419 protein-coding genes, 8 tRNA genes, 5 rRNA genes, 1 other RNA gene, 1 pseudogene and 2 riboswitches (2 of these 436 only partly in view) are annotated in these 461,373 nt (G+C 42.0%); of the genes and pseudogenes, 267 read left to right on the forward strand and 167 right to left on the reverse strand.

Going from position 1 to position 461,373, the window contains the following annotated elements; all coding sequences use genetic code 11:
• The 3 genes from GZH31_RS01425 to GZH31_RS01435 all read left to right on the forward strand — a co-directional run.
• Positions 1 to 267, forward strand: a 23S ribosomal RNA gene (locus GZH31_RS01425); it begins 2,619 nt to the left of the window's first position.
• 188 nt (positions 268 to 455) lie between these two features.
• A 5S ribosomal RNA gene (rrf, locus tag GZH31_RS01430) occupies positions 456 to 570 on the forward strand.
• Positions 571 to 857: 287 nt separating this feature from the next.
• Positions 858 to 1,878, forward strand: a protein-coding gene (locus GZH31_RS01435; RefSeq protein ID WP_374027195.1) for an IS630 family transposase whose coding sequence is annotated in 2 segments (ribosomal slippage) — positions 858 to 1,310 and positions 1,312 to 1,878 — 1,020 coding nt in all. Because the reading frame shifts where the segments join, the coding sequence is not laid out codon by codon here.
• Between the two features lie 523 nt (positions 1,879 to 2,401).
• Here GZH31_RS01435 and GZH31_RS01440 read toward each other — a convergent pair.
• The 3 genes from GZH31_RS01440 to hslR all read right to left on the reverse strand — a co-directional run bounded on the left by GZH31_RS01440 (position 2,402) and on the right by hslR (position 5,486).
• Positions 2,402 to 3,940, reverse strand: coding sequence for a phosphoenolpyruvate carboxykinase (locus tag GZH31_RS01440; protein WP_036974522.1), 1,539 nt, complete (start codon positions 3,938 to 3,940; stop codon positions 2,402 to 2,404).
• A 265-nt stretch (positions 3,941 to 4,205) separates the two neighbouring features.
• Positions 4,206 to 5,051, reverse strand: a complete 846-nt coding sequence (hslO, locus tag GZH31_RS01445) for an Hsp33 family molecular chaperone HslO (protein ID WP_075593180.1) — start codon at positions 5,049 to 5,051, stop codon at positions 4,206 to 4,208.
• A 12-nt stretch (positions 5,052 to 5,063) separates the two neighbouring features.
• The gene (gene hslR / locus GZH31_RS01450) at positions 5,064 to 5,486 is read right to left on the reverse strand and encodes a ribosome-associated heat shock protein Hsp15 (RefSeq protein WP_371915632.1); all 423 of its coding nucleotides are present in this window, start codon (positions 5,484 to 5,486) and stop codon (positions 5,064 to 5,066) included.
• A 206-nt stretch (positions 5,487 to 5,692) separates the two neighbouring features.
• Here hslR and gspC point away from each other — a divergent pair, with 206 nt between their 5' ends.
• The 13 genes from gspC to GZH31_RS01515 all read left to right on the forward strand — a co-directional run bounded on the left by gspC (position 5,693) and on the right by GZH31_RS01515 (position 17,727).
• Positions 5,693 to 6,637: a type II secretion system protein GspC gene (gene gspC, locus GZH31_RS01455; protein ID WP_036974516.1), complete on the forward strand. Its 945-nt coding sequence runs from the start codon at positions 5,693 to 5,695 to the stop codon at positions 6,635 to 6,637.
• A gap of 22 nt (positions 6,638 to 6,659) precedes the next feature.
• On the forward strand, positions 6,660 to 8,723 hold the full coding sequence (gene gspD, locus GZH31_RS01460; protein WP_036974515.1) for a type II secretion system secretin GspD: 2,064 nt from the start codon (positions 6,660 to 6,662) through the stop codon (positions 8,721 to 8,723).
• Positions 8,716 to 10,281 carry a type II secretion system ATPase GspE gene (gene gspE, locus GZH31_RS01465; protein WP_036974514.1) on the forward strand — a complete coding sequence of 522 codons (1,566 nt, stop codon included), beginning with the start codon at positions 8,716 to 8,718 and terminating at the stop codon, positions 10,279 to 10,281. The genes gspD and gspE overlap by 8 nt, the downstream gene beginning before the upstream one ends.
• A 2-nt stretch (positions 10,282 to 10,283) precedes the next feature.
• The gene (gene gspF / locus GZH31_RS01470) at positions 10,284 to 11,519 is read left to right on the forward strand and encodes a type II secretion system inner membrane protein GspF (RefSeq protein WP_036974513.1); all 1,236 of its coding nucleotides are present in this window, start codon (positions 10,284 to 10,286) and stop codon (positions 11,517 to 11,519) included.
• Positions 11,520 to 11,594: 75 nt separating this feature from the next.
• Entirely contained in the window at positions 11,595 to 12,017 is a 423-nt protein-coding gene (gene gspG / locus GZH31_RS01475; RefSeq protein WP_036974512.1) for a type II secretion system major pseudopilin GspG, read from the forward strand.
• Positions 12,018 to 12,069: 52 nt separating this feature from the next.
• Positions 12,070 to 12,669: a prepilin-type N-terminal cleavage/methylation domain-containing protein gene (locus GZH31_RS01480; RefSeq protein WP_180311321.1), complete on the forward strand. Its 600-nt coding sequence runs from the start codon at positions 12,070 to 12,072 to the stop codon at positions 12,667 to 12,669.
• Complete coding sequence (gene gspI, locus GZH31_RS01485; protein ID WP_036974508.1) at positions 12,669 to 13,043, forward strand: type II secretion system minor pseudopilin GspI; 375 nt, start codon at positions 12,669 to 12,671, stop codon at positions 13,041 to 13,043. Before GZH31_RS01480 ends, gspI begins: the two co-directional genes overlap by 1 nt.
• A complete protein-coding gene (gene gspJ, locus GZH31_RS01490; protein WP_074989849.1) occupies positions 13,043 to 13,660 on the forward strand; it encodes a type II secretion system minor pseudopilin GspJ in 618 nt (205 codons plus the stop codon). The genes gspI and gspJ overlap by 1 nt, the downstream gene beginning before the upstream one ends.
• Positions 13,657 to 14,649 carry a type II secretion system minor pseudopilin GspK gene (gspK, locus tag GZH31_RS01495; RefSeq protein ID WP_074989848.1) on the forward strand — a complete coding sequence of 331 codons (993 nt, stop codon included), beginning with the start codon at positions 13,657 to 13,659 and terminating at the stop codon, positions 14,647 to 14,649. Before gspJ ends, gspK begins: the two co-directional genes overlap by 4 nt.
• Positions 14,646 to 15,857: a type II secretion system protein GspL gene (gene gspL, locus GZH31_RS01500; RefSeq protein ID WP_180311322.1), complete on the forward strand. Its 1,212-nt coding sequence runs from the start codon at positions 14,646 to 14,648 to the stop codon at positions 15,855 to 15,857. Before gspK ends, gspL begins: the two co-directional genes overlap by 4 nt.
• On the forward strand, positions 15,854 to 16,327 hold the full coding sequence (gene gspM / locus GZH31_RS01505) for a type II secretion system protein GspM (RefSeq protein WP_036974499.1): 474 nt from the start codon (positions 15,854 to 15,856) through the stop codon (positions 16,325 to 16,327). The genes gspL and gspM overlap by 4 nt, the downstream gene beginning before the upstream one ends.
• 3 nt (positions 16,328 to 16,330) lie before the next feature.
• Positions 16,331 to 17,089, forward strand: a complete 759-nt coding sequence (locus GZH31_RS01510) for a type II secretion system protein N (RefSeq protein ID WP_074989847.1) — start codon at positions 16,331 to 16,333, stop codon at positions 17,087 to 17,089.
• Positions 17,090 to 17,112: 23 nt separating this feature from the next.
• The gene (locus GZH31_RS01515; RefSeq protein ID WP_180311323.1) at positions 17,113 to 17,727 is read left to right on the forward strand and encodes a UPF0149 family protein; all 615 of its coding nucleotides are present in this window, start codon (positions 17,113 to 17,115) and stop codon (positions 17,725 to 17,727) included.
• Here GZH31_RS01515 and GZH31_RS01520 read toward each other — a convergent pair.
• Entirely contained in the window at positions 17,724 to 17,927 is a 204-nt protein-coding gene (locus GZH31_RS01520) for a hypothetical protein (RefSeq protein ID WP_036974494.1), read from the reverse strand. The two genes, GZH31_RS01515 and GZH31_RS01520, sit on opposite strands and share 4 nt — an antisense overlap.
• The gene (locus tag GZH31_RS01525) at positions 17,927 to 18,286 is read right to left on the reverse strand and encodes a hypothetical protein (protein WP_074989845.1); all 360 of its coding nucleotides are present in this window, start codon (positions 18,284 to 18,286) and stop codon (positions 17,927 to 17,929) included. The genes GZH31_RS01520 and GZH31_RS01525 overlap by 1 nt, the downstream gene beginning before the upstream one ends.
• A 281-nt stretch (positions 18,287 to 18,567) precedes the next feature.
• Between GZH31_RS01525 and ccoG the strand changes: the two genes are divergently transcribed.
• The 5 genes from ccoG (at position 18,568) to GZH31_RS01550 (ending at position 22,868) form a co-directional block, all read left to right on the forward strand.
• The gene (ccoG, locus tag GZH31_RS01530; protein WP_036974491.1) at positions 18,568 to 19,998 is read left to right on the forward strand and encodes a cytochrome c oxidase accessory protein CcoG; all 1,431 of its coding nucleotides are present in this window, start codon (positions 18,568 to 18,570) and stop codon (positions 19,996 to 19,998) included.
• 66 nt (positions 19,999 to 20,064) lie between these two features.
• Positions 20,065 to 21,039 carry a serine/threonine protein kinase gene (locus GZH31_RS01535; protein WP_036974489.1) on the forward strand — a complete coding sequence of 325 codons (975 nt, stop codon included), beginning with the start codon at positions 20,065 to 20,067 and terminating at the stop codon, positions 21,037 to 21,039.
• A 32-nt stretch (positions 21,040 to 21,071) separates the two neighbouring features.
• Positions 21,072 to 21,695, forward strand: a complete 624-nt coding sequence (locus GZH31_RS01540; RefSeq protein WP_036974487.1) for a thiol:disulfide interchange protein DsbA/DsbL — start codon at positions 21,072 to 21,074, stop codon at positions 21,693 to 21,695.
• A 19-nt stretch (positions 21,696 to 21,714) separates the two neighbouring features.
• Entirely contained in the window at positions 21,715 to 22,353 is a 639-nt protein-coding gene (locus tag GZH31_RS01545; RefSeq protein ID WP_074989844.1) for a thiol:disulfide interchange protein DsbA/DsbL, read from the forward strand.
• 59 nt (positions 22,354 to 22,412) lie between these two features.
• The gene (locus GZH31_RS01550) at positions 22,413 to 22,868 is read left to right on the forward strand and encodes a DUF523 domain-containing protein (RefSeq protein WP_036974523.1); all 456 of its coding nucleotides are present in this window, start codon (positions 22,413 to 22,415) and stop codon (positions 22,866 to 22,868) included.
• A 1-nt stretch (position 22,869) separates the two neighbouring features.
• Here GZH31_RS01550 and trmA read toward each other — a convergent pair whose 3' ends face one another.
• Positions 22,870 to 23,967, reverse strand: coding sequence for a tRNA (uridine(54)-C5)-methyltransferase TrmA (trmA, locus tag GZH31_RS01555; protein ID WP_074989843.1), 1,098 nt, complete (start codon positions 23,965 to 23,967; stop codon positions 22,870 to 22,872).
• 164 nt (positions 23,968 to 24,131) lie between these two features.
• Here trmA and GZH31_RS01560 point away from each other — a divergent pair, with 164 nt between their 5' ends.
• Together GZH31_RS01560 and murI are read left to right on the forward strand one after the other, a co-directional pair.
• Positions 24,132 to 25,247 carry a DUF5610 domain-containing protein gene (locus GZH31_RS01560; protein ID WP_036974482.1) on the forward strand — a complete coding sequence of 372 codons (1,116 nt, stop codon included), beginning with the start codon at positions 24,132 to 24,134 and terminating at the stop codon, positions 25,245 to 25,247.
• A gap of 66 nt (positions 25,248 to 25,313) precedes the next feature.
• A complete protein-coding gene (gene murI, locus GZH31_RS01565; protein ID WP_180311324.1) occupies positions 25,314 to 26,108 on the forward strand; it encodes a glutamate racemase in 795 nt (264 codons plus the stop codon).
• On the opposite strand, the gene GZH31_RS01570 is transcribed toward murI, so the two are convergent.
• Complete coding sequence (locus tag GZH31_RS01570; RefSeq protein WP_036974477.1) at positions 26,071 to 26,550, reverse strand: RNA-binding protein; 480 nt, start codon at positions 26,548 to 26,550, stop codon at positions 26,071 to 26,073. The genes murI and GZH31_RS01570 overlap by 38 nt on opposite strands.
• Before the next feature lie 630 nt (positions 26,551 to 27,180).
• On the opposite strand from GZH31_RS01570, the gene GZH31_RS01575 reads away from it, so the two are divergent.
• The 7 genes from GZH31_RS01575 (at position 27,181) to GZH31_RS01605 (ending at position 35,539) form a co-directional block, all read left to right on the forward strand.
• Positions 27,181 to 28,721, forward strand: a 16S ribosomal RNA gene (locus GZH31_RS01575).
• 73 nt (positions 28,722 to 28,794) lie between these two features.
• A tRNA-Ile gene (locus tag GZH31_RS01580) sits at positions 28,795 to 28,871 on the forward strand.
• Between the two features lie 37 nt (positions 28,872 to 28,908).
• Positions 28,909 to 28,984 (forward strand) — tRNA-Ala (locus GZH31_RS01585).
• Between the two features lie 287 nt (positions 28,985 to 29,271).
• A 23S ribosomal RNA gene (locus GZH31_RS01590) occupies positions 29,272 to 32,157 on the forward strand.
• Between the two features lie 121 nt (positions 32,158 to 32,278).
• Positions 32,279 to 32,393, forward strand: a 5S ribosomal RNA gene (gene rrf, locus GZH31_RS01595).
• The 16S, 23S and 5S rRNA genes sit together here with 2 tRNA genes alongside, the layout of an rRNA operon.
• Before the next feature lie 392 nt (positions 32,394 to 32,785).
• A complete protein-coding gene (locus GZH31_RS01600; protein ID WP_143104617.1) occupies positions 32,786 to 33,820 on the forward strand; it encodes an IS110 family transposase in 1,035 nt (344 codons plus the stop codon).
• A gap of 684 nt (positions 33,821 to 34,504) precedes the next feature.
• Complete coding sequence (locus GZH31_RS01605; protein ID WP_143104617.1) at positions 34,505 to 35,539, forward strand: IS110 family transposase; 1,035 nt, start codon at positions 34,505 to 34,507, stop codon at positions 35,537 to 35,539.
• Positions 35,540 to 36,018: 479 nt separating this feature from the next.
• Here the strand turns inward: GZH31_RS01605 and GZH31_RS01610 are convergent, their stop codons facing one another.
• The 8 genes from GZH31_RS01610 to cysG all read right to left on the reverse strand — a co-directional run bounded on the left by GZH31_RS01610 (position 36,019) and on the right by cysG (position 44,716).
• Entirely contained in the window at positions 36,019 to 37,281 is a 1,263-nt protein-coding gene (locus GZH31_RS01610) for an aromatic amino acid transport family protein (protein WP_118843942.1), read from the reverse strand.
• A 153-nt stretch (positions 37,282 to 37,434) separates the two neighbouring features.
• On the reverse strand, positions 37,435 to 37,626 hold the full coding sequence (locus GZH31_RS01615; protein ID WP_036971594.1) for a hypothetical protein: 192 nt from the start codon (positions 37,624 to 37,626) through the stop codon (positions 37,435 to 37,437).
• A gap of 157 nt (positions 37,627 to 37,783) precedes the next feature.
• Complete coding sequence (gene cysQ, locus GZH31_RS01620) at positions 37,784 to 38,554, reverse strand: 3'(2'),5'-bisphosphate nucleotidase CysQ (protein WP_036971592.1); 771 nt, start codon at positions 38,552 to 38,554, stop codon at positions 37,784 to 37,786.
• Between the two features lie 3 nt (positions 38,555 to 38,557).
• Positions 38,558 to 39,154 (reverse strand): adenylyl-sulfate kinase, encoded by a 597-nt coding sequence (gene cysC, locus GZH31_RS01625; RefSeq protein WP_036971590.1) that lies wholly within the window; start codon positions 39,152 to 39,154, stop codon positions 38,558 to 38,560.
• A gap of 21 nt (positions 39,155 to 39,175) precedes the next feature.
• The gene (locus GZH31_RS01630) at positions 39,176 to 40,903 is read right to left on the reverse strand and encodes an SLC13 family permease (RefSeq protein WP_036971588.1); all 1,728 of its coding nucleotides are present in this window, start codon (positions 40,901 to 40,903) and stop codon (positions 39,176 to 39,178) included.
• Positions 40,904 to 40,935: 32 nt separating this feature from the next.
• The gene (gene cysN / locus GZH31_RS01635; protein ID WP_036971586.1) at positions 40,936 to 42,360 is read right to left on the reverse strand and encodes a sulfate adenylyltransferase subunit CysN; all 1,425 of its coding nucleotides are present in this window, start codon (positions 42,358 to 42,360) and stop codon (positions 40,936 to 40,938) included.
• Entirely contained in the window at positions 42,360 to 43,259 is a 900-nt protein-coding gene (gene cysD / locus GZH31_RS01640; protein ID WP_036971584.1) for a sulfate adenylyltransferase subunit CysD, read from the reverse strand. The genes cysN and cysD overlap by 1 nt, the downstream gene beginning before the upstream one ends.
• Positions 43,260 to 43,294: 35 nt before the next feature.
• Entirely contained in the window at positions 43,295 to 44,716 is a 1,422-nt protein-coding gene (gene cysG, locus GZH31_RS01645; protein ID WP_036971795.1) for a siroheme synthase CysG, read from the reverse strand.
• Between the two features lie 272 nt (positions 44,717 to 44,988).
• Here cysG and deoC point away from each other — a divergent pair, with 272 nt between their 5' ends.
• Both deoC and GZH31_RS01655 read left to right on the forward strand, forming a co-directional pair.
• A complete protein-coding gene (deoC, locus tag GZH31_RS01650; RefSeq protein WP_036971793.1) occupies positions 44,989 to 45,732 on the forward strand; it encodes a deoxyribose-phosphate aldolase in 744 nt (247 codons plus the stop codon).
• The gene (locus GZH31_RS01655) at positions 45,722 to 46,222 is read left to right on the forward strand and encodes a hypothetical protein (RefSeq protein WP_036971583.1); all 501 of its coding nucleotides are present in this window, start codon (positions 45,722 to 45,724) and stop codon (positions 46,220 to 46,222) included. Before deoC ends, GZH31_RS01655 begins: the two co-directional genes overlap by 11 nt.
• 127 nt (positions 46,223 to 46,349) lie before the next feature.
• Here GZH31_RS01655 and GZH31_RS01660 read toward each other — a convergent pair whose 3' ends face one another.
• The gene (locus GZH31_RS01660) at positions 46,350 to 47,492 is read right to left on the reverse strand and encodes a CsgG/HfaB family protein (RefSeq protein ID WP_075594522.1); all 1,143 of its coding nucleotides are present in this window, start codon (positions 47,490 to 47,492) and stop codon (positions 46,350 to 46,352) included.
• A gap of 123 nt (positions 47,493 to 47,615) precedes the next feature.
• Positions 47,616 to 51,563, reverse strand: coding sequence for a two-component regulator propeller domain-containing protein (locus tag GZH31_RS01665; protein ID WP_244223138.1), 3,948 nt, complete (start codon positions 51,561 to 51,563; stop codon positions 47,616 to 47,618).
• A 167-nt stretch (positions 51,564 to 51,730) separates the two neighbouring features.
• Between GZH31_RS01665 and GZH31_RS01670 the strand changes: the two genes are divergently transcribed.
• From GZH31_RS01670 to GZH31_RS01765, 20 genes are all read left to right on the forward strand, one after another.
• Positions 51,731 to 51,807, forward strand: a tRNA-Trp gene (locus GZH31_RS01670).
• Between the two features lie 132 nt (positions 51,808 to 51,939).
• Positions 51,940 to 52,317 carry a preprotein translocase subunit SecE gene (secE, locus tag GZH31_RS01675; protein WP_036971579.1) on the forward strand — a complete coding sequence of 126 codons (378 nt, stop codon included), beginning with the start codon at positions 51,940 to 51,942 and terminating at the stop codon, positions 52,315 to 52,317.
• Between the two features lie 4 nt (positions 52,318 to 52,321).
• Positions 52,322 to 52,879, forward strand: a complete 558-nt coding sequence (gene nusG, locus GZH31_RS01680; protein WP_036971577.1) for a transcription termination/antitermination protein NusG — start codon at positions 52,322 to 52,324, stop codon at positions 52,877 to 52,879.
• 214 nt (positions 52,880 to 53,093) lie between these two features.
• On the forward strand, positions 53,094 to 53,522 hold the full coding sequence (rplK, locus tag GZH31_RS01685; protein ID WP_036971575.1) for a 50S ribosomal protein L11: 429 nt from the start codon (positions 53,094 to 53,096) through the stop codon (positions 53,520 to 53,522).
• Between the two features lie 4 nt (positions 53,523 to 53,526).
• Positions 53,527 to 54,231 carry a 50S ribosomal protein L1 gene (gene rplA, locus GZH31_RS01690; RefSeq protein ID WP_036971573.1) on the forward strand — a complete coding sequence of 235 codons (705 nt, stop codon included), beginning with the start codon at positions 53,527 to 53,529 and terminating at the stop codon, positions 54,229 to 54,231.
• A gap of 319 nt (positions 54,232 to 54,550) precedes the next feature.
• The gene (rplJ, locus tag GZH31_RS01695; RefSeq protein WP_036971571.1) at positions 54,551 to 55,045 is read left to right on the forward strand and encodes a 50S ribosomal protein L10; all 495 of its coding nucleotides are present in this window, start codon (positions 54,551 to 54,553) and stop codon (positions 55,043 to 55,045) included.
• Between the two features lie 81 nt (positions 55,046 to 55,126).
• Entirely contained in the window at positions 55,127 to 55,489 is a 363-nt protein-coding gene (gene rplL, locus GZH31_RS01700) for a 50S ribosomal protein L7/L12 (protein WP_036971568.1), read from the forward strand.
• A gap of 272 nt (positions 55,490 to 55,761) precedes the next feature.
• Entirely contained in the window at positions 55,762 to 59,787 is a 4,026-nt protein-coding gene (gene rpoB, locus GZH31_RS01705; RefSeq protein ID WP_036971565.1) for a DNA-directed RNA polymerase subunit beta, read from the forward strand.
• Between the two features lie 97 nt (positions 59,788 to 59,884).
• Positions 59,885 to 64,057 (forward strand): DNA-directed RNA polymerase subunit beta', encoded by a 4,173-nt coding sequence (rpoC, locus tag GZH31_RS01710; RefSeq protein ID WP_036971561.1) that lies wholly within the window; start codon positions 59,885 to 59,887, stop codon positions 64,055 to 64,057.
• Positions 64,058 to 64,250: 193 nt separating this feature from the next.
• Entirely contained in the window at positions 64,251 to 64,625 is a 375-nt protein-coding gene (gene rpsL / locus GZH31_RS01715; protein WP_002958885.1) for a 30S ribosomal protein S12, read from the forward strand.
• A gap of 97 nt (positions 64,626 to 64,722) precedes the next feature.
• The gene (rpsG, locus tag GZH31_RS01720; RefSeq protein WP_036971557.1) at positions 64,723 to 65,193 is read left to right on the forward strand and encodes a 30S ribosomal protein S7; all 471 of its coding nucleotides are present in this window, start codon (positions 64,723 to 64,725) and stop codon (positions 65,191 to 65,193) included.
• 27 nt (positions 65,194 to 65,220) lie between these two features.
• Positions 65,221 to 67,335, forward strand: coding sequence for an elongation factor G (fusA, locus tag GZH31_RS01725; RefSeq protein WP_180311325.1), 2,115 nt, complete (start codon positions 65,221 to 65,223; stop codon positions 67,333 to 67,335).
• 60 nt (positions 67,336 to 67,395) lie between these two features.
• Positions 67,396 to 68,580: an elongation factor Tu gene (tuf, locus tag GZH31_RS01730; protein ID WP_036971551.1), complete on the forward strand. Its 1,185-nt coding sequence runs from the start codon at positions 67,396 to 67,398 to the stop codon at positions 68,578 to 68,580.
• A gap of 687 nt (positions 68,581 to 69,267) precedes the next feature.
• The gene (locus tag GZH31_RS01735; RefSeq protein ID WP_118843943.1) at positions 69,268 to 70,857 is read left to right on the forward strand and encodes an alkaline phosphatase; all 1,590 of its coding nucleotides are present in this window, start codon (positions 69,268 to 69,270) and stop codon (positions 70,855 to 70,857) included.
• Positions 70,858 to 70,868: 11 nt separating this feature from the next.
• Entirely contained in the window at positions 70,869 to 72,668 is a 1,800-nt protein-coding gene (locus GZH31_RS01740) for an alkaline phosphatase (protein ID WP_180311326.1), read from the forward strand.
• 70 nt (positions 72,669 to 72,738) lie between these two features.
• Complete coding sequence (locus GZH31_RS01745) at positions 72,739 to 73,455, forward strand: hypothetical protein (protein ID WP_065978254.1); 717 nt, start codon at positions 72,739 to 72,741, stop codon at positions 73,453 to 73,455.
• 169 nt (positions 73,456 to 73,624) lie between these two features.
• The gene (locus GZH31_RS01750; RefSeq protein ID WP_180311327.1) at positions 73,625 to 74,290 is read left to right on the forward strand and encodes an SDR family oxidoreductase; all 666 of its coding nucleotides are present in this window, start codon (positions 73,625 to 73,627) and stop codon (positions 74,288 to 74,290) included.
• A 139-nt stretch (positions 74,291 to 74,429) separates the two neighbouring features.
• Positions 74,430 to 74,810, forward strand: coding sequence for a hypothetical protein (locus GZH31_RS01755; RefSeq protein WP_036971539.1), 381 nt, complete (start codon positions 74,430 to 74,432; stop codon positions 74,808 to 74,810).
• Complete coding sequence (locus GZH31_RS01760; RefSeq protein WP_036971537.1) at positions 74,807 to 77,143, forward strand: fatty acid cis/trans isomerase; 2,337 nt, start codon at positions 74,807 to 74,809, stop codon at positions 77,141 to 77,143. Before GZH31_RS01755 ends, GZH31_RS01760 begins: the two co-directional genes overlap by 4 nt.
• A 293-nt stretch (positions 77,144 to 77,436) precedes the next feature.
• The gene (locus tag GZH31_RS01765; protein ID WP_118843946.1) at positions 77,437 to 79,185 is read left to right on the forward strand and encodes a response regulator; all 1,749 of its coding nucleotides are present in this window, start codon (positions 77,437 to 77,439) and stop codon (positions 79,183 to 79,185) included.
• A gap of 18 nt (positions 79,186 to 79,203) precedes the next feature.
• On the opposite strand, the gene GZH31_RS01770 is transcribed toward GZH31_RS01765, so the two are convergent.
• Complete coding sequence (locus tag GZH31_RS01770) at positions 79,204 to 79,827, reverse strand: DUF4097 family beta strand repeat-containing protein (protein ID WP_118843947.1); 624 nt, start codon at positions 79,825 to 79,827, stop codon at positions 79,204 to 79,206.
• A gap of 128 nt (positions 79,828 to 79,955) precedes the next feature.
• On the opposite strand from GZH31_RS01770, the gene modF reads away from it, so the two are divergent.
• Positions 79,956 to 81,413 (forward strand): molybdate ABC transporter ATP-binding protein ModF, encoded by a 1,458-nt coding sequence (gene modF / locus GZH31_RS01775; protein ID WP_257473669.1) that lies wholly within the window; start codon positions 79,956 to 79,958, stop codon positions 81,411 to 81,413.
• Positions 81,414 to 81,437: 24 nt separating this feature from the next.
• Here the strand turns inward: modF and GZH31_RS01780 are convergent, their stop codons facing one another.
• Positions 81,438 to 82,316, reverse strand: a complete 879-nt coding sequence (locus tag GZH31_RS01780; protein ID WP_118843948.1) for a TraB/GumN family protein — start codon at positions 82,314 to 82,316, stop codon at positions 81,438 to 81,440.
• Between the two features lie 526 nt (positions 82,317 to 82,842).
• Here GZH31_RS01780 and ilvG point away from each other — a divergent pair.
• The 7 genes from ilvG (at position 82,843) to can (ending at position 91,290) form a co-directional block, all read left to right on the forward strand.
• Positions 82,843 to 84,492 carry an acetolactate synthase 2 catalytic subunit gene (gene ilvG / locus GZH31_RS01785; RefSeq protein WP_118843949.1) on the forward strand — a complete coding sequence of 550 codons (1,650 nt, stop codon included), beginning with the start codon at positions 82,843 to 82,845 and terminating at the stop codon, positions 84,490 to 84,492.
• The gene (ilvM, locus tag GZH31_RS01790; protein ID WP_036971521.1) at positions 84,489 to 84,734 is read left to right on the forward strand and encodes an acetolactate synthase 2 small subunit; all 246 of its coding nucleotides are present in this window, start codon (positions 84,489 to 84,491) and stop codon (positions 84,732 to 84,734) included. The genes ilvG and ilvM overlap by 4 nt, the downstream gene beginning before the upstream one ends.
• 109 nt (positions 84,735 to 84,843) lie before the next feature.
• Positions 84,844 to 86,700, forward strand: a complete 1,857-nt coding sequence (gene ilvD / locus GZH31_RS01795; RefSeq protein WP_036971518.1) for a dihydroxy-acid dehydratase — start codon at positions 84,844 to 84,846, stop codon at positions 86,698 to 86,700.
• Between the two features lie 2 nt (positions 86,701 to 86,702).
• Positions 86,703 to 88,256, forward strand: coding sequence for a threonine ammonia-lyase, biosynthetic (ilvA, locus tag GZH31_RS01800; protein ID WP_065978247.1), 1,554 nt, complete (start codon positions 86,703 to 86,705; stop codon positions 88,254 to 88,256).
• Positions 88,257 to 88,344: 88 nt separating this feature from the next.
• Complete coding sequence (locus GZH31_RS01805) at positions 88,345 to 89,379, forward strand: ABC transporter substrate-binding protein (protein WP_257473670.1); 1,035 nt, start codon at positions 88,345 to 88,347, stop codon at positions 89,377 to 89,379.
• A 51-nt stretch (positions 89,380 to 89,430) separates the two neighbouring features.
• Complete coding sequence (locus GZH31_RS01810; RefSeq protein WP_118843950.1) at positions 89,431 to 90,609, forward strand: methyltransferase; 1,179 nt, start codon at positions 89,431 to 89,433, stop codon at positions 90,607 to 90,609.
• 18 nt (positions 90,610 to 90,627) lie between these two features.
• The gene (can, locus tag GZH31_RS01815; RefSeq protein WP_036971509.1) at positions 90,628 to 91,290 is read left to right on the forward strand and encodes a carbonate dehydratase; all 663 of its coding nucleotides are present in this window, start codon (positions 90,628 to 90,630) and stop codon (positions 91,288 to 91,290) included.
• Positions 91,291 to 91,335: 45 nt separating this feature from the next.
• On the opposite strand, the gene GZH31_RS01820 is transcribed toward can, so the two are convergent.
• The gene (locus GZH31_RS01820) at positions 91,336 to 91,599 is read right to left on the reverse strand and encodes an accessory factor UbiK family protein (RefSeq protein ID WP_036971505.1); all 264 of its coding nucleotides are present in this window, start codon (positions 91,597 to 91,599) and stop codon (positions 91,336 to 91,338) included.
• Positions 91,600 to 91,709: 110 nt separating this feature from the next.
• Here GZH31_RS01820 and rep point away from each other — a divergent pair, with 110 nt between their 5' ends.
• Entirely contained in the window at positions 91,710 to 93,722 is a 2,013-nt protein-coding gene (gene rep, locus GZH31_RS01825; RefSeq protein WP_036971502.1) for a DNA helicase Rep, read from the forward strand.
• 24 nt (positions 93,723 to 93,746) lie between these two features.
• Here rep and GZH31_RS01830 read toward each other — a convergent pair whose 3' ends face one another.
• From GZH31_RS01830 to elbB, 3 genes are all read right to left on the reverse strand, one after another.
• A complete protein-coding gene (locus GZH31_RS01830) occupies positions 93,747 to 96,326 on the reverse strand; it encodes a diguanylate cyclase domain-containing protein (RefSeq protein WP_065978245.1) in 2,580 nt (859 codons plus the stop codon).
• Between the two features lie 201 nt (positions 96,327 to 96,527).
• Positions 96,528 to 96,920 (reverse strand): cytochrome c5 family protein, encoded by a 393-nt coding sequence (locus tag GZH31_RS01835; RefSeq protein ID WP_065978244.1) that lies wholly within the window; start codon positions 96,918 to 96,920, stop codon positions 96,528 to 96,530.
• Positions 96,921 to 97,101: 181 nt separating this feature from the next.
• Positions 97,102 to 97,752: an isoprenoid biosynthesis glyoxalase ElbB gene (elbB, locus tag GZH31_RS01840; RefSeq protein ID WP_036971490.1), complete on the reverse strand. Its 651-nt coding sequence runs from the start codon at positions 97,750 to 97,752 to the stop codon at positions 97,102 to 97,104.
• 511 nt (positions 97,753 to 98,263) lie between these two features.
• On the opposite strand from elbB, the gene polA reads away from it, so the two are divergent.
• From polA to GZH31_RS01855, 3 genes are all read left to right on the forward strand, one after another.
• Entirely contained in the window at positions 98,264 to 100,999 is a 2,736-nt protein-coding gene (gene polA / locus GZH31_RS01845) for a DNA polymerase I (RefSeq protein ID WP_065978243.1), read from the forward strand.
• A 527-nt stretch (positions 101,000 to 101,526) separates the two neighbouring features.
• Positions 101,527 to 102,114, forward strand: coding sequence for a YceI family protein (locus GZH31_RS01850; protein ID WP_036971482.1), 588 nt, complete (start codon positions 101,527 to 101,529; stop codon positions 102,112 to 102,114).
• Positions 102,114 to 102,632 carry a DUF1285 domain-containing protein gene (locus GZH31_RS01855; RefSeq protein ID WP_065978241.1) on the forward strand — a complete coding sequence of 173 codons (519 nt, stop codon included), beginning with the start codon at positions 102,114 to 102,116 and terminating at the stop codon, positions 102,630 to 102,632. The genes GZH31_RS01850 and GZH31_RS01855 overlap by 1 nt, the downstream gene beginning before the upstream one ends.
• A 4-nt stretch (positions 102,633 to 102,636) precedes the next feature.
• On the opposite strand, the gene yihA is transcribed toward GZH31_RS01855, so the two are convergent.
• Positions 102,637 to 103,296 carry a ribosome biogenesis GTP-binding protein YihA/YsxC gene (gene yihA / locus GZH31_RS01860; RefSeq protein WP_065978240.1) on the reverse strand — a complete coding sequence of 220 codons (660 nt, stop codon included), beginning with the start codon at positions 103,294 to 103,296 and terminating at the stop codon, positions 102,637 to 102,639.
• Between the two features lie 283 nt (positions 103,297 to 103,579).
• Here yihA and GZH31_RS01865 point away from each other — a divergent pair, with 283 nt between their 5' ends.
• From GZH31_RS01865 to GZH31_RS01875, 3 genes are all read left to right on the forward strand, one after another.
• A complete protein-coding gene (locus GZH31_RS01865; protein WP_180311328.1) occupies positions 103,580 to 104,212 on the forward strand; it encodes a cytochrome c in 633 nt (210 codons plus the stop codon).
• A 750-nt stretch (positions 104,213 to 104,962) separates the two neighbouring features.
• A complete protein-coding gene (yihI, locus tag GZH31_RS01870; protein WP_036971473.1) occupies positions 104,963 to 105,565 on the forward strand; it encodes a Der GTPase-activating protein YihI in 603 nt (200 codons plus the stop codon).
• Positions 105,562 to 106,077: a DUF2489 domain-containing protein gene (locus GZH31_RS01875; protein WP_180311329.1), complete on the forward strand. Its 516-nt coding sequence runs from the start codon at positions 105,562 to 105,564 to the stop codon at positions 106,075 to 106,077. The genes yihI and GZH31_RS01875 overlap by 4 nt, the downstream gene beginning before the upstream one ends.
• 62 nt (positions 106,078 to 106,139) lie before the next feature.
• Here GZH31_RS01875 and hemN read toward each other — a convergent pair whose 3' ends face one another.
• Positions 106,140 to 107,513, reverse strand: a complete 1,374-nt coding sequence (hemN, locus tag GZH31_RS01880) for an oxygen-independent coproporphyrinogen III oxidase (RefSeq protein ID WP_180311330.1) — start codon at positions 107,511 to 107,513, stop codon at positions 106,140 to 106,142.
• A gap of 273 nt (positions 107,514 to 107,786) precedes the next feature.
• On the opposite strand from hemN, the gene GZH31_RS01885 reads away from it, so the two are divergent.
• From GZH31_RS01885 to GZH31_RS01900, 4 genes are all read left to right on the forward strand, one after another.
• Positions 107,787 to 107,863 (forward strand) — tRNA-Ile (locus tag GZH31_RS01885).
• 262 nt (positions 107,864 to 108,125) lie between these two features.
• The gene (locus tag GZH31_RS01890) at positions 108,126 to 109,094 is read left to right on the forward strand and encodes an SAP domain-containing protein (protein WP_180311331.1); all 969 of its coding nucleotides are present in this window, start codon (positions 108,126 to 108,128) and stop codon (positions 109,092 to 109,094) included.
• 316 nt (positions 109,095 to 109,410) lie between these two features.
• Positions 109,411 to 110,376: a DUF4917 family protein gene (locus GZH31_RS01895; RefSeq protein ID WP_180311332.1), complete on the forward strand. Its 966-nt coding sequence runs from the start codon at positions 109,411 to 109,413 to the stop codon at positions 110,374 to 110,376.
• Between the two features lie 106 nt (positions 110,377 to 110,482).
• On the forward strand, positions 110,483 to 111,472 hold the full coding sequence (locus GZH31_RS01900; RefSeq protein WP_138626234.1) for an ATP-binding protein: 990 nt from the start codon (positions 110,483 to 110,485) through the stop codon (positions 111,470 to 111,472).
• Between the two features lie 223 nt (positions 111,473 to 111,695).
• Here GZH31_RS01900 and GZH31_RS01905 read toward each other — a convergent pair whose 3' ends face one another.
• On the reverse strand, positions 111,696 to 112,577 hold the full coding sequence (locus tag GZH31_RS01905; protein ID WP_138626235.1) for a site-specific integrase: 882 nt from the start codon (positions 112,575 to 112,577) through the stop codon (positions 111,696 to 111,698).
• The gene (locus tag GZH31_RS01910; protein ID WP_109874061.1) at positions 112,570 to 112,791 is read right to left on the reverse strand and encodes a hypothetical protein; all 222 of its coding nucleotides are present in this window, start codon (positions 112,789 to 112,791) and stop codon (positions 112,570 to 112,572) included. Before GZH31_RS01910 ends, GZH31_RS01905 begins: the two co-directional genes overlap by 8 nt.
• A gap of 617 nt (positions 112,792 to 113,408) precedes the next feature.
• Here GZH31_RS01910 and GZH31_RS01915 point away from each other — a divergent pair.
• Positions 113,409 to 115,370, forward strand: a complete 1,962-nt coding sequence (locus GZH31_RS01915) for a retron Ec67 family RNA-directed DNA polymerase/endonuclease (RefSeq protein WP_180311333.1) — start codon at positions 113,409 to 113,411, stop codon at positions 115,368 to 115,370.
• Between the two features lie 74 nt (positions 115,371 to 115,444).
• Here the strand turns inward: GZH31_RS01915 and GZH31_RS01920 are convergent, their stop codons facing one another.
• Positions 115,445 to 115,711: a helix-turn-helix domain-containing protein gene (locus tag GZH31_RS01920; protein ID WP_138626237.1), complete on the reverse strand. Its 267-nt coding sequence runs from the start codon at positions 115,709 to 115,711 to the stop codon at positions 115,445 to 115,447.
• Positions 115,712 to 115,824: 113 nt separating this feature from the next.
• Here GZH31_RS01920 and GZH31_RS01925 point away from each other — a divergent pair, with 113 nt between their 5' ends.
• The 7 genes from GZH31_RS01925 to GZH31_RS01955 all read left to right on the forward strand — a co-directional run bounded on the left by GZH31_RS01925 (position 115,825) and on the right by GZH31_RS01955 (position 121,285).
• Positions 115,825 to 116,034, forward strand: coding sequence for a hypothetical protein (locus tag GZH31_RS01925; protein ID WP_257473671.1), 210 nt, complete (start codon positions 115,825 to 115,827; stop codon positions 116,032 to 116,034).
• A gap of 55 nt (positions 116,035 to 116,089) precedes the next feature.
• A complete protein-coding gene (locus tag GZH31_RS01930) occupies positions 116,090 to 116,467 on the forward strand; it encodes a hypothetical protein (RefSeq protein ID WP_090493662.1) in 378 nt (125 codons plus the stop codon).
• Between the two features lie 672 nt (positions 116,468 to 117,139).
• The gene (locus GZH31_RS01935; RefSeq protein WP_090493663.1) at positions 117,140 to 117,367 is read left to right on the forward strand and encodes an AlpA family transcriptional regulator; all 228 of its coding nucleotides are present in this window, start codon (positions 117,140 to 117,142) and stop codon (positions 117,365 to 117,367) included.
• Positions 117,367 to 118,233: a hypothetical protein gene (locus GZH31_RS01940; RefSeq protein ID WP_090493665.1), complete on the forward strand. Its 867-nt coding sequence runs from the start codon at positions 117,367 to 117,369 to the stop codon at positions 118,231 to 118,233. The genes GZH31_RS01935 and GZH31_RS01940 overlap by 1 nt, the downstream gene beginning before the upstream one ends.
• A 241-nt stretch (positions 118,234 to 118,474) precedes the next feature.
• On the forward strand, positions 118,475 to 118,819 hold the full coding sequence (locus GZH31_RS01945; RefSeq protein WP_090493667.1) for a hypothetical protein: 345 nt from the start codon (positions 118,475 to 118,477) through the stop codon (positions 118,817 to 118,819).
• 221 nt (positions 118,820 to 119,040) lie between these two features.
• On the forward strand, positions 119,041 to 119,205 hold the full coding sequence (locus GZH31_RS01950) for a hypothetical protein (protein ID WP_171034671.1): 165 nt from the start codon (positions 119,041 to 119,043) through the stop codon (positions 119,203 to 119,205).
• Between the two features lie 55 nt (positions 119,206 to 119,260).
• Entirely contained in the window at positions 119,261 to 121,285 is a 2,025-nt protein-coding gene (locus GZH31_RS01955; RefSeq protein ID WP_090493669.1) for a C39 family peptidase, read from the forward strand.
• Between the two features lie 52 nt (positions 121,286 to 121,337).
• Here the strand turns inward: GZH31_RS01955 and GZH31_RS01960 are convergent, their stop codons facing one another.
• Positions 121,338 to 122,654, reverse strand: coding sequence for a tyrosine-type recombinase/integrase (locus GZH31_RS01960; RefSeq protein WP_180311334.1), 1,317 nt, complete (start codon positions 122,652 to 122,654; stop codon positions 121,338 to 121,340).
• 652 nt (positions 122,655 to 123,306) lie between these two features.
• The gene (galE, locus tag GZH31_RS01965; RefSeq protein WP_075594331.1) at positions 123,307 to 124,320 is read right to left on the reverse strand and encodes a UDP-glucose 4-epimerase GalE; all 1,014 of its coding nucleotides are present in this window, start codon (positions 124,318 to 124,320) and stop codon (positions 123,307 to 123,309) included.
• A gap of 230 nt (positions 124,321 to 124,550) precedes the next feature.
• On the opposite strand from galE, the gene GZH31_RS01970 reads away from it, so the two are divergent.
• On the forward strand, positions 124,551 to 125,057 hold the full coding sequence (locus GZH31_RS01970) for a DUF3016 domain-containing protein (RefSeq protein ID WP_180311335.1): 507 nt from the start codon (positions 124,551 to 124,553) through the stop codon (positions 125,055 to 125,057).
• A 143-nt stretch (positions 125,058 to 125,200) separates the two neighbouring features.
• On the opposite strand, the gene GZH31_RS01975 is transcribed toward GZH31_RS01970, so the two are convergent.
• The gene (locus tag GZH31_RS01975) at positions 125,201 to 125,491 is read right to left on the reverse strand and encodes a prephenate dehydrogenase (protein WP_065978238.1); all 291 of its coding nucleotides are present in this window, start codon (positions 125,489 to 125,491) and stop codon (positions 125,201 to 125,203) included.
• Positions 125,492 to 125,563: 72 nt separating this feature from the next.
• On the opposite strand from GZH31_RS01975, the gene GZH31_RS01980 reads away from it, so the two are divergent.
• On the forward strand, positions 125,564 to 125,776 hold the full coding sequence (locus GZH31_RS01980) for a hypothetical protein (protein WP_054554124.1): 213 nt from the start codon (positions 125,564 to 125,566) through the stop codon (positions 125,774 to 125,776).
• Positions 125,777 to 125,779: 3 nt separating this feature from the next.
• On the opposite strand, the gene epmB is transcribed toward GZH31_RS01980, so the two are convergent.
• Positions 125,780 to 126,793, reverse strand: coding sequence for an EF-P beta-lysylation protein EpmB (gene epmB / locus GZH31_RS01985; RefSeq protein ID WP_036971447.1), 1,014 nt, complete (start codon positions 126,791 to 126,793; stop codon positions 125,780 to 125,782).
• Between the two features lie 41 nt (positions 126,794 to 126,834).
• Here epmB and efp point away from each other — a divergent pair, with 41 nt between their 5' ends.
• Positions 126,835 to 127,401: an elongation factor P gene (gene efp / locus GZH31_RS01990; RefSeq protein ID WP_036971443.1), complete on the forward strand. Its 567-nt coding sequence runs from the start codon at positions 126,835 to 126,837 to the stop codon at positions 127,399 to 127,401.
• A 63-nt stretch (positions 127,402 to 127,464) separates the two neighbouring features.
• The gene (epmA, locus tag GZH31_RS01995) at positions 127,465 to 128,439 is read left to right on the forward strand and encodes an elongation factor P--(R)-beta-lysine ligase (protein WP_180311336.1); all 975 of its coding nucleotides are present in this window, start codon (positions 127,465 to 127,467) and stop codon (positions 128,437 to 128,439) included.
• A 146-nt stretch (positions 128,440 to 128,585) separates the two neighbouring features.
• On the opposite strand, the gene GZH31_RS02000 is transcribed toward epmA, so the two are convergent.
• Positions 128,586 to 130,706, reverse strand: a complete 2,121-nt coding sequence (locus GZH31_RS02000) for a TonB-dependent receptor (protein WP_075594333.1) — start codon at positions 130,704 to 130,706, stop codon at positions 128,586 to 128,588.
• A gap of 150 nt (positions 130,707 to 130,856) precedes the next feature.
• On the opposite strand from GZH31_RS02000, the gene GZH31_RS02005 reads away from it, so the two are divergent.
• From GZH31_RS02005 to GZH31_RS02040, 8 genes are all read left to right on the forward strand, one after another.
• A complete protein-coding gene (locus GZH31_RS02005) occupies positions 130,857 to 131,246 on the forward strand; it encodes a thioesterase family protein (protein WP_036971432.1) in 390 nt (129 codons plus the stop codon).
• 123 nt (positions 131,247 to 131,369) lie between these two features.
• Positions 131,370 to 131,774: an META domain-containing protein gene (locus tag GZH31_RS02010; RefSeq protein ID WP_075594334.1), complete on the forward strand. Its 405-nt coding sequence runs from the start codon at positions 131,370 to 131,372 to the stop codon at positions 131,772 to 131,774.
• A gap of 85 nt (positions 131,775 to 131,859) precedes the next feature.
• A riboswitch (TPP riboswitch) is annotated at positions 131,860 to 131,961 on the forward strand.
• 150 nt (positions 131,962 to 132,111) lie between these two features.
• Entirely contained in the window at positions 132,112 to 134,064 is a 1,953-nt protein-coding gene (gene thiC, locus GZH31_RS02015) for a phosphomethylpyrimidine synthase ThiC (RefSeq protein WP_036971427.1), read from the forward strand.
• A 75-nt stretch (positions 134,065 to 134,139) separates the two neighbouring features.
• Positions 134,140 to 135,144: an FAD-dependent oxidoreductase gene (locus tag GZH31_RS02020; protein ID WP_180311337.1), complete on the forward strand. Its 1,005-nt coding sequence runs from the start codon at positions 134,140 to 134,142 to the stop codon at positions 135,142 to 135,144.
• 9 nt (positions 135,145 to 135,153) lie between these two features.
• Entirely contained in the window at positions 135,154 to 135,351 is a 198-nt protein-coding gene (gene thiS, locus GZH31_RS02025) for a sulfur carrier protein ThiS (RefSeq protein ID WP_036971421.1), read from the forward strand.
• Between the two features lies 1 nt (position 135,352).
• Positions 135,353 to 136,135 carry a thiazole synthase gene (locus GZH31_RS02030; RefSeq protein ID WP_075594336.1) on the forward strand — a complete coding sequence of 261 codons (783 nt, stop codon included), beginning with the start codon at positions 135,353 to 135,355 and terminating at the stop codon, positions 136,133 to 136,135.
• Between the two features lie 13 nt (positions 136,136 to 136,148).
• A complete protein-coding gene (gene thiE, locus GZH31_RS02035) occupies positions 136,149 to 137,678 on the forward strand; it encodes a thiamine phosphate synthase (protein WP_036971415.1) in 1,530 nt (509 codons plus the stop codon).
• A complete protein-coding gene (locus GZH31_RS02040; protein ID WP_036971412.1) occupies positions 137,675 to 138,430 on the forward strand; it encodes a HesA/MoeB/ThiF family protein in 756 nt (251 codons plus the stop codon). The genes thiE and GZH31_RS02040 overlap by 4 nt, the downstream gene beginning before the upstream one ends.
• A 34-nt stretch (positions 138,431 to 138,464) precedes the next feature.
• Here the strand turns inward: GZH31_RS02040 and asd are convergent, their stop codons facing one another.
• Entirely contained in the window at positions 138,465 to 139,331 is an 867-nt protein-coding gene (gene asd / locus GZH31_RS02045) for an archaetidylserine decarboxylase (protein ID WP_036971409.1), read from the reverse strand.
• Between the two features lie 18 nt (positions 139,332 to 139,349).
• Positions 139,350 to 140,408: a small ribosomal subunit biogenesis GTPase RsgA gene (gene rsgA / locus GZH31_RS02050; RefSeq protein ID WP_036971407.1), complete on the reverse strand. Its 1,059-nt coding sequence runs from the start codon at positions 140,406 to 140,408 to the stop codon at positions 139,350 to 139,352.
• A 122-nt stretch (positions 140,409 to 140,530) separates the two neighbouring features.
• On the opposite strand from rsgA, the gene orn reads away from it, so the two are divergent.
• From orn to GZH31_RS02075, 5 genes are all read left to right on the forward strand, one after another.
• On the forward strand, positions 140,531 to 141,076 hold the full coding sequence (gene orn / locus GZH31_RS02055; protein ID WP_036971404.1) for an oligoribonuclease: 546 nt from the start codon (positions 140,531 to 140,533) through the stop codon (positions 141,074 to 141,076).
• Between the two features lie 192 nt (positions 141,077 to 141,268).
• Positions 141,269 to 141,344, forward strand: a tRNA-Gly gene (locus tag GZH31_RS02060).
• Between the two features lie 121 nt (positions 141,345 to 141,465).
• Positions 141,466 to 141,541, forward strand: a tRNA-Gly gene (locus GZH31_RS02065).
• Positions 141,542 to 141,663: 122 nt separating this feature from the next.
• A tRNA-Gly gene (locus tag GZH31_RS02070) sits at positions 141,664 to 141,739 on the forward strand.
• Positions 141,740 to 141,860: 121 nt separating this feature from the next.
• Positions 141,861 to 141,936: transfer RNA gene (locus tag GZH31_RS02075), tRNA-Gly, on the forward strand.
• Between the two features lie 239 nt (positions 141,937 to 142,175).
• On the opposite strand, the gene GZH31_RS02080 is transcribed toward GZH31_RS02075, so the two are convergent.
• The 3 genes from GZH31_RS02080 to GZH31_RS02090 form a co-directional block, all read right to left on the reverse strand.
• Complete coding sequence (locus GZH31_RS02080) at positions 142,176 to 142,601, reverse strand: secondary thiamine-phosphate synthase enzyme YjbQ (protein WP_036971402.1); 426 nt, start codon at positions 142,599 to 142,601, stop codon at positions 142,176 to 142,178.
• The gene (locus tag GZH31_RS02085; RefSeq protein ID WP_065978232.1) at positions 142,598 to 143,065 is read right to left on the reverse strand and encodes a chemotaxis protein CheX; all 468 of its coding nucleotides are present in this window, start codon (positions 143,063 to 143,065) and stop codon (positions 142,598 to 142,600) included. The genes GZH31_RS02080 and GZH31_RS02085 overlap by 4 nt, the downstream gene beginning before the upstream one ends.
• Positions 143,066 to 143,142: 77 nt before the next feature.
• The gene (locus GZH31_RS02090; RefSeq protein ID WP_036971396.1) at positions 143,143 to 143,577 is read right to left on the reverse strand and encodes a transcriptional repressor; all 435 of its coding nucleotides are present in this window, start codon (positions 143,575 to 143,577) and stop codon (positions 143,143 to 143,145) included.
• Positions 143,578 to 143,672: 95 nt separating this feature from the next.
• Here GZH31_RS02090 and GZH31_RS02095 point away from each other — a divergent pair, with 95 nt between their 5' ends.
• From GZH31_RS02095 to GZH31_RS02135, 9 genes are all read left to right on the forward strand, one after another.
• The gene (locus GZH31_RS02095; protein WP_036971394.1) at positions 143,673 to 144,293 is read left to right on the forward strand and encodes a MarC family protein; all 621 of its coding nucleotides are present in this window, start codon (positions 143,673 to 143,675) and stop codon (positions 144,291 to 144,293) included.
• A 95-nt stretch (positions 144,294 to 144,388) separates the two neighbouring features.
• Positions 144,389 to 144,868, forward strand: coding sequence for a hypothetical protein (locus tag GZH31_RS02100; protein WP_075594342.1), 480 nt, complete (start codon positions 144,389 to 144,391; stop codon positions 144,866 to 144,868).
• 223 nt (positions 144,869 to 145,091) lie between these two features.
• Entirely contained in the window at positions 145,092 to 146,069 is a 978-nt protein-coding gene (dusA, locus tag GZH31_RS02105) for a tRNA dihydrouridine(20/20a) synthase DusA (RefSeq protein WP_180311338.1), read from the forward strand.
• A 241-nt stretch (positions 146,070 to 146,310) separates the two neighbouring features.
• Entirely contained in the window at positions 146,311 to 146,985 is a 675-nt protein-coding gene (locus GZH31_RS02110) for a PspA/IM30 family protein (protein ID WP_036971361.1), read from the forward strand.
• Positions 146,986 to 146,995: 10 nt separating this feature from the next.
• Complete coding sequence (locus GZH31_RS02115; RefSeq protein ID WP_036971358.1) at positions 146,996 to 147,202, forward strand: PspC domain-containing protein; 207 nt, start codon at positions 146,996 to 146,998, stop codon at positions 147,200 to 147,202.
• Positions 147,203 to 147,211: 9 nt separating this feature from the next.
• Entirely contained in the window at positions 147,212 to 147,538 is a 327-nt protein-coding gene (locus GZH31_RS02120; protein ID WP_036971355.1) for a hypothetical protein, read from the forward strand.
• Positions 147,539 to 147,618: 80 nt separating this feature from the next.
• On the forward strand, positions 147,619 to 148,125 hold the full coding sequence (locus GZH31_RS02125; protein ID WP_075594344.1) for a copper chaperone PCu(A)C: 507 nt from the start codon (positions 147,619 to 147,621) through the stop codon (positions 148,123 to 148,125).
• An 8-nt stretch (positions 148,126 to 148,133) separates the two neighbouring features.
• Positions 148,134 to 149,120 (forward strand): DUF2333 family protein, encoded by a 987-nt coding sequence (locus GZH31_RS02130; protein WP_065978189.1) that lies wholly within the window; start codon positions 148,134 to 148,136, stop codon positions 149,118 to 149,120.
• 4 nt (positions 149,121 to 149,124) lie between these two features.
• On the forward strand, positions 149,125 to 149,898 hold the full coding sequence (locus tag GZH31_RS02135; RefSeq protein ID WP_036971345.1) for a TIGR04219 family outer membrane beta-barrel protein: 774 nt from the start codon (positions 149,125 to 149,127) through the stop codon (positions 149,896 to 149,898).
• Positions 149,899 to 149,915: 17 nt separating this feature from the next.
• Here the strand turns inward: GZH31_RS02135 and GZH31_RS02140 are convergent, their stop codons facing one another.
• Positions 149,916 to 150,803 carry a TIGR03899 family protein gene (locus tag GZH31_RS02140; RefSeq protein ID WP_065978187.1) on the reverse strand — a complete coding sequence of 296 codons (888 nt, stop codon included), beginning with the start codon at positions 150,801 to 150,803 and terminating at the stop codon, positions 149,916 to 149,918.
• Entirely contained in the window at positions 150,772 to 151,278 is a 507-nt protein-coding gene (locus GZH31_RS02145; RefSeq protein WP_065978186.1) for an SRPBCC family protein, read from the reverse strand. The genes GZH31_RS02140 and GZH31_RS02145 overlap by 32 nt, the downstream gene beginning before the upstream one ends.
• A 254-nt stretch (positions 151,279 to 151,532) precedes the next feature.
• Between GZH31_RS02145 and GZH31_RS02150 the strand changes: the two genes are divergently transcribed.
• Positions 151,533 to 153,728 carry an EAL domain-containing protein gene (locus GZH31_RS02150; RefSeq protein ID WP_180311339.1) on the forward strand — a complete coding sequence of 732 codons (2,196 nt, stop codon included), beginning with the start codon at positions 151,533 to 151,535 and terminating at the stop codon, positions 153,726 to 153,728.
• A gap of 121 nt (positions 153,729 to 153,849) precedes the next feature.
• On the forward strand, positions 153,850 to 156,027 hold the full coding sequence (locus GZH31_RS02155; RefSeq protein WP_065978184.1) for a YgiQ family radical SAM protein: 2,178 nt from the start codon (positions 153,850 to 153,852) through the stop codon (positions 156,025 to 156,027).
• Between the two features lie 40 nt (positions 156,028 to 156,067).
• Here the strand turns inward: GZH31_RS02155 and mgtE are convergent, their stop codons facing one another.
• From mgtE to GZH31_RS02215, 12 genes are all read right to left on the reverse strand, one after another.
• Positions 156,068 to 157,426, reverse strand: coding sequence for a magnesium transporter (mgtE, locus tag GZH31_RS02160; RefSeq protein WP_036971332.1), 1,359 nt, complete (start codon positions 157,424 to 157,426; stop codon positions 156,068 to 156,070).
• A 215-nt stretch (positions 157,427 to 157,641) separates the two neighbouring features.
• The gene (locus GZH31_RS02165; RefSeq protein ID WP_036971331.1) at positions 157,642 to 157,914 is read right to left on the reverse strand and encodes an HPr family phosphocarrier protein; all 273 of its coding nucleotides are present in this window, start codon (positions 157,912 to 157,914) and stop codon (positions 157,642 to 157,644) included.
• Positions 157,915 to 157,923: 9 nt separating this feature from the next.
• Positions 157,924 to 158,772: an RNase adapter RapZ gene (rapZ, locus tag GZH31_RS02170; RefSeq protein ID WP_036971328.1), complete on the reverse strand. Its 849-nt coding sequence runs from the start codon at positions 158,770 to 158,772 to the stop codon at positions 157,924 to 157,926.
• Positions 158,773 to 159,225, reverse strand: coding sequence for a PTS IIA-like nitrogen regulatory protein PtsN (gene ptsN, locus GZH31_RS02175; RefSeq protein WP_036971327.1), 453 nt, complete (start codon positions 159,223 to 159,225; stop codon positions 158,773 to 158,775).
• A 3-nt stretch (positions 159,226 to 159,228) separates the two neighbouring features.
• Complete coding sequence (hpf, locus tag GZH31_RS02180) at positions 159,229 to 159,516, reverse strand: ribosome hibernation promoting factor (RefSeq protein WP_036971325.1); 288 nt, start codon at positions 159,514 to 159,516, stop codon at positions 159,229 to 159,231.
• Between the two features lie 26 nt (positions 159,517 to 159,542).
• Positions 159,543 to 161,039 (reverse strand): RNA polymerase factor sigma-54, encoded by a 1,497-nt coding sequence (locus GZH31_RS02185; RefSeq protein WP_036971323.1) that lies wholly within the window; start codon positions 161,037 to 161,039, stop codon positions 159,543 to 159,545.
• Positions 161,040 to 161,153: 114 nt separating this feature from the next.
• Positions 161,154 to 161,879, reverse strand: coding sequence for an LPS export ABC transporter ATP-binding protein (gene lptB / locus GZH31_RS02190; protein ID WP_036971319.1), 726 nt, complete (start codon positions 161,877 to 161,879; stop codon positions 161,154 to 161,156).
• Positions 161,876 to 162,397 carry a lipopolysaccharide transport periplasmic protein LptA gene (lptA, locus tag GZH31_RS02195; RefSeq protein ID WP_036971315.1) on the reverse strand — a complete coding sequence of 174 codons (522 nt, stop codon included), beginning with the start codon at positions 162,395 to 162,397 and terminating at the stop codon, positions 161,876 to 161,878. The genes lptB and lptA overlap by 4 nt, the downstream gene beginning before the upstream one ends.
• Positions 162,387 to 162,941 carry an LPS export ABC transporter periplasmic protein LptC gene (gene lptC, locus GZH31_RS02200; protein WP_065978180.1) on the reverse strand — a complete coding sequence of 185 codons (555 nt, stop codon included), beginning with the start codon at positions 162,939 to 162,941 and terminating at the stop codon, positions 162,387 to 162,389. The genes lptA and lptC overlap by 11 nt, the downstream gene beginning before the upstream one ends.
• Positions 162,938 to 163,489 (reverse strand): 3-deoxy-manno-octulosonate-8-phosphatase KdsC, encoded by a 552-nt coding sequence (kdsC, locus tag GZH31_RS02205; RefSeq protein WP_036971309.1) that lies wholly within the window; start codon positions 163,487 to 163,489, stop codon positions 162,938 to 162,940. Before kdsC ends, lptC begins: the two co-directional genes overlap by 4 nt.
• 2 nt (positions 163,490 to 163,491) lie before the next feature.
• Positions 163,492 to 164,463, reverse strand: a complete 972-nt coding sequence (locus GZH31_RS02210; RefSeq protein ID WP_036971306.1) for a KpsF/GutQ family sugar-phosphate isomerase — start codon at positions 164,461 to 164,463, stop codon at positions 163,492 to 163,494.
• A 3-nt stretch (positions 164,464 to 164,466) separates the two neighbouring features.
• On the reverse strand, positions 164,467 to 165,435 hold the full coding sequence (locus GZH31_RS02215; RefSeq protein WP_036971303.1) for a calcium/sodium antiporter: 969 nt from the start codon (positions 165,433 to 165,435) through the stop codon (positions 164,467 to 164,469).
• 248 nt (positions 165,436 to 165,683) lie between these two features.
• Here GZH31_RS02215 and GZH31_RS02220 point away from each other — a divergent pair, with 248 nt between their 5' ends.
• The 7 genes from GZH31_RS02220 to murA are packed head-to-tail and all read left to right on the forward strand — an operon-like array spanning position 165,684 to position 170,340.
• Complete coding sequence (locus tag GZH31_RS02220; RefSeq protein ID WP_074989679.1) at positions 165,684 to 166,502, forward strand: ATP-binding cassette domain-containing protein; 819 nt, start codon at positions 165,684 to 165,686, stop codon at positions 166,500 to 166,502.
• Entirely contained in the window at positions 166,495 to 167,274 is a 780-nt protein-coding gene (gene mlaE, locus GZH31_RS02225; RefSeq protein ID WP_065978179.1) for a lipid asymmetry maintenance ABC transporter permease subunit MlaE, read from the forward strand. Before GZH31_RS02220 ends, mlaE begins: the two co-directional genes overlap by 8 nt.
• Before the next feature lie 13 nt (positions 167,275 to 167,287).
• On the forward strand, positions 167,288 to 167,836 hold the full coding sequence (mlaD, locus tag GZH31_RS02230) for an outer membrane lipid asymmetry maintenance protein MlaD (protein WP_036971296.1): 549 nt from the start codon (positions 167,288 to 167,290) through the stop codon (positions 167,834 to 167,836).
• 2 nt (positions 167,837 to 167,838) lie between these two features.
• Complete coding sequence (locus GZH31_RS02235) at positions 167,839 to 168,516, forward strand: phospholipid-binding protein MlaC (RefSeq protein WP_036971294.1); 678 nt, start codon at positions 167,839 to 167,841, stop codon at positions 168,514 to 168,516.
• Positions 168,509 to 168,802 carry a lipid asymmetry maintenance protein MlaB gene (locus tag GZH31_RS02240; RefSeq protein WP_036971292.1) on the forward strand — a complete coding sequence of 98 codons (294 nt, stop codon included), beginning with the start codon at positions 168,509 to 168,511 and terminating at the stop codon, positions 168,800 to 168,802. Before GZH31_RS02235 ends, GZH31_RS02240 begins: the two co-directional genes overlap by 8 nt.
• A gap of 5 nt (positions 168,803 to 168,807) precedes the next feature.
• The gene (locus GZH31_RS02245; RefSeq protein WP_065978178.1) at positions 168,808 to 169,065 is read left to right on the forward strand and encodes a BolA family protein; all 258 of its coding nucleotides are present in this window, start codon (positions 168,808 to 168,810) and stop codon (positions 169,063 to 169,065) included.
• Positions 169,066 to 169,080: 15 nt separating this feature from the next.
• Entirely contained in the window at positions 169,081 to 170,340 is a 1,260-nt protein-coding gene (gene murA, locus GZH31_RS02250) for a UDP-N-acetylglucosamine 1-carboxyvinyltransferase (RefSeq protein WP_036971287.1), read from the forward strand.
• A 53-nt stretch (positions 170,341 to 170,393) separates the two neighbouring features.
• On the opposite strand, the gene GZH31_RS02255 is transcribed toward murA, so the two are convergent.
• The 3 genes from GZH31_RS02255 to GZH31_RS02265 form a co-directional block, all read right to left on the reverse strand.
• Entirely contained in the window at positions 170,394 to 171,476 is a 1,083-nt protein-coding gene (locus GZH31_RS02255) for a trypsin-like peptidase domain-containing protein (RefSeq protein WP_036971284.1), read from the reverse strand.
• Positions 171,477 to 171,574: 98 nt separating this feature from the next.
• Positions 171,575 to 172,927 carry a Do family serine endopeptidase gene (locus GZH31_RS02260; RefSeq protein WP_036971282.1) on the reverse strand — a complete coding sequence of 451 codons (1,353 nt, stop codon included), beginning with the start codon at positions 172,925 to 172,927 and terminating at the stop codon, positions 171,575 to 171,577.
• Between the two features lie 123 nt (positions 172,928 to 173,050).
• Complete coding sequence (locus GZH31_RS02265; protein WP_036971279.1) at positions 173,051 to 173,494, reverse strand: YhcB family protein; 444 nt, start codon at positions 173,492 to 173,494, stop codon at positions 173,051 to 173,053.
• A gap of 177 nt (positions 173,495 to 173,671) precedes the next feature.
• On the opposite strand from GZH31_RS02265, the gene zapE (GZH31_RS02270) reads away from it, so the two are divergent.
• From zapE (GZH31_RS02270) to GZH31_RS02305, 8 genes are all read left to right on the forward strand, one after another.
• A complete protein-coding gene (gene zapE / locus GZH31_RS02270; RefSeq protein WP_036971276.1) occupies positions 173,672 to 174,760 on the forward strand; it encodes a cell division protein ZapE in 1,089 nt (362 codons plus the stop codon).
• A 385-nt stretch (positions 174,761 to 175,145) separates the two neighbouring features.
• Positions 175,146 to 175,574: a 50S ribosomal protein L13 gene (gene rplM, locus GZH31_RS02275; RefSeq protein WP_036971273.1), complete on the forward strand. Its 429-nt coding sequence runs from the start codon at positions 175,146 to 175,148 to the stop codon at positions 175,572 to 175,574.
• Positions 175,575 to 175,582: 8 nt separating this feature from the next.
• Positions 175,583 to 175,975 carry a 30S ribosomal protein S9 gene (gene rpsI / locus GZH31_RS02280; RefSeq protein ID WP_095209788.1) on the forward strand — a complete coding sequence of 131 codons (393 nt, stop codon included), beginning with the start codon at positions 175,583 to 175,585 and terminating at the stop codon, positions 175,973 to 175,975.
• An 852-nt stretch (positions 175,976 to 176,827) separates the two neighbouring features.
• Complete coding sequence (gene petA / locus GZH31_RS02285) at positions 176,828 to 177,418, forward strand: ubiquinol-cytochrome c reductase iron-sulfur subunit (protein WP_036971266.1); 591 nt, start codon at positions 176,828 to 176,830, stop codon at positions 177,416 to 177,418.
• Complete coding sequence (locus tag GZH31_RS02290) at positions 177,418 to 178,683, forward strand: cytochrome b N-terminal domain-containing protein (protein ID WP_036971263.1); 1,266 nt, start codon at positions 177,418 to 177,420, stop codon at positions 178,681 to 178,683. The genes petA and GZH31_RS02290 overlap by 1 nt, the downstream gene beginning before the upstream one ends.
• Positions 178,680 to 179,417 (forward strand): cytochrome c1, encoded by a 738-nt coding sequence (locus GZH31_RS02295; protein ID WP_036971260.1) that lies wholly within the window; start codon positions 178,680 to 178,682, stop codon positions 179,415 to 179,417. The genes GZH31_RS02290 and GZH31_RS02295 overlap by 4 nt, the downstream gene beginning before the upstream one ends.
• Positions 179,418 to 179,496: 79 nt before the next feature.
• Complete coding sequence (sspA, locus tag GZH31_RS02300) at positions 179,497 to 180,123, forward strand: stringent starvation protein SspA (protein ID WP_036971257.1); 627 nt, start codon at positions 179,497 to 179,499, stop codon at positions 180,121 to 180,123.
• Entirely contained in the window at positions 180,123 to 180,563 is a 441-nt protein-coding gene (locus GZH31_RS02305) for a ClpXP protease specificity-enhancing factor (RefSeq protein ID WP_036971255.1), read from the forward strand. Before sspA ends, GZH31_RS02305 begins: the two co-directional genes overlap by 1 nt.
• Positions 180,564 to 180,630: 67 nt before the next feature.
• On the opposite strand, the gene dolP is transcribed toward GZH31_RS02305, so the two are convergent.
• From dolP to GZH31_RS02325, 4 genes are read right to left on the reverse strand one after another with little or no spacing between them, the layout of a single operon-like run.
• Positions 180,631 to 181,197 carry a division/outer membrane stress-associated lipid-binding lipoprotein gene (gene dolP / locus GZH31_RS02310; protein WP_036971254.1) on the reverse strand — a complete coding sequence of 189 codons (567 nt, stop codon included), beginning with the start codon at positions 181,195 to 181,197 and terminating at the stop codon, positions 180,631 to 180,633.
• Positions 181,197 to 181,784: an SIS domain-containing protein gene (locus GZH31_RS02315; protein ID WP_036971252.1), complete on the reverse strand. Its 588-nt coding sequence runs from the start codon at positions 181,782 to 181,784 to the stop codon at positions 181,197 to 181,199. Before GZH31_RS02315 ends, dolP begins: the two co-directional genes overlap by 1 nt.
• A 31-nt stretch (positions 181,785 to 181,815) precedes the next feature.
• Complete coding sequence (locus GZH31_RS02320) at positions 181,816 to 182,187, reverse strand: YraN family protein (protein ID WP_075594473.1); 372 nt, start codon at positions 182,185 to 182,187, stop codon at positions 181,816 to 181,818.
• A gap of 25 nt (positions 182,188 to 182,212) precedes the next feature.
• Positions 182,213 to 184,090, reverse strand: a complete 1,878-nt coding sequence (locus GZH31_RS02325; RefSeq protein ID WP_065978175.1) for a penicillin-binding protein activator — start codon at positions 184,088 to 184,090, stop codon at positions 182,213 to 182,215.
• 61 nt (positions 184,091 to 184,151) lie between these two features.
• Between GZH31_RS02325 and rsmI the strand changes: the two genes are divergently transcribed.
• The 4 genes from rsmI to GZH31_RS02345 all read left to right on the forward strand — a co-directional run bounded on the left by rsmI (position 184,152) and on the right by GZH31_RS02345 (position 188,701).
• Positions 184,152 to 185,009: a 16S rRNA (cytidine(1402)-2'-O)-methyltransferase gene (gene rsmI / locus GZH31_RS02330; protein WP_036971244.1), complete on the forward strand. Its 858-nt coding sequence runs from the start codon at positions 184,152 to 184,154 to the stop codon at positions 185,007 to 185,009.
• Positions 185,010 to 185,051: 42 nt separating this feature from the next.
• Positions 185,052 to 185,417, forward strand: an RNA gene (rnpB, locus tag GZH31_RS02335) — RNase P RNA component class A.
• A 185-nt stretch (positions 185,418 to 185,602) separates the two neighbouring features.
• Positions 185,603 to 185,845: a YdcH family protein gene (locus GZH31_RS02340; RefSeq protein ID WP_036971241.1), complete on the forward strand. Its 243-nt coding sequence runs from the start codon at positions 185,603 to 185,605 to the stop codon at positions 185,843 to 185,845.
• Positions 185,846 to 186,016: 171 nt separating this feature from the next.
• Complete coding sequence (locus GZH31_RS02345; RefSeq protein WP_180311340.1) at positions 186,017 to 188,701, forward strand: M14 family metallopeptidase; 2,685 nt, start codon at positions 186,017 to 186,019, stop codon at positions 188,699 to 188,701.
• A gap of 130 nt (positions 188,702 to 188,831) precedes the next feature.
• On the opposite strand, the gene GZH31_RS02350 is transcribed toward GZH31_RS02345, so the two are convergent.
• Positions 188,832 to 190,292: a Gfo/Idh/MocA family protein gene (locus GZH31_RS02350; RefSeq protein ID WP_065978173.1), complete on the reverse strand. Its 1,461-nt coding sequence runs from the start codon at positions 190,290 to 190,292 to the stop codon at positions 188,832 to 188,834.
• Positions 190,293 to 190,474: 182 nt separating this feature from the next.
• Entirely contained in the window at positions 190,475 to 191,548 is a 1,074-nt protein-coding gene (locus tag GZH31_RS02355; RefSeq protein WP_036971234.1) for a mechanosensitive ion channel family protein, read from the reverse strand.
• Positions 191,549 to 191,670: 122 nt separating this feature from the next.
• Here GZH31_RS02355 and GZH31_RS02360 point away from each other — a divergent pair, with 122 nt between their 5' ends.
• The 3 genes from GZH31_RS02360 to GZH31_RS02370 all read left to right on the forward strand — a co-directional run bounded on the left by GZH31_RS02360 (position 191,671) and on the right by GZH31_RS02370 (position 194,551).
• On the forward strand, positions 191,671 to 192,639 hold the full coding sequence (locus GZH31_RS02360; protein ID WP_075594467.1) for a YihY/virulence factor BrkB family protein: 969 nt from the start codon (positions 191,671 to 191,673) through the stop codon (positions 192,637 to 192,639).
• 82 nt (positions 192,640 to 192,721) lie between these two features.
• Positions 192,722 to 193,564, forward strand: coding sequence for a pirin family protein (locus tag GZH31_RS02365; RefSeq protein WP_036971229.1), 843 nt, complete (start codon positions 192,722 to 192,724; stop codon positions 193,562 to 193,564).
• Positions 193,565 to 193,573: 9 nt separating this feature from the next.
• Positions 193,574 to 194,551 (forward strand): glutathione S-transferase family protein, encoded by a 978-nt coding sequence (locus tag GZH31_RS02370; protein WP_065978171.1) that lies wholly within the window; start codon positions 193,574 to 193,576, stop codon positions 194,549 to 194,551.
• 28 nt (positions 194,552 to 194,579) lie between these two features.
• On the opposite strand, the gene GZH31_RS02375 is transcribed toward GZH31_RS02370, so the two are convergent.
• The 4 genes from GZH31_RS02375 to GZH31_RS02390 form a co-directional block, all read right to left on the reverse strand.
• Positions 194,580 to 195,155 carry an AAA family ATPase gene (locus tag GZH31_RS02375; protein ID WP_074988821.1) on the reverse strand — a complete coding sequence of 192 codons (576 nt, stop codon included), beginning with the start codon at positions 195,153 to 195,155 and terminating at the stop codon, positions 194,580 to 194,582.
• A gap of 92 nt (positions 195,156 to 195,247) precedes the next feature.
• A complete protein-coding gene (locus tag GZH31_RS02380) occupies positions 195,248 to 195,508 on the reverse strand; it encodes a hypothetical protein (protein WP_371915648.1) in 261 nt (86 codons plus the stop codon).
• Complete coding sequence (locus GZH31_RS02385) at positions 195,505 to 195,951, reverse strand: hypothetical protein (RefSeq protein WP_180311341.1); 447 nt, start codon at positions 195,949 to 195,951, stop codon at positions 195,505 to 195,507. Before GZH31_RS02385 ends, GZH31_RS02380 begins: the two co-directional genes overlap by 4 nt.
• A gap of 5 nt (positions 195,952 to 195,956) precedes the next feature.
• A complete protein-coding gene (locus GZH31_RS02390) occupies positions 195,957 to 196,295 on the reverse strand; it encodes a DUF883 domain-containing protein (protein ID WP_074988822.1) in 339 nt (112 codons plus the stop codon).
• A 470-nt stretch (positions 196,296 to 196,765) separates the two neighbouring features.
• Here GZH31_RS02390 and mraZ point away from each other — a divergent pair, with 470 nt between their 5' ends.
• The 16 genes from mraZ (at position 196,766) to lpxC (ending at position 214,496) form a co-directional block, all read left to right on the forward strand.
• Complete coding sequence (gene mraZ, locus GZH31_RS02395) at positions 196,766 to 197,224, forward strand: division/cell wall cluster transcriptional repressor MraZ (RefSeq protein ID WP_036971213.1); 459 nt, start codon at positions 196,766 to 196,768, stop codon at positions 197,222 to 197,224.
• 29 nt (positions 197,225 to 197,253) lie between these two features.
• Complete coding sequence (gene rsmH, locus GZH31_RS02400; RefSeq protein WP_036971210.1) at positions 197,254 to 198,189, forward strand: 16S rRNA (cytosine(1402)-N(4))-methyltransferase RsmH; 936 nt, start codon at positions 197,254 to 197,256, stop codon at positions 198,187 to 198,189.
• Complete coding sequence (gene ftsL / locus GZH31_RS02405) at positions 198,189 to 198,515, forward strand: cell division protein FtsL (RefSeq protein ID WP_065978166.1); 327 nt, start codon at positions 198,189 to 198,191, stop codon at positions 198,513 to 198,515. Before rsmH ends, ftsL begins: the two co-directional genes overlap by 1 nt.
• Positions 198,512 to 200,329 carry a penicillin-binding transpeptidase domain-containing protein gene (locus tag GZH31_RS02410; protein ID WP_036971205.1) on the forward strand — a complete coding sequence of 606 codons (1,818 nt, stop codon included), beginning with the start codon at positions 198,512 to 198,514 and terminating at the stop codon, positions 200,327 to 200,329. The genes ftsL and GZH31_RS02410 overlap by 4 nt, the downstream gene beginning before the upstream one ends.
• On the forward strand, positions 200,322 to 201,800 hold the full coding sequence (gene murE / locus GZH31_RS02415; protein ID WP_118843975.1) for a UDP-N-acetylmuramoyl-L-alanyl-D-glutamate--2,6-diaminopimelate ligase: 1,479 nt from the start codon (positions 200,322 to 200,324) through the stop codon (positions 201,798 to 201,800). Before GZH31_RS02410 ends, murE begins: the two co-directional genes overlap by 8 nt.
• Positions 201,797 to 203,185 (forward strand): UDP-N-acetylmuramoyl-tripeptide--D-alanyl-D-alanine ligase, encoded by a 1,389-nt coding sequence (gene murF / locus GZH31_RS02420; RefSeq protein ID WP_118843976.1) that lies wholly within the window; start codon positions 201,797 to 201,799, stop codon positions 203,183 to 203,185. The genes murE and murF overlap by 4 nt, the downstream gene beginning before the upstream one ends.
• Positions 203,179 to 204,261, forward strand: coding sequence for a phospho-N-acetylmuramoyl-pentapeptide-transferase (mraY, locus tag GZH31_RS02425; RefSeq protein ID WP_036971198.1), 1,083 nt, complete (start codon positions 203,179 to 203,181; stop codon positions 204,259 to 204,261). Before murF ends, mraY begins: the two co-directional genes overlap by 7 nt.
• Positions 204,262 to 205,587: a UDP-N-acetylmuramoyl-L-alanine--D-glutamate ligase gene (murD, locus tag GZH31_RS02430; protein ID WP_180311342.1), complete on the forward strand. Its 1,326-nt coding sequence runs from the start codon at positions 204,262 to 204,264 to the stop codon at positions 205,585 to 205,587.
• Complete coding sequence (gene ftsW / locus GZH31_RS02435; protein ID WP_036971195.1) at positions 205,584 to 206,759, forward strand: cell division protein FtsW; 1,176 nt, start codon at positions 205,584 to 205,586, stop codon at positions 206,757 to 206,759. The genes murD and ftsW overlap by 4 nt, the downstream gene beginning before the upstream one ends.
• Positions 206,756 to 207,832 (forward strand): undecaprenyldiphospho-muramoylpentapeptide beta-N-acetylglucosaminyltransferase, encoded by a 1,077-nt coding sequence (gene murG, locus GZH31_RS02440; RefSeq protein ID WP_036971193.1) that lies wholly within the window; start codon positions 206,756 to 206,758, stop codon positions 207,830 to 207,832. Before ftsW ends, murG begins: the two co-directional genes overlap by 4 nt.
• A gap of 14 nt (positions 207,833 to 207,846) precedes the next feature.
• Complete coding sequence (gene murC / locus GZH31_RS02445) at positions 207,847 to 209,283, forward strand: UDP-N-acetylmuramate--L-alanine ligase (protein ID WP_374027191.1); 1,437 nt, start codon at positions 207,847 to 207,849, stop codon at positions 209,281 to 209,283.
• The gene (locus GZH31_RS02450; RefSeq protein ID WP_074988827.1) at positions 209,280 to 210,200 is read left to right on the forward strand and encodes a D-alanine--D-alanine ligase; all 921 of its coding nucleotides are present in this window, start codon (positions 209,280 to 209,282) and stop codon (positions 210,198 to 210,200) included. Before murC ends, GZH31_RS02450 begins: the two co-directional genes overlap by 4 nt.
• Position 210,201: 1 nt before the next feature.
• Positions 210,202 to 210,981, forward strand: coding sequence for a cell division protein FtsQ/DivIB (locus GZH31_RS02455; protein WP_065978161.1), 780 nt, complete (start codon positions 210,202 to 210,204; stop codon positions 210,979 to 210,981).
• Entirely contained in the window at positions 210,978 to 212,210 is a 1,233-nt protein-coding gene (gene ftsA, locus GZH31_RS02460) for a cell division protein FtsA (protein WP_036971185.1), read from the forward strand. Before GZH31_RS02455 ends, ftsA begins: the two co-directional genes overlap by 4 nt.
• Positions 212,211 to 212,231: 21 nt before the next feature.
• Positions 212,232 to 213,482 carry a cell division protein FtsZ gene (ftsZ, locus tag GZH31_RS02465; protein ID WP_036971183.1) on the forward strand — a complete coding sequence of 417 codons (1,251 nt, stop codon included), beginning with the start codon at positions 212,232 to 212,234 and terminating at the stop codon, positions 213,480 to 213,482.
• A 102-nt stretch (positions 213,483 to 213,584) separates the two neighbouring features.
• Positions 213,585 to 214,496 (forward strand): UDP-3-O-acyl-N-acetylglucosamine deacetylase, encoded by a 912-nt coding sequence (gene lpxC / locus GZH31_RS02470; protein ID WP_036971181.1) that lies wholly within the window; start codon positions 213,585 to 213,587, stop codon positions 214,494 to 214,496.
• 276 nt (positions 214,497 to 214,772) lie between these two features.
• Here lpxC and yjjG read toward each other — a convergent pair whose 3' ends face one another.
• Genes yjjG through GZH31_RS02485 form a run of 3 tightly spaced genes read right to left on the reverse strand, consistent with a single transcriptional unit; the run spans position 214,773 to position 216,948 of the window.
• On the reverse strand, positions 214,773 to 215,447 hold the full coding sequence (gene yjjG / locus GZH31_RS02475) for a pyrimidine 5'-nucleotidase (RefSeq protein ID WP_074988828.1): 675 nt from the start codon (positions 215,445 to 215,447) through the stop codon (positions 214,773 to 214,775).
• A 12-nt stretch (positions 215,448 to 215,459) separates the two neighbouring features.
• On the reverse strand, positions 215,460 to 215,999 hold the full coding sequence (yjjX, locus tag GZH31_RS02480) for an inosine/xanthosine triphosphatase (RefSeq protein ID WP_065978158.1): 540 nt from the start codon (positions 215,997 to 215,999) through the stop codon (positions 215,460 to 215,462).
• A 49-nt stretch (positions 216,000 to 216,048) separates the two neighbouring features.
• Complete coding sequence (locus GZH31_RS02485; RefSeq protein ID WP_036971173.1) at positions 216,049 to 216,948, reverse strand: phosphoribulokinase; 900 nt, start codon at positions 216,946 to 216,948, stop codon at positions 216,049 to 216,051.
• Positions 216,949 to 217,116: 168 nt separating this feature from the next.
• Here GZH31_RS02485 and GZH31_RS02490 point away from each other — a divergent pair, with 168 nt between their 5' ends.
• Entirely contained in the window at positions 217,117 to 217,986 is an 870-nt protein-coding gene (locus GZH31_RS02490; protein ID WP_180311344.1) for a hypothetical protein, read from the forward strand.
• Between the two features lie 64 nt (positions 217,987 to 218,050).
• Entirely contained in the window at positions 218,051 to 218,416 is a 366-nt protein-coding gene (locus GZH31_RS02495) for a hypothetical protein (protein WP_065978156.1), read from the forward strand.
• A 159-nt stretch (positions 218,417 to 218,575) separates the two neighbouring features.
• Here the strand turns inward: GZH31_RS02495 and GZH31_RS02500 are convergent, their stop codons facing one another.
• From GZH31_RS02500 to GZH31_RS02525, 6 genes are all read right to left on the reverse strand, one after another.
• The gene (locus tag GZH31_RS02500) at positions 218,576 to 221,146 is read right to left on the reverse strand and encodes a M1 family metallopeptidase (RefSeq protein WP_065978155.1); all 2,571 of its coding nucleotides are present in this window, start codon (positions 221,144 to 221,146) and stop codon (positions 218,576 to 218,578) included.
• A gap of 112 nt (positions 221,147 to 221,258) precedes the next feature.
• Complete coding sequence (locus GZH31_RS02505) at positions 221,259 to 221,936, reverse strand: hypothetical protein (RefSeq protein ID WP_065978154.1); 678 nt, start codon at positions 221,934 to 221,936, stop codon at positions 221,259 to 221,261.
• 105 nt (positions 221,937 to 222,041) lie between these two features.
• On the reverse strand, positions 222,042 to 222,392 hold the full coding sequence (locus GZH31_RS02510) for a DUF2750 domain-containing protein (protein ID WP_036971160.1): 351 nt from the start codon (positions 222,390 to 222,392) through the stop codon (positions 222,042 to 222,044).
• A 17-nt stretch (positions 222,393 to 222,409) separates the two neighbouring features.
• On the reverse strand, positions 222,410 to 222,988 hold the full coding sequence (locus GZH31_RS02515; protein WP_036971158.1) for a glutathione S-transferase family protein: 579 nt from the start codon (positions 222,986 to 222,988) through the stop codon (positions 222,410 to 222,412).
• 61 nt (positions 222,989 to 223,049) lie between these two features.
• Entirely contained in the window at positions 223,050 to 223,331 is a 282-nt protein-coding gene (locus GZH31_RS02520; RefSeq protein WP_036971157.1) for a peptidylprolyl isomerase, read from the reverse strand.
• A 75-nt stretch (positions 223,332 to 223,406) separates the two neighbouring features.
• Positions 223,407 to 223,946 carry a glutathione peroxidase gene (locus GZH31_RS02525; RefSeq protein ID WP_374027196.1) on the reverse strand — a complete coding sequence of 180 codons (540 nt, stop codon included), beginning with the start codon at positions 223,944 to 223,946 and terminating at the stop codon, positions 223,407 to 223,409.
• 111 nt (positions 223,947 to 224,057) lie between these two features.
• On the opposite strand from GZH31_RS02525, the gene GZH31_RS02530 reads away from it, so the two are divergent.
• The 3 genes from GZH31_RS02530 to GZH31_RS02540 all read left to right on the forward strand — a co-directional run bounded on the left by GZH31_RS02530 (position 224,058) and on the right by GZH31_RS02540 (position 227,778).
• Complete coding sequence (locus GZH31_RS02530) at positions 224,058 to 224,570, forward strand: GNAT family N-acetyltransferase (protein ID WP_180311346.1); 513 nt, start codon at positions 224,058 to 224,060, stop codon at positions 224,568 to 224,570.
• A 111-nt stretch (positions 224,571 to 224,681) separates the two neighbouring features.
• A complete protein-coding gene (locus GZH31_RS02535) occupies positions 224,682 to 226,631 on the forward strand; it encodes an ATP-binding protein (protein WP_180311615.1) in 1,950 nt (649 codons plus the stop codon).
• Positions 226,632 to 226,650: 19 nt separating this feature from the next.
• Positions 226,651 to 227,778 carry a PleD family two-component system response regulator gene (locus tag GZH31_RS02540; protein WP_036971147.1) on the forward strand — a complete coding sequence of 376 codons (1,128 nt, stop codon included), beginning with the start codon at positions 226,651 to 226,653 and terminating at the stop codon, positions 227,776 to 227,778.
• Between the two features lie 35 nt (positions 227,779 to 227,813).
• Here GZH31_RS02540 and queG read toward each other — a convergent pair whose 3' ends face one another.
• The 7 genes from queG to GZH31_RS02575 form a co-directional block, all read right to left on the reverse strand.
• Positions 227,814 to 228,965: a tRNA epoxyqueuosine(34) reductase QueG gene (queG, locus tag GZH31_RS02545; protein WP_257473672.1), complete on the reverse strand. Its 1,152-nt coding sequence runs from the start codon at positions 228,963 to 228,965 to the stop codon at positions 227,814 to 227,816.
• A 59-nt stretch (positions 228,966 to 229,024) separates the two neighbouring features.
• On the reverse strand, positions 229,025 to 230,242 hold the full coding sequence (locus GZH31_RS02550; RefSeq protein ID WP_075594475.1) for a methyl-accepting chemotaxis protein: 1,218 nt from the start codon (positions 230,240 to 230,242) through the stop codon (positions 229,025 to 229,027).
• Between the two features lie 87 nt (positions 230,243 to 230,329).
• Positions 230,330 to 231,028 (reverse strand): glycerophosphodiester phosphodiesterase family protein, encoded by a 699-nt coding sequence (locus GZH31_RS02555; protein WP_065978148.1) that lies wholly within the window; start codon positions 231,026 to 231,028, stop codon positions 230,330 to 230,332.
• On the reverse strand, positions 231,025 to 231,891 hold the full coding sequence (locus GZH31_RS02560) for a DMT family transporter (RefSeq protein WP_075594457.1): 867 nt from the start codon (positions 231,889 to 231,891) through the stop codon (positions 231,025 to 231,027). Before GZH31_RS02560 ends, GZH31_RS02555 begins: the two co-directional genes overlap by 4 nt.
• An 86-nt stretch (positions 231,892 to 231,977) precedes the next feature.
• On the reverse strand, positions 231,978 to 233,504 hold the full coding sequence (locus tag GZH31_RS02565) for a polyamine aminopropyltransferase (RefSeq protein WP_256719436.1): 1,527 nt from the start codon (positions 233,502 to 233,504) through the stop codon (positions 231,978 to 231,980).
• On the reverse strand, positions 233,494 to 234,312 hold the full coding sequence (locus tag GZH31_RS02570) for a hypothetical protein (protein WP_075594455.1): 819 nt from the start codon (positions 234,310 to 234,312) through the stop codon (positions 233,494 to 233,496). Before GZH31_RS02570 ends, GZH31_RS02565 begins: the two co-directional genes overlap by 11 nt.
• A 16-nt stretch (positions 234,313 to 234,328) precedes the next feature.
• Positions 234,329 to 235,177: a DUF350 domain-containing protein gene (locus tag GZH31_RS02575; RefSeq protein WP_227006840.1), complete on the reverse strand. Its 849-nt coding sequence runs from the start codon at positions 235,175 to 235,177 to the stop codon at positions 234,329 to 234,331.
• 181 nt (positions 235,178 to 235,358) lie between these two features.
• Between GZH31_RS02575 and rnr the strand changes: the two genes are divergently transcribed.
• Together rnr and rlmB are read left to right on the forward strand one after the other, a co-directional pair.
• Complete coding sequence (gene rnr / locus GZH31_RS02580; protein WP_180311347.1) at positions 235,359 to 237,824, forward strand: ribonuclease R; 2,466 nt, start codon at positions 235,359 to 235,361, stop codon at positions 237,822 to 237,824.
• 14 nt (positions 237,825 to 237,838) lie between these two features.
• Positions 237,839 to 238,585: a 23S rRNA (guanosine(2251)-2'-O)-methyltransferase RlmB gene (gene rlmB / locus GZH31_RS02585; protein ID WP_075594453.1), complete on the forward strand. Its 747-nt coding sequence runs from the start codon at positions 237,839 to 237,841 to the stop codon at positions 238,583 to 238,585.
• A gap of 75 nt (positions 238,586 to 238,660) precedes the next feature.
• Here the strand turns inward: rlmB and GZH31_RS02590 are convergent, their stop codons facing one another.
• Positions 238,661 to 239,587: a manganese-dependent inorganic pyrophosphatase gene (locus GZH31_RS02590; protein ID WP_036971127.1), complete on the reverse strand. Its 927-nt coding sequence runs from the start codon at positions 239,585 to 239,587 to the stop codon at positions 238,661 to 238,663.
• A gap of 151 nt (positions 239,588 to 239,738) precedes the next feature.
• Here GZH31_RS02590 and GZH31_RS02595 point away from each other — a divergent pair, with 151 nt between their 5' ends.
• The gene (locus tag GZH31_RS02595) at positions 239,739 to 240,248 is read left to right on the forward strand and encodes a hypothetical protein (protein ID WP_075594452.1); all 510 of its coding nucleotides are present in this window, start codon (positions 239,739 to 239,741) and stop codon (positions 240,246 to 240,248) included.
• Positions 240,241 to 241,050, forward strand: a complete 810-nt coding sequence (gene mutM, locus GZH31_RS02600; RefSeq protein ID WP_036971121.1) for a bifunctional DNA-formamidopyrimidine glycosylase/DNA-(apurinic or apyrimidinic site) lyase — start codon at positions 240,241 to 240,243, stop codon at positions 241,048 to 241,050. Before GZH31_RS02595 ends, mutM begins: the two co-directional genes overlap by 8 nt.
• Before the next feature lie 50 nt (positions 241,051 to 241,100).
• Here the strand turns inward: mutM and GZH31_RS02605 are convergent, their stop codons facing one another.
• The 4 genes from GZH31_RS02605 to GZH31_RS02620 are packed head-to-tail and all read right to left on the reverse strand — an operon-like array spanning position 241,101 to position 244,665.
• The gene (locus GZH31_RS02605; protein ID WP_036971118.1) at positions 241,101 to 241,589 is read right to left on the reverse strand and encodes a DUF3299 domain-containing protein; all 489 of its coding nucleotides are present in this window, start codon (positions 241,587 to 241,589) and stop codon (positions 241,101 to 241,103) included.
• Positions 241,590 to 241,597: 8 nt separating this feature from the next.
• Positions 241,598 to 242,890 (reverse strand): FtsX-like permease family protein, encoded by a 1,293-nt coding sequence (locus GZH31_RS02610; RefSeq protein ID WP_074988836.1) that lies wholly within the window; start codon positions 242,888 to 242,890, stop codon positions 241,598 to 241,600.
• The gene (locus GZH31_RS02615) at positions 242,877 to 243,575 is read right to left on the reverse strand and encodes an ABC transporter ATP-binding protein (protein ID WP_065978142.1); all 699 of its coding nucleotides are present in this window, start codon (positions 243,573 to 243,575) and stop codon (positions 242,877 to 242,879) included. Before GZH31_RS02615 ends, GZH31_RS02610 begins: the two co-directional genes overlap by 14 nt.
• Positions 243,576 to 243,591: 16 nt before the next feature.
• Positions 243,592 to 244,665, reverse strand: a complete 1,074-nt coding sequence (locus GZH31_RS02620; RefSeq protein ID WP_257473673.1) for a CDP-glycerol glycerophosphotransferase family protein — start codon at positions 244,663 to 244,665, stop codon at positions 243,592 to 243,594.
• Positions 244,666 to 244,882: 217 nt separating this feature from the next.
• On the opposite strand from GZH31_RS02620, the gene GZH31_RS02625 reads away from it, so the two are divergent.
• The 3 genes from GZH31_RS02625 (at position 244,883) to GZH31_RS02635 (ending at position 247,750) form a co-directional block, all read left to right on the forward strand.
• The gene (locus GZH31_RS02625; protein WP_065978141.1) at positions 244,883 to 245,989 is read left to right on the forward strand and encodes a phosphoribosylaminoimidazolesuccinocarboxamide synthase; all 1,107 of its coding nucleotides are present in this window, start codon (positions 244,883 to 244,885) and stop codon (positions 245,987 to 245,989) included.
• 295 nt (positions 245,990 to 246,284) lie between these two features.
• A complete protein-coding gene (locus GZH31_RS02630) occupies positions 246,285 to 247,352 on the forward strand; it encodes a CDP-glycerol glycerophosphotransferase family protein (protein WP_036971106.1) in 1,068 nt (355 codons plus the stop codon).
• A complete protein-coding gene (locus GZH31_RS02635; protein WP_036971103.1) occupies positions 247,349 to 247,750 on the forward strand; it encodes an adenylyltransferase/cytidyltransferase family protein in 402 nt (133 codons plus the stop codon). Before GZH31_RS02630 ends, GZH31_RS02635 begins: the two co-directional genes overlap by 4 nt.
• A gap of 62 nt (positions 247,751 to 247,812) precedes the next feature.
• Here GZH31_RS02635 and GZH31_RS02640 read toward each other — a convergent pair whose 3' ends face one another.
• Complete coding sequence (locus GZH31_RS02640; protein ID WP_118843988.1) at positions 247,813 to 248,565, reverse strand: glycosyltransferase family 25 protein; 753 nt, start codon at positions 248,563 to 248,565, stop codon at positions 247,813 to 247,815.
• A gap of 126 nt (positions 248,566 to 248,691) precedes the next feature.
• Here GZH31_RS02640 and GZH31_RS02645 point away from each other — a divergent pair, with 126 nt between their 5' ends.
• Entirely contained in the window at positions 248,692 to 249,528 is an 837-nt protein-coding gene (locus GZH31_RS02645) for a sulfurtransferase (protein WP_075594065.1), read from the forward strand.
• Here GZH31_RS02645 and GZH31_RS02650 read toward each other — a convergent pair.
• The 3 genes from GZH31_RS02650 to GZH31_RS02660 form a co-directional block, all read right to left on the reverse strand.
• Positions 249,503 to 251,041, reverse strand: a complete 1,539-nt coding sequence (locus tag GZH31_RS02650) for a sulfotransferase (protein ID WP_036971096.1) — start codon at positions 251,039 to 251,041, stop codon at positions 249,503 to 249,505. The two genes, GZH31_RS02645 and GZH31_RS02650, sit on opposite strands and share 26 nt — an antisense overlap.
• A 55-nt stretch (positions 251,042 to 251,096) precedes the next feature.
• Positions 251,097 to 253,529, reverse strand: coding sequence for a TonB-dependent receptor (locus GZH31_RS02655; RefSeq protein WP_065978137.1), 2,433 nt, complete (start codon positions 253,527 to 253,529; stop codon positions 251,097 to 251,099).
• Positions 253,530 to 253,704: 175 nt separating this feature from the next.
• Positions 253,705 to 254,067: a DUF5522 domain-containing protein gene (locus GZH31_RS02660; RefSeq protein ID WP_075594066.1), complete on the reverse strand. Its 363-nt coding sequence runs from the start codon at positions 254,065 to 254,067 to the stop codon at positions 253,705 to 253,707.
• A 43-nt stretch (positions 254,068 to 254,110) separates the two neighbouring features.
• Between GZH31_RS02660 and GZH31_RS02665 the strand changes: the two genes are divergently transcribed.
• Positions 254,111 to 254,431: a hypothetical protein gene (locus GZH31_RS02665; protein WP_036971092.1), complete on the forward strand. Its 321-nt coding sequence runs from the start codon at positions 254,111 to 254,113 to the stop codon at positions 254,429 to 254,431.
• 100 nt (positions 254,432 to 254,531) lie between these two features.
• On the opposite strand, the gene GZH31_RS02670 is transcribed toward GZH31_RS02665, so the two are convergent.
• On the reverse strand, positions 254,532 to 255,500 hold the full coding sequence (locus GZH31_RS02670; RefSeq protein ID WP_075594067.1) for a class 1 fructose-bisphosphatase: 969 nt from the start codon (positions 255,498 to 255,500) through the stop codon (positions 254,532 to 254,534).
• A gap of 161 nt (positions 255,501 to 255,661) precedes the next feature.
• Between GZH31_RS02670 and GZH31_RS02675 the strand changes: the two genes are divergently transcribed.
• Both GZH31_RS02675 and GZH31_RS02680 read left to right on the forward strand, forming a co-directional pair.
• Positions 255,662 to 258,091 (forward strand): zinc-dependent metalloprotease, encoded by a 2,430-nt coding sequence (locus GZH31_RS02675; protein WP_075594068.1) that lies wholly within the window; start codon positions 255,662 to 255,664, stop codon positions 258,089 to 258,091.
• 151 nt (positions 258,092 to 258,242) lie between these two features.
• A complete protein-coding gene (locus GZH31_RS02680; RefSeq protein WP_036971085.1) occupies positions 258,243 to 259,025 on the forward strand; it encodes a YggN family protein in 783 nt (260 codons plus the stop codon).
• 56 nt (positions 259,026 to 259,081) lie between these two features.
• On the opposite strand, the gene GZH31_RS02685 is transcribed toward GZH31_RS02680, so the two are convergent.
• From GZH31_RS02685 to rsuA, 3 genes are all read right to left on the reverse strand, one after another.
• A protein-coding gene (locus GZH31_RS02685; RefSeq protein WP_374027183.1) for an IS3 family transposase occupies positions 259,082 to 260,322 on the reverse strand; the annotation gives its coding sequence in 2 pieces (ribosomal slippage) (positions 259,082 to 259,965 and positions 259,965 to 260,322; 1,242 coding nt in all).
• Between the two features lie 167 nt (positions 260,323 to 260,489).
• Positions 260,490 to 262,115 carry a methyl-accepting chemotaxis protein gene (locus GZH31_RS02690; protein WP_180311348.1) on the reverse strand — a complete coding sequence of 542 codons (1,626 nt, stop codon included), beginning with the start codon at positions 262,113 to 262,115 and terminating at the stop codon, positions 260,490 to 260,492.
• A 103-nt stretch (positions 262,116 to 262,218) separates the two neighbouring features.
• Positions 262,219 to 262,917: a 16S rRNA pseudouridine(516) synthase RsuA gene (rsuA, locus tag GZH31_RS02695; protein WP_036971079.1), complete on the reverse strand. Its 699-nt coding sequence runs from the start codon at positions 262,915 to 262,917 to the stop codon at positions 262,219 to 262,221.
• A 58-nt stretch (positions 262,918 to 262,975) separates the two neighbouring features.
• Between rsuA and zapE (GZH31_RS02700) the strand changes: the two genes are divergently transcribed.
• On the forward strand, positions 262,976 to 264,082 hold the full coding sequence (gene zapE, locus GZH31_RS02700) for a cell division protein ZapE (protein WP_180311349.1): 1,107 nt from the start codon (positions 262,976 to 262,978) through the stop codon (positions 264,080 to 264,082).
• Positions 264,083 to 264,146: 64 nt separating this feature from the next.
• On the opposite strand, the gene GZH31_RS02705 is transcribed toward zapE (GZH31_RS02700), so the two are convergent.
• The gene (locus GZH31_RS02705) at positions 264,147 to 267,179 is read right to left on the reverse strand and encodes a TonB-dependent siderophore receptor (protein ID WP_180311350.1); all 3,033 of its coding nucleotides are present in this window, start codon (positions 267,177 to 267,179) and stop codon (positions 264,147 to 264,149) included.
• A 341-nt stretch (positions 267,180 to 267,520) separates the two neighbouring features.
• Between GZH31_RS02705 and GZH31_RS02710 the strand changes: the two genes are divergently transcribed.
• Positions 267,521 to 269,659 carry a winged helix-turn-helix domain-containing protein gene (locus GZH31_RS02710; protein ID WP_180311351.1) on the forward strand — a complete coding sequence of 713 codons (2,139 nt, stop codon included), beginning with the start codon at positions 267,521 to 267,523 and terminating at the stop codon, positions 269,657 to 269,659.
• A gap of 344 nt (positions 269,660 to 270,003) precedes the next feature.
• Here the strand turns inward: GZH31_RS02710 and GZH31_RS02715 are convergent, their stop codons facing one another.
• The 3 genes from GZH31_RS02715 to GZH31_RS02725 form a co-directional block, all read right to left on the reverse strand.
• Positions 270,004 to 271,053, reverse strand: a complete 1,050-nt coding sequence (locus GZH31_RS02715; RefSeq protein ID WP_118843992.1) for a metallophosphoesterase — start codon at positions 271,051 to 271,053, stop codon at positions 270,004 to 270,006.
• A gap of 895 nt (positions 271,054 to 271,948) precedes the next feature.
• Positions 271,949 to 272,278 carry a 5-carboxymethyl-2-hydroxymuconate Delta-isomerase gene (locus GZH31_RS02720; protein WP_065978132.1) on the reverse strand — a complete coding sequence of 110 codons (330 nt, stop codon included), beginning with the start codon at positions 272,276 to 272,278 and terminating at the stop codon, positions 271,949 to 271,951.
• Between the two features lie 10 nt (positions 272,279 to 272,288).
• Positions 272,289 to 272,876 (reverse strand): outer membrane beta-barrel protein, encoded by a 588-nt coding sequence (locus GZH31_RS02725; protein WP_180311352.1) that lies wholly within the window; start codon positions 272,874 to 272,876, stop codon positions 272,289 to 272,291.
• Positions 272,877 to 272,977: 101 nt separating this feature from the next.
• Here GZH31_RS02725 and GZH31_RS02730 point away from each other — a divergent pair, with 101 nt between their 5' ends.
• The 6 genes from GZH31_RS02730 to GZH31_RS02755 all read left to right on the forward strand — a co-directional run bounded on the left by GZH31_RS02730 (position 272,978) and on the right by GZH31_RS02755 (position 277,918).
• Positions 272,978 to 273,448 (forward strand): CreA family protein, encoded by a 471-nt coding sequence (locus GZH31_RS02730; RefSeq protein WP_065978130.1) that lies wholly within the window; start codon positions 272,978 to 272,980, stop codon positions 273,446 to 273,448.
• A gap of 3 nt (positions 273,449 to 273,451) precedes the next feature.
• A complete protein-coding gene (locus tag GZH31_RS02735; RefSeq protein ID WP_036971055.1) occupies positions 273,452 to 274,234 on the forward strand; it encodes a hypothetical protein in 783 nt (260 codons plus the stop codon).
• A 7-nt stretch (positions 274,235 to 274,241) separates the two neighbouring features.
• Complete coding sequence (locus GZH31_RS02740; RefSeq protein WP_036971052.1) at positions 274,242 to 274,862, forward strand: LysE family translocator; 621 nt, start codon at positions 274,242 to 274,244, stop codon at positions 274,860 to 274,862.
• 7 nt (positions 274,863 to 274,869) lie between these two features.
• The gene (locus GZH31_RS02745) at positions 274,870 to 275,385 is read left to right on the forward strand and encodes a gamma-glutamylcyclotransferase family protein (RefSeq protein ID WP_036971050.1); all 516 of its coding nucleotides are present in this window, start codon (positions 274,870 to 274,872) and stop codon (positions 275,383 to 275,385) included.
• The gene (locus GZH31_RS02750; RefSeq protein ID WP_065978128.1) at positions 275,382 to 276,929 is read left to right on the forward strand and encodes a serine hydrolase; all 1,548 of its coding nucleotides are present in this window, start codon (positions 275,382 to 275,384) and stop codon (positions 276,927 to 276,929) included. The genes GZH31_RS02745 and GZH31_RS02750 overlap by 4 nt, the downstream gene beginning before the upstream one ends.
• A gap of 68 nt (positions 276,930 to 276,997) precedes the next feature.
• Entirely contained in the window at positions 276,998 to 277,918 is a 921-nt protein-coding gene (locus GZH31_RS02755; RefSeq protein WP_036971046.1) for a histone deacetylase family protein, read from the forward strand.
• Here the strand turns inward: GZH31_RS02755 and GZH31_RS02760 are convergent.
• Positions 277,915 to 278,208, reverse strand: a complete 294-nt coding sequence (locus tag GZH31_RS02760; RefSeq protein WP_036971045.1) for a DUF4144 family protein — start codon at positions 278,206 to 278,208, stop codon at positions 277,915 to 277,917. The genes GZH31_RS02755 and GZH31_RS02760 overlap by 4 nt on opposite strands.
• A gap of 78 nt (positions 278,209 to 278,286) precedes the next feature.
• Between GZH31_RS02760 and GZH31_RS02765 the strand changes: the two genes are divergently transcribed.
• Complete coding sequence (locus GZH31_RS02765) at positions 278,287 to 280,791, forward strand: EAL domain-containing protein (RefSeq protein ID WP_036971043.1); 2,505 nt, start codon at positions 278,287 to 278,289, stop codon at positions 280,789 to 280,791.
• Here GZH31_RS02765 and GZH31_RS02770 read toward each other — a convergent pair.
• The 13 genes from GZH31_RS02770 to rsmD all read right to left on the reverse strand — a co-directional run bounded on the left by GZH31_RS02770 (position 280,788) and on the right by rsmD (position 296,089).
• Entirely contained in the window at positions 280,788 to 281,597 is an 810-nt protein-coding gene (locus tag GZH31_RS02770; RefSeq protein ID WP_036971040.1) for a DUF2797 domain-containing protein, read from the reverse strand. The two genes, GZH31_RS02765 and GZH31_RS02770, sit on opposite strands and share 4 nt — an antisense overlap.
• Before the next feature lie 46 nt (positions 281,598 to 281,643).
• The gene (locus tag GZH31_RS02775; protein WP_036971037.1) at positions 281,644 to 284,142 is read right to left on the reverse strand and encodes an EAL domain-containing protein; all 2,499 of its coding nucleotides are present in this window, start codon (positions 284,140 to 284,142) and stop codon (positions 281,644 to 281,646) included.
• A gap of 94 nt (positions 284,143 to 284,236) precedes the next feature.
• Positions 284,237 to 285,523 (reverse strand): phosphoribosylamine--glycine ligase, encoded by a 1,287-nt coding sequence (gene purD / locus GZH31_RS02780; RefSeq protein ID WP_036971033.1) that lies wholly within the window; start codon positions 285,521 to 285,523, stop codon positions 284,237 to 284,239.
• A 16-nt stretch (positions 285,524 to 285,539) separates the two neighbouring features.
• The gene (locus GZH31_RS02785) at positions 285,540 to 286,361 is read right to left on the reverse strand and encodes a class I SAM-dependent methyltransferase (RefSeq protein ID WP_036971030.1); all 822 of its coding nucleotides are present in this window, start codon (positions 286,359 to 286,361) and stop codon (positions 285,540 to 285,542) included.
• Positions 286,362 to 286,457: 96 nt separating this feature from the next.
• Positions 286,458 to 288,044, reverse strand: a complete 1,587-nt coding sequence (gene purH, locus GZH31_RS02790; protein WP_036971028.1) for a bifunctional phosphoribosylaminoimidazolecarboxamide formyltransferase/IMP cyclohydrolase — start codon at positions 288,042 to 288,044, stop codon at positions 286,458 to 286,460.
• A gap of 242 nt (positions 288,045 to 288,286) precedes the next feature.
• Positions 288,287 to 288,577 carry a DNA-binding transcriptional regulator Fis gene (fis, locus tag GZH31_RS02795; RefSeq protein WP_002957804.1) on the reverse strand — a complete coding sequence of 97 codons (291 nt, stop codon included), beginning with the start codon at positions 288,575 to 288,577 and terminating at the stop codon, positions 288,287 to 288,289.
• 21 nt (positions 288,578 to 288,598) lie between these two features.
• A complete protein-coding gene (dusB, locus tag GZH31_RS02800; RefSeq protein ID WP_036971025.1) occupies positions 288,599 to 289,570 on the reverse strand; it encodes a tRNA dihydrouridine synthase DusB in 972 nt (323 codons plus the stop codon).
• Between the two features lie 260 nt (positions 289,571 to 289,830).
• A complete protein-coding gene (gene prmA / locus GZH31_RS02805; RefSeq protein WP_180311353.1) occupies positions 289,831 to 290,712 on the reverse strand; it encodes a 50S ribosomal protein L11 methyltransferase in 882 nt (293 codons plus the stop codon).
• Positions 290,713 to 290,778: 66 nt separating this feature from the next.
• Entirely contained in the window at positions 290,779 to 292,632 is a 1,854-nt protein-coding gene (rpoD, locus tag GZH31_RS02810; RefSeq protein WP_036971019.1) for an RNA polymerase sigma factor RpoD, read from the reverse strand.
• A gap of 123 nt (positions 292,633 to 292,755) precedes the next feature.
• Positions 292,756 to 294,507, reverse strand: a complete 1,752-nt coding sequence (dnaG, locus tag GZH31_RS02815) for a DNA primase (RefSeq protein ID WP_036971774.1) — start codon at positions 294,505 to 294,507, stop codon at positions 292,756 to 292,758.
• A gap of 135 nt (positions 294,508 to 294,642) precedes the next feature.
• A complete protein-coding gene (locus GZH31_RS02820; protein ID WP_036971016.1) occupies positions 294,643 to 295,089 on the reverse strand; it encodes a GatB/YqeY domain-containing protein in 447 nt (148 codons plus the stop codon).
• A gap of 21 nt (positions 295,090 to 295,110) precedes the next feature.
• Positions 295,111 to 295,326 (reverse strand): 30S ribosomal protein S21, encoded by a 216-nt coding sequence (gene rpsU, locus GZH31_RS02825; RefSeq protein ID WP_002957797.1) that lies wholly within the window; start codon positions 295,324 to 295,326, stop codon positions 295,111 to 295,113.
• Positions 295,327 to 295,471: 145 nt separating this feature from the next.
• Complete coding sequence (rsmD, locus tag GZH31_RS02830; protein WP_036971010.1) at positions 295,472 to 296,089, reverse strand: 16S rRNA (guanine(966)-N(2))-methyltransferase RsmD; 618 nt, start codon at positions 296,087 to 296,089, stop codon at positions 295,472 to 295,474.
• Positions 296,090 to 296,300: 211 nt separating this feature from the next.
• Here rsmD and ftsY point away from each other — a divergent pair, with 211 nt between their 5' ends.
• The 5 genes from ftsY to glsB all read left to right on the forward strand — a co-directional run bounded on the left by ftsY (position 296,301) and on the right by glsB (position 302,096).
• Positions 296,301 to 298,265 carry a signal recognition particle-docking protein FtsY gene (ftsY, locus tag GZH31_RS02835; RefSeq protein ID WP_180311354.1) on the forward strand — a complete coding sequence of 655 codons (1,965 nt, stop codon included), beginning with the start codon at positions 296,301 to 296,303 and terminating at the stop codon, positions 298,263 to 298,265.
• A 55-nt stretch (positions 298,266 to 298,320) separates the two neighbouring features.
• The gene (ftsE, locus tag GZH31_RS02840) at positions 298,321 to 298,998 is read left to right on the forward strand and encodes a cell division ATP-binding protein FtsE (protein WP_075594080.1); all 678 of its coding nucleotides are present in this window, start codon (positions 298,321 to 298,323) and stop codon (positions 298,996 to 298,998) included.
• Positions 298,995 to 299,981, forward strand: coding sequence for a permease-like cell division protein FtsX (ftsX, locus tag GZH31_RS02845; protein WP_065978123.1), 987 nt, complete (start codon positions 298,995 to 298,997; stop codon positions 299,979 to 299,981). Before ftsE ends, ftsX begins: the two co-directional genes overlap by 4 nt.
• Positions 299,982 to 300,219: 238 nt before the next feature.
• Positions 300,220 to 301,083 (forward strand): RNA polymerase sigma factor RpoH, encoded by an 864-nt coding sequence (gene rpoH / locus GZH31_RS02850; RefSeq protein ID WP_036970997.1) that lies wholly within the window; start codon positions 300,220 to 300,222, stop codon positions 301,081 to 301,083.
• 92 nt (positions 301,084 to 301,175) lie between these two features.
• On the forward strand, positions 301,176 to 302,096 hold the full coding sequence (gene glsB / locus GZH31_RS02855) for a glutaminase B (RefSeq protein WP_036970994.1): 921 nt from the start codon (positions 301,176 to 301,178) through the stop codon (positions 302,094 to 302,096).
• A gap of 6 nt (positions 302,097 to 302,102) precedes the next feature.
• Here glsB and GZH31_RS02860 read toward each other — a convergent pair whose 3' ends face one another.
• On the reverse strand, positions 302,103 to 303,407 hold the full coding sequence (locus tag GZH31_RS02860) for an inosine/guanosine kinase (protein WP_075594081.1): 1,305 nt from the start codon (positions 303,405 to 303,407) through the stop codon (positions 302,103 to 302,105).
• A 230-nt stretch (positions 303,408 to 303,637) separates the two neighbouring features.
• Between GZH31_RS02860 and tadA the strand changes: the two genes are divergently transcribed.
• Entirely contained in the window at positions 303,638 to 304,135 is a 498-nt protein-coding gene (gene tadA, locus GZH31_RS02865; RefSeq protein WP_065978122.1) for a tRNA adenosine(34) deaminase TadA, read from the forward strand.
• On the opposite strand, the gene GZH31_RS02870 is transcribed toward tadA, so the two are convergent.
• Both GZH31_RS02870 and mltF read right to left on the reverse strand, forming a co-directional pair.
• Complete coding sequence (locus GZH31_RS02870) at positions 304,136 to 304,309, reverse strand: hypothetical protein (protein ID WP_162898022.1); 174 nt, start codon at positions 304,307 to 304,309, stop codon at positions 304,136 to 304,138.
• A 103-nt stretch (positions 304,310 to 304,412) separates the two neighbouring features.
• The gene (gene mltF, locus GZH31_RS02875) at positions 304,413 to 305,888 is read right to left on the reverse strand and encodes a membrane-bound lytic murein transglycosylase MltF (protein ID WP_036970988.1); all 1,476 of its coding nucleotides are present in this window, start codon (positions 305,886 to 305,888) and stop codon (positions 304,413 to 304,415) included.
• Between the two features lie 376 nt (positions 305,889 to 306,264).
• Between mltF and purL the strand changes: the two genes are divergently transcribed.
• From purL to GZH31_RS02895, 4 genes are all read left to right on the forward strand, one after another.
• Positions 306,265 to 310,149 carry a phosphoribosylformylglycinamidine synthase gene (gene purL / locus GZH31_RS02880; protein ID WP_074988843.1) on the forward strand — a complete coding sequence of 1,295 codons (3,885 nt, stop codon included), beginning with the start codon at positions 306,265 to 306,267 and terminating at the stop codon, positions 310,147 to 310,149.
• 161 nt (positions 310,150 to 310,310) lie between these two features.
• Positions 310,311 to 312,788, forward strand: a complete 2,478-nt coding sequence (locus GZH31_RS02885; RefSeq protein ID WP_180311355.1) for a YdbH domain-containing protein — start codon at positions 310,311 to 310,313, stop codon at positions 312,786 to 312,788.
• Complete coding sequence (locus GZH31_RS02890; protein ID WP_036970983.1) at positions 312,781 to 312,963, forward strand: YnbE family lipoprotein; 183 nt, start codon at positions 312,781 to 312,783, stop codon at positions 312,961 to 312,963. The genes GZH31_RS02885 and GZH31_RS02890 overlap by 8 nt, the downstream gene beginning before the upstream one ends.
• A 9-nt stretch (positions 312,964 to 312,972) precedes the next feature.
• Complete coding sequence (locus GZH31_RS02895; RefSeq protein ID WP_074988845.1) at positions 312,973 to 313,308, forward strand: YdbL family protein; 336 nt, start codon at positions 312,973 to 312,975, stop codon at positions 313,306 to 313,308.
• A gap of 36 nt (positions 313,309 to 313,344) precedes the next feature.
• On the opposite strand, the gene GZH31_RS02900 is transcribed toward GZH31_RS02895, so the two are convergent.
• Positions 313,345 to 313,866 carry a DUF1415 domain-containing protein gene (locus tag GZH31_RS02900; RefSeq protein WP_036971769.1) on the reverse strand — a complete coding sequence of 174 codons (522 nt, stop codon included), beginning with the start codon at positions 313,864 to 313,866 and terminating at the stop codon, positions 313,345 to 313,347.
• Positions 313,867 to 313,894: 28 nt separating this feature from the next.
• Positions 313,895 to 315,166 carry a lipid IV(A) 3-deoxy-D-manno-octulosonic acid transferase gene (gene waaA / locus GZH31_RS02905; RefSeq protein WP_180311356.1) on the reverse strand — a complete coding sequence of 424 codons (1,272 nt, stop codon included), beginning with the start codon at positions 315,164 to 315,166 and terminating at the stop codon, positions 313,895 to 313,897.
• 153 nt (positions 315,167 to 315,319) lie between these two features.
• On the opposite strand from waaA, the gene GZH31_RS02910 reads away from it, so the two are divergent.
• From GZH31_RS02910 to hldE, 3 genes are read left to right on the forward strand one after another with little or no spacing between them, the layout of a single operon-like run.
• The gene (locus GZH31_RS02910) at positions 315,320 to 316,774 is read left to right on the forward strand and encodes a capsule assembly Wzi family protein (RefSeq protein WP_180311357.1); all 1,455 of its coding nucleotides are present in this window, start codon (positions 315,320 to 315,322) and stop codon (positions 316,772 to 316,774) included.
• Between the two features lie 28 nt (positions 316,775 to 316,802).
• The gene (locus tag GZH31_RS02915) at positions 316,803 to 317,393 is read left to right on the forward strand and encodes an SIS domain-containing protein (protein ID WP_036970972.1); all 591 of its coding nucleotides are present in this window, start codon (positions 316,803 to 316,805) and stop codon (positions 317,391 to 317,393) included.
• A complete protein-coding gene (gene hldE, locus GZH31_RS02920; RefSeq protein ID WP_036970970.1) occupies positions 317,393 to 318,832 on the forward strand; it encodes a bifunctional D-glycero-beta-D-manno-heptose-7-phosphate kinase/D-glycero-beta-D-manno-heptose 1-phosphate adenylyltransferase HldE in 1,440 nt (479 codons plus the stop codon). Before GZH31_RS02915 ends, hldE begins: the two co-directional genes overlap by 1 nt.
• Here hldE and GZH31_RS02925 read toward each other — a convergent pair.
• Entirely contained in the window at positions 318,822 to 319,544 is a 723-nt protein-coding gene (locus GZH31_RS02925) for a 3-deoxy-D-manno-octulosonic acid kinase (RefSeq protein WP_036970968.1), read from the reverse strand. The genes hldE and GZH31_RS02925 overlap by 11 nt on opposite strands.
• Before the next feature lie 125 nt (positions 319,545 to 319,669).
• Between GZH31_RS02925 and GZH31_RS02930 the strand changes: the two genes are divergently transcribed.
• The 6 genes from GZH31_RS02930 to glpG all read left to right on the forward strand — a co-directional run bounded on the left by GZH31_RS02930 (position 319,670) and on the right by glpG (position 324,900).
• Positions 319,670 to 320,728, forward strand: a complete 1,059-nt coding sequence (locus tag GZH31_RS02930; RefSeq protein ID WP_075594086.1) for a glycosyltransferase family 9 protein — start codon at positions 319,670 to 319,672, stop codon at positions 320,726 to 320,728.
• Positions 320,728 to 321,288 (forward strand): D-glycero-beta-D-manno-heptose 1,7-bisphosphate 7-phosphatase, encoded by a 561-nt coding sequence (gene gmhB / locus GZH31_RS02935; RefSeq protein ID WP_065978004.1) that lies wholly within the window; start codon positions 320,728 to 320,730, stop codon positions 321,286 to 321,288. The genes GZH31_RS02930 and gmhB overlap by 1 nt, the downstream gene beginning before the upstream one ends.
• A 150-nt stretch (positions 321,289 to 321,438) precedes the next feature.
• Positions 321,439 to 322,635 carry a glycine C-acetyltransferase gene (locus GZH31_RS02940; protein WP_180311358.1) on the forward strand — a complete coding sequence of 399 codons (1,197 nt, stop codon included), beginning with the start codon at positions 321,439 to 321,441 and terminating at the stop codon, positions 322,633 to 322,635.
• 54 nt (positions 322,636 to 322,689) lie between these two features.
• A complete protein-coding gene (gene tdh, locus GZH31_RS02945) occupies positions 322,690 to 323,715 on the forward strand; it encodes an L-threonine 3-dehydrogenase (RefSeq protein ID WP_180311359.1) in 1,026 nt (341 codons plus the stop codon).
• Positions 323,716 to 323,770: 55 nt separating this feature from the next.
• Positions 323,771 to 324,088, forward strand: a complete 318-nt coding sequence (gene glpE / locus GZH31_RS02950; protein ID WP_065978005.1) for a thiosulfate sulfurtransferase GlpE — start codon at positions 323,771 to 323,773, stop codon at positions 324,086 to 324,088.
• On the forward strand, positions 324,085 to 324,900 hold the full coding sequence (glpG, locus tag GZH31_RS02955; protein ID WP_065978006.1) for a rhomboid family intramembrane serine protease GlpG: 816 nt from the start codon (positions 324,085 to 324,087) through the stop codon (positions 324,898 to 324,900). The genes glpE and glpG overlap by 4 nt, the downstream gene beginning before the upstream one ends.
• 33 nt (positions 324,901 to 324,933) lie before the next feature.
• On the opposite strand, the gene GZH31_RS02960 is transcribed toward glpG, so the two are convergent.
• Entirely contained in the window at positions 324,934 to 325,341 is a 408-nt protein-coding gene (locus tag GZH31_RS02960) for a flagellar basal body-associated protein FliL (RefSeq protein ID WP_036970946.1), read from the reverse strand.
• Positions 325,342 to 325,507: 166 nt separating this feature from the next.
• Here GZH31_RS02960 and GZH31_RS02965 point away from each other — a divergent pair, with 166 nt between their 5' ends.
• The gene (locus tag GZH31_RS02965; protein ID WP_180311360.1) at positions 325,508 to 326,053 is read left to right on the forward strand and encodes a chorismate lyase; all 546 of its coding nucleotides are present in this window, start codon (positions 325,508 to 325,510) and stop codon (positions 326,051 to 326,053) included.
• Positions 326,050 to 326,928, forward strand: coding sequence for a 4-hydroxybenzoate octaprenyltransferase (gene ubiA, locus GZH31_RS02970; RefSeq protein ID WP_036970938.1), 879 nt, complete (start codon positions 326,050 to 326,052; stop codon positions 326,926 to 326,928). Before GZH31_RS02965 ends, ubiA begins: the two co-directional genes overlap by 4 nt.
• Here the strand turns inward: ubiA and GZH31_RS02975 are convergent, their stop codons facing one another.
• The 4 genes from GZH31_RS02975 to GZH31_RS02990 form a co-directional block, all read right to left on the reverse strand.
• Positions 326,929 to 327,549: a 2OG-Fe(II) oxygenase gene (locus GZH31_RS02975; RefSeq protein WP_036970936.1), complete on the reverse strand. Its 621-nt coding sequence runs from the start codon at positions 327,547 to 327,549 to the stop codon at positions 326,929 to 326,931. It abuts the gene before it with no gap.
• Positions 327,550 to 327,678: 129 nt separating this feature from the next.
• Positions 327,679 to 328,566, reverse strand: coding sequence for a LysR family transcriptional regulator (locus GZH31_RS02980; protein ID WP_065978067.1), 888 nt, complete (start codon positions 328,564 to 328,566; stop codon positions 327,679 to 327,681).
• 122 nt (positions 328,567 to 328,688) lie between these two features.
• Positions 328,689 to 330,215 (reverse strand): DUF3369 domain-containing protein, encoded by a 1,527-nt coding sequence (locus GZH31_RS02985; protein WP_036970933.1) that lies wholly within the window; start codon positions 330,213 to 330,215, stop codon positions 328,689 to 328,691.
• A 52-nt stretch (positions 330,216 to 330,267) separates the two neighbouring features.
• A complete protein-coding gene (locus tag GZH31_RS02990; protein WP_036970930.1) occupies positions 330,268 to 330,675 on the reverse strand; it encodes a DUF2721 domain-containing protein in 408 nt (135 codons plus the stop codon).
• Between the two features lie 85 nt (positions 330,676 to 330,760).
• On the opposite strand from GZH31_RS02990, the gene GZH31_RS02995 reads away from it, so the two are divergent.
• The 3 genes from GZH31_RS02995 to tsaD all read left to right on the forward strand — a co-directional run bounded on the left by GZH31_RS02995 (position 330,761) and on the right by tsaD (position 332,775).
• A complete protein-coding gene (locus tag GZH31_RS02995) occupies positions 330,761 to 331,126 on the forward strand; it encodes a DUF2007 domain-containing protein (RefSeq protein WP_075594087.1) in 366 nt (121 codons plus the stop codon).
• Positions 331,110 to 331,700 carry a YjaG family protein gene (locus GZH31_RS03000; protein WP_036970924.1) on the forward strand — a complete coding sequence of 197 codons (591 nt, stop codon included), beginning with the start codon at positions 331,110 to 331,112 and terminating at the stop codon, positions 331,698 to 331,700. The genes GZH31_RS02995 and GZH31_RS03000 overlap by 17 nt, the downstream gene beginning before the upstream one ends.
• Before the next feature lie 61 nt (positions 331,701 to 331,761).
• A complete protein-coding gene (tsaD, locus tag GZH31_RS03005) occupies positions 331,762 to 332,775 on the forward strand; it encodes a tRNA (adenosine(37)-N6)-threonylcarbamoyltransferase complex transferase subunit TsaD (RefSeq protein WP_036970921.1) in 1,014 nt (337 codons plus the stop codon).
• Between the two features lies 1 nt (position 332,776).
• Here the strand turns inward: tsaD and plsY are convergent, their stop codons facing one another.
• Positions 332,777 to 333,385, reverse strand: coding sequence for a glycerol-3-phosphate 1-O-acyltransferase PlsY (gene plsY / locus GZH31_RS03010; RefSeq protein WP_036970917.1), 609 nt, complete (start codon positions 333,383 to 333,385; stop codon positions 332,777 to 332,779).
• A gap of 227 nt (positions 333,386 to 333,612) precedes the next feature.
• On the opposite strand from plsY, the gene folB reads away from it, so the two are divergent.
• From folB to GZH31_RS03050, 8 genes are all read left to right on the forward strand, one after another.
• Positions 333,613 to 333,969 carry a dihydroneopterin aldolase gene (folB, locus tag GZH31_RS03015; RefSeq protein WP_036970914.1) on the forward strand — a complete coding sequence of 119 codons (357 nt, stop codon included), beginning with the start codon at positions 333,613 to 333,615 and terminating at the stop codon, positions 333,967 to 333,969.
• Position 333,970: 1 nt separating this feature from the next.
• Entirely contained in the window at positions 333,971 to 334,459 is a 489-nt protein-coding gene (folK, locus tag GZH31_RS03020) for a 2-amino-4-hydroxy-6-hydroxymethyldihydropteridine diphosphokinase (protein WP_118844009.1), read from the forward strand.
• Positions 334,456 to 335,259 (forward strand): undecaprenyl-diphosphate phosphatase, encoded by an 804-nt coding sequence (locus tag GZH31_RS03025; protein WP_036970908.1) that lies wholly within the window; start codon positions 334,456 to 334,458, stop codon positions 335,257 to 335,259. Before folK (GZH31_RS03020) ends, GZH31_RS03025 begins: the two co-directional genes overlap by 4 nt.
• Before the next feature lie 161 nt (positions 335,260 to 335,420).
• Entirely contained in the window at positions 335,421 to 336,764 is a 1,344-nt protein-coding gene (gene mpl / locus GZH31_RS03030) for a UDP-N-acetylmuramate:L-alanyl-gamma-D-glutamyl-meso-diaminopimelate ligase (protein ID WP_065978011.1), read from the forward strand.
• Between the two features lie 21 nt (positions 336,765 to 336,785).
• Positions 336,786 to 337,409, forward strand: a complete 624-nt coding sequence (locus GZH31_RS03035; RefSeq protein WP_036970902.1) for a flavin prenyltransferase UbiX — start codon at positions 336,786 to 336,788, stop codon at positions 337,407 to 337,409.
• Entirely contained in the window at positions 337,406 to 338,335 is a 930-nt protein-coding gene (locus GZH31_RS03040) for an ABC transporter ATP-binding protein (protein WP_036970900.1), read from the forward strand. The genes GZH31_RS03035 and GZH31_RS03040 overlap by 4 nt, the downstream gene beginning before the upstream one ends.
• On the forward strand, positions 338,335 to 339,102 hold the full coding sequence (locus tag GZH31_RS03045; RefSeq protein ID WP_036970898.1) for an ABC transporter permease: 768 nt from the start codon (positions 338,335 to 338,337) through the stop codon (positions 339,100 to 339,102). The genes GZH31_RS03040 and GZH31_RS03045 overlap by 1 nt, the downstream gene beginning before the upstream one ends.
• A complete protein-coding gene (locus GZH31_RS03050) occupies positions 339,102 to 339,767 on the forward strand; it encodes a tRNA (guanosine(46)-N(7))-methyltransferase TrmB (RefSeq protein ID WP_118844011.1) in 666 nt (221 codons plus the stop codon). Before GZH31_RS03045 ends, GZH31_RS03050 begins: the two co-directional genes overlap by 1 nt.
• Here the strand turns inward: GZH31_RS03050 and GZH31_RS03055 are convergent.
• On the reverse strand, positions 339,764 to 341,623 hold the full coding sequence (locus GZH31_RS03055) for an EAL domain-containing protein (RefSeq protein WP_036970894.1): 1,860 nt from the start codon (positions 341,621 to 341,623) through the stop codon (positions 339,764 to 339,766). The two genes, GZH31_RS03050 and GZH31_RS03055, sit on opposite strands and share 4 nt — an antisense overlap.
• A 248-nt stretch (positions 341,624 to 341,871) precedes the next feature.
• Between GZH31_RS03055 and panP the strand changes: the two genes are divergently transcribed.
• A complete protein-coding gene (panP, locus tag GZH31_RS03060) occupies positions 341,872 to 343,500 on the forward strand; it encodes a pyridoxal-dependent aspartate 1-decarboxylase PanP (RefSeq protein WP_036970892.1) in 1,629 nt (542 codons plus the stop codon).
• 262 nt (positions 343,501 to 343,762) lie between these two features.
• On the opposite strand, the gene argE is transcribed toward panP, so the two are convergent.
• Positions 343,763 to 344,917: an acetylornithine deacetylase gene (gene argE / locus GZH31_RS03065; protein ID WP_036970890.1), complete on the reverse strand. Its 1,155-nt coding sequence runs from the start codon at positions 344,915 to 344,917 to the stop codon at positions 343,763 to 343,765.
• A gap of 221 nt (positions 344,918 to 345,138) precedes the next feature.
• On the opposite strand from argE, the gene argC reads away from it, so the two are divergent.
• The 9 genes and pseudogenes from argC (at position 345,139) to GZH31_RS03110 (ending at position 352,836) form a co-directional block, all read left to right on the forward strand.
• Positions 345,139 to 346,149 (forward strand): N-acetyl-gamma-glutamyl-phosphate reductase, encoded by a 1,011-nt coding sequence (gene argC / locus GZH31_RS03070; RefSeq protein WP_065978016.1) that lies wholly within the window; start codon positions 345,139 to 345,141, stop codon positions 346,147 to 346,149.
• Positions 346,149 to 346,910, forward strand: coding sequence for an acetylglutamate kinase (argB, locus tag GZH31_RS03075; protein ID WP_036970887.1), 762 nt, complete (start codon positions 346,149 to 346,151; stop codon positions 346,908 to 346,910). Before argC ends, argB begins: the two co-directional genes overlap by 1 nt.
• 7 nt (positions 346,911 to 346,917) lie before the next feature.
• Positions 346,918 to 347,838, forward strand: a complete 921-nt coding sequence (locus GZH31_RS03080) for an ornithine carbamoyltransferase (RefSeq protein ID WP_036970885.1) — start codon at positions 346,918 to 346,920, stop codon at positions 347,836 to 347,838.
• 9 nt (positions 347,839 to 347,847) lie between these two features.
• A complete protein-coding gene (locus GZH31_RS03085) occupies positions 347,848 to 349,050 on the forward strand; it encodes an argininosuccinate synthase (protein ID WP_036970883.1) in 1,203 nt (400 codons plus the stop codon).
• 51 nt (positions 349,051 to 349,101) lie between these two features.
• Positions 349,102 to 350,463: pseudogene (gene argH / locus GZH31_RS03090) on the forward strand (argininosuccinate lyase); the annotation flags it as partial.
• Between the two features lie 583 nt (positions 350,464 to 351,046).
• Positions 351,047 to 351,253, forward strand: coding sequence for a hypothetical protein (locus tag GZH31_RS03095; protein WP_036970879.1), 207 nt, complete (start codon positions 351,047 to 351,049; stop codon positions 351,251 to 351,253).
• A 7-nt stretch (positions 351,254 to 351,260) separates the two neighbouring features.
• Positions 351,261 to 351,788, forward strand: coding sequence for a hypothetical protein (locus GZH31_RS03100; RefSeq protein ID WP_036970877.1), 528 nt, complete (start codon positions 351,261 to 351,263; stop codon positions 351,786 to 351,788).
• Between the two features lie 12 nt (positions 351,789 to 351,800).
• Complete coding sequence (locus GZH31_RS03105; RefSeq protein WP_118844013.1) at positions 351,801 to 352,310, forward strand: hypothetical protein; 510 nt, start codon at positions 351,801 to 351,803, stop codon at positions 352,308 to 352,310.
• Positions 352,303 to 352,836 carry a hypothetical protein gene (locus GZH31_RS03110; protein ID WP_083202695.1) on the forward strand — a complete coding sequence of 178 codons (534 nt, stop codon included), beginning with the start codon at positions 352,303 to 352,305 and terminating at the stop codon, positions 352,834 to 352,836. The genes GZH31_RS03105 and GZH31_RS03110 overlap by 8 nt, the downstream gene beginning before the upstream one ends.
• Before the next feature lie 11 nt (positions 352,837 to 352,847).
• Here GZH31_RS03110 and GZH31_RS03115 read toward each other — a convergent pair whose 3' ends face one another.
• Both GZH31_RS03115 and coaD read right to left on the reverse strand, forming a co-directional pair.
• Positions 352,848 to 354,224 (reverse strand): capsule assembly Wzi family protein, encoded by a 1,377-nt coding sequence (locus GZH31_RS03115; RefSeq protein WP_180311361.1) that lies wholly within the window; start codon positions 354,222 to 354,224, stop codon positions 352,848 to 352,850.
• Positions 354,221 to 354,703: a pantetheine-phosphate adenylyltransferase gene (coaD, locus tag GZH31_RS03120; protein WP_180311362.1), complete on the reverse strand. Its 483-nt coding sequence runs from the start codon at positions 354,701 to 354,703 to the stop codon at positions 354,221 to 354,223. The genes GZH31_RS03115 and coaD overlap by 4 nt, the downstream gene beginning before the upstream one ends.
• A gap of 218 nt (positions 354,704 to 354,921) precedes the next feature.
• On the opposite strand from coaD, the gene GZH31_RS03125 reads away from it, so the two are divergent.
• On the forward strand, positions 354,922 to 355,575 hold the full coding sequence (locus GZH31_RS03125) for a TetR/AcrR family transcriptional regulator (protein ID WP_036971760.1): 654 nt from the start codon (positions 354,922 to 354,924) through the stop codon (positions 355,573 to 355,575).
• A 109-nt stretch (positions 355,576 to 355,684) separates the two neighbouring features.
• Positions 355,685 to 357,142, forward strand: coding sequence for a tRNA uracil 4-sulfurtransferase ThiI (gene thiI / locus GZH31_RS03130; protein ID WP_036970869.1), 1,458 nt, complete (start codon positions 355,685 to 355,687; stop codon positions 357,140 to 357,142).
• A 121-nt stretch (positions 357,143 to 357,263) separates the two neighbouring features.
• Here the strand turns inward: thiI and GZH31_RS03135 are convergent, their stop codons facing one another.
• Both GZH31_RS03135 and GZH31_RS03140 read right to left on the reverse strand, forming a co-directional pair.
• Positions 357,264 to 358,166, reverse strand: coding sequence for a ketopantoate reductase family protein (locus GZH31_RS03135; protein WP_075594091.1), 903 nt, complete (start codon positions 358,164 to 358,166; stop codon positions 357,264 to 357,266).
• Positions 358,159 to 358,509, reverse strand: coding sequence for a VanZ family protein (locus GZH31_RS03140; RefSeq protein WP_036970865.1), 351 nt, complete (start codon positions 358,507 to 358,509; stop codon positions 358,159 to 358,161). Before GZH31_RS03140 ends, GZH31_RS03135 begins: the two co-directional genes overlap by 8 nt.
• A gap of 154 nt (positions 358,510 to 358,663) precedes the next feature.
• Here GZH31_RS03140 and GZH31_RS03145 point away from each other — a divergent pair, with 154 nt between their 5' ends.
• Positions 358,664 to 359,146, forward strand: a complete 483-nt coding sequence (locus GZH31_RS03145; protein WP_074988861.1) for a YajQ family cyclic di-GMP-binding protein — start codon at positions 358,664 to 358,666, stop codon at positions 359,144 to 359,146.
• Positions 359,147 to 359,363: 217 nt separating this feature from the next.
• Positions 359,364 to 359,519: riboswitch (cobalamin riboswitch) on the forward strand.
• 33 nt (positions 359,520 to 359,552) lie between these two features.
• The gene (locus tag GZH31_RS03150; RefSeq protein WP_036970860.1) at positions 359,553 to 361,406 is read left to right on the forward strand and encodes a TonB-dependent receptor domain-containing protein; all 1,854 of its coding nucleotides are present in this window, start codon (positions 359,553 to 359,555) and stop codon (positions 361,404 to 361,406) included.
• A 60-nt stretch (positions 361,407 to 361,466) separates the two neighbouring features.
• Here GZH31_RS03150 and msrA read toward each other — a convergent pair whose 3' ends face one another.
• From msrA to GZH31_RS03165, 3 genes are all read right to left on the reverse strand, one after another.
• On the reverse strand, positions 361,467 to 362,000 hold the full coding sequence (msrA, locus tag GZH31_RS03155; RefSeq protein WP_180311363.1) for a peptide-methionine (S)-S-oxide reductase MsrA: 534 nt from the start codon (positions 361,998 to 362,000) through the stop codon (positions 361,467 to 361,469).
• A gap of 85 nt (positions 362,001 to 362,085) precedes the next feature.
• Positions 362,086 to 365,184: an efflux RND transporter permease subunit gene (locus tag GZH31_RS03160; RefSeq protein WP_065978026.1), complete on the reverse strand. Its 3,099-nt coding sequence runs from the start codon at positions 365,182 to 365,184 to the stop codon at positions 362,086 to 362,088.
• 3 nt (positions 365,185 to 365,187) lie between these two features.
• The gene (locus tag GZH31_RS03165; RefSeq protein ID WP_036971758.1) at positions 365,188 to 366,240 is read right to left on the reverse strand and encodes an efflux RND transporter periplasmic adaptor subunit; all 1,053 of its coding nucleotides are present in this window, start codon (positions 366,238 to 366,240) and stop codon (positions 365,188 to 365,190) included.
• Positions 366,241 to 366,481: 241 nt separating this feature from the next.
• Here GZH31_RS03165 and GZH31_RS03170 point away from each other — a divergent pair, with 241 nt between their 5' ends.
• The 4 genes from GZH31_RS03170 to GZH31_RS03185 all read left to right on the forward strand — a co-directional run bounded on the left by GZH31_RS03170 (position 366,482) and on the right by GZH31_RS03185 (position 369,843).
• The gene (locus GZH31_RS03170; protein WP_180311364.1) at positions 366,482 to 367,198 is read left to right on the forward strand and encodes a DUF2982 domain-containing protein; all 717 of its coding nucleotides are present in this window, start codon (positions 366,482 to 366,484) and stop codon (positions 367,196 to 367,198) included.
• Between the two features lie 23 nt (positions 367,199 to 367,221).
• Positions 367,222 to 367,554 carry a hypothetical protein gene (locus GZH31_RS03175; RefSeq protein WP_036970853.1) on the forward strand — a complete coding sequence of 111 codons (333 nt, stop codon included), beginning with the start codon at positions 367,222 to 367,224 and terminating at the stop codon, positions 367,552 to 367,554.
• Between the two features lie 89 nt (positions 367,555 to 367,643).
• Positions 367,644 to 369,320 carry a DUF1566 domain-containing protein gene (locus GZH31_RS03180; protein WP_036970850.1) on the forward strand — a complete coding sequence of 559 codons (1,677 nt, stop codon included), beginning with the start codon at positions 367,644 to 367,646 and terminating at the stop codon, positions 369,318 to 369,320.
• 61 nt (positions 369,321 to 369,381) lie between these two features.
• Entirely contained in the window at positions 369,382 to 369,843 is a 462-nt protein-coding gene (locus GZH31_RS03185) for a DUF1566 domain-containing protein (RefSeq protein WP_227006851.1), read from the forward strand.
• Here the strand turns inward: GZH31_RS03185 and GZH31_RS03190 are convergent.
• On the reverse strand, positions 369,831 to 370,940 hold the full coding sequence (locus GZH31_RS03190; protein WP_036970846.1) for a tRNA nucleotidyltransferase: 1,110 nt from the start codon (positions 370,938 to 370,940) through the stop codon (positions 369,831 to 369,833). The two genes, GZH31_RS03185 and GZH31_RS03190, sit on opposite strands and share 13 nt — an antisense overlap.
• A gap of 195 nt (positions 370,941 to 371,135) precedes the next feature.
• On the opposite strand from GZH31_RS03190, the gene GZH31_RS03195 reads away from it, so the two are divergent.
• Together GZH31_RS03195 and GZH31_RS03200 are read left to right on the forward strand one after the other, a co-directional pair.
• The gene (locus GZH31_RS03195) at positions 371,136 to 372,056 is read left to right on the forward strand and encodes an ExeA family protein (protein ID WP_180311365.1); all 921 of its coding nucleotides are present in this window, start codon (positions 371,136 to 371,138) and stop codon (positions 372,054 to 372,056) included.
• A gap of 13 nt (positions 372,057 to 372,069) precedes the next feature.
• Complete coding sequence (locus GZH31_RS03200; RefSeq protein WP_036970841.1) at positions 372,070 to 373,149, forward strand: general secretion pathway protein GspB; 1,080 nt, start codon at positions 372,070 to 372,072, stop codon at positions 373,147 to 373,149.
• A gap of 25 nt (positions 373,150 to 373,174) precedes the next feature.
• Here GZH31_RS03200 and GZH31_RS03205 read toward each other — a convergent pair whose 3' ends face one another.
• Positions 373,175 to 374,383, reverse strand: a complete 1,209-nt coding sequence (locus GZH31_RS03205) for an HD-GYP domain-containing protein (RefSeq protein WP_180311366.1) — start codon at positions 374,381 to 374,383, stop codon at positions 373,175 to 373,177.
• Between the two features lie 225 nt (positions 374,384 to 374,608).
• Complete coding sequence (gene putA, locus GZH31_RS03210; RefSeq protein ID WP_036970837.1) at positions 374,609 to 378,412, reverse strand: bifunctional proline dehydrogenase/L-glutamate gamma-semialdehyde dehydrogenase PutA; 3,804 nt, start codon at positions 378,410 to 378,412, stop codon at positions 374,609 to 374,611.
• 166 nt (positions 378,413 to 378,578) lie between these two features.
• Here putA and GZH31_RS03215 point away from each other — a divergent pair, with 166 nt between their 5' ends.
• The gene (locus tag GZH31_RS03215) at positions 378,579 to 379,061 is read left to right on the forward strand and encodes a winged helix-turn-helix transcriptional regulator (protein ID WP_036970835.1); all 483 of its coding nucleotides are present in this window, start codon (positions 378,579 to 378,581) and stop codon (positions 379,059 to 379,061) included.
• A 110-nt stretch (positions 379,062 to 379,171) separates the two neighbouring features.
• On the opposite strand, the gene GZH31_RS03220 is transcribed toward GZH31_RS03215, so the two are convergent.
• Positions 379,172 to 379,771, reverse strand: coding sequence for a TIGR04211 family SH3 domain-containing protein (locus GZH31_RS03220; protein WP_036970833.1), 600 nt, complete (start codon positions 379,769 to 379,771; stop codon positions 379,172 to 379,174).
• A gap of 213 nt (positions 379,772 to 379,984) precedes the next feature.
• Here GZH31_RS03220 and GZH31_RS03225 point away from each other — a divergent pair, with 213 nt between their 5' ends.
• From GZH31_RS03225 to GZH31_RS03235, 3 genes are all read left to right on the forward strand, one after another.
• Positions 379,985 to 381,505: a CYTH and CHAD domain-containing protein gene (locus GZH31_RS03225; RefSeq protein ID WP_036970831.1), complete on the forward strand. Its 1,521-nt coding sequence runs from the start codon at positions 379,985 to 379,987 to the stop codon at positions 381,503 to 381,505.
• Positions 381,471 to 382,157, forward strand: a complete 687-nt coding sequence (locus GZH31_RS03230; RefSeq protein WP_180311367.1) for an START domain-containing protein — start codon at positions 381,471 to 381,473, stop codon at positions 382,155 to 382,157. Before GZH31_RS03225 ends, GZH31_RS03230 begins: the two co-directional genes overlap by 35 nt.
• Positions 382,158 to 382,225: 68 nt before the next feature.
• Entirely contained in the window at positions 382,226 to 382,630 is a 405-nt protein-coding gene (locus GZH31_RS03235) for a diacylglycerol kinase (protein ID WP_036970830.1), read from the forward strand.
• Between the two features lie 295 nt (positions 382,631 to 382,925).
• On the opposite strand, the gene metK is transcribed toward GZH31_RS03235, so the two are convergent.
• Positions 382,926 to 384,077 carry a methionine adenosyltransferase gene (gene metK, locus GZH31_RS03240; RefSeq protein WP_036970829.1) on the reverse strand — a complete coding sequence of 384 codons (1,152 nt, stop codon included), beginning with the start codon at positions 384,075 to 384,077 and terminating at the stop codon, positions 382,926 to 382,928.
• 267 nt (positions 384,078 to 384,344) lie between these two features.
• On the opposite strand from metK, the gene tkt reads away from it, so the two are divergent.
• The 4 genes from tkt to GZH31_RS03260 all read left to right on the forward strand — a co-directional run bounded on the left by tkt (position 384,345) and on the right by GZH31_RS03260 (position 388,949).
• Entirely contained in the window at positions 384,345 to 386,336 is a 1,992-nt protein-coding gene (gene tkt / locus GZH31_RS03245) for a transketolase (RefSeq protein WP_036970828.1), read from the forward strand.
• Positions 386,337 to 386,667: 331 nt separating this feature from the next.
• Positions 386,668 to 386,979 carry a pyrimidine/purine nucleoside phosphorylase gene (locus GZH31_RS03250; RefSeq protein ID WP_036970827.1) on the forward strand — a complete coding sequence of 104 codons (312 nt, stop codon included), beginning with the start codon at positions 386,668 to 386,670 and terminating at the stop codon, positions 386,977 to 386,979.
• Positions 386,980 to 387,161: 182 nt separating this feature from the next.
• On the forward strand, positions 387,162 to 387,518 hold the full coding sequence (hpf, locus tag GZH31_RS03255) for a ribosome hibernation-promoting factor, HPF/YfiA family (protein WP_036970825.1): 357 nt from the start codon (positions 387,162 to 387,164) through the stop codon (positions 387,516 to 387,518).
• 258 nt (positions 387,519 to 387,776) lie between these two features.
• Positions 387,777 to 388,949, forward strand: coding sequence for an NRAMP family divalent metal transporter (locus GZH31_RS03260; RefSeq protein ID WP_143474494.1), 1,173 nt, complete (start codon positions 387,777 to 387,779; stop codon positions 388,947 to 388,949).
• Positions 388,950 to 389,054: 105 nt separating this feature from the next.
• On the opposite strand, the gene GZH31_RS03265 is transcribed toward GZH31_RS03260, so the two are convergent.
• The 3 genes from GZH31_RS03265 to GZH31_RS03275 are packed head-to-tail and all read right to left on the reverse strand — an operon-like array spanning position 389,055 to position 391,384.
• The gene (locus tag GZH31_RS03265) at positions 389,055 to 390,242 is read right to left on the reverse strand and encodes a VWA domain-containing protein (protein ID WP_036970823.1); all 1,188 of its coding nucleotides are present in this window, start codon (positions 390,240 to 390,242) and stop codon (positions 389,055 to 389,057) included.
• Between the two features lies 1 nt (position 390,243).
• On the reverse strand, positions 390,244 to 391,092 hold the full coding sequence (locus GZH31_RS03270; RefSeq protein ID WP_075594100.1) for a MoxR family ATPase: 849 nt from the start codon (positions 391,090 to 391,092) through the stop codon (positions 390,244 to 390,246).
• 52 nt (positions 391,093 to 391,144) lie between these two features.
• Positions 391,145 to 391,384 carry a DUF1653 domain-containing protein gene (locus tag GZH31_RS03275; protein ID WP_065978071.1) on the reverse strand — a complete coding sequence of 80 codons (240 nt, stop codon included), beginning with the start codon at positions 391,382 to 391,384 and terminating at the stop codon, positions 391,145 to 391,147.
• Positions 391,385 to 391,445: 61 nt separating this feature from the next.
• Between GZH31_RS03275 and GZH31_RS03280 the strand changes: the two genes are divergently transcribed.
• Genes GZH31_RS03280 through rpoS form a run of 11 tightly spaced genes read left to right on the forward strand, consistent with a single transcriptional unit; the run spans position 391,446 to position 399,018 of the window.
• Positions 391,446 to 391,928, forward strand: a complete 483-nt coding sequence (locus tag GZH31_RS03280) for a DUF2947 domain-containing protein (RefSeq protein WP_036970820.1) — start codon at positions 391,446 to 391,448, stop codon at positions 391,926 to 391,928.
• Between the two features lie 59 nt (positions 391,929 to 391,987).
• Positions 391,988 to 392,620, forward strand: a complete 633-nt coding sequence (locus GZH31_RS03285) for a hypothetical protein (protein WP_065978034.1) — start codon at positions 391,988 to 391,990, stop codon at positions 392,618 to 392,620.
• A 22-nt stretch (positions 392,621 to 392,642) separates the two neighbouring features.
• Entirely contained in the window at positions 392,643 to 392,933 is a 291-nt protein-coding gene (gene ftsB, locus GZH31_RS03290; RefSeq protein WP_036970819.1) for a cell division protein FtsB, read from the forward strand.
• A complete protein-coding gene (ispD, locus tag GZH31_RS03295; protein ID WP_065978035.1) occupies positions 392,923 to 393,624 on the forward strand; it encodes a 2-C-methyl-D-erythritol 4-phosphate cytidylyltransferase in 702 nt (233 codons plus the stop codon). Before ftsB ends, ispD begins: the two co-directional genes overlap by 11 nt.
• Positions 393,621 to 394,103 carry a 2-C-methyl-D-erythritol 2,4-cyclodiphosphate synthase gene (gene ispF, locus GZH31_RS03300; protein WP_036970817.1) on the forward strand — a complete coding sequence of 161 codons (483 nt, stop codon included), beginning with the start codon at positions 393,621 to 393,623 and terminating at the stop codon, positions 394,101 to 394,103. Before ispD ends, ispF begins: the two co-directional genes overlap by 4 nt.
• Positions 394,100 to 395,128 carry a tRNA pseudouridine(13) synthase TruD gene (gene truD, locus GZH31_RS03305; protein ID WP_118844019.1) on the forward strand — a complete coding sequence of 343 codons (1,029 nt, stop codon included), beginning with the start codon at positions 394,100 to 394,102 and terminating at the stop codon, positions 395,126 to 395,128. The genes ispF and truD overlap by 4 nt, the downstream gene beginning before the upstream one ends.
• Complete coding sequence (gene surE / locus GZH31_RS03310; RefSeq protein WP_118844020.1) at positions 395,129 to 395,893, forward strand: 5'/3'-nucleotidase SurE; 765 nt, start codon at positions 395,129 to 395,131, stop codon at positions 395,891 to 395,893.
• Complete coding sequence (locus GZH31_RS03315) at positions 395,883 to 396,521, forward strand: protein-L-isoaspartate(D-aspartate) O-methyltransferase (RefSeq protein WP_036970812.1); 639 nt, start codon at positions 395,883 to 395,885, stop codon at positions 396,519 to 396,521. Before surE ends, GZH31_RS03315 begins: the two co-directional genes overlap by 11 nt.
• Positions 396,522 to 396,532: 11 nt before the next feature.
• The gene (locus tag GZH31_RS03320; RefSeq protein WP_065978037.1) at positions 396,533 to 397,111 is read left to right on the forward strand and encodes a YqaA family protein; all 579 of its coding nucleotides are present in this window, start codon (positions 396,533 to 396,535) and stop codon (positions 397,109 to 397,111) included.
• 41 nt (positions 397,112 to 397,152) lie between these two features.
• Positions 397,153 to 397,977 (forward strand): peptidoglycan DD-metalloendopeptidase family protein, encoded by an 825-nt coding sequence (locus GZH31_RS03325; protein ID WP_036970808.1) that lies wholly within the window; start codon positions 397,153 to 397,155, stop codon positions 397,975 to 397,977.
• Positions 397,978 to 398,034: 57 nt separating this feature from the next.
• Complete coding sequence (gene rpoS / locus GZH31_RS03330) at positions 398,035 to 399,018, forward strand: RNA polymerase sigma factor RpoS (RefSeq protein WP_036970803.1); 984 nt, start codon at positions 398,035 to 398,037, stop codon at positions 399,016 to 399,018.
• A 95-nt stretch (positions 399,019 to 399,113) separates the two neighbouring features.
• On the opposite strand, the gene mutS is transcribed toward rpoS, so the two are convergent.
• A complete protein-coding gene (gene mutS / locus GZH31_RS03335; protein ID WP_180311368.1) occupies positions 399,114 to 401,684 on the reverse strand; it encodes a DNA mismatch repair protein MutS in 2,571 nt (856 codons plus the stop codon).
• Between the two features lie 21 nt (positions 401,685 to 401,705).
• Between mutS and GZH31_RS03340 the strand changes: the two genes are divergently transcribed.
• Positions 401,706 to 402,203, forward strand: a complete 498-nt coding sequence (locus GZH31_RS03340; protein ID WP_180311369.1) for a CinA family protein — start codon at positions 401,706 to 401,708, stop codon at positions 402,201 to 402,203.
• A gap of 58 nt (positions 402,204 to 402,261) precedes the next feature.
• Positions 402,262 to 403,308: a recombinase RecA gene (gene recA, locus GZH31_RS03345; RefSeq protein WP_036970796.1), complete on the forward strand. Its 1,047-nt coding sequence runs from the start codon at positions 402,262 to 402,264 to the stop codon at positions 403,306 to 403,308.
• 543 nt (positions 403,309 to 403,851) lie between these two features.
• On the opposite strand, the gene GZH31_RS03350 is transcribed toward recA, so the two are convergent.
• Together GZH31_RS03350 and GZH31_RS03355 are read right to left on the reverse strand one after the other, a co-directional pair.
• On the reverse strand, positions 403,852 to 405,975 hold the full coding sequence (locus GZH31_RS03350; RefSeq protein ID WP_180311370.1) for a TonB-dependent siderophore receptor: 2,124 nt from the start codon (positions 405,973 to 405,975) through the stop codon (positions 403,852 to 403,854).
• Between the two features lie 138 nt (positions 405,976 to 406,113).
• Complete coding sequence (locus GZH31_RS03355) at positions 406,114 to 407,283, reverse strand: DcaP family trimeric outer membrane transporter (protein WP_036970793.1); 1,170 nt, start codon at positions 407,281 to 407,283, stop codon at positions 406,114 to 406,116.
• A 271-nt stretch (positions 407,284 to 407,554) separates the two neighbouring features.
• Between GZH31_RS03355 and acs the strand changes: the two genes are divergently transcribed.
• Positions 407,555 to 409,495: an acetate--CoA ligase gene (gene acs, locus GZH31_RS03360; RefSeq protein ID WP_180311371.1), complete on the forward strand. Its 1,941-nt coding sequence runs from the start codon at positions 407,555 to 407,557 to the stop codon at positions 409,493 to 409,495.
• 96 nt (positions 409,496 to 409,591) lie between these two features.
• Positions 409,592 to 410,242 (forward strand): response regulator transcription factor, encoded by a 651-nt coding sequence (locus GZH31_RS03365; RefSeq protein ID WP_036970789.1) that lies wholly within the window; start codon positions 409,592 to 409,594, stop codon positions 410,240 to 410,242.
• A gap of 51 nt (positions 410,243 to 410,293) precedes the next feature.
• Here the strand turns inward: GZH31_RS03365 and purU are convergent, their stop codons facing one another.
• Positions 410,294 to 411,124: a formyltetrahydrofolate deformylase gene (purU, locus tag GZH31_RS03370; protein ID WP_180311372.1), complete on the reverse strand. Its 831-nt coding sequence runs from the start codon at positions 411,122 to 411,124 to the stop codon at positions 410,294 to 410,296.
• 453 nt (positions 411,125 to 411,577) lie between these two features.
• On the opposite strand from purU, the gene GZH31_RS03375 reads away from it, so the two are divergent.
• Positions 411,578 to 414,175 (forward strand): DUF2339 domain-containing protein, encoded by a 2,598-nt coding sequence (locus tag GZH31_RS03375; RefSeq protein WP_180311373.1) that lies wholly within the window; start codon positions 411,578 to 411,580, stop codon positions 414,173 to 414,175.
• Positions 414,176 to 414,187: 12 nt separating this feature from the next.
• On the opposite strand, the gene GZH31_RS03380 is transcribed toward GZH31_RS03375, so the two are convergent.
• Positions 414,188 to 417,628, reverse strand: coding sequence for a PAS-domain containing protein (locus tag GZH31_RS03380; RefSeq protein ID WP_180311374.1), 3,441 nt, complete (start codon positions 417,626 to 417,628; stop codon positions 414,188 to 414,190).
• Between the two features lie 385 nt (positions 417,629 to 418,013).
• Between GZH31_RS03380 and GZH31_RS03385 the strand changes: the two genes are divergently transcribed.
• The 13 genes from GZH31_RS03385 to GZH31_RS03445 all read left to right on the forward strand — a co-directional run bounded on the left by GZH31_RS03385 (position 418,014) and on the right by GZH31_RS03445 (position 432,265).
• The gene (locus GZH31_RS03385) at positions 418,014 to 418,277 is read left to right on the forward strand and encodes a DUF4212 domain-containing protein (RefSeq protein ID WP_036970763.1); all 264 of its coding nucleotides are present in this window, start codon (positions 418,014 to 418,016) and stop codon (positions 418,275 to 418,277) included.
• A 10-nt stretch (positions 418,278 to 418,287) separates the two neighbouring features.
• Positions 418,288 to 420,012, forward strand: coding sequence for a sodium:solute symporter family protein (locus GZH31_RS03390; protein WP_036970761.1), 1,725 nt, complete (start codon positions 418,288 to 418,290; stop codon positions 420,010 to 420,012).
• Positions 420,013 to 420,132: 120 nt separating this feature from the next.
• Positions 420,133 to 421,971, forward strand: a complete 1,839-nt coding sequence (locus GZH31_RS03395; RefSeq protein ID WP_180311375.1) for a DUF294 nucleotidyltransferase-like domain-containing protein — start codon at positions 420,133 to 420,135, stop codon at positions 421,969 to 421,971.
• 9 nt (positions 421,972 to 421,980) lie between these two features.
• The gene (locus GZH31_RS03400) at positions 421,981 to 422,604 is read left to right on the forward strand and encodes a 3'-5' exonuclease (protein ID WP_180311376.1); all 624 of its coding nucleotides are present in this window, start codon (positions 421,981 to 421,983) and stop codon (positions 422,602 to 422,604) included.
• 43 nt (positions 422,605 to 422,647) lie between these two features.
• Entirely contained in the window at positions 422,648 to 423,109 is a 462-nt protein-coding gene (locus tag GZH31_RS03405; protein ID WP_074988879.1) for an isoprenylcysteine carboxylmethyltransferase family protein, read from the forward strand.
• 420 nt (positions 423,110 to 423,529) lie between these two features.
• Positions 423,530 to 424,546 carry an erythrose-4-phosphate dehydrogenase gene (epd, locus tag GZH31_RS03410; protein ID WP_118844029.1) on the forward strand — a complete coding sequence of 339 codons (1,017 nt, stop codon included), beginning with the start codon at positions 423,530 to 423,532 and terminating at the stop codon, positions 424,544 to 424,546.
• A gap of 41 nt (positions 424,547 to 424,587) precedes the next feature.
• Entirely contained in the window at positions 424,588 to 425,763 is a 1,176-nt protein-coding gene (locus tag GZH31_RS03415; RefSeq protein ID WP_036970748.1) for a phosphoglycerate kinase, read from the forward strand.
• Between the two features lie 193 nt (positions 425,764 to 425,956).
• Positions 425,957 to 427,021 (forward strand): class II fructose-bisphosphate aldolase, encoded by a 1,065-nt coding sequence (fba, locus tag GZH31_RS03420; protein ID WP_036970746.1) that lies wholly within the window; start codon positions 425,957 to 425,959, stop codon positions 427,019 to 427,021.
• Positions 427,022 to 427,181: 160 nt separating this feature from the next.
• Positions 427,182 to 427,616, forward strand: a complete 435-nt coding sequence (tnpA, locus tag GZH31_RS03425) for an IS200/IS605 family transposase (RefSeq protein WP_036970631.1) — start codon at positions 427,182 to 427,184, stop codon at positions 427,614 to 427,616.
• A gap of 415 nt (positions 427,617 to 428,031) precedes the next feature.
• On the forward strand, positions 428,032 to 428,982 hold the full coding sequence (locus GZH31_RS03430) for a porin (RefSeq protein WP_075593156.1): 951 nt from the start codon (positions 428,032 to 428,034) through the stop codon (positions 428,980 to 428,982).
• 147 nt (positions 428,983 to 429,129) lie between these two features.
• A complete protein-coding gene (gene phoB / locus GZH31_RS03435; protein WP_036970740.1) occupies positions 429,130 to 429,819 on the forward strand; it encodes a phosphate regulon transcriptional regulator PhoB in 690 nt (229 codons plus the stop codon).
• A gap of 54 nt (positions 429,820 to 429,873) precedes the next feature.
• The gene (gene phoR / locus GZH31_RS03440) at positions 429,874 to 431,205 is read left to right on the forward strand and encodes a phosphate regulon sensor histidine kinase PhoR (RefSeq protein ID WP_036970737.1); all 1,332 of its coding nucleotides are present in this window, start codon (positions 429,874 to 429,876) and stop codon (positions 431,203 to 431,205) included.
• Between the two features lie 91 nt (positions 431,206 to 431,296).
• Positions 431,297 to 432,265 carry a PstS family phosphate ABC transporter substrate-binding protein gene (locus GZH31_RS03445; RefSeq protein WP_065978046.1) on the forward strand — a complete coding sequence of 323 codons (969 nt, stop codon included), beginning with the start codon at positions 431,297 to 431,299 and terminating at the stop codon, positions 432,263 to 432,265.
• Positions 432,266 to 432,318: 53 nt separating this feature from the next.
• On the opposite strand, the gene mdoH is transcribed toward GZH31_RS03445, so the two are convergent.
• From mdoH to GZH31_RS03495, 10 genes are all read right to left on the reverse strand, one after another.
• Positions 432,319 to 434,301 (reverse strand): glucans biosynthesis glucosyltransferase MdoH, encoded by a 1,983-nt coding sequence (gene mdoH / locus GZH31_RS03450; RefSeq protein ID WP_036970731.1) that lies wholly within the window; start codon positions 434,299 to 434,301, stop codon positions 432,319 to 432,321.
• Complete coding sequence (locus tag GZH31_RS03455; RefSeq protein ID WP_180311377.1) at positions 434,273 to 435,937, reverse strand: glucan biosynthesis protein; 1,665 nt, start codon at positions 435,935 to 435,937, stop codon at positions 434,273 to 434,275. Before GZH31_RS03455 ends, mdoH begins: the two co-directional genes overlap by 29 nt.
• Before the next feature lie 397 nt (positions 435,938 to 436,334).
• On the reverse strand, positions 436,335 to 436,574 hold the full coding sequence (locus GZH31_RS03460; RefSeq protein WP_036970723.1) for a hypothetical protein: 240 nt from the start codon (positions 436,572 to 436,574) through the stop codon (positions 436,335 to 436,337).
• 57 nt (positions 436,575 to 436,631) lie between these two features.
• Entirely contained in the window at positions 436,632 to 437,483 is an 852-nt protein-coding gene (gene panC / locus GZH31_RS03465) for a pantoate--beta-alanine ligase (RefSeq protein WP_180311378.1), read from the reverse strand.
• Entirely contained in the window at positions 437,483 to 438,277 is a 795-nt protein-coding gene (gene panB, locus GZH31_RS03470; RefSeq protein WP_036970718.1) for a 3-methyl-2-oxobutanoate hydroxymethyltransferase, read from the reverse strand. The genes panC and panB overlap by 1 nt, the downstream gene beginning before the upstream one ends.
• Positions 438,278 to 438,306: 29 nt before the next feature.
• Positions 438,307 to 438,795: a 2-amino-4-hydroxy-6-hydroxymethyldihydropteridine diphosphokinase gene (gene folK, locus GZH31_RS03475; protein ID WP_180311379.1), complete on the reverse strand. Its 489-nt coding sequence runs from the start codon at positions 438,793 to 438,795 to the stop codon at positions 438,307 to 438,309.
• Between the two features lie 2 nt (positions 438,796 to 438,797).
• On the reverse strand, positions 438,798 to 440,084 hold the full coding sequence (gene pcnB, locus GZH31_RS03480; RefSeq protein ID WP_257473674.1) for a polynucleotide adenylyltransferase PcnB: 1,287 nt from the start codon (positions 440,082 to 440,084) through the stop codon (positions 438,798 to 438,800).
• A 293-nt stretch (positions 440,085 to 440,377) separates the two neighbouring features.
• On the reverse strand, positions 440,378 to 441,322 hold the full coding sequence (gene gluQRS, locus GZH31_RS03485; protein WP_065978051.1) for a tRNA glutamyl-Q(34) synthetase GluQRS: 945 nt from the start codon (positions 441,320 to 441,322) through the stop codon (positions 440,378 to 440,380).
• A 20-nt stretch (positions 441,323 to 441,342) separates the two neighbouring features.
• The gene (dksA, locus tag GZH31_RS03490; protein ID WP_036970706.1) at positions 441,343 to 441,786 is read right to left on the reverse strand and encodes an RNA polymerase-binding protein DksA; all 444 of its coding nucleotides are present in this window, start codon (positions 441,784 to 441,786) and stop codon (positions 441,343 to 441,345) included.
• Between the two features lie 211 nt (positions 441,787 to 441,997).
• Positions 441,998 to 442,987, reverse strand: a complete 990-nt coding sequence (locus tag GZH31_RS03495) for an AraC family transcriptional regulator (protein ID WP_036970703.1) — start codon at positions 442,985 to 442,987, stop codon at positions 441,998 to 442,000.
• 147 nt (positions 442,988 to 443,134) lie between these two features.
• Between GZH31_RS03495 and GZH31_RS03500 the strand changes: the two genes are divergently transcribed.
• Positions 443,135 to 445,684 carry a penicillin acylase family protein gene (locus GZH31_RS03500; protein ID WP_118844034.1) on the forward strand — a complete coding sequence of 850 codons (2,550 nt, stop codon included), beginning with the start codon at positions 443,135 to 443,137 and terminating at the stop codon, positions 445,682 to 445,684.
• Here GZH31_RS03500 and sfsA read toward each other — a convergent pair.
• The gene (sfsA, locus tag GZH31_RS03505; RefSeq protein ID WP_074988886.1) at positions 445,674 to 446,393 is read right to left on the reverse strand and encodes a DNA/RNA nuclease SfsA; all 720 of its coding nucleotides are present in this window, start codon (positions 446,391 to 446,393) and stop codon (positions 445,674 to 445,676) included. The genes GZH31_RS03500 and sfsA overlap by 11 nt on opposite strands.
• A gap of 161 nt (positions 446,394 to 446,554) precedes the next feature.
• Here sfsA and pepB point away from each other — a divergent pair, with 161 nt between their 5' ends.
• A complete protein-coding gene (gene pepB, locus GZH31_RS03510) occupies positions 446,555 to 447,850 on the forward strand; it encodes an aminopeptidase PepB (RefSeq protein ID WP_036971743.1) in 1,296 nt (431 codons plus the stop codon).
• A 193-nt stretch (positions 447,851 to 448,043) separates the two neighbouring features.
• Complete coding sequence (locus GZH31_RS03515; RefSeq protein ID WP_036970696.1) at positions 448,044 to 448,610, forward strand: phosphoribosyltransferase; 567 nt, start codon at positions 448,044 to 448,046, stop codon at positions 448,608 to 448,610.
• An 836-nt stretch (positions 448,611 to 449,446) separates the two neighbouring features.
• Here the strand turns inward: GZH31_RS03515 and GZH31_RS03520 are convergent.
• Together GZH31_RS03520 and GZH31_RS03525 are read right to left on the reverse strand one after the other, a co-directional pair.
• Complete coding sequence (locus GZH31_RS03520; protein WP_180311380.1) at positions 449,447 to 451,363, reverse strand: hypothetical protein; 1,917 nt, start codon at positions 451,361 to 451,363, stop codon at positions 449,447 to 449,449.
• A 359-nt stretch (positions 451,364 to 451,722) separates the two neighbouring features.
• Entirely contained in the window at positions 451,723 to 452,379 is a 657-nt protein-coding gene (locus GZH31_RS03525) for a Crp/Fnr family transcriptional regulator (RefSeq protein ID WP_036970695.1), read from the reverse strand.
• Between the two features lie 267 nt (positions 452,380 to 452,646).
• On the opposite strand from GZH31_RS03525, the gene GZH31_RS03530 reads away from it, so the two are divergent.
• A complete protein-coding gene (locus GZH31_RS03530) occupies positions 452,647 to 452,880 on the forward strand; it encodes a YgjV family protein (RefSeq protein ID WP_036970694.1) in 234 nt (77 codons plus the stop codon).
• 1 nt (position 452,881) lies between these two features.
• Here the strand turns inward: GZH31_RS03530 and GZH31_RS03535 are convergent, their stop codons facing one another.
• The 5 genes from GZH31_RS03535 to GZH31_RS03555 all read right to left on the reverse strand — a co-directional run bounded on the left by GZH31_RS03535 (position 452,882) and on the right by GZH31_RS03555 (position 455,688).
• A complete protein-coding gene (locus tag GZH31_RS03535; protein WP_118844037.1) occupies positions 452,882 to 454,528 on the reverse strand; it encodes an amidohydrolase in 1,647 nt (548 codons plus the stop codon).
• A gap of 105 nt (positions 454,529 to 454,633) precedes the next feature.
• Positions 454,634 to 454,867, reverse strand: a complete 234-nt coding sequence (locus tag GZH31_RS03540) for an EF-hand domain-containing protein (RefSeq protein WP_065978055.1) — start codon at positions 454,865 to 454,867, stop codon at positions 454,634 to 454,636.
• Between the two features lie 4 nt (positions 454,868 to 454,871).
• Positions 454,872 to 455,105: an EF-hand domain-containing protein gene (locus GZH31_RS03545; protein ID WP_036970689.1), complete on the reverse strand. Its 234-nt coding sequence runs from the start codon at positions 455,103 to 455,105 to the stop codon at positions 454,872 to 454,874.
• Between the two features lie 118 nt (positions 455,106 to 455,223).
• On the reverse strand, positions 455,224 to 455,451 hold the full coding sequence (locus GZH31_RS03550) for a hypothetical protein (protein ID WP_065978056.1): 228 nt from the start codon (positions 455,449 to 455,451) through the stop codon (positions 455,224 to 455,226).
• A 9-nt stretch (positions 455,452 to 455,460) separates the two neighbouring features.
• On the reverse strand, positions 455,461 to 455,688 hold the full coding sequence (locus tag GZH31_RS03555; protein ID WP_036970684.1) for a cag pathogenicity island protein Cag25: 228 nt from the start codon (positions 455,686 to 455,688) through the stop codon (positions 455,461 to 455,463).
• Positions 455,689 to 456,000: 312 nt separating this feature from the next.
• Between GZH31_RS03555 and GZH31_RS03560 the strand changes: the two genes are divergently transcribed.
• Genes GZH31_RS03560 through GZH31_RS03575 form a run of 4 tightly spaced genes read left to right on the forward strand, consistent with a single transcriptional unit; the run spans position 456,001 to position 459,870 of the window.
• A complete protein-coding gene (locus GZH31_RS03560) occupies positions 456,001 to 457,458 on the forward strand; it encodes a HAMP domain-containing sensor histidine kinase (RefSeq protein WP_118844039.1) in 1,458 nt (485 codons plus the stop codon).
• 1 nt (position 457,459) lies between these two features.
• Positions 457,460 to 457,987 (forward strand): hypothetical protein, encoded by a 528-nt coding sequence (locus GZH31_RS03565; protein WP_065978058.1) that lies wholly within the window; start codon positions 457,460 to 457,462, stop codon positions 457,985 to 457,987.
• Between the two features lie 2 nt (positions 457,988 to 457,989).
• Positions 457,990 to 459,333: a sigma 54-interacting transcriptional regulator gene (locus GZH31_RS03570; protein WP_065978059.1), complete on the forward strand. Its 1,344-nt coding sequence runs from the start codon at positions 457,990 to 457,992 to the stop codon at positions 459,331 to 459,333.
• A gap of 36 nt (positions 459,334 to 459,369) precedes the next feature.
• A complete protein-coding gene (locus tag GZH31_RS03575; RefSeq protein WP_036970673.1) occupies positions 459,370 to 459,870 on the forward strand; it encodes a DUF1543 domain-containing protein in 501 nt (166 codons plus the stop codon).
• Between the two features lie 8 nt (positions 459,871 to 459,878).
• Here GZH31_RS03575 and GZH31_RS03580 read toward each other — a convergent pair whose 3' ends face one another.
• The 3 genes from GZH31_RS03580 to pdsS all read right to left on the reverse strand — a co-directional run.
• A complete protein-coding gene (locus GZH31_RS03580; RefSeq protein ID WP_036970671.1) occupies positions 459,879 to 460,088 on the reverse strand; it encodes a hypothetical protein in 210 nt (69 codons plus the stop codon).
• A gap of 50 nt (positions 460,089 to 460,138) precedes the next feature.
• Positions 460,139 to 460,300: a hypothetical protein gene (locus tag GZH31_RS03585; protein ID WP_155950844.1), complete on the reverse strand. Its 162-nt coding sequence runs from the start codon at positions 460,298 to 460,300 to the stop codon at positions 460,139 to 460,141.
• A gap of 108 nt (positions 460,301 to 460,408) precedes the next feature.
• Positions 460,409 to 461,373: the 3' end of a proteobacterial dedicated sortase system histidine kinase gene (pdsS, locus tag GZH31_RS03590; RefSeq protein WP_180311381.1), read on the reverse strand. 1,168 nt of this gene lie beyond the right edge of the window; only the last 965 of its 2,133 coding nucleotides appear in the window; its start codon lies off the right edge, out of view; its stop codon occupies positions 460,409 to 460,411.

Here is a 461,373-nt window from a genome sequence, read left to right on the forward strand (position 1 = left end):
GAGAGGGGTTGCTCCTAGTACGAGAGGACCGGAGTGAACGAACCGCTGGTGTTCGGGTTGTCATGCCAATGGCATTGCCCGGTAGCTACGTTCGGAACTGATAAGCGCTGAAAGCATCTAAGCGCGAAGCAGGCCTCGAGATGAGTTCTCACTAGACTTTTAAAGTCTCTGAAGGGCCGTTGAAGACTACAACGTTGATAGGCAGGATGTGGAAGTGGTGTGAGCCATTAAGCTAACCTGTACTAATTACCCGTGAGGCTTAACCATACAACGCCAAACGCGTTTTATGACAGCGTAACAGACAGAAGTTAGTATACTAAAGTAGATTTTACGATTATCAGATTTCCGAATTTTATGTAGGGTGAACCGCAGCGCTTAATGCGAAATCAGTTCACCTTGCGCAAAGGACTCGTAAGCGCGATGCGCTTTGTCGAGAATCCTTTCCACGCATTTTGCTTGGTGACAATAGCGTTTTGGACCCACCTGACCCCATGCCGAACTCAGTAGTGAAACGAAACAGCGCCGATGATAGTGTGGCATTTGCCATGTGAAAGTAGGACATCGCCAGGCTCCTAATTAGAGAAACCCGATTCAAAAGAGTCGGGTTTTTTGTTGCCTGTAGAAAAATAAAATACCCAACCAAGACCCCTACGACCTATATCTTTGTAAGCATCGTGTGGCATTGACCATGTGAAAGTAGGACATCCTACTGCGTAGCGCACCATGGCTCCTAATTAGAGAAACCCGTTGCAGCAATGCAGCGGGTTTTTTGCGTTCAGGGCTAATACCATTCCGCTTAAATATCTGATCTAATATAGGCTATATAAAATCACCGGTTAATAACATTGAACCAAAACATAGCTGAACAGCTTTTAGCGCTTTCACGAAAAGAACCAAATGCACGAAAACGCATACGATTACTCGCAGTGTCATTATTTTATGAGGGGAATAGCAGAACTGATATTGCAAAACGTCTTAACATAGCACGAAGTAGTGTTAATAAATGGGTTTCTAGTTACCTAGAACAGGGGCTGTATGGCTTAGACAATAAGCCTATACAAGGGCGTCCATCTAGATTACAACAGTCACAACTTGAGCAACTGTCTGAATTTATAAAACGCACGAACACAGAACTTCAAGGTGGCCGGCTTACCGGTGAAGACATTGTGCATTACATTAGCACTGAATTTGGTGTTCATTATCACTTAAATCATACTTATAAAATACTCAAGCAGCTTGGCTTTAGTTGGATCACAAGCCGTTCGAAACACCCTAAACACTCATTAAAAAGCCAAGAAGCTTTTAAAAAACTTCCAACTGGAAACGATCCTTCACACACCCGGACACCTTCCACTTGACCGTATCGACGTATGGTTTCAGGACGAAGCACGATTTGGCCAGCAAAATCCGACTACGCGCATTTGGGCTGAAACAGGCACTCGGCCACGGATAGTAAAACAACAGCAGTTTGACTATGGATATTTATTTGGTGCGGTATGTCCTGCCACAGGCCAAACAGAAGCGCTAGTAAGCCCATTCGTCAATAAAGAAGCAATGACGCAGCACCTGAGTCAGATATCACAAGCTACACCAGTTGGCAGACATGCTGTCGTGATAATAGATGGCGCAGGCTGGCACACATACGATACAGCCGCAGAATTTAACAACCTCACGCTAATAAAGCTCCCTCCTTATTCACCAGAGTTAAACCCAATAGAGCAAGTATGGAGCTGGATACGACAACACTGTTTATCCAATAGAGTGTTTTCGGGTTATGACGAAATTGTTGATGAAGTTTCAAAAGCATGGAATCACTTTATTTCAATACCGGAGCGAGTGATGAAGATGTGTAATCGGGAATGGATAAAGTTGATTTAACCTTTATGCGGAATGGTATAAATCGTCCAGTACCATACAGAGATAAAAGGCGCATAAGCGCAAGGTGAAGAGATGTAGGAGGTATTTGAGTGCCGAAAGTGTCTGATATGCCCTTCACACATAACCACTGACGTTCACGGCTAAAGCCGTTCCTACGCTTCTTAATCACGATGTTCAATCACGGTTCTAACGTTGTTTAATCATGATGACAAGATTGGAGGGCTCTAAAATGGGCTGCTTCACTTTACGCTAACCTAATTAGTGCGTAGTAGGAGGTACTTGAGTGCCGAAAGTGTCTGATTATGCCCTTCATATATAACCACAGACATTCACGGCTACGCTTGTTAATCACGATCTATTGATCAATGTAGGTGAGGAGTGCCGCCTCTAAAATGGATTACTTCAGCTCACGCTATCCGTCTCTCATTAATAACTAACAGCATCACATTGAGCTAGACGAATTACAGCGCAAATAAAAACGCCAGCATGATGCTGGCGTTTAGTATTTAGGAAGGCTTATAAATTAAGCTTTTGGACCTGCAGATTTGATTGCTTCCGAAACATCGTATTTCGCGAAGTTTTCAGTGAAGTCAGATGCAAGTTTGTTTGCATATTCTGCGTATTTTTCTTTGTCTTCCCATGTGTTGATTGGGTTAAGAAGCTTGCTATCAACACCAGGTACAGCAACAGGGACGTCTAGGTTTAATACGTCGATGTGTTGCGTTTCAACATCTGACAACTTACCTGAAACAATAGCGTCAACTACTGCACGTGTTGTTGGGATGTCAAAGCGTTTACCTGTACCGTAAGGACCACCAGTCCAACCTGTGTTTACTAGGAATACTTTAGCGCCAAATTCACGTACACGCTTCATAAGAAGCTCTGCGTATACACCCGCAGGACGAGGGAAGAAAGGCGCACCAAAACACGTTGAGAATGTTGATTCGATATCGCTAGTTGAACCGATTTCAGTTGAACCTACTTTTGCAGTGTAACCACTTAGGAAGTGATATGCTGCTGCTTCTTCTGTTAACACTGATACAGGTGGTAATACACCACTCACGTCGCATGTTAAGAAAACAACGGCTTTTGGCTCACCGGCACGGTTTTCAACTTTACGTTTTTCTACGTGCTCTAGTGGGTAAGCTGCACGGCTATTTTGAGTTAAACTTGTGTCATGGAAATCCGGTACGCGGTTTTCATCAAGTACTACGTTTTCTAAGATAGTACCAAAACGGATTGCATTCCAAATAACGGGTTCGTTCTTTTGTGAAAGGTCGATACATTTAGCGTAGCAACCGCCTTCGATATTAAATACGCTACCAGGCGCCCAACCATGCTCGTCATCACCGATAAGGAAACGTGTCGGATCCGCAGATAGTGTTGTTTTACCAGTGCCAGATAAACCGAAGAACAATGCTGTGTCACCTGCTTCACCTACGTTAGCTGAACAGTGCATTGGTAATACACCTTTCGCAGGTAATAGGAAGTTCTGTACAGAGAACATTGATTTTTTCATTTCACCGGCATAACGCATACCAGCCAATAGCACTTTGCGTTGTGCAAAGTTAATGATTACTGTGCCATCGCTATTTGTGCCATCACGTTCAGGGTCACAAACAAATGAAGGAACATTCATTACCTGCCACTGAGGTAAATCAGATGCATTATAAGTTTCAGGTTCGATAAACATGTTTTTGGCAAAAATGTGATGCCATGCAGTTTCTGTTGTTACAACGACTGGTAAATAGTGCTCAGGATCAGCGCCAACTTCTAGGTGAGAGATGAAGTGGTCGTTGCTTTGTACATGAGCTTCTACACGAGCCCATAACGCATCAAACTTGTCTGCATCGAATGGGCGGTTTACGTTACCCCATTGGATTTCGTTTTCAGTGCTTGGCTCTTGAACAATAAAACGGTCTTTTGGAGAACGGCCAGTACGACGACCAGTGTTAGCAACAAATGCACCATTAGCGGCTAAAGTCCCTTCGCCACGACGAATCGCGTGTTCGACTAGTTCAGCTGCAGTAAGATCGACAAAACGAGTAGCGTTTGCAGTCATGTTTATACCTAAATTGTGTGAGATTGAACGGGATAGCTCTGGGGTTCTTGTTTTCCCTTAAGCTGAAATAATAGTAACAGAAGGATTAGGGATATTCGAGTGTCTGAAGGGGCTAAAAACACATATATTTGGTAAAAAACATGAATAATTTCAATGATACCGGTGTCATAAAATGGGGCTTTTTCATGACACCGGTATCATAAAAATTAAGAAAAAAGCCGCAACAAATGCGGCTTTTAATATAATAATACTATTAAGTGGTCATTTAGTTAAAAATTGCTTTAATATCTTGCTCGTTAAAAACGTAATCTTTTAAGCAATAATGACAGCTAATTTTAACTTCACCTTTTTCTTTTACATCATCTAATAATGCATCTTGACCAATATTGACTAATGCTGCAATTGTCTTGTCTCTGCTACAGCCACAACGGAAATTGATACTTTGTGGTTCGAACAATTGAGGGTTATCTTCATGGTACAGACGAGTAAGAACAGTATTAGCATCAAGATTAAGTAACTCTTCATCTTTAATGGTATTACTGATTGCTTCAAGGTGAGTGAAGTCTTCTACTGACTTATCTTTATTTACCGGTAAAACTTGTAAGAATAAGCCGGCTGCTTTTGCTGAGCCTGCGGTGATTTCAGTCGCAAACCAAAGACGGGTTTTCAATTGTTCTGATTGCTCAAAGTAGCTTTCGAGGCATTTATCTAAGGTGTCGTGTTCAAGCGGAACAATACCTTGATAACGCTCACCTTTTGTTGGCGTTATCGTGATAACCATATAACCGTTACCAATCAAGTCTTTAATAGTACTACCTTGAACTTCACCTTGCAGGCGAGCAATACCACGCATATTTTGCTTATCATCACCATTAATAACAGCATATTTCACAGGGCCATCACCTTGTAGCTGTACGGCAATTTCACCTTCAAACTTTAAGGTGGCTGTTAATAAGCAAGTTGCAACAAGCAACTCACCTAAGAGTGCCTGAACAGGAGCTGGGTAATTATGGTTGGCGATCATCTCTTGATAGGTGTTTTCAATTTGTACGAGTTCACCACGTACATCGAGTTGATCAAATATATAACGATGAAGTAAATCTTGTTGCATGTGTTACATTACCTAACTTGATTTCATTTTTAACAGTTCACGTCTTTGCTTTTTATCAGGCTTTCTATCAGGATGTGGAGCAAAGAAGCTGTTATTCTTTCTTGCGATTGCATTTGCTTCGCGCTTTTCAATACTTGCTTGAGTTTCTTGGTATAAGGTCTGTGCAATGGGGGCACTTTGACGTTTATCAAGGACCTTCACTATTGTCACTACCTTTTCGTCGACTCCTTGCAGCAGTTTTATGACTGCGCCCACCTCGACGATTTTACTGGGCTTTGTTCGTTGACCATTATAATGCACTTTACCGCCTTGCACCATGTCTCGCGCAACAGAGCGGGTTTTATAGAAACGGGCAGCCCATAACCATTTATCAAGGCGGACGTTTAATTCGTCTTGACTGTTTTTTGACTGCTGAGTGTTACCTTTTGACACAATTGTGCTCTTTTAAAGCTGCTAGAGTATAGGCAAAATTTACCATGAAACTTAATCATAAAGAAACAGTCAAAGTTTTTCCTTGCTACCCCTGTTAGTCGAAACGACCTTGTTTACAAAGTTTAATATACGTGTGCTTGTTGAATGAAAAATGAAAAGGTACTATAGGCCTGCTATAAAGCAGTAAATTAAAATAAGAAATAGAATATATGGATCAACACTTACAACAAGTTAGACAGTTTTTAAACGGCTTACCTCATGCCAAGCTAAGTGCATTAGTTGTGCTGTTAGTTGTTGTTTATATTGCCTTTTTATCCTCGAAGTTGTTCTGGTTGTTGTGGCCTGAACCTGATACAAAAGCACTACCCGCAAGTCGAACAACGATGACTGCGAAACGCATCGAAACAGTCAATTCACGACAAATTCTTGAACAACATTTATTCGGTAAAGTGGTTGTTGAAGCTAAAAAACCTGCCGCAAAGCAAACGCAAGTTATTAACAATGCCCCTGAAACTCGTTTAAGTATTAATCTAACGGGTATCGTGGCTGTTAGCCAAAACGATCAAGCTGGTTTGGCTATAATAGAGTCTCAAGGAAAACAAGAAACGTATGTTGTTGATGATGTAATTCAAGGCACTCGAGCGAAGCTCGCACAAGTCTTACCTGATCGTGTTATTTTGGATGTAAGTGGTCGCTTTGAAACATTAATGCTTGATGGACTCGATTTTACAAAAACAGTTTCTATGCCTGTTTTGGCTGAGCAACAAGAGCCAGAATTAGAAGAAGGTCCTCAGGATATCGATGCGGACAATGAAATCAATGCGACTGAAGACCAAGAAGTCAAAGAAGCGATTATTGAAACGCGTGAAGAAGTATTAAACGACCCTGGTAAATTATTCGACTACATTCGTGTATCGCAAGCGATGGTCGACGGTGAACTGGTGGGTTATCGCTTAAGCCCAGGTAAAGACCCGGCATTATTTAAGCAGATGGGATTAATGAATAATGATTTAGCCATTGCGATTAATGGCTATCAATTAAATGATTTAAAACAGGCAATGTCAGCAATAAACGAATTACGTAATAGTACTGACGCAAGTATCACTATCGAGCGTGATGGTGAGCAAATTGATGTGCAATTTAGCCTGCAATAATTAGCTTTGGAGTTTTTATAGAATGGTTCACGCGCTACACCTCACAAAAATCAAAAAAGGGTTAGCTAAGTATGCAGCGCTTTTTTTATTAACAGGATTATCGCTCTCAGTTTCGGCTGTTGAGTATGCTGCAAACTTTAAAGGCACCGATATTAATGAGTTCATTAATATTGTGGGTAAAAATCTCAATAAAACAGTGATCATCGATCCGAACGTGCGCGGCAAAGTTAATGTGCGCAGTTATGAGTTAATGGATGAGAAGCTGTACTATCAATTTTTCTTAAATGTATTAGAAGTATACGGTTATTCAGCTGTTGAGATGGATAACGGCATTCTTAAAATTGAGAAAAGCTCTGACGCTAAAAAATCGAACGTCCCTTTAGTGACGGAAGATAACCAAGCCAGTGGCGATATGATGGTCACGCGCGTTGTGCGAGTTAAGAATGTTAGCGTACAAGAGTTAGGTCCGTTAGTTCGTCAGTTTAGCGATCAAAAAGACGGGGGGCATGTTGCTAACTTCAACGCCGCTAACGTAATGATGCTTACCGGCCACGCTGCCTCTGTAAATCGTTTAGTTGAAATCATCCGTTCAGTTGACCAAGCCGGTGATAAGCGAGTTGATATTGTTCAACTTAAGTTTGCTACAGCGGATGATGTTGTCTCTGTTGTTGACAATATTTATAAAGATAGTGGTAAAGGCAGCATCCCTGAATTTTTGATTCCGAAAGTGGTTGCCGATGGTCGTACTAACAGTGTGATTGTCAGTGGTGAGGCGCAGGCCCGTACGCGTGCTGTTGAGTTAATCAGCCGCTTAGACGGTGAACTTGAGAATCAAGGTAATACCAAGGTCATTTACTTAAATTATGCAAAAGCAGAAGATTTAGTAAAAGTATTGCAAGGTGTGAGTAAAACACTCGCTGAAGATGGCCAAGGTGGCGCAACGAAAGCTCGTTCACGCAGTCAGAACGAAACAAGTATAGAAGCGCACCCTGATTCAAACTCGTTGGTTATTACAGCCCAGCCAGATACGATGCGCTCACTTGAGCAAGTTATTGAGCGCTTAGATATTCGTCGCGCACAGGTGCTAGTTGAGGCAATTATTGTTGAGGTTCTTGAGGCCGATGGCATTAACTTTGGTTTGCAATGGATTTCAGAGCAAGGCGGAATGATGCAGTTTAACAACGGCACAACAGTGCCTGTTGGCTCATTGGCTGTTGCGGCAGAGCAAGCACGTGATAAAACGATTCAAGGGACGGTTGTTGGTACAGAAACCGGTAATGTTACAAATACCTCAGAGACACAGGAAGGTGACTTAGGGCCACTTGGTGCGTTACTCGGTGGTATTAACGGTCTTGCAATGGGTATTGTGAAAAATGACTGGGGTGCGATTATCCAAGCCGTTTCAACAGATACCAATTCAAATATTCTTGCAACGCCCTCTGTCACCACCATGGATAACGAAGAAGCGTCGATGATCGTTGGTCAAGAAGTGCCAATTATCACTGGGTCACAAACGGGTTCAAATAACTCTAACCCATTCCAAACGGTTGAGCGTCAAGAAGTGGGTGTGAAACTCAAAGTAACACCACAAATTAATGATGGCTCGGCGGTTCAGTTAACGATTGAGCAAGAAGTCTCTGGCGTAAGTGGTGCAACTTCAGTCGATATCTCAGTGAATAAGCGTGCGATTAAAACCACCGTTATGGCCGATGATGGTGGCATGGTCGTGTTAGGCGGTTTAATTGATGAAGACGTACAAGAAAGTGTCTCGAAAGTTCCATTGTTAGGTGACATTCCTATTTTAGGGCACTTATTCCGTTCAACCAGTACCAGTAAGCGCAAGCGTAACTTAATTGTATTTATTCGTCCGACGATTGTTCGTGATGGTATGAGCATGAATAAGTTAAGTCATTCAAAATATAACTTCATCCGTGGTGAGCAGCATAAACAAAAAGAAGATGGGATTGATTTAATGCCATTAACTGATATGCCAATCTTACCAGAATGGAATGATGCGTTGGTATTACCGCCAACGTATGAAGAATACCTGAAACAACAAAACGCAGATGATCGTAAAGATGACTGATGCAATTACAGAGATTAATGACGAGTTAGCGCAGAGTGCGTCTATTGACCATGATGAGCTCTTAACAAGTGATGATCTTGTTAGCTTGCCTGCAAAGCGCTTACCGTTTTCATATGCGCGTCGTGCTGGTGTCTTGCTAAGTAAAAATGGTGATAATTGGACTGTTTTTTATCGCGGCGAATTAGACGTAACGGCTTTACTTGAAGTACGTCGTATTGCGGGACGTGGTTTTTCACTCGAGCAGTTGCCAGACGACAAATTTGAGCTGTTACTTGAGGCTTCTTATCAACGCGATAGTTCTGAAACACAGCAAATGATGGAAGATATTGGCAACGAAGTTGACTTATTTTCTTTAGCGGATGAACTACCGCAAACAGAAGACTTACTCGCAGGGGATGATGACGCACCTATTATTAAACTCATTAATGCCATGCTCAGTGAGGCAATTAAAGAGGGTGCTTCAGATATTCACATTGAAACCTTTGAGCAAGAGTTAGTAATTCGCTTTAGGGTAGACGGTGTCTTAAAAGAAGTTTTAAAACCAAATCGTAAACTTGCATCCTTACTCGTGTCACGTATTAAGGTTATGGCAAAGCTCGATATTGCAGAAAAGCGTATTCCACAAGATGGGCGTATAAGTTTACGTATTGCTGGACGTGCTGTTGATGTGCGTGTATCAACGATGCCATCAAGTTTTGGTGAGCGTGTTGTACTGCGTTTACTTGATAAAAATAATGCGCGCTTAAATCTTGAAGATTTGGGGATGACCGAGCGAAATCGCGAATTGTTCGCTGATCTCATCAGTAAGCCTCACGGTATTATTTTGGTAACTGGTCCCACAGGTTCTGGTAAAAGTACCACTTTGTATGCGGGGATGAGTCAAATAAACTCACGTGACCGTAATATTTTGACGGTTGAAGACCCGATTGAGTACGAAATACCGGGGATTGGTCAAACACAAGTAAACACCAAAGTAGATATGACCTTTGCGCGGGGATTGCGTGCAATTTTACGTCAAGACCCTGATGTCGTCATGGTGGGGGAGATCCGAGACCTTGAAACCGCACAAATCGGTGTGCAAGCGTCGTTAACGGGTCACTTAGTAATGTCGACTTTACATACCAATACTGCTGCGGGTGCGATTACCCGTATGGAAGATATGGGAGTAGAACCTTTCCTGTTGTCTTCTTCTTTGCTGGGTGTGTTATCACAACGTCTAGTGCGTACTTTATGCAATAGCTGTAAAGAAGGGCATGTGGCCGACGAGCGGGAGTGCCAGTTACTAGGCGTTAACCCTGCTGAGCCACCAACGATTTACCGTGCTGTAGGCTGTGAAGAGTGTAACTTTAATGGTTATCGTGGCCGTACGGGGATTCATGAATTACTGGTTGTTGATGAGGCTATTCGTGAAATGATCCACAGCGGTAAAGGCGAACAAAGTGTTGAAAAGTACATTCGTACTCGTAGCCCAAGTATTCGTCAAGATGGCTGTAGCCGTGTGTTGGCAGGCCGTACAACCTTAGAAGAAGTCTTGCGTGTAACGCGTGAGGAAGGTTAATTATGGCTGCATTTGAGTACCGCGCCCTGGATGGTAAAGGTAAAGAGAAAAAAGGCATTCTTGAAGCCGATACGGTAAAGCAAATACGTCAAACATTACGTGACCAAGGCCTGATGCCTTTAGAGGTTGTCGCTGCAGCAGAGGGTGAAAAGCAAGTTAAAGGGGCTAAAAAGTCATTATTTAGCGGTTTTTTCAAACCAAAAATATCGACCTCAGATTTAGCGCTGATTACTCGTCAACTTGCCACCTTAATTCAGTCAGCATTACCTGTCGAAGGGGCGGTAATGGCCGTCGCTGAGCAATGTGAAAAACCGCGTTTAAAACGTATGCTCATGTCTGTACGCTCAAAAGTTGTTGAAGGCTACACACTCGCAGATGGTATGAGTGAGTTTCCGCATGTATTTGATGATTTATATCGTGCCATGGTGGCTGCCGGTGAAAAATCGGGCCACTTAGATCAAGTATTAAATCGTTTAGCTGATTACACGGAACAACGTCAGCATATGCGTAGTCAAATAACACAAGCGATGGTATATCCAATCATTCTTGTTGTGTTTGCTATCGCAATTGTTTCAGTGTTATTGGGCACGGTGGTTCCCAAAATATTAAAAACATTCGAAAAGTCAAAACAAGTACTTCCTTGGACGACAGAGTGGGTTATGGCAGCCAGTAACTTTGTACAAAATTATTGGTTTATTAGTTTAATAATTATCACTGCACTCTCAGTGGGAATTAAGCATGCACTCAAACGACCAAAAATTCGTTACTGGTTTGATGAAAAAGTACTTTACTTGCCTGGTATAGGTAAAGTCGCGAGAGGGGTGAATACCGCTCGATTCGCACGCACGTTAAGTATTTTATCTTCAAGCTCCGTTCCCTTACTCGAAGGTATGCGTATCTCTGGTGGGGTATTGGTTAATGAGAAAATGAAAAAATCGGTGCAAGATGCGGCCACCCGAGTCAGTGAAGGGGCGAGCCTTCGTGCTGCTTTACAACAAACGAAACTTTTTCCACCTATGATGCTGCACATGATCGCAAGTGGCGAAAAGTCAGGTGAACTTGAGCAAATGCTTGAGCGAGCAGCAAATAACCAAGATCGTGAGTTTGAAAGCATGGTCAACGTGTCTTTAAAACTTTTAGAGCCAGCGATGATTGCATCAATGGCGGTCATTGTCTTGTTTATTGTTATGGCAATACTGCAGCCAATTATGGCAATGAATAAGGCAGTAGGACTTTAAATTAGGGAACGGTAGAGCAACAGCCAGTAGCTGTCGCTTTATAATAAATTATTGAAGAAAATTAGAGGTATTTTTGTGAACAAACAGTCAGGTTTCTCATTATTAGAAGTCATGGTGGTACTGGTTATCATCGGTATGATTATGTCAATTGTGGCACCAAACATTATGGGCCAACAAGAAGAGGCAGCGATCGACAAAGCACACCTAGATATTCAACAAATTGAAGATGCGTTAAGCCTTTATAAGCTGAAGAATAAAGCCTATCCAACCACAGAACAGGGTCTAGAAGCGCTTGTTACTAAAACGAGCATCGAGCCGGTTCCAAAACGTTTTCCAGATGGTGGTTTTATTGAAAAGTTACCTGAAGATCCATGGGGCAACCCGTACCAACTAATTAGCCCAGGAGAAATTGGTAAAATTGATATTTTTTCAATGGGTCCAGATGGCGAAGCTGGCACCGATGATGACATCGGTAACTGGGATGAAGAAAAGCAATAATGCGTAAACTCAGCCAGATGTTTACCTTTTATACACATCAAGGCTTACTATTATGGTAAGCCTTAATCGTTTACGTTTGGCTAGGTGTGCTAAGCACGCAAAAGGTTTTAGCCTCATCGAAATATTAATGGTGCTTGTGGTGATAGGGTTTGTCACTAAAATGGTGGCCTACAGTTTTGATGGTGGTGCAGAAGAAAAATTAGAAAAACAAGCGCTCAGATTACACACCACGATTAATATGGCATCTGAATTTGCCATCTTAAATCAGGTCGAGTTAGGCTTTCATTTAGATCAAAATGTATTTGAATTTTTAGTGTTTGATGGTGAAAAGTGGGTCACCTTCGATCGTGAAAAATTGTTTGCGCCTATTAAAGTAGACGAAGATTTTAAATTAACCTTGAATCTCGAAGATTTGGCATGGGCACAAGATAACTTACTTGAGCAATCGAACTGGCGTGAATTGATGAGCGGCGGTGACGAAGATAGTTTATTAGAACTTAAAAAGTTAAAGATTCCACAGGTACTGATCCTTTCTTCAGGAGAAGTCAGTGCTTTTCAGTTAGTGTATGAGCTGAAAGAGGAGCGTGAACCGCAGTATTTTATCGAAGGCGAGTTCATGGCTCCTGTTAAACTTCGTATGGAGCCAGAGTAATGACTAAGTCAGCGGGTTTCACTTTACTTGAAGTCATGGTCGCTTTGGCTATTTGTGCCATGGCGGGTATTGCTGCAATGCAGGCAACGGGTGAACACATCAATCACTTGTCGACGATTGAAGAGCAAACATATGCATCATGGGTTGCTGAAAATGTCATAGTTGAGCAGCGAACAAAAGGTGATAAGTGGGCGGGCAAAAATGGCACTAAAGGCAGTGAAACACTGGCTGGTTATGAGTGGTATTGGCGTCAAGATGTCGTTGCTACGGCAGATAAAAGCTTCGTGAAAGTCACTATTAATGTGTTTGCTGACGAAAAACTAGAATACCCCATTTATGAACTTGTTACTTATTTAAACAAAGGTGACAAGTAGTGAAGCAACGCGGGTTTACCTTACTTGAAGTTATCGTCGCAATGGGCATTTTAGCGTTTGTGGTGTTATCGACTCATCAAATCTTAGAATCAACCACCAAGGCTAAAGAAGCCTCGGATGAGACAATCGCAGAGCTCAATGGCTTTCAAACGGTATTTCGTCTTATGGACCAAGACTTTAGCCAAATGACGAAACGTCAAGTACGCAATGAGGCGGGAGACTTTCAAGAAGGTTACATTCTTGCTGGGCGTTATGTATTTGACAGTCAATATGATGGCATTGGTTTTGTGCGTGATGGGTGGATTAATCCAATAAACTTGCTGCCGCGCTCTGAGTTACAAGCTGTTGGTTATCGTGTTATCGATGATAACCTAGAGCGCATATACCGAGTATATGTTGATCAGCTCGATAATATGGAACCGCGTTCGCAAGTTATTCTAGAAGATATTGAAGATCTGAAGTTTGAATTTCTTGATGATAAAGACGAATGGCAAGAACAGTGGCAAGCCGCTGCATTACCGAAGGCTGTTGCCGTGACCATTCAAAAAATAGAACAAGAGCCTATTCGCAGAGTCTTTTTAGTGCCCGGTGAAGGTGTAGTGAGTACTCAGCCATGATGATTAAACGTTCTCAAGGTGCCGCACTTGTTATTGTTTTATTTATTGTCGCATTAGCCGCTATGCTAGCGGTCGAAATGAGTGCAAACCTGATGGTGCAAGTGCAGCGTAGTACTAATATACAAAGTCATCAGCAAGCTAAGTGGTATGCTTTTGCTGCTGAAGAATTAGCGATTAAAGCGATTAAACAAACTAAAAAAGATGACCCTGATAAAATTCATCTAGGGCAAGTCTGGGCGCAGCAAGGTGGGGTTCCTTACCCTGTTGATAATGGCACGTTAAGTGGCACGATTACGGATTTGCAAGCGTGCTTGAACTTAAATGCTTTACGCACAAAACCTGTGCAACAAACCGGCTCGGCTAATAAAACGAACCCAGCGCACAAAGCATTGTTAGCTTTACTTGAGAATATTGAAGACTTACCCGCAGATGAGTCTGAAGAGGCAATGGCTGACAGCGTCTATGACTGGCTCGATGAAGACAGTATTACTTATCGCTCAGGTGCAGAAGAAGATGAGTACTTATCACGTAAGTATCCCTACATGACTGCAAACAGCTTTTTTGCTTCAACATCAGAGTTGCGTTTAGTTAAAGGCTTCAATCCATTAGTGATGGAAAAAGTATTGCCCTTTGTGTGTGTGATACCAGACAGTGAACTTTTAGCGATTAATGTAAATACCTTGCCTAATGAAAGTGCCATTATTCTAAGCTCGCTTATTGATGGCCTCAGTTTATCAGGCGCAGAAAGTGTATTATCGTCTCGCCCTGAAGAGGGATTTGATGATATGAACGCATTTTTTGAACAAGTTAATCAACAAGGCGCACAAAACGTCGAAGCTGTTAAAGACTTGTTCACCATCAACAGTGATTATTTTAAACTACAAACGCAAGCTGAATTTGCAGAGTTGCGTTTTTCGATGACCACCTTACTCCATGCCAATAATGGTAAAGTAACGATACTGGCGCGAAAATTTGGAGGCGTACAGTGACAGAAATATTGTTGATCCGTGCGGGTCAAACATTACAAGATAGCCTTAGTTGGCTAATTTACTCACCGACAGAACAAGAAATAATTGCGAGCGGCGAAATCGCCAGTGCAGCACAATTAGGTGAGTTAACTGAAAAAGCACAAACCCGTGAAGTGGTTGCTCTTTTACCGAGTGATCAAATTCAGCTAAAAACAGTTGAATTGCCGACTAAATGGAGTCGTAAATTAGAGCAGGCATTGCCCTATATACTTGAAGAAGATATCGCGTGTGATGTCGACGACCTATTTATTGCGATTGCTGAGCCTACACTCATAGATGAAAAGCATGCGGTTAATATCGCCATGACCGATCGTGAGTGGTTTGAGCAGTGGCTTGCTACATTCAATGAGCATGATATTGAAGTATTTAAAGTGTTACCTGACGCGTTATTACTTCCTCGAGTCGACAATGAAAATACCCTGCGTACCGTTGAGCTCAATGGCCAATGGTTATGTAAATTAGGTCACTGGCATATTGCAGCTGTTGAAACAGACTGGCTAGATGGTTATTTGACCGCAATGGGCCACCCAGATGTTGCGCATTTTAGTCCAGCCACTGGGTTCCCTGAATCAGTTAATCTTGAGGCAAAAACGGAGCTGTATGATTTACCGCTCGCTTTATTTGCGAAGCAACTCCCTGAAATTAGTTTTAATCTACGCCAAGGTGTATATCAATTAAAGAAAAAGTCAGCCATTTGGTGGGGATACTGGCAAAAAGCCGCTATTGCCGCAGGGGTTGCATTGGTATGCAGTGTGGGGGTTAAGTCCCTTGAGTTATATAAACTAAATACTCAACTTGAGAAAACGAAGTCACAAGTTGTGACTAACTATCAGCGCGCTTTTCCTAATAAAAAAGTACGTCCACAGTTGATTCGTAGTCAAATTCGTAATGAACTCGCATTGCTCGATAGCGGAAGTACCGCTGGTTTCTTAGATTTGACTAATGACTTAGTAACTATTTTTAGTGAAGTAAAAGACTTCACGCCAGAAACTTTGCGTTATGACCAAGGCCGCAACGAGTTACGTATTCGTGCACGTGGTAAAGATTTCCAATCGTTTGGAAAAGTAAAAGCAATTTTAGAACAGCGAGGCTTAACGGTTGATCAAGGCTCACTAAATAATGATGGTGATTTTGTCGTCGGTGAAATTAAGTTGCGAGGTGCGGCATGAAAAACCAATTAATTAGTTACTGGCGTTCATTAAAAGAGCAAGAACAACAACTTGTTGTCGTCGCTGGGGTAATTTTTGTTATTTTTATCCTTGTGATGGGAATCTTTAGGCCGTTAAATGCGGCGATTGAAAAAGCAGAACAAGACACGATAAAACAACAAGAATTGCTGGCATGGGTTGATGAGAGCATTGTTAAGTTAAAGGCCAGTGGCAGTGCACGAGTAGCGAATGACCGCAGCTTAAGTCAAATTGTGAATAGCACGCGAAATCGTTATCAGATCACCATCAGTAAAATGCAACCGAATGATAATTCACTGCGTTTAACTATCGATTCTGTCGAGTTTAACAAGTTGGTTGAGTGGCTTGATGAATTAGTTAATTCACAAGGTGTACTGATTGAAAACTTAGACATTAGTAAAGACGATAAGTCTGGTTTTGTTCGTGTCAGTCGTTTGGTACTAGAGAAGTAGACGATGAAAAGAATTATTTTATTAGTCACAGTATTTGTGATGTGTTTTTTGGTGTTTACGCTTATAAAAACACCCGCTGCAATTGCACTAGATTTAGCTGCACCGCATTTACCAAAACAATTGCAACTAGGCAAAGCCAGTGGTTCGCTTTGGGATGGTCGCATAATGCAGGTACGTTTTGATGGTGAGCAACTTAATAATGTACGGTGGAAGTTATCTGGCTGGTCATTGTTGACGGGCAAACTCGTTGGTACAGTGCGCTTTGGTGATCCGCGTGATAAAACAGATATTTCGGGCCATGCTGATTTTTCGTATGGGTTGTTCAATCAAGCTGTTTTGGTAAAAAATACCACACTACGTTTGAGCGTTGAGCGTGCGATGGCGCGCTTAAAACTGCCATTGCCAATTAGTGCACAAGGGCGTGTGATTGTTGATCTCGATGAGTTCAGCTCTGGTCAGCCGTATTGTGAAACATTAATGGGTGAGATTGCCAGTCCCAATATCGATGTTCAAGGACTTAATGGCTGGTTTAGTGTTGGCCCACTGAGCGGCCGTCTTAGTTGTAAATCAGGCGATATAGCTGTCTTGGTTGACCCTGAAAATCGCTTAGGTCTTGAGGCTGATGCTGTACTAAAAGCCAATTTAGATTTTAAAGTGGCAGGGTATATAAAACCAGAAGCCAGTCTACCAAAAGAAGTGCATGACGCTGCGAAGTTTTTAGGGCGTCCAGATAGCGAAGGACGCTATCCACTTAATTTATAAACACGACTTTAATTGAAGGCATTATGCAAATTCCTGAGTTTTCAAAAGAGCAAAGCGCCTTATTAGCAGGCTTTCTTGCTGAGCAAAAAGACGCGCTATCGTTAGCACAAACACACGGTTATTTATTTGCCGTTATTTGTGCGCCCGAGCCATTGGATGTTCATCAGTGGCTTGAGCAAGTTGTCCCTGGTTGTGATGGGCAAATGGATGAGCAGGTATTGTTTGCATTTATGGCGCTATATCAGCAAATCAGTGAACACGTATTTGAAACCGGATACAGCTTACCCGTAAGTTTGCAATTTAATTCTGCTCAGCAGCCGTACCTTGATATGCAAGAGTGTCAGCATTGGAGCCAAGGCTTTATGCTTGGGGCGCAGGGCTATATTGCTAAATTGTTAGCTGCGCCACAACTAGCGAGTGAATTAAAAGAAGCACTTGAGACAGCACAGCAAAGTTTGTGTTTCTTTATACTCGACTCAGCTGATATAGCATCGATTGCCAATCAGCATGGTTTAACCGAAGGGCTGTTATGTCAACAGCAGTATGAAGTGATGAATGAGTTTGCAGCAGGCTTTGCTGAGTTAATCGAAGCCGTTGCAGTAAATAGCCAGCTTTATAATGATGAAGGCTGGGGCTAAGCAAGCTCTAACACAATATCTGTGCAGCCTTTTGCACAACGAACAATGCCTTTGCCAGGCTGTTCAGTCTGTAGGTTTAAGGTAAGGACTCCTTTGCATGTTTCACAATGCATAGTGTGTCCTTTTGCCAACTTTTTTAGCATATTGCGCTGTTTAGCAAATGAATCGCTGGTTTTTTTATTAAGCGCAGAAAAATCCATTATTTATTTAACCTTTCTTCAAGTGCATCCGAAACAATATTACAAACACGCTCTAGGCGTTCACCATAGAAATATAAGTTAATATCTTTTTCACGACAATAATGTAAATGAAAGATTTGCAGTTTATCGTCATTCAAAAAAGCCTCTTCGACGTACTCACGCTCTGAACTCGATAAATTAAGCTGTGACTTAATCGTGTTCTTCGCCATATTCGCGGCGGGGCTGCGGTTAACTTGGCTAAAATCTGAAAGTACGTTCACCCCATCACCTAACAACCGTTCTCTGGGTTCTTTGATCAAAGGGTGATCAATCGTGAACAATGCTAAAATAATAAGTACTAAAATGATAAATTTTTTCATAGCACACAGAACTTTGATCTAAATAAAGAAGGAATTGGGACAAGTTTAATAAAATGGCTGATTTAAAAGCAAGAATATACGATGAAATAATTAAAAAGTTCATATTTTAGATCATTCCCTGAAATTTTTGAGAGATTGAGTATAATACTTTCGATAGGTTGGAAATTTCAGAAAACTCTGAACGAAATGAGATGCATTCTAATTTGTCGTATTGGCTTTATAACCTATTTAACTGCAAACATCAGTTTGAGTTTATTTCCTAGTGGCGTTGAGGAATTTTGATGGATAAACAAATTAAGGTTAAAAACATCCCAACGGAAGTAAAAATCCAAAAACCGGAAAACGCTTCCCATGATGATAGATTTAATCCACGCAATCGAATTTATGTAAGAGCAGTAACAGGCTTGCATCAGCTGTTAAGGCGACGAATTGGTTTCGTTGGCATGCTTGCATTTATGCTTTTACCTTGGATTAACTTCCACGGACAGCAAGCTGTGCTGTTCGATTTAGTAGGCCAAAAGTTTAATATCTTCGGCCTCACTCTGTGGCCACAAGATTTAACCATTCTTGCGTTTATTCTTATGCTTGCAGCTTTTGCGCTGTTCCTCGTCACCACATTTTATGGCCGAGTCTGGTGTGGTTACACATGTCCGCAAACTGTATGGACATTTATTTTTATTTGGTTCGAAGAAAAGTTTGAAGGCACTGCAAACCAGCGTAAGAAGTTAGATCAACGCCCCATGGACTTTGATAAGTTTTGGCGTAAAACGGCAAAACACAGCAGCTGGTGGCTGTTTTCACTGTATACAGCGTTTACCTTTGTTGGCTACTTTACACCTATACGCCAGCTACTTCCGGATGTTTTTACTTTGGATGCCACAGCCTATTCTTATGGGTGTATCGCATTGTTTGCTGTGTGTACATACGGCAATGCAGGGTGGATGCGTGAAATTATGTGTTTACATATCTGTCCTTATTCGCGTTTTCAGTCGGCCATGTTTGATAAAGACACCTTTACAGTAAGTTATGATGAATCTCGTGGCGAAAATCGTGGTCCTCGTTCACGTAAACAAGATCCGAAAGAGTTAGGACTCGGTGACTGTATCGATTGTAACTTATGCGTACAGGTGTGCCCGACAGGGATAGATATTCGCAACGGTTTGCAATATGAATGTATCAACTGTGGTGCTTGTATTGATGCTTGCGATGGTGTAATGGATAAAATGAATTACCCACGTGGGCTCATTTCATATACCACAGAGCGAAACTTAGAAACCCCTGAAAATAAAACGCATGCTTTGCGACCTAAATTGATTGGTTATCTTGTTATCCTTGTTGTGTTAACCGGGGCTCTCGTGGCAAATATTGCCATGCGTAAACCAATGGAGCTTGATATTATCCGCGACCGTAATCAGCTATACCGAGTTGACTTCAATGGCTTGGTTGAAAACACCTACACACTTAAAGTGATTAACAAAGCGCAATACGAGCAAACGTTTAATATTACAGTGGAAGGCTTAAATAACTTTGAATATATAGGCAAACAAACATTCACTGTGCCCTCAGGTGAATCTTATAACGTGCCCTTGTCATTAGTGGTTGATCCGTACGATTTGAAAAAGCCGATGACAAAATTCGAGTTTATACTTTCGGTGGAGGGGCAGCCTGATATTCAGATTTCGCAGCCTAGTAACTTCTTTAAGGCGCAATAATTCAGTACACTGAGCAAATACAATAAAAAGCGGGGTTTTCCCGCTTTTTTTATATAATGGGACACTATGAGTAAATTTAGCTTTGTTGACCTCACACCCGATTCAATTTTAGACGCAGTTGAAAGTATTGGGATCTATGCTGAGTCAGGATTACTTGCTTTAAACAGCTATGAAAATCGCGTTTATCAGTTTAAAGCAGAAGACGGTTACCGATACGTTGTAAAATTCTATCGTCCTGAGCGTTGGAGCAAAGAACAAATATTAGAAGAGCATGCGTTTGCTTTTGAACTTGCTGATGCAGAAGTTCCCGTCGTTGCGCCCGTAGTAAAGGACGGGAAAAGCCTCTTTGAGCATGACGGCTATTTATTTGCGTTATTTCCCAGTGTGGGCGGGCGTATTTTCGAAGTTGATAACTTAGATCAACTCGATGTGTTAGGCCGTTTAATTGGTCGTATGCATCAAGTTGCAAAAGCATCTTCATTTAATCATCGCCCAGTGATCAGTTGTGAAGAGTACCTTCAGACAGCTAAAGTTCAGTTACAAGCAAGTAACTTGATGCCAACGTCATTAGAAAATGCTTTTTATACGATTTTGGATTTGGTTATTAAAGAAACCACAGCCCAATATAAAAATGTAGAGACAATTCGATTACATGGTGACTGCCATGCGGGCAATATTTTGTGGGCGGGTGATGCACTGATGTTTGTTGACCTCGATGACAGCAGACAAGGTCCTGCAATTCAAGACTTATGGATGATGCTCAGTGGCGATCGTAACAATCAACTGTTACAGTTAGACACCTTGGTAGCAGCGTATGAAGAGTTTTGTGATTTTGACCACAGCCAGCTGAAATTAATTGAGCCATTACGCGCGATGCGCATGGTGCATTACATGGGGTGGTTAGCAAAACGTTGGGATGATCCTGCATTCCCACGGAACTTTTCATGGTTCGCAGAAGACAAATACTGGGAGCAGCAAATACTCGCGTTAAAAGAACAGCTTGCAGCGCTACAAGAACCACCGTTAAAATTATTACCATAAATTTTTAAAAGATAAGTAAAGACGAGAAAACAATGTTCAAAAAATTAAAATTAAGTCTACTCATTCTATGTTTACCTTTTGCAGCACTGGCAGCTGACTTTGAAGCAGGTAATCAATACGAAGTACTAAACACTAAAAAGAGTGCTACACCACAAGTAACTGAGTTTTTCTCATTTTACTGTCCACACTGTTTTAAGTTTGAACCAGTGGCGAAAGCACTGGCCTCAACGCTGCCTGAAGGCACTGAGTTTGTTAAGAATCACGTTAACTTTTTAGGTGGTGTATCGAAACAAACACAAAGTAACCTAAGTTATGCTTACCTAATTGCAAAGCAACATGGTAAAGGTGAGCAAGTGGCCGACCAAATTTTTCACAGCATTCATATTCAACGTGCACCGCTGCAAAATATTAAAGACGTGAAAGCATTATTGGCGACAAATGGTATTAGCGGCGATGTGTTTGACTCTGAAATTGCTAGCATGCCTGTGATCAGTGCAGAAAAAGCGATGCAAGACAAACAGAATAAATACTCAGAGATGGGGGCGTTAACGGGTGTGCCGACCTTTATCGTGAATGATAAATATAAAATTAATATAAATACCATCAAGAGCCAAGAGCAGCTTGATGCGTTAGTAAAGTTTTTATTAGAACAATAATTTTTGGAGTGATTGAATAATGATCAAATTAGTTAAAGCTGCATTTGTGGCCGTGACGCTAGGTTTAGTTGCCACAGCGAGTGCGGCGCAATACGAAGAAGGTAAGCATTATGAAACAATTGATGCGCGAGCTTCTAAAAAGCCTGAAGTGACCGAGTTTTTTTCATTCTACTGTCCTCACTGTAATACCTTCGAGCCAATTGTTGCTGAGCTTAAGCCAATGCTTAAAGACGGCGTTAAATTTAAAAAGAATCACGTTAATTTTGTTGGTCCTCGTGATCCTGAGATCCAAACAGTGCTTGCGCAAGGTTATGCAACAGCAACAGTACTCCCAAATAGCGATGCGTTAGTTGGTGCAATTTTTGACCACATTCATGGTAAACGTGCGCGTATTAATGAGCTTGCAGATATGAAAGATATTTTCGTATCGCAAGGTGTAACCGCTGAAGATTTTGAAAAGTACTACAACAGTTTTTCAGTACGTACGATAGCAGCGAAAATGAAACGCGACCAAGAGTACTATCAACAAAAAGGAGCCTTAAAAGGCGTACCAACCTTTATTGTGAATGGTAAGTATCGTTTAATCTTAGGTGCAGACTCAGGTATTACCGATGCAAAAAGCATGGCTGAGCTAATTAATTACTTAGCAGCTAAGTAAGAGACTCGAAAATATTATGTAAAAGCTCCGCTCGCGGAGCTTTTTTGTTTGGTGAAGAAATGAAAAAACTTTTAGTGTCGAGTTGTTTACTAGGAAAGCCGGTACGCTATGACGGTCAATCACAAAACTTATTACATCCTGGATTAGAGTCACTGAAGCAGCAAGGGCGTATTGTGTCTTTTTGTCCTGAGGTTGCGGGTGGTCTACCTACACCAAGAGCGCCTGCTGAAATTAGCCAGGGTAGAGTATTAACACAGGATGCGCATGACGTCACCGCAGAGTTTAAAGCGGGTGCACAGCAAGCATTACGCGTATGCAAAGAACAAGGGATTCGGTTCGCACTACTCAAAGAGTCTAGTCCGTCATGTGGACGTAATTATATTTATGATGGAAGTCACACAGGGCAAAAGATTCGAGGAATGGGTTTAACTGCAAAGTTACTTAGTGACAATAATATACAGGTGTTCAGTGAACAACAATTGCCAGCGCTATTGGCTGCGCTGGCAAAAGTTTAAGTTATTTACGCTGTAAAAAGACGCCAGACTCAATATGATGTGTATAGGGGAATTGGTCAAAAATCGCAAAACGTTTCACTTCGTGTGTTTTGCAAAGGTGATCAAGATCTCGTTCTAATGTCTCGGGATTACAAGAGATATAGATAATGTTGTCGTAGTTCGCCACCAAATCACAGGTAAGAGTATCCATCCCCGCTCGAGGAGGGTCGACTAAAATTGTTTGGCAGTTATAGCTGTTTAGATCAATACCGTCTAAACGTGAAAAAGTACGTTCGCCTTTCATGGCTTGTGTAAACTCTTCACTCGACATACGAATGATATCTAAATTATCGACTTTGTTTTGAGCAATATTGTACTGCGCAGAATAAACCGATGACTTTGAGATCTCAGTCGCAAGCACTCGGTTAAATGAACCGGCTAGTGCAATTGAAAAGTTACCATTACCACAATACAGCTCTAGCAAATCATTATTAAGGGGCTCACACAACGCTTGTGCCCACTCCAGCATTTTAATGTTTACTTTTGCGTTTGGTTGAGTAAAGCTATTTTCTACTTGCTGATAAATGAGTTCTTTACCATTTACGTTTAATCGTTCAACGACATAGTCGTTCCCAATCACTTCTTTTTGCTTACGTGCACGACCAATAAAGTCGATTTTAAACTGGCTGCTTAATTTTGCTTTAAGCTCTTTAATCGCAATTAGCCATTCATCGTTTAAAGGTTTGTGGTAAAGCAAACTAACAAGAATTTCACCACTTAAGCTAGAGAGGTAATCAATCTGGAATAACTTGCGGCGAAGTACCTCACACCCTTTTAAGTTTTCAATCATCACCTGCATCACTTCGCCAACGAGTGGCGCGGCGGGATCAAATTCATCAACGCGAATTTTCTCTTTGCTTTGCTGATCAAACATAATGTGGAATAAATCGTCGCCCTCATGCCACACTCTAAACTCTGCACGTTGACGGTAGTGAATTGGATCAGAGCTGAACACTTCTAATGTGTTTACACCAAAGCGCCTAAACTGTGACGTGATGCGCTGCTCTTTCTCACTCAATTGTGCATCATATTGAGTTGTATCAATTTTTATAACCGCCATGGCTGATTACCTTTTATCTCTTAGCTATTTGTCGGCGCTATTGTAGGGAGCAGAGAGGATTTGTCTAGTTTTGTTATTTATTTTAGTGTCGTTTTTTTGTACAAAAAACTTAAGTTATGCGATTTTTGGCCGATAATGAGGTAACCATAAAATGGAGTCGGATCATGAAAATTGGCAACCTAGGCTATATGCCTAATACAAATCTGAATAAATACAATGGTAAACAGTCTGTGCAGCAGCCTACCATTCAAAATCGTCAAGATAGCTATCAACAACGTGGCCGCGAACTGGCTGCAAAAGTACTCGACGATAAACTTGCACAAGCACTTGGTTTACCTAAAGCAGAAGAAAAGAAAGATAAACCCCTGTTTGATTTTGATGAGATCGTTAAAAATGTACTTAATTTTGTTGGTGGTGCGCTGCGTAAAGCAAAAGCAGATGGCGCTGATGATGAAAAGTTAAAAGGCATGTTAGGCGAGGCACGCAAAGGCGTACAAATGGGAATCGATGATGCCTATGATGAACTTAAAGAATCAGGCATCTTAAATGACGATATCGAAGAGGGTATCGAAAAATCGAAAGAAGGTATCTTTAAAGGTATTGATGAGCTTGAAGAAGACTTATTTAATCCTAAACCTAATGCCGTGACGGTTAGCCAAGCACAGTACGTGAGCTTAAGTAATAATGCTGAATATACATTTACCACAGCCGAAGGTGATGAAGTCAGTATTAGCTTTGCAGATGCATATGAGAGCAAGTCCGCTAGTAGCTACAGTAAAAACGGTGACAACGAAGCGTATGTCAGTGAATCGTCACAATCACGTGACTTATCTTTTTCTATGTCAGTGAATGGCGATCTTAATGAGCAAGAGCAGCAGGCCATTAACGAGTTGATGGAAGACTTACAAGGCGTTAGCGAAACATTTTTCTCAGGCTCACTCGATGAAGCCTTTGAACAAGCTAAAGAGCTTAACTTGAGTAATGAGCAGCTAGTCGGTTTTTCGATGGATTTGAAGCAAACCAAAACAGTTGCAGCTATAAAAGGGTACGAAGAATATAAACCAACGCCAGAGAAAGAAGTTGCAGAAAAGGTCGCCCCTTTTAACGATGACTTAAAAGAAGCCTTTAATAAAGCTGGTGATATTGGTTTGCAAAATCAACTTGCCGGAATTTTGCAATGGTTAAATCAAGATAAAGAAGAAGTCAGTAAATTGGTTGATTATACCAAAGCGATGTTCGAGCAAATGAATACACTACGTTCAGCCAATGAACAGAACTAGTCTTCGCTTTCTTTTTAGATAGTCACATGGCAAACTGCTTGCCTTTCATGATCCGAGGTAAGTAGTTTGTCAGTCCATATAATGGTGTTTGATTCAGGTATTGGTGGGACAACTGTGCTTGAACAGATCCAGGCTTTGATCCCGAATGCAGATTATAGCTATTTTATGGATAATGCCTTTCTGCCTTATGGTGCGCAAACTTCGCAAACAATCATTCAACGCTTATTAGGGCTATTACACTTTATAGACACACATGCGTTGCATGTTGATATATTAGTGATTGCCTGCAATACAGCATCGACATCTGCGTTAGACGTTATTCGACGCTATACAAGTATTGAAGTTGTGGGGGTTGTGCCTGCTATAAAGCCAGCATGTGCCATAAGTAATACGAAGCACATTGGTTTACTTGCCACGCCCGCGACTACAAAAAGCAAATACACCGAGACGTTAATTTTGACACACAGTCAAGGTACAAAAGTGAGCTTGTACGCTTCGACTAAGCTGGTGGAAATTGCAGAAACACTGTTTCATAGTAAAAAACTACTCAAAGCCGAATTCAACGAAGCAATGGCTGAACTCGCTATTGCAGATGATATTGATGTATTAGTACTCGGATGCACACACTTTCCTTTATTAGCCCATGCAATAAATAACTATTACGACAAACGCGTTAAATTGATTGACTCAGGCCGTGCAATTGCAAATCGTGTCAGTAGTATTATTACAACGCAGCAATTAAATTTAGCAACAGACAAAAAAAAGCCGCTCCACTATTATGCAACGGCTCCGATTAGTCACCAGCAATTAAGCGTAGAGCTTGTTACGCTGATTGATCAGATTCCTCACGGAAACTATTAGACTCGTTCTCTTGTTTTTGTTTTGCTTCACGTACTTTTAAAGTACGTTGTTGGAACTCACTATCATTTAATTGATTAATTGCATTGTCAGCATCTGCCTCAGCCATTTCAACAAAACCAAAGCCACGACGTTTACCAGTGTTTTTATCTTTCAATAAACGAACGTTAAAGACTTTACCTTGTTCTTCAAATAAAGCGCGTACAACACCTTCATTCGCTCGGTAAGGAAGGTTGCCAACATAAAGTGTTTTTGTTTTTACTTCAGCCTCCTCACTTGCCGTTGATGAGAGTGCTGCAATAACTAAAGCACCAATTAATAAGCCTGCACCAAATAGCAACGCAGGGTCTAAAGCTAAGCTCGAAAATGCAAACTTAACAATAACAAACCCTAATACAGCAAGAATAACAGAGAAAAGAAAAGATTTTTGATCGGGTAATTTCATTTTTGATCTACCAATAAACAGGAAATAAACATTAATTTAACATTGTGAACTTGCTATCTTAACGCGTTAAATGAACATAGCAATGAAATTTGCATTAAATTATGAATATTGGCTTAAAAAACAGCCATAATTGCGACTGTTTTTGTTATTTTCGGTAATTTTAGTTCACTTTGTGAGCGAACGATAAAAAGATCGAAAAAAAGTGTTGATCTGTTTTTGGATCTCCCTATAATGCGACCCCACTGAGACGGGAGACAGCAACGAAAGACGCTGAGCAACGTAGCAGAGAGTTAAGTAAAACTTCGGTTTTAAATCTTCAAAAGAAAGTTTAAAATTAAGTGTTGACTCTAAAAAATAAGGATGTATTATACGCATCCCTAGCGACGAAGTCGCACTGTTCTTTAACAATATAAAGCAATCATCTGTGTGGGCACTCGTACAGATTGAGTTCTAACAGTCGAGCTACTAGGTAGTAAGACAAAAAAATTTAGAGTCTCAATTTAAACTGAGTGACCAACGGAAATAAGTTTACTTATTTCAGCACAGTCAATTCAACATCGAAAGATGTTAAATAAATTCAGAATTCATTGAGCATGTCCGCTCCCTTATGGGAAGGACAGAAAAAACTTTTAATTGAAGAGTTTGATCATGGCTCAGATTGAACGCTGGCGGCAGGCCTAACACATGCAAGTCGAGCGGTAACAGAGAGTAGCTTGCTACTCTGCTGACGAGCGGCGGACGGGTGAGTAATGCTTGGGAATGTACCTTATGGTGGGGGACAACAGTTGGAAACGACTGCTAATACCGCATAATGTCTTCGGACCAAAGCGGGGGACCTTCGGGCCTCGCGCCATAAGATCAGCCCAAGTGGGATTAGCTAGTTGGTGAGGTAATGGCTCACCAAGGCGACGATCCCTAGCTGGTTTGAGAGGATGATCAGCCACACTGGGACTGAGACACGGCCCAGACTCCTACGGGAGGCAGCAGTGGGGAATATTGCACAATGGGCGCAAGCCTGATGCAGCCATGCCGCGTGTGTGAAGAAGGCCTTCGGGTTGTAAAGCACTTTCAGTAAGGAGGAAAGGTTGGATGTTAATAGCATTCAGCTGTGACGTTACTTACAGAAGAAGCACCGGCTAACTCCGTGCCAGCAGCCGCGGTAATACGGAGGGTGCGAGCGTTAATCGGAATTACTGGGCGTAAAGCGTACGCAGGCGGTTTGTTAAGCGAGATGTGAAAGCCCCGGGCTCAACCTGGGAACTGCATTTCGAACTGGCAAACTAGAGTGTGATAGAGGGTGGTAGAATTTCAGGTGTAGCGGTGAAATGCGTAGAGATCTGAAGGAATACCGATGGCGAAGGCAGCCACCTGGGTCAACACTGACGCTCATGTACGAAAGCGTGGGGAGCAAACAGGATTAGATACCCTGGTAGTCCACGCCGTAAACGATGTCTACTAGAAGCTCGGTTCCTCGGAACTGTTTTTCAAAGCTAACGCATTAAGTAGACCGCCTGGGGAGTACGGCCGCAAGGTTAAAACTCAAATGAATTGACGGGGGCCCGCACAAGCGGTGGAGCATGTGGTTTAATTCGATGCAACGCGAAGAACCTTACCTACACTTGACATACAGAGAACTTACCAGAGATGGTTTGGTGCCTTCGGGAACTCTGATACAGGTGCTGCATGGCTGTCGTCAGCTCGTGTTGTGAGATGTTGGGTTAAGTCCCGCAACGAGCGCAACCCCTATCCTTAGTTGCCAGCGATTCGGTCGGGAACTCTAAGGAGACTGCCGGTGATAAACCGGAGGAAGGTGGGGACGACGTCAAGTCATCATGGCCCTTACGTGTAGGGCTACACACGTGCTACAATGGCGCATACAGAGTGCTGCGAACCTGCGAGGGTAAGCGAATCACTTAAAGTGCGTCGTAGTCCGGATTGGAGTCTGCAACTCGACTCCATGAAGTCGGAATCGCTAGTAATCGCGTATCAGAATGACGCGGTGAATACGTTCCCGGGCCTTGTACACACCGCCCGTCACACCATGGGAGTGGGTTGCTCCAGAAGTGGATAGTCTAACCTTCGGGAGGACGTTCACCACGGAGTGATTCATGACTGGGGTGAAGTCGTAACAAGGTAGCCCTAGGGGAACCTGGGGCTGGATCACCTCCTTATACGATTTAGAACTTATTTGTTCGTAGTGTCCACACAGATGATTGTTAGTTAGAGAAACAATGCTTATTGTTTGGGTCTGTAGCTCAGTTGGTTAGAGCGCACCCCTGATAAGGGTGAGGTCGGTAGTTCAAATCTACTCAGACCCACCACTTCCATGAAGTGGAAACAGTAAGTACCAGCATATGTGGGGCTATAGCTCAGCTGGGAGAGCGCCTGCCTTGCACGCAGGAGGTCAGCAGTTCGATCCTGCTTAGCTCCACCACTTTTACTCCTTAAAAATAAACATTCTTATCAGGTAATAAACTGCTTGAGAATAGAGTGTGTTTAATTTTGAGAAGTTAATTCTCTTGCTCTTTAAAAATTTGGAAAGCTGATAATAAAATTCTGATGAATGACAATTGTTATTTATCAAGAGTTTTCAAAAGTAAAAATATGCCAATTAATTGAAAAATTAATCGGTATCTACTTTAGTATTCTCATCATTATTTGATGAATTAACTTCTGGCGAAGTTAACAGCTGTCACTAACAAAGACCCGTTTGGGTTGTATGGTTAAGTGACTAAGCGTACACGGTGGATGCCTTGGCAGTTGGAGGCGATGAAGGACGTATTAACTTGCGATAAGCCTAGTCAAGCTAGTAAAAAGCACTTGAGACTAGGATTTCCGAATGGGGAAACCCACCTGCTTGCAGGTATCTTACACTGAATACATAGGTGTAAGAGGCGAACGCGGAGAACTGAAACATCTAAGTACCCGTAGGAACAGAAATCAACCGAGATTCCGGAAGTAGCGGCGAGCGAAACCGGACCAGCCCTTAAGCTTATTATGTGTTAGTGGAACATTCTGGAAAGTATGACGATACAGGGTGATAGTCCCGTACACGAAAATGCATCTTAAGTGAAATCGAGTAGGTCGGAGCACGTGAAACTTTGACTGAATATAGGTGGACCATCATCTAAGGCTAAATACTCCCAACTGACCGATAGTGAACCAGTACCGTGAGGGAAAGGCGAAAAGAACCCCTGTGAGGGGAGTGAAATAGAACCTGAAACCGTGTACGTACAAGCAGTAGGAGCCCACTTGTTGGGTGACTGCGTACCTTTTGTATAATGGGTCAGCGACTTATATTTTGTAGCGAGGTTAACCGATTAGGGTAGCCGTAGGGAAACCGAGTCTTAACTGGGCGTTGAGTTGCAAGGTATAGACCCGAAACCCGGTGATCTAGCCATGGGCAGGTTGAAGGTTGAGTAACATCAACTGGAGGACCGAACCCACTAACGTTGAAAAGTTAGGGGATGACCTGTGGCTAGGAGTGAAAGGCTAATCAAACCGGGAGATAGCTGGTTCTCCCCGAAATCTATTTAGGTAGAGCCTCGGACGAATACTTACGGGGGTAGAGCACTGTTAAGGCTAGGGGGTCATCCCGACTTACCAACCCTTTGCAAACTCCGAATACCGTAAAGTACTATCCGGGAGACACACGGCGGGTGCTAACGTCCGTCGTGAAGAGGGAAACAACCCAGACCGCCAGCTAAGGTCCCAAAGTCATAGTTAAGTGGGAAACGATGTGGAAAGGCCCAGACAGCCAGGAGGTTGGCTTAGAAGCAGCCACCCTTTAAAGAAAGCGTAATAGCTCACTGGTCGAGTCGGTCTGCGCGGAAGATGTAACGGGGCTAAACTATGCACCGAAGCTGCGGATTCAAAATTTATTTTGAGTGGTAGGGGAGCGTTCTGTAAGCCGTTGAAGGTGTGCCGGGAGGCATGCTGGAGGTATCAGAAGTGCGAATGCTGACATGAGTAACGATAATGCGGGTGAAAAACCCGCACGCCGGAAGACCAAGGGTTCCTATCCCATGTTAATCAGGGTAGGGTAAGTCGACCCCTAAGGCGAGGCCGAAAGGCGTAGTCGATGGGAAACGGGTTAATATTCCCGTACTTGGTATAATTGCGATGGGGGGACGGAGCAGGCTAAGCAAGCATGGCGTTGGTTGTCCATGTGAAAGTGAGTAGGTTGAGAGTTTAGGAAAATCCGGACTCTTAAGACTGAGACACGAGACGAGCCACTAAGGTGGTGAAGTTGTTGATGCCATACTTCCAGGAAAAGCCTCTAAGCTTCAGATTATACCGAATCGTACCCCAAACCGACACAGGTGGTCAGGTAGAGAATACTAAGGCGCTTGAGAGAACTCGGGTGAAGGAACTAGGCAAAATCGTACCGTAACTTCGGGAGAAGGTACGCTCCGATTGGTGATGAGACTTGCTCTTTAAGCTGATTGGAGCCGCAGTGACCAGGTGGCTGGGACTGTTTATTAAAAACACAGCACTGTGCAAAATCGCAAGATGACGTATACGGTGTGACACCTGCCCGGTGCCGGAAGGTTAATTGATGGGGTTAGTTTTCGGACGAAGCTCTTGATCGAAGCCCCGGTAAACGGCGGCCGTAACTATAACGGTCCTAAGGTAGCGAAATTCCTTGTCGGGTAAGTTCCGACCTGCACGAATGGTGTAACCATGGCCACGCTGTCTCCACCCGAGACTCAGTGAAATTGAAATCGCAGTGAAGATGCTGTGTACCCGCGGCTAGACGGAAAGACCCCGTGAACCTTTACTACAGCTTGGCACTGAACATTGAACCTACATGTGTAGGATAGGTGGGAGGCTTTGAAGCAGAGACGCTAGTCTTTGTGGAGCCGTCCTTGAAATACCACCCTTGTAGTTTTGATGTTCTAACGTTGGCCCCTAATCGGGGTTACGGACAGTGCCTGGTGGGTAGTTTGACTGGGGCGGTCTCCTCCCAAAGAGTAACGGAGGAGCACGAAGGTTGGCTAAGTACGGTCGGACATCGTACGGTTAGTGTAATGGTAGAAGCCAGCTTAACTGCGAGACAGACACGTCGAGCAGGTACGAAAGTAGGTCATAGTGATCCGGTGGTTCTGAATGGAAGGGCCATCGCTCAACGGATAAAAGGTACTCCGGGGATAACAGGCTGATACCGCCCAAGAGTTCATATCGACGGCGGTGTTTGGCACCTCGATGTCGGCTCATCACATCCTGGGGCTGAAGTCGGTCCCAAGGGTATGGCTGTTCGCCATTTAAAGTGGTACGCGAGCTGGGTTTAGAACGTCGTGAGACAGTTCGGTCCCTATCTGCCGTGGGCGTTTGAGAATTGAGAGGGGTTGCTCCTAGTACGAGAGGACCGGAGTGAACGAACCGCTGGTGTTCGGGTTGTCATGCCAATGGCATTGCCCGGTAGCTACGTTCGGAACTGATAAGCGCTGAAAGCATCTAAGCGCGAAGCAGGCCTCGAGATGAGTTCTCACTAGACTTTTAAAGTCTCTGAAGGGCCGTTGAAGACTACAACGTTGATAGGCAGGATGTGGAAGTGGTGTGAGCCATTAAGCTAACCTGTACTAATTACCCGTGAGGCTTAACCATACAACGCCAAACGCGTTTTATGACAGCGTAACAGACAGAAGTTAGTATACTAAAGTAGATTTTACGATTATCAGATTTCCAGATTTTAGTTAATTGCGAGTGCGATTAACAACCAAATTTGCTTGGTGACAATAGCGTTTTGGACCCACCTGATTCCATGCCGAACTCAGTAGTGAAACGAAACAGCGCCGATGATAGTGTGGCATTTGCCATGTGAAAGTAGGACATCGCCAGGCTCCTAATTAAAGAAACCCGTTGCAGCAATGCAGCGGGTTTTTTGCGTTCAGGGCTAAATCGTCCAGTACCATACAGAGATAAAAGACGCATAAGCGCAAGATGAAGAGACGTAGGAGGTACTTTAGTGCCGAAAGTGTCTGATATGCCCTTCACACATAACCACTGACATTCACGGCTAAAGCCGTTCCTACGCTTTATAATCAGATGTTTAATCACGATTCCCATGTTGTTTAATCATGACGACAAGAATGAAAGATTCCCTTAAATTGCTCACTTCGCTTCTGGCTCAAATAACTAGGCGTAGTAGGAGATGTATGGACTCCTCCCCTAAATAGGGTAAGTACGGTATAAAGAAATTGCAAAACCACTTTTACCAATAAGGAATCCATACATGTCAAAATTTAACTTAATTTGTATCGACTTGGCAAAAAATGTTTTTCAAGTCGGTCAATTTTTTCATCAAAAACTACAAAGTAATAAAGCGGTAAGCAGAAAAGAGCTACTGTCGATACTCACCACGTCTCCTCGTTGTAAAGTTGTTATGGAATCATGTGGCGGTGCTCATTATTGGGCACGCAAGGCGCGTAGTGTTGGTCATGAAGTCGTGATTCTAGACCCTCGATTTGTCAAAGCATTTAGGATTGGCCAGAAAACAGATGCAAACGATGTTATTGCAATAGCTGCGGCTTCTTTCTCACCCAATGTTCGCCCGTGTAAATCACTGACACAAGCACAGCAAAGCCTACAGTCGATAGAGCGAATGCGTGCGTTAGCTGAAAAGCAGAAACGGCAGTTGGCGAATCAAATCAGAGGCTTGTTACTTGAATTTGGAATTGTAATCAAGCAATCAGAATGCGCGTTTAGGCAGGCTATCCCTGAGATTTTAGAAGATAGCGATAATGGGTTAACCGCTGGTTTAAGGCAGTGTATAGCGCAGTGCTATGAATTATTTAAAGCCCAATCAACATTAAAAGAAACATTAAATGAGTTACTGACAGGCTTAGTAAAACAAGATGAGCAATGTGAACGCTTACTGGCTCTTGAGGGCGTAGGGCCTATCACCGCGGTTGGTTTATTAATTAGCTTAAGTGACACAACCCATTTTACGAGCGGACGTAATGCAGCAGCCAATATTGGCGTCACCCCACGTCAGCACTCAAGTGGTGGAAAAGTGCGAATAGGTCATATAGCCAAATACCGCGGAGAGATGATATTACGAAGTCACTTATTTCTGGGGGCCAGAGCGGTCATCAGTCAGTTAAAGCATCGCGAGCCAAAAACGAAAAAAGAGCAATGGCTCAAAGCATTAGTTGAAAGACGCGGTGTGAAGTGCGCCGCCATTGCGTTAGCAAATAAAACAGTTCGGACGGCGTATGCCATGCTGAAAAAGGGCACGCGTTATGAACCAAGCCTACTAGCAAATTAATATTTAGTCTTCGATAACAAAAATAACTGTATTGACCAAGAACCTGCGTTAAGCGGTTAGACCCACCCTTGATAGCCTGTAAAGTGATTAGTGTGTTAAAACACCGAGTAGGAGAAGAGGCACAAGGGCGCGAATACATCATAGGGCCGAGGTAGCTCCTCATTATGAGCCCGCATATAAGTACGCAGTCTAACAAAATTAACGAAGGGTATTGTGCAATAGGAGGAGTCCATATAAGGTACTTTAGTGCCGAAGTATCTGATATGCCCTTCATGCATAATTACTTATATTCACGGCTAAAGCCGTTCCCACACTCTATAATTACGGTTCCCGCGTTGTTTAATCATGATGACAAGATTGAAGGGACTCTAAAATGGGCTACTTCACTTTACGCTAACCTAATTAGCGCGTAGGAGGTACTTTAGTGCCGAAAGTGTCTGATATGCCCTTCATACAACACCCCTGACATTCACGGCTAAAGCCGTTCCTACGCTTCTTAATAACGATGTTTAATCACGATTCCCATGTTGTTTAATCATGATGACAAGAATGAAGGGGTTATTGAATCACTCACTTTACGCTAACCTAATTAGCGCGTAGGAGATGTATGGACTCCTCCCCTAAATAGGGTAAGTACGGTATAAAGAAATTGCAAAACCACTTTTACCAATAAGGAATCCATACATGTCAAAATTTAACTTAATTTGTATCGACTTGGCAAAAAATGTTTTTCAAGTCGGTCAATTTTTTCATCAAAAACTACAAAGTAATAAAGCGGTAAGCAGAAAAGAGCTACTGTCGATACTCACCACGTCTCCTCGTTGTAAAGTTGTTATGGAATCATGTGGCGGTGCTCATTATTGGGCACGCAAGGCGCGTAGTGTTGGTCATGAAGTCGTGATTCTAGACCCTCGATTTGTCAAAGCATTTAGGATTGGCCAGAAAACAGATGCAAACGATGTTATTGCAATAGCTGCGGCTTCTTTCTCACCCAATGTTCGCCCGTGTAAATCACTGACACAAGCACAGCAAAGCCTACAGTCGATAGAGCGAATGCGTGCGTTAGCTGAAAAGCAGAAACGGCAGTTGGCGAATCAAATCAGAGGCTTGTTACTTGAATTTGGAATTGTAATCAAGCAATCAGAATGCGCGTTTAGGCAGGCTATCCCTGAGATTTTAGAAGATAGCGATAATGGGTTAACCGCTGGTTTAAGGCAGTGTATAGCGCAGTGCTATGAATTATTTAAAGCCCAATCAACATTAAAAGAAACATTAAATGAGTTACTGACAGGCTTAGTAAAACAAGATGAGCAATGTGAACGCTTACTGGCTCTTGAGGGCGTAGGGCCTATCACCGCGGTTGGTTTATTAATTAGCTTAAGTGACACAACCCATTTTACGAGCGGACGTAATGCAGCAGCCAATATTGGCGTCACCCCACGTCAGCACTCAAGTGGTGGAAAAGTGCGAATAGGTCATATAGCCAAATACCGCGGAGAGATGATATTACGAAGTCACTTATTTCTGGGGGCCAGAGCGGTCATCAGTCAGTTAAAGCATCGCGAGCCAAAAACGAAAAAAGAGCAATGGCTCAAAGCATTAGTTGAAAGACGCGGTGTGAAGTGCGCCGCCATTGCGTTAGCAAATAAAACAGTTCGGACGGCGTATGCCATGCTGAAAAAGGGCACGCGTTATGAACCAAGCCTACTAGCAAATTAATATTTAGTCTTCGATAACAAAAATAACTGTATTGACCAAGAACCTGCGTTAAGCGGTTAGACCCACCCTTGATAGCCTGTAAAGTGATTAGTGTGTTAAAACACCGAGTAGGAGAAGAGGCACAAGGGCGCGAATACATCATAGGGCCGAGGTAGCTCCTCATTATGAGCCCGCATATAAGTACGCAGTCTAACAAAATTAACGAAGGGTATTGTGCAATAGGAGGAGTCCATATAAGGCACTTTAGTGCCGAAAGTATCTGATATGCCCTTCATACAACACCCCTGACGTTCACGATGAAAGCCGCTCCTACGCTTCTTAATCACGATGACAGAAGTGCAAGGGGCTCTAAAATGGGTTACGCTAATCCGTCTCTCATTAATGAGCAACACAACAACGCGGTGCTTGACGAATAAATACGAAAAAGCCCAGCAGGTTTCCCCGCTGGGCTTTTATATTTATATATTCAGTACTTACTGTTATTTAATCATGCTGTAAATAAGCGCAAGAACAGCAAGAGAGCCAATAGCTAGCACAAATAAAGTACTTAAGCGGTGCCTGTATTTTTGCAGGCTAGGGACTTTATACACGGCAATCATGGGCATAATGAATAAGATCATGGCGATAATTGGGCCTGATAGCTGGTCCATCATGTCTAAAATACTTGGGTTGATCACCGAGCAATACCAAATAGCGAAGAACATGATAACAGTGCCAATCTTATCAACGAGTTTAGGGTTCATATGTGCTTGCTTACTGACAAGACCATTGAAACTTTCGCGGGCTCCTAAAAAGTGGCCTAAGAAAGATGACGTAATGGCGATAAACGCTACCAACGGGCCTAGTGTGGCAATGAATGAGTTATCAGTAATATTGGCAAGAAACGACAAGATAGAAACGTTTTCGGCCTTAGCTTGCAGCATTTGTTCTGATGATAAAGACAACACACACGAAAATACAAACAGCAATACAAATACGATTAACAATAAGCTGGTGCGCTTCAGAATTGCTTCTGACTTCATTTTAGCATTATTGCCGTAATGAGCTCGCTGTACATGGACAAAACTTGAGATTGCAGCGGCATGGCTGAATGAGAACACAATAATAGGAATTGATAACCAGAGCGTTTTCATAAAGCCTGAAAACTCAGGAACTGATACGTCAGGCATCTGCCAGCTTGGGATCAAATACAACGATAAGAAAAACAGAATACCGACGAGTGGATAGACCAAAATAGCAAAAGCACGCAACATGAGTGCTTCTCCACCTAGCATTAAGCTAATCATACCACCCACTAAAATGCCTGATAGCAGCACGCGTGGTGGTGATTCCATACCTAATTGATTAACGATAAAGCTGTCTACGGTATTGGTTAGGCCAACGCCATAAATAAGTAAAATAGGAAAGATAGAAAGAAAATATAAAAGAGAAATTAGTCGCCCAGCATTCATGCCAAAGTGCTCTTCTACCACATCGGTAAAGTCAGCATCTGGTTGCTTTGATGATAATACAAAACGAGCTAAGCCACGATGAGCTAAGTAAGTCATAGGAAAGGCTAAGCACGCCATAATCACTAATGGCCAGAACCCGCCTATACCGATATTAATGGGTAAGAATAAAATGCCGGCACCCACTGCTGTGCCAAATAAACTTAATACCCACTGGGTGTCGTGAAGATTCCATTTCGAGTTACTACTTGTTGTCGATGCACTAAACTGCGCAGCATCTTGTTGTGTGTTCATTAGCACTCCACTATTAGAATAATAATTGTCGCGCAGCATATAGAAAAGCAACTAAGAATGCATGTTTTAGCGTTGTATTTAGATAACTATGCTGTAAGGAGAGACTTACAAAAGGAAATGCTGGGCTAGTTTAGTTAAGCCCAGTTGTGGTGTTTACTCTGCTGCTGCAAGTGCGCGGGCTTTTATATCAGCAGCAAATGCTAAGCCTTTTTTAAAGCGAGCTTCAGCAGCTGTGATTTCACTTTCATCGCCATTAGCAGCAAGCACACCTTGTGATAGTGCTTTGTAAAGAGAAGTGATTTGCGCTTGGTAAGCTGCCTCAATGGCTTTTTCAACAGTCGTCATCGTCATTCCTTTAATAGATTAAGAGGGCAAAATATTATCGGAACACAGGCATAAAGGCTAGTTTAACGTTAATTTAGAGAGGGTAAGTTTTGCTGGGTTTCGCTTCGCGTTACCCAGCTTATGTAGTATTTCACTCTATAACATCGACTGCTAAAGACTAGTCCTGTAACGCCGATACTACAAAATACGGATTCAGATATTCTTCTTTACTGTTATACAGCAGTGGACTGCCATCGAGTTTGCTAACCGTTGCTCCTGCTATTTCGGCAATCGCATGGCCTGCGCCTGTATCCCACTCGCAGGTTGGGCCTAAGCGTGGGTAAATATCGGCGCTGCCTTCGGCTACTAAACATAGTTTTAGTGAGCTGCCTTTTGAGACCATTTCTACGTCATCGAATTGTTTTACAAATTCAGCTAGGTCAGGGGAAGGGTGTGAGCGACTGCCAACAACACGAATAAGCCCTTTATTTGGCTTGCGGGTAACTTTAAGTTCGATGCGTTCATCGCCCTTATCTTTAAATGCACCAATGGCGTTGCTTGCAATATATGAGACACCCAATGCAGGTGCATCGACGACGGCTAAAATAGGCTTACCGTTTTCAATGAGCGCAATATTTACCGTAAACTCACCATTCTTTTTGATGAACTCTTTTGTGCCATCAATCGGGTCGACTAGCCAATAACGTTGCCAGGTTTGACGAACATCCCAGCTAATATCTGCACTTTCTTCACTTAGAATCGGAATGTCTGGCGTTAACTGTTTTAAGCCATTAACAATCACTTTATGAGCTGCTAGATCGGCGTCGGTTACTGGGCTTTCATCGGCTTTGTATTCGACGTTAAAATCTTTTTCGTAAATACCCATAATGGCATTTCCTGCTTGGCGCGCCAGCAGTAAGATTTCTTCTAGCAGTTCCGTATGATTCATGATTTAACCTATAATTTGCTGTTGTTTTAGATACGCTACCAGTTCTTGCACCGATTGGTCTAGGGTGTTTTTGCTCGTATCGATTTTAATTTCGGGTGATGTTGGAACTTGGTAGTCTGAATCAATACCTGTGAAATGCTTAATTTCACCCGCACGTGCCTTTTTATAAAGCCCTTTAGGGTCACGAGTTTCACATACGTCGAGTGGGGTATCTAAAAACACTTCGATGAACTCACCATCATCTACCAAGTTCCTTACCATATCGCGTTCACTTTGGAAGGGTGAAATAAATGCGGTGAGTACCACAAGACCAGCATCGACCATGAGTTTCGCTGTTTCGCCTACGCGGCGAATATTTTCAACACGATCTTCATCAGTAAAGCCTAGATCTTTACATAACCCATGGCGTACGTTATCACCATCAAGTAGATAGGTGTGAACACCAAGTTGGTTTAGTGCGTTTTCTAGCGCATTGGCCACGGTGCTTTTACCAGAGCCAGAAAAGCCAGTGAACCATAAAATAGTCGGCTTATGCTTTTTTTGCTCACTACGTTGTGCTTTAGTGATTGCGTAGTTATGCCAAACGATATTCTCATTCATTGTATCTGTTCTCGTTGTTTGTTATTGAAATGGGAAAACCAGTGGTATCAATGTAAGTACCGTAATCGAATAGATAATCGATAAAGGAAGGCCCATGGCAATGTAATCTTTTAAGCGGTAATTTCCCGCACTGTACACCATAAGGTTGGTCTGATAACCAAATGGTGAGATAAAGCTTGCCGATGCACCAAAGGCCACGGCCATAATAAAGGGCAGTGGGGAAACATCAAAGCCAATAGCCAGCGCATACGCAACAGGAAATGAAAGTGCGGCGGCTGCATTGTTGGTAATCAATTCGGTAAACATGACCGTCATTAAGAAGATAGCAATAAATGCCCCGTAAGGGCCAAAGTCACCTAACACATAAAGCATGCCATTCGATATTTCACCAGCTAAACCGGTGCCAATCATGAGTTTGGCGAGTCCAATCGCACTGCCTACAACCGCTAGTAATTCGATAGGGAAGCGACGTTTAACTTCACTGAGCTTAATTGTGCCGCTGAGCATTAGGCCAATGAGTAACACCAATAAGCCTTTTACTAAGGGGACTAAACCGATAATGCTTAACGTTAAAACCCCGGCAAAACTAGCCAGCACAATGTTTGATTGCTTTGCTTTTAAATGTGTTTGTAAATCGAGACCCGAAATATAAACAAACTCACGCTTTAAATTTGGGAGTGTGTAAAATGCTTTACCCGGCGCGAGAATCAAGGAATCACCTGCTTGTAATTGCACCTTACCTAGGCCTCCTTGTAAACGGTCATGGCCTCGACGAATTGCAATTACTGCCGCATGAAACTGTTCGCGAAAGCGAATTTCTTTAATCGTTTTGCCAATGTATTTAGAGGAGTGACTCACGACCACTTCAACAAGGTGTTCAACATCTTTCTCGTGCTTGTCATGAACCACTTTTAAGCCATCAAATTGAGTCAGTAAAGGAACAGACTTTATATCGCCGACAAATAATAATACGTCACCTTCTTTGATTACTTGTTTTGGGGTGACGGCACAAATACGTTTGTCACCACGAATGATTTCAGCAAGGAAGAGATCTTTTAATTCACGCAGACCATTTTCTTCAACACTTTTACCAATCAGCTTTGAATCAGCTTCTACTTTGCCTTCTAAGTAAAATGGCACGACTTCTTGGTTATTTTTACCGTTATCGGGTAGGTATTTAAGCATTACAATAATGGTGATCAGGCCCACACTTAATGCGCCTAAACCAACCAGTGTAAAATCAAAAAAACCTAAGGGAGCCATGCCCGCTTCAACAGCAAAACCATTGACGATTAAATTAGTTGAGGTGCCAATTAAAGTAATTGTGCCACCGAGTATTGCGGTGTACGACAAAGGCAGTAATAGTTTTGATGGCGAATGTGTCGGGCTCTCTTTTATGGCACTAATAAGAGATGCCACAACGGCTGTGTTATTAGTAAACGATGACAAAAAGGCGGTCGATAAGCCAAGCTTAGTGACAGAGCTTGTCAGGCTACCTTTTGATAAGGATTGGGCAAGTTTCTGTACCAATGTGGTTTTTTCTACCGCAATTGATACCAATACTAAAAGTATCAGGGTGATTAACGAGGGGTTGGCATAATTAACAAGCATATCCTCAAGGCTAATAAGCCCAGAAAGATAGCTAATTCCAATGGCGCTCACAAATAACCATGCTGGTTTTAATCGTGTGCCAAATAGGCACCCGACTAATACCAGCATAATGCCTGTTAATACCAGCTGTTGATACATGCTTTTTACTTCCTATAACAGGCGAATTGTGATTATTTAAGCTTAGTTATATCAAGCGCTTGCCAATGAGGGAAGTGCTTGCGAACAAGTGCATTAAACTCAACTTCAAAGTCGCTAAAGCCACTTTGTTGCTCTTCAGTGCTTAATAACTGCTCGATCATACCTGCTGCAACCGTTAAGTTTGATAGGCGATCGATTAAGATAAATGCCCCTGTTTCATGGTTGTCGTGATACTCATCTGCCAAAATTGTTTCTGTAAGCTCGAGGGTTACAATAGCAATTTCGTTTAGCTGCAGAGAGTCTGCTTGGCCATGCTCTAAGGTATTTACATCAATCGTGTGATCAATTTTTTTCACCACCGCTGAGGTATTTTTGCTGCCTAACTTAAAGTTATAGTTTTTACCTAGCACCAAGGGGGATTCATGCATCCACACAAGTTTGGCTTGAATACGGTTTGTTACAGCGGCTTTAGATGCGGCAGGTACAATTACATCACCACGACTGATATCAATTTCGTCGTTAAGCGTTAATGTAACTGCTTGGCCTGCTTCGGCTGTATCAAGGTTCCCATCGAAGGTGACAATCTCTTTGATACTTGAGCTTTTTCCTGATGGTAATACTTTTACGGCATCACCCACACTGAACGTACCTGAAGTGAGTGTTCCTTGGAAACCGCGGAAATCTAAGTTAGGGCGCACAACATATTGCACAGGTAAGCGTGCTTCAAAGCCAGTATCAATTTCAGCCGCAGGGGAATCTTCGAGTAATTCAAGAAGCGGTTTGTCGGTGTAATAAGGTGTATGTTCAGAGCGTACTACAACGTTGTCGCCTTTCAGTGCTGACATAGGTACGAACTTAATATTTGTGACGTTTAACTGCTCTGCAAACTTAAGGTAATCGGCTTTGATTTTCTCATACACGGTTTCGTCAAAATCGACGATGTCCATCTTATTGATAGCAACAACAAATTGTTTAATCCCTAAAGAGTCACAAATAAAGCTATGACGCTTAGTTTGTACCTGCACGCCATAACGTGCATCGACTAGGATAATTGCCACATCGCTGGTTGATGCACCTGTTACCATGTTGCGGGTGTATTGCTCATGTCCAGGCGTATCCGCAATAATGAATTTACGTTTTGCTGTTGAGAAATAACGATACGCAACATCAATCGTGATGCCTTGTTCTCGCTCAGCTTGCAAGCCATCAACGAGTAGGGCTAAGTCAAGCTCTTCACCTGCATTACCAACTTTTTCGTTGTCTTTGTGAAGGGCTGCAAGTTGATCTTCATAAATTTGGTGGCTGTCATGCAGAAGGCGGCCGATTAACGTTGATTTACCGTCATCAACACTGCCACATGTCAGCATACGTAAAAGGCTTTTGTCTTGTTGACGCGCAAGGTAGGCGTCGATGCCTAGCTCTCTTACTTCATTAATCGTGTCGTTAGTTTTAGACATTAGAAATAACCCTCACGTTTTTTCTTTTCCATAGAGCCTGCAGAGTCGTGATCAATCACGCGACCTTCACGCTCAGATGATGTTGATAACAACATCTCTTCAATGATTTCAGTTAATGAGCTGGCGGTTGATTCCACAGCACCAGTAAGTGGATAACAGCCAAGGGTACGAAAACGGACCGACTTCATTTGCGGTACTTCGCCTTCTTCAAGCGGCATGCGCTCATCATCAACCATAATGAGAGTGCCATTGCGCTCAACAACAGGGCGTTCTTTGGCTAAATATAGCGGCACCATTTCAATGTTTTCTTGGTAGATGTATTGCCAAATATCAAGCTCAGTCCAGTTAGATAAAGGGAATACACGAATACTTTCACCCGGGTTAACTTGGCTGTTGTAAGTATTCCACAGCTCTGGACGTTGATTTTTAGGATCCCATCTGTGGTGCTTATCGCGGAAAGAATAAACACGCTCTTTGGCACGTGACTTTTCTTCATCGCGGCGAGCACCGCCGAATGCAGCATCAAAACCATATTTATCAAGCGCTTGTTTTAAGCCTTGGGTTTTCATGATATCGGTATGCTTCGCTGAGCCATGAACAAACGGATTAATATCAATCGCTAAACCTTCAGGGTTTTTATGGACGATTAAATCAAAGCCATATTCTTTGGCTAAACGATCGCGAAACTCGATCATTTCCTTAAATTTCCAGTTGGTATCAACATGCAAAAGAGGAAATGGAATTTTTGCTGGGTAAAATGCCTTACGTGCTAAGTGTAATAACACCGATGAATCTTTACCGATTGAGTAAAGCATAACCGGGTTTTCAAACTCAGCAGCAACTTCGCGCATGATCTTGATACTTTCAGCTTCTAATTGCTGAAGGTGTGTTAAAGCCATTGTTAGTCGTCCTACTAAAATGATTAAAAGTTAAATTACGCTACGCCTGTTAAAGGCTGGGCAAAGCTGCTGGTTTGTGCCGTTTGGCCAAACCAAGCAAGTTGATGATGCAGTGATGCAACTTCGCCAATAATTAATAACGCTGGTGAAATAATACTGTGCCGTGAAATTAAATCGGCTAATTCACCTAGCTGCCCCGTCACGACACGTTGTTCTTTACGTGTGCCGTTTTCAATGATGGCCACTGGTGTATCTGCACCGCGACCATGTTTTAATAATTGTGCTTGGATATGAGGTGACTTAATCACCCCCATATAAATCGCTAAGGTTTGATTAGGTTTAGCAAGCGACTGCCAATCGAGTTCTTGACCCTCTTTTTTACAGTGCCCAGTAACGAATTGGATGGCTTGTGCATGGTCTCTATGTGTTAATGGGATACCCGCATAAGCACTGCAACCGGCTGCAGCAGTAATACCAGGAACAATTTGATAGCGGATCTGGTTGGCAGCAAGCACTTGTACTTCTTCACCGCCACGGCCATAAATGAATGGATCGCCCCCTTTAATGCGGCATACTTTTTTACCCTGTTTAGCAAAATCAACTAACATTTGATTGGTATCTTCTTGTGCCACACTATGATCGCCCAAGCGCTTGCCAACACACACTAAGTCGGCATCGCGACGCACTAGTTCCATAATTTCATCAGACACAAGGTAGTCATACACAACAACATCGGCTTGTTGCATTAATTGCAGGGCTTTTAACGTTAATAGCTCTGGGTCACCAGGGCCTGCGCCCACAACATATACTTCACCTTCGGGCTCAGGCTTGGCTTCGAGTAGTTGCTCTAGTTGCGCCGACGCTGCGGTGGTGTCGCCTGCTTGCACTTTACTCACAACCGATGAATCAAACACACCTTCCCAAAACTGGCGACGGTCGGCGAAATGTTTAAAACGTTGCTTTACTTTGTCGCGAAAACTCCCGACTAAAGTAGCCAAAGGGCCAATATGTTGTGGAATAAGCGTTTCGAGCTTTTCACGTAAGCGACGTGCTAAAACAGGGGCTGTCCCCGCGCTTGAGATAGCAATAGTGATAGGGTCACGGTCAACAATCGAGGGAAAGATAAAACTACACTTAGGTTGATCATCAACGACATTAACGAAAATATTGCGTGCGTTAGCAAGCTCAAAAACCGTGCTGTTAACTGCGTCGTTATCTGTTGCGGCAATAACCAACATTTGTTTATCTAAATGGTGCTCTTGAAATATGTCGTTAATTAGCGTGACTTCACCCGTGTTTGCAAGGGTTATAAGCTCATCACAAAATTCAGGGGCTACTAACGTCACGTGTGCGCGCGCTTTTAAAAATGCGCGGCATTTGCGTAACGCAACATCTCCACCGCCGACTACCAATACGGGCCTGTCGTCTAATTTGGTAAAGATAGGTAAATATTGCACGTTGTTTATACCCCTAAAAAACATCACAGAAACTGCTTATTGCAGACAAGCAGAATATAGTGCGTATTGTTAAGTAAAAAATAATTAAAACCCAATTTATATAACTAAAAGTTATATTGGGTGGTTCTATTTGGCTTAAGACTTAGTTAACAAGGGATTGCGGCGAGTTACAAGAAAATAACTAGGCTTATGGTGATTCGTTATGAGTTATAGCCAGAACATAAAAATTTGCTACTATGGGTCACTATTATGGCAACACAAAAATAAGATTTATGAAAAACATGCAAACAATCGCAGCCCAAGCTGTGGCACTCATGGACTTAACAACCCTCAATGACACCGATACGGCACAAACAATTGAAGATCTTATTGCCAGTATTCAGCCAAAGTTAGGCGTACCTGCGGCGGTGTGTGTTTATAGTCAGTTTGTTAGTGATGCCAAATTAGCGTTGGCAGAGCGTGCGCTAAAGCAAGTAAAGGTGGCCACCGTCACCAATTTTCCAACAGGAGAGCAGCCTTTAGAACAGGTGATAAATGAAACCTTGTTTGCTATTGAGCGTGGCGCTGACGAAATTGATTTAGTGATCCCATACAAAGCCCTTATTGCAGGTGATGAAGAGAAGGTTTTAACGTACGTCAAATCCTCAAAAGATGCCTGCGGCAATAAAGCCGTGTTAAAAGTGATTATCGAAAGTGGCGAATTAACAGATGAGTTAATAACTAAAGCGAGCCAACTTGCGATTGATGGCGGGGCTGATTTTGTCAAAACGAGTACGGGTAAAGTGGCGGTTAATGCAACCTTAGCTGCAACAGAGATAATTTTAACCGCAATTAAAGCAAGCGGTAAAAACGTCGGTTTTAAAGCCGCAGGGGGAGTGAGAACCGTTGCTGATGCCGCTCAATACTTGGCCTTAGCTGAATCTATAATGGGTGAAGCCTATATAAAGCCTAAACTATTTAGGTTTGGTGCTTCGGGGTTATTAAGTGATGTATATGCGACATTAAATGAATCGTGATAGTGAGCAAGAAAAAATAGCCCTTGAGCATGGCGCCGCAAAATTATTTTTGCGCTGTTATGAAAAAGAGTTTGGGATCAAAATGCGCAATATTTGGCATAATACACCAAGTAAGCCTGATGTGAGCTGCTATAAAGGTGAGCAGCGTCTCGATATTGAAATTGCGCATTTATACGCCAGTGAAACAGAGGCGATGGCCGTATTAGGACGGCCCTTGTCAATTGGTATGCAGCGCGACCTTGCTGAGATGGCACTTGAGCCAAGCGATCAGCGTTTACATTGTGCACTGCATCGGTTACTCGCGCAAAAAGCGAAAAAACAGTATGAATCAGAGCATCCATGGTTATTGATCCGTAATGCCAGCACTATTTGGCACTTAGATGATTTTAAGGCCGTGCTCACTCATCTCGATGTACCAAAAGGGCATCCATTCCAGCAAATTTGGTTATTGTGTGACTTTTATCGTGGTGAACTAGTACAAATTTTATAAATGGAAGATGTTAGCAAAAATGAGAATAAACCGTTCAGGGACACCGTCACTCATTTTTGCCAATACAGCCAGTGGTTATTACTGGCTGTATAAGGCTAATTGACGTTATTAAGCTTGGTTACTTCAATTAGTTAAATTTAAACATACTGCCTAAGCTTTCCAGCCCTGATTTATTCGTTTTAGCAATACATTGGGTATTATCGAGTGACTGTTTGGTTTTTTCATCTGCCAAACCTGTGACGGTGAGTTTATTTTCTTGTTGATATTCAGTGAGTGCAATAACCGTTGCGCGATCGTATTTTACATCTTCTGTTTCAAACTCTTCGTAATGAGGTTGGTTTTTTAAGTAGCCCAAGCAGACTAAGTTTAGACGAGACATTGCCAAGTCCATTTTTTCGTAATGGGGCATTCTATGAGTGGGCACTGTGACTGACGGTGTGTTTGCGACGGCGGTTTTTGCGCCAGTTGCTTTTGCTGTCACTCTTAGAGGGGCTGGAGCAGAGTGTCCTGTAGCAATGGTATTATCACTATTGTAGCGATAGTAAGTGCTAGGTACTTTGCTTTCTAAAAACTCGACGGCTTTAACAATCACTTCTCGTAAGGCTTTTTCTTTAGGGGTGTTTGACCATCCGCTGAGATTACCCCCGACGAGTGCGCCGCCAAAGTTAGTGGCTGCTGAGGTGAAGTCAAAGTCCTTACTTCCGCCTTCTACGCTGGTGGCTGCCAGAATACGCGAAGTGCGTGTGTCTATTAAGCGTAGATCAATTGCCATATGCGAGCCTGAGAAGCCTGCCGATACCGAGCTAAACACATCACCAATAAAGCCGCCACTGCCAACACTGGCACCTGAGCTGTCGTCATCAAATTCGGTTACTGCGGCCACAACCACAATTTCAGCTCCTTCAATTTCACCGTAAGCCGCCCCCGATGCAGCGCTTACTCTTCCAGATACCGCTAAATCTTGCTCTGACAAGACGGCATCAAGTGCTTGACGCTCTAATACAATAAAACGGTTCGTACTGACCAGCGCAGTCGTTAATTGATCAGCCATGCCTTCACCAATTTCTTTTCGCCACCATCGTGAATCATTTGATTTATCAGTAAAGCGCGCCACGGCAATACGTGCTTTTGGACCGTTATACTGTTGCTGTGCTACTTCATTCACATTTGGACTGTTTTGATTTGTTGTTGAAGTTGTTGTGCTTTGGCATGCGCATAATGCAGCACTGAGTAAGGCCACCGTAATTATAGGGTATTTTTTAGCGAACATTTGATTTCCTTAACTTATATCCATGCAGTAAATAAACGTCATAACGGGGAGGCAAAGTTATGAACGATAGTATGGATAAGCTATAAAAATCAGTGCTTTATTAATAGTACATATGCGAAGACTTTATTCACTTAGGCGAAAATCAGGCTGTTTCTGATGCTTTTCTCTATATTGCTTCGGCGATACACCAAAGTGTCCTTTGAAGCTGCGAGCAAAATAGCTTTGAGAACTAAACCCATTATTTTCTGCTATTAAGCCTATGGCTAATGAACTTTCTATTAGCTGTTTTGCTGCATACTCAATACGTGTGTTACGTAAATAGTCAGAAGGGGTGAGTGAATACAGTGCTTTCATTTTTAACTGCAGTGCCCGAGGGCTTAAACACAGTGCTGATGCCAGCTGTTCAATTGAAAACTGATCCGACTGATAGTTTTCTCGGACCACCTTTTTAAGCTTCTCTGTAAATACAGAGTCTTTAGTTTGCACCGTAACGTACTCATTATTGTCGCTTTGTATCTCAGAGGTAAGTTGAGCCGCTAAGTGTTGATTTAGTAAATAACGTAAACTGAGTAGGCCTTTTACTTTGCTTAGTAAAATAGACGGTTCAAAGGGTTTACTTAAAAAGTCGTCAGCTAGTAAATCAAGGCCTTTTAAACGGCTAGGCGTGTCAGCTTTGGCAGATAATAATAAAACGGGGATATGACTGGTCGCGTTATCAGCACGAAGCTTCGCAAGCATTTGGTATCCGTCCATGTTAGGCATCATAACATCACTGATAATAAGGTCGGGTAATTCAGACTGACAAAGTGACAAGGCTTGTTGGCCATCGCAAGCACAGATGCAATTGAACTGCTCACTAAATAGTGACAAGAGCAGCTCACTCATATCACTATTGTCTTCAACAATCATGAGTGTTTGCCTTAAGCCAGGTTGGGTGGTGACCGTTGGCAAGTTTTGTTTTGTTGCACTGATAACTGTAGGCAGCGAGACCGTAAAACAGCTGCCCTGCGCTGGCGAGCTAGTTAGTGATATTTCACCGCCATAATCCTCGACCAGTTGTTTCACTAATGTAAGCCCAATACCACTGCCGGTTTCTGAACATGTGTCTAAGCGAGTAAACCTTTCGAATATTTTCACCTGTTGGTCTTTTGCAATGCCAATTCCTGTGTCGGACACGCTGATATGCGCGAGGTTATCGCTTTGATGCAAACACACTCGAACCTCACCGCCTGCCGGGGTGTATTTAAGCGCATTACTGATCAGGTTACTGACGATAGAGTGCGCATGATTAGGCGCGATATTTATAGTGCACACAGTTTCACAGTGATCTTGAAAATTAAATTTAAGCTGTTTTTGGGCGAATAGCGGCGCAAAGTCATCGATGAGATCAGTTAAAAAAGTCGTTAATGAATAAGCGGATACATAATGCACGGCCGTACTGGGTCGTTTGCTCAGTTGCAGTAGTTGATTTATTAAGTCAAGCAAGCGTTGGCAATTACGTTTTATGCTTGCTAATTGCGATTGAGCCTTCGAACTGTGGGTGGACTGCTGTAACTGGCTAATAGGAGCCAGAATCAAGCTCAATGGGGTTTTTAGTTCATGACTTATATTATCTAAGAACTGATCTTTTAATTTATTTAACTCAATTTCTTTTTGTTTTTGCTGTTCGGCCAGCTTGCGCTGATAAATTGAACTAATAACCAGCCATGCTAATGTCATTGCACATAGTGTGTAAGATATATAAGCGACATTGCTTTGCCACCAAGGTGGAACAACCTTCAGTTCGAGTAGGGTGGTATCCTCACTCCACTGCCCATATTGATCCCTTACTTTTAGCTGTAATTGATAATGTCCAGCAGGAAGCTGCGGATAGTTTATTTGACGTTGCGATGCATCATTATATAAAAACTGTTGGTCAAACCCCGCTAGTTTATAGCCATATTGATAATGCTTTGGTGTGGCGGCGTTATTTAATGCACTAAATTTAAAGCCAATAACTCCCGCTGATTTTGCGAAAGAGAACGTGTTTGTCGCATTGATCAGCGTGTCGGTGCTGTGGTCAAAAAAATCAGTGCTAATTTCACGGTTATTAAGCAATAACTCGGTTAATACGGGAGTGGGGGGAGTGTGATCTAAGGTGAGCTTGTCAGGGTAAAACTGATTAAAACCATTAATTCCGCCAAAGAATAGCTCGCCATCTATCGCTTGAAAACTAGCCCCAAGAATGAAGGATTGATGCTGGATTCCATCTTCAGGTAAAAACGGTTGTATGCTGCCCGTTATTGGATGATAACGTGTTAATCCGCCATTGGTAGCTAACCATAAATAGCCTTGTTTATCGGCTAAAATGTCAAAAATATTGTCATTTACTAGGCCATGTTGCTCGCTAATATGCTCGACATCAAAGTTTTGTTTATTGACCTTGTTGAGGCCTTGCATTGTGCCGACCCACAGCGTTTTATCGTCGCTGAGTAATAACGACGTGACCATGTTATGGCTCAGACCTGTGCGTTCATTAAGTAATGTAAATTGCTCTGTTTCGATGGAAAACTTATTGAGTCCCGCACGCGTACCCACCCACAAAGCGTGATCATTCTTATCATACGCAAGTGTGAAAACGGTATTATTGGCTAAGCTGTTATGGGTTGCATTGTGCTGATAATGGGTCACTGTTTCTGAATCTGGATCAAAGCGAGTTAATCCTTGGTTACTACCGAGCCACACTATGCCGTCTTTATCACTTTCAATTGCATAAACGCGATCACTGCTAAGCTGGTGGCTTTGCATGGTATAGCTGACAAAATCATCGCTTTCATCTTGGTATTTAAGAAGCCCGCCGCCGTATGTCCCAACCCACAATTGCTGCCTTTTATCCTCATGTAAGCTAAATATGTTGGTATTGGGTAAGCGGGTTGTATAGTGCTGATAGCCTTGCGGTATCGCACGATTTAAACCCTCGCGCGTGCCAACCCACAACTGGCCATTTTTACGTTTAATAATCGCACGAATAAAATTATGCGTGAGAGAGTGAGGGCTTGACGTTGTGCTTTGATGTCCAAATTGTTGCTGTTTCGGATCGTATCTGTGTATACCAAAACCATCGGTCCCAATCCAAATAATTCCTTGTGGGTCTTGATATATAGAGAGTAAGTAATCATTTTTGAGTCCGTTAGGCTTTTGTACATCATGACGATAGTGTGCAACGTCAGTGTATATATCTGCCCCCGCAGCTAAAAAGTATACGCCTTGCCCATAACTTGTTAGCCACAGGTTATGCTGATTGTCGAGAAGACTGTCAGTGATCCAAACTCCCTTAAATTGCGGCAATTCGGAAGATGTCTCTGTATCGATTGAAAATATATACAGCCCTTGTTTTGCACCGATGAGCAATTGATTTGAACTTAACTTGTTAAGATGCCAAAGTGGCGAGGTGAGGGCGATGTCATGTTTAAATTGTTTGGTTTTAGGGTTAAACGACAGCAGACCATGGCTGGTTGCAAGCCACAGGGTATTTTGTACTGCAATAATGTCTCTGATGACAATGTTTTGTTGTGTATTTTCAGCAACCTGATAAGTCTCAAATTGCTGCGCTGCAATATCAAAGTAGCTGAGTGTGCCTTGTTCATGACCCAACCACATATTGCCACTCTTATCAAAAGCCAAAGACCATATTTTATCATCACTGAGTTGTGGGTTTGTAAAGGTCGAATAGGTGTAAAATTGGCCCGTGGTGGGATCAAGCCGGTTTAGTCCTTTACTGGCTGTTGAAAACCAAAGGTCGTTATCAGTGCCTTTTAAGCATGCGGTAATCCAATTACCGGAAATACTGGTCGCTGAAGTATGTGCTTTAAAGCGTTTAAATTCATAGCCATCAAATCGATTGAGCCCTCCTTGTGTGGCAAACCACTGAAACCCTTGCGCATCAGTGAGACTGCAATTGATGGAGTTTTGACTTAAGCCATGCTCGCTATCAAAGATGCTTAAGTGAAGTGATTGCGCACTTACAACATGACTTTTCAGAACAGCTAAGCTGAAAAATATTAGGCATAATAGGGTGTTTAAATACAGCACAGAGATCCATCTTGTTGGTGTTTTTGTTCCTTTATTAGGCTGATAGTAAACTGCTTTTTAATCAATGTTAATATTGATTTTTATACTAACAGGTGAGATTTTAACTTCTGGGTATCTTTTACTCTTGTGTTAATGAATTGCGTAAGTATAATAGGCATCCACTTTGCAGGGGCGTAGTTCCAATTGGTAGAACAGCGGTCTCCAAAACCGACGGTTGGGAGTTCGAATCTCTCCGCCCCTGCCACTTTTTACACAATAAGTGTGGAGTCTGAAATTAAAAATCGGTTTAAATAAGTCTGTTTTTAAGTTTAGATTTTAATGGATTAACCCTGCCTTCGCGCAGGGTTGTTGTGTCTGTAGTTAAGGTAATAATATTATGAGCACGAATGTAGAAACACCATCAAGTGCGATGGATTCAGTTAAGTGGATTGTAGCGATTGCGCTACTTGCAGGCGCAGTAGTTGGTAATCACATGTATGCAGATCAGTCTGTATTGTTGCGTGCTATTGGTGTAGTGGTCGCTGTTGCAGCGGGTTTAGGCATTGCCTCACTAACAGAAAAAGGTCGTACATTTTTAGCATTTGCTAAAGAAGCACGTATCGAAGTACGTAAAGTTGTGTGGCCAACACGCCAAGAAACAACCCATACGACATTAATTGTAATGGTTGCAACTGTGATTATGGCACTTATCCTTTGGGGATTAGATGGCATTTTATTCCGCGCCGTAGGCTTTTTAACTGGATTGGAGATCTAATCCCATGTCGGATGAGAAGAACGAAAAGAAACTACGTTGGTACGTAGTACAAGCTTTCTCAGGTTATGAGAAGCGTGTTGCACAAACTATTCTTGAGCATATCAAGATTGAAGGTTTGGAAGATAGTTTTGGTGAAGTATTAGTACCAACGGAAGAAGTTGTTGAGATGCGCGCAGGTCAAAAGCGTAAATCTGAGCGTAAATTCTTCCCAGGTTATGTACTTGTACAAATGGACATGAACGATGCAAGCTGGCACTTAGTAAACAGCACTGCACGTGTAATGGGCTTTATTGGTGGTACGTCAGATCGTCCAGCGCCAATCAGCCAAAAAGAAGCAGATCGCATCTTAAACCGTCTTCAAGAGAACTCTGAAGCACCTAAGCCAGCTACATTATTTGAGCCGGGCGAAGTTGTTCGTGTTATCGATGGTCCATTTGCTGACTTCAGCGGTGTTGTTGAAGAAGTGGATTACGAAAAGAGCCGCGTAAAAGTATCGGTACTTATCTTTGGTCGTTCTACGCCAGTTGAGCTTGAATTTGGTCAAGTTGAACAAGACAAGTAAGATAAAAAATTAAAGCAGCCAAAATCGTTTAATATTTTGGCAATATGCTTGAAAAAGGCCGTTGATTAACTTATAATCAGCGGCCTTTTTGTGTTAGGGCAAGTAGTAACTTGTTTTATCACATAAAGTGAGAACCAATTTTTAAACTGGGAAGCCGTTAGAGTACGCGTCCTCGCGCGCACAAGGCTATGACCCACCAAATGAGGTATTTATTATGGCTAAAAAAGTTGAAGCTATTATCAAGCTACAAGTTGCCGCTGGTATGGCTAATCCTAGTCCTCCAGTAGGTCCAGCACTAGGTCAGCACGGTGTAAACATCATGGAATTCTGTAAAGCGTTCAACGCACGTACAGAATCTATCGAAAAAGGCGCTCCAGTTCCTGTAGTGATCTCTGTTTACGGCGACCGTTCTTTCACGTTCGAAATGAAAACGCCACCGGCTGCTTACTTACTTAAGAAAGCTGCAGGTATCAAATCAGGCTCTGGCCGTCCTAACACTGAAAAAGTGGGTACAGTAACTCGTGCTCAACTTGAAGAAATCGTTGAGACAAAACGACCTGACCTTACAGCAGCTGATATGGACGCTGCAGTTCGCACTATCGCAGGTTCTGCGCGTGCGATGGGCTTGAACGTAGAGGACTAAGATAATGGCAAAATTAACTAAACGTATGCGTACAATCCGCGAAAAAGTGGATGCGACTAAAGATTACGAAATCAACGAAGCAGTTGCTCTTTTAAAAGAGTTAGCGACAGCTAAATTCGTAGAAAGTGTTGACGTTGCTGTTAACCTTGGTATCGATGCTCGTAAATCTGACCAAAACGTTCGTGGTGCAACTGTACTACCTAACGGTACTGGTCGTGACGTTCGTGTTGCTGTATTCACTCAAGGCGCTAATGCAGAAGCTGCAAAAGAAGCCGGTGCTGAATTAGTGGGCATGGAAGATCTTGCTGATCTAGTTAAGAAAGGCGAGATGAACTTTGACGTTGTTGTTGCATCTCCAGACGCTATGCGCGTTGTTGGTCAACTAGGTCAAATCTTAGGTCCACGTGGTCTAATGCCAAACCCTAAAACTGGTACTGTAACACCTAACGTTGCAGAAGCAGTTAAAAACGCGAAAGCAGGTCAAGTTCGTTACCGTAACGACAAGAACGGTATCATCCATACTACTATCGGTAAGGTTGATTTCACTGCTGAGCAACTTCAACAAAACCTTGAAGCTCTTATTGTTGCGCTTAAGAAGGCTAAACCTTCTCAAGCAAAAGGTACTTACGTGAAGAAAGTAACTATCTCTACAACAATGGGCGCAGGTGTTGCTGTTGACCAAAACTCTCTAAGCACAACTGTTGCTTAATTAAGAGTTTACATGGCGCGAAATTTGAACTATAATTTTGCGCCATTTTGTTGAGAAAGTTAATTTCAAAACAAGTAAAGAATTCGGGTTGAAGTCCATAATTTCGTACGCCTTCGGGTATAAACGATAAATTGGGCTTCCGTCCAAGACCGTAGGCGGCTTCGGCCTTAATATTTTTACCTACGTAGACGGTGTGAATCCCCAGATAGATTTTTCCTAATCTTCTGGCTCTCGCCGTAAAAAGCATCTCCATCATTGATGGGGAAGAGTAGAACAGGGAAGCCAATATCGGCGACCCATTAAACCAGGAGTAACACCCATGGCTTTAAATCTTCAAGGCAAAAAAGCAATTGTTGCTGAAGTCAACGAAGCAGCCACTGGTGCTCTTTCTGCAGTTGTTGCAGATTCTCGTGGTGTAACAGTTGGTGCTATCACTGCCCTTCGTAAAGAAGCTCGTGCAGCTGGTGTATGGATGAAAGTTGTTCGTAACACTTTAGCTAAACGTGCTGTTGAAGGAACAGATTTTGAGTGCCTTTCTGACTCATTTGTTGGTCCAAGCTTAATCGCTTTCTCTTCAGAGCACCCTGGTGCTGCTGCGCGTATCTTCTCAGATTTCGCGAAGAAGAACGAGAAATTCGAAGTTAAGACCGCTGCATTTGAAGGTAACGTAGTAGACGCAGCTATGCTAGCAACTCTACCTACTTACGACGAAGCTGTTGCACGCTTAATGAGCGCTATGAAAGAAGCGTCTGCTGGCAAATTGTGTAAAACAATTGAAGCAGTACGTGTACAGAAAGCTGAGCAAGCTGCTTAATTTTAAGCTGTTTTTTTGTTCACTTTCGGTGTAATATTTTTTTTGGACTAAAATTAGTCCGTAATAATTAGGAAATTTGTAATGTCTGTAACTAAAGACCAAATCCTTGATGCTATTGCTGAAATGTCAGTAATGGACGTTGTTGCTCTAGTTGAAGCAATGGAAGAAAAATTCGGCGTAACTGCAGCAGCTGCTGTTGTTGCTGGTCCAGCTGCTGAAGCTGCTGAAGAGAAGACTGAGTTTGACGTAATCCTTACTGGCGCTGGCGCTAACAAGGTTGCTGCAATCAAAGCTGTACGTGGTGCAACTGGTCTTGGCCTTAAAGAAGCTAAAGCACTTGTTGAATCAGCTCCTGCACCTATCAAAGAAGGTGTATCTAAAGAAGAAGCTGAAGCGCTTGCAAAAGACCTTACTGAAGCTGGTGCTGAAGTTGAGGTTAAGTAATCTAGCTTACGCTAGGTTCGCTGCCTGAGTAATCAGGCAAGGGCTGGTGATTATTTAATCACCGGCCTTTTTGCGCTATGGAGCGATGTTTTCCTATAGTGCAAATAAAATCTAATTTTCTCTTTATTTTCAAGTTGTTACCTGTAAAGGTGTTGAAAGTAGCAGAGTGAACTAGAACAACAATTTAATGTTGTACATCTTGGCATAGATGCCAGTTAAGTCTGTTCTTACAAGAACAGGTCGGGTCAAAGATCAGCAAGCTGAGGAACCCCATGGCTTACTCTTATTCTGAAAAGAAACGTATCCGTAAGGATTTTGGTAAACGTCCACAAGTTTTGGATATACCTTTCTTACTGTCGACGCAGTTAGAATCGTTTAAAAAATTCTTAGTCCCTGACGCTGATGGCGATCACGGTTTGGAAGCTGCTTTCCGTTCTGTGTTTCCGATCAAAAGCTACTCGGGAAATTCTGAGCTTCAATACGTAAGTTATCGTATTGGTGAGCCAGTATTCGATGTAAAAGAATGTCAAATTCGCGGTGTGACTTATTCTGCTCCACTTCGCGTAAAATTGCGTCTTGTGGTGATGGACAAAGAAGCACCAGGCACAGTTAAAGACATTAAAGAGCAAGAAGTTTACATGGGCGAAATTCCGCTCATGACTGATACCGGTACCTTTGTAATCAATGGTACAGAGCGTGTTATCGTTTCTCAGCTACACCGTAGCCCTGGTGTATTCTTTGATAACGACCGCGGTAAAACTCACTCGTCAGGTAAAGTACTTTATAACGCGCGTGTAATTCCTTACCGTGGTTCATGGTTAGACTTCGAGTTTGATGCAAAAGATAACCTATATGTACGTATTGACCGTCGTCGTAAATTACCGGCGTCAATTATCTTACGTGCACTAGAGTTCTCTACAGAAGAAATCTTAGATATCTTCTTCGATACTACTGCGTTTGAAGTAACTGACGGTAAAGTTCTTATGGAACTTGTGCCTTCACGTTTACGTGGTGAAACTGCCGCTTTTGATATCAAAGGCGATGACGGTGAAGTCCTTGTTGAAGCGGGTCGTCGTATTACTGCGCGTCACATCAAGAACATCGAGAAAAAAGGTATTAACCAATTAGAAGTACCGCATGAGTACATCATTGGTCGTGTTGTAGCTAAAAACTACGTTGATGAGTCAACGGGTGAGATCATCGCTAACGCGAATGACGAGCTATCACTTGAGCTAATGGCTGAGTTGGTTAAAGCAGGTCACACTAAGATTGATACGTTATATATCAATGAAGTTGACAGCGGCGCCTACATGTCAGATACCCTTCGTATCGACACAACAAGCAACCGTTTAGAAGCATTAGTAGAAATTTATCGCATGATGCGCCCAGGCGAGCCACCGACGAAAGACGCGGCTGAAGCCTTATTTGATAACTTGTTCTTCTCTGAAGAGCGTTATGATTTATCAACAGTTGGTCGTATGAAGTTCAATAGCCGTGTAGGTTATGACACTGATACAGGCCCTGGCACATTATCGAAAGAAGACATCGTAGCTGTTATGAAAGTGCTTATCGCTATTCGTAACGGTGTTGGCGATGTTGATGATATCGACCACTTAGGCAACCGTCGTATCCGTAGCGTTGGCGAAATGGCTGAGAATCAATTCCGTGTTGGTCTAGTACGTGTAGAACGTGCAGTACGTGAGCGTTTAAGCTTAGGTGACCTTGATGCGGTAATGCCACAAGATCTTATTAACGCTAAGCCAATTTCGGCAGCGGTTAAAGAGTTCTTCGGTTCGTCTCAGTTATCACAGTTCATGGACCAAAATAACCCGCTTTCAGAAGTAACGCATAAGCGTCGTATTTCTGCATTAGGCCCGGGTGGTTTAACACGTGAACGTGCTGGCTTCGAGGTGCGAGACGTTCACGTAACCCACTATGGTCGTGTATGTCCAATCGAAACACCTGAGGGTCCAAACATCGGTCTAATTAACTCATTGTCTACGTACGCACGTACAAACGACTATGGTTTCTTAGAAACACCTTACCGTAAAGTGGTAAACGGTGTTGTAACTGATGAAGTTGATTACCTATCAGCCATTGAAGAAGGTCAGTTTGTAATCGCTCAGGCGAACTCAAACTTGAACGATGACAATGAGTTTGTTGATGAACTAATTCCATGCCGTCACAAAGGTGAATCAACCTTTATGGGCAAAATGGACCAACAATATATGGACGTATCACCACAACAGGTGATCTCTGTAGCGGCCGCGCTTATCCCGTTCCTAGAACACGATGATGCGAACCGTGCATTGATGGGTTCAAACATGCAACGTCAAGCAGTACCGACACTTATCGCGGACAAGCCGCTGGTAGGTACAGGTATCGAGCTTACACTAGCAAAAGATTCTGGTGTAACGATCGTTGCTAAGCGTGGTGGTGAAGTAATGTATGCCGATGCAAGCCGCATCGTTGTAAATGTAAATGAAGATGAGCGCGTTCCAGGTGAAGCGGGCATCGATATCTACAACCTTACTAAATACACACGCTCAAACCAGAATACATGTATTAACCAAAAACCAACGTGTATGGTTGGTGAGCCGGTTACACGTGGCGATGTGTTAGCAGATGGTCCTTCGACTGACTTAGGTGACTTAGCACTAGGTCAAAACCTTCGCGTGGCATTCATGCCATGGAATGGTTATAACTTCGAGGATTCAATCCTACTATCAGAGCGCGTAGTTCAAGAAGATCGTCTAACGACTATCCACATTCAAGAACTACAATGTATCGCACGTGATACTAAATTAGGTCCTGAAGAGATCACAGCAGATATCCCTAACGTAGGTGAATCTGCACTAGGCAAGCTTGATGAATCAGGCGTTGTTTATATCGGTGCTGAAGTAAAAGGCGGCGATATCCTAGTAGGTAAAGTGACTCCGAAAGGCGAAACGCAATTAACACCAGAAGAAAAGCTACTACGTGCGATCTTCGGTGAGAAAGCGTCAGACGTTAAAGACAGCTCTTTACGTGTACCAAACTCTGTAACAGGTACCGTAATCGACGTACAAGTTTTCACCCGTGACGGTGTTGAAAAAGATAAGCGTGCGTTAGAAGTTGAAGACATGCAGCTTCGCGAAGCGAAGAAAGACTTCAACGAAGAGTTCCGTATCTTAGAAGCCGGTGTATTAGACCGTGCTCGTAAGCTACTTGTTGACGCTGGTCTGAACGCAGACACAATTGCATCACTTAATGCTGAAAAGCTGCTTACTCAAAGCCTTGCTCAAGAAGACAAGCAATCAGAGCTTGAGCAACTAGCTGCCCAGTACGATGAGCTTAAAGCTGAATACGATAAGAAGTTTGAAAACAAACGTCGTAAGATCACTCAGGGTGATGACTTAGCACCAGGCGTACTTAAAATTGTTAAAGTATACCTAGCTGTTAAACGTCGTATCCAACCGGGTGATAAGATGGCGGGTCGTCACGGTAACAAAGGTGTTATCTCGACTATCGTACCAGTAGAAGATATGCCATACGATGACAAAGGTCGTACGGTAGACATCGTTCTGAACCCGCTAGGTGTACCATCACGTATGAACATCGGTCAGATCCTAGAAACACACATGGGTCTTGCTGCACGTGGTGTGGGTGAGCGCATTGAAGAAATGATGAAAGAGCAGCGTGAACTGCACGAAATCCGTAGCTTTGTTAAGAAAGTTTACGATTTAGGTGATTGTCGTCAGAAAGTCGATATCGACTCATTCTCTGATGATGAAGTTCGTCGCTTAGCTGAAAACTTGAAAGGTGGTTTACCGATCGCAACTCCAGCCTTTGATGGTGCTCGTGAAAGCGAAATCAAAGACTTACTAGAGCTTGGTGGTTATCCAAGAAGCGGTCAAGTTACACTTTATGATGGCCGTACTGGCGATCAGTTTGAACGTCAAGTAACCGTTGGTTACATGTACATGCTGAAACTTAACCACTTGGTTGATGACAAGATGCACGCGCGTTCAACTGGTTCTTACAGCCTTGTTACTCAGCAGCCGCTGGGTGGTAAAGCGCAGTTCGGTGGCCAGCGTTTCGGTGAGATGGAGGTGTGGGCACTAGAAGCTTACGGTGCTGCATATACACTACAAGAAATGCTAACAGTGAAATCGGATGACGTGAACGGTCGTACTAAGATGTATAAGAACATCGTAGATGGTAACCATAAGATGGAACCAGGTATGCCAGAATCGTTCAACGTATTGTTGAAAGAAATCCGCTCACTGGGTATCAACATCGAGTTGGAAGAAAATTAAGCCATTTAGGTGCGGCATAAGCCGCACCTGTTAGGCCGAATAGAATGTAGGGGCGAGTTATTCGCCCTCAAGATTAACCTCCGACAGGAGAGCTAAGGTGAAAGACTTACTTAAGTTTCTGAAGCAACAAAATAAGACCGAAGAATTCGATGCAATTCGCATTGGTCTTGCTTCGCCAGATATGGTTCGTTCATGGTCATACGGTGAAGTAAAGAAACCTGAGACAATCAACTACCGTACTTTCAAGCCTGAGCGCGACGGCTTATTCTGTGCCCGTATCTTCGGCCCAGTGAAAGATTATGAGTGTTTATGTGGTAAATATAAGCGCCTTAAGCACCGTGGTGTTATTTGTGAAAAGTGTGGCGTTGAAGTAACGCTGACCAAAGTGCGTCGTGACCGTATGGGTCATATTGAGCTTGCTAGCCCAGTTGCGCATATTTGGTTCTTAAAATCATTACCGTCACGTATCGGCTTAATGCTAGACATGACACTTCGTGACATCGAGCGCGTACTTTACTTCGAATCATTCGTGGTAACTGAGCCGGGTATGACAACGCTTGAGCGTGGTCAGCTTTTAGGTGAAGAAGAGTACCTAGATGCGCTAGAAGAGCACGGCGATGAGTTTGAAGCGAAGATGGGTGCAGAAGCAGTATTAGACTTGCTTCGTGAACTTGATCTTGGCCAATTAATTGCTGAAATGCGTGAAGAGTTACCAACAATTAACTCTGAAACGAAGCGTAAGAAGATCACTAAACGTCTTAAATTAATGGAATCGTTCCACCAATCAGGTAACAACCCTGAGTGGATGATCATGACAGTACTTCCAGTATTGCCACCTGATCTACGTCCATTAGTACCACTAGACGGTGGTCGTTTTGCGACATCTGATCTAAATGACCTTTACCGTCGTGTTATTAACCGTAATAACCGTCTTAAGCGTCTATTAGATTTAGCGGCACCAGATATTATCGTACGCAACGAAAAACGTATGTTACAAGAAGCGGTTGATGCGCTACTTGATAACGGTCGTCGCGGTCGTGCGATTACAGGTTCTAATAAACGTCCTCTTAAATCGCTTGCTGATATGATCAAAGGTAAGCAAGGTCGTTTCCGTCAGAACTTACTTGGTAAACGTGTAGATTACTCTGGTCGTTCTGTAATCACAGTAGGTCCTACGCTTAAACTACACCAGTGTGGTCTTCCTAAGAAGATGGCACTTGAGCTGTTTAAACCATTTATCTACGGCAAACTTGAGCGTCGCGGCATGGCTACGACTATCAAAGCAGCGAAGAAGATGGTTGAGCGTGAAGTAGCAGAAGTATGGGATGTATTAGACGAAGTAATTCGTGAACATCCAGTGTTACTTAACCGTGCACCAACACTTCACCGTTTGGGTATCCAAGCGTTCGAACCTGTGCTAATTGAAGGTAAAGCGATTCATTTACACCCATTAGTATGTGCGGCGTACAACGCTGACTTCGATGGTGACCAAATGGCGGTACACGTACCGTTAACGCTTGAAGCACAGTTAGAAGCACGTGCTCTAATGATGTCTACAAACAACATTCTGTCTCCAGCGAATGGTGAGCCAATCATCGTTCCTTCACAGGACGTTGTATTAGGTCTTTACTACATGACGCGTGATCGCATTAATGCGAAAGGCGAAGGTGCAGTATTTAAAGATCCTAAAGAAGCTGAAAAAGCATACCGCAGCGGCAACGCTGAGCTACATGCGCGCGTAAAAGTACGTATCAGCGAGACAATTAAGAATGAAGAAGGTGAAGCAGTTGATTACGTTACTATTGTTGAAACAACAGTAGGTCGTGCGATTCTTTCACTTATCCTACCTAAAGGCATGCCGTTTGAGCTAATCAACCAAGCCCTAGGTAAGAAACAGATTTCTGGCTTATTAAACGAGTGTTACCGTCGTCTAGGTCTTAAAGATACTGTTATCTTTGCTGACCAAGTAATGTACACCGGTTTCCACTACGCAATGAAGTCAGGTGTTTCAATCGGTATTGATGACTTAGTTATCCCACCGGTTAAAGCAGAAATCATTGAATCAGCGGAAGCTGAAGTAACTGAAATCAACCAACAATTCCAATCAGGTCTTGTAACGGCTGGTGAAAAGTACAATAAAGTTATCGATATCTGGTCACGTGTAAATGAAAACTTATCACGTGAGATGATGGCGAACTTATCAAAAGACACGGTAATCAACGCGAAAGGTGAAGAAGAAGAGCAATCTTCATTCAACTCAGTGTTTATGATGGCCGACTCTGGTGCACGTGGTAGCGCCGCTCAGATCCGTCAGTTAGCGGGTATGCGTGGTCTAATGGCACGTCCAGATGGTTCAATCATCGAGACACCAATCACGGCGAACTTCCGTGAAGGTCTAAACGTACTACAGTACTTCATCTCAACGCACGGTGCGCGTAAAGGTCTTGCCGATACAGCACTTAAAACAGCAAACTCGGGTTACTTAACGCGTCGTCTAGTAGACGTTGCACAAGACTTAGTAATCAACGAAGACGATTGTGGCACAGAAGATGGCTTAACAATGAAACCGCTTATTGAAGGTGGTGACGTTGTAGAAGCACTTCGCGAACGTGTACTTGGTCGTGTTGTTGCTGAAGATGTTGTTATTCCTGGTACTAACGAAGTACTTGTTGAGCGTAACATTATGCTTGACGAAAAACTGTGTGACCTTTTAGAAGAGCACTCAGTGGATGAAGTACGCGTTCGTTCAGTTATCACCTGTGATAATGACTTTGGTGTATGTGCTAAGTGTTACGGTCGTGACCTTGCGCGTGGCCACATCATCAATCCAGGTGAGTCAGTAGGTGTTATCGCGGCACAATCAATCGGTGAGCCGGGTACACAGCTTACAATGCGTACCTTCCACATCGGTGGTGCGGCATCTCGAGCGTCTGCTGAGAACAGTGTACAAGTTAAAACTAACGGTACATTGAAGTTACACAATGCGAAGTACGTATTAAACACAGACGGTAAGATTGTTATCACGTCTCGTTCAACAGAGATCACTATCATCGATAGCTTTGGTCGTGAGAAAGAGCGTTATAAAGTACCTTACGGTGCCGTGTTAACAGTACAAGATAATTCGGAAGTTCAAGGTAACGATATCGTTGCGACTTGGGATCCGCATAGTCACCCAATCGTTCTTGAGCATAAGTCAAAAATCTCGTTCAGCGATATTGATGACTCAAATACCGAAGCACAAACAGATGAGTTAACTGGTTTAACACGTGTGGTTGTTAAAGACTTAGGTAAAGTAAATGCGAAAGAACCTAAACTAATCATCGAAAGCGATGAGCGTGGTCTGCAAGAAACACGTCTTCCTTCATTCACAACGATTGAAGTAACAGACGGCGCGACAGCAAACCCAGGTGACGTACTTGCACGTATTCCGCAAGAAGGTTCGAAGACTCGTGATATCACGGGTGGTCTACCTCGCGTAGCTGACTTATTTGAAGCACGTAAGCCGAAAGATCCTGCAATTCTTGCAGAAATCACCGGTACGATTAGCTTCGGTAAAGAAACGAAAGGTAAGAAGCGTCTTGTAATCACGCCAGCAGAGGGTGACGCATACGAAGAGATGATTCCTAAATGGCGTCAACTTAACGTGTTCGAAGGTGAGCAAGTGTCTAAAGGTGAGGTTATCGCCGATGGTCCAGAATCACCACATGACATCTTACGCCTACGTGGTGTAACTCATGTTGCAAACTATATCGTTAACGAAGTGCAAGAGGTTTACCGCTTGCAGGGCGTTAAGATCAATGACAAGCACATTGAGACAATTATTCGTCAGATGCTACGTAAATGTATCATTCTTGACGGCGGTGACACTGAGTTCTTAGCCGGTGAACAAGTTGAAGTGGCACGCGTTAATATCGCGAACCGCGACCTTGAAAAGCAAGGCAAGATCCCAGCTAAATTTGAAATCCAGTTAATGGGTATCACTAAAGCGTCACTTGCAACAGAATCTTTCATTTCAGCAGCCTCGTTCCAGGAGACAACACGTGTCCTTACTGAAGCCGCTGTAAATGGTAAGAGCGATGAGCTTCGTGGTCTGAAAGAGAACGTAATCGTGGGTCGTCTGATCCCAGCCGGTACTGGCTTTGCGTATCACCAAGACCGTTTGAACCGTCGTAAGCAAGGTGAAATCATCGAAGAGCAGACTGTTAGCGCTGAAGAGGCAACTCAAGCATTAACTGACGCACTTAATGCTGATATCTCTGGAAACCAATAATCTCAACTTAATCAATAGATTAAGTAGTCGCGAGGCAGTTATCTGCTGCCTTGCGATGAGTTAAGGTTGACAGGTTAAACTTTGCTCATTAAAATTCCGCCACCCATTTGCCTGCACGTTTTGTAACGAGCATGTAAACAGGGCGGATTTTTTTATTTTTTCAGTAGTAATTTTAATTTCAGGAGCTATTTAAATGGCAACTATTAACCAGCTAGTGCGTAAGCCACGTCGTAGCAAGGTTACTAAAAGTAACTCAGCTGCGCTTAAAGCGTGTCCGCAAAAGCGTGGTGTATGTACTCGCGTATATACAACTACACCTAAGAAACCAAACTCTGCATTACGTAAAGTAGCGCGTGTACGTTTAACAAACGGTTTCGAAGTAACATCTTACATTGGTGGTGAAGGCCACAACCTACAAGAGCACAGTGTAATCCTAATCCGTGGTGGTCGTGTTAAAGACTTACCAGGTGTGCGTTTCCACACTGTTCGTGGTGCACTTGACTGTGCAGGCGTAAGCGACCGTCGTCAAGCTCGTTCTAAATACGGTGCTAAACGCCCTAAGGGCTAATGGTTCTCCGTTAGTAAGGCCAAGCACTAAATTTTTAAATTAATTGTTTTGGGTATTGACTCTAAAAGAGCAAACCTGAAGATACCGGAGATACAAAATGCCTAGAAGACGCGTAATAGGTCAACGTAAAATTCTTCCAGATCCTAAGTTCGGATCGGAACTTCTTGCTAAATTCGTTAACGTAGTAATGTTAGACGGCAAGAAATCTACTGCTGAAAAAATCGTTTATGGTGCGTTAGACGTGGCTGCTGAGAAATCAGGCAAGTCGCACCTAGAAATCTTTGAAGCTGCACTTGATAACGTTCGCCCACAGGTAGAGGTTAAATCTCGCCGTGTTGGTGGTTCAACGTACCAAGTACCAGTTGAAGTACGTCCAGTACGTCGCAACGCATTAGGTATGCGTTGGTTAGTAGACGCTGCACGTAAGCGTGGCGAAAAATCTATGGGCTTACGTTTAGCTCAAGAAATCGTTGACGCTGCTGACAACAAAGGCACTGCGGTTAAGAAACGTGAAGACGTTCACCGTATGGCTGAAGCGAATAAAGCATTCGCTCATTACCGTTGGTAATCTGCCCTTAACCTTTAAGAGGATTTTATGGCACGTACAACTCCACTTGAGCGCTATCGTAATATAGGTATTTGCGCTCACGTAGATGCAGGTAAAACCACCACAACAGAACGTGTTCTGTTCTACACCGGTCTTTCTCATAAGATTGGTGAAGTACATGATGGCGCTGCAACTATGGATTGGATGGAGCAGGAACAAGAGCGTGGTATCACAATCACTTCTGCTGCAACAACGTGTTTCTGGAAAGGGATGGACGCGCAATTTGACGACCATCGTATCAATATTATTGATACTCCAGGACACGTAGATTTCACTATCGAAGTAGAGCGTTCTTTACGTGTACTTGATGGTGCGGTAGTTGTTCTTTGTGCTTCATCAGGTGTACAGCCGCAAACTGAGACAGTTTGGCGTCAAGCGAACAAATATGAAGTTCCTCGTATGATCTTCGTAAATAAAATGGATCGCACTGGCGCTGACTTCTTATCGGTTGTTAGCCAGGTGAAATCTCGTCTTGGAGCAACGCCTGTTCCAATTCAGCTACCAATTGGTGCTGAAGACGATTTTAAAGGTGTTATTGACCTCATTAAGATGAAAGCCATTAACTGGAATGCCGAAGATCAAGGCATGACTTTCTCTTATGAGGCCATTCCGGCAGACCTTCTTGAGCTTGCAGAAGAATGGCGCTCTCACTTAGTTGAAAGCGCTGCTGAAGCGTCAGAAGAGCTAATGGATAAATATCTAGAAGGTGAAGACCTGACCGAAGCTGAAATTAAATCAGCGTTACGTCAGCGTACATTAGCAAACGAAATTGTTCCCATGACGTGTGGTAGCGCATTTAAAAATAAAGGTGTTCAAGCTGTGCTTGATGCTGTTATTGAATATATGCCTGCGCCAACACAAGTGAAACAAATCCAAGGTATCATTGAAGATGGTACTGAGGAAGAGCGTCCTGCTGATGACAACGCACCGTTTGCCGCACTTGCTTTTAAGATTGCGACAGACCCGTTCGTTGGCACCTTGACCTTCTTCCGTGTTTACTCTGGTACTGTTAAACAGGGTGACGCGGTATACAATCCAGTTAAAAGTAAGCGTGAGCGACTTGGTCGTATCGTTCAGATGCATTCAAACTCACGTGAAGAGATCAAAGTAGTCTATGCAGGCGACATCGCAGCGGCTATTGGTCTTAAAGACGTAACAACAGGTGAAACACTGTGTGATCCGAACTCTATTATTACGCTTGAGCGTATGGAGTTCCCAGAGCCAGTTATCTCTGTTGCGGTTGAGCCTCGCACAATCGCTGACCAAGATAAGATGGGTATTGCACTAGGTAAACTAGCAGCAGAAGATCCATCTTTCAGAGTACAAACTGACGAAGAATCAGGCCAGACTATTATTTCTGGTATGGGTGAACTTCACCTTGATATCATTGTCGACCGTATGAAACGTGAATTCAGTGTTGAATGTAACGTTGGTAAGCCGCAGGTTGCATACCGTGAAGCTATCCGTTCAACTGTTGAAGTTGAAGGGAAGTTCGTACGTCAATCAGGTGGTCGTGGTCAATATGGTCACGTCTGGCTTAAACTTGAACCGATGGATATTTCGGACAACGACGCCCCAATTTACGAATTCGTTAACGAAGTCGTTGGTGGTGCCGTTCCAAAAGAATACATCCCTGCGGTAGATAAAGGCATCCAAGAGCAAATGGCTCAAGGTGTGCTGGCAGGCTACCCATTACTTGGCGTTAAAGCGACTTTATATGATGGTTCATTCCATGATGTAGACTCGAATGAGATGGCATTTAAAATTGCAGGTTCAATGGCGATGAAGAAAGGGGCGCTTGAAGCAAACCCTGCTCTTCTAGAACCAGTAATGAAGGTTGAAGTTATCACTCCTGAAGCAAACATGGGTGATGTAGTTGGTGACTTAAACCGTCGCCGCGGCATGATCGAAGGCATGGAAGAAGCATTCGGTGGTCTTAAGCAAATTAATGCACAAGTGCCACTTTCTGAAATGTTTGGTTATGCAACTGATCTGCGATCTGCAACACAAGGCCGTGCATCTTACTCTATGGAGTTTTTAAAGTATGCAGAAGCCGCTAAGAATGTTGCAGATGCAATAATTGCAGCTCGCGCTGTTATATGATTTAGCTTGTCTGGCCCAATAGTGGGTCAGGCGTTAATTTCTTTATAGGAATTTTTTAAGATGGCAAAAGAAAAGTTTGAACGCGTAAAACCGCACGTAAACGTTGGTACAATCGGCCACGTTGACCACGGTAAAACTACCCTAACTGCAGCAATCACTAACGTACTTGCAAAAGTATACGGTGGTACAGCTAAAGACTTCGCATCAATCGATAACGCTCCAGAAGAGCGTGAGCGTGGTATCACAATCTCAACTTCACACGTTGAGTACGATACACCAACTCGTCACTACGCACACGTAGACTGTCCAGGACACGCCGATTATGTTAAAAACATGATCACTGGTGCTGCTCAAATGGACGGCGCAATCCTAGTAGTTGCTGCAACTGACGGTCCTATGCCACAAACACGTGAGCACATCCTACTTTCTCGTCAGGTTGGCGTACCTTACATCATCGTATTCATGAACAAATGTGACATGGTTGATGACGAAGAGCTACTTGAGCTAGTAGAGATGGAAGTTCGTGAACTTCTTTCTGAGTACGATTTCCCAGGTGACGACTTACCTCTAATCCAAGGTTCAGCACTTAAAGCCCTAGAAGGCGAAGAGCAATGGGAAGCGAAAATCATTGAACTAGCTGAAGCGCTAGATTCATACATCCCAGAGCCAGAGCGTGACATCGATAAGCCATTCATCATGCCTATCGAAGACGTATTCTCAATCCAAGGTCGTGGTACAGTTGTAACTGGCCGTGTTGAAGCTGGTATCATCAACGTGAATGACGAAGTTGAAATCGTAGGTATCAAAGAAACTACGAAGACAACATGTACGGGTGTTGAAATGTTCCGTAAGCTTCTAGACGAAGGTCGTGCGGGTGAGAACATCGGTGCACTTCTACGTGGTACTAAGCGTGAAGACGTTGAGCGTGGTCAAGTACTTTGTAAGCCTGGTTCAATCAAGCCACACACTAAATTCACTTCAGAAGTATACGTACTTTCTAAAGATGAAGGTGGCCGTCATACTCCATTCTTCAAAGGTTACCGTCCACAGTTCTACTTCCGTACAACTGACGTAACAGGTGACGTACAGTTACCAGACGGCGTTGAAATGGTAATGCCTGGTGATAACATCAAGATGACTGTAGAGCTAATCGCTCCAATCGCGATGGACGAAGGTTTACGCTTCGCTATCCGTGAAGGTGGCCGTACAGTTGGTGCTGGTGTTGTTGCAACTATCGTTGAGTAATCAACTATAGTGATGCATTAAGCATTCAAGAAAAACCCGAGCTTAGTCTCGGGTTTTTTTATGGATGAGAAAATAGATATTATACCATTCCGCTTAATTAAGTGGTCTATTTTGAGGCAATAAAACCGCGTTGATAACAAGGCAAAAATTTAGTTATTTAGTTGTTCTAAATCAGAAATTTTTAACGTAGGTAGCGACTGGTTTAATCACTCAAAATGATTAAGTATTTTTGCGGAATGGTATTAGATATTAGAAGCTAGATATTAGAAGTTAGATATTAGAAGTTAGATATTAGAAGTTAGATATTAGAAGTCAGTTACCGAGCGGGGGTTACTTACTGGTGTGATTAAACATCAAAAAGTTTGCTTGAGGTTAACGTGGCTTTATTTTGTTCTCGCTTCTCGCTTCTCGCTTCTCGCTTCTCGCTTCTCGCTTCTCGCTTCTCGCTTCTCGCTTCTCGCTTCTCGCTTCTCGCTTCTCGCTTCTCGCTTCTCGCTTCTCGCCATTATTAACCACCTTAAAACAGTGCTTCTTTCTTTTGGCTGTTAATCAGTTGTTTAATATTTTCGTCATTAAAAGTCACTTATTCAGTCATAAATACTTCCTACCATAAGCTCGCTAATTATCCATGTGCAGCTTAATTAGTCGCATACAATTCTTAAAATAACGTACTAACGGAACGTAACGATGAAAATGAATAAAATTGCCTCAGCAATTGGCTTTACGTTGGCATTGTCAGCGACGGCGAATGCCGGTGTGTTACCAGATAGTCAAAAACAAAATGAGTGGTACAGTGCCGCTGAAGCTAAATTAATCAAGAAAGAACAGGTAGCTCAGTCAGAACAGGCATTTAAAGCGAAGAATGTGATCTTATTTGTGGGTGATGGTATGGGGGTGTCGACACTCACTGCATCACGCATCATGGCAGGTCAAATGGGCGGTAAGTCTGGCGAAGAAGGTTTTTTAAGTTTTGAAGAGTTCCCTTACTCTGCGCAAATTAAGACTTACAACGTGGATGCACAAACACCTGATTCAGCGGGGACGATGACGGCTATTATCTCAGGAGTTAAGACTGACGTTGGCGTGATTGGTGTTAATGAAAATATTGAGCGTGGCAAGTGTGCGACAGTTGCTGGCAATGAATTAATTACCGCGACTGAACTGGCTGAAATTAAAGGCCTAGCAACGGGGGTAATATCAACGGCACGAATCACACACGCGACACCTGCTGCAACTTATGCAAAATCGGCGGATCGTAACTGGGAAGATATTTCTGATATGCCGGCTGATGCCGTTGAAGCTGGTTGTGAAGATATTGCATCTCAACTTGTTAACTTTGAGAAGAATTTAGAAGCACGTTTTGTCGGTACTGACGTGGATGGTTTAGAGGTTGTGATGGGCGGTGGTCGTCGTCACTTTTTACCGAAAGATGCGGCATTCAATTCAGCTGATGCTGTTAGTGAAGTCGAAGGGGACCGCACAGACGAGCGAGACCTAACTGCAGAATGGAAAACACTCTACCCAGAGGGTCAGTATGTCACGGATCAAGCTGGTTTCGATTCACTAAATGCAGATACAAAACGCGTGTTTGCACTATTTAATGAGTCACACATGCAGTATGAAGCAGACCGTAGTAACGATATTGCGGGCGAGCCTTCATTATCACAAATGACCTCTAAAGCTATCGACATTCTTAAAAATAATGATAAAGGATTTTTCTTAACGGTTGAGTCAGGACGTATTGACCATGCTCACCATGCGGGAAATGCTTACAACGCATTAAACGACACCGTTGAATTTGCAAAAGCAGTGCAAGCGGCTGTTGAAAACACTAACCCAGAAGAAACGCTTATTTTAGTCACCGCAGATCACAGTCATGTATTTACCATTGCGGGTTACCCAAAACGCGGTAATCCAATACTGGGTCAAGTGGTTGCCGTTGGTAAAGAAGCGCCGACTCTAGCTGCAGACGGTATGCCGTATACAACAGTCGGGTATGCAAATGGTTTAGGCTTTCGTGATTTAGGCGATGAGACTGATGCAGATGCGTCATATAACGACGCTGCATTTGCTGGCCGTGTTGACTTAACGGGTGTTGATACAACGACCCCAGGTTACCACCAAGAAGCCACTGTGCCATTAAGTTCTGAGACGCATGCGGGCGAAGACATTTCATTGCATGCAAAAGGTCCAGGTGCGCAGTTAGCGCAAGGCGTTGTGGAGCAAAATGTAATTTTCCACATCATAAATCAAGCTCTAGAACTAATTGAAGAATAATGGCGATGACAATGAAAAAACTAAATTTAATTTCTCTTGCTGTAGTAGTGGCATTAGCGGGTTGTTCTGATGATGATGACAAAGGCCCAATTGAAACAATCACAGTTGAAAACACCTTAGCTGTCGGGTCTGAGCAGTGTGTGAATGGTGGTACAGAAACCGTATCGGGTGAAGATACAAACCGCAATGGTGAGCTAGATTCAGCAGAAATCACAGAGACAACGGTTGCGTGTAATGACCCAGCCACATCACTGACCGCACAGCAGCTTGCGCCACTGACGAGCAATGATTGGTTTAAGGCCGCAAAAGTTAAGATGGCGGCAAGCGAAGAGAGCATCGCTGCGGTTGCTAAAGAGTCAGGGAAAGCGAAAAACGTCATTCTATTTGTGGGTGACGGTATGGGGATTTCTACCGTGACAGCGGCACGCATTATGGCGGGTCAGCTTGAAGGCAAGTTGGGCGAAGAGCATCAACTGAGTTTTGAAGCGATGCCGTTTTCTGGTTTTGCAAAAACATACAACGTTGACGCACAAACGCCGGATTCTGCGGGTACGATGACAGCAATGGCATCTGGTGTTAAAACAGATGCCGGTGTTATCGGCGTTGATGAAGATATCGAACGTGGTAACTGTGCGACGGTTGCGGGTAATGAGCTGGTAACAGCAACAGAGCTTGCTGAAATTGCAGGAAAATCGACCGGGATTGTATCAACAGCGCGAATTACACACGCCACACCTGCTGCCACCTATGCAAAATCGGCTGACCGTAACTGGGAAGATGTATCTGATATGCCAGAAGCGGCTGTCGCTGCGGGATGTGAAGATATCGCCTCGCAACTCGTTAACTTCGAAGCAAACCTTGAAGCACGTTATGCGGGATTAGATGTTGATGGCTTAGAAGTCGTGTTGGGCGGTGGTCGTCGTCACTTCTTACCTAAAGATGCCGCGTTTAACTCTGCGGACGCTTTAAGCAGTGTTGAAGGTGACCGTACGGATGGTCGCGACCTAACTGCTGAGTGGAAAGCGAAATACCCAGCGGGTCAATATGTTATGGACCAAGCAAGTTTTAATGCTGTGAATGCAGACACAACTGAGCGTTTATTTGGTTTATTCAATGAATCACATATGCAGTATGAAGCCGATCGCGCTAACGATATTGCTGGTGAGCCTTCATTATCTGAAATGACCGCAAAAGCAATTGACGTGCTTGATAACAATGACAAAGGTTTCTTCTTAACCGTTGAAGCGGGTCGTATTGACCATGCTCACCATGCGGGCAATGCGTACAACGCATTAAGTGATACGGTTGAGCTTTCAAAGGCTGTTCAAGTTGCATTGGATAAAACCAGCATTGAAGATACTTTGATCATTGTTACGGCTGACCACAGCCATGTGTTCACGATTGCGGGTTATCCAAAACGTGGTAACCCAATTTTAGGTAAAGTCGTGCCTGTGGGGAGTGATGAGCCATCACTCGCAGCGGATAATATGCCATACACTACTGTAGGATACACTAATGGCGGTGGCTTTCGTGACTTAGGTGATGAAACTGATGCGGATGCGGGCTATAACTTTGCACCCGTGACTGGGCGTGTTGATCTCACCGATGTTGATACAACTACACCGGGTTTCCATCAAGAAGCGGTGGTACCGCTTAGCTCTGAAACACATGCAGCAGAAGATGTTGGTGTGTATGCAGTAGGCCCAGGAGCCCATTTAGTTACTGGTACGAATGAGCAAAGCCTTATTTTCCATGTGATGGATTATGCCGCTGACCTTGTGAAACAAGCTGATGCTAAATTAGCCCAATAAATGTTAGCAGAGAGCCCTTAGGGGCTCTCCTTACATCGAATACAACACCTTTAAAATAAAAGAGACTCCCGTGAAAGCTGCGATATTAATTGCTTCATTACTTAGCCCACTTGCTGTTGCAGGTCAGTGCGATACAAACACCGGTTATGCGAAAGCAAACTATACAGTTACAACCGATGCTGTTGCTAACAAACAGCACACAGACAACGCCTTTACGCTTTGGCGTACGCCTCATCAAGTGGCTAAGCAAAACCCACAATTTATCGAGTTGTGGCAACAGTTACGTAATCAGCAAATGCGACCAATCCGTTACTTTCAACACGCACAGCGTGGTATTGAATATCAGCCTTCTGAGGTTCAGGGCGAACAGGATTGGAGTGCCAAATATCAGTTGGTAAGTAATGCACTGCTCGAAAAAATGACTTTAAAAAATAGTGCAGGCGAAGGTTGTGAGCTGACTGAGCATTATCAATACCAGCAAGCAGAGACAAAAATAGAGTTAACGTGGCTTGCTAATCAGCAGCTGGTTAAAGAAATGCGTATTTCATCGCCTTCTTATAGTCGCACAGTTGCTTTAACCACGGTTGAGCACAATAAAGACGCGGTAACAGCACAATTTGCCAAGTGGGATAACTTTCAAACGACAGATTATGCCGACATTGGTGACAATGAAAGCGACCCCTTTTTAGCCAAGATGATTAATTTAGGGTTTGTAGAGCATGGCGCGACTGGTTTTTATGATGCGCAAGGTAATCAATTGCAAAGTGAGCATCAGCACCATCATTAACATGCCTTGCTAAACGTTGCCGCTGAATGTATTAAAGCGGCACACCCTTACAGCACGTCTTTGGCTGTGCGATTTATCATTTAAAGTACACAGTTCAATAAGCACCAGCCCTTGGTTTTTTGTTATCAGTCCCAAGGTATAGGGTATACGCTAACGAAGGAGCAGACGAATGACAAAACATGTGGTTGTAACGGGAGCTAATAAAGGTATTGGTCTTAATTTCTGTAAGCACTATTTAGCACTAGGAAACCGTGTTACGGCGGTTGTTCGCACGCCAAGTGAAGAGCTAAAAGCGCTCGATGTGAAAATAATCAGTGATATTGATGTCGCTAATCCAGACGATGTAACAACACTTGCCAATCATCTTCATGCCGACAAAATAGATATTTTGATCAACAACGCGGGTATTTTTCATAACGAAACCCTCGATGAGATGGATTTTTCTGCAATTGAAAAGCAAATAAGTGTGAATGCCATCGCGCCTGTTCGTATTACTCACGCGTTATTACAAAACTTAGGGATTGATGCCAAAGTAGCGATGATTACATCACGAATGGGCTCAATCGCTGATAACGGTTCGGGAGGTTATATAGGCTATCGTATGTCAAAAGCCGCACTCAATGCTGCGGGAGTGAGTTTGGCTCATGAGCTTAAAGATAAGCAGATAGCCGTTGGGCTATTTCATCCCGGGTTTGTACAAACAGAGATGGTAAATTTTGCAGGAGATATCAGCCCAGAGACAGCCGCTGAACGTTTAATAAAGCGCATCGATGAGCTAAACCTTGATAATAGTGGTGGTTTTTGGCACTCAAATGGTGAAACTTTACCTTGGTAAAGAGTGAGAAAATAAGTCATTAACAGTAAAGCAGTTAGCAATAAAAAAGCGGTTAACTGCTGATAACTTTCGCTAATTTTTGCTCTTTTTGTTTGCTATACTTCTACAATGACAGCCATATTGATGTAGAGAACAGCACATGGAACTAGAGCAAAATAGCGATTTAACCCTTCCCCTTTTTTATTTCGATGAGCATCTCAATAGTCGTGACATTGAGTCGCCTGATTTACTTTTACACGTCACGTTAGATGAAAATCTACTTACCCAGCTTTGCCAGAATCCTGCTGTTGATAGTAGTGTGGCTATTGCCTTAACTGATTATCGACTCGAAGCATTGGCTGAACAATATCAGTCACTGATAAAGGGTGAGCACCATGCTCAGCTAACCCTTGTTCGTGGGCCACTATTAAGTGCAATGCTCAGCGCTGAGGGCGACAGCAGTTTTGTATCGCCTCAAGTCGATATGATGCCAACCTTTGACTTAGGTGATGACCTAGAGGATAGCGAGGAAGAAGGATGAAAAAAACCTTCACGACACTATTTGGCTTAATCTTATTAAGTGGTTGCGCTTATTTAGGGGCAGCGCACTATGATGAGCTATTTGGTAAAGAGCAACCTCAACAGCGTGTTGTTGCAGCATCAACCCCACAAGGTGCTGAGTTTCTGGCAGATGTAAAGCCAGTGCTTGATAGTCGCTGTGTGGTGTGTCATGGCTGTTATGATGCGCCGTGTCAATTGAAGTTATCCTCGGTTGAGGGCATCGACAGAGGCCTCAGTAAAGAACGTGTTTACGATGGAACGCGCTTGCTGGCCCAAGAGCCTAGCCGATTGCTGTTTGACGCACTCGATACCACTGAGTGGCGAGAAAAAGGTTTTACACCGGTGCTTAATGAGCGTGTGCAAACTGAAGAGGCGAATTTGGCTGCCAGTGTCCTTTACAATGCGTTAGTGCTTAAACAAAGTAGCCCGCTTCCGACACAAGCAATCTTAGGTGATGAGTTTGATTTTAGTCTCGATCGTGAGCAAACATGTACAACCATGAATGAGTTCGATGCGTTTGCAAAGGACAACCCGCACAGTGGGATGCCATATGGTTTGCCGGGTATTTCAAGTGAAGAATTTCAGCGTTTAGCAAAATGGTTAAAGCAAGGGGGCTATCTGGCACATATTGAGCCGCCAGAAAAAAACGTACTTAAACAAGTTGAGCGCTGGGAAGCGTTTTTAAACCAAGAGGGTTTAAAGCATCAACTTGCAGCTCGGTATATTTATGAGCACTGGTATTTAGCCCATATTTATTTCCCCGAACAGGGAGATAAACACAGCTACTTTAAACTCGTTCGCTCATCAACCCCACCGGGCCAAGACGTTAAAGTGATTAGTACGCGTCGTCCTTACGAAGATCCCAAGGTATCTCGGGTTTATTATCGTTTGATGCATGACCGTTCAACTATTTTGGCAAAAACACACCTGCCGCTTGCTCTTAATGATGAAAAACTTGCGCGTTTGCACGCTCAATTCATCGAAACAGAGTATCAGGTTGATAAGCTGCCAAGCTATAAACCGGATGTTGCTTCAAATCCATTTAAAGCATTTGCGGCCATCCCGGTAAATTCTCGTTATCAGTTTATGCTTGATGAAGCTGAACTGATCATTATGGGGTTTATTAAAGGCCCTGTATGTCGTGGTCAAATAGCCCTTAATGTTATTAACGATCAATTTTGGGTTGCCTTTGCAAAACCTGAAATGGCAGCAACCCCTAAGGTGGGTGAACTGTTATTACAGCATGAAGATGCACTGGCATTGCCCGCTGAAGAAGAAAGTAACGCACTGCCTATTTCAAGCTGGGTGAAATACTCAAAGAGTCAAAATAAGTATCTCTCTGCTAAAGTGGCTTTGGCCAACAAAATGTTCGCTAATGGCCAGCACTTAACCACCGATTTACTGTGGCGTGGCGATGGTCATAATCAAAATGCGGCACTCACCGTTTTTCGTCATTTTGATAGTGCAACCGTGGTTAAAGGCTGGATAGGCCAACAGCCTAAAACAGCATGGGTGCTTGATTATGCTTTGTTTGAGCGCATTCACTACTTGCTGGTGGCTGGCTTTGATGTGTATGGCAATATAGGCCATCAATTATTAACGCGTTTATACATGGACTTTTTACGCTTAGAGGGTGAGGGCAATTACTTAGCGTTACTACCAGAGAACAAACGAGAAGAAATCAAAGCCCAATGGTATCGTAAATCACCGCCAAGTCTCACGAGCTTTTTTGAAGATGAACTGTCCTTTAGTCAGCCATCGGGCATTGAATATAAAACCACAGACCCACAGGCGGAATTATTCAACATCCTTAAAGCAAAGTTAAAGCCTATATTGAGTACGCGTTATGATTACACGCAAGTACCAGAGCCTCTCTCGCAGATTAATGAGTTACCGGTAAAAGCGATTAACTTATTGCCACAAATTTCATTTGTGTTAGTGAAAGAGGGGGCGGATGCGCATAAGGCATATACCATTATTCACCATAATGCTCATTATAATATTTCGAGCTTATTGAACGAAGAAGGTCAGCGTGCCTATGATGAAGATACTGTGACGATTGTGCCTGGTTTTATTGGTGACTACCCTGAAGCGATTTGGTACTTACACAATACTGAGCAAGTTAATGCGTTCGCATCAGGCCTTGCTAAAGTCACTGATGAAGCAGCGTACAGAGACTTGAAAAGTGAGTTTTCCATTCGTCGAACGCACCCGCAGTTTTGGCAATACAGTGATATTTTGCACCACGTTGCCAAGCAATATCGCGGTGTTGAGTTTGGGCTATTTGATTATAATCGGCTCGAAAATAGATAAAGTAATTGATAGTGTTAACCGATAGTTTAAAGCCCACCTAGAGTGTAATGCCAGTCAGTTAAGCAGTTTTTTGAATAAATATGTGAATATTATTCAGTTAAAGCTGCTTAAAGCAGGTGGGGACAAAATTAGCTAAAGACCATATAGCAAAAGGGCTTCAGTAAGATTTTTATAAATCATCGCTGTAACCCTTTATTTTATTGGTTTTTCCTTAACTGATCTGCATTACACCTAGAGTGGGCTTTATTGTGAAATGTGAACTACAATTATGCTTAAAAATAAATGAGTAATACATGTTGAAGCTAGTTAAGGATATCCGACAACGATATCGGTGGGGGTTATCAGCCATTGCTATTTTGATAACCATCTCTGCTGCCCTAATGCAGACTCTTTTTTATGTGCAAAAAGGGGATGCGAAGGTGATCAACATTGCCGGTAAGCAGCGGATGCTTTCACAAAAAATAGCGCTGCATGGAAATGCCTTGATCTATCAGGATTCAGAGCGTCTAAAAGAGCAACATCGTAGGTTGTTACAGCAGGCTGTAGAACAATTTGTGTCAGGACATCAGTTTTTACTTGAACAAGAAAATGGCGAATTTATTCATTTAAACTCTGCACTCGAAGCGCATTACTTTTCTCCTCCAAACCAACTTGATGCGCATGTTAAGCGCTACATAAGTCAGGCTCAGCAGTTATTAAATAGTCGCACTAACTCCAGCAATATAGACAGTTCTATTTTTGTGAGCGAACAATTAGAGGCGCTGCTAACTAAGTTAGATCAAGCGGTAAAATTACTCGAGCAAGAATCGGTGTATAAAGTCACGATTATCTCGGTACTTGAGGTGGTGTTTTGGCTTGCTGCTATTGTGTTGTTAATCATAGAGCTTATTTTTATTTTTAAACCAATGGAAAAGCTGATTGCAAATACCATTCAGAAATACCAACAACAAAAAGAGTATGCAGAGCGGGTTAATAAAAATAAAGAGCGGTTTATTGCGCGAACAAGTCATGAGTTCAGAACCCCCTTGCAAGGTCTTACCTCGTCGATAGAAGCGCTTGATATTAGCGATAATCAACAACTGACGAAGCAACAAGCCATATACTGCGTTAACCGTTTGGTAGCTATGCTCGATGAGCTACTCGATTTACAACAGCTATCATCAGGCGACTGGCAGCTAAAGCCACATTCAAGCAACTTACTAACCACCTTGAATCAAGCTATTGCGCCTTATAAGTACGCGTGTAACGATAAAAATATTACGCTCAGTGTGAATATGTCTGAGGCATTAGACAAAGACGTGGTGACTGATCACGCAAGGCTACAACAAGTGCTTTCTGAGCTTATCAATAATGCGGTTAAGTTCACCCCTAAACAAGGTCGAATTGCCGTGAATGCGATTTGCAAAGGTCACAAACAGGTAATTCTGGAAGTGCAAGATAATGGCACCGGTTTTGAGCATCCTCCTGCTGAGCTGCTTGACTTTGAGCATGATAGCGAACAGCATTTTCAGGGCTTAAAAACAGGCCTGTTACGGGTTATGCATATTGTAAAAGCACTGAATGGCAAGATTGAGTTTCAAAACGTTCAGCCTCATGGGGTTAAAGTCGTTATTCATTTGGATCTCGAAAATGCCCCCAAATCTGAAATGCCAATGCAGCTACCAACAAACCTGCATTGCTTAATAGTTGAAGATAATCCTCTCAATGCCACAATTTTAGGGCGTATTATTAGTCAGTTTGACTTTAGTTATGACATTGCGAGTAATGGCTTAATTGCGACAAGTATGACAGCTGAAAAAAAATACGATGTGATATTTATGGATTTAAACATGCCAGTTATGGATGGTTTTAAGGCAACAGATATTATCCGCAATGAACAATCGCTATTAACGCCGATACTTGCCGTAACAGCCAACACCTCGAATGAGGACTTGCAACGAATTTATGACTTAGGCGCCGATATGCATGTGTATAAGCCGATTTCAGTCGAGTCAGTGCAAAAAGCCCTCGGCGCATTATTCACAGAGGGCAAACAGGGATAAGTTGTTTAAAATGAAGAGTTAGTGTCTAACTTTTATGTCACCAACGCCGACTTCTACATCAATGTTGTACTGACCGTTGCCTTGGTAACTTGACTGTGAGCTCACCACTTTACGGTGCGTGTTAGACTCATTTTTTAAGCCACGAATTTTGGTATCACCAACACCTGACTCTAATTCAATGCGTTTGTAGTCATCAAGTGCACTATCGATCCGCACTGCACCGACACCCAGTTCAATCTCAACCGAATTGCTCAGTTCATTAATCTCAATGTCACCCACACCTAATTCAACATCAATCGCCATTGATTTTGGCATTTTAACTAACCAATTTTGTTGAATGTCATCGTTATCTAATTTCAAACTTAATAGATTAGCGCGTTGAGAGTGGTTCAGTTCGATGCCTGACAAGTCAATCTCTGAGCCAAACCAGCCTTTATCATTTTTTGGCTCAATACGAATGGTGACGTGTACTTCGCTGCCGTCATAGCTTTGTACTTCTAAGCTGCCCACCGGAAAATCGATATCAAGCTGACTGGCATTATTAATCGCAAACGTGTGATTGAGTTCACGTGAATCTTTTGCCATTGCTTGTGAGGTTGTCAGTATTAAGCCCACTGCTGCTACACCCAGTAATTTTTTCATTGTATGTTCCTGTTAATGACCTTTTATACCTTAGTCGCAGCGGTGATTAAAAAAGGTTTAAACGGTTTTTAATTTTTTATTGAATGCGGTAACGTCGAACTAAACATAACGTGGAATGAGGGTTCAAAGTGCAACAAACGCAGTTGGTTAATGTTAAAGCCAGCCTAAAAGGGCAGGGCAATGATGTATATTGTGTAGACAATTTAAGCATGACAGTATCAGCATCGCAGCACTGGGTGTTACTAGGTGCAAATGGTGCCGGAAAGTCGGCAATAGCCGCTGTTATCGCTGGGTTTGCTACTATCGAACAAGGCCAGTACACAAATAGTTTTGAGCGCGTCGCGCTGGTATCGCCAGATAGACAAAAGCAATTACTTGCAGAAGAGTTAAACAAAGATCAGGACGATATTATTGAAGGGGTGTCTTCATTCAGTCGTGTCAGCGATCTCATTTTAGCAGGTCGAAGTCCTCAACAAATCGACAATCAGCTGCTCAATCAGCTATTAGAGACCTTTGATTTTGAAAGTAAACTACATAAAGCGTTTCGTGATTTATCGACCGGTGAAACACGTAAATTAATGCTGATCCAAGCGTTAATAGGTCAGCCTGAGCTATTGGTACTTGATGAGCCCTTTGATGGCTTAGATGTAGCAGCGATGACTGAATTGAACCATCAGTTAGCAAAGTTAAGTGAAACAACGACGATGGTTTTTGTGCTTAATCGCTTATCTGAGATTCCAGACTGTGTTGATCATTATGCGTTTATAAAAGACGGTAAAGTTACTCATCAATTAGCGCAGCCAAGTGCTGAACAGCGAGATGATTTACTTAAACTATTGCATCTAACACACACCGATTTAGAGATACCAGAGGCTGATAGTGACCATCAAGCGCCACCGCTTATTGACCCTATCCTGGTTAAACTCACGAATGCGTCGGTCAGCTTTGGCGGAAAAGCTATTTTTGAAAAGCTTAATTGGCAAATTAATCAAGGCGAGCATTGGCAATTAACCGGCAAAAACGGTTCTGGTAAAACCTGCCTATTAAACCTCATTACTGGCGATAACCCACAGTGTTATAACAACGACATCAAGGTATTTGGTTATCAGCGGGGGAGTGGCGAAAGTATTTGGCAAATAAAGCAGCATATTGGTTATATTTCTAATGCGTTACACATGGACTACCGTGTGGGTACTTCGGCATTGAATACGATTATTTCTGGTTTTTATGACAGTATTGGCCTTTATCAAAAAGCGAGTGATAAACAGCTGACTATAGCTAAAAATTGGCTAGCACTACTTGGCTTAAGTGATAAACAAAACAGTTCATTTACTCAGTTGTCATTTGGTGATCAACGCCTGTTGTTGATTGCCCGCGCGATGGTTAAGCATCCTAACTTACTCATTCTCGATGAGCCATGTTTAGGACTTGATGAGGCAAACAGACAGCGGGTTTTATTATTAATCGAAAAAATTTGCAGCGCAAAAACCAGTACCGTGATTTATGTTAACCACCATGCAAGCGATCACATTGCAGGAATAGCGCATTATTTAGAGATGGAAAATGACATAAAAAAAGCGCCTTAGGCGCTTTTTGGACATGCAATTGATTTAAATGCGTGTCACCGTAAAGCCTTTATCGGCTAGCTGTTTAAGTAAACCGTGCTGCTCAGGCAAATGCAGTGCCCCGACTGCTATAAATAGCTTTTCTTTACCGATACGCTTAGATAATTGCTCAACCCAGTTGTTGTTGCGATCAATTAGCATCACTTGTTCACTGAGTTCACCATACTGTGAGTCATCAAAACTTTCGTTATAAAATTGAGTGAGAGTTTCCATATCACCCGACTTCCACGCGTTTATTAAACCAAAGAAATAGGTGTCGGCATCGGCGAGTTGCGCGAAAGTTTCTTCAATCATTTTATCATTCATGATTGCTAAGTGTTCAAACATTTCCATTTGTTGTTCTAGCGTTTCAAGCTCACCCACTGAAATTTTATGGTCTTTAGCGTAAGCAAGGACTTGCTTGTCAATTCCGTATTGGTCAGAAAACCCCACTTTTTGAAACTCCATTTGCATCATGGTTATCATGACGGCCCACGGTGCTAAGTTTTTAAACATAGCAATATCTATGGACTTATCAGCAAAGTATTTTTGCAGTTTGGCATAGTTAGCTTCAGAGAGTTCTGACTGTAATGTTTTGCCGTCTTTTAGCATCATAAAAGGCAATGAGCGACGTTGCATATCGACAGGAGATATCGCACTGATATCGACTTCAACGATGACTTTATCGGTCTTATCAAGTGCATTGGTTACTTTGCTTGGCAGTCCTTGCATACTTTTATCACCGACATGCACCGTGCCGAATAAATATGAGGCAATGCCGTTTTTCTCTACTTTCCAAAGTCCTGGTTCAGCAAATACTTGCTGACTAAAGCCCAGTAGTAGTAGAACAAAAAACAGGGCATTAATACGCTGTATGAATTTCATAACTTTCCTTTTCATGCTGTTGTTGTTTTCAATACTAAACTAATTTTCACAGAGAGGTTTAATAAAATGAGAACAACCCGAAAAAAATTACCTATGAAAGCTAAAAATTAATCAATCATTTAATTGGTTATAACGAGGTATGAAATTTCAATAGCTAGCTATATGTGAATTTTTAATCTTAAATATAGTTAATGTTGGATATTTATTTCTTTAATTTCGTTTTTTGTGATGTTTTTTGAATTGATTTTTATGTTGACTTGAAGGGCTGGGCGCGGTACTAATAGAAAAAGGCAGCGGGATGGCTAGATTTCCGCAACAAATGACACGAATTTGGTATCAGTAAATGCTTACAAATAAACTATCTCTAATCCTAATTAACGTCGTGGTGATTATTATTACCGCGGGGGCTACTTAGTGCTTAGAGAAAAGTGAAGCATTAAAAAAGCCCCCCGCACTTAACAGTCCGGGGGGCTTTTTGTTTTAACCGCAAAAAATACACAATGTCACTGAGGAATGAGGATTTAAGATGACAGGCGCAGAGTTAACAATCGATTTATTAGCCAAACATGGCGTAAAGGATGTCTTTGGTTACCCGGGTGGTGCCATCATGCCTATTTACGACGCTTTGTATGGCGCGCCAGTCAAACATTATTTGACCCGTCATGAACAAGGCGCTGGCTTTGCCGCTGTAGGTTTTGCACGTAGTACGGGTAAGTTGGGAGTGTGTTTTGCAACGTCAGGCCCGGGTGCGACTAACCTTATCACGGCATTGGCTGATGCGATGATGGATTCGGTGCCATTATTGGCGATAACGGGGCAAGTGCCTACCGCAGCGATTGGCTCAGATGCATTCCAAGAGATTGATGTACTCGGTATGTCGTTGTCTTGTACAAAGCACAGCTACATGGTTGAACGCCCTGAAGATTTAGCTGAAATACTGCAAGAAGCCATCCACCTAGCGCAAACAGGGCGTCCGGGTCCTGTGTTAGTCGATATTCCTAAAGACATTCAAATGGCACAGGTGCCATTCCATCCTTGGTTAGCGGCAGAAGATACGTTGCCAAAACTTGACCCCAACCAAGTTGCCATTGCGAATCAAATATTAAGTGAAGCACAACGACCCGTTGCCTATGTGGGGGGCGGTGTACAAGCCGCAGATGCACAAAACGAGCTTATGCAGTTTTTAGAAAAAACCCACATGCCAGCGGTAACAACGTTAAAAGCGTTGGGGAGTGTGTTACCTGATTACGAGTACGACCTTGGCATGCTAGGTATGCACGGTGGCAAAGCGGCTAATTTAGCAGTACAAGAATGCGATGTTTTAGTGTGTATTGGTGCGCGCTTTGATGACCGAGTTACGGGCAACCTAAGTAAGTTTGCCGCAAAAGCTAAAGTTATTCATTTGGATATCGATGCAGCAGAAATCGGTAAACGAAAGCCTGTAAAAGCGTCTCTCGTCGCTGACTTAAAAACGTCTCTACCGCAACTCGATTGCTTTGTAACCCCAGATGAGTGGCTTTTACATATTGAAAGTATGATGAAAGAGCATGCGTGGCGTTATGACTATCCGGGTGAAAAAGTATTTGCGCCTTACCTGCTAAATCAACTGAGCCAAAAAATGCCGAAGACCGGTGTGGTGTGCTGTGATGTGGGCCAGCATCAAATGTGGGTTGCACAGCATATGAAGTTTTCGCACCCCAGCAATCATTTAAGCAGTGGCGGGGCGGGTACGATGGGCTTTGGTTTGCCTGCGGCAATAGGTGCACAAGTGGCACGCCCAAACGATTTTGTTATTACGGTCTCGGGTGATGGCTCAATCATGATGAACATTCAAGAGCTGGCGACAATTCGCCGTAATAATTTATCAGTAAAAATACTTATCTTAGATAACCAGCGTTTAGGCATGGTACGTCAATGGCAGCAGTTATTTTTCGAGGGGCGTTATTCTGAGACCAATCTTTCAGATAACCCTGATTTTGTTCAACTCGCTGCAGTGTTTGGTATCCCAGGTCAAACTGTGACAAGAGCGGATGAAGTTGACACGGCGATTGATGCACTTGTGAATAGTCAAGGTCCTTACATTTTACATGTGTGTATCGATGACAAAGAAAATGTATGGCCGCTTGTACCACCCGGTGCAGCCAATGATGAGATGATGACGGAGACTGTAAAATGAAACACACCCTAACGATTGCACTCAAAAATCAAAGTGTCGCTGTTGAGCGCTTTTTACGCGTTGCCCGTCATCGCGGTTTTGATCTAACAAAAATGAACTTAGAAATGGCAGAAGATGCATTCAGAGTGACTATGACAGTGGTTAGCGATAAACCCATTCATTTATTAACGTCGCAGTTAAATAAATTGGTCGATGTAAAGCATGTGACGCTTGAGAGTCAGCTGCAACAGCAAGCAATTTAATCACAGACAAATTCAACAGGTAACTAGAGCAGCACAGACTATGCTTTAGTAAGAAATAAATTAGGAATGAGGAAGTCAGTGGCACGCCACTGCAACAACAGAGGTAACTATGGCTAAATTACGAAGTGCAACAACAACAGAAGGTCGTAAACGCGCAGGCGCACGTGCATTGTGGCGTGCAACAGGAATGACAGATAAGGACTTCGGTAAGCCAATTATCGCTGTTGTGAATTCATACACGCAGTTTGTTCCAGGGCATGTTCATTTAAATCAACTCAGTGAGTTAATGGCCGAAACGATTACTGAAGCGGGTGGTGTACCAAAAGAATTTAATACCATTGCGATTGATGATGGGATTGCGATGGGCCACGGCGGTATGCTGTATTCGCTACCTTCTCGCGATCTGATTGCTGACTCAGTAGAGTACATGGTTAACGCGCATTGTGCCGATGCGATGATCTGTATTTCTAACTGCGACAAAATCACCCCAGGTATGATGCTGGCTGCATTACGCTTAAATATTCCGGTTATCTTTGTGTCAGGTGGACCGATGGAAGCAGGTAAAACCCGCCTTGCTGATATCGACATTAAACTCGACTTAGTTGATGCCATGGTGAAAGGTGCCGATAGCTCAGTCAGCGACGAAGACTCAGACAAAGTAGAGCGCTCAGCGTGCCCAACGTGTGGTTCATGTTCGGGGATGTTTACGGCTAACTCAATGAACTGCTTATTAGAAGCAATTGGTTTGGCATTGCCTGGTAACGGCACAACACTTGCCACTCATAAAGACCGTAAACAGTTATATGTTGAAGCAGGCGCACGCATCGTTGATTTATGCCGTGAGTATTATCAAAAAGATAATGCCGACGTATTACCACGTGCCATCGCCAATCGCACCGCTTTTATGAATGCAATGGTGGTGGATATTGCAATGGGTGGCTCATCAAACACGGTGTTACATTTATTAGCCGCAGCCCAAGAAGCGGGTGTCGATTTTGATATGTCACATATTGATGAGCTTTCACGCAAAACGCCTTTTTTATGTAAAGTTGCACCTGCCACAAGCAAATATCATATTGAAGACGTGCACCGCGCTGGTGGCATGATGGCAATTATCCGTGAGCTAGGTAAAGCGGGTTTAGTTGATTTGTCTGTGGATCACGTTGCAGGGATGACGATGGCGGAGTTAGTTGAGAAGTGGAATGCCACAGATCCAAACAATGCCGTTGCACAAAAATTCTATAAAGCAGGCCCAGCGGGTATCCGCACCACGAAGGCGATGAGCCAAGAATGTCGTTGGCCTGAACTGGATAACGATCGTGAAAATGGCTGTATTCGCAGTGTTGAAAATGCGTTTCGTCAAGATGGTGGCTTAGCGGTGCTGTCGGGAAATTTAGCGCTGGATGGTTGTATTGTTAAAAGTGCCGGTGTTGTTGAAGAAATGCTGCATTTTGAAGGCCCAGCAGTGGTTTACGAATCACAGGATGATTCAGTTGAAGGTATATTAAATGGTGAAGTAAAAGCGGGTGATGTTGTGGTGATCCGCTATGAAGGTCCAAAAGGGGGCCCAGGTATGCAAGAGATGTTGTACCCGACCAGCTACTTAAAATCGGTAGGTTTAGGTGAAAAATGTGCATTGATCACTGATGGCCGTTTTTCGGGTGGTACCTCTGGTTTGTCGATTGGTCATGTCTCGCCTGAGGCTGCCAGCGGGGGAGCAATTGCGTATGTAGAGAACGGCGATAAAATTATTATTGATATCGCCACCCGCGAAATCACCTTAGCCCTGAGCGATGAAGAGCTTGAAGCACGTAAGCAAAAGCAATTAGCACGTGGTAAAGAGGCCTTTAAACCACGCGATCGTGAGCGTTATGTATCATCGGCACTAAAAGCGTATGCATTATTGGCAACCAGTGCAGACAAAGGGGCGGTCCGTGATTTAGCTAAGCTTGAGGAGTTAAGTTAATCATGGTTTCACAGGAGCTCGATTATTTTCGCGCTATCATCCAAGCAAATATGGAGCCGCTTGCAAAGGTTACTGAGGTCAGTGAAATGGCCGAACTTAGCGCAAGGCTCGGTAATCATGTGTGGTTGAAGCGTGAAGACCAACAACCCGTTTATTCGTTTAAATTGCGCGGTGCATTCCATAAGTTGAGTAAGTTGCCAAAGGGCTCTGATGTGGTCACTGCATCGGCTGGCAACCATGCTCAAGGCGTTGCGTTAAGTGCATCGTTTTTAGGGCACAAAGCGACAATTGTTATGCCGGTAACCACACCCGAAATTAAAGTGAGTGCAGTGCGCGCGCTAGGTGGTGAGGTTGTATTACATGGTCATCACTTTGATGCAGCAAAAGCCCACGCGTTAGCGCTAACAGAGCAGCGCAATGGCGTATTTGTGCCTCCTTTTGATGACCCCGATGTCATTATTGGCCAAGGCACAGTTGCACGAGAACTGATGCAGCAGCTAAACGACCTTGATGCCGTTTTTATTCCTGTTGGCGGTGGTGGCTTGTTGGCGGGAATGGCTGTGTACATAAAATCATTGCGACCTGATATCAAAGTAATTGGTGTTGAAGCGGATGAAAGTGCGTGTTTAAAAGCAGCATTAGAGGCGGGGAAACCTGTGGAGCTTGACCGCGTTGGTAGTTTTGCTGATGGTGTAGCGGTAAAAATAATCGGCACCGAAACGTTCCGCTTAGCACAAAAGTTTTGTGATGAAGTTGTGACCGTGAGTGGCGATGAGATTTGTGCTGCTATGCAGGATATCTTTGTTTCTACCCGTGCAATTGCTGAGCCTTCAGGGGCTTTATCGACAGCGGGTTTGAAAAAATGGTGTCAGCAAAGCGGTGTAAAAGGCTTAAATGTTGCTGCTATTTTATCGGGCGCGAATTTAAATTTTGACCGTTTACGCTACGTTGCTGAGCGCACTGCGTTGGGTGAAAAGAACGAAGCATTACTCGCCGTCACCATCAAAGAAGAAAAAGGCAGCTTTAAGCAATTTTGTGCTTCGTTAGGTGGCCGAGCTATTACAGAGTTTAATTACCGTTATGCAGGACCGGGTGAAGCACAAATATTTGTGGGTATTGCACTTCGCCAAGGTCAGCAAGAGCTAGATGAGTTAAAAGCAGTACTCACTGAAAATGGCTATACATTTTGTGACCTGTCAGATAACGAATTGGCTAAATTACACATTCGTTATATGGTGGGTGGAAAAGCCCCAGCGCAATTACATGAGCGATTATTACGTTTTGAATTTCCTGAATACCCAGGTGCATTAGCGCGATTTTTAGATACGTTAGGCAGTAACTGGAATATTACGTTATTCCATTATCGCAATCATGGTGGCTCTGTAGGTAATGTACTTGCTGCATTTGCTATCGAACCGAGTGATTACGACGTATTTAACGAGCATTTAAATCGTCTTGGTTATAATGTTCAGGATGAAACCAATAATCCATGTTTCACGCAATTTTTAACGACTCAAGGTCAAAAGTTGAGTGAAGCTAAAGCTGCCAATCAATAAACTGGGCTCCATCGAGGAGCCTTGATTTTTTGCATATTTTTCCTATAGTTATTGCACGATTGTAAAGCAAGGACGATGCGTGCGAGGAATGCGTTATTACTTAGGGTTACTCTGTTTAATGCTAAGCATAAGTGCCAATGGCTCAGACAAGGTGACCTTGCAACTAAAATGGACTCATCAATTCCAGTTCGCTGGCTATTACATGGCAGCAAAAAAAGGCTTTTATAAAGACGCTGGACTTGATGTCACTATTTTACCCGCAGATCCTAACAACCCTAACACGTTTGATCAGGTGTTAAATGGTCAAGCCGACTTTGCTATTACGCATTCTGGTATTTTGCAACAACGTGTGCAAGGTGCCCCCGTTGTTGCCTTAGCGGCTATGCTGCAGTTCTCCCCCTATTGTTGGATGGTTAAAAATAACTCTGATATTTTCCAGCCGCGTGATTTTGCGGGTAAAAAACTCAGTAAAATTAGCTCACTTGAAAACGCAGAGTTGTTAGTCATGCTGCAAAGGGCGGGGCTTGATTATCAAAGTTTAATGGCTGCAAGCCAAAAAGGCGGAATAGAGCAGTGGTTAGCTGGCGAACTTGATGCTGTGCAAGTGTATGTAACTAATGAGCCGTATACTTTAACACTGCGTGGTGTTGGGCACCGATTAATTTGTCCACAAAAATTTGGCCTGAATGTGTATGGCGATATTTTATATACCTCGCAGGCTATGCTTAAAAATAAACCGGATATAGTTGAGCGTTTTTATCAAGCAAGTTTAAAGGGATGGCGTTATGCACTGCATAATATGAATGAGAGTATTAATGTCACTCAGCGTGATTATGCCCCGCACAAAAGTATGCAGGAACTTGCATATGAAGCCGATGTACTCGCTAACTATATTCAGCCTCCGGGCAGCAAGTTGGGGAGCATGTCGATGGCTAAATGGCGACTTATCGCTGACCTTTACAACATCGATCAAGACGAATTTGATCATGCATTTTCAGGGTTTATGTATGATCAACAGCAAAGCGAGGGCATAGAGTTATCTTGGATGCTTATTTTAGCGATAATATTGAGCATTGCATGTGTTCCTTTGTACATTGGTCTAATAAGCAATGGAAGGCGTTAAACCTCTTAAAAGCTGTTATACTCACTTTTATTTTTTGTCGTTTTTGTAGTTATGACACTTGCCCAGCACTTTGCTGCTTTAGATACACTGCTTTATTCAACTCGCCAATACTGGCAATGCACGGCATTTGACTTTGATGATATTCCATGGCCTGAATTAATGTCTTTATTATGGGCGATTGATGACAGCCAAGTGAGTGAACTTGATGCCGACCAGCATGCTTTATATCAATACTTTTGTGATGCTATAGACGGTGTTGATGAACTTAATGCCTTATGCGAACTGCCCACAACAAAGTTGCCAAGGAATGAATTTCCATTTTGGATCAGTAATGGCATCAAAGGACGCAAGTTTGAGCAGTTACAAGATTTTGTTGCAGCGATCAGCCAAAATTCACAGCAACACCCTGTTTTAGAGTGGTGTGCAGGCAAAGGACACTTAGGGCGGATGCTGGCATTTAGTGGCGCACCCTCGGTACACAGTATTGAACTACAAGAGCACCTGTGTGAGCAGGGAGCTCATAGTGCTAAGCAGCAACAATTAGCCATGCAGTTTTCACAAGCGAATGTATTAACGGATAACACCGATGCATTTTTTAAAACAGAGCAACATGCCGTCGCTTTACATGCATGTGGTCGTTTACACCAAACATTTATGCAGCAGGCAAGTCGGGCCAAAACCCAGCAGATAAGCTTTTCACCCTGTTGTTATCACTTATTTACCGACGATGCCTACCAAGCAATGAGTGAGCATGCACAGCATAGTCAATTGACGCTAACCCATCGCGATTTAAAGCTGGCCTTGCAAGAAACCGTGACCGCACCAAGTCGGGTTGATAAAGTGAGAAAAACAGAAGTCGAGTGGCGACTTGGTTTTGATGCATTACGTAAATCAATTACCGGTGTTCAGCACTATGTGAGTGTGCCTTCCGTGAATAAAGCGGTATTTTCTGATTCTTTTAGGTCGTTTTGTTTGTGGGCAGCTGATAAAAAGTCACTACATATACCAGATGATATTGATTACAATGCATTTTTAGAGATAGGTAAGCAGCGTAAAAGGGTCACAGAACGCATTGAACTCATCCGACATGTGTTCAGAAGAGCAATTGAAGTTTGGCTCGTGCTCGATCGTGCTTTATATTTGCAACAACAAGGCTATCAGGTATCAGTAAGTACGTTTTGTGAAAAACAGCTCACACCAAGGAATATCTTGATCCAAGCTAATTATTAAAAATCGTAAAGAGGCGCAATGAGAAAGTTAAAAAATTTATTCGAAAATAATAGACGTTGGGCTGCGCGTACGAGTGAAAGTGATCCTGAGTTTTTTAAAATTCTATCAATGCAACAAAATCCAGAGTACTTGTGGATTGGCTGTTCGGACTCACGTGTACCCGCTAATGAGATAGTTGATTTATTACCGGGTGAGTTATTTGTACACCGTAACGTTGCAAATGTGGTTGTGCATACTGACCATAACTGTTTATCAGTCATGCAGTACGCGGTTGAAGTACTTAAAGTTAAGCACATTATGGTCGTTGGACACTATGGCTGTGGGGGTGTTCAAGCGGTTTTAAATGAAGCACGCTTTGGCTTAATTGATAACTGGCTACGTCATGTTGGTGATGTAAAAGAAAAACACATCGAACAGTTAAACGCATTACCAGAAAAAGAACGTTTAAACAGCCTGATTGAACTCAATGTAATTGAGCAAGTACGTAACGTGTGTCGTACTAATATCGTGCAAGATGCGTGGGCGAAAGGCCAAGAACTTACGATTCATGGTTGGGTGTATGGTTTAGCAAATGGTCATTTAAATGACCTTGAATCCGTGGTGACCTGTGCAGAAGAAGCCACAGAGACATACGGTACTGCGGTAAAACGTGTTTTCGAACGTATTGCAGAGAAAAGTTAAGACTTAACTGGATAGAAAAAAGGTGAGCTAAGTAGCTCACCTTTTTTATTGTTCGTCTTGTTTGCTAGCAAGTTGCTGTTCAAGTAAGGCAACCTTTTCTTCTAGCTCCGTGAGTTTTTCACGAGTTCGAATAAGTACTTGGCTTTGAATATCAAACTCATCACGGCTTACAAAGTCCATCTCAGCAAGTTTGTTTTGAATAGCTTGCTTCGTTTTACCTTCAATGGTGTCGGCAAGGTTTTTCACGCCTTGTGGCATGTTATCAGTGATTTGCTTTGCGATTTCTTCAAGTTTTGCTGGGTTGATCATCTTCGTCCCTTGAGTCACGTAAAAAAACAATCTTACCTTATTGGCTAGGCGTAGTGTAGTGATTACGGTAAAATTGCCGGTTCTGTCTTTGGATAATTTCTTAGGGGCTTATGAAACTCAACCCAAAACAAGATGAAGCGGTAAAGTATATCAGTGGACCGTGTTTGGTATTAGCCGGCGCAGGCTCAGGTAAAACGCGTGTAATTACCAATAAAATCGCTTACTTGGTGCAAAAGTGTGAGTATCAAGCACGTAACATAGCTGCCGTTACCTTTACTAATAAAGCGGCAAAAGAGATGCGCGAGCGTGTTGCACAAACGCTTGGTAAGCAAGAGTCTAAAGGGTTATGGGTTTCGACATTTCATACCTTAGGTCTTGAGATCATCAAAAAAGAATTAACCACATTAGGCTTTAAGCCAGGATTCTCATTGTTTGATGATCAAGATACCAATCAATTATTAACCGAGCTTACAGAAGACGAACTAAAAAAAGACAAAGACTTATTAAACCTGTTAAAAATGCAGATAGGCAGTTGGAAGAACGAGCTTATTTTACCCGAACGGGCGATTCGTGAAGCGCGTGAGCCACAAAAAGCACTGTTTGCCCAGTTGTATGCCCGCTATCAAAATCAACTACGAGCTTATAATGCCCTCGATTTTGATGATCTGATCATGATCCCCACCTTGCTACTGGGACAAAATGCGACAGCACGTGAGCGTTGGCAACAGCGTTTTCGTTATTTGCTGGTGGATGAGTATCAAGATACGAATACGAGCCAGTATCAATTGGTTAAATTATTAGTGGGTGAACGTGCTCGCTTTACGGTGGTGGGAGATGATGACCAATCAATTTATTCGTGGCGTGGTGCTAAACCACAAAATCTGGTGTTATTGAGCAAAGACTTTCCGGGTTTGCGTTTAATTAAACTTGAACAAAACTACCGAAGTGCAGGGCGTATTCTTAAAGCAGCCAATATTCTTATTGCTAATAATCCGCATGAGTTTGATAAAAAACTGTTCAGTGAACTAGGTTATGGTGAACCGATTAAAGTCATTGGCTGTCGTGACGAAGAGCATGAATCTGAACGCGTTGTTGCAGAGATCATTTCGCATAAGTTCATGAAGCGGACCAGCTATAAAGATTACGCCATTTTATATCGGGGGAATCACCAAGCGCGCGTATTCGAAAAAGCGCTGATGAGTAACCGTATCCCATATAAAATTAGTGGCGGAATGTCGTTTTTCTCACGTTCAGAAATTAAAGATATCATGGCGTATTTACGCTTGTTGGTTAATCAAGACGACGACAATGCATTTTTACGTATCGTGAATACCCCACGACGAGAAATAGGTACCGTCACTCTCGAAAAATTAGGCACACTTGCCAACGAAAAGCACATTAGTTTATTTGCTGCCTGCTTTGAGCCTGAGCTTGCGCATCGTTTAAAAGGGCGGGGCTTTAATGCGTTAGCAGGGTTTGCTCGTTGGGTGGTTGAACTGTCTGATAATGCAGTGCGGGGTGACACGCTCGAAGCGGTAAAAGAGCTGGTCAGGCAAATTAATTACGAAGCGTATCTTTACGAGTCATCGCCTAGCGCAAAAGCCGCAGAAATGCGTATGAAGAATGTGTCGGAGTTATATCGTTGGATCACCGATATGCTGACCGGTGATGCCGATAACCCCCCGTTGAATTTAGCAGAAGTGGTGAGCAAGTTAACGCTGCGCGATATGCTTGAGCGCAATGAAGAAGAAGATGAATCTGATGCGGTACAGCTTTTGACTTTGCATGCTTCAAAAGGCTTGGAATACCCGTATGTATTTATGGTGGGAATGGAAGAAGGGTTATTACCTCATCAAGTGAGCATCGACGAAGATAACGTTGAAGAAGAACGTCGTCTTGCTTACGTAGGTATCACACGAGCCCAGCAAGAGTTGGTTATGACATACGCTAAGCTGCGCCGTCAGTTTGGTGAAACATCGGATACAGAGCTGAGTCGTTTTGTGCAGGAGTTACCACAGGATGATTTGGCCTTTGAAGCAAAGAAACCGCCTTCTTCTCAAGCAGAGCGAATGGAGAAAGGTCAAGCACGTGTTGCTAACTTGCGTGCTATGCTTAAAAAGTAACGCCGTTATGCTCAATGCACATGTTTAAATATTTATATCAAGTGGTATTGTCGAGTGTGTGCTTGTTGTCTCTTTATTGAAGGGCGCAAGTGCATGCTGTTTGCCAATAAACAGCGATAAGCCGTGTTTATCTAACAGGGTACGGTAGTTAAAAATCGATGGGCCTTTGGCTATGACTTGGATATTTTGAATATGGGTAATAGCCAGTACACCTTGAAGCTGTAAATGATAGTTTTCTTGTTGTAGCACACGCTTACTGAAAGTTGAGCTTAATAATAAGTAATCGAACTTAAATTCGGTCAGTAAGTTCAATTCACAGCGATCTTTTGCAAACTCATTCAAACCTATCGAGAATCCTTGTGCCACAAGACTTTTTAGGTTTTCTATTTGTACAGCCGATGCATAACGAATTTCTTGTTCATTAAATAATAAACATATCTTTTTAGCATCATGCGCTTTGAGAAGGTGACATAGCGCTTTAAAGTTGATGCGTTCAAGCACTAATCCTGAGCATGGAAATAACACCTTTTGTAACTTTGTTTGGACGGCTAATGAAAAAGCTTGTTTGAGTAAACTCAGCTCAACTTCGAAATGCTGAATACGATCAGTGGCAAACTTCTTGAGTACTTCAAAGCTGGTACTGCCAAGTACAGGGTGTTCTCCAAACGCCTCTAATAGCGACTCAGCATGTGCTGACTCGTCAAGCGTAATGATTTCTGAGCTTCTAAAATGCATTGGTAAATCATCAAGGTGATGCATATTTTCAGCTTCATGCTGTGAGGTCGTCGCATTGAGTAAAGGATGAAAACACTCAAAGCGGTTGCGCCCTGCGTTTTTAGCATAATACATGGCCGCATCAGCATCACGAATAATCTCATCGGTGTGCTTGTAACTCGTTTTTGAGTAGGTAATCCCTATACTTGCACCGCTTTGAATACATTGACCTTTCATGCAGAAAGGTTTCTTCATGATTTCAATAATGCGTTTTGCAACATCTTCTGCTTGCTGCGGCTCTGTTAAATGGGTGAGCAAAACAACAAACTCATCGCCGCCTAATCGTGCAAGTAAATCATGTTCTCGAATACAGTGAGAAAATGATTCTGCGACACTAATTAAAAACTGATCCCCAGCTTGGTGACCTAATTGATCGTTAATATCTTTAAATTTATCTAAGTCGATAAACAGCACTGCAAATTGTTGCTCTGGATAGCGTTGATAATGCTGCAGCGTTTTTTCAAGCTGTGTTAAGAACAAGCTTCGATTCGGTAAGCTGGTGAGCGAGTCATGATGTGCATCGTGATATAACTGTTGTTCAATTTTTTTACGCTCTTCCATTTGCATTTGTAAGTGCATATTGGCTTGGCGCAATTCTTTGGTCTTTTCAGCAACGCGATGTTCAAGCTTTTGGTGGCTTTGCTTAAGTTCTTGGTTAGCTAAATGGGCTTGGATTACATTGGCGATTTGGTGTGAAACGAAGGTGATGAGTTCACAATCATCTTGGCTAAATTCATGTTTATTGTTATATGCTTGGCAAACAATTAAGCCAATTACCCCTTGTGATGTCTTTAGTGGCGCTCCTAACCAGCTGGTGGCAGATTCTTCGGGCGGAATATCTCTAGGCCTTTCTATGACACCCTGTTTTATGAGGCTTTTCGCGCGCTTTGCATCAATCACTTGGCATTTTTCGGTACTCAGTACCAACTCACTGTAACCTTTAGCAAATGGCCGAGGTTCGGCATTATCGCTGTATTCATCAACGCAGTAAGGAAAGCTTAGCCAGTGAGATTGTTGGTCATACAGCGCAATATATAAGTTATCTGCGTACGTAATGGTTTTTATTATTTTGTGTACATGCTGATATACGTCTTCTAGATTTTCACTCAGTGTTGCAAGCTCAGAGATCTTAAACAGTATTTGCTGTCGTTCTAATGCTTTTTTTCGGTGTAATATTTCTTCATTGAGTGCCTGGTTACTTTGCGTCAGTGCGCGGGTGCGAATTTTGACTTCGGACTCAAGAAGTTCGCGCTTTTTAACGCGTTCTATAGCAGTTGCAAGGTAAAGTGACATCACTTCTAACAGTTCAATTTGCTGCTCAGAATAGCTTTGCGCTTTATCGTAGCTCTGCGCCACCATCACGCCAATGATGGTTTTGTCACGATAGACCGGTACGCCAACCCAGTGCTCTGCGGGGGTCCCTAAAGCTTTAAATTGACCCTTTTCAACAGCTTGTTGGGTTTGTTCTTTAGTAAAGTAGCTGGTTTTACCATGTTTGAATACATGACCAGTTAACCCCTCTTTGAAGTGTTGATCGTATTTTAAGGGCACAGAAAGGCCATCTTTTTCGTCTGCAAAATACGACAGTTCTAAAAGATCGTTCACAGGGTTGTGCAGCACAACGTAAAAGCTTTTACTTGGGATAAAGCTTTGCAATATATCGTGAATAGCGGGGTAAAGAAGGGTTAATTCGGCAACCGTGCTTGCTTGCTCTGATAACTGTAATAGAGCATGTTGCAAGTGATGAGATTGCTTATATTTTTGTATAAGCGATTTTAAGCGAGCATTTCTACGGACTAGCTTATCAATGTGTGTTGCTGAATCTTCCAATGATTTAGAACCAGTTTTTATTATTGTTTAAATATTGTTCTTTATAGTTCCACTTTTTTCGTAGATCGTCAAGTAGCAGATAGGCTAATTAAGGGGTTATACAGACAAGGTTGCTAGTACTAAATTATTATTTTTGTGCGTATTTCAGGCATAAAAAAAAGGGCCTAATAAATTAAGCCCTTCGTATTATGTTTATAACTGTTATTTGCTTGTCATAAAGTCGATAGCAGCACTGATTTCTTCATCAGAACAGTCCATACACGTACCTTTAGGAGGCATTGCATTGAAACCATTTAAGGCGTGATTAAGTAAAGTGTCTTTGCCTTTAGCGATACGAGGAGCCCAATCATCAGCTGATTTAGGTGCGCCTAATGCGCCAGTACCGTGACAAGCGAAACATGATGCTTGATACACCTGCTCGCCAGAACGAGGACCAGTAGGTTCAGCAGCCGCAGCAGCTTTATCACCTTCTAGATATACAGAACCAATTGGCGCTAGACGCTTCTTAATTGCGTCTTCAGTCAAAGAGTTGTCATACGCTTGTGCGTATGCCGTTGTTGCTAGCAGTAATAATGCAGCTGATAGTTTTTTCATTTTGCCTTGCTCACTTCGATTTGAACGTGATCAATCACGATATCTGACGGAAATTAGAACGATTATAACGCTAAGCCACAATTTATAAAATGATCTGAAAGGCTTTTTCTTGATAAAAAAAGCCATTTTTTGCTCCAGCGCAATAAAAATCAGCTTTATGTGCTGAATCGCTACAGTGTTATTATGCCAGTTCTAATACTTTACTGACTAATTTTTCAATCCCAGCATCAGCCTCTAAAATGCTTTGCGCAAGCATATATGCAGGGGTTGTAACCACTTTATGTTGTTCATCTACAACAATGTCGTCAACGGCACAGTATTGGTGATCGCCGCCTAATTGTTGAATAGCCGCTGCGGTATCTTGGTCGTTACCAATGGTTGTTTTTACGCCTTGGCCATAAATAAGTGGCAGCATGGCAGGTGCAATACACATATATCCCGCTGCTTTATTTGCTTTAACAAACGCAGTACACGCATGGAGTACATCATCTTGTACTTGAGCATCTGCGCCTTTTACAGCAAAGTCAGATAAGTTTTTTGCCGCACCAAAGCCGCCGGGTATGATGAGTGCGTCAAATTCATTCACGTTTAGTTCTGTGATAGCTTTTATTTCGCCACGCGCAATACGTGCTGCTTCCACTAAAACATTACGATTTGGCGTCATCTCTTCACCGGTTAAGTGGTTAATGGTATGCAGTTGCTCAATGTCAGGAGCAAAACATTGATAGCGTGCACCTGCTTTGGCTATGTGTAGCAAAGTTAATACTGCTTCATTGATTTCTGCGCCATCGTAAACACCGCAACCCGCTAAAATTACAGCCACTTTTTTCATTAGATATTCCTCCTTAATGCAACTTTGGTTAGTGTATCAATTATGCGTGTCAGTCGACAAAATAAAAAAGTTTTCTGGGTCGACTGCTCGAGACGCTTGGTAAATTGCTGTTTATGCCTTTTTATAAAATACAAACGTACAAAAAAGTATAAAGGAGCGCTATGATCTTTGATCCATTGTGCTAGAATACTCCTCCGGTTATGAAAAGGGATATTTATTCATCGTTAAGCAAGCAATGGACATGAGTAGCTAAAACCGTTTTCCACATCGGATAAAAATAATAAAAAAAGAACCTCGTATTATCTTTTTTAAATCAAAACATGTGCTTACAGAAAATTCCTAAATGTTTTTACATTTTGGGAGAATTGCTCGTGGGTTTTATCTACAAAGTTATCCACAGCTTGCTATTTATGAATGTGTTACTGCTCAATAATTCACAGTCGTTTTCTTCATAGCCTTATGGCATGCTTACAATCAATTTATTGTTATTCATTTAGGATCCAATTTCACCATGGCTCAGATCCCTGAAAATCCACTTATTCTTGTTGATGGTTCTTCCTATTTATTCCGCGCATATCATTCACCTCCTCACCTAACAAACTCGAAAGGAGAGGCTACAGGGGCTATTTATGGCGTCGTTAATATGCTTAAGAGTCTAATCAGACAATATGATCCGTCGCATATGGTGGTGGTGTTTGATGCCAAAGGTAAAACCTTTAGAAATGACATGTACAGTGAATATAAAGCGAATCGTCCACCTATGCCGGATGACTTACGCACACAAATAGCACCACTTCACAATATTATTAAGGCGATGGGTTTTCCGCTTATTAGTATTGAAGGGGTCGAGGCTGACGATGTTATTGGTACATTTGCACGCATTGCTTCTGAGCAACAACGCCATGTGTTGATCTCTACAGGTGATAAAGATATGGCGCAGCTTGTGAATGAGCACGTCACACTTATTAACACCATGACCGATAGTATTTCAGACCCTGATACGGTGGTTGAAAAGTTTGGTGTAGGCCCTGAATTGATCATCGACTACTTAGCGCTGATGGGCGACAAGGTTGATAACATTCCTGGCGTTGATGGTTGCGGCCCTAAAACTGCGGTGAAATGGTTACAAAAGTATGGCTCGTTACAAGGTGTAATCGATCATGCCGGTGAGATCAAAGGCAAAATAGGCGAAAAGCTGGCAGCTGCGCTTGAACATTTACCACTGAGTTACGAACTGGCAACGATAAAATGTGATGTAGAGGTTGAATCTGACCTAGAAAGCTTCAAGTTACAAGAGCCTAATCGAGATGAGTTAATTGCTTTATACGGTGAGTGCGAGTTCCGTCGCTGGTTAGCTGAATTACTCGATAACCCGAAAGACGCAGATACACATTTAGATGTACCAACCGAAGAAAATGAATTGCCCCAAGTGAGTGATGCTCATTACGAAACCATTCTTACTGAGCAACAACTTGATACGCTAGTTAAGCAGTTAAATGAGGCTGAGTTATTTGCCTTTGATACCGAAACAACCAGCCTTGATTACATGCAGGCACAATTAGTTGGTATGAGCTTTGCGGTTAAGGCCGGCGAAGCGGCGTATATTCCGGTTGCTCACGATTATCCCGATGCGCCAGAACAATTAACACTCGACACGGTAATGGCAAAAATTGGCCCAATTTTAGCCGACGAGCGCAAAGCGAAAGTGGGGCAAAACCTAAAATACGATAAAAGTGTACTGGCTAATGCTGGGTTTGAATTAAACGGTATAAAATACGACACGATGTTGGAGTCGTATGTATTTAATAGTGTGGGCAGTCGTCATGATATGGACTCGTTAGCACTTAAATACCTAGGGCATAAAAATATCAGTTTTGAAGAGATTGCTGGAAAAGGCAAAAAGCAGCTGACTTTTAATCAAATTGAACTTGAAAAAGCAGCGCCATATGCTGCTGAAGACGCTGATATTACATTACGCTTACACGAGGTGTTGTGGCCGAAGATTGAAGCTGATAGCCAACTTAAATCAGTATTTGAAGAGATTGAGTTACCGCTTGTCTCTGTACTTTCAGATATTGAGCGTACTGGTGTCGCGATTGACAGTACCATGTTAGCTGCCCATAGCCAGCGATTGGGTGAACGTTTACTCGAGCTTGAACAAGAAGCATATGACATGGCGGGTGAAAAGTTTAACTTAGGCTCACCTAAACAACTACAAGCAATTTTATTTGAGAAGCTTGAACTGCCAGTAATTAAAAAAACGCCAAAAGGGGCGCCATCTACAGCTGAAGAAGTATTGCAAGAGCTGGCGCATGATTATCCTTTGCCTAAAGTAATCATTGAGCATCGTGGTTTATCAAAGTTGAAATCAACTTACACAGATAAGCTGCCATTAATGGTGAATGAGCGTACCAAACGCGTACATACCTCGTATCATCAAGCGGTAACGGCAACAGGGCGTTTAAGTTCAACAGATCCTAACTTACAAAATATTCCGATCCGCTCGGAAGAAGGGCGTCGTATCCGTGAAGCATTTATTGCGGCTGCGGGCCATAAAATTGTGGCTGCCGATTACAGCCAAATTGAATTACGTATTATGGCGCATTTATCGCAAGATAAAGGCTTACTGACCGCCTTTGCCAATGGCTTAGACGTACACAGTGCAACAGCGGCAGAGGTCTTTGGTGTTAGTCTTGAGGACGTCACCAGCGATATGCGTCGTAAAGCGAAAGCTGTCAATTTTGGCTTAATTTACGGTATGTCGGCATTTGGTTTATCTCGTCAATTAGATGTGCCTCGCCACGAAGCACAGCACTATATTGATAAGTACTTTGAGCGTTTCCCAGGTGTACTTGAATACATGGAAACGACGCGTCAAAAAGCGGCGGATAAAGGGTATGTAGAAACCATTTTTGGTCGACGCTTGCATTTACCTGAGATCAATGCGCGTAATGGCGCACGACGTAAAGCGGCAGAACGTGCTGCTATTAACGCGCCAATGCAAGGCACTGCCGCCGATATTATTAAAAAAGCAATGCTTAAAGTGCATCAGTGGGTAAATGCCCAAGCCGAAGGCGCAGTGAAGCTACTTATGCAAGTACACGATGAATTAGTGTTTGAAATTAAAGAAGAGTGTGTTGATGAGTTCAAAGCTGAAATCTGTAAGCTGATGTCAGAAGCTGCGACCCTTGATGTCCCCCTTATTGTTGAAGCAGACAGTGGGGATAACTGGCAGCAAGCTCACTAGTTTTGCTGATTTTATGCCGAATATCTTGCTTAATGCTGGGTATTCGGCAATGAGGATAACCTGCACATTAATACCGCCCATGTTTTAACCCGCCAAAACGTAAAACGAGCACTTTGAATCTTCACCACACAGTTATTTTGATCATACAAAGTGAGCGTGTGATCCATTAAAAATGACCTCTTATGCCAGTTGAACGAGCACTTGTTTTGTAAACTTATGGTTAACAAGAAAAGACGGTTTTAGAGTTTCGTTATATGTTTATCAATTAATGGTCTTTTGCTGCATATTTAATTTATTTTTAGGTGGGTATTTGCTAAAGTCCGCGCCGTCCTCATCCTGTAGGACATCCTGTTGATGATGCATCTGAAAAGATGCAACGTATTGATAGCTTCTCCCCAGTTTGCTATACCGGCTCACTCTTTATTGAGTGAGCCGTTTTTTCTTGTTCTTATCATACAATTCATTGCACAAATTAGCGCAGGTGATACCATCAAAGTGATTCTTAATTACTTTCGAAGGAATGCGTTATGTTTAAATCTTTGGCTATTACAGCCTTATCATTATCAAGTTTATTTGTTGCCCCATTGGCGAGTGCTAATTGGCAAGTTAATAATGAACAAAGCAATGTAAGCTTTGTTTCAATAAAGAAAAACGCAATCGCTGAAGCTCATCATTTTAAAAACGTATCAGGAACCTTAAACGAGCAAGGTCAATTTAAGTTAGTGATCGACCTGACGTCTGTTGAAACGCTGATCCCCATCCGTAACGAGCGCATGACTAAGCTACTGTTTGAAACAGCCCAGTTTCCTAATGCCGTATTAACAGCTGATTTAAGCCAAGCTTTATCAAAGCTCGTGCCTGGGCAGCATGTATTAAAAGGTCTTAAAGCTGAACTTGATTTTCATGGTAATAAGAAAGAACTAACACTTGATGTACTTGCTAATATGTCGCCAACGGGTGATGTAACTGTGTCATCGTTTACGCCCGTGATTATTAATGCTGCTGATTTTAAAGTGACTGAAGGTATTGCTGAATTACAAAAACTGGCTGGTTTACCGTCAATTGCCACTGCCGTTCCGGTTACATTTTCACTGACTCTTGATAAAGAAAAGTAATGCAGTCACTTGCTGAGCTAGAAACCGCACTTGCACAGCCAGACAAACCATTTGATAAGTGGCAACCGACCCATTGTGGTCAGTTGCCAATTAGCATTGATGTGCATGGCGTGTGGTTCTTCGCGGGCAGTGAAATAAAACGAGAAGCGATGGTTAAGCTGTTTGCCTCTGTTCTTTGCAAAGAAGCAGACAGCTATTATCTAAAAACGCCTGTCGAGAAAATGGCTATCACCGTGGCCGATGTGCCTTTTATTATCGTAGATTGGCGCTTTGAAGAAACAGAGCAAGGAAACGCGTTGTGTTGTATTGATAATTTACAGCGCACTTGGTTAGTCACTGCGTGTCAGCCACTGCAACTGCGTGAATTTGAAAACGTGACGGTACCATACCTTAAATTGCCGCATGGACTGGCTGCCAGAGTATCGAGGAATGTGTATTATCAGTGGGCTGAAATAGCCAGCTCTGATGAGGATGGCTATTTCATTGAGTCATTGTCCAAGCACTACTACTTGGCTTAATAACTTAAGCGTCTGGTTGTTGATCCGATTCTGATTCAGACTCTGCTTCTTGCATTTCAATAGGCCCTAAGAACCATTCGTCTAGCTTTTTAGCAACTTCAGGTAAGCCTGTCCCTTTCAATGATGAAAAGGCATGAACTGTAATATCGCCCTCTAAGCTGCTTAGTTCACGACGAACTTGTAAAACTTGCGCTTTGCGTGCACCTTGCTTTAGTTTGTCGGCTTTAGTGAGTAACGCAAGAACCGGAATTTCACTCCCGACCGCCCAGTCGATTAAGTCGCGGTCTAAATCTTTAAGTGGGTGACGAATATCCATTAACACAACAATGCCTTTAAGGCTTTGGCGTTTTTGTAAATATTCACCTAATGATTTTTGCCATTTCTTTTTCATTTCAATGGGGACTTTCGCAAAACCGTATCCCGGTAAATCGATTAGGCGCTTGTCGGCATCGAGCTCAAAGGTGTTTATAAGTTGCGTACGACCAGGTGTTTTTGAGGTACGTGCTAACTTTTGGTCTGTTAAGGTGTTAAGAGCACTTGATTTACCGGCGTTTGAACGACCGGCGAACGCGACTTCAATCCCCGTATCAGCAGGTAAACGAGAGATATCAGGTGCGCTGGTAACAAAGGACGCAGTATTGTATTTGATACGAGATTTGAGCACAGGCTCTCCTAATCTTTTATAAATAATAACAGTCAGTGGTCGAAAACCACTCAAGGCACGTATTTTATACTATTAAAGCAGCATTCAAAAGCGTATTTAAGCGTGCTAACTTGGCTTTGAACAAGGAAAATTGCTAGGTAGAAACTTAATCTAAGTCAAATCCCTATAAATTATAAGCTTAATGTGGGCAGAAAACGTGCCAGAGAATTTATTATCGTGTAGAATATAGAAATCACAACATCCATATTGTAGATGATACAGGGTCGGAAACAGAGAATTCACCATGAAAAAAATAGCACTATCTTTAACTATATTGCTTGGTGCGTTGTCAGCAAGCAACGCAACAGCATTTGATGGCGATGTAAACGCAGGTAAAGAAAAATCGGCAACGTGTGCGGCCTGTCACGGCCCAGACGGTAATGCGCCGGTTAATATCTACCCTAAGATTGCAGGTCAACACGCAGATTATATCTATAAACAACTACAAGAGTTTAAACTAGGTATGACATCGGGTGGCAAAGAGGGCCGTATGGACCCTGTAATGAGTGGTATGGCTATGTCGCTTAGCGATCAAGATATGAAAGACCTAGCAGCTTACTTCTCTTCATTAAACATGTCTGAGGGTGTAACACCTAAAGATGTTGTTGAAGTTGGTCAACAGCTTTATAAAGCCGGTGATGCCGAGCGTGGAATCCCAGCTTGTGCAGCGTGTCACGGTCCGCGTGGTAACGGCACATCGCTTGCTAAATTCCCTAAAGTTTCGTTTCAGCATCCTGAATACATTAAGTCGCAACTTGAAAAGTTCCGTGATGGTACGCGCAATAACGACTTAAATGGCATGATGCAAGACATTGCTAAAAAACTAACAGACAAAGACATCGAAGTACTTTCAAAATACTTAGGTGGCTTACACTAAAGTCTGATTGCTAGCTTAAATTACTAGCATTATAATTTAGACAGTTTACAAAAAAGCAGCGCAAGCTGCTTTTTTTACATTTGCAGCATGCCGTAATTTCCTACTTTCTTGTGAGACATTGACCATATCCAACTGTAAGCTAAGTCTTATTTTTATTTCTTCATTTTATGTAAGTCTTTGTTATTATTTAAGATGATATTGTTACAAACTCTTCGTTGTAAGAAAAATTATATAAATTAGTTGTAACAAAATTATTAATGGGTAAATTAACCACTGTCGCTGAGACAGCAAAACAACATGGACAATGTGATAAGGAAAGTGACTGCGGCAAATCTTTAGGGGAAGACACTGATTAGTGTCCTAAAGGAAATAACAAAAAAGTGTCAGGATTGACCGAGAATAATAAAAGCTCATGGAAGTTTAATAATAAAAACAAAATGGAATGCTACATGGAAGGTAAAAATAACAACAAAATGGAAAAACAATAATAATAAAAATAATAAAGACTAAAAAGTCGAAGGGAGAAGTGTCCAGTTAATTGGCGCTCAGATTAGTAGGCGGTAGAGATGTTTTCTCTACCGCCTTTTTATTTGTCCTGTTACAATAGCCACCGTTTGTACTATAAGTATGAAAAGTGCGCAGTTCGTCAAGTTGACCAACCTCATCCGCACACCGAATTCTTCTGGTTATGCCAGCATTACAATGCCATTCAGGTGTTGTGCACAACCTCTTAAGTGAGATGATCAATATATGAGTAGAAAGAAAAAGTCGCGTAAAATTCCATCAAATGGTCCAGTACGTCTAAGTAAGGAAAAGCTTAGAGAGATGCGCGCACTAAAAGAGCAGCGAGTTAAGAAAACCAAAGGGGCTAAGCCTGGTTCACGTAATGCGCCAGATGCTCAAAAGGGTGATAAAGCTGCTACAAACAATCAATCGCAAGATAAGCGTGTTGGTAGTAAAAAACCGGTTTCATTAGTGGCGGTCAAGGCTGATCCTAAAGTCGAAATGAAACGTAATTTACAACCAATGGTTGAATTGAAAAAAGTGTCAGAGCCAGAGCTAACACCAGAGCAAGAGCTTGAAGCGTTAGAAAATGATGAGCGTTTATTAAAGTTGGTTGAACGCCATGAGCGTGGCGAGTTATTGACTGGCAAAGATGCGAAGTACTTCAATAGCCGTATCGCTCGTCACCAAGCATTGTGTGAGCTGCTAGGAATCGAAGACGAAGATGATGACTACGAAGACGACTTTGAAGATGACTTTGATGTTGAAGGCGGCTCTGATTTCGATAAGTACCTATCTGATGACTTAGCAAATGAATGGTACGATGACGAAGATGAGGATGATAGATGAGCACAACCTTGATTATTGCCATTGTTATTGGGGCGGCAATTATCGCAGGACTGGCTTTTTATGCAGGGCAATTACTATACAAGGTAAATGCTCAAAATAAGCTTATCGCAAAAAAACAAGCTGAGCATGAGCAAAAGCTTGCCGCGTCAAAAGCGACTCGAAATGCTAGGTTAGCGGACAGCATTCATTTAATTGCGCGTGCAATGAATGAAGAGCAGTGTGAATTTTCAGAAGGTTGCTTACGTATTTGGGTTCTTATTTCTCAATACAGCTTCGCAGAAGAGTTTGATTTACGCGAACGCTACCCTGGCATTTATAAAATGTATAATGTCGTAAAAGACATGCCAACGCATGATGCACGTAAGAAGTACTCAAAAAAAGAGGTCTTCAAGATGGATTCCACGCGTTGGCGTGCTGAAGAGCAACACAGCGATGAAATTAAAGCTGACTGTGTTAAGTTAATAGACGAGTTTAAAGCCGCGCCAGGCAGTGAAAACGTCGTATTTAACTAGCTTTCAACATAAAAAAGCAGAGCCTTGAAGCTCTGCTTTTTTGTATGAGCATGATTGATATATCAAATAACCCGCGAAAAACGTGTTTGTTTGATTTGTTGTTGTAAGTGCGCATCAAAGCACATACAAATAATACGAATAAACAAATTGCCTCTCGCTGTAACCGTAATTTTATTGTCGCTTACTTTTACTAAGCCATCAGCAAGTAGGGGGGCAAGAGCATGTAACGCATCACTAAAATACTCGTTAAAGTCGATATTAAATTGCTGTTCAACAGCCGGCATATCAAGTTCAAACTGACAAATTAACTGTTTAATAACCGCGGCACGTAAAATGTCATCATCGCTGAGCATAATGCCTTTACACAACGCACTACCAGCGTTTTCTTGAACTGCTTTGTAATAATGCTTCAGTTCTTTTTCATTCTGTAAAATAGCATTACCAATCTGCGAAATAGACGACACGCCTAAACCAAGTAAATCACATTGACCATGCGTGGTATAGCCTTGAAAATTGCGATGTAATTTGCTCTCATTTTGCGCAATAGCGAGTTCATTATCTTTACGAGCAAAGTGGTCCATACCAATAAATTGATAGCCAGCCGCTAACATTTGTTCGAGCGTATTTTTAAACATCGTGAGCTTATCGCCCGCAGAAGGTAAATCCGCATCCTTAATTTTCCGCTGAGCCGCAAATCGTTCTGGTAAGTGTGCGTAATTAAATACCGATACGCGGTCAGGATTCAATGCTATAAGTTGATCAATCGTTTCTTTAAAGCTCTCAGGCGTTTGTAGCGGTAAGCCATAAATCATGTCGGCGTTTATTGATTTAAAGCCAAGCTCACGCGCTTCACTAATTAAACCTTTTACAGAGTCCACACTCTGCGGGCGATTAACCGCAAGCTGCACTTCGTCGTTAAAATCTTGGATACCAAACGATACGCGATTAAAACCAAGTTGGCGCAAGTGCGGAAGCATGCCATCCGCCAGCGAACGTGGATCAATTTCGATACCGCGCTCAGCGTCATCGGCAAAATTAAAATGTTGTTCAACTAAAGCCATTAAACGGCTCATTTGCTGCGCAGATAAAAAGGTAGGGGTTCCGCCGCCTAAATGAAGTTGTTCAACATGGTAATCAGCAAATAAGGTGGCTTGTTCAGCAATTTCAATTGCCAAGTTATCTAAATAGATATCCGCTTTTGATTGGTGACGTGTAATAACCTTATTACAGCCACAGTAATAACAAAGCTGGCTGCAAAAAGGGATATGGATATACAGTGATAAAGAGCGGCTTTTAGATGCCGTAATCGCGTCAATCATACTTTGTTGGTTGTAACCATCAACAAGAGACAATGCCGTCGGGTAAGAGGTATATCGTGGTCCAGAAATATTGTACTTGTTGATCAGAGATTGATCCCAGCTAGGTAAATTTATCACAGTCAGCACTCCGCAATTGATTAAGAGGCCATTTTAGCGAGTTTAGGCATTTTGCTATTTGATCTAGAACAATGTCGGAGGCTACAAACTAAGTGGCATGCTTTAAGGTAACTGAAAAACCGAAAAGTTTACTATTTGAGCAGTTAGTTTACTGATTGTTAAAATAAAGAGTTTTGCTAGTGACAAGGTTAAAAAAAGTTTTTATACTGCAACCCGCTTTAGAGACTTAACATCCTAAACGCATCACAAAAAATTAGCTTCGGCTAATACAATGGCCCCTTAGCTCAGTTGGTTAGAGCACACGACTCATAATCGTTAGGTCCCCAGTTCAAGTCTGGGAGGGGCCACCATTTTTACAAGCTTCCCAAGTAAACACCTACTAACCGAAATTACCCTGTGCTACCTCTGTGCTACTTTTAGTATAGCGGAAAACATCTCTATATGCTTGATATGATTAATCCCTTACCTTTTACTGAGCTTCACTTCTAAGCAGGAAAGCTTGTTGCTATATGATTGGACATTGTTTTGCTTGATAGTGGTCAACATTTAGGTAAATCATTTTCCCATCAAGTCAATGCTATAATATTTATCGTTCTAAGCAATAGGAAGGGAATGATGGATACTAACGAATACTACTTTCTAAAGAGCTTTTTAAAACCTAAAAGCTTATCGAAAGTGTTGAGTATGAGAGATTGGACTAGTTACTTAGGTCGTGATGCAGAGCTCGCTTTAATTAAATATGAAAAAGAGGGGGTTTTACAGTCAGCTAATACTCAGGAAGTTGTCACAGCGACTTATTCTGCTCCAAAGTTAAAAAATATTTCTCAAAACCTTAACCTGCCAACTTCTGGTACAAAACCTGTTTTAGTTCGTAGGATTTTGGAAGCAGCACCAAATTATTTTAATGGTAATTCATTAGAACATGATTTTTTGGTTTGTTCCTGTGAGGGAGCGAAACAAATTGAAGCTAAAGAACAAATCATTAAAAATGAAATGTTTGCTGCAATTGAGCTATCAGTAAATCAAGCTCAAAATAGAAACTTTGAAGATGCTTTTGAGCCAGTTAGGAAACATCAACTGAGTTTACCATTTCCATCAGGCTTAGGAGTTGACTGGTCTAATTTTGGTGGTTCAAGAGAGGTTTTTATAATTAATAATATTCTTGATGATTGGCCACTCATTCTTTCTGAGATACATCCTGATTTAAAGCCTATAGTGCGTCAAGGAGCAATCAGTATGTTTCTTTGGGGGTTAAAGCTGGGTGATGAATTAAGAAAGAAATTAGCTAGCAATGGAACTCACTTGGACCCTGATGGCGTATGTCGCATGATGTTATTCTTTGCACAAAACAAGTTTCGTATCTTTGATGCTAAATTAAAGTCTCAAGAACTTGGTATGCCGTATATCATGAAAACTATGCGGTTCGAAGGGGACTTTTGCTCTGCATGTGAAAAGCATAGGGTTGGGGATTATAGTCTAAGCGAAGTTCCGGAAATTCCGTTAGCTGACTGTCGGTGTAAAGGTGGTTGTACCATATCACTATCTGAGGCTCTTGATATAAACAAAATCACTACAACGTGAAAGACCTCGAAGGTGAGTAGTTCATATTTAATCCGGCAGTGCTAGTGAATTGGTTTGACTGTATCTGACAGACTGCGTTGAGCGAGATATAATCATCCAGGAGATTTGCGTCAGTTAAGTAAGGCTAAGCTAAGAGAATATTTTCCCCTTTTCTATATGACGTAATCCCCATCCCTAAGAATATAATATAACTAGCAATGACTTATGCTTTTTGCTATTAATAAAAGCTCATAAAATAAGGATGTTTTCGCGCTAAAATAGGGAAAAATCCTCCGATAAAGCGGTTATGTGGCTATTGTAATTTCAAGGATGTGTCGTGATCAAAATTTGGAGTGATATCGAAAACCTTAATTGGGAAAACCTGTTATTGGGTAATGGATTTAGCATAGGAGTGAGCCCAAACTTTAAGTATGACTCATTGCTCAATGTTGCTGATGTCCAAAATGTAGGAATGTACCCTCATGCTCGAGGCTTATTCGATGAAGAAAGAATTGGAACAACAAATTTTGAAGAGGTTTTAAGAGTTATTTATCATGCTTATCTAGTGAATTTCTGGAATGTTGATGCGATTAAATCCCTGTATTTAAATGTCCGAAGATCTCTTATAAGGGCAGTAAAAGTTTCTCATGTAGACTATGAAGATGTAAATGTAGAACAAATTGAAAAGGTTTTATCTGGTTATAGGAAAATATTTACAACTAATTATGACCTAATACCTTATTGGTCAATAATGAGTAATTCCTTCAATGGATATTGTGATTACTTCTGGAATGAAGGATGCTCGTTCAATCCAAATAATACAGATATATGGAGGCGTCTTACGGCAATTTATTATTTGCACGGTGCGATCCATTTAAGAACGGAACCAGACGGAACGATTACAAAAGTCAGAGCGACGGGCGAGACGTCAATTAAAAAAATTATTGGTGAGAATGATCTAAAAAATATTCCTTTATTTATATCTGAAGGCAAGTCTGAAATAAAATTAAGGCGAATACGTGAAAATGACTACCTAAGCTTTTGTTATAATCAGTTGATGAAATTGAATGATAGCTTACTGGTTTATGGGCATGGTTTAGATAAAGAGTATGATGAACATGTTTTGAAAGCCATAAGATCAAGTTCAGTGAGAAAACTAGCAATAAGTGTTTTTTCAGGTATGCGACAAGAAGATAAAATTGTTTTTGTTAGCAATATAGATGCTTTTTTTGCAGATTCTGGTATTGAGCTTCATTTCTTTGAATCTGAGACACACCCTTTATCATTGAATCTGGCAGCATAACAAGTTGCAGCAACGGACTCGTCAACCTGTAACCTGTTTTGCATACTGCTAAGCAAGCCTTAGCTGTCTTTCAGGGCATAGCTTCACCAAAGGACTTGGAAAAATAATGAAGTATATCTATTTCCCCACAAGATTTGATCGGGATACATTATCACCATTTTTTGATGAACTAGATCAAAATTTGAAAGTCGATGATATATGTATCGATTGCACAACTTTAAAATACTCTTGTCCTACAGCTATGTTAGTTGCGGGTTCAAAAATTAGAGAGTGGATTACATATCGGCGAGAGAATAAATTGAATACTCGTAAATATGGTCATGAAGCTAACTCCAATGTTCATTCATATTTAAGGCACTTAGGCTTTTTTGATTTCATTACTATGGGAGGCGGAAATAAAGTTGGTGAGGCACAGGGTTCATCTTCATATTTGCCTATAACTAAAATACCCAAACCAAAATTTGATGAGTCGACTCAAGATATTGAAGAATGGTATAGCAGCATTATGTCTGTTGTAAGAGGGTTGGCCAGAGTTGTTTCTGGAACTGTTGAAGATACACAGGAAAATAGATTATATAATTATGCTTTTCGTGAAGTTATTCGTAATGTATTTGAACATTCAGGTGCAAATGAGTGTTATGTTTGTGGTCAGCGCTGGTATAACGGGCATGTAGAAATTGCTGTAATAGATGAGGGAGTAGGAATACCTGATTCACTTAGAAGTTCATTTGATGTTACAACTGATTCTGAAGCATTATTACAGGCTATTAAACCAGGTATATCTCGTACTAGTAATATAGATGACTCCTTAAATACATACGATAATTCGGGCTTTGGTTTGTATATATTAAGTGAAATAGCATCTTCATTTGGCTGGTTTGTTCTAGGTAGTGGTCAATCTCGTATTATTGGCTACCAGGGAAATACAGACGTCGAAGACTTGTGCTTTAAAGGAACATACTTTGGAATGAGGTTAAATAAAGCTCCAAGCCAATTCAGCTCTTTACTTGATGATATAATTTTAGTTGGTGAGGAAGAAGCTAAAGCAAGTGGTATAACTAAAAAAGCTTCTGGTATGTCTAAGTTAGCACTATAGAAAGCAAACAATTCCGCGCTACTTTTTAAGGCGGAACGGATGTCTATTCATGGCACAAACAGCTCTTTACCGTCAGATTTAATATAACTCTAAAAATCAAACCTGACAGATTGAGTTAAGATTTATTCAGTTAATGCTTATAGTAATTTTATATTCGGTAAAGCTTTATGCTCCTGATAAACTTAATAGCTTTTAACTATAATTTATAGCAACGGAAACAGGGTTACCTTAAATAAATTTCAGTAATTTCAGCCCTGAAATGACCTAGCTCTTGCGATACAGTTTCGAGAGCAGTTGCTCTACTTAAACCTAAACTTTTTAGCTCAGCCATTCTCTCTTGCGCATAGCTATGCCTAAGGCCATGACCGCCATTAGAAAAAAAGAGTGTGCGGCTAGATGCTTTCGAGAATGAGCATGACCATTTATGACCACCACCAATATCATAACGTTGCAAATAGTTAATTTCCCTATCACGAACCGTTATAGGCTGTGCTAAGCGCCTTTGTTCCAGCTGTATAGCTAATGCGTTAGGTATTAATACCTCTCGGATTAGGCCGCCTTTGCCTTTCACTGTATAAATACAACCTTCTCGACCAAGCCATTTGCTGTCTAGCGCTGGACGGCTATCAGCTTTTCGCTCTGATACTCTGGCAATTGTTAAAAGTTCATGAGCTCTTAACCCTGCTGCGTAGGCTATTTGTGTAGATAAATTATATTTTCTAGTTTGATGTTCACTGATTGCGTGAGCTTGAGCAGGAGTATATGCGCGAGACTTTTCGATTATCTCTTTTTCGGATTTTATTACGGTCAGCGTTTCTTTAGGGCCAAGTTTGCCACTGAGCTTAAACATAGCTTGAATTGCTTGCCGTTCCATATCCAACGTTTTTTGACCAGCAAACTCACTGCGGTAATCAAGATATTTATAAGCATCTTGAAGGCTCATACCCTGTACACCATTAATTCCAATATCTTTTGACCACCGAGCTATTTTTATAAGTGCAGCTTTATAACTTCGAGCAGTACCTAGAGATTTAATAATTTTGTGCTTAAATAAGTTTTTAGCTAGCTTTTCCGCTTGCGTTTCTGGTTTTGCGAACTTAGGCATTTTTATCAACCCACCGTTTTACAGTTGTCCAATGTGCTCTCACTCCTTTACGCAAGAGCCATCTTTGTAGGTTGGCTATATTCGTATCTTCTTCGTAAAGAGCCAGAAGTCGTTGTTTATGTTTATCGAGCTTGGATGGCTTAAATCGTTTTTTACTGATCAATTTTTTCTCATTTTTTAGGCGTAATGCTTCTGCTTTAGCATTAAAGGTCATAGTTATTCTCCGGTGTGATTGTAAGAAAAACTGGCTGATTAAGCTCAGCGGCTAACGCCTATTCGCCCCTGTTTTACGCATGCGTAAGGCTCGGACTGATCGCGCCTAAAAATCAAAAGACTTGGTTTTATAATGAAGCTGAAAGCTTCTGAAGTGGGGGTTACAGAGAATGTAACAACGTGTTGAAGGCAGCAGGAAAGCGCCTGTTTTTTTCTTGCCCGTAGGGCTTGATTAACATTTAGATTAGCAGCTTTAATTAATATTTCAATCTGCAAATAAAAATCTGCGTATAAGATGCTCTAGAGCCCATACCCCGCTATGTTCAAGCCTATTTTAGGCTACTACATAGCGGGGTATGGGCGAAGTCCAGAAAAGAGGAGGCAATTGCTCATGATGCCTCATTTATATTTTATTGAATTATAGTAATATTTTTGATATTTTCGAAACGCTTACGGGCAGATTTGGACTGCGCATCGCAGTTTTTGATTTATATGTTACTTTGTGTTTGCTACCTTATCGGCTCGTCCGGGTATGTTGACGATTCATCCTATCATCATTTCGCAAAAGAGTGCCCGTAAGCCCTCTATATTTAATAACTAGCCTAAAGGATTAAATGGTTGTCACAGCTCGAAGCTCTTCGAAAAAGTAAATCAATTAATGATTTAGCCCCTATTCTAGGTTATAAGCCAAAGTCTCTCGCGTTTATCTTATTCAAAATACCCGATCAAGATAAATATACCTGCTTTAATGTTGCAAAAAAGTCAGGGGGTAAAAGAACGATATCGAAGCCGTGTGATAAATTAAAAGCGCTTCAAAGAAAGTTAGCCGATCTATTATACTCATGCTCGGATGAGTTAAAGCCTATAAACCAGAGTATAAAATCCTTCAAAGGAGGTAATAAGCAAATACCTCTGTCTGAAAGAGCTAAAAAATCAATTTCTCACGGCTACGAAAAAGGATTGTCTATAGCATCAAATGCTTCTATGCATACAAATAAACGTTATGTTTATAACATAGACATTAAGTCATTTTTTCCTTCTTTTAATTTTGGTCGTGTAAGAGGTTTTTTTATAAAAAATAAAAACTTTAGGTTACATCCAAAAGTTGCAACTCTGATTGCGCAAATAGCTTGTTTTGAAAATGAGTTGCCTCAAGGTAGTCCTGCCTCGCCAGTTATTTCAAATCTCATTTGTAAAAGTTTAGATATTGAGTTGTTGAGCATAGCCAAGAGGTATAGCTGTATTTACACTAGATATGTTGATGATTTAACATTTTCAACAAATCAGAAATTGTTCCCTAAAGAAATAGCAATAAAGCCTCGTTTTGGATTTGGGAGAGAGAATTGGCGACTAGGTAAGGAAGTAGAAGCGACAATAATCAAATCTGGATTTCAGATAAATACTAAAAAATGTCGAATGCAATACAAAACTTCTTCTCAGGAAGTTACTGGGCTTACTGTTAACAAAAAAGTAAATGTGCGTAATTTGTACTACAGAAATGTTAGGGCAATGGCTAATAGTCTGTTTAAATATGGTTTCTATTATCGACCAGCCCCTAGCACATCTAAAATTAGGGATGAGTCAAAAAAAAGCTTGTATCAACGTATTTACTCAATCTTCTTTCGACGGGTAGTCAGAGCGGCACCAACTAAAAAGAAAGTAAAACAAATAGAGTCAGCAGATCCGTTAATTGGAATGCTTGCTTATATTTTCAATATAAAGTCTTATCGTAATAAATTTGTACGTAGAGGTTTTAGACCTGATATTCATAATGGTATTAGGACAAAATCAAATGGAAGTATAACGTTTCCAACAGTTGATAGATCAGAGTCTTATGAAGATGATAACCACGTTATTGCTTTAGATGGCATTAAAAACCTTTATGGCAAAGTGCTGTTCTATAAGTATTTTTATGCTTTGGAAAAACCGCTGATCATAGGTGAGGGTAAGACAGATAATATTTATTTAAAATGTGCAATAGAGGGGCTTGCCAATACATTTCCTCAATTAGCTAAAAATAGCTCAGGCTCTCAGCAAGTTTCTTTCTTTAATAGAACGCCAACTAATACTGATATGTTAAGGCTTGCGGAAGGTACTCCAGGATTGGAGTATTTAATTAGTATTTATAAACGTTTTATGAGCTTTTATAAATGTGAAGGAAAACAACACCCTGTTATTTTTATAGTGGATAACGATGATGCGGGGCGTGGTTTTATTAATAAGGCTAGCAAAATTCGAGATCAAATTAGAAGTGCAAAAAAGGTTAAGACGCAAAGACACAAATACTATTATTTTGAAAACGTTTATATCGTCCCTATCCCCAAACAAAAGTTTAATGGAAATAAGGTAAAAGATATAGAAGATCTATTTGATGATTCAGTATTAGCAGAGAAGTTAGAAGGTAAATCTTTTTACAATAATAATAAAGGATTAGATACAAGTAAGCATTATGGTAAGGCCTACCTTTCTGAATATGTTATCAAACCCAATAAAAATAAAATAAACTTTAATGAATTTCAACCAATATTAGCAGATATAGCTGATATTATAAAAAGCTATGATAACAACAATCTTGACTAAGATTTGTCAAACTTTGCTAGTGAAAATAAAAAGTTCAAACCAGATAAAGTACAAGCCTGTAAGAAATATTAGTGCTACTCACTAAGCCAAATTAAAATTTTCACCGCTAAGTCATCCTCAATACAGTACAAGTAAGCCGTTGGCACTTCTAAAATATCAGACAGTGCTTTCACTGTTTTAAAGTCTGGAGAATGTACACCTTTTTCGTATTGGTTCATTCTTGCTGATGCCGCAAACTCATCCATTCCAGCTAAAATCCCTAACTGTTTTTGTGATAGCCCTTTGGCTTTTCTTGCTTCTTTTAATCGTTTTGGAAATGGTGATTCGTCATTAGTTTTCATTATTTATTATTCTTAACTTGAAAACTAAGAGTTTCTTAGCTTTAATTGAATCTAGATACTAAGGAATACTTAGTTTTATGCTTGTGTTGCAAATTGAGTTAAGAGGAATGAATATGCTTGAAACGTTTGTGTGTGTACTGGTCGGGGCTATCTACTTGCTGGTAAGTATATTTATAAGCGATGAGCAGTCGTCGAAAGAAAGCGAGCAACTAGATCAATTGAATGATGGTATGGGCAATATTATCGCTGATGGTGAATTTATGTCGCGTGAAGAAGCTGAAGATGCTCAATCACGTGGTGAGCTTTACGACACCTATTACTAATCACTTAAAGAATAGGGGAGCAAAATTAGGCATGCCTAATTTTAAGGAGCAATTTATGCTACTTTTAGATCTATACAAAAATGTTGAGCTAAGGCCATTCATCCCAGTAGTCGTTGAGTTTCAAAGCCGCTTGGCTGGTATCGAAGCTGAATGTGAACCATTAGGGCTATCATTTGAGAAAGAAGTGCAATCAGAGCAAGAAATGTTTTTTGCTTTGATTTCTCAAAAAGCGCTGGCTTTCGATGTAACAAATGAAATGGGCGAGGTTTGGGATATTAAATTAGAGCCTTTCAGTCATTTTAAATCTCGAAGCAAAAAAATTACTTTCCCCTTCATGGGTTGTAATGAGCAGAAGCAACAAAATATTAGTGAGTGGATTATTGCTTTGTGTAATTGGGAGGGATCTTTTCTATACTCAAGTGCAAGGCATTAGCAGAGATTGCAGTTATGACAATATACGAATGGTTTCAAATGTGGATTTTAATGGTGTTAGCGATTCGCGCTACTCGACGTTACGACAAGCTGAAAAATGATCTTTTTGCAGCAATTAAAGAAGGCAGGGTTTAAACATGGCTCCTTTGTTAGTTGGTTGCGCTTTGATTCTAAGTCTTGTGATCTTCTTCGCTGTTTTGTTTTATCTTAAAAATAATAGTTAGTGCACCTACCCAAAGATGCACAGTTAATTACTATTAATTATTCACTTTACAATACACCTAAAGAAGAAATGGTTTGAGAAATATGCTCAATTTTAGAGCTAACAAGGTGACTGGGGAAAACTAAAAATATCAGCATTAGCCAGTATCTTCGAGTTAAATTTATTTGTAGCTTATAAACATTATCTTCTTTGTTCAGTTCTATAATCTTACAGTAATTCTTATTTTTTTCTTTGTTCTTAATTGGCACTTCGTCGGCTCCTTAGTTTTAACCGACTTCTTAACTTAATAATATTTTTTCGGAATACAACAGTTTTTTCTTCTAATACTGTTTTTATATACATGCTGTATATAAAAAAGGGTATTGCATGTTGGGGTAGCTTTTTTGAGAAATTAGTAACTTTATTCCCATAATAGTAAGGCATTCCATAAATTAGTAACCGGAGTGCTTTATGCCAAAAATCAAACCTCAATTTTATACAGCAGATGAAGTTGCTATAGCTTTATGCTGCTCTAAGCAGACCTTATACAACAAGCTAAGTGAGAACAGGCAAGCAAAAGCGCGTCACTCACTGCCTCCTTATATCAAGCAAGGTGGTAAAACACTCTTTCCTATATCAGAGTTCCACCACTGGATTGAAACGCAGCCTTTAATTCGCTGCGAGGAGGTTCATTACTAATGGCCCTTTCTCATAACAGCATAGAAATAATCACCAACTGTCCTATCGAAGAGCGAACTTTTGGTTCATACCCCGCCTTTTTGATTGATCCATGTATTTTGCCCCTTAAAAAGCTTGAGCAATCCACTGTCAAAGGCTTTGGCAAATACAAAACTGTAATGTTGAGCAGTCCTCAAATTTTGCCGCATGGTCACTATGCAAGGTTGATCATTGCTCACCTAACAACACAAATCAGTAGAAGGCCAGAGCTTCCCTCATACGTCATAGCCAAATCTGTAAGTGAGCTATTTCAGCAAATAACAGGACAAGACAGTATATCAGGTGGCACATACGCTAATTTTTTACTCTCTCTCGAAAGAGTATTTGATACGACATTTACAGTTGTCCCGACTAATAAATCAAAAGACAGAATGCGAAGAAGGGGATTTTTCGCTGAGGCGGATAATTTGATCAACGATGAGTATGGTATTGGCTATTTCAATGCTAAATATAAACAGGTTCTCTATACCCCCTCGAACAGCTTTAAGGCGCTGATAGCAGATGATAAAAGCATTATTCCCATTGATTTAAGGTTCCTTCAACTTGCTCGAGCTAAAGACATTGTTCTCGCCCATGATCTCTACTTGTATCTCATACGACGAGGTTATGGACGTGAAAAAATTGTTTTTGTCCCTTGGGGGACCCTCCACAAAGATGTTTTTCCCTACCTAGACAGGCTTGCTCTGAGTAGGTTCAAGCGGCGATTTTTGTGCGCTTTAGACTTCATTCTTGAATGCCATCCTCACTCAGGCATCCGTTTAGATAAAAAGGATAAAGGTATAGTCATTCCACCTAACAACTATCTACTTCGCGGTAGAGGAGGCTAGTGTATAGCTGCTTACAAATTATGTATAAGTAGTTGCTAGTAATGTCACTGGCGGACAAAAGTTTGTCACTGGCGAACAGTTTTATGTCACTGAGAACCAAATGTTTGTCACTGGCGTGCAAAAGTTTGTCACTGAAGGACAGTAGTACCAGTGCAGCCCTTTATTATCAAGGCCTCTAGCTCTCAGCTTAATACCTTAAATTCTCAATATCCAAAAATCTTATTATTAAGGACACTTAACTGTGAATAACAAAGCATATAAGTACGAAAAGTACATGAAGAAGCTGCCTTACATTAAAGACCTTCAGTTATACAAGGCTGTGGGGATGACTCTTTATCTTATCATTGATAAAAAAAGAACTTTAAAGTTTGCACTCTCTTCTGCAAGCATAAAGCATAATTTTAAGCCAAAAAAGCGAATTGAAGACCTTGTTCGAATCGCTCTCCCTGATGACTTCTTCGACAAAAGGCAAAGAGCTAATGCACCAAAAGAAAAGCGGGAAGAGGCTGCCGTGAGGCACCAAATGTTCAAAGAAATGGACATTTTGGCACAGCTCCATCTAAAAGGTATATTTGGTCAAAGTTAGCAGTGGATAAATTATTGAATTGCATTTTACTTAAAATATAAGTACGAAAAGATAGTCTGAAGCTTGTACATGTTGTATTGAGCTGCTATTTTTTATTTGAAAGTAAAATTTTTTACTTTCTTCTAGTTGGCGATTACAAAAAAATAATCCGCAGATATTGATAGAAAATACTTTGTCTGTATAATATTCGACCCAATTGAATCACAGAATAGGTTCTTAATATGACTTTTGAGAAGTTAGCAAAACTTGCAGGAAGCAAAGAGGCTGATAAAGAGATAGCCCGTGGTTTTAATAGCCGTCAAAACAAACGCGATAAAGCTTACTCAGAAAAAGCTCGTAATCAGACCCCTACAGATAAATTTTTTTCTCGTAGTTATAACCTTTAATCATCTCTGTGGATGAGAAGGCAGCTGCTAGGCTGCCTTTTTTGATGGAACAAAAATGCAGTCAGACTTCCTTCTATGTGAATTTGCCAAAGAAACTTTAAGTAATTTGGTAAAAGAGAGATTCGGTTCTGAATTTCCCGACATCAACTCTAAGTATCAAATAAAGTATTTATACCGTTATCTTTCAGACTTTAATGCTCAAACGATATTGCTTGAGCCAGATTATGTCGATCGGGACTTTTTAGAGGATTATTCAAGGTATTATGTAAAGTGCTTTAATCAGTATGGTGATCGATGTGCTAGGCTGCATTTTTTTTCTAAAGAAATAAACCACCCTGAGTTCCAATCTTATCTTCGTGAATATAATGAAGAAGAGCATGAACAATTACAGAAGGCTTACCTTGGGTTCATAGTCGTAAAACCATTACCCAAAACTTTTATTGGTAAATCTTGTTTAAGACTGTATGAAAGCTTTGTTGGTAGTGACAATAAAAAAGCTCTGAACCATAGATACAAAGTTAATTTATTTGGCCTAAATTTACATGTAGATACAGTAGCATTCCAAGAACAAGATAAAGTCGTATCAGCATGTGCAACTACTTCAATTTGGACTGCACTTCAAGCATTAGATAAGAATGACTTAAGAACAGTACCATCATCAAGCGAAATAACACTATCAGCAATCAACCACGTTGCCGATTCTCACAACAGTTTTCCTAATAATGGTTTAACTAATAAGCAAATCCTTCGTTCTTTAGATATACAAAAGCTAAGAAATCATAAGTTTAATATTGATACCTCAAAAGCTGAATCTGATAATTTTTTTAATATAGTTAAAAGTTATTTAAATAGTGACCTTCCTATTATTCTTGGTGTTGATGTGTACTGGAAAGAGGAGCAGGCTCAACTTGTAAGTGAGGGGCGAGGCCATGCAGTCACAGTTTTAGGATACAAGGAACATAACGATAAAAACTATCTATATATTCACGATGATAGGATTGGTCCTTTTGCAAGAGTACGAATAGTTAATGCTCCAAATCAAATTGCTTCAATAACAAAGAGTAAAGCTGAGTCGCCAATTGAATGGGGCCTTATTTTAGAAGAAAAAGATGATAATGGTAATTGGCAAGATGCAGATCAAGTTCTTATTCCAGATAGTTTGATAGTCCCAAACTATAGAAAAATTAGAATTCCATCTGAATATATTTCAAATACTTGTAATTCTCTAATTGAAGAGTACTTGGTTTACTATAAAAAACAAAAAAAAGATTGCCCTGAGGTCACTCATGAAATAGAGCTGGTTAGCTCAGCAGACTACAAAAGCAGTCTAATTCAACAGCCGGAAGTTGCCAATAAAGAAGCAATCTTGTGTAAGCCTCTAGCAAAATATATTTGGTGTGCCAAGTTCAAGAGCGGAAGCTTACATTTGTTTGATATATTATTCGACTCAACTGAAATCCCTCAGGGGGATGCCGTAGCTGGCATTTCCATATATAACCAAGCAGGTTTTGATGCTATTTCACGACCACTTAAAAATATCCTTGAGCATCAACCGTTACATGAGGATTACTCAGGCAAAGATTTCCTTGTCCCATTAATTCGTTCGTTTAAAGAAGAAAAAGATAACTACTTTGCTTACCTAGATAAGCAATTCGGTAAACCTAGGGCTCCAATACGAATTAATAGAGAGGAAATATCAGGCGGTCAATTACATAACCAAGCAGGGCTTAGTTATTATGGAAAGCAAGAAAAGTGCTTAGCTGATGATTTCGCTGAGCTGCTTAATACCTCTGATGAGGAATTTAGAATTTGGGTAATATCTATTGATGGTGCTTTATTGCTGGGTAAGGAAGTTGAAAGGCGAGGGCACCCAACTTTAACAGGATTTAAGTCTGCGCGTATCGGTGGTGAGCTGCATTATAAAGGTGGTAAATGGGTTATTAATTCAAAGTCTGGTCGGTATAGCTCAGGCTATGATAACGGCAATGAATTATTAGCAAATGCGAGGAATAAGTTTTTAGAAATATATTCGAGGCTTAATCCTGAAAATATTGAGATTGATGAATATCACCCAAAGTAAGTAACAGCCTTAGATGTCAGGTTTGGTAAAATCGCCAAACCTGACATTCAATTCAAACAAGCAAAGCGCTCATCAGTTCAACTTTTTGTTCCTTAGTTAAGCTTGCTAACAGACTTTTCATTTCACTCATTTTATTTTCTGGCTCTTGCTCAATCAAACCTGCATATTTGGCTATTGTTTCTGTTACTTTTTCTGCAGGTTCTTTAAGTTCCTCAGCGGTTAAAATTAAATAGCCAGCAGTTACGTCACTTTTATCTGTAATATGGTTTAGAAGGCGTTTCAGGAGGTATCCTGATACTCCGCTACTCTCAGCCATTGATGTAAATGTACGGCGCAAATCATGCGAAGTAATTTTTACTCCTGCAATTTGGCATACATGTTTCAACGTTTTTTTAGGATCAGTTAGGTACCCCTTTTTACTGTTTGTGCCAAACACATAGTCAGATACTTTGTATTCTTTTCGTCGATTAAATATCTCAGCTAATCGATCTGTAATAGGAAACTCAACGTCCAAGCCATTTTTTGTATCCTCTAAAATGAATATCCTATCTTTAAGGTGTACTTGTGACCATGGGAGTTGCAGTAGCTCAGACCTTCTCAGGCCTGAAAAGGTTAAAAACTCCAGATAATCACAAAAACCGACACGACTATTTTGACGGTATTTAGCAGCTTCATTTCTTACTTCATATAATGCGTCTATGAATGGTTTTAGTTGTGAACGACGCAGTCTTGTTGTTTTACGCTTTACATTATTCCAGCTTCGTTTTTCAGAAAGTGTATCTACAGGGTTTTCTGGAAATAATGAGCGACCTTCTGAAGACTTGTATTCAGCTTTAGCAAAGTTAAATAAAGCACGCATTAGGCGCATGGTATAATTTGCCTGAGCAGGGCTTCTAGAGGTTATTTCTCGTTGGCGCTTTAAAATCATTGTTTGATTTATATCGGCTAGGCGTTTGTTATGCCAATCTGATAGGTAGCAATCTATTTTTTGTTGATACCCCCTTTCGGTTATAGGCTTTAGATCTCTAGATTCGATGTATGAATCAAAGGCTTCTTTCAGGGTAATAGAAGCGGCTCTAAATTGGCGCTTAAGGTCGTTAGGGTTTATACCCTCTGCGATATCTGCCATTACTTTTTTAGCCATTCGCCTTGCATCATCAAGTGCAATTGATGGAAAGTAACCAAGGGTGACATTAATCGGGGTGTCTCGCCCTGGTATCTTTTTATAAACTCTAAATGATTTTTTACCAGCTACGCTCACATCTAAAATGAGTCCTGACAATAGATTGTCATAATAACGAGTGCGTTTACCGTTTGATTCTATCTTTTCAAGCGACAATTCTGTGAAGCGAAATTTTGTGTCTGACATATGGTGCTACCTCTGTGCTACTTTGAACGTAAAATTTAACGTTCTGAAATACATAATGATTTATGCATCAGAGGTAGGGTTTATTCAATAACCCTATGATATAGCTATGAAAATTAGTAAATAGTTTTATCAAAAAGTAACTCGTAGTAAGTCCTTGTTTTGCAACTCATAATCGTTAGGTCCCCAGTTCAAGTCTGGGAGGGGCCACCATTTTCTTTTTCAAGTTATTTAAAATCAATGCGTGATAGCTATTCTATACGAAGCTGTTCCACTCTTATTTTGATACATCAAATTTTTCTTCAATTAAAAAATAATAATTTACATACTCTCTTGGGAAAGTGTCGTCATTGTTTTTATAATATAAACTAATAGATACAATGACTTATTGAGCTAACACCTACTCGCAATTATACCTAGTTAATTTTAAGGACTAACCCCGACCTTGAGGGTGTTTGAAGTTTCTCATTTACGAGTGTATGGATTCGGAACGTGGGTGATAAAGGAAAAATGACCTAACTCAACTAAATAAAATACAGCCTTGTTATTGATGTATCTTCCTTATCTCAAAATAGATTATTTAATTAAGCGTGTGGATACAAAAAGCCGATGTGTAACATCGGCTTTTTGAACATGTATGATTAAGTCACTTTACTTATTTGTAACCATTAGGGTTGTTGCTTTGCCAACGCCACGTATCTTGCATCATTTCATCAATACCACGTTCGGCTCGCCAACCTAATTCGTTAAGCGCTTTCTCTGGCGCTGCGTAACACGCTGCAATGTCACCTGCTCGACGAGGTGAGATTTGATAGGGCACAGCCTGACCACTGGCTTTTTCAAAGGCTGTGACCATTTGCAGCACTGAATAACCATTCCCTGTGCCAAGGTTAAATACATGAGCACCAGTATCGTTTTTAATGCGGTTGAGTGCTTTTAAATGGCCAAGTGCTAAATCGACAACGTGGATGTAATCGCGCACACCTGTGCCATCAACAGTGTCGTAGTCATCACCAAAAACACCCAGCTTTTCTAACTTACCAACGGCTACTTGTGAAATATAAGGCAGTAAGTTATTTGGAATACCATTCGGGTCTTCGCCAATTAAGCCTGATTCGTGAGCCCCTACAGGGTTAAAGTAACGTAAAATAACAAATGCAAAGCGCTCGTCTGATTTGGCGATATCTTGCAGCATCATCTCTACCATTAATTTAGAGGTGCCATAAGGGTTCGTTGTGCCACCAACGGGGAAGTCTTCGCGAATTGGCAAGCTGGCTGGGTCACCATACACTGTAGCAGAGGAGCTAAATACTAACTTGAAAACACCTGCATCGCGCATTGCATCAACGAGTGTTAACGTGCCTTGTACGTTGTTTTGGTAGTACTCAATAGGTTTAATAACCGATTCACCAACCGCTTTTAAGCCTGCAAAGTGAATGACGCTATCGATCGTATGTTCACGGAAAATGTTATCTAGGCAGTCTCTATCAAGAATATCGCCTTCATAAAAAGTAACGTCTTTACCTGTGATTTGCTTAACGCGAGTCAACGACTCATTTGATGAATTGCTTAAGTTATCAAGCACAACAACCTCTGTGCCTTGCTTTAATAACTCTAAAACGGTGTGAGAACCGATGTATCCGGCTCCGCCGGTGACTAAAATGGTCATAAAATTTCCATGAACTAATACCTGGTTGAATTAGTCTTATTTCATCATATTCCGTGCAAAATTTCATAAATAAATTGTTATTTTTGAAAATTAAGCAAAAGCGGGGTAGCTTGTTTTTGGTTACATTTTGCACCATATTGGTAACACGAAAGTGAGGGAGTATTAAGCTATAGTTAATCCTCTACTGCTAGTTTTTAACTATTGGCTCAACCTGTAACGTGGAGAGAAAGATGAATACAGTAAAAAAAATTGCCTTGGCTATGGTTGTTGTTCTACCTGCTTTTGCTCACGCAGGTGAAGCAAAAGTAAAGTGGCATGATTTTAATGACTACAGAGATGTGCGCCCAGGAAATAACTCACCGAAAGGGGCGTTTCATAAAAATGTAGCGAAAAACTTTGAGAAACATTTTAATAAATTAGCTGAGAAGCTTCCTGAAGGATACACTTTTAATGTTGAGGTAACTGACCTTGATTTAGCGGGAGATGTTCAGTTTGGTGGTATGAATGAACTTCGAATCATTAAACCAATTTATTTTCCACGTATTGATTTTAATTACTCAGTCACAGATAAAGACGGCAAGGTGGTTAGCGAAGCGAGTGATGTAAAACTCAAAGATATGGGCTTTATGGATCGCATTAAAATGGGCCGTGACGAAGCGTATTATTACGATAAACGTTTAATTACTGATTGGTTTGAAGATGCGTTATTACCTTCATTAAATAGTGCACAGTCGTGATGTTTGTAGATGTGGAACTTGGTTAGCACGTTGTACGCGTTTTTGAACCACTGAGGCACAGAGAAATAGTGTAATCTGTTTTGTCACGTGAAGTGACTTGGTGTCCTCGGTGGTTCAAGTATGTATTTATAACGCGTGTTAATCTACTTAAACGTCGCTAACAGCTGTAATAACTGTTGAAGTTTAATAACGGTTTTTTTCAGCTTTTCTTCATCTAAGCCATCATTACTTAGGCTCTCAACATCGGCTGCAACGTCGAGTACATATGGCTTAAAGCGTTTTGCTTCAAAATCAAAGCCGGCATCTTTTGCAAATAAGGCTTTGAACTTGCCATGCCCTTGCTGCTGTAAGTCATCTAATTTTTTATCAGCATCAAGTGCCTGACGGTAAACGATTTTTAAGTTAGCATTGAGCTGTTCAATGATTGAATCCATTTTTTTCCTAAAGCTTTAGACTGCAATGCCGATATAGTACGTGGATTGTAATAAAAAGTCAGGTAGTGAACTATGAATATATCAGGATCAAGCTTACCGGCGATGAGTGGCGGCGGCGAAAGCGCTGAAGTTTACAGCGCATCACTTGCTAAAAAACAGCAAAAAGCTGATGGTGCTGCGGCACTTGCACTTATCGAAGGCGCAGCGATGAACACAAGCGCTGCACAGACACCCGCTAAATCGGTGACTGCGACACTCGGTAATAACGTAAACGTTTACGTTTAAGCATTAAACCAGGTTGAGATCGATAGGCGTTTTACTTTTCTCGCCGCCGATCTCACGAACTAGTTTGGGTACTAAAAACCCTGGCAATGCTTCGAGCATGTGTGCCACTATTTCGCGTGCGCGCTGCTCAGTAATATCAAAATGGCTCGCACCTTCTACTTTATCAAGTAAATGTAGGTAGTAGGGTAAGATATCAGCCTCGAACAATGCTTCACTCAAGGCTATTTGAGCATGGCTCGAGTCGTTAACATCCTTTAATAATACAGCTTGGTTTAATAACGTGACGTTAGCGGCTTTTAATTTTTGCATCGCAGCTTTAAAGTCAGCATCAATTTCGTTCGCGTGATTAATGTGATTCACTAACACCACTTTTAAAGGCGAACTTGCAAATCGTGCGCACAGCTCATCGGTAATTCTTGCTGGGATCACCACTGGCAAACGACTATGAATACGCAAACGTTTTATTTGTGGTAATTGTTCAAGTTCATCCATAAACCAGTTAACAGCATCATCTTTGGCCATTAATGGGTCGCCACCACTTAAAATGACCTCATTGATATTTTTATCGGCTTTTATGTAGGCTAAAGCGTCAATTAAGCTGCGTTTATTTAATTGGTTTTCTTGATACGGAAAATGGCGTCTAAAACAATAGCGGCAATTCACGGCACAGCCGGTTTTAAACATGACCAAAACACGAGAGCGGTACTTATGTAATAACCCCGGCTGGTTATTATCTTGCTCTTTTAACGGGTCTTTATCGTAGCCTGTTTGCGCTAAAAATTCTTGGTGACGTGGCATCACTTGTAGCAAAAGTGGATCGTTTATATCACCAAAACGCATTTTTTTGATAAAAGGCAGAGGCACACGTACAGGAAAAAGACTACGAGCTTGGAGGTCTTTTTCGTCTACTACACTTGATAAACCTAGCATTTCTAGCAAACGTTCAGGGCAGGTGACAACATTTGCTAATTCTTTTTGCCAGTTTTTATGCAAATTTACTTCATTTCTTTGTATCATTGACACGTAGATTACTCGAAATTATTTAGACAGAGGAAACGATGGCGAATTATAGCACCAATGAGTTCAAGGGCGGCCTAAAAATTATGTTAGACGGCGAGCCTTGTAGCATCCTAGAAAATGAAATGGTAAAGCCAGGTAAAGGTCAGGCGTTTAACCGTGTTCGTATTCGTAAACTTATCACAGGTAAAGTACTAGAAAAAACATTTAAGTCGGGTGAAACGGTAGAAGGTGCTGACGTAATGGATACCGATCTAGCGTATCTATACACTGACGGTGAATTCTGGCATTTCATGAACAACGAAACATTTGAGCAAATCGCTGCTGACGAAAAAGCACTAGGCGACAATGCTAAATGGTTAGTTGAAAACGATGTATGTACTATCACGCTTTGGAACGGTAACCCAATTGCTGTTACTCCACCGAACTTTGTTGAACTAGAAATCACAGAAACGGATCCAGGTCTTAAAGGTGACACAGCCGGTACGGGCGGTAAACCAGCAACATTAAGCACGGGTGCGGTTGTACGCGTTCCTCTATTTGTACAAATTGGCGAAGTGATCAAAGTTGATACTCGCAGCGGTGAGTACGTAAGCCGCGTTAAGTAATAGGCTTTAAAAAGTTTAATTGATAAAATCCCAGCTTCTGCTGGGATTTTTTTTGGAGACTGTATGTCCACTGCTGTTTGGCAACCAAGCGCTGATATTGCTACTTTACGCGAGCGAGCTGCGATCATTCGCCGTATTCGCGAATTTTTCTATGAGCGTGAGGTGATGGAAGTTGAAACACCGACTCTTAGTGCGGCCAGTGTTACCGATGTACACCTAGCCAGTTTTAGTACCGAGTTTGTGGGCCCAGGTCATGCAGGTGGTTTGCCGTTATATTTACAAACCTCGCCTGAGTTTGCGATGAAACGATTATTGGCGGCAGGATCGGGTGCTATCTTTCAATTGTGTAAAGCGTATCGCAACGAAGAAGCGGGTAGTCATCATAACCCTGAATTTACCATGCTTGAATGGTATCGCCCAGGTTTCGACGAATTTGCGCTTATGGATGAAATGGACGAGCTTATGCAGCTTGTACTGGGTGTTGACGCGGCTGAGCGTTTAACTTACCAACATGCGTTTATAAATGCATTAGGTATAGATCCATTAACTGCTGACATGAGTACGTTACAGCACGTAGCAAGCGAACAAGGGTTTGCTGATATTGCCGCGCATGAAATGCATCGCGATACGTTGTTGCAGCTGTTATTTTGCATGAAGGTTGAGCCAACTATCGGCCAAGAAAAGCCATGTTTTGTTTACCATTTTCCAGCTTCGCAAGCGGCACTTGCGCAAATTTGTCAGCATGACAATCGCGTTGCTGGGCGTTTTGAGCTGTATTTCAAAAATATGGAGTTGGCTAACGGTTTCAATGAACTTACCGATGGAAAAGAGCAAGCCGCGCGTTTTAATGAAGATAATCAATATCGCCAAGCAAATGGTTTAAAACAGGTACCGATGGATACGCGCTTGATTGCAGCGCTTGAGCATGGCTTACCACAATGTGCAGGTGTGGCGCTGGGGGTTGACCGTTTAATTATGCTTGCAACGAACAAGCAAAAGATTAAAGACGTGATCACCTTTGATGTGGAACGAGCTTAAATGCAGGAACCTTTAACTCACACCGAATAATTCATTGAGTCGTGATATTCGCGGTTGAACCCCTTGTTACATGATTATGTAGAAGCAGATTCATCCGCGAAAATCAGGTGATAATAAGCGCTGGTTAAAACCAGCGCCTTCACGACTTACAGTTCGTAAATAAATGTCACACCGGCCACCATCGGTTCACCCAATTGTGTGTATGTGTGAGTGGTGTAACCATCCAGTGGGTCGTTACCAAACTCAAAACCACGGGTTGGTACATCTTCATCAAATAAGTTTCGTGCCCAGGCATTGATGCTCCAGTTTTCACTTTCATAACCTAACGATGCGTTCACTAAGTTAGAGCTCGGTGCTTTTGAGTTATGGCTATCTGAGAAGTAATAATCATCTTTGCCTTCAACACCAATCGATGCATAAAGTGCAGGGGTAAAGTTATAGCGTGCCGTAAATGCATATTGATACTTCGGTGCTTGTGCTTGGTCGCGGCCATCTTGATCAATTGGCTCTTGCCATAAACTCGGACGAGCAACGTAATCATTTATTTCAGAGTGCAGGTAACCGGCGCTACCAGAGATAAATAAATTATCTGTTAGCTGATAACTACCTTCAATTTCCAGACCATAGTTTTCACCTGAGCCTGCATTATCAAAGAAACCTGTAAAGTTTTGCCCCTCGACTTGCCATGATTTCAACTGCATATCTTCACGGTACATGTAAAATGCTGCCAAGCGCAGGACGAATTTATCGTCAAGTGAGCTGCCTTTTACACCAAACTCACCACTCCAAAGGTATTCAGGGGCGAATGAGGTGTGGTTAGCAAAAAAGTCAGCGTCAAGATTTAAGCCTTCATCTTTCGCTTTTGCTAACGCCTCAGAGTTAATGCCGCCAGCTTTGTAGCCACGAGTAATACTGGTGTAAATCATGGTGCGGTCAATGACTTGATATTCAAGAGCAAGCTTACCACCGATCATTACATCGTCGGTGCTTTCTATGAAACCATTACTATCGGTGTAATCTCCTTGATATTGTTCAATACGTAAGCCTGTAACTAACGTCGTTTTATTATTTATAGGAGTAGATAATTGCCCATATGCAGCAATATTGTTTACATCATAAGTTGAGTTAAATAGTTCGTATTCAGAAAACTTTCTTCGGTGTCTGTTTAGCTCTACGTTGCGGTCTTGATAATAAATTCCAGCGACCCAATCTCCTGCTTTACCATTAAACTGTAGCTCTCCAGATTTATCTTTTCGATCACGATAGTAGGCATCAAAATAGCTATATCCATCAGGGTGTAACCCAGCTGCACACAATTGTGGCTGTGTTTCATCGTTACAAACCCAGTCTTCGTCATAGCTGTATAACAGTTCGCTGTCGATGCCAGATACGTTCAGACTGACATCAAACCAATCAAAACCGGTATAAATATTTGCAAGACCCACCGCAATGCTTTCTTGATTATCTTCACCAGGCTCATCGGCTACACTGTAGCGGCTGTTATCAAGGGTGAAAGCATCATAGCCATTATTAATATCGATATAATGCACACTTAGCTCTGTGCGTAAGTTATTTGTAAGTTGGCTGTGCAGTTTAAAGCGAGAAACAAGTTCATCTTGCTGTTGCGTATCTTTATTTAAATATATATTTTCAACATAGCCATCAGACTCGCGTTGATAAAGACTTGCGCGTACGCTTGTATCGTCAGTAATACCTGTACCTGCTGCAATGCCTGCTTCGTAGCTATTATAATTACCTGCACCGAGTTGCACTTTTACACTCGGATTGAGCGTTGGCGCAGCTGATTCCATTTGAATCATGCCTGCTAAAGCATCTGCACCAAAACGTGTCCCCTGTGGGCCACGGTATATTTCGACTTGGTCTATATCAAATAACAGTGAGCTACCCCCTAGGCCAGAGTAGTTTATGCCGTCAATCACTAAGCCAACAGATGGATTAATGGGATCAACAAATTGTGAGCGTAAACCCACACCACGAATTTGCACAAAACGACCGCGTGATGCACCCGAAGTAAAGTTTACATTGGCTGCACTGGCTAGCATTTCATCTAAAAATTTCGCTCCACGCTGATTAATTTCATGGTCTGAAAAAAGGCTTGCGCTGGCACTTAACGTTTGAATACTTTCTTTTTTGAAATCGCCCGTAACTAAAATAGTTTCAAGCTCTGTGTCTTCAGCGTAAGCAATCGATGAAGCTGCAAATAATGGCAAAATAGCAGCTGATAATAATGATAAACGTCGTTTCATGCGGTTCTTAACTCCATTTTAGGGACTGCTATTCTAGCAAGCCTACTGGCCAAATGAGTATTTATACCTAAAAAAGTGAATCTTTAGCTTGTTTAGGTATTTATGATATAAACGCAGGCAATTATACGTAAATTGATTAGGAATACGACTATGACCTTTAAAGTTGACTTTAAAGTGCGAGACTATGAGTGCGATCTGCAAGGAATTGTTAATAACAGTGTTTACTTTAATTATTTAGAGCATGCCCGCCATGAGTTCCTACATGCTAAAGGGGTCGACTTTGCAAAGCTTGCGCGAGAAAAAATTAACCTGGTGGTGCTTCGCAGTGAAATGGATTACAAAGCATCTTTAGTGCCGGGCGATGAATTTTATGTGGCCGTTGAGCCGCAGAGAGTGAGTCGTTTAAAGTTTGCTTTTAAGCAGACCGTTTACCGTAAACATGATGATAAAGTGATGCTAAGCGCTTTAGTAATAGGCACCTCTGTTAATGAAAAAGGGCGTCCTTTTTTACCAGAAGAAGTCGATAACTTATTTAAATAACACCCGTTGTTCTATTAAGAGCTAGCTTAGAACATTTTTTTACAGATAAAACATGTTTTTTTAACGATCAAAGTCGTTAAATGTTGTTATTATTATCGCATTGAAATTTTGGTCGTAAAAAATATGAAGTTAGTAGCCTTGCCTATTCTTTTTGTACTATTTTGCATGGGCTGCTCATCGACAGGGAAGGTCACCAGTGAGCAATTAAAATATACACAGTGGCAATTATCAAAAGTTAACGGGTTAGCCATTAGCGTATCGCAAAAAGCGTCAATGCGTTTTATTGAAGCGATGCAAGTTAATGGGTTTGCTGGTTGTAACAAGTTTTTTGGTGAAGGTCAGCTTGTTGAAGATACCTTAACAGTGAAAAAGCTAGGTATGACACGTAAATCGTGCGGTGATCAACTTGATGAACTTGAAAAGAAACTGCTGTCGACGCTAAAACAAGGCGCGGTCATTTCGCTAAATGGCGAGCAGCTTACTTTGCAAGGGGCGCACCATTTTACTTTCATTAATACGGCTCCCTAATAAGGCGAATTAGTATTAAAACTAAAGCGCTTGCAGCGAATTTTTAACTAACGTACACTGATTACGTTTTTATAAAACAACGAATTTATACTTGTCGGAGTGCCTTTAATAAGGCTGAGATCGCGAAAGCGGGATCCGTGAACCTGATCAGGCTAACACCTGCGTAGGGAACAAGCTGCCTCATAGGGCGCTTGTGCGCCAAAAAATGGGGCATAAGTTGCTAAGCTTAGGCTGCAATTGTAAGTGAAATAACTTACTAACGATCCAATGGCGTTTGCCACTCTCTATTGCACCTGCAATATCTGACAAGACAATCCTTAAAGCAATGAGGTAAGTCATGTCAAACACTACAACTAAACCGTCTCGCCGCGAAATTCGTGCGGCTGCATCTGATTATATTTATAACTTAACAGGGCAACCTTTCCCTAATTCGCACAAAGTATATGTTGAAGGCACGCAAGAAAACGTGCGTGTCGGAATGCGCGAAATAACCCTCAGTGATACCTTTATAGGTGGAACCGAAGAAAACCCCGTGTTCGAGCCGAATGCGCCAATTCGTGTGTATGATACATCGGGTCCATATACCGATCCTGATTTTAAACTCGACGTGCGCAAAGGGCTAGAAAAGTACCGCGAACAGTGGATAGAAAAACGTGGTGACACGGAAATTCTTGATTCAGTTACCTCGCAGTTTTCGCAGCAACGAATGGCTGACGAAGGTTTAGACCATATTCGCTTTGAGCACCTCCCAAAAATACGCCGTGCGAAAGCAGGTAAAAATGTGACGCAAATGCATTATGCACGCCAAGGCATTGTAACGCCTGAAATGGAATACGTGGCTATTCGTGAAAATATGGGCCGTGCAAAAATTCGTGAAGAGCTCCTTGCTGCACAGCATAAGGGAGAGTCATTCGGAGCCAGTATCCCCGATTTTATAACCCCTGAATTTGTGCGCGATGAAATTGCCCGTGGCAGAGCCGTGTTACCTAACAATATTAACCACCCTGAAACCGAACCAATGATCATTGGCCGTAATTTCCTTGTAAAAGTGAACGCGAATATTGGTAATTCATCGGTCACTTCGTCTATTGAAGAAGAGGTCGAAAAAATGGTTTGGTCGACTCGTTGGGGCGCAGATACGGTGATGGACTTATCAACGGGTCGTTATATTCATGAAACCCGTGAATGGGTCGTACGTAATTCACCCGTGCCAATTGGTACCGTACCAATCTATCAAGCACTTGAAAAAGTAAATGGGGTTGCCGAAGACCTCACTTGGGAGATTTTCCGCGATACTTTGATTGAACAAGCGGAGCAAGGTGTCGACTATTTTACTATCCATGCTGGTGTGTTACTTCGTTATGTGCCAATGACTGCAAAGCGTGTCACGGGTATTGTATCGCGCGGCGGCTCAATCATGGCAAAGTGGTGTTTAGCACATCACAAAGAAAACTTCTTATACACGCACTTTGAAGAAATTTGTGAAATTTTAAAACAATATGATGTGTGTTTTTCATTGGGCGATGGTTTGCGTCCAGGTTCAATTGCCGATGCCAACGACGAAGCACAGTTTAGCGAATTACGTACACTAGGTGAGCTGACTAAGCTTGCATGGAAGCATGATGTACAAGTGTTTATTGAAGGCCCAGGTCATGTGCCAATGCATATGATTAAAGAAAACATGGAAGAGCAACTAAAGCATTGTGAAGAAGCACCTTTTTATACGCTTGGCCCATTAACGACTGATATTGCACCGGGTTACGACCATTTCACCTCGGGTATTGGGGCTGCACAAATTGCGTGGTATGGCTGTGCCATGTTGTGTTATGTCACCCCTAAAGAGCACTTAGGCTTACCGAATAAAGAAGATGTAAAGGAAGGTCTCATCACCTACAAAATTGCCGCACACGCAGCCGATTTAGCCAAAGGTCATCCAGGGGCACAAGAGCGTGATAACGCGTTATCGAAGGCGCGCTTCGAGTTCCGTTGGCACGACCAATTTAACCTAGGTTTAGACCCTGAACGTGCCCGTGAGTATCATGATGAAACTCTGCCACAAGAGTCTGGCAAAATAGCCCATTTTTGCTCTATGTGCGGTCCTAAATTCTGCTCGATGAAAATAACCCAAGAAGTACGTGATTACGCGAAAGATCTAGAAGCGCGAGGTATCGACCCTAACAATGTAGGCGATGCTATCGAAATTAAGATGGTCGATGTTGAAGCAGAGATGAAAGCGAAATCCGACGAGTTCAAAAAAACGGGTTCTGAAATTTATCATAAAGCAATTTAACCAAGGAGCTAGGTGCTAGAAAACGAGGCGCTAGAATGATTATCTCGCGCGAATTATCTAGCACCTAGAACGTTTATGTCTTTAAAAATAGCAATTTTGGGATTTGGTTTAACAGGACGACTTACTGCTTTAGCACTCTCTAAAGTGCATCAAGTCAGCGTGTATGAGCAAGATGATCAACACGCAGCAAACAGTGCCGGAAATGTTGCGGCGGCTATGCTCGCACCGCTGGCTGAGTCGGTATTATGTGAGCAAGATATAGCGCTGCAGGGGCTGGCGAGCATTCAACGCTGGCAGCAGATTATTAGTGAACTGGATGAGTCTGTGTATTTTCAGCAAGCGGGCAGTTTGGTGGTTGCTCATCAGCAAGATAAAGGCGATTTACACAGTTTTATTAGCCGCTTAAAACCATTAGCCGAGCATACAGCTGACACAGTGAGCAGCGCGCAAATAGCAGATCTTGAGCCTGAGCTTGCTGGACGCTTTCACCAAGGGGTGTATTTACCTTGCGAAGGCCAGCTCGATAACCAGGCCTTCTATGCTGCGAGCTATAACCAATTAGTTGCTCGTCAAGTCAGCTTTAATTGGCACTCACACATTACTTTAACAGGTCATAAGGTGAATGGACAAAGTTATGACTTTGTTTTTGATTGTCGGGGATTAGGGGCAAAAACAGCTTTACCTAGCCTTCGTGGTGTGAGGGGGGAAGTGGCACGCTTATATGCACCAGAAGTAAACCTGTCTCGGCCAGTACGCCTTATGCATCCGCGCTACCCCATTTATATTGCACCTAAACTGAATCATCAGTTTGTGATTGGCGCGACTGAAATTGAATCGCACGACACAGGTAAAGTCACCGTGCGCTCAGCACTTGAGTTATTGTCGGCGGCTTATACGGTTCACAGTGGTTTTGCTGAAGCGCGTATTGAAAGTTTGCAATCAGGGCTTCGTCCTGCATTTGCAGATAACCGTCCACAGGTGACCCGAGAAGGGAGAGTTATAAGCCTTAATGGCTTGTATCGTCATGGTTATTTGTTAGCGCCTTATGTTGTCGATGAAGCAATTAGCTTAATGACTTAGGGGGTCATAATGAAAATAGTAATAAATGGCCAATCAGCTGTTGTGGCTGAGCAAATATCGCTTAGCGAGGCGTTGGCAAACTATGGGGCTAGGCCGCCATTTGCTGTGGCTGTAAACGGCGACTTTGTACCACGCAGCCAATGCGAAATAAAAACTCTTAACGAGGGTGACAGCATTGAGCTTTTGTCACCCATTCAAGGAGGTTAGCATGGATAGTTTTACTATTTATGGTGAACAAATACGCAGCCGCTTACTCATTGGTTCTGCATTGTATCCTTCGCCCAGTATAATGACAGAATCAATTGTGGCCTCTGGGGCTGACATTGTTACCGTGTCATTAAGGCGTCAACAAAGTGCGCAAGCCGGCGATGATTTTTGGCAGTTAATAAAAAACACCGGGCTTAAAGTGCTCCCAAATACAGCAGGGTGTCACAGTGTGAAAGAGGCAGTTACTCTGGCTCAAATGTGCCGTGAGGTTTTTGCCACTGATTGGATCAAGCTTGAGCTGATTGGTGATGAATATAATTTGCAGCCCGATCCTTTTGCGTTACTCGAAGCAACAAAAATACTATTAGATGAGGGCTTTAAAGTACTGCCTTACTGCACCGATGACTTAGTGTTATGCCAGCGTCTTGCTGATTTAGGCTGTGAAGTGCTGATGCCTTGGGGTGCGCCTATTGGAACAGGTAAAGGGTTACTGAACCCCTATAACCTAAGAATGATCCGAGAGCGTTTACCTAGTCATACCTTAATCGTTGATGCTGGATTAGGGTTACCTTCGCATGCCTGCCAAGCCCTTGAATTAGGGTATGATGCGGTATTATTAAATTCGGCAATCGCTGGAGCTGGGTGCCCAGTTACAATGAGCCATGCATTTCGCAGTGCCGTTGAGGCAGGCAGATACAGCTATTTAGCCAAAGCGATGCCCGAAAAAGACGTAGCCAGCCCATCAACACCTACTATGGGCATGCCATTTTGGCATCAAAATTAAAGATGAGGAAAACATGAATCAGGTTGTATGGAGCATAGCGGGATCTGATTCCGGCGGCGGGGCTGGAATTCAAGCCGATATTAAAGCGATGCAAAGCTTTTCAGTGCATTGCTGCACCGTGATCACAGCTTTAACAGCACAAAATAGTTTAGGTGTTGAGGCCTTAAATCCCATTTCAACTGAGGTGATTGAATCTCAATTACAAGCTTTAGTAACCGATATGCCCGCCACAGTGATAAAAATCGGCATGTTGGCGAATGTGCAGCAAATTCAGTTAATAAGTGAACATTTAAAACATTATAAAAACACCTGGGAAGTGCCGCCTTTGGTTGTCTATGACCCAGTGGCGATAGCCTCCAGTGGCGATTTACTCACAGAAGAAGATACCGTGAGTGCAATTAAAGAGTGTTTATTACCGTGGGTAGATGTTGTTACACCCAATACCCACGAAACGCAGTTACTGACCGGAGTGTATTTAATTGGCCCAAGTGCAGTAAAAGAAGCTGCGCAAAAGCTGCAAAGTTATGGCGCAAAATCGGTCATCATCAAAGGTGGTCATTGGGACTACCCAAGTGGTTATTGCATCGATTACTGCCTGCAAGATACACACGAGTACTGGCTTGGAAATGAAAAAATTCAAACACCGCATAGCCATGGCACCGGGTGTAGTATGGCCTCAGTGATTGCTGCTTGCCTAGCAAAGCGTTATCCACTGAAAGACGCTTTTATTCTCGCAAAAGCGTATATAAACCAAGGTTTAAAAGCGGCAGTGCGTTACGGTGAAGGAATTGGCCCTGTTGCACATACTCATTTTCCGGTTAATTTAGCAGATTACCCACAAGTGATTGAAGCGGGGAGTTGGCTTGGTGATGAACTCGACTTTGATCACCCTAGCAATTTTACTATGGCGGCTGGTTTTGCTGAGTGTCAGTCTAAAAAGCTCGGCTTATATGCAGTAGTCGACAGTGTTGATTGGTTAGAAAAGTGTTTAGCTGAAGGCGTTAAAACCGTACAGCTACGAATGAAAAATACAGATGATGCAACCCTAGATGAGGCCATTGCCAGTGTTGTTATGCTTGGTCAAAAATACGATGCGCAGGTGTATATTAATGACTATTGGCAACTGGCGATTAAGCACGGTGCTTATGGAGTTCATTTAGGCCAAGAAGACCTACAAACGGCTAATTTAATTGAAATAAAAGAGGCTGGCTTGCGTTTAGGCGTCTCGACCCATGGTTTTTATGAAATGCTGCGCGCCCATAATTATCGCCCGAGCTACATGGCATTTGGTGCAATTTACCCAACCACCACAAAAGACATGACAGGGCAAATTCAAGGCCTAGAAAAGCTTGAAAAATTTGTCCCGTTAATGGCCGACTACCCAACAGTTGCCATTGGTGGCATTGATGTGTCACGTGCAGAGCAAGTGGCAAATACCGGGGTAGGCAGTGTGGCTGTGGTGCGAGCAATTACCGAAGCCGAAGATTACCCCTCAGCGATTGCTAAACTCAAACAATGTGTTGAAGGCGACTCAGAAGCATGAGTGCGTTAAGCGATAAAGAGCGCATACGTTACAGCCGCCATTTAATGCTTAAAGAAGTGGGATTGGAGGGGCAGCAAATATTAAAGACCGCACATATTGCGGTGGTAGGTGCTGGTGGGCTTGGCTCACCTGCGCTACTTTATTTAGCTGCGGCTGGTGTGGGTAAGCTCACGTTGGTTGATAATGACAATGTCGAGCTTTCAAATTTACAGCGACAAATTTTGTATAAAGTTAATCACTTAGGGCAAGCAAAAACACAGGCAGCCTCGAAAGTGTTAGCAAGCTTAAATAACCAAATTAGTATTGAGCCCATTTGCCAAAGACTTGATGAAAAAAACCTTGCAGACGTTTTACAAGGGGCCGACATCGTACTCGATTGCAGTGATAACTTTGCCACTCGTTACTTAATTAATCGCTATTGTTTAGCGCACACAATCCCGCTCATTTCAGCCGCTGCGATTGCCACACAAGGGCAACTAATGTGCTTTGACTTTCGCAATTCCGACAGCCCCTGTTATGGCTGCGTATTCCCGCAAACAGATGATCAACCAGTATTAAATTGTGATAACGCGGGTGTAATAAGCCCATTACTGGGAGTCATGGGCAGTATGCAAAGCTTACTGGCGGTTAATATACTGTTAGGCCATAAAACGGGCAGCGAGTTTATTCAATTTGATGGGCTGACTTTACAGCAGCTACGTTTTACACCTCACAAAGATAGCGAATGCGCAGAATGCAAAAAGCAGGCTTGAAGCCTGCTTTTTAATTTTTGTATAACTAAGATGGTTAGTCTTTGATTGTCGCAAATGGTGTGCCCATGCGAGTGATTGTTTCTGGGTGTTGGTCAGATAAAAACTCAGCTTGGTTTGCACCCCAGGCTAAAATCACGGTAGACCCTAACTTAAAGCGACCCATTTCTTCGCCTTTTTTCAAAGTGATTGCGTTATCACCTTTGGTAGGGTAGTTCCAGCTGAATACATCTTTACCGGCAGGTGGTGTAACGGTACCTGCCCATATGGTTTCGATGCTGGCTACAATCGTTGCACCTACCAGTACCATCGCAAGTGGGCCTATGTCAGTTTCGAAAATTGCAACCACACGTTCATTACGCGCAAATAAGTTAGGGACGTTTTGCGCCGTAAGCGGATTCACTGAGAATAAATCACCTGGTACATAAATCATTTTACTCAGCGTACCATCAATCGGCATGTGAATACGGTGATAGTCTTTCGGTGCTAAATAGATTGTTGCGAACTTACCACCCAAAAATGGCACGGTATCGTCTTCGTTACCACCTAGTAATGCCTGTAAGCTGTAGTCGTGCCCTTTAGCTTGAATTATTTGACCATCTACCACATCACCTAATTGGCTAATCGCACCATCAACTGGGTGAGCAATAATGTCTTTTTCTTCTGCAAGTGGGCGAATACCTTCCTTTAAAGGGCGAGTAAAAAATTCATTAAAGGTTTTGTAATGAGCTGGATCGGGGTATTTAGCCTCACTCATATCAATTTTATATTGTTTGATGAATAGCTTGATTAACGCCGTGGTTAAGCCACCCGCTTTCGCTGCTGCTAACTTGCCGACCATGCGCGAAATGAAATGTTTTGGCATGGCATACTGCATGGCAATTTTGAATTTATCTAAACTCACTTGTTATTTCCTAAATAGTTATACGCGAGGAGCGCGTGCACCCGCACGGCCATCGGCCATAGTTTCTAAAATTCGGTGGTAACTGTCAAAACGAAGTTCTGAAATATCTCCATCATCAACCGCTTGGCGAATGATACAGCCCGGATCATTTAGATGTTTACAGTCACGAAAACGACAGCCGCCAATAAAGTCACGGAACTCTTTAAAGCACCAAGTTACGCGTTCAACATCTAAATGCCATAGGCCAAACTCACGGATCCCTGGTGAATCAATAAGGTTACCGCCAGAGGGTAAGTGATGTAAACGTGATACGGTTGTTGTGTGTTGCCCAAGACCACTATTTTCAGAGACTTCCTGAGTTAAAATAGCGGCGTCGGGTAAAACAGTATTAACTAATGTTGATTTACCCACACCACTTTGACCCACAAAGATGCTGTTTTTATCTATTAACGTTTGTTTAAGCTCATCAATACCTTGGCCCGTTTTATTACTGACGAGTAATACTTGATAGCCCAGTTCACGATAAATATCGAGAATTTCATTAATATAGGCGAGTCCTTCATCGTCAATTAAATCGATTTTGTTGAGCACTAAAATCGGCTCTATGCCCATGTCTTCACAGGCAACTAAATAACGGTCGATAATGTTAGGAGTAAACTCAGGTAATACCGCTGACACCATTAAAATTTGGTCGATATTAGCTGCAACGACTTTCACTCCGTCATAAAAATCTGGACGTGTAAGCTGCGAGCGACGTTCGTGAGTTGCTTCGATGACACCGGCTAAGTCACCCTCACTCACTTTGGCGCGACGAAATATCACTTCATCCCCGCAAACAAGGCTTGATACAGTGCGACGAATGTTACAGCGCAGCACATCACCAGAGTCCGTTTCGATATCTGCATGTTGTCCAAAACGGCTTAATACAACGGCATTTTCAGCAGGGCCTAAATTGTCGTTTTGCCATTGCACGGCTGCGCCCTTGTCTTGCTTTTTATCAGCATTAGACAAACGTTTTTGATGATTGGCCTTAATCCGACGAGACTGGCCTTTACTTAATTTCTTTTGTTTTGCCACTTTTGGCCTATAACTTGATTAAATGTCGGGCTTTTTGAAAAAAAAGCTTTAGGTCGACTGATGATACTAATATGATATATCTAAATGCGTTGGATCTAAAGGAAAGCACCGCTAAGGTAACTATGTCTTTTCATAAATCAAATCTTATCTGGCTCGACCTGGAAATGACTGGCCTCGAACCAGCAACAGATAAAATACTCGAAATTGCCACTGTTGTCACCGACAGTGAGTTAAACATCTTGGCTGAAGGCCCTGTTATTGCTATTCATCAAAGCGATGAATTACTTGATGGCATGGACGAGTGGTGTACGACCCAACATGGTCAATCAGGTTTAACAGCCCGCTGCAAAGCCAGTTCTTTCACTGAGCAAGATGCCATTGAGCAAACATTGGCGTTTTTGAAACAGTGGGTACCTGCTGGCGCATCGCCTATGTGCGGAAATTCAATCGGCCAAGATCGTCGATTCATGAATAAGTACATGCCGGAATTGGAAGACTATTTTCATTATCGCAACCTTGATGTAAGCACTATTAAAGAGCTTGCGCGCCGCTGGAAGCCTGAGGTTCTTGCTCAAGTGAACAAAAAAGGTTCACACCTTGCCCTTGATGATATAAAAGATTCAATTATGGAATTAAAGGTTTACCAAGAAAAATTCTTTAATTTGTAAAAAACATTTGCAAACACATCGGATTATTGTAGAATCTTGCCCCGCTTAAGACGTTAACCCTCGCGGGGTTAGTGTGTCTTTAGCTAAACTTTATAGTTGAAATTTGTGGCACTAGCTCAGTTGCCAGAACGTTTTACCGCAACCTTTAGGTTGTGCAGCAACGGACAAATTACTGACTATTTTGAATTAAATGCGGCACTAGCTCAGTTGGTAGAGCGCAACCTTGCCAAGGTTGAGGTCACGAGTTCGAGCCTCGTGTGCCGCTCCAATTTCTCACCAAAAGAAATTGTTATAAAAAATTCAAATTATACGGCACTAGCTCAGTTGCCAGAACGTTTTACCGCAACCTTTGGTTGTGCATCAACGGACAAATCACTGACTATTTGAATGCGGCACTAGCTCAGTTGGTAGAGCGCAACCTTGCCAAGGTTGAGGTCACGAGTTCGAGCCTCGTGTGCCGCTCCAATTTCTCAGCAAAAGAAATTGTTATAAAAAATTCAAATTATACGGCACTAGCTCAGTTGCCAGAACGTTTTACCACAACCTTTAGGTTGTGCAGCAACGGACAAATTACTGACTATTTGAATGCGGCACTAGCTCAGTTGGTAGAGCGCAACCTTGCCAAGGTTGAGGTCACGAGTTCGAGCCTCGTGTGCCGCTCCAATTTCTCACCAAAAGAAATTGTTATAAAAAATTCAAATTATGCGGCACTAGTTCAGTTGCCAGAACGTTTTACCGCAACCTTTGGTTGTGCATCAACGGACAAATCACTGACTATTTGAATGCGGCACTAGCTCAGTTGGTAGAGCGCAACCTTGCCAAGGTTGAGGTCACGAGTTCGAGCCTCGTGTGCCGCTCCAAATTCTAAATTATTCTTTATAAATAATACCATTCCGCAAAAATACTTAATCATTTTGAGTGATTAAACCAGTCGCTACCTGCGTTAAAAATTTCTGATTTAGAACAACTAAATAACTAAATTTTTGCCTTGTTATCAACGCGGTTTTATTGCCTCAAAATAGACCACTTAATTAAGCGTAATGGTATAACTCCCATTTAAAAACATTTCAGCTACGTCACGCCTGTTTATTTATTTGTTTTATAGTTGACCTTGGATTGTGGCAACAATGCGTCTTGAACCGCCTTGGTCGCGATGCTCACCTAAATAAATACCTTGCCAAGTACCGAGTTGAAGGCGTCCTTGATGGATTGGAATTGTCAGTTCGCAGCCTAATGTACTGCTTTTTATGTGTGCAGGCATGTCATCGTCACCTTCATAATCGTGGCGATAATAACTCTGCCTTTCTGGGACAAAGTGGTTGAAGTGGCTTTCCATGTCCATACGCACTGTCGGATCTGCATTCTCGTTAATAGTTAAACTGGCAGAAGTGTGCTGAATAAACAAATGCAATAAACCGACTTTGTACTGGCTGATTTCAGGTAGTTGACGAAGTAACTCGTCATCAATGATGTGAAAGCCTCGTGTGCGAGGCTTTAGCTGAATGGTTTTTTGTTGCCAACTCATAGCTTATCAAAACTAACTTCTATATTGGCATTCCCGTCCTCTGAGGTGAACGGAATGAGTACTTTAGCACCTTCACACTTATGTGTAATGGTGTGTCCTTTACCTGATACAACAATCGGTGTTGCCATATCAAATTCATAGCCCTTTTCGCCCAGAAGGTTTTTAGCGCCCCCGGTGACCATGTTGGTTATTTCGCCTACCATATCAGTCACTTCTTCGTTAACTGAATCTGGTCGCTCTCCCAGCATTCTTTCCATAATAGTTAAGGCCAAACTTTCATCAAAGGTGATTGAAAGTGAACCTTTAGTTTGTGGGCCAACCATACCGATTAAACCAGAGACATCACCGCGCGCAATCTCATCTTTTTTGAGGCTAGGTTTACCGGGTTTTAATTCTGTTTGAGCCATGGTGCTCAATACATTGAGTAAAGACGATAAAAAAGGGTTGATGAACTCCACATTCATTGTTTATTTTCCCTTAGGTTATTGCAGCGAGGCTGCTGTTCTAACTTTAATTGTAGTGGCTGTATAAAACAGTGCACTTAATCTTTGCAATTTTCACATTTTCCGTGTGCTTCAATTGTTTGTCCTGAGACAATAAAGCCGCTTTCAGCTGCTAAGTTATTAAGCTCGTGCGAAATAACAGTAGAATGCAGCTCTTTTACATAACCGCAGCTATCACAAATTAATAATTGTACTGGATGAATGTGATCAAAATGATGGCACAACATAAATGAGTTTGTGCTTTCTATTTTGTGAATAAAGCCCAGTTCCGACAAAAAGTCTAAGGCGCGATAAATTGTTGCTGGTTTTGCTCCTGACTCAGTTAATTTGAGTTGTTCTAATAAGTCATAAGCACCAACACCACCTTGCGCGCTCGCTAGCAGGCGGAATACTTTTTCACGGATAGGTGTAAAACGTGCACCACGATTATCACATACTTGTTTTGCTTTACTGACGAGTGATTCTGTATTCATCTTCTCTTATCCTTACGCTACCGTGATATACTATCATACTGTATTGTAGTTGCAGCGTTTTTATTCGCTAGCAGGTTTTCTTGGGAGTTTTCGGTATGAGTGAATTGCTTGCAGCGTTCATTTTCTTTTTTGCTGTCATTGATCCAATTGGTACTGTGCCAGTCTTTATCGCGGTTACACGAGGCGAAGACGCTAAGTTTAAACGTAAAGTAGCATTAAAAGCGGTGGGTGTGTCGGCACTGGTTTTATTGTTTTTTGTACTCGCGGGTGAACTACTTTTAAACGCAATTAAGATTCCTTTGTCTGCTTTTCAAATTGCCGGCGGAATTGTGTTACTGATATTTGCCTTGTCGATGATTTTTGGTGAAAGTAAGCCTGAAAGTGAAATAAAAAGTGTCCGCAATAGTACCGAAACGGCTATTTTTCCACTCGCTATTCCGTCAATAGCAAGCCCCGGAGCAATGCTTGCTGCAGTGCTTATGACCCGAAACAATGAATACACATGGCTGGAGCAGTTAATCACGTCATCAGTGATGTTATCGGTGTTGATTATAGTGCTGGTATTACTGTTACTTGCAACGCATGTACATAAACTCATCGGTGATAGTGGTGCGAGCATCATAAGCCGTGTGATGGGATTAATTTTATCTTCGGTTGCGGTAACAAATATTCTGGGTGGCATTGCTCATTATTTTGGCTTAACGGTTGCGGTATAGTAAAAATTAAAGCGCATTTTCAGTCATTTAAACTTTGAATTATTGCCTTCTATTATCTAACTTAAAAGGAGGCAATATAATTTAAGGAACAAAGAATGCGACTCAAACATGTTGTTTTATCTGTTTTTCTGCTTTTTAGTTTAGCTGCTTGCATGGAGCCGACCTATGATAGTGGCAAATTAAAAGTGATCGAAGTGACAGATCATGACTTTAAAATCAATGATGAAAGTGCAGTAACCTTGATCATCGGTCATGCCAATGTAGCTGAATATAGCTTTTCACTTCGCAAGAGCGATCTTAAAAAAGGTACTCTGTTGCAGTCGGTGTCTGACAGTAACCCGAATGTGCGCGCTGATGGTACATTCTTCAGTGAATATTATGTGCAATCAAAAGATCATGACACGCACGCATCAATTGAAATTGTAGAAATCGATCCTGTTGAGAAAGTGGCACGCATTGCTGTGGGTGCTAAGCTCGTTAATCTAAAAAATGAAGATTATAAAGAACTCGAAATTACACTATTTGAACTTACCGGCCAAAATTTAGAAAATCTCTTAAATAAAGTAGAGATTTAGTCATTACTTTATTTCCTCCCAGATGAAGTGTGTTAGTTACACACTTCTTCATTATCTGATCTACGATTAAGTCATGCCGTCAGCTTTGTTAAGTGGTATAATCACGCAAACTTTATTTTTATTGTGATGGCTAATTATCTTAGCCGTTACTGCTTTAATAAGCGTTAATGTATTAGGTAATCAAGTTGCAAGTGAACGCATTGATATTTAAAGGGGCCATACTATGAGCACGACGACATTAAATCGCCGTTTGTCGGTGGCACCCATGCTTGATTGGACTGATCGTCATTGTCGAACATTCCATCGTAAAATGACAAAACATGCTGTGCTTTACACCGAAATGGTGACAACAGGTGCTATTTTATTTGGTAAGGGTGATTACTTACACTTTAATCAACATGAAGGTCCTGTTGCGTTGCAGCTGGGTGGGTCTGACCCTGACGCACTTGCTAAATGTGCTAAGTTAGCGGCAGAGCGCGGTTATGACGAGGTTAACCTTAATGTAGGATGCCCATCTGATCGCGTGCAAAACGGTCGTTTTGGTGCGTGTTTAATGGCTGAGCCAAAGCTTGTTGCTGAGTGTGTCGCGGCGATGAAGGCTGAAGTATCGATTCCAGTGACCGTTAAAACACGGATCGGAATTGACGAGCAAGATTCGTATGAGTTTTTATGTGCTCTGATTGAAGCAAGCCACGATGTAGGCTGTGATGACTTTATTATTCATGCCCGTAAGGCATGGCTAAATGGGTTAAGCCCGAAAGAAAACCGTGAAATTCCGCCGCTTGATTATCCGCGAGTTTATCAACTCAAAAAAGACTATCCGCAACTGCACTTGAGTCTAAATGGTGGCGTGAAAACGATTGCTGATACAATTACGCACCTTGATTATGTTGATGGCATTATGATTGGTCGTGAGGCATACAGTAATCCATTCATATTAAGTGAAGTTGACGAAAAAATTTACGGTGATACCCCGTTTACTCTTAATCGTCATCAGGTTGTGCGAGCTATGTATGATTACATTGAAGATGAGATGAGCCAAGGCGCGAATTTTTGGCATATTGCTCGCCATATGTTGGGTATTTTCCAAGGCCAGCCGGGCGCGCGAGGCTTTAGACGCCACCTTTCAGAAAATGGTCATGGCAAAACGGCCGATTTAAGTGTTATGGATAAAGCATTGAGCTTTGTACCAGAAATTTAATGTTCAAATTGGAACAGAAAAAAAGCCACTATTTTGTGGCTTTTTTTGATCCTAAAATTTGGTTTAAAAGTTAGTTTTTTAGTCAAATTAGTTATTTTCCATTCAGCTTAAAGTCAGTGTTTAGTTACGTGAAAACTAATTAACCTTATGTATTTTAATGGTTATTTTAAAATTTTTTGTAGTTGGCATAAGAATTGGAATCTCCTCGGTGTATTAACCCAATTATCAACAGGAGAATCACATGGGTGTATTAAATCGCGTAAACGACATTATTCAGGCTAATTTATCTGCTGCACTCGATAAAGCAGAAGATCCTGAAAAGCTGCTTAATTTACTCGTGCAAGAAATGCAGGATGCACTTAATGAGTGTCGTGCAACTGCTGCAACATTCTTAACTCAAGAAAAGCAAATAAAGCGTGAAATTGCAGCAAAACAAGCAAAGCAAGCTGATTGGCAAGCGAAAGCTGAAAAAGCACTTAGTAAAGACAGAGATGATCTTGCTAAAGCAGCATTAATTGAAAAACAGCGTTTAAACGCAGAGATTGAAGCGCAGCAACGTGAAATGGATAAAGTGGCTGACTCATTAGCGAAGTTAACAGACGACTGTCAGCGTTTGCAAAATAAGCTTGCAGATGCCAAAGCAAAGCAACTGACTTACATGCAAAAAGAGCGCGTGGTTACGGCACGCTTAAAAGTCAAAGAGCAGCTTCATAGTAACAAAGTTGCGGATGCGTTAGCGCGATTTGATTATTTAGAGCAGCGCGTTGAAAACATCGAGTCGCAAGTTGAAGCCTATGAGCTTACACACAGTGATGCTGCAAATTCGACAGCGGCGCAAATTGCTGCGTTAGAAAAAAATGATGCTATAGACAAAGAGCTGGCCGATTTAAAAGCCACAATGAAACAGTCGGCTTAGGAGGAAAACGATGAATACTTATCATACATCATCACGTTGGTTTAGAGATTTAACTAATAAGAAAATCTCTGGAGTGTGCAGCGGTTTAGCTGCTCGATTGGGCTTCCCTGTATGGTCAACGCGTTTGCTCATGATCATACTGTTTTTACATATGCCCTTCATTGTTGGGGTGGGTTACCTTGTTGCACATTGTAGCTTGCCAGTAAAAGGTTATTAGGAGCTGGTCATGAAAACGTTAGCTATTATTGTCTTAGCAATTTTACTACTGTGCACAGATACATTTGCATTTGTATCCTTTGATTCATGGCAGCTGCCTTTATCAATAGCCGATATGAGCTGGGCTGGGCTTGAGGTGGTTGGTGCACTTGTCGCTGTTATTGCTCTAGTTGCTGGGGTTGCTTTATTTACCATAGGCTTAATTGGTGCAGGTGTGGTTGCTTTAGTCGGGGTAGTGCTTGCGTTTTTATTTGGTTCTGTGGTGATTGCATGGCCCTTGTTATTAATTGCAGCTTTGTGTTGGCTGATTGCTGATAACAAGAAATCACCAGCTTAAGGTACGAATAAACTGCCTTAATAAATAAAGTATGCTAAATTTAGCGGGTAAGTTGATGTCTTAACAAGGATTAAAACATAATGAAACTGTTGCCCGCATTCTCTTTTCTTATCACAAGTTTATTTTATAGTACTTTTTCATCTGCCCACAGCGGTCATGACCATAACGATGTTGCAGAAGTAACCGTGAGCAATGCCCAAGTTCGCGAATTTTTACCTGCCAGTAAGGCCAGTGTCGCTTATTTTACGATTACCAATCCGAGTCAGCAGGCTACAACATTAACAAAGGCAACACTGGATGGTTTAGGGCGCGTTGAAATTCATCAACATACCCATGTTGATGGCATGATGAAAATGGAACAGGTTATTTCGTTAGAGATAGATGCTCACAGCAGCATTGAATTCAAACCCGGTGGTTATCATTTGATGGTGTTTGACCCTGAAGATGAGTTAAAAGCAGGGCAAGAACGAAAACTCACGCTATATTTTAAAGATGGCAACCGAGTATTTACTCAAGCCAAAGTTGTCTCTTTACATGATATGTCTAAAGAGGCATCACAAAAAAGTAAAGAGCACTCACATCACTAGGAGGTACCATGTCTGAGCATAAAGGAAAAATAGCCAGTGCATTACTTATTATCTTAATTATTTTTTACGCGGTTTCGGTTTACTGGAGTAGTGAACCTGACCGTATGGATGTTGTAGGTAAGGCAAAGCAAGAAGCACAAATGCGTGGCGAAAAGTTTGTCACGGGGTACACCACTACGACAACGTTAATTAATGTAGCTAGTACATTATTGAATAAGCCCGGTGGTTACTTGTCTAACGATATTATGCCACCCAGTGTCATGATGGATAATATGCCTGCATGGGAATATGGGGCGCTTGAAATGACGCGTGACCTTGTATTATCAATGCGTAAGGACTTTAGTCGTTCTCAGTCTCAATCAACAGAGCATGAAGCACTTAAAAAAGCGCAGCCGCAGTTTAACATCAGCTCCGAAGCATGGGCGTGGCCAAGCGCTGAAGCTGAATATCAAAAAGGCATTGATTTACTTGTTGTTTATCGTAGCCAAATTGCCGACCAAAATGACAGAGACAGCCAATTTTATGCACGCGCTGATAATTTACGTGGTTGGCTAAAAGAAGCCGAAAAGCGCTTAGGCAGTTTAAGTCAGCGTTTAAGTGCAAGTGTTGGTCAAGAACGCCTAAACACTGACTTGGCCGGTGATACGGCTGCCCACCAAGCAACTTATGCACCATTGCAAAACCAAGTGAAAACGTCGTGGTGGGAAATTGATGATGTATTTTACGAATCACGGGGAGCCACGTGGGCGCTGTTACACTTTTTACAGGCTGTTGAATACGATTTCGCAGATGTCTTAGAAAAGAAAAATGCCCGTGTTAGCCTACAACAAATTATTCGTGAATTAGAAGCCACACAAGAAACGGTGTGGAGCCCAATGATTTTAAATGGCAGTGGTTTTGGTTTTGTTGCCAATCATTCACTGGTAATGGCAAATTATATTTCTCGAGCCAATGCGGCTCTAATTGAACTTAGCGAACTTTTAGCGCAAGGATAAAATGATGAAAAAGTACTGTTTAGCGGCCGCGCTTTCGATGGCCTGTTTAGCTCCTACAGCTCAAGCTGACACTCTATTAGGTTTATACCTTGGGGTCGATGGCTGGCAATCAGATAATAGCGGTAGCTTTGCTCAAGACGGTAATTTACAAAGTTTTAATTTTGAAGATGAGACTTTCACAAGCTACTATGCAGCACTAGAGCACCCAGTGCCTTTAGTACCTAACATTAAATTAAAATACACCGAGCTTGAGCTGAATGGCTCAACAATATTGGATGATGACCGTTCATTTAGTTTTGGTGGTTCAGATTATGTTGTTGGTACACAAGTAGGCACTGTCAGTGACCTTTCTCACGTTGATTACATTCTTTACTACGAAATTTTCGATAATGATTTAGTGTCGATTGATTTAGGTGTGAACGCCAAGCAATTTGACGGTGATATTGTTGTGACAGGCACCTCGCAAGACGGTGGCCCAAACACAACAGAACGTGTTGATTTCTCTGGTTTTGTTCCTCTTGTATACGGCCGCGCAGAAGTGGGTTTACCGTTTACAGGTTTAAGTGTTTTCTTTGAAGGCAGCTTATTAGCGATTGATGACAGCAAAGTACAAGACTACCAAGCCGGTATTGCGTATGCGTTGCTTGATAATCTTGCTATCGATTTAGATGTTAAAGCGGGCTACCGTTCAATGACATTAGAATTGGATGATATTGATGATATCTATACGGATTTAGATGCGTCAGGCCCATTTGCGGGTATCCAAATTCACTTTTAATTGAGTATGCTGGCAGGTTATTTTGTAGCTTGCCAGCTTATTTCAAACTCATCGTCTAATGAGGTTGTTAGTATTTGCTTATAAGCCTTATTGATAGGTGAGACGATCAGTTTTCTTAATTCATCCCCCGTTTGTGTAAACTTATAATAGCTCAATACAAGGTCATTACTTTTTGCTTTTAAAATGAGTCGTTGATTCATAAAGCTTAGTGAGAGTTCTTGGCCAGCTTTCAATACTGCTGACTCTATTTCTTTACGATACAATAAGTTAATATCCATCAACGTTAAAATGTCAGGAAAACTAACAGGGGTTTTACCCAAATTAAGGGAGACTTTGTTACCTTTTCTGAGTAAATCAAACAAGGATGGCTTTTTATAAAAGCCTAACAAAATTAGGTGACTGTTGTCTTTTTCGTTGTAGCCACATAGCGACGTGCTGCGTTGCAGTGCATCTGCTTCACGTTGTGTCATGTACTTAAGCGTTTGCAAACTCTTGATTGAAAATGTGCCAGGTGAGACGGTTTCACCGGCCAGTATTTTAGCCCATAGTTTTTGCATCGAGATGTTTGCGGTGTCTTCACATAAGCTAATAAATCGTTCTATCCAGTCTGAATCAGGCTGTTGTTGGCCTGTAACATCTGGGCAAAATGCCATCGCCATTGCCATGATGGTTTCAATATTCTCTTGGCGCTTAATAAATTGAATTTCTTGGCGTGTTTGCGCTCGTTGCAGTAAGCTGGCTTCTGCATTTATTTTATACGCTAACTGCTGCTGCCCTTGTGAAGAGTAGCTGTCATCGCTGGGACTGTTGATTTTGACAGTCGATGACTTATGAATGGGATAACCAAGCTGGTTTTCAATGATATTAGCAAGATTAACTCTTGCCTGAGCCGCTTTGACTGTCATCGGGAGCAATGGCCTTGTTGTTAGTAGCTAACTGCGCAGTGGTCTTAATATTATTGAGCGCCAGTTTAACCGTGTTGTTAAGAATATATTGGCTTAGCAAAGCGAGGTAGCCGCCAATAATAGGGGTATTTACTTCACCATGTAGGGTGCAGATAATCTCAACTTCACTGCCTTTACCAACATAGCTTATCGAACCTTGGGCGATATGTTCCTGATTAAACAAAATATTGAAAGTCATTTTATCTGGACTTAACTGGGTGATTGTCATTTCACCTGAGCCAAACTTACTTTGCCAAAATTGATGAGCTCCAACGCCTTTACTTGGCTCAGCGACAGTAAACTTAATACTGGGATCAACTGCTTGCCATGGTTGCCAACGTGGCCATTGTGTGAAATCGCTCACTAAGCTGGCTATTTCATCCGGCGCTGCTGTGACGTTAACCGACTTATTAACGGTGTATTTTTGTGACAGCATTAGGCCAATTACCAAGGCGATTAGCGCACTGATAAACAGCGTTTTTAGGCATAAAATGAATAATTTAATGATCCCACCTCAGGCAATAATTTGATAGCTTTCATAACATTATACGTATCATAGACTATAATCTACACAGTATAAGTTATCACTAATGTATCATAGCCGAATAAGTGATAGAATTTTAAGCAACACTGTAAACCGGAATTGAGCCATCGTTACTGTTTTACGCTGATTTGTCTAAGGAATTATTAATGGCATCAGAATCTAACGACTTTTTGTTTAGTGACCAAGATGATGAGCCGCTATTGAGCGAAACAGCCTCAGAGTTTTGGGATGTCTTAATTGTTGACGATGATCCAGAAATACATTCAGTAACAAAATTGGCGCTCTCAGGCGTTGAGTTTTGGGATAAAGGTCTGCGTTTTCATCATGCGTATTCCGGAGCAGAAGCACTTTCTGTGCTTAAAGATAATCATTCAATTTCCGTTGTATTACTGGATGTAGTTATGGAATCTGATGATGCGGGCTTGCAAGTTGTGAAGCAAGTTAGAGAGTCTCTCAATAATCATAATGTGCGCATTATTTTGCGCACGGGTCAACCAGGCTACGCACCAGAAGAAAAAGTAATTCGTGAATACGACATAAACGACTATAAAACAAAAACAGAGCTTACCCGCAGTAAGCTTATTACTGCGCTCGTGACGGCGATTCGTTCTTATGAGCAGGTCTGTCAGCTGGAGTTTCAAAGTCGAGCACTCAATAACATCCTCTATGCCTCAAAAGCTATTTTAGGTTTCACAGATATCAAAGCGTTTACCATGGCGGTAATAAAGCAGCTTTCATTTATTTTAGAGTGTGAGCCACAAGGGTTGCTATGCGGATCATTAGACGATGATAACCAAGTCTGTGTGCTTGGTGGTTGTGTCGAATACAACGAGTTTATTGGCCAAGGTGTTGAGCAGTTAGACAATGGGCGTATCATTTTACAGGTGAAAAACTGTTTAGAGCAGGGCACACATCAACACACTGAAATTGATAGCACTTACCTACTAAAAAGTAAAAATCGCCAAGCCGCTATATACTTAGAGACCGCACATATCCCGAGTGAGTCGCAGTTACAATTTGCAGAAATATTTCTCACCAATGTGAGTGTGGGACTTGATAATGTGCGTTTGTTTAACCGTTTACGTGATGCGGCTTATAAAGATACGTTAACCGGCCTTTCTAATCGCAATGATTTTATGAACAAGGTTGAGCGTTTTTATCATCCTGGTAAAAATGATTATGTTTTTTTACTGATCGACGTTGCGCAGTTTTCAGATATTAACAATGGGTTAGGCCAAGAAATTGGCAATTTAATACTCGTTGCTATCGTTGACAGGTTACGTCAAGAGTACCCTCAAGCTGAGTTGATATCGCGAATTGGTGCCGATGTATTTGGCTTATTACTGCCAAAAGAGCAATGTGACATTGAGATGTTATATGAGCATTTAAGCTTGCCATTCAATGCGGGTGAGCACATTTTGCCGATCAATTTTAAAATTGGTATGTGCTGCCAAGGGGATTTCAAGCCATCAGGTATCGAAACCCTAAAGCTCGGTTATATTGCATTAAACCAAGCAAAAAAACAGTCAATGGAGGCTGTTATTACTTATACGCCTGACATGGAAGAGCAAATGGCATGGCGGTTAGGCATTATCAGACAGCTTCGCCAAGATTTTGAACAGCGTAAACTCGAAGTGTGGTTTCAGCCACAACTCGATTTGAAAACATTAGACATCATAGGATGTGAAGCTTTATTGCGATGGCCCTCAGGTAATGGCCAGTACATTTCACCCGCCATATTTGTGCCGATGGCTGAAGATGCGGGTTTAATTGTCGAAATAGGTCAATGGGTATTAGAGCAAGCATGCATGCAGCAAAAGCGTTTGGAGCAACTCGGTTTTGCAATTAGCATTGCAGTTAATGTCTCGGTGCCGCAATTTAAAGTGAAAGGTTATGCGCAGCGTGTAAAAGACACCTTAATTAATTACCAAGTTGAACCAAAGTTTATTGAGCTTGAAGTAACCGAGAGCGTTGTAATGGACGAACTTAGTAATGTTATTACGACGTTGCAGGAGCTTAAAGACTTTGGGATCGAAATTGCTATCGATGACTTTGGCACAGGCTTTTCATCGTTAAGTTATTTACAACGCTTACCACTCGATCGACTAAAAATAGACAGGGCATTTATCAAAGACCTTCCAGGTGAAGATTGTGAAGCCATTGCGGCGTTAATTATTTCTTTAGGCGCAAGATTAGGGTTGAAAACGATTGCTGAAGGAGTTGAAACACAAGCCCAAGCAGACTATTTAAGTGAACTTGGTTGCGATGAAGTGCAAGGCTTTATGTACGCTAAACCTATGCCAGAGAAAGAGTTAATTACGTATTTACAAGCTAAGCACTAATTGGCTTTGATAAAACTCAACGATTTAAAAGCGCCCTTCCATTTGAAGGGCGTTTTGTTTTCTATAATAATCCTTAAGAGTGGGGTATAATTCGCCCCTTTTTGGTAGCAGAGTACATTTTATGAGCGCATTAAAAGCCGAGCGTGGCCTGTTTTCTTACCCTAAGTATTGGGCCGAATGCTATGGCACAGCGCCATTTTTACCAACCACCCGAGCAGAGATGGATGCGCTAGGCTGGGACAGCTGTGATGTCATTATTGTCAGTGGTGATGCCTATGTAGACCACCCAAGCTTTGGAATGGCTGTTATCGGGCGCATGCTTGAATCACAAGGTTTTCGCGTTGGTATTATTGCCCAGCCAGATTGGAATTCTAAAGATGCTTTTATGACACTTGGAAAACCAAACCTCTTTTTTGGGGTGACTGCGGGCAATATGGACTCAATGATCAATCGTTATACTGCCGAAAAACGTATGCGTCATGACGATGCTTACACACCTGGTAATGTTGGGGGAAAGCGTCCTGACCGTGCAGTTGTTGTTTATAGTCAGCGTTGTCGTGAAGCGTATAAAGATGTGCCATTAGTGATTGGTGGTATTGAAGCGAGTTTACGCCGTATTGCGCATTATGATTACTGGCAAGAAAAAGTGCGCCGAAGCATATTGTTCGACGCCAAAGCTGATATTTTGATCTACGGTAATGCTGAGCGTCCATTGGTCGAGGTTGCTCATCGTATTGCAGCCGGTGAGAGTGTCGATTCAATTCAAGACATTCGTGGTACCGCGGTTATTCGTAAAGAGCCATTACCAGGGTGGCGCGGCAGCGATTCAACAGCCATCGATAAAATTGGCAAAATTGACCCGATCCCTAATCCGTATGGTGCGGATGATGTTGGCTGCAGTAAATCTGAATTTAAACAAGCCGGTATTGATTTAAGTGCTGAGGCGGCAAAGCCGATAACAATTCAGCCTGCGCGTCCTAAGCCTTGGGAAAAAACCTATGTTAAGTTGCCAGCTTATGAGCAAGTAAGTGTAAACAAGCCTTTGTATGCGCATGCATCGCGTATTTTACACCAAGAAACAAATCCCGGATGTGCACGTGCATTATTTCAGCGCCATGGCGATCGCTCTATTTGGGTCAATCCGCCGGCTTTTCCGCTTGAAACAGAAGAGATGGATGGCGTTTTTGGTTTGCCATATCAACGTATTCCACATCCAAGTTATGGTGATGAAAAAATTCCTGCTTACGAGATGATCAAAACGTCCGTGAATATCATGCGAGGCTGTTTTGGTGGGTGTTCATTTTGTTCGATTACTGAACATGAAGGACGTATTATCCAAAGTCGCTCAGAGCAATCTATCATTGACGAAATTGAACAAATTCGTGACAAGGTGCCAGGGTTTACAGGGGTTATCTCTGACTTAGGCGGCCCAACAGCGAACATGTATAAATTACGTTGTAAGAGTAAAAAAGCAGAAAGTACATGCCGTCGTTTATCGTGTGTTTACCCTGATATTTGTAAACATATGGACACCGACCACACGCCGACGATTGAGTTATATAAAAAAGCACGTGATGTAAAAGGGATTAAAAAGATCTTAATTGCATCGGGTGTGCGTTACGATTTAGCCGTTGAAGACCCTCGCTATGTTAAAGAGCTGGTCACTCACCATGTTGGTGGTTACTTGAAAATAGCACCGGAACACACCGAAGATGGCCCGTTATCGAAAATGATGAAGCCAGGTATGGGCGCTTACGACAAGTTTAAAGAGTTGTTTGATAAATACTCGAAAGAGGCAGGTAAAAAGCAGTATTTGATCCCGTATTTCATCTCAGCTCACCCTGGCACCAAAGATGAAGACATGGTGAATATGGCGCTGTGGTTAAAATCGAATGACTTTAAGCTTGATCAAGTTCAGAACTTTTATCCTTCACCCATGGCGAATGCGACGACAATTTATCATACCGAGATGAACTCGTTGCGTAATATTAAAAATAACACGGAGCAAGTACCTGTTCCAAAAGGGGCACGTCAGCGTCGTCTGCATAAGGCAATTTTGCGTTACCATGATCCGGCTGGTTGGCCGATGATCCGTGAAGCTCTTAAAAAAATGGGTAAAGCGAATCTCATTGGTAAAGGCCCTCATTGTTTAGTTCCTGAGGAAGGGCGCAATGAAAAGGCTGCTAAAGGGAAAGGGCGCACAGGCCGAGCTGCACTAACCCGCCACACAGGTTTTAGCCAATTTAAGAAGGCGAACACCAAACCGCGTGTTGGTAAAAATAAGCAACGAGCAACATAGATTATAAAAAGCAAAACGGCCCACATGGGCCGTTTTTAGTTTAAATAAGTAACCAAGTCGCAGTGCCTAAAAAGGCAAAAATACCCACTATATCTGTCACCGTCGTAAGCACTACGCTGCCTGCTAATGCAGGGTCAATTTTCATTCTCTTTAAAATAAGCGGAATACTGGCCCCTGCAATACCTGCTGCCACTAAGTTCATGAACATAGCAAAGGCAAGCACCGCACCGAGTTTAAAGTCCCACTGCCACAGCGCGACAACACCCGCAATTAAAATAGACCAAATTACCCCGTTTAGCGCGCCGATAGCGAGCTCTTTGAGTAATAAAAAGCGTTGGTTAGTTTGGTTTATATGGCCAACAGCAATACCACGAATAACAAGTGTAAGCGTTTGGCTGCCTGCTACGCCTCCCATTGAGGGAACAATACCATTTAGTACAGCAAGAATAGGTAAGATAGCTAATGTATTCTCGAAAAAACTAGCGACTATTGCAGCGAGTAAAGCAGTTAATAAGTTGACTCCTAGCCAAATAGAGCGGCGCTGCGAGCTTTTCAATACGGGAGCAAAAGTATCTTCTTCATCATCAAGACCCGCTAAGCTTAATAAGCTATGTTCGGCATCTTCACGGATAACGTCAACGATATCATCGATGGTAATACGCCCTAGTAAGTGCGCGTTATCATCTACAACGGGGGCTGAAATCCAGTTATGGCGTTCGAATAATTGTGCCACGTCGCTTTCATCCATCGATATTAAGATAGATTCACAGTCTTCATCCATCAGGTCGCGAACCACTTTATCTGAGGGATTGGTCAACAACGTCGTTAAAGATAATGCCCCTAAAAAGCAATTATGTTTATCAACGACGTATAAATCATCGGTGCCTTCAGGTAAATCGCCGCGTAAACGCAGATAGCGTAAAACAACATCTAGTGTGACGTCTGGGCGAATGGTTACCGTATCGCTGTTCATCAAGGCACCAGCTGAGCGCTCTTGATAAGACAGGGCTTGGGTGGCTCTTTCTCTATCTTGCGAGTCCATGGCGCCGACAACGTCTTGGTAGACTGTATCAGGTAGGCTACGAAGAACCTCACCTAAATCATCGTCGTCCATGTCTTCGGTTGCGGCAGCAATGTGCTCAGGTTCCATTTGGGCAATAATGCCTAAACGTACATCTTCTGAGAGCTCTTCTAATACGTCACCACGCACATCAGGGTCTACCAGCTGCCAAAGCATACGGCGAATTTTATGCGGAGATGATTCTAAAAGGAGTGCGGTATCACACGGTGCTGTTTTTGCTAACATGCCGCGCACTTGAACAAATTGACCACTATTGAGTGACTTGGTCACCTGTTTTAGTTGTTGTAGCGGGTAATCTTGTTCAAAGGCTTCTGGCATTGGCGTCCTTACAACTGAAAAAATAGCTTAAAATCTGACTCAGCAAATACAGCATAGTTGCTAAATTTAGTATTTGCAGGGATATCGCCGCACTGAGATAAATTTACTAAGAAAAATGTATTTTAGAGAAGCGAGCGATATAAAAGTAGGATATTTAACAGGAATTTTAAATACCCAATGCAAGTTTAACGTAAACAGTCAAGGCTTAGCAAATGCTATTCTTGTTCATGAAAGCGTTGTGCAATTAATTCGCCTATTGCATTGAGTGCTGCGTCAGCATCGGGGCCTTCACACACCACACGGACTTCTTTGCCTTGGCTGCTTTCGAGTAACATTAAGGCTAATACACTATCGCCTTCGGCTTCTTTATCGTCTTGGTAAAGCGTTATTTTAGCATCGAATTGCAGTGCAAGTTGTGCCAAAACCGTGGCTGCTCGTGCATGTAAACCAAGCTTATTTTGGATTAAAAAAGTGTCTTCAGCATGCATCGTCGTTGCCTATTGGGTATCTTGCTCGCGGTGGCGTATTTTCACGTTTGCGTGACTTTTCGAAAAGCTCTCACCAATGGTTTGCGCTAAGTAAACCGAGCGATGTTGTCCACCTGTGCAGCCAATCGCAATGGTTAAATAACTGCGATTATTTCGCTCTAAGTGAGGGAGCCATGTTTGTACAAAGGTTTGAATTTGCCATGTAAACTTTTGCACTATGCTGTGACTAGCAAGGTAATCTTTTACTGGTTGGTCTAAGCCTGTCAGTGGTTTTAGATCCGGTTCCCAGTGTGGATTCGGTAAAAAGCGAGCATCAAATACGTAATCAGCTTCTTTTGGAATGCCGTGCTTAAAGCCAAACGACATAAAAGTAATAATGAGCTTTTTGTCTTTTTTACCCAGTATTTTTTCGCGAATAGATTCGGCAAGCTGATGCACGCTGAGATCGGTCGTATCAATCATAAAATCGGCACGGGTGATCAAAACATCCAGTAATACTTTTTCTTGTTTAATCGCTAAATCAAGCGGCAGCGAGTCAATCGATAATGGGTGTAAGCGGCGAGTTTCAGAGAACCGTTTGATTAGTGTTTGATCATCACTATCTAAATAAAACAACGTGGGTTTTGCAAAGCCCGGTAAATACTCAAGAATATCGTTAAATTCTTGCTGTTCTTTCGGCAGGTTACGCACATCGATACTTACAGCAATTTTGTCGTAATTATCTGACACACTGCGTACTAACGAAGGAAGCAGGTTTACAGGAATATTATCAACGCAGTAATAGCCTAAGTCTTCAAGTACTCGTAAAGCGACTGATTTACCTGAACCAGAGCGACCGCTGATAATAATTAATTCCATTTATGCCTCTGATGCAATGACTTTAAACAGATCACTATCTGTTTTAGCACTGCGTAGCTGTTTACAAAATTCTTTGTCTTTAAGTCTATCAGCAATTGTTGATAAGGTCTTTAGATGAAGCTGACAGTCACCATCTGGTACGATGAGTGCGACAAAAATATCCACTGGACGATTATCAATTGCATCAAAATTTATAGGTGACTCACTCACAATTACAAATGCGTGTGGCTGATCTGCACCGCTCATACGACCATGTGGAATCGCAATACCTCGGCCAATACCCGTGCTGCCCAATTTTTCTCTGTTCAATAGGGCATTGAGTATATCTTGCTGAGATAAATGAGGGAGCTGCTCATGAGCCAGTTCGCTGATAAATTCGAGAATTCTTTTTTTGCTATTAAAAAGGACCGCAGCTTTGCTGCAGTCCTGGTTAGTAAGTGAACTAAGTTTCATAATTTAGTGTCGAGCTAATTTCTCTTTGTGTTTAATTACTTGACGATCAAGTTTATCGATTAACGAGTCGATGGCTGCATACATATCTTGGTGTTCAGTAGAGGCAAATAACTCGCCTCCGTTTACATGTAAAGTTGCTTCTGCTTTTTGGCTTAGTTTTTCTACATCTAGAATGACATGAACATTATTAATGTGGTCAAAATGCCTTTCTAGTTTCGCAAACTTGGTGTTTACATAGTCTCTTAATGAATCTGTGATTTCTACATGACGACCAGTTAAATTTAGTTGCATAAGCATTTTCCTTCTATGTAAAACGTCTAAATCAGACTCTTACGCTGATTCGACGGAGGTATTGCTAGAGACTCTCGATATTTTGCTATTGTCCGTCTAGCTACTTTAATTCCTTGCTCAGCCAATATATCTGCAATTTTGCTATCACTCAATGGTTTAGCTGTGTTTTCTGCGGCGATTAGCTTTTTGATTAAAGCGCGAATTGCCGTAGATGAACACTCACCCCCATTTTCAGTGCTTACATGGCTGGAGAAGAAATATTTCAACTCAAAAATTCCCCGCGGGGTATGCATGTATTTTTGTGTTGTTACTCGCGAAATTGTTGATTCATGCATTTCGACCATTTCTGCGACATCATTTAATACCATGGGTTTCATGGCCTCAGGACCATGTTCAAAGAAAGCCTGTTGTTGTTGAACAATACAGTTAGTCACTTTTAATAACGTGTCATTACGGCTTTCTAAGCTTTTAATAAACCATTTTGCTTCTTGTAAATGAGAGCGAATAAATTGGCTATCACTGCTTGATTTTACAGAACGTGACATCGCCGCATAGTGGCTATTCACTCTGATTTTCGGCATGCAGTCTGGGTTTAGTTCAACTACCCAACGGCCTTTTATTTTTTTTACGGATACATCGGGTATCACGTATTCAGACTCTTCTCTAACAATTGTATCCGCAGGCTTTGGATTTAAGCTGTGGATCAATGTCATGACTTCTTTCAGCTCACTTTCTTTAAGCTTAGTCTTTTTCATCAAAGTGCGATAGTCACGACTCGCTAATAATTCAATATGTTCTGATAACACCATTTTAGTTTCAGCTAAATAGGGGGTGTCAGCATCGAATTGGCGTAATTGAATACACAAACATTCTTGTAAACTACGGGCGCCAATACCGACAGGATCGAATAATTGGATTCTTTTTAAGACAGCTTCGACTTCATCAAGTTCGATTTCTTCTTCATCGTTATTTTGATTGAAGCTTTCAACAATGTCTTCGCAGCTTACGGTTAAAATACCCGAATCATCAATTGCCTCAACAATCGCAACGGCAATCGCTTCGTCTGTTGGGCTGAATGGAGTTAGTTGTAACTGCCACATTAGGTATTCGTGGAGAGTTTCGGTTGATGCGCCTTGGTAAATTGATTCATCTTCAGGCATTGGACCTGAGGAACTTGATGGGGCAGCACTCATGTACTCATCCCACGTAACATCCATTGCTAAGTCGTCACTTACGGTGTCTTTGTTGAGGGCATCACTGCTTTCTTGCTCGTACTCGCTCGCAGCTTCGTCAGCCGACGCGCTTAGTTGGGTATCGTCAGATTCGGCTTTTTGCTCGTTCTTGCCAATACTCTCTTCTGCATAATCTGCTTCTTCAACTTCAAGCAAAGGGTTAGAGTCTAACGCTTCTTGAATTTCTTGCTGGAGATCCAATGTACTGAGCTGCAACAAACGGATAGCCTGTTGCAGTTGTGGAGTCATTGTAAGTTGCTGGCCCATGCGCAGCTGTAATGATTGCCTCATGTATCCCTAACAATCCTTTTTAGTCTTATCAAACAATAGCACGATGCCGTTAACTATTTATTTGATTTATTGTCATTGTTATAAGTCTAGCAGATGCTCTAGTCGGTGGCGTATTTAAAGCCTGAATTGCTCGCCTAGATACACATCGCGTACAGTTTGGTCGGCTAACACATGTTCAGGTGTACCTGATGCAATTAGCTCCCCATGAGAAACAATGTAGGCTTTTTCACAAACATCAAGGGTTTCTCTCACATTGTGGTCAGTAATTAATACACCAATACCACGATTTTTTAAGTGCTCAATAATTTTCTTTATATCTAACACTGAAATAGGATCAACACCAGCAAAAGGCTCATCGAGCAAAATAAATTTAGGGTCAGCGGCCAGTGCGCGTGCTATTTCAACACGACGGCGTTCACCCCCTGACAATGCCATACCTTGGCTGTCACGAATGTGTTGAATGCTAAATTCATCAAGTAAGCTGTTAAGTGTTTCTTCGCGGCCTTGTTTATTGAGATCTTTACGGGTCTCTAAAATGGCCATTAAGTTTTGATAAACAGTCAGTTTTCTAAAAATCGATGATTCTTGTGGCAAATAGCCAATACCTAAGCGAGCGCGGCTGTGCATTGGCAATAAGGTGATGTCGTTATCATCAATGCTTATTTTACCTTTGTCACTGGGCACTAATCCCACAATCATGTAAAAGGTGGTTGTTTTACCTGCGCCATTTGGCCCAAGTAAACCGACAATGCTGCCAGCTTCTACCTCAAGGCCTACATTTTTTACAACTTGGCGACCCTTATAGCTTTTAGCTAATAGCTCTGCTTTTAGTGTGCTCATGGCTGGCCTTCATCGTTCTTTTTGTTATCAACAGGCACTAAAATAGTGTGTACACGATCGGTCGAGTTTTCATCTTTCTCGGCACTTATCAGTTGCTGTTCCATATCGTATGTAATGCTCTTGGCACTGACTTTTTGGCCTGCTTGAGTCACTTGTGCATTGCCAACGAGTGTTAATAAGCGTTTAGCAACATCGTAACGAACTTCTTCAGCACTGGCGCTCATAATAGTGCCGTCAGCTTGTTTTTCTTCAAAGTAAGCGGGCTTTCCTGTGGCAATAATTAATTCAACCGTGCCTTCAACTTCACCTGCATGTGCTTCGAGTCGATCCGCTGTAATACGACGGTTACCATGTATGATCTCGACATTATCTTCGAAGATACCAATGCCATTTTTTAGCTGACCTTCTTGGCGATCAGAGCTAATGCTGATTGGTGTGCCAGCCTGCTCAGCAGCTGCGCCAGAAAACGCAATCAATAAGCTTGGGATCAGGAGTAATTTCTTAAGTTTATTGGTCATAGTATATGGTTCGTGTATGGTTAGTTAACTCAACAATTTCGGCTTTTAAATCGGCTTTTAAACCTTTACCGGTAATTTTTAAATTCGGTCCTGTCAGCGTGACAGGTTGCTTAGAAAACATGGTCATTTTGTCAATGTCGATGTTAATGTTCTCAGCTTTAATATCTTCGATCATGCCATTATGGGTAAGGTTTTTAGCAACTACATCCCCTTCGAATACAAGCTGATCGTTTTCATATAACGTGGCTTCTTTGGCTTTTACTTGCCAAACTTGCTGATCACCGTAAATGGTGAAAATGGGTTGCTCAAAAAAGGTGAACCCGAGCTGTTGATACAGCTCCATTTTAGCAGCGGCCACTTTATGACTGATTTTACCTTGATCATCATAGGCTGTTTGCTTTAATGCGATTGCGGTATAATCAGGTGTAGCGATAATCTCGTCTTCACTGAGCACTGTGTTTGTCGGTTGATTAAAGTACGGATACCATAACCAAACCATGCTACAAACAAAAACAACACTTAGTAAAATACGGGCTATATTCATGCGCTCGTTCCATCGCTAGTTAGCGGTTTGCCATTTTCTAGCATTAATAAATCAGTTAGTTCACGCACAGCTCCAAAGCCACCAGGTAACAGGGTGGTGTAATGAGCCAGTTTTTTGATTAATGGATGAGCATCATTAACAGCAACGGCAAATCCGACTTTTTCCATAACCGGTAAGTCTGGACCATCGTCACCAATATAGGCAATTTGCTCATCTGTTAAGCTAAGTTTATCTTTTAACTCTTGATAAGCAATGAGCTTATTTTCTTGGCCCTGATAAATATGTTGTACCGTAAGGCTAGTCATTCGCTGCTGAACTATTTGTGAATGGCGTCCCGTGATAACGGCCACCTGAAAACCACTATTGATAAGGGCTTTAATGCCGAATCCATCTTTTGTATTGAAAGCTTTAAGCTCTTCGCCTTGATTGCCTAAATAAATACGGCCATCTGAAAAAACACCATCAATATCACAAATAAGCAGTTTTATTTTTTGAGCACGTTGACTCACGTCTGTGCTTACTGGTTGGTAAAGCTCAGCAAATGTCATGCTTAAAGTACTCCTGCTTTTAAAAGGTCTTGCATGTTAAGCGCGCCAATGGGGGTGTTGCTTTTGTCGATTACAATCAAACCATTAATACGTTTACGTTCCATAATATTAAGCGCTTCTGCGGCCAGCATATCAGCGTGTGCAGTTGTGCATGAGCGAGTCATTACTTGGCTAATTGCGGTGCTGTGAATATCAACCCGTTGCTCTAAAATACGTCGTAAATCACCATCAGTAAAAAGTCCCGATAGTGTGTTGTCATCACCAACAATTGCAGTCATACCGAGGCCTTTTGCCGACATTTCAATTAATGCATCTTTGATACTTTGCGATTCATTAACAATGGGAGTGGCCTCACCTGCGTGCATAACATCACTAAGACAAAGCAATAAACGTTTTCCTAAGCTTCCGCCTGGGTGAGAAAGTGCAAAATCGTCTGCTGTAAAGCCTCTTGCCTCAAGCAGTGCTACAGCCATTGCATCGCCCATGACTAGCGTTGCCGTTGTGCTGGCTGTTGGCGCAAGGCCCAGTGGGCACGCTTCTTTGCTTACTTTAATACACACATGTACGTCAGAAAGCGTGGCCATTGTTGAGTCTGGGTTGCCTGTTAGCGAAATCATTTTTGCGCCAATGCGCTTAATGACAGGAATAATACTGACAACTTCGCTCGTTTCCCCTGAATTTGAAATGCACATAACCACGTCATCACGGGTAATCATACCAAGGTCACCGTGGCTTGCTTCACCTGGGTGAACAAAAAATGCAGGTGTTCCTGTGCTGGCGAGTGTGGCAGCAATTTTATTACCTACGTGGCCTGACTTGCCCATGCCAATAACGATAATTCGCCCAGTACATTGGAACATTAATTGACAGGCATTATTGAAATGCTGGTCAATGTATTGATCAATTTCTTTTAATGCTTGCGCTTCAATTTCGAGTACGCGCTTGCCTTGCGCGATAAAGCTATGTTGCGTCATTGATTATCCTATTTGGCTGAAAATATAGCCTTGATATGCAATAAATGCGACTAACAAAAAGCCACCTTCAATTCTATTGATACGACGTGCACCTTTTAAGTTCAATGACATGGCAATTAACACAATGGTGGCCGCTATCATAATAAGTGCATCGCGGTTAGCGGCTGATGGGTCGATAACCGATGGATTAATAATACCTGCCAGTGGCAGTACAGCCAGCAAATTAAAAATATTTGAGCCAACAATGTTGCCCAGTGCTAAATCGTCTTCATTTTTTAAGACACCTGCAATACAGGCAGCAAGCTCAGGTAAACTGGTACCAATAGCAATAATTGTTAAACCAATAACCAGATCAGAAAGACCAAAATATTTGGCAATATCAACCGCCGAACCCACTAGAAAGTGTGAGCTAATTGGTAGCAAAATCATGCCGACCACAAGCCATAATACTGCCGAACGCGTGCTGACATTATCGGGCACATCTTCACAGGCTTCACTAACAAAAGGGTCATCTTGATTTTTTGCTCGCAATGAAATGATCACTAATCCGGCAATAAATACGGCAAAAGCAAGTATTAAAGCAATCCCTTCGGCGAATGAAAAATAGTTGTCTGAAAATACATACCACGCGCCAATCGATACGATTAACACAAGTGGCATTTCGCGTTTTAGCGTCATTGAAGAAACAGACAGAGGACGTAATAGGGCCGTGACTCCCAGTACAAGCAGAATGTTGGTAATATTAGAGCCAATAGCGTTTCCGACAGCGGTATCCGTTTTGTTTGCAAGTGCTGCAGATGCCGACACCATCATTTCAGGTGCTGATGACCCCATAGCCACAACCGTTAAACCGATAATTAGGGTGGGGATCCCCATATTTTTTGCCAGCGCGGCTGCCCCATAAACAAAACGATCGGCACTCCAAACGAGTGCTGCAAAACCAATAATTAAAATGACAAAAGAAGTCACCATTGTGATACGCCAATATTACTTAAACAGATGACTGCAAATAGTAACAAAACCGAACCTGAAAGTATAAGTAAAAGAATGAGCTGGCAATGATTAAGGGCGGTGTTGTTACAATCTTAATTTAAGCGGGGGTTAAGCCATACGTTATTAGTCTTAGATTCATTTGATAGTAAATATTACAAAATTTTACGATTTGTTTTTTCCATCTTGACTAAAAAACCCTTAAAATGGCAGAACTAGTGAAAAAAGTTATGGAGAGCGACTTGTCGCAATCAATAGTAGAAATCAAGGATGTAACCTTTTCACGGGGCGATAGAATCATATATAAAAATATGAGTTTTAACATTCCGAAAGGCAAAATAACCGCTATCATGGGACCCAGCGGCATTGGTAAAACCACCATGTTGCGTTTAATTGGCGGTCAACTTAAGCCTGATTCTGGTGACATTTTATTTGAGGGCAACAGTATTCCAAGCATGTCGCGCAAGGAGCTGTACGCTGCCCGAACCAAAATGAGTATGCTGTTTCAAAGCGGCGCTTTATTTACCGATATGTCTGTATTTGACAATATCGCTTTTCCTTTGCGTGAACATACTCAACTTAGTGAAGATCTTATTCGCCTTGTCGTGCTCATGAAATTACAAGCGGTTGGTTTGCGTGGTGCGCAAGACTTAATGCCTTCAGAGTTATCTGGAGGAATGGCACGCCGTGCGGCGTTAGCGCGCTCTATTGCGCTTGACCCCGAACTTATCATGTATGATGAGCCATTCGCTGGCCAAGACCCAATTTCAATGGGGGTGTTGGTTAAATTAATAAAGTCATTAAACCAAGTGTTAGGTTTATCTTCATTAATTGTGACGCACGATGTGACAGAGGTACTCAGTATTGCTGATCATGTCATTATTATTGCCGATCAAGGCGTGATTGGTGAAGGCTCGCCTGAGCAAATGCTAAATCATCAATCAGAGCTTGTTCAGCAGTTCTTAAAAGGGTTGTCGGATGGTCCTGTCCCATTTCATTATCCTGCTCCTGCGTATGAAGAAGAGTTGTTAGGGGTACACCATGCTTGATCTATTACAGAGGTTAGGTCACAAAACGCTAGGGCGTTTTGCTGCGCTTGGTCGCTCTACGCAAATGCTGTTTGGTGCTTTGGTGAGTGTGCCAAACGTTAAAAAAGGCACGCCATTACTGATCCGCCAATTGTATATGGTCGGGTCACAGTCATTACTCATTATCATGGTATCTGGCTTATTTATCGGTATGGTGCTCGCGCTGCAGGGCTTCACCGTATTAGTTGGCTATGGCGCCGAAGACAGTTTAGGTCCCTTAGTGGCGCTGAGTTTGCTTCGTGAGTTAGGGCCTGTTGTCACCGCTTTGTTATTTGCAGGTCGAGCAGGCAGTGCGCTGACCGCTGAAATTGGTTTAATGAAAGCCACAGAACAATTATCAAGCTTAGAAATGATGGCGATAGACCCACTGAAACGCATTATTGCACCGCGTTTTTGGGCGGGTTTTATAAGCATGCCATTGTTGGCTCTTATTTTTTCTGCCGTCGCTATTATTGGGGCGCATTTAGTGGGGGTTGATTGGCTAGGTGTTGACTCAGGTAGTTTCTGGTCGATTATGCAATCACAAGTGTCATTTCAAGAAGACATTGTAAATGGCATGATTAAAAGTTTTGTTTTTGCCATGATTGTGACGTGGATTGCGCTTTACAAAGGCTATGACTGTATTCCTACTTCTGAGGGGATCAGCAAAGCGACAACAGAAACCGTTGTGCACTCGTCACTGGCAGTTTTAGGTTTTGACTTTATTTTAACAGCGGTAATGTTTACCAGCTAATTAGGGTATAAAGATGAATTCACGGAAATTAGAAATTTTAGTTGGCTTTTTTGTAGCCCTTGGTATTGCTGCGTTTGCTTTATTAGCATTTAAAGTGGCTAACGCTGGCATTAGTGGTAACGGTGAAACTTACCAACTGAATGCAAAGTTTGAAAATATTGGCTCTTTAAAAGCCCGTGCCCCAATTAAAGTCGGGGGCGTGGTGATTGGACGTGTTGAGTCTATTTCAATTCACCCAAAAGAGTTTGTGCCAGTGGTTAATATGGCCATTGACGCCAATTATTTATGTAAGTTTTCAGACACAACGTCTATCTCTATCTTAACATCAGGGATTTTGGGTGAGCAGTATTTGGGGATTAATCCTGTTATTGCACCGCAATCTGCTGAACAACGTTGTATGGGTGAAGATGTGACTGTGGATGAGCAAGATGCAGGATTGGATGATTTGTTCGGTGTTGAAAGTAGAGCGCTCGCCGATGGTGACTTTATTACCGATACAAAATCAGCGTTAGTATTAGAAGAGTTGATTGGTCAGTTCTTATTCAACCAGGGTGGTGAATAATTATGTTTAAGAAATTTTTAATCTGTTTGGCTGTGGTATTTGCGTTTAATACACAGGCCGCTGAACCCGCGGTTGATTTAAAAGACCCTTATAAAATGGTGCGTAAAGTGTCTGATAACACTTTTGCAAGAATCACCAACGATCAACCACTAATAGAGAAAGACAAAGAGTATCTTCGTACCATTGTTGAAGAAGAGTTAATGCCCTACATTGATTACAAATACGCGGCATTGCGTGTATTAGGTAATCATGTCTCAAAAGTGCGTGCGATTGAAGATAAAGAAGAAAAAGCCAAAGCGATTAAAGAGCTTCAGCGCTTTATCGATGTATTTCAAAAATATTTGATCGCCACATACGCCGGTGTGTTTACTCAGTACACCAATCAAAGTGTCGAGTTTGCACCTGCGCAGCCGTTTAAAGGCCAAGATGTTGTCGTTGTAAAAACGAAGATTGTTGAACCAGGTAAACCTGATATTAAAATCGATTTTAAAGTACGCGAAGACAGAGATGGAAATTGGCGTGCATACGATATGATTGCTGAAGGCATCAGTTTACTAGATGCTAAGCAAAGCGAAATGCAAGGTATCCTTCGCCAGCAAGGTATTGAGTATGTGAGTGACTTACTTGAGCAAAAGAGCCAGCTTCCTGTTCAGTTTAGAGGCGAAGGTGGTGATGAGTAAAATATCGATTACTCAGCTTGAAGATAACCAGTTTCGAGTCAGTGGTGAACTGACTCGAAATTCAATCGGCCATGAACGCCTTCTTAACGCTAAGCCAGAATCTAAGCATAAAACATGGTATTTTGACCTTTCTGATGTATCGAGGGTTGACACAGCGGGCTTAGCTTGGTTAATTCACTCTTTCGCAGAATTAAAGCAGCAAGGTATTCGCCTTGAACTGCAAAATACACCTGAGCAATTGCAAAAGTTAATGCAGTTGGGGCAGGTCACAAACTTATTTGAGTGAGATTTATGGAAACAAGCCAAGTCGAAACGTTATTACGCGACGAACTAAAATTAGATGAAGTCATTGTTAAAGCAAATGGTAGCCACTATGAAGTGATTGCAGTGGGTGAGTGTTTTGACGGTTTAACTCGCGTTAAAAAACAGCAATTGGTGTATGCCCCGTTAATGTCAACTATCTCAGACGGTACAATTCATGCGGTGTCAATTAAAGCATTCACACCCACTGAATGGAAACGCGAACAAAAATTCATTTTACCTCAATAGTCGTAGGCTCCACTTATGGATCAATTCGTTATTCAAGGTGGTACCTCACTGGCAGGTGAAGTTACTATCTCTGGCGCTAAAAATGCCGCTCTTCCAATTCTTTTTGCTGCGCTTTTAGGGCAGGGTAAAAGTACTTTTAGCAATGTGCCTCGTTTACGCGATATTGGTACCACAGAGGCTTTATTAAAGACCTTAGGTGCTAATGTTGAATGGCAACAAGATACGCTGGTTATCGACGGTGCAACCGTTAATAAAACACTCGCTCCGTATGAGTTAGTAAAGCAAATGCGTGCATCAGTGCTTGCACTTGGCCCGCTTGTGGCACGTTTTGGTGAAGCACAAGTATCGCTGCCTGGCGGCTGTGCGATAGGTGCACGTCCTGTTGATATCCATATCCAAGGCCTTGAGCGTATGGGGGCGGTTATCAAAGTAGAAAACGGCTACATTAACGCCAAAGTAGACGGTCGTTTGAAAGGTGCTGAAATTTTCATGGAAATGGTAAGTGTAGGGGCCACAGAAAATTTATTGATGGCAGCGACACTGGCTGATGGCAAAACGGTGCTTGAGAATGCAGCACGTGAGCCTGAAATCACGGACCTTGCTAACTGTTTAATTGCCATGGGGGCAAAGATAACCGGAGCCGGTACGAGCCGAATTGAAGTTGAAGGTGTCGAATCACTGTCAGGCTGCGAGTACAGTATTTTACCTGACCGTATCGAAACGGGCACTTTTTTGGTTGCTGCTGCGATGGCCGGTGGTGAAGTGCTTTGTAAAAACACCGATCACCATAGCCTTGACCCTGTTATTGAGAAACTGCGTGCGACAAATGCATTCGTAGAAGTAACCGATAACAGTATTTACTTAGATATGCGTGGCCGTGAATTAAAAGCAGTGAATATTAAGACCATGCCACATCCTGGCTTCCCAACAGACATGCAAGCACAATTTACCGCGCTTAATGTCGTAGCGAAGGGCAGTGCAACAATTACCGAAACGATATTTGAAAATCGTTTTATGCATGTCCCTGAGTTACAGCGTATGGGAGCCAATATCCGCTTAGAGGGCAACACGGCGATTTGTGGTGATACCGAAAGGTTATCGGGTGCACAAGTGATGGCAACGGATTTACGTGCGTCAGCCAGTCTTATACTGACGGGGATTGTGGCACAAGGTGAAACAATCGTTGATAGGATCTATCACGTTGACCGTGGTTATCAACGCATAGAAGATAAGCTCAGTGCATTGGGTGCTAATATTAAGCGTCGTTCGAGTTAAGAACAGCACTGCTTGTTTAAAAAAGGCCTATATTATATAGGCCTTTTTTATTGCTATAACTTGGTTTCGAGTTCTGCGACGGTGACCATTATTTTTAGAATCTTGCCATCACGGTACAGCTCAAATTCAATTTCTTTACCCGGCTCTGTATTGCCTATTTTCTCAAGCACTTGCTGTGGGTTTGCAACCGATAATCCGGCAATTTTAATGACAATATCTTGCTCTTTTATACCCGCTTGCCATGCAGGACCAAGGGGATCTAGGTTATTTATACGCATACCCGTTACTGGAGTGTAGCTGTCGCTTACATCTTTTCCGGTGCTGTCCACAGCGGTTCCAGTAAAGCCTAGATAACCACGGACGACACGGCCATGTTTAATTAGCTTTTCCATAATATCTTTTGCAAGAGAGTAGGGAACAGCAAAGAAGATACCTTGAATATCTAAGTTTTCACGGGTTTTAAATTGCGCAGATGTGATACCCACAAGGTCGCCTCGTGAGTTAACTAATGCTCCCCCTGAGTTCCCCACATTTATGGCCGCATCCATTTGTAATAGGTTATTGTAGGGGCTGTCGGTGATCTTTTGTTTGCCGGTTGCGCTAATAATCCCTTGGGTAATTGTTTGACCTAAATTGAGTGGGTTACCAATTGCGAGCACAACATCGCCTACTCGGGGCTTGAAGTTATCGTTGACGGGGATCACAGGTAAATGATCAGAATTTATTTTTAGGAGGGCTAAATCAGTTATGGTATCAAAACCAATTAGTTGAACGTCGTAAAAGCGACGGCCATCGGTTAAGATCACAATAATTTGGTCCGCATTATTGATTACATGGTAATTGGTTAATATGTAGCCATCTTGCGACATGATCACGCCAGATCCTAACTCTTGAATCGTGTTTTGACGTTTGTATCGCGGTTGGTTTGAAATGCTCTCAGAAAAGATGGTCACCACCGAAGGAGCGGCTCTTTGCACAGCGCTAGAAAAGCTCATATGCTCAGACGACATCGCGGCTGGTAAGTTTACATTAGGAAAAAGTGCGCTGCGTAAACTGGGGCTAAATAACACCACCAAAAAAGCAATCCCTAATCCGGTAAAAAGTGGTGGAAGAATAAATTTAAATAGTTTTAGCACAATATTCTTATTATCAGTGAGCAATCCCCTAATGATGGCACAAAAAAAATAACAGCGGCAAGCACCGCTGTTATTTTTTCATGATTTATCAATTAAGTTTACTGGATCAGAACAAAAACAAGCTCTCTGCCGCGTTTCACACCGAGTACGATGTTACCTTGCGTGTTTTCGATAATTTTATTCATGTCACGAATATTCTCAACACGTTGGCGGTTCACTTGCATGATCACGTCACCTTCTTCTAAGCCCACACGTGCGGCAGGTGAACGTGCTTCTACTGAGGCAACTTCAACACCTTTCCCATCGCTCTTTTGCGTGTTTTCAAGCGTTGCGCCTTGGAATGCAGGGTGTGTTTCTTCACCTGCTGAAACAGAAGTCGCGGCGCCATCAAGTGTGACATTTACTATTTTCACTTTGCCATCACGATAGATACCGAGCTTCACTTTTTTGCCTTCACCTAGGGTCGCAATTTTACTGCGTAGTTCGTGGAAGCCACTGATCTCAGTACCATCAACACTAATAATAACATCTCCGGCTTTTATGCCCGCTTTACTCGCTGCGGTGTCATCCATTACCTGCATGACATAGGCACCTTGCTTAACATCAAGCTTTTGCGCTTTTGCAAGCCCTGCATCCAACGGACGGCCTGAAATACCGAGTGAGCCGCGGCGTACTTCACCGTGTTCAATAATTTGATCAACAAGGTTTTTCATCATTGTTGATGGAATGGCAAAGCCAATTCCCACGTTACCGCCAGAGGCACCTAAAATTGCGGTGTTAATACCGATTAACTCGCCGTTTAGATTAACAAGCGCGCCTCCCGAGTTACCTTGATTAATCGCAGCATCGGTTTGGATGAAATCTTCATAGCCCTCTATATTTAGACCACTGCGGCCAAGGGCACTTACGATCCCAGAGGTTACAGTGTGGCTTAAACCAAACGGGTTACCAATCGCGACAGCAAAATCACCGACGCGAAGCTTATCTGAATCTGCAATTTTTAAAGCGGTTAAATCCTCAGCATCGATTTGTAACAAGGCAATATCAGACTCTTTGTCACTGCCAATTTTTGTTGCTTCATACTCACGGCCATCTTCAAGCGTGACCACCATTTTTTCGGCATCTTCAACAACGTGATTATTGGTCACTACATAACCTTCATCGGCATCGATAATCACACCAGAACCAAGACCACTAAATTGACGCTTTTGACTGCCCCCACGCGGCACACCAAAAAAGTCATCGAAAGGGGTTGCTCTACGGCGGACTTCTTTAGACCCTGATACTTGAATACTCACGACGCCTGGGGTGATCTGTTCAAGCATTGGTGCGAGCGTTGGCAGTTGTTGACCATTGACAGCCACCGGAAGTTTGGCCATTGAAATACCAGGGGTTAACAATAAGCTAGTAGATAAAATAGCGGCACTAATAACAGATAATTTCATTTTCATAGTCTGGGTTTACTCCACTTCAGAGATAAAGCAAAAACTAAAAAGGGCTGCATAAGCAGCCCTTTTCTTCGTTTAGATATAAAGCTGTTATATCTAAAGACTATGGGGTCAAAAAAAAGTTCATCAAGAGGCTTTAGAATGTTCTGAAACTTTATTTGAACCAGCAAATAGACCTGTTTCACCTACTACATAGTCGGCTGGCTGCGCTTCTGCGTTTGAGCGATCGCTTTGGCGGTCTTGTAATGAATGTTGTAATTGCTCCGTGGTTTCTTTTGAAAAAAACGGCTCATTAGGGTGCTGCTTTTTATCTGTTAGGAGTAACTTATTTGTTTCTTCAACATGATTGAGCAATTGATCGTAGTTGTCTTTCATTTTTGAAACCAGTTTGCCAGTGCTGGCAAGGTGATCGGCAACGTCTTGACGATATTGTTCAAGTGCATTGTTGGCTTGTTCTACTTGATGCTCTAGCTCGTCTTGTTTAAATTGCTTTTTGGTTACAAATGCACCAATAAAGAATGCTGCGATTGCAACGATGATTAAAATACCTACCCAGGTAATTGTGCCCATAAATCCACCCCTTTGGGAAAAATAACTAAAACTTATGCCTTAAAAGCATTTATAGTCCAATCTTTATTAAAATATGCTTAATTTGATTGTGAAATCATACTGCGGGCTAATATACCCTGAGATACGATGCGTGTTAATATACTGTGCAAATTTAACTGTGTTTTATTGTAACGACCTATGACTCCTTGGCAGAAATACCAACAAGATTTACAACGTGAAGACTTCGTACATGATGCAGCGCAAGAAAATGCGGTTCGTCATTTGCAAAGACTCTATGATGACTTAACTGCTGACAAGCCAGCCGCCAAGGGATGGTTTGCCAAGCTCTTTTCTAAAGATAGCACGCCAGCTATAAAAGGGCTTTATTTTTGGGGCGGTGTTGGTAGAGGTAAGACCTATTTGGTTGATACATTTTACGAAGCACTGCCTACTGAGCGTAAAATGCGTGTGCACTTTCACCGGTTTATGCACCGTGTACATGATGAGCTTAAAAAGTTAAAAAACACCAGTAATCCACTGAACGTCGTTGCTGATATCTTTAAGTCGGAGACAGATATTATTTGTTTCGATGAGTTTTTTGTACAAGATATCACGGATGCAATGTTGCTAGGCGGCCTGATGGAAGCCTTGTTCGAGCGCGGTATTGTGCTTGTGGCAACGTCGAATATTGTTCCGGATGAGCTATATAGAAATGGCTTGCAGCGTGCGCGATTCTTACCAGCAATTGAATTAGTAAAAGCAAATACTGAAATAGTAAATGTTGATTCAGGGGTTGATTACCGTTTACGGACCTTAGAGCAGGCCGAAATTTTTCATAGTCCGCTCGATGCGCAAGCAGACGCAAACTTATTTGAATACTTTGATAAGCTTTCACCTGAGCCTGGCATTTTAGATACCGCTATTGAAATAGAAGGGCGCATGATAAAAACCCGTAAAGTGTCTGATTGTATCGTGATGTTTGATTTTAGCGAGTTGTGTGAAACAGCCCGTAGTCAGGTCGACTATATGGAGATCAGCCGTTTATACAACACCGTCATACTCTCGAATGTAAAAGCATTAGGACAAGCAAATGACGATGCCGCACGTCGTTTTATTGCATTGGTTGATGAGTTTTACGAGCGCAATGTGACGCTTATTATTTCTGCAGAAAAACCGATCACTGAACTTTACAGTGAAGGTAACTTAAACTTTGAATTTAAGCGCTGTATTAGCCGATTACAAGAAATGCAGTCGCTCGAATATTTAGCGCGAGAGCATTTAGCATAGTCATTGTTGAGTTGTTTTTTGTGAGTTTTCAGAAATTAGCCACTTGAGATGACGCTTTCTTTATAAATAAGTTGATAAAAAAGCCATCGCTCACATTAAGTGCGTAAATATTATTTCTGATTTCTGATTTCTGATTTCTGATTTCTGATTTCTGATTTCTGATTTCTGATTTCTTAGAATAAAAAACAACCATCATCTAGCAATGTGGTTTAAGTGCTGGTATACTCCCGCGTCTGCCACGTTGCGTTCTATTGCCAGATATTAGTTTAGCCTCTAATTGATGGCGCAAAGTCTTAAACTCGAAGGGGTTAAAGCATTCAACTTAGAGCGGTAATTAAAAATAATTACCTGTGGTTTTAAATTAAAAAACATTGGATTTTAATAAATGAAAACGTTTGTTGCTAAGCCAGAAACAGTAAAACGTGACTGGTACGTAGTTGACGCTGAAGGTAAAACTTTAGGTCGCATCGCTACTGAAATCGCTCGTCGCCTACGCGGTAAGCATAAAGCTGAGTACACTCCTCACGTAGATACTGGTGATTACATCATCGTTATCAACGCAGAGAAAGTTACTGTTACTGGTAATAAAGCAAAAGACAAAATGTACCACTCACATACTGGTTTCCCAGGTGGTCTTAAGTCTACTACTTTCGACAAGCTTCAAGCTGCAAAGCCTGAAATGATCATCGAAAAAGCTGTTAAAGGCATGTTGCCACGTGGTCCTTTAGGCCGCGCTATGTACCGTAAACTTAAAGTTTACGCGGGTACTGAGCACAACCATGCTGCACAACAGCCTCAGGTTCTAGACATTTAAGGAGCACTATCATGGCAAATCAATACTACGGTACAGGTCGTCGTAAAAGTTCAAGTGCTCGCGTATTCTTACGCCCAGGCACTGGTAACATCGTAATTAACAAGCGCTCTCTAGAAGAGTACTTCGGTCGTGAAACTGCTCGCATGGTTGTTCGTCAAGCATTAGAGCACGTTGAAATGACTGAAAAGTTTGACTTACACATCACTGTTTCAGGTGGTGGTACTACTGGTCAAGCTGGTGCTATCCGTCACGGTATCACTCGTGCACTTATGGAGTTTGACGAGTCATTACGTCCTACACTTCGTAAAGCAGGCTTCGTTACTCGTGATGCGCGTAAAGTTGAACGTAAGAAAGTGGGTCTTAAGAAAGCTCGTAAGCGTCCACAATTCTCAAAACGTTAATATTTACGTTTATCAGAATTTCAAAAACCCAGCTTCGGCTGGGTTTTTTGTTTTTAGCTATTTCTTCTAGAAATTAGACGTTAGAAATTAGAAGTTAGAAATTAGAAGTTAGAAATTAGAAGTTAGAAATTAGAAGTTAGAAATTAGAAGTTAGAAGTTAGAAGTTAGAAGTTAGAAGTTAGAAGTTAGAAGTTAGAAGTTAGAAGTTAGAAGTTAGAAATTAGACGTTAGAAATTAGACGTTAGATCACACACATAAAAAGCGTGTTTGAGGTTAAAGTAATTTATTTTGTTCTAACCACTAACCACTAACCACTAACCACTAACCACTAACCACTAACCACTAACCACTAACCACTAAATTTACGATTACTGATGTGAATAGGGATCAAACAGAGAAAGTTGTAACCTGCGTATGGTCCGTTTTTTTCGTTCGATATTTAACCGGTCTTGGCAATTCCTTCGTATTACATTAAAAAAACTTCACGATTTCGCAAAATAAGCTCAAATCCATCAGTTAATTGATGAATTTTTTTGCTACAATTGGGGGGCAAGTAATGTGAGTGAGTTCAACAACAGCTAATGCAGATTTCTGTTTCCTCTTAGTGAGGTTGATCTTGGTCAGTATATTGTTTTTTATATGCGTTATCATAACCAACGGCTTCATACTCGAGCTTACCCAAATTAATAATTCATTAAATGGGGTTTATTCGAGCATGGGACTGTGAATAACCTTGTTTTAATCAAGGGTTTTAATTATGATCGCGTCTATTTTAAAATTTCTAAAAATTAACCTGCTGTAACTGATGTTCTCAATATGGCAAGTGTTGGGAATCATAGTGGAGATAAGTGGATGAGCAATGCGCCTGTAGACAATGGCCGACGTCGCTTTTTAACCATAGCTACCTCTGTTGTTGGTGGTGTTGGTGCGGCTGGGGCTGCTGTTCCTTTTATTGCGTCTTGGAATCCAAGTGAGCGAGCTAAATCTGCGGGTGCGCCTGTAGAAGTAGATATCAGCAAGCTTGAGCCAGGACAATTAATTCGTGTTGAGTGGCGAGGAAAACCTGTTTGGGTTATCAATCGTACACCAAAAATGCTTGAGCAGATGAAAGCTCACGAGGGGCAACTTCGTGATCCAGCGTCTGAAGAGCCTCAACAACCTGAATCATCAACGAACGAATACCGTTCGCAACGTCCAGAAATTTTCGTTGCTGTTGGTATTTGTACGCACTTAGGTTGTTCACCAAGCTTCTTACAAGGTGGCTTTGGTGAGAAAGTTGAAGGCACAGATGATGGTTTCTTCTGTCCGTGTCACGGTTCTAAATTTGATATGGCGGGTCGTGTATTCCAATCTGTACCTGCACCATTGAATCTAGAGATTCCTCCGTATACCTTCCTTGATGACACGACTATTTTAGTCGGTGAAGAAAAAGGAGCGGCGTAATGTTTGGTAAAATTATTGGTTGGATCGACGATCGTATTCCAATGACTCGTGTTTGGAACATGCACATTGCACAGTATCCAGCACCTAAAAACTTTAACTTCTGGTACTTCTTTGGCTCATTAGCTATGTTAGTGCTTGTTAACCAGATCGTAACAGGCATTTGGTTAACAATGAACTTTGTACCATCAGCTGAAGGTGCATTCGCATCAGTAGAATACATCATGCGTGATGTTGAATACGGTTGGTTACTTCGTTACCTACACTCGACAGGTGCATCAGCGTTCTTTATCGTTGTTTATCTGCACATGTTCCGTGGCATGATCTACGGTTCTTACCAAAAACCACGTGAGTTACTGTGGTTGTTCGGTATGTTCATCTTCTTAGCGCTAATGGCTGAAGCTTTCATGGGTTACTTACTACCTTGGGGACAAATGTCGTTCTGGGGTGCGCAGGTAATCATTTCACTGTTCGGTGCGATTCCGGTTATTGGTGATGATTTAACGCTTTGGATCCGTGGTGACTACGTAATTTCGGGTGCGACGCTTAACCGCTTCTTTGCACTACACGTAATCGCGCTTCCTTTAGTTATCGTTATCTTAGTGTTCTTACACATTGTTGCGTTACACGAAGTGGGTTCAAACAACCCAGACGGTGTTGAAATTAAGCGTAAGAAAGGCTCTGTGGCTGAAGAAGATAAGCCTAAATTTAAATTCCACGAGTATTACACCAACAAGAAAGACATTGTTGATGCAATTCCGTTCCACCCTTACTACACAGTTAAAGATATTGTGGGTGTGGTTGGTTTCTTAATCTTATTCTGTTGGGTTGTATTCTTTATGCCTGCGATGAATGGTTTCTTCTTAGAAGCGCCAAACTTCGAAGCAGCGAACCCACTGAAAACACCTGAGCACATTTTCCCTGTTTGGTACTTCACGCCATTCTATGCGATTCTGCGCGCTATCCCAGATAAACTAATTGGTGTTATCGCGATGGGTGCATCTATCGTAGTGCTTGCGTTACTACCTTGGATTGACCGTGGTTCGGTTCGTTCTATTCGTTATCGTTGTGGCTTACACAAGTTAAACATTGCTCAATTCGTGGTAACGTTTGTTATCTTAGGTTGGGTTGGTGCAACACCACAAACTGATTTCAAAACGCTGTTATCGCAAATCACGACTGTGACATACTTTATGTTCTTCGTATTGTTATTTGTTTACAGCAAGAACGAGAAAACTAAGCCATTACCAACGAGGTTGACGAAATGATGAAAAAGCTAATTATCGGTTTATTCGCATTGTTGCCAACGTTGACGATGGCAGCAGGTCCTTCGGTTCCTTTAATGGACGCGAACATTGACCTAAAAGACAATGCGTCTTTGCAACGTGGTGCTAAATTGTTCATGAACTACTGTCTTGGTTGTCACCAAATGCAGTATCAACGTTATGAGCGTACGTTCCGCGATATCGGTATTCCTACTGAAATTGGTCAAGAGCAACTTATTTTTGACGGTTCAAAAGTAGGTAGCCACATCAAGAATGCAATTGCGAAAGATGACGCAGCTAAATGGTTTGGCGCAGCGCCACCGGACTTAACGCTTGTAGCGCGAGTTCGTGGTACTGACTGGATCTATACGTATCTGAAGTCATTTTATAAAGATGAATCTCGCCCGTTTGGTGTAAACAACATTGTTTTCCCATCGGTAGGTATGCCGCACGTTCTTCAAGAACTACAAGGTTTACCGACACCTATCACTGAAGAAGTCGAGGAACATGGTCACACAGTGACTAAGGTTGTTGGCACTGAAACAGATGGTACAGGTGAAATGAGTGACGACGAGTACGATCGTGCTGCTCGTGACTTAACTAACTTCTTAGCTTACGTAGGCGAACCGTCACGTTTAGAGTCAGAAGCGTTAGGTCTTAAGGTAATTGGTTTCTTAGTGATTCTATTTATCTTGGCATTCATGCTGAAGAAAGAATACTGGAGAGATGTTCACTAATTCTGGACGTTTTGAAAGGTAATTTTGTGATAGGGGCTTAAGCCCCTATTGCTGTTTTTGTAATATAATGGAGGTAGGCATGGCCGTAGCTGCCAATAAGCGCCCTGTAATGACCCTGTTTTCTGGTGCTAACTGTATGTATAGCCATCAAGTACGCATTGTACTTGCTGAAAAAGGTGTAAGTGTTGACATTCACCTGGCTGAAAAGGATAACCTGCCAGAAGCACTTCATGAAATTAACCCTTACGGTACAGTACCCACACTGATCGATCGTGAGCTTGGTTTATATCAGGCAAACATCATCATGGAATACCTTGATGAACGTTTTCCTCATCCTCCACTAATGCCTGTTTATCCGGTTATGCGTGGCCGTAGTCGCTTAATGATGCACCGTATTGATACTGATTGGTACAGCTTAGCGAATAAAATCACAAGCGGTAGCAGTGAAGCAGCACAAGCACGTAAAGAGCTAACTGAAGCATTACTTGCAATTGCACCAATCTTCTCTGAAGCGCCTTATTTCATGAGCGAAGAATTCAGCTTAGTTGATTGTTATTTAGCACCGCTATTATGGCGTTTACCTGAACTGGGCATTGAGCTTTCAGGTTCGGGAGCTAAAGAACTTAAAGAATACATGCTGCGTTTATTTGAGCGTGAATCTTTCCAAGCTTCATTGACTGAAGCAGAGCGTGAGATCCGTTTATAATGACGCCAAATCGTCCTTATTTACTACGCGCTTTCTTTGATTGGATTGTTGATAATCAGTGTACACCGCACCTTGTTGTGAACGCTGATTTTCCTGCTGTACAAGTACCAACGCAATTTGTTCAAGACGGTCAAATTGTCTTAAACATTAGCCCATCGGCAGTTACAAACTTTGCTATGGATAACCAACAGCTAAGCTTTAATGCGCGCTTTGGTGGTCAACCAATGCAAGTGTATGTGCCTATGGGGGCTGTGCTCGCAATTTATGCACGTGAGAATGGTGAAGGGACTGTATTTACTGCAGAAGAATTCATCGAGGACGAAGAAGAGTTTGCTCCGGTATTAGAAAGTGTTGAAACGCCTGACGATATTTCGCCAGATGATGAGCCACCTGCTAAGCCTGAGAAAAAGAAGGGTGCTCACTTACGAGTGATCAAGTAGTCTTTTCAAATGCTCAAAAAAACCCGCTTAAATGCGGGTTTTTTATTAATGACTATTGAGTGATTAACTATAAATACTCAAACACCTTAATGACACGTTCTACACCTGAGATGTTACGGGCAACATCAACCGCTAAATTAGCCTCTGTATCGCTCACTAAGCCCATTAAAAATACCTCGCCATTCTCTGTGACAACTTTAATGTTATTGGCACTGATGTTCTCTGCGGTAATAAGCTGCGTTTTAACTTTTGAGGTTAACCACGAATCGTGAGTTTGCGTACTCATGCCTATATTTGAGCTGATGCGAATTTGATTATGAATTTTACGAATACCGTCAACACCTTCGATTGCTCGTTGCGCTTCGTCTTTCATTTCTTGGTTGGCGACTTGGCCTATCATCAGCACAATGCCATTAACGCTAACAACATTTACATTCGCGTATTTATGTATGCGCTCGTTTTCACTCAGTGCGATAGAGCTTTTTATTTCGATATTATTATCGTCAATTTGCGAGCCAATAGTACGACGGTCATTGGCCGCAGTGACAGCACCTGCGGTACCAGCAACAACTGCAGCTGCACAGCCTTGCAGCAATAAAATGGTACCAAGTACAATAAGAGACTGTTTAAACATTAATTTTCTTCCTGTGGGAATAAGGTTAAATCGATAAGCTCGCTCAGGCAGTGCAAGTTCACTAAATGAGATTCAACAATGCGGCTAGGGCGTTTTGATGGCACGCGGATTTCAACATCGTTAGGGCCAAGCAAGCCAACTAATTCACCCCCATCGTCACCTACTAACACAATCACTTTCATATCGCGAGTTAAGGCCGCTTCTACGGCAGAAATTATTTGCTTTTCATTACCATTGACGGCGATAGCTAGCAGTAAGTCACCTTGTTGTGCGAAAGCACGGATTTGCCTTGCAAAGGTTTCGTGATCATCAATATTGTTGTTGGGACCTAAGTTAACTTGCTCCTGTGCCAAGGCTACTGCAGGTAAACACGGACGCTCAGTTTCGTAAAAGTTAATTAATAAACCAGCCATATGTTGTGCAAGCATATGGCAACTCGCGGTACCACAGCATAACAATTTATTACCATTGATAAGGCTTTGTGCAATGGTAAATGCCGCTGATTCAAGGGCGCTTGGGAGCACCTCGCCAGCCGCAATTTGAACTTGAATATTCTCGGTAAAAATCTTTTTTATTGTATCTTGCATAACCTACCAATTAAGCCGACGCCAAGAGGCGTTAGTACACATTTTTAAACCAGTTTATTTCGCTATTTAGTTCACCTGTTATGGCAACATAATCAATTCGCATAGCCTGATTTGATAATTTATTTTCAGCAAGGTAATGGGCGATCGTTCGTCTAAGCCGTTGCTGTTTTTGCTTACTAAGCGCGTAATTTGCACCACCGCGAAGTTTGTTTTTTCTAAATTTCACTTCAACAAACACCAAGGTTTGCCCTTCGCGCATAATGAGATCAAGCTCACCATATTGGCATAAATAATTACGCCCAATGGCTGTTAGGCCATATTGCTTTAAATACTGCTCAGCCTGTTGTTCATAGTACAGGCCTTTTTCGCGGCTATTGTGCCACAATTGTTTAAACCACGACATGCTTTCATCCTTGTGCTGTCGTTACTTAATCAGCCGAATTGATCCCTGTTGCCGATTGCATAAATAACGGAATCGGTTGCTCTGTTGCTAATTCAACGGCAATGATTTGTTTGTTTTTGTACTGCGCCCAATCTAACGTACGGGTAACATACCCATTCGTTTCAATACTTAATTCGCCACTGATGCCAGCAAAACGTTTTCCTTGAATCATACTTAGTTGCTTAACATCACCTAATAGGCTGGTTGCATCATATGCCATGGCAAATAAGCGCTGACTTATATCTGTATTTTCAGGCCATAAGCGTTCGTATTGCTGACGCAAGTTATGCTGCTTTATCTGACCGTCAAGCATCCAAGGTAGTTCAGTAAAATACAGCCCTTCTAGATCACCTTTATCGGTACTGTCTATTTGTTTGCTATGGCTTTTAGAGCTTGCGTATAGCGGAATACGATCTGCGAAAGTACTTACATTAACATCTAAGTACGGTTTGATGAGGCGAGTTTCAGTTGCATCACCTAAAATATAAATAACATCAATATCGCTACGTGAGCGAGTTTCACTTTCGACTTCTTGCTTAAAGAGCGACTTAACCACTTGGATCCGCTCTTTACTTTGGTCCACTTCTAACAAGCCCGTGATAGTTTTTGGCATGTCATCTTTACCTGCGTAAAAACCAACTTGTGGTTTCACTTCACTGTAACGTTGCCATTGTTGGTTAAAGTACTCAACGAGGCGCTGGCCGTTACTGTTGTTTGGAGCAAGTAGCATTGGCTTTTGGTAACCAGCGGTTAAAAAGCGCTCTAACGCTTGTTGTATTTCGTGTTCAGGGCTTAATGCAAAGAAAAAATGCTGCTGTGAGATACGCTCACCCTCAAAACTATTAAGATGCATAACAGGGTAATCAATCAGCGTTTGTGCTGTGCTTAGCTTTTCAATATTACTTTTAAGCAATGGGCCAATCACAAAGTCAGCTTTAAATTCACTGAGTTTTAAGCTGATTTCAGCGGCAGAAAGTGATTCATCAATAAACAGTGTTTGTTCAAGTGGGTGAGTATCAAGTGCGGCAAGTACACCCGCTTTTAATGCGTCGCCTAAGCGTTCGTTAGCGCCTGATAGTGGAATAAGCACCGCTAAACGATTGACATTAAGAGGCTCAACTTGCACAAGCTCAGTGACTTTCTTAGGTAAAATCTCTGCGGCAGGGTGACCTGGATAGCGTCGCATCCAGTTATTCATCGCTTGATGCAATTCAACCGGCGCCCCTAAATACACTTGGTGATAAAGCGCCAGATTAACCCAACCTTGTTGTACCACTGAGCCGCGATTAAAGCGCTCAAGTGCATACGAAGATAGTTGAGTAAGGCTTGCCCATAAGTCTTTATTTAAATCAGCAACCGTGAAATTATTCTCGTTGCTAATGGTTGATGCTGCAAAGTAATAAGGCATTGCTTGTTTAGGCATGCCTTGTGATGCATAAACGCGGGCCGTTAAATATTGATGCCATGCTTTATGCTCTGGCAAAGTGAGTTGTGATTCGAGCAACTGTAATTGCTCTAATGCGCGATCACTTTTACCTTGTTTCTCTTGTGCTAAAGCGATGTAAAGCTTGTTTTGAATTTGATCCACGCTTGGTGTGCTTTCGAGCTCAAAACAGATTGTTTCAAGCAGTGACCAGCGCTGCTCAGTAATTGCTGCATCGCGAGCGGTGTAAAGTAATTGAATTTTATCGGCACCTTGGCGATTTAACGCTGCTTGGTACATTGATTGCGCATCGGTTAGTTGTGATAGGGCTGTGTTTGCTTGCCCCGACTGATTTTCTGCCGTATTTGATGGTTTTTCGGTTGTGCTACAAGCCGATAACCCCGACAATACAATTAATAGACTAACAAGTTTAAGTCGCACAATGATTTCCCAATACGTTAACGCGATTTGCTTATATTACTGACTGACGCAGGAGACCTCAATGTTAAATGAGGAGAATTCAGATAAAATCGGCACTCTTTACATTGTAGCCACACCAATTGGCAACTTTGATGACATCAGCCAGCGTGCCATACAAACCCTATCTGAGGTTGACTTAATAGCCGCTGAAGATACTCGTCACACAGGAAAGTTGCTAAGCCACTTTAATATCAAAGCAAAAACCTTTGCTTTGCATGATCACAATGAAAAACAAAAAGCCCAGCAAATCGTCGATTGGCTAGAGCAAGGAATGAATATCGCGTTGGTTTCAGATGCAGGCACGCCACTGATCAGTGACCCGGGTTATGCCGTGGTAAACTTGTGTCGTGAGCAAGGTGCACATGTTACACCTGTACCTGGTGCATGTGCAGCCATTACGGCAGTGTGTTGTTCAGGTTTGCCGACCGACCGTTTTCAGTTTATCGGTTTTACACCCGCGAAAAGTAAAGCCAGACAAACTTTTTTTATTGAGGCTGTTAATTCAGGTATCACGAGCATTATGTACGAAAGTACCCACCGCATCATGGCAAGCCTTGATGATTTAGAAGCCGCATTAGGCTCAGACCAACCGGTGGTATTTGCCAAAGAATTGACCAAAACATTCGAAACTTTTTTCAATGGCAGCGTTGCTGAGCTAAAGCAGTTTTTAACGAATGATCCAACAAAGCAGCGCGGCGAAATAGTATTAATGCTGCCGGGTAAAGCGAAGCAAAGCGATGATATCCCAGAAGATGCCCGCCGTATGCTTGGCTTACTCGAAGCCGAAATGCCACTTAAAAAAGCCTGTGGCGTGGTTGCAGAGTATTTCGGTTTAAAGAAAAACGCGCTTTATAAAGCAATTATTGACGAAAAAGACTAATTCTTTACTGCACTCGGCTGCATGCTCAGGTATACTGCGCGCCGAGTCAGCCGAGATAATCGCTGCCTGCAACGAAAATGCGCAGGGGGAGGAAAGTCCGGGCTCCACAGGGCAGGGTGCCAGCTAACGGCTGGGGGGCGCGAGCCTACGACAAGTGCAGCAGAGAGGAGACCGCCAACTTCGGTTGGTAAGGGTGAAAGGGTGCGGTAAGAGCGCACCGGGCCACTGGTAACAGTTGGTTGCAAGGTAAACTCCACCCGGAGCAAGACCAAATAGGGTTCTATCATTTTAAATAATGAACGCGTGGCCCACGTGAGAACCGGGTAGGTTGCTTGAGCCATAGAGCGATTTATGGCCTAGACGAATGATTATCCACGACAGAACCCGGCTTACTGGCTGACTCACCAAATTAATGAAAGCCCACAGTGAAAACTGTGGGCTTTTTGCTTTCTAAATCACAAGCAATTTTTAACCAAGTATAATCATTCCCTAATCGCCATCATTATTGATCTTGAACAAGGTTGCTACGTTGACTCTGTTTCACAGAATGATACAGTGAATTTGAACTTTAATTCTAGCCAAAGGAGCTGCCCATGCTAGGCGAAAAACACTCGTTATTGAATGAATTCCCAGAGTTTAATGAATTAATCCACAACCTTGCCAAAAGCGATGCCCATTTTAAAAATACCATGCAACGATACGATGACATGGATAAAGAAATTAGAGAGCTTGAGCTTAATAGTTCTCCGATTGATGACAGTGAAATGCATGAAAAGAAACACCAAAGAGCTGCGCTGAAAGACGAACTTTATGATTTCTTAAAAGCGAAAGCATAAAACAGAAAATGACACCTAATGCCCCTTGCTCTTATGACTCTCGCTGACAAGGGGTGTTATTTCCCAGTTAACCCTAATTTATACCTTTCTAACGCTTTTAATTCCCTTATTTTCAATAGTTTTATATGTTAGTAACTGTTTATTCAGATTTTTTAAATGGGTGGAATTTATATGTTTGCGAAGGGAGCAATCAAAGCCGTCTCACTGTGTATTATGGCTATGTCTGTCAGCCTGAGTGCCGCAGCAAGTATCAACAATACAGAGACTATGTGGCCAGGCACGGTTTACAACACGGATATACCTACATTTAAGCAGGTTCTTGGTTATGATGTAGGTGAGCGCATTACTAATTACAACGATATGCGTCGTTATTTAACAGCCCTTGAGCAAGCCGCTCCTGAGCGTATTAAAGTTTTTAAGTATGCAAACAGCTGGGAAGGTCGTGAGCTTGTTTATGCGGTTGTTGGCACCGCTGAGCATATTCGCTCATTAGAAACCCTTGCAAACAACACGCAAGCGCTGGCAGACCCGCGAAGTACATCTGCGAAAGATGCAAAGTCACTCATCAAAAACTTACCCACTTCAGTGTGGCTGCAGTATGCAGTACACGGTAATGAAATTAGCTCGACCGATGCGGCACTGTTCACCGCTTACCATTTATTAGCGGCACCGAACGATACCATTAACAGTAAAATATTAGAGAATACCGTTGTATTTATTGATCCCCTACAAAACCCTGATGGCCGTGAGCGCTTTGTTTCTCGCTATTATACCACTGTCGGATTAGAGCACAGCGCAGACCGTTTAAGTGCAGAGCATAATGAGCCTTGGCCTCGAGGTCGAGTTAATCATTATCTGTTCGATATGAATCGTGATTGGTTAGCACTTACTCAGCCTGAAACAAAGGGGAGAGTAGCTGCAATTAATAAATATAAACCTCAAGTGGTGGTTGATATTCATGAAATGGGCGGCGATCAATCATATTATTTTGCGCCGGCTGCTCAGCCATTCAATCCCCATATGACAAAAACGCAAATAGCCAATATGGATGCCATTGGCCAAAATCATGCTAAATATTTTGATGAGTTTGGCTTTGATTATTTTACCCGCGAAATTTTTGATGCTTTTTATCCTGGGTACGGTGATAGTTGGCCTGTATTTTATGGTGCGTCAGCATCAACCTACGAAGTAGGCTCTGCTCGCGGCCATGTTTTTGAAAAAAACACCGGTGAACTTCTTACTTATTTTAATACAGTGAAGCGTCAGTTTGTGGCATCAATTTCTACCGCCGAAGGTGCAGCTAATCAACGTGAGAAGCTACTTAATGACTTTTACCAATATCAAGTTGATGCAATTGATTCAGGTAAGAAGAGTAAAGAACGTGTGTATATTTTACCGAACCAAAGTAACCGTGAAGGAACGCATAAACTTGCTACGTTAATGGCTGAACACGGCGTAGAAGTTCAACAAGCAAATGAAGATTTCAAAGCATGCGGTGTTAAATACAAAGCGGGTAGCTACTTTATTGATACAGCGCAGCCGCGTGGTGTATTTGTTCGTACCACATTTACAGACCAAGTTGATATGGCTGAAGCCTTTGTAAAAGAACAAGAAAGACGCCGTGCTCGTAACCTAGGCGACGAAATTTATGATGTCACAGGCTGGTCGCTGCCAATGATGTTTAATGTTGATAGCGATAGCTGTAGTAAGGCTGTGAGCGCTGACAGTAAAGCGGTTCAGGCTAACGACACACTGATTGGTAAAGTGAATAACCCAGAAGCCTCAGTGGCTTATATTGTTGCTTGGGGCGACACGGCCGCTGCACGCTTTTTAACCGCAGCGCTGCAAGCAGGCGTTAAGCTTAAAAGTGCTGACCAAGCATTTATATTAGGTGATAAAACTAACTACCCAGCGGGCAGTTTAGTGATTGAAAAGCGCTTAAACGATAAAGACTTACTGACTAAAATTAGTCAAATTGCAGAGCAAACAGGTGCCATAGTCGATGGTGTTGATTCAAGCTGGGTGATTGATGGCCCCAGTTTTGGTAGTAATAAAACAGTGCCAATGGTGGCGCCAAAAGTGGCGATTGCATGGGATGTACCTACCAGTGAGCTAAGCGCTGGTAACACCCGTTTTGTTATAGAAAGACAGCTCGGCTATCCGGTAACGGCTATTCGTACACCAATGCTTGCATGGGCTGATTTAAGTGATTACCAAGTGTTGATTTTACCGGAAGGTAATTACGAGCAATCATTAGGTAAATCGGGCGCGGCTAATTTAAAAAGCTGGGTTGAAGCTGGTGGCGTGTTGATTGCACTCGGTAATGCAAACCGCTTTACCACCCATGCTGATTACGGCTTATTAGATGTTAAGCGCGAGCAAGCCTACCGAGAAGAAAAAGCCGACAGCAGCGATGATAAAAGCAGTAAAGTGGCAGGGCAGTTATTCGCTTCTCGTGATGATTTAAAAGCAGCGAGCATCGAACCACACACCTCGCCAGACTATGTAGCCGGTGTACTTGCTAATGTTGAAGTAGACCAAGAGCATTGGTTAACCGCAGGCGTCGATAAAAATTTAGTGGCGGTGGCTTACGGTAATGATATTTACACGCCAATTAAACTTAACTCAGGCAAAAACTTGGCGTGGTTCATAGGTAAAGACGATGTACTGGCGAGTGGTTATTTGTGGCAGCAAAACAAAGCTCAGCTAGCTTACAAGCCGCTCCTTGTTCATCAACCACTAGGTAAAGGCATGGTGATAGGCTTTACACAATCACCGACGTATCGCGCCTACCTTGAAGGCATGAATGTATTGCTCACTAACACGATTTTCCGTGCTGCAGCTCATGCTCAGTAAGGTTTAGAACAAATCGAAATGCCCTGCCAAGTTGCGGGCTTTTTCGTGTTTAAAGCTTCTCTAAACATCTAAAATAAAAAAGCCCGCAGGGCAAAGGGCGGGCTTTTTAGTGTTCCATGGAGAGGAAGTGTTAAGACACAATCCCGAGTGGCTTACCTGTTTGCCAAGCGCCACGGGTAAAGTCTGGTATCGTTTTGCTGTTACTTCTGTCTGCAACCGATGCCATACTTTGTGGGAAGATAGATGACCAGGCTGCAGCATCGTAAACATCTTGGTCCAGTGGTTCATTGTTACGCAAGCAGTAAATCATGCGCCATAACATTATGAAATCCATGCCGCCGTGACCACCGTTGCGAACGGCTTCTTCACCCATACGTTGCCATAATGGATGATCAAACTCTGCACGCCATTTTTCCATATCGTGATCCCAGCGATGGAAATTTTGCATATGTGGTTTACGGCCTTGTGAGCCCGCACTTTCCCATGCTGCTACTTCAGCTTCATATTGCTGCTGGTAGATTTTTGCAATGGCTGGTGGTACATCTTCTAGGGCAATGCGATTAGGAAAACCTGCAAATGTCCCATTAGTACCTTGAATTAGGTTATGGCGGCTGTACGGGCGTGGGCTTGTGGTGTCGTGCTGAACCATAATGCTTCGGCCTTTCACTGTTTTAATAATGCTGGTGTTCATGTCGCCAGCAGTAAATTTCAGTGAACGACGTTCGTGGCCTACAGGAAATTCACGTTCTGCGTAGGCTGCACGGCCAAGTGCAGGTGAGCTGACTGATGTTACGAAATCAAAGCGATCACCCCGGTTGATGTTCATATATTGAGAAACGGGGCCTAAGCCATGAGTGGGGTATAAGTTACCGTTTACTTTTGTATGCCAGTAAGTACGCCACGAGCCGGTACTGCGGTCAATTTCTTTCATTTGCCAACGCAGGTCATGAATATAAGCGGCTTCACCATGCAGTAACTCGCCAAATACGCCTTTACGAACCATGTTTAGAACCATTAACTCGTCACGGCCGTAGTTAACGTTTTCCATCATCATGCAGTTCTTTTGAGTGCGCTCAGCGGTGTTTACTAGTTGCCAGCACTCTTCCATAGTGGTTGCTGCGGGTACTTCAACAAAGGCATGTTTACCACTTTCCATGGTTTCAACACTCATTGGTGTGTGCCAACGCCAAGGTGTTGAAATGATCACGATGTCGATGTCATTGCGAGCCAGCATGTCTAAATAGGCTTTATCAGACCCCGTGTAAGCAGTTGGTTTAGGTAAGCCTTTTTCAACAACATAGTTAATTGATTTCTCGAGCATTAGCTGATCTGTGTCACAGATAGCTTTAATTTCAACACCTTCAATGTGGCAAAGGTGTTTTACATGGCCGCTACCACGTTGACCAACGCCAATAAAACCAACACGTACCACATCCATCGCAGGCACAGCTAAGCCCATTACGCTTTTACCTTGTGACGCAAGTGGTGTGCTTTGATTATCACCTTGTTGGCTTTTCGCACAGCCAGTCACGACTGTCGCGGCGGTAATAGCTGCGGCAGATTTTAAAAAACGTCGTCTATCTATTGTCATAACGATACCTAAATCACTGAGATTATTTTAATAGTGGGTTTCAGTTGTTTCTTTTTATCTTAATTGAAAGACAATTACAAAAGTTAACAGGTAATCAAAATTGCAGCATGTCCGCAATAATATATACAACTAACACAGTTCAATCTTGGTGTAATAGATGTATTTAATTTACAGGATAAGTATTAAATAATATTACTGCCTTGCTCAGGATCGCGAGACTGATCGGCTTGTTCACGAATATCATCTGCATCACTACTTATATCATCCAAGCTATGGTCGTCGAGAGTGTTTGATGTTTGTGGGGGCGAAGTGGTGTGATGACTGGTGTGCTCGGCATCGGTATTTAAAATAATTCGTTCGCGAGCATCATCTGGCATACTAATTTTTTCTGCTAAATAGGTGTTTACTAACATTCGCATTAGCTGAGATGCCACTTTAACCGTGCTATGTTCACTGCTGTTTACCCAAAAATAAATGGTTAAATTAAGTGTGGCAGATCCAAGCGATTCAATCAGAACCTGACTGGGGGGATCATTAATAACAGCAGGGTTTTGACTTACGACTTGCATGGCTAATTGCTGAGCATAGCGAATGTCATTATCGTAGCCAATGCCTACTGTAAAATGGCCGCGCATTTTGGGGTTCGCAGTAAGGTTTTTAATGACATTTTTATAGACGGTAGCATTCGGTATTTGAATATGATTACCATCAAAATCCACCAAAGTAGTGGCGCGAGCTGTGACTTTTTTTACTACCCCTAAGCGGCCATCTACTTCTATTACATCGTCAATCCGAAACGGTCGCTGTACGCTGAGTAGCATACTCGAGATAAAATTTTCGGCGATATCACGAAATGCGAAGCCAAGGATCAAGCCCACCAATCCTGTACCACTCATGATAGCGACGGCAAAACTGGTTAGCCCTGCAAGACGTAAAAATAAGTACACCCCAAACAAAATAATAACGATGCTAAAAAAGCGCCGTGTAACGACATGTAAAAGCTTACTTTCACTCACAAAACCCAGTGGTTTAATCAGTACATATGACAAAGGGCGAGCCAGTAAGTAGCAAATAATAATGGCGACAATACCGAGTGTGAGAGCCGGTAACATTTGCCAAGCAGTGTGTAAAAACTGCGTAACTTGTGAGTTTAAATCGTACCACGTAAGGCTTTCAATTGGCGTCGACGTCGTGGTTGATAGTATGGGTGTGATTAAATTAGTTACTTGATTAGTAAGATATAAATAAAAATTCATTGCACCACTCCATGGATTATAGCCGGGCAGTTATAAGCGTAGCTCAATGCAAGTTAGACGCCATTATTAGTGGCAAGTAGTTTGCAACGACACCTTAAGCTAAGTAGAAAGTGAGGAAGAATATGTCTCATGGCAATCGCGGTTTTCAGGCTCGCTCGCCGCTGGAAATTCCATTACGGGGTTGGTGGGATATAAGCAAACGGGTATATCATAATTTATCACAAGATAATTTATCGTTTGTTGCGGCAGGTGTCGCATTTTATGCACTGCTAGCAATCTTTCCTGCACTGGCTGCCATTGTGTCTATTTATGCCTATTTTGCTTCACCAACGGACATTCATGAGCAGTTATCTAAAGTGATTGCAATTTTACCTGCCAGTAGTCGCGATATTATTTTACTGCAAGTGAGTGAAGTGACGCAGCAATCGCAAAAAGTCTTGAGTATGAGTGCTATAGGCACTTTATTGTTAACAGTCTGGAGTAGCAGTAAGGGCTGCCAAGCGCTGATCACGGCCTGTAATATTACATACCATCAGCATAACAAACGGCAATTTTTTGTGGCGTTACTGGTCCGTTTTTTATTTTCGTTGGGTGCTATAATCGTCGCTCTCGTGGCGTTATTAATTATTGGTATTTTACCTATTGTGCTTAACCTGGTTGGCCTAACAGAGCTAATAGATTTAATGATCACGCTGATAACTTGGCCGCTGCTGGCAATCATTTTTAACGGTGCATTGGCATTTTTATACCGCTACGCACCTCATCGAAACCCCGCTAAGTGGCGTTGGATCACACCGGGTTCAATGCTCGCGACTGTATTATGGATCGGGGCATCGGTTGGTTTTTCATTTTATGTCTCGCAATTTGCACGTTATAACGAAACCTATGGCTCTTTAGGGGGCGTGGTTATTATGCTGATGTGGCTTTATATCAGTGCTTATATCATTATTTTTGGGGCGGCAATTAATGCCAGTGCTGAACAGCAAACGGTCATTGATAGTACTGTCGGCCCCGAAAAAGAAGTCGGAGAGCGCGGAGCAACCGTAGCAGATACATTGATGACACAGCAGACTAAACATTCTTCTGAATAGAACGATTGGCGCTAATTTTACGCATGGTTGTTAGTTAAATTGGCGTCTACAATCATTTCATATAATTTACGGGAGTAACGTTATGAAAGTGATTCAACAATTAAATAGCCATGCCACTCAAGATGGTGATGGTGTCAATATTAGCCGTATCCCAGGCTTTGATGGAAAATACTTAGATCCATTTTTAATGATCGATGAGCTTAAGTCTGACGATCACAGTGATTTTATGGGGGGCTTTCCTGCACACCCTCATCGTGGCATTGAAACCTTCACTTATATTATTAAAGGAGGGTTTGAGCACCAAGATCAAATGGGTAACAAAAAAGCGATTCGTGCAGGTGATGTGCAATGGATGAGTACTGGCTTTGGTGTGATCCACAGTGAAATGCCGTTAGCAGATGCAAAAGAAGGCATGCATGGATTCCAAATCTGGTTAAATATGCCAAGTGCAGAAAAGCTCAGAGCACCGCGTTACCAAGATACAACAGAAGCCCCCGCACCGGTGACTCGTAATGATCAAGGGGTTGAGTTAAAAGCGCTTGCAGGTAGTTGGCAGTTTGCCAGTGAAGAGCAGGTTTCAAGCTTACAAGATTTAGCCGCTAATGGCATGTTAGCTGATGTGACTTTGCCTGCCGGCACTGAATTTAAACACGCGCCTCTTAAGCAAACTAAAGTGATGTTGTATATACACACGGGAGAAATTAATACTGAACAGGGAGGGCCTGTTAAAGCGGGGAGCTTGTTAATTTTAGAGCCTGGCAGTGACATTGAATTTAATTCGCAAACGGGGGCGGGTGTCTTGGTGCTTGCGGGCGAACCACTAAAGCAGCCGATTGCTCATATGGGACCTTTTGTTATGACGACGCAAGCAGAGTTACATCAGGCTGTACGAGATTATCAACAAGGTAAATTTGGCACACTCTAGGAGGTTATCGTGGGATTACTTGTAAACGGCCAATGGCAAGATAAATGGTACGACACAGACAACAACCAAGGTGAATTTAAGCGTGAATCAGCGCAGTTGCGTAACTGGGTAACGGCTGATGGTAGCAAAGGGGCAAGTGGCGATGGGGGATTCAAGGCTGAGAAAGGTCGGTATCACTTGTATGTTTCATTAGCGTGCCCATGGGCTCATCGCACGCTGATTTTTCGCCATTTAAAAGGCCTTGAAGACTACATTAGTGTCTCGGTTGTGAGTCCTGACATGCTAGAGCATGGGTGGACATTCGATAAAGATAATCACAGCACAGGTGATGCTTTATTTGATAGCGACTATATGCATCAAATTTATACACGTAACAAAGCTGATTATTCTGGCAGAGTGACGGTACCTGTACTTTGGGATAAACAGACCCAGCGCATTGTCAGTAATGAGTCTGCAGAGATTATTCGGATGTTTAATAGTGCATTCAATGAACTTACTAACAATGAACGCGATTTTTACCCTGCAGCGCTACGTACTGAAATTGATGAAATAAACGAGTTTGTTTATCACAATATCAATAACGGTGTGTACCGTGCAGGCTTTGCAACAACGCAAGAAGCGTACACCGAAGCGTTTGATGATTTGTTTGCCGCTCTTGATAAAATAGAACAGCGTTTGACTCATAATCGCTACTTAGTGGGCGACACACTCACAGAGGCTGATTGGCGTTTATTCACGACCTTAATTCGCTTTGACAGTGTTTATGTGGGTCATTTTAAATGTAATTTACGCACCATCGAAAGTTACCCTGCAATTAGTCATTATTTACGCGAGTTATACCAAATTGAAAAGGTGAGTGAGACGGTCGATTTTTACCACATAAAACGTCACTATTACTTCAGCCATACGATGATAAATCCGACGCAAGTGGTGCCAAAAGGACCCGATATAGACTATGGCCGAGCGCACAATCGTGACCAATTATAGTACTCAGAGTAGCAGCTCATGTGAGCTGCTACTGATACCCTTTCATTACGTCGCGAATAGTGTCGATACCAAACATGACTTTTTGAATAAACGACTCAGCGCTTTTTACGAGATTAAAATGCGGGTGCTGTGACCATACTGCTTGTAATTTATCATCTAGCAAAATTGCTTGCTGGTCAGACTCGTTACGAACAGGGTTGTTACTGTGGATACTTTGCCCTGACTTGGCCGCGGTTTCAAAAAAAATCACAGCATCATATTGATTAAGTTCAGTGTGAAGATCGGTCCCTAAGCATTGAAAAAACTCCGCCTGATCACCTGGCCAATATGCGAGACCATCTAAGCTACCACGATCGCACAGCATTAAACGATCAGGGTGCATAGTACGTTGAATATGTTCAAGGTGTTTCTGTAAGCTGAAGATAGCTTGCTGGTGGGCTTTTACAAGGTGAGGAGCATTACCCCGTTCTATTCCGCCGCCAAATAACATGGTTGCCGATTCAGGCACTACCACAATTTGTTTCGAGAACTCGCGTCGTAATAAGTCGATTGCTGTTGTTTTACCGCCACCGGGGCCACCGGTTAATACAATCCGTTTTTTCAATTAGGTTATCCTGTTAACACGCAAAACTTATTAACACGGTAAAGAAAAGACTAACAAATGAGAAGTAAAAAGCGTATTTTTTGTGATAAAGATCACAACAGTCGTAACAGCCAGCTAAATTGACTGAGTTGTTTAAGCTTTCCATGCTGATGATCATCATTTTTTAAAGCCCCATAACCTACACCCGCCGAAAAGGCACTCGCAAGCCCGACTTTAGTAACGGCGAATCGCTTTAAGCGATAATTAAATGCTTGGTGATGTTGGCGTTTCAATTCATCGAGTAAATCCATTTGCTGGCTTAAGTTATTAACCTTTTTCTGCGGTTTTTTTATGAAGTAATCAATAAACATCATTTTTCCTTATTGAGGTTTAGTAACTGTCGAATACTTGTTATGGTTTTATCAAAGCCAATTTTGCTGCTGATATAACCAATATTTTTCCACAGCCAAATTAAGCAAAGTATTTGCATGGTAAACAGCGACACCGCTGACAGCCAAATTGATTCACTTAGACTAAATATAGCAAGACCGATGGATGCTAATAGTCCAGCCCAAAGTAACACCAATCCCCCAGCAAAACAGACGATCAATATTATGGTGAGTGCCAGTGAACGCATTGACAAACGCCATTCAGCAGCAGCTAAATCTTTGCAGATCCCCATTTGTTGACGGTAATCAACGTAAAGCTGTTTAGTGTAGTCAGTGAGTTTGGCAAGATGATCTTGCCACTGATCAGCATGGAGATGCTGATCAGTGGTTTCTTGCGTTTTCTCATCAGTAGGGTGAGAGTGCGGCATAATCGTTACTTATTACGACGGATTAGTGCGCTCACTAGCATACCTGCTGCAAATGCAATACCCGCTGTCGCTAATGGGTTTTCAGATGCTAGTTGACGTGTTTTGCCGCTGTATTCATTTATTTTTTCACGCGCAACCGCTTGTTTTTCAGACAATGTTTTTGCCGAATTAGTAGCTCCCTCTCGAACACTGTGTTCAGCGCTTGCTGCACGTGATGATAGAGCATCAACGGCATGATGCGCTGCTTCGGTTGCTTTTTCAGTAAATGGCGCCTCTACTTGAGCCGCTTTCGTATCTGCACTGCTTGTGGTGCTTGAATTCGATTTGTTTGTTGCGGTAGTCATAATCATTCCTTAAAAATTGCCATTAAATTGGTAAGTACACTGTCGCAACCTTCGTACCAACAAATAATATTATTTAATATCAGATTGTTATGTAATTAATGGCTCATGTAAGTCGGTATTACCCGTAACTATTGCAGGGTTATTGCGTAAAAATTACCGAATTCGATTTTATTCTACTAATTTGTAATTATTCATTGGTCATTCATTAGCCATTTTTACCCAATAGCTTGCCAAGAAAACCGCAAAAAAGATTTTTTTCTTTGTTTCCCACTTTTTCCCACGTAATTCAGTAGCTTTGCTTGAAGCCTTATTTTTTCTGGCTTTACAAGCAAGTTATGATGATCTGCTTACTTGACAAAATAGCTTGTCAAGCCCTAAACTGGAGCACTGTGGTAAAAAGTGGTTTTTAGTGGATCAAATTGGATCAGTAATAATCGTTAACGATTTACAACCTAATTTTAAGGCAAGCTATGTTTCGGGGTGCGAGCTCTCTGAGTTTGGATGATAAAGGACGCTTTGCGGTACCGACTAAGTACCGAGATGCGATCTTGTCTGAAGATCAGGGCACCGTTATTTGCACCGTAGCACTTAATGAGCCTTGTTTGTGGTTATATCCGTTGGCTGAGTGGCTTGAAATTGAATCGCGGTTATTAAAAATTTCTAATATGAATCCACGTGCACGCCGAATGCAACGTATGTTGCTTGGTAATGCTACAGAGTATCAACTCGATAAAAATGGCCGAATTTTGCTTGCACCGTCTTTACGTGCACATGCTGAACTTGGAAAAAAAATCATGTTGGTTGGCTTGATGAATAAGTTTGAGATTTGGGATGAAGATCGTTGGCATGAACAAATGCGCCAAGATACTGAGATAGAACGCCTAGGCGATTTTGAGGCGAATCCCGAATTCGATAATTTCTCACTCTAACCACAAATAAAAAAGGCAAAAAATAGCTAATGACAGCGCAATTTGAACATGTCTCTGTACTGATGGAAGAAACCATAAATGCTTTGGACATAAAGCCCGAAGGTATTTACATGGATGGCACATTTGGTCGCGGTGGACACTCAGGACAAATTTTAGCGCGTCTAAATGATCACGGTCGCTTACAAGCAATCGACCAAGATCCGCAAGCTATTAAAGCTGCCGAAAAATTTGCTGATGATGCCCGTTTTTCAATTGCCCATACCCGTTTTTCTAATTTAAAAACGGTGGCGGAAGACAATGACTTAATTGGTAAAGTCGATGGCATTTTATTAGACATTGGTGTGTCATCACCTCAACTAGACGATGCAGAACGCGGTTTTAGTTTCATGAAAGATGGCCCGCTTGATATGCGCATGGACCCAACCAGCGGTCGCAGTGCTGCACAGTGGTTAGCCGAAGCGGAACTTGAAGACATTACCCATGTGATCAAAACCTTTGGTGAAGAAAAATTTGGTCGTCGTATTGCTCATAAAATTATTGAAACTCGCGAGCACACACCGATTACCAGTACCAAACAATTGGCTGATTTAGTTGATCAAGCCGTGCCAGTAAAAGATAAACATAAGCACCCTGCAACACGCACCTTTCAGGCGATTCGAATTTATATCAACAGTGAGCTCGAAGAAATTCAAACGGCACTTCAAGCTGCTGTTGAAGTATTAAAGCCGGGTGGACGGCTGGTGGTTATTTCGTTCCACTCACTCGAAGATCGTATTGTTAAGCAGTTTATTAAGAAACAGAGTAAGGGAGAGGCGATACCCAGAGGTCTGCCTTTAACAGATGCACAAATAAATAAAAACCTGACGTTAAAAGCAGTGGGTAAAGCCATTAAGCCGAGCAAGGAAGAAATTGAATTAAATCCTCGTTCGCGCAGCTCGGTGCTAAGGGTTGCACAGAGGTTGTAATGAAAGCAAAAGCGACACATCGCCAACCAAATTTATTTGTAGAGATTTTCAAAGGCCTAGGAGCTAATAAGCTGACCTTGGCCTTGTTGGTTGTGATTCTCGCATCGAGCTTGAGTGTCGTGCAGGTAACTCACTTAGCTCGTCAACAGTTAATAGAACAAGATAAGTTATTGCAAGAGCGTGATGAACTAGACCTTGAATGGCGCTACTTGTTGGTAGAAGAAGAGTTTTATTCACAGCATGCACGTATCGAAGAAGTTGCAACCATGCAATTAGAAATGAAACGGCCAACCAGCCAAGACGAAAAGGTGGTAATACTGCAATGATAAGCAGAAGGAAAAAGCCAACTAATACCTTGATCACATGGCGCTTTATGCTGGTGTGCTCGGTTGTATTTTTAGTCTTTATGACGCTGGTAGCGCGTGCCGCATTTTTGCAAGTAATTGAACCAGACAAAGCGCGTTCAGAAAGTGATAAACGCACAGTACGTGTTGAAAAACAACATGTACAACGCGGTATGATCTTTGATCGCAATGGCAAAGAGCTGGCGGTAAGTGTGCCTGTGGTTAGTGTGTATGCAGACCCCAAAGCCTTGCATAAATCGTTGGTCAGCAAAGTGCTTCGCCAAGCGCGTAAAAATGGTGAAGATCAAAATGCACTGGCAGAGAACACCGCAGAATTAAATAGACGCATTGCCGCTTATTACAGCAATGATATTCGTTGGCGTGAGCTGGCGGATGTACTGCGTATTGAGCCAACTAAAATCAATGCGCGCCTGCGCGATAATCCGAAACGCCGATTTGTATATTTAAAGCGTCAGGTAACGCCTGCGGTTGCTAATTATATTGGTGATTTACGTTTGCCTGGTATTCATTTACTCGACGAATCAAAACGTTATTATCCTGCTGGCGAAGTGACAGCGCACGTGATTGGTTTTACGAATATCGACGGTCATGGAATCGAAGGAATCGAAAAACTATACGAACAACAACTAACCGGTGTTGAAGGCCAGCGTACTATTCGTAAAGATGCCCAAGGCCGCGAAGTTGAAGTACTTGATGAGCGTGAGCGTGTAGAACCAGAGAATATCCATTTAAGTATTGATCAACGTATTCAAGCCATTGCTTATAAAGCGGTGAAGTCAGCCGTATTATCTTACAAAGCAACATCGGGCTCGGCTATGGTCGTAGATGTAAAAACCGGTGAAGTACTGGCAATGGTTAATAGCCCTTCATTCAACCCGAATAACTTATCAGACGCAGCACCACACAAACGCCGTAACCGTGCCATTACCGATTTGTTTGAACCGGGTTCGACTGTTAAGCCACTAGCCATTTTGGCTGGTTTAGACTACGGCTCAATCCAACCGGATGAAATTATTGATACTTACCCAGGCTGGATGCGCGTGGGCGGGAGCTTAGTACAAGACACGCGTAATCACGGCGAAATGAGCTTAAGAGAAATCTTAAAGTACTCAAGTAATATGGGTGTGACGAAGGTCAGCCAAACCGTACCGAAAGACTATTTTGTGGGCCTTTATGAAAAAGTTGGCTTTGGCAGTGACAGCGGCACCGGAATGGTCGGTGAAAGTAGTGGCTTATTTTATCCACACCGTCGTTGGTCTGATCACGAAATTGCCGCTTTATCGTTTGGTTATAACTTAGCGGTAAGCACGGCACAAATGGCGCGTTTTTATGCCATGTTAGGGTCGGGTGGCGTTATGCGTCCTTTGACTGTGCTGAAGCAAGATTCAATTCCTGAAGGCGAGCGTGTTTTTCAACAAAAGGATGTTGAAGCCGTTGTTCACATGATGGAAAGTGTATTTGAAAAAGGCGGTACGGCACAAAAAGTTCACGTAGATGGCTACCGTGCAGCGGGTAAAACAGGGACCTCTAAAAAGGCCGCTGTGGGTGGTTATGGTGACGAATATGTCGGTTATTTTGCAGGTATAGCGCCAGCCAGCAATCCTCGTTTAGCTGTTGTGGTAATGATAAATGAACCGGGTGGAGATGTTTATTATGGCGGAGCGACGGCAGGTCCTGCATTTGCAGAGATTGTCTCCAATGCCTTAAGAATTTTAAACGTCGCACCGGACAAAGATGCGGTTGCGTACGTGGAAGGCAAAGATAACGATGCGTGATTTAAAACCCATTCTTAATCATATTGACGTGGAGGCTAATTCTTTATTAGTCAATCAACTGCGTCTAGATAGTCGCGATGTTCATCCCGGTGATGTATTTGTGGCAATTAAAGGCCATCAGCTTGATGGCGGCCAGTTTATAAAGAAAGCCATTGAAAGTGGTGCGGTTGCTGTGATTGCTGATCGCTTATGTGAGTTTGAAAGTCATTTCGAACCACTTTACTTAGTGTCTGATTTAGCTAAAAAGCTGCCAGCACTCGCTGCTGCATTCTACCAACAGCCCTCTGCTGAGTTAGATTTAGTGGGCGTAACAGGCACCAATGGCAAATCAACAACGACGGCAATGATCGCGCATTTAGCGCAGCAATGCCATAAATCTGCAGCGGTTATTGGTACGCTGGGTTATGGTCACCCTGAACAGCTAACACCCTTAGCCAATACCACTCCATCAAGTGTTGATTTACAACGTATTTTATCTGAACTACGTGATCAACACATGAATGTGGTTGCAATGGAAGTTTCATCGCATGGTCTGGTGCAACAGCGCGTTGATCATTGTCAGTTTAAAGCCGCCGTTTTTACCAATTTGTCGCGTGATCACTTAGATTATCATGGCACAATGGATGCGTATGGCGATGCCAAATTGATGTTGCTGCGTGATCATAATCCAGAAACTGTTGTGCTTAATCAAGACGATGCACAAGTCGAACAGTGGTTAGAAAAGTACGACTTCAATAACCTAATTTGTTATGGCCATAAAAATTTAGCACCGAAAGGCGCACGCTATGTCTATTTTAGCGATGTCGTTTATAGCAACACCGGTATTTCGGCAACGTTCGAAACAAGCTGGGGTCACGCTGAGGTGCAATCTGCATTATTTGGTGAATTTAACCTCTATAACCTAGCAGCAGCAATGGCCACGCTATTAGGTATGGGTTACCCGCTTTCACAGTTAGTAGACGCATGTAAATCATTGCAACCGGTTGCTGGGCGCATGCAAGCGTTTAGCGCACCGGGTCAACCAACTTGTATTGTTGACTATGCACATACACCAGATGCACTTGCACTGGCATTGCAGGCTTTACAAAAGCATGTCCCCGGGGGCGTGAGCTGTGTGTTTGGCTGTGGCGGTGACCGCGATAAAGGCAAGCGTCCAATGATGGCAAAAGCGGCTGAAGGTAATGCTGATCGTATTATCGTCACCAGCGATAACCCACGCAGTGAAGACCCAAATGCAATTATTGCTGACGTGGTCGCAGGACTTGAGCACCCAGAGCGCGCGCACTGCGAAGCAGACCGTGCTCGTGCAATTAGTTATGCAATAGAGCAAGCAAATGCCGATGATGTGATTCTTATTGCAGGCAAAGGCCATGAAGACTATCAAATTATTGGCGATCAGCGTATCGACTTCTGCGACCGCCAATATGTACAACAACAACTAAAAGAAAAATCGCAAGGGGCGCAGTTATGATCCCGATGGATTTTGATTGGCTAGCACAGGTTCTAGCAACCGATTACCGCGGTGGTAATCACAAAGTGAAAAATATAAATACCGACACACGCACACTGTGCGAGGGTGAAGTATTTTTAGCATTACAAGGGCCTAACTTTGATGGCCATAAATTTGTAGCGCAAGCAAAAGAAAAAGGGGCGATTGCAGCCATTGTTGCGCGCCCTGTTAACGTTGATATTGTGCAGTTTGTTGTCGCAGATACTCGCATTGCGCTGGGTCATATTGGGGCGGCGGTGATGGCAGAAGTCTCACCAAAAACCATCGCAATAACAGGCAGTGTTGGTAAAACGACCGTAAAAGAAATGTGTGCAGCAATTCTGTCAGGCCACGGTGAAGTGCTCTCGACTAAAGGCAACTTTAATAACGATATTGGTGTGCCGCTAACATTGTTGTGCCTTGAGCCTCAGCATGAATATGCCGTGATTGAATTGGGTGCTAATCATATTGGTGAGATTGCTTACACTGTTGCCATGACAAAACCAGATGTGGCTGTTGTGTGTAATGTTGCCGCGTCGCACTTAGAAGGTTTTGGCTCGTTACAAGGCGTAGCGACAGCGAAGGGTGAAATTTACGATGGCTTAAAACCGGATGGGGTTGCCATTGTTAATTGTGATAGCGACTTTGCTGATTATTGGTTAGATAAACTGACTCACCGAACAGTAAAGCGTTTTTCTACCACACAACAGTTAGATTATTGGGCTGAAGATATAGTGCTTGATGAACAAGCGCGCGCTTCATTTATGCTGTGTACAACAGAGCACAAAGTCCCTGTAACGCTTGCTTTGCCTGGTAAGCACAATATTGCTAATGCGCTTATCGCTACCGCGTTAACCACTGAATTAGGTGTGAGTTTAGACAGTATTGCAACTGCGCTTGCATCCATGGGCGAAGTAAAGGGACGTGTTAACGTACTGAAAGTATCAGATAAGCTAACGGTAATTGATGATACTTACAACGCAAATGTGCAGTCAGTTAAAGCAGCCATTGATTTATTGAGCGATATGCCCGGACGCCGTATTTTCGCCTTGGGTGATATGGGCGAACTTGGTGAAGAAGCACGTTTTTATCACCAACAAGTGGGTGAGTATGCTCAGCAAAAGGGCATTGATGAACTTTACAGCCTTGGCGTATTGAGTAAGTCGGCCAGTGATGTTTTTGAAAAGCCAAATCGTCATTTCTCAAGCCGTGAGCAATTATTACAACAATTACAAAGTGTGCTCGCTGAATCTCAGCAAAAGACCACCATTGTAGTGAAAGGATCGCGAAGTTCTCGTATGGAACTTGTGGTAGCAGATTTAGTTAACAGCCAGCAAGATGGCAACAATGGGGTAACGTCATGTTAGTGTGGTTGGCAGAGTATTTAACACAGTATTACAGCGGCTTTAATGTGTTTTCATACCTGACGCTGCGAGCGATTTTAGGTATTTTAACCGCCTTACTTATTTCACTTTATTATGGCCCTAAGCTTATTCGCGGTTTACAAAAAATGCAGATTGGTCAAGTGGTTCGCCATGATGGTCCGGAATCTCATCTGTCTAAAAAAGGCACGCCTACTATGGGCGGAATTTTGATTCTTGGTGCGATTTTTACCAGTACGTTGTTGTGGGCTGATTTATCAAATAAATATGTGTGGGCAACGTTATTTGTTGTGGGATCATTAGGCGTAGTGGGCTTTATTGATGACTATCGCAAAGTAATTCGTAAAGACCCCAAAGGTCTCATCGCTAAGTGGAAGTACTTTTGGCAGTCAGTGATCGCTTTAGTTGTGGCAAGCGCACTTTATTTTACTGCGCAGCAAGGCACTGAAACATCGTTAGTAGTGCCGTTTTTTAAAGATGTACTGCCACAACTTGGCTTGTTTTATATCGTCATGACTTACTTTGTTATTGTCGGCACATCTAACGCGGTAAACCTAACGGATGGGCTTGACGGTTTAGCAATTGTTCCGACTATTTTAGTCGCGTCGGCTCTGGCCATTATTGCTTATTTAACGGGTAACGTGAATTTCTCTAGCTACTTACATATTCCTCATTTACCGCTGGCAAGCGAACTGGTTGTGGTGTGCACCGCGATTGTGGGTGCAGGGCTTGGTTTCTTATGGTTTAACACATACCCAGCACAAGTATTTATGGGCGATGTAGGCTCGCTTGCGCTTGGCGGCGCACTGGGCATTATTGCGGTATTAGTTCGCCAAGAATTAGTGCTCATTATTATGGGCGGTGTGTTTGTGATGGAAGCTTTATCGGTAATTTTACAAGTCGGTTCATATAAGTTACGTGGGCAGCGCATTTTTAGAATGGCGCCTATTCATCACCATTATGAGTTAAAGGGATGGCCAGAACCACGTGTGATTGTGCGCTTTTGGATTATTTCGATTGTGCTCGTGCTTGCGGGCCTTGCGACATTGAAGATCAGGTAAATGACAGTAATTAACGAGATTAAAAATAAACACATAACAGTGCTCGGACTCGGTGTAACCGGTCTGGGCATTGTGCGTTTTTTATTGTCTCAGAATATTCAGCCAAAGGTTGTGGATAGCCGAGAGCAGCCGCCAGGTGCTGATTGGCTAGCTGAGCATGCGAGTGAGCTGGTTACCCACTTTGGTGATTTAGATAATGCAGCGCTTAGCAATACCGACATCATTATTATCAGCCCTGGGCTTAGTTTAACAACGCCGGCAGTCGCAAAAGCAATGGCTGCGGGGGTAGAAGTGATTGGCGATGTTGAGCTCTTCGCGCGCTTAACAGATAAGCCTATTGTGGCAGTGACGGGGTCAAACGGAAAATCAACCGTGGTGACGCTGGCATTTGAGGTACTCAAAGCTGCGGGTTATAAAGTGGGCCTTGGCGGTAATATAGGCACAGCTGTACTTGATTTATTAGCGCATGACTACGATGTTTTTGTGCTTGAGTTATCAAGTTTTCAGCTTGATACCACCCAGAGCTTAAAAGCACACAGTGCGTGTGTACTCAATGTGAGTGAAGATCATTTAGATCGCTACCCAAGCTATCAAGCTTATATCGACTCGAAGCAACGTATCTATAATGGCGCAGCACTTTGTGTTGTGAATGCCATTGATGCGGCAACACACACTGCAAAGCAGCCGCAGTTAAGCTTTGCACTTCGTAATGCCGATTACTCTTTAGTTGATCAACAGGGTGAACAATATTTTGCAGCACAAGGTAAGCCTCTGTTACCTGTAAGCAGCTTAAATGTTGTGGGTTCGCATAATCAACAAAATGCATTGGCAGTGATGGCGTTATTAAGCCCATTTGAAATCACAGCCGAGCACTATCTGCAAGCATTTAGTGCCTTTACTGGACTTGCGCACCGGTGTCAGTTTGTCGCTGAAATTAGTGGTGTAAAGTATTTTAATGACTCAAAAGCAACGAATGTTGGCGCGACTATCGCCGCAATTGAAAGCCTAGCCGATCAAGCAAAGCAATTAGTTGTTATTGCCGGTGGCGATGCGAAGGGGGCTGATTTAGATGCCCTAAAACCGTATTTGAACGACAAAGTAAAAGCCTTGGTCTGCTTTGGTAAAGATGCAAAAGCATTAGTGGCGCTTTCAGATAAAGGCCACCTTACTAACAACATGCATGAAGCAGTGCTACTTGCAAAACAGCTGAGTGATCAGGGCGATATCGTATTACTTGCCCCCGCTTGTGCCAGCATAGATATGTATAACAACTATATGCAGCGTGGGGATGATTTTACCCAGTGCGTATTGGCGGAGGCAGTATGATTGCATTTGCTGATATTCGTGACGCGCTTACACCTAAACAATCTGCACAACTTTATGATGTGCCGTTGATGTATTGCATGTTGATGTTGATTGGGGTTGGCTTTGTGATGGTGACCAGTGCATCGATGCCCACTGCTGAGCGTTTATTTGATAATCCTTATCACATCATTATTCGCCATAGCATGTTCTTAATTATGGGCTTTTTCTTATTCTGGATAGCCACCAATGTCCCAATGGATTGGTGGAAACGCAGCAACCCTTATTTACTCTTGCTGGGCTTAGCTTTACTGGTACTGGTATTGATAGTTGGTCGTGAGGTCAATGGTGCAAAGCGCTGGATACCAGTAGGACCCATTGGTTTTCAGGTGGCAGAAGCCGCTAAGCTGTATTTTTTTAGTTATATTGCTGGCTACTTAGTGCGTAAGCGCGCAGAAGTGCAAGAAAACCTGAAAGGCTTCTTTAAGCCGTTAGCCGTGTTTGGTGTGTATGCTTTATTGATATTGATGCAGCCTGACTTAGGTACCGTAGTGGTTCTGTTTGTTACGACGGTGGGCTTGCTCTTTCTAGCGGGTGCAAAACTATGGCAATTCTTTGGTCTTATATTAACGGGGATTGCTGCGGTAGTCGTGCTGATTATTGCTGAACCTTACCGTATGGCACGTGTTACAGGCTTTCTTGAACCTTGGGAAGACCCGTTCGGAAAAGGTTACCAATTAGTACAGTCGCTAATGGCATACAGTCAAGGTGGTTGGTTTGGTCAAGGCTTAGGTAATAGTGTGCAAAAGCTACAGTACCTTCCCGAAGCACACAATGACTTTATCTTCGCTGTTATAGGTGAAGAGCTAGGGTTTTTTGGGGTGTTAAGTATTTTAGTGGTGCTTGCAATATTTGTTTTTAGAGCCTTGCTTATTGGTCAAAAAGCGTTGAAGTGCGGTAAAGAGTATGAAGGTTATTTTGCCTTTGCGATTGGTATTTGGTTTGCCTTTCAAACCATGGTAAATGTGGGCGCAAGTGCGGGGATCTTACCGACCAAAGGCTTAACCTTGCCGTTTATTTCGTACGGTGGTTCTAGTTTATTAATTATGACCATCGCAACAGGTGTACTTTTGCGAATTGATTTTGAAACCAAAATGGCGACAAAGCAAGCTACCTCACGCGGAGGCAAACGATGAGTAAAAAATTACTTGTAGTTGCTGGTGGCACCGGTGGGCATATTTTCCCTGGCATTGCGGTTGCAGATTTTTTAAAGCAGCAAGGTTGGCAGGTAAGCTGGATTGGAACACCCGATAGAATGGAAGCCAATGTTGTGCCCAAACACAATATTGAAATTGACTTTATTAACGTAAAAGGTGTGCGCGGTAATGGTATAAAGCGCTTGATTAAAGCCCCTTTTATGGTGATAAATGCCATTTTGCAGGCGCGTAAAATTTTAAAAGCGCAAAAGCCTGATGTCGTACTCGCCATGGGCGGCTATGTGACAGGCCCAACAGGAATTGCCGCAAAAAGCTTAGGGATCCCTCTGGTTATTCATGAACAGAATGCAGTGGCAGGTATGAGTAACCGTTGGTTAGCAAAGTGTGCGAATAAGGTTTTGGCTGCTTTTCCTTCGGCTTTTGCTAAAGGGCAGTGTGAAATCGTTGGTAACCCAGTGCGCGCTAGTGTTGCGACGGTAACGGCTAAGCAAACGCAAACGCCGATTAATGTGCTAGTGGTCGGTGGTTCGCTGGGGGCGCAAGTATTGAATCAGACTTTACCGGCTGTATTCAGTGAGCTTTCAGCGCAAACAACGCTTAATATATGGCACCAAACGGGTAAAAATAATGAACCTAATGTCACCGCGAGCTATCAACAGTTAGGGTTAGCTGATTTTAGCAAAGTGACTGAATTTATTGATGATATGGATAGCGCTTATCAATGGGCCGATTTGGTAATTTGCCGTGCTGGTGCATTGACAGTAAGTGAAATCGCTGCGGCGGGTCGAATGGCTCTATTTGTGCCGTTTCCACATGCAGTGGATGACCATCAAACGGCTAATGCAGGGTATTTAGTCGCCGCGCAAGCCGCTTTGCTGATGCCGCAAAGTGAGTTTACAAAAGATGCGGTTGTGAATGTGTTATCACCTTACTTAAACGCACCAGAAAAAATTTCAACTATGGCAAGTAAAGCGAAACAGCTTGCCATTTTAGATGCCACAGCCAATGTTGCGAAGTGCTGTGAGCAGCTAGCAAATAGAAGAGATAAGTAGTGAAAGAAAGCACGATGAAAGAAAACAGCACTCGTCCTGCGATGCGTCGAATTGACACCATCCACTTTATTGGTATTGGTGGCGCAGGGATGGGTGGCATTGCCGAAGTACTTGCTTTTGAAGGCTACCGTATTACCGGCTCAGATATCGCACACAGTGCCATGACAGAACGCTTGATTCATGTCGGCGCAGAAGTGTTTATCGGGCATGATGAAAATAATGTCAAAGATGCCAGCGTGGTCGTGGTATCAAGTGCGATTAACGATCAAAATCCAGAAATTAAAGCAGCAAAAGCGGCGCGTATTCCGATTGTTCGCCGCGCAGAGATGCTTGCAGAATTAATGCGCTTTCGTCATGGCATTGCCGTGGCAGGAACACATGGTAAAACCACGACAACAAGTTTAATTGCGAGCATTTATGCACAAGCAGGGCTTGATCCCACTTTTATTATTGGCGGCCTGCTAAACAGTGCGGGTAGTAATGCAAAGGTTGGGAAAAGTGATTTTTTAATTGCCGAAGCCGATGAGAGTGATGCGTCGTTTTTACACTTACAGCCGATGGTGTCGGTGATCACGAATATCGAAGAAGATCATATGGATACCTATGGTGGCAGTTTTGATAAAATGAAAGACACCTATGTCGACTTTATTCATAACTTGCCATTTTACGGTTTAGCGGTTGTTTGCATAGATTCTGAGGTGGCTGCAGAGCTTATTCCTCGTTTTGGTCGCCCAGTGATCACCTACGGTGAATCGGCCGATGCTGATTACCGCATGGTTGATTTTAGCCAGACAGCCAATACCTGTTCATTCAATGTAGTGAATAAACACGGTGAAAGCTTAGCTGTTAGCTTGAATATGCCAGGCAAGCACAATGCATTAAATGCAACCGCTGCGATTGCGGTGGCAAAAGATCAAAATATTGCAAATAATGCAATTTTAGAAGCGCTGGTAAAATTTGAAGGTGTAGGCCGTCGTTTTCAACATTACGGCACATTTGAAAATGAACGCGGTAATGTGATGTTAGTCGATGATTATGGGCATCACCCATCTGAAGTGGCCGCAACCATTGCTGCTGTACGTGAAGGCTGGCCAGATAAACGGTTAGTCATGGTGTACCAACCGCATCGTTATAGCCGTACTCGAGATTTATACGAAGATTTCGTTAAAGTACTTGCCGATGTCGATCAGTTATTACTGCTTGATGTTTATGCTGCAGGTGAAGAGCCCATAGTCGGTGCCGACAGTAAGAGTTTATGTCGTAGTTTACGCCAACGCGGCAAAGAGCCATTGCATGTAGCAAGCAGTGCAGAGCTTGCAGGTGTGCTTGCTGATGTAATGCAAGATAATGATTTAGTTTTAACGCAAGGCGCTGGTAACATAGGCCAATTAGTGAAAAAGTTAGCAGCAAGCAACTTGTCTATTGAACAACTTAAGCAGGTAAATGTATGAGCCAGACAAGCGACAAATTTGGCAAAGTAGCAGTTCTTTTTGGCGGTACATCAGCTGAACGAGAAGTCTCGCTTAAATCGGGCCAAGCCGTATTGAACGCATTGCAGAGTGTTGGCGTTGATGCCATCGCATTTGATCCTAAAGAACAGCCTCTTTGGCAATTAAAAGAGCGCAATATTGAACGAGTATTTATCGCACTTCATGGCCGAGGCGGTGAAGATGGTACGATTCAAGGTGCGCTTGAATTTATGGGACTTCCTTATACTGGCAGTGATGTATTGGGTTCTGCATTGGCTATGGATAAAGTGCGTTGTAAGCATTTATTTAAAGCAATGGGCTTAAGCACTGCACCTTACACCGTTGTCGATAGCCGCCATGAGTTTGATAGCCAAGCAATCATAAATGAATTTGGTAAGGTGATGGTTAAGCCATCACATGAAGGGTCAAGCATTGGTATGGCTGAAGCGCATACGGCTGAGCAGTTAGATGCCGCTTTAAATGCGGCCTTTAAATTTGACAGCCAAGTACTCGTAGAGCAATGGATTACGGGTCGTGAATTTACCGTTGCTGTTTTAGGTCAAGATGTTCAGCCTGTTATTGAAATGACAACACCGAATGGTTTTTACGACTATCAGGCTAAGTATCAATCAAATACCACGCAGTACCATTGCCCTGCAGATTTATCTCAGCAAGAAACACAATTATTGCAAGATATGGCTCTTAAAGCCTTTGATTTGGTTGGCGCGAGTGGCTGGGGGCGTGTTGATGCAATGCGTGATGAACAGGGGAATTTTTACTTATTAGAAGTGAATACAGTCCCAGGCATGACCGAAAAGTCGTTGGTGCCAATGGCGGCTAAAGCCAATGGTGCAAGTTTTGAACAATTAGTTGTTCGCATTCTGGAGCAAACACTTTAATATGCATCCTTTTTTGAAGAAAGCGCAACAGTTAAAACAGCAACTTAATTGGTCGCTGATTTTTGGTGTGAGCTTTTTTCTGGTGGTCATTTTTTCTTTAGTAAAGATTACCACAGGGGTGTCTGATTGGTTGGTTGAAAACAAAGATGCGCAAATTAAGCATTTATCAGTGCTTGGACAGCCTCAATACACTGATGAAAAAGCAATTATTAGTGCGATAAAAAAAGCCGACTTATCGAGTTTTTTTGAATTGGATGTCAAACATGTGCAACGCTTGGTACAAAGTCTGCCATGGGTCGCAACGGCATCGGTAAGAAAACAGTGGCCAGATACCTTACAAGTGTATGTGGTTGAGCACCAAGCGGTAGCCCATTGGAACAGTGATTTACTCTTGAATCAATCAGGGGAAGTGTTCCAAGCAAGTAGTGATAAATTACCTGATACGCTACCGCAGCTATATGGCCCTGAAGGCAGTGAAATAGAAGCTTGGACGGCTTTTCGTCAGTTTCAAGCAATGCTAAGGGTGAATGATTTAGAGCTGACAAGTTTAGCGCTCTCTGAGCGTTTTTCGTGGCAGTTATGGCTTGATAACGGCATACGCCTGAATTTAGGCCGCAAAGAAAAAGCGAAGCGTGTACAACGTTTTATTGACGTTTATCCGCGCATGGAACAACGTGCAGATGCACAAATTGATGTTGTTGATTTACGGTACGATACCGGTCTTGCAGTGAGCTGGAAGCCACTTCAAGAAGAACAATTAGAAAATAAGAGTAAGGCATGACTAAGTCAGCAGAAAGAAACCTAGTGATTGGATTAGACGTTGGCACCTCAAAAGTAGTGGCCACCGTTGGTGAAATCACCGCAGATAATAAGCTCAGTATTGTGGGGGTAGGCAGCCAGGTATCGCATGGTATGGATAAAGGCGGCGTAAACGACCTTAACCTTGTTTCTGAATCGATTCGTCGTGCTATTGACGAAGCAGAACTGATGGCCGATTGCCGCATTAGTTCAGTGTACTTAGGTATTTCTGGTAAGCATATTCAGTGTCAGAATGAAAGCGGTGTGGTTGCTATTAACAACACCGAGGTGACAGATGAAGACATTGAAAATGTGATTCATATTGCGCGTTCAGTGCCAATTTCGGCAGAGCGCAAAATGCTGCATGCATTACCGCAAGAATACAGCATTGATATGCAAGAAGGCATTAAAAACCCATTGGGTATGAGTGGCGTGAGAATGGAAGCGCGAGCCCACATTATTACTTGCTCAAACGACATGGCAAAAAATATTGAAAAATGTGTAGAGCGATGTGGTCTTGAAGTGGACCAACTTATCTTTACTGCATTAGCGTCATGTTATTCCGTACTGACTGATGATGAAAAAGAGTTAGGGGTAGCGGTGCTGGATATTGGTGGCGGTACAATGGATATCACCATTTATATTAATGGTGCGCTTCGTCACTCAGCCGTTATTCCTGTTGCGGGTAATCAAGTAACGGGTGATATTGCAAAAATATTTAGAACACCTATATCACATGCAGAGTCACTCAAAGTACAATATGCCTGTGCAAGCAGCCAAATGGCGAGCAACGAAGACACGATTGAAGTGCCAAGTGTGGGTGGGCGACCTGCGCGTATTATGTCTCGTCATACCTTATCTGAGGTTGTTGAGCCGCGTTTTAGAGAATTATTTGAGCTGGCTATGGAAGAAATACGCCGCTCAGGTTTAGAAGACCAAATTGCTGCGGGTCTCGTCATCACTGGCGGAACAGCAAAAATGACAGGGGCAATGGAAGTGGCAGAAGACATTTTCCAAATGCCAGTCAGAATTGGCAAACCAATCGGGATTGTTGGTTTGACAGATTATGTGGATGATCCTTCGTACGCGACCGCGGTTGGTTTGTTACAATACGGCCGTACTATGCAATCGATGAATGCACAAAAATCGAAAGCTGAAGGTGATAATAATTGGTGGAACCGTATTACGAAGTGGTTCCAAGGTGAGTTTTAAAGCTCAAGTCGGAGAGTAAAGATGTTTGATATGATGGAACAGCACAGCGAAGAAGCTGTCATTAAAGTAATTGGTGTGGGCGGCGGCGGCGGTAACGCTGTTGAACACATGGTAAAACAACAAATTGAAGGTGTACGTTTTATTGCGGCAAATACGGATGCACAAGCATTACGTAATTCATCTGCCGATGTAACCGTGCAACTAGGTACACAGATCACCTCTGGTTTAGGTGCGGGTGCAAACCCTGAAGTAGGCCGTAATTCAGCAGAAGAAGACGCTGAAACTATCCGTGCTAGCCTTGAAGGCGCTGACATGGTCTTTATCGCAGCCGGTATGGGTGGCGGTACAGGTACGGGGGCTGCGCCTGTGGTTGCAAAAATTGCAAAAGAGTTAGGGATCTTAACGGTTGCAGTGGTTACTCGTCCGTTTGATTTTGAAGGTAAAAAGCGTGCTGCAGCGGCTGAACAAGGCATTAATGAATTGTCAGAAATTGTAGACTCTCTTATTACAATTCCGAACAATAAATTGCTTAAAGTTTTAGGCAAAGGGACTACACTATTAGATGCCTTCGCAAAAGCAAATGACGTGTTATTTGGTGCTGTTCAAGGCATTGCAGAATTAATCACACGCTCAGGTCTAATCAACGTGGATTTCGCCGACGTACGTACTGTAATGTCAGCGATGGGAACTGCGATGATGGGCACAGCGTCAGCATCTGGCCCAGACCGTGCACAAGAAGCAGCAGAAGCCGCTATTTCAAGTCCATTACTTGAAGATGTTGATTTAACAGGTGCTAAAGGCATTCTTGTTAATATCACTGCGGGCATGGATATTGCGATTGAAGAATTTGAAATTGTGGGTAACCACGTTAAAGCATTAGCGTCTGAAAATGCAACCGTGGTTGTTGGTGCGGTAATTGACCCAGAAATGAGCGACGAGTTACGTGTAACTGTTGTTGCAACAGGTTTAGGGGGCGATCGTCGTCCACAGTTTGGCATCGTTGATAATGGCTTTAAGAAAGCATCAGGCTCTGATGTACAAAGCTCAATGAACCAAACGACTAGCAGCATGTATGTACCAAGCTTTGCAAGTCAAGGCAGCAGTGATGATGTGAGCATGTCAGCAACATCTGAAAAGCAAGAGCCTGTAAAGCAAAGCACAACAAGCAGCTCTGTCTCGTCAAAGACAGCTGAGAGCAATAAAAAGTCTGATAAATCAGAGGGTGGCGATTATTTTGACATCCCCGCTTTCTTAAGAAAGCAAGCTGACTAAGGCTTTTTACTGATAATTTGTTCGATAAATAAACAAATTTGGCAGCTGGATGTATTTATGATACAATCCGCCGTCTAACTGTAACTATAAGTGAGCGAACCTATGATTAAACAGCGTACGATTGCAGAAGTAGTCAAAGCCATAGGAATTGGACTTCATAAAGGTGAGAAGGTCACTATTACTCTCCGACCTGCGAGCGCAAATACTGGGATAGTATTTCGTCGTGTGGACCTTGATCCGGTTGTTGATTTTGAAACAACACCTGAAGCCGTTGGTGATACGCAATTGTGTACCTGTTTAACAAACAAAGATGGTGTTCGCTTATCAACGACTGAGCACCTAATTGCTGCGGTAGCGGCAATGGGTATTGATAATCTAATTGTTGAATTAGACAGCTCAGAAGTGCCTATTATGGATGGTAGTGCATTACCATTCATTTACTTGTTACAAAAAGGCGGCATTAAAGAAGTAAATGCAGCTAAGCGTTTTATTCGTATTAAAGAAAAAGTACGTATTGAAGAAGGTGATAAATGGGCTGAGATCGAACCATACGATGGTTTTCACATCGATTTCGAGATCGCATTTGATCATCCTGCTATCAATGAAAGTCGCCAACGTATTGGTTTAGATATTACGGCACAAAGCTTCACTGAAGAAATCAGCCGTGCGCGTACTTTTGGCTTTATGAAAGACATTGAATATATGCATGCAAACAACCTAGCCTTAGGTGGTAGCATGGATAACGCAGTTGTTTTGGATGAATTTAAAGTATTGAATCCAAACGGCTTACGTTACAGTGATGAGTTTGTTAAACACAAAATCTTAGACTGTGTGGGTGACATGTTTATGACGGGCCATAACATTCTAGGTAAAATCACGGCTTATAAGTCAGGCCATGATTTAAACAATAAGTTACTTCGTAAAATTATGGCGACTGAGTCAGCATGGGAATGGGCAACATTCGATACGCCAGTGACGATGCCAGCACCAGGCCTAGAAGTAGCAACAGCTTAATCGCACGCATATTACAGTTATAAAAAATGACGCTTTAAAGCGTCATTTTTTTGCTTTACGATAAGCATAACTTGTATTACCAATCCGCAAAAATACTTATACCATTCCGCAAAAATACTTAATCATTTTGAGTGATTAAACCAGTCGCTACCTGCGTTAAAAATTTCTGATTTAGAACAACTAAATAACTAAATTTTTGCCTTGTTATCAACGCGGTTTTATTGCCTCAAAATAGATCACTAAATTAAGCGGAATGGTATTAATCATTTTGAGTTGCTATAAACCAAGAATAGCTTCCAGTTCATATAACTGATTTATTTGGTAGGTGGGTGTAATCCCTTCAGGTAACTCAACGCCAGGGTGCTGAAGCCAGCAGGTATCAATGCCAACATTATGGCCACCGAGAATGTCACTGGCTGCGGTGTCACCCACCATTAAAATCTGTTCTTTCGGTGGATTATCCATTAACTGAAAAGTGTGTTGAAAAATCTCGGGTGCGGGTTTGGCTTTACCCACTAGCTCAGAAATCACCAGCCAATCAAACATGTCTTGCAGTCCTGTATGCTCTAGGCGCTTTTGCTGAAGTTTGGCAAAACCATTGGTAATGATACCCAATCTTGCGTGAGGCTTTAGCTTATTGAGTAGCTCAACGGCACCGGGCAATGGCACACAAATAGATGCCATCGCTTCTAAAAAGGCATCATTAAGCGTTTGAGCGGGCACATTGAGTTTGTTTGCCCATTCGGTAAAACGGGTTATCTGTAGCTCATTGGCAGTAATTTCATGCTTTTGATAGGCAACCCATAGTGGTTTATTGGTTAATTGATAGTCATGATAATCTGTCTCTGTAAAGTCTACGCCGTAATTGGCGAACATTACTTTAAGACCTGCAAATGCGTTAAAACTAAACAGGGTTTCATCGGCATCAAATAAAACATGTGTATACTTCATGATATTCCAAGTTTATTGGTTATAAAGTGTAGGGTGTAAAAACGGTGCCATAGCCAATGTAAGCGCTTGTATATAGGTGCTTTCGCGTGTTGCATTGTGATTGGTTAATAAGCCAATTGCACCACCTTGCTGTTTGATATTGACGGTATTGAAAGCTTCATCCATCACATCGCCCAACTCTTTACCCGCAAGTAATGCCTTGAAGAAAGGAGGGGGTAAAGGTAAGTTGCTGCTGCGACCGACACTGAATTGTTCGCTATTGGCAATAACGACGAATGCAAACGTTGCTGCGCCGTAACTAAATTGCTCTGCGCCACCTTCCATTGCTGTGTAGAAATCGGCTTCGTAATGCGCTTGGCAGTATTTTACGCGATTTTCTGCCCCTATGCGGGTTTCATCTTCACCTAAAGGTTGGTCGGGGACGCCAGACGGTGCGTGAACACCTTGGCACTGAATGGTGTGCTCAGGAAAGTAAAGGCTAAAAATATGTTTAGCAGCATTCACTTTTACAGGATTTTTAGATCCCACAATTACATTTAATGTCGTTTTCAAGCTGACTACTCCATCATTCCAGGCTGAGTCAGCAGTGTACCCGAGTCATTTAAATCGGCAAGTCAACGGGGGCTAAATTTTCAAGGGCACGTTTTTTTAGAATAATATCTTTAATGAGTGGTGTTAGTACCAGCTCCATGGCTAAGCCCATTTTTCCTCCAGGCACCACTAGCGTATTGATACGTGACATAAAGCTGCCTTCTATCATGCGTAAGTAATAGGGGAAGTCCACATCTTCAATACCTCTAAAGCGAATAACCACAAAGCTTTCATCAAGCGAGGGAATATCTTTTGCACTAAATGGGTTTGAAGTATCTACAGTCGGTACGCGCTGGAAATTGATGTGAGTACGAGAAAACTGAGGGGTGATTTGGTTTATATAGTCATCCATACTACGAATAATAGATCCCATTACCGCTTCACGCGTGTGGCCTCGCTCTGAGGTGTCGCGGATTAGTTTTTGGATCCACTCAAGATTGATAATTGGCACCATACCAATCAATAAATCAACATGCTTCGCGACATCGTGATCTTGGTCTACTGCACCGCCGTGTAAGCCTTCATAAAAGAGTATATCTGTATTCGATTCTAAGTCTTGCCAGGGTGTAAAAGTCCCCGGTAGCTGATTATAAGGAACGGCTTCATCAAAGGTATGTAAGTAACGTCTGATTTTACCTTGGCCTGTTTCGCCGTATTGATAAAACAGTTGCTCAAGCGCACCAAAGTCATTCGCTTCACGACCAAAATAACTGATATGTTTACCTTCTTGCTGTGCTTCTCGCACTTTTTTATCCATTTCTGGTCGTGTATAACGATGAAAGCTATCGCCTTCAATAAAGGCCGCATCTATATTTAAGCTTCTAAAAATATGCTTAATGGCATTGGTGGTGGTGGTGGTGCCAGCGCCAGATGAGCCGGTAATTGCGATGATAGGGTGTTTAGCTGACATAGTTGTTCTCGTTATTTGTTAAGCCGTGCAGTGTTACTTTTACCAATCAGAAAAACTGATAAAAAACGAACACGTCCTAGTTATAAAGGTCGAGCATAGTAAGGTCAAGTGACTGCCTGATTAAATAACGCTATCATGAGCCAATAAAAATTAAAACGAGAGAACATAATGAGATTACTTACCTCTTTCCTTTTTGGCGCATTTGGAGCGTTTTTAAGCAGCCAAGCGGACGCAGCTATGCCTAAAAGCGAAGTGTTACTGGCTGATCTTGAGACCCCTTATGGTATGAAGGTAACAAGAATTACGGATAATAAAAGTTACAATAACCAACCGTTCTTAATTGATGAGGGGCTTTATTACACGCATGAGGTGCTTAGCGATGATGGACAATCGCAAACAGATTTATATTTCTATAATTTTACAACTCAGCAAGCAACAAATTTAACGCACTCTGCGGTTAGCGAATATTCACCCACATTAATGCCTAACAAGCAGGCGTTGTCAGCCATCGTTGTGGAAGAAGATGGTAAGCAAAAGCTCTGGCAATATCCGTTGCAGGGTGAACAATCTGCTGCGCGTATCTTCGAGTGGATTGAGCCTGTAGGTTACCATGCATGGGGCGCCGACAACGACCTTGTTATGTTTATTTTGGGCGAACCACATACCTTACAATATACCACGGTTGCAGCTGCTAAACCGAAGGTCGTTGCGAATGCCATTGGCCGAACCTTACTTTTTGATGCGCAAACGAATAGCTACTTATTTAGCTACCACAAAGATAAGCAACATTGGCTGGCGCGTTTTACACCCCAATTTGAGCAAGTAACAGATATTTTACGTCTACCGGCACAATTACAAGATTTCACTTTGTTGGATGAGCAGACGGTTATTTATGCGATTAATAATCGCGTTTATAAGCGAGATTTAATGAATCCAGAGCCTGTTTCTCAATGGTTAGATTTAACGTCTTATTGTGAAACCAAAATAACACGTTTGAGTTACCATAATAAGAAACTTGCCTTTGTTTGTGATAAATAAGTAACGCTTTTTAAGGGATTACTGTAATGTGGCTACTACTTCTCGTTTTAAAATAGGCGCGCATTTGTCTTTCTCTGCAGAACAACTTACTGAACAACTGATAAAACTTGGCTGTCGTAGTAACTTTAAAATAAAAAATATTAATGAGTTTATGCCCGCTAATTCCAAAGAAGCATTTTATGTGCATGAACAAAGCGGGCAGGCTAAATTAGTCATTAGGCCTGTTTTTGAGGTGTTTAGTGACGACTTTGAAGCATTGGACGGCATCTCTCGCATTAAAGATTATTTCCATAGCAGTGAAATGACACGTTTTCCTACACGTATTTATAAAAGTGCCCAGCCTATTCATTATGGGCTCGCATTTAAAGTTACTTCAGTGTTAGCGGCAGAACAGTTTATTAAGCAATTTAATAAAATTTTAGCGCAATAATTTTAACGCAATAATTTTAACGCAATAATAGTGTCGCTATTTTAATGAACGCAGTTGGTTAATTGCATTATAAGTTAATGACAGACACGGCTATAAGTGCGGACTCGTTAAGAGTTAATAAAAAAGGGTCACAGTGTGACCCTTTTTTACATTGTGCTGTTAACGTTTAAGAAAACTATTCACCGAGGCCAGCTCGCGCTTTTTAAGCGAAAGGCAGTCATTGACGCTTTCTTCAAGCTTGCTGAGTGAGCGCTCATACCCTGGTACTTCAGAGATTTTATCAGTGAAGAAGGTTTTTGTTGTGGCTAAGCTTTGAGCATCACAACTTGCCGTTGTGAAAAACGGTAAGTTCGGTACAAAAAATGGCGGTAAGTTTTTAGTGATGGCATCGTAGTTGTTATAAATCCAATCAATGAACAACGCTTGGCGTTCTTTACCATAACTTAGACCCCCTAATAAAGTACGCATATCTGAGGCCGTTACTTCATCAGTTAGGCTGTACTCAAGGACTGCTTTTTGTAGCTCTGGTTTACCAAAATAACCCATTGCAGCAAGCATTTTTGTGCGTACTTGCGGATCTTTAGTGGTTTTGAACGTTTCTTTGTACTTCGCGAGTAGTTTTTCATCACCATGATAAGCTGCAAGGTTTAAGTAGGTTGATGCTAAATATGGGTCAACATTTTCAGGATTGTTTAAGTAAAGTGCGGCTTGTGCTTTAGCCGTATCAATGACTTTGCGATCTTCACCATCAAAACCTAGTCGGCTGATCACTTGCGCTCGTAGCTGAGATACTGCAGCATCTTCATCAGCTTTGGCTGTTAAGCCATATTGCTTCGCGGCAGGAGCAATGCTCTTACGGATAAACTTAGGCCATAAGTCGCGGTTGCTATCGTCTTCAAAAACACGTTTTTGCGAAGCTAAGTAACCCAATGCTGTATTCGCTACAAGTGGGTGTGCATCGCTCACAAATGTTTCTAGGGTTTGCATTAAGCGGGCAGCAGAAATAACACCGGCATCAAGTAAAGAGTCAGCGGCAGAAAGGAGTGCCAAACGCTCACGGACTGTTAATTTGTCAGCTGCGTTATCTAGCAGGGCATTAAACTGCGCATCGTCTAGTAACCAACGGTAATAGCCCATAGCTCCTTGATCTGGGTAAATCCACTCAGGTTCAAAATCAAGTGTTAGCTGTTGTGTTTCTTTGTTTAGCAGCAAGTTAGCTGTTTTTACTTTGTCACCTGCACCATATTTTATAGCAACAGGCACGTTCCACAGTTGAGCAGGGGCTTCAACACCTGCATTCACAAAACGGCTCTGGCTGATGGTAATTTTCTTACCGTCTTGGGTTACTTTGATAAGTGGAAAAGAAGATTGCTCAATAAATGACTTTAATACACTCGCCACATCTTTATTTGAAGCTTCACCTAATGCTTGCCACAGGTCAGCTGCTTCAGCATTTTTATACGAGAATTTTTTCAAGTAGGCTTGAATACCTTGCTGGAAAGCATCTTCGCCTATCCAGTTTTCAACCATAGACAGTACCGCGCTCCCTTTACTGTAAGCAAGGCCAAGGCCATCCATGATATCAGCTTCAGTTTTAATCGGTTTACGAATGGGTTTCGTGCTTAAGCGTGCATCTAATGCCATCACATAGTTTTGCGGTAAATTTAAGTGTGATTCAAATTCAGGATTAATTTGTGCCGTAATTTTTGCCGCCATCCAGCTTGCAAATGCTTCATTTAGCCATAAATCATTCCACCACTTCATGGTAACAAGGTTACCGTACCATTGGTGTGCAAGTTCGTGTGCAATGATTGATACATTACGTTCTTTTTTGCTACGAGTCGCGGTCGCTAAGTCAACTAATAGAATGTCTTCACGATAAGTTACAAGACCAGCATTTTCCATTGCACCGAATGGAAACTCAGGCACTGCAACCGAGTCTAATTTTTTATAAACGTAAGGGATACCAAAGTAATCTTCCAGTGCTTTGAGAACGCGAGGCATATTTTCTTTGGCGTAATCCGCAAGATGAATCTTACCTTGTGGCGTTAATACTCTGCCAGGAATTGGCATGCCTTTAATTTCTAGCTCTTCAAAAGGACCGACCGCCATTGCTACAAGATAAGAGGGAATAGGAGGCGTTTTATCAAAATAGTGTGTTGTCATATCGCCATTGACCGTGGTTTTTAATACCGGTGTGTTGGCATACACTTTTTGTGTTGTCGGTGCAGTAATCGTTAACTGAAATGGAATTTTATAACTCGGTTCGTCAAAAACAGGGAAGGCACGGCGTGCATCACTCATTTCAAATTGAGTAAATAAATAGGGAGTACCTTGATCAAGCGTTTTATATAAGCCCACACTTTGGCGGTTATAAGGCGCAGTAAAATCAACCGTTAGCGTATACTTTCCAGGTTGGATTTTTTCATCACACGAAAATTTTACTTTGCCTGTTTTCAGCATGTCTGCACTTAGGTCACAATTTTCGTCACCTAGAATTTTTGCCATACTGACCGCGTAATCAATACCGTTTAATTCAATATAGTTCGTTGCTTTGAGTACTTCGATGGCAATTTCAGTGTGGCCAGAAAAAGTGTCTTTAGCAGGATCAAGTGTCAGCTCTACCTGTTGTGAGCTAGGTTTTGCTAGTTTTTCTATTACATATTCATTGGCATGGGCTGAGCTAACCGCAAGTGCAACACTCACAGTTAATAGGCTTTTTAAGAACATAAGTATCCCTGATTTTTTGTTGTTAGAAAGGCACTGACTTTGAGTGCTGTCTTCCATGCTATCAGGTTTTAAATTGAACAGTAATAATTAGTTAGTAACAAAGTTTGTCAATTTAATGATGGCGTTCAATGAAGCGTTGCCAGTGCAACTGTGGATTAATTTGTCTCACATTTTGTAGAATGCCGTTAAGCAACGACATATCGTTAAATAAAGAGCCTGAAAACTCTTTAAAGCCCATTAAATAGTTAAACGCATCTTTACTGTTAGCTTGTATTGCATGAATACGCACTTGTTGTTCAAAGTTGAGTCTTAAACTGCTGATAGCCGTTTTCATCCCTTGTTGATCAACATTGGGAATGGCACATTTTTGTAGATAACCAGCTCGTTCACCTTCACCAGAAAACCAAATACGGACTTTTTCACTGTAACGTCCTGACTTAGAAGGTAAGTCAAACATTAAGCGGGTATGCCCTTGTGCTTTTAAAAAGTCTAGGTATGGGTCAAGCCCTGCTGCGAATAAGGCATCATGAATCGGCACAAAGCGTGACTTTATCTTGCCGTGGGTATGAAAGTGAAAGCAACGCACATCTGATAATGTGACAATATCATCAAGGGTGAGATGGCCAATTTCATCACTGTAAGCGCCAGTATAATAAGCAAAAAGAGGAAGCCAAAAATGCCAGTGTTTTGCTTGTTCACGGGGCAAAAGCTGATCACTAAAGATGTAACCAGTATACAGGGTATGTAACTCCATGGCCGAAAAGGGCCTACGACCGAGATGGGACTTCAACCTAATACCTTGATAATAAAGATGTCTTGAAGAGTATACCTGAGAAATGTAAAGTTTCCAGCAAATGGCACTCTGTAACCACAGTACCATTTGCTGTCAATATAGTTAGTCGCAAAGGGCCTTAGCAAGACCTACAGGCTCTATTTCGACGCATACTTGGTCGTCGTTCCAATTTAGACCAACGAGCGCATCATCCTCGTTTAAGTCTTCAACCCACTCATCTAAAAATTCGTCTAAACCAATTTCTACCGGTGTATAGTCATTCCACTCGTCTTTACATTGTGCTTTTGCAGCGTCTTCTGTGCCCCATAGCAACAACACATCGGTGTCGCTAAATTGGTTTGATTCACACACAACAAAACCACCATCTTCGGCACCAAGTGCCCACATAGACTCGTTTAAACGTACTTTTTCAACAAAGTTAACTAATTCTGATTCTATTTCGATATCGCTCATTTGCTTAACCCTTATCATTAATTTCGTGGATCTGTGTGTTTTACAGCTGCTTTTGCTGAGAATTGTTGATAAAAGTCCGCTAAATTCTCGAGTTGACTCCAATCAGTTAATTCACGAAAGCAAATCCAATCTAGCAAGCAGTATAAACTGATGTTGAGGTATTCACAGCTTTTAAATGCAGGCTCAGATAAATGACTATTTAAATAGCGCAATGTTTCAGCAATTCGTTCATTTTGTAAATTAAAGAACAATTTATCGTCTTTTGTATCAAATCCTGAGCGCTGGCACAGTAGCATTTCAACGAGCGAATCATTGCAGGCGTTAATAATGGTTAAAAGGTTTTCTTGCTGCCAGCTCAATAAAGGTTGATCTGACTTTTCTAATAAGTAGCGAATAATTGAGTTTGAATCGCATACACTAAAACCATTATCAATTAATACCGGAATTTTTCGAGCGGGATTGTGTGCAATCATAGTGTGTCTATCTTGCTGTGAAAAAATATCTAAATTAATAAACTCAAGCGCAATATCATTGTTCAGTGCCCACATTCGTATCCGGCGGACATACGGTGAAGTTGTTGAACCAAGCAGTTTCATAGATTAGTTTCCTATCAAAAAAAAAAGCCGCGAAAGCGGCTTTTAACGATTCATTATGAAGTTAGTCTGTTCGGCTAGTTACTTCAAGTAGATGATAACCAAATTGAGTTTGCACAGGCCCTTGCACTTGATTTATTGGCGCTGAAAAAACAACTTTATCGAATTCTGGAACCATCATGCCCGGACCAAACTCACCTAACGCACCGCCATCTTGGCCTGAAGGACAATTTGAGTGAGTACGCGCGAGTTCTGCAAAGTCTGCGCCTTGTTCAATTTGTTGTTTAAGGTCTAGACATTGTGCTTCACTGTCTACGAGTATATGTCTTGCGCTGGCTACTGCCATAATAACTCCCCATTGTGTGTTTTTCTAAATTAAATAATGAGTTTAGTTCAATATTTGCTGAACGAAAGGTTAAATTTATTTTGCAGCTAACTGCGCTTCAATCGCATCACGCATAGCTTTTGATTCTGGTTTGGTTTTACTGTTAAAACGCTCAACCGTTTTACGGTCTGCCGAAACAATATATTTGTAAAAGTTCCAATTAGGTGAACTTGTTGCTTCGTTTAGGTGCTTAAAAATTGGGTTTGCGTCACTACCACGCACCGCGCTGGTAGCGAACATGGTAAAGGTAACACCGTAATTAATGTAGCATACTTTTGCGGTGTCTTTTTCGTCATCTTCTTCTTGGAAAAAGTCATCAGAAGGGAAACCAAGAACAACGAGACCACGGTCTTTGTATTCTTTATGAATTGCTTCTAAACCCTCAAACTGTGGCGTAAACCCACAGTTACTTGCGGTATTCACTATGAGCAATGGCTTACCTTTAAATTCGCAAAGATTAACACTTTCTTTTGAGCGTAATTTACGCAGCGTTACATTGGTAAAGTCATCACATTGAGTTTCTGCGACTGGGTCTGGAATTGACGGGGGAGATTCTGCTGCAAGATGAGTAGACATAAGGCTTGCACAGAGTAACAAAGCATATTTATTCATAATGATTTCCTGCTAGTTATTTGTGATGAATATACGCTAATATGCGAGAAAGTGATCATTTAATTTCAGTTATTTATGACTATTCGAACAGCAACAGAACACGACTTAACACAGATTGTCGCTATTTATAACGAAACAATTCCTGGGCGTATGGTAACCGCAGATACCGAAGAGGTAACGGTGGCTGAGCGACAAGCATGGTTCGCAGCCCATACAGAACAAAGGCCGATTTTTGTGTATGAGCAAAAATCGAAAGTACTTGCATGGCTCAGCTATAAATCTTTTTATGGGCGTCCAGCGTATGATGGCACAGTCGAAATTAGTATATATATTACCTCAAACGCTCAGGGGCAGGGGTTAGGCAAAACGTTGCTTTCGTTTGCAGAGGAGCATGCCAAAACGCTTAATATAAAAGTTTTGCTAGCGTTTATTTTTAGTCATAACCTGCCGAGCATTAAACTGTTTAATCGTTTTGATTATCAGGTTTGGGGAGAACTGCCTGAAGTTGCAATTATGGATGATAAAGCATATAGCCTCGTTATTTTAGGTAAGCACTTAGATCTTAAAGTAATAAAAAAAGCAGTGTAAATTTAGTGACTTTGTTTTTTTTCGACTACTCTAATTAGGTAATTATCATTAATTTTAGCCTAGTGTACTGTGCGAAGAATATTAATTGTCGATAGTAATAGTGTTTTAGCAATGCGCGTAAAAGTGTTATTGGAACTGATTGGCTGTAAAGTCGAGTTATTGCACTTTTCGATGATAGATGACACTGTTTTAACTCAAGAATTTGATTTAGTTGCGGCTTCTCATAGTGTGCCGACAGAAACTATAAAGAAACTGAGTGGGGTGTTTTCGCAAGAGAATTTTTTATTGCTTGCACCCAAAGCACAGCGTAGTGATTTACTCGAGCACTTCAGTGAAATTAATCGCTTGCTGCCTAATTCAGTGGTTATTTACCCATTTTTTGCAAACAAAGAAATTAGCACTTTATTAGAAGGGGTGTTAGAGCTGGGTAGTGACAACATCTTAAAGCTGCCCACGGTATTGGTTGTTGACCATCTCCCAGAACGATTAGAAAAAATTACTCAAAACTTAAAAGGCGCGCACATTAAAACCTTTAAAGCTGGGAGTAAGCTTTCAGCTATTGAAATAATAAATCAACACAGCATTGATTTATTAATAAGCGACTTTACCTTTGAAGATGGCACTGGACTTGAGTTGTTTAACAAGCTGAAAGGGACGCAGCCTAACAGCCGTTGTTTACTGTATACCTCAAAGCCTGAACAGGTTTCGATGATTGAAGCGATTCGCCAGGGGGTGGAAGATGTGCTGGTTAAGCCCGTTGATGATAATAGCCTATTACAGTCGGTTCATAAATTGTGGCAAACGGAGCTACTTAAACGCCACAACGCAGAGTTAGTTGAGCGTTTACAAAATACTGTTGATGCCCTCATAGAAAAAGACAGCCTGTTAAGGGTTATTTTTAAACACACTCCTGATGCGATTATATTGTTTGATCGCACGGGTAAAATTATTGAAACCAATGATGCCTGTGAACTGTTATTTGAAAAACCGCTTAAAGAGTTTGAAAACTGCTCGGTGTTTGACTTTTTTGATACACCTTCAATAAACCGTATTAAAGATAAAATAAGCACCCTGAATAAAAATCGTCAATTTAGCTGTGACTTAAGACTGCTTAAAGAAAACGGCAATGAGGTTCCTCTGGTAGGCTCGTTTAACGAAATAGATCACCATGGTGAAATTGCGTTGGCGGTTATCTTTAAAAATGTTACCCACCTGAAAGAAAAAGAAGACTTGCTGCTTGAAGCAAAAGACATGCTCGAAGAAGAAGTTAAAGCGCGTACTGCACAACTTGAGCATGCTAAAAACGTTGCCGAGGCCGCAAATCTGAGTAAATCAGAGTTTTTAGCTAATATGTCTCATGAGTTAAGAACTCCCATGCATTCTATTTTAAGTTTTGCACGCTTTGGACTTGAAAAAGTTGCAAATGACGATCTAAATAAAGATAAGTTAAACAAGTATTTATCGCGGATAGATCAAAGTGGAGAGCGGTTGTTATCGCTGCTTAATAACCTACTCGACTTATCTAAATTGGATGTTGGCAAGTTTCCATTTAACCCTCAAAAACACAATCTGATCAACATTATAAAAACCAGTATTGATGATGTGTCTGGCACAGCACTTGAGCGAAATATAATGATTCGTCTACTGGAAACTGGGCAAGATATCGTTCTGGATTGTGATGAAGAACAGATCAATCAAATTATGCGCAATTTATTAGGAAACGCGCTGAAATTCAGTGAACCGTTCAGCGAGATAGATATTCAGTTATCAGTGCAAAATAATATCGCTGAAGTAGCGGTTGTTGACCGTGGTATTGGTATTCCAGAGTGTGAACTTGAAAAAGTATTTGCCAAGTTTGAACAAAGTAGCAAAACCAATAGTGGCGCAGGAGGCACAGGCCTTGGGTTAGCTATTTGTCGGGAGTTTGTGAGCTTACACCAAGGCACTATCTCCGCACATAACAACGAATATGGGGGCGCTACAATTTTAGTGCGATTACCTTTGAATATAGATTTGCCTCAGCATTTAGCGACTGAAGAGCAAACTATGAAGCTTAATTAACAAAACGGAAGAACTAGACATGGCCTTGAAGCGAATTTTAGCCGTCGATGATGAACCATTTAACTTAGAAATAATTGAAGAGATCCTCGAAGAACTCGATTTTGAGCTGAAAATGGTCAACAGCGGTCCAGAATGTTTAGATGTTGTTGAAGCGTTTGATCCACAAGTTATCTTGCTGGATGTTAGCATGCCACAAATGAGTGGTTATGAAGTATGCCGAAAGTTAAAAGAAAACCCGAATACAGAAAAAATAATCGTTATGTTTGTGTCGGCCAGAGGCACGGTTGAAGAGCGTATGGAAGGGTATTCTGTAGGGGCTGAAGATTATATTGTAAAACCTTTTGGGCATGATGAATTAAAGCTCAAGCTACAACACTTAAACCAAGTACTGATCGAAAAAGAAATGCTTGAACAACAAGTGGAAGACGCCACATCAACAGCCTTTAATGCAATGGCTAACAGTAGTGAAATGGGCCAAATTGTTAATTATATCGAGCATATCGGTTTAATTGATGATGAAAAAGAGTTGGGTAAAGCATTACTTCATTGTTTAAGCGCATTTGACTTACAAAGTAATGTTGAATTTCGCTTAGCATCGGGTCTAGAGCACTTTTCAGTGTCAGGTGTTTGTTCGCCCATTGTTGTTGAGCTATTTGAAATGCTTAAAAACAAAGGCCGTTTACATGAATTTTCGAGTCGAATTTTAGTAAATTATGAAATGATTAGCTTACTCATTTTGAATATGCCAGAACAAGATCCCGATAAACATGGCCGTATTCGTGACCACATTTGCTTTTTAGTGAGTGTGACCGAGCAGCAGCTTAAAGCGATAATTACAAAAAAAGAACTGGTTAAACAGCAACAGCAACTGAATGACGCAGTGTCTAAAGTACACAGTAAGTTTAAGGGGCTCATAGAGCTTTTGAATGACAATCGTATTAATAACGAAGCGGTGTTTAAACAGTTACAAGAGGATTTGGAACAACGAATACCCACAATGGGATTAGACGAAGACCAAGAGATCTTTATTTATCAAAAAGTCGATGAAACCATTCAAAACTCAGTAGCACGTGAAGAGTCAGTGCAGGGAGTAAAGGCCGCATTTAAAGAGATTGAAAACGATTTATCGGTCTTATTAAAACAATGACATACTCATTGAGTACGCGCGGTACTGGCCGCGCTTTAAGCATCTCGTGGTAAGCCTTTTTCAACAATACGAATCAAACGTGCGGTTTTACGTAATTTAAGCTGACGCTTGTTCTGTTGTTGTGAAAGCGCCCACTCTATGTGCTCTGCGACCAGTGGCGTTGCACTTTGAAGCGCCTTTTTAAGCGCGATAATAATTGTGTCGCTATAGTCAGCATTACCAAGTCCAACCGCTAGATTTCTTTGCCAGCGCTCATGGCCAATACGACGAATCGGGCTGCCTTCAGTGTTTTTTAGGAATGTGGCTTCATCCCATGCAAAGAGTGTGAGTAAGTCTTGATCTTTTAATTGCGTTCGAGGATGGAAGTCGGCTTCATCGGTTATTTGTCCATAACGATTCCACGGACACACGAGTTGACAGTCATCACAGCCATACACACGGTTACCAAGTAATGAACGGTACTCTTCAGGAATAGGGCCTTGCAGCTCAATCGTGAGATAAGAGATACATTTACGGGCATCGACTACATACGGCTCAACAATCGCACCTGTCGGGCACAGAGTAATACACGCCACACACTTGCCACAGCCTTCAAAGGTATTCTCGTTATCGATAGGCAGTGGAATATCAACAAATAACTCGCCTAAGAAAAACCACGACCCCGCTTCTTTATTTATCAGAAGGCTGTGTTTTCCACGCCAGCCTAACCCTGCTTTTTCTGCTAATTGTCGTTCAAGGACTGGCGCAGAGTCCACAAATGGGCGAAATCCTAGCTGACCTACTTGTTGTTCTATTTTTTGGCCTAATTTTTTGAGGCGATTACGAATGAGCTTATGGTAGTCGCGACCTAGCGCATAGCGACTTATGTACGCTTTTTCGGTTTGCTTGAGGTTTTTAGCAAAACTGGCATCGGGTGGAAGGTAGTTCATTTTAACCGAGATAACACGCTGAGTACCCGGCACTAATTCTGCTGGACGGGCACGTTTCATCCCATGCGCAGCCATGTATTCCATGTCGCCGTGGTAACCCAAATCTAACCAACGTTGAAGCTGGGCTTCGTGCTGAGTGAGATCAATATCGGTGATCCCGACTTCTGCAAAACCAAGGTCTTTACCCCATTGCTTAATTTGCTGCGCGAGTTGCTGGTAATCGATAGGTGTTGTCACGGTGAATAAAAAAGTAGCCAAGGAATGGCTACTTTATCATAGTTAAAGAAAGCTTAGAATTAAAAGCGTTTCAACGCCCATTAAACAAACCGTTTTAGCTGTTGTTGGGTTTGTTGGCTAAGTAAATGTGATTGCTCACAATCAGCAAGGGATTCATCTATTTGCTGTTTCGCTTGCTCACCTAACGCCACAATTTGCTCGACACTTTGGTGTGTTTGAGTTTGTGTTTGTTCTAGTAAATGAACAGCACTAACAATCTGTTGCAGCTGCTGTTGATTTTGCTCAAACTCATTCAGCATGTTGCTAAACCCTGCCGAGGTATTGCTAATGGCTGTTTCAGCTTCACTTGAATGGCTAATTAATAACTCAGACTCTTTATTTGTTTCGTTTACCAAGCTATTCATTTGATTAATAAAGTCGCTAATTTGACGGGTTGCATCGTTCACTTTTACAGAAAGAGTTCTAACCTCATCAGCAACAACCGCAAACCCTCGGCCAGCTTCACCGGCACGTGCAGCTTCAATGGCGGCATTTAAGGCTAACAAATTTGTTTGATCAGAAAACTCTTCAACCATTTTTAAAATAGCACGAATATTTTCACTGTTTTCTTTTAACCCCGACACGGTCGCAGAAAAGTTGCCAAGAATTTGGCTGATCATGGCCACTTTTTTTACCAGAGTAGATAGTTCCGCAGCTGAATGTTGTACAAAACTTAGATGCTCACTGTTAACCGTATGAACACTGTCGGTGTTTGCAGAGATATGCTCTAAACTTGTCGTAATTTGATTACTTGCATCGGTAATTGTATGGCTAAACGTAATTTGTTGATGGCTAAGCTTCGCTGTTTGCTGCATCGATTCTGTCATTTTTGAACTACTATCGGCACTGGCTTGCGCACTTTGGTATGTGGTGGCCAGTAGCTGGCTTAGATGAGATGTAAAAGTATTGTATTGCTCGCTTAAATCGCGAAATTCATCAAAGGTAAAGTGTGGGAGTTTTGCCGATAAGTCAGCATCATGACGATTAATTTGCGCTAAAGTATCGCGCATAGCCTGTACGGGCCGCACAATTAAAAAACGCATATAAAAAAGTGTGAAAATAAAACTGCCAACAATAACGAGTGTCATGAGCCAGAATAGCCCTGTGCTTGCTTGCTGTTCAGATAAGCTACTGTAAAGCCAAATTAAAGTAATGACCTGAAAGGCAAACACAAACCCCAAGTTACCGACAATTTTACGCGTTAAGGTGTAAAAGAAAGTTTGTTCGATAAAATTATAAATGCGCATATAGCTACTCATTGAGGTGTTATGTTGATTCATGTCGGGCGTTTCTTAGTCTTATTTAATTCCACGTTATTCGACACAGTATAGCTTATTCTTTTTGAGTCACAGCGACTGCAGTGTCATTTGTGTATGGCATGGGAAATTAGTAAAAATTCCATCCACGCCATAATCAAGCATTAACTCGATATCTTCTACCTTATCGACCGTATACGCATAGACTTTAAGTCCACGTTGTTTGGCATCGGCAACAAACTCATGGTTTATAAAGTTTTTATCAATATGAATGCTGTAGGCATGCAGCTTTTGCGCAAACTCACTGTAATTGATAGGAATTGATGCGGTTAACGCGCCAATCTTCACCCAGGGTAACTTTTGCTTGAGCCACATGAGTTGATGATGATCAAAGGATGAGACTAAAAGATTATCTCTTGATAACTTTCCAGTGCTAATGTTTGATTCAATAAGCTCTACAAACTTATCAAGTGAAAAGGTATGTTTGAGTTCTAAATTGAGCAGTGTTTTATCATTAACCCAATCAATCGCTTGCTGTAGCGTTGGCACTATTTCGCCATTACCTGCATCGAACTGTTGAATTTGGGCTTTGCTGCAGGCATTCACTTTACCGCGACCTGATGTGGTCCGGTCAAGCCATGTGTCATGAATAATCATATAATCATCAAGGCAGCTTTGTACGTCGATTTCAATACCGTCAACAGCCAAATCTACAGCGGCTAATATGGCACTTTTGGTATTTTCTGGGTAGGTACCACTGGCACCTCTGTGAGCGAATACTTTTATCATTGCGTGTGTTTCCGAGTCACTGACCATGTTTCATAAAAAGCGGCGCTTATAACCAAAACGCCCCCCATAATTGTGCTTATTGTTGGTTGCTCATGCAAAATTAAAAAAGCCAAAAACGTGCCGTATAGCGGTTGCAAGCAAGAAATTAATCCAGCCGTTGAGGCTGATAAGTGTTGTAAACTTGCAGCAAAAAGTGAATGCGGCGCTGCTGTAAAAATAACCCCAGCGGTGATCAATAGCAGCCAATTAATTGTATCAACTTGTAATGGCGGTACTTCAAGGAAGGTGCACAGCATAATACAGGCAATCCACGTTTGATAAAGCATGGTCTGTGGGCCACCGTATTGGCTAAAGTAACGCTTATGAATAATATTTCTAAAAGCAAAAAAGAAGGCTGATAAAATACCGATCGCAATGCCAAGCGTAACATCATTCCCAAGGCTTGCATCTGGGATGAGTAAGTAAATACCGAACATCACCACTACAGCGCTAATAATATCTTTCAGTTGCGGTTTACGACCATGAAAAAGAGGCTCTAAAAATACAGTGATCACGGGGTAAGTAAAAAAGGCAATCATGCCAACAGCAATACCGGCTAATTGCATTCCTGCAAAGTAGGTTAACCAATGAATACCGACTGTCACCCCGAGTAATAGAGCAATAAGATAATCACGGCGAGAGTGGAGTTTAATCGCCTTTTTTTGGATAGAAAGTAAGATCAATAAGGCACAACCGGCAATACCTGTTCTGTATACGGTAATGTCTAATGCACTTAAGTTAATGAGCTTGGCAAACAACGCAGTTCCACCAAATAGCAACACTGCAATGTGTAAGTACATAAGACTTTGTTTGTGCGCCTGCATTGCGACCCTTGTTATTATTATACTTAACTCTCTTTTTAACGGTAATCCTTTGCTTTGTAAACCATCCTATGGGCTAATCCATTGGTTTAGTTCCAGTGTTTCCAGCCTTTTAAATAATAGTGCAGCACATTGGGCTCATCGAGGGTCGAGACTTTTTCGTTATTTGCACTGATATCTGGCGTAAAAATAAATAGCTGTGCATCATTTTCTGGCCGATAGTAACGAGTATCTACATTGAGTGTTTGATGATTAGCACATTGAAGTTTACATGCCATAACAAACCCCCACTCACCAAATGAAGGAACGTTCAAGTGATAAGGCAAAGTATGGGCAAAGCCTGCTGCACTCATCGTATTATTAATTGACCAGAATGCGCGTTTTGCGAAAAACGGGCTGGTAGCTTGCGTTACGACGATTCCATTGTCGGGTAAGCGACGTTTTACTCGTTGGTAAAATTGTTGGCTATATAATCGAGCTAAATTGATTGCTTTAGGATCTGGCAAATCAATAAAAACAATATCAAACAACGTTTTATCTTGTTCTATAAATACATATGCATCCTGATGAACCACCGTGACTTTAGGGTTACTGAGCGAGTGTTGATTAAGCTCTGTAAGATTGTAGTTAGATCGAGCAAGCTCTGCGACGCTAGGGTCTAAATCAACAAGGGTAATGGATTCTAGTTGTGGGTATTTAAGCAGCTCTCTGGCAGCAAGACCATCACCGCCCCCTAAAATTAAAATGCGTTTTGCATTACCGTGCCTCACCATCGCTGGGTGAATAAGCGCTTCGTGATAACGGTATTCATCTATCGAAGAAAATTGTAAACCGCCATTCAAATAGAGGCGAATGTCATCTTTGTGGCGCGTTAGAACGATTTGCTGATAGGGCGTTTGTGCTGAGTGAACCACGCGATCATCATAAATTTGGCTCTGCCAATGATGTGTGAGTTGTTGACTGGCATATAAACTCAATCCTAATACTGCGCTGACTAATACAAGCGTTAGTCTGAGTATTTTCCGTCGGTTGCGGCTTATATGGTCTACAAAATACCACAGTAATAACAGTGCAATACTGAGATTCATTAAGCCAAAGCTAAGTGACGTTTTAAATACACCTAACCACGGCAAAAATAGAAAAGGAAATAACAAGGTCGCCAGTAGGGCGCCAAAGTAGTCTATTGATAATACATTGGCAAGATTGGCTTTTAACGCGTAGTGCTTTTCCATCAAACGGCTTAAAAGCGGAATTTCTAAACCAATTAACACCCCGATTAATGTGGTTAATATGACACTGATTGCCTGTAACGGCAAAGAGTATGCGTAAGCAAAGTAGAGAAGGGGAACACTAAGCCCGCCTAACAATGCGAGCACTAGTTCAAAGGCTATAAAATACACCAATAAGGGGTTATCAGGGACAAAGCGCGAAAAATACGACCCGATGCCCATCGCCGCCATATAAACGCCGATAGTGAGAGAAAATTGGGTGATGCTGTCACCCAAAAAATAAGCCCCTGTTGTGGCAATTAATAGCTCATAAATAATAGAGCACAGACCCGCAACAAAAATACTAAACAGTAAAATATGGCTTTCACGGATTGTTTTACTTTCCACCAGAACCGCCTCGAGAGCGAAAACCTGGGCTGCCAATACTCTGTTCTCGTAATTGTTTATCTACCGTGATGTTGCTGTGATAAAGAGAATACATAAGCCAATCACGTTCATCATTATTTTTGCTGTAAGCATACATAGAGGCAAGACCAATGGGGGTGAAAAAAAGCAGCACGATAGGCCAAACGGCGACACGGGTTTCCATGGCTTTTATGGCTTCGGGGTTTAATTTATTAATTGGCTTATATGTAATATCAGAGCCTTCACGCTCTGCTTCAAAGCGATGTAGAACCACAAAAATGCACATGCCCGCTACTATTCCTGATAGCCACATAAAGGGTAATAATATGTTGCTATTGCCTTTAATCGGAATGATGCGAAACGAATAACTAAAATGCTCTGCACGTGTGTTTGGGCCAAAACTGCTACTAACATAAGCACTGTATTGGCCTTTCTTAGGAAAATGCACCTCGTGATGAACTTTCTCTCGGTACTCGGTCCATTTACCTTCTGAATCTCGACCCGTTTCAGCCCATAGTTCATCAGAATAACTGAATAGGTAATTACCTTCAGGATCAAAAATTTCAATATCGATGGCTTTCCATGAGTTCAAAGGTAAGCGGCCTTTGATCTCGAAACGCATCATTTGGCCATCTTCAGGAACATTAAATAAATAGGGCTTATCTTGGCCATCATATTCTTTGAAGTTGCCATATTGGCCATTTTGCAGAGGCTCTTGAAGGTCTGCGCGTATCAAAAAACAGCTTAAAAAAGCAATCGACGCGATAGTAAAAAGCTTATAGATGCTCATCCTTACTCCAATAAGCTTAAATAGCGATCGTGATAATCACTGCAACACTTATTGCGATGCTGCTTTCGATAACGGCAACAGCGGTATTATTGTCATGCATAGCTTGGTCAAGAGAGATTTTACTGAAGATAATTTTATCAACCAAGTAACGTACGATCGGCAAGATTAAGAAGCCAAACAACGCATCAATAAAAAATAAACTAAGACTTTGTTGCCAAGTATGAAAGCCACCAAGCAGGGCATGGCACAGAATGATTGCTAACGCTAACATGGTGCCTGAGAAGCTCATCGCTACAGCTTTATTGCCTTTTTCAAGCTGTTCATGCAGGTCAAAAGCAGTGAGGTGATCATAGCCTTTAGCAAACATGATCAGCAAAAGCTGTCCGAGTGCGTAAAATACAATGGCTGATAACCACGTCCCTTCACCCGTTAAAGCGCCACCAATGATTAAGGCTGCAGCCATGTAATTAGCAGCTTGTACTAAGCCAACTGCTTCATTTTGTCGATTAATTAACTGTTCTTGGTTGCAGAATAAACGCAGCAGTAACTTATCATTTAGAAAGCGTGAGCATGTTAATAACACCATGCCGAGTACACTATACAGCGATACATTAATTAAGTCGGTCAGTAGGCCTTTGCTTGGTCCTGCTAGTACAAACCCATAAATAATCGTAATAGCGCCCAAATAGCCACCAATTGATAAACCTAATGCTGTATTGGCATTATCTGTTAACTGATTTGTGGTGTTGTAGGGGGTTGCTAAGTTATACGACAGCTTAGCGAGTGCAATTATCGCGATAAAAAGAGCGATGTATGCGCTGTTGTACGCCATTGCTGCAAGGTAGTGGGTTAAATTAATATCCATATAAATTTGTTAGGTTGTTGTTATTTTCAGAAAATATTACCACAGACTCTTTACTGCGAAGAATATCAACGTGTTATTTTTGGCATATTTAGTTAATTTCTTAAAAGTTTCATAGCATTTGCCTGTCTCATTGCGTGGTTATGGGTTAAAATAACAACATAACCAACTAACAAGATAGTGAATGACAAAACAGGATCCCAATCTCAGTCGAGAACAAGAAAAGTACGAAAACCCAGTCCCTAGCCGTGAGTTTATACTTACTCACTTAGAATCTCGCGCTAAACCAGCAAACTTCACACAACTTTGTGACGAATTACACGTGGATGACACTGAACGCCAAATTGCGTTTAAACGTCGTTTGCGCGCTATGGAGCGTGACGGTCAGTTGTATTTCAATAAATTTAAATGCTACGCGTTGATTGATGAATCAGGCCTTGTGAAAGGCAAAGTAGTTGGCCATCGTGATGGGTTCGGCTTTTTAGAAGTTGAAGGCGAAAATAAAGATTGGTTTATCGCAAAACACCAGATGAACATGGTGCTGCATGGCGACATTGTGCTTGCTAAAGGCAATCGCAAAGGCGGCAGTGGTAAATGCGACGCGCGTATCATTAAAGTGTTAACGAATGAGCGCGCCCCGATTGTTGGTCGTTATTTTGTTGAGCATGGCATTGCGGTGGTTGTTGCCGAAGACCCGCGAATCACGCAAGATATCATGATACTGCCTGGCAGTGAGAATGGCGCGCGCCATAATCAAATGGTGCAAGTTCAGATCACGCAAAACCCAAGTCGTCACATGAATGCAGTGGGTAAAGTAACGGAAGTATTGGGTGAGCATTTAGCCCCCGGTATGGAAATTGAAGTAGCACTTCGAAACCATGATATTCCGCATGTATGGCCTGAAGCCGTTGAAAAGCAAGTTGCCCATTTAGGTGAATTTGTTGATGAGCAAGCAAAGCAAGGCCGAGTCGATTTACGTGATTTACCATTAGTAACAATTGATGGTGAAGATGCACGAGACTTTGATGACGCCGTTTACTGTGAGCGAAAACCATCAGGTGGTTGGCGTTTATGGGTCGCGATTGCTGATGTATCACATTATGTTGGTATGAACACGCCACTGAATAAAGAAGCGATAGAACGCGGTAATTCAGTGTACTTTCCTGAGCAAGTGATCCCCATGTTGCCGAAGGTGTTGTCAAATGGTTTGTGTTCATTAAACCCCAATGTTGATCGCTTATGTATGGTTGCCGAGATGACCGTATCTGAGCAGGGCACCTTAGAGAATTATAAGTTTTACGAAGCGGTGATGAATTCACATGCCCGTTTTACTTACACTAAAGTGCATGCAATTTTGCAAGGTGATGAAAGGCTGTGCGAAGAATACGCGCCAATGGTGCCGCATTTAACTGATTTACATCAAATGTACATGGCACTGAAAGCAGCTCGCCAAGAGCGTGGTGCAATTGAGTTTGAAACGCTAGAAACGCGTTTTGTGTTTGATGCTCACCGAAAAATTGAATCAATCGTCCCTGTGGTGCGTAATGATGCGCATAAGCTCATTGAAGAATGCATGATTTTGGCGAATGTATCGGCAGCTCGTTTATTAGAAAAACATGAGGCCAGTGCACTTTATCGTGTGCATGATGAACCTGATGCTGAAAAGCTTGGTTTTTTCAGAAACTTTTTATCTGAACTGGGCATTGAGTCAACATTGTCAGATGAGCCGACACCAAAAGAAATAACACATGTACTTGCAAAACTAGGTGACCGTCCTGAAGCCGAGTTAATTCAAACCATGTTATTACGTTCGATGAAACAGGCTGTGTATCAACCAGACAACATTGGGCACTTTGGTTTGGCGTTACCTGCTTACGCGCATTTTACATCGCCAATTCGCCGTTACCCTGATTTAGTTGTGCACCGTGCGATTAAAGCTGTTTTAAAAGCACAAGGCCAACAAACGTCGGGCGAGTATGCTTACAGTAATGATGAAGTTGATATTTTAGGCGAGCAATGTTCAACCACTGAACGTCGCGCAGATGATGCGACCCGTGAAGTCGCCGATTGGCTTAAATGTGAGTTTATGCAAGACCATGTTGGCGATGAATTTGGCGGGGTTATTTCATCGGTCACTAACTTTGGTTTATTTGTTCGCATAGACGACTTACAAATAGATGGCATGATCCACGTAACGAATCTTGGCAATGAATACTTCCATTATGACAATGCAAAACACTGTCTTATTGGTGAGCAAACTCATACGGTTCATCGCTTAGGCGATAAAGTGACGGTTCAGGTATCGTCTGTCAGCTTAGATGAGCGTCGAATTAATTTAGTGTTTGCTGGTGATGTACCGCAAGACCGCTATGCGCGACGCCGTGCGCAAAGTGCACCTGCAAAACCGAGTATTCGTGCACAGTTAAAAGCAGGGAACATCCCTGGCAAAAAAGGGGATGATAGTCGCTCAGACCCTAAATCTTCAGAAAAAGATAATGCAAAGCGTGGCAAGTCTTCTCATGCAAAAGGGCGTAAAAAACCTAACAGCAAACAAGCGGATGTTGTAAAAGCAGGTAAGAAGAAGAGCAAGAAAAAAGCCACCAAAAAGGCAAAAAGACCGGGCAAGAACGCCCGAAAACGTACTAGCTGAGGAGCAAATAATACGTGAGTAATGAATTAATTTTTGGTTTTCACTCTGTTGAAGCTATTTTAGCAAAAGAGCCTGAGCGCTTTTTAGAAATTTATGCGCTAAAAGGGCGTGAAGATAAGCGTTTAAACCCGATTATTGATGAAGCTCGTAAGTTCGGTATTTCAGTGCAATTTATGCAGCGCAAAGCACTTGATAACAAAGCCAATGGTGAACAGCACCAAGGGATCATTGCTAACGTGAAAGCAGCGCGAATGTACAATGAAAAAGATCTCGACGAAATCATTGCCCGCGAAGACACGCCTTTCTTGTTAGTGTTAGATGGCATAACCGATCCGCATAATTTAGGTGCGTGTTTACGCAGTGCGGATGCAGCAGGCGTACACGCGATTATTGTGCCTAAAGATAAGTCTGCAAAGCTTAATGGCACAGCACGTAAGGTAGCCTGTGGTGCCGCTGAAACAGTGCCTTTAGTACAAGTGACAAACCTTGCACGCACATTACGTGAAATTAAAGACGCAGGTGTGTGGGTTGTTGGCACAGCGGGTGAAACTGACACCGAATTATTTGATGCTAACTTAACAGGTCCTATGGCCATAGTGATGGGAGCCGAAGGTGACGGTATGCGTCGTCTAACTCGCGAGCACTGCGACCTACTCGTTAAAATACCCATGGCAGGCACGGTATCAAGTTTAAATGTATCGGTTGCGACCGGTATTTGCTTATTTGAGGTATTACGTCAGCGTAATGCGACGCAGCTTTAATCTTTGCGTTCGACAATAAAAAAGCCGATATAATATCGGCTTTTACTTATCTATATTCGGCACCGCGAATGACTATTAGATTTTTGCGAATGCGTCTTGTAGTGGCGGTACAACTTGCTTTTTACGGCTTAATACACCATCTAACCATACTTTGCCATTCTCAGATTTAACATCATATGCCGCTTCAATAACAGCAACGTCATCAGAGCTTATCAGCATCTGTGAGCCTTCTTTCATGATATCTGTTAATAGTAGTAATACTGAGTGACGGCCGCCTTCTTCTTTTAGCTTCACGATGTCAGCTTCAAGGTCTGCTTTGATCTCATCAAAAACAGCAAGGTCAATGACTTCTAGTTGACCAATACCGACTAGCTTGCCGTTCATGTTGAAGTCTTTAAAATCACGCATAACTAGGTCGCGAGCTGGCGTGCCTTCTACTGCAGATTTTACTTTGAACATTTCCATGCCAAGTTCTTTGAAATCTTCGATACCGGCAATGTCAGCAAGTGCTTCAACACACTTAATATCAGCAGTGGTGCATGTTGGTGATTTAAAGATAACGGTGTCGCTTAAAATAGCGCATAACATGATGCCCGCGATGTCTTTCGGGATTTCTACATTGTAAAAATCATACATCATTTTAATAATGGTATTTGAGCAACCCACCGGACGAATCCAACACTCAAGAGGTGTTGATGATGTTAAGTCGCCTAATTTGTGGTGATCGACTACACCTACAACGCGTGCTTCATCGATGTCATCAGGTGCTTGTGTTTTTTCTGTATGGTCAACGATATAAACGTCTTCACCTGCGTAGCTAAGTTTAAGCTCAGGTGCTTCGAAGCCAAATTTATCTAAGATAAATTGTGTTTCAGGTGATATTTCACCTAAACGCGTTGGAATGGCCGGTTCATTGATTTGGTTTTTTAAGTAAGCAAGCGCAATTGCACCGCAAATTGAATCTGAATCAGGGATCTTATGGCCCACTACATACATTGACATTGACGGAACTCCTTTAAATTTGGCAGATATTTTAGCAAAGTCTCTACAGATTGATACATAACAGACATGAAATTTTGTTGATCAATTACAACTGCCAATTAACCAGAATTTTAGTTACACTTTAACGTATTGAAAGTAGAGGAAGATACACATGCGATTGAGCAGAAAAGCGTGGAATAATGTGGTCATTATTTCAATGCTATTGATGATTTTTTTCTTCAATGGTTTACATAAAAAGCTCAATACTCAACCTGCAGAGGACGGCATGCACGCGCTGCTACCTGAACAAAGTTTTATTTTGGCGATGGCATTTCCCGAACTTAAAATTGAGCGAATTGGCACTTCTTGGCGTAGTCAAACCTTACAAGAAACAACATGGCACGGGGATGAACAAGCGTTAGAGCAATTAGTTGAGCTGTGGCAGCATCAACAGCTCAATCTTGCAAGTATACCTGTAAGTAAGCTTTCGAAGACATCAGCGAACTATGTTGCTTCAGTGTGGTTAGCGGGTGAGCAATTACCTGCGGTGTATCAACTTTATACCATTGAAGGAAATTACTACCTACTCGATAAGCGGTTACAGCGTGTATTTGCGCTTGAACACGCCGATGCCGCTCAGTTATTTCCGTTATATCCGTTTAAGAGAATGACAGATGCCTGAATTACCAGAAGTTGAAGTAAGTCGGTTGGGGATTACTCCGCATGTGCTCGACCACGTAGTGACTAAAGTGAATATTCATAATGCCAGCATGCGCTGGCCAGTGCCTGATGATGTATATCAGTTACAAGGTCTTAAAGTTACCTCGATTGAACGTAGAGCAAAGTATTTATTACTGGGTTGTGAGCGTGGAAGTGTCATATTACATTTGGGAATGTCAGGCAATTTACGCGTTGTGAATGCCGATGAACCACTTAAAAAACATGACCATATCGAGTTTGTTTTAGAGTCTGGAAAAGCGCTTAGGCTAAATGATGCGCGCCGCTTTGGGGCATGTTTATGGCAAGCACCTGGCGAATGCCATACTTTACTGACCAAGCTAGGCCCAGAACCTCTTACTGATGATTTTTTTGCTGAGCGTGTTTACGAGCAATCAAGAAACAAGAAAGTACCGGTTAAGCAATTTATTATGGATAATGCCGTGGTTGTTGGTGTGGGGAATATCTACGCCAATGAGTCGCTATTTAAAGCGGGGATCCACCCCAAACGTGAAGCGGGAAAGGTATCCTTAAAACGTTATCAACAATTAGTGCCTATAATTAAAGACACACTAGCTGCGGCGATTACTCAAGGCGGCACGACGTTAAAAGATTTTGCGCAAAGTGATGGTAAACCGGGTTATTTTGCTCAGCAATTATTGGTGTATGGCCGCAAAGGTGAGCCGTGCGTTACCTGTAAAGAGCCGTTAAAAGAAATTAGATTAGGCCAAAGAAGTACCGTGTTTTGTGCAAATTGCCAAAAATAAGCGTGTATTAATAAGGCAGTAAAAAGCACGCCCGTTGGCGTGCTTTTTAATTATAGCTCGAACGGGGCAACACCGACGGCTTTCATTTTATAGCCTACTTGGGCTATTTCACCGGACCAAGTCTCAGTGCTTATTACCCCTGTTACCACAATGGCATCATATAGGCTCTCGATTGGTACGCCACCTTTAATGGTTACATGAACAATTTGATTAGGCGGTGGAGGTGGTACATGAATACAAGCACCAAAATACGGCACAAGTAAAAATTCAGTAATTACCTCACTGTCCCCTTCAAGCGGGACGACAAAGCCCGGAAGACTGACTGATTGGCCATCAAGTTCTTTGACTACAGGAGCATCAAGGTCTGGTTGTACCCAGTTTTGCTCGCTGCCTTCATGGTTTGCTTGTGCTTGCGTGTCAATTTGCACGTGCCCTTTAGGGATTAAATCTTCCCAGAAGATTTCCTTTGGTGGTCCAGCATAAGCCCCTGTGCATAGTAATAATGTCGCTAAGACTGCGAACTTTTGAAAAAACTGCATAACATTCCTTAAATTTTAATACTCATACCATCTGCAAGTGAGTAGAAATACGCGCGGGTCGCAGGAATTAACCCAACAATAAAGCCTGCTGCTATTATCGCAGCTAATAGCATGAGTTCATAGGATGACAATAACGCTATATTTAGACTTATTCCTGCATGGCTTTGCAAGTAATCTGCGCTCAGTAGCATTAAGCCATAGAACAGTACAATGCCGAGCAGGCAACCTAACCCAGTGATGAGAATTGATTCAACACTGATCAAGGTGAATATATGCCACGGTCTCGCGCCAACAGAACGCAAAATTGCCAACTCTCTTCGGCGTTGGTTTAGGCTCGATAACAGGCTAGTTAGCATACCAAGTAAACTAATTAAGACCACGACGATGGAAAACAGCAGCAAGATTTTTTCGACAATTGACAGCATCTCCCACAGTTCACGCAATGTGACTCCCGGCATAATCGCTAATAAAGCCTCCGGTTTATATTGGTTGATATTACGGCGAACTTGTAATGTGTAAAGCGGTGAATCGAAGCCAAGCAAAAAAGCGGTAATTTGCTTAGGATTTCCAACCAAATTAATCTCGTCATGCTCATGCTCATGCTCATGCTCATGCTCATGCTCATGAGATTCATCTTCGACATGGTCGGCTTCGTGCGTATGAGATTTACCATGAATCGTGTCAATTGCAGCAAGTGGTATATGGAGAGTTTTATCAACCGGCGTACCTGTTGGCTCTAAAATACCGACTACCGTGAATGGGTTATCATCATGATTATGAAAACTAGTGTTACCCATGCCATGCGCAATAACGACTTTATCGCCCAATTTATAATTAAGCGAACTGGCAACTTCTGAACCCAGCACCACTTCAAATAAGTGATTAAACTGCTGGCCTGATGCAAAACGAAGAGGCTGCTTTTTTCCGAACCGATAATGGTTGAAATAATCTTTATTGGTCCCGAGCACTGCAAGGCCTTTGTGACTATCACCCAACGACAGTGGAATGGCCCATTTTACGCCACGTTGTTGCGTAATGTATTGATAGCTGTGCCAGCTAACCCCGTTATTAGCATGGCCAATACGAAACACCGAAGATAACAATAATTGGATGTCGCCGGTGCGAGCACCAACAATTAAGTCAGTGCCGGAAATCGTGTTACTAAAGCTACTTTTAGCATCGACCCGCACTCGCTCAATTGACATCAAGAGCATGACGCTAATGGCAATCGTAAATAAGGTGAGTAAGGCACTGGCTTTGCGGTTTAGTAAACTTTTAATCGCGAGTTTAAGCAGCGACATGTGTGCCTCCTTGTAACTCTAAAAGGTTAACACTGCGCTTAAAAAGCCCTTGCAAGGTTTCGTCATGGCTTACAAATACCAGTGTACTGTGCGTTGCTTTAGCCTGTTCAAACAGCAATTTAACGAATGCTTGGCGATTTTGTGTATCGAGTGCGGAGGTCGGTTCATCGGCAATAATAATTTCAGGGCTGCCAATGAATGCACGTGCAGCTGCAACACGTTGTTGCTGACCGATGCTCAGTTTAGAGACAGCCTGATGCTGTAACGCATCTGTCAAACCAAGTGCTGTTAAAAGACGACTTGCTTCAAGGTTAATAGAAGGGCTGTTATTAAGCGCCTGCTTTTGCCGTAATTTAGAAAATTGGCAGCCTAAAATTACGTTTTCAATAGGTGATAAATACGGCAATAAATTAAAGTTTTGAAAAATATAACCAATGTGATCGGCTCGAAAACGATCGCGTTTACTATTACTTAATTGGTTAACAGCCTTATCTAAAAGAGTGATAGTCCCTTGGTTGGGAGTGGTGACGCCCGCAAGCAAAGACAATAGCGTCGACTTACCACAACCACTCGGGCCATGTAAAAACACATGCTCACCTTGCTCAATATGCAGCGAAGCAATATTAATGGTGGGCGAAGCTTGTTGTGCGTGCCATTTAAATAGCACATTTGAAAGCGTGATCATAACGACCTATTCGTTGTTACCATCGCCAGTAATTTAACTTTTTACGCATTTTAAAATTACGAATAAAGTTACGTGGTTTTGGCTTAAGTACTGGATTGTTCAATAGTAATTCATTGCTTGCTGCAAGTACACGCTGACTCGATAAGCCATCTTGGTAGGGGTGCAACTGCTGACAAAAGTGCTCAATTTTTGTCATCAGCTCAGTAGGCGTTGTGAGCGCATAATCGATTGCTTCTTCAACTTTATCTGGGTTTGTTACATCAATAAGGTGCTCACCGGGTGCTTGATTACAAAAAGTTACCACGGGCTTTCTTTGCAGTAAAAACATCAGCAGAATAGAGGAGGTATCACATAGCATGACATCTGCCGCTTGTAGTAGCGGTAATACGTTATCGGTTTCTACGAAAGTTAAATTATCGTTTTGTAAGTCTTTATATTGCTCGACTAACTCACTCGGCATTTTTGGGTGGAATTGCACTAAAATACGCCACTTACCTTGCTGACTGTATGCTTTAATGTGTTCGTAAAGTTTAGGGGCTAGCGATAATCGCTTTGAAAACGTTGAGCAGATCAATAAGGTCTTTCTAGGATCATTTGGGTTTTTATAAGGGTTATTTGCGATCTGTGAAAAGAACGGATCGAGCGTTGGCCAACCGGTTTCTTTCACTTCAAAAAAGCCATATTTTGTTGCAAGTGCCTTAAATGGAGCCGTTGTATTCGGTCCTTGAGTACAATATAAGTCAAAACAACCACGAATTTTAAAGTGATCATTCTCGCCTTTTCTGTTTAGCTTTCCGGCATCAAACCCATGAAAAACGCCGACTTTAATTCCTGGAATAAATGTAGGGATAATATTTGAAGGTGCATAAACAACATCAGGTTGCCAGTTGTGAACCTCTTCTATAGTACTCAGAGTCTGTTCACCCTCATTTAAGAATTCATGATTAACGTTGCTACCCTCTAAAAACCACCTAACTTGGCCACCGCGCGCTAAGATTTCTTGCTGTAATGGGCGCAAAATAGCGTACGAATAGTTTTGTGAAATATACATTAAGTATTTTTTTTCTGCGGTAGCTGCTAAGTAATCCAAAAAAACCTCCTATTGCGAGAGGCGTATTATAGCTAAATATTGTTTATGACAGCAAAATTACGGAGATTTTAATTTTTTTTGATTTTATCTGCGGAGCCTCGTAGCGGATCTGAGCGCAATGATTGAGCTTTCACAGCGTCTAGATTATTATAGGCGGCCATAACCCCAATCCCATACATGTGCTTTTAAGAGCATGCCAAATACTATCGGAGATAGCATGACTAGCTATAAAGTTTTAGACGTAAACGATGATTTACCGATCCGTACCAAAGGTGCGGTACACAGTGGTAAAGTGCGTTCAGTTTATTGGTTAACTGATGAGGACAGCGCGCGTTTAATTAGTGAAAAAGGGTATCAGGTTCCAAAGGGGACTGAGCTTGCTATTATGGTTATCTCTGACCGTATTTCAGCATTTGATTGTATTTGGCAAGGTGAGAATGGCTTAAATGGCGTGCCTGGTAAGGGGATCGCGTTAAACTCAGTTGCATCTCATTGGTTTAAATTGTTTGATAAAGCAGGCCTTGCTGGTAACCATATCGTTGATATTCCTCACCCTTATGTGTGGATTGTACGCAAAGCAAGTACAGTCAAAGTGGAAGCAATTGCACGCCAATACATCACGGGCAGCATGTGGCGCGATTACGCAAAGGGTACCCGTAACTTTTGTGGTATCGATTTACCAGAAGGTCTAACAGCAAATCAAAAGCTAGATAACGTACTTATCACTCCTTCAACGAAAGGAATTATTACCGGCGTAGCTGAAATCCCCGAAGTGGATGATGTCAATATCACGCGTGAAAACATCACTAATAACTTGTCAGTGTTTAATTTTAAGTCGGCAGATGATGTTGCGAAGTACGAACAGTTACTGGTTGAAGGCTTTAAATTAATCAGCGAAGAGCTTGCTAAACTTGACCAAATTTTTGTAGATACGAAATTTGAGTTTGGTTACGTTGAAGACGTTGATGGTTCTGACAAACTTATATACATCGACGAAGTGGGTACGCCTGATTCATCACGTATTTGGGATGGGCAAGCGTATCGCGATGGTAAAATTATCGAAAACTCTAAAGAAGGCTTCCGTCAGTTATTAATCAATAATGTGCCTGACAGTGATGTGTTATTAAACAAAGATCGTATGGATGAGCGTGAGCAGCTTGCAAAAGACTACACCTTGCCAGAATCTGTGATGCTTGAGGTATCAGATACTTATGTGGGTATTGCAAGTAAGATCATTGGCCAAGAGATCACTATTCCAAGTGATCCACGCAGTGAAGTGATTGCCATTTTAGATACAGAATACGGCTTAATTAAGCAGGGCTAAGCTGTATTCTTTCGTCAGTGACGCACTGATGTAGCGTATAAAAGCCAAGTTTGCTAAAAGGGCACTTGGCTTTTTTGTTTCGAGGGGGGGGGGAATATCACTCGTTTTATTATCTAGGTAGAGCAGAGAAAGATTAATGCTTCATTGTTTTAAGAACTTTGATACCCTTTGTATTCTAAAAGTCTAATTTAGTTTGATAGGGTGTTATTAGCCTCTTTTTATTTAGGTTAGATGGCTGAAACAAAAAATCTATTTATGTACAATGAGCCCCCTTTTGGTAATTAAGTTGTGAAAAATGCAATTATACTTTGACGTACTGCACCTGTATTACATTCCTCAATATGTGCCAGTTTTACAGGAATTGTTATCAAAAGGTCATAAAGTTTCGATGGTTTTTTACAAGAACCAAGATAGGCGAAGCGTAGATGTTAGCCATAGCTTTATAAATAAAAACTCAATAAATGCTATTTGGTTAGCAAGCAGTGATGATGCATTTAATTTTTATCAAAACTCAAATGCAGATTGGATCGTGTTTGGCAATAGCTTTGAAAAAGTTGAACTTTTAAATAAAAAGACTGTTTTAATGCAGCATGGAATTGGGCCAAAGCAGTGTTATTACGATGTATCTCAAAACAAAACGACAGTGCGTTTTGTAGAAGGTGAGCATAGGTTAGCGCGTTTGAAAAGTCTTTACCCACATAGTAACTTTATCGATGTTGGTTATGCGAAGCTTGATCCCATATTTAATCAAACACTTGAAAAGCTTGATTTAAGTGATTTAGGATTAGATCCTTGTAAAAAAACACTCTTATATGCCCCTACTTTTTACCCCAGCTCTATTGAATGTTTTAGCGATGATTTTCCCTCTCACTACCGTGATTTCAATATAATTATAAAACCTCATCATTTTAGTTTGTTTAAACAAAGGTATAAAAAGCAACGTTTAAAGCTAGAGCAATGGGCAACGTTTAATAATGTGTACGTAGCAAGCGAGTATGATTTTGACCTTACCCCTTTTTTGGACATTGCTGACATTATGATATCGGATGCTTCATCAGCAATTTTTGAATTTGCGGCATTAGGTAAACCTGTTGTTTGGTGTGATTTTTACAAGTTACGTTGGTCTTACAAAGGAATTTTCTCTTTTAGATTGAAAGCAAGGTTGGATGACGATATTGAGTATTTCCATCAGCTTTGTAATCGAGCTAGCTGCTACGAAGAATTACAATCTATCATTGGGTTTGCAGAACAGCAACCTGCTGAATTTGTTGAATTAAGGGAAAACATTATTTATAAGCTTGCAGGGAAGACGGATGGACACTCAGCAAAGAGAATTGTCTCTTATTTAGAGGAGCATAAATGAAACGTGTTATAACGTTTGGTACGTTTGATATTTTTCATGTAGGGCACATTAATATATTAGAACGGGCAAAAGCGCTTGGAGATTATTTAATTGTGGGGGTTTCTTCTGATGACCTTAACTTATATAAAAAAGGACGAAAACCTGTATACAGTGAAGCAGATAGACTAAAAATTATTAGTTCGATGAAATGTGTCGATGAAGTATTTATTGAGCATTCATTGGAGCTTAAAGCTGAATATATCAAAGATCACCAAGCTCAACTTCTTGTTATGGGAGATGATTGGGCGGGCCGTTTTGATCAGTTTAAGCATTTATGCGATGTAGTCTATTTAAAGCGAACACCATCAATCTCAACAACTGAGATAATTGAAGTTGTGCGCGATCCTTCGAGTAAATAACAAAAACTACCACATTATTTTGTGCGAGTGAATTGACCGCCTGATATTTGTTCAACTTAATATTAGGTCTCTTTTTCGGTCATTATTTTCTCTAACTCTGCAGTTTTCACTTTTCGCTGCAAATACATGCAAGTTCTGTATTTGAGGTTCCTAAGGAATGTGGATCGTGATGAGTGCCTTCCAGAATTTGCCATCACTATATCACTTTCAAAACTTCTGTCTTCTGAAATTGGATAGGGTTTGATACCTAGCATTTGCAGCCCTACCTCGCTATGGAATTGCATATCCACATCGACAGGCCGGCAGAAGGGTTTTCGAGTAAGTAATTTTTTTGCTCCAGGTAAACTTATTAAGTATCCCTGTGTGCCATTTGGGGCTTTTCGATAATTACCAAGTGTGAAATTATGTTGAAGGCTTTTGCTATCAATAAACGGAAAATCTCTGTTGTCAGAAAGCTTAATGAGATCCCAACCATGCAGCGAACTTGATAATTCTATGATTGATATTAGGTGCTCTTCAATAAACAGGTCGTCTTCAAGCACTAAACAATGATTAATTTTTTCATCGACCATTTTTTGCCATATACGCATGTGGCTTACATAACAGCCTATTTCGCCTAGCGTTAAGTCACGATGATATTTTTGTTTATTGTTTTGCGGTGAATACCACTCATCTAATTGCTCTTTAGTGAGTTCCTTGCCAATTGTTGCAGGAAACCTCTCGGCGCTGATACCTAAGTTCGCAAGTCTATTATTGAGTGTTTTCCAGCGCTTTTCACTGCCTTGCATGTTAATGACAAATATAGGAACTGACATGACTTCTATTAATTAACCTTTTCTAATTTTTATTCTAACATTTAGAATAAAAGATATATTCAGAATTTGAAAGTTTGATGAATTGCGTTTGCAGCGTTTAAACACTTATGACTAAACAGGAATTAAATGAAAAATATAGTCTCAGCCTCATGGTTAAATAATAACCTGACAGCGAAGGATCTGGTTATTTTTGATGCGGGTATGGTTCGCCCCGGTCAGGAGGGCAGCTACGCTCCAGCCGCTATGCTACCGAATGCACAGCGCTTTGATTTTAAAAATACACTGGCTGATAACTGTAATCCGGTCCCAAGTATGATGTGTAGTAGCGAGCAATTCACCGAACACATGCAAGTCGCGGGAGTTAATCAGAATTCACGTGTTGTTATTTATGAAGACCAAGGTTTATTTAGTTCAGCACGGGCATGGTGGATGTTTAAGGCTATGGGCTTTGATAACGTAAAAGTCTTAAGTGGAGGTTTAGCAAAGTGGTTGGCTCAGGGATTTGATGTTCACTCTGAGTATTATACGCCGACAACAAAAGGTAACTTTGTTGCACAGCCCCGTAAAGATTATTTTATCACGGCAGAACAGGTACTAAATTCACTTTCAGATACGAGTATTATCACGCTAGATGCAAGGCCTACAGCTCGTTTTACTGGCGAGCAAGCAGAGCCACGTGATGGCATGCGCAGTGGTCATATTCCGGGTAGTCGTTCTTTACCTTTGTCAGATTTATTGAATGGCGGGGAGCTTAAGTCTCTTGATGCATTACACACATTGTTCAACTCACATGTAAATGGACACACTCAGCTGCAATTTAGCTGTGGTTCAGGAGTGACGGCCTGTGCCCTTGCTTTGTGTGCGGATGAGTGTGGTTATACTAACCTTCGGGTTTACGATGGTTCATGGAGTGAGTGGGGAGCTTGTCACGATTTACCTATTGAAAAAGGCCCGCATCAATAAATGCAGCGTAGTTATGCCAGCTGCCGATACTATTTTTGTTAAGTGGCTGGCGAATTTGCTTTTTACTCGCTGTCGCAGATGCTGCGTTATTTTTATAAAATGCCAAACAGCTTGCTTGCCAATTTAAGTTACAAAATGCATAAAGCTTTTGGGTTTGTTTAATTGGCTCTTCGACTAACTGCTCGTAACTCTGTAAATACACTTGTTTAGGGTACTTAGTGGCAAAGTGCGTCGCTAAAGCGGTGTAGTCTTGGTGAAAGGCGACAATATCGTAAAATGTAAAGCTGTAATGGTGAAAGACACTTTGCGGGTTATATAACTGCCTGTAATTGGCTACGCTGCAATCATGCCAATTTCGTTGCATACACACTATTTTGGCGTGAGGAAAAGCCGCTAAAATAAAATCAATATAGTAAAAATTAAACGGTTGTTTATCACAACTGCGCAGTGTGTTACTGAGTTTTTCGGCTCGTTGTTGGTAGTGGGTTATTGTTTGGTGAATGTCAGCGCTAGCGTAAGCCTTGGCGAACATTTCACTATCAATAACACGGTTTGATTGTGTGCCATGTTGCATGAGTTGTGCGATATCATTCAGTTCGCCAATCCCTTGTAATTCATCACTTTGGTTAAGTATTTTTTCAACGAGAGTGGTGCCTGAGCGCGGCATCCCTACAACAAACACAGGGGCAAAGTCAGAGTTACTAGGGGATAATTGACTGTGTGTGCTGTGTCTCATTAATGTTTGGCAAAACTGACGATGTTGCTGTGATTGATAGTTAAGTTGTTGCGCAATAGCTTGTTTACTGTGCGTAAAGTACTTAAATGCATTCTCGTAGTCGTTTAAATGCTCATAATTTAAAGCAAGACTATGGAAATACGCCTGTTGATCACTCGCTGTATGTACGCGTTTAGCTTGGGGGTGTAACACGTTTAAGTGCTGCTTAGCTTCTTCGGTATTGTTCAACTCGGCCAGTGAATAATGGGCTTGATAATAGTGCTCGTGTTCAGTAATAAGCTGCTTTAATAGTGTTTTAGCTTCGCCAAACAGGCCGTGAACTTTTAAGGCCACTGCTAAGTTATAGCTTATTTGAGGTGTTTGCTTATCAAGTTGATAGGCTGATTGTTGAAATGTAAGGGCATCATCATAATAGCCTAAGCGAGTTGCAATGTTGGCGAGTGTATCTAACTCCAACGCACTGTAATGCTGTGTTGCCATTGCACTTTTATAATGAACAGTGGCGCGACTTATCTCCCCTCGCAATATAAGGTGCTTAGCGAGGTTTAAATGATAAATATTTAAAGGCTCAATACTGAGGGCTTTTTCAATTAACTTAACCGCTTTATTTAAATCACCGGCAGCTGTATTTACTTCACTGAGTAAAAAGTAGCTAACGTGATCATGCGGGTTTTGCTGCAGGCGTAAAACTAACTGCTGGTGGGCTTCAGCCAGTTGTTTATTCGCTAGAAGTTGATGTATATGTGTGCGAAGCGCGTGTTGAGTACTATTAAGCATGGTTCATCTTAAAAGCCTTGCGGTAAACCAGCAAGGCTTTTATGAGATAGGCTAATTATAGCTCAAAGTTATAACTAAATTTTAAGCCAATAGTACGGGGTGCTGTTGTGTAGTGGCCATATACACGTTGTAACTCAGGTAACTCTTTGTTTAGCTCAGCATATTGAGACTGTCCTGCCCATGACTTATCACGGCGTACAGAGGTAAATGCATACTTATCAAACAGGTTATCGATGTATAAGGTTGCTGACCACATATCGCCTGTAATTTTTGCTGATAAATTGCTAAGAGCGTAACCTGGCAGTATTTCACCGTCGGCTTTTAAACCTACTTTTGTGATTACATCGCTTTGGGCTGTAATCCCGTAGTTTACGCTAAGTAACTTATCACCGAGGATGTCTTGCTCATAACGCAGACCAAATGAGAACTGATGTTCAGGTGCTCCCGGTAAACGGTCTCCTTTTGCGCCGTCATAGTAGCTTTGATAGTGTGCAAGTTTGTCATCAAGAACACCAAATAAGTAAGGTGTATCTTCAGTTAGCTCTGCTTTAGCGTACGCGTAGGTTGCATAAGCAGCCCATCTGTCGCCGATCATGGCACGGGTAGACAGTTCAACACCTTTTGAATTGGCAGAGCCTGCATTTGACGTGATAAGTTCTTGGCCGTTAACAGTACTGCTGCCGACTTGTGCATCTTTCCAATCAACGTTGAATAGCGCGGCATTAAAGTGCAAGCGATTACGCAACCACGATGATTTAAAACCAAGCTCGTAGTTAACGGTGGTATCCGGTTTATAATCTTCTTCGTTTGGAAGTGCACAAACGATTTGTTGCTCTGGTAACACGTCTGGGCATGGTGCAATCCCATTACCACCACCAATACGGAAACCTTCACTGACGGTAAAGTAAGCAAGAATACCATTATCAAACGTGTAATTAGCATTAAACTTAAATAAGTTACCACTATCGCTTGCACTGACATTTTCCATTACTAGGTTATCAAGTGAATCAAAGTCGCCTGAATATAGTGGTGTTGCAGAGCCCGACGTAGTCGATACGTCATATTCATAAAAACGCGCACCTAAGGTGACATCAAACTGATCAGTGATGCTGTAGCCAATTTCACCGAAAATAGCTTTTTCAGTGGTTTCACTATCTGAAATGAGAATGTATTCAAGATCTTCTTCTACATTTAAAATGCCACCCCCCCAGTACTCAGTAAGACCCGGCGTATACTCGCGGTCATCAGAGTGGCTTTCTAGTTTGTTGTAGAAACCGCCGACAATCCAGTTGAGATTACTACTGCTGTTTGATACGAGGCGCAGCTCTTGAGTGAAATTATCGCGCTCTGATGTATCGTGCGTGTAACCAACAAATGCAGGGAAATCAGCATAGCCAGACCAAATATCGTAGAGTAGGTCTGTTTGGTCTCGTTGGCCCGACTGCTCGTAGCTTGACCAGCCAGATGCTGAAACAAGTTCCGCAAAACCAAGATCTGCCTTTATTTCTAAGCTTAATAAATCGTTTTCTTCTTCACCAGGTTCAAGCACTCGCGCGACATTGTCGTATTTACCTGATACGCCTTGCAAAGCACTGCTATCAGCCAACGAGCCGTATTGCGATGTTGAGTTGCCGCCATTTTCTTGTTTTTGATAGAAGTAGTTAAGCGTTGCATCAACTGTTTCTGTTGCTAACCAACGCAGTGATAAGCGGGCAGTGGTAATTTGCTCATCGTTCACGTCACTGACGCTTTTAAGGTTCGCATTAACGTCGCTACTGTCGCTAAAGTCAGGATTTGGGTTAGACACACCCGGCTCTTTAACCACGTGGGTGTAATCAATGTAACCTGGGTTATCGTAATAGTTCAAGCTGGCACGTAATGCGAGTTTATCGTCAATGAGTGGGGTGTTAAATACCACACCAAACTCACCGCCAGTGCCATCACTTTCATTCATGCTGAATACATCACCGGTTACTTTACCTTCAGTGATATCAAGTTCTGGCTGCTTTAATAAATAGCGAATTGCGCCACCTAAAGTACCTGCACCATACAGGGTGCCCTGCGGACCAATGAGGACCTCTACACGGTCAACATCAGTTAAACGCAAATCGATGCTGAGCGGTATTTCACCAACATAAGTTGCAACAGTGCCACTGTCAGAAATACGGTCTGAGGTATTTGTATTAAGACCACGTACAATGATCGGAGACCCTTCACGACCACCTTGGTCAGAAATTGTTAAACCGGGTACCCAGCGTGCAACATCTTCAAGATCGCCAATATTCTGATCGCTAATTACATCACCATTTAAAGCGGTGATATTAAGTGGCGCATCTTGTACTGAACCTGCTCGTCGCGTTGCAGTGATTTGAATAGTTTCAATTGATTTATCAAGTTCAACAGTATCATCAGCAGCGAGTGCGATGTTGCTATTGATTAAAACCGCAGAAATTGCACTGGCAAGTAGAGCAGGCTTAAAGGTATTCATGTTTGATTCCGATAAAGTTACAATAAAATTATGCTTAAAATACACACTAAGTTAATAGTTTAAGCAATAAATAAGGGATATTAAGTGAATTTATATCCAATTATAATGTATTTTTATTCTTTCAGTCATGCGTTATTTGCAATTAAATGCAAAATAACTGAATAAATACTCTACTTTACTGTTGTTTATCGGTAAATGGGCAGTGAGTGCAGCCATTGGAACAGCAATGACCACGCTTTAAAAAGAACCAGCGGCTAAATACCATGTAGTTGTTCTGCATTGTGTAATCGAGATTTTCTATTAAGTTTCCATGATGCGAAAAGGGTTTAGCAAAAGCCAATTGCTGTGCAAGGGGCTGTTCATATAGCGTAGATAAAAATAGATTTATCTTTTTAATTGTACAATCACGGCATAAACAGGATGTTGCGGCGTCATCAAGTGGTAAAATAGCAGGTAATTCATTACACCAGCATGCGTTTATATCGTCGGCACGGCATGTCAGTGTCGCATTACACTGTGAGCAACTAAGGATGGTCATTGGCTAGAAGTAATTTTTTGATATTAATAGGTAAGCATAGCAAATGGATAAATTAGACGCACTAAGTCAGTTTGCGAGTTTTGGTAAGAAACGCGAGCAAGCTGTGGCTGTAATCGTTAATACCGCAGATGATCAAGGCGCTATATATACACTCACAAAAGCAACTTTTTGTAATGTACTAGAGCGTGTGATCAGCAATGAAATTGATATTGATGAGTTAGAATTATGGGCGAGTGTTTTAGAGTCACGCCAAGATATCGATGAAAGTGCTGTTGAAGGGGCTATTTTTGCGTTGAGTAATGCTGAGCAAATGGGCGAGCTGAGTAAAGAGACGCTGATTACGTTATTAGCACTTATTAAGTAACTTTTTTGGCCGCCAACGCGGTGATTGCACAACCGGGAGTGAGTAATAAAAAACCGTGCTGCTTTAACAAACACGGTTTTATTATTTTTTATAGCTGTCGCTACTTATGATAACCCAAGCAAGTTTCTACTTCGTTTTTGGAACCTAAAATCACCGCAACACGTTGGTGAATGGCATTAGGTTGGATATCCATAATGCGCTCAGTGCCGGTAGAAGCAATACCGCCAGCTTGTTCAATTAACATTGCCATAGGGTTTGCTTCGTATAGTAAACGTAATTTGTTTGGTTTATTGGGATCTTTTGTGTCAGTAGGGTAAGTAAAAATCCCCCCTCGACATAACACGCGGTGAACATCTCCGACCATTGCGGCAATCCAGCGCATGTTAAAGTTGCGTCCACGAGGACCTGTATCACCAGCAATCAAGTCAGTAATGTAGTTTTGCATAGCCGGTTGCCAATGACGTTGGTTAGAGGCGTTAATTGCAAACTCACTGGTCTCTTCAGGGATACTGGCAAAGTCTTCTGTTAATAAAAAGGTACCGTGTGTTTTATCTAACGTAAAAAAGCGAGTGCCTTTACCCGTTGTTAATGCCAGTACTGTCGATGGGCCATATAAAACATAACCAGCCGCAACTTGGTTTTTACCTGGTTGCATGAAAATACTTTGGTCAGCTGGGTCTGCACCTTCAGGGGCTTCCATTATTGAAAAAATAGTACCAACTAAGGAGTTTATGTCGGTATTTGATGAACCATCAAGCGGGTCAAACGCCACAATATACTTTGCGTCCGGATTCCCTGCTACAGTGAAATCTTCTTCTTCAGAAGCGATGGCTTTTACGTAGCCCGATTCTAATAAGATATCTTTTAAAAGCTGGTTGGTAAGGACATCAAGCTTCTTTTGTGTTTCACCTTGAATATTTTCATCAAGAGTTGACCCTAATACGCCAGAAAGGGCGCCTTGGCCAACACGGAATGAAATTTCTTTACATGCCGCAAGAACCGTTCTGATCAATGAAATCAGTTCTCGTGGGCAGCCATCTTCTAGCAATACCGGTGGGAGTCTACGCATTCTATTTTCCTGATAACGTTGTAGCTAGACATTTTTTAGTGTGAGAGAGAATGTCTTAGCAAGCGCTGAATTTCGTCTTAAATAGCTGTTTTTTATCGGCGATACTTTATACTGCCTAATACCTGTACAGTATTTAAAACGCGAATAACAAAGATAAGATTATGCAAAAAATACCATTACTACGATACCTGCTCTTAGCTGTGTTACTTACTATGATAACCCAAGCACACGCAGCAATTAAGTCTATAAATGATTTTACTGAAAAAATGACACATTTTTCAGGTTACTTTTCCTTTTATTACGACACTGAAAACGGCAAAGTCTATGTTGAGGTAGATAAACTCACGCAGCCGTTTTTATTACAACAAAGCTTGCCGTATGGCGTTGGCTCGAATGATATTGGTCTAGACCGAGGGCAACTTGGCAATACCCACCTTGTGCAGTTCGAGCGTTTTGGCGATAAAGTCATGTTACGTGCACTCAATACGTATTATCGCGCTAACACTACCAATGTCGCTGAACAACAAAGTATAAAAGAGGCATTTGCGTCAAGTATTCTTGCCGGCTTTGATGTTGTCGCCCAATCCGATTCTGCCACCCTAATTGATTACACTCCTTACTTATTAAGTGATGTACATGGCGTTACTCGCAGCTTAGCAGCTCGGGGGCAGGGTAGTTTTAATGTAGACGCCAATCGAAGTGCGGTGTATTTAACGCGCTCAAACGCATTCCCAGAAAATACTGAGCTTGAAGCGGTTTTAACCTTTCAAGGTAGCAACCCTGGTAAGTATGTTCGTCAAGTTAGTGCGCACCCTTATGCGCTGACAGTGCACATGCATCACTCTTTAATTAAATTACCCGATGACAACTACACGCCGCGTAAATTCCATCCGCAGGCTGGTTTTTGGAGTATTGAACATAAAGATTATGCGGCACCACTGGATGAAACCATGTATGTGCGTTATATCCCGCGTCACCGTTTAGCTAAAAAAGATCCAAGCTTACCAGTTAGTGAGCCCGTTGAGCCGATTGTGTATTATTTAGATCCAGGTGTGCCTGAGCCAGTGAAAACAGCACTGATAGATGGGGCTAAATGGTGGAACGATGCTTTCACAGCAGCAGGCTACAAAAATGCCTTTATTGTGAAGGTGCTGCCTGATGATGCTGACCCTATGGATGTGCGCTACAACGTGATTCAATGGGTGCATAGAGCAACCCGAGGATGGTCATATGGCAGTTCAGTGATTGACCCACGTACGGGTGAAATTATTAAAGGCCACGTGACTCTTGGTTCATTGCGTGTACGTCAAGATATCTTACTAGCAGAAGCATTAGCTGCCCCGTATTTAGAAGGGAATGAAGTGGCAACGCGTTTACATGCGATGGCGCTTGACCGTATTCGCCAACTCAGTGCGCACGAAGTAGGGCACACACTGGGTATTTCTCACAACTTTGCAGCGTCTGTTGCCGACAGAGCCTCTGTCATGGATTACCCGCATCCTTTATTAAGTTTTAATGAGCACGGTAAATTGGATGTTAGTCGCGGCTATGCATCTGGGATGGGCGTTTGGGATACTCAAGTCGTTAAATATGGCTACAGTGATTTTAGCAATCAAGATGAAACAAAGCAGCTTGCTGCTATTCTTGCCGAAAACAAAAGTAAAGGTCTTGAGTTCATCTCAGACAGTGATGCTCGGGCACAAGGTGGGGCACACCCTACGGGACATCTTTGGGATAATGGCAGTTCGCCCAGTGATGAATTAATGCGTGTACTTGCTGTGCGCAAACAAGCACTCGCTAGTTTTGGCATTCATAATATTAAAACGGGTACTGCATTGTCGCAGTTAGAGGAAATGTTAGTGCCGTTATATTTGTTCCACCGCTATCAAGTTGAAGCTGCAGTAAAGCTCGTAGCTGGCGTAAACTACGAATATGAAGTACGAAATGGCTCACAACCTAAAGGTGCACAGGTGGTTGCAAAACAAACGCAACAATTAGCCGTTAATGCGCTTCTTGAAACGCTTAAGGCTGATAATCTTGTCTTGCCTGAATCGATATTATCGCTTATTCCGCCGAAAGCGTACGGAGAGTCAAAATCACGTGAGAGTATTGTTGGTCGTACAGGACTGACCCTTGATGCAATGGCACTTCCCGAAGTGGCGGCGACACATAGTTTAAGCTTACTGTTTAATAGTCAACGTGTTAACCGTTTGGCACAACAACACGCTAGAAGCGATGCGTTTTATGGGTTAGATGCGTTATTAGCACAAACGTATCAGCAAATTTTTGAGCAAAAAATGGGTGACGGCCTAGCGGGTAAAATAACTCAGCGTGTACAACTGTTAACGGCAAAGCAGTTCGCTGATTTAGTTGCCAGTGATGAGGTTGATCCTGAGGTGCAAGCGCAGTTTCGTTATTACTTGGCAAAGCTTGCAAAAAGTTATCAGCAAGAGTCAATGCTAGGCAGTGCCTCGGTAGGGAACAGTGCATTTAAGCAATTTTTGAGCGAGCAGGTGTCGCAATTTTTAGACACGGGGAAATGGCCGGATAACTTTAAGGCATTACCCATGCCTCCGGGCTCGCCAATTTAACTTATTAGTCTAAAAAGTAAAACGCCAAGCCTTACCATGGATGAACGTTTGAGCTATTGCGAAAGCGACGTTAGGCCTTGGCGTTTTACTTGCATAAAATTGGATATTTGCTAATCTAGCGGCCTCTCTTTTTTGTCTTTTTGGGGTGTATATGGCGTTACTCTCTCGCTCGTTATTGGCAGCGGCCATTGCATTCTCTAGCTTTTCTAGTTATGCCTCGTTAGAAAAAAAACAATGTGAGGTCGAGCTAAGTCATGGCTTAATTATTACTGACGATGTCATTCGTATTGTTGATAAAGGCCAAACTCGTGTGCAAATTAATAATAATAACCAGCTGTTTATTCGTGGTTATTGGGTTGATTTAAATCCAGAAGAAACCAAAGTTGTTGAGCAATTTAGTCTTGGTATCCGAGATACGGTGCCAGAATTAGTTGAACTGGCCACTGACGGTGTGAATTTAGGGTTGAGCGCAATTGAACAAGTTGTTGAAGGGATGTCTGATAAAGAGCCTGAAGTATTAAAAACTCAACTACAATATGTAGAACGCGCGTTGATGGATAAATTTAAGCGCGGTGATGACTTTTTCTTTATTGCTCCGCAATCATTATCGAAAATTGATGATTTCTTTACTAAAGAGATCAGTCAAAAAATTCACTCAGCGGTGCATGGTTCATTAGGCGCTATTTTAGTTTCGTTAGGGGATGCCTTTAAATCTCGCGAAGGAAATATTGAAGACCGCATCAACGACATGGGACAGCGTATGGATATTATATCTAAAGAAATAGATAAGTCCCTCCAAAAGAAAGCAGAGCAACTTGAAATGAAAGCTTCTGAGTATTGTGAGTGTTTGAACTCGTTAGATGTTACCGAGTCACGGTTGCAAAAAATAGTACCAGGGATGGCTGACTTTGATTTGGTACAGATTAAATCCTAATACAGTCCAGGTCTTAGTTAAGTTAATCTGTCTCGTCCTAAAATACGTTGACGGTTTTAATTGAAGGCCAGTAGCTTTTGCTCCTGGTCTTTTTTATGCACTTGGTTTGGGGTTTCCATGCCTAAACTCAAATGCGGCCTCATTTCATTGTATATTACTATTGATTCTTCGACGAGTTCACGTAGCTCTTTCAGATTTTGGCATTTATAGAGTAAGAATTCTTGCTTCAATATGCCATTAATGCGCTCCGCCAATGCATTTTGATAGCAATCATAGCCATCGGTCATCGATGGAGTAATGCCATTTTCATTAAGCTTTACTTGATATACCCGTGAGCAATACTGTAACCCTCTATCTGAATGGTGAATCGTACTGCATTGATACTGACGATTAGCGATGGTCATATCTAATGCCTTAACCACATCTGTCGCCTTCATTTCATCACTGAGTTCATATCCCATAATTTTGCGACTATACGCATCAGTTACCAGCGATAGATAGTGAACACCTTGCGTTGATTGAACGTAGGTTATATCACTTACAAATACCTCTTCTGGCCTCGATGGTTGTCTATCTTTAAGCAAGTTAGGATGCTTTTTCATCCAATGTTTACTAAACGTCGTTTTTGTATAACTACGCTTAGGTTTAACCAATAAATGTTCACTTTTTAAGTAACTAAAAAAAGCATCTCGACCTAAACTTATACCTTGCTCTATGAGTTTGGGTTTCAGTAGAAAATATAATTTCCTTCCACCTAAACGCGGCATAAAGCGTCGTATTTCCAATACCATCGCTTTAACTGGTGCAAGTTCAATAGCACGCAATTTAGCTCTGCTCTCTCGTTGATATATTGCTTGTCTCGTTATCCCAAGCAGCTTGCAAGCACGTTCTAAGCTAACTATTTTTTGCTTTTGAAGGCTTCTTGCTCCTTGGCAATATACTTTTTTCTAAGGTTTGTCCCATGCTCAGCGTCAAGAATATTAACCACTTCATTGAGTAACAGGTTACGTAAGTGCTCATCTTCGAGCTCTCGTTCGAGACGCTTGATTTTTTGTGCGGGGCTTTCTTTGGCTTTAGGTGATTTAGGCATAGTCATCTTAGGTGATTGAGTCCAATCCATCTTACCGTGTTTTCTCAACCAAGTAAGCACAGTTGAGCGACCTTGTATGCCATAAATTTTTTGGGCTTGTTTATAAGTCATATCGCCTTTTTCTACAGCGTCGACAACTTGTAATTTAAAGCCTAATGAATAATCTCGTTGTGTTCGTTTGATCGGTGTATTATTTGACTTGGTCATAATAAGTCCTAAATGTGTAAACACATTTCAGGACGAGACAATCAATAATAAAAAGCCCAGTTGTTTACTGGGCTTTTTAGTGTCATGTACTGTGTTGTTTTAAATGTGCTGACACATTGAGAACTCATTATGACAAATGCACATAAATAACACGTTAAGTGTACTCATTAGCTAAACTTAGCTGTTTCGGTTTCTAAGTTTGTGGTGAGGCCTTTAATTAAATCAGTCGCAGTGTGTGCTTGATTTGATACATTGGCTGTTTGTGCTGCGGTATCAGAGATGGTCACAATACGTTTTGCCGTATCTTCACCTGCATCTAGCTGCTCTTTCGCTGCAATTGCAATTTGGTGACTCATTTGAGCAATGGCACTAAGCGAGCTGGCGACGCGATTAAGCGCTTCGTTTGCTTTAGTCGACTTTTCTACCGTTTGTTCACTGGTTGCAATACTTAACGACACGGAAGATTTAGCATCTTGCGTTGCTGATTGCAGTTTCCCAATCATATTACGTATTTCTTCGGTACTGGTTTGAGTACGCTGCGCAAGACCACGCACTTCATCGGCGACAACGGCAAAACCACGACCTTGCTCCCCCGCTCGGGCGGCTTCAATGGCTGCATTCAGAGCAAGTAAATTTGTTTGCTCCGCAATACCTTGAATAACGCTAAGTACGTTAGCGATATTATTTACCTCATCATCAAGTACTTGAATGTTATTGCCCGCATTGTCAATTTGCTTCTCTAACAGGGCAATGGTTTCGGCTGCTTCGTTGGTTAAATGGCTGGCACTTTGCCCTTGATTCTCAGCTTCTTGGACTGAATAAGCGGCTTGCTCGGCATGCTCAACGACGGTTTGCGCTGAGGCGGTTAATTCGGTAATTGCAGAGGCGACTATCTGCGTTTCCTCATTTAAGCTGCGAGTAAGTCTATCAAGTTCAATTGAACGTGATTCATTGTCAACACTTTGATTTTGTAAGCTGTCGGTCACGTCTTTAATACCGCCAACAACGCCTCGCAAACCTTGTTGCATATAATGCATAGCGGCAATAATGCTTTCACTAGGAGCATCTTGGCGAATAGGCGAATGCAAATTACCACGCGATACGTTTTTAACAATGCCAATTACTTCATCAATTTCACCGCCTAAAGCATTGGTGAGTGATGAGCCAAACCGAGCGATAGCAAACGTGAGAGCTATCGCAATGAGCATTGATAAAGCGAGCAACCATTTTGCGGTGCTCCAGTAGCGCTCATCAACTTCTTTTGCGCTGATACCAGTACCAACATACCAACCGAACAGAGGTGTTTTTTGCACGACAGAGGTTAAGTCGACGGTTTCACCGTCACGGACAGAGTCCCAATGATAAGTAATAATTTTATTGGTAGTATTACCCACCAGTTTTTCAACCATGCGACCAATACTGTTACCACTGGCATCTTTAAAGTCATTAAAGCTCGTACCATGCAACTCGGGATCATGCGGTGTGGCAACAAAATCAAGGTTGTTGTCGACCACATACACGTATTCAGAGTCGTGATATTTATTTTCTCTAAGTACTTGGATTGCGAGTTTTTTGGCTTGTACTTCTTCAAGTTGACCGTTTTTAACCATCAACTCAAACTGTTCTACAATGTTGGTAGTACTTTTCATTAGTTGGTTTATGCGAGCGATATTGTCGCTTTCACTGGCATGACGTAATGATTGCAAACCTAGTAAAGCTATCGCTGATAACGCGATAAAAATAGCGATAGCAAAAAAGGTGATTTTTGTTTTTAAAGCTAGTCCTGATAACACAGTCAGCCTCCTTTATTATTTCCCCTTTAATCTTCTACCATGTTTATCAGCATTAATTAAGAAAAAATGACAGCGTTATCATGATTTTTACTCAAGTCCCTATTTAGAGTATCAATTCAGCGTCTGTTAGCGGACGATATTCACCACTCTTTAAGTTTTCATCAAGGTGAATGTCGCCTATTTTTTCACGATGCAATTCAACGACTTTATTGCCAACAGCGGCAAGCATTCGCTTAACTTGATGGTACTTACCTTCGCAGATTGATAAACGTAAACTGTAACTCGCAAGTTGCTCAACAATGGCTGGGCGAGTTAACTCTTTTTCGTTATGTAATTGCACACCTTGCTGCAGAGCTAAAATAGCATCTTCATCGATAGGCTCTTGTGTTTCAACTAAGTACGTTTTGAATTTATTGTGTTTAGGAGCCGTAATTTTGTGTGACCAATCGCCATCGTTAGTGATGATAACAAGACCTGTCGTATCGATATCTAAGCGTCCGGCAACATGAAAATCACTCATGTTTGGTTCGTCTAATAAATCAAACACAGTTGGGTGTAAGTCATCTTTATTTGCGCATACATAGCCTGAGGGCTTATTGAGCATAAAGTAGCGTTTACCTAAAAATACTAACGGTTCGCCTTGCCAACGTACATCGTCTTCTTGAGTTATTGAATAATCAAACGAGGTGATCACCTCACCATTAACGCTAGCGTACTTACGCTTTATACCCGCTCTGGTTTTACTGCGAGGTAACTCTGCAATATGGCTGATAAATTTATCTAAACGGCATGGAAATTTCATTGGGATCACATTTTTAGTCGGCTACAATGGCGGCGAGTATAGCGGATACTAGTGACCTATGACAGTACAGCAAGGACAAATTTTACAGTACTACAATGCGCAAATAGAGCAGGGAGTCTTAAGTGATGATGTTGCTCAGCGCAATGCCATTACTGCGCTTGATAGTTTAGCCTTTGAGTTAACAGCCCCAACATCTTTCTGGAAAAGACGAAAGCCAATTAAAGGCCTTTATCTGCACGGTCCAGTTGGACGCGGTAAGTCGATGCTGATGGATGTGTTTTTCCATCATGTCGATATCAAAGAAAAAGTGCGGTTGCACTTTCACCATTTTATGAAGCAAGTGCATGCACGTTTGGGAGAATTACAAGGACAAAAAAATCCGCTGTCTGTTATTGCCAAAGAGTGGGCCGCGCGAATTAAAATACTTTGTTTTGATGAATTTTTTGTCTCTGATATTGGCGATGCAATGATTTTAGCAGGGCTTTTTGAAGCGCTATTCGAGCATCAAGTTGTACTGGTTACCACCTCAAATTGTCAGCCTGAGAGGCTATATTGGAATGGCCTACAACGTGCACGTTTTTTACCGACTATTGATTTATTACAACAAAATTGCTGTGTGATGAGTATTGCGGGCGAGACTGATCATCGGCTTCGCTTTGGAAAACAAAATAAACACTTTGTTATCAATAATGATGAAGCAATAAAAGAGCGCTTTTATGCGCAAGAGCAAGCAATTACTGAGAATCAGGCTATAACGGTTCACAATCGAAGTATTTGCTTCGTGCTAAAGGCAAAAGAAGCCATTATGTTTGATTTTATGGCGCTGTGCTCAGGAGCACGCAGTACGGCTGATTATATCTATTTAGCTGAGCAGTTTAAACGAGTGTATTTGCTTAACGTCCCCGTTATGGGACGAGGTGCGACAGGTAAGCAGATAGTACACGGTATTGAAGACAGTTATCAGCGTGAGAAACAAGATTTACAAGAACATTTTTTAGATGATGAAGCGCGGCGTTTTATTGCTTTAGTGGATGAATTTTATGATAGAAATAGGCTGTTGATTATATCAGCCGAGGGGAGCATAAGTGAGTTGTATCAAGGCCACAAGTTAGCATTTGAATACGCCCGAGCAGAATCACGCCTTATTGAGGTACAAACATGGTGAAAAAAGACGAAGCCATCACGCTTCGCCTTTACCAGGGATTGCTTGGGAGCATTAAAATATTTTTTTAGAAGCTATATTGCGCTCCAATAAACATATAGCGGCCTTTACCACCACCCCAATCAGAGTTGAAGTTACCTGTTCCATGTGGGAAAAACGCCCCATTGTTATCAAAGATGTTGTTAATACCACCTGATAAACGTAATTCGCTGTTATTATCTAGTTCCATAGTGTATGAAGCTGCTAAGTTGTGTTTTATAAATGAGCCAAACTTTTGAAATGCAAGTGGCTCAGGGTTACTAATACAATCAGCTGATTCATTTGCACACTTTTCAGTATTTTTAGCAATCGCTTTTTCGTAATCTCGATCTAGCTGTTCATCTTCTCGGAAGCTTCCTTGGAACTGAGAGCTCCAACGAATACGTAAGTTTTCATTGCTCCACGAAAGCGAGAATGCAGCTTTATCTTTACCTCGTCCATAGCCAACATAGTTGGTTGTTACGAAATCACCATCTTCACCTAAAAATGTTTGAGAGTGTTCAATGATATGGTTGTAATCAAGTTTGACTGCGATATTACCCATGTCATCTAGGTCAAAGTTATAGGTAGCTACAACGTCATAACCGCGAGTTCTAATTTCATCAAGGTTATATTCACGCTGCTGTATCTTATTGATTTGTCCATCACTACCGCGGGTAATATCATTACAAAATGGGTTAGTCGTACCATAGCCAGTATCTGATGCGTAACATTGATATAGAATATTCTCATTACTTATTTCATCAATTGCATCCTCAATTGCGATATCGTAATAATCAACCGCTAAATTGAAGTCTTTTAGACTCTCTGGTGAATAAGTGAAGCCAGCAGTATAAGTATCTGCGGTTTCTTCTTTTATATTACTGTTACCAGATGATGGAGAATAACCGCTGTTGTCATCATCAAGTTCAAAACTAGCATCCTCTGTAATTAGAGCTGCGATAGCTGGATCTAGACGACAGTTATTGTGACCTATATCGTCAGAAGTTGCTGTCACCCCATCACAGATGTCTTTGTATGAATCGTAATCACCACGTTCAGGTGACATGAATTCGGTAATTGTAGGAGCGCGTTGAGCTCGTGCATAATTTGCACGTAAAGCGAGTGTATCAACAGGTTTCCAAAATAACCCTAACTTATAACTAGCAACAGTGCCTACTTCGTCAATGTCGTAGTTAGAGATACGTATTGATGTTTCAGCGTCTAAACTTTTTGCTAAAGGAGCATCACGTAAAAGGGGAATACCAAACTCTGCGAAGGCCTCAACTACATCAATTTCACCGTAAAATTCTGGCATGTAGTTATAAGTAATACCGCCCGTTTGCATGTCTGTAGATGTTTTAATGTCTTGCGAATCTCTACGGTATTCACCACCAAAAACAGACGACACATAACCCGCTGGTAATTCGAATAAATCACCACTAATGTAACCCATTAAGGTAAGTTGTTCATTGGTTGTTTCAAGTACTGGTGTCGAGCGGATCCAGTCAGCCATTTCAGGTGTGATAGAGCCTTCACCAAATAAATTAACAGCCACACAACCTTCATCACGTGCATCACTGTCAGCACATTGAATAGTGCCATCATTTAGCTTTTCAGCATCAAGGGCTTGTGCTAAACGTACTAAGCTAAGTTCATTGGCGCGTACTTGTTTTTGCTTGTATCGACCATAACCTACAGAAACATCCCAATCCCACATTTCATCAAACATAGTGCCTTGTAAGCCCGCCCATGTTCGAATTGTCTCGCGGTTATTGTCAGTGCTAATATTGCCCACTTCATTGAATCTTCGGTCCCAATATATACGGTCTTTATACGGGTCGCTATCGATAATTCTTTGCGGTACGTAAGGGTTATCAATAGGAATATAACCAGCTGAGAATGGTTCTGCTTCACCAGTCGTTGGGTTAATATAAACGACCTCACTGCCTTCTGATGTGTCTTCTGGTGATTTGTTATTAAATGAACCACTTTTACTAAATTGCACTTGCGCATATGCAGTAGTGCTATCATTGATATCAAAATCAGCTTTTAGAGCAAGTGATAAGTTATCACTCGGTACGTTTAACATTACATACTGAGCTGAGTTGATGCCGTATAATTCTTCGTTTCCAGCCCAATCATCACGTAAATTTGTACCGTCATACCAAAACTGCGTATCATTCTTTGAGCTTTCTAAGAAAACACCGCCAGGAAGACCGTCACTTCTATCTCGCCAGTCAGCACGTGTGGTATCGCGCATACATTGGTCGCCCGTAGTTGTGCCAACACCATTACATAGTTCATCTTCGTTATAGAATACGTCGGCTTCCATCTGGGCACGCTTTCTATCGTAGTAACTAATACCAAAATCGCGGTCCCAGTTTGCACTGACATACATATAACCACGATCTTCTGCAAATGAACTGCCGTAGTTTGCATCTATGGTAAAGGTTTTACCTCCACCTTCATCAGTGCGGCCAGTTTTAGCCGAAAAATCAAAGCCTTCTTTTTTCGACTGGGTAATAATATTAACTACACCGGCTACGGCATCAGCGCCATAAGTAGCAGAGGCACCACCACTAATGATTTCAACACGTTCAACCATACCACTCGGGATAGTGTTAAGGCTTACATAGTTACCACTGTAACTATTTGCTACAACACGACGACCATCTATTAGGGTAAGAGTTCTATTAGCACCTAGATTACGAAGTTCAACAGTTGATAAACCTGTATTAGAGTTATTTGATTGGCTAGTTGTGTTACCAATATCTATACCTAAACCGGGCATATTATCCACAAGTATATCTGATAAATTAGATAAACCAGTGTCTTCAATCGCCGCTTTGTCCATCGTTACTAAGGGGGTTGTTACAGAAAAACTATCACGCTTTAAGCGCGAACCAGTAACAATGATTTGCTCAACGTCTTCTTTGGCTTCGGGTTCAACATTAACAGAGTTAGCAGTTTGTTGACGGTCAATTTTAACTTCTTCAGCTTCATTTGCATAAGCTTGCTGGCATAAAGCGCTCGTTACAGCAAGCGCGATAGCACACGGTTTGATTAGTTGATTTCTCACGGGTGTTCCTACTTATGTTGTGTTTATTTTTAGTTCTAAAAAACCAGAGTGAAGCTCAATTAAGGGCAGTTAAGTATAAATGTACAGCGAGCAACACTCTGGTTGTCAGGTATTGACGTTAAAACTTTTATATAAATGTGAATGCAACTACAACTAACCATGACTCGTTTATGTCTCTATTTAACATCTATTGAATGTCTATTTATTTAAAATCAGTAGGTTAGCTGTGAAGATGCTATTAACTAGTTCTTAACTTTAAAGCTGGTTAAAAGGGAGGATTTAAGATAACTTGAATAAGCTATATACTGCTACATACCAACAATGAGGGTTATTTTGAGTTAATGGAAACAACTAATCGTGCTTATCAATTGGGTCGTTGTGTTATTAACCCGCTAGAAAACAAACTGATCCATGATAATAGCGAGCAAATCTTACAACCAAAGTTTATTGAATTACTCGCTTGTCTTGTTGCGCGTTATCCTGAAGCTATTACCCGAGAAGAGTTAATCAATATTGTATGGGAGGGGAATTTTTATGTTGGTGAAAAAGCATTAACCAATGCAATATGGCATTTACGTAAAGCATTTAAAGAGCTTGACCCTGAACAGACTTATATAGAAACGTTGCGTAAAACAGGGTATCGACTGGTTCAACCTCCCTCTGAATGTGCGTTAAGTGGAAACGAAAAAAACAAAAGTAGGCGCTTATCATTGATTAGGCCGATTCTTGCGGGTGCTTTTGTAGCCGTTTTTGTTATTAGTGTTGTTGCTTTGTATTGGCAGTTTTCTACCCAACCCGATAATCAAGATAATACTGCATTTTCACTCCCCCTTAACAGTATCGAAAGCGTAACGGCAAGTCCCGGGCGAGAAATATACCCTGCGATATCAAACGACCAGCATTATTTAGTGTATTTATGGCGACAGTTAGGCAAACCGACCAACTTATACTTACGTGATTTGCACTTTCCTGAGCACCCAGCAAAACAACTCACTGACTCACCTTACACTAAAGGCCACTCTGTATTCAGTCCTGATGCAAAGACTCTCTATTATTATCGGTATCAAACAAATAAGTTTTGTGAGATTGTTAAACTCTCTTTAGTGAACGCAACCAGTGTGGTACTGACTGAGTGTAGTCGTCAGTTTCGAACTGATTTAGACATTAGTGCTGATGGTCGTACATTAGTTTATATTGATGAACAAATTTCTGAATCTGGTAAGTCTGTTAGTCGCTTAAAACTACTTGATTTACATGCTAATCAATTAAGTGAAACATTTATACCCTGTACAGATCACTGTGACGTAATCGATGAATCAGTGTCATTTTCTCCGGATGCTCAGCAAGTAGTGGTGACTCGAAATGTTGAAAATGATCAAAAAGCATTGTTTTTAATCGATGTGTCTTCTGGGGAAAGCCGCCGCATTACCGATAATTTTGTTGATATTCATGGCGTTGATTGGCATCCACATAAAGATAAACTGGCTTTTACAGCTGTGGAAGCAGGAAAGCGTTATGGGTACTTTTACGACATAAGTGACAACTCTTTAATAAATACACAAATTGCAGGTATGAGTTCACCTAACTTTAGTAGTGATGGCAGTGTGTATTATCATCAGTGGGATCTCGATAGAGTGATCACGCGCTTGAAAATAGACGAGCAAGTTGCAAGTTCACCTTTTTCAATGCTTTCAACTAATTTTAGCTCTCGTTTTCCTGAATATAACGAGCAACAGAATAAACTTTTATATGTATCTGATGAATCTGGTAGTTCACAATTATGGATTGTGAACCCTGATAGTAGTTCTCGCAAACAGCTTACTGATTTTAGTCATGTTACAGGGCAAATACTCGATCCCACGTGGTCACCTGATGGCCGCTATATTTTGTTCTTTTTGGAAAACAAAGGACGCACGTCTTTATATTTTTATGATTTCAAAGTCGAGCAAAGCCAAGCGCTAACGCTGCCATTTAAGCCTGATATTAAGCCGAGATTTTCAGCAGACAGTCAATCGTTTTTGGTGTCGGATGGTGATTATTTATACCGTTATGATTTAAATGGGCAAATTAAAGGCAAGGCTGTAAATACTAAAGCTCGTTATGGTATTGAGACATCGCAAGGCGATATATTATTTAGTAACTCAAATGATGCTATTTGGGTTAAGCATCACGACACAGGTGTAGAAGAATTACTGGTACAGGATATTAATTTAGCGCATCACTATACATGGTTATATGTTGCTGAAAATGCTTTTCATGAAGGGCGTATTTATTACTATAAAGTGCGCTTAGGCGACTACCGTATTAGCTATTATGATTTAGAAACACAACGTCATTTTGATTTAATTGCGTTACCTGAACGAGCATACAGCCGCTCATCAGGTTTAACCTACATACCTAATGAGCGTTGGTTAGTCTATACCGCTTATTTATTGCCTGAGATAGAGATCAAGCGTTTACCTGCCGAGTTTATACCCTAGTTTCTCTAACTCTAGTTTTGCTGCCTCTGTTTTACAGCTTTGCCGGTAAGTATTAAAAGAAAAGGCATGTATATGTAATTACGGTGTCTTTATCTGATAGCCAAGGCAGCGAAATAGGGGACAAATTCTGTGTAAAACAAGAGGGCTTAAGGCTAAGCGCGTACAAGACTAAGTGGGTTTTAACACTGTGGGTTTAAAACTAAATGCCTTAAGTGCAAGTACGTCTTAATCTGTTCAGTTACCTGTTATTCATTACCCATTCTCATTAACGGTGTAGTTAACTGCAACATTAAGCACTCCTTTAAGCATTGGGTGGTTAATGTTGCAGCTTTAAATTGCATTTATTACAGTGGCTTTTTTTCACCGGTAAGCGTTGCTCTAAAAAACTGGTTGTTTTCCCATAGGAGCAATTCACCTTCTTTTCCTCGTTTGATTGAGCTGTCGATCGCGATAACCTTACCATCGAAACGCATTTCGATTGATGGCATTGAAGTATGGCCTACGATTACTTTACTCGCTTGTAACTTTCTTAGCACGCCAGCAACCGCTTCATCTTTAAGTTGCTCATCTCTAAAGTAGCCTCGATACCAGATAGGGCCTGTTTTTCCATGTAAAGTAGCCCATAAAGGATTGGCTTTTAATTCCTTCTTACTTTTAGATATGCTGTCTCTAAACGCTTGGTTTGCACTTTCAAGTGTCATGTTTAGATTCAGAAAGTCCTCATGAATGCCCCCATGTAAAAAAATAAAGTCATTTAATTTTATAATGGTTGATTTACTTCTTAACCAGCGGCCTAACACACTTTGCACGCTGTATTGCTCTGTTAGATTATCGTTAAAAAACGAGACGGTATGTTTATATTTGGGGTGCAGGTAGCGTTGGTCATTTCGCAAAACTAGATATTCATGATTACCGAGAAGGTAATGAACGTGACCTCCGGCAATTGCTGCTTGTTGCTCAAGCTTGAATACTAGCCAAAGTGCTTCTGTAACAGTGTCGCCACGGTCAAAAATATCGCCAGTTATGATTAGGTGCCCAGTACCATACTGCCAATTTAATGCGTCGTTTATTACACCATTGTTGATGAGCAATTTTTTAAATATTGCAAATTGCCCATGGATATCACTGATTGCAGCAAACTTTTTTACATCACTATATTGATCCTTGTCTGTCGCTTTAAACTCCTCAGGAATAGCAAGTGGGCCAGCATAGTTTGTAATTTCTAGCTTGCTGTTAATCACATCAAATTGTTGGATGTGATTGTTATTATAAAATAAATAAGGGCCATCATCATACTTGGTGCTTTTTTCATCGTTATTGTGTGCCAATGCTGTGGTGATAAACAATGAGTTTGTAAGAAGTAATGTGTAAATTAAAAACTTAGAAAAGAGCATGTTAATACCTCGGGTTCTCTTTAATTGCGTATTACAAAGCTTTAAGAGATATAAAGCAAAGTGAGTAAATATATAAAGAGCAGATTAATGTAACGAAAATAATAAACGTAAAATCAAGCATTAAAGCCAGTACACCTTTTTGCTCTTCACGATACTTATGCTTTCGCTTTGCTATGGAGTGATTATTCATTTTTACCTCCTAATTTTCTATGTGCGTTACGTTATTTGTCTCTATCATCAGGTGCTAGGGATGTACTCGAAGGTGTTAATTCATTGCAACATCCATCACTAAGGTAAGGCGAAAAGAGCACCTGTAATGAGTTATCGCAATTACAGAATGAGGTAACAAATCATTTAAACTCTATTTTTGATGGCTTATATGTCTTTTTTACATCTATTTTTAAATATTGTTTAATAAAAACAATTTGTTATGTTTTTGATGATTTTAAAGAGAAGCGAATAAGATTGTAGCTATGTAACTCATTAGTCTAAAGTGAGTACGTTAAAGCCAGTACCTAAAAGCCAGTAACTATGTAATATTCGCTCTCTTTTGATGGTTTATTAGCTTGTTTTATTACTGGGTAACACTTTGAAAAAGCGACTACTAACAGCATTCGGCGCTGAAATAGTGTTAGAGGGAGAGTAAAGCATTGAGTGAGAACCACGACACTAATCTAAGTGTACTGAGGATGTTCGCTTAATGACTAAGCAAGCAAGTTATTATCATTTTTAAACAGCACATTCTTTTGATTTAAAGGGAGAGCTGAATATGCACAGAGTTGCTCATTGGGTTTTGCATTGTCGCCCAATGAGCGTGGTGAGTGCTTACTGCTTATTTGTTGCCTTAAATAGAAATGAAATGCTTATGAATAGAGTTTCTAACTCAGCAAATTGTTTAACACTTGCAGTAAATGTCTGGGTTCATGTCGGAAATGTTGACACTTAAGCTGTACGAACGACGACAGTATGTTCTCAAACAATTCAGCAATTGCTCACTCAAGAGTTGCTTTTGTTCAACGGTACGACCTTGCATTATCGATGCGCTAATGTGAATAAAACCGTCTTTTCCTTCACCTAGCTGGTAGTGTTGATAAGCGATGGCACGCGTTTTTATGGTTGATAGTTCGAATAAACCAGAATCAAAGACTGCCAAGTGTACTTTTTCAACCAGCACTTGCGGAAGAATTGGTAAGTCTTCAGAGTGTTCAATAACAATATGCGGCATGGGGTGTTCCTTAAAAGCGGTAGCTAAAACCGATGTTTGTCTGAAATTGGTTCAACACATCACCGTCGAAATGCCAAAGGCATTGTTCGTTTTCTGATGTGGGCAAGGTACATGACACATTACTTGCATTATTTACAATAGTCGCCAACCAGCGACTTTCAACATAAACACGTACATTGTCGGTAAATAAGTACTCAGCACCGGCATATAAGCCTGTGGTAAAAAAGGTATCAGACTCTGTAAAGTTGGTACTAACATGGTTTGCACCAATTTGTGCACCGACAAAGCCACTGATGTTTTTACCTAGAGGCACTTCAACAGCACTTTGAAATAGTAGGTATTGCATCTCGATTTTCTTATCACTCTGTGCTTCCATATTCAATGTTGTTGCTGAGTAAAATAGCCCATACCGTGCTGATTCAATAGTTCGGTCAATGCTGAATGTAAATTGACTATCATCGTCGAGATCAATTTTTAGGTTTTCTTCGGTTTCTAATGATTGACTGAAATTCTTGCCAAAACCTGCACTGACAGAATACCCAGCAGAGGCGGTGAAACTCGTTAGCATTAAGCACAATACAGTTAGCGACTTTTTCATTGTTTAGGTGCTCGTTGTTGAGGATGTTTTGAGATAGTATTGAAACATAGCAGGCAAATTGTTGTAAATGCATAACGCGCGTTTTTATAAGGATAACTAACATGAAGTTACTGAAATATGTAGCCTGTGCAGCGACTTTGGCGTTGCTCAACGGCTGTTCGGATGAGGCTGCGTCAGTCAGTTTAGGGCTATTTACGACTAAAGATATTAAAGTTGTATCACAACAAGACCCACTTATTAGCGGTGTAACCTGTCATATTAGTCATATTGAGGCGAACCTCGATTTTGCCGATCCATCGGATATGTCGATATCGTGTCGTCAAACGGGACCAATTACGGCTCAGCAGTTACAAAGTATCGATCGTAGTAAATCTGGTGAAGTGGTGTTTAAGTCATCGAAAAGTATTTTATTTAAATCGTTAAAAGTCCGTCGCATTTATGATGCGCCAACGCGTACTTTATTGTATCTATCTTATTCAACCAAAGAGTCAACAGGCAGCCATCATCACGCCTTATCTACGGTGCCTTTGTATAATACCGAAGCATGGCAGTGGGCACTTTCACAAGAGTAAATTATGTTAGCACTATTTAAATCAGCCCCATTAGTTGATGAACAAGAACAACAATGGTTAATAGACACGTTTATGTGGGCTGTTGAGCACTTTGACAGCGATTACTTTTTAAATCAGACACAAATAATTTTGCCGAATAGTCAGTTCTTTCCTGACAGTGTGTCTAGCATTGAAGACATGGCAAAAAAGGTATTTGCCCGCGTTGTTGATTATGCCGGCATGCAAGCGTGGCCAGTTAATTTGGTCTCGCCCTCGCAATTAACACCACAGGTATTTCCTCATTTTGCGTTTCAAGACTCATTAAGAGGGGAAAGTGCAACGCTTATGGTACCTGCCAATCATTTGATTAATGTGTCGTTTAACCAAAATCAAATTAACCAACCACAAGATTTAGTGGCGAGCTTTGCTGGTACGTTGGCAACCATATTGATTCATCATGTTGGCGTGTTACCGCCAGGTGGAAAAGAGTTTTTACCACAGGCCAGTGATGCACTTGCGTGTTATTTAGGGTTTGGGGTTATGATGAGTAACACGGTCTATCAGTTTAAAGGTGGATGTGGGTGTGGTTATAATCCGTATGCAAATCGTCAGGCTGCATTAACAGAGCCTCAAACGTTATTTATGCATGCACTGGTCACGCACTTTAAAACAGACAATCAAACTAAAAAATATTTGAAACCACATTTACGTAGCCAATATAAAAAAGCACAAAAGCAGATAAAAGCCTTTATTAATGATAGCGCTAATCCTTTGCTACTTGCTTTAGATGAACAAAAAGTAGGTTAGTTAGCACGTGCAATATGTTGATGAATTTTTATTAATTGCTGTGGCGCATTTTTTTGCTGTGGCAAGCCCCGGCCCTGATTTTGCTGTTGTGCTTAAACAAAGTATTCAACAAGGGCGTAAAAATGCGCTTTGGACTAGTGCGGGAGTGGGCGCGGCAATACTGCTGCATATTGGCTATTGTGTTTTAGGCGTGGCGCTTATTTTGTCACAATCACCCAGCTTATTTATGGTGCTTAAATACGTGGCAGGTGCATATTTAGCTTATTTAGGCGTACACGCAATTCGCAGTGCTAAGCCCGCTCACACTGATGAACAAACACTCACTGAAACTGCACCTGAATCCTACTTCAAAGCGTTTCGACGTGGCTTTTTTACTAATGCGCTTAATCCTAAAGCGACATTATTTTTTATGTCGTTATTCACACTTGTAATTAGCCCAGATACGCCAGTTGGAGTGCAAGCTAGCTATGGGGTGTATATGGCTGTGGCTACTTGGCTGTGGTTTTCATTTTTATCACTGGTGCTTTCTAAGGCATCGGTTCGCGCATTTTTTTTAAAGCGTGGTTATTGGTTTGATAGAGGCATTGGTGTGGTGCTAATTGCCTTAGCCATTCGTGTAGTCGTGTGAGGTGATTATGACAGTATATAACTTTTCATTTGGGTCAAACATGTCGTCAAGTCGTCTATTAGCTAGGCTGCCTGAAGCAAAGCGTGTCGGGACAGCGGTATTGAAAGGCTACGAACTGACGTTTGATATGGTGAGCACAGATGGCTCAGCTAAATGCAGTATTCGTCAAACCCACGAGCCTGAAGCGTTAGTTTATGGTGTGGTGTATCAGTTAAGTTTAGCTGAAAAAGCGATATTAGATGAAATTGAAGGTCCACGATACGATTGTGTTGATGTGTGTGTAGAATTAGTTGAAGGTGAGCAATTGACAGCGCATTGCTACATTGCCAATACATTAGACAGCGCGTTACTGCCATTCGACTGGTATCTACAGCATGTTCATCGCGGCGCACTTGAAGCTGGCGTGCCAAATCATTACAGTGAAGCTATCCTATCGCGAGATAGTCGCGATGATCCAGATAAAACCCGAGCAGCGAAAGAGTTCGCTATTCATAACAATAAAAATCACCAAGGTACATTATGACATTCCGTAAATTAGCCGTAGCAGCTGCGCTGTTAACTAGCTGTGCATTTAACAGCTATGCCGATATCGACACGAAAAAAATAGAAAAAGTTATTGAAACCTCAATGGCACGTTTTGATGTACCGGGGATGGCTGTTGCGATTGTTGAAAATGACAAGGTAGTGCTAGCTAAAGGTTTTGGTATTGCGAACCTTGATACCGGTAAAAAAGTGAACAAAGACACGTTATTTGGTATCGCCTCTAATACAAAAGCGTTCACGGCAGCCGCGTTAGCAAAATTGATTGATGAAGGTAAGTTAAATTGGGATGACAAGGTGATTGATCACCTACCTGAGTTTCGTTTATACGATTCGTACGTGACCCGAGAAATGACCATACGCGATTTATTAAGCCATCGCAGTGGCCTTGGTTTAGGCCAGGGCGATTTGATGATCTGGCCTGACACGGATAAATCGATTGATGAGATTATCGCAGGTCTAAAATATTTAAAACCGGCAAGTAGTTTTCGCAGTAAGTATGCGTATAACAATTTAATGTTTGTTACGGCAGGCGAAGTCGTTGCACGCGTCTCAGGCATGAGCTGGAATGATTATATCGAAAAAAACATACTACAACCCCTTGCGATGGAAAATTCACGAGCAGGTTTTTCACGTATTCCTAAAAGCAATAAAAACTGGGCAATAGGCCACATTCCGATGGATGGTCAGTTACACCCATTTTTCGTTAATTACTTAGAAGATTTTCGTGGTGCAGGTGCAATAGCATCCAGTGTAAACGATATGAGCCAGTGGCTACGTACACAACTTGCTCACGGAAAAATGCCTAACGGTGAGCAACTATTCACAGAAAAACAACAGCAGCAAATGTGGCATCCACACATTACCTCACTGGCATCAAAAAGTGCCTATGACATGTATCATCAGCAATTTAGAGGTTATGGCTTAGGGTGGAGTATTGAAGACTTTCATGGAATTAAAAAGCTAGGCCATGGTGGTGGGATTCTTGGCATGGTTTCGCAAGTAACGTTACTCCCAGAGAAAAACCTTGGGATTGTCATTTTAAGTAACCAGCAAGCATTCAGTGCATTATCAGCTGTGACTTACGAAGTATTGGAAGATGCCCTTGAACTTGACGATAAAGATTGGGTGGAAGAGTTAGCGAAAAAGCATTTTGAGAACAAAGAAAAGGCCTACGCGAACGCTACGCCAGAAACCCCCGCTGATTATCAACCTAAACTGCCTAATATTAATTACACAGGCACATTGCATGATAACTGGTATGGCGATGTAATAATTGAAGAATTAAATGGTCAACTACGTATTGATTTCACTCATACCAAACGTTTAAAAGGCCAGCTTGAGCATTACACCGGTAATACGTTTATTGTTAAATGGGATGAGAAGCTGCTTGAAGCAGATGCGTATATCGAGTTCCAAATGAACCCCGATAACCGTGTCAGTAGCGCGACAATGCGTGCCGTTTCGACCGAGGTCACTGACTTTAGCTTTGACTTTAGAAACCTCGATTTACAGGCTAAAAAGTAAACCAAAGTCGCAAAGCCGCCACATGGCGGCTTTGTTATAATCGGAGAAAATTGTTCAAGGAGCATGTTATGAGAACGGCTGTTATCTCACACCCAATGTGCCGTAAACACAAAATGATAGAAGATCATCCAGAGTGTCCAGCACGATTAGATATGATCACTGATCGCTTACTGGCAAGCGGTGTTGATATTGCGGTAACTCATTTACAAGCGCCCAAAGCCACCCGGAATGACTTCTTACGCGCTCACGATGAATCCCTTGTTCGGCATGTTGAGCAAACGATTCCAAGCTCAGGCCTTGCTGAACTAGATGGTGATACATGGTTATGTCCCGACTCGATGAAAGCCATTGAGCGAGCTGTAGGGGCGGGCATACTTGCGGTTGATGAAATTCTTGCTGATAACATTGATGCGGCATTTTGTTCTATAAGACCCCCTGGCCATCATGCTAACCGCACCACTTCTGCAGGGTTTTGTGTCTTTAATAATTTAGCAATTGCGGTTAAGTATGCCCAAAGTAAAGGGGTTCAACGCATTGCAATTGTTGATTTTGATGTCCACCATGGTAATGGTACGCAAGACATCTTTTTAGACGATGAAAATGTATTATTTTGCTCTTTGTTCCAACATCCTTTTTATCCGAATACGGCTGTTGAAAATAATCAAACTCTGGTTAATTCTCCCTTGCCAATTGCCAGTGATGGTAATGATTTAAAAGCTGTTTATCTTGAGCAATGGCTTCCTAAACTGACTGAATTTCAGCCTGAGTTATTATTCATAAGTGCGGGATTTGATGCTCATTTAGAAGATGATATGGCAAGCTTAAAGTTTGTAGAAGATGACTATGCATGGCTAACATCTCAGCTCGCTGAGCTGTGTGAGCAACAACACTGCCGGGGTATTGTGTCTTTTTTAGAAGGGGGATACGCTCTTTCTGCATTAGGTCGCAGCGCCGTTGCTCATGTAAAAGCGCTGGTGGATGCGCCCTAAGACTCCAGCAGTGAAAATGCTTGTTGCGTAGTCAGTCTCGTTACCTTACTGAGACAACAAATACCTTCTTGAGTTAAATGTTGCGTTACGCGCTTTGCCAGATCTGTATCACTCAATGGGGCGAGTTGGTTATTATTTAAGTCAAAGTGCTGGCCGTTTTTGGCTATTAAAATGACCTGATTTTTTTGATTTTCATCTAAATTAAATAAGAAACTCTCCAGATCACTCTCATCTTTTAAGTAATCCAACTCCTGCTGTGCGCAGATGATCAAGGGAAATGATTGGTGCATTTATTGTCCTGCATCAAAGCTACATAGGTTGAAATGATTATAATTGCTAACTCCTTTCAAAACTAGGTAAGTTTGCTTATGAATCAACCAAGACGCCATCAAAAGGTCGGTGATGTTTTCTCGCAAAAGCTGGTATCGTGCCCTGCGCATACTCCGCTGGTTGATGCTGTGCGGTTGATGCATGTTCATAATGTAACGGCTATTTTTGTTAAACACGAACAATCAATTGTCGGTATTTGGACCGAAGCTGACTGCTTGCAGGTAGACATTACCAGCCCTGTTTTTAAAGATGTGGCGATTCACGAGGTGATGTCGGCGCCAGTTGTTTCTGTGCCAAGTCAGTGCTTGCTGAGTGATGCGACATTGCGTTTTCAGCAACATGGGATTCGTCACTTGTTGGTATTGGATAACGATAAGCAGCCCGCGGGAATGCTCAGCCTTTCTGATATAGTTCATAATCAAGGGCTTGATCATTATTTACAGTTTAGACCCATTCATGAGCAATACCGCACCGATTTAGAAATTGTGGACTCAGCGATGTCTATCGAAGGCGTGGTTGATATTATGCGCGCGAAGCGCCTTGAAAGCGTTCTTGTTTATAATCAAGCGTTAGACATTCATGGCATTATTACGCAGCGTGATATTGTTGGGTTGATCATTCAAACTGAATGGCTAAATCCTTGTTGGCAGTATGCAAGTTATCCATTGATTGAAATTGATAGTGAAAGCAGCCTATTTGATGCGTACCGATTGATGTCTGATCGAAATGTACGTCATCTTGTTGTGAGAGATACCGATATTTGTGGCGTTATTTCATTTGCCGATTTGATTACTGAAATTGAATCGGCTTATTGCTGTGAATTAGAGCGTGCAATTGAACAACGCGACATTGCACTACAAAAGTCTCAGCGTAACTTATTCCTTGCTAATAAGATTATTGATGCTTCACTCGATGGCATTATGCTGACTCAAAGAGACGGCACGATTATTCAAGTAAACCCCGCGTTCACAAAGCTAACAGGTTTTGCTGAGCATGAAGTCATCGGCAAACGGCCGAGTATTTTAAGTTCTACAAAACACAGTCGTTCTTTTTATCAGAAAATGTGGCATGCCATTGAGTACGACGGAGTTTGGCAGGGAGAAATTTGTAACTGCAAAAAAGGGGGGGAAGAGTTTGTTGAGTGGTTGACCATCATTAAAATTAAAGACCCTAATGTTGATGAAATTCTTTACGCTGCTATTTTCAGTGATATCACGGAGCGTAAGCGCGCAGAAGAAAAGATTTCACAGCTTGCCTATTACGATGAATTGACCGGTCTGCCTAATCGACGCTTATTTAATGACCGGCTTTCAATCGCATTAAGTGCGGCTAAGCGAAACGATGATCTACTCGCTGTGATGTTTATTGATTTAGACCGCTTTAAAGAAGTCAATGACAGCTTAGGGCATGATGCTGGCGATAACTTATTAGCGCAAGTTGCAGATCGTATTTTATCTATTCTCCCCCAAGGAGACACTCTAGCGCGTTTAGGTGGCGATGAGTTTGTATTGCTGTGCGAAGTGAGCCGTGTTGAAACTTTATTGGGCTTCGCAGAGCAAGTATTACAACAAGTCAGTATGCCACTATTAATTAATGAACATGAGGTTGCGATTACTGCTTCAATCGGCGCGGCTGTTTACCCCGATGATGGCATTGATAGTGCAACGTTGCTTAAACATGCCGACATAGCGATGTACCGTGCTAAAGAAGTCGGACGAAACTCATTTCAGCTCTTTAAGCCCGCGATGAATGCACGTTCTTTAGAGCGTTTAGCGATGATGAGTCGTTTACAAAATGCTATCGAAAGCGATGAATTCGAATTGTACTTTCAGCCTAAGCAGCATTTAAATAGCGGTAAAATATTAGGCGTTGAGGCATTATTACGCTGGCAAGAGCCGAGTTTAGGTGTGATATCGCCTGCCAAATTTATCCCCCTTGCAGAAGAGCTTGGTTTAATTGTTAAGCTTGATTTATGGGTGATCGAGCAAGCCTGTAAGGAATTAACCAAATGGCGGCAATATGATATTGAGGCAGGCCGTTTAGCGATTAATATTTCGGCCAATCATTTACGTCAGGGGTTGCTGGCATCTAATGTTGCGCGTTTACTTGAACAATATGATGTAGACCCCCGCAAGTTAGAAATTGAGCTAACAGAAAGCTGCTTTATTAGTCATTTTAGTGAAGCGAAGCAAGAGTTACTTGCACTAAAAAAACTCGGTGTGCATATTACGCTTGATGATTTTGGCACGGGGTATTCTGCGCTAAGTTATTTAACCAAGTTACCCATTGATACATTGAAAATTGATGCCAGTTTTATCGCCAAAGTGCCGGATGAATATGGCAATAGTGAGATTGTAACTGCAATAATTACGCTTGCAAAAAGTCTAAGTATTCATGTGGTTGCTGAAGGCGTGGAGAAAATAGAGCAGCTAAACTATTTGCAAATGCTTAACTGCGATACCATCCAAGGGTATTACTTTTGCCGCCCCATAGCGAAGCAGCAATGGTATGACTTTTATCTTGCTAAAGCCCAGAGTGCTTAACCCAGAGTGACTTCATAAGACGTAAATTTACGAATATTAATGACGCCAGTATCAAAAATGAGGTACTGACCTTTAATACCTTGAAGTACGCCAGATACCTCAGGGTTTTTATCAAAGTTAAAAGAGCTAACCTTTGTCGGATACTCGCTAACAGGGTAGTCTAGTTCAACAACGTCTTCGTTAAGTTTTTCAATGGCTGTTGCACCAAAAAGCGCTGCAAGTTCAGAGAGCTTAGGCTCTATTTGCGGAATAAGTTCTGCAGCAGCAGCTTTTAAATCGATGACTTCTGATTGGCCTTTTAACATGTTTCGCCAGTTCGTTTTATCGGCGATAAACTGTGCTAAAGCAACTTCAACAAGACCCGATTGAAGTCGAGTTTGCACTTTAAAGATAGGAAGTGCTTGGGTCGCGCCTTGGTCAATCCAACGAGTGGGGATTTGCGTGTGACGGGTAATACCGACTTTTAATCCAGAAGTGTTTGCTAAATAGACATAATGAGGGATCATGCAGTTTTCTTCCCCCCATTGTGGCTCGCGGCAAGTCCCTTTATCAAAGTGGCATGTTTCTGGTTTCATAATACACATATCACAGCTAGCGAGCTTACGCATGCATACAAAGCAGTGACCTTGCGAGTAACTTTTTTTGGTTTTCTTGCCGCAGTTGCTACAAAAAATATTGCCTGTAAAAGTCAGTGTCAGTGTTTTGCCAATGTAATCATTTAAAGAAACGAGTTCATCACCAATTGGCAGGTGGTATTGAACGGGTGCAGCGTGCGACGATTTTAATTTGCGAAGTGTGCCTTGCATCTTTACATAGCCCCTAAAGATGTAAAAAAGGCTAGTGTAACATGCTCTATTTAGAATGTGTGGCAATTAACGACAGGTACTCATCGAATGGAATCGCTTTGCTGTAATAAAAACCTTGTCCTTGGTCGGCGCCCATTTTAATTAATAACTGTTCTGTCGTTTGATCCTCAATGCCTTCAACGGTGATATTCATATCCAGGTTATGAGCCATATCAATGGCTGTTTTAACGATAACTTGGTGTGTCTCGTTGTTGGTAAGGTCGAGAATAAATGACTTATCAACTTTAATGGTACTAAATGAATAATTAACTAAATAATTCAATGAAGAGTAGCCTGTACCAAAGTCATCAAGAATCACTTGGCTTCCTAATTTATTTAATTCATTTACGAAACGCACCATATCAGTGTGATTTTTTATCAGTGCAAATTCAGTTAACTCAAATTTTAACTGCGCAGCAGAAACCCCGTGCTTTAAGATACTGTTTTCGATTTTTTCGATTAATTTAGGAATGGCTAAATTTTTAGCACTTAAATTCACACTAATCGTGTGATCGTAATAGCCTTGTTGATTCAGTTTTGCCACTGTCTGACATGCTTTTTCGATAACCCATAAGCTTAGCTCGTTGATAAGGCCTGTGCGTTCAGCAAGTAAAATTAGTTGCTCAATATCAAGGTGCTTATCGGCTGATGGCCAGCGCAATAGCGCCTCAGCACCCACGATAGTTCCGGTGCGTAAATTGACAATGGGTTGCAAGTAAATGGCGAGAGAGTTGCTGCGAATCGCGTGTTGTAATGACACCGCTAAACTTAAATCCATGTCGATATGTGGGGCGGTTGTATCAGTATTTTGGTGCTTTTGTGACAGCCCTAAATAGCCGCGTTGTAACCAAGAGTCAAAACCATCATTTTCCACAGGTTCTGTAATACTGAAGCGGTAATAAAGCTGTAAATCTAGCCCTGATATTTGATACTGCTTTGGCAGTTGTTTGCAAAGCGTATTGAGTTCTTCGTTGAGCTCGTCTTGCGGTTGAATTTTGGTTGAAACAAAAGCCAGTATGCCGTTGCCTAAATCGGCTACCTTTGGGGCGGTATCCAGTGAGGATTCTAAGCTTATAAACTGTCTTTGTTTGCTAAGTTGGTGCTCTAAAGATTTAGCAACTGTGGTAATGATATGACTGCTTTGGGTCGGATTTAAAATGCTCATTAAGGCATTAAACTGCTCGATTTTTAACAAGCATAAGTTGGCGTTTCTATGCTCATTTATCATTCTCATGTAGGCTTGCTTTAACATGGCCTGATTAAGTAATTTTGTTTGCTGCGAATGAGTCGCATGATACAGCGCTTTCTCTCGTTGGTACCGTACACGGTCGGCCAAAGCCATTGCCATTAATACGATCTCGCATAAAATCGCAATTAAAAATAGGTGGCGAGTTGCAAAACTGTAAGGGATAAAACCCGTTAATTCGAGTGGTTGCACAGCAGCACCTATTATTAACGGGACCCATGACATCACATAAAACTTTGCCCAACGAAAGCCACTCACAAGCTTTTTGTAAATCATGCAAATACATAAAATATACAGCGGCACCATTAAGGCAAAGAAAATCTTTGACGAATGGTACTCCAACATAAAGAAGCTAATTAAGCTAAAACTGAACAGTAAGGCTAAAAAGCTAATGCTGAGTTTGTAGAGAAGACAGTTGTCTTTGTGGTAACGCAAAAACATGGTGCAAAATGCGACCGTGAAAAAGGCAATGGCATAGTTACTAAAAACGACGTGTTCATTAAAAAATAGTTGCCATGAAAGAGGCCATAAATAAAAACCAAAACCCAGTACTGAGCCCATAAGTAATAAGGCTGAAATGATATAACCAATGTAAATTAGGTAAACACGGTCACGAATACCAAAAAATAACACTAAGTTATAAAGGGCCGCCATGATAAGCACGCCAATAAATATCCCCCAAATCCCCACTTGTGAGCGAATAAGGTGTTGAAATTCGTTTTTACCATAAATTTTGATGGGGGTTTTGCTGATACCAACCGTATCAATTTTTACAACCAGAGTTGTTTGTTCGTTAGCCTGTAATGTGAGTAACGCATGAGGCGTACTGTACTGAAATAAGTTAAGCCCAGTAACTTTATCGCCTAATCTCGTTTTTTTGATCAGCTTTTGATCAGCATCCAATTCAAACAGGGTTAAATAGTCAACCATGGGATTGTCGAAGTGGATAAATAAATCAATTGCTTTCGATTGTCTATTTTCCAGGTCTAGCTTGAGCCAGTAATCTTTTGCCGCTAAATCCCATTCTATGTACTCGAAGGGTTGCTCAATTAATTTCTTTGGCTCAGAAAGGAGCTCTTTAAGGGTTAATGATTCAGTGTCGTCAATACGGTAAGCTGTGTGGGTGTATACAGGCGCTGTTTTATCAATAGTATAACGAGTAGGGCTTGCAAGATGAGTCGACAAAGTCGTGATGATAAAAAACAAAGTTGCAAGAATAAAAAATGAAACAAAATGATATTTCAGCGTTTTATTATTCAAAATGGGTTCTTTAACAAATTAATACTTTACTACAGTGTAGCATTAAAAAAGCGCAGTTAAACTGCGCTTTTTTCACAAGGGTACAGGTTCGACCTTAATGCTGTTCACGTGCAATAGCACGGTAAGCGATGTCGGTGCGATACTCCATACCATCCCAGCTGATTTGCTCAACTAGCTTATACGCGCGTTGCTGTGCTTCGGTTACCGTATTACCTAGTGCGGTTGCACATAATACGCGACCACCCGCGGTTACAACCGCATCACCATCTTGCTTAGTGCCAGCATGGAATACCTTTTCGCCTTCAGGGTAATTAACAAGTAAACCGTTAATTGCATCACCTTTCGGGTAATCACCAGGATAACCTTTCGCTGCAAGAACAACACCCACTGCTGCACGCGGATCAAATTCAATGCTTGTTTTATCTAATTCTTCACGGTTAGCCGCTTCAATTAATTCAACAAGATCTGATTTCAAACGCAGCATCATTGGTTGTGTTTCAGGATCACCAAAACGACAGTTATACTCGATCACTTTTGGTGTACCGTCTGCAGTGATCATTAAACCTGCGTACAAGAAACCAGTGTAAGGGTGGCCTTCTTGCGCCATACCTTCAACCGTAGGGTTGATCACTTCATTCATAACACGTTGGTGAATTTCATCTGTAACAACGGGGGCAGGTGAGTATGCACCCATACCGCCAGTGTTTGGACCTTTATCGCCATTGTAAGCACGTTTGTGGTCTTGGCTTGTGGCGAATGGCAATACGTTTTTACCATCAACCATGACGATGAAAGACGCTTCTTCACCTTCTAAGAACTCTTCGATAACCACACGGCTACCCGCTTCACCAAAGCTATTACCTGCAAGCATGTCGCGGATAGCTTCTTCAGCTTCGCTCTCAGTCATTGCAACAATAACGCCTTTACCTGCCGCTAAGCCGTCTGCTTTAACAACAATTGGAGCGCCTTTTTCTTTTAAATAAGCAAGAGCAGGGTCGATTTGTTCAAATGTTTGATAATCAGCTGTTGGAATATTGTGTCGTGCTAAAAAGTCTTTCGTGAATGACTTTGAGCCTTCCAGTTGTGCCGCACCAGCTGTAGGGCCGAAGATAGCAAGACCGTGTTCACGGAATGTATCAACAACACCCAGTACCAATGGCACTTCAGGACCTACAATGGTGAGCTCTACAGCGTTTTCTTTTGCAAACGTAACAAGACCTTCAAGGTCTTCAACATTGATTGCAACGTTTTCAAGTTTTGGCTCTAGTGCCGTACCAGCATTACCTGGCGCAACGAATACCGTGTTTACTTTACTATTTTGAGCAGCCTTAAACGCAAGTGCGTGTTCGCGGCCGCCACTGCCGATGACAAGTACATTCATGGCGAAATAATCCTATTTAAAGCGGTTTTTTAAACTTCAGCGTCATGCGGTCACTTTCACCAATCGCTTTATATTTTGCAGCGTCTTGTTCGTCAAGCGCTAAGCGTGGTGGCAATGTCCATACCCCTTTAGGGTGATCTGCTGTGTCGAGTGGGTTTGCATTAATGTCACTAGTTGCTACCAGTTCAAAGCCTGCTTGTTTTGCAATATCAATCACATAGCTTTGTTTCATATAACCTGAAGATTTCTGATCGTCATCACTACGAGATTCAGGAAGGCGATGTTCAACAACGCCTAGTGTGCCACCAGGTTTAAGTGCTTTATAAAATGCTTTAAATGCACTTAAGGTGCCTTCTTTCTCTTTACCCATGTACCAGTTGTGTACATTTCTAAATGTGAGTACTAAGTCAGCACTGCCGGCTGGGGCAATATCAAGGTGAGTAATGGGAGCAAATTCAGTGAGTTTTACTTCACTAAAACGTGCATCATCGCTCATCTTTTTCTTAAAACCCGCTAATGAACGTTGATAATAACCGACTTCTGAATCAGCTGGGAAATGTGCCGCGTAATAGACGCCATGACCTTTTACAGCCGGCGCTAAGATTTCGCTGTACCAACCACCACCAGGGGCAATTTCTACCACTGTCATTGTCGGTTTGAAACCAAAGAATTCAAGGGTTTCAATAGGGTGGCGATATGTATCGCGCGCGCTGTTTTTAGCGTCACGTTCACTTGATTGTACAGCACTTGTAAGCGCTGATTCATGGCTGTGACTGAGTGCGTGTGCAGATGCAAGTGCTAGGCTTGCAACAAGTAGCGATTTTACGGCAAATTTCATCATCTATTCCTTCATTTTTAGGGTTATTAATAATCAGAATACGTGAATTAGTAGCAAACAAAAAGGGTTAAACAATTTGCTTAACCCTTTATGTAATTAGTGGCGGAAATGGCGCATACCAGTAAATACCATTGCCATACCCGCTTCATCAGCTGCCGCGATAACTTCTTCATCGCGCATTGAACCACCAGGTTGAATAACCGCTGTGATACCAGCGTCGCGAGCTGCATCAATACCGTCACGGAATGGGAAGAATGCATCAGATGCCATTACAGAGCCTTTTACTTCAAGGTTTTCATCAGCTGCTTTAATTCCTGCAATTTTCGCTGAGTAAACACGGCTCATTTGGCCGGCGCCTACACCAATAGTCATACCGTCACGAGCGTAAACAATTGCGTTTGACTTAACGAATTTTGCAACCTTCCAGCAGAATAATAAGTCTTTTAATTCTTGCTCAGTAGGCTGACGCTTAGTAACAACTTTAAGGTCACCTTCGGTTACCATACCTAAATCACGGTCTTGAACTAAGATACCACCATTAACACGTTTGATATCGTGACCTGTTGTCTTGGCAGACCATTCACCGCATTCTAATAAACGTACGTTTTGTTTAGCTGAAACGATCTGTGCTGCAGCTTCTGATACTTTAGGAGCAATGATAACTTCTACGAACTGACGAGAAACAATCGCTTCGGCTGTGTCTGCATCTAGCTCTTTATTAAAAGCAATAATGCCACCAAATGCTGATGTAGGGTCAGTTTTGAATGCACGGTCGTAAGCTTCAAGAATATTTTCACCGATAGACACACCACATGGGTTCGCATGTTTTACGATAACACAGGCGGGTACGTCGAATTCTTTAACACACTCTAATGCAGCATCCGTATCTGCGATGTTATTGAATGATAATGCTTTGCCTTGAAGTTGTACTGCAGTTGCAACAGATGCCTCTGCAACGTCATTTTCAACATAGAAAGCAGCATCTTGGTGTGAATTTTCACCGTAGCGCATGTCTTGCTTTTTAGTGAATTGCATGTTGATTGTACGAGGGAATTTAGTTTCTTCAGCAGCTTCCTCTGTATAATCAGGAACCATTTTGCCGAAGTAGTTTGCAATCATACCATCGTATTGTGCTGTGTGCTCATACGCAGCAATCGCTAGGTCAAAACGTGTTTTATACGTTGTTGAGCCATTGTTGCTTTGCATTTCGCTGATTACACGGTCATAGTCTTTCGCATTAACAACGATAGTCACGTCTTTGTGGTTTTTCGCTGCAGCACGCACCATTGTTGGACCGCCGATATCAATGTTTTCAATTGCATCTTCAAGGCTGCAGTCTTCTTTCGCAACTGTATTTGCGAAGGGGTATAAGTTAACTACAACGATATCGATAGCAGAGATATTGTTCTCGCTCATTACATCTTCATCTTGGCCGCGACGCGCAAGAATGCCGCCATGAATTTTTGGATGAAGTGTTTTTACGCGACCATCCATGATCTCAGGGTGACCAGTATGGTCAGATACTTCAGTGACTTTAATGCCATTATCAGCAAGTAATTTGCAAGTACCGCCTGTTGATAAAATATCTACGCCTTGAGCTTCAAGAGCGCGAGCAAATTCAACGATACCGGTTTTATCTGACACACTTAATAGTGCGCGACGAATTGGACGATGTGTATCCATTGTAGTTTTGATTACCTCAATGTTTGAGCTAGCTTAGAAAGGCGGTATTTTAACTGAATATTGCTGAGAAAACGATGTTTTAAGCGTGAGGAATTTGCATAGTTTTTAACGGTTATAAAAAAAGCACCCTAAGGTGCTTTTTTGTCGAGTATGCAGTGACCCACATACTCGCGTTGTATTGGATTGGTAACCTATTAAAACGACAGCGCGTTAGAATGATTACGGTTTCAATACAACTGGTATCAGTTCATGCCATATTTTTTAAGCTTCTTACGTAAAGTACCACGGTTGATACCTAGTAAGATTGCTGCACGAGTTTGGTTACCACGAGTGTACGTCATTACTTCTTCAAGTAATGGTGCTTCTAGCTCAGAAAGAACAAGGTCGTATACGTCTTGTACGTCTTGACCATTAAGTTGCTTCAAGTAGTGATGAACCGCTTTTTTCACTGCATCACGCAACGGCTGTGGTTTCTCGTGTGACTGTACATGAGGGTTTGTGATAAATGGAGAAGTCACGTTTTGTTCGAACATCGTTATATGTCTCTTTCTTTCTTAGTTAGCTGCTAGTGTTTTAAAGTATTGCTCTAATGCGTCGACTTGTGCCTGTGGGTTATCTAACGCATTAAATACTCGCCTAAACTGACCGTCACTGTCATGGGTTTGCAAATACCAAGATACATGCTTACGAGCGATACGCGCTCCCATTGGCTCACCGTAAAACTGATGAAGGTTTGCTAAGTGCTCCATCAAAATGCTACGCACCTCTGCAATTTCAGGTGCTGGCAAATGTTCTCCAGTTCGCAAATAGTGGTCTATCTCCCTAAATATCCAAGGGCGACCTTGGGCGGCTCGACCAATCATAATGGCATCTGCACCCGTATAATCCAAAACCTGTTTTGCTTTTTCTGGTGATGTAATATCACCATTGGCAACGACAGGGATCGACACTGAACGTTTAATATCCCTAATCGTGGCGTACTCTGCTTCACCTTTGTACATACATGCGCGCGTACGCCCATGTACAGCCAAAGAAGCAATGCCATAACGTTCAGCTATTTTCGCAATCTCGACACCATTACGGTTATCCTGATCCCATCCAGTACGGATTTTTAAGGTGACAGGGACATCGACAGCATTAACAACTGCATCGAGTATCTCTTCCACTAATTCAGGAAACTGTAATAAGGCTGAGCCTGCGAGTTTCTTATTCACTTTTTTAGCTGGGCACCCCATATTAATATCTATGATCTGTGCACCGTTGCTAACATTGAATTGTGCTGCCTGTGCCATAAGCTCAGGATCGGCTCCGGCAATCTGCACCGAGCGAATACCCGATTCACCGCTGTGATCCATACGGTTCATCGACTTTTCGGTTTTCCACACTTTTGGGTTTGACGAGAGCATTTCAGATACCGCAAGCCCCGCACCTAAGCGACGGCAAAGTTGTCTAAATGGTCTGTCTGTAATGCCTGCCATTGGCGCGACAATTACGTTGTTCTCAAGTTGGTATGAACCGATACGCACTGTTATTCAATAGGCCTCTTTTCAAGGGGCGCTAAGTTTACGGCTTTTTTTGCAAAAATCAAAGGCTATAAATTGAACAAAAGTGACTTTTTTTTGCCTATTTTGTATTGACTTTTGATAACAGTTTGACGAGCGGGTTGATTTGTTTGTTATTTAACCAGAAAAAAATTCGCGTGAAAATAGATAACAAATTGAAGAGTGTAAAAATAAGGTAAAGCCTGTTAAATACTGGCTTTACCTATTAAATGTTCAGATGTGTATTATGACTTTTTGGTACCACTAACACGTGTCCATTCACCTTCAACAGCAATCTCGTCAAGTGCTAAAAACGGTGCGTAAACATCGGCAACAGATTGTGCTTGTTCCTCTAAAATACCCGACATAGCAATTTTACCGTTGGGCTTTAATAGTCCCAAAATGACTTCATGAAGCTCTTTGAGAGGTTGTGCTAAGATATTCGCAACAACCACATCAGCACTAAAATCAGGTTGATCTTCAGGTAAATACACTTCGAGCTTGTCTGCAACACCATTGCGCTCAGCATTATCGCGACTGGCCTCAATTGCTTGAGGATCAATATCGATGCCGATCATACGTTCAGCACCTAATTTGATCGCTGCAATTCCTAAAATACCTGAGCCACACCCGAAGTCGACGACCGTTTTTCCGGTTAAATCTTGGCTTTCTAGCCACTTTAAGCATAGCGCTGTCGTTGCATGTGTGCCCGTGCCAAAAGCAAGACCAGGATCAAGCAATACATTGACTGCATCCGGTTCTGGAATATCACGCCAGCTTGGACAAATCCATAAGCGCTCACCGAACTTAATCGGGTGGAAGTTATCCATCCACTCACGTTCCCAGTCTTTGTCTTCAAGTTGCTCAATTTTGTATACGAGTTTGTCAGCGAGCGTCGGTTCAGCCTTAAGTACGGCTACGACGCTGTCCATATCATGATTAGCATCGTATAAACCAATCACCGTGGTATCAGCCCACAGTTGTACTGTACCAAGTTTTGGTTCATAAATAGGGGTGTCTTTCGCATCAACATAAGTAACCGATGCGCTGCCAGTGTCCATAAGTAAGTCGCTGATCATCTCGGCATTATTAGCGTTTGCATTTATGCGAATTTGGATCCAAGCCATGGTCGTCTCTCAAATAGAAAAAAGGCCGCAACAGCGGCCTTTTAGTTAATATATTAATAATGCTATTTATTTAGCATCTAAGAAGCTTTTTAGTAAGTCTGAGCGAGAAGGGTGACGTAATTTACGTAACGCTTTCGCTTCAATTTGACGAATACGTTCACGTGTTACGTCAAATTGTTTACCTACTTCTTCTAAAGTATGGTCGGTGTTCATGTCGATACCGAAACGCATACGCAGTACTTTAGCTTCACGTGCTGTTAGACCTGCTAATACGTCATTGGTTGCGCCTCGAAGAGATTCCATTGTTGCAGAATCAATTGGCGAATCAATGGTTGTATCTTCAATGAAGTCACCTAAGTGCGAATCTTCATCATCACCGATAGGAGTTTCCATCGAAATTGGCTCTTTAGCGATTTTAAGTACCTTACGAATTTTATCTTCAGGCATTAACATGCGCTCAGCTAACTCTTCTGGGCTCGGCTCACGGCCCATCTCTTGTAACATTTGACGAGAGATACGATTTAACTTGTTGATCGTCTCAATCATGTGCACAGGAATACGGATGGTACGCGCTTGGTCAGCAATTGAACGCGTAATTGCTTGACGGATCCACCATGTTGCATAAGTAGAGAACTTATAACCACGGCGATATTCGAACTTATCAACCGCTTTCATTAGACCAATGTTACCCTCTTGGATAAGGTCTAAGAATTGTAAACCACGGTTGGTGTATTTTTTAGCAATTGAAATTACAAGACGTAAGTTGGCTTCAACCATTTCTTTCTTTGCACGGCGCGCTTTAGCTTCACCAATGCTCATACGACGGTTGATATCTTTAATACGCTCAATGCTTAAGCCTGTGCTTTCTTCAATTGCAGATAACTTGCTAATACAACGAATTATTTCTGGTTTTACTTCTTCAAGTGCTACTGAGTACTTCTCGTTTGCAGCAATTTCAAGATCAATCCAAGCAGTGTCTGTTTCGTTGTTAGCGAAGTGCTTCACAAAGTTTTTCTTTGGTAGCTTCGCAATTTGTACAGCTTGCTTCATGATAAGACGTTCTTGTACACGAACGCGATCCATCATTTCACGCATGTTGTTTACCATGCGATCAAACTGTTTAGGAACTAGTTTAAATGTTTTAAACAGTTCACCGATTTCAAAAATAGCAGCTTGTGAATCAGGGTGTGAGCGGCCTTTTGCTTCGAATGTATCGCGTGCTTTATTGTAAAGCTCACGCAAATGTTCGAAGTGGACACGTGCTTCTTCAGGATCTGGACCTGTGTCACCATCTGCATCATCATCGCTGTCATCATCGTCGTCGTCGTCGTCATCGTCGTCTTCGTCGTCGAGCTGTTCTTCATTTAGATCTGAACCGATGTGAGTCGCAGAAATTTGTGATTCGTCTTCATTATTAGGATCAAAGAAACCAGAAATAATGTCGCTTAAGCGCATTTCTTCTGCTTCAAACTTGTCCCATTGCTCGAGTAGATATGTAATTGCTTCAGGGTATTCAGCAACAGAAATCTGAACTTGGTTGATACCTTCTTCAATACGCTTGGCGATAACAATTTCGCCTTCACGTGTAAGTAGCTCAACAGTACCCATTTCGCGCATGTACATACGCACAGGGTCAGTCGTTCGACCGATCTCTTTTTCTACAGTCGCAAGTGCAGCGGCCGCGGCTTCTGCTGCGTCTTCGTCTGTCGTTGTTTCTTGCATCATTAATTCATCGGCATCAGGCGCGTTTTCACTTACCTTGATACCCATATCATTAATCATGCTAATGATATCTTCTACCTGATCTGAGTCGATAATGTCTTGTGGAAGGTGATCATTAACTTCTGCAAAAGTTAAATAACCTTGCTCTTTACCTTTTTGAATCAGAAGCTTTAATTGTGACTGAGGAGTTGGATCCATAGAGATTTTTTCTTCCACTCTGAAAGTTGATACAACAGGCGCCAGCTCGCTTAAAAAATAAGCGACACGAAAACTAACTAGACGCAGTGAATAGCACAGTATAACAGCTTTATTCAATTCTGACTAGCTGTTGCTGCCTTTTAACGCTTGCGTCAGTAAGTGGCATTCTAGCCGTTCTTCGCTGCTTAAGCCTTGGGTCTTGTCTTTTATTAATAGGGTCTCTAGTCGATAATTTAAACACTGGTCTTCAATAAATTTAAAAGTATTTTTGAAAACTGTCTCTAAACGATCGTCATTTATTTGATGCTGCCAAGTTGCTAATTTCACTAATGCATCATATTCAGCGCTATCTCGGAACGATTCTAAGATTTGCGCGGTTGTAATACCATGTCGTTCACGTGCTAAATGCTGTATCCGTAAAAATAGCTCAATGCCGGCAATTTTCATTTCAGCAAGTTCAGGCATGTAAGCGATGCTCGTTGCTAGATTCGGATGCTGCAATAAAATACCTATAGCTTGACGCATCGGCGTTATTTTAAATTTACGCTCAATTGCATGTTGCTGCTTCGGGGTTTTAACCCGATTACTCAATTGCTCTCGTGTACGACCAATTAATCGGCCCAAATGTTCCAGTATATTTTCTTGGTAAAATTCACTCGGTATTTTTTCGATTAAAGGTAAGGCATCACTGAGTAACTTTGCTTTGCCAGCGTCTTTCGTTAGGTCAATCTCTTGGCTTAGCTTGCTGAACAACACTTTGCTGAAATCATCGGCCTCTGCTAGGCGTGCTTCGAATGCCTCTTTTCCTTCTTTTTGTACCAATGAGTCGGGGTCTTCACCGTCAGGTAAAAAGACAAATTGAAGTGATTTGCCATCAGCTAAATAAGGCAGGGCATTTTCGAGTGCGCGCCATGCTGCATCACGACCCGCTCTATCACCATCATAGCAGCATATCACTTTATCAGTGGTTCTAAACAAGGTGTGCATGTGCTCAGCTGTGGTTGCTGTGCCAAGTGCTGCTACAGCGTATTCAATGCCTTGCTCTGCTAAGGCAACCACATCCATATACCCTTCAACAATTAAAATATGTTCAAGTTTCTTATGTGCTTGTTTAGCTTCGTATAGACCATAAAGCTCAAAACCTTTGTGGAAAATACGTGTCTCAGGAGAGTTAAGGTATTTTGGACCTTGATCGGCTTGCATCACGCGACCACCAAAGGCAATAACCCGGCCTCGCTTATCACGAATAGGAAACATGAGCCGATCACGAAAAAAGTCAAATTGGCGACCCGGCGACTTTTCAGACGCGAGTTTTAGCTCAATTAATTGCTCTTTTTGCTCTTTATTTCGGCCTAATTGCTGGCACAGTGCTTCCCATTCACTTGGCGCATAACCAATCATGAACTTTTTAGCGGTTTCACCGCTTAGGCCACGGCCTTTTATGTAATCAATTACCGCTTTTGAGTTGCTATGGTGTTTTAATTGGTGCTGATAAAAACGGGCGGCATGAAGCATTAAATCGTAATCGGAACGTTTTTGCTCAGCGGTACGCTGTGGACCTGAACTAGTGCCTTGCTCACGTGGTACGTCTAAATTTAGAATACTAGCCAGCTCTTCAATAGCATCAACAAACTCTAATTTGTCGTATTCCATGACAAACGAAATGGCATTACCATTCGCTCCGCAACCAAAGCAGTGGTAAAACTGTTTATCTTGAGAAACAGTAAATGACGGGGTTTTTTCGTTGTGAAAAGGGCAACATGCTTGGTAGTCTTTCCCGGCTTTTTTTAGGCCAACTTTTGAATCAATTAGCTCAACAATATCTGTTCGTGCGAGCAAATCATCAATAAATTGTCGAGGGATTTTTCCGGCCATAGCTGTTGTTTTTCCTGCGCTATTTTTGCGTTCTAAAGTGAGATTTGAACACAATTACTCTCTTTATGAAAGACTAAAAACAAGAAACCGAGCACTAGGCTCGGTTTGCTTGAATCATACGTCTGTATGTGGGGGTTAGGCAGTTAATCGTTGCTTGATTAAGCCAGAAATCTTACCTAAATCGGCACGACCTTCGGCTTTGCTTTTGATTACTCCCATTACCTTACCCATGTCTTGCATACCTGCTGCGTTTGTATCAGCAATAGCCGAGTCAATAAGAGCAATGATTTCTTCTTCACTCAATTGTTGAGGTAAGAATTCTTCAAGAGCTTTAATCTCATTGGCTTCAATTTCTGCTAAATCTTCACGACCCGCATCAATATACTGGGTGTAAGAGTCGCGACGTTGTTTTACAAGCTTCACTAAAACAGCGGTAATTCCGTCGTCGTCTAGCGTGATTTGCTCGTCAATTTCACGTTGCTTGATTGCAGCAAGTACCATGCGGATTGGCTTAAGACGGTCTTTGTCTTTTGCTCTCATCGCATCTTTTTGCGCATCTTTTAGCGTTAATAAAAGGCTCATTTATACAAGACCAAATACTGATTAGTATAATTTAACGCGACGTGCGTTATCGCGAGAAAGCTTCTTCATGTGACGCTTTACTGCAGCAGCTTTTTTACGCTTACGCTCAGCTGTTGGCTTTTCATAGTGCTCGCGACGACGAACTTCTGAAAGGATACCTGCTTTTTCACATGAACGCTTGAAGCGACGAAGTGCTACGTCAAACGGTTCGTTCTCTCTTACTTTAATTACTGGCATTAAAAATTCACCTACCTAAATAATGAGCGTTGCTCAAGTTGATCGAATAACGATCAAGTGGTTCAAAAATGGTGCGGTATTGTAATCCGAAGCAACACCACATGTAAAGAATAATATTAACAGAAACTGAGGCGGCTAAACAGTATTAATTTGGCTCTCGTTGATACAAACGACAAATTACCTGCCCTGCAGATTTCTCCTTTAAAAGCAGCCAGTTATCTGGGGGAGTGAAGCTGGTTAGCTCACTTTCAACTTCCACATAAATCAACGCTTGCTCAGTTAACCATTGATTTGATTCGAGTAATAAACAACTTTTTTCAGCTAAATTTTGTCGGAATGGCGGATCAACAAAAACAAGATCAAACTGCTCATCTAGCGAATTATTTGCCAATAATGCGAGGCTATCGCCCTGTTTAATTGTGGCATTTTCAAGTTTGAGGGTGCTTATATTTTGTATAAGTTGAGATGCAGCACTTTTATCAAGCTCAAAAAATACAGCACGTTTAGCAAAGCGTGACAACGCTTCGAATCCTAACCCGCCAGAACCTGCGAAGCAGTCAAGGACCGCTGCATCACGCGTATCTTGCATTAACCAGTTAAACACGGTTTCCTTAATGCGATCAGTCGTTGGACGTAAACCTTGTACATCTTTAACAGGAAGTTTTCTGCCACGAAATTGTCCGCTAATAATACGGATAAAGCCATTTGCTGATTTATTATTGCTAGCGTTTACTTGGCGGTTAGCTGTTGATTTTTTTCTCATTTAACTCACTAATTATTGGTAACTGACCCCCAGCTCAGATAATATTGCAAGCAATAGCTGGTGTGTCATTTTTCTACTGCGCTAAAAATGGTAGTATTGCGACCTTAGCGATAGATGGTACCCGTTTCGGTTTGGCTGAGCATAGCTGAACTATCACCAAACTATTATTCATGTAAGTTTATCAGATTTTTATAAGTGGTTATTAGCAAGTATGGCAAAAAAAAGTAAATTCTTGTCTTGGTTTGGTTTTGGCAAATCAGAAAAACAACAAGCAGAGCAAACAGCAAATGAGGCTGATAACCAAAAGCAATTAGAAGAACAACAGTGTATTGAAGCTGAAAAAGCGCAAGCGGCGAGCTTAGAGCAGGAACGTATTGCAGCAGAAAAAGCTGAAGCCGAGCGTGTAGAACAAGAACGCATTGCAGCAGAAAAGGCTGAAGCTGAACGTATCGCAGCAGAACAGCAAGCAGCAGAGCAACGTCGTCAAGAACAACAAGCGCGTCTTGCAGAGCAAGAAGCGGCCATGAAGTTAGAACAAGAACGTATTGCAGCGGAACAGGCACAAGCTGAGCGCATAGAGCAGGAACGCGCTGCGGCAGAAAAGGCTGAAGCTGAACGTATCGCTGCAGAACAGCAAGCAGCAGAGCAACGTCGTCAAGAGCAACAAGCGCGTCTTGCAGAGCAAGAAGCGGCCATGAAGTTAGAGCAAGAGCGTATTGCAGCTGAACAGGTGCAGCGTGAAGCAGAGCAAATTGCAGCACAAAAAGCTGAAGCCGAACGTGTAGAACAAGCACGCGTTGCAGCAGAAAAAGCAGAGGCCGAACGTGTAGAGCAAGCACGTGTTGCAGCCGAGAAAGCTGAAGCCGAACGTGTAGAACAAGAACGCATTGCAGCAGAAAAGGCTGAAGCTGAACGTGTAGAACAAGAACGCGTTGCAGCCGAAAAAGCTGAAGCTGAACGTGTAGAACAAGCACGCATTGCAGCCGAAAAAGCTGAAGCTGAACGTGTAGAACAAGCACGCATTGCAGCAGAAAAAGCTGAAGCTGAACGTTTAGAGCAAGAGCGTATTGCAGCCGAAAAAGCTGAAGCTGAACGTTTAGAACAGGAACGTATTGCAGCAGAAAAAGCTGAAGCTGAACGTGTAGAACAGGAACGTATTGCAGCAGAAAAAGCAGAAGCTGAGCGTATAGAACAAGCTCGTATTGAAAAAGAAAAAACAGAGCAAGTTACTGATAAACCGAAAAAGGAAGGCTTTTTTGCCCGCCTTAAAAAAGGCTTATTAAAAACTCGCGTTAATATTGGCTCGGGCTTTGCCTCTATTTTTAGTGGTAAAAAAATTGATGATGAGCTATTCGAAGAGTTAGAAACACAGCTATTAACGGCTGATTTAGGTGTCGATACAACCATGAAGTTGATTGATAACCTAACAGATGCAGCCGATCGAAAACAACTTAAAGATGGCGATGCACTTTACGAGCTAATGAAGCAAGAAATGGCCGCAATGTTAAAGACAGCTGAGCAGCCATTAACTGTGCCAGAAAATAAAAAACCGTTTGTTATTTTAATGGTGGGTGTAAATGGGGTGGGTAAAACCACGACCATTGGTAAGCTTGCTAAGCAATTCCAAAATGAAGGCAAATCAGTCATGCTGGCTGCGGGGGATACTTTCCGTGCCGCCGCGGTTGAGCAATTACAAGTGTGGGGCGAGCGTAACAGTATACCTGTTATTGCACAGCATACTGGTGCAGACAGTGCATCGGTTGTGTTTGATGCCTTTCAAGCGGCGAAAGCTCGTAATGTAGACGTATTAATCGCGGATACAGCAGGGCGCTTGCAAAATAAAGATAACCTCATGCAAGAGCTTGAAAAAATAGCGCGTGTAATGAAGAAAATCGACCCAGATGCGCCGCATGAAGTCATGCTAACAATTGATGCGGGCACGGGGCAGAATGCTATTAGCCAAGTAAAACTATTTAATGAATGTGTTGGCTTAACGGGTATTACCTTGTCTAAACTGGATGGGACAGCAAAAGGGGGGGTTATCTTTGCTGTGGCAGATAAGTTTAATATTCCAATTCGTTACATAGGCGTTGGCGAGGGAATCGACGACCTGCGTACTTTTAATAGTAATGACTTCATTGATGCGTTGTTTAGCCAAGATGAGGACGACGTATAATTCATAAAAAAGGGAGCATGCTCCCTTTTCAGCTGCAAGATGATTGATAACTAAAATGATAAATTTTCAGCAAGTCAGTAAAACATACCCCGGCGGTCACCGTGCGCTGGAAAAAGTCAGTTTTCATATTAAGTCAGGCGAGTTGGCTTTTTTAACTGGGCATAGTGGCGCAGGTAAAAGTACATTATTAAAGCTGATTAGTTTGATGGAACGTCCATCGGCTGGCAAAGTACTAATTAATGATATTGATTTAAATGCTGTTAAGTCTCGTCAAATTCCTTATGTACGCCGTGATATAGGGATTATTTTTCAAAACCATCGTTTGTTAGAACGCTATTCGGTATTTGATAATGTCGCTTTGCCGTTGATTATTGAAGGCACACACCATAAACAAATTGCAAAGCGTGTGCATGGTGCGCTTGATAAAGTGGGCTTACTTGATAAAGCCAAATGTAACCCTGCGACTTTATCTGGAGGCGAGCAACAACGTGTGGGAATTGCGAGGGCTATCGTAAATTCACCGCCTATTTTGTTAGCTGATGAACCGACCGGTAATTTAGACCCCGAACTTTCAATGGATATTTTACGCTTATTCGAAGACTTTAATAATCATGGTACGACGGTGTTAATTGCCACCCATGATATTGGTTTAATTGCACGGATGCGCTATCGCAGCCTAACCCTTAAAGATGGACGTATGATCCAGGATCCATTAGCTGAGGGAGCGCTATGAGCCTATTATTTAAAAGTAGAGCCAGTCACAATGATCGTCAGCAGAAATCAATTCTAGCGGCGCCGTATTTCTTTTTTATTAACTTAATCCGTCAAGGTGTGCATAGCTTAGGTGAAATGTGGCGCACGCCACTTGCCTCCTTGATGACTATTGCGGTATTAGGGCTAAGCTTAACGTTACCAGCGACCTTGTATTTAGTCGTGAAAAATGTGTCTCAGGTAAGCAGTGGGTTTGAAGATGCCGCTGAAATTTCGTTGTTTGTTAAAGAGTCTATGACAGAGCAACAAACACAAACATTAGTCAAACGTTTAGCGCTTTACCCTGAAATCGATAAAGTTGAGTTTATTTCTAAAGCAGATGCGCTTGTTGAATTTAAGCAGGTGTCAGGATTTGGACAAGCATTAGAATACTTAGATGCGAATCCACTGCCCGATGTTGTTATTGTGACACCGACGGCACGGTATCGTCAGCCAAATGCTGCTGAACAGTTACTAAAAAAACTTGAAGATGAGCGTGAAGTTGATTTTGGTAAACTGGATATTGCATGGCTTGAGCGCTTAAACGCACTGTTAAGCTTATTAAAAGAGAGCGTCATTACCATTGCTTTACTATTATTAACCTCGGTGACTTTGATCATTGGAAACACGATTCGTTTATCTATCATGGATAAAAAGGAAGAGATCCAAGTTATGAAATTAGTGGGGGCAACAAATGCATTTATACATGCGCCATTTTTATGGACGGGTATTTGGTATGGCATTATCGGTGGACTATTTTCATTTATTTGTGTTGCTTTGATGATGTGGTGGCTAGGTGCAGCGGTGAGCGAAGTCGCGGGAGTTTATGGAAGCCGTTTTAATTTAATCGGTTTGACGTTATCTGAATTTGCCATTTTAGTTGCACTTGCAACGGGGCTTGGTTTTGTCGGCTCGTATTTGTCTGTAAATAGATATATAAAAGAAATAGAACCCGATAAAGTATAACAATAAAGTGTAACAATTCGTTGTTACACTGCTTTATTAGCACTAAATAAAAGCAGTAATAAATTTATCGCTCTTTCAATTAAAGCTAGAATTCACCGCATATTCAGCGTGTTAGCGTAGACTAAAAATAGATACAAAAACCACTTGATTTGAACGTTAAAAAAGTTTTTAATTGAAGTTAGCACTCTCGCTTAAAGAGTGCTAAGATGGTTTCAAATGTTTATCACTGAGGTGAAAAATGAGTAAAGATTTATACGCAATGGCACTTACTGCAGGTCAACAAAGCGCGAGTATGGACGGCTATCTTCAAGCTGTCAGTACGATTCCAATGCTTGATGCCGAGCATGAAAAGCAGTTAGCGACACGTCTTCAGGAAGAAGGTGATCTTGATGCTGCGAAGCAACTCATTATGTCGCACCTTCGTTTTGTAGCTCACATTGCAAAAAGCTATTCAGGGTATGGTTTACCGCAAGCTGATTTAATTCAGGAAGGTAACATCGGTCTAATGAAGGCTGTAAAACGCTTTGACCCGAGCGTCGGCGTACGCTTAGTTTCATTCGCTGTACATTGGATTAAAGCGGAGATTCATGAATACGTACTAAAAAACTGGCGTATCGTGAAAGTTGCAACGACAAAAGCGCAACGTAAACTATTCTTCAATCTACGTAAAAACAAAAAACGTTTAGGTTGGTTTAACCAAGCCGAGGTTAGCACTGTTGCTAACGAGCTAGGGGTTAGTGAAAAAGAAGTACGTGAGATGGAATCGCGTATGAGTGGCCAAGATATGGGCTTTGATTTAACGGGTGACGACAATGACGATGCACCTACAAGCACCTACTCGCCAGTACAATATTTAACTGATGGCAGTGCTGACCTTGCTGACGATATTGAAGAGCAGCAATGGCAAGAACAGTCGCATGCACGTTTATTTAGTGCATTAAAAACGCTTGATGAACGCTCGCAAGATATCGTAAGTGCTCGTTGGTTAGCTGATGATAAAGCAACCCTGCAAGAGCTTGCTGAAAAGTATAACGTGTCAGCAGAGCGTGTTCGCCAGCTAGAAAAAACAGCGATGAAAAAACTGCAAACAGCCATGAGCTAATGGAGTCACGAGCTAATTAAGAGCTCGGACTTCAGAGTTATCTCTACTATAAAGCCTCGCAAATGCGGGGTTTTCTGTTTTAAGGATGCAGTATGCCAGATACTGATTACCAACACGTACTTAATGAAATTACCAAAGAAGTTCAGCCATTATTGAGTCAAGGCAAAGTGGCAGACTACATTCCTGCACTTGCGGATGTTGAACCAAACCAATTTGCAATTGCTATTCATACAGTCGATGGTCACACTTTTTGCGCTGGTGATTGCCGTGCTCGCTTTACCATTCAGTCTGTGTCTAAAGTGATGACATTAACGCTTGCACTGCAGCGTTATGGTGATGAACTTTGGCAACGCGTGGGCAAAGAGCCTTCTGGTACTGCATTTAACTCGCTCACTCAGCTAGAGTTTGAGCAGGGTATTCCCCGAAACCCGTTTATTAATGCTGGAGCCATCGTGACTTGCGATGCCTTATACAGCCGACTTTCAGCGCCAATGCACTCGATGCTTGAATCTTTTCGTCAACTGTCAGGCAATCCATCGGTTGTGATAGATAAAAAAGTTGCTAATTCAGAGTATGAGTTTCGTCATCGCAATGCCGCTATGGCACACTTAATGAAATCATTTGGTAATTTTAATAATGAAGTCGATGATGTTTTGTGGGCTTATTTTAATTTTTGTGCCATTGAGCTTAACTGTGTGGAGCTCGCTAAAGCGTATAATTATCTTGCAAACCAAGGCAAAGACACTCGGGGTAATAAAGTACTGAGTACAAGACAAAATAAGCAGCTTAATTCGTTGCTGTTTACCAGTGGTTTATATGATGCGGCGGGAGATTTTGGTTACCGTGTTGGGATGCCCGGAAAATCAGGGGTATCGGGCACAATATTAGCCGTTTTACCTAATCAGTTTACAGTTGCTGTGTGGGCACCACGTTTAAACTCATACGGTAACTCAGTGGCTGGGATAGCCGCCCTTGAGCGTTTATCCCAGAAACTGGATATTTCGATTTTTTAATGAGTATTACTGATCCCAGTATACTTGTTCTAAACAATCTTCACGTTCAGGTAAACCACGCGATAGACGCGGAGAGTGCTGTACGAGAACTTCATAACTCGCACGGTTGGCATACTTGCTAATTTGCGCCAGTGATGAGTAAGTCATCGCTGGTTGCTGGTGTTTCGCCGAATTAGCAACATTAAGCTTGTGGTACACATTTGCAGATAAATCATGTAGCACAGCAGCGAGTGCACAATCACCCGCGCCATTGGTGTTTTTAATGCTATCAGGGCCGCCCATGAATGGGGCAGTGTGGCTGTATGCACGGATTGGGTTTTGACAATCGTCTTTTCTCATTGCACGCGAAAATTCATAGCGATTAAAGTCAGCGATAGCGCCTGGTAGCAGCGGGTACTCTGTTTCGCGTTTAAATTGCTCGTCAACATAACCGGCCATAAACAAGCCTTTTTCACCTGCAGTACAAATCACTAAGTCGGTCCAATCAAGTGCTTTATCTGCCGCAAGAAGTGGGTCTTCGAAGCCTGTAATCGCAAGGCCTTCTTCTTCATTCATTGCTAAGATATCGACATGCTTTTTAACAAAGTCGGCCCACCATAAAGGGTCTTGCTCAATTAAGAATTTAGTGCCTAGAGTCAATACCACTGGCACGTCTGCATCATTGGCATATTTAACTGCCTGCATGGTTGCTTCAGTCATGGTTTCATCACCTTGGGTACGCATTAAGTATGCGCTGATCACAAGTGCTGATGAATTTTCAATTAACTCTTTATCAATTGATTCAGGACGTAGATGATTCATTAAACCTGCGCTTATCGCGAAGGTGCGCTCACCAGTTTCATCAATCAGTGTAAAACAGCGACCAATTGGGCCATCAACAGGTTGTAAATAATCTAGATCAACCCGGCTTGATGTATTACATAAAAAACGGTACGCATAGCTGCCAATTTTAATGTTTTCACTCATTACACCTAACAACACAGAGCGATCATCAGCAAGTGTTGAGTAGTTATGCATCGTGTTACCGATGGTGCCACCTGCGAACTCGTAATCGATCATATCGTCAAGCTTTAGGCGGTCATATAATGCATTGGTAATGTCGCTATCAATTACCTGTGACATGCCACGGCGCAATTGAAATTCATCGAGGAAAGCTTGATCAACTTTCGCTTCAATATCGACAACTATTTGATCGATACCCGTTATATAACTACGTTGTAGCCGCTCGGTTGAGTTCAGTTGATTTGTTAGTGGATCTTTGGCTTCCACTGGAAAATAATGTTTATGCCTGCGGCGTCCAGGAAATTTCATTTGCTACCCGTGTATTGATATCAATTGCAAAGTGTAAATCAACAAATTTACCTAGTTGAATTGCTATTAGCTAAATAAAAAAAGCGCGAGATTATAGCGCAATATAGGTTCATTGAGCCATGATAAAGCCATTAAAATTTACTTTAATTTTTTAGTGTAGTCTTAATTATCGCCCTTTTTATCGACTAACTAGGTATAATTACAGGCAGTTTACAAGTTTTGTGTGATTTATGAGCGAACAATATAGCGACGAATACTGGATGAAAAAAGCCCTCGCTTATGCAAATGAGGCGGGAAACATTAATGAAATTCCTGTGGGGGCGGTATTAGTCAAAGACAATCAATTAATAGCGTATGGGTATAATCGCTCAATTACTGATAACGACCCTTCTGCTCATGCCGAAATGATGGCTATTCGTGAAGCAGGTAAGGCACTTAATAATTATCGGCTTATTGATTGCACTTTATATGTCACTTTAGAGCCTTGCTCTATGTGTGCAGGGCTATTAGTTCATAGCCGAATTAAGCGTCTGGTATTCGGCGCAAAAGACGCTAAAACAGGATCGGCTGGGTCTATTATGAACTTACTGCAAGAACCGCGTCTTAATCATCAGGTTGAAGTAACCGGTGAGATAATGGCTGAGCAATGTGGGGCTGTAATTTCGGCATTTTTTAAACGCCGCAGAGAAGAGAAAAAAGCGGCTAAACTCGCTGCTCGCAACGCCTAGTTAAACAACTGGCGTTGCAGGAGTTTCCTGTGCTTCCATTAATTGCATCGCGAATAAACGACGACGCCAAATAACTTTTTTGTGGGTATTGCGTAACATAATACGACGGCGAGTCGCTGTCGAATAGATAACATTCCGTTTGAACTTATGTGTGGTACGTCTTCTTTTTAACATGTGTGCTCCTTAAGTGAGAGTAAAGCATGACATTGTCCATTCCATCAATACTAGAAGATAATGATCATTTGATGACAAGTAAACAGGTTTCTCTGGCTTTAGGCTAGTTGTTATCTGGCTTTTGCTGTTCAGAGCTGGTTTGTTGTTGAGTGTCAGCTGGTTGAGCCGTATTTTCATCTAACTCAGGCGAAATGACGGGTTGTTCTTCAATGTTTTCTTCGGTGCTTGGATTGGCAATCGCATCATTTTCATCCAACCAAACCAAAGCATCGTAGTAACGGCGAATATTATCAACATACTTCACGGCAACATCGCCACGCGCGTAACCGTATTTAGTTTGACGATAATAACGCTTTTTAATGAGCAGCGGTAAGCGTTTTTTTACATCAGCCCATTTATCAGGGCTCGCGCCTTCTTGTTCTGTGATAATTCTCGCATCATTTACATGCCCCCACCCGACATTGTAAGAGGCTAATGCAAACCAAGTACGATCAGGCTGTGGGATGCGTTCTGGGATCCATGAAATGAGTTGAGCTAAATATTCGGCGCCCCCTTTGATGTTTTGCTCTGGGGCTAAGCGATTTGTTACACCCACTTGTTTCGCAGTCGCTTGTGTAAGCATCATGATACCACGCACTCCGGTGGGCGATTTTGCTTTAGGGTTCCACATCGATTCTTGGTAACTGAGGGCTGCTAACAAGCGCCAATCAATATTGCCTGCATACTGCTCAAACCACGGTTGGTATTTGGGTAAGGTTTCTTTTATGGCCTCAATATATGCCAGTGTATTTACATAATTGAACTGCCTTACATGGCCAAAATACTTTTCTTCGAGGACGTATAACTGATTATTTTGTTTTACCTCGCCGAAAAAAGGCACCATCAAAGCGTATAAAGAATCATCACCATCTTTTCTGAGTAGCCAAGCTATTGGGTCATTTCTTGTTACTGAAAAGCCAATACTCAAATTAGGGTGATAGCGTCTAAACAACGATAACGTGTGTGAATCAGCCAGTGTGTAATCTATTTCATTATCAATCACCGCCTGTAGTAGCTCTTCCTCATCCATGTCTTCTGTTTCGTGCCAAGTTAGATTGGGATGAAGTTGCTTTAGCTGTTGCAGCGCTAAGGAATGGCTGCTTTTGGCGAGTACGGTTAGGTTACCTGTTAAATCTGCAAACTCACGAGGACGAACATGCCCTTGTTTATAAACAAGCTTTTGACTAATTGTGCGGTAAGTCGGGCCGAATCGGTAGTGCTGCGCGCGAATTGTATTGTAGGTAAGACCCGATGCAATCACATCTAAATCGCCACTTTCGAGGCGAGCAAACATGTCGGATAAATTAAAAAATGGCACCATTTCAAGCTCAACACCGACGTAGTCAGCAAACTCTTGCGCCAATTCATATTCGAAACCTTGTACGCCTTGAGGGGCTTGGTAATAATTACTCGCACCCGCTAATGTGCCAATTCTAATTTTATTTTGTGCTTTGATTTGCGCTAATTGCGATGGTTGCTGTTGCATATCACACGCGCACAACATGAGCACTAGGCTAAAAATAGCGAGTAACTTTTGCATAAAAAATAAATGCCCCTTAATACATTACTTTACCGTTATAGCAAAACTTCGTTGCTGCGTCACTTGGCGAATAGTACTAACAAAAATTATGAGCGACCTTATCGTTATTTTATCAACTATAACAAGGGTCTGTATTATGACGACTGGTGAGCCTATCAACGTGAAGATTTATAACAGCTTTCATTGTGTTTAATTCCAACTGAAACTCGCATTTATACGGCGTAATTGATTTTAATAAGGGGGTGACTATTCTTTGCAATCAATACCTTGCCTAAATCGCGTTTAATTCCAACTGAAACTCGCATTTCGAGGTGGTTTGGGTATATAATACGCGCCTAAAATATCGTTCAATCCCTAACCCCGGATGAAAATACCTATGTTGATCCTTCGTGGTGCACCAGCACTTTCCGATTTTAGAGTTCAGAAAATTTTAGCGCGTTGCCAACAGGCGCAACTTCCAGTCACCAATGTTTATGCAGAATTCATGCATTTTGCTGATCTTACTGCTGAGCTTTCAGCTGATGAGCACACTAAACTGGAGAAGCTTCTTACTTATGGTCCAACTATTGCCGAGCATACACCAGCAGGGTCGTTAATTCTTGTAACGCCGCGTCCTGGTACTATTTCGCCTTGGGCATCTAAAGCAACTGACATTGCACACAACTGTGGTTTGAGCCAAGTTCACCGTGTAGAACGTGGTATTGCATATTATGTTGAAGGTCAGTTAAGTGCTGAGCAGCTTGCAGACGTTGCTGCGTTATTGCATGACCGTATGACAGAAGCAACACACGCTGAGATGGCTGATGCTGCTAAGCTGTTCCGTCATGATGAACCACGTCCTATGTCATCAGTTGACATTTTAGGTGGTGGCCGTGAAGCGCTTGCGACAGCTAATGTTGAGCAAGGTTTTGCACTTGCTGATGACGAAATTGATTACCTGGTAGAAAACTTCCAAAAGTTAGGGCGTAATCCGAACGACATCGAATTATTCATGTTTGCACAAGCAAACTCTGAGCACTGTCGTCATAAAATCTTTAATGCTGATTGGACAATTGATGGCATCGAACAGCCAAAATCATTGTTCAAAATGATCAAAAACACCTACGAGCAAAATCCTGAAAACGTACTATCAGCTTATAAAGATAACGCTGCGGTAATGAAAGGCTCGGTAGCGGGTCGCTTCTTCCCGAATAACGAAGGTGAGTACGCGTATCATCAAGAAAACATCGAAATTTTGATGAAAGTTGAAACTCACAACCACCCAACAGCTATTGCGCCATTCTCAGGTGCATCAACAGGCTCTGGTGGTGAAATTCGTGATGAGGGTGCAACAGGCCGTGGTTCTAAACCTAAAGCGGGTTTAGTTGGCTTTACGGTATCTAACTTACGTATTCCTGGTTATGAGCAACCGTGGGAAACTGATTTCGGCAAACCAGGTCGTATCGTTACTGCACTTGATATCATGACAGAAGGTCCATTAGGTGGCGCGGCATTTAACAACGAATTTGGTCGTCCTAATCTACTTGGTTATTTCCGTACATACGAAGAAAAAGTATCAAGCCATAACGGTGAAGAAGTACGTGGTTACCACAAACCTATTATGCTTGCCGGTGGTTTAGGTAATATCCGTTCTGAGCATGTTCAAAAAGGTGAAATCCCAGTTGGTGCAAAACTTATTGCACTAGGTGGTCCTGCAATGAACATCGGTCTTGGTGGTGGTGCTGCGTCAAGTATGACATCTGGCCAATCGAATGAAGATCTTGATTTTGCCTCTGTTCAACGTGAAAACCCTGAAATGGAGCGCCGTTGTCAGGAAGTTATCGACAAATGTTGGCAATTAGGTGATGCAAACCCAATCGCTTTCATTCACGATGTGGGTGCGGGTGGTTTATCAAACGCATTCCCTGAGCTAGTAGACGACGGTGGCCGTGGTGGTAAATTCCAACTACGTGATATCCCGAATGATGAGCCGGGTATGGCACCACACGAAATTTGGTGTAACGAATCACAAGAACGCTATGTACTTGCTGTTGCGCCAGAAGATTTCCCACGTTTCGAGGCAATTTGTAAACGTGAACGTGCAGAATTCGCAGTGATTGGTGAAGCCACTGAAGAGCGTCACTTAACGGTTGAAGACAGCCACTTTGGTAATAATCCTGTAGACCTTCCTCTTGATGTATTACTTGGTAAAGCACCAAAAATGCACCGCGAAGTTGAGTCTAAAAAAGCACAGTCGCAGCCATTAGATGTGACGGCAATTGATGCAGCTGATGCAGCACAGCGCTTATTACGCTTACCAACGATTGCAGAAAAAACTTTCTTAATCACCATTGGTGACCGTACGGTAACGGGCTTAGTTGCACGTGACCAAATGGTCGGTCCTTGGCAGGTGCCAGTTGCAAACTGTGCGGTAACAGCTGCGACGTATGATACTTACCACGGTGAAGCAATGTCATTGGGTGAGCGTACGCCAGCTGCACTTCTAAACTATGGTGCGTCTGCACGTTTAGCGGTGGCTGAGTCATTAACGAACATTGCATGTGCTAACATCGGTGGCCTTGAAAATATCAAGCTATCTGCAAACTGGATGGCCGCAGCGGGTCACCCAGGTGAAGATGCGGGTCTTTACGAAGCGGTTAAAGCGGTAGGTGAAGAGCTGTGTCCGGCACTTGGTTTAACGATCCCTGTGGGTAAAGACTCTATGTCGATGAAGACACAGTGGGATGAAAACGGTGAACAAAAATCAGTAACAGCTCCATTATCACTGATCATCACTGCATTCGGTCGCGTTGAAGACGTACGTAAAACAGTAACGCCACAGCTTCGCACTGATAAAGGTGAGTCATCGCTATTATTAGTCGATTTAGGTGCGGGTCAAAACCGACTGGGCGCATCAAGCCTAGCACAGGTTTACAAGCAATTAGGTGATGTAACCCCAGACGTTGATAACCCTGCGTTATTAAAAGGTTTCTATGAAGCGATGCAAGCGCTTGTTGCTGATAACAAGTTACTTGCTTACCACGACCGTTCTGATGGTGGTTTATTTACCACAATCGCTGAAATGGCGTTTGCTGGCCACACAGGCGTAACGGTTGACCTTGCAGGCTTAACGGGGTCAGACATCGAAGCACTTTATAACGAAGAACTAGGCGCAGTAATTCAAGTTGCTAACGCAGATTTAGACGCAGTTAAAGCGGTACTTGCTGATCACGGCTTAGCGGCTATTAGCCATGAAATTGGTGCATTAAATGCCGATGACCGTGTGGTATTTACTCGCGGTGATGCAGTCGTGCTTAATCACACACGCACAGAGCTTCGTACAATTTGGGCAGAAACCACTTACCAAATGCAAGCACGTCGTGATAACCCAGAGTGTGCTAAGCAAGAGTTTGATGCAAAATTTGATGCCAAAGACCCAGGTCTAAACGTTAAATTAAACTTCGACTTAAACGAAGACGTAGCTGCACCTTACATTGCAACAGGTGCAAAACCGAAAATGGCTATCTTACGTGAGCAAGGTGTTAACTCTCACTTAGAAATGGCTGCGGCATTTAACCGCGCAGGTTTTGCAGCGGTAGACGTACACATGAGCGACATTCTTGAAGGTCGTTTAACACTTGAGCAGTTTAAAGGCTTAGTGGCATGTGGTGGTTTCTCTTACGGTGACGTATTGGGTGCGGGTGAAGGTTGGGCTAAGTCAATCTTATTTAACGAGATGGCTCGCGAGCAGTTCCAAAGCTTCTTCCACCGCGAAGATACATTCAGCTTAGGTGTGTGTAATGGCTGTCAAATGCTTTCAACATTGAAAGAGTTGATCCCCGGCACAGAGCACTGGCCACGTTTTGTAACCAATAAGTCAGAGCGTTTTGAAGCACGTTTTAGCCTTGTAGAAGTACAAGAAAACCCATCGGTATTCTTTAATGGTATGGCGGGTTCTCGTATGCCAATCGCTGTTTCTCACGGTGAAGGTCATGCTGAGTTTGCTAACAGCGATGCAGTAAAAGCCGCGCTTGAGTCAGGCACTGTGGCTGTGAAGTTTGTTGATAACTACGGTAACCCAACAACGCAATACCCAGCTAACCCGAACGGTTCGCCAGAGGGTATCACAGGTATTACGTCTACAGATGGCCGTGCAACGGTTATGATGCCTCACCCTGAGCGTGTATTCCGTACAGTAGCGAACTCATGGCACCCTGATGAGTGGACAGAAGACAGCCCGTGGATGCGTATGTTCCGCAACGCACGCAAAAACGTGGGGTAGAGTTTAAGTAATCTACTTAGGTTCATATAAACCGGTTAAACTAAAAAGGCTGCACTATTAAGTGCAGCCTTTTTGTTTATAATGGGTTGAGAAGCGAGAAGCGAGAAGCGAGAAGCGAGAAGCGAGAAGCGAGAAGCGAGAGCAAAGGCAAGGAGAGTTTTTTGAAGTTTAAACGTGCTATTACAGGCTTGTTAGGTTTAGTGCTCGGGGTTTTTCTGCTTGCCTATATTTTTAGATTACCACTGACCTCATGGTACTTAACGCCTGTGCTGAGTGCTAATGGCATTGAGCTGCATTGTATTGATTGGTCACTAACAAGAAAGCTTGATTTAAAGGTCGAAAAGCTGTGTTTGAGTTATCAAGGTCAGCAATTAGAAGTTGCGGGTATACGTGCTAATAAGCAGCAAATTATCATTTCTCGTGCCAACCTTACGATCAATAGCCCCTTATCAAAAAGCGACAATCAGCGTACAGAATTAAAAAAACTTGCTTTAGACCTTCCAAAGCAAAGACCGCTTATAAATATTGAGCAGCTTGATATTTCGTCGGGTTTTAGCGCCGAGCCGGTTAGAGTCACCGTGCAAGAAAATCGCTTAAATCACTTTACAGTCAGCCGTGATATTAATGCGGATGTCACGGTTACTGGTGGTGAGATAGTCACCAATATAATGCTTAATGATGAACTTGCCGGAAGGTTTATTGCGCTGCCAAAAAATGCCCATTTTTCGACTGACTTACAGATTAAGTTCGATGGCATAACACTCAATGTGGCCAGCTCAGTTACTGCCGATTATCAACATGAACATCAGTATCAGCAAAATAAGCAAAGCATTGAACACTGTGATTTTAGCGCACAGAGCCGTGGCCAAGTAACGGCTGAATTTCAGCTCAATCAACAACAGCTCACTGCTGATTTGAGTGGTTTAAAGAGTCAAGTCGTTGTTTCACCTATTTGTTTAGATAAAATCGAACAGCAGCAATACCAAGAGTTTGCACGAGCACACACCCCCCTTACTTGGCATGTGCAGTTTACACAACCCATTGCGCTGCAACAAAAGCAGCTTTCTTTACCCGAGTTGGAACTGACTTCGAGTAATAAACAAGGCCAATTGGTGTTTAAAAATACCCAATTAGCGCTAGATGCTCCCCTTAAAACGCTTTACTCACACGCTGTAGTAAATTTCACCAGTGACGAGATAGATAAGCTAATGTTGAAGGCTCGTATTGAAGTAGGGCGCGTTAACTCTGAATTTCAACTTTCAATGGCATCACTGCCTGATTTTATTGATGTACTAGCGGATGGCGTGAGTATCAAAGGTGAAGTAGAGCTTGAGAATATACTTACTCGTCCTATAGCGGGTAATCTCAATGCTGATATATCCGTTAAAAGAGCTCAAGTTTTTGATGCGAAAGTGACTGATTTAAAAACTAAAATAAACGTGCATCTCAGTGATTCACAGAACGTAACAGCGAAACTCAATAGTGCTATAAAGTCAGCGACCTATTCAGATATGCAGATGTCGGGACTAACAAATGAGCTCACAGTGAAGAGTGATTTAAGTGTGGGAGAGTTATTTGCTGATATTAGCGCGACCAGTAAATTAGCTAAGCTAGTGACTCCTAAACTGACATTAACGAATTTGTCTGTGGTGTCAAATGCAACCCAAAGTCGCGCATTACAGGCAACGCACCATGTTTTTGTCGACGGTATTGAAGCGCTGATAACACATCATATGTCTAAGGTTGCTCATCCATTTGAGTTGGTGATACCTGAACAAGCTATGTCAAAACTCAACCCTATTTTAAAGCAGTTTGAGCCATTAGCGACGTTAACCGATGGCGTTATCTCGGGCCTTATAAAAGGTGACGTAAACTTACTGCAGGCAAGCGGGGATATTCGCATTGCTAAGCTCAGTGCGCTTTATAATGATTATCTCGCTAATGATTTTAACGTTGAGGTGAAGGGAGAGTTTAATTCAGGTCAGCTTAATATTGCCCCAACTAAATTTACACTTAATGAACTGCGTGCAGGTGCTGTGGTTACAAAATTACAAGGCCTATTACAGGTTGACGCAAATAAGCCATGTACATCAAATGTCACTGGTCTTGTGATGGGGGGAGCATTTGTTGTGAATGAATTTTGCCCGCTTGCAACAAGCCAAACTGCAATGATTAAGTTCGAAAACATCGACGCCAGCAAGTTGGTAACGCTGGATGCGGAGTCTGGTATTAGTTTATCTGGGCGCTTAGCAGGGACCTTGCCTGTCATTATAAATGAGCAGGGCATTGCCGTTAAGCAAGGGCAACTGGTTAATCAAGGCGATGGTAAATTATTGATTACTAACAATGCAGGTTTTGAAGCGGTAAAAGCACAGCAACAAGAACTAAGTACCACGCTTAGCTTGTTAGAGAATTTAGATATTAAACAATTAAAAAGCAGTGTTGATCTTAAACCGGATGGGTGGCTGCACTTAGGTGTTAACTTACAAGGCTTTAATGAAAAACAGCAGCAAGCCGTTAATTTTAACTATAATCACGAGGAAAATGTGTTTACGTTATTAAGAGCACTGCGTTTAAGTGATGAGATTACTCAAAAGGTTGAGAAAGAGTATGCAAAAAAAGGAAGCAATAATGGCTAAATGGTTAGTAATGCTAACAGCCGTCGGTTTGTTAAGTGCTTGCACACACCGCGTTGAGGTAGCAGCAAAAGAACCTATTACAATCAACTTAAATGTGAAAGTTGATCACGAAATCCGCGTTAAAGTGGATAAAGAACTCGACACGTTATTCAGTGACGACAGCGAATTATTCTAAGGAGCAAACATGCGTAAATTCCAACTTAAAAAATTGAATGTGATCACTTTAATCAGTGCTGTTTGTTTATCATTTTCTGCTTGGGCTATTAGCCTAGATGAGGCTAAAAACCAAGGATTAGTGGGTGAAGATAGCTCTGGTTATCTCGGATTAGTCGTCAATAACAGTGAAGCGAAAGCCGTGGTTGATGAAATCAATGCGAAGCGTAAAGAGCAATACTTGAAACTTGCCAAAAAGAACAATTTATCTTTAGCGCAAGTAGAGGCATTGGCGGCCGCGAAAACTATCGAAAAAACAAAACCTGGTCACTATATTGAAGTGAATGGTCAATGGGTAAAAAAATAACCTATTAAAGGTGCTAAAAGCCAGCGAAAGCTGGCTTTAGCCTTTATCAATACAGCTTTTTAACAGCTGCTGCCAAAAGTCGATACCCTTGCGTCTTGCAAGTTTAATATTATGCTCAGGAATAGATTCAGGCTCATCGTAGTTGGCGAGCGCTTCGCTCATACTCGCTTCACGAATTAAATGAAGTGTCGGGTACGGAGCACGGTTTGTATAATTTGCAGCATCTGTCTCATCACTATCTGCAAACACATAATCGGGATGAAAATTAGCGATTTGATATTTCCCTTCAAAGCCTTGTGCAACCAGTAGTGCGTTGGCTAGGTCAACCAAATCTAAAAACTCGTCAAAATCACTAAAGCCTTGCTCAAACATTAGTAAAGTTGTTTCGCGCTGCTCATTGTGGTCAAGTTCCGTGCATTGCTCAAGCATATCCATGACAGCATCATCTAGTGTTACTGACGGACTGACTTGATAGTGAATACAGTTGTTTTCTACTTCTTTACGGGCAAATGGGCAAAAGTTGTATTTCACAATGACACTTGATACCCATTCGCGCATTTGTAGTTCGGGACGGCTTTTTGGCAGGTTATGATTCACGTTGTTTCTCTAAAAATTGCTTAATTAATTGCACTGTTTTACGAATAGCACCTTGATTATTAACAACACATTTTGCGGCTTGTTGACCTAACTTAACGAGGGCCTCGTTATCGGCACTTAAAGCGATAAGTGTTTCGGCAAGGTGCTGTTCATTGTTAACTGTTTTAGCACCTTCAGCGTTTATAAGCTCAGGGTAAATATGGTCAAAATTATACGTGTGAGGACCTGCTAGTACGCCAACTGAAAATGCCGCAGACTCGAGTGGGTTATGGCCACCTCGTTCAATTAAACTGCCGCCAATGTAGCTTATGCGAGCAACGCCATACAGGCATTGTAGTTCACCTAAGGTATCGGCAAGAACGACTTGTTGGCTCGTATAATTATTCTCGCTGCGACGACTAAAAGTCATGTCTGAATGTTTAAGGAGTGATGCTACTTTATCAAATTGTTCAGGATGACGCGGAGCTATAATTAACAGGGCATCGGGTACTACACTGAGCAACTGCTGATGTGCACTTAGAACACGCTCATGTTCAATTGGGTGGGTTGAACCTGCAACCCAAATAAAGCGCGCGTTGTTATATTCGCTTTTAAGAGCGGCGACTTTATCTAATTGCGCGCGCGTGGGGGTTATATCAAACTTAATTGAGCCAAAGACACGCACCTTCTGCGGCGCTAAACCTAACTCAATAAAACGGTTAGCATCATCTTGGTTATGACTGGCAAGGGCGCTAATTGAGTTCATAATCACGTTTGTTAAAGGCATCACTTTTTGATACCCCTGCTGCGACTTAGCTGAAAGCCGCGCATTTAAAACAAGTACTTCAATATTGCGTTTTTTACATTGCGCCATTAAATTGGGCCACAACTCTGTTTCCAGAATGCACAGGACGCGAGGCTTAATTCGCTTTAAAAACCGGCTGGTGGCACACGGGAAATCAATCGGTAAATAACAGCAACTGAGCGTATTTTTAAAGTTGTTCTTTATTTGCTCACGACCAGTGGGTGTATTACAGGTTACTAAAATACTTAGCTGCGAATTTTTCTGTTGCAGCGCCTTGATAAGTGGCGTTGCTGCTAAAACCTCACCAACAGACGCGCAATGTATAACCACGTCATGCTGTTGTAATGATGAAACACCAAAACGATGTGTAAAATGCGCACGGTAGCCTTTATTTTTTTTTCCACGCAAAGCGTAAAGGTAGAAAATAATAAGCGGGCTAAGAATGTATAAAATGAGAGAATATAAAATACGTGCCATTGGTTAGCCTATCAGTGTAAAACATTATGATAGCGTGTTAGCCAATCGAGCTAAATATAAAATGTTAAAAAGGGTTATCTTGCAGAGTTTTAAGTGTTTCGTCGCCGCTAATTTGGTAGTATTTCAGTTACTTTATATTTAGTCTTTATAGTTATGAAATTTAAAATGATAAAAGCCACGGCTATAAGCGTGTTACTCAGTTGCTCTTCTCCTTTATTGGCAACACCCACCGCTTACTTACCGATTGGCATGGATGCACAGCTTGATCATCAATTAGATACTTTATTTGCATTAACCTCAAGCACACCTATGACGAAGCCATATCGTTTGGCTGAGGTAGAATACGCACTTAATAAACTTGAAAATAAAGCGCCAAGTTTGGCTGCAGCGATCCGCGCTAAGATTAAACCCTATCAGCGTGAAGATGCTATTACGCGTGTGGGTCTAAAATTTCAGGTCGATGGTGATACTACGAAGAAAATTGCTAATCAACGTGGTTTAAGCTCAGATGAGTGGGGCCAAGGCTTTTTTGAAGGTATTTGGCGTGCAAACGATTATACCTTAGTACAAGTTGGTGTTGATTACAGAGCCAAGCAAAATAAATTTGTGAATTACAATACTTTTGTAAGTTTTGCTGGAGATGATTTACAACTGAATGTTGGTTATAAAGAACATTGGTTTTCACCGTTTAAACATTCAGCTCAAATTATTTCTACTAATGCAAAAACAGCCCCTTCTATTTCATTAGGTATGGTGCAACCTGCGCATAATTGGTGGAATTTTGACTTTGAGCTGTATTATTCTGAATTAGAGCATGTCGAAAACGGTATTTTATATCAAGGGGAGCTGCATAGCGGCACGCCAAAGCTTGCTGGTACGCATTTCAGTATAGAGCCCCTAAGTGGTTGGAAAATTGGCATCAACCGTATGATGCAATTTGGTGGTGGTCCTCGAGAAGTAAATGCTAGCGATGTTTTTAAGGCTTTTTTTGACCCTGCGGGTAATGATAATGGCGAGCTTGCAGGTGGGCCAGATAGTGAGCTAGGTGATCAGTTTGCATCTATCACTAGTACTATAAATTTTGATTTTGGCCTTCCAACCGAGTTGTATTTTGAGTACGGTGGCGAAGACACAAAAGAGCACCAAAATTACCAATTTGGCAATGTTGCTTACAGCATCGGTGCTTTCTTCCCACAAATAACGGATACCGTTGCGTTACGTTATGAACATACAAATATGCACAGTTTTTGGTATAAAAATTATATTTATCCAACCTCTGGAAATACCGTTGATGGTTTTGTCGTAGGACATTTTGCAGCGGATCAACGCTATTTCGGAGATGGTGTTCCATCTCAAACTCATGTATTAGAGCTGAGCTACTTAGAGTCTTTGAGCTCTTTATGGGTAGCGAAATTATCGAGCATTAAAAATGAGAGTAACTACCATTATGATATTGGCGGTTATAGTAAAGAATACGAAAGTGCCATTGAACTTCAACTGAGCAATACGCGTCAATTGAATGAACATACACTCGAAACCACCCTGACTTATGGCGAAGATGTGTTTGGTGAGAATTATACTTGGCTATCTGTTGCAGTATACTGGTAGGTCTAGCCGTTTTTTTTAAGGAATTTATATGTCTAATCTTGATTCTGTAGCGGCAAGCTACCTAGAAAGTTTAAATCGTCATCAAATGCTGTTTGAGACCATGGAAACTTATCATCCTGAGGTGATGCAATTACTTGAAGCATGCCACAGCGCTTTGCAGGCAGGTGGTAAAGTAATTTGGTTTGGTAATGGTGGCAGTGCCGCCGATGCGCAGCATTTAGCGGCAGAGTTTGTTGTACGTTATAAGTTAGAGCGTGGGCCGCTTGCTTCAATCGCATTGACAACTGACACGTCAATTTTAACGGCGCACAGTAATGACTATCATTTTGATACTGTGTTTGAACGCCAAGTTCAGGCGTTGTGTAAACCTGAAGATTTAGTGATTGGCTTAACGACTTCAGGCACTAGCCCTAATATTAATCTTGCGCTTGCTGCGGCTAATGAAATAGGCGCTTTCACAGTGGCTTTAACTGGCCGTGACGGCGGTAAAGTGAAAGATATCGCGAAGCTGCCAATTATCATTAAAAACGATGAAACAGCACGCATTCAAGAAGCACATATGTTTATCGGTCACTGGTTATGTGAAGCCATTGATATGGTTGTAGCGGAGCAACAGTAATGGATTTAGCGTTACTTAAAAACTTATCTAAAGCGCGAATTTTAGTTGTTGGTGATGTGATGCTAGACCGTTACTGGCATGGTGACTCGGGTCGTATTTCACCAGAAGCCCCGGTGCCCGTAGTTAAAGTCAGTAAGTTTGAAGACAAAGCGGGTGGCGCTGCAAACGTGGCTAAAAATATTGCCCGTTTAGATGGTAAGGTCGGTTTATTAGGGCTTGTTGGTGAAGATGAGAGCGGGCAAATTCTTGAAACTATTTTGAGTTCTGAGAAAATTGATTCGCAGCTTGTTAGCGTCTGTGATTTACCCACCATATCTAAAATGCGCGTGATAAGTCGTCATCAGCAAGTGGTGCGCCTAGATTTAGAAGAAACCTTTACTGAACAACACAGCCAGTTGCTTTTGAATCGTTTAGAGTTAGTGTTAGATGATTATGACTTTGTACTATTTTCTGATTACAACAAAGGCTCACTAAGCTTAATTCAAGCCATGATCCAAGTGGCTAAAAATGCAGGTAAAACGGTTCTTGTTGATCCTAAATCATCGGATCTAAATTTGTATCGTGGTGCCGACTATATTACGCCAAACTTGAATGAATTTAAGCTGGCTGGTGGTAAAACTGAGTCTGAGCAAAGCTTAACCGAGAGTGCGCGCCAGCTTATTGAAGATGCGGGCGTTGCGGCGATGTTATTGACTCGTTCAGAGCAAGGAATGTCGTTAATCAGTCAAACTGAGAAGCATGACTTTGCGGCGCAGCAATTAGAAGTCAGTGATGTTACTGGTGCCGGAGATACTGTAATTGCTACATTAGCGGTGATGTTAGGCGCTGGCATGCAACCTAAAGATGCCGTTGAAATTGCTAATCTTGCAGCGGGTATTGCCGTAAGTAAACTAGGCGCAGCGACGGTATCTCCTGAAGAATTGAGTCGTAAATTGGGTCAGTACTTACAGCAAACCGGCGAGCATTATCAAACGCCATTTGAAGATGTGTTGCAGCATATCGAGTTTGCAAAACAAAATGGCGAGAAAATTGTCTTTACCAATGGCTGCTTCGATATTCTACACGCAGGTCATGTACGCTATTTAGCGCAGGCAAAAGCCAGAGGCGATCGTTTAGTTGTTGGTTTAAATAATGACGAATCAATCACGCGCCTTAAAGGACCTGAACGTCCAATAAACCCGCTTGAAGAGCGGGCTATGGTTCTCAGTGCGCTTGCATCGGTTGACTGGGTAATTCCATTTGGTAGTGCACAAGAGAGTGACACGCCAGCTAAGCTCATCGAGCAAATTAGCCCCGATGTACTGGTGAAAGGGGGTGATTACACGGTTGATCAAATTGCGGGTGCAGACCATGTATTGCGCCATGGCGGTAAAGTTGAAGTGCTTGAGTTCCTTAATGGTTGCTCGACGTCTAACGTCATCAGCAAAATTAAATCTTAAGCAATGCTTGGTAGTCACAATACAGTGACTGCCAATCACTTTGTTGCCAGTGCATTATCTCATTACGGCCTTGTTCTTTGGCAAATGAACGGGCAAGGCGTTTAATATTTTCTTGTTGCCACGCAATTTCGGGCTGTCTTATTTCACCACGGTCAAAATCGATAATAAAGACCTTACCCGCTTCGTCAAATAAAATATTATTGATATTCAAATCAGCGTGATAAACACCGCGGTTATGAAATTCACTGAGCGTTGTGGCCACATTCTTTAATTCGTCATGAGTTAACGGGCGAGTCACCAAAATATCTAAAAGGCTTTGTGCTCCTTTTACTGCCTCGGTGATAATATCGCCTCGATAAATAAAACCACTTCGTGTGACTTTTGCAGCGATAGGTGTGGGCACATTTAAGCCTAACTCAGTTAAGTGCATCATCAACGAAAACTCTTTGTAAACCCGCGTGTGCTCTAAGCCGACATACACATATTGATCTGTTAATAGTTTGCCTATGAGTCCGCCACGCCAATAATGACGCAATACACCAGTCAGTTGTTCATGCTTAAAAAACCAGGCCGTTGCTCGGCCTTTTTTAGCGCCAACTATTTTATTTTGTTGTTGCCAAAAGTGAGCATCAAACCAGTCATATGTAAGCATCTGAGTGTATGCAGGGTGGCACAAAAGGGTCGAATTTTGCAGATGCTGAATGTCGAACATAACAACTTAAAATATAAACAGTGAATAGCTATATAGTACCGCATTTTTAGCTTTTCGCATAAGTGCTTGCAATAGCATCAGGTTAATTTAAGATCGCCTATTATTTGCTGTTGCTAAGGGTGCACGTGACTCAATCAACCTCCTATTCAGATATTTGTATATTAAGGCTTTCGGCTATTGGTGATGTATGTCATGCGGTGTCGGCGGTGCAAGCAATTCAAAAAGCGCATCCTCATGCGAAAATTACTTGGGTTATTGGTAAAGTGGAAGCGATGCTGCTTGCTGATTTACCGGGTGTTGAGTTTGTTGTATTTGATAAAAAGCAGGGTAAGCAAGCATACAAACAACTTAAAGAAACCTTTAAAGGGCGAAAGTTTGATGTGTTACTTCATATGCAGGTAGCGCTCAGAGCTAATCTTGCTGCACGTTGTATACCTGCTAAAGTTAAAGTGGGCTTTGACTGGGCACGTTCAAAAGAATTACATAGCCTATTTATCAATAAGCGAATTGCAGCTCAAGCAGAAGCACATGTTCTTGAAGGGTTCCTAGGTTTTGCAAAAGCAATCGGTGTACCAGAGTATGAGCCTAGCTGGCAGATGCCAATAACAGATGCTCATCAACATACGGCAGATACTTTACTCGGTACAGAGCGGTTAGCAGGACGTATTTTTGTTATTTCACCTGCGGCCAGTAAAAAAGAGCGTAACTGGCTTCCTGAACGTTATGCTGCGCTCGCTGATTACGCTCATAATCAAGGATTCTCAGTTGTGATTACGGGGGGGCCAACACCTCTTGAAAATGAACTGGCTGAGCAAATTATTGCGCACAGTCACGTGCCTGTACTCAACTTAGTTGGTAAAACTCAGCTTAAAGAGTTGTTGTGTGTGCTAAAGCGTGCCTCATTAGTGCTTGCGCCTGATACAGGACCTGCGCATATGGCCGTTACAGTGGGTACACCGGTGATAGGTTTATACGCTCACTCAAATCCAAAACGCACGGGGCCTTATTTATATCAAAATTATGTTGTTGAGGTTTATCACCAAAACTTACTTGAGCAAACAGGTAAAACAGCAGACCAGCTGCCGTGGGGGACACGCGTTAAAGGTGCAGATTTAATGGCGCAGATACGTGTTGAAGAGGTTACTTTAATGTTTGATCTTGTTTTATTAAAAGAGCAATTGTGATGAGTAAAGTGCTATTTTTAGACCGCGATGGTGTTGTAAATATTGACCATGGTTACGTATACAAGCCAGATGATTTTGAGTTTGTGCCAGGGGTCTTTACGGCGTGTAAAAAGTTCACTGATGCAGGTTATGAAATTATCATCGTGACGAATCAATCTGGAATTGGTCGAGGCTATTACTCAGAGCAAGATTTTCACCACTTAAGTGAATGGATGAAAAATGAGTTTTTAAAACACGGCGTACACATTCTAGATGTCTATTTTTGTCCACACCATCCAAGTAAAGCGTTGCCTGCCTATTTACAAGAATGTGAATGCCGTAAGCCAGCGCCTGGCATGTTGTTGCAAGCGATTGAAGAGCACCACATAGATCCCGCTCAAAGTATCATGGTTGGTGACAAACTTGGCGATTTACTCGCTGGCGAAAGAGCCAATGTGGCAACGCGTGTTTTAGTGCGCTCTGGACAAAATTATGCAGAGTCAACGGAGCAGCATGCGCACTATGTATGCGACTCGTTAGCTGAATTACCTAATTTGATTTTACACTTACAGCAGGTATGACCAGTTTTTTCCTATCTACCGCGCCTAATTTAGGTTGTGCGACGAACTACAAACAGTGCAATTGTTCGCCTAAGCTTTTACAATAGGCGCAAATTTCACAGTCACAGCTAATCGGCTCTGATTACTTAAAAGATTATTTGGAGATTTCAGATGAGAGCATCTGCGTTTTTCACTCAGCTTCAGCAACAAATAGATGAAGTAAAAGCTGAGGGTTTATACAAAAGCGAACGTGTTATTACTTCACAGCAACAAGCTCAAATTGAAGTTGCATCAGGTGATAAAGTTATCAATTTCTGTGCAAATAACTACTTAGGTCTTGCAAATAGCCCAGAGCTAATAAAAGCCGCACAACAAGGCCTTGACGATCATGGTTTTGGTGTTGCGTCAGTGCGTTTTATCTGTGGTACTCAAGATATTCATAAAACATTAGAGCACAAAATTTCTGAGTTTCTAGAAACAGAAGACACGATTCTTTACTCATCGTGTTTTGATGCTAATGCAGGCTTATTTGAAACAATTTTAGGCCCAGATGATGCCATCATCTCAGATGCGTTAAACCATGCTTCTATCATTGATGGGGTTCGTTTATGTAAAGCAAAACGTTTCCGCTACGCTAATAATGATATGAGCGACTTAGAGAAGCAATTAATTGCAGCTGATGAAGCCGGGGCAAAAACCAAGCTTATTGCCACTGACGGTGTGTTTTCAATGGATGGCGTTATTTGTAATCTTAAAGCAGTATGCGACCTTGCTGATAAATACGATGCATTAGTTATGGTTGATGATTCTCACGCCGTTGGCTTTGTGGGTGAAAACGGTAAAGGAACACCTGAATACTGTGGCGTATTAGAGCGTGTCGATATCATTACCGGCACATTAGGTAAGGCGTTGGGCGGCGCATCAGGTGGTTATACATCAGGTAAAAAAGAAATTGTTGAGTGGTTACGTCAGCGTTCACGTCCATATCTTTTTTCTAATTCATTAGCTCCATCAATTGTTACAGCATCAATCAAAGTACTTGAAATGTTGAGTAACGGTGGCGAACTTCGCGCTAAATTATGGGATAACGCTCATTACTTCCGTGAGCAAATGGAAGCAGCAGGGTTTACCTGCGCAGGTAAAGACCACGCGATTATTCCAGTAATGCTTGGCGATGCGAAGGTCGCTTCGATGATGGCTGACAAGTTACTTGCTGAAGGTATCTATGTAACAGGTTTCTCATTCCCTGTTGTACCTAAAGGCCAAGCACGTATTCGTACGCAAATTTCTGCGGCGCATACAAAAGAGCAATTAGACACTGCAATTGCTGCCTTTACCCGTATTGGTAAAGAAATGGGTGTTATCTAATTTTATTTTCTAAACCGAAGCACCTGCTTCGGTTTTTTTAATTGAGTGTAAATCATGAAAGCATTATCTAAATTAAAAGCAGAACCAGGGATCTGGATGACCGATGCGCCAAAACCTGAGGTTGGCCATAACGATCTGCTTATTAAAATCCGCAAAACAGCAATTTGTGGAACAGATGTCCATATTTATAAATGGGATGAATGGGCACAAAACACTATTCCAACACCTATGGTTGTTGGCCACGAATACGTGGGTGAAGTGGTTGATATGGGTCAGGAAGTACGTGGTTTCCAAGTGGGTGATCGTGTTTCTGGTGAAGGCCATATTACCTGTGGTCACTGTCGTAACTGTCGCGCTGGTCGCGTGCATTTATGCCGTAACACAACAGGTGTGGGTGTGAACCGTGAAGGTGCATTTGCCGAATACCTCGTGATCCCTGCATTCAATGCATTTAAAATTCCAGATAATATTTCTGATGAATTAGCATCAATCTTTGACCCATTCGGGAATGCGGTACACACAGCGTTGTCGTTTGATCTTGTTGGTGAAGATGTCCTTATCACCGGGGCGGGTCCAATTGGTATTATGGCAGCAGCGGTTGCTAAGCATGTCGGTGCGCGTCATGTAGTGATTACTGATGTAAACGAGTACCGCCTAGATTTAGCGCGTAAAATGGGCGCGACACGCGCTGTAAACGTTACGAATGAAAACCTAGAAGATATTATGAAAGAGCTCGGCATGACCGAGGGCTTTGATATTGGTCTTGAAATGTCAGGTGTACCGGTTGCATTCAACAGCATGTTAAATAACATGAATCATGGTGGTAAAGTTGCCATGCTGGGAATTCCACCATCAGATATGGCAGTTGATTGGAATCAAGTTATTTTCAAAGGCTTAATTATCAAAGGTATTTATGGCCGAGAAATGTTTGAAACGTGGTACAAAATGGCGAGTCTAATTCAGTCTGGTCTTGACCTTAATCCAATTATCACGCATCAATTCTCAGTGGATGATTTCCAAGAAGGCTTTGATACAATGATTTCAGGCCAATCAGGTAAAGTAATCCTAAACTGGGATTAATACCGTAGAGTGTGATAAGGCGGCTTTCGGCCGCCTTTTTAGTTTAGAGAGTGTTATGTCATATAAACATATTTCAGTCAGTGAAACGTTTGCATTATTAGATAAAAATGATGTGGTGATTGCTGATATTCGCGACCCTAACTCATTTCAAGCTGGGCATATCCCTGGTTCTGAGCATTTATCAAATGCTAATATCAGTGAGTTTATGATGAACAAAGAGTTTGATCAGCCTATTATTATCGTTTGCTATCATGGCGTAAGTTCTCAAGGCGCAGCAAGCTATTTAGTAGAGCAAGGCTTTGAAGACGTCTACAGTATGGATGGCGGCTTTACAGCATGGCAGACACAACAACCGGAGCACATTGAACGATGATTGAATTGGGCAGCATTAATAATCCTCGCGCCGCGCAAGGCTTTATCGATTACATTAAAAGTAAAGGCTTGCAGGGTGAACTGCGCTCACACGATGGTAAGACAGTGATTATTTGTGTTGCTCCTGAGCATTTTCATCAAGCTCAGCCACTGTGGCAAGCGTTCACCGCGAATCCAAATGACGAAAAGTACCTTCAAGCATCGTGGCAAGTTGGCAGTACTGAGTCGCCGTTGTTATATCAAGGCCAGTCACTTAACCTAAAAGCACGCTTTAAAGCATTGAGCTGGTTAAACCGTACTGTGACCTTGGTTTCAATCGCTATTTTTGTGGCGTTTTTACTGGGTGGGTTTGAAACTCTTTATGGTATGTTGCAATTTAACCCTGCTAAGCCGCTAACCTGGTTTACCCCTGCGATTGTTCATTTTAGCGCTATCCACCTCATTTTTAACCTGATTTGGTGGATGACACTGGGTAATGACATAGAAAAACGCAGTGGTAAATTAACCTTAGTTGGGCTTTTCTTGGTGACGGCATTTATCAGTAATTGGGCACAGTTTTTAGTAGTTGGTCCGAACTTTGGTGGGCTCAGTGGTGTTGTGTATGGTTTGCTCGGTTTCTGTTGGATTTACAGTGTAATGCGACCTCAACAACCCCCGCTTGTTAGCAACAGTATTGTTGGCTTTATGCTGGTGTGGCTAATTTTAGGCTTTGTGGATATGTTGCCGGTTAGGATGGCGAACTGGGCACATTTAGCAGGGCTTATTGCGGGTATGGCTTACGCCATGTCAGATAAACTATTGTCGCGTAAGTAGTTTTATTAAATGTGACGGCCTTTGCCGTCACGTTTAATGGTATAAATACTTAGTAAACAACACTTCACGTACTATTTCTTGTCCAGTCTCTTGCTTTAACAGTGCTTTGAGTTTTTCTGTACAGCGCTTTCTAATTTCTTCACGGCCCGTGAGCGACTTGATATTTTCTTCAGGTTCTTTTGACAGTATCTCGACAATCGCATCACGCAATAGTGGAGTATGGTGCTCAACCACACCAATATCAGAAATATCATTAAGCATTAGATCAACAGTGATCCGTACATAACCCAGTTTTTTATTTCCTTGGCCAATATAATTAGTGATAATGTCAGGCTCAAAACCGAAGTAACCGACATTTGATTCTGCGCGTGTCGAGAAACTTGTCGTAGCGCCAATAACTAGCATGCTAATCAAGTAAATTGATAACAATGACTTTTTCATAGTTTAAGAATATCCCACCTATTCAATGGTTTTTAGTCTATACCCAAATTAACTTAAGATACAGGTTGTTCTCTGTTTTTTAACCCATGTAGAGATTAAATCATGACTTTTTCGAAACGGGTTGCAGTGATATCATTTACGCGGTTTTTATAATTATTGAGTCGTTGTGATTACATTCCCAGTTTCGTTAGCTGCGCATTGGCAGCCTGCTTCGGCATACCCTTATTTAACGCAACAGCAGCAAGGTTGGTTGCTTGAAGCAGGGTCATTGACGGCCAAGCTTAAGCGTCATTGCCAACACTTTTCGGTTAAAGTGCTCAATGAAGCCCCTTTTGATCTTACAAAGGAGCAACAAGCTTTATTAAATACGTCGTTGAGCCAAGCGCTTAACCGCGAAGTGCTACTATTATGTGATGATAAACCAATGGTTTATGCACAAAGTTGGTTACCCGCAGATGATACCTTAAAAAAGCAGCAGTTGCTAAGTATGGGAACACGGCCATTAGGGGATGTTATTTTTCAAGACCCAAGCTTATCTCGCACAGAGATAGAAGTGGCAGAGTTTAATGAGCAGCACACTATTCAAACTTTATTAGCTGTGCTTGGCAAAGAGTCTAAACCACTGTGGGGAAGACGAAGTGTATTTTCATTGTCAAATGCCCATTTTTTAGTGGCCGAAGTTTTTCTGCCAGAGGCTTATATTTACTTATGAAACTAGCTGCATTAAAAATCGCACACATTCCTTATTACAAACAACTTATGCGAACAGATAAGCCGATTGGTACTTTGCTATTGCTTTGGCCAACGTACTGGGCGTTATGGCTTGCAAATCAGGGAGCACCAAGCTTATTAAATTTTGTGGTGTTTAGTTTAGGGGTGTTTGTAATGCGAAGTGCAGGCTGCGTTATCAATGACTTTGCTGATCGTAAAATTGATGGTTCAGTAAAGCGCACAGCAACGCGTCCCCTAGCCGCAGGGCGAGTGTCCAGTGGTGAGGCGTTGAGCTTATTTGTGTTGTTAATTGCCGTGGCATTTGGATTAGTTTTAATGCTGGGGTGGTCGACGATTTTGCTCTCTTTGGGGGCTCTTGCGTTGGCATTTTGCTATCCGTTTATGAAGCGTTATACCCAATTGCCACAAGTGGTACTAGGAGCCGCATTTAGTTGGGCTATTCCAATGGCATACATGGCCTCAATTGGCTCAGTGCCAATTGAAGCGTGGCTGTTATTTATTGCAAACCTAGTGTGGACTGTGGCTTACGATACCATGTACGCCATGGTTGACCGTGATGATGATTTAAAGATTGGTGTTAAATCAACGGCCATCTTATTTGCACGTTTTGACAGGCATATTATTTTCTTACTGAATGCGCTATTCATTGCGATACTCAGTTACATTGGCATAAGCAATCAGCTTGATATGCCTTATTGGTTAGGCTTAATAGCGGCGATTGGATTTTTACTTTACCAGCAAACGCTTATTCACTATCGCGACAGAGAGCACTGTTTTAAAGCGTTTCTAAATAATCATTACGTCGGGCTGGTTATTTTTATTGGCCTTGTAGCATCCTTGCCATTACCGTTTTGATTATCGCGGTGGGTCGATAATGCCGCTTATTGAGGCATTTTTTCTGAACCAACCAGCAATTGAATAACGCACATCGTCTGCGGGTAATACCTCATGCATAAAGCGTTCGCTTTCAAACATGACTAATGTGCCTGCCTTCGGTTTTATGACCACTTCAATGTCTTTACTTTTAGGTTTATAAATAACCAACTCGCCGCCAGACGCGGGGCTATTTAGGTAGCAAACCGTTGTAAAAATACGGTTTGAGCGTCCTTTAAAGGCATCGTAATGCTTTTTATAAAAGTCACCTTGTTGGTACTTCGCATAGTGGCATTCATAATCAAACAAGCCCAAGAAAAACTCTCTATTTAACTGGGTCTTAATTGCTTCCATGGTCGCGAGATAAGTTATTTGCGCTTGGCTTGAGCTATCAAACCAAAAGGTCTTATCTTTGCGTACCGTTTTATCGATTTGCTGATCGTTTAATCTACCGATACCTGCAACATGAAAATGGGGATTAATTCGGTAACAATCTGCAATTAAATCATTTATCAACTGCTCATCAATTGCGTTTTCAACAATGGCATAACCAGTATGTTCAATTGCATTTAAATAAGTATTGGAAATAAGCTGCGCGGTCATTCATATGCACAATCAAAAAAAGGTGCGTAAGTGTATCTGAAAAAAAATTACATGCACGCTTTTTATGCAGTAAAACAATGAGGATGTATAAGCTGGCCTAACGTAGTCAAGCCAGCTTGATATGTGCATTTAGTTGTGGCTAGATAATGCTGTTTTTTCAATAAGATCTAATAAATAACTCACGTGCGAGTTTTCATTAATTTGTTGATTAGTTTGGATCACTAACTGTTCGTGAGCGATTCCTTTATTGGTTTTTAATACTAGCAATTCAGGGTCTGAAGAAACGCTGTTGGCATGCTCAATACTCGCAATCGCAATATGGTTTGACTTTTTCAAGCCTTCCATAACTTGTTCAATACTACCGACCTTAACGCTGGTTGATTTATTGAATGAATCAATTGCTTCGTTTAGCATCGATTGAACCGGCTTCGATTGTGAAAAACAGCTGTACATTGGGTAGTCTGTTAAGTCTTTCTTGCTAATGTCTGTTTTATTAGCAATTGGATGATTTTTTGATACAAATAAAATTAGCTGATCAGGCAAATGGATATCACTACCAATGCTATTCATGGCTTGTGAGCAAACGCTGATATCAATTTCACCAAGTTGCAGTTTGCGAATTAACTCACTTTGTTCTTGCAACTGCATTTCAATTTTAACATGTGGGTATTGTGCTAAAAATTGCCCACACGACACAGGTACAACTGCACTTGCTTTAGTTGTGTAGCCGATAACGAGCTTTTCGTTTTCACAACCATTTAATGACTCGAATAAACGTTTTTTTGTTTCTTCTAAATTATTAAGTGTTTGTTGTGCGTACTCGAGGAAAAGTTCACCTTCTTTGGTTAGCTTTACAGAACGAGTAGAGCGAGTAACGAGTTCATAGCCCACTTCATCTTCAAGTGTTTGAATACTACGAGTTAACGCTGAAGTGCTTATCTGGGTTTTTTCAGCAGCTTGGCGGAAGTGTCTGAGTACGCCGAGTGCAACGAATTGTTCAAGTTGTTCAAATCTCACTTTATATAGTCCCTTTTTATTAAGTAAGCCCTTACATTGAGTTAAAATAATAATACCTAACATTGAGTATAGTAAATTATTGTACCCATTTTTAAAAGTGTTGTTTTACAGGTAAGTTACAACTAGTCAGGGTAACGGTCTTTAATCTCCAAGAAAAGTGGTAAATTTTCAAGTAATAAGTCGACTAAAGTTGGATCAAAATGTTTCGAACGTTGATTTTTTATTAGTGCAAGTGCTTCATCGAGTGGCCACGCTTTTTTGTAACAACGGTCACTGCATAGAGCGTCAAACACGTCAGCAAGCGCAGTTATACGACCAACGATATGAATATCTTTACCTGCTAAACCGTGTGGATACCCAGAGCCATCCCACTTTTCATGGTGCTGAAGTGAGATCATTGCACCGCAAGTCATGATCTCGTTACTTGAATTTTTTAGAATTTCATAACCTACTTCAGCGTGTGTCTTCATTATTTCCCATTCTGTATCATCTAATTTTCCGGGCTTATTTAAGATGTTGTCAGGGATACTTATTTTTCCTATGTCGTGTAAGGGGGAGGCAAGCTTGATGATTTCACACTGAAAGGGATTAAGTTCTGATAGTTTTGCAAGTAACTCGCTGTATAACGCGACACGTTTAACATGTGAGCCTGTTTCTTTAGAGCGTTTTTCTACTGCTTCACCAAGAATATAGGACAATTCCTTTTGCGATTCTTTTACCATTTCGCGCAATTTAAGATTGTCATAGGCCAGTGCAATATTGTTTGCATAAAACTCAAGAAGTTGATGATCGGTAGCATGTAATTTACTTCCTTTATTTACATACAGCATAGTTTCAAGGCCCGCTTTGGTTGGAAAGTAACCAATGTAGTCGGTACTTGTTTTTAGTGATGACTTACGATCATGAGCATCAATAAATAAACTTTTAACTTCGTCAGGAATATTATTTTGACTGGGGATAGGCCCAACGCCTGAAGCCGCCAATAATTGAAAGTCTGTTGCAGGAGATGATTGTAAATTAACCGCGGCAGCACAATAAATTTGAGTGTCGTTTATACCCATCACATTTGTCACGTGGCTTAAAATAGTGGATGCAAATTCTTGCACACTGTCGCATTTTAAAAAGTTAGCTGAGGCATTTATGATTTGTTCGAGGCCATGTTTATGGCGATCAATAATTTGGATATCACGATGAGATCTCAGTGCAGAATAGAGCAGTGTTTTAATTTTTATGGCTGTTAATTCGGTTTTGTTTTTGTAATCGTTTATATCGTAATCACGGATAATAGATTCTTCAGGTGCTTCACCTGGTTGTCCGGTGCGCAGAATTAGGCGGATATGGTGGTTATCAATGTCGTCCCTAATATACTGAATAAGTTCAAGTCCGGCATGGTTTGTTTCCATGACGACATCAACAAGTGCCACTGAAAAAGGGATATCTTTTTTCAAAAGCTCTTTAGCCTCTGCTGCAGAATAGGCATCGTAGAAGCGTAAGCTTTTATTTTCAAATTGAAAACCAGCTAGTACAAGCTTGGTAACTTGATGAATATCTTCTTCGTCATCAACAACAAGAATATGCCAGTATTCTGGTTCTTCAGTTTGTACGTTATTTTCTTCTAACCGTTCTTCAGAAAATAAAAAATCATCCACACAAGCACCACTTATTGTCGTATCAGGTAACAATAAGTATAGAGGCAGAAATTTACTCTGCCTTATCCACTAAGGGTTTTTTTTCTATATTTCTTAATTCAATTTCTATTGCATCACATGAAATATGAATCTCATATAAAGAGGTAAGAAGCGATAAAGTTAAGCAAGCAAGACTGAGTCCAAATAATATGATGCCTGTTGTATTAAACTCAATAAACAAAGCGAACATTGACAAGGTACACATGAGAAATGATGCCACGCCGTAAACTTGCATTATACGAATCAGTTTAATACGCTTTCTGAGGTTGGCGATTTGTGCAACAACCAAAGGACGAATACTTTCTCCTTCTCGCGCATTCAGTTCTCGAATGAGTTGGGCAAGTACCAAAAAGCGATTGGTGTATGCAAGTAATAGTAAAGAAATGGCCGGGAATAACAGCCCAGGCGTTGTTAATGTCATAAGGCTACCTTCAATATAGGTTGTAGCAGGGTCAATTGCTAGGGTAGCTTAGGTTGCTAAAGCTGCAAAGTAAAAGAGAGTAAATTTGCATAAAAATAATTTAAATCAACCAACTACGTCAGAACCTTTTTCATGGGTACGTATCTACCAAGCCGCTAATGGGCTTGAAGCTAATATTATAAAAGGGCTTTTACATACCGCAGGAATACAATGCCAACTGCAAGGTGAGCTTCTGCAAGGTGCATTGGGAGAGATTCCCTTTGAACAAACGGGGGTTGATATTCTTGTTTACGCATTAAAAGAGCGCCATGCACAAGAAATATTGGTAAACTACCGGCAAGTAAAACAATCGGCTCCAGACTGGGTTTGCCCATCATGCAGCGAACTGAATGGCCCAACATTTGAAATATGTTGGTCTTGTAGGACTGTTAAGAATGACGAAAGCGAATAATTTTCAACGCATTAGAGAATTAAACTATTTGCAAAAAGCGGTATTAGGCGGCGCGCTTCTTGAGCGTATGTTGCCTAATTACAGCTTATTTAGTGAAGCAACTGGCTTTGGTGACGCAGCGGTATTTCGCAGCGCACTGAATGTATGCTGGGAAAAAATATTACTGCCAAAAAGTAAGATAAGCCTTGAAAAGCAAATTGAAAAAATTGAGCCTAATGTACCAGAGCTCAGTGACTTTGATATGTTTGGCACTTACCCCGCTATTGACACTGCAACCGCATTATTGGGAATGTTGCATGGTCTGATGGCTAAAGATGACCAAGAGTTTTTAAACATTAGCAAAATTTCACAAGCCTCTGTTGCACGCTTTATTGAATACCAATTAACGGTTGAAGGTGAAGTGGCTGATAACAAATCAGTCCGCGAACACCCGCTAATGCAGTACGAGATGGATGTGCTTGCAGAGCTAATTGATTTTGTTGAGCAAATGGGCCGAATTACCTCAGAAAACGTAAAAGAGCTCAAGCAGCTTGCTATTTCAGACGGTCAAACCAACATTGGTATTGCAATTTAGTGTTCAGTAATGCGTATTTTAGCTGTAAAATACGCGCTTATTTTTCTTGGCGGAGTAATTGATGCGAATTTTAGGTATTGAATCATCATGTGATGAAACAGGTATTGCCATTTACGATGATGAACAAGGCTTATTAGCACATCAACTATACAGCCAAGTTAAAGTGCACGCAGACTACGGTGGTGTGGTACCTGAGCTTGCATCACGCGACCATGTACGTAAAACTTTGCCATTAATCGACGCAGCTTTTGCGCAAGCCGGTTGTGGTCCTGACGATATTGACGGCATTGCTTACACCGCAGGGCCAGGTTTAGTGGGGGCTTTGTTAGTGGGCACCTCTATCGGTCGCTCTCTTGCTTATGGCTGGAATATTCCTGCTGTCGCTGTGCACCACATGGAAGGGCATTTACTGGCGCCAATGCTTGAAGAAGATAAGCCTGAATTCCCGTTTATTGCGCTACTTGTGTCGGGTGGGCACACAATGATGGTGAAAGTGTCAGGGATTGGTGAGTACGAAGTACTGGGTGAATCTGTCGATGATGCGGCAGGTGAAGCATTTGATAAAACAGCGAAGTTATTAGGACTTGATTACCCAGGGGGTCCTCGTTTAGCAAAACTAGCTGAGCAAGGCACGCCTGAACGGTTTGTGTTTCCACGTCCGATGACAGATAAACCTGGGCTTGATTTCAGCTTCAGTGGTTTAAAAACGGCTGCATCGCTTGCTATTCGTGACAGTGCTGATGATGAGCAGACTAAAGCTGACATAGCCCACGCATTTCAAACTGCAGTAATTGATACGTTGATTATTAAGTGTAAGCGTGCCCTTAAACAAACAGGTATTAAACGCTTAGTGATTGCCGGTGGAGTGAGTGCTAACGTTCAATTACGTGCGCAATTAGAGCGTGTAATGCAAGGCATGAAAGGTCGAGTGTATTATCCTCGCACTGAATTTTGTACAGATAACGGCGCTATGATCGCCTACGCGGGCATGCAACGCCTTAAAGCGGGGCAGTTTGCAAGCCTTGATATGAAAACTAAGCCGCGCTGGCCAATCGACTCATTAGAAGCGCTGTAACTTAGTCGTTGTTATTGTCAGGGGCTTTTTTCTTAGTCCCTACTTTTGGCTCTTCACCACTTAATAAACGGGTTATGTTTGCTCTGTGACGGAAAATAATCAACAGTGTTAAAAACGTGACTGGCAACGTATAAAGTGGTTTTATCCACCATGTATAAAGTGGGGCAAGCGACACTGTAATAAGTGCTGCAAGTGACGAATAGCGCGTTATTGCGATTATTAATAGCCAAGTCGCGATTAATAATCCACCTAAAGATAATCCAATAGGTAGTAAAGTACCAAAGGCCGTAGCAACGGCTTTACCCCCTTTAAAGCTGAAAAATACAGGGTACATATGCCCTAAACACGCTGCGACGCCAATTAAACCTAACATCAGCGGTTCGATTTTTAAGAAATAAGCGCCCCACACAGGGATGGTGCCTTTTAAAATATCAAACACCAGCACTAATACAGCCGGGACTTTTCCACCAAGTCGGTACACATTGGTGGCACCGGGGTTATTCGATCCGTGACTGCGTGGGTCTGGTAGTTTAAATAACCTAGACACGAGGATAGCGGAGGAAACCGACCCCAGTAAATAGGCTAAAACTAACATTAAAACTTCTAACACGCGCTTCCTTATTTTTAATCTGCACTTTTGGGCTATCATTGGCGGCAAAACCATCTGCCGCTACTTTTGAGTAGATAGTACGCTACATTTTGCAGTGCATCTACCCGTTATTGTAGAGGGAATTTTTATATATTTTAAAACTTTATGACAGCTCTGTGCGCATTATTGAAATTAATACGCGTATACGATAGGTATTGGTTTTAATATTTATGTCGCTTGGAGTATCAATGGACAAGGTATACATATCACAACTGCACGTAGACACCATTATAGGCGTGTATGATTTTGAAAAAGAAACGAAACAAAGCCTGTATTTTGATATTGAAATGGTGTGTGATATTTCAGCCGCAGCGGCAACCGATGATATAAACTTAGCGCTTGATTACGCTAAAGTCAGTGAACGCGTTATAGCGCACACGACGGCAAAACCCGTCGAGCTTCTTGAAACCTTAGTTGAACAACTCGCCGCGATTATTTTAACCGAATTTACAACCAGCCAAGTCACAATTCGTGTCAGCAAACCAGCTGCGGTTCCTCAAGCTAAAACGGTGGGAGTCGAAATCACCCGTCACAAGGCAAGTTAATATGGCACAGATTTTTATCAGCTTAGGCTCGAATGTAAATAAAGAGCATTATATTCGCCAAGCATTAAAGACGTTAAAGCCGTATTTCCCTGATAGTGTTCATTCATCGGTATATGAAAGTGAAGCGGTGGGATTTGCGGGTAATAATTTTTATAACTCAGTGCTTGGTGCGAATACTGACATGCCATTGCCTGAGCTGTGTAAATTACTGAAGCAAATAGAGTTAGATAACGGTCGTACTCGTGAAGATAAAAAGTTTAGTCCTAGAACATTAGACCTTGATTTATTGTTTTATGATGACATTATTTGCGATTCGCCAGCGCAATTACCGCGTGATGAAATAACAAAAAATGCGTTTGTTTTAAAACCGCTAGCAGAAATTGCCCCTGATTTTTTTCACCCTGTAGCTAAGCAAACACTGGCTGAGCTATGGGAAAATTATAACAACCCACAACAAAAACTATGGAAGGTGGAGTTTACTAACCCATGAGTATTATTGAGATAATTGTTTTAGCCTTAATTCAAGGATTGACTGAGTTTTTACCTATTTCGAGCTCAGCGCATTTAATTTTACCTTCGCAAGTTTTAGGCTGGCATGATCAAGGTTTAGCATTTGATGTTGCAGTACACGTAGGTACGCTTGGTGCGGTGGTACTGTATTTCCGTAAAGAAGTGGTTGATATTTTGGGGGCTTGGTTTAAGTCGTTTGGCTCACAAGGCGCAACCGATGACAGCCGTTTGGGCTGGTGGATCATTGTTGCCACGATTCCTGCGTTATTAATTGGGTACTTATTTAAAGACTTTGTAGAGAGCTATTCACGAAATGCGTGGGTGATTGCCACTTCAACTATCGTTTTCGGCTTGTTACTTTGGTATGCCGATGTAAAAGCAAAACAAGTAAAAAATATCTACCAAGTAAATTTTTTTAGTGCGTTACTGTTGGGTTTTTCGCAAGTGCTGGCAATGGTCTTTCCTGGCACGTCGCGCTCTGGCATAACGATAACCGTGGGTTTATTGCTGGGTTTAAATAAGCAAAGCGCAGCACGTTTTTCGTTTTTAATGTCGATTCCGGTCATTGCTGCGGCAGGTTCATATTATATATATCAACTTGCAACTGCAGGTGAAGCGATTGATTGGCAAGCTATTTTACTCGGTGCAGGTCTATCGTTTGTTTCGGCTTATGCCTGTATTTTCTTTTTCTTAAAAGTAATTGAGCGCATGGGCATGATGCCATTTGTTATCTATCGCTTGTTACTTGGTGTCGGTTTATTTGCATTTTTAATGCTGTAAAAAACCGTTTTACTCACTTTAAAAAACACCTCGGTCTTGAGGTGTTTTTTTATGTTTGCTATTCGGCAAAAGTCTATTGCCGTCTAATCATGGTAAGTAAAGGTTATATTTGGCATTATAACGCTTTATTTTTTCGTAATTCATTTTGTTCAGGACAGTAGATGCATATTCATATTCTTGGAATTTGTGGCACCTTTATGGGCGGGATTGCCGCAATCGCTAAATCGTTGGGTCACACAGTGACAGGCTCTGATCAAAATGTTTACCCCCCAATGAGTACGCAGCTGGAAGAGCTTGGCATTACGCTAACTCAAGGTTATGACATTACACAATTAGACCCCGCGCCCGATATGGTGGTCATTGGCAATGCGATGAGCCGTGGTAACCCCTGTGTGGAATATGTGCTCGATAAAGGCTTACCTTACACCTCAGGCCCAGAATGGCTTAAGCATAATTTATTGCAAAACTCATGGGTGCTTGCTGTCGCAGGCACGCATGGTAAAACGACAACCGCGAGTATGTTGGCATGGCTGCTAGAATATGCAGGTATGAAACCGGGCTTTTTGATTGGTGGCATTGTGCAAAACTTTGGGGTATCAGCACGAGTTGGTGAGACGCCTTTTTTTGTCATTGAAGCCGATGAATATGACACCGCCTTTTTTGATAAACGCAGTAAGTTTGTGCATTACTTACCACGGACCTTAATCCTCAATAATCTTGAATTTGATCATGCTGATATTTTTGAAGATTTAAATGCGATTAAAAAACAATTTCATCACTTGATGCGTACATTACCCTGTAGTGGCAAAGTTATCTGGCCAAGCCAAGATGAAGCACTGCAGGATGTGATTGAGCGCGGCCTTTGGAGTGATAGCGAAACGCTGTCAGGTGATTGGGATTATCGCTTACTTAAAGCGGATGGCAGCGAGTTTGAAGTGTTGTTAGCGGGAGAAGTACAGGGCGTTGTGTCGTGGCAAGCTATGGGCGAACATAATGTCAAAAATGCGATTATGGCGATTGCAGCTGCGCGTCATGTCGGTATCGCTGTGCCCGTGAGCATTGCAGGTTTAGCTGAGTTTATTTCACCTAAGCGTCGCATGGAACTCAAAGCTGATATAAAGGGCATTAAAGTGTATGACGATTTTGCCCATCACCCAACCGCGATAAAAACGACTTTAGCAGGCCTGCGCGCTAAAGTCGGCAATGAGAAAATTATTGCGATACTAGAGCCCCGTTCGAACACCATGAAAATGGGCGTGCATCAGCAAACGCTTATTGACTCGCTTAGTGCAGCCGATGAGGTGTATTTGTTTGAGCCAGAAAATTTGAGTTGGTCATTAAAAGACTATGCTGACAAAGCGGGTATGCACTGCAGCACGAGTACTGAGGAAATCATTACGTTGGTTGCAAACAGTGCGGCTGCCCATCACCATATTTTGATTATGAGTAATGGTGGTTTTGAAGGTATTCATCAGCGCTTGATCACGGTATTAGAACAAAACTAACCAGTATACGGAGTTAACTGTATGCAATTTAAAGATAAAATAACCCTAGCGTTTAGTGGCGCGTCGGGCGCGCCTTACGGTTTAAGGTTGTTAGAAGTATTATTAGAACAACAGTTTCAAGTGTACGTGTTGATCTCAAGCGCTGCGCGTGTGGTACTTGATACCGAATCAAATATTAAGCTTTCAGGTAATGAAGACAAAGCGACAGAGCAGCTTAGTAAGCTGTTCAATGCAGCCCCAGAGCAGCTAAAAGTATTTGGTAAAGATAATTGGTTTAGCCCCGTAGCATCGGGCTCGGCAGCCCCTAAAAAAATGGTGGTGTGTCCTTGCAGTGCAGGCTCAGTCTCGGCCATTGCCGTTGGCGCATCTGATAACTTATTGGAACGTGCTGCTGATGTGGTTATTAAAGAACGTGGTCAGCTTATTTTGGTGCCACGCGAAACACCTTTTAGTGAAATACACCTAGAAAACATGCTCAAGTTAGCAAAATTGGGTGTCACCATTATGCCTGCAGCACCCGGGTTTTATCATAAACCTGAGCACATTTCTGACTTGGTCGATTTTATGGTGGCACGTATTTTAGATCATTTACATATTGAACATACTCTAACGAAACGTTGGGGTTATGGAGAGGGCAAACAGTGAGCGAACAGACAATCGCATTAAATATTGAAGGCCTTAAAAAGGTTTATAAAAATGGCGTTGAAGCCGTAAAAGGGATTGATTTACAGGTAAAACAAGGCGACTTTTTTGCTTTGTTAGGTCCCAATGGGGCGGGTAAATCAACCACAATTGGCGTGATTTCATCACTTGTGAATAAAAGCGCAGGCCGTGTTGAAGTCTTTGGTCATAATATCGATACAGATCTCGAAGCTGCAAAATCAGAGCTCGGCTTAGTACCGCAAGAGTTTAACTTTAGCCAGTTTGAAACGCTTAACCAAATATTAGTTAATCAAGCTGGCTACTATGGCGTACCAAGAAAGCTTGCTCATGAACGTGCTGAAAAATACCTAAAACAACTTGGTTTATTTGAGAAAAAAGATAAACAAGCTCGCACGTTATCGGGGGGAATGAAGCGCCGTTTAATGATTGCCCGTGCGCTTATGCACGAACCAAAGTTACTTATTCTTGATGAGCCTACGGCGGGGGTTGATATTGAACTGCGTCGCTCTATGTGGGATTTCTTGCGTGAAATCAATAAACAAGGCGTTACCATTATTCTTACCACGCACTATTTAGAAGAAGCGGAATTGTTGTGTAAGAACATCGCTATTATTGATAGTGGTGTGATTGTCGAAAACACCACAATTAAAGCGTTACTTGCCAAGCTTGATAAAGAAACCTTCGTGCTTGACTTAAAACAGCCAGTTAACCCTATCAGCCTTGATGGTTATCAGTTTACTTTAACCGATGATCATACCTTAGAAGTTGAGGTGGCTAAATCGCAGGGGCTAAATCAGGTGTTTACGGCGTTAACCGAGCAAGGCAATACAGTGCTCAGTATGCGTAATAAGGCCAATCGATTAGAAGAGTTGTTTGTGGGTTTATTAGAACAAGGGCGAGGCGAATAATGTTTAAATATGGTGTAGCGCTAAAGAGTATTTGGATTAAAGAGTGTATTCGTTTTTTACGTATTTGGGTGCAAACGCTGGTACCGCCAGCAATTACGATGAGCCTTTATTTTGTTATTTTTGGTAACCTAATTGGCTCACGCATTGGTGATATGGGTGGTTTTTCCTACATGGAATTTATAGTACCTGGCCTCATCATGATGTCGGTGATTACTAACTCTTACTCTAATGTGGCGTCGAGCTTTTATTCCACTAAATTCCAAAAAAGTATCGAAGAGCTACTTGTGGCACCGGTGCCTAATTACATCATTGTACTAGGCTACATGGGTGGAGGTATGACACGAGGCATGTTGGTTGGCTTAATTGTTACGTGCGTGTCTTTGCTATTTGTTGATATTCAAATTCACAATATTTTCGTGATTATGGCGACTGTGATTTTAACCTCAGCCGTATTTGCTCTGGGGGGCTTAATAAATGCAATTTACGCAAATAGCTTTGATGACATCAGCATTATACCTACGTTCATTTTAACGCCATTAACCTACTTAGGTGGGGTGTTTTACTCGATTACCCTGTTACCTGAGTTTTGGCAGGGGGTATCGCAAGTAAACCCAATTATATATATGGTTAATGCATTTAGGTATGGCTTCTTAGGTGTGTCGGATGTCGACTTATCGGTCGCGTTTGGTGTACTAGGATTATTTATTGTGGGGTTATTTACGTTAGCTTTAACGCTAATTAAACGCGGTGTGGGGCTTAGACACTAATGACAGATGCAAATTCGAGAAGTATTGTATCGAATCAACCCGGCTTGCATGACAAGCTAGACGAGATTGTTTTAAAGCACTTAAGTGCAGAGTTTAAAAAACCAATTGCAGCGCACACGCAAGCTGCATTTGACCAAGTGAATGAAAAAGTTCACGCATTCAATGGACCAATTATTCTTGATTCATGCTGTGGGGTGGGAGAGAGTACCGCTAATCTTGCTAAGCGCCACCCAGAGGCACTTGTTATTGGAATTGACAAGTCGTCACATCGTTTAGATAAGCACGATATTGAATATAAACAAACAGACACTGGCCAGTATATTTTGGTACAAGCTGATTTAAATGATTTTTGGCGTTTAGCGGTTGCAGCAAATTGGCAGCCAACTCACCATTATCTGCTTTATCCAAACCCTTGGCCAAAAGCTAAGCACTTACAAAGGCGCTGGCATGGGGCCGCAATTTTTCCATTTATTGTTAAACTTGGCGGCCGATTAGAGCTCAGAAGTAACTGGGATATCTACGTTAAAGAGTTCGCTCGCGCCCTTGAGTTGGCTGGACATCCATGCCAAGTTGAACGCTATGAACACGATGTGCCTATTACGCCGTTCGAGCGAAAGTATTGGGCCAGTGGACAGCAGAGCCACCGCTTGGTCATAAACCTTTAAATTTGCGTGTTAATGTAGGGAGTGGGTGGAGCAAAATAATTACCTTGCATGAGTGTGATACCCGCACGTGAAAGTGCATCGGCAATTTGCTCACTTTCTACTTGCTCAGCAATAACCGCTAAGTTTAATTGCTGAGCATACTTCACTAAATGCTCTATAAACATAAAACTATCGGCATTATTGTGTATTTGGCTTACTAGGTCTTTGTCGAGCTTTAAGCCATCCACTTCAAGCTTTAAAATGTGAGACAAGTTTGAGTACCCCGCACCAAATTCATTGATCATCACTTGCGCCCCTTTATTCTTTAATAAACTAATAAAGGCTTTCACTTGGCTAAAGTATGCAATGGCTTCAGTTTCATGAAACTCAAAAATAATATTGTGTGGTTTTGGGTAACGCCTTAATTGCTGCTCTAGAAATTCACTTAAACTTGGATCGAGAATATCTTGCGCGGTGATATTGATACTCCAGCGCACATTTGTCTTTCTGAATTGTTCAATACATCGTGAAAACATGGTGCGTGTTAACAACCCGTCCATGCGTGAGCGTTTTAATACAGCCATAAAGTAATCAGGGCAATGAATCCGACCTTGTGCAGTTGCCATTCTGGCTAAGCTTTCATAGTGACTTATTTGCTTAAGTTCCGTGTTATAAATTGGCTGAAAGTAGGGCACGATTCGATTGTTATCGAACGCTTCTCTAACTTCTTTAGCGAGAGTGACGTTGTGTCTAAATTGCTCTTCAACTTGTTTAAATACATTCTCATAGCGAACAATACGTTGATTATTTAACTTGGCTTGTTGCAAGGCTATATGTGCATTTTCTATGAGCATGAGTTTGTTACACGAGGCGATTCCAGCATGCAAAGTAATATAAATAAATGGCTCGCTTAGCACAGGAATTGCGTGATTAAAGGTATTGATAATATCGTCAATACGTTGCTCAGCGTTGCGAATATTCAATAATGCGATTTTATTCGTCGCTAAACGAAAGATTGCGCTCTCGCTTGGTATGCGGGATTGAAAATATGTGAGTAGATTAGCCATCACTCTATCGCTGACATCGGTGCCATAAAAACTACTAATATCCTCAAGCTCATTGATACTGATAACAGCAAGTTCCATGCGGTGTCTGGTTGTTCTTTCTATGTAATTCTCGAGCGCAATATGATTGGCAAAGCCGGTGCGAGCATCAGTCAGGAGTGAGCGTTTAAGCTGTAAAAAATAAAGCCACGCGATTAAAGCAACAATAAAGAAAAAGAAGCCGCTTGTAATGGTTGCTTTTGTTATGCTGTGTTGCAGTTGCTCATTGAGATCATCAATAGCAATGTCTGCACCTGTAATATAAGTGTGGCCGTTTTTGTCAACAAAGGTCACAAAGATACTTTTAAAGTTGCCCCAGTGATCTTGTGATATTTCAAAAACGGGTTCTGTCGAAAAAAAAGCTTCTTTATTGATGTCGGTGGCTTCAGGGTACGCATCTAAAAAGTGTGTCACGCGTCCACTGTTGTGATCTTTTTGAGTATAGCTAGAGGCACTAAAGAATACCGTATCATCGCGCAGCACCATCGCATATACATACGCTACCTGCATTTGCTTAGCGTAGTCAGATAAAGCCCTGCTCTTATCTTTATACAGCTCAGGTGAAATAGTTTGGCCTGCATTCACACGGGTATGATAATCATCCCCTAAAATATGCTTAACACTGATTGCCGCATTGAGTAATTTGGCATCAACATTCGCCATTATCTCACTACGTGTTGATTCATAGGTGTAATAAATATAGCCAAATAAGCTAATAAAAAATGCGGCAAAACCATAAATAAGCCAGCGTGTTCTTTGCATTCCATTCGGCATAGGTGTTCCCTTTGCAGTTATGACTTGATTATACTTAAAAAATACGCAGCTGATAGCAGAAAATTACGACAAAATTCACCCATCGATCATTTTTTTGTCACCGAAAGCATGGCTTTTTGGCTTTAAGCGAGACATTTTCATGATATTCCAGTAAAGTTAGCCAATTTCATAGAAACAGTGCCGCAAAATGTAAACCTCAATGTTCCTGCATTGGGTTCATTTTTAAGCTGCTTATAATGGGTATTAGGATGGATCAAAAGCGTTGTGCCGTCGCCTCTAAAGAAAGTTTGATTCGTATTTTTACGGTGCCAGAAGCACCAGACTCGACACTGAGTAAAATTGAATCAGAGATTTCAAGCAACCTTGCAGGATTCTTAAACGAGAATATTGCTGCGATTGAGAAGCCTCTTCATGAGATAGAGAAAGACTTTCAATCGGCAATGATTCCAGAAGAGCCCACATTTGTATCTGACTATGCTCAAGATATTATGGAGCAACTTGTTGCGCATTCAGTTCATACAGCCGCGCCTAGCTTTATTGGCCACATGACTTCTGCTTTACCGCACTTTGTACTGCCGTTATCAAAGTTGATGGTAGGTCTGAATCAAAACTTAGTAAAAATTGAAACCTCAAAAGCGTTCACCCCACTTGAACGACAAGTGCTTGGTATGATGCATCACCTTGTATATGGACAAGATGATGCGTTTTACAGTAAGTGGATGCATAGTGCAAAAACGTCACTCGGTGCATTTTGCTCAGGGGGGACAGTTGCCAACATTACCGCACTGTGGATTGCACGAAACCGTTTATTAAGAGCGGATGGCGATTACAAAGGAATTGCAGCTCAAGGCTTAATTGCGGGTATGTTGCATTATGGCTATAAAGGGCTTGCTGTACTGGTTTCTGAACGAGGTCATTACTCTCTTGGTAAAACAGTCGATTTATTGGGAATTGGTCGCGACAATATCATTGCAATAAAAACCGATAAGAACAATAAAGTAGACATTCAAGCCATGCGTGAAAAAGCGCAAGAACTGGAAGCGGCAGGCATTAAGGTAATGGCGCTGGTAGGTGTTGCGGGTACTACGGAAACAGGCAGTATTGACCCCCTTAATGATATGGCTGATTTAAGTGAAGAATTGGGCTGTCATTTCCATGTTGATGCAGCATGGGGAGGAGCAACCTTATTATCGCAAAACTATCGCCATTTATTGAGTGGTGTTGAGCGAGCCGATTCAATTACAATCGATGCCCACAAACAGATGTATGTGCCAATGGGCGCTGGTTTAGTGTTATTTAAAGACCCAGCAGCAACCGATGCGATTGAGCATCATGCAGAGTATATTTTACGTAAAGGCTCAAAAGATTTGGGGAGTCATACGCTTGAAGGTAGTCGCCCAGGCATGGCAATGTTGGTGCATGCATGCTTACGTGTCATTGGTCGTAAAGGTTACGAGATGCTGATTGATCGCAGTATCGTTAAAGCACGTACCTTTGCTGAATTAATTAGGCAAGACGAAGACTTTGAGCTGATTTCAGAACCTGAATTGTGTTTATTAACCTATCGATATGTCCCTAAACAGATTCAAGAAAAACTTAAAAATGCTGACGAAGAAACTAAACTCGATATTTATGCTTCACTGAACCGTTTTACGGCCAGTATGCAAAAACGTCAGCGTGAAGCTGGGCGTTCTTTTGTATCGCGTACACGTTTAACCCCTGCGCAATACGATTACCAGCCTACCGTGGTGTTTAGAGTTGTGTTAGCGAATCCGCTTACGTCAAAGGCTATATTAAAAGATATTCTTGCAGAGCAAAAAGAACTGTCTAAAACAGATCCTGTATTTAAAAAGTATTTAAGTAAGTACATGGATTAGGTGATATAAATAAGTAAAAAGGAGCTTGAAAGCTCCTTTTTTTATACCAATTTGCGTATTTCAATGAGCAAGGTTGAGGCAATAAAAGCTCGTTGATAACAATGCAAAAATTTCGTTATTTAGGTATTCTCGGCAATTGCTCCTGCATTGCTCCTGCATTGCTCTACCTTCTGCATCTATGCAGTCGTAAATCAGCAATTTTTAACGCAGTTAGCGACTGGTTTAATCCCTCAAAATGATTAAAAATTATTGCAAAATGGTATTATGCCTTTTGAAAACAGCTAGCCTTAATCATTTCACTGATGATCTGTTGCGATGGTTTGATTTTTTCCATGGCTAAAAACTCATCAGGCTGATGTGCTTGGTTGATTGACCCTGGCCCCATAACAATCGTTTCACAGCCTAATTGTTGAATAAACGGCGCTTCGGTGCAGTAGTTAACTGCAACCGCAGGTTGGCCTGACACCTTTTCTGCCAGTTTTACTAAAGCGCTATCTGTGCTGCCGCTGAATGCAGGTATTGGGTCGTGTAAGTCAATAACGCTGACAGCGTTTGGATACTCAGTATTTATTTCATTGGCTGCATTAATCAAAATGGCTTGCAGCTCTTGTACGCTTAAACCGGGTAGTGGGCGCATATCAATGTGCATTTCACAGCAGCCACAAATACGGTTTGCGTTATCGCCGCCATGAATATGACCTAGGTTTAATGTTGGGTACGGTATTACAAAGTGCTCAACTGAATATTTATTCTTTAATTCGTCTTTAATGATTAACAGTTTTGTAATCATTTTATGCATGACTTCGATGGCATTTAAGCCTCGCTCAGGGTCTGAGCTGTGACCCGAACGACCCACAACGCGAATCGCTGAACTCATGTGGCCTTTATGAGTAAACACCGGTGTCATGTCTGTTGGCTCGCCAATAATACAGCGCGCGGGCTTTAAATTAGGGTGGCGACATATTTGCTGAGCACCCGCCATTGTCGTTTCTTCATCGGCTGTGGCTAAAATTAATAAAGGCTCTGTTTGCTGGCTTGCATCAAGCTCACTAATGGCCTGCAGTACAAAAGCAAAAAAACCTTTCATATCAATGCTGCCTAAACCGAATAACTTGTTGTCATGCTCGCTTAATTTAAACGGATCATAATTCCAGCGGCTGTCATCAAATGGCACGGTATCGGTGTGGCCCGCTAACATCAGTCCCCCTTCACCTTCACCCCGTCTCGCTAATAAATTAAAGCGACCTTTGCCATGCTCAAGCTCTGTAATTTCGCAGCTAAAGCCTAAGGTTTCGCACCAATTGGCAAGTAAGGTAATGACCTCTTTATTGCTCATGCATAAAGAGTCTTCAATTGCACTAATTGAAGGCGCAGCAATCAATTGTTGATACATCGATAAAAAAGAGGGAAGCGACATAAAAAAATCCAAAAATAATTATTCAATCTAATTGCATAACAATATAAAAGTATTTATTATGAATATCAATTCACTTTTTGAGCATAAATATACTTTAAAGTAGCGTATGAACACAAAACGACGATAACCTTATTTCATTACTTTAGATAGTGTTTTTATTCGCTAAACAGCGAGTAGTTTTAAATGTGTAAATAGATAAGTTAAATAGGTAAAACCAAGCAATGAATGTAGTGATTATTGGCGCAAGTGGATATAGCGGCGCAGAGCTTGCGAGTTTAGTCGCCAAGCACCCACAACTAACTTTAAAGGCATGTTATGTCTCTGAGGGCAGCTTAGATAAAAATAAGTGTTTAAGTGACTTATATCCTGAGCATTTAGGGCTTTTAGACCATCCATTACAGCCATTAACAGCAGCCGCTTATACCGACATCGAACAGCATGCTGATTACGTGTGTTTATGTACAGATCATGAAGTGAGTGTTGACCTTGCTCCTCGATTTTTAGCAATGGGTAAAAAAGTATTCGATTTATCAGGCGGCTTTCGTTTAGCTGGGAATGAGGATTACCTCACTTACTATGGCTTTGCGCATCAGCATCCAACGCTTTTAACACAAGCAGCCTATGGACTAGCAGAGTGGAATGCGGATGCAATCAGTCAGGCAAATTTGGTTGCGGTTGCAGGCTGTTATCCTACAGCCGCACTTAACTCATTAAAACCATTGAAAGAAGCCGGCTTATTAGCAGAGCAAACAATTATTATTAATGCCGTGTCAGGCGTCACGGGGGCGGGTAGAAAAGCGAGTGTTAATACGCATTTTTGCGAAGTATCACTTGCGCCTTATGGGTTATTTAACCACAGGCACACACCTGAAATTGAACAACATTTAGGCCATCCTGTGTTATTTACCCCGCATTTGGGGAATTTTCCGCGGGGAATTTTAGAAACTATTTATGTGCAATTAAAACCCGGTGTAACACCAGAGCAAGTAACAGAAGCGTATCAGGTGTTAGCCGATGAACCGTTGATTCGTTTACTTGGAAGCAAAATACCCAGTATTAAAGGCGTTGCTAAACAGCCGTATGTTGATATTGCGTGGCAACAAAAAGGCGAACAGCTCATTGTTATGTCGGCCATTGATAACCTGTTAAAAGGGGCGGCTGGGCAAGCATTGCAATGTATTAATTTAGCGATGGGTATACCTCATCATACCGGATTAGTAGGAGCGTTATGATGAAAACATGGGTCATTAAAATTGGCGGTGCGGTATTAAATACTGCCGATGCTGCAAAAGCCCTATTTGATGTTTTAATCTCACAACAGCAAGCTAACTTTGTGATTGTTCATGGTGGGGGTGCATTAGTTGATGCATGGCTTATGGATGCGGGATTCGCCAGTGCTAAGCACCAAGGTTTACGTATCAGTCCAAAAGAACAAATGCCATACATCGTTGGGGCGTTAGCTGGCTGTGCTAATAAACAACTAATGAGTCAAGCCATTGCCTCGGGTCATAAACCTGTGGGTATGAGCCTTTATGAAGCCGGTGTTGTGGTTAAGCAAAAATTAAAAGCGTTGGGGCAAGTTGGGCAATGCTGTGACAGTATCGACAGTATTTTACCCAGCTTAATTGAACAAGGCCGTCTACCATTAGTCAGCTCTATTGGTTTTGATGAAGAGGGACTTTGGTACAACGTAAATGCAGATGAAGCGGCCGCAGCGATTGCGAAAGAGCTTGATGCAGAACTTATTTTTATGACTGATGTAGAAGCGGTACTTGATGCAAATAAGCAACCATTACATCAACTTAATACGCAGCAAATAGATGCATTAATTCTTCAAGGAGTTATTCAGGGCGGGATGGAGGTCAAAGTTAAGACCAGTCTTCTTGCTGCCCAACATTTACGACGTGGTGTGTATATCTCAAGCTGGTTAAAGCCAGAAAATTTAGTCGCTTTATTGCAAGGCGAGCACGTTGGAACAAAGATTACACCATAGGTATTACATGTTAACTCACTTTTTATCGGGTCTTGAATTAGACCAAAAAGGCGCGCTTAAATTATTAGACTTAGCGCAAAAAATTAAAGCAAACCCTGTTGATTTTAGCCAAGCGTTAGCGGGCAAATCAGTGGTGACATTATTCGAAAAACCAAGCTTACGCACGCGTTTATCATTCGATATAGGCATTAATAAATTAGGTGGCCATGCTGTGTATTTAGACTCACAAAATGGGGCTATGGGTGCACGTGAATCGGTGAAAGATTTTGCTTTAAATATTTCTACTTGGGCCGACGGTATTGTGGCTCGTGTATTTGCACATAAAACATTAACTACGCTTGCTGAATTTTCGTCAGTGCCTGTGGTGAATAGTCTGTGTGATTTATACCACCCATGCCAAGCATTAGCGGATTTCTTAACGCTGCAAGAAGTACACGGCGATGTCAGTAAACTGAAGCTTGCTTATTTAGGTGAAGGCAATAACGTGACGCATTCACTTATGTTACTTGCTGCAACGTTAGGGACTGATTTTGTGGCGGTTTGCCCTAAGGGGAGTTCTCCAGATTCACAGATTCTCAAACAAGCAGAGCAAATTGCAGCCATGAATGGTGCATCTGTGATGGTCAGTGACAGAATTGAAGCGGCAGTCGGCGCAAATGCAGTCTATGCTGATACGTGGGTATCTATGGGAGATAAAACCCCACTTGAGCAAGTTAAGGCTAAATATATGCCGTACCAGTTAAATCAAGCGTTGCTTGATCAAACGGGCGCGCAAACAGTGTTGCATTGCCAGCCAGCTCATCGCGAATTTGAAATTACCTCTGAGGTAATGGATGGCCCTGCATCAAAAATTATTCAACAAGCAGAAAATCGTATGCATGCGCAAAACGCACTGCTTGTCACATTATTAAATCCAAATTTTGTTTAAGGAACACCAATGAGTTCAATCAAAAAAGTCGTATTAGCCTATTCTGGTGGTCTAGATACATCGGCAATCGTGCCGTGGTTAAAAGAGAACTACGGCTGTGAAGTTATCGCATTCGTTGCTGATGTAGGCCAAGGTGCTGAAGAGCTTGAAGGCGTTGAGGCCAAAGCAATCGCTTCAGGTGCATCTGAGTGTTATGTGGTTGACCTAAAAGACGAAATGGTCAGTGATTATATTTATCCGACATTAAAAACAGGCTCTATCTACGAAGGTACTTATTTACTGGGTACGTCGATGGCGCGCCCTATTATTGCAAAAGCACAAGTAGAGATTGCGCGTAAAGTGGGGGCTGATGCACTGTCGCATGGCTGCACAGGTAAAGGTAACGACCAAGTGCGTTTTGAATCATGTTTCGCAGCATTAGCGCCTGATCTTAAAGTGATTGCGCCATGGCGTGAATGGGATTTATCAAGCCGTGAATCATTACTAGATTACTTGGCTGAGCGTAATATCCCTTGTTCAGCATCTGCTACAAAAATTTACAGCCGTGATGCAAACGCATGGCACATTTCGCACGAAGGTGGCGAGCTTGAAGATCCATGGTGCCAACCGAGCGATCAAGTGTGGACCTGGACTAACTCTCCAGAGCAAGCACCAAACGAGCCTGAATATGTGACATTAAACGTAGTAGAAGGTGAAGTGGTTGCGGTTAATGGTGAGACATTAAAACCATACGATTGTTTAGTTAAGCTAAATGATATCGCAGCGCCACATGGTGTAGGCCGTGTAGATATTGTTGAAAACCGTTTAGTCGGTATGAAATCGCGTGGTTGTTATGAAACACCAGGGGGCACAGTAATCATGGCTGCACTGCAAGCTGTTGATGAGCTCGTGTTAGATAAATCAAGCCGCAAGTGGAAAGAAGTGCTGGGTGGTGAGTTCTCACACTTAGTGTATGACGGCCGTTGGTTTACGCCGCTTAAAGATTCAATTCTTGCAGCTGCTGAATCACTCTCAAAGCTGGCAACAGGTGAAATTGTTCTTAAACTGTATAAAGGTCAAGTAACTGCAGTGCAGAAGAAGTCACCTAACAGCTTATACAGTGAAGACTTTGCAACCTTTGGTGAAGATGATGTATACGACCAATCACATGCTGAAGGGTTTATTCGTTTATTCTCACTTTCGAGCAGAATCTCTGCATTAACGAAAAAATAATTTTATTTTGCCCCGTTCAGCGGGGCAATATCAGCGTTTGGAGAGAATTCAATGGCATTATGGGGCGGACGTTTTTCTACGGGTCCAGATGAAGCATTTAAGCAATTTAACGATTCACTTCCCTTTGATTATCAGCTTGCAGAGCAAGATATTATTGGCTCAGTTGCGTGGGCCGGTGCGCTTAAACAGGTTGATGTGTTAAATCAACAAGAATACGACGATCTTGTCGCAGCACTTAATACTCTGTTGGATGAGGTTAAAGCTAATCCACAGGCTGTCGCTGTGGCAGGGCATGAAGATATTCATTCTTATGTTGAGTCGGCATTAATTGACAAAGTTGGCGACTTAGCAAAAAAACTTCACACAGGTCGTAGCCGCAACGACCAAGTTGCTACAGATTTCCGTTTATGGTGTCGCGATACAGCGGATCATATTCTTGACGCTATTGCTGATTTAAAGGCCGAATTTATTGCTTTAGCAGAACGTGAGCTGGGTACTATTTTACCGGGTTATACACATTTGCAACGCGCGCAGCCCGTGCTCTTTAGTCATTGGTGCATGGCGTATGTGGAAATGCTTGAGCGTGATGAAAGTCGTTTAACAGATGCGAAAAAGCGTATGAACTTTTGTCCATTAGGCAGTGGCGCACTGGCTGGTACGGCGTACCCAATTGACAGGCAAACGCTTGCCGAGGGGCTAGGTTTTACCGCTGCAACGCGCAACAGTCTTGATGCAGTGTCTGATCGCGACTTTGTGGTGGAGCTATTAAGCTGTGCCTCTATCTCAATGATTCATTTATCTCGTATGGCTGAAGATCTTATTTTCTATAATTCTGGTGAAGCAGGGTTTGTTGAATTGTCGGATGGTGTGACGTCGGGTTCATCATTGATGCCACAAAAGAAAAACCCAGATGCACTTGAGCTAATTCGGGGTAAGACAGGGCGAGTTTTTGGTGCTTTTAGTGCCATGATGATGACCTTAAAGGCCTTACCACTTGCATATAATAAAGATATGCAAGAAGACAAAGAAGGCTTGTTTGATGCGATGCCAACGTGGCTTGCGTGTATTCATATGGCACAAGCTTGCATTAAAGGGATTAAAGTTAATGCTGAAAAGACCCTAGCCGCAGCAAAAGGGGGGCACTCTAACGCCACCGAATTGGCTGACTATTTAGTGGCTAAAGGCATCCCCTTCAGAGAAGGCCACCACATCGTAGGCACCTTAGTGCAAATGGCTATTACCGAAGGGAATAACTTAGAAGATTTAAGTTTAGAGCAATTCAAATCTGTGCATAGCATTTTCGAATCAGATGTATATCCTGTATTAGAAATAGATGCATGTATTAAAGCGCGACAGGCTTTAGGGGGTACTTCGTTAGAACAAGTAACGAGCGCCATCGATAATGCCAAGAAGTCTGCTAATAAAGATGTGTAATGCACATTAAGCTGATGCCGAATTAATGGTTCTGTTATTTCGGCTCAAAGCTATGGATGGCTGAATTCTTGCCGCACCAAAGTGACAGCGTGCACAGACATTTTATAGTGTGGTGCTGATAGTTTATAAACAATAGCCAAAAATTTGGCACGATGTCTATTAACTCAACGCCATAATGTATTACTCGTTATGCAAAAAGTGTGATGAGGCTGTTTGTCTTATACACGATGAAAATAATGTGTGTCGCTCACGTTAAAAGAACGAAATTCATTTTGAAGTCTTGTGATAATGCGGTGATCCCGTGTAAAAACGAGGCTTAACTCCCTGGATAGGAAAAACGCACGGTTACCCCTGTGCGTTTTTTTATGCCTAAAATTTACAAAGATCAGCCGAAATTGATCAAAATGATCGTTGTTTCTAAAAAGTTGGATCACTAATTGCAAAGTTAGAGACAGCAGTTATTTTACTGCAAAAAGCGTCAAAAGAATGAGAACGCTTAACTCAGCTTACAACCTGTTGTAAGCTTATTGTAAACAACTAATAACTTTAAAGGATTTAACTCATGCAAGTTACGAACAATAGCCAACTTCAAATGCAAGCTTACAGCCAAATGCAACAAACAAAGCCCGCTTTGGAACAAACTACTAGTAATAAAACCCTGCAATCTGATACAGTGAGCATATCAAGTGAAGCGCTTTCTTTATCAAGTGGTGCTGAGATTCAACGTGGTGGTGGTGCGATGTTCCCACCAAGTAAGAAAGAGCAATAGGTACTGAATGTTTTTTACTGAGCAACTTGGTTTTTTTTCCCTATCTGCGATGAGTGCATGGGGATTTTTAATGGCGTTTTTCTTTAATATTTTTGTTTATTTTATCGACGAAAATAAGCGTAAGACCACGTTGCTCGTAAGCTCTACTATTATGATGATCTCTTACATGGCGGGAGATTACTTCTTTAGTTGGATTTCTTATACAGCTGCTACTTTTCTTGAATGGGCATTATATGACATTGCAACTCTTACGTTTTTAGTTGTTTCATTTTTTATTATAAAACGTACAACTCCTTCCTTTGCTTACCTCATCACAGGCCTTTTAATTAACACAATTTTATTTCTTGCAGTGTATTTAGATGTGCAGGTATATAAAAATACAACTCATTGGATTTTATGGGATATCTACTCTTTAGGAGTAAATATTGTAGACTTTTGTATGATTGTTGCTTTGATTGTTGATCGTGACTTTCTTGGATTGAATAAGTTTAAAACATTTATACATAATTCTCTCAAAACTCATAAGTTAGCTTAAAAAAGTTAAGCTATGTATATCAGTGATGTAGTAGGAAGCCTGATAGGAGCCTTCATTGAATGGGGGTTTTTAATGGCATTCCTTTTCAATTTAGTAACCCATATTAACAAACCAGATAAACGTCTTGTCGTTTTGTCCTTGATAATGATGCTTTCATACTTCTTGAGTGGAGTATTAAATTTATCAAGCAATATCTATCTGAACTGGTTTTACTTTGATGTTATAACCATCGCGGCCATATTTATTTGGATTTACTGTGGGCGAGCCGACTCTTTCTGTGCCATTTATTATATCGTTGTAGGCTTGTTTTTAAACTCTCTTTTAATGCTTTCTATTTTTGTAGATATCGTACTTGTTGAAAATCGTACTCCTTGGATCCTTTGGAGTATCTATTCGTTCGGCGTAAATATTATTGATCTTATGATGATAGTCGCATTACTCACTAACAAGGATTTTTTTAAGTTTGCAGCAGTAGCGAAACGTTTTAGTTCTAAAGCGACTAGAAGACTGCCCAGTGCTTAAACTCCTGCAAGAAAACTTTGGCCTTTATCTCGCTACTTTCATCATGTGGGGATTTTTAATGGCCTTTTTATATAACATGGTGAAGAAGTCTTCATCGCCAAATGGTGATAAAACAGTGATGTGGATGGCACTGGCTATGTTTATCTCTTACATGGCTAGTGACCCATTACTTAATATAGCGTTTGGCTACAATATGTTAGATTCGAGTTTTGCATACGTCATTTGGGCTGGCTCTGATTTATTGATGTTGGCCGTTATCTGGTTAGTGGCCCACCAAAAAACCTTTCTTGAAGTGCCTGCAAAGCTGTATATTTACACGGGGCTTTTAGTAAATACATCGCTGTTTTTAGGGATGTACTATGATATTAACTACACTTATACGGGTGAGTGGTGGTTTTGGGATTTTTACACTATTACAGTGAATCTCATGGACATGATGATGCTTATAGCGCTGTTTTGTAATAAGGATTTTTTAGGATTAGTAAAGCTTTATAGAAGCATGCGAGGTCAAACCAAATTAGCCTGACCTCACCCGCTCTAGAAACGGTATTCCCAGCTTGTTCTAAGTGCTGTATTCGTGTTTGAGTCGTCGCCCATCTCATCTTTTGAGACCAGCCCTGTTACTTTCCAAAGACCATTGAAGAGTGCTTGTTGGTAGCCAAGTTCAAGTTGCAATTGGCTTACGCTGGTAATGGTTTCGTTATCAAGGCGTTCACTATCAATCCATCGTAGCTTTGCATGTCCACCATAGCCATCTAAAGTATGGTAATAGGCCCCAAGGATAGCCGATTTACTTTGTTGTGGTATTGAGCTTCCTACAAGTCGCTGGCGTTGAGTATAGCTTCCTGAGCCGTACACACACTCGCTATGTAGTTCACATGTTTGTTCTGTGTTTGAGTACTCAAAATACGTTTTTAGTAAACTATCCGATGTACCAAAATAACTTTCAACGCCTAAAGTGTAGAACGGATCGCTGGGTGCTAAACCACTTTTGTTTTGACCCATTACCTCTGCGTAGAATGCCACAGGGTGCGATAACGCACTTGTTGAGTACTTAATATCAAAACTTGTTAAACGGTGAGTCGATTCGTTATTTTCTAATGCAATGACATCACGCTCGGTTGATGTTAAATAGTCAGAGCCGGCAGTATTAAAGGCAACTTCTAGTCCCATAAGTGGTGTACTGGCAAATCTGAGGGCCCAATAATCACCTTTTTCACTGCTGTTTAGATACGGTTTTTGCTTGGCATATATCCCCGTTAACTGCCAATTCCCCACAAACGATAACCAATGTGGGCCAACATACTGGCTATTAGCTCGACTAAAACGCAGTCCTTTCATGGGCGCGGCATTATTAGAGAGTAACAGCGCATTTTCGTTACTAGGCCCCCACCAGTGACTGACTTGTTCAGCACTAATAGACCAGTTACCGACAAGCACAGCTAAATAGCTGTCTTGGTAATTAACATGCTGTGTATCGAGTGCCTCATCGGCGTAATTAACACTGACTTTTGCACTGATACGCTGACCTGTGATTGAGCCGTAACTATTTATACCGCTTTTTTGCTGGTGGCGTTTACCAAAGCTTTGGTGTGTTTCAGGCTCGCTATTGTAATTTAAGCGCACACTCGAGCTGGTTTTTTGCTTCGCATTATCTAACGCATGTTTTACATGCTGATAAGCAAACAAGCTTTGCGCGTTAAGTTGGCTGGTATTTACAGACGCTAAGTCTCGTGCAATTCCTTGCCACATAAGCGGGTAGCTATTAATCGGTTGCTTAATAACGCCTTGATTAAATAGCATTTCGATTGATGCGCGTAGCAGTGGGTCATCGCTTTCTATCCATGGCCCAGCAATACTTGGCGCAGAGATCATTAGTAATGCACTTAAGCTAATGAGCTTCTTTAATTTCATCCGTGTATTTTTTCCTGTAATGCTTTGCCAACTATTGGGTCAACAAATTCACTTACATCGCCATGATGACGTGCTACTTCTTTCACTAGGGTTGAAGAGATAAAAGAATTTTTTTCGGCAGGCGTTAAAAACACGCTCTCTAAATCAGGGTTTAGGCGGCGGTTCATGTTTGCTAATTGAAATTCATAGTCAAAGTCTGACACCGCACGAATACCGCGAATAAGAACTTCTGCTTTATGCTTGCGCGCTAAATCAGCCAGTAAACCAGAAAACCCGATAACACTGACATTATCAAGGTGCGCTAATATTTTATTGGCCAGTTCAACACGCTCATCAAGTGTAAAGCAAGGTTGCTTACTTGGGTTGTGCGCAATTGCAACAATAACGTGATCGAACATTTTTGCAGCGCGATGAATTAGGTCTGTGTGGCCATTTGTTAGCGGGTCGAATGTGCCCGGATATATTGCAGTAACGTTCATAACTATCAGCTATCTATAAATTTGCTTGTTATATTAACAGTGTTTGAGTCTGTATGCAGCTTAGAAAATACGCGTATCTTACTAGTTTTTGTCCCTAAAAAGGAACGGTAAACCGATTGAGGTTAGATTTTTTCAAGGTAGTATTTTATTGCCGCGCATTTGTTTATACTGCTTGGCTTTCAGTACTTAATAATCATAAAAAACAGAGTAATCAGCATATGAGCACTAAGGATAAAATTATACACACCAGCATTGAGTTATTTAACCTCCATGGTGAGCGTGCCATAACAACCAATCATATAGCTGCACATATGGGTATTAGTCCGGGTAATTTGTATTATCACTTTAAAAATAAAGAAGATATCATCCGTCATATATTTGCTTTATATAGTGAGCACTTGCACACTCACTTCAAGCCGTTAACCCCGGATGATGATGCACTCGAAAACTTAGCAGGGTATTTAGACTCTTTGTTTGAATTGATGTGGCGATACCAGTTTTTTTATGACAACTTGGGTGACATTTTGTCGCGAGACGAAGCCCTTAAAAAAGATTACATCGAATTTCAGGCGGCATTACTTGAACAAGTCAAAGAGGTTTTATTAGCGTTGAGAGCGGGTGATATTATCACCATTGAAGATGCTGATGTAACAGAGCTTGCTCATATGTTAAAAATGACAGTGAGTTTCTGGACACCTTATATCAAAGCGCGTCGCTTAAGTGGTGAATTGGCAAGGCAAGATATTTACCACGGTATTTTAAAGGTGTTATTACTATTAAAAGCCCACTGTACTGAGCATAGCCTAGCGCAAGTTAACCAATTACGCGCGAAGTACTTAGCTTTAGCTAACGCTGAACCAACGGCACAATAATCCGTCTAAAGCAGTTTATTTCCTAGACGCTATAATTTTTGTTATAATCGCGCGCCCTTGAGGTTGGTATGTCTCAAGGCGTGTGAATTCCACAGTCTAAGAGTGAACTATGCTTAAATTTATCGTCAAATTACACCCAGAAATCGCTATCAAGAGTAAATCTGTACGTAAGCGTTTTACCAAGTTATTAGAAAATAACATTAAGATCGTTTTACGTCGTGTTGACGAAAAAGTGCAAGTAAGAAACAACTGGGATAATATTTCAGTTGTAAGTCTCTTGGAGTCAGAACAAGTCCGTCTTGATATCATCGATGGCTTAAAGCGTATACCTGGGATCGTACAGTTTATAGAAGTAACCGAGACTGATTTCGAATCGCTTGATGACATTTACCAAAAAGCCAAAGAATTAATCGGCCACACCATTGAAGGCAAAACATTTTGTGTTCGTTGTAAGCGCTCTGGTAAGCACGACTTTACATCAAGTGATGTTGAACGCTATGTAGGGGGTGGGTTAAATCAACATGTAGAGGGCGCGCGCGTTAAGTTATCTCACCCAGAGGTAACAGTACGTTTAGAAGTGCGTGACGAAAAAGCCTACATTGTTACAGAGACTCATTTTGGTATGGCTGGTTTCCCATTACCAACGCAAGAAGATGTGCTATCACTGATGTCAGGTGGTTTTGACTCAGGTGTTGCTAGTTATCAAATGATCAGAAAAGGGGCTCGTACTCACTTTTTGTTCTTTAACTTAGGCGGCGCAGCGCATGAAATTGGCGTGAAGCAAGCAAGTTACTACATTTGGAAACAGTTTAGCTCAACCCATAAAGTGAAATTTGTCACTGTTGATTTTGAACCCGTCGTAGCGGAAATACTCGAAAACATTGAAAACAGCCAAATGGGCGTTGTACTTAAACGTATGATGATGCGTGCTGGCAGCCAAGTGGCTGAAAAACTAGGTGTACAAGCACTTGTTACCGGTGAGAGTATTGGCCAAGTTTCGAGTCAGACGCTGGCAAATTTAAGTGTGATTGACCGTGTCACCGAAACGCTGATCATTCGCCCACTTATTCAACACGACAAGCAAGATATTATTAATATTGCACGTAAAATTGGCACAGCAGAAATGGCAGAGAGTATGCCTGAATACTGTGGTGTAATATCTAAAAAACCAACAGTTAAAGCAAAAATTAAAACCATCTTAGCTGAAGAAGCTAAATTTGATTTTGATGTACTTAATACGGTGGTTGAAAATGCACGTGTTATGGATGTCCGCGACATTGATACCGAAGCAAAACAAGAAGTGAAAGAAGCAGAGTCAGTCTCTGATCTTCCAAAAGACGCAGTGGTTGTTGATATTCGTTCACCAGAAGAAGAAGACGCTAACCCGCTAGAGCTTGAAGGTATCGAAGTAATTCATTTACCATTTTTCCGCTTAGCGACTAAGTTTGGTGATTTACCAAAAGATAAAGAATACTACTTATATTGTGCTAAAGGGGTAATGAGCCAGCTACAAGCGCTTATTTTACACGAAGAAGGCTTTAGCAACGTAAAAGTGTATCGCCCATAAGTAAACGGGTATAGAAAAGCGCGAATTTCGCGCTTTTTTAATGCCTAACGAAAGACGCTGACTTTTCAATTTGCTGTTAATTGGCACACCTTCCAGCCGCCATAATAGAAGAGGGGTGTTGTTAAAGCCCTGCTGATTTGGCTTTTATCATACTAAGCATGGCTTGATTGTAGGGGGTTTTCACTCCAAGCTTAGCGCCTTGCTCACATACATACCCACAAATAGCGTCAATCTCAGACGCTCTATTATGGCTAATATCTTGTTGCATCGACGAAAAGTTTGCGGCGGTTGCACTCATTACACTGTAGGCATTGTTTAGCGCGTCACTTAATGAGAGTGAAATACCTTGTTTGTTAGCAACTAAGCACGCCTCACTGAGTAAATTAATAATTCGTGAGCTAAAGTGCGGCGTACGAAGTTGACCGTTTTTTACATTATGAATAGCGCTCAGCGGATTAATAGCGATATTCACCAACAGTTTTTGCCAACGAAGGGTATGAATATCATCGGTAACACTAAAATTAGGTAAGCTGCTAAAGTGCTGCTCGATCTGCTTTAGCACTTTGCGCGCAGCATCATTACACGTACCTAAAAGACTGGCACCGTCACCAGTATGATTCACGCTGTATTGAGTTGCTTTGAACCCCGCCTGCTGAGTGGTTAAAAATGATAGACCTTGATGGGCCGAAAGCGCGGCGTTAAGTTCATCCACATTGCCCATGCCATTATGAGACAAGATAACTTGGCAGTGCTCAGCTAGATAAGGTTGAAGTTGCTTAAATGCAGCTTCAACCTGAAAGGCTTTCACCGTAAATAACACCCACTCGAATGGGGCAAACTGGTTAAGTTCTTTATGATTAATTAGGCGTGCATTGATAGGTTGTGATTTACCATTTGAAGATTGATAAAAACGGGTGGTCAAAGTGGGCTTGCGCGTTAATAAGGTAACAGTATGTTGAGCTGATAAAAAATGACTGAATAACAAGCCAATAGCACCATCACCTACAATTAAAATATTAGCCATTGCGCTGTTTATTACCTAAATGAAAACCAAGTTTAATAATAAAGTAGCTCGAAGCACCTATAAAATCGGCAACAAAATCGGCAACTGAAGCTTGACGATAAGGCAGCATATCTTGCATAAACTCAATGGCAGCACCGTACCCTGCAAGCAATAATATTTGCACTATAAGGGGTAATTTAAACGCTTTATCCATCACCATAGCCAGTACGAAGAAAATGCCAAAATGCGCGACTTTATCAACATGTGGGAATAGGTTACTTACGCCTTTAATTTCTTTGGCGAAAAGAATAGTGAAGCCAATAATGCTGACTAAAAATATAATTTGGTATATGCGCCTAGTCACAATAAACCTTTAAACTGCCTAAAAAATGAATGGGCAGTATATCAAACAATTTTCGTATCGCACCTGAACGGTGTGCAGAAAAATGTAAAGATTTATAAAATTGACGTTATAATCCTAGGCATATTTATTTTAAAAATCTTGTTAGGAGAACCCCATGCCTTCATTTGATATTGTTTCTGAAGTAGAAATGAACGAAGCGCAGAATGCAGTGGATAATGCTAAGCGTGAATTAGAAACACGTTTTGACTTTCGTGGTGTTGATGCATCAATCGAATTAAACGACAAAGTAATTAAGCTAAAAGCCGAAGCGCCACAGCAAGTTATGCAATTATTCGATATTCTTGCTGCGAAAATTTCAAAGCGCGGTTTAGACGTGTCTAGTTTAGAGCTTAGAGATGAGTCGCGCAGCGGTAAATACGTCATGCGTGATGTGGCACTTAAGCAAGGTATTGAAAAAGACGTTGCAAAGAAAATCGTCAAGTTGATTAAAGACTCAAAAATTAAAGTACAAGCCGCTATTCAAGGTGAAGAGTTACGTGTAACGGGTAAAAAGCGTGATGATTTACAAGAAGCAATGCAAGTTGTTCGTACTGCTGATTTAGGTCAACCATTCCAATTCAAAAACTTCCGCGATTAATTAATTTTATTGCGAAAGCACTGTCTGACTATGAACGCACAGCTCTACTAGAAGAACAGTGAAGTTGTGACTAATCTAAAGCCAAATATAAACGTGTTTGGCTTTTTTATTTTACTTTCTATCTAACTTTATTTAGAAGTTTAGACGTCCATTGACATTTATTCCTAAAATCATCACAATAGCAGCCTATTTTCAAGGTGCTTGCTGTATCTGCTTAGATACATGCTATTTCAAAGGCTGAAATAACAGCAAGATAATCGGGAAGCTGGTGCGTTTTCAAGGAGAAAACAATGCCAACACTGCCCCCGCAACGGTAATGCGTATGCTCAGTATATGCAGAGTCCGGAGACCGGCCTTGAATTAACTTACTATTTGCGTGTGCGGTGGGCACAGGCTAGGGGATATCATGCTAAATAAATCTACGTTAGGCGTAGCGGTTGCTGCTGCGTTGTCTTTTTCTGTGTCTGCGGATGAGCAATCAATCGAGCACATCACAGTGACTGCCAATAAATTCGAACAATCTATTAATGAAGTCTTAGCGAGCGTTACAGTCATTGACCGTGCTGATATCGATGCAAGCTATGTTCGCGACTTACCTAGTTTACTGGCAACACAAGCCGGTTTCCAAATTAATGCTAATGGTGGTTTTGGGCAAAGTTCAGGTGTTTCACTTCGGGGTGCCAGCTCACGTCATACGCTTATTTTAATTGATGGTGTACGCACAGGTTCGGCAACGCTGGGCTATAAAAGTATTAGCAATATTCCGTTAAACAGTATTGAACGCGTTGAGGTCATTAAGGGTTCTCGTGCTGCTGTGTATGGCTCAGATGCGTTAGCGGGTGTGATCAATATTATTACTCGTAAAGCACAAAATACCACTTTGGATGTCACCTTTGGTTCAGATTCTTACCAAGAGTACCAAGTGGCTACTGGTGGTCAGATTGCAGATGTCGATATTTCTGTTAATGCAGGTTACGAAAAAACAGACGGCTTTGATGTATTGCAAGGTGTAGCACCTGATGAAGATGGCTATGAAAATAAAAACCTTGGTTTTAACCTAGGCTATCAAAATGAGCGACTAGGGGAGCTTTTATTACAGGGTCAGTACTCAGAAGGTGAAGCGCAATACGATAGCTCTTTTAGTCCTGCTGATAGTACAGTAGAAAAAGGTGAGTTCGAAAACTACCAAGCTTCATTAGGTTGGAAAAAAGCATTCGAAAAACACGCCCATGCGATTGATATTGCAATCTCTAGCGACAGTTCAGATGACTCGCGTATCGACTACACCGGTGCAACGGTGGTTGATAAGTTTGAGACAGAACGTGAGCAAATCGATTACAACGGCCAATATTTTTTAAATCAAAGTTTAACAATTAGCGGTGGTTTAAACTGGTATAAAGATGAAGTAAATACTAATTCTGGCACTTATCTAAAAGACAGTCGTGAGGTATTCGCTGCGTTTGTTGGGGCTTACTACGATGATGAGCACGTGCTGGCAAATCTGACTGTACGACAAGATGATGACCAACAATTTGGTGACGAAACAACCTATACGGCAGCGGTCGGTTATCATCTAAATGATATCGCGACATTCCGCTTAAGCCAAAGCACCGGCTTTAAGTCACCAACCTTTAATGATCTGTATTATCCCGGCTCTGGTAACCCAGAACTCAATCCTGAAACATCAGATAACCAAGAGTTAGGTTTATCACTTAATGTGAATGATATCAGCCTAGATATCGCTATTTTCCGCAGTGAAATAGATAACAAAATTGCCTGGGCACCAAATGCATCCGGCGCTTGGCAACCAACGAATATCAATCAAGCTCGCCACGAAGGGGTTGAATTTAGCTTTAAAAACCAAGTGCTAGGTTTTGATCACAGCTTCAATTTTACCTACCTATCAGCAGAGGATACTGAAACAGGTAATGCATTGACCTATGTATCTAAACACAGCGTGAATTGGTCATTACATAAAGCATGGGGCGACTTTGATGCTGGTATTGATATGCAATATCGCGGTGATCGAGATGGCAAACTGACACACTTACCTTCATACACGTTATGGAACCTTGTGGGCCATTACCAAGCAACCGATAACCTGACCGTGTCACTTCGCGTAGAAAATCTATTCGATAGAGAATATAACGCCGTTGATGCGTATGGGAAAGATCTCGATGGTGATTTCATCAACGACGAATTTTATTACTACAATACGCCAGAGCGTCGCTTATTTGTAGGTGCCCGTTATCAGTTCTAATAATAAAGGAAATTATTAGTTCTGCGTCTAAAAGCTCGCTACCTACTTAGCGGGCTTTTTTCATTTTAATTTATCGGCGTAATAACGAGCGAACTTTTCAAGTTTAGGGGCAATAAGAATACTGCAATAACCTTGGTTCGGGTTTTCGTTATAGTAATCTTGATGGTATTGCTCTGCTGGGTAAAAGTGTGTAAGCGGGTTCAGCTCGGTGACAATCGGCTCACGAATTTGTTTTTGTAAGGCTGCTATCATCGCCTCTGCTTCATCTTTTTGCTGTTCATCATGATAATAAATGACACTGCGGTATTGTGTGCCAACATCATTACCTTGGCGGTTTAATTGTGTCGCATCGTGCAGCGTAAAAAACATTTCAAGTAAGGTATTGTAGCTAATAATGCTGCTATCAAAGTCCAGTTGTACGACCTCGGCGTGTCCGGTTAACCCCGTACAAATCTGCTGATAACTGGGGTTTTCAATCTCGCCGCCAGCATAACCAGAGCTTACATTTAATACGCCTTTGACGCGTCTGAATGCGGCATCAATACACCAAAAGCAGCCACCACCCAATGTGGCTATTTGTATGTTGTTATTCATGTTTTACTCCCTCACTGTTTTGCTGACTATAGCTGAAAAAACAAAACGCCGTAAAGACGGCGTTTTGTTAAAAGCTACAGAGCGTCTAAATTTCTTCTAACGGTTTGTCTTTCGCTTGCTGTTCCAGTTTACTTTGTAAGTACTCTGGTGACTGTGTATTACGCGCAAAGGCAGTATACGCAGCGGGCACAACAAACAAGGTGAGTAAGGTTGCCACAATTACGCCGGTGAATACCACAACACCAATTACCATACGGCTTTCTGCACCCGGACCACTTGCGAGTACTAGCGGTACAGAGCTCATTACGGTTGTTAATGAGGTCATAATGATGGGACGTAAACGCTGCGTAGCGGCTTGTGTAATGGCTTCGTTAAACTCAACGCCTTTATCTCGTAGCTGGTTTGCAAATTCAACAATCAAGATACCATTTTTAGCACTTAAACCTATTAGCATCACAATACCAATCTGGCTGTAAATATTTAGCGTTAAGTCTGTGTACCATAAACCAAATAAGGCCCCAACTAGACCGAGTGGCACGGTTAGCATGATCACCAGTGGGTGAATAAAACTTTCAAACTGGGCTGCAAGTACTAAGAACGTCACTGTCAGCGCAAGGATGAACACATAGGTCATCGCTGATGCACCTTCGTAAAACAGCTGAGACTCACCTTTGTAATCAATGGCGCCATCAATGTCGTTCTCTTCAGCGGCAACCTGATTTAAAAAGTTCAGTGCTTCTTCTAAGGTGTAGCCATCAGCTAAGTTGGCGCTAAGAGTAATCGCACGCATACGGTTGTAGCGATTTAAACGTGATGCAGTCGCTTCTTCTTTTAGCGTAATGAGGCTATCTAGCGGCACGAGTTCACCACTACGTGATTTTAAGTAGATATTTGAGATATCCGTCGGGTTAGCAAAGTCTTCTTTGGTCCCTTTTAGAATTACGTCGTACTCTTCACCACGGTCGATAAAGGTTGTCACTCGACGTTGACCTAGCATGGTTTCAAGAGTGCGGCCTACATCGGATACAGACACGCCTAAATCAGCGGCTTTGTTTTTATCGATATTGATTAAAAACTGTGGGAATGTCTCTTTATAGTCGTGGTCAATGCGCACAAGGCCTGGGTTTTTCTCAGCACGCTTAATAATGCGGTCACGCCAATCGGCTAATTGGTCGTAATCGTTACCTTGTAATACGAATTCAATTGGGCGTGATGAGCCACCGCCACCAATACCACTGCGCATAATAGCAAAGGCTCGAATGTCGGTCACTTCTTGCATTTTTCCACTAATTTCATCGATCACTTCCCATGTTGAGCGTTTTCGTTTATCCCAATCGGCCATACCAACGATTGCAACACCGCCTTGGCCGCCCCAGCCAGGTACACGAATGAGCACACGGCTCAACTCACCAGACTCTGAATATGGCATTAAACGCTCTTCGATTTTAGCCATATTAGCGGCGTTATTTTCGTAACTTGCCCCTTCAGGGCCGCTCATCATGATAAAGAAAGTACCGCGGTCTTCTTTTGGCGTCAGTTCCGAAGGAATTTGCTGAAATAGCATGAAGCTGGCAACGCCTGTCATGATCATGGTGAGCAACAAGCTCCATTTTCGACTCATGTTTGATGCTAGTGAATTACGATACGCCTGTTCAATTTTGGCAAATGTTTTATCCATCCATTGGCTAAATTTACTTTCTTTTTCAGAGGCTTTAAGTACCTTTGAGCACAACGCTGGTGACAAGGTTAGCGCGGTAATACTTGAGAAAAACACAGCCGCACTCACTGCCATAGCAAATTCTGTGAACAATGCGCCAATACGGCCATCCATAAAGACCAGTGGCACAAACACTGAAATAAGCACCAGCGTGGTGGCAATAATGGCAAAGCCTACTTCACGTGCCCCACGAAAGGCAGCAAGTAAAGGTGGCTCACCAAGCTCTATACGGCGGTGAATGTTTTCAAGCATTACAATGGCATCGTCGACCACTAAACCAATGGCTAACACTAAAGCGAGTAGGGTAAGCAAGTTGATTGAGTATCCCATGGCAAGCAAGAACATAAAGCTACCAACGAGTGCCACAGGGACAGTAACTGCGGGCACTAAAGTCGCGCGAATACTCCCCAAGAATAAGTAGATAACTAAGACAACCAAGGCCATTGAAATAGCGAGTGTGCGGTACACTTCGTTAATCGATTCTTTAATGAACACTGACGAGTCGTAGCTGTCTTGAATCGTGGTGCCTTCAGGTAGGTTACGTTTTATTTTCTCAAGTTCGGCGCGGGCATTGTCTACTACCGTAAGGGTATTCGCTTTTGCTTGTTTTACAATGCCTAAACCAATCATGTTACGGCCATTACCACGGAATAAACTTTCGTCGTCAGCGGCTTCTAAATGCACATCGGCCACTTCACCTAGGCGCACTAAGTAGCCGTCGTCGCCCCGTTTAATAACCAGGTTTCTAAAGTCGCGTTGATCCTTATAGCTGCGTGCTGTACGCACAGTAAAATCACGGTCAATTGATTCAATCTCACCAGCGGGAAGTTCAACGTTTTCTGTGCGTAAGGTATTCTCGATATCGCTGCTGGTAATCCCACGTGCCGCCATGGCTTTGCGGTTTAGCCAAATTTTCATGGCGTACTTACGCTCACCACCGACACGTACATTCGACACACCATCAACTACGGCTAAACGGTCGACAATAAAACGCTGTGCGTAGTCAGAAAGTTGCAACGAATCCATTGTCGAACTATTCAGGACAAACCAAGCGATTGGACTTTCATCGCTGTTCGATTTTGACACCTCAGGTGGGCGTACTTGTTCTGGTAGGCTATCAAGCGCACGTGCTACACGCTCACGCACATCGTTTGATGCGGCATCGATATCGCGACTGATATTAAACTCAATAGTGATGTTTGAGCGGCCATTACGGCTTGACGAATTAATGCTTTTAATCCCTTCAATACCCGAAATACGATTTTCGAGCACTTGGGTTATTTTGGTTTCAATAATTTCTGCACTGGCCCCAGTATACGATGTGCTTACACTCACAATCGGGGTTTCAATATCAGGGTATTCACGCAGTGGTAGCATCGAAAAAGCGACGAGACCAAAGGTAAGTAACAGTAAGTTTATAACGATCGCAAAGACCGGACGTTTAACGCTAGTATCTGTAATTTTCATGGTTTAGCCCTTGATACTAACTTTGCTGCCAGTGCGAATTTTGATAATGCCTTCAGTCACGACTTGTTGACCATCTGTTAGACCCTTATCGATGGCAACCCACCCGTTATGACGTCCCGCTACATGTACTTCAACTTTATTGGCAACCCCGTCTTCAATTTTGAATACATAGTGTTTATCTTGCTGAGGGATTACTGCTTTTTCAGGCACCATGAGTGCTTGGTTTGAACTTAGTTGTAATGCAGTGTTTAACAGCATACCAGGGCGTAATAAACCGCTTGAATTGGTAAAACTGGCCGTCACTTCAACACTGCGAGTAACCGAGTCAATGCGTGAGCTGATGTGCGTGACTTTGCCGTTAAAGGTTTTTCCTGGGTAGGCATCATTTTGAGTCATGACTTTCATGCCTAGCTGCAGTTGTGCAAGGTATTTTTCAGGAACTTTAAAATCCACTTTTATAATACTGATATCATCGAGAGTGGTAATATTGGTGGTGCTATTAACATAAGTACCTATCGAGATTTCACGCTTACCTAATAAGCCTGAAAAAGGCGCTTTAATGGTCATTTCTGCCAGTTTAGTTTTGGCGCTTTCAAGCTGAGCTTCGGTGGCATCTACACGAGACAATTGCTCTTCAAGTAACGATTTAGCGGTTGCTTGCGAACGTGATAGTTCGGTTAAGCGGTCTAGTTGGCGTTTTTCTTCACGTAAATTGATACTCAATTCTTTTACTGCTAATTCTTCTTGTTGTGCTTGTAACTGAACTAGTTTTTGACCTTTACTTACTAAATCGCCATCATTGAAAAATATATCAGTCACATAGTCGTTTTGTGCACTGCGAATGAAGATCGCTTGATTCGCGCGCGCGCTGCCTATCGCTTCGATTAAAACGGCATTTTCTTCAGCCGTGACGGTATGTGCGACAACCTGGGTTGAACGGTCTCCAAAGTTGCTTTGCTCGCCTTGGCTTGAAGGTAAATATAAATAAATACATAACCCTAGCAAAAGGGTAATAATAAAAGGAAAAAGCGCTTTACCAGATTGTGTCGAATACATCATCGTGTTACCAGAAAATTAGTTGAGTGTAGTGTACAAAATTAGTACGTGCCCCGTATGTCAGGTATCTCATATATTTGTGCATTTGGCGTAAAAGTTAAAAGTTCAGCGTATTTGTTCCTTAATTGTTATGAGAAGAGAGGTGTAAGTATGAGTAAACAAACCAAGTGTCCGTATTGTTTAACGCTTAGAAAGATTGTTTTGGTCACAATTGTAATGTTTATTTTTTACTTTTCAGTGTATGGATAACAAAAACGCGATTTTAAAGGTACGGGCACAGGCTTCGCGACATGGTATTGAGTTTTTATTGGTCGGAGGCATTGGGCTTGTATTCATTATGCTGTTTAACCTGCTACGGCCCGGTGAGATTAGTATAGTGGAAATTTTTTTAGTCAGTAGCTGCCTTGCTGCTATATTTGTCGGCTTTTTAAAAACACAAGAGCCTTATTATAGCTTTACCTATACTAATCAATTGCTTATATATCATCATAAAGTTGGGCATTGGCAATTAAAACGAGAAAACTTTTACCACAGTGGTGTCCCAAAAGTGGAACAAGGCTTAGAATACCTTGAGTTAAACGCAGTTGGTATTAAACTCAATAACATAGATGAATTTTTAACTCAGATTCACCCCCGAATTGCAGGGCGATTATTAATAGAACAACGTCATATATTTATGCAAGTTGTTCAAAAACATTGCAAAAATGGCAATTGCCCATCAGAATGGTTAGTTGAAGAGACGGACTACACTGCCCCTAGTGGTCAGCTTTACAAAGGATTGATTGCCATGTTTGCTAATCGTACGCAGCATTTGAGGCAATTGACAGGGTACGATTTATTGTTGCCTGCCAATGCACTTGATACTGATATTTGGCAATTCAGTGCAGATTTGAATCGTTGGAAATTAAACCCTAGTGAATTTATCAATACTCGTTTACAGAAAGATGTAAGTAATTAGGTGGCAGTAAGTAGGAAAAGGCTATGAGTCAAGAACGTTCTTTTATTAAAAGTGGTCGAAACACAATTATTCATAAAGATAAAAAACTCGACTTAGTAATTGTGAATGGCGAAACCCACCCACGTATAAAAGTGACACAAAATGGTCTTGAACCGTTTAAAGAAGATCTGCCAAAAAACCGTCGTGAAGCAAAAGAGCGTTACCTCGAAATGGTTTACATCACCAGCCCTGATGTTTTTGCAGAAGAAAAACGTCTATTGTTCATTCAAGCCCTTGATGGCCGAGAATATAAGATAGATTACAGTAAAATTGGCACTAAATTGTTTGTGCGTATTCATCAAGAAAGTTACTTATAATTTAGGGTGTTCTTGGCACTTTACTTGCTAGTTATCTTCTTATTTGGCAGTTGGTTATAAAGCCAACGTTGCATTTTAAGGTGGTAAACATGAGATTAGTGCCTCTTGTAGTTGTTGCATTAACGACACTCACAGCCTGTGGGGGCGGTGGGTCGAGTGACACAACACCAATCGCTGCGACAGTTAATGCTGGAGCTGATCAGCAAATTATTGAAAAAAGCGAGTTTACATTATTGGCTAAGGGCTCGCCTGCTGATGGAACATTTACGTGGCAACGAGTAAGTGGCCCTGTTGTAGAGGGGTTCCCAGCAGAAGGTGCTGAGCAAACTCTCACTGCCCCTGATATTAAGCGAGACTCAGAGCTCGTACTTAAAGTTAATTATCAAACGGGTGATGGTCAGTTAGTCAGTGATGAAGTAAGCATATTCATTACCTCTAATAACCAGCTGCCTGTTGCCGTGATCACGCAAACTGCACCGCAAGAACTGCCCTCAAAATACAATGATACTATTGTGCTCAGTGGTGAAGAGTCTGTCGATATTGATGAAAATGGTTCGATAGACAGTTACTTATGGACTCAGCTTTCGGGCCCAGATTTAACCGTTGATAGCTTTAATAATCAAACGATTAGCTTTACTCACCCGCTGCTAGAATCAAACACGTCAATGACATGGCGACTAACAGTGACCGATGATGAAGGGGGCTCTGCAAGCTCTGAACAGTCATTTACGCTTAATAAAACCCTTGAAGTAATCATTGCTAACGCTGGGGAAGATCAGCAAGTTATAGAGTTTGATACCGTTACGCTTGATGCAAGTAACAGTGAAATTGTGACTGCAACCAAGCAGTGCTATTGGGAACAACTAACGGGTGAAATAGTCACCCTTGCAAATCAAAATCAATGTATCACCACATTCATTGCCCCTGATGTTGATACCGACACAGAACTTAGTTTTGAGGTTACCGTCACCGACAGTAAATCGCGCAGTGATACAGATACGGTAGTGATTGGTATCAGCCCTAAACCCCTCGGCCTTATAAATGATACGGGCATGAGCGACTGCTATAACAACACGCAAAAAATTAACTGCAAAAGTGATAACTTCCCAGCTCAAGATGCAGATTTAGGGCGTGACAGTGTTGCTAATCAACTTGATAAAGTAGGCCAAGGTGACTTGGCATTTGATTTTACAAAATTAAATGAATTTGCGGATGAGCTGCCAGACGACGCAGCAAACTTTAGTTGTGTACGCGATAACGTGACAGGCTTAATTTGGGAAGTAAAAGCGGCAAGTGCCACACTGCCACCGGCAACCACTAACCGTGCAGCAACAAATCATTACACATGGTATTTAAATAGTAATAACGGGGTACAAACGGGCAGTGTTCAAGGTGCAGCAAACTCAACGTGCCCAAGTAACACCGCGTGTGGTTTACAAACGTATGTGAATGAAGTGAATGCGATTGATTTTTGCGGCGGCACTAATTGGCGTGTTCCTACCTATACCGAACTTCTGGGAATACTGGATTACGCTAAACAAGGTGAAGTAAGCTTACTCAACAGTGAGTTTTTTCCAAATCAGCCAAGCAATATTCAGCTAAGCGATGATGGCAACCCGTTTATGCCGTATTGGACATCACAAACCGCTGTGGATGGTACCAGTTTGTCGCAGGCATATATTATTGATATGAGCAGCGCAAACGACTTGGCCTATCCGAAAGGGAAAACCGCCTTTGTCCGTTTAGTAAGAACACCGGGAGAATAATATGCGTAAACTATCTTTCTATGCATCGGTTGCCTTACTGGCAACACAGCCTACATTTGCTATGGCGCAGGTTTGCTACGATGCGGTAACGCAAACGACCCCAGACAGCCGCTTTGTCATTAACGAAAATGGCACGGTAAGTGATGTAGAAACAGGCTTAATGTGGCAACGTTGTAGCTTTGGACAAACTTACAATAGTGCAACGGCAACATGTGAAGGCACCAGCCAGCAGCTAACCTGGGGTGAAGCATTACGCGGTGCAAAGAATACGCGTCTTGCCGGTTTTTCTGATTGGCATGTGCCTAATGTAAAAGAGTTAGCCAGCATTTTAGAGCATCGATGCGTGCAGCCGAGTATTAACGAAAGTGTCTTTCTTGCTACTAAGCTGCAAAATTACTGGAGCAGTACATCAGGAAAAGAGCGAACAGACCTTGCTTGGGTTTATCAGTTTGATAAAGGCATAAACAGTCTTCACGCTAAAGAATCCGATGTATTTCTGCGACTCGTACGTTATGAAAAATAATTTTTAATGATAGATAGCCGCGCGTTTTCAAGCGCGGTTTTTATGTCGGCCCCTTTAATTCCTTGGGCGATAAATTGCTGTGGATCGACAGCGCTTGCCTGTTCAGTCACTTGGTGTAGTTGTGTTATACATGCCACTGGCTTTTGTTCACTTATTTCTAACGCCTTGAGTACGGCGTTTAAACGCTCAGGACGACGCCATAAATCAAGTCGGTTAAAACAGCCTAGCAGTGCGTCACAATCCGGCTGCTTGTCAGACAATATTGAACGATGAGCAACAGTGTTAAGAGCAACATCACGCACTTCATTTGGTAGACGGATCTGCTGTGCGATTGTGTGAATATCAGATTCTGTTAGCGAGAGTGTCACTTGGCTAAAAAGTAATGCTGTGTCTGTAATAGAGTGCTTGTTGGCATAATCAAAGCGCGCTTGCATCGTTTGATACAATGCATCACTCCACTGCGATTCTAACGTGGGGCTGATCACATGTAAGCCTCCAATTTTAAAGAGAGTATTTAAAAACTCTGCAAATGCGCCATCACTAAGAGATTTTTCGCATTCTAACCAAACTCGTTCCGCTGTGAGTGTTTCAAGCTCGCCTGCTTTTACCATCGCAATAAGCAAACGTTCTGTTTCTGGCGCAATAGAAAAGCCTAAGTAATGATAACGAGCAGCAAATCGGGCGACTCGTAAAATACGTAACGGATCTTCAGAAAACGCATCTGAAACATGGCGTAATAAACGGTTCTCGATATCGCTTTGCCCACCAAAAGGGTCAACTAATGTGCCATCTTCGGCTTGCGCTATCGCATTAACAGTTAGGTCTCGGCGGATTAAGTCTTGTTCTAAAGTGACATCGGGCGTGAAATCGCAGATAAATCCCGTATAACCTTGGCCTTGTTTCCGCTCAGTTCGGGCAAGTGCATATTCTTCTTTTGTTTTTGGGTGCAAAAAAACAGGAAAGTCTTTGCCGACTTGTTGGTAGCCTTGTTTAATTAGTTGCTCGGGAGTTGCACCTACGACAACGTAGTCGCGTTCTTTTACTTCACGACCTAACAGTGCGTCTCTTACAGCGCCACCGACCAAATAAACCTGCATAGTACACCTATTATTTTTACCTTTTCGGTATTTTACGTTATTTGCCAGCGATACCCAAACTCCAAAAAACAGGCGCTTTATTCGGGGCCGTGTTTTTTATCTTAAAGTAATTTTAGTATAACGTACGAACAAGGTTTTAAGTCGCGTAGTTTTTTGCCATTATAGGCCGTGATTTTAAACGCAAGGAACATCACGGTGTATTTAAGCTATTTTGGCTTGTCAGAAAAACCTTTTTCGATTGCCCCTAATCCTGAATATTTATTTCTTAGTGAGCGTCATAAAGAGGCCTTAGCGCACCTTACTTATGGATTAGGTGAAGCCGGCGGTTTTGTACTTTTAACCGGCGAAGTGGGAACAGGTAAAACAACATTAACCAGAAGTCTGCAAGAGCAGTTACCTGAAAACACGCAAGTCGCACAAATTCACAACCCGGCATTGTCTCAACTTGAATTGCTAGCCAGTATTTGCGACGAACTTAAGATTGACTATGACAGCGAAAATGCCACATTAAAAACCTTAACAGATGTGATTAAAAAGCATCTTGAGGCGAATAATTTAGCAGGCGGTCATACCATCTTAATTATCGATGAAGCACAATTGCTGGCTCCCGATGTGCTTGAGCAATTACGCTTATTGACGAATATAGAAACAGATCATAAAAAGTTACTACAAATAGTTTTAGTTGGGCAGCCTGAGCTACAAGAGCTATTAAAACGCACCGAACTTAGACAACTTGCTCAACGTATTACGGCGCGTTACCACTTATTACCGCTTAGCGAAGGCCAAGTATTTGCTTATGTTAAACACCGTTTACTCAAAGCAGGCACTGAACAAGCGCTCTTTTCTGCTGATGCCTTAAAAGCGATTTACCAAGTAACAGAAGGGGTGCCAAGGCTTATTAATTTATTGTGTGAGCGCTGCTTAGTTGGGGCTTTTTCACAGCAAAAGCTGAGCATTGATAGTGAGCTTGTCATGCGCTCAGCAGTTGAAGCTTTACCGCCAAGCAGTGCGCCTATGTCGTCAACTGCGAACAAAGAGCCAAGTTATGTTTGGCTTTATCCTGTTTCATTTTTAGCCGTATTGGGTATGGGTATTGGTTTATCTTACCTAATATAACGAGTGATCATTTATGTCATTACTTTTAGATGCAATTAAACAATCTGGTCAACACGAGCAAACAGCGATTGATCATGACCACGCTGCTCTGCAGCTTAAACAACAACAAGAATTAACCCGTTATCGCCGTCTTGCCTTTTCGTTTGGGTTATTACTAGCGGTTATTTTAACGCTGATGGCAGGCTTCTCTATTGGTAAATGGCTGCAAAAAAATGAACCTTTTGCGCAAAAGCAAGTTACTAGTAACAGTGCTGAAGAGACACAAAATTCTTCACAAGCGACAGAGACTTTAGCGACAACAGATACAAATAATGTACCTGTAAAAGAACAGGCACCCGCAACAGCCGTTCCGCAAGCTGCCAATACACAGGCCAATCTGCCTGTTAACAATACTGCGAATAATGTGGGCCAAGTGCCTGTTACAGTCGCACCTCAGCAGCAAATGATGCAGCAAGTTCCTGTGCAAGGGCAGCAATATCAATGGGTGCAAGTACCCGTTAATACCGTGCCTGTTTATGCTAATCAAGGTTATCAAGGGCAACCTGTTTATCAACAGCCTGTGTATCAAAATCAGCCAATTTATCAGCCTCAGCAACCGCAATTTTCGCAGCCAATGCAAATGCAACAAATGACACCGCAGCAAATGAGCAGTCGAGACATTGACATGAGCAAATACAAGGTGCTGGGTAAGCCGCTAAATGATCAAAGCCCATCGCAAGTCAACCAAACCGTGGTTGATGACGAATTTAACGACGTGCCTAATAACTTAAAAAGTGCCTTCGAGAGAGCAGTCCAAGATGTCGATAATAAGCATGTGGCTGATATAACGCGCAGTACTAAAAACTCATCATACGCAGAGCCTGTCGAACTGCTGCCTGACTCGCTGCAAAGCTTGATCCCAACAATTAAGTATCAGGCGCACATTTATGCCTCTGAAGCCTCTAAACGTTGGATAAAGATAAATGGTCGTGAATTGTATGAAGGCGATAATATTGGCGTACTCAATGTGATAGAAATCACACCTGAGCAAAGTTTATTTAGTTACGACGGTTACGAGTTTACGTTAAAAGCACTGCAAGACTGGCCAGAGTAGCCAGTCTTATATTTAAAAATAGTGGCTATGGCAAAATTGAGTTTTTAAAGAAGCGGATCAGATCGACATTAAAGTCATTGGGTCTGACTGCTGCTTCTAAGCTATCGTGACAACGGTTATTTGCTAAATCAATATCTTGCACTTCGGTATAGTGTGCATGTTTGGCGTTATAAAACACTTTTACCACGGGTTTTAATGGGCTGCTTGGGTTACTTCGTGTAACCACGGCAAGCTTTTGGCTTTCAAGTTTCACCAAGGTGCCGACAGGGTGAATACCGATACATTGAATAAATTTCGTCACAAGGTCGCCATCAAAACTATCTGGGCAGCCATCTTTTAGAATTTTAAATGCTTTAATTGGCTCCATACCGGCTTTATAGACTCGCTCTGCGGTGAGTGCGTCATATACATCAACAATCGACGCCATACGAACGTACAGGCTTAATTCATCACCATGCTTACCGAATGGGTAGCCGCTGCCATCTAATCGCTCATGATGGAAACCCGCAATTTCAACTGCGATGCCACTGAGGCCTGATTGTTCTAATATTTCTTTGCTGAAACGGGCATGGTCTTGAATGATTTGATATTCTTCGTCTGTTAACTTACCTGGCTTATTGAGTATTTCATCAGGTATTTTTATTTTGCCAATATCATGCAGTAGGGCACCTGTCGCTATTTCTTGAATGATGCTTTTATCGATGCCTAAGTGTTTGGCAAAAATACTAATAAGAATTGAAACGTTAATTGAGTGTTCGAGTAAATAGGCGTCTTTTTCGCGCAATCTGGTAATGCAGGCAAGGGCATCTTGATTACGGAAAACAGAGTCCATAAAGCCACTGGCCAATTCTTGAAATGGCGCAATATCAATTTTATTACCAGTACGAATATCATTAAATGCTTTGCTTTGGAGTGACTTTGCTTCGTTGTATAAACTATTCGCTTTGGCCATTTCTGCAGACACGCTATGCGATGTATGCCAAGGGTTATGGGCGACGGTTTGCGGCTCTGGCGGCGAAGTGTTTTGCTGCTCTTCCACTTTATTGTCACTGCTCATTGTGAGCGTTTTATCGGGGTCGATAACGACTTCTAAGATACCCGCTTTAGCTAGTTTATCGATACCTCCCTGAGTCTTCACCCATCCTTGGTTTTTAATGCGGATTTTGCCTGTCTGTTTTGTAACGCTATGTACAAACATACCGGGCTTTAGTTGATCAATAGGGAGAGTTTTCAAGGCCTTTACTTCAAGTTAAATACATTACCTTTAACCTAGCAGATATTTTGTCTTCTAGTAAATAATAATAAAGGTGATAATTTTGAAATTGGAGCAGCTTTTCGTCTATAAAGTGGTTGTTTTTCTTAATGTTAGACTATTTTATCTGGGTATAAAAAAGCCCCTGTTAGGTACAGGGGCTTTTAGATTTTATAACAGCAAAGTTAGTTAACTTTTATGCGCTGTTTACTCATCATCTTCAACAAGCGTCATCAGTGATGTATTACCACCTGACGCTGTTGTATCGATACTGATTGTTTTTTCAGTCAGTAAGCGCTTGATTAACGTATCGTAGTACTCAGAGCTAATCACTGGCAGAATCGCCCCTTTACGTTGTGCTAACTGTTGGCTGAAATAGCCTAAACGTGATGAGCGAGCTGCTACAACCGCACCGGCAAGGTGAGGGTGTGCCAAGATAGCTTGTAACTGGTTAGGCTTAGCAACTTGGAATACACCTTCGGCGATACCTGTTGAAATAAACTTGTCTTTGAAAGCAACCGCTTCTTCGTAGAACAGTTCAGATGCAACGGTGATTACTGTATTACCCGCAGCAAGTGCTGTGATAATTGAAATCGCCCAGAAGTTAAATGAAGTACTCTTATCGGCATAACACACAACACAACCACGAGGCTCAAGGTGAAGCGTATTAGATTCACCTGTTGGTCCAGGTAATACAGTGTGTTTACGCATGTGCTTTTCAAGGCGGTTAAGCTGCGCACGTGCATCGGCTAATGTTAATGCTAAGTCATCAGCAAGCTCGTCGATAATTTCGACAGTAGCGACTTTTGCTAACAACTGACGTACCGCAGAAACGCGGTCGTTTAACGGTGTTGCACGCCAGATTTTTTCATCGCGTAATGAGTTTTCCATTAGCTTAGCAACTTGCTCAGCCGCACCTGAATAATGATGAGTGTCTAGCTCATCAGGTGATAGGTTCGTCATTTGTACGTTATCAGGTGACGCTTTTTCTTTCACAAGACGTTGTAAGTAGTTAGGACCACCTGCTTTAGGGCCAGTACCTGAAAGGCCACGACCACCAAATGGTTGCACACCAACAATTGCACCAATCATGTTACGGTTTACGTACACATTACCTGCACGAGACATTTTTGCTAAGTATTCACAACGCTCTTCAATACGTGAGTGAATACCCATTGTTAGACCGAAGCCAGTGCCATTGATTTGATCAATCACATTATCAAGCTCTGAGCCTTTGAAACGAATAATGTGCACACATGGACCAAATACTTCGCGTTTAAGTACTGAAAGGTCTTTAATTTCATATAAACGCGGTGCGAAGAAATAAGCGCCATTTTCGTTGTTATCAGGAATTGCACACTCGTAATGAAGTGTTGCATTACCTTTTAAGTATTCAACGTGTTCGTTTAAGTTTTTCAGTGCTTTTTCGTCAATTACAGGACCAATGTCAGTCGAAAGTAATGAAGGGTCGCCAACATGAAGCTCTTTTAATGCGCCTTTGATCATCTCAATGATGCCATCAGCAATATCTTCTTGTAAGAATAAAACACGTAATGCAGAACAACGTTGACCCGCACTTTGGAAGCCAGAGCTGATCACATCATCAACAACTTGCTCAGGAAGCGCTGTTGAGTCAACGATCATACAGTTTTGACCACCTGTTTCTGCAATTAACGGCACTTGAATGTCGTTACGTGCAGCCAGTGTTTGCGAGATGATTGTGCCTGTTTCAGTTGAACCTGTGAACATCACAGCTTGAATACGCTCATCAGGTACAATTGTCTTACCTACTTCGCTACCACGTGCAATAACAGGTTGTACAACATGCTCAGGTAAGCCAACAGATAACATAAGGTCAATTGTACGAAGCGCAATTAAACTTGTTTGCTCAGCTGGTTTTGCAATCACCGTGTTACCCGTTACGATAGCAGCAGCAACTTGGCCTAAGAAGATAGCAAGCGGGAAGTTCCATGGGCTGATACATAAGATCACGCCACGCGCTTCAAAACGCTCATCTTCAGATAACTCTTCAGCACGAGCAGCGTAATAACGGCAGAAATCAACGGCTTCACGCACTTCATCAATGCCATCTTGCGCCACTTTACCCGCTTCTTTAATACAAAGAGCGACGAGTTCATCGTGGTGACGCTCTAAAATATCAGCGATGCGGCGAAGTAAGTTAGCACGTTCTTTAACCGGTGTTTGTGACCATGATTCAAACGCTTTTTCAGCATTTTCAAGAAGCGCAGTCATCTCATCAGATGATTGTAGTTTCACATGACCAATGATTTCTTTGTGGTTCGCAGGGTTTTTAACTGCAATTGAACCTTCTGGTACATCATTTAACTCAATGCGATTTTCTGCAAACCAGGTGTCTAGGTTTTCTTTAAATGGTGTAATGGCATTGATGTCAGTTAAATCCATGCCTTTTGAGTTCGCTCGCTCGTCACCGTATAAATCGATAGGCATCTTGATTTGCGTGTTGTACTTATTACGCAACCCTTGCAGTGTTTCAACTGGGTCTGGTAACAGTGCTTCAACTGGTTGAGTGGTATCAACAATCGCGTTAACAAACGATGAGTTAGCGCCGTTTTCTAATAAACGACGTACTAAGTATGCAAGTAAGTCTTCATGCTGACCTACGGGTGCGTATACACGACACTGAATTTTTTCTTGTTCAACGATTTGGTCGAACAGTGATTCACCCATACCGTGTAAACGTTGGAATTCGAAGCCTTCGTGATCGCCTTTTGCAACTTCTAAAATCGTCGCTGCTGTATAAGCATTGTGTGTTGCAAATTGCGGATACAGAACATCGCGTGCTTCAAGCAGTTTAATCGCACAGGCTTTGTATGATACGTCGGTAGTCGCTTTACGGGTAAATACAGGGTAGTGATCTAAACCATCTTGTTGTGTGGTTTTGATTTCGGTATCCCAGTATGCGCCTTTTACAAGACGAACCATTAATTTGCGGCCAACACGGCGTGCAAGGTCTGCAACCCACTCAACAACGAAAATAGCGCGTTTTTGGTAGGCTTGAACTGCTAAACCGAAACCTTGCCAGTTACCCAGTTCTTCATCACTGAATACCGCTTCGATAATATCTAAAGAAATATCTAAACGGTCAGCTTCTTCAGCATCAACCGTAAAGCCGATATCGTAGCTTTTAGCTGCAAGTGCAAGTTCTTTTAGTTTTGGTACGATTTCAGCCATAACACGTTCACGATGCGTGAACTCGTAACGTGGATGAATCGCAGAAATTTTCACTGAAATACCCGGGCTCTTTATTGGACCGCGACCATTTGCAGCTTTACCAATTGCATGAATGGCTGTCATGTAGCTTTGGAAATAACGCTCAGCATCTTTCATGGTGCGCGCGCCTTCACCTAGCATATCGTATGAGTATACGTAGCCTTTTTGTTCTTTATCAGCAGCACGTTCAATTGCTTCGTCAATGGTACGACCCATTACGAACTGCTTACCCATGATCTTCATCGCGAAGTTCACAGATTTACGAATAACCGGTTCACCTAAACGACCAATGGTTTTCTTAAGCACACCAAATTGTTGCTCTTTAGATTTGTCGCTGTAGTTAACCATTTTACCCGTTACTAACAGACCCCAAGATGAGGCGTTTACGAATAAAGAGTCACTGCTACCTAAATGCGAACTCCAATCACCCTTGGCAAGCTTGTCACGGATAAGCGAGTCTTGCGTTGCCTTATCTGGAACACGTAGTAATGCTTCTGCTAAACACATTAAAACAACGCCTTCTTCACTCGATAGTGAGAATTCGTTTAACAGTGCATCGACACCGCTTTGACCATCTTGGTCGCGACGGATATTTAAAACCATTTGACGAGCACGTTCCCACGCTCGGCTACGGGCTTTAACGCCTACTTCAGCCAAAGGCAAAATGTGATCGATAACCGCATTTTCATCTATACGGTAAAAGTCGCGGATCTTTTGTCTAATTGGACATTCAGTTGTCAAATCGCCATTAAATAGCATATGTAACCCTCTGGTATGTGGAGTCTAGAAATAAACTAAAAGTATTTCTTACCATTGATATAATCCGTGCATTCTAATTAAAATCCAGCAGAATATGCTGGTTATATTTTTCGATTTACGATAATTTACAGGGCATACCGTTAACTTAGCCGCATAAAATTCTGTTATGACTAACCCGAATAGATTACGCATGTTAGATCGTATCGATTTAGCAATTTTAGACGCTCTGCAAAAAAATGGCAGAATATCGAACGTTAACCTGGCAAAACAGGTGAATTTGAGTCCGAGTCCATGTCTTGACCGTGTTAAGCGCTTAGAGCAAGAGGGCTACATTGAGGGGTATTATGCAAAGTTAAGCGAAGCCAAGCTTAATCAAAGTTTGTTGGCTCATGTGCAAGTGTCGTTAGTGACCTCAAATACCTCAGTGTTTAAAGTGTTCAGAGAATATATTTTAAATATTCCACAAGTGGTCGAGTGCGACATGGTGGCAGGCGGATACGATTACCTATTAAAAGTGCGAGTCTCTGATATGGACGAATATCGCCAAGTTTTGGGTGATTTGGTTGATATTCCCGGTGTTGGTACGCACCACACCTATATGGTGATCGAAAAGATAAAACAAGATAGCGGTTTAAGATTCGATATCTAAACAAAAAAAGCACCAAACGGTGCTTTTTTTATGAAGATTTTTTGCTGGGTTATACCCACTCGCTTAATCAATCCCTAAAAATGATTAACTATTATTGCGGGTTGCTATTATTACGCCCAACCATCATAACGTTTTCGGCGTGAAAGCATAATCGTTAAAATAATACCAAGTAATAAACCAATAAATGCAATAGCGCCGCCGTAAGTTAATAGTTGGCGTTTTTCTTTGGCACTGGCTAATTGTTTCACGTTGCGCTCAGATTCTATGGTGCTTTTTAGTTTTTCAATTTGTTCGCTTAGCGCTTGGTTTTGCTCAGTGAGGGTTCTGTTTTGTTCTTGTAATTGCGGTAGTTCAATTTCTGCTTGGCGTAATTGCTCTTGCATCAAGGTCATGTCGTTATTCAGAGCTTGAAATTGCTGATGGATACCGGCGTTCTCGCTGATAAACTTCGTTTCTACCCAGCCTTCGCGGTCTTTGTCGTCGCGAATTTTAAAATAACCATTATCTTCTTCTGATAACAAGGTAATTTGAGTACCTGCATCAACTGACCCCAAAATACGGTAGTTTTTACTCGGGCCTGAATGCATAAAGGTATAGAGGTTGTCGACTATGTATGCGGTGTTTCCGTTGTCGCTTGTAGGCGCTTCTTCTGCATAGCTAATGAAAGTGGCGGCTGATAGGAGCAGCCCAAAAATACACTGTTTTAACATCAATCTACCTTGTTAATGTAACCTTGCCCAAAAATGGTCAAATTTTTAAATACGTAATGTATAGAGATAGTAGGGATTTCAACTATTAATAGCAAGGCTGATATTGTAATCCAAGACAGGGTTTGAGGGTAAAAATCAGGAAAAAGTTTGCATTAAGTAGCTGCTTTGTTTATTTTGAGCACTTATTTATTTTAAATGTACTCCGCAAAACGAATGGATACTGAGATAGAACTGAAGTTTTTGGTGTCAGATGCCGTTGTTCCACTGATCCCCGCATTAATTACTCAATTTGCAAAAACCGTTACAAATAAACCGTCACGCAGCTTACAAAATGCTTACTATGATACGCCAAGTCGTGAGTTACGCGCACTGGATATTGGTTTGCGTACCCGCTGCTGTGATAACCAGTGCGAGCAAACGATTAAACTCGCTGGCGAAGTTGTAGGTGGATTACATCAACGCCCAGAATATAACTTACCTTTAGAGGGTGGTCGCCCAGATTTAATGGCTTTTGATGCCACAATTTGGCCGCATGGCATGCAAGTTAATGCGATTGCCGACAACCTGTATCCTATTTTTAGTACTAACTTTATTCGTCGCACGTGGTTAATCGAAACCAACAGTGGGGCTAAAATTGAGGTTGTACTTGATAAAGGTGAAATTGCAGCGTCAGGTAAAGTTGAGCTGATCTCTGAGCTTGAAGTGGAATTAATTGAAGGCAGTCGCCACGAGTTATTTGCCCTTGCAGATAAACTGGTTAGCGAATGTAATGTACGTCTTGGGCTATATTCGAAAGCTGCACGAGGTTATGGCTTAGCCGATAACACCCCACTAAAAGCAAGTAAATCGATTGGGTTTGTGCCTCTTAAAAAAGAGGCCACACAAGAACAAGCTTTGGTCGCAGGGATAAATTACGCGATTCGCTTTGTACAAAAGCATGAAGCCTGTTACTTCATCAAGCCGAGCTTAAAAACCTTAAAACGAGTCACTGATGGCATTCGATTAATTCGCCACACCTTTTGGCTGTTCGATGATATTGTTAGTAAAGATGATACAGAGTCATTACGTACTGAGTTAAAGTGGTTGCTGAGTGAGTTGGCGTGGGTTGAAAACGCCATTCAGTTAAAAACCTATACCTCAAAACGTCACGCCTATTATAAAAAAATTAATAGCGCACCAGAGCTAACTCAAGTGATTAACGACCTAAAAGAGCTTCAGCCGAGTATTGACGATGTAAAAGCGTTATTTCACAGCACCCGTTACAACCGTTTGCTGTTGCAATTGACCACCTGGTTGATTGAAAAGCAATGGCGTAAGTCGTGGGGGCAGGCAGAGTTCCAAGCTGCAGAAAAACCAGTAGCAGATATAGCCAAGCGCTTATTTGCAAAAGATTGGCACGATATGCATGAGCTTATTCCTGAACAACAAGCACTGAGTGATAAAGACTATTTATCGTTGCGTACTCGTCTAGAAAACTCTCTTTTAAGTGGTAACTGTTTGGGGGCATTATTCAATAAAGACGACAGAAGCGAGTTTCGTATTCCTTGGTTAGATATTTCGCATGGTATTTACGAGCTCAGTACTCTTGAGTATTTAAAGCAGTTGTGTGCAGGACAAGACGATCAGGAATTAGCAAAGATTCAAACGTGGCTCGAGCAAAAGTCAGAATTTTTAGTGAGCGCCATGGAACAAAGTCGTCATGCCTCATTCAATACTGATCCCTACTGGTTATAAATCTGTGAATCGTTGGCTATTCATTGGGTTAGCGTGGTTTAGTTGTTCAACTGTCGCGACCCCAATAGAATGGCATACATACAAGCAGCAAGAAGGTATAAAGGTCACGTATCAAAAACATGACAGTGGCATTATCGAAATTAATGCATCTGTGGTTGTTGAAGATACCAAGGCAGATGACTTTATGGCCTTACTTAGCGACACCGACAACGCGCCAAATTGGCTCGAAAATGTTCAAAGTGTAACCCTAATAGAGCGGCTTAGCCCCGCAGAGACGCTTGTTTATACGCGCTTTAACTCGCCTTGGCCGGTTTCTGATCGTGATTTAGTGAGCTACTCTTGCTATCACACCTTAAGCGATAATAAAACCGAGCTTAAAATTACCAGCCAGCCCCACGTTAAACCTTTGGTAAAAGGGGTGGTGCGTATTAAAGAGCTCACCGCTTATTGGCGCTTAGAGCAACAGCAAAATAACTTACTGATTACCCACCAAGCGTATGCAGACCCAAGCGGTGCTATTCCGCATTGGTTAAGTAATAAAGTATCTTTAAAAAGTGTGTTTAAGTCATTACAAGCATTGCGTGAACAGCTAAAAAAGAATGCGTTTTCACGGACAAATCCCCCAAGTGTGCCAGGAAAGTGCTTATCTTAGTAAAGCGAAGATGACATTTTAGGTATTTATGAATATTATCTGCGAAGTTTATTCGTACTAGGAACAGCATGAAAGAACCCAAAATCCCCTTGGTCAATAAACCCAACGGCATTGGTATTGGACGTATTTTAAAAGCCACAAGGTGCTCAATTAAAGGTTTTAAGGCCGCATTTAAAGAAGAGTCAGCTTTTCGCTCAGAAATTTATTTAGGGGTGTGTTTATTACCGTTATCGGTTTTTCTGGCGCAGTCACTGACTCATTGGCTCGTGTTGTTTATTCCGTATTTATTACTGTTGATTGTTGAACTACTCAATTCGGCCATCGAAGCGCTGACTGACAGAGTGGGGATTGAATATCATGTACTGTCTGGGCGCGCAAAGGATATGGCCTCGGCAGCGGTGACCTTGTCATTGGTTATTTTAGCACTGGTTTGGCTGGTGGCGATGTATGAAAAGATAATGACGTTACTGTAATTAATACCAATCGCAATAATACTTAATCATTTTGAGCGATTAAACCAGTCGCTATCTGCGTTAAAAATATCTGATTTACGACAGCATGGATGCAGGAGGTAGAGCAATGCAGGAGCAATTGCTGAGAACAACTAAATAACTAAATTTTTGCCTTGTTATCAACGCGGTTTTATTGCCTCAAAATAGACCACTTAATTAAGCGTAATGGTATAAGCGCAATGGTATAAAAATTTAGAGTAAAAAATTAAACACAAAAAAAGCGCCAAAATGGCGCTTTTTCAGTCTGTATACCCTATTACAGGCCAGCAGCTGCGCGAAGTGCGTCTGCTTTGTCTGTACGCTCCCAAGGGAACTCTTCACGACCGAAGTGACCATAAGCGGCAGTCGGTTGATAGATAGGACGCTCAAGATCAAGCATTTGGATTAAGCCGTAAGGACGTAGGTCGAAGTGTTCACGCACTAATTCGATTAGACGTGCTTCTTCTAATTTACCTGTACCAAATGTCTCGATGCTGATAGATGTTGGCTCTGCAACACCGATAGCGTAAGAAACTTGAAGTTCACACTTGTCAGCAAGACCCGCAGCAACCATGTTTTTAGCAACGTAACGTGCCGCGTATGCAGCGCTACGGTCAACTTTTGATGGATCTTTACCTGAGAAAGCACCACCACCGTGACGCGCCATACCACCGTATGTATCAACGATGATTTTACGGCCAGTCAGACCACAGTCACCCATTGGACCACCGATAACGAAACGGCCAGTTGGGTTGATGAAGAATTTCGTTGCGCTAGAGATAAGCTCTGCTGGAAGAACCGGCTTAATGATGGTTTCCATTACCGCTTCTACTAGGTCGTTTTGTGAGATTGAATCACAGTGTTGCGTTGAAAGAACAACAGCATCAATACCTACCGGCTTACCATTTTCATATGCAAATGTTACTTGTGATTTTGCATCTGGGCGTAACCAGTTAAGCTCACCGCTTTTACGAACTTGCGCTTGACGCTGAACTAAACGGTGTGAATACGTGATTGGTGCAGGCATTAAAACGTCTGTTTCGTTACATGCATAACCAAACATTAAACCTTGGTCACCCGCGCCTTGGTCTTCTGGACGTGCACGGTCAACACCTTGGTTGATGTCTGGAGATTGTTTACCGATAGTGTTTAGGATTGCGCACGAGTCAGCATCAAAACCCATGTCTGAATGCGTGTAACCGATTTCACGTACAGTTTTACGTGTAATTTCTTCGATATCAACCCACGCGCTAGTAGTGATTTCACCACCCACCATAACCATACCAGTTTTAACGTAAGTCTCACATGCAACACGGGCATGAGAATCTTGCTCTAAGATAGCATCTAGAACCGCGTCAGAGATTTGGTCCGCGATTTTATCCGGATGACCTTCAGATACAGATTCAGAAGTAAATAAATGTTTTGCCATTGTATTTCTGCTCACAAATATTGCGCTTCACTAACGTCGGTAATAGCGCTAAAAAATTAAGGGGCGTATTTTATCTAAAACAATTATGTTTGCATAGTTATTTTACGCCTAGACGTCTATTTTAAATTACTAATAACATTTCGTTCTTAATAAACAGTGGTAATAGACCCATTTAATACGGATTTTTAATTGCACTGCACCCATACAATAAGTAAGAATGGGGCTTAACAAACAACCAGCGCAAATACATTAAAGGTAGGAGAATTCATGCCATCTCGCAAAGAACTTGCAAATGCTATTCGCGTCTTATCAATGGACGCAGTACAACAGGCCAACTCTGGCCACCCTGGAGCCCCTATGGGCATGGCAGATATCGCAGAAGTACTATGGCGCGATTATCTAAAGCACAACCCGACGAACCCAGAGTGGGCAGACCGTGATCGCTTTATTCTTTCAAATGGCCACGGTTCGATGCTGATTTATTCTCTACTACATTTAAGTGGTTACGACTTACCACTTGAAGAAATTAAAAACTTCCGTCAAATGCATTCAAAAACACCAGGGCATCCAGAGTATGGCTATGCACCAGGTATTGAGACCACTACGGGCCCATTAGGCCAAGGGATCACAAATGCGGTAGGTATGGCAATTGCTGAAAAAGCGCTTGCTGCTCAATTTAACCGTGAAGGCCACGACATCGTTGATCACTTTACCTACGCGTTTATGGGTGATGGCTGTTTAATGGAGGGTATCTCTCACGAAGCCTGTTCATTAGCGGGCACATTAGGCCTGGGTAAACTTGTTGCGTTTTGGGATGACAACGGCATCTCTATCGACGGTGAAGTAGAAGGTTGGTTCAGCGACGACACACCTGCACGTTTTAAAGCATATGGCTGGCACGTGGTGAGTGATGTTGATGGCCATAACCCAGAGGCCATCCGCGCAGCCATCGAAGAAGCACGTAGTATTACCGACAAGCCATCATTAATTTGTTGTAAAACAGTGATTGGTTACGGTTCACCTAATAAGTCGGGTAGTCATGACTGTCATGGTGCTCCACTTGGTCATGATGAGATCAAAGCGGCACGTGAGTTCTTAGGCTGGACAGGCGAAGCATTTGAAATCCCAGCTGATATCTACAGCGAATGGGACGCAAAAGAAAAGGGCCAACAGCTTGAATCAAACTGGGACGAAAAGTTTGCGGCATACGCAAATGCACACCCAGAGCTAGCAGCAGAATTTAAGCGTCGTACAAATGGCGAATTGCCAGCAGATTGGGCTGAAAAGTCACAAGCGTACATCGAAGAGCTGCAAGCAAACCCTGCAAACCCTGCAACACGTAAAGCTTCACAAAATGCACTGAATGCATTTGGTCCATTATTACCAGAGTTTATGGGCGGCTCAGCTGACCTTGCTGGTTCAAATTTAACAATTTGGGATGGTTCAAAAGGCGTAACAGCAGACGACGCAAGCGGTAACTACATCTACTACGGTGTCCGTGAGTTTGGTATGTCGGCAATTATGAATGGTATTGCACTGCACAAAGGCTTTATTCCTTACGGCGCAACATTCTTAATGTTTATGGAATACGCGCGTAATGCGGTACGCATGGCTGCATTAATGAAGCAACCAAGCATTTTTGTATACACGCACGATTCAATTGGTCTGGGTGAAGATGGCCCTACGCACCAACCAGTAGAGCAAATTGCAAGCATGCGTTTAACGCCTAATCTTGTTAACTGGCGTCCGTGTGACCAAGTTGAGTCTGCAATTGCATGGCAACAAGCGATTGAGCGTAAAGATGGCCCAACGTCATTGATCTTCACACGTCAAGGTCTTGAGCAACAAACGCGTACTGCACAACAGTTAAGCGATGTGAAAAAAGGTGGTTACGTACTGAGTTGCGATGGTGAGCCTGAGCTTATCCTTATTGCAACGGGCTCAGAAGTACAGCTTGCACAAGACGCCGCTGCAGAGCTTCGTTCACAAGGCAAAAAAGTACGTGTGGTTTCTATGCCTTCAACTGACTTGTTTGATGAGCAAGACGCAGCCTACAAAGAAAGCGTATTACCAGCAAGCGTAACACGCCGCGTAGCTATCGAAGCGGGCATTGCAGACTACTGGTACAAATACGTAGGCCTAAATGGCGCAGTAGTAGGTATGACGACATTTGGTGAGTCAGCACCTGCTGGTGAGTTATTCAAGCACTTTGGTTTCACGGTTGAAAACATCGTAAACAAAGCAAACGCTTTGTTCTAAGCTTTAGTCGCTAAAATTTAAAAGCCCGCGCGGTCTTAGCACTGCGCGGGCTTTTTTATGGATTTTTGCTGCCAGTCAAAAGATTCGATACGTACCCGACAGATCAGCAATAATTATCACTGCTACTTGGGTACTTTATACCGTAGGGGCGTTTTTAGTGTTTTGGTGAACACATAGGCACTCTATTTGTTTTTTTAATTGCTCAGTGTATAAAAGATAATAAAAAAATCAGCTCACATATAGAGGTTAATTGAATAATCTTCAGTTGCTGCTTACTTAAAATTCGGGCAGGCTGAAATAAAGAAGATTATAAAACATAACAGGAGTGAGTATGACTCAGTTTGACAGTGTAAGTGTTGTAAAAAAAGCGAATGTCTATTTTGATGGTAAAGTTTCGAGCCGTGTTGTGCTTTTTGCCGATGGCAGTACTAAAACATTAGGTTTTATGCAACCAGGAGAATTTGAGTTTGGCACAAATCAAAAAGAGCACATGGAGTTACTTGCGGGAGAGTGGCAAGTGTTACTGCCAGGCGAAACTGAGTGGCAAGCCATGAAGGCTGGAGATTCGTTTAATGTAGACGCCAATGTTACCTTTCGCGTAAAGGTAACTGACTTTGCTGATTATTGTTGCTCGTACACTTAATGAGCAGTTGATAACTTTTCTATAAAGCCCGTGTAATACGGGCTTTTGCATATTTTATCCGCAGAGCATGATCTAAATCATGTGTGGTTACAATCAATTACTAATTATCTTTGATTTTCGCTTGTGTTAATTCAAATCGCCCCCAATACTAACTATGAGGTAACAAGAAAAAAGGATACCCTATGAAGATTAATATTTCTGGTCATCATGTTGACGTTACTGAGGCTGTTAGAGCTCATATCAACGAGAAATTCTCAAAAATTGCTAGCCATTTTCCATCGTTAATATCTCTCGATATTATTCTTTCAAAAGAACATCACAAGTATCAAGCTGAGATCAGCACTATTTATGAAGGTGCACGTTTATCAGTTAAAGGAGAAGATGAAGTGATGTACCCAGCACTTGCAAATGCAGCTAAAAAACTCGATGCATCGCTAAAACATCGTAAAGGGCAAATGAAAGCTAAACTACATGAAAAACCGGTGAGCACAACGCCGGAAATCGCCCATGAGATTATTCAAGAAATGAATTTAAGCTAATAAATTAGACGCTAAGTGTTAGCCACAAAAATTTAGCGCAAAACCTCGAACAAGAGAAAGCCAAACATAAATATGTTTGGCTTTTTTGGTTTTATAAACTGACAACTTAATCCTAGAACTCAGAAGCGAGGAGTGTCTTCCAATCTCATCTAAAACGCTGTAAGTTGCTTGTAACTAAGAATAAAACACATAAAGCATATGCAATCAGCAGTATCACATTGGCAATCTAAACTTAATGCACTTGGCCCTGGCATATTAATGGCCACAGCGGCGATTGGTGGCTCACATTTGGTGGCGTCGACGCAGGCTGGCTCGTTATTTGGCTGGCAACTATTTTGGCTAATTATTGTTGTGAATGTACTTAAGTACCCATTCTTTCGATTTGGTATGGAATACACCCTTGCAACTAAACAAAGTTTAGTTGAGGGCTACAAGCAAAAAGGGCCGGGTTACTTTTACAGTTTTATTGCGTTAAATATTGTGGCTGCAGTAGTGAATACCGCAGGGGTACTACTTTTAACAGCCAGCCTATTACATTACGCACTGCCGATCACCATTTCGGTGACCTTGTTGTGTTGGATTATTTTGGCTGTTTGTTTACTTATTTTGTTGTTGGGGCATTTTAAGGCGCTCGATAACGTGTCTAAAATCATTATGGGGCTGCTTACTGTTACAACTGTGGCTGCTTTGGTGGTGGCAATTAATAATGGTCTTATGGCTCCAGTTGACTACGTGGGCCCGTCGCCGTATGAGCTTGCAATGCTTGGCTTTATGGTGGCGCTAATGGGCTGGATGCCAGCTCCTATTGAAATCTCAGCGATTAGTTCACTTTGGCTAAAAGAAAAGCAGCAGCAACAAGTTATTACTAAGCAGCAAGGTTTATTTGATTTTAATTTAGGCTACTGGCTTACAGCAGCCCTAGCTTTGGTGTTTTTCTCGCTAGGTGTATTAGTGCAATACGGACAGGTACAAGCCGTGCAATTAGGTGGGGTGGCGTTTGCTAAACAGCTTATTGATATGTACGCCCTTACAATGGGAGAGTGGGCAAGGCCATTGGTGTCGGGTATCGCTTTTTTATGTATGTTTGGCACCACGCTTACCGTGCTTGACGGCTACGCCAGAACCTTAAATGAATCGCACAAATTACTGCCTGTAAAACAGTCTAAACACAGTTTAAATATGTGGCTTTTACTGCAAGCATTTTCTGGTATGGCAATCATTTTATTCTTTAAATCGGCACTTGGCCCCATGCTTACGTTTGCCATGACTCTCGCCTTTGTTACCACCCCAGTATTTGCATGGCTTAACTTTAGTTTAGTGCGCTCAGAGCCAAGTATTGTGCATTCCCCCTTAATTCGGACTCTAAGCTGGCTAGGTTTGGTTTATTTAGTGGGCTTTGCGTTGGTGTTTTTGGTTTGGAAGTTTACCTAATTTGCCTGAACGAAGTGAAATCCAGCATCATTGTGTGTCAGCAGTGGGTTGATCCCAAGTCAATTTTTAGTATTGCGCGATATAAAATCGCGCCTACAATCTAGGCTAACTCAATTCCCTAATCGCATTACTTATGCCATCTAAGGTGAGTGGATACATACGGTTGTTCATTAACTGTTTTATAAAATCAATCGATTGATAGTAACGCCAGTGCTCAACCGGTTGTGGGTTGAGCCAAGCGACTTTATCAAAGTGATTTGTTATGCGGTTTAGCCAGGCGCTGCCGGGTTCCTCATTCCAATGTTCTACACTGCCACCAGGGTAGGCTATTTCGTAAGGACCCATGGTGGCATCGCCAACAAAAATGACCTTGTAGTCACTGGTGAACTTGTTAATCAAGGTCATGGTATCAATCACGTTTGAATGGCGGCGCTCGTTGTCTTGCCAAACATGTTCGTATAAACAATTATGAAAATAGTAAAACTCGAGGTGCTTAAATTCGCTGTGTGCAGCACTAAATAACTCCTCACAGGTATGAATGTAATCATCCATTGAGCCGCCAATATCAAACAACATCAGCACTTTTACAGCATTGTGGCGCTCGGGTGCCATTTTTACATCGAGCATGCCACCTTGCTTTGCAGTAGCACGAATGGTTTCGGTTAAATCGAGAGTGTCGCTAGCCCCGGTGCGGGCAAATTTACGCAGTTTTTTAAGCGCGAGCTTAATGGTGCGAGAGCCAATTTCGCGGTCACTGTCGAGGTTGCGGTATGTCCGTTTATCCCATACTTTTACAGCACGGCGGTTACGATTACCGTCTTGACCAATACGCACGCCTTCTGGGTTAAAGCCATACGCGCCAAACGGCGAGGTGCCGCCAGTGCCAACCCATTTGTTGCCGCCAGCATGGCGTTTTTGCTGTTCTTCAAGGCGCTGTTTCAGGGCTTCCATAAGTTTATCGAGGCCACCCATCGCTTTTAACTGTGCTTTTTCTTCGTCTGTTAAGTGTTTTTCAAACTCTTTGCGCAACCAGTCGTTAGGCAGGTTATGCTGTTGTTTTAAGCTTTCGAGTAAATCAAGGTCAGCAACCCCGCTAAAGTAATCGGCAAAGGCTTTATCAAACCGGTCAAAGTGAGTTTCGTCTTTGACCATGATGGTACGCGCTAAGTAATAAAACGCGTCTACGTCGGCAAAAATGACCCCTTGCTTGAGCGCGTTGATCAAATCAAGTAACTCACGCAGACTCACGGGTAAGCGGTATTCACGTAACTTAAAGAAAAACGCAATTAACATCTTAACGACGACTCATAAAAGCAAGTTTTTCGATGAGGCTAATGTCTTGCTCGTTCTTTAATAGCGCACCAAACATTGGCATTAGGCCGCCTTTTTGGCTTTTATCATGCAGTGTTTTGGCATCGATATCTTCAGCCATCAATAATTTTAACCAATCGAGTAACTCGCTGGTTGAGGGCTTTTTCTTTATGCCATTTACATCGCGCAGGTTAAAGAATACTTCAAGTGCTTCGCGTACCAAGTCTTGCTTAACATGCGGGTGATGTACATCGATAATTTGCGCCATTTCGTCGCTCGATGGAAAGTCGATGTAGTGGAAAAAACAACGACGTAAAAAGGCATCAGGCAGCTCTTTTTCGTTGTTTGAGGTAATAATAACAATAGGGCGGTGCTTGGCAATAACGCGCTCACCGGTTTCATAAACATGAAACTCCATTTTATCGAGTTCTAACAATAAGTCGTTTGGAAACTCGATATCGGCTTTGTCGATTTCGTCAATCAGCAACACGGGGCGTTTATTATGTTGCTCTCCATAGGTGAAGGCTTGCCATAATTTACCTTTTACAATGTAGTTACCAATGTCGTGAACGCGCTCATCACCTAACTGGCTGTCGCGCAACCGTGACACTGCATCATATTCGTATAGGCCTTGCTGTGCTTTGGTGGTCGATTTTATATGCCATTGAATAAGCGTGGTGTCTAAGCTTTTTGCAAGCTCCTCGGCTAACATGGTTTTACCTGTGCCGGGCTCCCCTTTTATAAGCAGAGGTTTTTCGAGCAAGATGGCTGCGTTAACCGCTTGTTTTAATGAGTTACTGGCAATGTAGTTGTCGGTTGAATTAAAAAGCACGATGTCACCTTATCTGGTCTGAGCAGTGATTAATAATGCTATGATGCCATAGTTATTCTGCGTCTGAAAGGTATGCAAAGCGTGGGACTGTTTTGCCGTTTACCTCAACGGTTTCTAAAAACATGCTGAGTGGGCGTGCCCACATACCAAACTCACCATACAGTGCTTGGTAAATAACGAGTGGCTCTTCGGTTTCACTGTGAGTGGCGACATACTCTACTTTGTATTTTGGGCCTTTGTAATGCTGGTATATGCCTGATTTGAGAGGATGAGGTTTTATTGCTGTAGTCATGTTTTGATCTCTTGTATAATTACGTTTTGCACTTTTTAATGCTAAATAAACTGTCAACACTATGAATTATATTTCGTTAGATGAATACAAAAAAGCATGGGTTTTTCGCCATAAAGACATGCCAATTAACGCAGCAGATGCGCAGCAAATTAAACCAATGACCAGCGAACGTGCCGCTGTACTTTGGTCTACCATGGTGAGCCGCGAGCATGATCACCCAGATTTTTTCGATAAAACAGATTGGTGTGGCAAAGAAGACAGCTTTACCGAAACCATTAATTGGGAAAATGCGTGGGAAGCTGGCGAAGAACAACTCCCCGAGGCAATCTTGGCGCACCTTGATTGGGAAGCCAACACCACCGTGTATTTTTGTATGGCGCGCGACAATATTATTGAAACTAGCTTTGCAGTGTTTAAACGTTGCTGGCAAAACTTTATGTTTTTAGCCGATGGCAGTTTGTTAATGGGCAAAAAACGCGATGCAGTTGTGCAGTTTTTAGAAACGGGTAATGCTAAACTGGGTAAAAAAGGCGCAGTAAAGTAGCGCTCAATTAACGCTCTATGCTATAAAACAGTCAAGCAATTGTTTTATAAGAGCGGGCATTGTCTATTTCTAATCCACAGAGCGAACCGTCGCCACAAGCCGAAATTTGGCAAACTGATGCCGAACGGGCTTTGTATGCACAGTTATGTAATGCGTTTTATGCTCGAGAAATCCCGCGTTTGGTCGATGAACCTGATGCGGCAAGGCTTAGACGCTTATTGGCAAGTTTGCCTTATTACATAGAGCGACTAGCAATACGGATAGTCAGTGGTGATGCGCCTTTACAGCTTGATTCACAAAATGGCAGCTGGCTCGAAAAACAAAAAACTACGCCGCCTGTATATAGCAAAAGTGCATCAGAAGACTTTTATAGTCAATATGCTAAGCGTGGGTTAATTGTCCCCGTGCTAATTAATGACGGGCAATGTACCACCGTGCGCATAGACAGCTTAGATCAAGTAAGCGACAATAAGGTACATTGTAATGAGCTTGGTTGGTTTACGTTATCCGGTGAGTCATTAGAACACGCGCCAGCGCAGTTATTAAAACCGTCAAAAGCAGTGATGGCAGCAGCCTGTTGTGGCCATCAATGGCAACTTAATAAACGGATTACACCTAAGCGTTTGTCATTAAGAGAAATGCTACTAGCAAGCAATATAAATTGGCGTAATTTAAAACGCCCTTTGACTTAATTTAACCGCGAAGGAGTGTTCAATGCGGGTGTTTCAATTCGCCTTGTTATGTTTGGCTTTATTTATCCAGTATCGTTTATGGTTTGGCCATAATGGTGTGCAGGATTACACTCGTCTAAAACAAGCGGTCGCCTCTCATCAAGATACAAATGCTAAATTATTAAAACGTAACAAAGTGCTCAAAGCCGATATTAAAGATTTAAAACTCGGCCAAGAAGGCATAGAAGAACGTGCGCGTAATGAATTAGGAATGATTAAACCTGGTGAAACGTTTATTCGTGTATTGCCAGGCCAACAACAAAATGAAAACTAAACAGAAAATCACTGCAATAGTTCCCGCAGCCGGTGTTGGCAGCCGAATGCAACATTCTGCGCCAAAACAGTATATCGAACTGGCGGGTAAAACCATTTTAGAGCATACCCTTAGCAAGCTTGCTGAATTAGATTTTATTCACACGATAAAAGTAGCAATAAGTGACGACGATGGTTACTTTGACGTGATACCTCAAATCGATAGCCGCATAGAACGAGTGTCGGGCGGCACAGAGCGTGCCGACTCAGTCCTTAATGCTTTGCTGTCACTTGCTGATAACCCGCCAGACTGGGTACTGGTGCATGATGCAGCAAGACCGTTAGTGTGTTTAAGCGATATAACTCGTTTGGTCGATGAGTGCCTAGCAGCTAACGAGGGCGGTATTTTAGCCTCTAAAGTCAAAGATACTATTAAACGCGGCCATACTCATAGTGAGCAAACTGTGCCACGTGATGATTTATGGCAGGCGCTTACCCCTCAATTTTTCCCTTATCAGGCGCTTGTAGATGCACTTTCAAATGCCCTAGAGAACGGCGTGACTATCACCGATGAAGCTTCGGCGATTGAGTGGGCAAAGCAGCCAGTAAAATTAGTCGCTGGGCGCAGTGACAACATTAAAATAACCACCCCAGAAGATTTAGATTTAGCAGCGTTTCTACTGCAAAAACAACAAAACGAGAGAACCCCATGATTCGAATTGGCCATGGCTTTGATGTTCACAAATTTGGCGGCGAAGGCCCGTTGGTTATTTGTGGTGAAAAAATTGATTACCCACAAGGTTTTTTAGCGCATTCAGATGGCGATGTGGCTATTCATGCATTATGTGATGCTATATTAGGATCACTGGCAATGGGCGACATTGGTAAGCACTTCCCAGATACTGCGAGTGAATACGAAAACATCGACAGCCGAATATTATTGCGTCATGTGGTTAAGCTTGCAAAAGAGCAAGGCTATGAACTTGGCAATGCAGATGTAACCATTGTAGCTCAAGCACCAAAAATGCTGCCTCATATTCAAGCCATGCGTAAAAATTTAGCTGCTGATTTAGAAGCCGATATTTCGCAAGTGAATGTGAAAGCCACTACCACCGAAAAGCTGGGCTTTGAAGGTCGTAAAGAGGGCATTTCAAGCCACGCAGTGGTTATTATGAGTAAACAAAATTCATGAGTGAATTGAATTATTTATACGGAAAACCACTATCAAAAGCCGACTTTAAAACGTTTGCTGAAGACTTTATGGTTGACGAAGACCTCGGTATTGAATTCACTGGCAGCGGCGAGCATGTGTGCTTGCAGGTCGTCAAAAAAGGTGAAAACACCCAGTTTATAGCCAAGCGAATTGCCGAAAAAGCGGGCGTATCACCGCGTGATGTAAGCTATGCGGGTTTAAAAGATCGCCACGGTGTTTGTACACAATGGTTTAGTGTGCCTGTGCCGATTAAAAAGCACATTGAATTTAGTGAACTGAATAACGAGCAATTCTTTATTATCGCGCAGCAGCGCCACAACCGTAAATTAAGAACAGGCTGCCACAAGGGCAATCGATTTACGATTACCCTGCGTAATGTGACCGAGCCTTTAGATATTTTGTGTCGTATTAATGCAGTGCGTGCTGGGGTGCCAAATTACTTTGGCGAACAGCGATTTGGTCATGGAGGGCATAACCTTGAAATGGCTAAACGGATGTTTGCAGGAGAGCGTATTCGCGATAAAAAGCTGCGTGGTTTAGTGATTTCAGCGGCCCGTTCTTATGTGTTCAATGAAATAGTAAGTATGCGTGTAGCTGAGCATGGTCTTGCGAAAACCATGCACCGCGAAGTGTTTATGCTTAGCGGCAGTAATGCCTTTTTTGAAGACAATATAAGCGATGACAATATTGCACGTTTAGCCTCTGGCGATATTGTTATGTCGGCACCAATGGTGGGCAAAGGCGAAAAAGGCTTAACCGAAACCGAAAAGCAATGGTTGCTCCCTTATCAGTCTTGGATAGAGGGATTAGCTGAGCTTGGGCTTAAGAATGAGCGCAGAATGCTGCGCTTAATTCCCGAGTCTTTAACTGTTGAAACACTTGATGAGACAACTGTAAAACTGAGTTTTGGTTTACCAAAAGGCTGCTTTGCAACCGCGCTTTTGCGAGAGCTGGTGGACTATAAAGACGCCAGCCCAAGAGAACAAAAACAAAAGGATGCGTAAATGAAAATCTTATTAAGCAATGATGATGGAGTGCATGCAAAAGGGATTGCCGTTTTATATCATGCGTTAACGCAAATTGCCGATGTGACGCTGGTTGCCCCTGACCGTAACTGCAGTGGCGCCAGCAATTCATTAACCTTAATGAACCCGTTACGTGCGACCATGTTAGATAATGGCTTTATTTCTATTAATGGCACCCCCACGGATTGTGTTCACCTTGGCGTGAATGAGCTAACCGATGAGCAGCCTGACTTAGTTGTGGCTGGTATTAATCATGGGGCTAACTTAGGTGATGACACGCTCTATTCTGGTACGGTTGCAGCCGCAACCGAAGGCCGCCACTTAGGGCTGCCAGCGATCGCTGTCTCACTCTGTTCTAAAGAAGGGAATCATTTTGAAACGGCAGCAGCAGTGGCTGTCGGTATCATTAAAGAGCTTGCATCACACCCTCTACCGAAAGATCAGATCATTAACTTAAATGTGCCAGATATTCCTCTTTCAGAACTCAAAGGAGTAAAAGTAACACGCCTTGGCGCACGTCATAAAGCTGAAACCATGACCAAACAACAAGACCCGTGGGGGCGTGATATTTTTTGGTATGGCACGCTCGGCGCTGAAAGTGACGCAGGAGAAGGGACTGACTTTTACGCCATTAATAATGGGTATGCCTCAGTAACACCGTTAAGTGTTGATATGACAGCGAAGGAGAGTCTTCAAGCCGTCGATAGCTGGTTAGCGAAGATGGAGATTAATAGTGCTGACTAATTATAATCGCAGTGCGTTGGCATTGGCTGAATTATTAAAGCGGGATGGCGTAGAAGATGCCGCTGTACTTGAGGCGATTGCGACGACCCCGCGGCATGTGTTTGTTGATGATGTTTTACAGCATAAAGCGTATCAGAATACCGCTTTACCTATTGGTCAAGGGCAAACAATTTCGCAGCCTTATATCGTTGCGCGAATGACAGAGTTACTGCGACTTGCAGGAGTACGCGATAAGGTACTTGAAATTGGCACGGGATCAGGGTATCAAACCGCGATTCTTGCAAAAACGTTCACTAAAGTGTGTTCAGTTGAACGCATTAAAGCGTTGCAGTGGCAAGCAAAGCGCCGTTTACATAAGCTTGATTTATACAATGTAACGATGAAACATGGTGATGGATGGCAAGGGTGGCAATCGCAAGCACCATTTGAAGGGATTATCGTGACTGCTGCGGCAGCAACGATGCCGCAAGGGTTACTAGCACAACTTGCTGATGGCGGTGTGATGATAGCCCCCGTGGGCGAGCAAGATCAGCAATTAATGATGGTTGTCAGAAATGGCGACACATTCACAGAACATAAAGTTGCACCAGTACGATTTGTACCTTTAGTACCTGGTGATATTGAATAGGACGTTACACTTTGAAGTTGTTTACTAAGTTATATGATATGGCGCTTGTGTGGGCTAAGCATCGTCACGCAGAGCGTTATTTAGCAGGGATGAGCTTTGCTGAATCTGTTTTTTTCCCTGTTCCGCCAGATGTGATGTTAGCTCCTATGTCACTCGCTCAGCCAGATAAAGCATGGCGATTTGCCAGCTTTACTACTATTGCGTCTGTTATTGGTGGTATTTTAGGTTACTTGCTTGGCTTTTGGCTATTTGAGCCCGTCGTTGAGCCGCTAATTGCTCAAATGGGCTGGCAAGCAAAGTTTGATACTGCGCTAGGCTGGTTTGAAACATACGGCGTGTGGGTTGTATTTCTTGCTGGGTTTTCGCCTATCCCTTATAAAGTTTTTACTATTGGGGCAGGCTTAATGCAGATGGCATTTTTACCTTTCTTAATTGCGTCTGCAATTGGACGTGGGGCTCGGTTCTTTTTAGTGTCGGCTTTAATGAAGTGGGGGGGCGTGAAAATGGAGCAAAAATTACGTCAATATGTTGAAGCGCTTGGCTGGGGATTAGTTATTTTAGTTGTTGTTGCGTACTTTTTACTACGATAACCCCTAAAACTCACAGTTAGTATTATAAGGAGCATTTTACGATGAACAGACAGTTAGCAGTGTATGTTACTTTGTTTATTAGTATTTTGCTCTTTGGTTGCTCCTCCCGTAATGCTCCCGCTCCTGTTAGTAGTTTAGATAATCATACAAAACAAATTACCCGCAAAGTTAATATTTCTGGCTCAAGTTACAAGGTTAACAAAGGCGATACTTTATACTCAATCGCGTTTAGTGCTCAAAAAGACTTTCGTACTTTAGCAAAATTAAACGATATTCCAGCACCTTATACGATTTATCCTGGGCAACGCATTTTGCTCACAAAATCGGCACAAAAACAAAAAAAGACGAAAAAATATACGAATTCGAGTAAAAAGTCTACTGTTTTGATACAAAAAAATAACAAAAAATTAAAAAAAGAGCTTGATCAGCCAAAACAACGAGAGTATGTTCAAAAACAAGCCAACAAGAAAGTTAGTGCAAAAAATAGTAATCCTAATACAAAAGTCATATGGAGCTGGCCCGCTAAGGGTAAGGTCACGCGCCGTTTCTCTACAAAAGAAAATGGCTATAAAGGGTTACAAATCGCTAATAAACAGGGGGCATCTGTTTTAGCTGCTGCACAAGGAACTGTGGTATACGCGGGTAACGCATTGAGGGGCTACGGTAATTTAATCATACTGAAACATAATGATGATTACCTAAGTGCTTATGCACACAACTCAAAGTTGCTTGTAAAGGAAAAACAGGAAGTAAAGGCGGGGCAGAAAATAGCAGAAATTGGCAGTTCAGATTCGTCGGTTACGGCTTTAAGATTTGAAATTCGTTACCGAGGTCAAGCAGTCAATCCTGCTAAGTATCTACCTTAGCCAAAGGTATTGATAAAGTGATTTAGCTCAATCACATATTTGCTCGGGAGGACGCTTATGGGTCACACAGCAAAACTTGAGAAAACAACTGAAACAGTTGATGATAAATTTGATGACACGATGGTTGAAGATGATTCATCTGAGTTACTCGAAGAAGTCGACAACGATGATGAAATTTTTACAAAAGACGAAGTCGTCAAAAACCTAGACGCGACACAGTTATACCTGGGTGAAATTGGTTTTTCTCCTCTTTTAAGTGCAGAAGAAGAAGTATTTTTTGCGCGTAAAGCATTGAAAGGCTGTGAAGCCTCTCGCAAACGAATGATAGAAAGTAATTTACGTTTAGTGGTGAAAATTGCTCGCCGCTATAACAACCGAGGTCTTGCGCTGCTAGATCTTATCGAAGAAGGTAACCTTGGCCTGATTCGCGCTGTTGAAAAATTTGACCCAGAACGTGGTTTTCGTTTTTCAACTTATGCAACCTGGTGGATCCGTCAAACGATTGAACGTGCCATAATGAATCAAACACGAACAATTCGTTTACCTATTCATGTTGTAAAAGAACTGAATGTTTATCTAAGAACAGCTCGCGAACTAACACAAAAACTTGACCACGAACCAACCGCAGAAGAAATTGCAGAGTGTCTGGACAAACCCGTTGAAGACGTGACTAAAATGCTACGTTTAAACGAAAAAATCACGTCGGTTGATACGCCAATTGGAGGCGAAAACGACAAAGCCTTACTCGATATCATTGCTGACGAAAAAGGCTCTGGTCCTGAGGGCGAAGTACAAAATAATGACATCAACAAACACATTGTTGATTGGCTTGGTGAATTAAACCCAAAACAACGCGAAGTACTAGCACGTCGTTTCGGTTTACTTGGCTACGAGCCTTCAACGCTTGAAGATGTCGGTCGTGAAATTGGCTTAACGCGTGAACGTGTAAGACAAATTCAAGTGGAAGCATTACGTCGTTTAAAAGATATTTTGCAACACGAAGGCTTAAGTACAGATAGCCTGTTTGACCAATTTACTTGAGTTGACAACAATATACCTGACTCAGGTATGAGGCCTTCGGGTCTCTAGAACACACAAAAAAGCTGACATACTGTCAGCTTTTTTTATGCACGCAATTAAAGTAAATCTTTTAATTGGTATAACAGCTGGTGTGCTTGTCTTGGTGTTAAACTGTCTGGGTCGAGCTGCTGTAAAGTTAGCTCAAGTTCAGAGGGTTCATTGTCAAACGCCAGTGCTTGCTGTTGTTGCACAGGGGCTGTAACAGGCTGATGATTTTCAAGCATTTTTAGTTTTTGCTTTGCTTGCTGAATAACGGCTTTTGGTACACCGGCAAGCGCGGCAACTTGTAAACCAAAGCTTTTACTTGCTGCACCTTCAAGCACGGTATGCATAAAGGCAATAGTGTCGTTATGCTCAATCGCATCTAGGTGAACATTAACCAATCCTTGCTGCTGCTCGGCCAGTTCAGTTAGCTCAAAATAATGGGTGGCGAATAAGGTTTTTGCGGCAATTTTTGAGGCTAAATAATCGGCCGTAGCATAGGCGAGAGACAGGCCATCATAGGTCGAAGTACCGCGTCCTATTTCATCCATCAAGACCAAAGATTGCGCCGTGGCATTGTTTAAAATGGTCGCTGTCTCTGTCATTTCAACCATAAAGGTTGAACGCCCTGATGCTAAATCATCACTTGCGCCAATACGCGTAAAAATGCGGTCAATATTGCCAATTTCTGCGCTGTCAGCAGGGACATAAGACCCAATATGTGCCATGAGTACAATTAACGCAGTTTGACGCATATAGGTTGATTTACCCCCCATGTTTGGCCCTGTGATGATCAACATCTTACGGTCGTTGCTTAACTCGACAGGGTTGGCAATAAAGGGGTCTTTCATTACTTGCTCAACAACGGGATGACGCCCTTGCTTTATGCTTATATTGTCGTTATCACACAGTGTTGGTTTGGCGTAGTTGAGCGCTTGCGCACGTTCAGCTAAATTATTAAGAACGTCTAAATCAGCCAGTACTGCAGCCATCGTTTGTAGCTGCTCAATATGCGGTGCTATAAATTCAAATAGTTGTTCATAAAGTTGTTTTTCGAGAGCCAACGCCTTTGATTGGCTACCGAGTACTTTGTCTTCATGCTCTTTTAGCTCAGGAATGATATAGCGTTCGTTATTTTTTAATGTTTGACGACGAATATAATCAGCAGGAACTAAGTGTGAATTAGCACGGCTAACTTCAATGAAGAAGCCATGCACCTTATTGTAGCCAATTTTTAAGGTGCTGATGCCTGTGCGTTCACGCTCGCGCTCTTCCAGTTTTTCAAGGATATCGGTTGCGCCTTGGCTAAGCGCACGCCATTCATCTAACTCACTATTATAGCCTGGGGCAATAACTCCCCCATCACGAATAAGTACCGGTGGTGTTTCAATGACTGCGCGTTCTAGGAGATCTTGCAGCGCTGGTAATTCTTGTGACTGTGCGATGATCTGGTTAATGCGTGGATCGCTGGCATCATTAAGTAGCTCATGCAGTGGTGCCAGCGCTTGTAATGCACTACGTAAACGCGTTAAGTCACGAGGTCTGGCTGTGCACAATGCAAGGCGCGCGATAACTCGCTCAATATCACCAATTTGTTTTAATGATTCGTGCAGTTCGCCGCACAGTTGAGCATCGATGATCGCACTAATCGCATTTAGGCGTGAGTTAAGCTCATCTTTACTGCGCACAGGGGTATGAATTCGGCGTTTTAATAAACGAGACCCCATTGCTGTAGCGGTTTTATCAAGCACCTGTGCCAAGGTGTTTTCATAGCCTCCAGAGAGGTTAACCGTGAGCTCTAAGTTTTTACGGGTTGCAGCATCTAAGATCACTGCGTGTTCGTTTTGCTCAAGGGTAATGGCGCGAATATGTGGCAGAGCAATGCGTTGAGTGTCTTTTACATATTGCATTAAACAGCCCGCGGCAATCAGAGCGCAATGGGCTTTATCAACCCCAAAGCCAACTAGATCTTTGGTGCCAAATTGATCGCATAAGAGGTGTTGTGCGGTGTCTAAATCGAACTCCCATTCTGGGCGACGGCGAGCCCCTTTAATATGTTCGATTAAGTGAATATTGGCAAACGTTTCACTGTAAAGCAGTTCTGCTGGCGCAAGGCGTTGCAGTGTTGAGCTAAATGCTTCGTCAGTATTCACTTCAAGTACATTAAAACGGCCTGAGTTAATATCGAGGTAGGCAATGCCGTAAACACCGTGTTTATTTTGCCACACACTTGTGAGTAAGTTATCTTGGCGCTCTTGCAGTAAGGCTTCATCGGAAATAGTACCGGGTGTTACAATGCGCACGACTTTTCGCTCTACCGGACCTTTGCTGGTTGCTGGGTCGCCTATTTGTTCGCAAATAGCAACCGATTCACCCATTTGTACAAGGCGTGCTAGGTAATTTTCTACTGCGTGATAAGGTACGCCGGCCATTGGAATAGGATCGCCACCGGCTTTACCGCGATGAGTTTGAGAAATATCAAGAAGTTGAGCTGCACGTTTAGCATCATCAAAAAAGAGTTCGTAAAAATCACCCATACGATAAAACAATAAAATATCGCGATGCTCGGCTTTTATTTTTAGATACTGCTGCATCATCGGTGTTTGTTGTTTTATAGTGTGTGGAGCATAAAGATCAAACGACATGTATTTACCCAAAGGCTGAATATGGAATTACATCAAGAGATTAAAACACTTGCTGCGAAATTAGGAGCTATTTTAACGGATAAACGCTTATGGATCACTACCGCTGAATCGTGCACGGGTGGGGGCGTGAGTTATGCGCTAACAGATACACCAGGAAGTTCTCATTATATTGACCGTGCTTTTGTTACATACAGCAACCAAGCAAAGCATGAATTAATTGGTGTGAGTAACGAGACTTTACAGAACTTTGGCGCTGTCAGTGAGCAAACTGTTTTAGAAATGGCGTCAGGTGTTGCGAAGGCTGCAAAGGCTGATATTGCGATTGCTATTTCGGGTATTGCGGGTCCCGGTGGGGCAACCCGGGATAAACCGGTTGGTTTGGTGTGGTTTTGCGTGCATTTTGCAGGAAAAAATTACCCAAGCAAACATGTTTTTACCGGTGATAGAGCCAGTGTTAGAGCTCAAGCTATTGTTTATTCAATAGAAAAAGTTATCGAGATAATAAAATCAGAAAATTAGCTTGATACTGTGATTTCATACAGTATACTGTCTGCATTAGCCGGATTTGGAGAACAGAATGAACGATAACAAACAAAAAGCGTTGGACGCTGCTTTATCACAAATTGAACGTCAATTTGGTAAAGGTTCAATTATGAAATTGGGCGACAACAAAGCCCTTGATATTGAAGCTATCTCAACAGGTTCACTGGGGATTGATATCGCATTAGGTATAGGTGGTTTACCAGCAGGACGTATCGTTGAAGTATACGGCCCTGAATCATCAGGTAAAACAACGCTAACGCTACAAGTTATCGCTGAAGCTCAGAAGCAAGGCAAAACGTGTGCATTCGTTGATGCTGAGCATGCTCTCGATCCTGTATACGCACAAAAGCTAGGTGTAAACATTGATGAGTTACTTGTTTCTCAGCCTGATACTGGTGAGCAAGCATTAGAAATCTGTGACATGCTTGTTCGTTCAAGTGCGGTTGACGTGGTTATTGTTGACTCGGTTGCTGCATTAACACCAAAGGCTGAAATTGAAGGCGACATGGGTGACTCACACATGGGTCTTCAAGCTCGTTTAATGTCGCAAGCCCTTCGTAAATTAACGGGTAATATTAAGCGCTCGAACACCTTGTGTATTTTCATCAACCAAATCCGTATGAAAATAGGTGTCATGTTTGGTAACCCAGAAACAACAACGGGTGGTAACGCACTTAAATTCTACGCATCGGTACGTATTGATATTCGTCGTATTGGTTCGGTGAAAGAGGGTGATGAAGTTGTGGGTAACGAAACCCGCGTTAAAATTGTTAAAAACAAAGTTGCACCCCCGTTTAAACAAGCTGAGTTCATCATTATGTATGGTGAAGGTATCTCTAAACACGGTGAATTAATTGACTTAGGTGTTAAACATAAGATTGTTGAAAAGTCAGGTGCTTGGTATAGCTACAACGGTAATAAAGTAGGCCAAGGTAAAGCAAATTCAATTAAGTTCTTAAAAGACAACCCAGAGATCGCAGATGAGATTGAAGGTAAGTTACGTGAAATGCTATTACTTCAAGCAACTATTAAGCCTGAAGACGGTGTAGATGTTGGCCTGATAGCTGAAGACGAGCTATAAAACACCTTTACAGTGTATTGTTAAGCGTGATTTGACCCGCCCTTAACACAAAAAGACCGCTACTTAGTTAGCGGTTTTTTTATGGGTGAATAATAGTCGCACTGAGCCGTTTTTATAGGTGAAAAGTTGCGCTGGGTGTTGCGGCGATTTTACAGGGGCGGGCCTATACCAGTTCACTTAATTAATACCATTTTGCAAAAATACTTAATCATTTTGAGTGATTAAACCAGTCGCTACCTACGTTAAAAATTTCTGATTTAGAATAACTAAATAACTAAATAACTAAATAACTAAATAACTAAATAACTAAATAACTAAATTTTTGCCTTGTTATCAACGCGGTTTTATTGCCTCAAAATAGACCACTTAATTAAGCGTAATGCTATAAGTGACAATTTAAGGGATTAAGGTAAGGGGATAAAAGGGATTCAATCTGTCAACGCGGGATAAACCAGCTGCAACGAGTCGATACATAAAAGCCGCACAGTGTGCGGCTTTTAAATTCTTAACGTTTAGAGCTTATCGTTTCAAACTTGGCACTCATTAAAGCTGCCAGTTGAATGAAACAGCATAGCTACGTGGCGCACCATAGTAACCTTGTGCCCAGAATAGGCTATGAAGGTACTTTTCGTTGGTGACGTTATTAATATTTAAGTTAACACTAACATTGTCGTTAATATCGTAAGTGGCCATTAAGCTTAATAAACCATAGGCATCTTGCTGAGTGGTTATTTGCGGTGCATTAGTATCAGCATCGCGAACCTGTACGCGCTGCGTATCGTCTTGCCATTGGTAATTTAGGCCAAAGGTTAAGCCATCAACTTCAGGCACTTTGTGAGTTAGCGCAAGTTTAAATTGATTTTCTGGCGTGTAGTCTTTTACCAGCTCATCACCATCGATGTTTAAGTTGCTATAGCTAAAACTTGCACTCAATGTTTCATTGATTTGACCGCTAAGTTCTAGTTCAAAACCATCGCTATTAATGCCGTCTGCGCCATAGTAGCGTGTATCATCCGGTAAGGATCCTGGTACTGCTACAGCGAGACCCACTTGCTCTGCATCAAAGTAGGCAACAGTGACAAACAGGTTGTCATCAAGTAATTGTGCTTTTAAACCCACTTCACTACTTTTACCAGTAATAGGGTTGAGATAGTCACCATTTATGTCACGCTCAGTTTGCGGCACAAATGTTTCTGTGTAGCTTGCATAAGTTGAAAAGCGCCCGTTGATATCATAAACAACACCGTAGTAGGGCACGGTTTGATCGCTGTCTTTATCTTTCGCTTTCCCGTATGACTCACCTTCAGTTTCCCAATTTACTTGGCTGACACCTGCTAAGAAGCTAAGTGAATCGGTGGCTCTAATGCGTGTTGAAATATAAGCTGAACGTTGACGGCTAGTCAGATCTGCTCCTGTTAAACCATCAGTGAGTGTTGGAATTGGCGCAACTCCGTCCCAACCACCCAGTTCAGGCATTTTAGGGAAACCATTGCCTGTGGTGCGGTCATAAAGAGATTTATCATTATAATCCATATCTGCTTGGTTAACACCAAATGATAGGTCATGCTCCATACCAAATAAATTAAATTTACCCGTTGCATAGATATCTAAAATATCGTGCTTATCTTTATGATCGTATTCACTTGCGTAACCTGTTAAGCCTAAACCTGTTTCTCTATCAGGCGTGCCATAAACATAGAAAAGCTCAGAGTCTTGCTCATTTTCTAAGTGTGCATAGCTGGCTTTTAAAAACCAAGTATTAGTGATTGCTTGCTCAATGGATAAAAATAACTGCTCGGTGGTGTTGTTCCAGTATGACCAATCGGATGCAGTGCTAGTTGATACATCGAAGTTAGTCGCAGTACCATCGCTATAATAAAGTGGTAACGCACCCCAAAGAGGGCTGTCTGCGTCTTTATTTTGTTTAACATAGTTAGCTGTTACGACTGTGCTGTTAGTAAGTTGGCCTTCATATGCTAAGTAATAAATTGTTTTATCTTGCTCGTAGCGATCAAGATAAGAGTCTGTTTTATGCTTTGTAAATACGGCACGCACAGCGTGGTTATCGTTGATCGCCGTTGATGCGTCAAGTTCAAGACGTTTATTATCCCATGAGCCATATGACACTGATGCATTGACCTGTGTTTGATATGTTGGGCGTTTTAATACCATGTTGACCGTTGCCGATGGATTACCAGCACCAGTCATTAAGCCATTAGCACCACGAACAATTTCGACACTATCGTATATAGAGGTATCAAGTGTGCCTTGAATAGAGCCATTATCTTGGGGTAAACCCATGCCATTAACTTGAAAGTTGGTAATTTCAAAGCCGCGAGCTTTAAAGTAGGTGCGATCGGTTTCAATTTGCTCAACAGTCACACCCGGCGTGCTTTCAAGTACTGAGTTTAAATCATCAAGTGAAAAGTCATTCATCAACGCACGAGAAACAACAGAGATAGACTGAGGTGTTTCTTTTATGGTTAAGCCCAATTTGGTCGCTGATTGAGCTTGTTCGGTAATATAGTTTTTGTGATGTTGACCGTAGACAGCAATTTTTTCGATCGCAGGTTCTTCTTTTGGTTGTTCTGCTAAAGCGTAGCCACTAAGAAGAGCTGAAGTCACTATGCTTAATTGTGACAAGCGCAAAAATTTAGTTGATGACATGCAAATTTCCAAATAGTTCAATGATGATTCAAATTAATGCGTAATTTAATCTAAATGAAAATGATTTGCAATTTGCTTTTGGGGGCTTTAATAAAAAAAGCGGCCGGAGCCGCTCAGGAAGTAAAACTATTTTTATACTTAAAAAACGTATTTTGCAGAAAATTGAAGGCGGTCCATATCACCATCAGCGCCACTTTCTAATTCTCGTTCAGCATGTTTCAGTTCAACACCAAATGTGAGTTTCTTTACTGGCGAGTATAAAATATTCGCGCTGTAGCTTTGACTTGTTTTAGTAGGATCACCCGAAATAGCTAACAGATCTGTGTTGTTATCTGCTGAGAAAAATGAATAAAGGAAAGTTGAACGCCACTGACTATTCCAGTGTTGTTGATAACCAATGAAGCCTGAAGTTGAGTCGATGGCATCTAGTTCATCACCATTAAGTACAGCACCATGTGCTACGTTTAAACCAACATATCGACCTAAGCCTGAACCTTGTGTCAGCATGAATTTGAGGTTGTTTTGACCAAAATTAACTTTACCCGATGCACTAATACCAAAGGATGTTTCGTCTGCATCGACGCCATTCTTTTTATAGGTTAGTTGACGCGCTAAACCTGTAAAGACTAATTCACCCCAGTCTGCTTTATGAGCATAACGCGCGGTAAAATCAGGTAAAGATGCATCATCCGTTGCAACGCGTGCGCCACCTTGGGTCGTAATTGTACTTTCTGGGTTTTCAACAGAGAACGACCAGTTGCCCGTTGAGTAACGAATTTGTGATTGGCGGGCAAAAACGGTCCCTTCTGCAGGGCCTACGAAGTCTAGCGTTTCTGGCAGTGCGCCTACGTTTTGAAAGTTTGACCACGCTTGACCAAATAACCAGCCATCATACGTGATAAAAGCTTGGCGAATACGCGGAGCATAGGAGTTGGTAACACGTTCATTACCACCCGGTGCGGAGGCTAAAAAGTCAATTTCGATTTTAGTGTTAACAGTTTTACCATTGTCTAACTTTGTTGCAGTGCCAAAATTAAAACGCGATTGGCGGGCATGCATATCAAAGACTGCATCGCTGTCAACGTCAGGTCCCACGGGAGTTGTACTCGGTACATAAAAATCACGACCAATGCTGGTACCATCTGGAACACCTGATGAATAGTCACTCCACATCGCATCTAGCTTTACATAACCGCCATAAGTGATATCGGTATTACCTAAAGTGGCAGCACTTGCAGTGCCTGTTAGTGCGCATAACACGGCCGATGCCGTGAGGGTCTTTAAAGCGGTTATTTTTGTTGTTGTCATAATGTCTATTCCTGTTGAAGCTATTTGTGTGTTGTTGTATCACTGTTGTTTAAGAAATGACTTCTCTCAATTATCTATTGGTCTATTAGACTAAGGTGTTACATAGCGATAAATCGCTTACATCAACATATTGGAGTAGATTATAGGTGGCTATTACGAAGTTTTTAGCTATTTGGCGAGATATACAACTAAGGTCTAATACTTTAAGGGGCGTTGCTGAGTGATCCTTGAAGCAGGCCGAAGGCAAGTAATTAAAATGGAGACGACAACAATGTCACAAAGTATCTATCCAGTTCCCGCGCATATCAAGAATGCCGCATTAGTTGATAACGATAAATATAATACACTGTACAAGCAATCTATCGATGACCCTGAAGGATTTTGGCGAGAGCATGGTAAGCGTCTTGATTGGTCAACTCCTTATACTAAAGTTAAAAACACATCATTTGACAAAGGCCATATCAATATTCGTTGGTTTGAAGATGGCCAACTTAATGCCTCATATAACTGTATCGACCGTCATCTCGCTGCTAAAGCAAACAAAACAGCCCTTATCTGGGAAGGAGACAACCCAGAGCAAAGCGAAAATATTACCTACCAACAATTGCACGATGAAGTTGCAAAATTAGCAAATGGTCTTAAAAAGCTGGGTGTTGCAAAAGGTGACCGCGTAGCGATTTATATGCCAATGACTCCGCAGGCTGTTTATGCCATGCAAGCGTGTGCTCGTATTGGCGCGATTCACTCTGTTGTGTTTGGTGGTTTTTCTCCATCAGCAATCGCTGACCGTATTAATGACTCAGGTGCAAAAGTCGTGATCACATCTGATGAAGGTCGTCGCGCTGGTAACTGCGTGCCATTAAAAGCAAATGTTGATGAAGCGGTATCACAAGATTCAGTAACCACAGTTGAGCATGTGATTGTTCACCAGTTAACTGGCGGTGAAGTAGAGTGGAACAGTCACGACGTATGGTGGCATGATTTAGTGGCAGATTTACCGGCAGATTGTGAACCAGAGCCAATGAATGCTGAAGATCCACTTTTCATTCTTTATACATCGGGCTCTACTGGTCAGCCTAAGGGTGTTGTTCACACCACGGGTGGCTACCTTGTTTACGCATCAATGACCCATGAATATGTATTTGATTTAAAAGAAGACGATATTTTCTGGTGTAGTGCAGATGTTGGTTGGATCACGGGTCACAGTTATATTGCGTATGGCCCATTAGTTAACGGCTGTACACAAGTGGTATTTGAAGGTGTACCCACTTACCCAACTGCAGGTCGTATGGGTGAAGTAATCGACAAACACAATGTCACTATTCTTTACACTGCACCAACCGCTATTCGCGCGTTGATGGCAAAAGGTGATGAGCCAACAGCGACATCAAAACGCACAAGTCTGCGTATTATGGGCTCTGTGGGTGAACCTATTAACCCAGAAGCATGGGCATGGTACTACGAGCATATCGGTAATGAGAATTGCCCAATTGTTGATACTTGGTGGCAAACAGAAACGGGTGGCATCATGATCACACCATTGCCGGGTGCAACAGACATGAAGCCTGGTTCTGCAACTCGTCCATTCTTTGGTATTGCACCTGCGCTTTATGATGCAGAAGGCAATACACTTGAAGGTGCGGTTGACGGTAACTTGGTTATTTTAGATAGCTGGCCTTCACAAGCACGTACCGTGTATGGTGACCATGAGCGTTTTGAACAAACTTACTTCTCTGCTTACCCTGGTGTTTATTTCACGGGGGATGGTTGTCGCCGTGATGAAGATGGTTATTATTGGATCACTGGGCGTGTTGATGACGTACTGAATGTATCGGGACACCGCTTAGGTACGGCTGAGATTGAAAGTGCCTTAGTTGCTCATGAAGCCGTTGCTGAGGCTGCCGTGGTGGGTTACCCGCACGACATCAAAGGCCAAGGTATTTACGTGTATATCACGCCAAATGAAGGCGTCACAGTGAGCGATGAATTAACCGCAGAAGTGCGTAACTGGGTTCGTAAAGAGCTAAGTCCTATTGCATCACCAGATATGATTCAATGGTCGCCAGGTTTACCAAAAACACGTTCAGGTAAGATTATGCGTCGAATTTTACGTAAAATTGCCGCTAATGAGCACCAACAGTTGGGTGATACTTCAACACTGGCCGATCCGAGTGTGGTTGATGAGCTAATCGAGAATAGATTAAATCGTTAAAAACGCGTTAAAAACTTGATTAGAAGTTGATTCTAAACGTAGTATATCGGCTGTCACTTAGAAATAGGTGTCAGCCGAATTTATTAGGAGTGAACCATGAGTCAGTTTTTAATAGCGGATGATCATCCGTTATTTCGTGAAGCGCTGAAAGGGGCATTGAGTACTAAGTTTACGGATTTGGAAGTATTTGAATCGGAAAACTTCGATACCACATTGCAAGTGCTAAGCGAACAAGAAGATCTTGATATCTTACTACTAGACCTTCACATGCCAGGAAATGGCGATTTATACGGCCTTATTCGTATTCGCGAAGATTACCCAAGCTTACCGATTGCAGTTGTGTCGGGGAGTGAAGACATTAATATTGTGTCGAAAGTAATGGGATACGGTGCGATGGGATTTATTCCTAAATCATCATCATCGGATGATATCGCAATGGCGATTAATCATATTCTAGAAGGCGATGTGTGGTTACCAGCAGAGCTTAAAGATAAAGTAGCAGCCGTTGATGGCGAAGACAAAGAAATTGCAGCTCAGGTGGCATCACTAACCCCACAACAATATAAAGTGCTGCAGTACCTGCATGAAGGTTTGTTAAATAAGCAAATCGCTTATGAGTTACATATCTCTGAAGCGACAGTAAAAGCACATATTACGGCCATTTTCAGAAAACTTGGCGTATACAACCGTACTCAAGCCGTGCTTATTGCCTCAAAACTTCAACTTGATCCTATTGAATCGAACTAGTCATTAGATAATAAAAATAATAAAGAGGCGAGCAGCCTCTTCATTCATTACTTAAGCAAACACCACGGTTCGATTACCGTTTATAAACAGTTTATGTTCAGAGGCCAACTGTAAGGCTTTGCAAAATACTGTTTTTTCAACATCTTTACCCATTTTTGCCATCATCTCTGCGGTATCCGCATGGCTAACATGCGTCACATCTTGCAAAATAATTGGCCCTTCATCGAGTTCGTTATTAACAAAATGAGCGGTTGCACCAATGATTTTTACCCCACGTTCAAAGGCTTGGTGGTAGGGTTTTGCACCAATAAAGGCAGGTAAAAATGAATGGTGAATATTAATAATTTTACCTTCAAAGCGCGCCACAAACTCAGGGCTTAAAATACGCATGTATTTGGCAAGGCCGATAATATCAGGCTGGTAGCTGGCAATTAAATCACCCACTTTTTGGTCATGCTCAGCACGGCTTAAGCCTTCGTGTGAAACTACATGAAACGGCACGCCAAAACCTGCAGCCAGTGGCGCTAAGTCTGGATAGTTAGCAATTACAGCTAATACCTCTATATTCAACGCTTTTTCAAATTGTTTAAGTAATACTCCCCCTAAACAATGCGCTTCTTTTGTGGCAAGCAATACCACTTTGGTTTTTTCACTGCTGTGCAGCGCAAGCTCTGCGCCATCAGGAAGTAGCTCAGCAAGGCTTGGTAAAAAGTCATCTGAAATAACCCCGCTTAATTCGGTGCGCATGAAAAAGCGTTGGGCATCTTTGTCTACAAATTCGTTATTACGGGTAATATTCAAATTATGTTGATGACAAAGACCGGTGATCTTGGCAATTAGACCCACATCATCATCGCATTGTGTTGTTAAAATCGTGTTCATAGTCCTCATTCTAATCCCATTTGTGTGAACGTCATTATTTGCTAATTTTTTAGCGCTGCATAGCGCAATTTCGACTATCTAATAATTAATTTTAAACAGACTAGTCTGGCTTTATAACAGTCAAAGCGATGAAACTATTGATATTACATGCAATAGTGTTGAGGTTTAACCCGATGAGCCAACAACACGTTGTTGTGAATGAAGTGCACGTATCTTATGTGATACGTGAACACAGCCGAAAGAGCGTCGTTTTTAAGCAACGTAACTCGGTAAGGGCGAAAATAGCGAGGATAGAGCATGATGGTATAACTTAAACTATAAAATGATGTTTGAGCGAATGGGAGCTGACCCTCGCTAATATACGCGAAACGACCATCGCTTTACTCTTACTAAGTGTTTATTGTATAAACAATGAACGCTTTTATGTTGTTAAAGCAGAGACAAGGATTGGGTATGGATGAAGGTATTGCGTTATTAATATTGCTTGTTTTAGTGGTATTCGGCGGTTCTGTTGCTGGAATAATTGCTTTATTTCAGCTGTCTGTTTTAAAAAAAGAAGTCGCGTTATTAAGAGAGAAGCTTGCTGAGCCAAGGCCCGATAAGCCGCAAACGGATACTGAATTTCAACAGCATGTACCAAGAACTTCATCACAATCAACAAACATAGCTTCGCATTCAACAATAACAGCAACGATTGATTCGTTGCACGTTGAGCCAATGCTTACCCAAGAGAAAGCCGCTCCGTTTGAGTTTATCACTTCCCTTATTACAGTGTTTAAAACTAATTGGCTGACCTGGGTTGGGGCTATTGCACTTGCTTTTGGCGGGATCTTTTTAGCCCGTTATTCGCTAGAAGCAGGGCTCTTGTCAGAAACGATGCGATTAACTTTAGGCGCTGTTTTTGGGGTAAGTTTAATTGTGGCAGCAGAGTACTTGCATCGTAAAGGAATAGTGTTTGAAGGCTTTAATAACTATATACCGGCAGCGCTTGCCAGTGGCGGCTTTATCAGTTGTTTTGCTTTAACATTACTTGCTTATACCCACTATGCATTATTAGCGCCTTTGCCTGCCTTCACTATTTTGACATTGGTGTCGTTGGCTGCCAGTTGGATGGCATTGCGCTTTGGTCCTCTGCTTGCGGCTATTGGTATTATTGGTGCTTACAGTGTGCCGGTCTGGGTGAATACAGGGAGTAACGACTTTGTTGGTTTGTTGACCTATGTTGGCTTTGTGAGTGTTTCGGCCTCTTTGGTGGCTCATTATGTGAAACGTCAGTGGCTTTGGTATTTGCTCTGGACTGGACACCTTGGTTGGTATTGGTTAGTGGCAGTAAGCGCTTCACATAATATTCTGTGGTTTATTAACGTATACGCTGTGTTCAGTATCTTGCTACTGATTGCGATTGTGCGTTTGGGTCTCAAGTTTAGTCAAATAGAACACCGTCCTCAGCGTTTCATAAAGCAGCTTAAGCAACTACCCGATAATCCATTGCTTATAGCGATTTTAGCGCCGCTTGGTTTTTTGATGTTTAGCAATAATGCGTTACTCACTTGGCAACTTAGTAGTCTGTTAATGGTCAGTGTGCTGTTGTTTTTAGTGCTTAAAAACAGCGCGTGGGATAGTTGGTTAGCGATTGCAGTTGGCTGTGTTGTGCTGTTATTAATTAGCCAGCGTAATAGCGTTGATTTTACCGAGCAGCTTTTTGTGTTTAGGCAAAACTACGGAGTCGGGCTGTTTTTTATCGCGCTGTTTATTAGTTATGGTTTGCTGTTCGCACGCAAATATCCACAGCGGTTAGGATTCTCGCTGATAGCTTCGCTGTCGAGCTTTGTGATTATTGGTTGCTTGTATGCTATTACGCCAAATAATGCGCTTACAGATGCTTATCCGCTCTGGTGTACGGTGTTATTGGGGGTCAGTGCACTGTTATTTAAATTAGCGGTGCGTAACAAGCAGCCCTTACAGGTTTTTTGTTTTTGGTTAGGTGGCAATGGCAACATCAGCTTAGCGCTCACAATGTTGCTTGAAGGAAGTAGTTTGACGCTTGCATTAGCTATGCAGGTTGTATTAATTAGCTTTTATATTAATAAGCATGCACTGCGTTTACCAATGTGGCCATTAAAAGCGTTAATAGCGTGTTTGTTGGTACGCTTAAGCTTAGCACCTTGGACACCAAGTTACAGTGATGCAGTATTGCTTGGCGTTCATTGGAGTATTGTTGTCTATCCTTTGTGTGCTGGGTTATTCTATTGGGCTGCAAGGTTTTGGCAACAGCAGCCATTGAGGGTTTGGTTAGAAGGCGCAGGCTTACACTGTATTGCTTTATTTGTTACCACAGAGACCAGTTATCAATTGGTTGGGCATTATCCTGACTTTAATAACCTGTCAGTGTACGAGCACATCTTGCTTACGTGTAATTGGGGGGTATTAGGGTGTGTATATTTACTGCGTGCTCGGTATACGCAGCAAATGGTAAAACTTTACCAACTAGCGGGGTTAGGATTACTGGCACTTGCAGGGTTGCTCGCTGCTACTTTATTCATGGAGTTAAATCCTTTCTTTGCACAGATACGCATTGGTCAAATGCCTGTTTTTAACTGGTTACTGCTTGTGTGGTTAGTGCCGGCATTAATATGTGTATGGGCAGGTCAATTAACTAGGTCTATTAATTCCCGTTTACTGAAGCCATTTTATATTTTAGCGGGTGCTTTCACCGCACTGTATATTAATGCAGAAATACGCCATAACTGGCAAGGTGAGTTTATTAACTTAGCGCAGCCTACCTCAGATGCTGAGCTTTATAGCTATTCATTAGTGTGGTTGATCATAGGTGCTTTAGTGGTAGTGATGGGTCATTTAAAGTCATTGGCTACGGTGCAAAAGCTAGGGCTTGGTTTATTAGCGCTGGTGGTATTAAAGGTATTTTTGATTGATATGGCAAATTTAACAGGGCTGTTAAGAGCCGTCTCGTTTATAGGGCTGGGATTATCTTTAGTGGCACTGAGCTGGTTATTTCAAAAGTTTAAGGCAAAGCCCGTTGCTTTGCCTTAATAATGGGGTCATTTAAGTGCTGTGATTAAGCAGCGCTTTTAATTTTGCCGGTTTCACTGGTTTGCTCAAGTAGTGAATATTATCGGCTTTGGTTTGCTGTTTTAGGGCTTCGTCACGCACTGCGGTAATTAAAATGGCAGGAACAGGACTTTGCCAAATCTCTCGAAGTGTTTTTATTAAGGTAATGCCGTCGCAATCATGGCCAAGCTGATAATCCATTAGAATCACGTCGGGTGCGCGATGTTCTTTGGCATACGCAAGTACGGTGTCGACATTTTCAAATAGCTTATAATTTGCTTGCCATTTTTGTAATAAACTTGCCATTGCATGCAGGTTTTCGGGGTCATCATCAACAGCCACAATATTCATGGCTGTACGATTCTCAACGCCTTTTTTCGGTGTCTCTTTTTGTTGTATAAATTGACTGTCTCCGTAGGGTACTTCAATACTAAAGCGACTTCCTTTGCCGGGTGTTGAGCTTACATCGAGACGCAAAGACAAAAGGTCGACCATTCTTTTTACGACCCCAAGACCTAGGCCTACACCTTTATTATCGCCCGCTTCAATGCGGTAAAAGTCATTAAAGATTTTCGCTTGTTCTAGCTCTGAAATGCCAGGGCCCGTATCCCATACCTCGATTCTTAAATGATGTTTTCGTTTGCGACACGCAATCAAAACTTGGCCGCTATTAGTGTATTTAACAGCATTTGAAACAAGATTTTGAACAATACGACGTAAGTAAGTGATGTCGCTATGTACAATAACACCGGTTGATCGCACTTTAAGCTTAAGGCCTTTTTCGCTCGACATGATGGCGTATTCATTTTTCAACGGGGCTAAAATGTCATCAATGCTAAAGTGGCGAGGTGTTGGGGTCATTGCGCCTTGTTCTAACTTGGCTATTTCAAGCAGTGCCGACATTAAGTGGACAGTTGAATCGAGGCTTGCCCCCAGTTTTTCAAAGTTATTTAAATTGTTACTTGAAAGCGTTTTATCATCAATTGCCGCCAAGTACAGGCGGGCAGCATTTAGCGGTTGAAGTATGTCGTGACTTGCGAGTGCTAAAAATCGGGTTTTACTGTCGTTAGCTTGCTCGGCCTCTTTTTTAGCTAAAGTAAGTGCTTGCTCAGTTTGTACACGGCTGTCTATTTGTGCTTGTAGATCTCTATTGATTGTTCGGATTTCTTGCGTGCGTGCTTCAATCCGATTTTCAAGATCCATATTCACTTCTTCAAGGGCATTTTGTGTTTCGATATGCGCTGTAATATCAGAGAAGCTGGTCACAAAGCCGCCATCAGGTAATGGGTTACCTATCATTTCAAATACTTGGCCATTTCGGCGATGACGAATAAAGTGATGTGGACTGCCATTTTTAAGGTGTTGTACACGTTTTTCTACGTGTCGTTCTATTTCACCGGGGCCGCATTCACCGCGTTCGGCGTTGTAGCGAATCACTTCTTCAATGGCTTGACCCACCTCTAAGAACCCTTCGGGGTAGTTAAACATTTCGGCATAACGCTTGTTCCACGCCACTAAATTAAGCTCTTTGTCGACAACCGAAATACCATGGCTGAGGTTTTCAAGTGATGTGAATAATAAGTTTTGATTAAATTGCAGAGCTTGTGTTGTTTCGTCAAAGAAGTTTACCACTTCTTCAAAGGCCATTCGTTTACCAGAAGCGACAGTATGAATAAGCGCTTGCGCCGATGACGCGCCCAATACACCCGTTAAAGCGCGTTCGCAATAGGCGATAAATTCAGGGGCAGGGTGGGCATTATTATCATCTAGCTTGTGCGTTAAAGCGAAATGCGCCAGTACTTGCTGACTGCGTTGAATACCTAAAAAGGTCTGTAGCAGTACTTTAAAGTCGTACACAGTGGCTTTTACATTTTTATTTAAACGCCGTGCAAACACCGCTTGTTCTTTGGGGTTAACAAATGCAGCTGCTTGAATTTTATCAATTAAACGCTCATCAGCCCCTAACGAGAAACTTATATAGCAACCAATATTGGCAAACAACGCAATGAGTGTTCCGCGCGTAATAAGGGTTTGTTGTAGTTCTGCATTTAGGCTATTACCGGCATCTAAAATCGGTAACATGAGGAATAACACCCAACATATAAAGCCTGCAAGTAACCCTGCATATACCCCGTAAGCATGACCTTTACGCCAATATAAGCCACCGACAATGGCAGGGAGTAGTTGAGATACAAGCGAAAATGCAACTAAGCCCATACTGGCGAGGGCTTTGCCATGGCCAAACCATTGTTGATAAAAATAAGACAGGATCAGAATACCGGCAATAGTAAAACGTCTCACTAGTAATATTTGTGATTTGTAGCTACTGGTGATGAGGTTACGTTTAAATTTGCGACGCAACATTAATGGCAACACCACATCATTTGAGATCATAGTACTGAGTGTGAGTGTCGCGACGACAATCATCGCGGTGGCTGCCGATAATCCACCGATAAATACAAAGGTGGTTAAAAATGCATTTTCGTGCATTAAAGGCAGGGCTAACACAAAGCTGTCGGGTGAAAAACCACTGCCGATACCAGGGTGGATTGCTGCTGTGGCAATAGGAAAAATCATTGCAGCGGTAAGCAATAAATAAAGCGGAAAAGCCCAGCGGGCGGTATAAAGATGGCGTTTATCTTGGTTATCAACAACGGTTACATGGAATTGTCTTGGTAAACAGATTATTGCCGCCGCGGCCATTAACGATTGACCGATAAAATTAAAGCTAAAAAAGTCAAAATTATGCCAGTGCTGCCACAATGACCCAGTTAACTGCTCGCTTTGTACGCTGTTTAAGTTAAATAACGTGTATAAGGCAAGCCCAGCCACTGCAGCTAAAGCTAATAGTTTCACCATCGATTCGAACGCAACAGCCAGCATTAACCCAGAGCGATATTCAGTAACATCGACCTTACGGGTCCCAAAAAATATTGCAAACATGGCCATAATTAGCGTCGCTGACAATGCTAACATTGACCCTGAGATACGGTTGTCGTTTTGTAATAATAAAAAGCTACTACTAAGGGCTTTTAATTGCAGCGCGATATAAGGAATGGTCGCCAACAGTGCAATAACTGTGACCATGATTGCTGTTGTTTGTCTTTTTCCATACCGAGCAGAAATAAAATCGGCAATGGTCGTAATATTTTGTTTTTTACTAACAAGTACCAGTTTTCGTAAAAAGCCTTGGCCAAAGAAAAATAACAGCGCAGGACCAATTAAAATAGGAAGGTAATTCCAACTGCTGGTGGCGGCAGTACCGACTGAGCCATAGTAAGTCCACGATGTACAGTAAATCCCTAATGAAAACGAATAAACAAAAGGGTGATGGCTAATGCGTTTAGCCAGAGGCGTGGTTTTATCTCCCCAGTTTGCTAACCAAAACAATACACCAATGTAGGCAAGAGCAACAAAAATAAGCGCAGCAGTCATGTTCAAATTCAGTCATTATTGTAATACCACTACCTTACCAGAATTAAAGCTGATTTCGATGTGTTGATTTTGATTTGTTAAAAATCAATTTTTACAAGTTCATGATATTTAATGCTTAATTTTATTTTGGCCTTTTTATTAGACTAATGTCGCAGATCATTCGTTTTTACTATTTTGGTTATTTCTCTCATTTATATTCATAGGTTAACTTATTGTTAAATATAGTTTTTTACCATTGATTAACAAAAGGTGGTTTACAGTTTACGTAAACGTAAACTGACTGTTACGACTATGGTCTCAATTCCATAATGCCGAACCGTTGCTAACTTAGTTAATGACAACTAATACCACTCATTACTTTTAAGTGATGCATAAGGGGATAAAAATGGCTTTTAAAGACGAAGAACAAGCAAAAGCTTACTGGGCGGAAAACATTTCGCTGCTATTCAAACTGTTAGCAGTGTGGTTTATCGTTTCATTTGGTTTTGGCATTTTATTGGTAGATGTACTGAATGAAGTACGTTTTTTTGGGTTTAAACTCGGCTTCTGGTTCTCCCAGCAAGGCGCAATTTACACCTTTGTAGCTTTGATTTTTGTGTACGTTTTCAAAATGAATACGTTAGATAAAAAATATGGCGTAGACGAATAGGAGCTAAGCAATGGATGTTCAAACACTCACGTTTATTATCGTCGGTTTAAGCTTCGCGCTTTATATCGGCATCGCAATTTGGGCTCGTGCAGGGTCTACTAATGAATTCTATGTTGCAGGTGGTGGCGTTCCTCCTCTTGCAAATGGTATGGCAACAGCAGCTGACTGGATGAGTGCAGCATCGTTTATCTCAATGGCGGGTATTATCTCGTTTGCGGGTTACGATGGGGGTGTTTACCTCATGGGCTGGACGGGTGGTTACGTATTACTGGCGCTGTGTTTAGCACCTTACTTACGTAAGTTTGGTAAGTTCACTGTCCCTGATTTCATTGGTGACCGTTATTACTCACAAACAGCACGTGTGGTTGCAATTTTATGTGCAATCTTTATCTGTTTCACGTACATCGCGGGTCAAATGCGGGGTGTTGGTGTTGTATTCTCTCGCTTCTTAGAAGTGGATATTGAGACCGGTGTTTACATTGGTATGGTGATTGTATTCTTCTATGCTGTTCTTGGCGGCATGAAGGGCATTACTTACACGCAAGTTGCGCAGTACTGCGTACTGGTATTTGCGTACCTTGTTCCAGCAATCTTCATTTCAATGATGATGACAGGTCACTTTTTCCCACAAACTGGTTTTGGTGCCACGCTTGCAGATGGTTCTGGCCAGTACGTGCTTGATAAATTAGATGGACTGAGTACCGAACTCGGTTTTGCGCAGTACACCGAAGGCTCTAAGAGTATGATCGATGTATTCGCAATCACGGGTGCGCTTATGGTGGGTACTGCGGGTCTACCTCATGTTATCGTACGTTTCTTCACGGTTCCACGTGTTAAAGACACGCGTATCTCTGCGGCATGGACATTAGTATTTATTGCTATCGTTTATACAACTGCACCTGCTGTTGCGTCGTTTGCACGTGTAAACATGATTGATACTATTAACGGTAAAGATGGTAACGGTACAGAGTATGCTGAAGCACCTGCATGGGTTAAAAATTGGGAAAGAACAGGCCTAATCACTTTTAACGATAAAAACGGTGATGGCAAAATGTTCTACTCAGCTGGCAAGATTGATGATCCAAATAGCGCCAATGAAGTGAATGTTGACCGCGACATCATGGTACTTGCTAACCCAGAGATTGCCGACTTACCAGCATGGGTAGTAGCCCTTGTTGCAGCAGGTGGTATTGCGGCAGCACTGTCAACCACCGCGGGTTTGTTATTGGTTATTTCGACCTCGGTATCGCATGACTTGTTAAAACGTACCTTGAAACCAGATATTAGTGATAAGCAAGAACTACTTGCAGCGCGACTTGCTGCGATGGTCGCCATTGTTATCTCAGCGTACTTTGGTATTAACCCGCCTGGATTCGTAGCGTCGGTGGTGGCATTTGCATTCGGTTTAGCGGCTGCAAGTTTCTTCCCGGCGATTATCATGGGTATCTTCTCTAAGAAGATGAACAAAGAAGGTGCGATCGCAGGTATGGTTACAGGTATTACATTCACCGCGGCGTACATTATTTACTTCAAGTTTGTTAGCCCTGAATTAAATGGCCCAGCTAACTGGTTATTTGGTATTTCACCTGAGGGGATTGGTTTAGTGGGTATGATTATTAACTTTGCAGTAGCAGGTATCGTACTTAAACTAACAGCTGAAACACCTGTTGAAATTCAAGAAATGGTGGAAGGCATTCGTAACCCTAAAGGGTCAAGTGCAGCGCACGCGCACTAACAAACCGGTACTAAAAGAACACACTTTTGATAAACCCAAAGCCCGACTTAAGTCGGGCTTTTTATTTTTTTAAAACAGGGGTAGTGTAGTTATTAGCCTCACTTAATTTCGAGAATAGCTATGAATGCAGAGCAACAGGAAGTCGCCCAATTTGTAATTAATCAAACACCGTTTAATCAGCTCGATTCGGCGGCAAGCGAGTATTTTGTTAATCACCTCGATATTATTTACCTCACACGAGAAAACCAAAATAAATGGTTATGCTCTGACAATCCGAGATTATTTCTAATTCGCTCAGGAGATTATGACTTAGTCGATGCAAAAGGGGATGTGATCACGAAGCTCTCTGCAGGGGATTATTTTGGCTTTCCCTCTTTGCTAACGGGGGAGGCTATTCAAAATAGTCTCTCGGTGCAAAAAGAAGGCATTGTTTATATGCTGGACCAAGCGTCTTTTGATTATTTACGCCGCGAGTACAAAGTGTTTGAGCAATACTTTGTCCGTGCTCATAAGAATCGTTTGTTGTCATCGCATTATAAGAGTCAAAACGACAGTTGGTCTGAGAAGAAAATAGCAGAGTTAATGAACCGCAAAGCGGTAACTCTTTCGCCTGATGCGAGTATTCGCCAAACAGCCAAAAAAATGAAGCAGCAGGGTGTTTCATCAATAATGTTGACTGAGAACGAGCGCTTAGTAGGGGTGGTTACAGACCGAGATCTTCGTAATCGCGTGCTTGCTGATGAGGTTGACCCACACGAGTCTGTGAGCACGATTATGACTTGTAAGCCAAAGTTTATTTTTGAGAATAATCGGGTGTTCTCAGCGCTGCACTTAATGCTCAAACACAATATTCATCATTTACCTGTGCTCGATGAATATCATAAGCCCTTAGGCATGTTGACCAGTACTGATTTACTGCGTCAGCAAAAAAGCGACCCAGTGCAATTAATTGGGCGCATATATAAAGCCCACTCAGTGGTTGATTTAAAGCGCTATTCGCAAGAGATCCCCAGCTTATTAAAAGGCTTTTCGAATAATATTGATGATATATCGCTTATCGGTAAGTTATTAAGTGGTTTAACCGATGCGTTAACTTCGCGTTTAATTCATTTATTTCAAGAAGATAACGGCGCTGCCCCTAGTCACTTTAGTTTTATTTGTTTTGGCTCACAAGCCCGTGAAGAGCAAACCCTGCATTCTGACCAAGATAATGGTTTACTTTTACCTGATGATTTAACAACAGAGCAGCAAGACTACTTTAAACGTATGGGGGAGTTTGTGTGTGAGCAGTTGGTTGAATGCGGTATTAAACGTTGTCCAGGTAACATTATGGCCAGTAATGCACAGTGTCGAATGGGCATCAGTGAGTGGTGTGAACGCTTTTATAAATGGATTACATCGCCGACTCCAGAAGCCATGTTAAATTGTAAAATCTACTTTGATTTACGCTTTATTGAGGGCTCAACGTCACTGTACACGCGCTTTTATGAGCAATTAAAACGTATCTCTAAAAATGATTTATTTTATGCTGCTATGGCGAGTGATATTAAAAATACTCATGTGCCCATTGGGTTATTTAACCAATTTAAATTAGAAAAAGATGCGAAACAGCACAAGTACCTTGATTTAAAAAAACGCGGCGTGGTGATTATTAACGATATAGTGCGTTTGTATTCACTCAAAGCGGGTATTCAGCGGGCGAATACCCAAGAGCGTTTGGATGCACTGCTGAAGTATTCTTTACTTAATAAAGACGATGTTTATAACTTAAAAGATTGTTGGCGTTTCTTAACGCAACTGCGCTTACGCACACAAATAAATGAAGAAGGCTTACCGAGCAATTGTATTAACCCCAATACCTTGAATTCTTTAGAACGCCATCAATTAAAAGAAGCCTTTTATTTAGTTAAACAAGCTCAGCAAGCCGCCGCTTTTAAGTTTGCGCGTGGCAGCTTATGAGGATAACTGATGGTTAAACGTTGGCTCAGTCGTTATGTGGCTCGCAAACAATTATTGGCAGCTGATGCCTATAAAGAACGTTACGTTGTGATAGATATGGAACTAACGGGGCTTGATCCCCGCCAACATGAAATTGTCTCGGTGGCATGGGTGATGATAGAAGACCAGTGCATTAAAATGAGTGGGGCACAGCACATAATTAATAAAGACGTACAGAGCCTAGAGCAAAGCCCTATTTATCACGGCATTGCCAAGCAAGATATCGATAGCGGTGAAAGCCTTGAAGCAATTCTTGCTAAGCTTCACCAACACGTTGATGACTGTATTTTAGTTTTTCATAACGCGACGCTTGATTGGGGGTTTTTAAAACAAGCGTGCCGTAAACTAGGCTTAGAAGCTAAAGCGCGGTTAATTCTTGATACGTTCGTTATTGAAAAAAAGCGTCTCCATCAGCAAGGCCATGAAATAGGCCACGATGACCTAACATTAAGCGAGTGCCGTAAACGCTATGGCTTACCTCATTACAGCTCTCACCATGCTTTAACCGATGCCATGGCCACCGCCGAGCTTTTTTTAGCGCAGTGTCATCAAATCAGTCGGGGTAAAGCCTTAAAAGTGGGGGAGTTGCTGTAATGTGTTATGCTCATCGCAAAGTTAGACAACAAACGGAATTGGTATGAATAAATTAGAATTAACAGTGCCGCCAATTATTCAAGTCGTGATATTCGCTGCCATAATGTGGGTGTTAGCTGACGTGTTGGCACCTTTTAGTATGACGCTTGCCGTTTTGTTACCTGTGGCAGTGATCACCGCGTTAATTGGGGTCGCTTTCTCTTTATTGGGTGTTTATGAGTTTCACTCTGCTGGCACGACGGTCGATCCGAGATTGCCTGAGGAGTCGGCAAGCCTTGTCACTCATGGAGTCTATAAAGTTAGTCGAAACCCGATGTATGTCGGTTTTTTACTTATATTAATCGGGTGGGGTATTTATTTGGGAAATATCGTAAATATTATGCTGCCTGTGGTGTTTGTCCTTTACATGAATCGATTTCAAATAGTGCCAGAGGAGAGGTACATGCAGCAAAAGTTTGGGCATGAATATAGTGAATATAAAAAAGCAGTTCGTCGATGGATATAACAATTAAAGCTGAATAAGACTAGGGACTGCTGAAGACGGTATTTTTCAATTATCGCCACCACGACTTTACACCACTTTATTTAAGTGCTCCCTCTTATAAAAAAGAGTAAGGTCGATTACCAAAACCAGGGTCATCTAAAACATCTAAAACCACTTTATTTTATCTTGCCCTTTTATAAAAAAGTGTAAGGTCGATTACCAAAACCAGGGTCATCTAAAACACCTAAAACCACTTTATTTAAGCGCACCCTCTTATAAAAAAGTGTAAGGTCGATTACCAAAACTAGGGTCATCTAAAACACCTAAAACCACTTTATTTTAGCTTGCCCTCTTATAAAAAAGTGTAAGGTCGATTACAATACCGTCATCTAAAAGGCAGCTGTCTTTATCTGCAAGCAAATAGAGTGGATTTTCTTCTTCATGGCAATCAAACTTGCAATCAATGGTTTTGGTCGTATTGGGCGTAATATTGTCCGAGCCCTTTATGAATCAGGGCTTGAAGATCAAATCAAAATTGTCGCTATTAACGAATTAGCTGACCCTAAGGGCATTGCCCATCTCCTTAAGTACGATACATCCCACGGTCGTTTTTCGTTTCCTGTTAATTTAGGTGAAGATACGCTAACAGTCGCAGGTGACTCTATTGCGCTATTTGCCGAAGAGAATCCGGCAGAATTGCCCTGGCAAACCCTTGATGTCGATGTTGTACTTGAATGCACGGGTGTTTATCACTCGCGTGAACATGCTAAGTTACATTTAAATGCAGGGGCTAAAAAAGTACTTTTTTCGCAACCTGCAGATGCCGACGTTGATGCAACCATTGTGTATGGTATCAACGACGATGAATTAAAAGCAGCGCATACAATTGTTTCTAATGGCTCATGTACAACTAACTGTATTGTGCCTGTGATTAAAGTATTAGATGATGCATTTTCTATTGAATCTGGGGCAATCACGACAATTCATGCCTCGATGCATGATCAACAAGTGATCGACGCTTATCATCACGATTTACGTCGTACCCGTGCGGCAAGCCAGTCTATTATTCCTGTAGATACAAAACTTGCCCGTGGTATCGAACGTATTTTACCTAAGTTTCATGGCCGCTTTGAAGCCATTGCCGTGCGTGTACCGACGATTAACGTCACCGCGATGGACTTAAGCGTCACGGTAAACACTGATGTTGATTTAGGCGACGTTAATCAAGCACTTAAGTTAGCAGCAAAAGATCGCCTTGAAGGGATTTTAAGTTACACTGAAGAGCCGCTGGTGTCGGTAGATTTTAATCATGACTCACATTCTTGTATCATAGATGGCACTCAGACACGTGTTAGTCATAAACGACTGATAAAGTTGTTAGTGTGGTGCGATAATGAGTGGGGATTTGCGAATCGTATGCTCGATACAGCGCGTGCGATGATGGCTGTAAGCCAATAACTTATAACTATAATTTAGTATCGTTAACAAAGGAGAAGTCCATGTCGGTCATTAAAATGGCAGATTTAGATTTAAACGGCAAACGCGTGTTAATTCGTGAAGATTTAAATGTGCCTGTAAAAGAAGGTAAAGTGACCTCTGATGCACGTATTCGTGCAGCATTACCTACTATTAAATTAGCGTTAGAAAAAGGCGCAAAAGTAATGGTGATGTCACACCTTGGCCGCCCTACGGAAGGGGAATATGATGAAGCGTTTTCACTCGCCCCTGTCGTTAATTATTTAAATGATGCGCTTGAGCAAACGGTTCGTCTTGAAAAAGATTACCTTGATGGCGTTGACGTGGCAGATAATGAAGTGGTTGTTTTTGAAAACGTACGTTTTAACGTAGGTGAAAAGAAAAATGATGAAGCATTATCTAAAAAGCTAGCTGCATTATGTGATGTTTACGTGATGGATGCATTTGGTACGGCTCACCGTGCACAAGCATCAACGCACGGTGTTGGTTTATTTGCCGATGTAGCGTGTGCAGGCCCACTTTTAGCCGCAGAGCTAGACGCTTTGGGTAAAGCGCTTGATAACCCTGCGCGTCCTTTAGTGGCTATCGTTGGTGGCTCTAAAGTGTCGACTAAGTTAACCGTACTTGATTCACTATCAACAGTGGTTGATCAACTTGTTACGGGTGGAGGTATTGCAAATACTTTCATCGCAGCAGCTGGTCACCCTGTAGGCAAGTCTTTATTTGAAGCTGACTTAATTGACGAAGCAAATAAATTAAGTGCCGCTGCAAAAGCAAATAATGGTGAAATTCCAGTGCCAACTGATGTTGTTGTTGGTAATGAGTTCTCAGAATCGGCTGTTGCGACATTGAAAGATGTGAATGAAGTAACCGATGAAGATATGATTTTCGATATTGGCCCAGATACAGCGAAACAGCTTGCAGATATTATTGCAAAAGCAGGCACGGTTGTGTGGAATGGTCCAGTTGGCGTATTTGAATTTGACCAATTTGGTAATGGCACGCGTGCGATTGCTGAAGCTATCGCAAATTCAAGCGCATTCTCAATTGCGGGCGGCGGTGATACGCTTGCTGCGATTGATAAATACGGCATTGCCGATAAAGTGTCTTACATTTCAACAGGTGGTGGTGCTTTCCTTGAATTTTTAGAAGGGAAAAAATTACCAGCAGTTGCTATGCTAGAAGAGCGTGCTAAGTAATTAGTACGAACACCAGCGTGGTTATTTAATTACGCTGGTTTGGCTGTTTATAAAATACCTCTCACCCTTATTTTATAGACAGTTTTTGCGGTAAGCGATGGCTTCTCGTGATGCAGTGATGCATCAAAAAATAATTTATCCGTTCAAACTAGATGGTAGGAAACTACTGTCGATACAATTTGGAGAATACCAAATGGCTTTAATCAGTATGCGACAACTTCTTGATCATGCAGCTGAACATGGTTATGGCGTACCAGCGTTTAACGTTAATAACCAAGAGCAAATGCGTGCAATTATGGAAGCAGCTGACAAAACTAACAGCCCAGTAATCGTACAAGGCTCAGCTGGCGCACGTGCATATGCTGGCGCCCCTTTTATTCGTCATATGATTTTAGCAGCTGTTGAAGAATGGCCACATATCCCTGTCGTTATGCACCAAGACCACGGTACGTCACCTGGTGTGTGTCAACGTTCTATTCAATTAGGCTTTTCATCAGTCATGATGGATGGTTCATTGATGTCTGATGGTAAAACACCTTCAAGCTATGAGTACAACGTAGAAGTTACTCGTCAAACAGTTGAAATGGCGCACGCGTGTGGCGTATCAGTTGAAGGCGAGCTAGGTGTACTCGGTTCTCTTGAAACTGGTGAAGCGGGTGAAGAAGATGGCGTAGGCGCAGAAGGCAAGCTTACAACAGATCAAATGCTAACAGATCCTGAAGAAGCGGCTGACTTCGTTCGTAAAACTCACGTTGATGCACTGGCAATTGCGTGTGGTACATCACATGGTGCATACAAGTTCACGCGTCCACCAACAGACGATATTTTAGCGATTGATCGCATCAAAGAAATTCACGCGCGTATTCCTAACACACACTTAGTTATGCATGGTTCGTCTTCAGTGCCGCAAGAATGGTTAGAAGTAATTAACCAATACGGTGGTGAGATCCCTGAAACTTATGGTGTGCCAGTTGAGCAGATCATCGAAGGTATCAAGTATGGCGTGCGTAAAGTGAATATCGATACCGATTTACGTTTAGCATCAACAGGTGCCATTCGTCGTCACCTTGCACTAAACCCTGCGAATTTCGATCCGCGTAAATATTTAGCTGAAGCAACGAAAGCGATGACAGAAATTTGTGTTGCTCGCTATGAAGCATTTGGCACAGCAGGTCAAGCAGGTAAGATCAAACCTATCTCATTAGATGATATGCACCTGAAATACTTATCAGGTGAACTTGATCCTAAAATCAAGTAATTGATACTAATATAAAAAACCGGCTTTAATTGCCGGTTTTTTATTTTCGGCCCTAAACCACCTACTTCAGTAGGTGGTTATCATCATTTAGGCTTTGCCTGAAAAAATACTCATGTTAATTCCTTACTTGATTTTTAGCGAAGTCATATAAGGAAAAAACATGAGTAGATACGAGAAAGCATCGCATGTGTATTGGCGATGTCAATATCATATAGTCTGGACGCCAAAGTATAGGTTCAGAATATTGAAGAACAAAGTAGGCAGAGATGTTTACAGGTGCATACAAGTTTATTGTGAGCAGTTAGGGTGCAAAGTAGTCGAGTTAAATGTGCAGGTTGACCATGTTCATTTGGTAGTAAAGATACCGCCGAAGTTATCAGTCTCGAAATTAATGGGTGCTTTAAAGGGAAAAATAGCGTTAAAGCTATTTAGCAAATATCCATACTTAAGGAAAAACAAGTTATGGGGAAACCATTTTTGGCAGAGAGGGTACTTCGTAGATACTGTAGGGATAAATGAAGAAATAATAAGGCGGTATGTCAGGCACCAAGAAAAGGAAGAGGTGCAAGAGCAGGCGCAGTTAACACTCCAGTAAACAACGCCCCCTTCTAGGGGGCTAATGCAAAGCCACCTTCTTTAGAAGGTGGATCTTTTACTGCCTCGATCTTAACGGATCAGTGTTTTACTTACTGTTTATTTTAAGATCATTGTTTTACTAACCATAAATAGCCCGGATCATTATTTTACTAGTTTTAGGATGATCATTGCCTATTTTTGTTTAACTTTTAAACAAGCGGGTAACGTGTTGAGCATTAAATCAAAGAGTTAGTAGACTAACTTAGTAAGATCATGATCCGAAATAGATCGGCTTGGTAAAAATCTGATCCTGACTCGCCGAAGTTAGTAGATCAGTGATCTGAAATGTTTATCTTAAATATACTGTTTAGAACTTGACCAATATGGCTTTATGTTCGATTTTTAAGTTATTGCTTACATTAAGGATCGCTACCATGAAAAAAACCGCCATTATGTTCTCGAGCTTTGCAATGTGCCTACTTTCTTTTAATAGTGTTGCTGAAGCCGTTGATATATATGGTCGGGCGCATTTAGGGGTTGCCAATAGTGACACCAATGAAGGAAGTAAAACATCAGTTGAAAGCTACAGCTCGCGGATTGGAATTAAAGGCAGCGGTGAAATAAATGAGGGTCTGAAAGCGGTTTATAAGTTTGAGTTTGCTGTAAATGCAGCAGATCAAGATAGCGATGGTAAAACCGAAGAAAATATCTCTGCGCGTAATCAGTATGTCGGTTTACAAGGCAGTTATGGTCAAATTGTTTTAGGCCGTCATGATACTGCCCTTAAAATATCACAAGGCAAGATTGACCAAATGAATGACTTTAATGGGGACGTTAAAGCATTGTTTAATGGTGAAAATCGTTTAGGTGATGTCGTACATTACAGCTCACCAATTGTCGGAAACTTACAATTTGTTGTGACGTATATTGCTGAAGACAATTCAAAGCAAGATGATGAAACAGGCATCTCTGCTGCCTTTATATACGGTGATAGCAAACTTAAAAACACACCTTATTTTGTAAGTGTTGCACATGACAGTCAGGTTGCGGGTTACGACATCACGCGGTTTACTGCACAAAGCAAAATAGGTGATCTTGTGATTGGGGGCATGTATCAACAAAGTGAAAAAGTATCAGGCTCAGATACTGAAGATGGTTTTTTGCTTAGTGCCTCTTATAAAATTGATAAGTATAAGTTACTTGCTCAATATCAAGACTCAGAAGGAGACTTTGGTAAATTAAAAGACTCTGGCACCGGAACATCGGTCGGCGTTGAGAGAAGCCTTTCGAAACAAGCACGTATGTATATGTGGTATACGCAGTTTTCACTCGATAATAAAGCTGATGAAGATCACCTTGCTGTAACATTAAGGTATGACTTTTAAGGTGTAAAAAAGCATATTTAAGCGGAAAACCATTCATTTTTACTGAGTTTTTTTGGTGCTTTTTGAATTACTCGTTAGACTTTCATAAAAATGTCATACTTAGTCATAATAATGAAACCAGTTCGCTAACGAAAGAGATAAATTGGAATGTCACGTAAAGTACTAGTCGTCGATGACGAAGCGCCTATCAGAGAGATGCTGGTTTTTGTTTTAGAGCAAAATGGTTTTCAAGCAATTGAAGCCGAAGATTATGATTCTGCAATTGAGGCAATGGTTGAGCCATACCCCGATATGGTTTTATTAGACTGGATGCTACCCGGTGGAAGCGGAATTCAGATTGCGAAGAAATTTAAGCAAAGCGAATATACACGTCAAATCCCTATTATTATGCTAACAGCCCGCGGTGAAGAAGAAGATAAAGTACGCGGTCTTGAAGTGGGTGCTGATGATTATGTTACTAAACCATTTTCGCCAAAAGAATTAATGGCCCGTATTAAAGCGGTTATCCGCCGTGTATCGCCGACTTCACTCGAAGAGGCTATTGAAGTACATGGTTTGCGCCTTGACCCTATTTCACATCGTGTCACCTCTGAGGGAAGCGAATTAGATATGGGACCTACTGAATTTAGACTACTGCATTTTTTCATGACTCACCCTGAACGTGTTTACAGCCGTGAACAATTACTTGATCATGTATGGGGAACAAACGTTTACGTTGAAGACCGTACTGTTGATGTACATATTCGTCGTTTACGTAAAGCGATAGCACCCCTTGGACATGACAGGCTCGTACAAACTGTGCGTGGTGCAGGTTATCGTTTTTCAAGTAAATTATAAGTGCGTTGGCTGACTATATTCAGCTAATTTACATTCTTAAGGTAAAGTGAGTGTATGTATCGAGTAGTCAATAAACAGGCGTTAGCAAAACGCCTGTTTATGTATTTCTTACCTTTGTTATTAGTTGGCGTGCTTGTAGGTGCGCCATTTTTGCTTTTATTTTTAGGCTCCTTTGCACTACTGATTTGGCATTATCATCAACTCTATCGCCTTAGTGATTGGCTCCTTAATCAGCGTAGCTTCAACCCACCTGAAGGTGAGGGAGCTTGGGAGCAAGTTTTTGAAGGGATCTACCATTTACAGCATCGTAATCGTAAAAAGCGTAATGAACTGGCTGATTTAATTCGCCGTTTTCGTGATGGTGCAGAGGCGGTACCTGATGCGGTTGTGGTGTTGCAAAAAGATCTGAGTATTATTTGGTGTAATCAACTCGCGCTTAAAGTATTGGGCTTACAATGGCCAACGGATCATGGACAGCGACTCGATAACCTTATTCGTGATCCTAAATTTGCTAAATATATGCACCAAGCCAGTTTTGATGAGCCACTGGAGCTGGATGGTGGTCACAGTTATGAACAAATACTCGAATTTAGGGTCATGCCCTATGCAAGCTCGCAGTTAATGATGGTTGTTCGTGATGTCACGCGACTAAAGCAATTAGAGCAAATGCGTAAAGACTTTGTGGCCAATGTATCACACGAATTGAGAACACCACTTACGGTCGTGACTGGTTATTTAGAAATGCTTGATGGCGATAACATGCCACCGCCAAGTATGTGGAATAAAGCGCAAACAACGATGCTCGAACAATGCAAACGCATGGACAGTCTAGTAAACCAACTCTTGTCATTGTCTCGCATTGAAGGCGCTCGCCGTCAAGACAACGACAAGCCTGTGAATGTGCCAAAGTTACTCACCTATATTCACACAGAAGCACAATCGCTGAATCAAGATAAAGGCCATGAGCTTATTTTTAATGTCGATAGCCATTTAGATATTAAAGGTGCTGAGGATGAGTTACGCAGTGCATTTTCTAATTTGGTATTTAACGCCATTCATTACACTAAGCCTGGCGGTAAAATTGTGGTCGATTGGCAGCTTAAAAATAATCAGGCTGCGTTTAGTGTCACTGATAACGGTGATGGTATTGCCAGCGAACATATCAATCGCCTAACAGAGCGTTTTTATCGAGTAGATAAAGCACGTAGTCGCACAACGGGTGGCTCTGGCTTAGGTTTAGCGATAACAAAACATGTACTTACACGTCACGATAGTCATTTGAATATTAAGAGTAAAGTTGGTGAAGGATCGACATTTTCGTTTGCCTTTAGCAGCGATAAAGTCGTTCGCTTACCAGACTCTTTAGAAATTAATGCAAAGTCATAAAACTGTCATTTTAGGGTAATCTAACTGTCATCTAGTGTCTTTAGAGTAGACTGCAGTTAGGAAATGGGACGAACAAATCGGAGTAACCCCTATGAAATTTAAAAATCTCGTTGCCGCAATGGGTGTGGCTGTAACAACATTTGTATCAGCTCAAGCAGCTGCAGTTGATAAAGATATGCCTGAGTACCAAAAAACAAGTGGTATTTCTGGTAACTTTTCATCTGTGGGCTCTGACACACTTGCCAATATGATGACCTTTTGGGCGGAAGAATATAAACGCTTTTACCCAAATGTAAACATCCAAATCCAAGCAGCGGGTTCTTCAACTGCGCCTCCAGCACTGACAGAGGGGACTGCAAACTTCGGCCCTATGAGCCGACGTATGAAGTCTAAAGAAATTGAAGCTTTCGAGAAACGTTATGGTTACAAGCCTACAGAAGTTCGCGTTGCAATTGATGCGCTAGCGGTTTTTGTACATAAAGATAACCCAATCGAAGGTTTACGTATTGACCAAGTGGATGCTATTTTCTCTTCAACTCGCAAGTGTGGTGCTGATGCTCAAGTAAATCGTTGGAGTGATGTAGGTTTAACAGGTGATTGGGCTGCAAAAGATATCCAACTTTATGGTCGTAACTCAGTATCAGGGACCTACGGTTACTTCAAGAAAAAAGCATTGTGTAAAGGTGACTTCCGTAACAATGTAAATGAGCAACCAGGTTCTGCATCGGTTGTTCAGTCAATCTCTTCGTCAGTGAATGCGATTGGTTACTCAGGTATCGGTTATAAGACATCGGGTGTACGTACTGTGCCACTTGCTAAGAAAGGTGATAACTTTGTTGATGCGACATTAGAAAACGTTGCAACGGGCAAATACCCACTTTCTCGTTTCTTATACGTATACGTTAACAAACACCCTAATAAGCCACTTGCACCTATTGATGCAGAGTTCTTAAAAATGGTGTTATCAGTAGATGGTCAAAAAATTGTTGAGAAAGATGGTTATGTGCCGCTTTCAGGCAAGATGGCAATGGCTGAACTTAAAAAGCTAGATCTTCTGTAACAATCAATACAGACAGTGATAAAAGAACCGCTCAATGAGCGGTTCTTTTCGTTTTAGCTTTTAGCAAAGAGTTTTGCTTTTATGCGTTGCTGAGCAAGGCGAACTTGTTTGCGCTTTTTGCCAGGCTTAGCTTTAAAGCTTTGGATTGGCATCACCGTTGGGGTCTCGGTTGGTAATGCGGGAATGTTAAAATTAGCGTGCTCGTCTTTAGGAAGACCAATCTCTTGCTGATGCACACGAAGTGCTGCCAGAGTGTCATCGTTTTGCACTTCGCTTGGGCATAAGAATAAGCCCAATTTACGCATTTTTATGCCTAATCCTATACTACTTGAGTAACGTACAATCGGGGCTGCTAAAATCAGTCCAACTAAAATAGGTGATAACCACCAAAAGAAAGTCGGGGTATAGTAATAAGCTACACCACCCCAAATAATAGCGGTGATGGTTGAAAATAGAGTATACCCAATTGCTTCTTGCCACGGCACCATGCGTCCTTCACGAGGCTGCGCATCCCAGCTAACTTTCTTACCAAGAAATACACACACTACAAAGTAGCTATGAAACACCATCATGAGTGGCGCGATTACAATAGCAAATACGCTCTCAATGAGTGAGCCTGCGATCAATTTTACACTGCCACCAAAGGCTTTATTGCGATGCACTAAAGTCACTATCAATCCCATAAGTTTTGGTAAAAGTAGTAATACCGCAGTGATAAATAGCAGTGAATCAATTAAATCAGTTTTAGCAATTTGCCAAGTAGGAAATAGCTGGTACGCATGGTTAAAATACACATCACTATTCAGTGCACGCGTAACTGCATCCAAGGTACTTAATGCCAGCATAGATAACCAAATAAGTGATGAGATATACGCTGTGGCACCAAATAAAAAGTGCATTTTACTCATCAGTTTCAAACCTGATTTTGGCAATAAACCGAGATGCTGAATATTACCTTGCACCCATCGTCTGTCGCGAATTGCGTAGTCTAGAATGTTGCTCGGTACTTCTTCATAGCTGCCTTCAATATCGCTGAGTAATAATACATCCCAACCAGAACGGTGTAGCAGTGATGCTTCAACAAAATCGTGACTTAAAATCTCTCCACCAAAAGGGGCATTGCCTTTTAATACAGGAAGACCGCAACATTGCGTGAAGGCTTCAACACGAATAATTGCGTTGTGTCCCCAGTAATTTGCTTGATTGGTTTGCCAAAATGCAGAACCTGTCGCCAGCATAGGGCTGTATAAGATTGAGGCGAATTGTAAAAATCGACCAAAAAAAGTATCTTGGCGAACCGGAATCGGAATCGTTTGAATAAGGCCTGATTTTGGATTACTGATCATGCTTGTGGTTAACTCAAGCATACATTTTCCTGTCATGATGCTGTCAGCATCAAGTACAATCATGTGCTCGTATTGACTTCCCCAGCGTTCACAAAAATCAGTGAGGTTACCCACTTTACGGTGTTTATTATCTTCACGACGACGATAAAAAGTATGCTGAGCTAAGTCACCTAAACGTGCCGTTAATGCATTCCATGCTTTTAGTTCATTGCGCGCAATCTCTGGATCTTGTGTATCACTAAGTAAATAGAAATCGAAGTTCGGCATTTGGCCCGTTTTAGCGAGCGATCGAAGACTCACTTCAAAACCAGCGATCACACGCTCGGTATCTTCGTTATAAATTGGCATCACGACAGCTGTTTTAGTCTGGCTTAGTGCATGTTCGTTAATTTCAATGGGCTTTTGACGTTTAAGCGTCAGTGGGTCAATACGCAGCAGTTGTAAAATAAAGCCCATACAGCCACTACAAAAGGCTGTTACGATCCACGCGAAGGTCACTGAAAATAAAAACAGCAATGCGTACTCAAGCGGTGTCATGCCGTTAGAATTTAAAATATCGAACATGATCCACACACCATATGCAGTAATCGCTAGCGCAAGGCATGAAAATAGCCAAACGCGAGTTTTCTTAAATGGCATTGCGGTTGGTGTTAATGTTTTGCTATTGGACGTCATTTGGATACCAGACATAGCTCCATACCTCGCTGATTTCTTTGTCACGTAGTTTTAACGATAAGCGCATATCGACAGGCTTATCTCCCTCTGGCGCCACTTTAAACGCGACGCGCCATCCTTGATTATTCGGTAACTGCTGAACTGTTTTATCGCTAATCTCACCTGATGACAGTGCTAAATCGGCCTTCATAGCAAAATTTGCAGACAGTTGATTGATGTTTTCACCACTGAAGTCAACAGTAAATTGACGGTGACTTTTTGGTGGTGGATTCTTTTCGCCAGGCAGGGCTGCACTGCCTATGCGTGTTCTTAAAACACTCGCTTTATCCTGAGATGCAAGGGTTGCATTAAAAGTTGATAGCTTATAGCTGAAACTTAAGCTATCGCCTGCTTTCATCGCTTGCTCAGGCACCCAGTAGCTAACAATGTTGTCGTTAGTTTCTGTGTCTGTGGGAATCTCTACCAGCTCAACGCGGCCTTTCCCCCACGAACCCATTGGCTCAATCCACATACTCGGGCGGTTATGGTAATGTGCCTCTGTGTCTAAGTAATTGTTAAAATCACGGTCACGTTGTGCGAGGCCAAATCCCTTCGGATTATCATAACTAAATGATGTAACACTTAATTTTTTAGGGTTGTTAAGTGCTCGCCATACCCATTGACCCTCTGCTGATTGCATTAATAGGCCGTCTGAGTCATGTACTTCTGGACGGTAGTCATCAAAAAACTTGGTGCTGTTTTCACCGTGATAAAACATACTTGTTAGTGGTGCTATACCCAGTTTTTTAATATCTTTGCGGGCAAAAATTTGCATCTGAGTTTTTACTTCAGTGTTTGTCGAAGGTGTTAACTCAAAACGATATGCTCCAGCAACAGATGGGCTATCAAGCAGTGCATAAAGCACGATAGTTGTGTCTTCAGGCGCTGGTTTTACTAACCAAAATTCTTTAAACACGGGAAATTCTTCGCCCGAGCTAAGAGCAGTATCAACCGCAAGTCCGCGGGCTGAAAGGCCATAGACTTGGTGTGGGCCCACTAAACGAAAATAAGAGGCACCTTGGAATACCGCAACTTCATCTTTGTATTCGTTATTATTGAGCGGAAAATGCAGACGAAAACCGGCATGACCCAACTGAGTATTCTTAATTGCAGTGCTTATTTCTGCTTCCAACGGAGCCGCGGTTGCATCGTAACGATAATAATCAGTTTTAAAAGGCAGGCTTTTAACTTCGGCATTTTGCTCTAGGGTATTAATTGCCACCGGTGATTTATATAAAAAGCCAGGATGAAATAATTGCACTTCATATAAGCTTTGATCTTTCCAGATTGCTTGATCTGGGCGAAAGCGAATAGCACGGTAATCTTGATAACCAATGCTGGTTAATGCTTCAAGTTCTAAATCTTTTGGTGCGACATACGGCTCAGAGGCTAACTTTTTAGCGCGAGCAGTGATTACATCAAATAGTTTCTCTTGTGGAATTGTGATCATCGCAGGCTTTTGCTCAACAACGGTGTGCTGTGTTTCAGTTTCTTGTGGCTGAGTTTGGTTTTCAGTTGCGTAAGTATGGCCTGCACTCATGGCTAATAATACGCCCAAGAAGGTCTTCTTTTTAACAGCGCTGAAGAGCTTAGTTCGGGTTTCTGGTTTCATTAATTTTTCCTTTAGCCGTAAATCACGTTTATTCATTCATACCTCTCAGCAAAAAGTGAACCTAAAAAAACACTAATAATCTCAATGACTTTGAGTTGGTACAGCTAAATGCGAAGAGTAAATTTTGAAATTAGTGAGAAACAATTACACGGTAGCAGTTGTTAATTCGTCACCAATATGGAGAAGTTTAATGAACGAAAGCTTGCCCTAATATGAATAGCTTAAAGGATGAACAAAAATATGAACAAAATTAGCAGAGGCTTAATTGAAAAAGTGAAATTGTAATCGAGAAGGAAGGTGCAGGCACTGAACTGACACATACCAATTCGCAATAACACTCAAAATAGAATGTTTAATTAAGTAAATTGATATAATTCAGTGCCTCAGAAAGGCAAATTTATTTAACTTCGCCTAACTTTTCTGCATTCGCTTTACATTGATTGTAAGCTTCGATGCACTTGTTACTACAGACTTTATGAACTAAGCCATCTGCGGTGCTTTGCTGTTCGCAGCTGGCTTCGCATTGATAGTTTTGTTGGGCACATTGTTGCATTTCTGGGTTATCAATCTTGCTTGAGCAAGCTGCTAACAAGGTGAATGCAAACAATGATGCTGCAATAGCTGGTAATTTTTTCATGCTTATCCCTAGTTTATGGCTATTCTTTTAAATCCATCTTACCCAGATTGTTGAAACTTAATCCAGCGTAACTTGCAAATTATCAATTAAACGAACCGATCCTAAGAAGGCTGCGGCCAAAATAACCAGTTGTTTATCCGCTGCTGATGCAGCTTTTAGCGTTGATCGTTCGGCAATCGAGTAATAATCAGGTTTTAGGCCTGCGCCTTCAAGCGTGGCTTTGGCTTTAGCTTCTAATTCAGCGAAATTCGTTTGGCCTTGTTTTAGCTGCTCAGCCGTCTCGTTAAGGGTTGCAAATAATACTTTTGCGGTGTCTTTTTGCTCATCAGACAAATAGCCATTACGTGAGCTCATAGCAAGGCCTGATATTTCACGGCACGTAGGTACACCGACAATCTCGACAGGGATAGAGAGATCGCGTGTCATGGTTTTAATCACTTGCAGTTGCTGAAAATCTTTTTCACCAAAACAGGCAAAGTCAGGTTGCACAAGATTGAATAACTTAGTCACAACGGTAGCGACACCTTTAAAATGGCCGGGACGTGAACCACCGCAATAACCCATCGACACGCCAGGTACATCAACAAAGCTTTGTTCACCAAGGCCATTTGGATAAATGGTTTCAACTGACGGCGTAAACACGATGTCAGTTTCAAGTTCTGCTAGGCCTTGTTTATCTTCGTTGAGCGTGCGCGGGTAGTTGTCGAGATCCTCATTGGCGCCAAATTGCATAGGATTAACAAAAATACTGACGACGACTTTATCGGCTAACGTTTTTGCTTTTTCAACTAATGAAAAATGCCCTTGGTGCAAGTTGCCCATGGTTGGGACGAGTGCAATGCTAAGTCCAGCTTGACGCCAAGCTTTGATTTGACTACGTAACGATTTTATTTCAGTGATTGATTGCATTATTTAAACTCATGTTCGGTACTTGGGAAAGCACCACTTTTTACATCTTCACAATACTTTTGCACGGCTGCTGGCATATTCCCTGTTTCAAGTAAAAAGTTTTTTGAAAACTTAGGGATATAACCAGCTGAAATGCCGACGAGGTCGTGCATAACTAAAATTTGTCCGTCGGTTTGATTGCCAGCACCAATTCCGATTGTAGGGATAGTTAATTCATCGGTAATACGCTTAGCCAATTCACTAGGAATACACTCTAATACCAATAATTGTGCACCTGCAGCTTCAAGCGCTTTAGCATCGCTAAGCATTTTATCAGCTTGTGATTGTTCGCGGCCTTGAATTTTAAAGCCGCCAAATACGTGCACAGACTGAGGTGTTAAACCTAAATGACCACACACAGGTATGCCTTGTTGCGTCATTGCGCGGATGCTGTCGTGTAACCACTCGCCACCTTCAAGTTTGATCATGTTGGCACCAGCACGCATTAACTCGGCTGCATTTTTACACGCATCGGCAGGGTTTGAGTAGGTCATAAAAGGTAAGTCAGCGATGATGAATAGCTCGCGGCTACCGGCGCGGACACACCGTGTATGGTAAGCAATTTCGCTGTTCGTTACTGCTAATGTGTCATCACCACCTTGTAAAACCATGCCCAGTGAGTCACCGACTAAAATCACTTCGACGCCATTATCATGAAACAATTTTGCAAAGCTGGCATCGTAAGCTGTAAGCGCGGTAATTTTTTGTTTTTCGTGTTTCATTTTATTAAGAGTTGAAACGGTGATTTTAGACATAATTTCCTCTAAGGCTTCGCCTAGGTTGATTACTGCTGAGGGAGTTTTTGTAAATCGTTTAAAGGCAACGTTTTTGTTATATCAGCAAGTGATTGGTTATTCGGTAAAACAAGAGAAGGAGCTATCTCTAATAAAGGATAAACAACAAACTCTCTCTCAACGAGGCCATAATGAGGCACGGTGAGGCGAGGCGTGTCGAACACTTGGTCACCAAATAATAGAATATCAATATCAAGGGTGCGAGGTCCCCAACGTTCTTCTTTACGTACACGGCCATGATCACGTTCTACTGCTTGGGTTAAATCGAGTAGTTGCTCTGGTTGCAGAGCCGTTTTAATACACGCAACCGCATTGACATAGTCGGGTTGATCTTGTGGCCCCATTGGCTTACTTGCGTAATCATGCGATACGCAAACCAGCTCAATTTCTGGTAGCCCTTGTAATGCTGCAATAGCATTACGAATTTGTGTACGTGGCGCATTTAAATTTGCGCCTAACCCTAAATACACTATGTTCATGTTTATTCTGCTTTTTTCTTACGAGGTCGACGGCGGCGTTTAGGACCACCTTGATGGCCAAGTGCCTTAACCATCTCTTTTTGGCCATTTATATCTTGGCTTAAATACGCCGTCCACCACGTAGCAAGTTCCTGATGTTGCTGCTCACCAGCTTGAACACGTAATAGTAAAAAGTCGTAGGCAGCTTTAAAACGAGGCTGTTGCGTTAACCGGTATGCGCGTTGACCACCGCGTTTATCAAGGCGTTGTTGAATATGCCAGATATCTCTAGCGCCTAACGTAAACCGTTTAGGTACGGCAACATGTTGTGCGCTTTCACTGAGTACCTTATTCATCGCTTGTGCAAATGCATCAAACTCAGAAAGTTGGTCACGTTGCTGTAATTTTTTAGCGATGTCTAATAACGGGAACCACAATAGTGCAGCGAATATAAACGCAGGGGTTACTTTTTTCTCTGCATTGATACGTTTATCTGTGTTTTTAAACATTTGCAGAATAAATGCGTGCTCGAGTCCATCTGGGTTAGCATTCAAAATTTTATCAAGGGCAGGGAATAGGGCTTTGAAAAGGCCATAATGACGCAACATGATATAGTTTTCTTCTGCTTTACCATTTAAAAACAGCTTAAGTGACTCTTCAAATAGACGTGCAGGAGGAATGTGGTCTAATAAGCTTGCAAGCTCTTTCATTGGCTTTTCTGTCGAAGGCGCAATGGTCATGCCTAACTTTGTTGCAAAACGAACTGCACGCAGCATACGTACAGGGTCTTCACGGTAGCGGGTTTCTGGATCGCCAATTAATTCAACCTGTTTGGCTTTTATTGCACTAATACCGTTGGCGTAGTCATAGATGCAAAAATCATTAATTGAATAATACAGCGCATTAATTGAGAAATCTCGACGTTCGGCGTCTTCTTCAATACTACCGTACACATTATCACGCAGCAGTTGCCCATGTTCGCTTGATTGGCTAACGTGGTTTTTTTCTTCGTCGGCTTCATGATGGCCGCGCATCGTAGCAACTTCAATTATTTCACGGCCAAACACAATGTGCGCTAAACGAAAGCGACGACCAATTAGGCGACAGTTACGAAATAGTTTTTTGATTTGTTCTGGCGTCGCATTTGTAACTACGTCAAAGTCTTTAGGTTGTTGGCCTAACAATATATCTCGAATACAACCACCGACTAAGTAAGCATCGTAGCCACCTTCTTTGAGGCGGTATAATACTTTGATTGCATTTGGGCTAAATTGTTTGCGTGAAATACCATGTTCACTGCGCTCGATCACCAAAGGTAACTCGCTCGTTTGTGCGGCATTTGTTGAAGTCGAGGCATTTGGGCCGATAATTTGCCGACAAAATTGAAAAAGCTTGGAAATAATAATCTGTCTCCTACGACGCGGACTTTGCGACTCATCAAGTATAGCGTGTGTTTTTTCACTTCGTCGATATGAGATTGAGTCAGTAAATGTGTGTTTTATATGACGCTACAGTATGGTGTTAATGATTCGCACACTTTGGGTCGCTATCATATACCAGCGTGGCTCAAAAATTAAGTTACTCTGCCTTTAAAATTGGCAATTTATTTTGTAATGACTTGAAAATCACAAAAAGTGGCGTGTGGATTCTCACTAACTTGTATTTCGAGTGCTGTTGGGATGTTTTCAATACGGTAGGCTGAGATTGCCCAATTAAGCATTTCTTCGACTGTTGAAGACAATAGAGCAGGCTCTGGGTTTAAACCTAAAAAACGAAACGCATCAAATAATGCTGGTTTTGGCGCACGTTTTGATATGGCCGGTGCGTAGTTTTGTTTTGATAATTTAAAACCGGGCTTTGCAACAGCCAATGGTAGATGCGCGTAGTTAGGTGCTGGTTGCCCTAGTTGCTTAAATAAGCTGAGTTGTCTTGCTGTTGGCTCGAGTAAATCGGCTCCACGCACCACGTGGCTTATTCCTTGTGCAATATCATCGACGACGACAACCAGCTGATAAGCAAATAAGCCATCACTTCGTTTTATAAGGTAGTCTTCTTTAGCAAGTCGGCTGTCAATATTCACCTGACCTTGAATAAGGTCGTGATATTCACTCGTCGCAAATTGCTGAGTTAAGCGCAGTGCAGAATCGTTTAATGGGTGATGTTTTGATTTGCAATACCCTTGGTATATTCCGCCCATTGCTTTGATTTCTTTTCGTGTGCAATGACAGGCGTAGACAAGGTTCTTTGAAATGAGTGCGTCAACAACGGCTTGGTATTCAGTATGGCGTTTAGTTTGGTAGATAACGCCTTCGTCCCAGTGCAGACCATACGCTTCTAGAGTGCGTAATATGTCATCGCTTGCGCCGGGTACAACACGGGTTGTGTCAATGTCTTCTATTCGGACTAGCCACTTACCTTGATTTGATTTTGCATCAAGGAAGCTGCCCACAGCCGCTATTAATGAGCCAAAGTGCAATGGCCCAGAAGGTGATGGCGCAAAACGGCCCCTGTATGTGCGCATAGGCGCATTAACGGCTGTGGTAGACATAGGTTAATTAATGTATGTAATTAACCGCGTCCTGATTGTTTTTCTTTAATTTCCGCAAGCGTTTTACAGTCAACACATAAATCAGCTGTTGGACGCGCTTCTAAGCGGCGGATACCAATTTCGATACCACATGATTCACAATAACCAAAGTCATCATCTTTGATTAATTGAATTGTTTTTTCAATTTTCTTGATCAGTTTACGTTCGCGGTCACGAGTGCGAAGCTCTAAAGAGAACTCTTCTTCTTGTGCTGCACGGTCTACTGGATCTGGAAAGTTAGCTGCTTCATCTTGCATGTGCGATTTAGTACGGTCTACTTCGTTACGTAAATCGTTACGCCAAGCTTCTAAAATTGTTTTAAAATGAGCACGTTGTGCATCATTCATATACTCTTCACCCGGCTGTTCCTGATACGGCTCTAACCCGGCCTGAGCCAATAACCCTAGTCTTTTCTGGTCTGGCATAACTTTCTCCTAAATCCTTAATATTTTGCCCAGCATTAGCCGGCGGCTATAAATAGCAGAATCTTCTGTTTGAGGCAAATTTATTTTTTAATTAATCCTGTATGCCCCAACTTATCGACTTTAAAAATAAGAATGGGCGGTTTTATTCGTTTACACGGCCCGTGCAATTTTTAATTTGCTAAGTTATATGGGCAAAAAATCATATTACAACTTAAAACATGTGTTCATTGAGAAACTTTTTGGGGGTTGTGTCGTACCAGCGTTTAAATGCGCGTTGTAAAGCACTCTGCTCTGAAAATCCCAGTTTATTGCTGATCTCAAGCACTGAATAGCCTTGCAGTAACATGCGTTTTGCGTGTTGTTTTCTTTGCTGATCAATTAACTTTGTGAAGCTTAGTTGCTGCCCAGTGAGGTAGCGCTGCAAACTGCGTTTCTTTAAGCCTAATTGTAATGCGGCTTGCTCAACACTTGGAATAACAGGGAATTGGCAGGCAATAAAGGCATTTAATTCATTTATATGATCTGCATACGGCGTTAAATCTCCCGCTTGCGATAACAAGAGTTGTTCAAGCTCTGGGTTTGGCGAGTGTAAACGGCTATTAAGTAGTTTTTCATTAAAAATAAGGCTGTTGGATTTGGCACCAAATTCGATAGGGCAGTTAAAAGTATGCTGATAAATGTGCACACTCGCAGTGCTCGGAATGGGTCTGGTAAGGGTTACTTTTTCAAGCGCAAGTTCAGCGTTCTGCTGGCAGCAGTGGTTTGCAAACGATAACCAACTACTAAACAGTTCATCTACCATGTAATGTCGTATTGGGCTTCGTGCATGCCAGCTCAGTTGGCATTGCTGCTGCACTTTTCTCAGCTCTATTCGACCAATGTTTCTTACCAGTGAATTTAATCTTTGCGCATGCTGCAGCGCTTTCTCAAGATTTTGGCTCACCAAGGCGACATGCCCCAATAGCCCCCAGTTTTGTGCTTTGAGTGATTGACCAAACAAAAGGCCTATATGCTCTTGCTTAAGCTGGGTGTCAGCATAATGCATTAACGATTCGTAATCTGATACAGGAAATCGGTAGCTAGTTTCATTGAGATAACAGCGGCGCTCAGCAAGTAATGCATGCAGCTGTTCTTTTTCAAGCCCTTGTTTTTGTAAGAAATAGACCAAGGAGCGAATGATTTGGCTATTGACATAAAACATAGTCGTTCATTTTTTATTATTATTAGCAACAGTTAAGCTGCATGACTAGGCGCGCAAAGTCAATATTTTGCGTGGAGGGTCAAGATTTAGTCTTTTAATTAAGGCAAGCTGGTTGATGGATATAATACTCATAATAAAGGAAGCACAATGAAACTTCATCCAATAATGTTCAGCATTGCAGCCGCATTTCTTGCTGTAGGTTGTAACTCAGATAACGATAATAAAACCGTTGAGCCCCCCGTTACGACAACACCCGAACCTGAAGATGTTGTAAAGGTCGCAATACCTACTTTTGCAGATAACAAGACGCTTGATGCCAATATTCGTTGGACAAGTTATGGCGTCCCACATATTACAGCATCAAACCTTGAAAGCTTGGCATTTGGCAGTGGCTATGCTTATGCAAAAGATCATGCGTGTTTATTAATGGATCAAATAATTAAAACCCGCGGCGAGCGTGCTAAATACTATGGCCCTGATCAAGTTGCGGGGAGTGGTGATTCAAAACACTTAATCTCTGATTTTGGTTATAAAGCACTAGGTGTAAATGAGTATGCGGCGGAACATTATGCTGAATTAGATGAAACAAGTCGTGCTCATTTTGAAGGGTTTGTGCAGGGCTTCAATAAATATGTGACTGATACGGGGGCTGAAAATTTAGCGCCTGAATGTGCATCTCAGCCTTGGGTTATTAGCTTAACGGCTCAAGATATGCTGGCTTATTCAATGGCGACAGTGCAACTTGCAAGCTCAGCTAACTTTTTAGAATTAGCATTTTTTGCAAACCCAGGTGATGGTGATGAGTATTTGCCTGTGCCAAGTGGTAGTGAACCGAGTGCCGTTTCGAGCCTTGTTAAAAATATAAATCAGCAAGCAAAGCAATTTAAGTTAGAGAAGAAATTTGAGCACTTGGGCTCAAATGGCTGGGGGCTGGGTAAAGAGATGATGGCCAACGGTCAGGGCGGATTATTAGCAAATCCACATTTTCCTCATGAAGGAAATTTGCGTTTTTGGCAGTCACACTTAACAGTCCCTGGTGCCATGAATGTGATGGGTGGGAGCCTGCAAGGCATGCCTGGCGTTATTAATATAGGTTTTAATGAACATGTGGCCTGGACGCACACCTTCTCGACGGCACGTCACTTTTTAATTTATCAGCTCGCATTAAATGAAAATGATCGCATGAGTTATGGTGTTGAGGGGGAGCAACACACTATTACCAGTAAAATGGTAACGGTGGAGGTTGCTGTGGGGCCAAACACAACGATTGAGCTTACAAAACCATTTTATTACAGCCACCATGGTTTGATGCTAGAAACGCCTGCTGAAAGAGGGTTAGGCTGGAATGACACTCAAGCATTTACCATAAAAGATGCCAATGAATTTAATATGGATGTTGTAGCGCAGTGGTCAGCACTCAACCAAGCCGTGAGTCTTGATGATATGAAAGCGTCATTCGCTCAGTTTGATGGGGTGTCGTTTAACAATACGATGGCAACAGATAAAACGGGCACTGTTTTTTACGTTGATGACAGCACAGTGCTTAAATTAGATGACACTGCTAACCTAGCAATTCGTTTGCAGCCTGAGCTCGTTGCTTTGAGGGAATCAACGGGCTTTGATTTGGTGCCTGGCAACATGAAGCTCTTTGAAAGCCAAGGTAAGGTGCCTTTTTCTGAAGCACCCCAGCTTACGCGGACAGACTATGTACAAAACTCGAATGATAGTTATTGGGTGACAAACTTAAAACAGCCTTTACTTGGTTTTGCTGCGCAGTATGGTGATGTACATAAGCCTTTATCACTAAGAACACGAATGGGTCTGAAGTTATTGCAAGAAGGCGGGGGAGAAGACGGTAAATTTACACTTGATGAATTAGAACAGGCATTAATTGGCAATCGTATCTATTTAGGTGAGCTGGTATTTACCGATTTAGCCTCACAATGTATTGCCCAAGGAAATACACCGGTGCAAGTTTCAGCGGGTATTGACGTGGATATTAGTCCTGCCTGCGATATCGTTGCTAACTGGAATGGTGCTATGAACTTAGATACAGAAGGTGCTGCATTGATCCGTGAGTTTGCGCATCTATTTAATCCTTCAGCACACTTATATAACAACTTTGATGTTACAGACCCGGCTAATACGCCTCATACTCTACGCCAAGATAAAGTTGCATTAAAAGCGCTGGCGCACGCTATGTTAAATGTGCAGGCGAATGGGGTGCCATTAACAAGTACTTTAGCTGAGCTTCAGTTCGTAGAAAAATCACTGGCCGGAGGGCATGCTTCAGGTGAGCAGCTTCCATGGGCTGGGCCGATGCATGTTGAGGGAGGCTTTAATGTTTTCAGATACGATAGAAGTAATTTAACACGCTCTACTCTGATACCTTATGCTGATTATCAAACATTACCGGATGCAGTTACAGGCCAACCTTTAGCGTCAAATTTATCAGCGCAAGGCTACCCTGTGAACTATGGTTCAAGCTGGATGTTTGTGATGAATTTTACTGAGGATGGACCGGTTGCTAAAGGATTATTAACCATGTCACAGAGCTCTGATTCACGTTCAGAGCACTTTGATGATCAAAGCCGTTATTATTCTCAAACAGCAAAACTCAGACCGTTATACTACAAAGAAGCAGATATAGAACAAAATCTGATCGATGAAATTGATATCTCAATGACTAAGCAATAAACGGCACTTCTTCAGCCAGTACAATGTGACTGGCTGAAATCTCTGCTTTATAAGCATATACTTCTACACCACAGTCAACGGCGTGTACTAATAGTTCGCTGTATTTAGCATCTATATGTGATGCGCCACTGACTGTATTAATTCCTTGATGTAATACAGCAAAAAGCAAAACAGCTCGGTGCCCCTGTTGCACCATTTCTATTAACTCGCGCAGGTGTTTTTGTCCTCGCACTGTTTTAGCATCGGGAAAGTAACCTTGGCCAGTTTCTGGCTTTTCTTCTGATAGCAAGGTCACTGACTTAACCTCAACATAGCAATGAGCGGCGTTTTCAGCCGTTAATAAAAAATCGATGCGGCTATTCTCTTGACCGTATTTCACTTCAGCTTGCAGTGTATCGTAGCCATCAAGCTGCTTGATAAGATGATTTTCGAGAGCTTCTTGAACGACTTGATTAGCAACTGCAGTATTAACACAAATTAAATGCCCATGTTGATTTTGGGTGAGTTGTAACGATTGCGGGTATTTACGTTTTGGGTTATCACTGGTTGAGTAAAACGCGTTAAAACCTGGCTCGGCACAGCCTGTCATTTTGCCTGTATTGGCGCAGTGTGCTGTAAATTGTTGATTATCTTGCGTGACTAAATCAGCTAAAAATCGCTTATAGCGCTTTAATAAAGTGGCTGATTGTAATGGAGGATTAAATTTCATTATTTTGTTTTTATTTGAGCTTTTCTATATTGTAAGTGAATAACCAAGCAGAGTGCACCTTCGTTGTCATTTAAGGCGTTATTTATCGCAAGCGGTTGGGAACTGACGTAGCCTGTAGTAAACTCAGTGAACAATTTTTAGCGCAAAAAGAGTATTCTAACATGTCGGAAAAATTTTTAGTTCAACTAAGCGAGCAGGCTGCTGCCGCACATTGGGGTGATAAAGCCTCTCTTTCTTTTACTGAACAAGGCGCAACTATTCATTTAACTGAACAAGATACACTTAAAAACGTTCAGAAAGCAGCGCGTACGTTAGCGAATCAAGGTTTAAAAAATATTGCGCTAACGGGTGATGTTTGGTGCACAGAAACACAGTGGGCTTTTTACCAAGGCTTTGTTTCACCAAAGAATTTAGACGCAGTTGAATTTGCCGAGAATGCAAAAACAGACAGCAAAGAGCTGGCTTCTTTAACGCAAGCAGCGACTTGGGCTCGTCAAATGATCAATGGGACCGCTGATGATATTTTCCCTGAAAGCCTTGCTGGTAAAGCGGCTGAGTTTATTCAGTCATTAGCGCCTGAGCATGTTAGCTATCAAATTATTAAAGGGGATGCATTACTTGAGCAGCAATGGATTGGTATTCATGCGGTTGGTCGTGGTAGTGAGCGCCCACCTGTACTACTTGAGCTAGACTATAACCCTACGGGTGACGAAACGGCGCCAGTGGCCGCTGCGCTTGTTGGTAAAGGCATTACATTTGATTCTGGCGGTTACTCTATTAAGCCAAGTGAAGGCATGCTAGGCATGAAGTGTGACATGGGCGGTGCAGCAACCGTAACGGCTGGTTTAGCACTTGCGATTAACCGTGGCGTTAATAAGCGCATTAAATTATTCCTATGTTGTGCTGAAAACTTAATTTCAGGCCATGCATACAAACTAGGTGATATTCTTACCTATAAAAATGGCACCACAGTTGAAATTGTTAATACCGATGCCGAAGGCCGTCTAGTGCTTGCTGATGGCTTAATGGCTGCGGGTGAAACCGGTGCGCCATTAATTATTGATGCGGCAACGCTAACCGGTGCTGCACTGGTGGCTGTTGGTCAAGAGTACAACGCACTATTTGGCCTTGATAAAGAGTTTGTCCGTGAAGTGCAAGACTTTGCAGAGCAAGAAATGGAAGGCGCTTGGCCATTACCGCTTGAGAAGTGGCATCAACAAAATTGCCCTTCACCATATGCTGATACTGCAAACAGCCGCCCACAAAAAGGCGGTGGTTATGGTGGTGCATCGAATGCGGCTGGTTTCTTATCTCGCTTTGTGCCAAATGATGGCAAGGGATGGGTTCATATTGACCTTGCAGCAGCATTTAATATGGGTAGCACAAGCGAGTGGGCTGCAGGTGCAACAACCCAAGGGATGCGCACAGTAGCAAGAACGTTATTAGAGAAAGCGTAATAACCAGTTTGCTAACTAAATAAGTAAAAACGCCCGATGATGGGCGTTTTTCGTTTTTGGTAATTTTACAAACGGATACAAGATTTTTCGCACAATATAGTATAAAATCTCGCCCCACATTTTCTCATCAAGTGGTTAGTTTATATTTCATTAACTACACTTGGATGATCAATTCACACTGGGGTTTCTATTTATGTCAGATAAGTGCTATATCACTGCGCAGCAGCTTCTCGAAGATTCATTTCGTGTTGCGGCACAAGTTTATGACGATGGTTTTCGTCCTGATTTCATCATTGGTATTTGGCGTGGTGGCGCTCCAATTGGTATTGCAGTACAAGAATACTACGATTACAAAGGCATAGAGACAGACCACATTGCTGTTCGTACATCATCGTATTACGGTATCAATCAGCAATCGAAAGAAATTAAAGTACACGGCCTGCATTATATTATTGAAAATGCAAATGCGGGTGACTCTTTGCTTATTGTGGATGATGTTTTTGATTCTGGCCGCAGTATTTTTGCATTAAAAGAAAAGTTATCTGAATTAATGCGCTTAAACTTACCACGCGATATTCGCGTTGCTTGCCCCTACTACAAGCCTAAAAACTCAAAGGTAGACATGGTGCCAGATTATTATATTCATGAGTCTGACGAGTGGCTGGTGTTCCCTCACGAGCTTTCAGGCTTAACACCGGATGAAATTATTGAAGGTAAATCGGATTTAGCCAATATCCACGATTTACTGCTCAAAAAGTAAGTTTTTAAAAAATGCATGAAAAGGCCCTGTTTAGGGTCTTTTTTGTATTCAGTTCTCACACCAATTCGCAATAATACTTAATCATTTTGAGAGATTAAACAGGTCACTACCGGGCTAAAAATTTCTTATTTACGGCTGCATCGAAGCAGGAGGTAGAACAATGCAGGAGCAATTGCTGAGAACAACTAAATACCGAAATTTTGCTTTATTATCAACGAAGTTTTATCGCCTCAAAATTTCTTACTTAATTAAGCGAATTGGTATCATTTGATAGTGCTTGTTGAAGATCGCTTTTTGTTATTTAGCCTTGTTTGCTACTAGTCCCAGTTGCTATTCGTTGTTGTTGATGAGAAAAAAAAGTTAGTGCTCCGGGAGTGTATTTAATACCATTCCGCTTAATTAAGTGGTCTATTTTGAGGCAATAAAACCGCGTTGATAACAAGGCAAAAATTTAGTTATTTAGTTGTTCTAAATCAGAAATTTTTAACGCAGGTAGGACTGGTTTGATCACTCAAAATGATTAAGTATTTTTGCGGATTGGTATAATATATCTCTTGTCTTTTTAGGGTGTATACAGCACCGCTCTGAAACCTCAATCTTACCGTATTATTTTAGGGAACTATTAGAATGTTAAAGATCAGCAAGCACATTTAGCATACTCACATGTTCAAGAGAATAAAACTCATGGTACTGTTGTTCAACATGATAATTTTTATGGGGTTTTATAAAGTAGAGCCTTAGTGTCAAAAGCTTCTTTTCGGCAGGTGATATTGATGTAATAAAAAACCGCGCACAATGCGCGGTTTTATTTAGTCTAATTGGATTAAACTCGTGGATTAGTTACCGCCTGAACCACCTGAACCACCTGAACCACCAGTAATTGGTTGTTCTACAACTTCACATACTGTTGGGATATTAAGCGCAACGGCTGTAGTGTTAACTGCAAGAGCTTGAGATAGCCACGCGTTATTAACATAATCATAGTAACGAATGGTGTAGCTAGCACCTTCTTCAAGTGAAACGTTGAAAGTTGCACCCTCTCCGTAGTATGCATTTACAACTCTATTGCCAGAATACAACAATGATGTTGTTGGTGTAGGCACTGGAGCAGTGTTTACATCAAAGTCTTCTGTATTACTACATACTAGTTGTGTAGTGACAGATTTAGAAACTTTATTAGGTGATGTAGATGTAAGCTTTAACGTTTCGCCGTTCAAGTCACATAAGTTATTTACACTTAATTTAGAGGCTGTGCCATCTGAATTACTGGCTAAACCATCTAACACGTTTTTACCATTCTGACGGATCTTGATATTCACAGGGAACGCAGGAGGGTTAGCGATATTAGCTTGTGAATAATCACCTGTATTGGCTTTTAATTGGCCTACATTGCGGCGATAACCGTTCGTCTCAAGAAGAAGGGTATAGCGGCCTGCATTAGGCTGGTCATTACTATCGACAATGTCAAACTGAAGGCTAGAACATAGATTGTTGTTGAAGTAGTCTAAGTTCCAGTAAGATAAGTGGTTAACATCAACAGTTACGTCAAATGTGTCTGCGCTTCCATTATCTTTAACTTCACCGTAGCTTTCAAATGACCATTTACCTGCATCTTCGTCATAGCTCCACACTGGGAAGATATCACCAACAGCTAATTTTCTAGCGGTTGGGGTAGTTAAAGTACAAGTGCCTTTACTGTAACCATTTGCTTCAGCGTAAGTTGCAACATCAGTTGTGCCTGCTGGTAAAGAGACAGGACATGGGTTAGAAGTGTTTTTATCAACCTGCATTGCTACAGTGATAGAATTTCCAGGACCAAAAGTACTAACTTTATTGCCTTCGTCATCTACTAACTCGATTGCAACAAAGCCACCTGAGGTAAATGAACCATCCACAGTTGAATCAGTGCCATCAGGATTTGCAACTGAAAGAGCTAAACCACCAGGGAAAGCGTCAAGCGAAGAGTTTTCTGTAGCGTCAGCTTCAGTTTCAGTGTCATTTCGAGTTGCTTCATTCGCGAAATAAGCTACGGTCATTTGTGGAGCTGATGTTAGAGCTGTACCGTCTTTAGTTAAGAATTGAGTGCCATTCTTAATTTTTACTGTTGTACCACCAACAGCAACACCAGCTTTATTGATTGACTGCGGTAGTTCAATTTCAGTTTTATCACCCGAAATGCTTAGACCAGTAGTTGGATCGTAAGAAACAGTTGTGTTTTCACCTGCAGGCACAAGTGATTCAAGAGTCTTTGTTTCAGCAACAATTGCAATATCAGAGTTAGCAAGAGTTCGTGGAGTTAAACGAATTTCTTCTGCCGATACATTTTCTGCCGTTGTAACAGTTAAAGAACCTGAGTTGTTTAAGTAACCATCTGCAGAAACAACATAGTCATACGTAATACCATTTGCAGGAATAGAACCAACGGTGAAAGAGAATGTTCCTGCTGTTGTTGATTTATCTGCATCTGCAAGCGCTTCACCAGCTACATTTAAAAGTCCATCTTCAGGTGATGTAAAAGTTATAGTAGCTGTAACAGTGTCTGCTAAAGGTTGACCTGTCGCATCCAGTAAGCTAACTGAGATAGCACCAGCTTGCGTCTCAACTGCAGTCGGTGGAACAGCTACATCTTGCGTTGGTACTGGAGGCTTTGGTACAGTTGTGTTGTCGTCGTTATCACTAAAACAACCGCTTAAGCTTAGAGTGACACCTAACGCTAGCGCTAGCTTTGTTAGTTTAAATTCATTGTTTCCCATAATCGTTACCTTTCTTTCCTTTATCGTAAAGTAATCAGACTTTTATTAGAGCAAATAGTACCGGTTTGTGCACCGAAATACGCCACACATGGTTATCTGTTATTGAAGGATAAGCGTACATTATATATACGTCAAGTGAACATTATATATACTTTCATTAATAGAATAAGAAAGTTTTGTCTCGTCCTTCAAACATTGTGGGCGGCACATTTCGCTTTGCCGAATTATAATACAGAGCCCAGCTATTAAAAAGCTCAACTCTATGAATATTTATAGTTTATGCAACTGAACTCATGCTGACTATTAATTTCAGTTTGCCTGCGTAATTGTAAAGCATAATAACAGATTATGTAACAAGTTTATAACTGCGAAAAACTGTCCACGTAATCACTCAGTTTGTCTATGTCGACCACTTGTAAACCTTGATTGCTGCGTTTTACTAAGCCCTTTTCTACAAGCTCAGTCACAACACGTCGATAGGCACGTTCGGTAGTGGCGAAACGTTCAGCTTCAGCATTCACAGTTGGGTAGGCTCTAAGCAGTGTCGGATTATTATTTTCAGCTCTTAATAAACAATCTTTAGCAATATTATAGCTTAAGGGTAATAGCAATTTGTCTAGGTTGATTTTTTGGTTCTCTTGAAACTTAGCGGCTATTGTTTGTGCTGTGTATAAACTCAGTTCTGGTTTTTCTAAAAGTAGTGCGCGCCAATGTTTAAGCTCAATGAGATTGTAACTAACATCACTGAAACACGTAACTGTGTAGATACAAGGGAGGTTGTTAAGAGCTTCAATCTCACCAATTAATGTATTATTACAGTCAAGCTGACCGAGCAAAAGGCGGCGACCATTACCGACATCGTAACTAAACGAAACGGTACCACTTCTCACTAATACGAGTTTGGAAAGTGGTTGATCTTGATGGATCAGCACTTCTTTTTTGGCTTGTTGAAAACGACTCCCTGCAAAAGTGAGTAATTGATCAACAAGGTAGCTTGAAAAATGATATTGAAACATTAACGCCGCTCTTCGGACAATTGTCCTATTTATTACATCTTAATGACGCTAGCATTAAGATTCTAAGAATTTATGCTAACTTACTAGTAAGGTGTTCACGTTACTCATACCTTCATTTCCCGTGTAATGATTTTAAAGTCGGGTTAATTCTCAGGCTTTACAAGGTTTTTAGTAAGTTAGCTTTTTTATTTTCATTGTCAAAGTGAGCAATGAGTGAGTCTAAAAATGACAAACTCTAATGCTAACCTAAAGCCTAGGAGAGAACAATTGAGTTGGGAATATTTAGGCTATTTAGCATCTGCATTATTGGTCGCTTCTTTAACAATGAGCGATGTTATGAAGCTTCGTTGGTTTAACTTAGCAGGCTGTATCGCATTTACTCTTTATGGTGTAGCAATTGATGCCGTGCCTGTGGCATTTACCAATGGCTTGCTTACCTTCGTAAATATCTACCATATTATAAAATTAAAGCGTCAACCGACAGTTGACGCTAAAAAGTAATTTAATTTTCGTTTTCAAGTGTATATTTAAGCTCACCTGCCAGCCAGGTTTGCTGTACTTTTATAGCGTGAACGTCAGCGAGCGGCACCGTGTAATAATCTTTATTGATTAAAATAAAGTCCGCCCATTTTCCTTGTTCTAAACTTCCTACTTTAAATTCTTGATGGGCAGCGTAAGCGCCTCCCAATGTAAACGCTCTTAGTGCTTCATCACGTGACAGTAACTCTTCAGGACGCCAACCTCCTTCAGGAAGTTGGTTATGGTCCATGCGTGTAATTGCTGAGTATAAGCCATCGAATGGGTCAGCAAGTTCAACGGGGAAATCAGAGCCTGCCGCAATAATGGAGCCTTGTGATAAAAATGTTTTCCACGCATAGGCACCCGTCAACTGTGTTTCGTTCAGACGTTGCTCAGCCATGTGCATATCAGAAGTCGCATGAACAGGCTGCATGGAAGGAATAATTTTTAACGCTTTAAAGCGAGGAATATCGTTTGGCGACACAATTTGCGCGTGTTCAATGCGGTTCCGTAATAAAATGCCTCCCGATTTCTTGAAGACATTCTCATAAGCATCTAAAACGGTTTTATTAGCTTGGTCGCCAATCGCATGGGTATTCGCGCTAAAGCCGTGTGAAAAACTTAAGGTAAAAAGTTGTTCTAGCTTTTCTTGCGTTTCGAGCATTAAGCCATGATGGTTTTTGCGATCAGCGTACTCATTAATTAATGCAGCGCCTCGACTGCCTAATGCACCATCTGCATAGACTTTTACACTGCCAATGGAGAGCATGTCGTTCATATCTTTATAGCGACCAGCTTTAAGCATGGTTTCGAGCTTTGGATCGCCAGCACTGAGCATAGCAACAATTCTAACAGGCAGGTTATTGTGTTCTGCACGCTGTTTATACACTTGCCACGTATCGTAGTCTATACCTGCATCGTGTGCTGATGTAATGCCTAAACTGAGTAGGTGATTACCGGCGTTATCAAGTGCGCGATTGATACTCGCGTGATCTGTCTTGGGGATGTGTTGCGTTACTAATGTTTCTGCTTTATCAATAAACACCCCTGATGGCTGACCCGAAGGAAGTTTAATTATTTCGCCTCCAGAGGGCGTATCTGTTTGCGCCGTTATGCCAGCCAACGCCATTGCTTTTGAATTGACCCACACGGCATGACCATCAACGCGAGACAGCACAACAGGCTTGTCTTTTACGTATTTGTCTAAATCTGCTGCCGTAGGAAATTGACCGCCAGGCCAATGTTCTTGGTTCCAGCCTCGGCCAATTATCCAACCTTGTTTATCTTTAGCGAATTCGGCCAACATTTTACCGACCATATCGACAGATTGGGTATTTCTAACATCCAGTTGTGACAAGTTATTGCCAAGCCCAATTATATGACCATGTGCATCAATAAGCCCGGGCAGCAGTGTTGCCTTTTTTCCATCGATCGTTGTCGCATCAGGAAAACTAGCCTTAAGGGAATCATCGCCTGTTTTGACAACTTTTCCATCTTTAAAGACTAAGGTTGAAAATTGCTGTGTCTGACCTTGATAGGTTGGTGTGTAGCCATTTACGTTATAAATAACGGTGGTGTTAGCGAAGCAAGATATCGATGCAGTTGCAAGTAAGCTGATAATGAGTTTCATACTATTCTTATTTTTATTTATTTATAAAAACAGTATCAGAGTTGCTGTAAACTGCAAATAATTAGGTAATTAAAACGTGCAAAAGGGTGACTCGCACCCTCAGCATTATTTGCTAGCATATTCATTAAATTCAGCAAACGATAACTTATTGTCTTTATCGCTGTCGTAACTTTTAAAACGAGACCACAGAGCGGGGTCTCGTGCAGATTCAGAACGGCTTAAGAAGCCATCTTCATTACGATCGAGTTGTTTAAATTTTTCTCCAATACTTTCTGTTGCAAAAACCATACTGCTATATAAACCACAGATTATAAGACTGGCGAAAGTGTATTTTGACATTGCTTTAACTCTTGTTTGTTAAGTAGTGCTTAAATTCAAGGAGTGATATTTGCTGATCGTTGTCTGTATCCCATTTAGCCATGTGCTTTTGCAAGTGTGGCTGAGATGCAAGCTCTTCAACACTTAAATAACCATTTTTATCTTTGTCTAAATGATCAAATCGCTGCTTAACATCTAATGCTAAGGTATTGAAGCTTATAGTAATTAAAGTGAATGAAGCAAGTGTCGCAATTTTCATAATAAAACTCCTCAGAAAGTAAAATCCTTTTTGGGAAAAGTGCTTGCCATAATTTAAATCCCAAAATTTAAATCCGTTTACACGCTCCCTCTGGGATTATGGCAAGCACTTTAAGAGGTTAAGGTTTGAATTTTTCAAACTCTTGTTCAGATAATCGCTGATCATTATTTGTATCAAGATCAGTAAATTGCTTAATTAGCTCAGGGTGTTCATTGGCTTCAGAAAGTGAAATTGCATTGTCTGCATTGCTATCAAACTTAGTAAAGCGAACATCCATTTGAGATGCCAAAACGGTCGCACTGATAGCCAAAAATATCAGCGAAAAGGCAGCGATAAGTTGTTTCATAACAATCTCCTATTGAATAAACGACTGAAACTCTGGAAATGAAATTTGGCCATCCTCATTACTATCAATTTGAGAAAAATTGCCATGTAACAGTGCGTCCTCAGATGCTTCAGACTCACTTAGCGCGCCATTACTGTCTTTATCAAGTTCATTAAACGTCTCGTTGAGATCAAGCGCGTAAGAGCTTATTGATACTAAGCTGGCAAGCATGATTGAGATACAGGCCATCGTTTTCATTTTGTTTCCTAAAATCTATAACTTATTACGGTATAAGCAAAAACAGTGCCAACTTTAAAATTCATTTAATATCAATAGTTTATATATTCCCCGAGTGATTTGCTCAGCAATACTTACAAAGAGTTGTGTCTTTTTTGCAACGTTTTTTGGGTTCTAAAGGGTTATTCATTTTAAAACAGAGAGTTATATTGTTGCTGATTAGCAACAAAAAAGCATTTATTGGTTAAAAAGTGCTGTTATATAGGCTGGATTCAGCGAGTGTCTAAGTTATTTATCTAATAATCATCTTCTGTCACGTTGAAAAGGATCAGTATGCAAGGTCTCGTTGCGAATAAATTTAAACATGCGCTCGATTGGCGGCCCAGTTTAATTGGCCAGTTTGTCTTTAGCACTTTGTTGTCTTTGCTGCCTTTATCGTTGGTTGTGATCGTGTTTTTAAACGCACTGAATAAACAATTGGCTGTGACACAAAAAATTGTCAGCGATAATTATTTAGTTACAAAGGCGTTTAATAGTTTAAAACAAGATTTAAATAGCCTAGAAAGAGCAACAAGACAAAATTGGGTTTTAAAAAGTGAATCACTCGATACCTTAATTGAAAATAAGTGGCAGTCATCGCTGCAAAGTATTGATGAGCTTATTTTTCTTAGTCCATCGACAGAGTATGTGGCGCAGTGGCAGCAATTGGCAGAAGTACTCAACTTTGCCCAGCAACACTTAGTTGCAGAGCAAAAACAAGATGGTGAATTATTTGCCCCAGCAAGCAAACTTATTGCAGAGCAAACTGTGTGGCTACGTGATCAAAATGAATTACGGATCACCAAGAATCAACAGCAATTAAAGGCGCTTCAAGCGTCGTTTATAAACTGGTTGATTGCATTAATTCCACTCACATTATTAGTAAGTGGTGGGTTTTTATGGCGGATCAGTGGCCGTTTAGGTGAACTAACAAGTGTAATAGATAAACTAGGTCAAGGTCATTGGCAGCAGAAAATTTCTGTACGAGGCTCATCGGAGCTAGTTGAGTTAGGTAATAAATTAGAGTGGGTGCAAGCGCAGCTGCATATGCTTGAGCAACAAAAAGACACCTTTTTACGTCATGTTACTCACGAATTAAAAACACCGCTTGCCTCCATGGTTGAAGGCACTGATTTACTCGCTGATGAAATTGTTGGCCCAATTAATAGCGAGCAGCAAGCTGTCCTTGAGCTAATTACACAGAGTATGGCGCGTTTACGAGTGATGATTGAAAGCTTATTAAATTATAACGCGATTCGTACCAGTAAAGAGAGTGTCACAGAGCTTAACTTCAATAGTATGAAATCGAATATTGAGCGTCATTTTGAACATCGTTTAATTGCGCGAAATCAGTCGTTAATATGGGTAAATGAACTTCCCTCAAAAGCGATGTATATTTCTTCCGAGTTGTTAGAAATGATGCTTGTGCAACTCATTTCCAATGCCTTGAAATTTTCACCTGAACAAGGCGTTGTCACGGTCGAAGCTCGTTATAAACACACTCAGCTTCAAGTGACGGTCAGTGATGTCGGTAAAGGCATTGCTGATTCTGAAAAGACAGCTGTTTTTGGTGCCTTTTATCAGGGGAAAAATGCCAAAGAGCAAACTGAAATGGGCAGTGGTCTTGGCCTCACAATAGTGAAAGAAACGGTTGAGCAACTGAGAGGCACACTTAATATTGCTGATAATGAACCGCAAGGCTGTCGATTTACAGTGACATTACCAATTCAAGTAACCCAAGGAGTTAACTGATATGGGCTTCGTAAATAAAGCCAGTTTTATACCCGCTGTACTCGTTGTATTTTTGACCGGGTGTGCCTTAACACAGCCAACATCATCGACAGCACAAAAAGAGCATAAAACACAGCTAACACCAAAGGAGCAACCTAATCCTAAGCCAAGGCCTAAAAGCGAGCCTGTGTATCCGCCTGCACGTTTGGTTATTGCATGGCATGCAGAGCAATGTGGTGGCTTTAAAAGTACGCCGCAGAAGCAGACGTATGTAGGGCAAAAAGAGTTGATCAGTTTATTTAAATATTTATGTATACACAGTGCCTCAGAACCTAAACAAGCATTAGCATTACTCGAAAGCAGTGATCAAGCTTATTATTGGCCTGATGATATAAAACAGTATTTATGGCTACAAAAACAAAGTGTTCAACATAGTCTAAAGGCCAAGCAAGCCAAGCAGGCCTTAACAGAAAAAATGGAAAAAACGTTGTCGTCACTGGCGGCAATTGAACAACAATTGCTGTTACGCGAAGAAACTAAGGAGCAGTAACCATGGCTGAAATAACAAAACCACGCATATTGTTGGTTGATGACGATGCAAGTTTACTGAAATTACTTGCAATTAGAATCGAATCAAAAGGGTATCAAGTTAGCACGGTTGAGAGTGGTCTGGCTGCGCTTCAGCAATTAAAAATGCAAACCTTTGATGCTGTGATTACCGACTTACGTATGGATGAAATGGACGGTATGGCGTTGCACCGCCAGTTGCAAAGTCGCTATCCGTCTATGCCAGTCATTATGATGACAGCGCATGGCTCTATCCCCGATGCAGTTGAAGCAACTAAGCAGGGGATCTTTGCGTTTATTACCAAGCCAGTTGATAAAGATGAGTTATTTGATAGCCTCGCCAAAGCAATCGAGATCCATGGTGTGCATGGTGATGAAACTCCAACGCAAACAAACATAGTTACGCGCAGCGGTGCCATGTTGCACCTCCTTGAGCAAGTAAAGTTACTTGGGCCAACGCATGTTAATGTATTAATTTCAGGGGCGAGTGGCACAGGTAAGGAGTTATTAGCACAGGCGATTCACCAGCATAGTCACGTTAGTGATGGGCCTTTTGTTGCAATTAACTGTGGGGCTGTACCAGGTGAGTTGTTAGAATCAGAATTATTTGGTCATAAAAAAGGTGCGTTTACTGGGGCGGTAAAAGATCACCAGGGTTTGTTTCAACAGGCTCAAGGTGGTACCCTTTTTCTTGACGAAATAGGTGATATGCCACTGAATTTACAAGTAAAGCTATTACGTGTATTGCAAGAAAAAACAATTCGTCCCGTGGGATTTCAAGAAGAAATTCCTATTGATGTACGGATAGTATCGGCAACGCATAAAAACTTACCTGAAGCGATTAATAACCAATTGTTTCGTGAAGATTTGTATTACCGACTCAATGTGGTGAACTTAAAACTTCCTCCTTTGTGTGAAAGACGGGAAGACATAAGCTTGCTGGCACAGCACTTTGCAAGCGTAATAGCAAAACGTATGAATCAAGATGAAAAGCGTTTTGCTAATGACGCAATGCATGCATTGGTGCGTTATGACTGGCCTGGTAATATTCGTCAGTTACAAAACGTGATTGAACAAGTTGTCGCGCTGACCCCAGGTAATGTAATTGCGGTACAGCTAGTTGAAAGCGCGCTCAATAGCAATGTAAGTAATGCAGAGCCATTATCATTAAACGATGCTAAAAAAGAGTTTGAGCGTGACTATTTAATAAATACGCTAAAAATGGCAGCCGGCAATGTTGCAGAGGCTGCAAAGCTTGCAAAACGCAATCGCTCAGATTTTTATAAGCTAATTAAAAAACACAACATTAATGTAGAAAATTTAATCTAGATACAACAAAACCTAGATGCAAAAAAAGGAAAGCGCATGGGGCTTTATTTAGTTTACCTTGGTGGTCGTATACAAGGCTGTCATATCGAAATGCACGATGTTCGATTTGTTGTTGGTGATAAAATTGAAGACACCTACTCAAAGCTAAAAGCGCAGTGGGTGGGTGACAAAGGCAGTGTGCACATGGATAGCTACATGCATATTCAGCACATTGATGGTTACAAAGTAGAGGTGATAGAAGGGGCTCACGAGCAACCTGAAAAGCTTTATTTTGTTAATTTAGGCGCGTATCGAGCAGACAGTCTTGCCGAACAACATGACTTTGCATTGTATGTTGCGCGCAGCAGTGAGGAAGCAAAGCAACGTGCTAAAGACTCTTTGCTTGCAGGGCTGACACATTTGCACAAAGATGATTTACATGACGTAGATGATTGTTTTGCTATCGATTTACTCGATAGCAACTTGACCCTTAAGCTAACACCAAGTGGGCACTCTCAAGCGATGAAACCCGATTGGTTTGGCTATCACGTTTTATAGTGAATTAATTAGTCATCATTCTCGCTTTTACTGGCAACCTTAAAAGCAATGATGACTAAAGCAAACAGTGCAAAAGGGAGTGCAGCAAGTAAATATTCTACAGTATGGCTATCTTGGTAGTTAGGCTGAAGTAAAAAGTGCCCAGCAACACATAACAAGATTGCCACAAACAAAACAGGCAATAAGATTAACTCTTTTTTTGGCGAGTGATTTTTCATTACATAAGGTCAAATTTCAATGGTGGGGCATTGTAATGAGCTAAGTTAAGCTAGGTCAAATAACTTGGTGACTTATATTGCGCTGTATCAACTTTTTTAGTCGGTATTTTCTTTGATTGCTTTTTAGGCTCTGCGGGTTTATCTGTTACATCATTACAATTATAAAGTGCCATTATGAATTCGATTTCTTCACGTTGTAACCTTGATTGCATGATGCCCCCTCGAGTCAAATTTGCCTTTTATAGTACAATATACTAAGCCCGCCAATCTGAATTATTGGTGAATAACTAAGCATTAAATTGTTATCAAGTGTAACGCTGTCATCGTTGTTTTATAGGCAAACTTACAGTGAACACCACGCCGCAATCATCTGCGAGATTTTCAGCCTTGACCTGTCCCTCATGGTAATCACAAATTAAACGAACAATATACAAGCCTAATCCCAAATGGGGTTGTTGCTGATGCTCCTGAGTTCTCACTGATACCATCGAATCAAATATATGATCTACTAAGCCCTCTGGTAACAAAGGGCCTTGGTTCACAATTTTTAGAATAGCGTGCTGTTCGTTTTTAGCTAAACTCACCGTTACTTGGCTGTCAGGAGATTTAAACTCGAGCGCATTATTAATCAGTTTATCAAGAAGTTGGGCAATAAACTCCGGGGCCCCTCGCAGGGGCAGTGGTGATTCATAAAGTGATAAATTAAATAATTTCTCGCCATAAGTAATTTGGTAACCTTGCATGCAGCCAGTGATAACTTGAGTGAGATCAAACGTCTCAGCTTCCACATTTTGAATGCTTTGTTCTAGGCGTGTTGCTTCACTCATTGTGGTTATTATTTTACCTAGTCGCTCAACGCCTTCACTGGCGCGCGCGAGGTATTTTTGACTAAACTCAGATTGCGGCTGCATTTGTAAGTTTTCAAGCGATGAGCGCACCACCGCAACAGGGGTACGTAATTCATGAGAAAGGCGTGATGACATATTCTCAAGGTAATCGGTATAACCACTTAAGCGGCTGACAATATTGGCAAAACTACGTGAGAGATCACCAATTTCATCATTTGAATCGGTATACGTTATTTTGCCTGTAATTCGGCCTTGTGCATCAATAGCTTGCTCAGCGTTATCACGTAAACGACGAATACGGCTTGAGATCCGTGATGCAAAAAAGAATAAGGTGACAGTACCGACTAGCATGACAGCTAAAATAACGTTAAATAGTTTCTCGAGCGATTTATTACGAAGAGTACGCACACCATTGGTGGTTTCTTCTGCGATAACAG

Source organism: Pseudoalteromonas sp. JSTW (assembly GCF_013423925.1).
Taxonomy (GTDB): Bacteria; Pseudomonadota; Gammaproteobacteria; order Enterobacterales; family Alteromonadaceae; genus Pseudoalteromonas; species Pseudoalteromonas lipolytica.

Bases quoted from the DNA above. Each gene is read 5' to 3' on its own strand.
- GZH31_RS01440 (WP_036974522.1), bottom strand. From the start codon at position 3,940: ATGACTGCAAACGCTACTCGTTTTGTCGATCTTACTGCAGCTGAACTA.
- hslO (WP_075593180.1), bottom strand. From the start codon at position 5,051: ATGCAACAAGATTTACTTCATCGTTATATATTTGATCAACTCGATGTA.
- gspC (WP_036974516.1), top strand. From the start codon at position 5,693: ATGGATCAACACTTACAACAAGTTAGACAGTTTTTAAACGGCTTACCT.
- gspD (WP_036974515.1), top strand. From the start codon at position 6,660: ATGGTTCACGCGCTACACCTCACAAAAATCAAAAAAGGGTTAGCTAAG.
- gspE (WP_036974514.1), top strand. From the start codon at position 8,716: ATGACTGATGCAATTACAGAGATTAATGACGAGTTAGCGCAGAGTGCG.
- gspF (WP_036974513.1), top strand. From the start codon at position 10,284: ATGGCTGCATTTGAGTACCGCGCCCTGGATGGTAAAGGTAAAGAGAAA.
- GZH31_RS01480 (WP_180311321.1), top strand. From the start codon at position 12,070: ATGGTAAGCCTTAATCGTTTACGTTTGGCTAGGTGTGCTAAGCACGCA.
- gspI (WP_036974508.1), top strand. From the start codon at position 12,669: ATGACTAAGTCAGCGGGTTTCACTTTACTTGAAGTCATGGTCGCTTTG.
- gspK (WP_074989848.1), top strand. From the start codon at position 13,657: ATGATGATTAAACGTTCTCAAGGTGCCGCACTTGTTATTGTTTTATTT.
- gspM (WP_036974499.1), top strand. From the start codon at position 15,854: ATGAAAAACCAATTAATTAGTTACTGGCGTTCATTAAAAGAGCAAGAA.
- GZH31_RS01510 (WP_074989847.1), top strand. From the start codon at position 16,331: ATGAAAAGAATTATTTTATTAGTCACAGTATTTGTGATGTGTTTTTTG.
- GZH31_RS01515 (WP_180311323.1), top strand. From the start codon at position 17,113: ATGCAAATTCCTGAGTTTTCAAAAGAGCAAAGCGCCTTATTAGCAGGC.
- GZH31_RS01520 (WP_036974494.1), bottom strand. From the start codon at position 17,927: ATGGATTTTTCTGCGCTTAATAAAAAAACCAGCGATTCATTTGCTAAA.
- GZH31_RS01525 (WP_074989845.1), bottom strand. From the start codon at position 18,286: ATGAAAAAATTTATCATTTTAGTACTTATTATTTTAGCATTGTTCACG.
- ccoG (WP_036974491.1), top strand. From the start codon at position 18,568: ATGGATAAACAAATTAAGGTTAAAAACATCCCAACGGAAGTAAAAATC.
- GZH31_RS01535 (WP_036974489.1), top strand. From the start codon at position 20,065: ATGAGTAAATTTAGCTTTGTTGACCTCACACCCGATTCAATTTTAGAC.
- GZH31_RS01540 (WP_036974487.1), top strand. From the start codon at position 21,072: ATGTTCAAAAAATTAAAATTAAGTCTACTCATTCTATGTTTACCTTTT.
- GZH31_RS01545 (WP_074989844.1), top strand. From the start codon at position 21,715: ATGATCAAATTAGTTAAAGCTGCATTTGTGGCCGTGACGCTAGGTTTA.
- GZH31_RS01550 (WP_036974523.1), top strand. From the start codon at position 22,413: ATGAAAAAACTTTTAGTGTCGAGTTGTTTACTAGGAAAGCCGGTACGC.
- trmA (WP_074989843.1), bottom strand. From the start codon at position 23,967: ATGGCGGTTATAAAAATTGATACAACTCAATATGATGCACAATTGAGT.
- GZH31_RS01560 (WP_036974482.1), top strand. From the start codon at position 24,132: ATGAAAATTGGCAACCTAGGCTATATGCCTAATACAAATCTGAATAAA.
- GZH31_RS01570 (WP_036974477.1), bottom strand. From the start codon at position 26,550: ATGAAATTACCCGATCAAAAATCTTTTCTTTTCTCTGTTATTCTTGCT.
- GZH31_RS01600 (WP_143104617.1), top strand. From the start codon at position 32,786: ATGTCAAAATTTAACTTAATTTGTATCGACTTGGCAAAAAATGTTTTT.
- GZH31_RS01605 (WP_143104617.1), top strand. From the start codon at position 34,505: ATGTCAAAATTTAACTTAATTTGTATCGACTTGGCAAAAAATGTTTTT.
- GZH31_RS01610 (WP_118843942.1), bottom strand. From the start codon at position 37,281: ATGAACACACAACAAGATGCTGCGCAGTTTAGTGCATCGACAACAAGT.
- GZH31_RS01615 (WP_036971594.1), bottom strand. From the start codon at position 37,626: ATGACGACTGTTGAAAAAGCCATTGAGGCAGCTTACCAAGCGCAAATC.
- cysQ (WP_036971592.1), bottom strand. From the start codon at position 38,554: ATGAATCATACGGAACTGCTAGAAGAAATCTTACTGCTGGCGCGCCAA.
- cysC (WP_036971590.1), bottom strand. From the start codon at position 39,154: ATGAATGAGAATATCGTTTGGCATAACTACGCAATCACTAAAGCACAA.
- GZH31_RS01630 (WP_036971588.1), bottom strand. From the start codon at position 40,903: ATGTATCAACAGCTGGTATTAACAGGCATTATGCTGGTATTAGTCGGG.
- cysN (WP_036971586.1), bottom strand. From the start codon at position 42,360: ATGTCTAAAACTAACGACACGATTAATGAAGTAAGAGAGCTAGGCATC.
- cysD (WP_036971584.1), bottom strand. From the start codon at position 43,259: ATGGCTTTAACACACCTTCAGCAATTAGAAGCTGAAAGTATCAAGATC.
- deoC (WP_036971793.1), top strand. From the start codon at position 44,989: ATGAAAAACATGCAAACAATCGCAGCCCAAGCTGTGGCACTCATGGAC.
- GZH31_RS01655 (WP_036971583.1), top strand. From the start codon at position 45,722: ATGAATCGTGATAGTGAGCAAGAAAAAATAGCCCTTGAGCATGGCGCC.
- GZH31_RS01660 (WP_075594522.1), bottom strand. From the start codon at position 47,492: ATGTTCGCTAAAAAATACCCTATAATTACGGTGGCCTTACTCAGTGCT.
- secE (WP_036971579.1), top strand. From the start codon at position 51,940: ATGAGCACGAATGTAGAAACACCATCAAGTGCGATGGATTCAGTTAAG.
- nusG (WP_036971577.1), top strand. From the start codon at position 52,322: ATGTCGGATGAGAAGAACGAAAAGAAACTACGTTGGTACGTAGTACAA.
- rplK (WP_036971575.1), top strand. From the start codon at position 53,094: ATGGCTAAAAAAGTTGAAGCTATTATCAAGCTACAAGTTGCCGCTGGT.
- rplA (WP_036971573.1), top strand. From the start codon at position 53,527: ATGGCAAAATTAACTAAACGTATGCGTACAATCCGCGAAAAAGTGGAT.
- rplJ (WP_036971571.1), top strand. From the start codon at position 54,551: ATGGCTTTAAATCTTCAAGGCAAAAAAGCAATTGTTGCTGAAGTCAAC.
- rplL (WP_036971568.1), top strand. From the start codon at position 55,127: ATGTCTGTAACTAAAGACCAAATCCTTGATGCTATTGCTGAAATGTCA.
- rpoB (WP_036971565.1), top strand. From the start codon at position 55,762: ATGGCTTACTCTTATTCTGAAAAGAAACGTATCCGTAAGGATTTTGGT.
- rpsL (WP_002958885.1), top strand. From the start codon at position 64,251: ATGGCAACTATTAACCAGCTAGTGCGTAAGCCACGTCGTAGCAAGGTT.
- rpsG (WP_036971557.1), top strand. From the start codon at position 64,723: ATGCCTAGAAGACGCGTAATAGGTCAACGTAAAATTCTTCCAGATCCT.
- fusA (WP_180311325.1), top strand. From the start codon at position 65,221: ATGGCACGTACAACTCCACTTGAGCGCTATCGTAATATAGGTATTTGC.
- tuf (WP_036971551.1), top strand. From the start codon at position 67,396: ATGGCAAAAGAAAAGTTTGAACGCGTAAAACCGCACGTAAACGTTGGT.
- GZH31_RS01735 (WP_118843943.1), top strand. From the start codon at position 69,268: ATGAAAATGAATAAAATTGCCTCAGCAATTGGCTTTACGTTGGCATTG.
- GZH31_RS01740 (WP_180311326.1), top strand. From the start codon at position 70,869: ATGAAAAAACTAAATTTAATTTCTCTTGCTGTAGTAGTGGCATTAGCG.
- GZH31_RS01750 (WP_180311327.1), top strand. From the start codon at position 73,625: ATGACAAAACATGTGGTTGTAACGGGAGCTAATAAAGGTATTGGTCTT.
- GZH31_RS01755 (WP_036971539.1), top strand. From the start codon at position 74,430: ATGGAACTAGAGCAAAATAGCGATTTAACCCTTCCCCTTTTTTATTTC.
- GZH31_RS01760 (WP_036971537.1), top strand. From the start codon at position 74,807: ATGAAAAAAACCTTCACGACACTATTTGGCTTAATCTTATTAAGTGGT.
- GZH31_RS01765 (WP_118843946.1), top strand. From the start codon at position 77,437: ATGTTGAAGCTAGTTAAGGATATCCGACAACGATATCGGTGGGGGTTA.
- GZH31_RS01770 (WP_118843947.1), bottom strand. From the start codon at position 79,827: ATGAAAAAATTACTGGGTGTAGCAGCAGTGGGCTTAATACTGACAACC.
- GZH31_RS01780 (WP_118843948.1), bottom strand. From the start codon at position 82,316: ATGAAATTCATACAGCGTATTAATGCCCTGTTTTTTGTTCTACTACTA.
- ilvG (WP_118843949.1), top strand. From the start codon at position 82,843: ATGACAGGCGCAGAGTTAACAATCGATTTATTAGCCAAACATGGCGTA.
- ilvM (WP_036971521.1), top strand. From the start codon at position 84,489: ATGAAACACACCCTAACGATTGCACTCAAAAATCAAAGTGTCGCTGTT.
- ilvD (WP_036971518.1), top strand. From the start codon at position 84,844: ATGGCTAAATTACGAAGTGCAACAACAACAGAAGGTCGTAAACGCGCA.
- ilvA (WP_065978247.1), top strand. From the start codon at position 86,703: ATGGTTTCACAGGAGCTCGATTATTTTCGCGCTATCATCCAAGCAAAT.
- GZH31_RS01805 (WP_257473670.1), top strand. From the start codon at position 88,345: ATGCGTTATTACTTAGGGTTACTCTGTTTAATGCTAAGCATAAGTGCC.
- GZH31_RS01810 (WP_118843950.1), top strand. From the start codon at position 89,431: ATGACACTTGCCCAGCACTTTGCTGCTTTAGATACACTGCTTTATTCA.
- can (WP_036971509.1), top strand. From the start codon at position 90,628: ATGAGAAAGTTAAAAAATTTATTCGAAAATAATAGACGTTGGGCTGCG.
- GZH31_RS01820 (WP_036971505.1), bottom strand. From the start codon at position 91,599: ATGATCAACCCAGCAAAACTTGAAGAAATCGCAAAGCAAATCACTGAT.
- rep (WP_036971502.1), top strand. From the start codon at position 91,710: ATGAAACTCAACCCAAAACAAGATGAAGCGGTAAAGTATATCAGTGGA.
- GZH31_RS01835 (WP_065978244.1), bottom strand. From the start codon at position 96,920: ATGAAAAAACTATCAGCTGCATTATTACTGCTAGCAACAACGGCATAC.
- elbB (WP_036971490.1), bottom strand. From the start codon at position 97,752: ATGAAAAAAGTGGCTGTAATTTTAGCGGGTTGCGGTGTTTACGATGGC.
- polA (WP_065978243.1), top strand. From the start codon at position 98,264: ATGGCTCAGATCCCTGAAAATCCACTTATTCTTGTTGATGGTTCTTCC.
- GZH31_RS01850 (WP_036971482.1), top strand. From the start codon at position 101,527: ATGTTTAAATCTTTGGCTATTACAGCCTTATCATTATCAAGTTTATTT.
- GZH31_RS01855 (WP_065978241.1), top strand. From the start codon at position 102,114: ATGCAGTCACTTGCTGAGCTAGAAACCGCACTTGCACAGCCAGACAAA.
- GZH31_RS01865 (WP_180311328.1), top strand. From the start codon at position 103,580: ATGAAAAAAATAGCACTATCTTTAACTATATTGCTTGGTGCGTTGTCA.
- yihI (WP_036971473.1), top strand. From the start codon at position 104,963: ATGAGTAGAAAGAAAAAGTCGCGTAAAATTCCATCAAATGGTCCAGTA.
- GZH31_RS01875 (WP_180311329.1), top strand. From the start codon at position 105,562: ATGAGCACAACCTTGATTATTGCCATTGTTATTGGGGCGGCAATTATC.
- GZH31_RS01890 (WP_180311331.1), top strand. From the start codon at position 108,126: ATGATGGATACTAACGAATACTACTTTCTAAAGAGCTTTTTAAAACCT.
- GZH31_RS01900 (WP_138626234.1), top strand. From the start codon at position 110,483: ATGAAGTATATCTATTTCCCCACAAGATTTGATCGGGATACATTATCA.
- GZH31_RS01905 (WP_138626235.1), bottom strand. From the start codon at position 112,577: ATGCCTAAGTTCGCAAAACCAGAAACGCAAGCGGAAAAGCTAGCTAAA.
- GZH31_RS01910 (WP_109874061.1), bottom strand. From the start codon at position 112,791: ATGACCTTTAATGCTAAAGCAGAAGCATTACGCCTAAAAAATGAGAAA.
- GZH31_RS01920 (WP_138626237.1), bottom strand. From the start codon at position 115,711: ATGAAAACTAATGACGAATCACCATTTCCAAAACGATTAAAAGAAGCA.
- GZH31_RS01925 (WP_257473671.1), top strand. From the start codon at position 115,825: ATGCTTGAAACGTTTGTGTGTGTACTGGTCGGGGCTATCTACTTGCTG.
- GZH31_RS01930 (WP_090493662.1), top strand. From the start codon at position 116,090: ATGCTACTTTTAGATCTATACAAAAATGTTGAGCTAAGGCCATTCATC.
- GZH31_RS01935 (WP_090493663.1), top strand. From the start codon at position 117,140: ATGCCAAAAATCAAACCTCAATTTTATACAGCAGATGAAGTTGCTATA.
- GZH31_RS01940 (WP_090493665.1), top strand. From the start codon at position 117,367: ATGGCCCTTTCTCATAACAGCATAGAAATAATCACCAACTGTCCTATC.
- GZH31_RS01950 (WP_171034671.1), top strand. From the start codon at position 119,041: ATGACTTTTGAGAAGTTAGCAAAACTTGCAGGAAGCAAAGAGGCTGAT.
- GZH31_RS01955 (WP_090493669.1), top strand. From the start codon at position 119,261: ATGCAGTCAGACTTCCTTCTATGTGAATTTGCCAAAGAAACTTTAAGT.
- GZH31_RS01960 (WP_180311334.1), bottom strand. From the start codon at position 122,654: ATGTCAGACACAAAATTTCGCTTCACAGAATTGTCGCTTGAAAAGATA.
- galE (WP_075594331.1), bottom strand. From the start codon at position 124,320: ATGACCATTTTAGTCACCGGCGGAGCCGGATACATCGGTTCTCACACC.
- GZH31_RS01970 (WP_180311335.1), top strand. From the start codon at position 124,551: ATGAATACAGTAAAAAAAATTGCCTTGGCTATGGTTGTTGTTCTACCT.
- GZH31_RS01975 (WP_065978238.1), bottom strand. From the start codon at position 125,491: ATGGATTCAATCATTGAACAGCTCAATGCTAACTTAAAAATCGTTTAC.
- GZH31_RS01980 (WP_054554124.1), top strand. From the start codon at position 125,564: ATGAATATATCAGGATCAAGCTTACCGGCGATGAGTGGCGGCGGCGAA.
- epmB (WP_036971447.1), bottom strand. From the start codon at position 126,793: ATGATACAAAGAAATGAAGTAAATTTGCATAAAAACTGGCAAAAAGAA.
- efp (WP_036971443.1), top strand. From the start codon at position 126,835: ATGGCGAATTATAGCACCAATGAGTTCAAGGGCGGCCTAAAAATTATG.
- epmA (WP_180311336.1), top strand. From the start codon at position 127,465: ATGTCCACTGCTGTTTGGCAACCAAGCGCTGATATTGCTACTTTACGC.
- GZH31_RS02000 (WP_075594333.1), bottom strand. From the start codon at position 130,706: ATGAAACGACGTTTATCATTATTATCAGCTGCTATTTTGCCATTATTT.
- GZH31_RS02005 (WP_036971432.1), top strand. From the start codon at position 130,857: ATGACCTTTAAAGTTGACTTTAAAGTGCGAGACTATGAGTGCGATCTG.
- GZH31_RS02010 (WP_075594334.1), top strand. From the start codon at position 131,370: ATGAAGTTAGTAGCCTTGCCTATTCTTTTTGTACTATTTTGCATGGGC.
- thiC (WP_036971427.1), top strand. From the start codon at position 132,112: ATGTCAAACACTACAACTAAACCGTCTCGCCGCGAAATTCGTGCGGCT.
- GZH31_RS02020 (WP_180311337.1), top strand. From the start codon at position 134,140: ATGTCTTTAAAAATAGCAATTTTGGGATTTGGTTTAACAGGACGACTT.
- thiS (WP_036971421.1), top strand. From the start codon at position 135,154: ATGAAAATAGTAATAAATGGCCAATCAGCTGTTGTGGCTGAGCAAATA.
- GZH31_RS02030 (WP_075594336.1), top strand. From the start codon at position 135,353: ATGGATAGTTTTACTATTTATGGTGAACAAATACGCAGCCGCTTACTC.
- thiE (WP_036971415.1), top strand. From the start codon at position 136,149: ATGAATCAGGTTGTATGGAGCATAGCGGGATCTGATTCCGGCGGCGGG.
- GZH31_RS02040 (WP_036971412.1), top strand. From the start codon at position 137,675: ATGAGTGCGTTAAGCGATAAAGAGCGCATACGTTACAGCCGCCATTTA.
- orn (WP_036971404.1), top strand. From the start codon at position 140,531: ATGTCTTTTCATAAATCAAATCTTATCTGGCTCGACCTGGAAATGACT.
- GZH31_RS02080 (WP_036971402.1), bottom strand. From the start codon at position 142,601: ATGAGTTGGCAACAAAAAACCATTCAGCTAAAGCCTCGCACACGAGGC.
- GZH31_RS02085 (WP_065978232.1), bottom strand. From the start codon at position 143,065: ATGAATGTGGAGTTCATCAACCCTTTTTTATCGTCTTTACTCAATGTA.
- GZH31_RS02090 (WP_036971396.1), bottom strand. From the start codon at position 143,577: ATGAATACAGAATCACTCGTCAGTAAAGCAAAACAAGTATGTGATAAT.
- GZH31_RS02095 (WP_036971394.1), top strand. From the start codon at position 143,673: ATGAGTGAATTGCTTGCAGCGTTCATTTTCTTTTTTGCTGTCATTGAT.
- GZH31_RS02100 (WP_075594342.1), top strand. From the start codon at position 144,389: ATGCGACTCAAACATGTTGTTTTATCTGTTTTTCTGCTTTTTAGTTTA.
- dusA (WP_180311338.1), top strand. From the start codon at position 145,092: ATGAGCACGACGACATTAAATCGCCGTTTGTCGGTGGCACCCATGCTT.
- GZH31_RS02110 (WP_036971361.1), top strand. From the start codon at position 146,311: ATGGGTGTATTAAATCGCGTAAACGACATTATTCAGGCTAATTTATCT.
- GZH31_RS02115 (WP_036971358.1), top strand. From the start codon at position 146,996: ATGAATACTTATCATACATCATCACGTTGGTTTAGAGATTTAACTAAT.
- GZH31_RS02120 (WP_036971355.1), top strand. From the start codon at position 147,212: ATGAAAACGTTAGCTATTATTGTCTTAGCAATTTTACTACTGTGCACA.
- GZH31_RS02125 (WP_075594344.1), top strand. From the start codon at position 147,619: ATGAAACTGTTGCCCGCATTCTCTTTTCTTATCACAAGTTTATTTTAT.
- GZH31_RS02130 (WP_065978189.1), top strand. From the start codon at position 148,134: ATGTCTGAGCATAAAGGAAAAATAGCCAGTGCATTACTTATTATCTTA.
- GZH31_RS02135 (WP_036971345.1), top strand. From the start codon at position 149,125: ATGAAAAAGTACTGTTTAGCGGCCGCGCTTTCGATGGCCTGTTTAGCT.
- GZH31_RS02140 (WP_065978187.1), bottom strand. From the start codon at position 150,803: ATGACAGTCAAAGCGGCTCAGGCAAGAGTTAATCTTGCTAATATCATT.
- GZH31_RS02145 (WP_065978186.1), bottom strand. From the start codon at position 151,278: ATGCTGTCACAAAAATACACCGTTAATAAGTCGGTTAACGTCACAGCA.
- GZH31_RS02150 (WP_180311339.1), top strand. From the start codon at position 151,533: ATGGCATCAGAATCTAACGACTTTTTGTTTAGTGACCAAGATGATGAG.
- GZH31_RS02155 (WP_065978184.1), top strand. From the start codon at position 153,850: ATGAGCGCATTAAAAGCCGAGCGTGGCCTGTTTTCTTACCCTAAGTAT.
- mgtE (WP_036971332.1), bottom strand. From the start codon at position 157,426: ATGCCAGAAGCCTTTGAACAAGATTACCCGCTACAACAACTAAAACAG.
- GZH31_RS02165 (WP_036971331.1), bottom strand. From the start codon at position 157,914: ATGCATGCTGAAGACACTTTTTTAATCCAAAATAAGCTTGGTTTACAT.
- rapZ (WP_036971328.1), bottom strand. From the start codon at position 158,772: ATGGAATTAATTATTATCAGCGGTCGCTCTGGTTCAGGTAAATCAGTC.
- ptsN (WP_036971327.1), bottom strand. From the start codon at position 159,225: ATGAAACTTAGTTCACTTACTAACCAGGACTGCAGCAAAGCTGCGGTC.
- hpf (WP_036971325.1), bottom strand. From the start codon at position 159,516: ATGCAACTAAATTTAACTGGTCGTCATGTAGAAATCACAGATTCATTA.
- GZH31_RS02185 (WP_036971323.1), bottom strand. From the start codon at position 161,039: ATGAGGCAATCATTACAGCTGCGCATGGGCCAGCAACTTACAATGACT.
- lptB (WP_036971319.1), bottom strand. From the start codon at position 161,879: ATGAGCACACTAAAAGCAGAGCTATTAGCTAAAAGCTATAAGGGTCGC.
- lptA (WP_036971315.1), bottom strand. From the start codon at position 162,397: ATGACCAATAAACTTAAGAAATTACTCCTGATCCCAAGCTTATTGATT.
- lptC (WP_065978180.1), bottom strand. From the start codon at position 162,941: ATGAATATAGCCCGTATTTTACTAAGTGTTGTTTTTGTTTGTAGCATG.
- kdsC (WP_036971309.1), bottom strand. From the start codon at position 163,489: ATGACATTTGCTGAGCTTTACCAACCAGTAAGCACAGACGTGAGTCAA.
- GZH31_RS02210 (WP_036971306.1), bottom strand. From the start codon at position 164,463: ATGACGCAACATAGCTTTATCGCGCAAGGCAAGCGCGTACTCGAAATT.
- GZH31_RS02215 (WP_036971303.1), bottom strand. From the start codon at position 165,435: ATGGTGACTTCTTTTGTCATTTTAATTATTGGTTTTGCAGCACTCGTT.
- GZH31_RS02220 (WP_074989679.1), top strand. From the start codon at position 165,684: ATGGAGAGCGACTTGTCGCAATCAATAGTAGAAATCAAGGATGTAACC.
- mlaE (WP_065978179.1), top strand. From the start codon at position 166,495: ATGCTTGATCTATTACAGAGGTTAGGTCACAAAACGCTAGGGCGTTTT.
- mlaD (WP_036971296.1), top strand. From the start codon at position 167,288: ATGAATTCACGGAAATTAGAAATTTTAGTTGGCTTTTTTGTAGCCCTT.
- GZH31_RS02235 (WP_036971294.1), top strand. From the start codon at position 167,839: ATGTTTAAGAAATTTTTAATCTGTTTGGCTGTGGTATTTGCGTTTAAT.
- GZH31_RS02240 (WP_036971292.1), top strand. From the start codon at position 168,509: ATGAGTAAAATATCGATTACTCAGCTTGAAGATAACCAGTTTCGAGTC.
- GZH31_RS02245 (WP_065978178.1), top strand. From the start codon at position 168,808: ATGGAAACAAGCCAAGTCGAAACGTTATTACGCGACGAACTAAAATTA.
- murA (WP_036971287.1), top strand. From the start codon at position 169,081: ATGGATCAATTCGTTATTCAAGGTGGTACCTCACTGGCAGGTGAAGTT.
- GZH31_RS02260 (WP_036971282.1), bottom strand. From the start codon at position 172,927: ATGAAAATGAAATTATCTGTTATTAGTGCCGCTATTTTATCTACTAGC.
- GZH31_RS02265 (WP_036971279.1), bottom strand. From the start codon at position 173,494: ATGGGCACAATTACCTGGGTAGGTATTTTAATCATCGTTGCAATCGCA.
- zapE (WP_036971276.1), top strand. From the start codon at position 173,672: ATGACTCCTTGGCAGAAATACCAACAAGATTTACAACGTGAAGACTTC.
- rplM (WP_036971273.1), top strand. From the start codon at position 175,146: ATGAAAACGTTTGTTGCTAAGCCAGAAACAGTAAAACGTGACTGGTAC.
- petA (WP_036971266.1), top strand. From the start codon at position 176,828: ATGAGCAATGCGCCTGTAGACAATGGCCGACGTCGCTTTTTAACCATA.
- GZH31_RS02290 (WP_036971263.1), top strand. From the start codon at position 177,418: ATGTTTGGTAAAATTATTGGTTGGATCGACGATCGTATTCCAATGACT.
- GZH31_RS02295 (WP_036971260.1), top strand. From the start codon at position 178,680: ATGATGAAAAAGCTAATTATCGGTTTATTCGCATTGTTGCCAACGTTG.
- sspA (WP_036971257.1), top strand. From the start codon at position 179,497: ATGGCCGTAGCTGCCAATAAGCGCCCTGTAATGACCCTGTTTTCTGGT.
- GZH31_RS02305 (WP_036971255.1), top strand. From the start codon at position 180,123: ATGACGCCAAATCGTCCTTATTTACTACGCGCTTTCTTTGATTGGATT.
- dolP (WP_036971254.1), bottom strand. From the start codon at position 181,197: ATGTTTAAACAGTCTCTTATTGTACTTGGTACCATTTTATTGCTGCAA.
- GZH31_RS02315 (WP_036971252.1), bottom strand. From the start codon at position 181,784: ATGCAAGATACAATAAAAAAGATTTTTACCGAGAATATTCAAGTTCAA.
- GZH31_RS02320 (WP_075594473.1), bottom strand. From the start codon at position 182,187: ATGTCGTGGTTTAAACAATTGTGGCACAATAGCCGCGAAAAAGGCCTG.
- rsmI (WP_036971244.1), top strand. From the start codon at position 184,152: ATGTTAAATGAGGAGAATTCAGATAAAATCGGCACTCTTTACATTGTA.
- GZH31_RS02340 (WP_036971241.1), top strand. From the start codon at position 185,603: ATGCTAGGCGAAAAACACTCGTTATTGAATGAATTCCCAGAGTTTAAT.
- GZH31_RS02345 (WP_180311340.1), top strand. From the start codon at position 186,017: ATGTTTGCGAAGGGAGCAATCAAAGCCGTCTCACTGTGTATTATGGCT.
- GZH31_RS02350 (WP_065978173.1), bottom strand. From the start codon at position 190,292: ATGACAATAGATAGACGACGTTTTTTAAAATCTGCCGCAGCTATTACC.
- GZH31_RS02355 (WP_036971234.1), bottom strand. From the start codon at position 191,548: ATGAATTTTTATTTATATCTTACTAATCAAGTAACTAATTTAATCACA.
- GZH31_RS02360 (WP_075594467.1), top strand. From the start codon at position 191,671: ATGTCTCATGGCAATCGCGGTTTTCAGGCTCGCTCGCCGCTGGAAATT.
- GZH31_RS02365 (WP_036971229.1), top strand. From the start codon at position 192,722: ATGAAAGTGATTCAACAATTAAATAGCCATGCCACTCAAGATGGTGAT.
- GZH31_RS02380 (WP_371915648.1), bottom strand. From the start codon at position 195,508: ATGATGTTTATTGATTACTTCATAAAAAAACCGCAGAAAAAGGTTAAT.
- GZH31_RS02385 (WP_180311341.1), bottom strand. From the start codon at position 195,951: ATGCCGCACTCTCACCCTACTGATGAGAAAACGCAAGAAACCACTGAT.
- GZH31_RS02390 (WP_074988822.1), bottom strand. From the start codon at position 196,295: ATGACTACCGCAACAAACAAATCGAATTCAAGCACCACAAGCAGTGCA.
- mraZ (WP_036971213.1), top strand. From the start codon at position 196,766: ATGTTTCGGGGTGCGAGCTCTCTGAGTTTGGATGATAAAGGACGCTTT.
- rsmH (WP_036971210.1), top strand. From the start codon at position 197,254: ATGACAGCGCAATTTGAACATGTCTCTGTACTGATGGAAGAAACCATA.
- ftsL (WP_065978166.1), top strand. From the start codon at position 198,189: ATGAAAGCAAAAGCGACACATCGCCAACCAAATTTATTTGTAGAGATT.
- GZH31_RS02410 (WP_036971205.1), top strand. From the start codon at position 198,512: ATGATAAGCAGAAGGAAAAAGCCAACTAATACCTTGATCACATGGCGC.
- murE (WP_118843975.1), top strand. From the start codon at position 200,322: ATGCGTGATTTAAAACCCATTCTTAATCATATTGACGTGGAGGCTAAT.
- murF (WP_118843976.1), top strand. From the start codon at position 201,797: ATGATCCCGATGGATTTTGATTGGCTAGCACAGGTTCTAGCAACCGAT.
- mraY (WP_036971198.1), top strand. From the start codon at position 203,179: ATGTTAGTGTGGTTGGCAGAGTATTTAACACAGTATTACAGCGGCTTT.
- murD (WP_180311342.1), top strand. From the start codon at position 204,262: ATGACAGTAATTAACGAGATTAAAAATAAACACATAACAGTGCTCGGA.
- ftsW (WP_036971195.1), top strand. From the start codon at position 205,584: ATGATTGCATTTGCTGATATTCGTGACGCGCTTACACCTAAACAATCT.
- murG (WP_036971193.1), top strand. From the start codon at position 206,756: ATGAGTAAAAAATTACTTGTAGTTGCTGGTGGCACCGGTGGGCATATT.
- murC (WP_374027191.1), top strand. From the start codon at position 207,847: ATGAAAGAAAACAGCACTCGTCCTGCGATGCGTCGAATTGACACCATC.
- GZH31_RS02450 (WP_074988827.1), top strand. From the start codon at position 209,280: ATGAGCCAGACAAGCGACAAATTTGGCAAAGTAGCAGTTCTTTTTGGC.
- GZH31_RS02455 (WP_065978161.1), top strand. From the start codon at position 210,202: ATGCATCCTTTTTTGAAGAAAGCGCAACAGTTAAAACAGCAACTTAAT.
- ftsA (WP_036971185.1), top strand. From the start codon at position 210,978: ATGACTAAGTCAGCAGAAAGAAACCTAGTGATTGGATTAGACGTTGGC.
- ftsZ (WP_036971183.1), top strand. From the start codon at position 212,232: ATGTTTGATATGATGGAACAGCACAGCGAAGAAGCTGTCATTAAAGTA.
- lpxC (WP_036971181.1), top strand. From the start codon at position 213,585: ATGATTAAACAGCGTACGATTGCAGAAGTAGTCAAAGCCATAGGAATT.
- yjjG (WP_074988828.1), bottom strand. From the start codon at position 215,447: ATGAAGTATACACATGTTTTATTTGATGCCGATGAAACCCTGTTTAGT.
- GZH31_RS02485 (WP_036971173.1), bottom strand. From the start codon at position 216,948: ATGTCAGCTAAACACCCTATCATCGCAATTACCGGCTCATCTGGCGCT.
- GZH31_RS02490 (WP_180311344.1), top strand. From the start codon at position 217,117: ATGAGATTACTTACCTCTTTCCTTTTTGGCGCATTTGGAGCGTTTTTA.
- GZH31_RS02500 (WP_065978155.1), bottom strand. From the start codon at position 221,146: ATGTTCTTAAAAAGCCTATTAACTGTGAGTGTTGCACTTGCGGTTAGC.
- GZH31_RS02510 (WP_036971160.1), bottom strand. From the start codon at position 222,392: ATGAGCGATATCGAAATAGAATCAGAATTAGTTAACTTTGTTGAAAAA.
- GZH31_RS02515 (WP_036971158.1), bottom strand. From the start codon at position 222,988: ATGAAACTGCTTGGTTCAACAACTTCACCGTATGTCCGCCGGATACGA.
- GZH31_RS02520 (WP_036971157.1), bottom strand. From the start codon at position 223,331: ATGGCAGTAGCCAGCGCAAGACATATACTCGTAGACAGTGAAGCACAA.
- GZH31_RS02525 (WP_374027196.1), bottom strand. From the start codon at position 223,946: ATGTCTACTCATCTTGCAGCAGAATCTCCCCCGTCAATTCCAGACCCA.
- GZH31_RS02530 (WP_180311346.1), top strand. From the start codon at position 224,058: ATGACTATTCGAACAGCAACAGAACACGACTTAACACAGATTGTCGCT.
- GZH31_RS02535 (WP_180311615.1), top strand. From the start codon at position 224,682: ATGCGCGTAAAAGTGTTATTGGAACTGATTGGCTGTAAAGTCGAGTTA.
- GZH31_RS02540 (WP_036971147.1), top strand. From the start codon at position 226,651: ATGGCCTTGAAGCGAATTTTAGCCGTCGATGATGAACCATTTAACTTA.
- GZH31_RS02550 (WP_075594475.1), bottom strand. From the start codon at position 230,242: ATGAGTAGCTATATGCGCATTTATAATTTTATCGAACAAACTTTCTTT.
- GZH31_RS02555 (WP_065978148.1), bottom strand. From the start codon at position 231,028: ATGATAAAAGTATTCGCTCACAGAGGTGCCAGTGGTACCTACCCAGAA.
- GZH31_RS02560 (WP_075594457.1), bottom strand. From the start codon at position 231,891: ATGCAGGCGCACAAACAAAGTCTTATGTACTTACACATTGCAGTGTTG.
- GZH31_RS02570 (WP_075594455.1), bottom strand. From the start codon at position 234,312: ATGAGCATCTATAAGCTTTTTACTATCGCGTCGATTGCTTTTTTAAGC.
- GZH31_RS02575 (WP_227006840.1), bottom strand. From the start codon at position 235,177: ATGGATATTAATTTAACCCACTACCTTGCAGCAATGGCGTACAACAGC.
- rnr (WP_180311347.1), top strand. From the start codon at position 235,359: ATGACAAAACAGGATCCCAATCTCAGTCGAGAACAAGAAAAGTACGAA.
- GZH31_RS02590 (WP_036971127.1), bottom strand. From the start codon at position 239,587: ATGTCAATGTATGTAGTGGGCCATAAGATCCCTGATTCAGATTCAATT.
- GZH31_RS02595 (WP_075594452.1), top strand. From the start codon at position 239,739: ATGCGATTGAGCAGAAAAGCGTGGAATAATGTGGTCATTATTTCAATG.
- mutM (WP_036971121.1), top strand. From the start codon at position 240,241: ATGCCTGAATTACCAGAAGTTGAAGTAAGTCGGTTGGGGATTACTCCG.
- GZH31_RS02605 (WP_036971118.1), bottom strand. From the start codon at position 241,589: ATGCAGTTTTTTCAAAAGTTCGCAGTCTTAGCGACATTATTACTATGC.
- GZH31_RS02610 (WP_074988836.1), bottom strand. From the start codon at position 242,890: ATGTCGCTGCTTAAACTCGCGATTAAAAGTTTACTAAACCGCAAAGCC.
- GZH31_RS02615 (WP_065978142.1), bottom strand. From the start codon at position 243,575: ATGATCACGCTTTCAAATGTGCTATTTAAATGGCACGCACAACAAGCT.
- GZH31_RS02625 (WP_065978141.1), top strand. From the start codon at position 244,883: ATGACTAGCTATAAAGTTTTAGACGTAAACGATGATTTACCGATCCGT.
- GZH31_RS02630 (WP_036971106.1), top strand. From the start codon at position 246,285: ATGCAATTATACTTTGACGTACTGCACCTGTATTACATTCCTCAATAT.
- GZH31_RS02635 (WP_036971103.1), top strand. From the start codon at position 247,349: ATGAAACGTGTTATAACGTTTGGTACGTTTGATATTTTTCATGTAGGG.
- GZH31_RS02640 (WP_118843988.1), bottom strand. From the start codon at position 248,565: ATGTCAGTTCCTATATTTGTCATTAACATGCAAGGCAGTGAAAAGCGC.
- GZH31_RS02645 (WP_075594065.1), top strand. From the start codon at position 248,692: ATGAAAAATATAGTCTCAGCCTCATGGTTAAATAATAACCTGACAGCG.
- GZH31_RS02650 (WP_036971096.1), bottom strand. From the start codon at position 251,041: ATGCTTAATAGTACTCAACACGCGCTTCGCACACATATACATCAACTT.
- GZH31_RS02655 (WP_065978137.1), bottom strand. From the start codon at position 253,529: ATGAATACCTTTAAGCCTGCTCTACTTGCCAGTGCAATTTCTGCGGTT.
- GZH31_RS02660 (WP_075594066.1), bottom strand. From the start codon at position 254,067: ATGACCATCCTTAGTTGCTCACAGTGTAATGCGACACTGACATGCCGT.
- GZH31_RS02665 (WP_036971092.1), top strand. From the start codon at position 254,111: ATGGATAAATTAGACGCACTAAGTCAGTTTGCGAGTTTTGGTAAGAAA.
- GZH31_RS02670 (WP_075594067.1), bottom strand. From the start codon at position 255,500: ATGCGTAGACTCCCACCGGTATTGCTAGAAGATGGCTGCCCACGAGAA.
- GZH31_RS02675 (WP_075594068.1), top strand. From the start codon at position 255,662: ATGCAAAAAATACCATTACTACGATACCTGCTCTTAGCTGTGTTACTT.
- GZH31_RS02680 (WP_036971085.1), top strand. From the start codon at position 258,243: ATGGCGTTACTCTCTCGCTCGTTATTGGCAGCGGCCATTGCATTCTCT.
- rsuA (WP_036971079.1), bottom strand. From the start codon at position 262,917: ATGAAATTTCCATGCCGTTTAGATAAATTTATCAGCCATATTGCAGAG.
- zapE (WP_180311349.1), top strand. From the start codon at position 262,976: ATGACAGTACAGCAAGGACAAATTTTACAGTACTACAATGCGCAAATA.
- GZH31_RS02710 (WP_180311351.1), top strand. From the start codon at position 267,521: ATGGAAACAACTAATCGTGCTTATCAATTGGGTCGTTGTGTTATTAAC.
- GZH31_RS02715 (WP_118843992.1), bottom strand. From the start codon at position 271,053: ATGCTCTTTTCTAAGTTTTTAATTTACACATTACTTCTTACAAACTCA.
- GZH31_RS02720 (WP_065978132.1), bottom strand. From the start codon at position 272,278: ATGCCGCATATTGTTATTGAACACTCTGAAGACTTACCAATTCTTCCG.
- GZH31_RS02725 (WP_180311352.1), bottom strand. From the start codon at position 272,876: ATGAAAAAGTCGCTAACTGTATTGTGCTTAATGCTAACGAGTTTCACC.
- GZH31_RS02730 (WP_065978130.1), top strand. From the start codon at position 272,978: ATGAAGTTACTGAAATATGTAGCCTGTGCAGCGACTTTGGCGTTGCTC.
- GZH31_RS02735 (WP_036971055.1), top strand. From the start codon at position 273,452: ATGTTAGCACTATTTAAATCAGCCCCATTAGTTGATGAACAAGAACAA.
- GZH31_RS02745 (WP_036971050.1), top strand. From the start codon at position 274,870: ATGACAGTATATAACTTTTCATTTGGGTCAAACATGTCGTCAAGTCGT.
- GZH31_RS02750 (WP_065978128.1), top strand. From the start codon at position 275,382: ATGACATTCCGTAAATTAGCCGTAGCAGCTGCGCTGTTAACTAGCTGT.
- GZH31_RS02755 (WP_036971046.1), top strand. From the start codon at position 276,998: ATGAGAACGGCTGTTATCTCACACCCAATGTGCCGTAAACACAAAATG.
- GZH31_RS02760 (WP_036971045.1), bottom strand. From the start codon at position 278,208: ATGCACCAATCATTTCCCTTGATCATCTGCGCACAGCAGGAGTTGGAT.
- GZH31_RS02765 (WP_036971043.1), top strand. From the start codon at position 278,287: ATGAATCAACCAAGACGCCATCAAAAGGTCGGTGATGTTTTCTCGCAA.
- GZH31_RS02770 (WP_036971040.1), bottom strand. From the start codon at position 281,597: ATGCAAGGCACACTTCGCAAATTAAAATCGTCGCACGCTGCACCCGTT.
- purD (WP_036971033.1), bottom strand. From the start codon at position 285,523: ATGAATGTACTTGTCATCGGCAGTGGCGGCCGCGAACACGCACTTGCG.
- GZH31_RS02785 (WP_036971030.1), bottom strand. From the start codon at position 286,361: ATGAAATTTGCCGTAAAATCGCTACTTGTTGCAAGCCTAGCACTTGCA.
- purH (WP_036971028.1), bottom strand. From the start codon at position 288,044: ATGGATACACATCGTCCAATTCGTCGCGCACTATTAAGTGTGTCAGAT.
- fis (WP_002957804.1), bottom strand. From the start codon at position 288,577: ATGTTCGAACAAAACGTGACTTCTCCATTTATCACAAACCCTCATGTA.
- prmA (WP_180311353.1), bottom strand. From the start codon at position 290,712: ATGGCTTGGATCCAAATTCGCATAAATGCAAACGCTAATAATGCCGAG.
- rpoD (WP_036971019.1), bottom strand. From the start codon at position 292,632: ATGGATCCAACTCCTCAGTCACAATTAAAGCTTCTGATTCAAAAAGGT.
- dnaG (WP_036971774.1), bottom strand. From the start codon at position 294,507: ATGGCCGGAAAAATCCCTCGACAATTTATTGATGATTTGCTCGCACGA.
- GZH31_RS02820 (WP_036971016.1), bottom strand. From the start codon at position 295,089: ATGAGCCTTTTATTAACGCTAAAAGATGCGCAAAAAGATGCGATGAGA.
- rpsU (WP_002957797.1), bottom strand. From the start codon at position 295,326: ATGCCAGTAATTAAAGTAAGAGAGAACGAACCGTTTGACGTAGCACTT.
- rsmD (WP_036971010.1), bottom strand. From the start codon at position 296,089: ATGAGAAAAAAATCAACAGCTAACCGCCAAGTAAACGCTAGCAATAAT.
- ftsY (WP_180311354.1), top strand. From the start codon at position 296,301: ATGGCAAAAAAAAGTAAATTCTTGTCTTGGTTTGGTTTTGGCAAATCA.
- ftsE (WP_075594080.1), top strand. From the start codon at position 298,321: ATGATAAATTTTCAGCAAGTCAGTAAAACATACCCCGGCGGTCACCGT.
- ftsX (WP_065978123.1), top strand. From the start codon at position 298,995: ATGAGCCTATTATTTAAAAGTAGAGCCAGTCACAATGATCGTCAGCAG.
- rpoH (WP_036970997.1), top strand. From the start codon at position 300,220: ATGAGTAAAGATTTATACGCAATGGCACTTACTGCAGGTCAACAAAGC.
- glsB (WP_036970994.1), top strand. From the start codon at position 301,176: ATGCCAGATACTGATTACCAACACGTACTTAATGAAATTACCAAAGAA.
- GZH31_RS02860 (WP_075594081.1), bottom strand. From the start codon at position 303,407: ATGAAATTTCCTGGACGCCGCAGGCATAAACATTATTTTCCAGTGGAA.
- tadA (WP_065978122.1), top strand. From the start codon at position 303,638: ATGAGCGAACAATATAGCGACGAATACTGGATGAAAAAAGCCCTCGCT.
- GZH31_RS02870 (WP_162898022.1), bottom strand. From the start codon at position 304,309: ATGTTAAAAAGAAGACGTACCACACATAAGTTCAAACGGAATGTTATC.
- mltF (WP_036970988.1), bottom strand. From the start codon at position 305,888: ATGCAAAAGTTACTCGCTATTTTTAGCCTAGTGCTCATGTTGTGCGCG.
- purL (WP_074988843.1), top strand. From the start codon at position 306,265: ATGTTGATCCTTCGTGGTGCACCAGCACTTTCCGATTTTAGAGTTCAG.
- GZH31_RS02890 (WP_036970983.1), top strand. From the start codon at position 312,781: ATGGCTAAATGGTTAGTAATGCTAACAGCCGTCGGTTTGTTAAGTGCT.
- GZH31_RS02895 (WP_074988845.1), top strand. From the start codon at position 312,973: ATGCGTAAATTCCAACTTAAAAAATTGAATGTGATCACTTTAATCAGT.
- GZH31_RS02900 (WP_036971769.1), bottom strand. From the start codon at position 313,866: ATGCGCGAATGGGTATCAAGTGTCATTGTGAAATACAACTTTTGCCCA.
- waaA (WP_180311356.1), bottom strand. From the start codon at position 315,166: ATGGCACGTATTTTATATTCTCTCATTTTATACATTCTTAGCCCGCTT.
- GZH31_RS02910 (WP_180311357.1), top strand. From the start codon at position 315,320: ATGAAATTTAAAATGATAAAAGCCACGGCTATAAGCGTGTTACTCAGT.
- GZH31_RS02915 (WP_036970972.1), top strand. From the start codon at position 316,803: ATGTCTAATCTTGATTCTGTAGCGGCAAGCTACCTAGAAAGTTTAAAT.
- hldE (WP_036970970.1), top strand. From the start codon at position 317,393: ATGGATTTAGCGTTACTTAAAAACTTATCTAAAGCGCGAATTTTAGTT.
- GZH31_RS02925 (WP_036970968.1), bottom strand. From the start codon at position 319,544: ATGTTCGACATTCAGCATCTGCAAAATTCGACCCTTTTGTGCCACCCT.
- gmhB (WP_065978004.1), top strand. From the start codon at position 320,728: ATGAGTAAAGTGCTATTTTTAGACCGCGATGGTGTTGTAAATATTGAC.
- GZH31_RS02940 (WP_180311358.1), top strand. From the start codon at position 321,439: ATGAGAGCATCTGCGTTTTTCACTCAGCTTCAGCAACAAATAGATGAA.
- tdh (WP_180311359.1), top strand. From the start codon at position 322,690: ATGAAAGCATTATCTAAATTAAAAGCAGAACCAGGGATCTGGATGACC.
- glpE (WP_065978005.1), top strand. From the start codon at position 323,771: ATGTCATATAAACATATTTCAGTCAGTGAAACGTTTGCATTATTAGAT.
- glpG (WP_065978006.1), top strand. From the start codon at position 324,085: ATGATTGAATTGGGCAGCATTAATAATCCTCGCGCCGCGCAAGGCTTT.
- GZH31_RS02960 (WP_036970946.1), bottom strand. From the start codon at position 325,341: ATGAAAAAGTCATTGTTATCAATTTACTTGATTAGCATGCTAGTTATT.
- ubiA (WP_036970938.1), top strand. From the start codon at position 326,050: ATGAAACTAGCTGCATTAAAAATCGCACACATTCCTTATTACAAACAA.
- GZH31_RS02975 (WP_036970936.1), bottom strand. From the start codon at position 327,549: ATGACCGCGCAGCTTATTTCCAATACTTATTTAAATGCAATTGAACAT.
- GZH31_RS02990 (WP_036970930.1), bottom strand. From the start codon at position 330,675: ATGACATTAACAACGCCTGGGCTGTTATTCCCGGCCATTTCTTTACTA.
- GZH31_RS03000 (WP_036970924.1), top strand. From the start codon at position 331,110: ATGACGAAAGCGAATAATTTTCAACGCATTAGAGAATTAAACTATTTG.
- tsaD (WP_036970921.1), top strand. From the start codon at position 331,762: ATGCGAATTTTAGGTATTGAATCATCATGTGATGAAACAGGTATTGCC.
- folB (WP_036970914.1), top strand. From the start codon at position 333,613: ATGGACAAGGTATACATATCACAACTGCACGTAGACACCATTATAGGC.
- folK (WP_118844009.1), top strand. From the start codon at position 333,971: ATGGCACAGATTTTTATCAGCTTAGGCTCGAATGTAAATAAAGAGCAT.
- GZH31_RS03025 (WP_036970908.1), top strand. From the start codon at position 334,456: ATGAGTATTATTGAGATAATTGTTTTAGCCTTAATTCAAGGATTGACT.
- mpl (WP_065978011.1), top strand. From the start codon at position 335,421: ATGCATATTCATATTCTTGGAATTTGTGGCACCTTTATGGGCGGGATT.
- GZH31_RS03035 (WP_036970902.1), top strand. From the start codon at position 336,786: ATGCAATTTAAAGATAAAATAACCCTAGCGTTTAGTGGCGCGTCGGGC.
- GZH31_RS03045 (WP_036970898.1), top strand. From the start codon at position 338,335: ATGTTTAAATATGGTGTAGCGCTAAAGAGTATTTGGATTAAAGAGTGT.
- GZH31_RS03050 (WP_118844011.1), top strand. From the start codon at position 339,102: ATGACAGATGCAAATTCGAGAAGTATTGTATCGAATCAACCCGGCTTG.
- GZH31_RS03055 (WP_036970894.1), bottom strand. From the start codon at position 341,623: ATGCCGAATGGAATGCAAAGAACACGCTGGCTTATTTATGGTTTTGCC.
- panP (WP_036970892.1), top strand. From the start codon at position 341,872: ATGGATCAAAAGCGTTGTGCCGTCGCCTCTAAAGAAAGTTTGATTCGT.
- argE (WP_036970890.1), bottom strand. From the start codon at position 344,917: ATGTCGCTTCCCTCTTTTTTATCGATGTATCAACAATTGATTGCTGCG.
- argC (WP_065978016.1), top strand. From the start codon at position 345,139: ATGAATGTAGTGATTATTGGCGCAAGTGGATATAGCGGCGCAGAGCTT.
- argB (WP_036970887.1), top strand. From the start codon at position 346,149: ATGAAAACATGGGTCATTAAAATTGGCGGTGCGGTATTAAATACTGCC.
- GZH31_RS03080 (WP_036970885.1), top strand. From the start codon at position 346,918: ATGTTAACTCACTTTTTATCGGGTCTTGAATTAGACCAAAAAGGCGCG.
- GZH31_RS03085 (WP_036970883.1), top strand. From the start codon at position 347,848: ATGAGTTCAATCAAAAAAGTCGTATTAGCCTATTCTGGTGGTCTAGAT.
- GZH31_RS03095 (WP_036970879.1), top strand. From the start codon at position 351,047: ATGCAAGTTACGAACAATAGCCAACTTCAAATGCAAGCTTACAGCCAA.
- GZH31_RS03100 (WP_036970877.1), top strand. From the start codon at position 351,261: ATGTTTTTTACTGAGCAACTTGGTTTTTTTTCCCTATCTGCGATGAGT.
- GZH31_RS03105 (WP_118844013.1), top strand. From the start codon at position 351,801: ATGTATATCAGTGATGTAGTAGGAAGCCTGATAGGAGCCTTCATTGAA.
- GZH31_RS03115 (WP_180311361.1), bottom strand. From the start codon at position 354,224: ATGAAATTAAAGAAGCTCATTAGCTTAAGTGCATTACTAATGATCTCT.
- coaD (WP_180311362.1), bottom strand. From the start codon at position 354,703: ATGAACGTTACTGCAATATATCCGGGCACATTCGACCCGCTAACAAAT.
- GZH31_RS03125 (WP_036971760.1), top strand. From the start codon at position 354,922: ATGAGCACTAAGGATAAAATTATACACACCAGCATTGAGTTATTTAAC.
- thiI (WP_036970869.1), top strand. From the start codon at position 355,685: ATGCTTAAATTTATCGTCAAATTACACCCAGAAATCGCTATCAAGAGT.
- GZH31_RS03135 (WP_075594091.1), bottom strand. From the start codon at position 358,166: ATGGCTAATATTTTAATTGTAGGTGATGGTGCTATTGGCTTGTTATTC.
- GZH31_RS03145 (WP_074988861.1), top strand. From the start codon at position 358,664: ATGCCTTCATTTGATATTGTTTCTGAAGTAGAAATGAACGAAGCGCAG.
- GZH31_RS03150 (WP_036970860.1), top strand. From the start codon at position 359,553: ATGCTAAATAAATCTACGTTAGGCGTAGCGGTTGCTGCTGCGTTGTCT.
- msrA (WP_180311363.1), bottom strand. From the start codon at position 362,000: ATGAATAACAACATACAAATAGCCACATTGGGTGGTGGCTGCTTTTGG.
- GZH31_RS03160 (WP_065978026.1), bottom strand. From the start codon at position 365,184: ATGAAAATTACAGATACTAGCGTTAAACGTCCGGTCTTTGCGATCGTT.
- GZH31_RS03165 (WP_036971758.1), bottom strand. From the start codon at position 366,240: ATGTATTCGACACAATCTGGTAAAGCGCTTTTTCCTTTTATTATTACC.
- GZH31_RS03170 (WP_180311364.1), top strand. From the start codon at position 366,482: ATGGATAACAAAAACGCGATTTTAAAGGTACGGGCACAGGCTTCGCGA.
- GZH31_RS03175 (WP_036970853.1), top strand. From the start codon at position 367,222: ATGAGTCAAGAACGTTCTTTTATTAAAAGTGGTCGAAACACAATTATT.
- GZH31_RS03180 (WP_036970850.1), top strand. From the start codon at position 367,644: ATGAGATTAGTGCCTCTTGTAGTTGTTGCATTAACGACACTCACAGCC.
- GZH31_RS03185 (WP_227006851.1), top strand. From the start codon at position 369,382: ATGGCGCAGGTTTGCTACGATGCGGTAACGCAAACGACCCCAGACAGC.
- GZH31_RS03190 (WP_036970846.1), bottom strand. From the start codon at position 370,940: ATGCAGGTTTATTTGGTCGGTGGCGCTGTAAGAGACGCACTGTTAGGT.
- GZH31_RS03200 (WP_036970841.1), top strand. From the start codon at position 372,070: ATGTCATTACTTTTAGATGCAATTAAACAATCTGGTCAACACGAGCAA.
- putA (WP_036970837.1), bottom strand. From the start codon at position 378,412: ATGCTATTTAATGGCGATTTGACAACTGAATGTCCAATTAGACAAAAG.
- GZH31_RS03215 (WP_036970835.1), top strand. From the start codon at position 378,579: ATGACTAACCCGAATAGATTACGCATGTTAGATCGTATCGATTTAGCA.
- GZH31_RS03220 (WP_036970833.1), bottom strand. From the start codon at position 379,771: ATGTTAAAACAGTGTATTTTTGGGCTGCTCCTATCAGCCGCCACTTTC.
- GZH31_RS03225 (WP_036970831.1), top strand. From the start codon at position 379,985: ATGGATACTGAGATAGAACTGAAGTTTTTGGTGTCAGATGCCGTTGTT.
- GZH31_RS03230 (WP_180311367.1), top strand. From the start codon at position 381,471: ATGCCTCATTCAATACTGATCCCTACTGGTTATAAATCTGTGAATCGT.
- GZH31_RS03235 (WP_036970830.1), top strand. From the start codon at position 382,226: ATGAAAGAACCCAAAATCCCCTTGGTCAATAAACCCAACGGCATTGGT.
- metK (WP_036970829.1), bottom strand. From the start codon at position 384,077: ATGGCAAAACATTTATTTACTTCTGAATCTGTATCTGAAGGTCATCCG.
- tkt (WP_036970828.1), top strand. From the start codon at position 384,345: ATGCCATCTCGCAAAGAACTTGCAAATGCTATTCGCGTCTTATCAATG.
- GZH31_RS03250 (WP_036970827.1), top strand. From the start codon at position 386,668: ATGACTCAGTTTGACAGTGTAAGTGTTGTAAAAAAAGCGAATGTCTAT.
- hpf (WP_036970825.1), top strand. From the start codon at position 387,162: ATGAAGATTAATATTTCTGGTCATCATGTTGACGTTACTGAGGCTGTT.
- GZH31_RS03260 (WP_143474494.1), top strand. From the start codon at position 387,777: ATGGCCACAGCGGCGATTGGTGGCTCACATTTGGTGGCGTCGACGCAG.
- GZH31_RS03265 (WP_036970823.1), bottom strand. From the start codon at position 390,242: ATGTTAATTGCGTTTTTCTTTAAGTTACGTGAATACCGCTTACCCGTG.
- GZH31_RS03275 (WP_065978071.1), bottom strand. From the start codon at position 391,384: ATGACTACAGCAATAAAACCTCATCCTCTCAAATCAGGCATATACCAG.
- GZH31_RS03280 (WP_036970820.1), top strand. From the start codon at position 391,446: ATGAATTATATTTCGTTAGATGAATACAAAAAAGCATGGGTTTTTCGC.
- ftsB (WP_036970819.1), top strand. From the start codon at position 392,643: ATGCGGGTGTTTCAATTCGCCTTGTTATGTTTGGCTTTATTTATCCAG.
- ispD (WP_065978035.1), top strand. From the start codon at position 392,923: ATGAAAACTAAACAGAAAATCACTGCAATAGTTCCCGCAGCCGGTGTT.
- ispF (WP_036970817.1), top strand. From the start codon at position 393,621: ATGATTCGAATTGGCCATGGCTTTGATGTTCACAAATTTGGCGGCGAA.
- truD (WP_118844019.1), top strand. From the start codon at position 394,100: ATGAGTGAATTGAATTATTTATACGGAAAACCACTATCAAAAGCCGAC.
- surE (WP_118844020.1), top strand. From the start codon at position 395,129: ATGAAAATCTTATTAAGCAATGATGATGGAGTGCATGCAAAAGGGATT.
- GZH31_RS03325 (WP_036970808.1), top strand. From the start codon at position 397,153: ATGAACAGACAGTTAGCAGTGTATGTTACTTTGTTTATTAGTATTTTG.
- rpoS (WP_036970803.1), top strand. From the start codon at position 398,035: ATGGGTCACACAGCAAAACTTGAGAAAACAACTGAAACAGTTGATGAT.
- mutS (WP_180311368.1), bottom strand. From the start codon at position 401,684: ATGTCGTTTGATCTTTATGCTCCACACACTATAAAACAACAAACACCG.
- GZH31_RS03340 (WP_180311369.1), top strand. From the start codon at position 401,706: ATGGAATTACATCAAGAGATTAAAACACTTGCTGCGAAATTAGGAGCT.
- recA (WP_036970796.1), top strand. From the start codon at position 402,262: ATGAACGATAACAAACAAAAAGCGTTGGACGCTGCTTTATCACAAATT.
- GZH31_RS03350 (WP_180311370.1), bottom strand. From the start codon at position 405,975: ATGTCATCAACTAAATTTTTGCGCTTGTCACAATTAAGCATAGTGACT.
- GZH31_RS03355 (WP_036970793.1), bottom strand. From the start codon at position 407,283: ATGACAACAACAAAAATAACCGCTTTAAAGACCCTCACGGCATCGGCC.
- acs (WP_180311371.1), top strand. From the start codon at position 407,555: ATGTCACAAAGTATCTATCCAGTTCCCGCGCATATCAAGAATGCCGCA.
- GZH31_RS03365 (WP_036970789.1), top strand. From the start codon at position 409,592: ATGAGTCAGTTTTTAATAGCGGATGATCATCCGTTATTTCGTGAAGCG.
- purU (WP_180311372.1), bottom strand. From the start codon at position 411,124: ATGAACACGATTTTAACAACACAATGCGATGATGATGTGGGTCTAATT.
- GZH31_RS03375 (WP_180311373.1), top strand. From the start codon at position 411,578: ATGGATGAAGGTATTGCGTTATTAATATTGCTTGTTTTAGTGGTATTC.
- GZH31_RS03380 (WP_180311374.1), bottom strand. From the start codon at position 417,628: ATGACTGCTGCGCTTATTTTTGTTGCTCTTGCCTACATTGGTGTATTG.
- GZH31_RS03385 (WP_036970763.1), top strand. From the start codon at position 418,014: ATGGCTTTTAAAGACGAAGAACAAGCAAAAGCTTACTGGGCGGAAAAC.
- GZH31_RS03390 (WP_036970761.1), top strand. From the start codon at position 418,288: ATGGATGTTCAAACACTCACGTTTATTATCGTCGGTTTAAGCTTCGCG.
- GZH31_RS03395 (WP_180311375.1), top strand. From the start codon at position 420,133: ATGAATGCAGAGCAACAGGAAGTCGCCCAATTTGTAATTAATCAAACA.
- GZH31_RS03400 (WP_180311376.1), top strand. From the start codon at position 421,981: ATGGTTAAACGTTGGCTCAGTCGTTATGTGGCTCGCAAACAATTATTG.
- GZH31_RS03405 (WP_074988879.1), top strand. From the start codon at position 422,648: ATGAATAAATTAGAATTAACAGTGCCGCCAATTATTCAAGTCGTGATA.
- epd (WP_118844029.1), top strand. From the start codon at position 423,530: ATGGCAATCAAACTTGCAATCAATGGTTTTGGTCGTATTGGGCGTAAT.
- GZH31_RS03415 (WP_036970748.1), top strand. From the start codon at position 424,588: ATGTCGGTCATTAAAATGGCAGATTTAGATTTAAACGGCAAACGCGTG.
- fba (WP_036970746.1), top strand. From the start codon at position 425,957: ATGGCTTTAATCAGTATGCGACAACTTCTTGATCATGCAGCTGAACAT.
- tnpA (WP_036970631.1), top strand. From the start codon at position 427,182: ATGAGTAGATACGAGAAAGCATCGCATGTGTATTGGCGATGTCAATAT.
- GZH31_RS03430 (WP_075593156.1), top strand. From the start codon at position 428,032: ATGAAAAAAACCGCCATTATGTTCTCGAGCTTTGCAATGTGCCTACTT.
- phoB (WP_036970740.1), top strand. From the start codon at position 429,130: ATGTCACGTAAAGTACTAGTCGTCGATGACGAAGCGCCTATCAGAGAG.
- phoR (WP_036970737.1), top strand. From the start codon at position 429,874: ATGTATCGAGTAGTCAATAAACAGGCGTTAGCAAAACGCCTGTTTATG.
- GZH31_RS03445 (WP_065978046.1), top strand. From the start codon at position 431,297: ATGAAATTTAAAAATCTCGTTGCCGCAATGGGTGTGGCTGTAACAACA.
- mdoH (WP_036970731.1), bottom strand. From the start codon at position 434,301: ATGTCTGGTATCCAAATGACGTCCAATAGCAAAACATTAACACCAACC.
- GZH31_RS03455 (WP_180311377.1), bottom strand. From the start codon at position 435,937: ATGAAACCAGAAACCCGAACTAAGCTCTTCAGCGCTGTTAAAAAGAAG.
- GZH31_RS03460 (WP_036970723.1), bottom strand. From the start codon at position 436,574: ATGAAAAAATTACCAGCTATTGCAGCATCATTGTTTGCATTCACCTTG.
- panC (WP_180311378.1), bottom strand. From the start codon at position 437,483: ATGCAATCAATCACTGAAATAAAATCGTTACGTAGTCAAATCAAAGCT.
- panB (WP_036970718.1), bottom strand. From the start codon at position 438,277: ATGTCTAAAATCACCGTTTCAACTCTTAATAAAATGAAACACGAAAAA.
- folK (WP_180311379.1), bottom strand. From the start codon at position 438,795: ATGAACATAGTGTATTTAGGGTTAGGCGCAAATTTAAATGCGCCACGT.
- gluQRS (WP_065978051.1), bottom strand. From the start codon at position 441,322: ATGTCTACCACAGCCGTTAATGCGCCTATGCGCACATACAGGGGCCGT.
- dksA (WP_036970706.1), bottom strand. From the start codon at position 441,786: ATGCCAGACCAGAAAAGACTAGGGTTATTGGCTCAGGCCGGGTTAGAG.
- GZH31_RS03495 (WP_036970703.1), bottom strand. From the start codon at position 442,987: ATGTTTTATGTCAATAGCCAAATCATTCGCTCCTTGGTCTATTTCTTA.
- GZH31_RS03500 (WP_118844034.1), top strand. From the start codon at position 443,135: ATGAAACTTCATCCAATAATGTTCAGCATTGCAGCCGCATTTCTTGCT.
- sfsA (WP_074988886.1), bottom strand. From the start codon at position 446,393: ATGAAATTTAATCCTCCATTACAATCAGCCACTTTATTAAAGCGCTAT.
- pepB (WP_036971743.1), top strand. From the start codon at position 446,555: ATGTCGGAAAAATTTTTAGTTCAACTAAGCGAGCAGGCTGCTGCCGCA.
- GZH31_RS03515 (WP_036970696.1), top strand. From the start codon at position 448,044: ATGTCAGATAAGTGCTATATCACTGCGCAGCAGCTTCTCGAAGATTCA.
- GZH31_RS03520 (WP_180311380.1), bottom strand. From the start codon at position 451,363: ATGGGAAACAATGAATTTAAACTAACAAAGCTAGCGCTAGCGTTAGGT.
- GZH31_RS03525 (WP_036970695.1), bottom strand. From the start codon at position 452,379: ATGTTTCAATATCATTTTTCAAGCTACCTTGTTGATCAATTACTCACT.
- GZH31_RS03535 (WP_118844037.1), bottom strand. From the start codon at position 454,528: ATGAAACTCATTATCAGCTTACTTGCAACTGCATCGATATCTTGCTTC.
- GZH31_RS03540 (WP_065978055.1), bottom strand. From the start codon at position 454,867: ATGTCAAAATACACTTTCGCCAGTCTTATAATCTGTGGTTTATATAGC.
- GZH31_RS03545 (WP_036970689.1), bottom strand. From the start codon at position 455,105: ATGAAAATTGCGACACTTGCTTCATTCACTTTAATTACTATAAGCTTC.
- GZH31_RS03550 (WP_065978056.1), bottom strand. From the start codon at position 455,451: ATGAAACAACTTATCGCTGCCTTTTCGCTGATATTTTTGGCTATCAGT.
- GZH31_RS03555 (WP_036970684.1), bottom strand. From the start codon at position 455,688: ATGAAAACGATGGCCTGTATCTCAATCATGCTTGCCAGCTTAGTATCA.
- GZH31_RS03560 (WP_118844039.1), top strand. From the start codon at position 456,001: ATGCAAGGTCTCGTTGCGAATAAATTTAAACATGCGCTCGATTGGCGG.
- GZH31_RS03565 (WP_065978058.1), top strand. From the start codon at position 457,460: ATGGGCTTCGTAAATAAAGCCAGTTTTATACCCGCTGTACTCGTTGTA.
- GZH31_RS03570 (WP_065978059.1), top strand. From the start codon at position 457,990: ATGGCTGAAATAACAAAACCACGCATATTGTTGGTTGATGACGATGCA.
- GZH31_RS03575 (WP_036970673.1), top strand. From the start codon at position 459,370: ATGGGGCTTTATTTAGTTTACCTTGGTGGTCGTATACAAGGCTGTCAT.
- GZH31_RS03580 (WP_036970671.1), bottom strand. From the start codon at position 460,088: ATGAAAAATCACTCGCCAAAAAAAGAGTTAATCTTATTGCCTGTTTTG.
- GZH31_RS03585 (WP_155950844.1), bottom strand. From the start codon at position 460,300: ATGCAATCAAGGTTACAACGTGAAGAAATCGAATTCATAATGGCACTT.